Source organism: Olsenella absiana, assembly GCF_036408855.1.
In the GTDB taxonomy this organism is placed as follows: Bacteria; Actinomycetota; Coriobacteriia; order Coriobacteriales; family Atopobiaceae; genus Olsenella_K; species Olsenella_K absiana.
In genome coordinates, this window is record NZ_JAZGJQ010000002.1 from 1 (window position 1) to 346554 (window position 346554).

General features: G+C 68.7%; 286 protein-coding genes, 6 tRNA genes, 1 pseudogene and 2 riboswitches. Of the genes and pseudogenes, 85 read left to right on the forward strand and 208 right to left on the reverse strand.

The annotated features are described in order from the left end of the window. Positions 1-582, reverse strand: a 582-nt coding sequence (locus VXJ25_RS01950) for an IS256 family transposase (protein ID WP_330957531.1), incomplete at its 3' end; no start/stop codon positions are given. A gap of 122 nt (positions 583-704) precedes the next feature. Further along, positions 705-1790 (reverse strand): glycoside hydrolase family 32 protein, encoded by a 1086-nt coding sequence (locus tag VXJ25_RS01955; protein WP_330957532.1) that lies wholly within the window; start codon positions 1788-1790, stop codon positions 705-707. A gap of 215 nt (positions 1791-2005) precedes the next feature. Between VXJ25_RS01955 and VXJ25_RS01960 the strand changes: the two genes are divergently transcribed. The 4 genes from VXJ25_RS01960 (at position 2006) to VXJ25_RS01975 (ending at position 7344) form a co-directional block, all read left to right on the forward strand. Then, positions 2006-2998 carry a LacI family DNA-binding transcriptional regulator gene (locus VXJ25_RS01960; protein WP_330957533.1) on the forward strand — a complete coding sequence of 331 codons (993 nt, stop codon included), beginning with the start codon at positions 2006-2008 and terminating at the stop codon, positions 2996-2998. 315 nt (positions 2999-3313) lie between these two features. After that, a complete protein-coding gene (locus VXJ25_RS01965) occupies positions 3314-5371 on the forward strand; it encodes a PTS beta-glucoside transporter subunit IIBCA (RefSeq protein WP_330957534.1) in 2058 nt (685 codons plus the stop codon). 176 nt (positions 5372-5547) lie between these two features. Continuing rightward, positions 5548-6705: an NADH:flavin oxidoreductase gene (locus VXJ25_RS01970; RefSeq protein ID WP_330957535.1), complete on the forward strand. Its 1158-nt coding sequence runs from the start codon at positions 5548-5550 to the stop codon at positions 6703-6705. A 108-nt stretch (positions 6706-6813) separates the two neighbouring features. Next, positions 6814-7344 carry a nitroreductase family protein gene (locus VXJ25_RS01975; RefSeq protein WP_330957536.1) on the forward strand — a complete coding sequence of 177 codons (531 nt, stop codon included), beginning with the start codon at positions 6814-6816 and terminating at the stop codon, positions 7342-7344. Here VXJ25_RS01975 and VXJ25_RS01980 read toward each other — a convergent pair. Further along, a complete protein-coding gene (locus VXJ25_RS01980) occupies positions 7341-7970 on the reverse strand; it encodes an NUDIX hydrolase (protein ID WP_330957537.1) in 630 nt (209 codons plus the stop codon). The two genes, VXJ25_RS01975 and VXJ25_RS01980, sit on opposite strands and share 4 nt — an antisense overlap. 37 nt (positions 7971-8007) lie before the next feature. After that, complete coding sequence (locus VXJ25_RS01985) at positions 8008-8412, reverse strand: histidine triad nucleotide-binding protein (RefSeq protein ID WP_330957538.1); 405 nt, start codon at positions 8410-8412, stop codon at positions 8008-8010. Between the two features lie 268 nt (positions 8413-8680). Here VXJ25_RS01985 and VXJ25_RS01990 point away from each other — a divergent pair, with 268 nt between their 5' ends. The 4 genes from VXJ25_RS01990 (at position 8681) to VXJ25_RS02005 (ending at position 15893) form a co-directional block, all read left to right on the forward strand. Then, on the forward strand, positions 8681-11326 hold the full coding sequence (locus VXJ25_RS01990) for a DEAD/DEAH box helicase (RefSeq protein ID WP_330957539.1): 2646 nt from the start codon (positions 8681-8683) through the stop codon (positions 11324-11326). A 228-nt stretch (positions 11327-11554) separates the two neighbouring features. Continuing rightward, positions 11555-13801 (forward strand): HelD family protein, encoded by a 2247-nt coding sequence (locus VXJ25_RS01995; RefSeq protein ID WP_330957540.1) that lies wholly within the window; start codon positions 11555-11557, stop codon positions 13799-13801. A 14-nt stretch (positions 13802-13815) separates the two neighbouring features. Then, positions 13816-14400, forward strand: a complete 585-nt coding sequence (yihA, locus tag VXJ25_RS02000; protein ID WP_330957541.1) for a ribosome biogenesis GTP-binding protein YihA/YsxC — start codon at positions 13816-13818, stop codon at positions 14398-14400. A gap of 35 nt (positions 14401-14435) precedes the next feature. Next, complete coding sequence (locus VXJ25_RS02005) at positions 14436-15893, forward strand: tyrosine-protein phosphatase (RefSeq protein ID WP_330957542.1); 1458 nt, start codon at positions 14436-14438, stop codon at positions 15891-15893. A gap of 483 nt (positions 15894-16376) precedes the next feature. On the opposite strand, the gene pepF is transcribed toward VXJ25_RS02005, so the two are convergent. The 3 genes from pepF to VXJ25_RS02020 form a co-directional block, all read right to left on the reverse strand. Further along, a complete protein-coding gene (gene pepF / locus VXJ25_RS02010) occupies positions 16377-18179 on the reverse strand; it encodes an oligoendopeptidase F (protein ID WP_330957543.1) in 1803 nt (600 codons plus the stop codon). A 305-nt stretch (positions 18180-18484) separates the two neighbouring features. After that, positions 18485-20455, reverse strand: a complete 1971-nt coding sequence (locus VXJ25_RS02015; RefSeq protein ID WP_330957544.1) for a heavy metal translocating P-type ATPase — start codon at positions 20453-20455, stop codon at positions 18485-18487. 197 nt (positions 20456-20652) lie between these two features. Continuing rightward, positions 20653-21423 carry a class I SAM-dependent methyltransferase gene (locus VXJ25_RS02020; RefSeq protein ID WP_330957545.1) on the reverse strand — a complete coding sequence of 257 codons (771 nt, stop codon included), beginning with the start codon at positions 21421-21423 and terminating at the stop codon, positions 20653-20655. Positions 21424-21545: 122 nt separating this feature from the next. On the opposite strand from VXJ25_RS02020, the gene VXJ25_RS02025 reads away from it, so the two are divergent. Next, complete coding sequence (locus tag VXJ25_RS02025; protein ID WP_330957546.1) at positions 21546-22568, forward strand: bile acid:sodium symporter family protein; 1023 nt, start codon at positions 21546-21548, stop codon at positions 22566-22568. A 48-nt stretch (positions 22569-22616) separates the two neighbouring features. Here the strand turns inward: VXJ25_RS02025 and VXJ25_RS02030 are convergent, their stop codons facing one another. From VXJ25_RS02030 to VXJ25_RS02085, 12 genes are all read right to left on the reverse strand, one after another. Continuing rightward, entirely contained in the window at positions 22617-23066 is a 450-nt protein-coding gene (locus tag VXJ25_RS02030; RefSeq protein ID WP_330957547.1) for a hypothetical protein, read from the reverse strand. Beyond that, positions 23056-24348, reverse strand: coding sequence for an O-acetylhomoserine aminocarboxypropyltransferase/cysteine synthase family protein (locus VXJ25_RS02035; RefSeq protein WP_330957548.1), 1293 nt, complete (start codon positions 24346-24348; stop codon positions 23056-23058). Before VXJ25_RS02035 ends, VXJ25_RS02030 begins: the two co-directional genes overlap by 11 nt. Before the next feature lie 123 nt (positions 24349-24471). Next, a complete protein-coding gene (locus VXJ25_RS02040) occupies positions 24472-25446 on the reverse strand; it encodes a hypothetical protein (RefSeq protein WP_330957549.1) in 975 nt (324 codons plus the stop codon). Positions 25447-25465: 19 nt separating this feature from the next. After that, a complete protein-coding gene (locus tag VXJ25_RS02045; RefSeq protein WP_330957550.1) occupies positions 25466-27061 on the reverse strand; it encodes an MBOAT family O-acyltransferase in 1596 nt (531 codons plus the stop codon). A gap of 9 nt (positions 27062-27070) precedes the next feature. Beyond that, positions 27071-27307 (reverse strand): acyl carrier protein, encoded by a 237-nt coding sequence (locus VXJ25_RS02050; protein ID WP_330957551.1) that lies wholly within the window; start codon positions 27305-27307, stop codon positions 27071-27073. 109 nt (positions 27308-27416) lie between these two features. Further along, positions 27417-28946: an amino acid adenylation domain-containing protein gene (locus VXJ25_RS02055; RefSeq protein ID WP_330957552.1), complete on the reverse strand. Its 1530-nt coding sequence runs from the start codon at positions 28944-28946 to the stop codon at positions 27417-27419. A 1-nt stretch (position 28947) separates the two neighbouring features. Continuing rightward, positions 28948-30375 carry a sensor histidine kinase gene (locus VXJ25_RS02060; RefSeq protein WP_330957553.1) on the reverse strand — a complete coding sequence of 476 codons (1428 nt, stop codon included), beginning with the start codon at positions 30373-30375 and terminating at the stop codon, positions 28948-28950. After that, a complete protein-coding gene (locus VXJ25_RS02065) occupies positions 30368-31075 on the reverse strand; it encodes a response regulator transcription factor (RefSeq protein ID WP_330957554.1) in 708 nt (235 codons plus the stop codon). Before VXJ25_RS02065 ends, VXJ25_RS02060 begins: the two co-directional genes overlap by 8 nt. A 214-nt stretch (positions 31076-31289) precedes the next feature. Continuing rightward, the gene (locus VXJ25_RS02070) at positions 31290-33155 is read right to left on the reverse strand and encodes a carbon starvation CstA family protein (protein WP_330957555.1); all 1866 of its coding nucleotides are present in this window, start codon (positions 33153-33155) and stop codon (positions 31290-31292) included. A 280-nt stretch (positions 33156-33435) separates the two neighbouring features. After that, entirely contained in the window at positions 33436-33996 is a 561-nt protein-coding gene (locus VXJ25_RS02075; RefSeq protein WP_330957556.1) for a GNAT family N-acetyltransferase, read from the reverse strand. Positions 33997-33998: 2 nt separating this feature from the next. Continuing rightward, the gene (locus VXJ25_RS02080) at positions 33999-35186 is read right to left on the reverse strand and encodes a putative NPN-dependent ornithine cyclodeaminase (protein WP_330957557.1); all 1188 of its coding nucleotides are present in this window, start codon (positions 35184-35186) and stop codon (positions 33999-34001) included. A gap of 171 nt (positions 35187-35357) precedes the next feature. Beyond that, positions 35358-36518, reverse strand: a complete 1161-nt coding sequence (locus VXJ25_RS02085; RefSeq protein ID WP_330957558.1) for an AI-2E family transporter — start codon at positions 36516-36518, stop codon at positions 35358-35360. Positions 36519-36713: 195 nt separating this feature from the next. Between VXJ25_RS02085 and VXJ25_RS02090 the strand changes: the two genes are divergently transcribed. Next, positions 36714-39374: a YhgE/Pip domain-containing protein gene (locus VXJ25_RS02090; protein ID WP_330957559.1), complete on the forward strand. Its 2661-nt coding sequence runs from the start codon at positions 36714-36716 to the stop codon at positions 39372-39374. After that, the gene (locus tag VXJ25_RS02095; RefSeq protein WP_330957560.1) at positions 39371-41554 is read left to right on the forward strand and encodes a YhgE/Pip domain-containing protein; all 2184 of its coding nucleotides are present in this window, start codon (positions 39371-39373) and stop codon (positions 41552-41554) included. The genes VXJ25_RS02090 and VXJ25_RS02095 overlap by 4 nt, the downstream gene beginning before the upstream one ends. A 12-nt stretch (positions 41555-41566) precedes the next feature. Here the strand turns inward: VXJ25_RS02095 and VXJ25_RS02100 are convergent, their stop codons facing one another. Next, a complete protein-coding gene (locus tag VXJ25_RS02100) occupies positions 41567-42385 on the reverse strand; it encodes an LOG family protein (protein WP_330957561.1) in 819 nt (272 codons plus the stop codon). 241 nt (positions 42386-42626) lie between these two features. Here VXJ25_RS02100 and tpx point away from each other — a divergent pair, with 241 nt between their 5' ends. From tpx to VXJ25_RS02135, 7 genes are all read left to right on the forward strand, one after another. Then, on the forward strand, positions 42627-43136 hold the full coding sequence (gene tpx / locus VXJ25_RS02105; protein ID WP_330957562.1) for a thiol peroxidase: 510 nt from the start codon (positions 42627-42629) through the stop codon (positions 43134-43136). Then, on the forward strand, positions 43123-44595 hold the full coding sequence (locus VXJ25_RS02110; protein WP_330957563.1) for a chloride channel protein: 1473 nt from the start codon (positions 43123-43125) through the stop codon (positions 44593-44595). The genes tpx and VXJ25_RS02110 overlap by 14 nt, the downstream gene beginning before the upstream one ends. Before the next feature lie 55 nt (positions 44596-44650). Continuing rightward, positions 44651-45250 (forward strand): YqhA family protein, encoded by a 600-nt coding sequence (locus VXJ25_RS02115; RefSeq protein ID WP_330957564.1) that lies wholly within the window; start codon positions 44651-44653, stop codon positions 45248-45250. Between the two features lie 78 nt (positions 45251-45328). Next, positions 45329-46561 carry a 6-phosphofructokinase gene (locus VXJ25_RS02120; RefSeq protein WP_330957565.1) on the forward strand — a complete coding sequence of 411 codons (1233 nt, stop codon included), beginning with the start codon at positions 45329-45331 and terminating at the stop codon, positions 46559-46561. Between the two features lie 106 nt (positions 46562-46667). Beyond that, on the forward strand, positions 46668-47519 hold the full coding sequence (locus tag VXJ25_RS02125; protein ID WP_330957566.1) for an HAD family hydrolase: 852 nt from the start codon (positions 46668-46670) through the stop codon (positions 47517-47519). A gap of 90 nt (positions 47520-47609) precedes the next feature. After that, positions 47610-48332, forward strand: a complete 723-nt coding sequence (locus tag VXJ25_RS02130; RefSeq protein WP_330957567.1) for a hypothetical protein — start codon at positions 47610-47612, stop codon at positions 48330-48332. A 52-nt stretch (positions 48333-48384) separates the two neighbouring features. Then, positions 48385-48912 (forward strand): HdeD family acid-resistance protein, encoded by a 528-nt coding sequence (locus VXJ25_RS02135; protein WP_330957568.1) that lies wholly within the window; start codon positions 48385-48387, stop codon positions 48910-48912. A 149-nt stretch (positions 48913-49061) separates the two neighbouring features. Here the strand turns inward: VXJ25_RS02135 and VXJ25_RS02140 are convergent, their stop codons facing one another. From VXJ25_RS02140 to selD, 7 genes are all read right to left on the reverse strand, one after another. After that, positions 49062-50198, reverse strand: a complete 1137-nt coding sequence (locus VXJ25_RS02140) for an aminotransferase class V-fold PLP-dependent enzyme (RefSeq protein WP_330957569.1) — start codon at positions 50196-50198, stop codon at positions 49062-49064. Between the two features lie 114 nt (positions 50199-50312). Beyond that, positions 50313-50930 (reverse strand): sulfurtransferase-like selenium metabolism protein YedF, encoded by a 618-nt coding sequence (gene yedF / locus VXJ25_RS02145; protein WP_330957570.1) that lies wholly within the window; start codon positions 50928-50930, stop codon positions 50313-50315. Positions 50931-50944: 14 nt separating this feature from the next. Then, a complete protein-coding gene (gene selB / locus VXJ25_RS02150) occupies positions 50945-52849 on the reverse strand; it encodes a selenocysteine-specific translation elongation factor (RefSeq protein WP_330957571.1) in 1905 nt (634 codons plus the stop codon). Next, on the reverse strand, positions 52846-54273 hold the full coding sequence (gene selA, locus VXJ25_RS02155; RefSeq protein ID WP_330957572.1) for an L-seryl-tRNA(Sec) selenium transferase: 1428 nt from the start codon (positions 54271-54273) through the stop codon (positions 52846-52848). The genes selB and selA overlap by 4 nt, the downstream gene beginning before the upstream one ends. A 70-nt stretch (positions 54274-54343) precedes the next feature. Next, positions 54344-54440: transfer RNA gene (locus tag VXJ25_RS02160), tRNA-Sec, on the reverse strand. Positions 54441-54567: 127 nt separating this feature from the next. Further along, a complete protein-coding gene (locus VXJ25_RS02165; RefSeq protein WP_330957573.1) occupies positions 54568-55782 on the reverse strand; it encodes a glycosyltransferase family 4 protein in 1215 nt (404 codons plus the stop codon). Between the two features lie 31 nt (positions 55783-55813). Beyond that, positions 55814-56857, reverse strand: coding sequence for a selenide, water dikinase SelD (selD, locus tag VXJ25_RS02170; RefSeq protein WP_330957574.1), 1044 nt, complete (start codon positions 56855-56857; stop codon positions 55814-55816). 116 nt (positions 56858-56973) lie between these two features. Between selD and VXJ25_RS02175 the strand changes: the two genes are divergently transcribed. From VXJ25_RS02175 to VXJ25_RS02200, 6 genes are all read left to right on the forward strand, one after another. Then, positions 56974-57216: a DUF3343 domain-containing protein gene (locus VXJ25_RS02175; RefSeq protein ID WP_330957575.1), complete on the forward strand. Its 243-nt coding sequence runs from the start codon at positions 56974-56976 to the stop codon at positions 57214-57216. 190 nt (positions 57217-57406) lie between these two features. Beyond that, the gene (locus tag VXJ25_RS02180; protein ID WP_330957813.1) at positions 57407-58276 is read left to right on the forward strand and encodes a LysR family transcriptional regulator; all 870 of its coding nucleotides are present in this window, start codon (positions 57407-57409) and stop codon (positions 58274-58276) included. A 274-nt stretch (positions 58277-58550) separates the two neighbouring features. Continuing rightward, a complete protein-coding gene (locus VXJ25_RS02185; RefSeq protein ID WP_330957576.1) occupies positions 58551-58928 on the forward strand; it encodes a GrdX family protein in 378 nt (125 codons plus the stop codon). 68 nt (positions 58929-58996) lie between these two features. Continuing rightward, positions 58997-60277 carry a glycine/sarcosine/betaine reductase component B subunit gene (locus VXJ25_RS02190; protein ID WP_330957577.1) on the forward strand — a complete coding sequence of 427 codons (1281 nt, stop codon included), beginning with the start codon at positions 58997-58999 and terminating at the stop codon, positions 60275-60277. 12 nt (positions 60278-60289) lie between these two features. Beyond that, positions 60290-61588 carry a glycine/betaine/sarcosine/D-proline family reductase selenoprotein B gene (locus VXJ25_RS02195; RefSeq protein ID WP_330957578.1) on the forward strand — a complete coding sequence of 433 codons (1299 nt, stop codon included), beginning with the start codon at positions 60290-60292 and terminating at the stop codon, positions 61586-61588. Between the two features lie 162 nt (positions 61589-61750). Further along, the gene (locus VXJ25_RS02200; RefSeq protein WP_330957579.1) at positions 61751-62860 is read left to right on the forward strand and encodes a YkvI family membrane protein; all 1110 of its coding nucleotides are present in this window, start codon (positions 61751-61753) and stop codon (positions 62858-62860) included. A 580-nt stretch (positions 62861-63440) separates the two neighbouring features. Here VXJ25_RS02200 and VXJ25_RS02205 read toward each other — a convergent pair. From VXJ25_RS02205 to VXJ25_RS02325, 25 genes are all read right to left on the reverse strand, one after another. After that, positions 63441-64958 (reverse strand): BCCT family transporter, encoded by a 1518-nt coding sequence (locus tag VXJ25_RS02205; RefSeq protein WP_330957580.1) that lies wholly within the window; start codon positions 64956-64958, stop codon positions 63441-63443. 95 nt (positions 64959-65053) lie between these two features. Then, entirely contained in the window at positions 65054-65722 is a 669-nt protein-coding gene (locus VXJ25_RS02210) for a V-type ATP synthase subunit D (RefSeq protein WP_330957581.1), read from the reverse strand. Between the two features lie 57 nt (positions 65723-65779). Further along, on the reverse strand, positions 65780-67162 hold the full coding sequence (locus tag VXJ25_RS02215; protein WP_330957582.1) for a V-type ATP synthase subunit B: 1383 nt from the start codon (positions 67160-67162) through the stop codon (positions 65780-65782). Beyond that, complete coding sequence (locus tag VXJ25_RS02220; RefSeq protein ID WP_330957583.1) at positions 67162-68934, reverse strand: V-type ATP synthase subunit A; 1773 nt, start codon at positions 68932-68934, stop codon at positions 67162-67164. Before VXJ25_RS02220 ends, VXJ25_RS02215 begins: the two co-directional genes overlap by 1 nt. A 24-nt stretch (positions 68935-68958) precedes the next feature. Beyond that, positions 68959-69288: a V-type ATP synthase subunit F gene (locus VXJ25_RS02225; RefSeq protein ID WP_330957584.1), complete on the reverse strand. Its 330-nt coding sequence runs from the start codon at positions 69286-69288 to the stop codon at positions 68959-68961. After that, positions 69281-70252 carry a V0D/AC39 family V-type ATPase subunit gene (locus tag VXJ25_RS02230; protein ID WP_330957585.1) on the reverse strand — a complete coding sequence of 324 codons (972 nt, stop codon included), beginning with the start codon at positions 70250-70252 and terminating at the stop codon, positions 69281-69283. The genes VXJ25_RS02225 and VXJ25_RS02230 overlap by 8 nt, the downstream gene beginning before the upstream one ends. Positions 70253-70257: 5 nt before the next feature. Then, a complete protein-coding gene (locus VXJ25_RS02235; RefSeq protein ID WP_330957586.1) occupies positions 70258-70854 on the reverse strand; it encodes a V-type ATP synthase subunit E in 597 nt (198 codons plus the stop codon). A gap of 76 nt (positions 70855-70930) precedes the next feature. Continuing rightward, positions 70931-71383: a V-type ATP synthase subunit K gene (locus tag VXJ25_RS02240; protein ID WP_330957587.1), complete on the reverse strand. Its 453-nt coding sequence runs from the start codon at positions 71381-71383 to the stop codon at positions 70931-70933. A gap of 14 nt (positions 71384-71397) precedes the next feature. After that, positions 71398-73425 carry a V-type ATP synthase subunit I gene (locus VXJ25_RS02245; RefSeq protein ID WP_330957588.1) on the reverse strand — a complete coding sequence of 676 codons (2028 nt, stop codon included), beginning with the start codon at positions 73423-73425 and terminating at the stop codon, positions 71398-71400. 112 nt (positions 73426-73537) lie between these two features. Beyond that, positions 73538-73846 (reverse strand): hypothetical protein, encoded by a 309-nt coding sequence (locus tag VXJ25_RS02250; RefSeq protein WP_330957589.1) that lies wholly within the window; start codon positions 73844-73846, stop codon positions 73538-73540. Positions 73847-73951: 105 nt separating this feature from the next. Continuing rightward, positions 73952-75106, reverse strand: a complete 1155-nt coding sequence (gene grdD, locus VXJ25_RS02255) for a glycine/sarcosine/betaine reductase complex component C subunit alpha (RefSeq protein WP_330957590.1) — start codon at positions 75104-75106, stop codon at positions 73952-73954. A gap of 12 nt (positions 75107-75118) precedes the next feature. Next, entirely contained in the window at positions 75119-76657 is a 1539-nt protein-coding gene (gene grdC, locus VXJ25_RS02260) for a glycine/sarcosine/betaine reductase complex component C subunit beta (RefSeq protein WP_330957591.1), read from the reverse strand. A 124-nt stretch (positions 76658-76781) separates the two neighbouring features. Continuing rightward, a complete protein-coding gene (grdA, locus tag VXJ25_RS02265) occupies positions 76782-77258 on the reverse strand; it encodes a glycine/sarcosine/betaine reductase complex selenoprotein A (protein WP_330957592.1) in 477 nt (158 codons plus the stop codon). Positions 77259-77359: 101 nt separating this feature from the next. Then, entirely contained in the window at positions 77360-77677 is a 318-nt protein-coding gene (trxA, locus tag VXJ25_RS02270; protein ID WP_330957593.1) for a thioredoxin TrxA, read from the reverse strand. A gap of 56 nt (positions 77678-77733) precedes the next feature. Further along, on the reverse strand, positions 77734-78678 hold the full coding sequence (gene trxB / locus VXJ25_RS02275; protein WP_330957594.1) for a thioredoxin-disulfide reductase: 945 nt from the start codon (positions 78676-78678) through the stop codon (positions 77734-77736). A 54-nt stretch (positions 78679-78732) separates the two neighbouring features. After that, positions 78733-80064: a betaine reductase selenoprotein B gene (gene grdH, locus VXJ25_RS02280; RefSeq protein WP_330957595.1), complete on the reverse strand. Its 1332-nt coding sequence runs from the start codon at positions 80062-80064 to the stop codon at positions 78733-78735. A gap of 27 nt (positions 80065-80091) precedes the next feature. Then, complete coding sequence (locus tag VXJ25_RS02285; RefSeq protein WP_330957596.1) at positions 80092-81420, reverse strand: glycine/sarcosine/betaine reductase component B subunit; 1329 nt, start codon at positions 81418-81420, stop codon at positions 80092-80094. A gap of 354 nt (positions 81421-81774) precedes the next feature. Further along, the gene (locus tag VXJ25_RS02290; RefSeq protein WP_330957597.1) at positions 81775-83061 is read right to left on the reverse strand and encodes a double-cubane-cluster-containing anaerobic reductase; all 1287 of its coding nucleotides are present in this window, start codon (positions 83059-83061) and stop codon (positions 81775-81777) included. A gap of 180 nt (positions 83062-83241) precedes the next feature. Then, positions 83242-83754: a GNAT family N-acetyltransferase gene (locus tag VXJ25_RS02295; protein WP_330957598.1), complete on the reverse strand. Its 513-nt coding sequence runs from the start codon at positions 83752-83754 to the stop codon at positions 83242-83244. 110 nt (positions 83755-83864) lie between these two features. Continuing rightward, positions 83865-84797 carry a TDT family transporter gene (locus VXJ25_RS02300; RefSeq protein ID WP_330957599.1) on the reverse strand — a complete coding sequence of 311 codons (933 nt, stop codon included), beginning with the start codon at positions 84795-84797 and terminating at the stop codon, positions 83865-83867. After that, on the reverse strand, positions 84790-85365 hold the full coding sequence (locus VXJ25_RS02305; RefSeq protein WP_330957600.1) for a C-GCAxxG-C-C family protein: 576 nt from the start codon (positions 85363-85365) through the stop codon (positions 84790-84792). The genes VXJ25_RS02300 and VXJ25_RS02305 overlap by 8 nt, the downstream gene beginning before the upstream one ends. Before the next feature lie 257 nt (positions 85366-85622). Beyond that, positions 85623-87158, reverse strand: a complete 1536-nt coding sequence (gene pepD, locus VXJ25_RS02310; protein ID WP_330957601.1) for a beta-Ala-His dipeptidase — start codon at positions 87156-87158, stop codon at positions 85623-85625. Between the two features lie 103 nt (positions 87159-87261). Further along, positions 87262-88008, reverse strand: a complete 747-nt coding sequence (locus tag VXJ25_RS02315; RefSeq protein WP_330957602.1) for an amino acid ABC transporter ATP-binding protein — start codon at positions 88006-88008, stop codon at positions 87262-87264. 11 nt (positions 88009-88019) lie between these two features. After that, positions 88020-88892 (reverse strand): substrate-binding domain-containing protein, encoded by an 873-nt coding sequence (locus VXJ25_RS02320; RefSeq protein WP_330957603.1) that lies wholly within the window; start codon positions 88890-88892, stop codon positions 88020-88022. Positions 88893-88988: 96 nt separating this feature from the next. Beyond that, on the reverse strand, positions 88989-89651 hold the full coding sequence (locus VXJ25_RS02325; protein WP_330957604.1) for an amino acid ABC transporter permease: 663 nt from the start codon (positions 89649-89651) through the stop codon (positions 88989-88991). Between the two features lie 377 nt (positions 89652-90028). Between VXJ25_RS02325 and VXJ25_RS02330 the strand changes: the two genes are divergently transcribed. The 3 genes from VXJ25_RS02330 (at position 90029) to VXJ25_RS02340 (ending at position 94035) form a co-directional block, all read left to right on the forward strand. After that, entirely contained in the window at positions 90029-90778 is a 750-nt protein-coding gene (locus tag VXJ25_RS02330; protein WP_330957605.1) for an acyl-CoA dehydratase activase, read from the forward strand. Between the two features lie 96 nt (positions 90779-90874). Next, a complete protein-coding gene (locus tag VXJ25_RS02335) occupies positions 90875-92068 on the forward strand; it encodes a double-cubane-cluster-containing anaerobic reductase (RefSeq protein ID WP_330957606.1) in 1194 nt (397 codons plus the stop codon). A 296-nt stretch (positions 92069-92364) separates the two neighbouring features. Then, positions 92365-94035: a putative manganese-dependent inorganic diphosphatase gene (locus VXJ25_RS02340; RefSeq protein ID WP_330957607.1), complete on the forward strand. Its 1671-nt coding sequence runs from the start codon at positions 92365-92367 to the stop codon at positions 94033-94035. Positions 94036-94154: 119 nt separating this feature from the next. On the opposite strand, the gene VXJ25_RS02345 is transcribed toward VXJ25_RS02340, so the two are convergent. Both VXJ25_RS02345 and VXJ25_RS02350 read right to left on the reverse strand, forming a co-directional pair. Further along, complete coding sequence (locus VXJ25_RS02345; RefSeq protein WP_330957608.1) at positions 94155-96113, reverse strand: glycoside hydrolase family 2 protein; 1959 nt, start codon at positions 96111-96113, stop codon at positions 94155-94157. 3 nt (positions 96114-96116) lie between these two features. Further along, positions 96117-97127 (reverse strand): DMT family transporter, encoded by a 1011-nt coding sequence (locus VXJ25_RS02350; protein WP_330957609.1) that lies wholly within the window; start codon positions 97125-97127, stop codon positions 96117-96119. A gap of 260 nt (positions 97128-97387) precedes the next feature. On the opposite strand from VXJ25_RS02350, the gene trmB reads away from it, so the two are divergent. Then, positions 97388-98302: a tRNA (guanine(46)-N(7))-methyltransferase TrmB gene (gene trmB / locus VXJ25_RS02355; protein WP_330957610.1), complete on the forward strand. Its 915-nt coding sequence runs from the start codon at positions 97388-97390 to the stop codon at positions 98300-98302. 157 nt (positions 98303-98459) lie between these two features. Then, positions 98460-99665, forward strand: a complete 1206-nt coding sequence (locus VXJ25_RS02360; RefSeq protein ID WP_330957611.1) for an NADP-dependent isocitrate dehydrogenase — start codon at positions 98460-98462, stop codon at positions 99663-99665. A 146-nt stretch (positions 99666-99811) separates the two neighbouring features. On the opposite strand, the gene rpe is transcribed toward VXJ25_RS02360, so the two are convergent. The 20 genes from rpe to VXJ25_RS02460 form a co-directional block, all read right to left on the reverse strand. Beyond that, positions 99812-100492 (reverse strand): ribulose-phosphate 3-epimerase, encoded by a 681-nt coding sequence (rpe, locus tag VXJ25_RS02365; protein WP_330957612.1) that lies wholly within the window; start codon positions 100490-100492, stop codon positions 99812-99814. A gap of 134 nt (positions 100493-100626) precedes the next feature. Continuing rightward, complete coding sequence (locus VXJ25_RS02370; protein ID WP_330957613.1) at positions 100627-101568, reverse strand: transketolase family protein; 942 nt, start codon at positions 101566-101568, stop codon at positions 100627-100629. A 2-nt stretch (positions 101569-101570) separates the two neighbouring features. Further along, a complete protein-coding gene (locus VXJ25_RS02375) occupies positions 101571-102413 on the reverse strand; it encodes a transketolase (protein WP_330957614.1) in 843 nt (280 codons plus the stop codon). 127 nt (positions 102414-102540) lie between these two features. Then, positions 102541-103227, reverse strand: a complete 687-nt coding sequence (locus tag VXJ25_RS02380; protein WP_330957615.1) for a transaldolase family protein — start codon at positions 103225-103227, stop codon at positions 102541-102543. A 124-nt stretch (positions 103228-103351) separates the two neighbouring features. Then, positions 103352-104212, reverse strand: coding sequence for an L-ribulose-5-phosphate 3-epimerase (locus VXJ25_RS02385; RefSeq protein WP_330957616.1), 861 nt, complete (start codon positions 104210-104212; stop codon positions 103352-103354). A gap of 93 nt (positions 104213-104305) precedes the next feature. Then, complete coding sequence (locus VXJ25_RS02390) at positions 104306-105019, reverse strand: L-ribulose-5-phosphate 4-epimerase (protein ID WP_330957617.1); 714 nt, start codon at positions 105017-105019, stop codon at positions 104306-104308. A 52-nt stretch (positions 105020-105071) separates the two neighbouring features. After that, on the reverse strand, positions 105072-106598 hold the full coding sequence (locus VXJ25_RS02395; RefSeq protein ID WP_330957618.1) for an FGGY-family carbohydrate kinase: 1527 nt from the start codon (positions 106596-106598) through the stop codon (positions 105072-105074). A 13-nt stretch (positions 106599-106611) separates the two neighbouring features. Continuing rightward, positions 106612-107604, reverse strand: a complete 993-nt coding sequence (locus VXJ25_RS02400; RefSeq protein ID WP_330957619.1) for an NAD(P)-dependent oxidoreductase — start codon at positions 107602-107604, stop codon at positions 106612-106614. A gap of 99 nt (positions 107605-107703) precedes the next feature. After that, a complete protein-coding gene (locus VXJ25_RS02405) occupies positions 107704-108612 on the reverse strand; it encodes an amidohydrolase family protein (RefSeq protein ID WP_330957620.1) in 909 nt (302 codons plus the stop codon). After that, the gene (locus VXJ25_RS02410) at positions 108609-109622 is read right to left on the reverse strand and encodes an ABC transporter permease (protein WP_330957621.1); all 1014 of its coding nucleotides are present in this window, start codon (positions 109620-109622) and stop codon (positions 108609-108611) included. The genes VXJ25_RS02405 and VXJ25_RS02410 overlap by 4 nt, the downstream gene beginning before the upstream one ends. Then, complete coding sequence (locus VXJ25_RS02415; RefSeq protein ID WP_330957622.1) at positions 109619-111145, reverse strand: sugar ABC transporter ATP-binding protein; 1527 nt, start codon at positions 111143-111145, stop codon at positions 109619-109621. Before VXJ25_RS02415 ends, VXJ25_RS02410 begins: the two co-directional genes overlap by 4 nt. Further along, on the reverse strand, positions 111142-112179 hold the full coding sequence (locus VXJ25_RS02420) for an ABC transporter permease (RefSeq protein ID WP_330957623.1): 1038 nt from the start codon (positions 112177-112179) through the stop codon (positions 111142-111144). Before VXJ25_RS02420 ends, VXJ25_RS02415 begins: the two co-directional genes overlap by 4 nt. Positions 112180-112216: 37 nt before the next feature. After that, positions 112217-113263: a sugar ABC transporter substrate-binding protein gene (locus VXJ25_RS02425; RefSeq protein WP_330957624.1), complete on the reverse strand. Its 1047-nt coding sequence runs from the start codon at positions 113261-113263 to the stop codon at positions 112217-112219. 123 nt (positions 113264-113386) lie between these two features. Then, on the reverse strand, positions 113387-114310 hold the full coding sequence (locus VXJ25_RS02430) for a sugar phosphate isomerase/epimerase family protein (protein WP_330957625.1): 924 nt from the start codon (positions 114308-114310) through the stop codon (positions 113387-113389). Between the two features lie 491 nt (positions 114311-114801). Further along, a complete protein-coding gene (locus VXJ25_RS02435; protein ID WP_330957626.1) occupies positions 114802-115605 on the reverse strand; it encodes a GntR family transcriptional regulator in 804 nt (267 codons plus the stop codon). Positions 115606-115789: 184 nt separating this feature from the next. Next, on the reverse strand, positions 115790-116908 hold the full coding sequence (gene ulaG / locus VXJ25_RS02440; protein ID WP_330957627.1) for an L-ascorbate 6-phosphate lactonase: 1119 nt from the start codon (positions 116906-116908) through the stop codon (positions 115790-115792). Positions 116909-116971: 63 nt separating this feature from the next. Beyond that, positions 116972-118024: a hypothetical protein gene (locus VXJ25_RS02445; RefSeq protein ID WP_330957628.1), complete on the reverse strand. Its 1053-nt coding sequence runs from the start codon at positions 118022-118024 to the stop codon at positions 116972-116974. A gap of 44 nt (positions 118025-118068) precedes the next feature. Beyond that, the gene (locus tag VXJ25_RS02450) at positions 118069-118374 is read right to left on the reverse strand and encodes a PTS sugar transporter subunit IIB (RefSeq protein ID WP_330957629.1); all 306 of its coding nucleotides are present in this window, start codon (positions 118372-118374) and stop codon (positions 118069-118071) included. A 133-nt stretch (positions 118375-118507) separates the two neighbouring features. Beyond that, positions 118508-120115, reverse strand: a complete 1608-nt coding sequence (locus VXJ25_RS02455; RefSeq protein WP_330957630.1) for a PTS ascorbate transporter subunit IIC — start codon at positions 120113-120115, stop codon at positions 118508-118510. 66 nt (positions 120116-120181) lie between these two features. Then, entirely contained in the window at positions 120182-120646 is a 465-nt protein-coding gene (locus VXJ25_RS02460) for a PTS sugar transporter subunit IIA (protein ID WP_330957631.1), read from the reverse strand. 367 nt (positions 120647-121013) lie between these two features. Between VXJ25_RS02460 and VXJ25_RS02465 the strand changes: the two genes are divergently transcribed. After that, the gene (locus VXJ25_RS02465; protein ID WP_330957632.1) at positions 121014-121811 is read left to right on the forward strand and encodes a DeoR/GlpR family DNA-binding transcription regulator; all 798 of its coding nucleotides are present in this window, start codon (positions 121014-121016) and stop codon (positions 121809-121811) included. Between the two features lie 20 nt (positions 121812-121831). Here the strand turns inward: VXJ25_RS02465 and VXJ25_RS02470 are convergent, their stop codons facing one another. Both VXJ25_RS02470 and VXJ25_RS02475 read right to left on the reverse strand, forming a co-directional pair. Then, on the reverse strand, positions 121832-123136 hold the full coding sequence (locus VXJ25_RS02470) for a glutamate-5-semialdehyde dehydrogenase (RefSeq protein ID WP_330957633.1): 1305 nt from the start codon (positions 123134-123136) through the stop codon (positions 121832-121834). 194 nt (positions 123137-123330) lie between these two features. Beyond that, positions 123331-124275: a putative ABC transporter permease gene (locus tag VXJ25_RS02475; RefSeq protein WP_330957634.1), complete on the reverse strand. Its 945-nt coding sequence runs from the start codon at positions 124273-124275 to the stop codon at positions 123331-123333. A 302-nt stretch (positions 124276-124577) separates the two neighbouring features. Here VXJ25_RS02475 and VXJ25_RS02480 point away from each other — a divergent pair, with 302 nt between their 5' ends. Beyond that, positions 124578-126119: a DEAD/DEAH box helicase gene (locus VXJ25_RS02480; protein WP_330957635.1), complete on the forward strand. Its 1542-nt coding sequence runs from the start codon at positions 124578-124580 to the stop codon at positions 126117-126119. Positions 126120-126227: 108 nt separating this feature from the next. On the opposite strand, the gene VXJ25_RS02485 is transcribed toward VXJ25_RS02480, so the two are convergent. The 10 genes from VXJ25_RS02485 to VXJ25_RS02530 all read right to left on the reverse strand — a co-directional run bounded on the left by VXJ25_RS02485 (position 126228) and on the right by VXJ25_RS02530 (position 134683). After that, a complete protein-coding gene (locus VXJ25_RS02485; RefSeq protein ID WP_330957636.1) occupies positions 126228-126698 on the reverse strand; it encodes a deoxycytidylate deaminase in 471 nt (156 codons plus the stop codon). Between the two features lie 56 nt (positions 126699-126754). Next, positions 126755-127300 carry a DUF1653 domain-containing protein gene (locus VXJ25_RS02490; RefSeq protein WP_330957637.1) on the reverse strand — a complete coding sequence of 182 codons (546 nt, stop codon included), beginning with the start codon at positions 127298-127300 and terminating at the stop codon, positions 126755-126757. A gap of 131 nt (positions 127301-127431) precedes the next feature. Next, positions 127432-128169, reverse strand: coding sequence for a ZIP family metal transporter (locus VXJ25_RS02495; RefSeq protein WP_330957638.1), 738 nt, complete (start codon positions 128167-128169; stop codon positions 127432-127434). 233 nt (positions 128170-128402) lie between these two features. Next, positions 128403-129686, reverse strand: a complete 1284-nt coding sequence (locus VXJ25_RS02500; RefSeq protein WP_330957639.1) for an alpha/beta hydrolase-fold protein — start codon at positions 129684-129686, stop codon at positions 128403-128405. A 111-nt stretch (positions 129687-129797) separates the two neighbouring features. After that, positions 129798-130214 (reverse strand): hypothetical protein, encoded by a 417-nt coding sequence (locus VXJ25_RS02505; RefSeq protein ID WP_330957640.1) that lies wholly within the window; start codon positions 130212-130214, stop codon positions 129798-129800. Between the two features lie 21 nt (positions 130215-130235). Beyond that, positions 130236-130655, reverse strand: coding sequence for a peptide deformylase (locus VXJ25_RS02510; protein ID WP_330957641.1), 420 nt, complete (start codon positions 130653-130655; stop codon positions 130236-130238). An 87-nt stretch (positions 130656-130742) separates the two neighbouring features. Further along, positions 130743-131906 (reverse strand): CobW family GTP-binding protein, encoded by a 1164-nt coding sequence (locus VXJ25_RS02515; RefSeq protein WP_330957642.1) that lies wholly within the window; start codon positions 131904-131906, stop codon positions 130743-130745. Positions 131907-132144: 238 nt separating this feature from the next. Beyond that, entirely contained in the window at positions 132145-132726 is a 582-nt protein-coding gene (locus VXJ25_RS02520; RefSeq protein WP_330957643.1) for a xanthine phosphoribosyltransferase, read from the reverse strand. 86 nt (positions 132727-132812) lie between these two features. Then, a complete protein-coding gene (locus tag VXJ25_RS02525; protein ID WP_330957644.1) occupies positions 132813-133991 on the reverse strand; it encodes a phosphoribosylaminoimidazolecarboxamide formyltransferase in 1179 nt (392 codons plus the stop codon). A gap of 47 nt (positions 133992-134038) precedes the next feature. After that, a complete protein-coding gene (locus tag VXJ25_RS02530; RefSeq protein ID WP_330957645.1) occupies positions 134039-134683 on the reverse strand; it encodes an IMP cyclohydrolase in 645 nt (214 codons plus the stop codon). 82 nt (positions 134684-134765) lie between these two features. Next, a riboswitch (ZMP/ZTP riboswitch) is annotated at positions 134766-134851 on the reverse strand. Between the two features lie 194 nt (positions 134852-135045). Here VXJ25_RS02530 and VXJ25_RS02535 point away from each other — a divergent pair. After that, positions 135046-135570, forward strand: coding sequence for an NUDIX hydrolase (locus VXJ25_RS02535; protein ID WP_330957646.1), 525 nt, complete (start codon positions 135046-135048; stop codon positions 135568-135570). Between the two features lie 126 nt (positions 135571-135696). On the opposite strand, the gene VXJ25_RS02540 is transcribed toward VXJ25_RS02535, so the two are convergent. The 3 genes from VXJ25_RS02540 to VXJ25_RS02550 form a co-directional block, all read right to left on the reverse strand. Further along, complete coding sequence (locus VXJ25_RS02540) at positions 135697-136479, reverse strand: phosphotransferase family protein (RefSeq protein ID WP_330957647.1); 783 nt, start codon at positions 136477-136479, stop codon at positions 135697-135699. A gap of 89 nt (positions 136480-136568) precedes the next feature. After that, entirely contained in the window at positions 136569-139232 is a 2664-nt protein-coding gene (gene adhE, locus VXJ25_RS02545; RefSeq protein WP_330957648.1) for a bifunctional acetaldehyde-CoA/alcohol dehydrogenase, read from the reverse strand. 315 nt (positions 139233-139547) lie between these two features. Continuing rightward, positions 139548-140390, reverse strand: coding sequence for a type III pantothenate kinase (locus tag VXJ25_RS02550; protein ID WP_330957649.1), 843 nt, complete (start codon positions 140388-140390; stop codon positions 139548-139550). A 136-nt stretch (positions 140391-140526) separates the two neighbouring features. Between VXJ25_RS02550 and VXJ25_RS02555 the strand changes: the two genes are divergently transcribed. Beyond that, positions 140527-142257 carry an OPT/YSL family transporter gene (locus VXJ25_RS02555; RefSeq protein WP_330957650.1) on the forward strand — a complete coding sequence of 577 codons (1731 nt, stop codon included), beginning with the start codon at positions 140527-140529 and terminating at the stop codon, positions 142255-142257. Here the strand turns inward: VXJ25_RS02555 and VXJ25_RS02560 are convergent. The 23 genes from VXJ25_RS02560 to VXJ25_RS02670 form a co-directional block, all read right to left on the reverse strand. Next, positions 142180-143295, reverse strand: a complete 1116-nt coding sequence (locus tag VXJ25_RS02560) for a hypothetical protein (protein WP_330957651.1) — start codon at positions 143293-143295, stop codon at positions 142180-142182. The two genes, VXJ25_RS02555 and VXJ25_RS02560, sit on opposite strands and share 78 nt — an antisense overlap. A gap of 151 nt (positions 143296-143446) precedes the next feature. After that, entirely contained in the window at positions 143447-144868 is a 1422-nt protein-coding gene (locus VXJ25_RS02565) for a sensor histidine kinase (protein ID WP_330957652.1), read from the reverse strand. Positions 144869-144877: 9 nt separating this feature from the next. Further along, a complete protein-coding gene (locus VXJ25_RS02570) occupies positions 144878-145555 on the reverse strand; it encodes a response regulator transcription factor (protein WP_330957653.1) in 678 nt (225 codons plus the stop codon). A gap of 2 nt (positions 145556-145557) precedes the next feature. Beyond that, a complete protein-coding gene (gene phoU / locus VXJ25_RS02575) occupies positions 145558-146229 on the reverse strand; it encodes a phosphate signaling complex protein PhoU (RefSeq protein ID WP_330957654.1) in 672 nt (223 codons plus the stop codon). After that, the gene (pstB, locus tag VXJ25_RS02580; RefSeq protein ID WP_330957655.1) at positions 146229-146966 is read right to left on the reverse strand and encodes a phosphate ABC transporter ATP-binding protein PstB; all 738 of its coding nucleotides are present in this window, start codon (positions 146964-146966) and stop codon (positions 146229-146231) included. Before pstB (VXJ25_RS02580) ends, phoU begins: the two co-directional genes overlap by 1 nt. Before the next feature lie 11 nt (positions 146967-146977). Continuing rightward, positions 146978-147775, reverse strand: a complete 798-nt coding sequence (pstB, locus tag VXJ25_RS02585; RefSeq protein WP_330957656.1) for a phosphate ABC transporter ATP-binding protein PstB — start codon at positions 147773-147775, stop codon at positions 146978-146980. Beyond that, positions 147772-148701, reverse strand: coding sequence for a phosphate ABC transporter permease PstA (pstA, locus tag VXJ25_RS02590; protein ID WP_330957657.1), 930 nt, complete (start codon positions 148699-148701; stop codon positions 147772-147774). Before pstA ends, pstB (VXJ25_RS02585) begins: the two co-directional genes overlap by 4 nt. Continuing rightward, complete coding sequence (gene pstC / locus VXJ25_RS02595; RefSeq protein WP_330957658.1) at positions 148694-149683, reverse strand: phosphate ABC transporter permease subunit PstC; 990 nt, start codon at positions 149681-149683, stop codon at positions 148694-148696. Before pstC ends, pstA begins: the two co-directional genes overlap by 8 nt. Before the next feature lie 24 nt (positions 149684-149707). After that, complete coding sequence (locus VXJ25_RS02600) at positions 149708-150634, reverse strand: phosphate ABC transporter substrate-binding protein PstS family protein (protein ID WP_330957659.1); 927 nt, start codon at positions 150632-150634, stop codon at positions 149708-149710. 180 nt (positions 150635-150814) lie between these two features. Next, positions 150815-151492, reverse strand: coding sequence for a DsbA family oxidoreductase (locus VXJ25_RS02605; protein WP_330957660.1), 678 nt, complete (start codon positions 151490-151492; stop codon positions 150815-150817). Positions 151493-151604: 112 nt separating this feature from the next. Further along, positions 151605-151847, reverse strand: a complete 243-nt coding sequence (locus VXJ25_RS02610; RefSeq protein ID WP_330957661.1) for a hypothetical protein — start codon at positions 151845-151847, stop codon at positions 151605-151607. 24 nt (positions 151848-151871) lie between these two features. After that, positions 151872-152921 carry a glycine/betaine/sarcosine/D-proline family reductase selenoprotein B gene (locus VXJ25_RS02615; RefSeq protein ID WP_330957662.1) on the reverse strand — a complete coding sequence of 350 codons (1050 nt, stop codon included), beginning with the start codon at positions 152919-152921 and terminating at the stop codon, positions 151872-151874. 3 nt (positions 152922-152924) lie between these two features. Beyond that, complete coding sequence (locus tag VXJ25_RS02620; protein ID WP_330957663.1) at positions 152925-154193, reverse strand: glycine/sarcosine/betaine reductase component B subunit; 1269 nt, start codon at positions 154191-154193, stop codon at positions 152925-152927. A 343-nt stretch (positions 154194-154536) separates the two neighbouring features. Continuing rightward, the gene (locus VXJ25_RS02625; protein WP_330957664.1) at positions 154537-155628 is read right to left on the reverse strand and encodes an alpha/beta hydrolase; all 1092 of its coding nucleotides are present in this window, start codon (positions 155626-155628) and stop codon (positions 154537-154539) included. 87 nt (positions 155629-155715) lie between these two features. After that, positions 155716-156132, reverse strand: a complete 417-nt coding sequence (locus VXJ25_RS02630) for a hypothetical protein (RefSeq protein WP_330957665.1) — start codon at positions 156130-156132, stop codon at positions 155716-155718. A 189-nt stretch (positions 156133-156321) separates the two neighbouring features. Beyond that, entirely contained in the window at positions 156322-157527 is a 1206-nt protein-coding gene (locus tag VXJ25_RS02635; RefSeq protein WP_330957666.1) for a PucR family transcriptional regulator, read from the reverse strand. 285 nt (positions 157528-157812) lie between these two features. Continuing rightward, a complete protein-coding gene (locus VXJ25_RS02640) occupies positions 157813-158232 on the reverse strand; it encodes a hypothetical protein (RefSeq protein WP_330957667.1) in 420 nt (139 codons plus the stop codon). A gap of 52 nt (positions 158233-158284) precedes the next feature. Continuing rightward, complete coding sequence (locus VXJ25_RS02645; RefSeq protein ID WP_330957668.1) at positions 158285-159376, reverse strand: alpha/beta hydrolase; 1092 nt, start codon at positions 159374-159376, stop codon at positions 158285-158287. 13 nt (positions 159377-159389) lie between these two features. Further along, positions 159390-159803 (reverse strand): hypothetical protein, encoded by a 414-nt coding sequence (locus VXJ25_RS02650; protein ID WP_330957669.1) that lies wholly within the window; start codon positions 159801-159803, stop codon positions 159390-159392. 102 nt (positions 159804-159905) lie between these two features. Further along, complete coding sequence (locus VXJ25_RS02655) at positions 159906-161072, reverse strand: alpha/beta hydrolase (protein ID WP_330957670.1); 1167 nt, start codon at positions 161070-161072, stop codon at positions 159906-159908. Positions 161073-161463: 391 nt separating this feature from the next. Continuing rightward, entirely contained in the window at positions 161464-163197 is a 1734-nt protein-coding gene (locus VXJ25_RS02660; protein WP_330957671.1) for an L-lactate permease, read from the reverse strand. Positions 163198-163518: 321 nt separating this feature from the next. Continuing rightward, positions 163519-164115: a manganese efflux pump MntP gene (locus tag VXJ25_RS02665; RefSeq protein ID WP_330957672.1), complete on the reverse strand. Its 597-nt coding sequence runs from the start codon at positions 164113-164115 to the stop codon at positions 163519-163521. 130 nt (positions 164116-164245) lie between these two features. Then, positions 164246-165130 carry an alpha/beta fold hydrolase gene (locus VXJ25_RS02670; protein WP_330957673.1) on the reverse strand — a complete coding sequence of 295 codons (885 nt, stop codon included), beginning with the start codon at positions 165128-165130 and terminating at the stop codon, positions 164246-164248. A 308-nt stretch (positions 165131-165438) separates the two neighbouring features. Here VXJ25_RS02670 and VXJ25_RS02675 point away from each other — a divergent pair, with 308 nt between their 5' ends. Beyond that, on the forward strand, positions 165439-166683 hold the full coding sequence (locus tag VXJ25_RS02675) for a galactose ABC transporter substrate-binding protein (protein ID WP_330957674.1): 1245 nt from the start codon (positions 165439-165441) through the stop codon (positions 166681-166683). Between the two features lie 35 nt (positions 166684-166718). On the opposite strand, the pseudogene VXJ25_RS02680 reads toward VXJ25_RS02675, so the two are convergent. The 3 genes and pseudogenes from VXJ25_RS02680 to VXJ25_RS02690 form a co-directional block, all read right to left on the reverse strand. Further along, a pseudogene (locus VXJ25_RS02680) lies at positions 166719-167576 on the reverse strand (YihY/virulence factor BrkB family protein); the annotation flags it as partial. Between the two features lie 53 nt (positions 167577-167629). Then, a complete protein-coding gene (gene map / locus VXJ25_RS02685) occupies positions 167630-168517 on the reverse strand; it encodes a type I methionyl aminopeptidase (RefSeq protein ID WP_330957675.1) in 888 nt (295 codons plus the stop codon). 206 nt (positions 168518-168723) lie between these two features. Beyond that, entirely contained in the window at positions 168724-169221 is a 498-nt protein-coding gene (locus tag VXJ25_RS02690; RefSeq protein ID WP_330957676.1) for a hypothetical protein, read from the reverse strand. Positions 169222-169542: 321 nt separating this feature from the next. On the opposite strand from VXJ25_RS02690, the gene VXJ25_RS02695 reads away from it, so the two are divergent. Continuing rightward, positions 169543-169619, forward strand: a tRNA-Met gene (locus VXJ25_RS02695). A gap of 154 nt (positions 169620-169773) precedes the next feature. On the opposite strand, the gene VXJ25_RS02700 is transcribed toward VXJ25_RS02695, so the two are convergent. Then, entirely contained in the window at positions 169774-169923 is a 150-nt protein-coding gene (locus tag VXJ25_RS02700; protein ID WP_330957677.1) for a ribbon-helix-helix protein, CopG family, read from the reverse strand. A gap of 348 nt (positions 169924-170271) precedes the next feature. On the opposite strand from VXJ25_RS02700, the gene VXJ25_RS02705 reads away from it, so the two are divergent. The 3 genes from VXJ25_RS02705 to VXJ25_RS02715 all read left to right on the forward strand — a co-directional run bounded on the left by VXJ25_RS02705 (position 170272) and on the right by VXJ25_RS02715 (position 173568). Further along, positions 170272-170847 carry a methylated-DNA--[protein]-cysteine S-methyltransferase gene (locus VXJ25_RS02705; protein ID WP_330957678.1) on the forward strand — a complete coding sequence of 192 codons (576 nt, stop codon included), beginning with the start codon at positions 170272-170274 and terminating at the stop codon, positions 170845-170847. 129 nt (positions 170848-170976) lie between these two features. After that, positions 170977-172131: a GGDEF domain-containing protein gene (locus VXJ25_RS02710; protein WP_330957679.1), complete on the forward strand. Its 1155-nt coding sequence runs from the start codon at positions 170977-170979 to the stop codon at positions 172129-172131. A gap of 354 nt (positions 172132-172485) precedes the next feature. Then, a complete protein-coding gene (locus VXJ25_RS02715; RefSeq protein ID WP_052241584.1) occupies positions 172486-173568 on the forward strand; it encodes an IS1595 family transposase in 1083 nt (360 codons plus the stop codon). Positions 173569-173639: 71 nt separating this feature from the next. On the opposite strand, the gene VXJ25_RS02720 is transcribed toward VXJ25_RS02715, so the two are convergent. Next, positions 173640-174134, reverse strand: coding sequence for a nucleotidyltransferase domain-containing protein (locus VXJ25_RS02720; RefSeq protein WP_039689008.1), 495 nt, complete (start codon positions 174132-174134; stop codon positions 173640-173642). Positions 174135-174295: 161 nt separating this feature from the next. Between VXJ25_RS02720 and VXJ25_RS02725 the strand changes: the two genes are divergently transcribed. Then, positions 174296-174622, forward strand: a complete 327-nt coding sequence (locus VXJ25_RS02725) for an HIRAN domain-containing protein (RefSeq protein WP_330957681.1) — start codon at positions 174296-174298, stop codon at positions 174620-174622. A gap of 26 nt (positions 174623-174648) precedes the next feature. Further along, positions 174649-175518, forward strand: coding sequence for a tetratricopeptide repeat protein (locus tag VXJ25_RS02730; protein WP_330957682.1), 870 nt, complete (start codon positions 174649-174651; stop codon positions 175516-175518). 56 nt (positions 175519-175574) lie between these two features. On the opposite strand, the gene VXJ25_RS02735 is transcribed toward VXJ25_RS02730, so the two are convergent. From VXJ25_RS02735 to VXJ25_RS02745, 3 genes are all read right to left on the reverse strand, one after another. Next, entirely contained in the window at positions 175575-176102 is a 528-nt protein-coding gene (locus VXJ25_RS02735) for a hypothetical protein (RefSeq protein WP_330957683.1), read from the reverse strand. A gap of 146 nt (positions 176103-176248) precedes the next feature. After that, positions 176249-176938, reverse strand: coding sequence for a PrsW family intramembrane metalloprotease (locus VXJ25_RS02740; RefSeq protein WP_330957684.1), 690 nt, complete (start codon positions 176936-176938; stop codon positions 176249-176251). A 13-nt stretch (positions 176939-176951) separates the two neighbouring features. Continuing rightward, positions 176952-178409 carry a cation:proton antiporter gene (locus VXJ25_RS02745; protein ID WP_330957685.1) on the reverse strand — a complete coding sequence of 486 codons (1458 nt, stop codon included), beginning with the start codon at positions 178407-178409 and terminating at the stop codon, positions 176952-176954. Between the two features lie 221 nt (positions 178410-178630). Here VXJ25_RS02745 and VXJ25_RS02750 point away from each other — a divergent pair, with 221 nt between their 5' ends. The 3 genes from VXJ25_RS02750 (at position 178631) to VXJ25_RS02760 (ending at position 183303) form a co-directional block, all read left to right on the forward strand. Further along, a complete protein-coding gene (locus tag VXJ25_RS02750) occupies positions 178631-180067 on the forward strand; it encodes a glycoside hydrolase family 32 protein (RefSeq protein ID WP_330957686.1) in 1437 nt (478 codons plus the stop codon). 17 nt (positions 180068-180084) lie between these two features. Then, entirely contained in the window at positions 180085-181866 is a 1782-nt protein-coding gene (locus VXJ25_RS02755) for a glycerol-3-phosphate acyltransferase (RefSeq protein WP_330957687.1), read from the forward strand. 198 nt (positions 181867-182064) lie between these two features. Beyond that, positions 182065-183303 (forward strand): endonuclease domain-containing protein, encoded by a 1239-nt coding sequence (locus tag VXJ25_RS02760; RefSeq protein WP_330957688.1) that lies wholly within the window; start codon positions 182065-182067, stop codon positions 183301-183303. Between the two features lie 338 nt (positions 183304-183641). Here the strand turns inward: VXJ25_RS02760 and VXJ25_RS02765 are convergent, their stop codons facing one another. The 8 genes from VXJ25_RS02765 to VXJ25_RS02800 form a co-directional block, all read right to left on the reverse strand. Then, on the reverse strand, positions 183642-184535 hold the full coding sequence (locus VXJ25_RS02765) for an HAD family hydrolase (protein WP_330957689.1): 894 nt from the start codon (positions 184533-184535) through the stop codon (positions 183642-183644). Then, positions 184532-185440, reverse strand: coding sequence for an HAD family hydrolase (locus tag VXJ25_RS02770; RefSeq protein WP_330957690.1), 909 nt, complete (start codon positions 185438-185440; stop codon positions 184532-184534). Before VXJ25_RS02770 ends, VXJ25_RS02765 begins: the two co-directional genes overlap by 4 nt. A 66-nt stretch (positions 185441-185506) precedes the next feature. After that, entirely contained in the window at positions 185507-186028 is a 522-nt protein-coding gene (locus tag VXJ25_RS02775) for a hypothetical protein (protein ID WP_330957691.1), read from the reverse strand. 341 nt (positions 186029-186369) lie between these two features. Then, the gene (pepT, locus tag VXJ25_RS02780; protein WP_330957692.1) at positions 186370-187665 is read right to left on the reverse strand and encodes a peptidase T; all 1296 of its coding nucleotides are present in this window, start codon (positions 187663-187665) and stop codon (positions 186370-186372) included. 122 nt (positions 187666-187787) lie between these two features. Then, on the reverse strand, positions 187788-192593 hold the full coding sequence (locus VXJ25_RS02785) for an acyl-CoA dehydratase activase-related protein (RefSeq protein ID WP_330957693.1): 4806 nt from the start codon (positions 192591-192593) through the stop codon (positions 187788-187790). Next, positions 192586-193302: a TetR/AcrR family transcriptional regulator gene (locus VXJ25_RS02790; protein WP_330957694.1), complete on the reverse strand. Its 717-nt coding sequence runs from the start codon at positions 193300-193302 to the stop codon at positions 192586-192588. The genes VXJ25_RS02785 and VXJ25_RS02790 overlap by 8 nt, the downstream gene beginning before the upstream one ends. A 168-nt stretch (positions 193303-193470) precedes the next feature. Continuing rightward, on the reverse strand, positions 193471-194526 hold the full coding sequence (locus VXJ25_RS02795) for an NADAR domain-containing protein (RefSeq protein WP_330957695.1): 1056 nt from the start codon (positions 194524-194526) through the stop codon (positions 193471-193473). A 110-nt stretch (positions 194527-194636) separates the two neighbouring features. Further along, the gene (locus tag VXJ25_RS02800; RefSeq protein ID WP_330957696.1) at positions 194637-195062 is read right to left on the reverse strand and encodes an OsmC family protein; all 426 of its coding nucleotides are present in this window, start codon (positions 195060-195062) and stop codon (positions 194637-194639) included. 208 nt (positions 195063-195270) lie between these two features. Between VXJ25_RS02800 and VXJ25_RS02805 the strand changes: the two genes are divergently transcribed. The 3 genes from VXJ25_RS02805 to VXJ25_RS02815 all read left to right on the forward strand — a co-directional run bounded on the left by VXJ25_RS02805 (position 195271) and on the right by VXJ25_RS02815 (position 200027). Continuing rightward, on the forward strand, positions 195271-196353 hold the full coding sequence (locus tag VXJ25_RS02805; protein ID WP_330957697.1) for an aldose epimerase family protein: 1083 nt from the start codon (positions 195271-195273) through the stop codon (positions 196351-196353). 139 nt (positions 196354-196492) lie between these two features. Next, positions 196493-197857, forward strand: a complete 1365-nt coding sequence (locus VXJ25_RS02810) for a PFL family protein (RefSeq protein ID WP_330957698.1) — start codon at positions 196493-196495, stop codon at positions 197855-197857. 199 nt (positions 197858-198056) lie between these two features. After that, positions 198057-200027 carry a S8 family peptidase gene (locus tag VXJ25_RS02815; RefSeq protein ID WP_330957699.1) on the forward strand — a complete coding sequence of 657 codons (1971 nt, stop codon included), beginning with the start codon at positions 198057-198059 and terminating at the stop codon, positions 200025-200027. 8 nt (positions 200028-200035) lie between these two features. On the opposite strand, the gene cysE is transcribed toward VXJ25_RS02815, so the two are convergent. The 3 genes from cysE to murB all read right to left on the reverse strand — a co-directional run bounded on the left by cysE (position 200036) and on the right by murB (position 202943). After that, entirely contained in the window at positions 200036-200731 is a 696-nt protein-coding gene (cysE, locus tag VXJ25_RS02820) for a serine O-acetyltransferase (protein ID WP_330957700.1), read from the reverse strand. 81 nt (positions 200732-200812) lie between these two features. Continuing rightward, positions 200813-201724 carry a cysteine synthase A gene (cysK, locus tag VXJ25_RS02825; protein WP_330957701.1) on the reverse strand — a complete coding sequence of 304 codons (912 nt, stop codon included), beginning with the start codon at positions 201722-201724 and terminating at the stop codon, positions 200813-200815. 298 nt (positions 201725-202022) lie between these two features. Continuing rightward, positions 202023-202943 carry a UDP-N-acetylmuramate dehydrogenase gene (gene murB, locus VXJ25_RS02830; protein WP_330957702.1) on the reverse strand — a complete coding sequence of 307 codons (921 nt, stop codon included), beginning with the start codon at positions 202941-202943 and terminating at the stop codon, positions 202023-202025. Positions 202944-203178: 235 nt separating this feature from the next. Then, positions 203179-203325, forward strand: a riboswitch (FMN riboswitch). Positions 203326-203332: 7 nt separating this feature from the next. Here murB and VXJ25_RS02835 point away from each other — a divergent pair. From VXJ25_RS02835 to VXJ25_RS02845, 3 genes are all read left to right on the forward strand, one after another. Further along, positions 203333-203902 carry an ECF transporter S component gene (locus VXJ25_RS02835; protein WP_330957703.1) on the forward strand — a complete coding sequence of 190 codons (570 nt, stop codon included), beginning with the start codon at positions 203333-203335 and terminating at the stop codon, positions 203900-203902. Positions 203903-204039: 137 nt separating this feature from the next. Beyond that, positions 204040-205965, forward strand: a complete 1926-nt coding sequence (locus VXJ25_RS02840) for an ABC transporter ATP-binding protein (protein WP_330957704.1) — start codon at positions 204040-204042, stop codon at positions 205963-205965. A 2-nt stretch (positions 205966-205967) separates the two neighbouring features. Then, positions 205968-206768: an energy-coupling factor transporter transmembrane component T family protein gene (locus tag VXJ25_RS02845; RefSeq protein ID WP_330957705.1), complete on the forward strand. Its 801-nt coding sequence runs from the start codon at positions 205968-205970 to the stop codon at positions 206766-206768. Between the two features lie 80 nt (positions 206769-206848). Here the strand turns inward: VXJ25_RS02845 and VXJ25_RS02850 are convergent, their stop codons facing one another. Next, a complete protein-coding gene (locus tag VXJ25_RS02850) occupies positions 206849-208357 on the reverse strand; it encodes a transglutaminase-like domain-containing protein (protein ID WP_330957706.1) in 1509 nt (502 codons plus the stop codon). 175 nt (positions 208358-208532) lie between these two features. On the opposite strand from VXJ25_RS02850, the gene VXJ25_RS02855 reads away from it, so the two are divergent. The 4 genes from VXJ25_RS02855 (at position 208533) to VXJ25_RS02870 (ending at position 218471) form a co-directional block, all read left to right on the forward strand. After that, positions 208533-212252 (forward strand): phosphoribosylformylglycinamidine synthase, encoded by a 3720-nt coding sequence (locus tag VXJ25_RS02855; RefSeq protein WP_330957707.1) that lies wholly within the window; start codon positions 208533-208535, stop codon positions 212250-212252. Positions 212253-212399: 147 nt separating this feature from the next. Beyond that, positions 212400-214553: a TerB N-terminal domain-containing protein gene (locus tag VXJ25_RS02860; protein WP_330957708.1), complete on the forward strand. Its 2154-nt coding sequence runs from the start codon at positions 212400-212402 to the stop codon at positions 214551-214553. A gap of 145 nt (positions 214554-214698) precedes the next feature. Next, positions 214699-216051: an ATP-binding protein gene (locus VXJ25_RS02865; protein WP_330957709.1), complete on the forward strand. Its 1353-nt coding sequence runs from the start codon at positions 214699-214701 to the stop codon at positions 216049-216051. An 8-nt stretch (positions 216052-216059) separates the two neighbouring features. Then, positions 216060-218471 (forward strand): DEAD/DEAH box helicase, encoded by a 2412-nt coding sequence (locus VXJ25_RS02870; protein WP_330957710.1) that lies wholly within the window; start codon positions 216060-216062, stop codon positions 218469-218471. A 42-nt stretch (positions 218472-218513) separates the two neighbouring features. Here the strand turns inward: VXJ25_RS02870 and VXJ25_RS02875 are convergent, their stop codons facing one another. Further along, a complete protein-coding gene (locus VXJ25_RS02875; RefSeq protein WP_330957711.1) occupies positions 218514-219755 on the reverse strand; it encodes a U32 family peptidase in 1242 nt (413 codons plus the stop codon). 280 nt (positions 219756-220035) lie between these two features. On the opposite strand from VXJ25_RS02875, the gene VXJ25_RS02880 reads away from it, so the two are divergent. The 4 genes from VXJ25_RS02880 (at position 220036) to VXJ25_RS02895 (ending at position 223534) form a co-directional block, all read left to right on the forward strand. Next, on the forward strand, positions 220036-220290 hold the full coding sequence (locus VXJ25_RS02880) for a hypothetical protein (RefSeq protein ID WP_330957712.1): 255 nt from the start codon (positions 220036-220038) through the stop codon (positions 220288-220290). Positions 220291-220453: 163 nt separating this feature from the next. Beyond that, the gene (gene galE / locus VXJ25_RS02885) at positions 220454-221509 is read left to right on the forward strand and encodes a UDP-glucose 4-epimerase GalE (RefSeq protein WP_330957713.1); all 1056 of its coding nucleotides are present in this window, start codon (positions 220454-220456) and stop codon (positions 221507-221509) included. A 1-nt stretch (position 221510) separates the two neighbouring features. Further along, on the forward strand, positions 221511-222563 hold the full coding sequence (locus tag VXJ25_RS02890) for a polyprenyl synthetase family protein (protein WP_330957714.1): 1053 nt from the start codon (positions 221511-221513) through the stop codon (positions 222561-222563). Positions 222564-222619: 56 nt separating this feature from the next. Then, positions 222620-223534: a peptidoglycan-binding domain-containing protein gene (locus VXJ25_RS02895; RefSeq protein ID WP_330957715.1), complete on the forward strand. Its 915-nt coding sequence runs from the start codon at positions 222620-222622 to the stop codon at positions 223532-223534. 90 nt (positions 223535-223624) lie between these two features. Here VXJ25_RS02895 and VXJ25_RS02900 read toward each other — a convergent pair. Both VXJ25_RS02900 and VXJ25_RS02905 read right to left on the reverse strand, forming a co-directional pair. Continuing rightward, positions 223625-223699 (reverse strand) — tRNA-Gln (locus VXJ25_RS02900). Between the two features lie 129 nt (positions 223700-223828). Beyond that, on the reverse strand, positions 223829-224074 hold the full coding sequence (locus VXJ25_RS02905; RefSeq protein WP_330957716.1) for a glutaredoxin domain-containing protein: 246 nt from the start codon (positions 224072-224074) through the stop codon (positions 223829-223831). 298 nt (positions 224075-224372) lie between these two features. Here VXJ25_RS02905 and glmU point away from each other — a divergent pair, with 298 nt between their 5' ends. Next, positions 224373-225764, forward strand: coding sequence for a bifunctional UDP-N-acetylglucosamine diphosphorylase/glucosamine-1-phosphate N-acetyltransferase GlmU (gene glmU, locus VXJ25_RS02910; RefSeq protein ID WP_330957717.1), 1392 nt, complete (start codon positions 224373-224375; stop codon positions 225762-225764). Beyond that, positions 225765-226760: a ribose-phosphate diphosphokinase gene (locus tag VXJ25_RS02915; protein ID WP_330957718.1), complete on the forward strand. Its 996-nt coding sequence runs from the start codon at positions 225765-225767 to the stop codon at positions 226758-226760. It abuts the gene before it with no gap. Positions 226761-226893: 133 nt separating this feature from the next. On the opposite strand, the gene VXJ25_RS02920 is transcribed toward VXJ25_RS02915, so the two are convergent. The 11 genes from VXJ25_RS02920 to VXJ25_RS02970 form a co-directional block, all read right to left on the reverse strand. After that, complete coding sequence (locus tag VXJ25_RS02920) at positions 226894-227349, reverse strand: hypothetical protein (protein ID WP_330957719.1); 456 nt, start codon at positions 227347-227349, stop codon at positions 226894-226896. Between the two features lie 155 nt (positions 227350-227504). Continuing rightward, the gene (locus tag VXJ25_RS02925; RefSeq protein WP_330957720.1) at positions 227505-228572 is read right to left on the reverse strand and encodes an aldose epimerase family protein; all 1068 of its coding nucleotides are present in this window, start codon (positions 228570-228572) and stop codon (positions 227505-227507) included. Next, positions 228572-230188, reverse strand: a complete 1617-nt coding sequence (locus VXJ25_RS02930) for a xylulokinase (protein ID WP_330957721.1) — start codon at positions 230186-230188, stop codon at positions 228572-228574. Before VXJ25_RS02930 ends, VXJ25_RS02925 begins: the two co-directional genes overlap by 1 nt. Before the next feature lie 88 nt (positions 230189-230276). Beyond that, positions 230277-231773 (reverse strand): L-arabinose isomerase, encoded by a 1497-nt coding sequence (gene araA, locus VXJ25_RS02935; protein ID WP_330957722.1) that lies wholly within the window; start codon positions 231771-231773, stop codon positions 230277-230279. Positions 231774-231816: 43 nt separating this feature from the next. Further along, positions 231817-232782, reverse strand: coding sequence for an ABC transporter permease (locus VXJ25_RS02940; protein WP_330957723.1), 966 nt, complete (start codon positions 232780-232782; stop codon positions 231817-231819). Positions 232783-232791: 9 nt separating this feature from the next. Further along, positions 232792-234294 (reverse strand): sugar ABC transporter ATP-binding protein, encoded by a 1503-nt coding sequence (locus tag VXJ25_RS02945; protein ID WP_330957724.1) that lies wholly within the window; start codon positions 234292-234294, stop codon positions 232792-232794. An 18-nt stretch (positions 234295-234312) separates the two neighbouring features. Beyond that, the gene (locus VXJ25_RS02950) at positions 234313-235260 is read right to left on the reverse strand and encodes an ABC transporter permease (protein ID WP_330957725.1); all 948 of its coding nucleotides are present in this window, start codon (positions 235258-235260) and stop codon (positions 234313-234315) included. A gap of 78 nt (positions 235261-235338) precedes the next feature. Then, complete coding sequence (locus VXJ25_RS02955; protein ID WP_330957726.1) at positions 235339-236553, reverse strand: sugar ABC transporter substrate-binding protein; 1215 nt, start codon at positions 236551-236553, stop codon at positions 235339-235341. Between the two features lie 434 nt (positions 236554-236987). Beyond that, on the reverse strand, positions 236988-237989 hold the full coding sequence (locus tag VXJ25_RS02960; RefSeq protein WP_330957727.1) for a LacI family DNA-binding transcriptional regulator: 1002 nt from the start codon (positions 237987-237989) through the stop codon (positions 236988-236990). Positions 237990-238333: 344 nt separating this feature from the next. Further along, positions 238334-238663, reverse strand: coding sequence for a branched-chain amino acid transporter permease (locus VXJ25_RS02965; protein ID WP_330957728.1), 330 nt, complete (start codon positions 238661-238663; stop codon positions 238334-238336). After that, complete coding sequence (locus VXJ25_RS02970) at positions 238660-239481, reverse strand: AzlC family ABC transporter permease (protein WP_330957729.1); 822 nt, start codon at positions 239479-239481, stop codon at positions 238660-238662. The genes VXJ25_RS02965 and VXJ25_RS02970 overlap by 4 nt, the downstream gene beginning before the upstream one ends. 165 nt (positions 239482-239646) lie before the next feature. Here VXJ25_RS02970 and VXJ25_RS02975 point away from each other — a divergent pair, with 165 nt between their 5' ends. Together VXJ25_RS02975 and VXJ25_RS02980 are read left to right on the forward strand one after the other, a co-directional pair. Then, positions 239647-240114: an ATPase P gene (locus VXJ25_RS02975; protein ID WP_330957730.1), complete on the forward strand. Its 468-nt coding sequence runs from the start codon at positions 239647-239649 to the stop codon at positions 240112-240114. A 12-nt stretch (positions 240115-240126) separates the two neighbouring features. Then, positions 240127-242142 carry a RecQ family ATP-dependent DNA helicase gene (locus VXJ25_RS02980; RefSeq protein ID WP_330957731.1) on the forward strand — a complete coding sequence of 672 codons (2016 nt, stop codon included), beginning with the start codon at positions 240127-240129 and terminating at the stop codon, positions 242140-242142. Positions 242143-242293: 151 nt separating this feature from the next. Here the strand turns inward: VXJ25_RS02980 and rpmE are convergent, their stop codons facing one another. Further along, the gene (rpmE, locus tag VXJ25_RS02985; protein WP_330957733.1) at positions 242294-242737 is read right to left on the reverse strand and encodes a 50S ribosomal protein L31; all 444 of its coding nucleotides are present in this window, start codon (positions 242735-242737) and stop codon (positions 242294-242296) included. Positions 242738-242974: 237 nt separating this feature from the next. After that, a complete protein-coding gene (locus tag VXJ25_RS02990; RefSeq protein ID WP_330957734.1) occupies positions 242975-244078 on the reverse strand; it encodes a patatin-like phospholipase family protein in 1104 nt (367 codons plus the stop codon). A 134-nt stretch (positions 244079-244212) separates the two neighbouring features. Here VXJ25_RS02990 and VXJ25_RS02995 point away from each other — a divergent pair, with 134 nt between their 5' ends. From VXJ25_RS02995 to VXJ25_RS03005, 3 genes are all read left to right on the forward strand, one after another. Then, positions 244213-244953, forward strand: a complete 741-nt coding sequence (locus tag VXJ25_RS02995) for an NAD-dependent protein deacylase (protein WP_330957735.1) — start codon at positions 244213-244215, stop codon at positions 244951-244953. Positions 244954-245126: 173 nt separating this feature from the next. Further along, complete coding sequence (gene folP / locus VXJ25_RS03000) at positions 245127-246551, forward strand: dihydropteroate synthase (RefSeq protein WP_330957736.1); 1425 nt, start codon at positions 245127-245129, stop codon at positions 246549-246551. A 1-nt stretch (position 246552) separates the two neighbouring features. Further along, positions 246553-247284: a hypothetical protein gene (locus tag VXJ25_RS03005; RefSeq protein ID WP_330957737.1), complete on the forward strand. Its 732-nt coding sequence runs from the start codon at positions 246553-246555 to the stop codon at positions 247282-247284. Positions 247285-247326: 42 nt separating this feature from the next. On the opposite strand, the gene VXJ25_RS03010 is transcribed toward VXJ25_RS03005, so the two are convergent. Then, positions 247327-248106 carry a type III pantothenate kinase gene (locus tag VXJ25_RS03010; RefSeq protein ID WP_330957738.1) on the reverse strand — a complete coding sequence of 260 codons (780 nt, stop codon included), beginning with the start codon at positions 248104-248106 and terminating at the stop codon, positions 247327-247329. 164 nt (positions 248107-248270) lie between these two features. Here VXJ25_RS03010 and VXJ25_RS03015 point away from each other — a divergent pair, with 164 nt between their 5' ends. Next, complete coding sequence (locus VXJ25_RS03015) at positions 248271-249125, forward strand: exodeoxyribonuclease III (RefSeq protein ID WP_330957739.1); 855 nt, start codon at positions 248271-248273, stop codon at positions 249123-249125. A 48-nt stretch (positions 249126-249173) separates the two neighbouring features. Here the strand turns inward: VXJ25_RS03015 and VXJ25_RS03020 are convergent, their stop codons facing one another. The 8 genes from VXJ25_RS03020 to tilS all read right to left on the reverse strand — a co-directional run bounded on the left by VXJ25_RS03020 (position 249174) and on the right by tilS (position 259883). Continuing rightward, positions 249174-250367 carry a pyridoxal phosphate-dependent aminotransferase gene (locus VXJ25_RS03020; RefSeq protein WP_330957740.1) on the reverse strand — a complete coding sequence of 398 codons (1194 nt, stop codon included), beginning with the start codon at positions 250365-250367 and terminating at the stop codon, positions 249174-249176. A 167-nt stretch (positions 250368-250534) separates the two neighbouring features. Further along, positions 250535-252154 (reverse strand): hypothetical protein, encoded by a 1620-nt coding sequence (locus VXJ25_RS03025; protein ID WP_330957741.1) that lies wholly within the window; start codon positions 252152-252154, stop codon positions 250535-250537. A gap of 478 nt (positions 252155-252632) precedes the next feature. Continuing rightward, positions 252633-253544 (reverse strand): alpha/beta hydrolase, encoded by a 912-nt coding sequence (locus VXJ25_RS03030; RefSeq protein WP_330957742.1) that lies wholly within the window; start codon positions 253542-253544, stop codon positions 252633-252635. 55 nt (positions 253545-253599) lie between these two features. After that, on the reverse strand, positions 253600-254397 hold the full coding sequence (locus tag VXJ25_RS03035; RefSeq protein WP_330957743.1) for an alpha/beta fold hydrolase: 798 nt from the start codon (positions 254395-254397) through the stop codon (positions 253600-253602). A 95-nt stretch (positions 254398-254492) separates the two neighbouring features. Further along, positions 254493-255290: a GntR family transcriptional regulator gene (locus VXJ25_RS03040; protein WP_330957744.1), complete on the reverse strand. Its 798-nt coding sequence runs from the start codon at positions 255288-255290 to the stop codon at positions 254493-254495. Between the two features lie 158 nt (positions 255291-255448). Continuing rightward, the gene (ftsH, locus tag VXJ25_RS03045; protein ID WP_330957745.1) at positions 255449-257530 is read right to left on the reverse strand and encodes an ATP-dependent zinc metalloprotease FtsH; all 2082 of its coding nucleotides are present in this window, start codon (positions 257528-257530) and stop codon (positions 255449-255451) included. 141 nt (positions 257531-257671) lie between these two features. Further along, a complete protein-coding gene (gene hpt / locus VXJ25_RS03050) occupies positions 257672-258247 on the reverse strand; it encodes a hypoxanthine phosphoribosyltransferase (RefSeq protein WP_330957746.1) in 576 nt (191 codons plus the stop codon). A gap of 88 nt (positions 258248-258335) precedes the next feature. Further along, positions 258336-259883: a tRNA lysidine(34) synthetase TilS gene (tilS, locus tag VXJ25_RS03055; protein ID WP_330957747.1), complete on the reverse strand. Its 1548-nt coding sequence runs from the start codon at positions 259881-259883 to the stop codon at positions 258336-258338. Between the two features lie 133 nt (positions 259884-260016). Here tilS and VXJ25_RS03060 point away from each other — a divergent pair, with 133 nt between their 5' ends. Continuing rightward, positions 260017-260838: an MBL fold metallo-hydrolase gene (locus tag VXJ25_RS03060; protein ID WP_330957748.1), complete on the forward strand. Its 822-nt coding sequence runs from the start codon at positions 260017-260019 to the stop codon at positions 260836-260838. Between the two features lie 104 nt (positions 260839-260942). Here the strand turns inward: VXJ25_RS03060 and VXJ25_RS03065 are convergent, their stop codons facing one another. Continuing rightward, complete coding sequence (locus tag VXJ25_RS03065; protein WP_330957749.1) at positions 260943-261377, reverse strand: Hsp20/alpha crystallin family protein; 435 nt, start codon at positions 261375-261377, stop codon at positions 260943-260945. A 295-nt stretch (positions 261378-261672) separates the two neighbouring features. Between VXJ25_RS03065 and VXJ25_RS03070 the strand changes: the two genes are divergently transcribed. Next, positions 261673-262278, forward strand: a complete 606-nt coding sequence (locus VXJ25_RS03070) for a hypothetical protein (RefSeq protein ID WP_330957750.1) — start codon at positions 261673-261675, stop codon at positions 262276-262278. A gap of 41 nt (positions 262279-262319) precedes the next feature. On the opposite strand, the gene VXJ25_RS03075 is transcribed toward VXJ25_RS03070, so the two are convergent. From VXJ25_RS03075 to dnaK, 9 genes are all read right to left on the reverse strand, one after another. Next, positions 262320-262718, reverse strand: coding sequence for a putative toxin-antitoxin system toxin component, PIN family (locus tag VXJ25_RS03075; RefSeq protein WP_330957751.1), 399 nt, complete (start codon positions 262716-262718; stop codon positions 262320-262322). Next, positions 262715-262981, reverse strand: coding sequence for an AbrB/MazE/SpoVT family DNA-binding domain-containing protein (locus VXJ25_RS03080; protein ID WP_330957752.1), 267 nt, complete (start codon positions 262979-262981; stop codon positions 262715-262717). Before VXJ25_RS03080 ends, VXJ25_RS03075 begins: the two co-directional genes overlap by 4 nt. 161 nt (positions 262982-263142) lie before the next feature. Further along, positions 263143-263355, reverse strand: a complete 213-nt coding sequence (locus VXJ25_RS03085; RefSeq protein WP_330957753.1) for a hypothetical protein — start codon at positions 263353-263355, stop codon at positions 263143-263145. A 22-nt stretch (positions 263356-263377) separates the two neighbouring features. Continuing rightward, complete coding sequence (locus tag VXJ25_RS03090; protein WP_330957754.1) at positions 263378-265030, reverse strand: PASTA domain-containing protein; 1653 nt, start codon at positions 265028-265030, stop codon at positions 263378-263380. A 251-nt stretch (positions 265031-265281) separates the two neighbouring features. After that, complete coding sequence (gene clpB, locus VXJ25_RS03095; RefSeq protein WP_330957755.1) at positions 265282-267939, reverse strand: ATP-dependent chaperone ClpB; 2658 nt, start codon at positions 267937-267939, stop codon at positions 265282-265284. 295 nt (positions 267940-268234) lie between these two features. After that, positions 268235-268678, reverse strand: a complete 444-nt coding sequence (locus VXJ25_RS03100; protein ID WP_330957756.1) for a heat shock protein transcriptional repressor HspR — start codon at positions 268676-268678, stop codon at positions 268235-268237. After that, positions 268671-269627 carry a DnaJ C-terminal domain-containing protein gene (locus tag VXJ25_RS03105; RefSeq protein WP_330957757.1) on the reverse strand — a complete coding sequence of 319 codons (957 nt, stop codon included), beginning with the start codon at positions 269625-269627 and terminating at the stop codon, positions 268671-268673. The genes VXJ25_RS03100 and VXJ25_RS03105 overlap by 8 nt, the downstream gene beginning before the upstream one ends. Before the next feature lie 60 nt (positions 269628-269687). Continuing rightward, on the reverse strand, positions 269688-270599 hold the full coding sequence (grpE, locus tag VXJ25_RS03110; RefSeq protein ID WP_330957814.1) for a nucleotide exchange factor GrpE: 912 nt from the start codon (positions 270597-270599) through the stop codon (positions 269688-269690). Positions 270600-270611: 12 nt separating this feature from the next. Further along, the gene (dnaK, locus tag VXJ25_RS03115) at positions 270612-272516 is read right to left on the reverse strand and encodes a molecular chaperone DnaK (protein WP_330957758.1); all 1905 of its coding nucleotides are present in this window, start codon (positions 272514-272516) and stop codon (positions 270612-270614) included. 918 nt (positions 272517-273434) lie between these two features. Between dnaK and yfcE the strand changes: the two genes are divergently transcribed. Beyond that, the gene (gene yfcE, locus VXJ25_RS03120) at positions 273435-274007 is read left to right on the forward strand and encodes a phosphodiesterase (RefSeq protein ID WP_330957759.1); all 573 of its coding nucleotides are present in this window, start codon (positions 273435-273437) and stop codon (positions 274005-274007) included. Between the two features lie 164 nt (positions 274008-274171). Here the strand turns inward: yfcE and VXJ25_RS03125 are convergent, their stop codons facing one another. From VXJ25_RS03125 to VXJ25_RS03140, 4 genes are all read right to left on the reverse strand, one after another. Continuing rightward, positions 274172-274813 carry an indolepyruvate oxidoreductase subunit beta gene (locus tag VXJ25_RS03125; RefSeq protein ID WP_330957760.1) on the reverse strand — a complete coding sequence of 214 codons (642 nt, stop codon included), beginning with the start codon at positions 274811-274813 and terminating at the stop codon, positions 274172-274174. 10 nt (positions 274814-274823) lie between these two features. Next, the gene (locus tag VXJ25_RS03130; RefSeq protein WP_330957761.1) at positions 274824-276623 is read right to left on the reverse strand and encodes a thiamine pyrophosphate-dependent enzyme; all 1800 of its coding nucleotides are present in this window, start codon (positions 276621-276623) and stop codon (positions 274824-274826) included. Positions 276624-276665: 42 nt separating this feature from the next. Continuing rightward, positions 276666-278426: a class I adenylate-forming enzyme family protein gene (locus VXJ25_RS03135; protein WP_330957762.1), complete on the reverse strand. Its 1761-nt coding sequence runs from the start codon at positions 278424-278426 to the stop codon at positions 276666-276668. A 121-nt stretch (positions 278427-278547) separates the two neighbouring features. Next, positions 278548-279510: a homoserine O-succinyltransferase gene (locus VXJ25_RS03140; RefSeq protein ID WP_330957763.1), complete on the reverse strand. Its 963-nt coding sequence runs from the start codon at positions 279508-279510 to the stop codon at positions 278548-278550. 253 nt (positions 279511-279763) lie between these two features. Here VXJ25_RS03140 and VXJ25_RS03145 point away from each other — a divergent pair, with 253 nt between their 5' ends. Both VXJ25_RS03145 and VXJ25_RS03150 read left to right on the forward strand, forming a co-directional pair. Next, entirely contained in the window at positions 279764-281482 is a 1719-nt protein-coding gene (locus VXJ25_RS03145; RefSeq protein WP_330957764.1) for a DEAD/DEAH box helicase, read from the forward strand. Between the two features lie 81 nt (positions 281483-281563). Next, positions 281564-282913, forward strand: a complete 1350-nt coding sequence (locus tag VXJ25_RS03150) for a class I SAM-dependent rRNA methyltransferase (RefSeq protein WP_330957765.1) — start codon at positions 281564-281566, stop codon at positions 282911-282913. A gap of 58 nt (positions 282914-282971) precedes the next feature. On the opposite strand, the gene tadA is transcribed toward VXJ25_RS03150, so the two are convergent. Continuing rightward, the gene (gene tadA / locus VXJ25_RS03155; RefSeq protein WP_330957815.1) at positions 282972-283445 is read right to left on the reverse strand and encodes a tRNA adenosine(34) deaminase TadA; all 474 of its coding nucleotides are present in this window, start codon (positions 283443-283445) and stop codon (positions 282972-282974) included. 171 nt (positions 283446-283616) lie between these two features. Here tadA and VXJ25_RS03160 point away from each other — a divergent pair. The 3 genes from VXJ25_RS03160 (at position 283617) to VXJ25_RS03170 (ending at position 285797) form a co-directional block, all read left to right on the forward strand. After that, a tRNA-Ser gene (locus VXJ25_RS03160) sits at positions 283617-283707 on the forward strand. 961 nt (positions 283708-284668) lie between these two features. Then, positions 284669-285220 (forward strand): LemA family protein, encoded by a 552-nt coding sequence (locus VXJ25_RS03165; protein WP_330957766.1) that lies wholly within the window; start codon positions 284669-284671, stop codon positions 285218-285220. Positions 285221-285317: 97 nt separating this feature from the next. After that, complete coding sequence (locus VXJ25_RS03170; RefSeq protein ID WP_330957767.1) at positions 285318-285797, forward strand: pyridoxamine 5'-phosphate oxidase family protein; 480 nt, start codon at positions 285318-285320, stop codon at positions 285795-285797. A gap of 146 nt (positions 285798-285943) precedes the next feature. On the opposite strand, the gene VXJ25_RS03175 is transcribed toward VXJ25_RS03170, so the two are convergent. From VXJ25_RS03175 to VXJ25_RS03205, 7 genes are all read right to left on the reverse strand, one after another. Next, on the reverse strand, positions 285944-289033 hold the full coding sequence (locus VXJ25_RS03175; protein ID WP_330957768.1) for a glycoside hydrolase family 3 N-terminal domain-containing protein: 3090 nt from the start codon (positions 289031-289033) through the stop codon (positions 285944-285946). Positions 289034-289110: 77 nt separating this feature from the next. Further along, positions 289111-290268, reverse strand: coding sequence for a PRC-barrel domain-containing protein (locus tag VXJ25_RS03180; protein ID WP_330957769.1), 1158 nt, complete (start codon positions 290266-290268; stop codon positions 289111-289113). Positions 290269-290458: 190 nt separating this feature from the next. Next, positions 290459-290860, reverse strand: coding sequence for a YtxH domain-containing protein (locus VXJ25_RS03185; protein WP_330957770.1), 402 nt, complete (start codon positions 290858-290860; stop codon positions 290459-290461). A 118-nt stretch (positions 290861-290978) separates the two neighbouring features. Further along, positions 290979-291665 carry a cyanophycin synthetase family protein gene (locus tag VXJ25_RS03190; RefSeq protein WP_330957771.1) on the reverse strand — a complete coding sequence of 229 codons (687 nt, stop codon included), beginning with the start codon at positions 291663-291665 and terminating at the stop codon, positions 290979-290981. A 76-nt stretch (positions 291666-291741) separates the two neighbouring features. Beyond that, complete coding sequence (locus VXJ25_RS03195) at positions 291742-293073, reverse strand: hemolysin family protein (protein WP_330957772.1); 1332 nt, start codon at positions 293071-293073, stop codon at positions 291742-291744. 175 nt (positions 293074-293248) lie between these two features. Further along, complete coding sequence (locus VXJ25_RS03200) at positions 293249-295888, reverse strand: RICIN domain-containing protein (protein WP_330957773.1); 2640 nt, start codon at positions 295886-295888, stop codon at positions 293249-293251. Positions 295889-296063: 175 nt separating this feature from the next. Then, the gene (locus tag VXJ25_RS03205; protein ID WP_330957774.1) at positions 296064-297656 is read right to left on the reverse strand and encodes an MBOAT family O-acyltransferase; all 1593 of its coding nucleotides are present in this window, start codon (positions 297654-297656) and stop codon (positions 296064-296066) included. A gap of 273 nt (positions 297657-297929) precedes the next feature. Between VXJ25_RS03205 and VXJ25_RS03210 the strand changes: the two genes are divergently transcribed. Next, a complete protein-coding gene (locus VXJ25_RS03210) occupies positions 297930-299135 on the forward strand; it encodes an FprA family A-type flavoprotein (protein ID WP_330957775.1) in 1206 nt (401 codons plus the stop codon). Between the two features lie 524 nt (positions 299136-299659). On the opposite strand, the gene VXJ25_RS03215 is transcribed toward VXJ25_RS03210, so the two are convergent. Beyond that, positions 299660-301027: a hypothetical protein gene (locus VXJ25_RS03215; RefSeq protein WP_330957776.1), complete on the reverse strand. Its 1368-nt coding sequence runs from the start codon at positions 301025-301027 to the stop codon at positions 299660-299662. Positions 301028-301317: 290 nt separating this feature from the next. Between VXJ25_RS03215 and VXJ25_RS03220 the strand changes: the two genes are divergently transcribed. The 3 genes from VXJ25_RS03220 to VXJ25_RS03230 all read left to right on the forward strand — a co-directional run bounded on the left by VXJ25_RS03220 (position 301318) and on the right by VXJ25_RS03230 (position 304621). Then, positions 301318-302835 (forward strand): amino acid adenylation domain-containing protein, encoded by a 1518-nt coding sequence (locus VXJ25_RS03220; RefSeq protein WP_330957777.1) that lies wholly within the window; start codon positions 301318-301320, stop codon positions 302833-302835. A gap of 16 nt (positions 302836-302851) precedes the next feature. After that, a complete protein-coding gene (locus VXJ25_RS03225; RefSeq protein ID WP_330957778.1) occupies positions 302852-303097 on the forward strand; it encodes an acyl carrier protein in 246 nt (81 codons plus the stop codon). 93 nt (positions 303098-303190) lie between these two features. Further along, a complete protein-coding gene (locus VXJ25_RS03230; protein ID WP_330957779.1) occupies positions 303191-304621 on the forward strand; it encodes a hypothetical protein in 1431 nt (476 codons plus the stop codon). 184 nt (positions 304622-304805) lie between these two features. On the opposite strand, the gene VXJ25_RS03235 is transcribed toward VXJ25_RS03230, so the two are convergent. Beyond that, entirely contained in the window at positions 304806-307622 is a 2817-nt protein-coding gene (locus VXJ25_RS03235; protein WP_330957780.1) for an RICIN domain-containing protein, read from the reverse strand. Positions 307623-307855: 233 nt separating this feature from the next. Here VXJ25_RS03235 and VXJ25_RS03240 point away from each other — a divergent pair, with 233 nt between their 5' ends. From VXJ25_RS03240 to VXJ25_RS03250, 3 genes are all read left to right on the forward strand, one after another. Then, entirely contained in the window at positions 307856-310033 is a 2178-nt protein-coding gene (locus VXJ25_RS03240) for a DUF6541 family protein (RefSeq protein ID WP_330957781.1), read from the forward strand. Positions 310034-310158: 125 nt separating this feature from the next. Next, positions 310159-310839 (forward strand): glycosyltransferase family 2 protein, encoded by a 681-nt coding sequence (locus VXJ25_RS03245; RefSeq protein WP_330957782.1) that lies wholly within the window; start codon positions 310159-310161, stop codon positions 310837-310839. A 7-nt stretch (positions 310840-310846) separates the two neighbouring features. After that, positions 310847-311245 (forward strand): DUF2304 domain-containing protein, encoded by a 399-nt coding sequence (locus tag VXJ25_RS03250; protein WP_330957783.1) that lies wholly within the window; start codon positions 310847-310849, stop codon positions 311243-311245. A 54-nt stretch (positions 311246-311299) separates the two neighbouring features. Here the strand turns inward: VXJ25_RS03250 and VXJ25_RS03255 are convergent, their stop codons facing one another. Then, positions 311300-312211 (reverse strand): glycosyltransferase family 2 protein, encoded by a 912-nt coding sequence (locus VXJ25_RS03255; protein ID WP_330957784.1) that lies wholly within the window; start codon positions 312209-312211, stop codon positions 311300-311302. A gap of 141 nt (positions 312212-312352) precedes the next feature. Between VXJ25_RS03255 and VXJ25_RS03260 the strand changes: the two genes are divergently transcribed. Continuing rightward, on the forward strand, positions 312353-313417 hold the full coding sequence (locus VXJ25_RS03260) for a glycosyltransferase (RefSeq protein ID WP_330957785.1): 1065 nt from the start codon (positions 312353-312355) through the stop codon (positions 313415-313417). Positions 313418-313489: 72 nt separating this feature from the next. On the opposite strand, the gene VXJ25_RS03265 is transcribed toward VXJ25_RS03260, so the two are convergent. From VXJ25_RS03265 to VXJ25_RS03285, 5 genes are all read right to left on the reverse strand, one after another. Then, positions 313490-314653 carry an ATP-grasp domain-containing protein gene (locus tag VXJ25_RS03265; RefSeq protein ID WP_330957786.1) on the reverse strand — a complete coding sequence of 388 codons (1164 nt, stop codon included), beginning with the start codon at positions 314651-314653 and terminating at the stop codon, positions 313490-313492. 35 nt (positions 314654-314688) lie between these two features. Then, complete coding sequence (locus VXJ25_RS03270; RefSeq protein ID WP_330957787.1) at positions 314689-315738, reverse strand: glycosyltransferase; 1050 nt, start codon at positions 315736-315738, stop codon at positions 314689-314691. A gap of 2 nt (positions 315739-315740) precedes the next feature. After that, a complete protein-coding gene (locus VXJ25_RS03275) occupies positions 315741-316865 on the reverse strand; it encodes a DegT/DnrJ/EryC1/StrS family aminotransferase (RefSeq protein WP_330957788.1) in 1125 nt (374 codons plus the stop codon). A gap of 99 nt (positions 316866-316964) precedes the next feature. Then, positions 316965-318440 (reverse strand): lipopolysaccharide biosynthesis protein, encoded by a 1476-nt coding sequence (locus VXJ25_RS03280; RefSeq protein WP_330957789.1) that lies wholly within the window; start codon positions 318438-318440, stop codon positions 316965-316967. Continuing rightward, positions 318441-319553 (reverse strand): ATP-grasp domain-containing protein, encoded by a 1113-nt coding sequence (locus VXJ25_RS03285; protein ID WP_330957790.1) that lies wholly within the window; start codon positions 319551-319553, stop codon positions 318441-318443. 306 nt (positions 319554-319859) lie between these two features. On the opposite strand from VXJ25_RS03285, the gene VXJ25_RS03290 reads away from it, so the two are divergent. Next, positions 319860-321002: a sugar-transfer associated ATP-grasp domain-containing protein gene (locus tag VXJ25_RS03290; protein WP_330957791.1), complete on the forward strand. Its 1143-nt coding sequence runs from the start codon at positions 319860-319862 to the stop codon at positions 321000-321002. Between the two features lie 186 nt (positions 321003-321188). Continuing rightward, positions 321189-322352: a hypothetical protein gene (locus VXJ25_RS03295; protein WP_330957792.1), complete on the forward strand. Its 1164-nt coding sequence runs from the start codon at positions 321189-321191 to the stop codon at positions 322350-322352. Positions 322353-322444: 92 nt separating this feature from the next. Here the strand turns inward: VXJ25_RS03295 and fusA are convergent, their stop codons facing one another. Together fusA and VXJ25_RS03305 are read right to left on the reverse strand one after the other, a co-directional pair. Further along, positions 322445-324514 carry an elongation factor G gene (gene fusA, locus VXJ25_RS03300; RefSeq protein WP_330957793.1) on the reverse strand — a complete coding sequence of 690 codons (2070 nt, stop codon included), beginning with the start codon at positions 324512-324514 and terminating at the stop codon, positions 322445-322447. A 398-nt stretch (positions 324515-324912) separates the two neighbouring features. After that, on the reverse strand, positions 324913-326382 hold the full coding sequence (locus tag VXJ25_RS03305) for a radical SAM protein (protein ID WP_330957794.1): 1470 nt from the start codon (positions 326380-326382) through the stop codon (positions 324913-324915). Between the two features lie 415 nt (positions 326383-326797). Between VXJ25_RS03305 and rlmD the strand changes: the two genes are divergently transcribed. Next, complete coding sequence (gene rlmD, locus VXJ25_RS03310; RefSeq protein ID WP_330957795.1) at positions 326798-328024, forward strand: 23S rRNA (uracil(1939)-C(5))-methyltransferase RlmD; 1227 nt, start codon at positions 326798-326800, stop codon at positions 328022-328024. A gap of 16 nt (positions 328025-328040) precedes the next feature. Here the strand turns inward: rlmD and VXJ25_RS03315 are convergent, their stop codons facing one another. From VXJ25_RS03315 to purE, 6 genes are all read right to left on the reverse strand, one after another. Continuing rightward, the gene (locus VXJ25_RS03315) at positions 328041-329012 is read right to left on the reverse strand and encodes a lactate/malate family dehydrogenase (protein ID WP_330957796.1); all 972 of its coding nucleotides are present in this window, start codon (positions 329010-329012) and stop codon (positions 328041-328043) included. A gap of 66 nt (positions 329013-329078) precedes the next feature. Then, positions 329079-329702: a phosphoribosylglycinamide formyltransferase gene (gene purN, locus VXJ25_RS03320; protein WP_330957797.1), complete on the reverse strand. Its 624-nt coding sequence runs from the start codon at positions 329700-329702 to the stop codon at positions 329079-329081. Next, entirely contained in the window at positions 329699-330757 is a 1059-nt protein-coding gene (purM, locus tag VXJ25_RS03325) for a phosphoribosylformylglycinamidine cyclo-ligase (RefSeq protein ID WP_330957798.1), read from the reverse strand. The genes purN and purM overlap by 4 nt, the downstream gene beginning before the upstream one ends. Next, positions 330757-332286, reverse strand: coding sequence for an amidophosphoribosyltransferase (gene purF / locus VXJ25_RS03330; RefSeq protein ID WP_330957799.1), 1530 nt, complete (start codon positions 332284-332286; stop codon positions 330757-330759). Before purF ends, purM begins: the two co-directional genes overlap by 1 nt. A 56-nt stretch (positions 332287-332342) precedes the next feature. After that, on the reverse strand, positions 332343-333191 hold the full coding sequence (locus tag VXJ25_RS03335) for a class B sortase (protein WP_330957800.1): 849 nt from the start codon (positions 333189-333191) through the stop codon (positions 332343-332345). A gap of 75 nt (positions 333192-333266) precedes the next feature. Further along, on the reverse strand, positions 333267-333728 hold the full coding sequence (gene purE, locus VXJ25_RS03340) for a 5-(carboxyamino)imidazole ribonucleotide mutase (protein ID WP_330957801.1): 462 nt from the start codon (positions 333726-333728) through the stop codon (positions 333267-333269). 273 nt (positions 333729-334001) lie between these two features. On the opposite strand from purE, the gene VXJ25_RS03345 reads away from it, so the two are divergent. Then, a complete protein-coding gene (locus tag VXJ25_RS03345; RefSeq protein ID WP_330957802.1) occupies positions 334002-334889 on the forward strand; it encodes a PfkB family carbohydrate kinase in 888 nt (295 codons plus the stop codon). 84 nt (positions 334890-334973) lie between these two features. On the opposite strand, the gene VXJ25_RS03350 is transcribed toward VXJ25_RS03345, so the two are convergent. From VXJ25_RS03350 to VXJ25_RS03410, 13 genes are all read right to left on the reverse strand, one after another. After that, positions 334974-335996: a hypothetical protein gene (locus VXJ25_RS03350; RefSeq protein ID WP_330957803.1), complete on the reverse strand. Its 1023-nt coding sequence runs from the start codon at positions 335994-335996 to the stop codon at positions 334974-334976. 174 nt (positions 335997-336170) lie between these two features. Further along, entirely contained in the window at positions 336171-337040 is an 870-nt protein-coding gene (locus tag VXJ25_RS03355) for an NUDIX hydrolase (RefSeq protein WP_330957804.1), read from the reverse strand. 139 nt (positions 337041-337179) lie between these two features. Beyond that, positions 337180-338481 carry a phosphoribosylamine--glycine ligase gene (gene purD, locus VXJ25_RS03360; RefSeq protein ID WP_407941904.1) on the reverse strand — a complete coding sequence of 434 codons (1302 nt, stop codon included), beginning with the start codon at positions 338479-338481 and terminating at the stop codon, positions 337180-337182. A 69-nt stretch (positions 338482-338550) separates the two neighbouring features. After that, positions 338551-339831: an adenylosuccinate synthase gene (locus VXJ25_RS03365; RefSeq protein WP_330957806.1), complete on the reverse strand. Its 1281-nt coding sequence runs from the start codon at positions 339829-339831 to the stop codon at positions 338551-338553. Between the two features lie 104 nt (positions 339832-339935). Beyond that, positions 339936-341267 carry a replicative DNA helicase gene (gene dnaB / locus VXJ25_RS03370; protein WP_330957816.1) on the reverse strand — a complete coding sequence of 444 codons (1332 nt, stop codon included), beginning with the start codon at positions 341265-341267 and terminating at the stop codon, positions 339936-339938. A gap of 362 nt (positions 341268-341629) precedes the next feature. Beyond that, complete coding sequence (gene rplI / locus VXJ25_RS03375) at positions 341630-342154, reverse strand: 50S ribosomal protein L9 (RefSeq protein WP_330957807.1); 525 nt, start codon at positions 342152-342154, stop codon at positions 341630-341632. A 42-nt stretch (positions 342155-342196) separates the two neighbouring features. Beyond that, positions 342197-343207, reverse strand: a complete 1011-nt coding sequence (locus tag VXJ25_RS03380) for a DUF2232 domain-containing protein (RefSeq protein ID WP_330957808.1) — start codon at positions 343205-343207, stop codon at positions 342197-342199. 73 nt (positions 343208-343280) lie between these two features. Continuing rightward, positions 343281-343559 (reverse strand): 30S ribosomal protein S18, encoded by a 279-nt coding sequence (gene rpsR, locus VXJ25_RS03385; protein WP_330957809.1) that lies wholly within the window; start codon positions 343557-343559, stop codon positions 343281-343283. Between the two features lie 42 nt (positions 343560-343601). Then, positions 343602-344108 carry a single-stranded DNA-binding protein gene (gene ssb / locus VXJ25_RS03390; RefSeq protein WP_330957810.1) on the reverse strand — a complete coding sequence of 169 codons (507 nt, stop codon included), beginning with the start codon at positions 344106-344108 and terminating at the stop codon, positions 343602-343604. A gap of 48 nt (positions 344109-344156) precedes the next feature. Beyond that, positions 344157-344450 (reverse strand): 30S ribosomal protein S6, encoded by a 294-nt coding sequence (gene rpsF, locus VXJ25_RS03395; protein ID WP_330957811.1) that lies wholly within the window; start codon positions 344448-344450, stop codon positions 344157-344159. A gap of 400 nt (positions 344451-344850) precedes the next feature. Next, positions 344851-345918 carry a DUF4013 domain-containing protein gene (locus VXJ25_RS03400; RefSeq protein ID WP_330957812.1) on the reverse strand — a complete coding sequence of 356 codons (1068 nt, stop codon included), beginning with the start codon at positions 345916-345918 and terminating at the stop codon, positions 344851-344853. 189 nt (positions 345919-346107) lie between these two features. Beyond that, positions 346108-346197: transfer RNA gene (locus VXJ25_RS03405), tRNA-Ser, on the reverse strand. Between the two features lie 50 nt (positions 346198-346247). Further along, positions 346248-346338 (reverse strand) — tRNA-Ser (locus VXJ25_RS03410). Positions 346339-346554 lie beyond the last annotated feature (216 nt).

Consider the following 346554-nt stretch of genomic DNA (forward strand, 5'->3'; position numbering starts at 1 on the left):
GCCGATGACCTCGCGGTAGCCGTCCTCGTTCACGCCGATCGCGATGAGCACCGCGACGCTCTCGTAGGCCCCTCCCCAGTTCTTCTTGAGGTAGGTGCCGTCGACGTAGACGTAGGGGTAGGCACAGGTCAGCGGCCTGGTCCTCCACTCCTCGACCTTCGCGAATGCCTTCTGGTTGAGGTTGGAGACGGTGCCCTTGGACACGGACGAGCCCCAGAGGATCTCGCTCACGTCCTCGATCCTGCGCGTGGAGACGCCGGCCAGGTACATCTCCATCATGGCCTCCTCCACCGAGCTCTCGCGCCTACGGTAGCGCTCGATGATCTGGGTCGTGAAGGTCGCGCCCCTGAGCTTGGGGACGCTCAGCTCGAGCTCCCCGGCACCCGTGACCAGCCGGCGCCTGTAGTGGCCGCTGCGGTAGGCCTGGCGCTCGTCGGTGCGCTCGTAGCGCCCGGCGTTCACGAGCTGGTCGGCCTCCTCGTCGAGCAGCGCGTTGATGGTCTCCTGGACGGTGGAGAGCACCAGCTTCCCGACGTAGCCCTTTATAGCCTCGTCGTCGAATGATACGATTTCATGTGGCATGGCCCCGCTCCTTCGGCAGTTGGTTTTGTTTGGCGACTTACCATCCTACCGTCAGCGGGGCCATGTCCCTGTCGCGGGACTGGGTCTATTCGGTTCTCAACATTTGCGAAAGAAACTGTACGTCATCCCCGGAGGCCGCGGCGCAGGGCGCAGAGCTCCCTGACCGGGCGCTGGCGCACGCGTCCGCCCTCGGAGGTGACCTCGCGCGGGAGAGTGAGGCAGTGCTGCCAGCCGTCCGCGACGGTGGGGTTCACGTAGCCCTCCTCGTCCGGCATGCCCATCCAGCCGACGAGGATCTGCCGGCCGTCGTCGGCGAGGAAGGTCTGCGGGGCGTAGAAGTCGAAGCCGGCGTCCCAGAGCGAGAAGGCGCCGAGCTCGCAGGAGGACGCGACGTCTCCCGCAAGCTCGAAGAAGCCGGACTGGTAGACGTTGCGGCGCCCCCAGTCGCCGCCGGAGAGCCCCTGCGGCGAGACCGAGAGCAGCCGGGCGACGCCGTCCGGGCGCACGGGGTCTGCGAGCTCGAGGTAGTCGGGGCACTCCCACATGTAGCCGAAGGGCCGCTCCGTGGTGACGCGGTTCACGAGCCGCCAGCGCTCGAGGTCGGGCGAGGAGAACACAAGCACCTCGCCCACGTCGTCTGCGCGGCGGGCCCCCTGGACCATGAGGTAGGAGTCGCCGCGGCGCCAGACCTTGGGGTCGCGCACGTGCTCGGTGTCGTCGGCCGGGTAGTCCGCGTTGCCCATGACCGCGTGGCGGCGGGAGAGGGTCACGCCGTCCGCGCAGGTGGCGCGCACCGTGTTGGCCTCACGGCCGGAGGTCACGTAGTCGTAGGACTCGTCGTCGATCAGCTTCACGTTGCCCGTGTAGAAGACCTCCATGGCGTCGTCCTCGACGAGGGCGCAGCCCGAGTAGGCGCCCGAGACGTCAAAGGGCTGGTCGGGGAAGACGGCGACGCCGAGGTAGTCCCACGAGAGGAGGTCTCGGCTCACGCTGTGCCCCCACATCCTGGCGCCGGAGCCGTCCGCCGAGAAGGGCGCGTACTGGAAGAAGGCGTGGTAGGCGCCGCGGTACTGGCAGAGCCCGTTGGGGTCGTTGAGCCAGCCCACCGGGGGCATGAGGTGGAGGCGCTGGGCGAAGCGCCCCGGGCGGGCGCCCGCCTCCGCGATCCTGCGGAGCCTGTCGAGGTCTCGGGCGAGCGGGGTGGTCATGGCGGCCTCCTTCGGGCGCGCGGGCGCGGCCCGCCCCCCTCGGGCAGGCGCTCGGACACCCCCATATTAGGGTCCGCCATCCCATGCGTGGCGCCTCTTGCTGAAATCGCGCGAAACTGCGGCGACGGAAAGTTACCCTAGGGGAAGCGCGCCCGGAGTGAGGTGGCAGACGGAGGGAAGGACCTCCTCGGGGCGCACGCGGAAGGGCACATCGCATGGACATCAACACCATCGCCGCCATGGCGGGGGTCTCGCGCGCGACCGTGTCGCGCTTCCTGAACGACGGCTACGTCTCGGACGAGAAGCGCAGGCGCATCGCGGAGGTCATCGAGGAGACGGGCTACGTCCCCTCCCGCCAGGCGCAGACGCTGCGCACCGGCAAGACCGGGGTCGTCGGCGTCATCATCCCCAAGATCAACTCCGCCTCCATCTCCCGCATGGTGACGGGCCTCTCGGACGTGCTGGAGAAGGCGCGCTACCAGATCCTGCTCGCCAACACGGCAAACGAGGCGATGAGCGAGGTCGACTACCTCAAGCTCTTCGCCGACGGCGGCTCCGTGGACGGGATCATCCTCGTGGCGACCGTCCTCACCCCCGAGCATCTGAGGACGCTCGGGGCCCTCTCGCTTCCGCACGTCGTCCTGGGGCAGCGGGTCGAGGGGCACCGCTGCGTCTACCACGACGACTTCCACGCCGTGCGCGACATCACCCTCCACGCCCTCGCGAACGGGAGCAGGCCCGCCTACCTCGGCGTCATGGAGGAGGACGTGGCCGCCGGGCACGACCGCCACGAGGGGTTCCTCTCGGCCTGCGCCGAGCGCGGTGCCACGCCCCTCGGCGAGGAGCTGCCGCGCTCGGAGTTCACGATCGAGGGGGGCTACCTCGCATGCGAGCGGCTCATCGACGCCCACCCCGAGGTGGACACCGTCGTGTGCGCCACGGACCGCATCGCCGCCGGCGCTATGGCGTGCCTTCGGGAGTACGGCCGCGAGGTGCCGGCCGACGTGCAGGTGACGGGCCTCGGCGACTCCGACATCGCGCAGGTCATGACCCCCACGCTGACCACGCTGCACTACCACTTCCGCACGAGCGGCGCGGAGGCGGCCAGGATGCTCCTGGACGCCATGGGCAAGGCGGAGGACCGCGCGCAGCGGGTGTGCATGAGCTACGAGATCTTCTCGAGGAACTCGACCCGCCGGAAGGCGTAGGGCCGAGGAGGCGCCGGCCACGTGCCACCGGGCCGCGCGGGGGCGCCGGGCCCAGCGGGGGCGCCGGGTCCGGCGGCAGGACACCCCTGCCGTTCGGCGGGCCGTTCGTCTTCTTTACCGCTGAAGCCTCCACCGCCCGTGGTTTTATCATAACCGTCCGCCTTTTCGGTCCGCCTCCGTTCGTCCGTAGACACCCTGGCATCTGACAATGGGATGAGAACGATTTCACACGGGCTCGGCACCGTGCGGCGCGCCCGTGTCCCGCCCCGCTCCTTTCTGCGTGGCGGCCCGGCACCGGTCCACAGAGGAGGACTCATGGCACTCGACCACAGGCAGGCCGCCCAGGAGATCCTGGAGGCAGTCGGCGGGCCCGGCAACATCGTTTCCGCGGCCCACTGCGCGACGCGCCTCCGCCTGGTCATCGCCGACAACTCCAAGATCGACAAGGACAAGGTCGAGAACGCCGCCGGCGCCAAGGGCAACTTCGAGGCCTCCGGCCAGCTGCAGATCATATACGGCACCGGCACGGTCAACAAGGTGTACGACGAGTTCATCAAGCTCGCGGGCGTCTCGGCCGCCTCGAAGGACGACGTCAAGCAGGCCGCGGCGCAGAAGGCCAACCCCTTCCAGCGCGCCATCAAGGCGCTCGGCGACGTCTTCGTCCCCATCATCCCCGCCATCGTCGCCTCCGGCCTGCTCATGGGCCTCACCGAGGGCATCAACAACGCCATGGGCGGCGCCCTCTCGACCGACGGCTGGTGGATCCTCGTCCACGCGTTCTCCAACGCCTCCTTCGTCTTCCTGCAGATCCTCATCGGCTTCTCCGCCGCACGCGTCTTCGGCGGCAACGAGTACCTCGGCGGCGTCATCGGCATGATCGCCAACCACACCGCCCTCATCAACGCCTGGAGCATCCCGGGCGCGATCGAGAAGTTCGGTGGCTCCGCCTACCAGGTCGTCGGCTCCCAGGCTGCGGCGACGTGGCTCTCCGCCCAGACCGGCTCGGCGGTCACGGCGGCCGAGGCCACGTCGGACGCCATCATGGCGGCCGGCGGCATCCCGCAGGTCACGCTCTTCGGCGCCTACAACGTCACGCTCCAGGGCTACCAGGGTCACGTCATCCCCATCGTGATCGCCGTGTTCGTCATGTGCCTGATCGAGAAGTGGCTGCACAAGCACGTGCCAGACATGTTCGACCTCTTCGTCACGCCGCTCGTCACCGTCCTCGTCACCGGCACGCTGCTCCTGACCGTCATCGGCCCCGTCTTCTCGTTGGTGGAGAACGGCGTCATGTACGGCTTCCAGTGGCTGCTCTCCATCCCGTTCGGCCTGGGCGGCGCCCTGGTCGGCGCGATCTACCCGGCCACGGTCGTCCTCGGCGTGCACCACATGTTCAACGCCCTCGAGGCCACCCTCATCGCCAACACCGGCGTGGACAACTTCAACCCGATCATCTCCTGCTGCAACGTGGCGCAGGGCGCGGCCTGCCTGGCGGTCTTCGTGAAGACCAAGAGGATGAAGATGAAGGAGCTCGCGCTGCCCTCTGGCATCTCCGGCTTCCTCGGCATCACCGAGCCGGCGATCTACGGCGTCAACCTGCCCAACATGAAGCCCTTCGTCGCGGCCATGGTGGGCGCGGCGGTCGGCGGCGCCCTGAGCTCGCTGTTCGGTGTCGTCTCCATCGCCTACGGCATCACGGGCCTCTTCGGCTTCCTGATCACCACCGGCTACACCCTCCAGTACGCCATCTGCATCCTCGTCTCCGCCGGCGTCGCCTTCGGCCTCACCACCGTCCTATACCGCGACGACGCGGAGAGGGCCACCCCCGCGGAGACCACCCAGGTCGTGGCCGAGACCCAGGCGACCGCCAACCAGGCCGGCGCCATCGCCGAGGCCGCCAACGACACCGAGCCCGTCCAGGTGGTCGCGGAGACGCTCGCCTCCCCCATGAGCGGCACCGCCATCGCCCTGTCCTCCGTCCCCGACCCCGTCTTCGCCTCCGAGGCGATGGGCAAGGGCGAGGCCGTCGAGCCGACCGAGGGCAAGGTGCTCTCCCCCGTGGACGGCACCGTCACCGTGCTGGCCGAGACCGGTCACGCCATCGGCCTGCTTTCCGACGGCGGCGCCGAGGTCCTGATCCACGTCGGCATCGACACTGTGGAGCTCAGGGGCGCGCCGTTCTCCGCACACTGCAAGCTCGGCGACAAGGTCAGGAAGGGCGACCTGCTGATAGACGTCGACCTCGCGGCGGTCGAGGCCGCGGGCAAGCAGACCACCACGATGGTCGTCGTCACCAACACGGACGCCTACTCCTCGGTCACGGGCGCAGACGGCCCCGTCACGGCCGGCGACCCCCTGGTCGAGCTCAAGTAGGGGGCAGGCGGCACGGCTCAGGCCACGACAGACCCAGGACGCGCGGGCGGCGAGAAGGAAGGGCTTCTCGCCGCCCGTCCTTATCCGCCGGCACGCTCCCGAGCCCTCGCCGCCCTTGCGGCGAGGGCCGTCCCGGGGCATCATGGGCGCGGCGACGACGAGGGACGGGGGCAGGCGTGACGGAGGCTTGGCGCGAGGCGGGGACGGTTGCGGGCGGCGAGGCGCCGGAGGGCGCCGGTCCGGCGGGCGCGCCCGCCCGCGGCACAGCGGCCGCCGGGGGTGCCGCAGCCGTCGGCAGCCCGCTCGTCGCGCGGCCGCTCGCGCTCCCCCGGTGCGGCCTCACCCTCCGCAACCGCCTCGTGATGGTGCCCGTGGCGACGGCCAAGGCCGACGCGGCGGGCCGGGTGACCGAGACCCTCTGCGAGCACTACACGACGCGAGCGCGCGGTCGGCACCTGGGGCTCGTCGAGTGCGAGCACCACTTCGTCTCGCCCGAGGGCAGGGCGAACCCGCACCAGGCCTCGATATCGCGCGACTCCGACGTTGAGGGGCTGAGGCGCGAGGCGGCGGCCCTCCACGACTGCGACACCCCCGTCCTCGTGCAGCTGAGCCATGCGGGGTCGGCCGCCTCGAGCGCGCTCACGGGCATGCGCCCCATCGCGCCGAGCGAGCGGCTTGCCCCCGGGGCCAAGGTGGGCCACGAGCTGCCGCGCGTCATGGACGCGGACGACATCGGGCGCGTGGTGGAGGCCTTTGCGCGGGCGGCGAGGAGGGCCAGGCTCGCCGGCTTCGACGGCGTCGAGGTCCACGCCGCGCATGGCTACCTGCTCGACCAGTTCTTCTCGCCCCTCACCAACCTGCGCGAGGACGCCTACGGCGGGGACGTGTTCGGCAGGCTGAGGATCACCCTCGAGGTGGTGGACGCCGTGCGCTCCGAGCTCGACGGGCGCATGGCGCTCTCCGTGCGGCTCGGCGGCTGCGACTACCGCCCCGGCGGAAACGAGATAGAGGACGGCGTCGAGGCCGCGCGGCTGCTCGAGGGGGCCGGCTGCGACCTTGTCTCCGTCTCGGGCGGCATGAACTACTACACGAGGATAGACACGTTGGAGCCAGGCTACTTCTCGGACCTCTCCACGCCGGTACGAGCGGCCGTGGGCGTCCCCGTGATCCTCGCCGGGGGCGTCCGGAGGATCGGCGACGCAGAGCGCCTCCTCGCGGACGGCGCCTGCGACCTCGTCGGGGTCGGGCGGGCGATCCTCAACAACGAGCGCTGGGCGGACGTGCAGTGGCGGCGGCTCGAGCGGGCGCACCAGGACGCCGGCCGCCGGCGCTAGCGACGCCAGGCGGCGGAGGGGCGCTCGCCGGCGGCAGGCTAGCGCGGCGGTATGCTGGGGTGAAGACGAACGCGACAAGGGCCCCGAGGGCCCGGACGGGAGGACGGCATGGACAAGGACTACCTCGACCTCGCACGCAGGCGCTTCTCGGTGAGGAGGTTCGACCAGCGCCCCGTGGAGCCTAAGAAGCTGGAGAAGGTCCTGGAGGCCGGGCGCATCGCGCCCTCAGCCTGCAACAACCAGCCGGTCGTGGTCTACGTGGTGCAGTCGCCGGAGGCGCTCGCGCGCCTGCGCGGGGCGACGCGCATGGCCTTCGACGCCCCCGTGGTGCTCGCTGTGTGCTGCGACCTGTCACGGGTCTACCACAACAGGCACGAGACCCTGTACGAGGACTACACCACGCGAGAGATGGACGCCTCGATCGCCTGCGACCAGATGATGATGGAGGCGACCGACCTGGGGCTGGGGACCCTCTGGGCCCGCGGCTACGACACGCGCGAAGTTGCCGACGCCCTGGGGACGCCAGAGGGCATCGTGCCCGTGTGCCTGCTCGACCTCGGCTACCCCGCAGAGGGTGCAGTCCCCAGCCGTCACCACGAGGACCGAAGGCCCCTGGAGCAGATGGTCGTGAGGATCTAGCGGCGCGCCGCCCCCGGGGCGCCGCCGGCAACGAGCAGGTAGGCGTCGGCCACAATCCGCGCGTGGTCGAAGGCGAAGCCCCCGCCCCGCACGGCGCGCGCCTGCGGCCTGCCCGTGACCGGGGTGCGCCCGACTTCGAACTCGCTGGTCAGGACCGTGTCGCCCGCCGTGCAGGCGATCCGGCCGCGACCCGCCCCGAGGGAGGCCTCGACCGAGAACCACCGCGCGTCCGCCGCGTCGTCGCCGGCGCGTGCGATCCTGCCATCGGCGTCCAGGGCGACGAAGGCCTCGGAGACGACCCAGCCGCGCGGGTCGCGTCCGGGGTCGCTGTAGAGGCCGACGGGCTCGAGCGCAAGCCCGCTGACGCCCGTCTCCTCGACGAGCTCGCGCGCCGAGGCCTCCCGCGCGGTCTCGCCGGGGCTCACGAACCCGCCGGGGAGCGCCCAGCGCCCCAGGTAGGGGTGGCCGCCGCGCCTGACGAGCAAGATCTCGAGCGCGCCCTCCGGGGTGCGCCTGAACACGCAGTTGTCCGCCGTGAGCGACGGGCGCGGGTAGTCCTTGGGGGTGTAGCGCGCGAGGAACTCCTCCTCGGTGAGACCGTTCTTGTCGACCAGCGGCTCCGTCATGGGCCTGCCTCCCTACCTGATGCATACGCCTGTCTCCCTACAGCCGGCGCCCGTCCTCGTCGTAGAAGCGCGCGGCGTTCGCGGCTGACGGCCCCCAGTCCTGCAGCTCGGGGCTCGGCATCCTGCCACCCCCGAGGACGTGGAGGTGCAGGTGGCGGACCGTCTGGCCGCCGTCCACGCCGGTGTTGACCTGGAGGCGGTAGCCCCGCTCGAGGCCCTTCTCGCGCGCCAGGTCCGCCGCGACCCTGAGGCAGCGGCCGAGGACCTGCTCGGGCACGTCGTCGTCCAGGCCGTCGTAGTGCTGCTTGGGGACGACGAGCACGTGGACGGGCATGAAGGGGTGGATGTCCTCGAACGCGACGACGAGGTCGTCCTCGTAGAGGACCGTCGCGGGCGACTCGTGTCGCGCGATCCTGCAGAAGACGCAGCTCTCCTTTTGCATGGTTTTCTCCTGACTCCCGGACGGGGGACGCGCCCGCGCCTTCGGTATGCGGGGCGGCTCGGAACTCGCCCCATCGTAGCAGCCCGCGGCTGCGGGCGGGCGCTGCGCGTCGGGGCGGCCCGCGGCGGGCTGCCTGCGCATTGGGTAGAGGATGCGCCGCCGGGCGGACAGGCGGGCGCGTCCCGCTAGAATAGACAGTCCGGCGCGTCCCAGCTGCCGGGACCTGGCCCCGCGCAACCCGTGCGGGGGTGCACCGAAAGGCAGCCACATGGCAGAAGCAGACCCCACCCACACCCAGACCGCCGCGGACGAGGACGCCGCAGGCGCCGCACAGCCCGCGGCGGACACCGCCGACGAGGGCCCCAACGGCCCCGGCTCGCTCGGGCGACTCGCGCCCGACTGGTCCGAGGTCGACCCCCACGAGCCGCTCGAGGACTCCCTCGAGCGCTTCCTCGGCTGGTGCGAGTCGCGCGGCATCGAGCTGTGGGACCACCAGGAGGAGGCCCTTCTCGACATAGCCGCCGGCGACAACGTGATCCTCGGCACGCCGACCGGCTCCGGCAAGAGCATGGTCGCGCTCGGCATGTGCTTCATGGCGATGTGCGCCGGCGAGCGCAGCTACTACACCGCGCCCATAAAGGCGCTGGTGAGCGAGAAGTTCTTCAACCTCGTCGACCTTCTCGGCGCTGACAACGTCGGCATGATCACCGGCGACGTGGTCATCAACGCGGAGGCACCCGTCGTCTGCTGCACGGCGGAGATCCTGGCCCAGGACGCGCTGCGCTTCGGCGAGGACGCCGACATCGGCTTCGTCGCGATGGACGAGTTCCACTTCTACGCCGACCGCGACCGCGGCTGGGCCTGGCAGGTGCCCCTGCTCACCCTCCCCCACGTGCACTTCCTCCTGATGAGCGCCACCCTGGGCGACACCTCCGCCATCGCCGCCTCGCTCGAGGAGCACACCGGCCGCGACGTGGACACCGTCGCCGACGCGCCGCGCCCCGTGCCGCTCAGCTACAAGTTCGTCGACACCCCGCTCGAGGCGACCGTGGAGCTGGCCCTCAAGAGCGGCGACGCCCCCATCTACGTGGTGCACTTCGCGCAGGACGCCGCCCTCAAGAGCGCCACGAGCCTGGCGAGCTACGGCGTCTCGGAGCGCGAGCAGCGCGACGCCATCAAGGAGGCCATCAAGGGCACCCGCTTCACCACGGACTTCGGCAAGACCCTGCGCCGGCTCCTGCTGCAGGGCGTCGGCGTCCACCACGCCGGCATGCTGCCGCGCTACCGCCTCCTCGTGGAGAAGCTCGCCCAGCAGGGGCTCCTCCCCGTCATCTGCGGCACGGACACCCTCGGCGTGGGGATCAACGTGCCCATCCACACCGTCCTTCTCACCCAGCTGACCAAGTTCGACGGCCGCCGCATGCGCCGGCTCAACGCGCGCGAGTTCCACCAGATCGCGGGCCGCGCGGGCCGGGCGGGCTTCGACACCGAGGGCGTGGTCATCGCCGAGGCGACCGAGTACGACATCGACAAGGCCCGCGCGCTGCGCAAGGCCGGCGGCGACGCCAAGCGCGCCCGCAGCATCAAGACGAAGAAGCCGCGAGAGGGCTTCGTCGGCTGGAACGAGCAGACCTTCGAGCGGCTGATCGCCGCCGACCCCGAGCCGCTCAAGGCTCACCTGCGCATCACGCACTCCATGGTCCTCGCCGAGGTCGAGCAGGGCGGCGACGCCCTGGCCCGCGTCCACCGGCTCGTGGCGGACTCGGCCCAGCCCCCGGAGGAGAAGGCCCAGCTCGACCAGCGCACCGACGAGGTCTTCGCGACCCTGCTCGACGCCGGCGTCGTGGTGCGCGAGACGGGCGAGGACGGCGTCGACTCCTATGCGCTCACGGTCGAGATGCCGGAGGACTTCGCGCTCGACCAGCCCCTCTCGCCCTTCCTCCTCGCCGCCATCGAGCTGCTCGACCCGGAGAGCGAGACCTACGCGCTCGACCTCATCTCCATGGTCGAGTCGACGCTCGAGGACCCGCGCCAGATCCTGCAGGCGCAGGAGCGCCAGGCACGCGACGAGGCCATGGCGCAGATGAAGGCCGACGGCGTCGACTACGACGAGCGCATCGAGCGCATCCAGGAGGTCACCTACCCCAAGCCGCTCGAGGAGCTGCTCTCAGCCGCCTTCGAGCGCTACTGCGAGGAGGTGCCGTGGGCCGCCGACTACGCGCTGTCGCCCAAGAGCGTCCTGCGCGACATGGTCGAGGGGGCCTCGGACTTCAAGGGCTACATCGCGCGCTACAACGCCTCGCGCTCCGAGGGGCTCCTGCTGCGCTACCTCTCCGACGCCTACCGCGTGCTGGACCGCACGATCCCGGCCGAGAAGCGCGACGAGCGCCTGGACGACATCGTGCGCTGGCTGCGCCTCGTCGTGCGCACCGTCGACTCCTCGCTGGTCGACGAGTGGGAGGGCGCGACGAGCGAGGACGCGGGCGCGACGCTCACGGCGCCGGAGGCGGCCGACGAGGTCGTGCACGACCGGCGCGCGCTCACGCTGCTCGTGCGCAACGCGCTCTTCTCGCGCGTGGTGCTGGCGGCGCGTGGCAAGGTCGACCGCCTGGGCGAGATGGACGGCGAGTGGGGCTGGCGCGCGCCGAGGTGGAAGGCCGCGCTCGACTCGTACTACCAGGAGCACGACGAGATCCTGCTCGACGGCGACGCCCGCAGCGCGCGGTTCTTCTCCATCGACGAGAAGGACGAGCGCGCCGGGCACGTCTGGCACGTCTGCCAGATCTTCCACGACGCGGACGGCGACGGCGACTTCCTGATCATGGCCGACGTACTGCTCGACGAGACCCAGGAGGACGGCGAGGCCGTCTTCGACGACTACCGCGTCGGGTTCTTCGAGGACGTCGCGGAGTAGGGGCGCGAGGGGGCCCGATCGCAGCCGTGCGCAATTCGGGTCATCCGTCGCCCGAAGCGAGGCGTCCCCGACCGGCTGCGCTACGATAGATAACCACGTTTTTCGACGTCGCACGGCGCGCATGCGGCACGCCCCCGGCGCCCCCGGCGCGCATGCGGGCCGCCCCCGGCGCCCCCGGCGCGGCGGCACGCCCGGCGCACACCGCACACGTCCCATCCGGGAGGATGCATGGCAGAGACCGACCCGATATTCCAGCAGGAGCAGGCGCACCTGAGCGAGATCTACGAGCAGATCCGCCAGATTCGCGACGAGCTGGCGCTCAAGCTCGAGACCACGCACAAGCAGGCCGCCCAGGACCTGCGCGACATGTCCGAGGAGGTCACGACCGACTTCACCAGCGCGGACGAGACCATGGAGACGCTCGCGGCCATCGAGACGCTCAACTCGGTCATCGACGCCTACAACCAGGCGCACGACTTCGACGTCGACCGCCTCCGCCGCACCATCGCCCTTCTCCGCCAGCCGTACTTCGCCAAGGTCCGGCTCAAGATGCGGCCCAACCGCCCGGCGCGCGACGTCTACATCGGCTCGGTGGGCCTGACGGACAAGGACCGCCGCCCGCTGATCGTGGACTGGCGCTCCCCCATCGCGGAGACCTACTACAACCAGGAGAGCGGCCCCACGACCTACCTGGTCGACGGCAAGGTGCGCCACGTCGACCTCGAGCTGCGCCGCCAGTTCGACATAACCGCCGACCAGCTCAACTCCTACTTCGACACCACCGTCGCGATCGAGGACTCGCTCCTGCTCTCCGCCCTCAGGCGCCACCACACCGAGAAGCTCCGCGACATCACGGCCACCATCCAGCGAGAGCAGAACGAGGTCGTGCGCCATGCGGACGTGCCGGTCCTTCTCGTGAACGGCATCGCGGGCTCCGGCAAGACCTCCGTGCTGCTCCAGCGCATCGCGTACCTGTTCTACAACGAGCGCGAGAGCCTCTCGCCCGAGCAGGTCTACCTCTTCACGCCCAACGACGTGTTCAAGCGCTACATCGACACCGTCCTGCCGAGCCTGGGCGAGTCCAACCCGCAGACCTTCACCTGGCGCGAGTTCGTGGCGTCGCTCGGCCTCAAGGACCGCGCGGACGGCGCCGCGGGCTCGAGCGACCGGCTCCGCCAGCTCGACGCCGGCGTGGGCGCGCTCGCGCTCGAGCCGGAGGACTTCCGCGAGGTCTCGGCCGACGGCGAGGTGCTGCTCCAGGCGTCGCAGGTGGCGAGCGCGGCCGAGAAGTTCGCGCGCTTCCCGGTGGGTCCGCGCCTGGTCGCCCTCACCAAGGACGAGCTGCACGTCCGTCTCGACCGCAAGCTCGGCCGCCTCGCGCACGACGAGGACGTCCAGGCGGAGATGCTCGGCCTGGACGTGGACGAGCAGCTCAGGATCTTCGGCGAGGTCGCCAACCCCGTCGACGACGCGGAGACCCTCGAGCTGACCAGGCGCTACGTGGAGGACCGCTACGCCTCGGCGCACGACGCGATCGAGCGCGTCGACTGGCTGAGGGTCGACCGCATCGGCTCGCGCCTGCTCGACGGCAGGACGCTGACCGCGGCCGAGTGGCTCTACCTCAAGCTCGCCATCACCGGCGACTCGGCGCCCGCCGCCCGCTACGTGATGGTCGACGAGGTCCAGGACTACACGGAGACGCAGCTCATGGTGCTCGCCCGCTACTTCTCGCGCGCGCACTTCCTGCTCCTGGGCGACGAGAACCAGGCCATCCGCGAGGGCACGGCGACCTTCCCGCAGATCCGCGCGATCTTCGAGCGCACCCACGGCGAGGTCGACTCCTGCGAGCTGCTGACGAGCTACCGCTCCAGCCCCGAGATCACGGCCCTGTTCATGGGCCTGGTCGAGAAGGACGCGCGCTCGCGGGCCAGCTCCGTGCACCGCGCCGGCGTCGCGCCCGAGGTCCTCGCCTGCGACTCGCGCGAGGGCTACCTCGACGCGCTGCGCGACGTGGTGGCGCGCGCCCACGGAGAGGAGGGGCTGTGCGCCCTCGTCGCGCAGGACGGCTCGCGCGTGCACTGGCTCTCGCGCCAGCTCGGCGACTCCGTCCGCGTGCTGCACGCCGACGACATCCTGCCCGAGCGGGGCGTGGTCCTGCTCGACCTCGCCCTCGCCAAGGGCCTCGAGTTCGACCACGTGGTCATCCCCGACGCCCAGGCGGAGGTCTACCCCGACACGCCGCTCGCGCGCCGCCGGCTCTACACCGCGCTCAGCCGCGCGATGCACAAGGTCACGATCGTCTCGCAGGGCGAGCTGAGCCCGCTCGTGACGTCCGCGCTCGCCGCCGCGAAGGCGTCCGCGACCGCAGACCCCGGCAGCGCGGCCGGCGCCGGCCCCGCCCCCGCGGCCGACGACTCCGTCCCCGCGGCCGACGCCTCCATGACAGCCGGCGGCGACCCCGCCCCCGAAGCCTAACCCCAGGAGGACCCATGTCACTGCACTACGAGAAGGCGCACTTCGAGGCCTCGTACGGCACGATCGCGCAGCTGCCCGAGAGCAACATGCCGGAGGTCTGCTTCGTCGGCCGCTCCAACGTAGGCAAGTCGTCGCTGATGAACAAGCTCTTCAACCACAAGGGGCTCGCCAAGGTCTCGTCGCAGCCGGGCAAGACCGCCAACGTCAACTTCTTCGAGGCCGACGGCGTGCACTTCGTGGACCTGCCGGGCTACGGCTTCGCGAGGGTCTCTGGCGCGGAGAAGCAGCGCTGGGCAGACCTCATCTGGGGCTACTTCGAGAGCGAGCGCAGCCACAACCTGGTGATCTCCCTCGTCGACATCCGCCACGACGCGCAGAAGCTCGACCTCGAGATGCTCTCCTACCTCAACCAGAGCGGGCTCCCCTTCATCGTGGCGCTCACCAAGGCCGACAAGATCGCGAAGACCAAGCAAGCCCAGCAGCGCGCGACGCTCGCGCGCCAGCTCGGCGTGGACCCCATGGCCTGCGTCATCACCTCCTCTCAGACCGGCCAGGGCATGAAGGAGCTCAAGCGCTTCATCGAGAACGCCTGCCTGTAGCGCCAGACGGCGCCGGACAACGGAGAGGGCTCGCCATGGGGCTCATCAGGAGGATCTTGTCGCACCACGGACCTCGCCGGGGCTACGCGACCGGCGAGGTGGGCATCTCGACCGGCGTCAACGTGCGGGAGCTCGGCGGATTCGAGACGCCGAGCGGCAGGACCCTCGACCACCGGCTGCTGCGCTCCGGCACCACGAGCCACATCAGCAAGGCAGACGCCCGCACGCTGTGGGACTACGGCGTCCGAAGCGTGCTCGACCTGCGCGGCGCCGAGGAGGTCGAGGCCGACCCGGAGCGCCTCTGCCAGCTGCTCGACGTCGACTACGAGAACGTGCCCTTCTTCGACTACGACCTCTCCGCCCAGGAGCTGTCCGCAGGCGACGGTGCCGGCGGCTACCTGGCGGACGGCTACTTCAAGATGCTCGCCAACAAGGACGCGGTGCGCCGGATCTTCTCCTTCCTGGGCGGCGCCGAGCGAGGCACCTGCACGCTCTTCCACTGCGGCGCCGGCAGCGACCGGACCGGCATCCTCTCCATGCTCCTCCTCGGCCTGGCCGGCGTGGACCGCAAGGCCATCATCGCCGACTACGCCTACTCCTTCGGATACATCCCCGAAGTCAACGCCGCGATCTTCGAGACCCGCGACGCGAGGCACACCATCCGGCCCGAGCTCGCCATGCGCATCGAGGCGATCTCGGTGGTCTTAGACCGCCTCATCGAGCGCTACGGCACCTTCCGCTGCTACCTCGCCGCCTGCGGCGTCCCGGAGGAGGAGGTCGAGGCCGTGCGCCAGCGCCTCGTCGGCGAGCACGTCATTCGCGGCTTCACCGGCGAGAGCCTCTCCGACCGCGACGCCAGCAACGACGAGAAGCGCGACTTCTACGTGCGCGCCTACAACAACCCGGACAAGATGACGGTCGACCTGTACTACTTCGCCGGCCGCGCGCGCGACCTCACGGCGAAGGCCGACCAGAACCAGCACGACCGCTCGTTCCACGACCACGACTACGTGGTGCTCGACGAGTCGGACGACGAGCGGGGCAAGGTCTTCGCGCCGGTGGCGGGCGAGGTGGTGACCATCGCCCAGGACATCAACTGCAACTGCGCCGAGGACGGCATCTACGGCGTGGGGATCGCCATCGTTCCGCAGGGCAACATGGTCTTCGCCCCGGCGACCTGCCGCGTCACGGCGCAGCTGCCCAGCCGCAACGCGCTCGGGCTTCTCACCCAGGACGGCGTCGAGATGCTGCTCGCCGTGGGGTCGAGCGTGGAGCGCTACCGAGGAAGCGGCTTTCGCCAGCACGCCTGGCAGAACGATACGGTGCGACGGGGCACGCCGCTCATCTCCTGGAACGCGAGCAAGCTCGCAAGCGCCGGCGAGCGCAACATCGTGACGCTCACCATCACCAACGCCGACGACCTCGCGGAGGTTTCCTTCACCGAGGCGCAGTCCGTCGCGGCCGGCGACGTCATCGCGACGGTCCGCTGGTAGCTGGGCCGGGCGCCGACGCGCCACGGGACGGAGGCGGCGCCAGCGCCGACGCGGGCGACGCGGCGCACGCGCCGGCCGACGAAACGACGGGGCGCCCGGACCGGCACGAGCCGGGTCCGGGCGCCCCCCGTTCGAGAGGGGCCGTGACGGGGCCCCGGCGCAATTCTCGGAACGGACATGTGCATCTTCGCGACTTAGGGACGGGTCGCGGGCCGGTCCCGAGCGGGTTCGCGGGCAGGGCCGGCACGGAGGGGCCGGGCGCCCCGCGCGATCCTGGGAAAACGCGAGCCGCGGGGCGTACGCCGCCCCCCGGGGCGCGCCGCAATCCGTCCCCAAGTCGGAAAAGCGCACGGACTGGCGCAGGGCCCGCGGCGCAGGGCCCGCGGCGCCGGGCCCCGCCGGGCCGCCGCGGCGCAGGGCCCCGCCAGGCCGCCACGGGGCCGGGTCCGCCGGCGCCGGAGCCCGCCCCGGCGCGCCAGCCGCCTAGAGCAGCCCCTCCAGCTCGTCCACGAGCTTCGAGAACTGGGCCAGCGCCGCGTCGACCACGTCGCCCGAGGCCATGTCCACCCCAGCCCCGCGCAGCAGCTCGATCGGCGTCTTGGAGCAGCCGCCCGAGAGGAAGCCCAGGTAGTCGTCGACGGCGGGCTTGCCCTCGCGCAGGATGCGGTCGGAGAGCGCGACCGCCGCAGCGAAGCTCGTGGCGTACACGTAGACGTAGTAGTCGTAGTAGAAGTGCGGGATGCGCGCCCACTCGAGCGCGATCTCGTCGTCGGACTCGATCGCGGGCCCGTAGTAGGCGTCGTTGAGCGCACGGTAGCGCTCGGAGAGCGCCTCGGCCCCCACGCCCTCGCCCGCCGCGCAGGCCTCGTTGGCGTCACGCTCGAACTCGGCGAACATCGTCTGGCGGTACAGCGTGGTGCGGAACTGCTCGCAGAAGTGGTTCACCAGGTAGGCGCGCCTCTCCTTGGGCGAGTGCTCGATGAGGTAGCGCAGCAGCAGGCACTCGTTGGTGGTCGACGCCACCTCGGCGACGAACATGGGGTACTCCGCGTAGCGTCCCGGCTGGGCCTTGTTGGAGAGCCAGGTCTGCATGGAGTGGCCCATCTCGTGCGCCAGGGTGAACACGTCGTCCAGCTCTCCCTGGAAGTTGAGGAGGATGAACGGCTTCATGCCGTGCCCGTCGGCCGAGTAGGCGCCGCTCATCTTGCCCGGCGTCTCGAAGACGTCGATCCAGCGGTCGCCGAGCGCATGGCGCACGACGCCCACGTACTCCTCGCCCAGTGGCGCGAGCGCCTCGAGGATGAGCTCTCCGGCCTGCTCGAAGGTGTAGGTCTCCTCAGGCGCCTCGACGATGGGCACGTAGATGTCCCAGTAGCGCAGCCTGTCCAGCCCGAGCACGCGCCGGCGCAGGTCGAGGTAGCGGTGCATCGGCTCGAAGTTGCGGTGCACCGAGGCGATGAGGTTCTGGTAGACCTCGACCGGCACCTCAGTCGGAGCGAGCGACGCCTCGAGCGACGACGCGTAGTGGCGCGCGCGGGAGAAGAACGCGAGCTGGCGCATCTGCGCGGCGAGCAGCGCCGCGGAGGTGTTGCGCACGCGCCCGTAGGTGCCGTAGACGCTGTGGTAGGCGCTCTCGCGCAGCGCGCGGTCGCCCGAGCGCTCGAGCGCGACGAAGCTGCCGTGGGTCACCGGGTGCTTCTCGCCCGCGGAGTCGGTCGCGTCCGGGAAGGTGAGGTCGGCGTTGTTGAGCATGGTGAACGCCAGGCCCGGCTGGGCCGCCATCTCGCCCGCCTGGGCGAGAAGGGCCTCCTCCTCCGGCGCGAGGGTGTGGTCGCGCAGGGCGCGGACGCGGTCGAGCGCGAGCTTGTAGAGCGCGAGGCCGTCGACGGAGGCGTACCAGCCGTCGAGCCGCTCGTCGGGGAGGGCGAGGATCGCGGGCGAGAACCACGCCGAGGCCGACTCGACGCGCGTGAGCAGAGACGTCACCTGCGCCTGCATGTCCTGGCACCTGCTGACGCGGGCGTCCTCGTCGGCGCGGCGACCGGCGTAGCAGGCGAGCCGCTCCAGCGCGAGGGTCGCGTCGTCGTCGAAGCGCAGGTAGGCGAGAAGGTCCTCGCCCGTGGAGCAGGCCCTCCCCTCCCAGGAGGCGTACTCCCCCACCAGCGACTCCGCCGCCTTGAGGGCGGAGGAGAACTCCTCGTCGCTCGCGAAGAGCGACGAGAGGTCCCACTTGTACTCGTCGGGGATCTCGTCCCTGTTCGCATAGGTCTTGACGGCGTCTGACATGCCAGTTCCCTTCTCTCGTGGACGAACCTCTCGTGGCTTGGGCGCGACAAGGACCTCGCGGTCCGCAGGCGCGCGGTTGCATGCGGCCAGGCGCGCGGCCCTCACCCGGCACGCGCCGCCACCCAGGGCAAGCCCTCACCGCAAGCTTCCAGGCGCGCGGCCCTCACCACAAACGAGGCGCGCCTGTCGGCGCGCCCCTTCGACACTTCCTTCCTATGGTACGGCCCCGGCAGTCCCTGCGCCACCTCGGCCCGCTCGAGCGCGCATGGGCCCCGCCCCATGCGAGCCGCAGCCGCGCAGCCGCGCTACCTGAGGGCGCGGGTGGCGTTCAGCACTGCGAGCACCATCACGCCCACGTCGGCGAAGACGGCGAGCCACATCGACGCGAGCCCAAAGAAGGCGAGCACGAGGACGGCCACCTTGACCGCGATCGCGAAGACCGTGTTCTGTCGCGCGATGCGCAGGGTGCGGCGGGCGACGCGGATCGCGACGGCGATCTTGGAGGGCTCGTCGTCCATGAGCACCACGTCCGCGGCGTCGATGGCGGCGTCGGAGCCGAGCGCACCCATCGCGATGCCGATGTCGGCGCGGGCCAGCACCGGCGCGTCGTTGATGCCGTCACCGACGAAGGCGAGCGTCTCGCCCTCGCCCTTCTCGGAGATGAGGCGTTCGACCTCGGAGACCTTGTCCTGGGGGAGAAGTTCGGCGTGCACCTCGTCGATGCCGAGCTCGGAGGCGACCGACTCGGCGACGGAGGCGCGGTCGCCCGTCAGCATGACCGTGCGGCGGACCCCCTCGGCCTTGATGTCGGCGACGGCCTTCCTGGCGTCGGGCTTGGGCTCGTCGGCGATCACGACGTAGCCGAGGTAGGCGTCGTCGGAGGCGACGTGGACGATGGTGCCTCGCTCGTGCGCGCTGGCGCACGCGACGCCGCGCTCCTGCATCAGGAGCTCGTTGCCCACGGCCACGACATGCCCGTTCACGGTCCCGACGACGCCCTTGCCGGCGACCTCGTGCACGTCTGCGACCTCGCAGCCGTCGTCGAGGCAGGAGAAGGCCTCGCGCAGCGCCGTCGCGATCGGGTGGTTCGAGAAGCTCTCGACATGAGCGGCGAAGTGGAGGAGCTCGTCGCTGGCTCCGGCGGGCGCGGCGGCGCCGGCGGGCGCGGCGGCGCTGGCGCCGGCGGGCGCGGCGGTTGCTGGCGCGACGTCCTTCTCGCCCGCCTGCGCGGCGCTCACGACGGAGACGACCTTGAACTCGCCCTTGGTGAGCGTGCCGGTCTTGTCGAACACGACCACGCCGGCCTTCGCGAGGGCCTCGAGGTAGTTGGAGCCCTTGACCAGGATGCCGCGGCGGGAGGCGCCGCCGAGGCCGCCGAAGAACGTGAGGGGCACGCTGATCACGAGCGCGCAGGGGCACGAGACCACGAGGAAGGTCAGCGCGCGGGCGAGCCACGTGGGGAAGCTCGCCGCGAAGTCACCCGAGACCAGGGGCGGGACGAGCGCCGTGGCCACGGCGGCGAAGACGACCACCGGCGTGTAGACGCGGGCGAAGCGCGTGATGAAGGCCTCGGAGCGCGACTTGCTCTCGCTGGCGTTCTCCACGAGGTCGAGCACCTTGGAGGCGGTCGATTCGCCAAACGACTTGGTCACGCGCGCCCGGACCACGCCGGAGACGTTGACGCAGCCGGAGAGCAGCTCGTCGCCGACGCCGGCCGGGCGCGGCATGGACTCGCCCGTGAGCGCCATGGTGTCGAGGCTCGTCTCGCCCTCGAGCACCACGCCGTCGAGCGGCACGCGCTCGCCGGGCCTGACCACGATGGTCTCGCCCACCCGGACGTCCGCGGGGCTGACGACCTTCTCCGCCCCGTCGCGCACGACGGTCGCGACGTCGGGGCGGATGTCCATGAGGTGCGAGATGGAGCGCTCGCTCCGGTCCTCGGCGATGTCCTCGAAGAGCTCGCCGACCTGGAAGAAGAGCATCACGAAGACGGCCTCGGCGAACTCCGGGTCCGACCCGGGCAGAAAGCCGATCGCGAGGGCGCCGATGGTGGCGATCGCCATCAGGAAGTCCTCGTCGAACGGGTCGCCCTCGCGGACGCCCTCCCACGCCTCGGCGAGCACGTCGTAGCCGGCGACGAGGTAGGGCACGAGGTAGGCAAGCAGGTAGCCCCACATGGGCAGCTCGACCGTGCGCTGGACGACGACGGCGACCACGAGCAGCACGGCCGACGCGACGATGCGCGCGAGCTTCGTCCGGTTCTCTTCCTCTTCCATGGCGCCTCTCCTTCTGGTTTGCGGGCGACCTCCGCGGGTCCGGGCGGCCCCGGGCGGGTCCGGGCGGCCCCCTGGTCTCATTGGTGAACTTATGAGCATCTGTTCATACGTTGCGATAAAGGATAAGGACCTGCAAGCCCGCTGTCAATGGGCGACCAGCGTCCTGCGAGGAATTCGCGGTGACCGCACGGACGCTGCTACGAGCGCGGGTCCTTCTCCGCCTGCGCGAGGTTGCCGCAAGACGCCGGCACGACGCAGTCGTAGCGCACGGCCTTTCCGGCCAGCGAGTAGCTAGGCCTCACGCCCGCGAGCCACGGGCCCTTGGCCGGCCGCTTGACCACGACCTTGCGCGGGCGCGCGGCCAGCGCGGCGCCCATGAGCCCGGCCTCGTCGGAGCACGGCCGCTCCAGTCGCTGCAGGAGCTGCAGCTTCTTCTTCACGAGCGCGCTCTTCTGCCTGCCGGGGAACATCGGATCGAGAAAGACCACGTCAGGCGCCTGCTCGAGCGTCGCGAGCTCGGCCACGCTGTCGGCGCGGACGAGGCGCATGCGCGAGGCGGCCTGCGCAAGGCCCGGGTCCGCGGCGGCGCGCTCGAGCGCGTCGGCCAGGAGCGCGGCAATCACGGGGTCGCGCTCGCAGAGGGTGACCGAGAAGCCCGCGGAGGCCAGCAGGAAGGAGTCCTCCCCCAGGCCGGCCGTGGCGTCGAAGACGGTCGGGTGCGCGACGCCCTTGACCCTCGCCGCGCGGACGAGAAGCTCGTGGGCCAGGTTCTGAGGACGCAGGCGCCTGCGCATGGCGGAGAAGTCACCCGTGAGCTCGAGGCCGTCATCGCTCACGAGGGCGAGGCCGGACTCGCGTCGCACGAGCCAGAGGCCCTCGCCCACGCACTCCCCCGCCGCGGCGGAGCCGGGGCCGGGGGCACCCGTGGCAGCGTCGCCCGCTGCGGCGGGCTGGTACCTCTCCGACATCGCCCTCCCCTCCTCACACGTGGCGGGACGGCGCCGCGCCGCCCTCGTCCTGCGACCAAGTCTATTTCAACGGGTGGTCCGATGCGAGCGCGACAGCCGCGCACCGCGGCCCACGCGCTAAGGTGGCATCGTGGAAGCGGCCCCGCCGGACCCATGGCGGCGCGATCAACCTGGAGGAGGCGGCCTTGGGGGCCTGGCGTGCGATCGGGGACTACATCGGGCACCACATGATGTGGATCTCGCCCGCCTGCGTGCTGGTGGCCTGCCTCTTCCCCGACAAGGTCTCGCTCCTGCACCCGGCCGTGACGCCGCTCTTCGCGTTCGTTTCCTTCCAGGGCGCGCTCTCCAACACCCTCGGGAGTTCGAGGGACGCGCTCGCCCGCCCGCTGCCCATCCTGGTGACGCTCGCGCTCTCCATCGCCGCCCTGCCCGCGCTCGCCTTCGCCCTCGCAAGCCTGCTGTTCGGGTTCGACCAGCAGATCGTCTGCGGGATCTTGCTCGAGTACTCCGTCCCCGTCGCCGCACTGACGGTCATGTGGTGCGGCATCGGCGGCGGCAACCAGGCCCTGAGCCTGGTGATCCTCCTCGCGAGCTCGCTGCTCTCGCCCGTCACGCTGCCGCTCACCCTGAAGCTCCTGATGGGTCAGACGATCCAGGTGGACCTCACGTCGATGATGCTGAACCTGCTCCTGACCGTCGCCATCCCGGTCGTCGTGGGCACGCTCACAAACGACCTCTCGCACGGCAGCGCCAAGCGCCGCCTCGCGCCCCCGCTCGCCCCGGCCGCCCGCATCGCCATGGTCGCCATCATCACGACGAACGCGTCGGGAATCGCTCCCTACCTGCGCGGACTCACGCCCGTCCTCGTCGCGGTCATGGCCTTCATCGCGCTCTTCTCGGCGACCGCGTACCTGTGGGGCCTCGTCGCAGCACGCCTCCTGCGACAGCCGCGCGACGTCACCGTCTCCATGACCTTCGGCTCGGGCATGCGCAACATCTCGGCGGGCGCCGTCATCGCGGCCAACTACTTCCCGCCCGAGGTCATGTTCCCCGTCGTCATCGGCACGCTGTTCCAGCAGGTCCTGGCCGCGACCTACGACCGCGTGCTCGCCCGCGCCCTGCCGAGGCAAGGGGCGGGCGTCTAGGCGCCGGTAGGCGAGAAGGGCGCGCGGCCCGAGGCCGCACGCCCGCGCTCAGTACCCGAGGCCCTCCGCAGTCCCGTCGCCGCCGTCGCCGCCGTCGCCGCCGTCGCCGGCGTCGTCCCGCTCGAGCGCGTCCATCTCGTCCTCGAGCTCGTCGTCCACGTCGGCCGAGCGGATCCCCGCGCGCTGCATCTCGTAGAAGCGGTGGTTGGACTCCTCGCTCGCCTTCCGCTCGCTCCATACGTCGCGCTCGAAGGTGATGGCGAGCAGCTCGTCGGCGATGTCCTCCATCCGGGTCGGACGGACCTCGCGCAGGTAGGCGCTCATGCGGCGCAGGGACCCCTCGCCGCGCAGCTCGCGGGCGAGGACCCCGGCGAGCTCCGCGGGCAGCCCCAGGCCGACCACGGCGCGCTCGAGCTCGGCGCGGGCGCGCACGAGGTCTGCGCGCGGGTCCGCGGCGCCGCCGGACCCCGCGACCCCGCCCGCGGCGCTAGCAGGCATCGAGCGCCTGCGCGAGGTCGGCGATGATGTCTTCCTTGTCCTCGAGCCCGCAGGAGATCCTGACCAGGCCGGCGGGCACGCCCGCGGCCGCCAGCTCCTCGTCGCTCATCTGCCGGTGCGTGCTGCTCGCCGGGTTGAGGCAGCAGGTGCGCGAGTCCGCCACGTGCGTCTCGATCGAGGCGAGCCTGAGCGCGCGCATGAACCGCGAGGCCGTCTCGCGCCCGCCGGTGAGCTCGCAGGAGACCACGCCGCAGCCGCCCTTGGGCATGAGCCTGCGCGCGAGCTCGTGGTAGGGGCTGCTCGCAAGCCCGGGGTAGGCGACCTTCTCCACCTTGGGGTGCGCCTCGAGGAACTCCGCGACCGCCTGGCCGTTCTCCACGTGGCGCGCCATGCGCACGTGGAGCGACTCGAGCCCGAGGTTGAGCAGGTAGGCGCTCTGCGGCGACTGCGTGGAGCCGAAGTCGCGCATGAGCTGGGAGGTCGCCTTGGTGATGAAGGCGCCGCCCTGCCCGAACCTCTCTGCATAGACGATGCCGTGGTAGCTCTCGTCCGGCGTGGTCAGCCCGGGGAACCTGTCCGCGTGCGCCATCCAGTCGAAGTTGCCGGAGTCCACGATCGCGCCGCCGACCGCCGAGGCATGACCGTCCATGTACTTGGTCGTGGAGTGCGTCACGATGTCGGCGCCCCACTCGAAGGGACGCAGGTTGATCGGCGTGGGGAAGGTGTTGTCCACGATCAGCGGGACGCCGTGCGCGTGGGCGGCGCGGGCGAAGCGCTCGATGTCGAGCACCGTGAGCGCGGGGTTGGCGATCGACTCGCCGAACATGACCTTGGTGTTGGGCCTGAAGGCCGCGTCGAGCTCGTCGTCGGTGGCGTCGGGCGAGACGAACGTGGACTCGATGCCCATCTTGGCCATGGTCACCTTGATCAGGTTGTAGGTGCCGCCATAGATGGAGCTCGAAGCCACGACGTGGTCGCCCGCCTGGCAGACGTTGAAGAGGGCGAAGAAGTTGGCCGCCTGCCCGGAGCTGGTCAGCATGCCGGCCGTGCCGCCCTCCAGGGCGCAGATCTTAGCGGCCACGTGGTCGCAGGTGGGGTTCTGCAGCCGCGAGTAGAAGTAGCCCTCCGCCTCGAGGTCGAAGAGCCTGCCCATGTCCTCGCTCGTGTCGTACTTGAAGGTCGTGGACTGGACGATCGGGACCTGGCGCGGGCCGCCGTTCTCGGGCTCGTAGCCCGCCTGGACGCATTTGGTTCCCAGACCGCAGGATTCGGGCGTGGACATGGTGCCTCCCCTTCTCGTGGCCCGCAGGCGGGCCCGGCGTGTCAGTCCACCCGAGTGTAGCCCACGCGCGCCCGGCGCCGCCCTCTGCGTCCGTCAGCGTCCACGGAGAAGGACGTGGGGCCGCTACAGCTCCGCCAGCCGGTCCGCGAGCCAGTTCGAGAGCTTCGTGCCGCCGGAGCGGTTGAGGTGCATCCCGCCGTCGCGCGTGTCCTGGGACCAGTCGACGCCGACCGAGGGGTCGACGTTGGCGTCCAGGTAGGCGAGGCCGTGCTCGGAGGCCCAGGCCGCGACGAGGTCGTGCTTGGACTGGCTCCACTCGCTCGCGTTGGGGGTCGAGACGAGCACCAGGGTCGCGCCGTGCTCCTCGCAGACGCGCTGGATCCAGCCGAGGTAGGCCCTCGACCAGAACGGGATCTCCCCCGGCTGGGCGTTGGTCGCCATGTAGTCCGCGTTGGTGCACGCCACCACGTCGTCGGAGGGGTAGTAGCCCAGGTCCTCGGTGAGCGCCGAGCCGTCCTGCCCGAGCCCGCCCGTGGCGAGCAGCTTCCAGTTGCTGTGGTCGCGCAGGACGGGCAGGGCCGTCTGCAGCATGCTCTTCACGGCCTTGTCCGTCTCGGTCTCGGTGAAGAGCTCGTTGACCTCGAGCACCACGTAGCGCGGGCTCTGGTGGCCCCACACGTCGCGCACGAGCTCCCAGGAGGTCTCGACGGACTGGTTGGGGCTGCCGGCGTTGTAGGAGGAGATGCCCGTCCGCTCGCCCATGACCTTGGGCGATATGTCGTACATGGCGCTCGAGTCGCCCACGACGAGGGCGTCGATCGAGTCCTCGTCCATCTTGGCGTAGTTGTACATGAAGGGGTAGAGCACGCCCTTGGTCGCGCTCGGGTCGCGCGTCTGGAGCAACCGGCCGAGCCCCAGCAGGGCCGCCAACGCGACGAGGAGGGCGCAGCAGACGCGCAGCGCGCCGCGGCCGAGCCCGCGCCGTCCGTCCCCTCCGGCAGCGGGCGCCCCCGTCGCCGCAGCGCCCGTCGCCCCCGCAGCGCCCTGCGCCGCCGACGCGCCCTCGGCCTCGCCTGCGGGCCTCACCTTTCCGTCCATGTCATCGCCTCCGAAGGCGCTAGAAGCCTGCATAGATCGAGGCCACCGGGGAGTAGCCCACCCCGTAGGCGCCGAAGACCACCACGGCGCACAGAAGCCCCACGCCCGCGGCCCACCTGAGGGGGATCCCGTGGTCGAGCACGAGACCGCTCACGCCGCCGGGCCGCCGCTGGAGCACGTCGAAGGCGAGCATGACGGCCGCGCCGGCGAGCGCGACCCCAAGGTCGAGGAGGTCGCAGCCGTGGGCGAAGAGCTCGCCCGAGGCCAGGGGCCCCAGACCCGCGCCGGCGAAGACCGACGCCACCATCTGCCCGAAGTCCGCGAGCGTGTCCGCGCGAAACAGCGTCATGCCCACGACGACCAGAAGGCACGTGCGCGCCACGGCGACCCCGCGCCAGAGGGGCGCCCTCCGGTCCTGACCGAGCGCCGACGCGAGCCGTGCGAAGACCGGCTCGAGCAGCATGCCGAGGAAGACCAGGGCGAAGTAGTACAAGCCGTAGACCAGGTACTTCCAGGAGGCGCCGTGCCAGATGCCGCAGGCGCTCCACACGGCGAGGAGGGCGAGCAGCGTCGAGGCGACCCTGGCCGCGTTGCCCTTCAGGTGCGCGTGCGCCCACGTGGTGACGCGCCGCGTCGCGCCCGAGAGCGAGACCGGGAAGAAGACGTACTCCTTGAGCCAGGCGCCCAGGGTCATGTGCCAGCGGCGCCAGAACTCGTTCACGTCGTGCGAGAAGAACGGCTGGCGGAAGTTGGACGCCAGCGAGACGCCCATGAGCTCGGCCGAGCCCCGCGCCACGTCGACCACGCCCGAGAAGTCCGCGTAGAGCTGCACCGTGTAGAGCACGGCGGCGAGCACCACGACGAGCCCCTGGTAGGAGGCGTGGTTGGCGAAGACCTCCCCGACGAGCGGGTTCAGGCGGTCGGCGACCACGAGCTTCTTGAAGAGGCCCCAGAGGATGAGGTAGGTCGCGCGGGTGAGCGCCCTGCCGCGGGCGACCCGGCCCGCGCGCAGCTGCGGCGCGAGCGCGTCGAAGGTGCCGATCGGGCCCTCGGTCAGGTGCGGGAAGAAGGCCACGAAGGTCGCGACCGTGCCGAGGTTGCGGCAGGCCTCGTACTTGCCGCGGTAGACGTCGATCACGTAGCCCATGCACATGAGGGTGTAGAAGGAGATGCCGAGCGGCATCGCCACCGCGCTCGCGCCCCCGAAGAGGGGCTGCATCCCCAGGGCGCCGCGGAGGGCGTCGAGGGAGCTCGCGAGCATGCCGCCGTACTTGAGGGCGACAAGGACCGCGAGGTCGGCGAGGACCCCGACGAGCATGACGCGCCTGGCGCGGCGCTTGGTCGCCCGCCGGCGCTCCCGGGCCTGCCGGCGCGTCTCGTCCGCGGGCGCCGCCTGCTCCCCTCTGCGGAAGACCCCCTGGACCCAGAGCGCGCTCCCGTAGGTGACGAGGGTGGCGAGCGCCACGTAGAGCACGAGCCATCCGCTCGAGAGCCACAGGAAGCAGTAGCTCGCCGCCAGGACGACCGCCCAGCGCGCCCGACGGGGGCAGAGCGCGTAGGCGAGGACGGTCGCGGGCAGGAAGGCGAGCAGGTAGGACCAGGAGGAGAGCGACACGGGAGCCCCCTAGGCGAGCTTGCCGTCGACGAAGTCGGCGATCGCCTGCACGGAGGAGAAGTTCTCCGGGACCATGTCGAGCGGCGTCACCTCGATGTCGAAGGCGTCCTCGAGCTCGTTGACCAGCATGATCGAGACCATCGAGTCGATCACGCCGGCCTTGACCAGGTCGGGCGTCCCCTCGACGTCCACGCCCGGCACGAGCCTCTCGAGAATCTCCTTGACCTGCTGCTTGGTGTCCTCCATGGTGCCTCTCCCTCCTCGGCCCCGCGGGGCCCGCCGCCTCCCGGCGGCCATCGACGTGCGACTGTTGCTCGAAGCTACTGACTTGCCGCCGGCAGGCTGCGGCCGCCCCCTACGCCGAGGCGCCCAGCGCCGCCAGCGCGTGCCGGTCGATCTTGCCGTTGCGGTTGAGCGGCATGGTGCGGACCGTCTCTATCCTGTCCGGCACCATGTAGTGCGGCAGGCGGGCGCGCAGCGCCTTGGCCACCCGGTCCCGGTCGAGCTTGCGGCCGGTGCAGAAGAGCACGATCTGGTCGCGCGCGGCCTCGAAGACGGCGGCGCAGGAGCCCACGCCCTCCACCGCCACGGCGGCGGCCTCGACCTCGCCGAGCTCGATGCGGTAGCCGCTGCGCTTGATCTGCGTGTCCTTGCGGCTCACGTAGCGCAGGTTGCCGTCCTCGCCCATGCGGACGATGTCGCCCGTGCGGTAGACCAACCCGCGGGCGGGGTCGAGCGGGTCGGGCACGAAGGCCTGCATCGTGCGGCGGGCGTCGCCCAGGTAGCCCTTGGCCACGAAGGGGCCACCCACGTAGAGCTCGCCCTCCTCGCCCACCTTCGCCTGCCGGCCGTCCTCGGTGAGGACGTAGGCGCGCAGCCCCTCGCAGGGCCTGCCGATCGGCAGCGGCTCGTCGTCGGCGAGGCGGCGGTCCACCTTGTAGTAGGTGCAGATGTCGGTCGTCTCGGTGGGGCCGAAGAGGTCGGCGAAGCGCGCCTCGGGCAGGTGGTCCATCCAGTAGTTGAGGGTCGGCGTCGGCATGACCTCGCCGGCGAACATGACCTTGCGGACGAACTCGAGCGGCGCCACCGAGAGCACGTCCCAGCGCGAGAAGATCTGGAGGGCCGTGGGCACCCAGTACAGGGTGTTCACGCGGCGCTCGTTCAGGAACTCGACCAGGCGCACGGGGAACGAGAAGAGCGCGCGCGGGACGATCTGCATCGTGGCGCCCTGGCGCACGCAGGCGAACAGGTCCGAGACGGACATGCTGAAGTAGAACGGCGTCTGGCTGCCGAACACGGTGGACTCGTCGATCCCGAAGGTGTCCGCGAACCACGAGACGTAGGAGGCGACGTTGGCGTGCGTCACCATGACGCCCTTGGGCGTGCCCGTGGAGCCGGAGGTGTAGAGCACGTAGAGCAGGTCCTCGGGGCTCGAGGCGAGCCGCACGTCGGCGAGGAGCTCGTCGTCGGGCTCGAGCGAGGCGGCGGCGCGGACGTCCAGGCAGCGGCCCGGCAGCAGGCCCTCCCCGAGCTCGCGGGTCTCGTCGCAGCAGAGGAGCTGCGCCGGGCGCATCGAGGCCACGATCTTGGCGAGGCGCTCGCGCGGCGAACCCGAGTCGAGCACGACGTAGGGACCGCCGCTGTAGGCGACGCCGAACATGGCGAGGGGCTGCAGCACGCCGCGCGGAAGGAGGATCGCGACCGGCTCGCGGACCGCGCCGGCGCGGGCGAGCCCCGTCGCCACGGAGCGGGCGCCGCGCTCGAGCCTCGCGTAGGTGAGCTCGGAGGCGTCGTCCGCGAAGGCGACCTTGTCCGGATGCGCCGCCGCCGAGGCCTCGAGCCACTCGAGGACGTTCGCCACCTGCTGGTTCTTCTCGTCTGACATGTCAGTTCCTTCCTTCTGTGGACGACGTCCGACCATCGGGGGCGCGAAGCGAGAACTCGAGGACGGAGGTGTAGGTTCCGGGTGCGCCGTCGCGGGCGTCCCCCCGCTCGACGCGGTAGCTGCCGCCCATCTGGGACATGAGGGCGCGGACGTTCTCGAGGCCGATGCGGGTGCTCTCGCGCGCCTCGGGGGCGGGCTCGACCTCGTTGGTGATCCTGAGGCCGCAGACGTCGGCCGGCGCGAGCGCAGCCACGCGCCCGTCCTCGCAGCGGCGCGCGTCGCGGTAGGCGAGGATGGTGACCTCGGAGTGGCGGGCCGCGTACTTGTAGATGTTGGAGAGCAGGTTGTCGAGGACGCGCGCGAGCGCGCTCTCGTCGACGGGGCGCTCCACGTCCTCGAGCGAGCCCTCCAGGACGACGTCGAAGCCGGCGGCCTCGAGGGAGGACGAGAACTCCGCGAGGAGGTCGCCCATCACGAGGCCCAGCGGTCCGCGCGCGTCCTTCTCGCCCGGCGCCTCGTCCTCCACCAGGAAGTGGTGGAAGAGGGAGTCCGAGAGGGTCTTGATCTGCATGCTGCGACCGTAGATCTTGTCGAGGTACTCCCCGAGCTGCGCCTCGTCGGCGTACTTGCCGTCCTTGAGGATCTGCACGTAGAGCAGAAGCGACGTGAGGGGCGTGCGCAGGTCGTGTGACATGGTGGTGACGAGGTCGCGGTTGGCCTGCTTGGCGCTCTTCTCCGACTCGATCTGCTCGGAGAACGAGACGCGCATCTGGTCCATCTGGGAGGCGAGGCTCGCGAGCTCGTCGTCGCCCCGCACCTCCACGGGGGTCTCGAGGTCGCCCGCGCCCATGGCCATGACGGCGCTCTCGAGGCGCCTCACGTAGGCGACGCGGCGCGTGACCCCCCAGAGGAAGAGGACGAAGAAGAGAAGCGTGGCGGCCATGGCGCAGGCGGCCCTCAGGCCGACGAGGAACGCGAAGCTGAAAGACCCGAAGAGGTAGACGGTCACGGGCGTGCCGTCTGCGAGTTCGAGGCCGAAGACGCGCATGCCGTCGTAGGCGGGAAGCTCCTCGGAGTCGAGGCTGGGGAGCTGGCTGCCGTCGAGCATGAAGTCGGAAGCGTAGACGAAGCCCTCGTCGCTGAAAACCTCGATCTCCACGTCGCGGTGCTCGTGCACCCAGGTCGCGAGCCTCCCCGAGCTCGCCTCGGTCACGTCGTTGGCGACCATGAAGTCGCCGAGGCTGCGGGCGCTCTCGTCGTAGCGCCTGTTGATGTAGGAGCTCATCGCGCCCGTGTCCCTGCTCACGACGTGCGCGGCCCAGGAGAGGGCGAAGAAGGCCCCGATGGCGGCCAGGGCGCTCGCGATGACCAGCTTGACCAGACGGACGCGCAGCGAACCGCCGAAGAGGAGGCGGCGCAGCCTACTCAAAGCGGTACCCCCTCCCCCAGACCGTCTTGACGTGGACGGGCTGCTTGGGGTCGCGCTCGATCTTGTTGCGCAGGTGCGAGACGTGCACCATGATCGTGGCGTTCGCCGAGTGCTCGTAGGGCAGGCCCCACACCGTCTCGTAGATCTGGCGGGCGGAGTGGGTCGTGCCGGGCGCCTCGGCGAGCAGGCGCAGGATCCCGAACTCGGTGTCGGTCAGGCTGACGGGGCTCCCGCCGAGCTTGACCACGCCCGACTCGAGCCCGACCTCGAGGTCGCCACTCACCACGTCGCAGCCCTTGGGCCGGAAGTCGTCGTCGGGCTTGCCCTGGTAGAGGTGGTAGCGGCGGATGAGCGCCTTCACGCGGGCGAGCAGCTCCGTGTAGGAGAAGGGCTTGCAGAGGTAGTCGTCGCCGCCGGAGAGCAGGCCCGTCGCCTTGTCGGACTCCTTGGTCTTCGCGGAGAGGAACAGGATCGGCACCATGGACTGGCGCCGGCGGATCTCCTTGCAGGTGTCTATCCCGGACATGCCGGGCATCATCACGTCGAGGATGACGAGGTCGCAGTCGTCCGTGAGCAGGGCCAGCCCCTCGGCGCCGTCCGCGGCGCCCGAGACCTCGTAGCCCTCGCCCTCGAGAAGGACCGTGACGCCCTCACGGATGTCCTGGTCGTCCTCGATGATCAGTATCTTGGAACCCGCCATGCCCTCTCACCTCCCGCCGGCCGCGCGGGGTGGCGCCCCGCGCGGCCTGAATCCTTCGACCACATCCTACGCGGGCGCCCCGCGCGGGCGACCGGCGGCTTCCTTATGAAGTCTTAAGGGGCGGGGCGCCTCCTTAAGAGAAGGGCCCGCCCGCAGCGGCTTGCTGCGGACGGGCCCGGACAATCCGATGGCGGGTGCTGCCGAGGGCTCGAGGCTAGGCGCCCACCGCGGCCTTGCCGGCCTTGGCGGCGCGCTCGGCCTGGTCGACCCTCGCCTGGGAGACGTGCTCGCGGCCCATCTCGCTCCACTCGGGCTCCTCGTCGGGCATGGAGCCGGCCTCGGTGCGCACGAGCTCCTTGAGGCAGTTGTAGGCGACGATGACGCCGAGGACCGTGAGCAGCACGGCGAAGACGAGCTGGAGGCCCTTGGTGGCGACGACGGCGAAGGTGAGCCCGCCGGCGAGCGCGGTGACGCAGCCCCAGATGCTCATGGCCAGAGAGGTGAAGGTGCACACGAGCAGGAAGGCCACGGGAGCGTAGAGCATCCAGCCCTTGCGGCCGGTGGCCTTGCAGAAGACGGCCAGCGTGATCATGGTCATGCCGCCGAGCAGCTGGTTGGAGGCGCCGAAGAGCGGCCAGATGTTGAGGTAGCCGCCGTAGCAGAGGGCCCAACCGAGGGCGAGGGTGGCCGCGGTCGCGACCCAGGTGTTGGTGACGACGCCCAGGGCGCCGGAGCGCTTCTCGCTGCTCTCCGCCGCGTCGTTGGTGCGGTAGAAGAACTCCTGGAAGGAGGTGCGGCCGATGCGGGCGACGGCGTCGAGCGAGGTCAGCGCCAGGGCGGAGACGTTCATGGTCATGAAGACGGTGGCGAAGGTGTTGTCGATGCCGAAGCTCTCCATGCCGCGGGCGACGCCTGCCGCGAAGATCTGGAACGGAGTCGAGGCGACGCCGGCGTTGAGGGCTCCCGTGCCGGCGGTGTTCATGTCGGAGAACATGATGCCGGCGACGACGATGGCGAGCACGCCGACGAAGCTCTCGAGGACCATGGCGCCGTAGCCGACGCTCAGGGCGTCAGCCTCGTTGGAGAGCTGCTTGGAGGAGGTGCCGGAGGAGACCAGGCTGTGGAAGCCGGAGAGGGCGCCGCAGGCGACGGAGACGAACAGCACCGGGAAGAGGTAGTTGCCCTTGGCGGCGAGCGCGCTCATCTGCTCGGAGGAGGCGACCATCGGGGCGCTCATGGTCGCGCGGCCGGTCGCGCCGAGGACGACGACGCCGAGGACGGCGCAGGCGATCATGGCGACCATCATGATGGCGGTCAGGAAGTCGCGCGGCTGCTTGAGGGTCTGGATGGGCATGGTGCTCGCGAAGACGAGGTAGAGCATCACGACGGCGACCCAGGCGCCGGTGGAGAGGTAGAGCGGGAACCTCATGCCGAGCGCGAACATGACGCCGATCATGAGGACGGCGAGCACGAACTTGGGCACGCCGGCCAGCTGGAACCTGCGGTCGAGCCAGCCGAAGGCGATGGCGAAGAAGGTGAAGAGGATGGAGATGGTGTCCGCGCAGCCGGCGGCGTAGGACTTGCCCGCGTCGAGCGCGCCGTCCACGTAGGTGGCGCCGAAGGTGCCGGCCACCATCGAAGTGAAGGCCGCGACGACGACGCAGCAGAACAGGAAGCTGAAGAGCAGGAAGAGGCGGCGCCCGGTCCTGCCGATGTACTTCTCGATCAGCTGGCCCAGGGACTTGCCGTTGTTCTTGACCGAGGCGTAGAGCGCGCCGAAGTCATGCACGGCGCCGAAGAAGATGCCGCCGACGAGGACCCACAGCAGCACCGGTAGCCAGCCGAACATCATGGCCACGATGGTGCCCGTCACCGGGCCCGCGCCACAGATGGATGAGAACTGGTGCGCGAAGACGGAGAAGCGCGAGGCGGGGGTGAAGTCCTTGCCGTCCTCCATGCGCACGGCGGGCGTCAGCGCTTCGCGGTCGACGCCCCAGGAGCCAGCCAGCCAACGGCCGTAGCCCACGTAGCCAATGACCAGGGCCACCGCCGCGATAACGATGACTGTCAATCCATTCATGTTACTAACCTCCCCTGCGGGGCTCTGACGACCCCCTCGCGGGCGCCGCGTCATGCGCAGGGGGCCTCTCCCCCAAACGCGCAATCGCCGCACGCGGACGTTCCACGTGCGTCGGCCGAAATCCTAGTCACTGGGACTTCAGGCACCCTTCATGCGGCGGAGAAAGAAACTGATACGAAATGTTCGGTTATCACAGATGTAAAGTACCGAATCGCGGACGGCGTCCTTCTCGTGGCGAACGGCAGGCGAGAAGGTCGTGCGGCCCGGGCGCGGGTGCGCCCTACTCGTGGGGCGCGACGAACTTCTCGAGGTAGACCATGTCGTACCAGGTGCCGAACTTGCGCGCGCACTTCTCGAACCTGCCGACGAGGCGGTAGCCGAGCGCCTCGTGGAAGGCCGCGCTCGCGTTGGTGAGGTGGGCGTCGGGCGCGCTCGCGTAGGCGACGCAGGCGTAGAGGTTGCAGATGCCCGCCGCGGCGCAGCGGCGCTCGAGCTCGTCGTAGAGCGCGCGGCCCACGCCGTGGCCGCGCTCGTCCGCGGCGACGTAGATCGAGGTCTCGGCGCTCGTGCGGTAGGCCTCGCGCTCGTGGAAGGGGCCGACGTAGGCGTAGCCCACGGGCAACGGCGCGCCCCCCGGCTCGGGCGCGCGCTCGGCCACGAGGTAGGGGTAGCGCTCGAGCGTCGAGGCGATCCTCCGGCGGAACTCCTCCTCCGAGGGCGGCACGAGCTCGAAGGAGATGGCCGTCTCGCGCACGTAGGGCGCGTAGATGGCGAGGAGCGCGGGCGCGTCCTCGGGCGTGGCCTCCCTGATCAGGAGCCCCTCTCGCTTCGCCTGCCCCATGGCTAGCCCCAGGGGCCCGCCGTCGGCACGACGCCCAGGCCCTTCGCCACGATGGTGATGAAGTCCTGCACGTTGGTGACGATGGCCGTCGCGGAGAGCGACCCTCTGTCCTGCAGCTTGTTGACCACGAACTCCGCGGCGTCGACCGCGTAGAGGTAGAGCGGGCGGACGGTGCCGTCCTCCGTCACGCGGAACGAGGGGGTGAGGTTGCCCGTCGCGATGGTGTGTAGCATCGTCGCGAGGCAGATGACGGTCGTGGCGCTGCGCACGAGCTCGCGCATGCGGTCCTGCGCCTCGTACACGTTGCCCACTACCTCGGGCAGCGGGCCGTCGTCGCGGATGGAGCCGGCCAGGACGTAGGGAACGTGCGACTTCTCCAGCTGGTACATGATGCCGTTGTCCACGTGGTACTCGTCGACGAACGCGGCGATCGAGCCGCAGCGGCGCACGCGGTTGATCACGTCGAGGTGGTTGTGGTGGCCGCTCGGCATGCAGCGCTGCGTGTAGATGTCCTGGCCGAGCGCCGTGTGCAGGTGGGCGGCCTCCAGGTCGTGGGTGGCCAGCGCGTTGCCCGCGAGCACCCCGTCCACGTAGCCGGCCTCGATCATGGCCTGCATGAAGCGGCGCGCGTCGTAGTCGAAGGCGAAGGCGGGGCCCATCACCCACAGCACGTTGCCGTGCTCGCGCTCGTGGCGCAAAAGCTCGATCAGCCTGTCGTAGTCGCGCGCGAAGGAGGTCTCGCGGCTCCTGCCCTGGCGGAAGACGAACTCGCCGCCGCCGGCGTCGCGCGCGCCGCCCTCCTCGTCGAAGCCGTGCGTGTGCACGAGCACGCCCTCGCTGCCGTCCTCGCTGCGGCCGAGCACGATCCTGTCGCCCCTCCGGAGCGCGCGGTTGGCCTCGACGTCGAAGGAGGGCGCCCCGTCCGGGCCCTCGCGCACGATCACGGAGGCGTCCATGCGCGTCTCGGCAACAAGGTGCCAGCTCCCGTGCAGCTTCACGTACTCGGGGTACATCGACGTGCTGTGGAAGCCCTCGGGGGCCACGCCGTCCTGCTCGACCACGGCGAGGCGCGCGTCGGGCGCCGACGCGAGCGCGGGCGCCGAGAAGTCGGGCTCGTGGTAGGCGGGGAGCCTGAAGGGGGCGCGCCCCGGGCAGGGCTCTTGCGGGCGGATGCTCTTGTCGGCCGTCATGGGGCCTCCTGGGTGGACGGGAAGGGTGGTCGAGAAGAACCTTAGGCCCTCGGGCCCCGTCGTGCGGAAGCCGTCAACACGCTGTAACGTGCGCGGGCGCGCGGGGCGCGCAAGCCCGCCGGCCCGAGGCCCCGGGCCGGCTTGCGCCCCGGGCTCCCGCCGGCCGGCGCCCTACGCCTCCGTCGAACCGGGCTCGGCGCAGTCGGGCGCGGCGACGGCCTCGCCGGAGCCCGCCTGCCGTGCCGCCCGGGCGGCGCGCGCGTCAAGGTAGTGGTCGAACTGCAGCTTCACGAAGGCGCCAACGGGGACGGCCACGAGCATGCCGAGGACGCCACCGATCGTGCCGCCCGCGATCAGGGAGGCGATGACCAGCAGCGGGTGCACTTTGATGGTCGTGCCCAGGAGCTTGGGGTTCACGACGTTGGAGTCGACGACGAGGATGACGGCGAGCAGCACGCCGCCCACCACGAGCCTGTGCAGGTCGCCCGCGGCGAGGCAGGAGACGGCCAGCGTGCCGTAGCCCACGAAGCCCGTGAGGTAGGGGATCAGGTTGCCCAGGCCGGTGAGGATGCCGATCATGGCGCCGTAGGGCACGCCCGCCACGGTGAGGGCGACGCTCGCCTCGATGCCCACCAGGACGGCGTCGAGGAACTGCCCGCGCAGGTACCCGGAGAAGACCTCCTGGGCCTCCCCCGCCATGCGCCTGGCGACCGCCCGGCCCTTCTCGCCCACCAACACGCGGAAGGCGCGCTTCCAGTAGGCGCCGATGTTCTCGCCGTCGACGAGGAAGTACACCGCGAAGATGACCGAGAAGAGCGCGGTGGAGAGGGCCTCCGGCGCGCCGGAGAGCATCCTGGCGACGCGCGACGTGACGCTGTCCAGCGAGATGCCGGCCTTGGCGAGCTGCTCGACCGCCATGTCCGCGAAGTCCCGGTAGCGGCTGGTCAGCTCGGTGTAGACGTAGTTGAGGTCCTCCAGGCGCACCTCCTGGATCTGCCTCAGGAGCGCGCTCAGGGTGGCGAACATGAGCACGACCACCACCGCGAGCACCATGACGACGGTGAGGGCCACGGCGAGGTCGCGCCTCACCGCCCTGCTCCTGAAGGGCAGGTGCCGCTCGACCATGCCCACCACGGGGCTCAGGAGGTAGGCGACGAGCAGGCCGAGGCACAGCGGCCGCATGATCGAGCCGACGACGTCGAGCAGGACCCTCCAGAAGGCGCCGGAGTGGTAGAGCAGCAGGCCGGCGAGCAGGGTGAGGAGGGCCGCGCAGACGCCGTAGGCGGCGACCTTGAGGTAGCGCCGGTCCACGGCGTCCCGGAGGCTTCGCATGAAGACCGCTTTCTCCCGAATTCGTACCCTGCATTATCCACAGGCACCTGGGGTAGAGTAGGAGGGTCCCGCGCGCACACAAGGAGTTCACGTCACGCGACGCCGGACCGAGGGCGCCCACGCGACGCGCCCGGCGCGGCCGCCGCCCGCCAGGGCACGCCGCCCCCACCCAATCCCCGGACCCAGGAGAACCCCGTGGAAAAGGCACTCCAGATCTTCAGGCGCGACCTCAGGCGCATCCTCAGGAACCCGGTGGCCGTCGTCGTCACCCTCGGCGTCTGCGTCATCCCGTCGCTCTACGCCTGGCTCAACGTCCTCGCCAACTGGGACCCCTACAAGAACACCCAGGGCGTCTCGGTCGCCGTGGCCAACAACGACCGGGGCGCCGAGGTCGCCGGGATGGGCTTCGTGGACGCCGGCGACATGGTCGTCCAGGAGCTCGGCGAGAACGACCAGCTCGACTGGCAGTTCGTGGACGAGAGCGAGGCGGTCGACGGCGTGACCTCGGGCCGCTACTTCGCCGCCATCGTACTCCCCGAGACCTTCACCCAGGAGCTCTCCGGCGTGCTTTCGGGCGACGTCTCCTCGCCGAAGGTCACCTACTACGTAAACGAGAAGCTCAACCCCATCGCCCCCAAGGTCACCGACACGGGCGCCAACACGATCGAGTCCAAGATCGACGAGACCTTCGTCGCCACGGCGAGCAAGGTCGTGATCGAGAAGATGCAGGGCGCCGGCGACCAGGTCAGCGCCAGCGCGAACGAGGCCGCGGAGGGGGCGGGGAGCCGCCTGCGCGAGGCGTCAGGCACCCTCTCCGACCTCGAGGAGAAGATCGCGGGCGCGCGGGAGACCATCTCCTCGGCGCGCACCACCGCGTCCTCGGCGGCGGGAACCCTCGACTCCCTCGCCGGAGCCGCCGACGGCGCCAGCACCACCCTCGCCGAGGCGACCGACGAGCTCGCGAGCGCCCGGAGCGGCAGGGCGGGGCTCGCGCGGAGCCTCTCGACCACCCTCGCCGAGGCGTCGTCGCTGGCGACGGGGGTCTCCGGCAGGACCAACGCCGCCATCGGCACCGTCTCCGGCCGCGTGGCCGCGGCCCAGTCCACCGTCGACGGCTACCTCGCGCAGGCGCGCGGGCTGAACGAGGAGAACAAGGCCCTTCTCGACCAGCTCGAAGAGATCACGCCCTCCGTGGGCGAGTCACTGCGGCCGAGGTGGGACGCCCTGCTCGAGGAGCTCAGGGGCCGGCAGGAGGCCGACGAGCGGCTCGTGGCGAGCCTCCAGACGGCCTCCGACGGCCTCAAGGCGGACGCCGCCGCGGTCTCGGGCCTCTCCTCCACCATCGACGGCGCCGTCGGCACCACGTCCTCCTCCGTGCTCGACGCCCAGGTCGCGCTGACCTCCACCGCCCTGCCCGCGCTCGACGGGGCGCTCGACTCCCTCTCCTCGGCGGCGGGCGGCCTCACAGGCGGCCTCGGGGGCGTGCGCCCCACCATCGAGCAGGCCGAGGCGGTCCTCGCGCAGCTCGACGGCACGCTCGCCGACGCCGACGAGGCGCTCAGCCTCACCCAGGACGAGCTCGCGAGCGTCCGCGAGGCGCTCGACGGCGTCGCGACCGACGTGGCGGCCGTCCAGTCCTCCGAGGCCCTCGCGAGGATCGACGAGCTCGGCCGGACGGACGCCTCCGCCGTCGCCGCGTTCATGTCCTCCCCCGTCACGATCGACGAGCGGCCCGTCTTCCCCGTCGCCAACTACGGCTCCGGCGTGGCGCCCTTCTACACCAACCTCGCGCTGTGGGTGGGCGGCTTCGTGCTGGTCGCCATCTACAAGGTGGAGGTCGACGGCGAGGGCGTGGGGCGCTTCAAGCCGTGGCAGGGCTACTTCGGCCGATGGCTGCTCTTCGTCGCCCTCGGCGAGCTGCAGGGGCTCATCTGCTGCCTGGGCGACCTGGCCCTCGGCATCCAGTGCGTGAGCCCGGCGCTCTTCGTGCTCGCGGGGCTCGTCGAGTCCTTCGTCTACGTGAACCTGATCTACGCCTTCTCGGTCGCGTTCAAGCACGTGGGAAAGGCGCTCTGCGTCCTCCTCGTCATCCTGCAGATCCCCGGCTCGGCGGGCACCTACCCCATCGAGATGATGCCCGGCTTCTTCCAGGCCATCCACCCGTGGCTGCCCTTCACCTACGGCATCGACGCCATGCGCGAGGCCGTCGCCGGCGCGTACGGCTCCTACTTCGCGACCAACCTCCTCATGCTGCTCCTCTTCCTCGTGCCGGCGCTGGTCGTCGGGGTCGCCCTCAGGCGCCCCCTCATCAACGTGAACGTCCTCTTCGACCGCCGCCTGGCCGACACCGACCTCATGATCTGCGAGCGCTACGGCACCGAGGTCGAGCACTACCGCCTCGCCCTGTTCGCCCGCACCCTCATGCACTCCGAGGAGTACCGCCGGCGCCTCGCCCGCTCGCTCGAGCGCTTCGGCCGCCGCTACCCCCAGATCCAGCGGCGCGGCTTCGTCAGCCTCCTCGCGCTGCCGATCGGCCTCGCGGTGGCGATGTTCGTCTCGCCGCAGCCCGCCAAGCTGCCGCTCTTCGTGCTCTGGATCGTCACGATCGTGGCCCTGTGCGCGCTGCTCATCGTGACCGAGTACCTCCACGACTCGCTCGAGAGGCGCATGGCCGTGGCGAGCCTCACCACCGACGAGGTCTTCTCCCTCCTCGGCAGGGAGCTCGACGGGCAGGAGGGCGCCTTCGCGGACGGGCCCACGGCGGCGGGGGCCGACGCCACGGTCGCCTGCCGCTACGAGGACGAGGGGGACGCCGGCGCGGACGGGGCGGCCGGGAGGGGAGGTGACGCGCGATGAGGAAGGTCTGGCGCATCTTCTGCCTGGACGCCCGCAACGCCACGCGCAACGTGATCGCGCTCGTGGTCTGCGTCGGCCTGGTCGTCATCCCCTCCCTCTACGCCTGGTTCAACATCGCCGGCAGCTGGGACCCCTACGGCAACACCAAGGGCCTGCGCGTCGCCGTGGCCAACGACGACGAGGGCTACACCTCCAAGAGCCTGCCCATGACCCTCAACCTCGGCGAGGACGTCGCCGCGAAGCTGCGCACGAGCGACAAGATCGGCTACGAGGTCACCTCGCGCGAGGAGGCCGAGGAGGGCGTGCGCTCCGGGAGGTACTACGCGGCGATCCTGATCCCGGAGGACTTCACCTCCTCCCTGCTCTCGGTCGCCTCCGAAGACGTCCACCCCGCCACCCTCACCTACGAGACGAACGAGAAGCGCAACGCCATCGCGCCGATCGTGACGGACAAGGCCGTGGCGTCCGTGCAGTCCGACATCCGCGAGACCTTCACCGAGACCGTGGGCGAGGTCGGCGCGAGCACGCTGGCCAACCTCCAGAACTACCTCAATGACGACGAGGTGCTCGACCTCGCCGCCTCCCTCGAGCGCTCGGTCGACTCCGGCGCGGCCGAGCTGCGCGCGGTCTCCGGGCACGTCTCGGCCTACGCCCGCCTCGTCTCCTCCGCCGCCGACCTCGTCGAGAGCTCAAGCGACCTCGTCGGGGCCACCGGCGAGGCAGCGGACACCCCCACGAGGGCGCTCTCGGAGAGCGCGGAGGGCGTCCGGGGCGCCGGCGACGCCCTGGACGGCTCGGCCGCCGCGATCGCGTCCGCGCTCGACTCGGGCGCGACCAGCCTCGACTCCCTCGACGCCGCGATCGACCGGGCCTTCGACGCCGCCGCGACCTCGGCCTCCCACGGCTCGGACGAGCTCTCCTCCCTCGCGGGGCGCGTCGACGCCGAGCGCGCCGCCTACGCCGGCCTCGCCGAGTCCCTGGGCGAGGTCGCCAAGGAGCTCGACCCGCCCGCGCGGCGCCTCGCCGAGGGCGCCGCCGCCCAGGCCGACGCCATCGCCACCAGGCTCTCCTCCCTGCGCGACCGGCTCCTCTCCGCCAAGGACGCCATCGACGGCGGCGTGGCGGACGTCTCCCAGGACCGCGACGCCGCGCACGAGCTGGTCTCGCAGGGGCGCGAGGGCGTCGACGGGCTCAGGCGGTCCTACCGCACGGACCTCAGGCCCTCGGTGGACGCCCTGGCGGACAAGGTCGACGCCGCCGCGGCCGACGCCGCGGGCATCTCCGACGAGCTCGCCTCCACCACGGCCTCCCTGGGGGAGACCTCCGACAGGGCGGCCTCCGACCTGCGCGGGCTCGAGGAGTCGCTCACCGGCGTCGCCGCCAAGGTGTCGCAGACGGCCGACGGCCTCGACGGCCTCTCGGTCTCGCTCAAGGACGCGGCCGGCTCGGGCGACGCCGGGCAGGTGCGCCAGATCCTGTCGGCCGGTCCGCGCGACCTCGCGGAGTTTCTCGCCTCGCCGGTCTCGCTCGACCGCGTCGCCATCTACCCCGTCGCCAACAACGGCTCCGCGATGGCGGGCTTCTACACCACGCTCTCGCTGTGGGTCGGCGCCATCGTCCTGGTGGCCATGCTGCGCGTCGACGTCTCCGACCGCGAGGCCGCGGCAGTGGGCGGGGCGGCCCCGCGCCACCGCTACCTGGGGCGCCTCGGCGTCTTCTGCGTCCTCGGGCTCCTGCAGGCGGCGCTCGTCTCCCTCGGCGACCTCTTCTACCTGGGAATCCAGTGCGAACACCCGCTCGCCTTCGTCGCCACCTGCCTCGTCGCCTCCCTCGTGTTCGTGAACGTCATGTACGCGCTCACGGTGAGCTTCGGCGACGTGGGCAAGGCGGTCTGCGTCTTCCTGCTGGTCATCCAGGTGGCCGGCTCGGGCGGCACCTTCCCCGTGGAGATGCTGCCGGCCCCCTTCCAGGCCGCCTACCCCTACCTGCCCTTCGTCCACGCCATCTCCGCGATGCACGAGTGCGTCGCCGGCTTCTACGGCAACGTCTGGGCCACGGAGCTCGCGGGGCTCTGCGGCTTCCTCGCCCCTTCGCTCGTGCTCGGGCTCGCCCTGCGCAAGCCCGTCGTGCGCCTCAACCGCTGGGTCGCCGAGCGGCTCGAGAGCACGCGGGTCATGTAGGGGCCGGAGGCGTCAGCGCTCGATGCCGCCCAGGGCGATCCGCACGGCCCGGTCCTCGTCGTCCGTGACCACGAAGAGCTCCGGGTCGAGCGGCGAGATGCAGCCGGACTCCACGACCTCCCCCTCGAGCCAGCCCATGAGCCCGCCCCAGTAGGAGGTGCCGAAGAAGACCACGGGCGTGCGGGCGATCTTGTGCGTCTGGACGAGGGTGAGCAGCTCGAAGGCCTCGTCGAGGGTGCCGAACCCACCCGGGAAGACGATGGCGGCCGACGAGTACTTGACGAACATGGTCTTTCGCACGAAGAAGTAGCGGAAGTTCATGCCCAGGTTCACGTAGTCGTTGACGCCAGGCTCGGCGGGCAGCTCGATGCCCAGCCCCACGGACTTGCCGCCGACCTGCGAGGCGCCGAAGTTGGCGGCCTCCATGATGCCGGGGCCGCCGCCGGTGATCACGGCCACGCCCTCGCCCGCGATCCTCCTCGCCACGCGGCAGGCCGCGTGGTACATGGGGTCTGACCTCGGGGTCCGCGCCGACCCGAAGACCGCGACCGCCGGCCCCAGCTCGGCGAGCGCGCCGAAGCCGTCCACGAACTCCGCCTGGATGCGCAGGACGCGCCAGGGGTCCATGTGGAGCCAATCCGTGCCACCCTCGTTGGAGAGCAGGTGGCTCGCCGTCGTGGTGCTGGGGACCATGGGCCCGCGCATGATGACGGGGCCGCGGTGGTAGGCGCCGCGCGCCGGCTCCTCCGCCGGCGCGTCGGGCAGGGCCCCCGGGCCCTCCTCCCCCTCCGCAAGGCCGCCCTCGTCCGCGCGCCTCTCGTCTGCGTTCATCGCATCCCCTCTCCTCGGCCTACGTCCGGAAGGCAAGTCTGCCACCCTTCCGTAAGCGCCCCGACTCCCCCGCGTACGGTCTGCATCTCGTACGTCCTGCATGACACCACGGCAGACGGGCGAGCGGCGGGGTTTCTCGGTGGGCGCACGTGTACGGGCGCGGCGGGCGGCTACAATGGCACTGATTCTGTCGCATTTGTCCGATCCGGCCGCACCCGCGGCCCGAGAGAGAGGAACCAGCATGGAGAAGCGCTCCGTCACCACATTCGCCGGAAAGCCCGTCACCCTGCTCGGCCACGAGGTCAAGGTCGGCGACAAGGCGCCCGCCTTCACCTGCGTCAAGCAGGACCTCACGCCCTTCTCGCTCGCCGACGTCGAGGGCAAGGTCAAGCTCGTGAGCGTCGTGCCCTCTGTCGACACCGGCGTCTGCGAGCTGCAGACCGTCCGCTTCAACCAGGAGGCCGGCAAGCTCGCCGACACCGCGGTAATCACCATCAGCTGCGACCTGCCGTTCGCCCAGGGCCGCTTCTGCGCGGCCAAGGGCATCGACAACGCCGTCGTCGTCTCCGACTACAACGGCCACCACTTCGGCCTGGCCTACGGCTTCCTCATCGAGGAGCTCATGCTGCTGAACCGCGGCATCGTGGTCATCGACAAGGACGACGTGGTCCGCTACGTCGAGTACGTTGCCGAGAACACCGAGCACCCCGACTACGACAAGGCCCTCGAGGCCGCCCGTGCGCTGCTCTAGGCACCGGGACGAGAGGGATGCGGGCGCCCGGGGCGAGAAGGACCTGCGCCCCGGGCGCCCCTACGTGCGCGACGCGACCCCGGGCGCGCGGGCCGCGCTCGCGGCCCCGCAGACGCCCGTCGCGCTGGCGCTCCTCTCCCTCGCCACCGGCCTTCTCGTCGGCCTCGTCGCCTGGGGCGCGCTCACGCTGTCGGATCGGCTGATCGAGCTCGTCTGGGGCCTCGCCGGCGGCCGGGGGGCAGACCCCGCCCTCGGGGCCTCCTGCGCCCCCCGGTGGTTCCCCCTGCCCGCCTGCGTCGCGGGCGGCCTCGTCATCGGCCTGTGGACGAGGCGCACGCACGTGGCGCCCGAGTCGCTCGAGACGGTCATGGCCACGCTCAGGCGGACCGGCTCGTACCGCCTCGAGCACCCGAGCGCGTCCGTCGTGAGCTTCCTGCTGCCCCTCGCCTTCGGCGGCTCGGTGGGCCCCGAGGCGGGACTCACCGGCCTGATCGCCTCCGGCTGCTGCTGGATCCGGGACACCCTCAAGCGCGCGGGCCTGAGGGTCGGCGCCGTCGCGGACGTCACGGTCTCGGCCTCGCTCTCCGCAATCTTCGGGGCGCCCTTCGCAGGGCTGCTCGCCGAGGCCGAGGGCGACGCGGGCGCCCCGGACGTGGACGCCTACGAGATGCGCCGTCCGGTCAAGGCCCTCCTCTACCTCACGGCGGCGCTCGGCGCCCTCGCCGGCGTCAGGCTGCTCTCCGCCCTCGTCGGCGGCGCCTCCGGGCTCCCCCGCTTCGCCGCCTCAGAGGCGGACCTCGCCGACCTCGCCTGGTTCCTCCCCTGCGCCGGCATGGGCTACGCCCTCGCACTCGTCTCGCGCGTCTCCCAGAGGGCGTTCTGCGCCCTCTCCCGCCGCGTCGGCGACGGCGAGGCCGCCCTCCTCGCCAAGCCGGTGGCAGCGGGCGCCGTCCTGGGCGCAACGGCGGTCCTCCTTCCCGACGTGCTCTTCTCCGGCGAGGGGGCCACGCGCGCGCTGATCCGCGACTGGGCGGTAACGGCGCCGTCGGCGATGCTCGCATGCGGCCTCGCGAAGAGCGCCCTCACGCAGATGTGCATCGCCCTGGGCTGGCGCGGCGGCCACTTCTTCCCCGACATCTTCGCCGGCGCGGCCTGCGGCATGGGGCTCGCCGTCATCACGGGCGCAGACCCCACCTTCGCCGCCGCCGTCACGGCCTCCACCTTCGTGGCCGCCACGACCAAGAGGCCCCTGCTCACCGTCGGTCTCCTGCTCCTGTGCTTCCCCGCAGGCGACATCCTGTGGAGCGCCGCGGCAGCCGCGCTCGCCTACGTCCTCCCCCTGCCGGCGGCGCCTGCCTCGGGCGAGGGGGACGCGGGTGACCAGGGCGAGAGGGGTGCTGCCGCCCGGGGCGAGAAGGACGCTCCGCCGCACCGCCCAGACGCGTCCCGCCTGCGCTAAAGTGTTGGCATCAGATACGAGGCCTCAGGCGGCACGCGACGACGAGGAGCCCACTTTGGCGGCATCGGGAGACGCACGGGGGACCACGTCCGAGGGAGGCGCGGAGGCGACCCCCACAGGGCGGGACGCGGTCCAGAGGGACGGCACCCAGCTCCTGCCGGAGGGGTCCAAGCGCCAGCGGGGCGTCCTCCGCTTCGCCAACGCGGTCTCGTGGATGCGCCTCGTCACAGTCGTGCCCGCCACGGCGCTGCTCCTCATGTCCGTGAGCTTCTCGCTCGTCACGGTCGCAGACCTCCTCCGGACGCTGGCGGGCCTCCTCGCCGGCCATTCCGACCTCGTCAACCTCTCGGTCGAGTTCGTCGAGTACACGGACTTCTTCCTGCTCTCGACCGTCCTCTACATGACCTCGCTCGGCCTCTTCTCGCTCTTCGTGACCGACCGCACGCCGCTGCCCCCTTGGCTCTCCTTCCACGACTTCGACGACATCAAGGAGCGGATCGCGCGCGTCGTCGTGGTCATGCTCGTCGTGTTCTTCTTCGGCGAGGTCCTGCGCGGCAAGGCCGGGGAGAGCCTCCTCGTGCTCGGCGTCTCGATCTCGCTGGTCATCGTCGCCATGTCCGTCTTCCTGCGCTGCACCGTGCCGCCCAGGCGCTAGTCCCGCGCCGGCTCGGGCCGGCTCCCCGCGCCCACCCAGCACGTCCGCAACGCCCCATCCACGACCCCGGAGGTTCCCATGAGCTGGAACGCGCGCGTCCTCGTCGGCCAGTCGGGCGGCCCCACCGCCGCCATCAACGCGAGCCTCGCGGGGGTGGTTCAGACCGCCCGCGCGCTCGGCGCCGAGGCCTGGGGCATGCGCCACGGCGTCCAGGGCCTCCTCGCCGACGACGTCGTCGACCTCGCACGGACGCTCCCGGACGCGGCGAGCCTCGAGCTCCTCCGCCAGACGCCGGCGAGCTACCTGGGGAGCTGCCGCTACAAGCTCCCGGACGCCGACGCCGACCCCGCCACCTACGAGCGCCTCTTCCGTACCCTCGAGGCGCGCCGCGTGGACGCGGTCCTCTACATCGGCGGCAACGACTCCATGGACACGATCGCCAAGCTCTCCGCCTGGGGGGCGCGCGCAGGAAGCCCCGTCCGCTTCGTCGGCGTGCCCAAGACCATCGACAACGACCTCGAGGGCACCGACCACACGCCGGGCTTCGGCTCGGCCGCCAAGTTCGTCGCGACCTCGGTGGCCGAGCTCGGCCGCGACGCCTCCGTCTACGACCTCCCCAACGTCCTCGTGGTCGAGGTCATGGGCCGCGGCGCCGGCTGGCTGGCCGGCGCCTCCTGCCTCGCGCGCCAAGACGGCCTGGGCCACCCCGACCTCATCCTCCTGCCCGAGGCCCCCGTCTCGGAGGACGCGCTGGTCGAGGCCGTGCGGGGGCTGCTCGCCCGCAAGCGCTGCGTGGTCGTCGCCGCGAGCGAGGGCGCGCGCCGCCCGGACGGCTCCCTCATGTGCGAGCCCCCGACGGGCGCCGTGAGGACCGACGCCTTCGGCCACGCGGCGGCGCTCTCCGGCACCGGCCGCCACCTCGCCCAGCTCCTCGGCGAGCGCCTGGGCGTCAAGACCCGCGCCGTCGAGCTCTCGACCCTGCAGCGCTGCGCGAGCCACCTCGCGAGCGCGTGCGACCTCGCGGAGGCCGCCGCCCTGGGCGGCGTCGCCGTGCGCGCGGCGGCCGCGGGCGAGACGGGCGTCATGCCCGCGATCCGCCGCGAGGGGAACTCTCCCTACCTCGTCTCCTACGGCCTCGCGGACGTCTCCGCCGTCGCCAACGCGGAGCGCCGCGTGCCCGCGGCGTGGATCCGCGAGGACGGCATGGACGTGACCAGCGACTTCGCGGACTACGTGCGCCCCCTCGTCACGGGCGAGGTCGCGCCCCTGTTCGTGGACGGCCTCCCGCTGCACGTGGAGCCGCTGGCCTAGCCGGCGCCCGGCCGCGAGCGCCGGCCGCGAGCGCTACCATGTGAGCGACGGCGCCCGCCGGCGCGGCCGCCGGACCGGCAACCCACACCCGAGAGTCTGGAGCCCCATGATCCGTCTCGCCCTCTCAGACATGGACAACACCCTCGTGCCCTTCGGCCGAAAGGCGGCCTCCCCGAGGACGGTCGCGGCGATCAGGGCCTGCCAGGAGCAGGGCGTAGACTTCGGCCCCGCGAGCGGCCGCGACCGCGGCGAGATCGCGAGCTTCTTCGACGGCGACAAGAGCCTGTTCAACACCGGCGTCCTCGTGAACGGCCAGAAGGTCTACTACCTCGGCGAGGTCGTGTACGAGAAGACCCTCCCGCGCGACCAGCTCCGCGAGGTCGAGCGCGTCGTCGCGCCCCTCAGGGGCTGCGCCCTCATCACCTACCGCGACAACGCCTTCGGCGACTGGGTCGGCGACACGCGCGACGCCCTGGGCGAGATGTACGAGCGCGCCTTCATCTGCGGCGGCAGCCACCACCGCACCCTGCCCGACTACCCCGTCATCAAGGCCGGCATCATCGTGATGGACGACGACCTGCTCCCGCGCCTGGCGGAGCGCCTCTCCGCGCTCTGCCCCGACCTCGTCTTCCCCAACACGGTCGTGCACTGGCTCGACGTCTCCCCCAAGGGCTGGGGCAAGGCCGAGGGCGTCGCGATCCTCCAGCGCGTGCTGGGCCTCGGCGACGAGGAGGTCTGCGTCTTCGGCGACGCCGACAACGACCTCGGCATGCTCGAGCGCTTCCCCAACTCCTGCGCCGTGGCCAACGCCAACGCCAACGCCTCCGCGGCGGCCCGCTGGCACGTGGGCGCGAGCGCCGAGGACGGCGTCGCCGTCGCCCTGGAGCAGATCGCGGACGCCGCGCGGCGCCACAACGAGACGGGCGAGGACGCCCTGCCCGCCTTCATGCGCGCGTAGCGCGCGGCCGCTATCATGTGGCCTACGGGTATGTGGCCTACGGGTAGCCGGGACGACAACCCCGGCCGGACGTCGAAGGGAGAGCGGCCCATGGCAGGAGACGACGCGAGGCGCGCTAGCGCGTGTCCGGACGAGAAGGACGGCGTTGCCGTCGCGACACCAGAGGGTACGGGCGAGAAGGACGGCGCCACCGGCGCGGCGGCCGGCGCCGCGGGCGCGCAGGCCGAAGTCGTGACGGGGCACCAGGGCTTCTCCGCCCTGGCGGGGCGCATGGCGGCCCTGGCCGACACCTCCCTCGACCTCGAGCGCGACCGCGCGGCCTCCCTGGGCAGGACCTCCACGACGCTGCTCCTGTGCATACCGCTGCTCGCCGCCGTCGAGGTGGCTCGCCTCTTCACGGGCTCGGGCTCCTACATCCTGGGCATGGCGCCCTTCGCCGCCGCCTACCTCGTGGCGCTGCTGCTCCTCGTCGCGAGCTTCATCCTCGTGGCCGCCTCCAGGCTGAGGCCCGGCGACTCGGGCACCCCCGACCCCAAGATGCTCGCCCGCAGGCTCGACGGGCTCGACGGCGCCCCCGCGACCGGGCCCGCAGGCGGGCGCGCGACGGCCCCGGACGAGGACGTCCGTGCCGCCAAGCTCTACTGCGAGTCGCTCCAGGGCGCCTACGAGGCGCTCCGCAAGACCAACCAGGACGTCTCCGCGACGCTCAAGACGTCGCTCGGGCTCCTGATCGGCTCCATCGGCATCTGCGCCCTGCTCGCGATCGCGAGCTTCGTGTTCTCCCTGGTCGTCTACGGCATACCCCTTCTCTAGGGGTCGCCGCGCGCTTCGAGGGGCGCCCCGCGCGCCCAGTTAGGAGCCTGGTATGAAGATCGAGCAGTCCAAGGCGGTGCGCCTCGTCGGCGGCGTCATCGCCATCCTGCTGGGCGCGGCCGTCCTCTCCAACCCCTACGGGTCCATGCTGACCGTCACCAAGCTGCTGGGATGGGCCGTCCTCGTGTTCGGCGTCGTCTCGCTCGCCGCGGCCTTCGCGAACCTCGAGGCGATCCTCTCCCAGGCCGAGCTCTACGTCGGCATCCCCTGCACCCTGCTCGGCCTGGCGATCGTGACTCAGCCCGGCTTCTTCGTGGCCTGGGTCTTCCTGCTCCTGGGCGTCTTCGTGATGGTGGCGGGCCTCAACTCGCTCTTCGCCGCCAACGCCTCGCGGGCGCTGGGGCTGCCCGGCGCGAGCCTGGGCCTCGCGGGCGCCGTCGCGACCGTCGTCTTCGGCGCCCTCGTGATGCTCGCGCCCCGCGCGATGGCGAGCTTCTCGATGGTCGTCTGCGGCGTGGCCCTCGTCTTCGCGGGCGTTGTGAGCGCGGCCGGCGCCCTGGGCGACCTCCGCGGACGCTAGCGCGGTCACCCGACGAGCGCCTCAGGCCGCGGGCTCCGGCGCCGGAGCGCCCAAGGCGCCCGAAGCCACCGGTCTCCGTACGGGCAGGGGCCGGCCGCGGCGCTAGCCGCGGCCGGCCCCCCCTTCTCCCAGGTCCTTCTCCCCCACGCCTAGCGGGCGATCTCCCGCACGGCGGCGACGGCGGCGTCGACCTCCTCCTCCGTGCTGTACCAGGAGAAGCTGAAGCGCACGACGCCCTGCTCGACCGTCCCCAGCGCGCGGTGCATCCTCGGCGCGCAGTGGGCACCTGGCCTGGTGGCGATGCCGTAGCGCTCGCCGAGCTCGTCGGCCACCGCCGAGGAGCTGTAGTCGCGCACGTTGAGCGACACGATCGCACAGCGCTCCGCCGCGTCGAAGTCGCCGTAGACCGTGACGCCGTCGATGGCGCGGACCTGCTCGTAGAAGCTCCTCATGAGCCCCTCCTCGTGGTCCCCGATGGCCTTCACGCCGACTCGCTCGATGAAGTCGAGCGCCGCGGAGAGCCCGGCGATGCCGTGGCTGTTGAGCGTGCCCGCCTCGAGGCGCGTCGGATACTCCTCGGGCTGGGTCTCCGAGTAGGAGTGGACGCCCGTGCCGCCCACCTTGAACGGGCGGATCTCCACGCCCTCGGCGACGCAGAGGCCGCCCGTGCCCTGGGGCCCCATGAGGCCCTTGTGGCCGGTGAAGCAGACGACGTCCGCGCCGGTGCCCTCGAGGCTGACCTCGTGGCTGCCCGCGGTCTGCGACGCGTCGACGACCACGAGGGCGCCGGCGGCGTGCGCGATGTCGACGACGCGGGCGACGTCGACCATGTTGCCCGTCACGTTCGAGCCGTGGGTCACCGCCACCAGCCTCGTGCCCGGGGTGACGAGGCGCTCGAGGTCCTCGTAGTCGAGGTTGCCCCGCTCGTCGGCGCGCGCGAAGGCGAGGTCCGCCCCGCGCTCGTCGCGCAGGCGGTAGAGCGGCCTCAGCACGGAGTTATGCTCGAGGTCGGTGCCCACCACCCGCGCGCCCGCGTCGACGAGGCCCATGATCGCCACGTTGAGCGCCTCGGTGGAGTTGCTCGCGAAGGCCACGTGGTCCGGGCGCGGGCAGCCGAGGAGCCGGGCGAGCTGCTCCCTGGCGACGTAGTCGACCCGGGAGGCGGCCAGCGACGCCTTGGTCGCCCCGCGCGAGGCGTTGCCCATCGTCTGGAGCGCCCGCGCGACGGCCTCCGCCACCTCGGGCGGCTTGCGCATGGTCGTCGCGGCGTTGTCTAGGTAGATCATCGCTTCTCCTCCCTAAGAGAAAGGGAGGGCGAGCAGGCCTCGCCCTCCCGTGGGTTCTCGCGCGGACGCGCCGCCCGGGCCGCACCCGGCTGCGCACCGCCAAGGGGCCGTCCGCTACGGCCTGATGACCACGGAGGCCTCGAGCTGCTTGCCGGCGATGGCGTACATGTTGGTGACCTCGCCGACCGCGAGCTTCTCGGTCAGTCCGTAGTAGTTGAGGCAGATGCCGCAGGACTGGATCTCGACCCCGGCGGCGGCGAGCTGCTTGAGGTCGTCGAGCGCGGGCGAGCCCTCGCAGGTCATGCGGACGCCGCTGTTGTAGAACAGGATGGTGGACGGCAGGACGTCCTCCTGCGTCAGGGAGTAGATGAAGTTCTTGAGCAGGCTGTGGCCCAGCTCCTCCTCGCCCGTGCCCATCATGTCGGAGGAGATCACGACGACGGCCTTCCTCTTGGAGGGGTCGGCGAAGTCGGCGTCGGACTCGCTCGCGGGGGCCTCGGAGCCGCTGACGGTCAGGGTCGCCTCGAAGTTGCCGTCCTCGAGCTGCTTGGACTCAAAGCCGTAGCCCTTGTCGGACGCGAGCTTGGAGAGGTTCTTGACCGCGATCTCGTTGTCGACGAGGGTCTTCACGACGCCGGCACCCTCAAGGCCCTTGATGGCCTTGACGGTCTTCACGACGGGCGTGGGGCATGCCAGCCCGATCGCGTCCACCTCGACGGCCTTCTCGCTCATGTACGTTCTCCCTTCTAGCTGAAGTTTGGCTTTACCAGCACACGGACGCCGTCGACCATCTTGGAGATGTGGCAGGCGTCGAAGTACTCGAGGTAGAGCTGGGCGTACTTGCGCGAGACGCCCAGCTTGGTGCGGAAGTCGCCGATGGCGACGGTGCTCGACTCGGCGAACATGCCCATGAAGGTCGAGAGGGCCTTGGCGTAGGCGCTGCGGTGCACCGAGGTCGTGGGCGAGAGCGCCACGAGCGTTCCCCGCTTGAGCATGTGGGCCATGACCTCGTTGAAGGTGCCGTGCCTGTCCTGGAAGGCCTGGGTGACCTCCTCGTTGGTGGGCGGCTCGAGGTCGGCCTTGAGGTAGAACTCGTCAAGCTGGTCGAGCATCTTGCGCTGTACGTCCGTGAAGGTGGGCTCGAAGCCCGGGATGCGCACGATGCCGCCGGACTGCTCGATGACCCCGTGGGCCTGGAGCCAGTCGATGAGCGCGTTGGCGAGCGACTGGCTCTTGGGGTAGATCCTCTGGCGCAGCTCGCCGAGGCTCATGCCGTCGTCCAGGGTGTGGGTCCTGTGGTAGTTGCCGACCAGCTTGGCCGTGGCGGCGGAGAGCTCCTGCAGGGCCTCCTCGCTCACGTAGCCCTGGCCGATCCGCTCGATGGAGCCCTGCTCCACGAACTTGTCGAGGGTGGTCTGGACGCTGCCTTCCGACATGCCGGCGAGCGAGGCCACCTCCGCGACCGAGAGCGGGTGGATGCCCGCGTCGAGCACGATCTGGCGGGCGCGGTCCTCCGGAGCCCACGCGAGGTGGGCGAGGTGGGCGAGGACGCGCTGGTCGTTGCGACGCAGCTTGCGGCTGGTCGGCTCGAGGATCTCGCCGCCACCGACGGTCACCACGGGCGAGAAGAACCGGACGATGAACTTGTCCTGGTTCCTCATCGTCAGCTCCTTGTTGAGGGTGAGCTGGGCGAAGCAGCTGTCGCCGGCCTCGAGCACGTCGCGGTCGAGCAGGCGGACCTTCGCCATGAGCTCCTGCGTGCCGTGGTAGAAGTGCAGCTGGGAGGAGTTGCGCACGTCGTAGGGGCTGTCGGGCAGGAGGTTGAGCCTGACCGCGACCTGGCTCGCCTGCAGCATCGACTCCGGGGCGGCCACGGTGCAGCCGCGACGGATGACGGAGGTGTCCACGCCCGTAAGGTTGACGGCGACGCGCATGCCGGCGTAGACCTCCGGCTGGGCGACGTTGTGGGTCTGGAGTCCCCTCACCTTGGCGGTGAGCTCCTGGGGGTAGACGTCGGCGACGTCGCCCATGCGCAGCGTCCCGTCCACGAGGGTGCCGGTCACGATGGTGCCGAAGCCCTTCTTGGTGAAGACGCGATCCACCGGGAGGCGGAAGGGGTTGTCGGTGCGCTTGAGGTCCGCGTGCTCCACGATCTTCACGATCTCGCGCTTGAGCAGCTCGATGTTCTCGCCCGTCTCGGCGGACACGGGGATGACGGGGGCGTTCTCGAGGAAGGTGCCCTTGACGCGCTCGCGGGTGTCCTCGGTCACGACCTGCAGCCAGTCGTCGTCCACGAGGTCCTTCTTGGTGAGGACGATGATGCCGCTCTTGACGTCGAGCAGCTGGAGGATGTCGAGGTGCTCCTGCGTCTGAGGCATGAAGCCCTCGTCGGCCGCGACGACGAGCAGGACCACGTCGATGCCCGTGGCGCCGACGATCATGTTGCGCACGAGCTTCTCGTGGCCCGGCACGTCGACGATGCTGGCGTCCTGGCCGTTGGGAAGCTCGAGCTGCGCGAAGCCGAGGTCGAGCGTGATCCCGCGGCGCTGCTCCTCCTCGAGGCGGTCCGTGTTGACGCCCGTCAGGGCGCGCGTGAGCCAGGTCTTGCCGTGGTCTACGTGGCCAGCGGTTCCGATGACGACGTGCTTCATCGCTCAGCACCTCCCGCGGGCGGCTCCTCGCCGCCGGCCTGCGCGATCTCGGCGAGGGCGGCGCAGACGCGCTCGACGTCGCCGTCCATGATGGTGCGGGCGGAGAGGAGCACCTGCTCCTTGCTCACGCGCGCGACGATCGGCGTGGGCGCCTCGCGGAGGCGTCGCTCCAGCTCGGCGGGGGCAAGGCCCGCCACGGTCACGCTCACGGCGTAGCCGTCGAGAAGGACGTCGGGCAGCGAGCCGCCGCCGGGCTCGTCCTTCACGGCGACGACCTCGTGCTCGACGCCACCGATGGCGGCGATGGCCTCGTCGAGGGCCTCGGCGCGACCCCTGAGCTCGTCGGCGGTCATGGATAGCATCCGCACGACGGGTACCTCGCGGCGCGCGAGCCTGGGATCGCGGCAGAGCTGCATGGTCATCTCGAGAGCGGCTAGCGAGAGCTTGTCGATGCGGAGCATGCGGGTGAGCTGGTTGGCTCGGATGCGCTCGATGAGGTCGCGCCTGCCCACCAGGATGCCGCCCTGCGCGGAGCCCGCGAGCTTGTCGCCCGAGAAGCACACGACGTCCGCGCCGTCCCTGAGGACGCCACGGATGGTCTCCTGGTTGTCGAGGCCGGCGACCTCGTTGGGGAAGAGGGGCGCTGAGCCCATGTCGTACAGGACGAGGGCCCCGGAGTCGCGCGCGAGGTCGGAGAGCTGCGCCACGGAGACGGACTCCGTGAAGCCGATCATCGCGAAGTTGGAGGGATGGACCTTGAGGAGGGCGGAGGCGCCCTGTTCGCCGATGGCGCGGGCGTAGTCCGCCTCGTGGGTCTTGTTGGTGGTGCCGACCTCGATCAGGCGGGCGCCGCTCTGCACCATGATCTCGGGCACGCGGAAGGAGCCGCCGATCTCGACCTGCTCGCCGCGCGAGACCGCGACGCCCTGGCCCTTGCAGAGCGTGTTGAGCATCAGGAAGACGGCGCCGGCGTTGTTGTTCACGACCATGGCCGCCTCGGCGCCCGTGATCTCGCAGATGATGCGCTCGACGTGGTTGTAACGCGAGCCGCGCTCGCCGCGCTCCAGGTTGTACTCGAGGTTGCAGTAGCCGGCGGCGACCTCGGCCACGTGCTCGGCCACGGCCTCGCCGAGCGGCGAGCGCCCGAGGTTGGTGTGCAGGACCACGCCGGTCGCGTTGATGACGGGGCGCAGGCTGTAGGCGCCGCGGTTCTCGAGCGTACGGGCCACGGCCTCCGCGACCTTCTCGGGCGGGTCGATCTCTGCGAGCTCGCCGGCGAGCACGCCCTCGCGCAGGGACTGGAGGTGGCTGCGGGCGGCGTCCTTGATCTGGTCGTGCGTGAAGTCCGCCTCAAGTCGCACGAGCGGCTCCTCCGCAAGCAGGACGTCCACCTTGGGGATTTGCATCAGAAGCCTTTGATCCATCCGAACCTCCAGACAAGCGCAACTAAAAAAAGCGGTACCCAAATATACTATTTGGGTACCGCTGAGGCTTTGGCGGGAGCAGGTGGGAATCGAACCCACCCGAGCAGCTACAACTGCTCACACTGGTTTTGAAGACCAGGAGGCACACCAGTTACCCTTCTACCCCCAAAATGCTCTCCCCCTCCGAACCCAGAGAGCGGCGACGTGCTTTTACACACCGGCACCGACGCTGGCTATACTACCCCAGGAGGTGGAGCACCTGAAATCCGAGAACGATTATATTAAACGCGATGACTATTGCAAGCCCCCAATCACGTCAGCGGCGATCCGGTCCCACGACATCGCGCTCACGTCGCAGTCGGGTGCAGGCATCGCCAGGGCCTCCACGAGGGCGCGGGCGACGCGCTCCGAGAAGGCCGGCAGCTCGGCCGCAACCGGCTCGTCGACCCCCGCCATCCGGGGCGGCTCGACCCAGACTATCGGGGCGCCGGGCACGTGGCTCGCGTACCAGGGACGCAGGCCCGGGAGGTCGCTCACCACGTCCTTGCAACCGCAGGCGAGCGCCTCCCCCACCACGAGCGGCAGCCCCTCGTAGAAGGAGGGCAGCACGTAGACCTCGGCAGCGCGGTACTCGTCGGCCAGTCGGTCCTGGGGCAGCTTGCCGAGGAACTCGATCGGCCAGCGGCAGGCCCGGGCCCGCGAGACGATGGCCTCGAAGTCCTCGCGGTCGGCGCCGGCGGCACCCGCCATCCTGACCTCCAGGCCGCGGACGCCCTCCGGCAGCATCTCGGGCGAGATGAGGTCGAGCGCCTCGACGAGGCTCATCACGCCCTTCTTGCTCCAGATCTTGCCCGCGTAGCAGATGCGCCCGCGCCGGCGTGCAGGCGTTCCGGCGCCGCCGCGCGAGAAGAGGCGGGTGTTGATGCCAGCGCCCACGACGTGGATGCGCCTCGGATCCACGCCGAGCTCGTCCGAGATGCGGGCCGCCTGCGCCTCGTGCAGGGCGAAGACGGCGTCGAGCGCACGGACGTCCCGGCAGATCCGCTCGCGCTCGAAGGGGATCTGCGCGAGCTGGCGCAGGCCCGTCGAGTGGCATACGGCCCCGACCGGCAGGTCGGGCGCGCACTCGCGCACGAGCGCCGTGACGAGGTAGAGATGGTGGCAGACCACGACGTCGGGGGCGAACTCCTCGAGCGCCTGGCGGATGCGCGCCGTGAAGGCGCGCTCGAGCAGCCCGGCCATCTCCGGCGTGAGGTCGCGGTAGCGGGTCGCCGGGTAGGGCATCACGTCGGACATCCCGCAGACGTGGAAGGGGAGCTCCGGCGTGTCGAACCTCACGGGGTAGACGCGCGCGGCAGAGGGCAGGGTCGGCGTCCCGTCCTCGGCCCCGAGGCCGCAGACGACGGCGGCCTCGTGCCCCATCGCGATCTCGCTCCTCACCGTCTCGGCGAGGTAGATGCCGCTGCCGGTGGTGTCGGGCTTCTGCGCCGAGACGTTGAGGACGCGCATGGGTCTCCCCTTCCTGGCCCGCCTTCCGGGCCTAGACGATGCGGACGAAGCAGTCCCGCTTCTCCTCGAACTCGCCGACCACGTTGGAGTCGATGCCCTCAGCGGAGAGCACGTCCTGGAACTCGTCGGCCTCGTCGGGGCCGATCGCGAACATGAGGCCACCCGAGGACTGCGGGTCGAACAGCACGTCGGCCGCCACCTGGGGCAGCGCCTCGGAGACCCTCACGCGGTCCGAGAAGTAGTCGTGGTTGCGGTAGGTGCCGGCCGGGATGATGCCCATGCGTGCGAACTCCTCGACGTCGTCCATCAGGGGCACGTCCTCATAGCGGAGGACGGCCGTGAGGCCCGCGCCCTCGGCCATCTCGCAGAGGTGGCCGGCCAGGCCGAAGCCCGTGATGTCGGTGCAGGCGTGCACGTCGAAGTGGTGGCCCACCTCGGCCGCGTACTTGTTGAGGGTGCTCATCTGGCGGTAGAGCTCGGTCATGTCGGCCTGCTCGAGCAGCCCGCCCTTGACGGCGGTGTTGAGGATGCCGGAGCCGACCTTCTTCGTGGCGACGAGCAGGTCGCCGGGGCGCGCCGCGCTGTTGGCGAGGATGTCCTCGGGCCGGGCGAAGCCGGTGACGCACATGCCGTACTTGGGCTCGTCGTCCACGATGGTGTGACCGCCCGCGATCGTGCAGCCGGCCTCCACGGCCTTGTCGGCGCCGCCGCGCAGCACCTCGCCGGCCATCTCCACGCCGAGGCAGTTGGGCCAGCACAGGAGGTTCATCGCGATCTTGGGCTCGCCGCCCATGGCGTAGACGTCGGAGAGGGCGTTGGCGGCCGCGATCTGGCCAAAGAGGTAGGGGTCGTCCACCATCGGAGGGAAGAAGTCCACGGTGCCGATCAGGGCCGTCTCGTCGTTCACCTTGTAGACGTAGGCGTCGTCCGCCGTGTCGTAGCCGATCAGCAGGGCGGGGTTGAAGACGTTGGGGAGGTCGCTCAGGACCTGAGCGAGGGCGCCGGGCGCCATCTTGGCGGCTCAGCCCGAGGCCGCGGTCATCTCCGTAAGCTTCTTCGCGACGTGCTTGCTCATGGGTGATCCCATCTCGCCTCCCGCCTGGCGGCGGGCAACTATAATCTGTACCTATAAACAGTACCCCATGGATATCATTTCCATGCTAATGACATCCGCGAGAAGCGAGGACCACCATGCCACTCTCACCCAAGAAGAACACCCTTATCGTCGCCTTCGACCGCACCACCGACGCGATGGCCATGGAGGCCGCCTGCGAGCGCGACGGCGTGCCCGGGCGCATCATCCCCATGCCGCCCCAGATCTCGGCTGGCTGCGGCATGGTCTGGAAGGCGGACCCCGCCGACAGGCAGCAGATCCTGGACGAGATGGAGAAGGTCGGCCTCACGCCCTCGTCGCTCCACGAGCTCATGCTGTAGGTCTCCCAAGCGTCACCCTCGCGCATCGTCCCATGTTACGCACGTCGGTCGCCCCCGCGCTTCGCGGGGGCGATTACCTTTTGACGCCCCCGCCGGGGCGCCGGTCGAATTCACCCGCGAGCTCCTATGCCAAAGGCGATACTGGCTTGTTAGGACAATATGACAAGGACCTGGGGGTGGTCGCGTGGACATGTGGAAGGCGCAGGTCTTCCTCAAGGCGGTCGACACCGGCAGTCTCTCGAAGGCGGCTCGCTACTTCGGCTACACCCCCTCCGGCGTAAGCCACATGATGGACGCCTTCGAGGGCGAGATCGGCTTCCCGCTCCTGGTCCGCAGCAAGCAGGGCGTCTCCCCCACCCCCAACGCGGTCAGGCTCATCCCCCTCATCCGCGACGCCTGCGGCAAGGACGAGCAGCTCACCCAGGTCATCTCCGAGGTCAAGGGGCTCGCGACCGGCACCCTGCGCATCGCCTCGTACGCGAGCGTGGCGAGCGAGTGGCTGCCCGAGGTCATCGCCGCCTTCCACAAGGACTACCCCCGGATCAAGATCCACCTCTTCGAGGGCGTGTGGCAGGAGGTCGCCAACTACCTCGCCAACCGCCAGGCGGACATCGGGTTCTACAGCTACTTCCCCACCATCCCGTACCGCTGGGTCTTCCTCAGGAAGGACCCCATGATGGTCGCCATCCCGCCGAACCACCCCCTGGCGGCCCAGTCCTCCGTCAGCCTCGACCAGCTCGCGGACGAGACCCTGATCTTCCCGGCCTACGGCGCCGACGTGGACGTGCTGAGGCTCATCGAGGGCTCCGGGGTGAAGGTCGAGTACAGCATCTCCACCCTGTACAACTACCCGGCCTTCCGCATGGTCGAGCAGGGCCTGGGCCTCGTCATCACCAACCGCCTGATCACCCAGGGCCTCTCCACCAAGATGGCACTCCTCCCCGTGGAGCCTGCGAGCTCGATCGACCTGGGTATCGCCATCCCCGCCGAGAGCGAGAACACGCCGGCCGTAGAGCGCTTCGTGACCTACGCGCAGCGGATCATCCCCCAGCTTCCCTAATCCTGAGGCAGGACGGCCGCAGGTGGCAGGACAGCCCACGTCCCGCGCCGACGCGGAGCGGGGGGCTCTTGTGCCGAAATTCTGTAACACATGGTTATCTAAATAACAAGCGTTCTGTGAAATTTCCTCATAACGTTCGTGCAACCTTCAATATTCCGTAACAATCTGGAAGCACGTACACTTCCAATAGACGAAATTCCTTTCTGATTATTTTATTTCGTCTGGTCTCGGCTAGCGCATTGCCCGTCTAGGTATGCGAAGGGAGGTGTACGAGATGGTGATTACCAACAACCCCCTCCTCAGGGACGCCAAGGGCGTCGAGTTCGTGGAGGGCGGCTTCAGGGACGTCCTCGTGAGGGCGAGGGACCTCACCTACCTGGGGCACGAGCTCATCACCCACCCGCTGTTCGCGAGCCTCGGGATGATGTTCTCCCCCTTCAGGTCCATCGTCGTGAGCGACCGGCCTGAGGGCTTCTCGCCCGAGCAGGCCCAGCTCGCCGAGGACTCCATCGCGAGCTATGACCTCGCGACCGAGGGCCGTCGGCGCATCGAGCGCAACGACGCGGACTACGCCCGGATGGACCTGGAGCTGCTCCAGGCCGCCCTCGAGGAGTGCGGCGAGGCCGGAGGCAGGGTCAGCCTGTGCGCCTGAGCCGGGCCAGCCCCACGCAGTTCTGCAAGGCCAGCAAGGCACGAGACACGTGAAGGAGATGTTGACACATGCGGCTTGAGGAAGACCTTATCCACATCAAGAACGTTGACGTCGGCGAGACGTGCGAGGTGCGCGACGGCGTGCTGTACGTCAGTCCTGAAGAGGTCAAGCAGGCAATCATGCAGGACTCCAAGGTGACGGATGTCACGGTGGACTTCGCCCGCCCTGGCGAGCACGTCCGCATCATCCCCATCAAGGACATCATCGAGCCCCGCTACAAGGAGGGGCGCCCCGGCTTCCCGGGCGTCACGAGCAAGTACGTCCAGGCCGGCGACGGCAAGGTCTCCGTGCTCAAGGGCGCCGCGGTCGTGACGGTCGGCGACGTCGTCGGCTTCCAGGAGGGCGTCGTCGACATGTGGGGGGAGGGCGCCAAGTGGACGCCGTTCTCCAAGACCTACAACATCGTCGTCGACATCAAGACGGTGGACGGCCTCGAGCCGCACGAGCGCGAGACCGTGATGCGCCTGGCGGGCCTGCGCGCCGCCGAGTGCGTCGGCCAGGCCGCCAAGGGCGTCGAGCCCGACGAGACCAAGGTCTTCGAGCTGGGAACCCTCGCCGAGGAGAGCGCCAAGTACCCCGACCTGCCGAAGGTCGCCTACGTGGAGATGACCATCTCCCAGGGCCTGCTGCACGACGTGTACTTCTACGGCTGCGACGCGAAGCTTCTGCTCCCCACTTGGCTGCACCCAAATGAGGAGCTGGACAACGCGGTGGTCTCGGGCAACTGCGTGGCTGCGTGCGACAAGATCACCACCTACCAGCACCAGAATAACTCGCTCATCGAGGACCTGTACGCACAGCACGGCAAGACCATCAACTACATAGGCAACATCCTCTCCCCCGAGCTCACGACCCTCGACGGCAAGTTCCGCACCTGCGACTACACCGCCAAGCTCTGCTGCGAGCTCGGCGCCGACGGCGTGATCGTCTCCGAGGAGGGCTACGGCAACCCCGACTCCGACCTCGTGATGATCGCCAAGCGCCTCGAGGACAAGGGCGTCAAGACCACGCTCGTCACCGACGAGTGCACCGGCTGGGACGGCAAGAGCCAGGCCCTGGCCGACACCTCCAAGGAGGCCGTCGCCGTCGTGTCCACCGGCAACGTGAGCAAGGTCGTGCACCTCGGCGTGCCCGACAAGGTCCTGGGCGACCCGCTCGCCGTCCAGACGCTGGCAGGCGGCTGGCAGGGCTGCATCGACGAGGAGGGCAACATCACCGTCGAGCTGAACGCGGTGATCGGCTCCACGTCCGAGATCGGCTACCACAACTGCACCGTTGAGCTGCTCTAAGGAGGGACTGGCATGAGCGACAAGAAGATCCTCTACTACGTCAACCAGTTCTTCGGCCAGATCGGCGGCGAGGAGAAGGCGGACGTCGCCCCCTCGTTCGTGGCCGAGAAGGTCGGCCCCGCCGCGGGCTTCGAGGCCCTGGTGAAGGACTTCGCCGAGGTCACCGGCACCATCATCTGCGGCGACAACTACTACAACCAGCACGAGGCCGAGGCGCTCGAGGCCATTCTCGGCTACGTGCGCGAGCAGAAGCCCGACCTGGTCGTCGCCGGCCCGGCCTTCCTCGCCGGCCGCTACGGCATGGCCTGCATGGGCGTGTGCCGAGCCGTCGAGAAGGAGCTCGGCATCCCCGCCTTCACCGGCATGAACGTCGAGAACCCTGGCGTCGACCTGGGCCGCGCCGACGTCACCATCGTCGAGACCGGCAACTCCGCCGCCGACATGCGCAAGGCGCTGCCCAAGTACGCGGCGCTCGCCCGCAAGGTCCTCGCCGGCGAGAAGATCACGCCCGAGGCCGACGGCTACTTCGCCCACGGCATCCGCGAGACGATCTTCTCCGACAAGCGCGGCTCCGAGCGCGCGGTCGAGATGCTGCTCAAGCGCCTGGCCGACCAGCCCTTCAAGACCGAGCTGCCCATGCCGCAGTTCGACAGCGTCGACCCCGCCGCGCCCATCGCCGACCTCTCGAAGGCCACCATCGCCCTCGTCACCTCCGGCGGCATCGTGCCCAAGGGCAACCCCGACCACCTTCAGTCCGCCTCCGCCCAGCAGTGGAACAAGTACGACGTCAGCAGCGAGAAGGACTTCAAGGCCGACTTCTGCACGATCCACGGCGGCTACGACCCCACCTACGCCAACCTGGACGCCAACCGCGTCGTGCCGTTCGACGTTCTGAGCGACCTCGCGGACTCCGGCGTCATCGGCGGCGTCTACCAGTACTTCTACACCACGACCGGCACGGGCACCTCCGTCGCAAACGGCCGCAGGTTCGGTACGGAGATCGGCCGTGAGCTCAAGGAGGCCGGCGTCGACGGCGTGCTCCTCACCAGCACTTGAGGCACCTGCACTCGTTGCGGTGCAACGATGGTAAAGGAAATCGAGCGCTACGGCATCCCCATCGTCCACATGGCCACCATCACGACCATCTCGCAGTCGGTCGGCGCCAACAGGATCGTCCCGACCGTCGCGATCCCCTACCCCGTCGGTAACCCGACGCTCGGCGCAGCCGACGAGTACACGCTGCGCAAGGGGCTCGTCGAGAGGGCGCTCAAGGCCCTCCAGACCCCGGTCGACGGCCCGACCCAGTTCTAACAGGGCCCCAGCCAACGCCGCTCCCCGAAGGCGGGGAGCGGCCCGCGCGGTTGTCCCGCGCTCAATCATCCCGGCGGGGTGCTCGTCCTCGGACGCACCCCGTCGCGGCATTCCTGGCCGAAAGAGGACGCCAGCCGTCCTCACTCCTGATGGGCGACATCTATGACAAAGAAATCAAGCATCGCTAGGGTCATCGGGTTCTGCGGCTCGTGCATCGCCTTCTACATCGGTGCCGGGTTCGCCACGATGCAGGAGGTCATGCAGTACGAGGCCTCCTACGGCTCGCTCTTCATGGTGGTCATCCTGGTGGCGGCGGCCATCTACGTCTACACCAACCTCTCCTTCACGAGCAACGGGAGCGAGCGCCACATCGAGAAGGGCTCCGACATCTTCACGCTCTACTGCGGCAAGTACATCGGGACCTTCTACAAGTACTTCACCTCCTTCTTCTGCTACATGTGCTTCATCGTCATGTGCGGCGGCGCCAACTCCACGGCCACCCAGCAGTGGGGCCTGCCCAACGGCGTCGGCGCCGTCGTCCTCACCGTGGTCGTCGTCGCGACGGCGGTCTTCGGCCTCGACGGCATCGTGAACGCGCTCGGCAAGATCGGGCCGGTCATCATCGTCTGCCTGCTCGGCGTCTCGATCGCCACCGCCATCACGGGCCTCCCGAACTTCTCCGCCAACCTCCAGGCGGTCGACGCCGGCAAGTACGACCTGGTGCAGGTCGGCGGGGGTAACCCCTTCGCCTCCGGGGCCTCCTACGGCGGCTTCGTGATCCTGTGGTTCTCGACCTTCCTTGCCGAGATGGGCGCCAAGAACGACGAGCACGAGGTCAACAAGGGCGTCCTGCTCTCCACCATCTTTATCTTCGCGACGGCCGCCATCTGCTGCGTCGCGCTGATCTCCCACATCGACATCACCGCCTACGCCGACATCCCCACCCTGATGCTGGCCAACACGATCAACCCCGCCTTCGCGCAGGTGCTCTCGATCATCATCTTCTGCGGCATCTACACCACCGCGGTGCCCCTGCTCTGGAGCGGCGTCAGCGCCATCTCCCGCGAGGGCACGCCGCGCTACAAGCTCCTGATCGTCGTCGGTGGCGTCATCGGCTGCGTCGTAGCCTGCTTCCTGCCGTATAAGGGCCTGGTCAACGTCCTCTACGGCCTGAACGGCTACCTCGGGTTCATCCTGATCGCCTTCATGATCGTCTACGACATCCGCAGGCGCATCTCCCGCAAGGGCCAGGCCGACAAGGTCGAGGCCTAGAGGCTCAACCGCCTTCGAGGTTGGCCTACGCGCCCAAGAGGCCCCGTCCAGGACGTCACGTCCTGGACGGGGCCTTCCTCTTTCCGCCCGGGCCGTCTCGGTCCGCCTCGCGCTAGCGCGGCCGCTGCAGTTTCTCGTGCCGTATGCTGCATCTCCGGGGCTCGCGCACGGACTCCGCAGGCCTTGGAGCGCGTCGGGCGGACGAAACGCCACCTAGATAACGTTCCGGGATGGGCTTCCTGGGCAAGCGTCCCGCCCATGGCCTGGTCTCGCGGCGGGTCGGAGGTGGCCCGGCGCAAAGCCATGCACAACGCGGAATTCTGCAGCACCTGTCCCGAGGTCTTGCAGAACCCAGCCCAGGTGTCGCACCGACCGCCTCGCACAAGCGGCCGAAGGCCTCCTTTCTCCCGACGACTCGCAGTCATCCCTACTCAAGACCCCGACGCCCCTCGGGCACCCGAGCCCCCCCAGAGCGCGCTTGCCATTAGCCCCTACGTAGGAGAAAGGGGCCCGGGCTCAGGCCCGGACCCCTAACTGACCCGCTTTGCGGGATTAGTGCGTTGTCGCCGAGAGGCGCAGGCTAGGCCTTCTGGGCCTCCGTCTGGGGAGCTGCCTCCTCGGCCTCGCCCGCGACGGCCTCGTCAGAGGACAGGGCCTTAACGAGCGAGAACATGACCGCGATCATGATGAAGATGAACGGGAACGCGGCCGCGATGGAGATGGTCTGCAGCGGCTTCAGGCCACCGGCGATCAGCATGCCGACTGCCATGACGGACTGGATGATGCCCCAGATGAACATCCTCTTCTTAGGCGGGTTGAGGTTGCCGTTGGTGGAGAGCATGCCCAGGACGAAGGTGCCGGAGTTGGCCGAGGTGATGAAGAAGGTGCAGAGCAGCACGATGGCGACGAGCGAAATCACGGCGCCGAGCGGGTAGTGCTGCAGCACGATGAACAGGCCCGTCTCAGGCGTGGCAGCGATCTGCTTCAGCGCGTCGAGGGCGACGGTGCCGACCATGCCCAGGTGGACGCCGAGGGAACCGAAGACAGAGAACCAAACGATGGAAGCGACGGCGGGAACCAGGACGACACCGGCGACGAACTCGCGGATGGTACGGCCCTTGGAGATGCGGGCGATGAAGACGCCCACGAACGGTGCCCACGCGAGCCACCAAGCCCAGTAGAAGATGCGCCAGCTGAGGACCCAGCTATTGTCACCGTAGGCGGAGAGGCCAAGCGAGTCGTTGATGAAGTACTGCAGATAGGCGCCCGTACCGCCGATGAGGTTGTTGAGGATGTCCAGCTTCGGGCCCACGAGGAAGCACACGAGCAGCAGGCCGACGGCGATGTAGAGGTTCAGGTCGGAGATGACCGAGATGCCCTTGTCGATGCCGGCGACGGCGGTGCCGATGTAGATCACGGAGATGATGGCGATGATGATGATCTGGACCATCAGGTTCGAGGGCAGGCCGAAGAGGAAGTTGAAACCGGCGTTGATCTGCATGACGCCGAGACCCAGGGAGGTGACGACGCCAGCGACGGTGGCGAAGACAGCGAGGACGTCGACGAGCTTGCCGAGCCAGCCCTTGGTCAGCTTAGTGCCGATGAGCGGCTCGAGGGTCGTGGAGACCAGGCCGGGCTTGTGCTTGCGGAACTGGAAGTACGCGAGCGCGAGGCCGATGATCGAGTAGTTGGCCCACGGCGTGAAGCCCCAGTGCATGAAAGACGCCCTGAAGGCATAGAGTGCCGCCTCGGGGCTGCCGGCGGCAGCACCGTTAGGCAGGTTCTCGGCCATGAGGTGGCTGATCGGCTCGGAGACGCCCCAGAACACGAGACCGACGCCCATGCCGCAGCCGAACAGCATCGCGAACCACGAGACCGTTGAGTACTCAGGCTTGGAGTCGTCCTCGCCCAGCTTGATGCCACCGAACTTCGAGAACGCGATCGCAAGCGCGAACACGACGAACGCGAACATCGCGGCCATGTAGAGCCAGCCGAAGTCGACCGTGAAGAACGAGAAGATCGCGTTCGACGCCGCGCTGAAGCTCTGGTTGAACCCGACGGCCCAGACCACGATCACCGCGCAGATGATCAGGGACACGATAAATACCGTGTTATCTGCTTTCTTTTCCGTTTCCATGAGTTATCCCTTTGTCAGTGGGGCTAGGCCCCGCCTTACCTTCCCGATAGCCTCTTCTAGCTTGCCTTCCTGGCCTCCTCTTCTTTCCTTGCGTCCTGGAGCACCATCTCCTTGACCTTCATGAGGCGCACCTGGGTGCTGCGCTCGTTCTCGTCAAGCTTCATGGTGATCATCCGTATGTTCTCCTGCGCCTCGGGGATGATGACGTGCTCGAGGGCGTTGACCCTCCTGCGCGTCTTCTCGATCTCCGCGGCCATCAGCTGGCAGGACTTCTCTACCTCGGCGAGACGGAGCATGTCGGGCAGGATGTCCGCGAGCGACTTGACGGAGGCGTCGAGGTCCCCGGAGGTGAAGGCGAAGCCGTAGGAGTAGATGTCGTTGGGGTCGGAGGTGCGGGTCTTCGTGGAGAAGACCGGCACGTCGACGCTCATGACGTTCTTGGTCGAGCTGGTGAGGTAGACCTCCTGCTTGGGAGCCATGAGGGCGCCCTGCAGGGTCTCCTCGCTCATGCCCGCGCGAGCCAGGACGAGCCTGCGATTGGCGTCCTTTATGCCGCTCTCCACCTTGAGCCTGAGCTCCATGTTCTCCCTCACGAGGTCGAGGAAGCGGCGCATCAGCTCGTCGCGCTTGTCCTTGAGCAGGCGGTGCCCCTTGACGGCGGTCTCGAGGCGAGCCTTCTGGCGGGTAAGCTCCATGCGGGTGGGGTTCACGTGCGTTCCTGGCATCTATACCTCCTCTCTTCTGACTCTTACAGGACTGTCCGCGGTGCGTTCCACCCCGCTCTAGTCCTCGTCCTTCTTGTCGTAGTACTCGTCGAGCATGGCGTCAGGGATGCGCTTGAGCTCGGAGCGGGGCAGGATGCGGAGGAGCTTCCAGCCGAGGTCCAGGGTTTCCTCGATGGAGCGGTCCGTGTTGTAGCCCTGCGAGACGTACTGCTTCTCGAACTCGTCCGCGAACTTGGCGTAGATGAGGTCGATGTCGGTGAGGGCGGCCTCGCCGAGGATCACCATGAGCTCCTTGGCCTCCTTGCCGCGCGCGTATGCGGCGAAGAGCTGGTTCATGGTCGCGGCGTGGTCGGCACGGGTCTTGCCCTCGCCGATGCCCTTGTCCTTGAGTCGCGAGAGCGACGGGAGGACGTCGATGGGAGGCTGGACACCCTTGCGGTACAGCTCGCGGCTCAGGATGACCTGACCCTCGGTGATGTAGCCGGTGAGGTCGGGGATCGGGTGGGTCTTGTCGTCCTCGGGCATGGTGAGGATCGGGATCATCGTGATCGAGCCCTTCTTGCCCCTCTGGCGACCGGCGCGTTCGTACATCGACGCAAGGTCGGTGTACATGTAGCCGGGGTAGCCACGACGGCCCGGGACCTCCTTGCGCGCGGCCGAGACCTCGCGCAGGGCGTCCGCGTAGTTGGTGATATCGGTCATGATGACCAGGACGTGCATGTCCTTCTCGAAGGCCAGGTACTCTGCAGCAGTGAGGGCCATGCGCGGCGTGGAGATGCGCTCGACCGCAGGGTCGTTGGCCAGGTTGATGAACAGCACGGTCCTGTCGATGGCGCCGGTCTCCTTGAAGGAGGTCTCGAAGTAGTTGGCCTCCTCGAAGGTGATGCCCATGGCGGCGAACACGACGGCGAACTGGTCGTCAGTGCCGCGCACCTTCGCCTGGCGTGCGATCTGGGCCGCGAGCTGGGCGTGGGGCAGGCCGGAGGCCGAGAAGATCGGGAGCTTCTGACCACGGACGAGCGTGTTCAGGCCGTCGATCGCGGAGACGCCCGTCTGGATGAACTCGGACGGGTAGGCGCGGGCGGCGGGGTTCATCGGCAGGCCGTTGATGTCCATGCGGGCCTCGGGGATGATCTCCGGGCCACCGTCGATGGTGCGGCCCAGGCCGTCGAAGACCCTGCCGAGCATGTCGGTGGACACGCCGAGCTCCATGGCCCTGCCGAGGAAGCGGACCTTGCTGTTGGACAGGTTGATGCCCGTCGCGGACTCGAACAGCTGGACGAGGACGTTGGAGCCGTCGATCTCGAGGACCTTGCAGCGGCGCGTCTCGCCATTGGCGAGCTCGATCTCGCCGAGCTCGTTGTAGGTGACTCCCGAGACGCCCTTCACCAGCATGAGGGGGCCGGCGACCTCTTGAATGGTGCGATATTCCCTAGCCACTATCGCTCATCCTCCCCGTTGTCCAGACCGGAGACCTCTGCGGTGAGCGCAGCCATGGTCTGCTTGAACTCCGCGTCGACCTGGTCCTCGTGCACGTACTTAAAGCGGCCGATGCGCTCGCGGACCTCGAGCTTGACCAGGTCGTCAATCCTCGCGCCGGCAGCCAGGGCCTGCGTGCCCTGCTTGTAGTACTCGTCGACGAGCTTCATCATCGCGTACTGCTTCTCGAGCGACGTGTAGGTGTCCACCGGGTCGAAGGAGTTCTGGTGCAGGAAGTCCTCGCGGATACTCCTCGCGGCCTCCATCTTGAGCCTGTCCTGCGGCGACAGGGCGTCCATGCCGACCATCTTGACGATCTCGTTCAGGGAGGCCTCCTCCTGCAGGAGGTTCATGAGGTCCTGACGGGTCTCCATCCAGTCGGGGTGCACGTTGTCGTTGAACCACGGCTCGAGGTCGTTGAGGTACAGCGAGTAGCTCTGCAGCCAGTTGATGGCCGGGAAGTGGCGCTGGTAGGCGAGCTCGGCGTCCAGGCACCAGAACACCTTGACGATGCGCAGCGTCGCCTGGGAGACGGGCTCGGAGATGTCGCCGCCAGGAGGCGAGACGGCGCCGATGGCGGAGAGCTGGCCCTCACGCCCCTTGCTGCCGATGGAGATGACGCGGCCGGCGCGCTCGTAGAACTGGGCGATGCGGCTGCCGAGGTAGGCGGGGTAGCCCTCCTCGCCGGGCATCTCCTCGAGGCGGGCGGACATCTCGCGCAGGGCCTCAGCCCAGCGGGAGGTGGAGTCGGCCATCAGGGCCACGGAGTAGCCCATGTCGCGGAAGTACTCCGCGATGGTGATGCCGGTGTAGACGGAGGCCTCACGGGCGGCGACGGGCATGTCGGACGTGTTGGCGATAAGGACGGTGCGCTCCATGAGGGAGTGGCCGGTCTTGGGGTCCTTGAGCTCAGGGAACTCGTTCAGGACGTCCGTCATCTCGTTGCCGCGCTCGCCGCAGCCGATGTAGACGACGATGTCGGCCTCCGCCCACTTGGCCAGCTGGTGCTGCGTGACGGTCTTGCCGGAGCCGAAGGGGCCCGGGATGGCCGCGACGCCGCCCTTGGCGATCGGGAAGAACGCGTCGATGACGCGCTGGCCCGTGACGAGCGGCATGTTGGGCGCGAGCTTCTTGGCGTAGGGGCGACCCTGGCGGACCGGCCACTTCTGCGTCAGGGTGAGCTCGTGGTCGCCGTCGGCACCGGTGAGGACGCACACCGTCTCGTGGATCGTGAACTCGCCGGAGCGAATCTCCTTCACCTTGCCGGAGATGCCGTAGGGCACCATGATCTTCTGCTGGACGACCGGGGTCTCCTGGACCGTGCCGAAGACGTCACCGGCGACGAGCTCGTCACCCTTGGCGACCGTGGGGACGAACTCCCACTTCTTCTCCTCGTCCAGGGGCGGAACCTGCACTCCCCTGCCCAGGAGGTTGCTGCCGGTGGCCTCCATGATCTTGTTCAGGGGGCGCTGGATGCCGTCGTAGATCGAGCCGATGAGGCCGGGGCCCAGCTCGACGGAGAGCGGCATGTTGGTAGAAACGACGGGCTCGCCGGGCCCGAGGCCCTGCGTCTCCTCGTAGACCTGGACGGAGGCCTCGTCCCCGTGAATCTCAATGATCTCGCCGATCAGCTGCTCGTCGCTGACGCGGACGACGTCGAACATGTTCGCGTCGCGCATGCCGGAGGCAACGACCAGAGGTCCGGCCACTTTCTTGATTACTCCCGTGCTCATTGAGCGCTTCACCTTCCTCTCTTGCTAGTCCTTGCCGAACAGGATGTCGCTGCCGACCGACTGCTCGACTGAGTGTTTGACCATCTCGACCCCCACGCCGGTGTTGTTCTTGACTCCGGGAATGGGGATGATCGCGGGCAGGGGCTGCCGCGCGTACTTGTCGACCACGTCCTTGAGCGAAGCCGCAAGCTCCTCGGTTATGTAGATGATCCCGTAGCGCGACTCCTCCGAGGCGAGCTGGCGCAGCGTGGCCGCCGCCTCCGGGTCGTCCGTCGAGACGGGGAACAGGTCGAGGCCGAGGGCGCCAAAGCCATAGATGCTGTCGTAGTCGCCGATGACCGCGATCCTATCCATACATCTCACGCATCCTCTCGAGGGTCTCCTGCTCCGAGAAGCCGTTCGCCTTCGCGGTCACGATGATCCTCACGTTGCGAAGCTCGTTCTCCTTCGCGAGGTCGAACGCCACGATCGGACCGACCGAGACGCTGTTGGTCTTCTGGGGACGGAGCGCCTCGATGAGCTGGTTGTCGCACCAGCGCTCGAACTCCGAGTTGGAGCGCTCGAGCGCCTCGACGGCGTCCCTGAAACGGCCGGCCTCAAGGTAGGAGCGGAGCTCCGGCTCGCCCTTCACGGCAGCCTGAGCGATGCGCCTGACGTCCAGGTCGCGGCAGGGTGCCAGCGCCTCCTGCAGGAAGTGCAGGTCCTTTCCGGTGCGCACGGCCCTGAACGCGATCTTGATGTCCGCGCTCGAGACGTTCGCCTCGACGTAGTCAATCAGGATCTGGCTCTTGGACGCGTACGCTTCCTTGCGCATCTGAACGAGGCAGGCCTTGTCGAGGATCACGTCGCACCACTGGCCGTCTCCAGTCGAGGACATGACGTCGAAGGCGCGCGTGGCGGCCTTCCTCATGTCCTCGGGGAGCTTGGAGGTGTCGTTCTCCGCGAAGACCTTCTTGAGCTCCTCCTCGCCGAAGCCGGGCAGGTCGTAGTAGGCACGCCTGACCTCGATGTCGGAGCAGATCTCCTTGATGGCGCACTTGACGTTGTGGTAGTACTTCGGGCACGAGAGCACCTCGAAGACGACCGGGTCCACGCGCAGCTCGTGCATGAGGCGCAGGGTCTTGTCCTGCTCCTGGCTGATGAGCTCCTCGGGCTCCACCTGTCCGTTGCCGTCCCCCCAGCCCTTGTCGGCCAGGTAGCTCACGACGGACTTCACGTCGGGCATGCCGCACATCTGTCGGATGTCGTCGTCTGTGAGCAGGCCGCGTTCGAGCACCCTGATCCTCGCGACGGCAAAAATGTACTCGGTGTCCCTCATAGGCCTCACGCCTGCCAGAGGGTCTTGAGGACCGTGTCCTGCATCTCGTCGTGCATCTGCGAGAAGAGCGCGTCAAGCGTGCAGTTCTCGTCGATGCCGCCGTAGCGCAGGACGAAGCCGTCGGAGATGTCCGCCGCTTCCTTCGACACCTTGAGGCTGCCGCCGGCCTTCTTCGCGGCCTCGTTCAGCTTGGCGGCGAAGCCCGCCGGGAGGCGCTTAAGGTCGGCCGCGGAGAACATGATGGTTCCCTCGCCCGGCTCTGCGTGCTCGGACACGAGCTTGCACACCATGGCGAAGTACTCGCCAGCGGGAAGGTCGTGGAGCTCCTTCTGGGCCTGCCTCAGCACGGTCTCAATCAGGTGCTGGCGATACGCGAGCCTCTGCTGGCCCTCGATCATCGTCTTCCTGGACTCGACCCTCTTCTCGTACTGGGCCTGCTCGACCTCGAGGCGCTTGGTCGTCTTAGCCTTCGTCTTCTCGGCGGATGCACGGGCGGATGCCTTGGAAGACTCTGCATCGGCGCGTGCCTGGGCGAGCAGCTCCTGCGCGCTCTTCTCCGCGTCCTGGAGAATCTCCGATGTGATTGCGTCTATTCCCGCCATATTCTTTCCTCTTCAATCAGCTGGATCCACGTTTTCCTCCGGGCGGGGCCGAGACCTCGCCCGAACCGGTCCGCACCTAGATGTTGACGACCGCGAGGATGCTCACGAGGAGGGAGAGAATGGCGTAGGTCTCGACCATGGCCGGGAACAGCATGGCGCGACCGAACTGGTCCGGGTCCTTGGCGACGACGCCGATGGAGGCCACGGAGGTGCGGCCCTGGTGATAGGCGGAGATCAGGCCGGCGATGGCGATGGGCAGGCACGCGAAGAGGTACATGAGGCCCTGCTCGGTGGAGGCGACGGGCGTACCGCCGAGGACGCCGATCCTGGAGAGGACGACGAAGGTGATCAGCAGGCCGTAGATGCCCTGCGTACCGGGGAGGAGCTGGAGGATGAGGACCTTAGCGAACTGGTCGGGGTCCTCGGCCACGACGCCAGCCGCAGCCTGACCGGCGATACCGACGCCCCAAGCGGAACCGGAGCCGGCGAGAGCAGTTGCAAGAGCAGCACCAAGGAGTGCCAGAGCCATTCCCAAACTCATAGTTAGTTTTCCTCTCTGATTTCGATGTACTTGAAGTTCGCACCGAAGGGAGCGAACGCCTTGCCGCCCGCGTCGTAGAACTTGCCGAAGAACTCGACGAACTGCAGACGGTTGGTGTGCACGTAGGCACCGAGCAGGTTGATCGCCATGTTCATGAGGTGCCCGAGGAGGAACACCACGACGAACAAGATGACCCCGATGAGACCCCCGATACCCGCAATCATCGCGCAGAGCATGTTGACGACGCTCGCGATGACGCCGGTAGCGAGTCCGAGTGCGAGAAGCCTCGAGTAGGACAGGACGTCCGAGAGCCAGCCCGAGACTCCATAGAGGTCGTAGGCGCCGAGCGCGATGCGCAGGGCCCAGTTCTTCTTGTCCCTGCCGCCCATGAGGATGATCACGACCATACCTATGATGGTGATCCACTTGGCCACCTGGCTGACCCAGGCGGGGAGGGAGAACTGCATGCCTACGATGGAGGCGAAGATGTCCGTCGGGAGGAGCAGGAGGATGAGGCCGACGAGGAACAGGAACCAGTCGAGCACGTCTGATACGAAGCCCACGAAGTCGTGGTCGCGTAGCAGTTCATAGCCCTTGATCCCCAGACCAGTGAAGAGGTGGATCACACCGAAGAGCATGCACCACATCAGTAGGTACATCGGGTTCGACATCGGGTCGAACCAAAGCGGTTTGACTATGGTGTCGCCCGCGTACCCGAAGAAGGTCTTCGCGATCGTGTCCACCGCGTTGCCGAAGAAGCCGCCGAACATGGCGCCCCAGAACATGGTCGTGAGACCGCACCAGAAGAACAGCGAAAGCAGGTTCTTTATCCCGCTCTGAAGGTTCTTGTGCTTCATGAGCACGATGGCGCAGACGACGGACATCACAAGGCCGTACCCGGCGTCGGAGAGCATCATCCCGAAGAAGATGATGTAGAAGAAGGTCATGATCGACGTCGGGTCGAAGCGCCCGTGGGTCGGTAGGCCATAGGACTCGAGGACGGGTTCGGTGATGCGCAGGAACGGACGGTTGCTCAGCCTCGTCGGCGGCTCCTCGCCCTCCTTCGCCTCCTCCTTCTCGGCCAGGGCCTCGTACTTGTCCTCCACGTAGGCGATGAGCGCGTCGGCCTTCTCGGCCTCGACCCACCCCTCCAGGAAGAACATGCTCTTGGACTGGAGAATGGTGCCCAGGAGCTGATACCTTTCAGAACGCGCACGGTAGTAGTCGGAGGCGATCCTGAAGTCATCGCGCAGGTCCGAGAAGGTCTGGATCTCCTTCTTGTCATCCTCGACCCTCTTGGCGAGCGCCTCGCACTCCGCCTTCAGGTCCTCGATGGCCTGCGCCGGCACCTTGCCCTCTCCGAAGTTGGACGAGGGACGCGCGAAGCCGGCCTCTCGAAGGTTTGCTTCCAGCGTCTCCTTGACGCTCAGGTGATACACGATCGCCGCGTACGTGAGCTCCTGAGACTGGTCCAGCACCGTCACATCGACGGGCGCAGGGTCGTCCATGCCCTTAGTGAGGAGGGCGTAGAGCGTCGCCACGTCATCCATGCCGGCGAAGGTGCCGGCGACGAAGCCCGTCGCCTTCGTCCCGCGATAGTTCAGTGGGACGTTGAGCCTCTTCCAAGGCTCGAGGGAGGCCTGCGCCGCCTGCTTACGGATGATGCCCGCCTTGGACTCGTCGATGTCCTTCGCGATGCGAACGAGGTCCGAGGCCTTGTCGAGAATGCCCGCGGCCTCGTCGACGATGCCGTCGTAGCGCTTGCGCGTCACGACCTCCTTCTCGGGGAAGAGGGAGCCTCCCTTCGAGGGAGCGTAGACGGAGAGCTTCTTGAGGGCGTCCTCCAGAGTGTCCGCACTCTTGTCGAAGCGGATCCGTGCGGATTGGGTGTCCATCCGCTCGAGACCATCCGCCTCGATGTCGCTCTCGTGCACCTCCATTACCCCGAGGGACTGCAGGCTCTTGAGCAGGACCTTGCGGTTACGCCTAGGAGCGCAGATGCTAACCTTCTGCATTTCGACTATTGCCATTTGCCACCCCCTTAGTTTTTCGTAACATTCAATCGGAAGAACGTTCTGAACAAATACGGACGTCAAACGTCCGGGTTCAGCCAAGCACTAACGCTAGGAGAAGAAGCAAGAGCTACTTGAGTACGAGTTCCTTCACAGCCTTGACCGCAGCTGGCATCCTCTCGGCAAGCGCACCGGTCGGTTCCGGGTAATCCATCCCGTCAGAGGTGAGAGCGTCAATCTCGCGCTGCTCGCTCTGTCGCCACCCCTCGCGCGCCTCCTTGAGGCGTGCTGCTGACTCCTCTGCCGCCTGCTCTAGAATCTGCTTGCTCTCTCGCTCGCCATCCTGACGAATCTCGCGCGCCTGCGTGCGTGCGTCGGAGACGATCTGGTCGGCCTTGGACTCGGCCTCCTTGACCTTTGAGATGGTCTCTTCTATCACCGCTCCTCCTTTCTTGTAAGGTGCTGGCTGATTAAACAATCAGCCAGCACCGTAAGTATCATACGCAAAATGCGATAGATATCGCCGAAAAGCTGTTGAGCGGTACTAACTAATGTAGCCAGCATCCTTCAGCACGTCGTGGGCCTTGCTCTCGTTGGCCGTGCTCATCATGACGACGGGTCCGGTGCAGCCCATGCCGCTCTCGGCGTAGATGCCCGCCTTCCAGAGCGCGTGGACGGCATCCTCGAGATCGAGCACATCGACGCCCAGGATGGCAGCGGGAACGGGCTCCGCAGGAGGAGCGGTGACCTCCTCCGCCGGCTCCTTGGAGGCGTTCTTCTTTGCCTCGAGGGCCGCCAGGATGTCGTTCAGGCCGGCCTTCTCGGCCGCCTCGTACTCCGCCGCGACCTTCGCGAAGATCTTCTCGCGGACGAGCTCGGCGGCGAACACAAGGGCGTTCGCGACAACCGGAGCACCGGAAGCACGGGAGACGATGAGCACGAGCTTGTCGTAGCCCTTGCCCACGCCAGGACCGTAGCCGAAGCCAACGGACTCGAAGGAGCCGCCCGTCGTGAAGGAGGAGAGCATCTTGTTGAGGACGTTTCCGGTCAGCGAGTCGCAGACCATGATGTCCGGGGTGCCCTTGAGGACGTCGTTGCCGCGCATCACGCAGCCGCCGTCGGCGCGCGAGGACTCCGCGAAGTCGAAGTCGTAACCGTTGTCCTTGAGCTCGCGCAGGGCGTGCTCGACCTGGCGGGCGCCGTTGACGTTCAGGATGCCCACGGTCGGACGGGCGATGCCGGTCGCCTTAGCGACAGCGAGGCCGTCGATCGTGTTCTTAATCATGCCCTCGACGAGGTCGGGGCTCGAGGTGCCCGTCGTGTTGGCGACGAACATCTCCTTGCCGACGCCCGGGGTGACGACGCGGCCCACGGTGGAGACGCCGATCGGGAACGGGTAGTGCATGGTGACGGCACCGTCGACGACGTGCTCGCTCAGGAGCTCGTCCATCTTCTTGTGGCCGGCCTCGTCGTCGTCGACGTGGACGGTCGTGATGCCCTCATGCTCGAGAGTGCCGATGTAGTACACGTCGACGCCACGCTTGGCGGCAGCGACGGCCGCAGCCATGGCGTTCTCCTCGCCATGCTCGCTGCCCATGCCCGTGAGGGCAATCTTGGGCCTCGGGCCGAAGGATCCGCTCTCGAGGCCATCGGCCATCTGCATGAAGGCCTGGGCGATAGTCTTCTGGAGATCGCTCATCGATAAGCCCCCTTACTCCGCCTGAGCCAGAAGGGCGTTGGCGAAGTCCCTCATGGTGGAGGCGATCATGCCCTTGACCTCGTCCTCGCTGACGGCAGCCTGGTCGCCCTGGCCGTCGTTGGCCTCGATCATCACGGAGACGCCGTCGAAGAGGTTGGTCATGCGGCCCAGGAACAGCGAGCCCTTGCCGACGACCATGACGCGCTTCCAGGTGCCCTCCTCGATACGGGTGCGGGCGATGCCGAGAATGGGTACGCCGGAGGGAATGTGACCCTGGGTGGGAGCCCAGCCAGGCAGGCCGTACTCGCTCGGGAAGGTCTTGAGCTGCGCCTTCTCGAGCTGGCCCTTCTTGACGCCGAGGGCGGCGATCATCTTGAAGTTGGACAGGGGGACGTCACCGGCGCCAGCGGGCTTGGTGATGTCGGGGTTCTGCATCTCGGGAGAGTACTTGTCGACGTCGGTGACGGTGAGGCCAGCCTTCTCCAGCGGGTCGTAGACAAGCGAGCCGATGACGGCCTGAGGCGCGGACCCGGTGCCCACGGCGACGCGGCCGAGGTGCTCGAGGTCGACAACGGGGCTCACGCCATCGTCGGTGGTGACGATGATGCAGATGCCGCCGATCATGTCCTCGAGGACGGGCATGCCCTTCTTGACGTGCTCCTTGCCGTTCATGCCGAGCTTGGCGGTGCAGCCACCGGCGGTGACGGCGACGGTCTTGTAGGAGCCAGCGGCCACGAGGGAGGCGGCCTCGATCAGAGCGTGCGTCGGAGCGGCGCAGAAGCCACGGGCGTCAGAGCCGGTGGCGTTCACGAGACCGGCGATCTCAGCGGCGGCCTTGGCGAAGTTACCGCCACCGCGCTGGTTCATATCGCCGCAGGCCTCCTCGGAGCAGTCGATCACGTAGTCGACGTCCTCCTTGGCGACACCGGCGTTCTTGAGGCCGTAGAGCAGCGCGAGGACCGAGGAGGCCTTCTCCACGATGTTCTCGTGCATGATCTCGGCGGACAGGTTGTGGTCGACGTCGTGGGCGCGGTTGACGCAGCCGACGAGCTTGCCGTCGATGTAGAGGCCCTCGGAGGCCTCCTCGGCGACGAGGCGGGCAATCTCCGCCGCGTCGGTCGCGGCGGGGATGCGAGCGATGATGGTCTCGTCGATCAGCGGGTCGGCAGCGAGCTTGTCCTTCGTCGCGTCGATGAAGGCGCCGTCGAGCTTGACGAGGTCGAAGACGTCGCAGGCGCCCATGAGGAGCGTGAACTCGTCCTCGGGCATAATCTCACCGAACTGGCCATAGCGCTCGGAGCAGCCGCAGTCCTTGTCGTACCAGGGGAAATCGGTGTTCTCCAGGTCTTCGGGGGTCTTGTTGCCAATGTAGACCTGGTTCGGGAGGTAGCTCAGGACCTGATCGTAGGAGCGGAGGTGCTTGGGGAGCTCCTTCAGGTACTCACCGTCGGGGTTCACGACGCGCTCAGTAGTCTGGGTGGTGCCGTTGTAGATGACCATGTCGGGCGTGTGCGCGAGTACGTAGCCGGTACCCTTAATGACGCTCTTCATATATGTAAGTCCTCTTTTCCTGAGTTAGCCTCCCTGGCCTCTTGAGCGGCAAGGCCGGGAGAATGCCGTTTTCAAAAAGAAAGAGGGGCGGCGGCTTTTCGTCCGCCGCCCCTCCCGCAATTTGCTAGTCGAGGTACTTGCAGTAATCGGACCTGACCGACTCCATCTCATCACGGATGTCGTCGAGATCAAGGACCATCTCCATCATGGAGACCTGGTCCTCATAGACATCAGGATCGATCTCAGCCTTAACCTCAGGCTCGCAGATGTGGTAAACCGTGAGTCCCAACTGGACCCCAGTCAACGGACCGGCAAAAGTAGGATCGCCATTGGTGACCGTCTCGGCGGTCAGACCAGCGCCCTCACCATCAGCGGTGCCAAGAAGGACGGTAACGTTCTCAGGACCGTACTCCTCCGCAATCTCCTTGACGCGCTTCTGGTTCTCCAGGTCCATTGCACCTGCAGCCGTTCAGACGAAGCACTCGGTGGGTGCGAAGACGACTTCGCCACCGGCGCTCTCGGCACAAGCCTTGATAGCGTCACCAGGGACGCCATCACGATCGCCGATAGCGACGATCTTCTTACCCTTGATAATGCTCATGCCCACGCTCCTTTCCCTTTCTCAAATTGCTTAGGTCATTGAATAATGACCTCTTAAAACCATTATAACTCAAAAAATAATCGAGTAAAGATGCAGAAATACTAAATGTACTTCTTAATCATCGCCTCGACGTTCTCAGGGGTCGCGTCCTCCTTGACGCACTCGTCGATCTTCTCGCCGCCCTTGTAGATGGCGATGACCGGCAGGCCGAGAATCTTCTGGCCGATGGCCAGACGACGGGCCTTGGTGGTGTTGAGGGCGCAGAACTTGATCTTGTCGCCGTAGACGTCAGCGAAGCCGTGGATGTGCGGCATGAGAGCAGCGCAGGGAACGCAACCGTCGCCGTAGAAGTCCACGAGCACGTAACCGTCGGCCTTGAGGACCTCGTCATCGAACGTCTTCTTATCGACTTCCAGCATGTCTATCTCCTCCTACTTGAGACTTATCGCCAGTTTGTAGTAGCCAGTCAGCTTGACTACTTGAGGCTATCGACGTACTTGTAGGCCTGCTTGGCCGCAATCGCACCATCGGCGGCGGCGGTGACGACCTGGCGCAGGCTCTTGGGCCTCACGTCGCCAGCAGCGAAGACGCCTGCGACGTTGGTATGCATATCCTCGTCGGTCTTGATGTAGCCGTGATCGTCCAGCTCGACGGCGCCCTTGAGAAAATCAGTGTTGGGCAGGTTGCCGATGAAGCCGAACAGACCGAAGAGGCCATCCTCGGGATCCGCCTCAATAGTGGTGAGCTCGCCGGTCTTGGTGTTCTTTACGATCATCTTGTTGAGAAGATCGTCACCGTCGACCTCCTCCACGACGCTGTTCCACATGAAGTGGAGCTTGGGCGTCTTGAAGGCCTTCTCCTGGACGAGCTCGTCAGCACGGAGCTGGTCACGCCTGTGGATGACGGTAACCTTGCGCGCGTAGTTGGTGAGGTACATGGCCTCCTCAACCGCGGAGTTCCCGCCACCGACGACGTAGACCTCGAAGTCCTCGAAGAAGTTAGCGTCGCAGGTAGCGCAGAAAGAGATGCCCCTGCCGACGAACTTCTCCTCGTTCTTGCAGCCGATGGGACGCGGGTGCGCACCAGTGGCAAGAATGACTGCCTTGGCCTGGTAGTCCCCGTTGGCGCCGTGCAGGACCTTGACGTCGCCGTCAAGCTCGACAGACTTGATGGTGTCGCTCACGCGCTCGGCGCCGAACTTGGCGACCTGCTCGGACATCCTCTTGATAAGGCTCGGACCAGACTCACCCTCGACCTTAGAACCAGGGTAGTTCTCGATCTCGTTGGTGATGGCAATCTGACCGCCATCCTGGCCCTTCTCGATGAGGAGGGTGTCGAGCCTGTCCCTGCCAGCGTAGATGGCAGCGGAAAGCCCAGCAGGGCCTGCCCCCAGAATGATCAGATCATAGACCTTTGCCATTGATGCGCACCTCAGCTTTCTTGTTCCGATTTTGCGAACAGGTTAAAAGATACCCTAGATCTTTACCTTGAACACAGTCTGCTCGGTAATCGGCGTCGCAAGAGCGTCGAGCGCAACGCCGACGCGGTGATAGCGAAGCTTCCACTGCTCCTCCTTCGGCGTGTTGGGGTCGCCGAGGGGGTACGGGATGGAAATCGTGGGGACGATGCGGTTCGCGCCGACCGTCGTGGAGACGGGGACGAGGTTGCACATGTGCACCACGGGGAAACCAGCACGCTCAAAGACCTTGACCATCGTTGCACCGCAACGAGTGCAGGTGCCTCAAGTGGAGGTCATGATGATGCCGTCGACGTGGCCCTCCTTGAGGAACGGGATGATCTCGGAGGCCATGCGGGCAGCCTCGCCCTCAGTGGTGCCGGTGCCGACCGTCGAGTAGAAGTACTCGTGCAGGTGGCCGATCTTCCCCTCCTTCTCGTAGGCGCGCATGGCGTCCACGGGGACGCAGACGTTGGGGTCGGCATCAGCGGCGGCGGGGTCATAGCCGGCGTGGATGGTCTTGAAGCCGTTGGCGGCACGGTTGGGGAGCGCGTCGAGCTTGGAGATGTCGTAGCGGCCCCAACGGGTGGCAGACGCGGACTGGATGCGGTCCGGGTTGTCGACGGGAACGATGCCGCCGGTAGTGACCAGAGCAATGGTCGCCTTGGAGAGGTCGGCAATCGGGTCGGCGATGGGGACGACGTCCTTCTTGGGGATGATGAGCTCGGTCTGGTACGGCTCGCCCTTGATCTTCTTGATGAGCATGTCGACGCCACGGGCTGCCGCGGTGTTCTCGTGCTTGTTCTCGAGGAAGACCTCCTTGCGCATGCCACGCGCGAAGTAGCCCTCGGCGTCAGCGCCGAGCGTGGGCTCGCCGGCCAGCACCTTGTTGAGGTAGCCGATCATCTTGGGGACGTCCTTGCGCATCTTGGCAGCGGAGTTGCCGCCCTTGAAGATGACGACGTCCTTCTTGTACATGTCGACGCCAGGGGTCTCCTCGTTGAAGGAGGTGACGGCGGGGACGTGGAACTTCTCCTGGACGGCCTTGCAGATGGCGCCGCAGGCGACGGTGTAGCGGCCGGCCTGGAAGGCGGGGCCTGCCACGAAGGCGTCCATCGGCTTGTCCTCGATCATCTTGATGATGCGGTCCACGGCCTCCTCGGTGTTGGAGCCCATGTAGTTGTCGCCGCAGACGATCGTGTAGGTGACGTTGGCGTCCTTGAGGGCCTTGTCGATGGCCATGGTGGGGCCAAGGGTACCCTCGACGATGTAAGGCTCGATGCCGGCCTTCTCCTCGCCACCCACGCCAGCGAAGAACTGGTTGATGTAGCAGATTACACTCTTAGGCATTGTTTCCTCCTTTCGGTGAATTGCTTCCTAGAACTCTTTCATGGTCTTGAGGCTGAGACCAGAGATGTGGTCGCCGCAGAACCAGTTGTTGTCCTCCATGATGATGGAACCGTCGTCACGGGCGGACTTGCCGAGGACCTCGTCGTAGCCCCAGGAGCCGGACATGCCGTCACGGTTCATGGCCTCGAGGTTGCCGATGACGGTCTTGCAGGCCGGAAGCTCGGTGAGCTCGCCGACGTTGCCCGTGGAGACGAGGGCGTTGAGCTTCTCGTCCAGGACGACCAGCGGCTGGCCGACGCCGGTACGACCGTCGGACTCGTTGGAGACGCCCACGACGCCGATGCCGGCGTCCTCGAGGACGACCTGGCAGCGCACGTAGTCGGTGTCGGGGTTGCCGTAGCCCTCCTCGGTGACGATCGCGTAGTCGACACCCAGGTTGATGGCCATGTCGCGAACCATAATCGCGGAGCGCTCCTTCTGCTCGAGCGCGACGTTGAGGTTGGACATGATGACGCCGACGAAGTTGTAGTCCACGCCGTCGTGCTTGTAGAGCTCCTTAATCAGGGGGAAGTTCTGGAACTCGTAGGTGGACCACTTGGAGGAGGCGGGCATGAAGGAGCCGGAGATGATGGCGCCGTCGAAGACCTCGGTCGGGCTGACGTAGGTCGGGAGGAACTTGTTCATGTCCCAGCCGTACCACAGGTCGTTGTAGCCGAGGGCCTCCATCTGGGACTGCGGCTGCAGCACGATGGCGACGTTGGGGAGCTCGTTGCGAGCGGCGTCACGCTTCAGGATCGGGTCGAAGACGTAGGTCTCGGTGTCCTCGGCCTCGACGTCCTTGACGATCTTGCCGAGCCACTCGGCGAAGCGGTGGCCGGCCCAGCGCAGCGCGTGGTTGCACTTCTGCTGCTCGTGGCGCTCGAACTCCTCGTCGGTGTCACCGACCAGGCAGATGTTGATGATCTCGGACCACCTGGTGTGCTTGGCGCCCTCGCCACCCATGTCGATGACGCCGTCGCCGAAGGAGCCCCACTCCTTGCCGACCACGGTGACGCAGCAATCCTTGAGGGCCTTGAGCTCGCCGTCGCCAGCGGGGACGACGTCACCCGTGACGCCCGGGAACAGCGTGCGCCCATCCATGCGGACACGGGGCTCGATGGTCTCGATGACCGGCACGATGCGCGTGTCATCACCGGGGTGAGCGATCACGATGTCGAGATCGGTGATGTGATCGTCCTCGCCCTTGAGGTAGGAGATTGCGGCCTCCTTGTCGATGGTCAGAACGCCATCGGCAAAGGAGTTCTCACTGCCGAGGACGACGTCCTTGACGTGAATGTTGCCAATTTCCAACTTCATGTAGCCTTGCTCCTCTCTTAGACTCGCCTTCATAGAGATTCGTGCGACTCGCAGGCTCTCGCCCTTTCGCACGTTTCACTCCAGATTCTATGAACGCGATTATCAATGAACAAGTCACTTCCGATTAGTAAATTTGCGCCCATGCCAAACGGTCATTTCTCAAGCGCGAACGGTACGTGTTTTGCGAATTTTGTCCGATTTGCTTCACCGTTTCTACATATTCTGTTCACATATTCAAATTCCAATCGCGATTAGGTATAAAACACAACGAACTGGAAGAGAAATTCTCTTCCAGTTCGTTCTGGTTTACTTATTTGCTTGTCTTTTTGGTAGATTTGTGGTATCAGCCGCTGCCTAGATCATCTCGAGGAAGGCCTCGATGCGCGTCTTGAGCTGCCCGGCGTCCTCGGTGGAGTAGTTCGTCGTGACGTGCATGAAGGGGAACCCGGCCTTCTCGGCCGCCGCCTCCATGCCGAAGGCCTCCATCTCGTAGATGGTGCAGAAGGAGAGCGAGCAGTCGATGATGCCGTCGGCATGAAGGTCATGCGCCATCCCGATGACGTCCTGCTCCCGATCCTGGTTAGGCGTGAAGATGGCGCAGTGGATGTTGAGGTAGCGGTCAGCGACGTTGTCGATCATCTCGTCGACGGTCTCGCCACCCTCGTCCACCAGGTCCTTGTAGTAGCGCGAGCCCGTGCAGCACTCCTCGCCCACGACCACGCCGCCAGCCTTCTCGATGATGTTGAAGAGCTTCCAGTTGGGGACGGCCATGGGGGTGCCGGTGTACAGAACGCGCTTGGCGCCCTTGGGGGCGACGCCCTCTCCCTTCGCCACGCGCTGCTCGCACTCGTCCGCAATCGCGTTGATGGCGGCGGTCAGCCTCGGGGTGTCGTCCATGAAGGCGGCCTGCGTAATCAGCAGGCTGTCGAGGCCGGAGATGGGCGTGGGGTCTGCGGCGCGAACCCTCCCCAGGCGCTGGAGCGCGCGGCGCTTGTCGTTCGTCTCCTTGATGGCGCGGCGCAGGGAGTCCGCGGTGATCTTCTGGCCGGTCTCCTGCTCGATGCGCTCGGCGAGCCGATGGACCTCGTTGCGCCACATCTGCTTGGTCTCGTCGGTGCGGACGTGCGGAACGTCCATGATGTACATCGGCTTCTGGGTCGCAAAGAACTCGTAGCCCTTCTTCTTGCCGTCGCGGGTGTTCTCGCCCACCACAAGGTCGGCGGACTCGATGTAGGGGCAGACGCGGCCGAGCTTGAAGCCTGTGAAGCCCTTGATCAGCGGGCAGGTGTTGCGCGGCAGGTGCTTCTCGACCTCTTCGGGCGCCCAGTCGGCGCCTGCGCAGAGCCCGACCTCGACGCCTCCGGCGGCCGCCACGATCTCCTCGGGGACGTAGAGGCAGAAGCTGCCGATGATCTTCTTGATCCTGCCCTGCTCCTTGGCGTCGAGCATCTCCTTGATGCGGCCGGAATGGAGGTTGGTGGCAAAGTTGTCGAGGTACGAGGTGCTCTTGGGGCGGTTGTGCTGCGTGAGGAACATGTCCCCGTACATCTGGCCGACGGCACCCAGAAGACCGTCGTGCGCCTCCGTGTCCATGTCAAGGCTCTTCCACATGGGATAGTAGTCGACCGTCTCTCCTGCCATGGCAATCCTCTCCTTACTTATATATGTGCCTGGACCCGGGCGCTCCCCCGCGCCCCCGCACATCATAGGAAGGTTGGGGCGCAAGCTGCGACCCTGCGCCACAGATGGGCAGGTAGGACCCCCAAACGTGAGGTACCCACGATTAGTCAAACGCCGGATAGGATAAGCGGACGCAGGCTTCTACGGCCGTATGTAGGGACGGCAGAAGGCGATCCTCTCGCTGCCGTCCGCAAGGTGGATGACGCCGCAGTACGAGAAGCCCCTGCTCCTGATGAGTCCCTGCATGGGGCCGTTGTCCCGGTGGGTGTCCACCCGGAGGGCGAGGCCGCGCTCCCGTGCGCGCGCGAGCGCCCAGTCCATCATCGCCGAGCCGACGCCCCTCCCCTGCACGGCCGCAGCGAAGCGATGGACCACGAGATAGGGACCGTCATCGATCCAGAAGCCGTCATAGATGCGCGCATAGGTGGGGTCAGGCCCTTCGAGGAGCGCGAAGCAGCCCGCAGGGACGCCGTCTGCGCCCACCCAGACCCTGAGCGCACCGGTGGCGACGTCCCCCTCGAGCGCCCGGCGTCCCGGGAAGCCGGGACCCCACTGGTTTGGGTTGCCCGAGGCGACCATGAAGCGCTGCGCAATCGCGTAGATCTCCTCGACGCGTGCGAGGTCCGCGGTCGTCGCCGTCCGTATCTCCCCCATCGGTCCTCCTCGAGAAACGCCTCCCTCAAAAAAAAGCCACCCCGGTCTCCCGGGGTGGCTCGTAGGGTACTACATCTGCCGGCAGCCACGAGGGCGTGGTGCGACGGCCGCTAGGCAGCCTGCTGCGCGGGCTTCTCGCCCCCGAAGATGTGCATGAGGAAGCGGATGAGCGCATACAGCACGAGCACAGTGGCGACGATCGTCTCGATCAGGACGATGGGGCCAAGCCAGGGGGCCGGGGCGCCCATCTTGGCAAGGCAGGCCATCGTCTGCTTGAGGGCGATCGCGGTGATCACGAAGGGGAAGGTGTAGGCCGCGTAGCTCGGCGCGAAGGCGGTGTTCTTGAGGAAGCGCGGAAGCTGCGTGAGAACGACCACAAACAGGACGGTGGCCACGACCTCCACGCAGACCAGGAGGGCCTGGGACTTGGGGGTCACGGACTGGACGTAGGCGGCGACGCAGAGGCTCGCCGGCGCGGTCATGATGCAGAACACGGGACGCGCGGGAACGGGGGGCTCCCCGACCTTGGCGTAGCGGGCGATGACCGCGACGGTGATGAGGGCGAAGGTCACGAGGCCGAACCAGAAGCACACGGTGCCGATGCCCTCCATGCCGAACGCGGGGGCGCTGACGGAGGCGGCAGCGATGCCGACGTAGACGATGTACCAGCTCGGGAAGACCTGCTTGAGGTTGAAGTGCGCGACGTACTTGACCGTGAACCACACGATCAGGCAGACGTGCAGGAGAAGGCCGACCCACCACAGGGCGACGCCGAGGCCCGCGGAGAGCGGCTTGGCATAGGCCGCGAGGAGGAGCAGCGCCATGGGGAAGGTGCCGGAGATGCTCGCGAGCATCGGGTTCTCCATGTCCTTCTTGACGGACTCGAAGTCACCGAACAGCTTGACGAGGAAGAGCACGCCGAGCAGGGCGGAGATCACGCCGAAGACGACGCGGACCCCCTCGCTGTAGCTCTGCAGCAGGTTGCCGAGGGCGGCGCAGCCGAGCATGACGCCGGTGATGGGGAGCGGGATCCTCTTAAGCAACAAAGGCCTCCTTCTTGAGCGGCTGGACGTCCTCGAGCTTCTGACGGGCCAGGGGCTCGTCGCCGCCCTCGGTGCCCTCGTCGAGGTCCTTGACGCCCTCCTCGCGGCAGACGATCTTGGCGACCTTCCACGCGCACAGGCCGGTGAACCAGATGCACTGCTCCTTGTGCTCGCCCTGGCCCATGTCGAACTCGCGGGTGAGGACGCGGCAGCACAGGGCGTGCTTGCCGTTGGCGTCACGGAACCAGTCGTGCAGCTCGTGGGTCAGCGACATGCACTTGACGACCTTGGGGTCGGTCGGGCCGTTCTGCTCGGTGCGGCCGTAGAGCAGGCCGAGGGCCGCGACGCCGCCGTTGGCGGCACCGCACATGCAGCCGGACTTGCCGACGCCGACGGACATGCCGGAGACCATGGAGATGACCTCGACGGGGACCTCCATCTGGAAGACGTCGCGCAGGGCGCACATGACGGCCTCGTCGCAGAAGAAGCCTCCCTTGTAGTAGGACTCGGCGAGGCGCTGCACCTTGTGCGGACTGACCTCGGTGGCGTTGATCTTTACGTTTGCCATGGACCTCTCTCCTCTCGTATGGCTTCCCTCCGCCCCTTGCGAAGGGTAAATGACACGGCGCCTATAGTATTTAAAACGTGACACTCGCCCCACGTTCCGGCCGTACGCCATCGGCAAGCGGTCGCGGACACGATCGGGCACGACGTTACGGCCAGCTGAGACACCGCCAAGCTTTTTAAGAGTACAGTAGGGACGCTTGCACGCTTTACGCGCAGTGATTACTAATCAAACAGTAGCCAGCGATTTTCCTATTTTGATTATCTTCCTTGATCAACGGCCATCCGTGGCTCAGTGCCCTCCACGAGCGCCCGGACGAACGCGCAGAGTCGCTCGAGGGACTCAAGGCGCATCCTCTCCGATGGCGTATGGGCGTTCTCGACGTCAGGCCCGAGCGAGAAGACCTCGAGCCCGGGAAGCGCCTCCGAGAAGACCCCGCATTCGAGACCGCCGTGCGTCGTGGTCACCGTCGGCTCCTCACCGAAGAGGGCACGATAGGTCGCACGCGCCTCGCAGACGAAGGGGGACTCCGGATCGCAGAGCCAGGGGTCGCGACCGCCCTCGACCTCGAGCGCGGCGCCGGCGCGCTCGCACGCGGCGCGGACCCCAGCCACGATTGGCCCTGCGCCGCCGGGGCGGTTAGTGCGGACGGAGACCAGGGCGTCGAGGCCCTTCTCGCCCAGGCGGACGATGCTCACGTTGTCGCTCGTCTCCGTGGCGCCGGGAAACTCCCGGCTCATGGCGGACACGCCTTGCGGCAGCTCGGAGAGGAGCGCGAGCGCCGCGGCCGCTTCTTTCGCGGAAAGGAGCCCCACCTCGCGCTCGCCCAGGCGCTCGGCCTCGAGGCGTGCGCCCGCGTCGTCCCCCGTGCACGCGCGCGCGAGGGCCGCACGAACCGGCCCGAGCGCCCGATCGAGGTCGCGGGCGGCCTCCGGGCCCGCGCCCGCAGGGAGCGCGAGCTCCGCCGTGGCCTCCGCGGGGATCGCGTTTCTCTTCTCGCCTGAGCGGAGAGAGACGAGCGCGAGGCCTGCTAGCGCGCCGTCGGCGGCCACGGTCTCGGCGTGCCCGCCGTCCGGGCGGCCCCCCGAGAGCAGCCGGGAGAGGACCTCGCCCATGAGGAGGGCAGCGTTGTGCCTGGGAAGGGCGATGTCGATGCCGGAATGGCCTCCCCTGAGGCCGGAGAGCGTGAGCCTGACGACCTCGCGAACCCCTCGCTCTCTGCTAAGGGGCAGGCTGACCCGCGCCTCCGTGCCGGCACTGCAGCCCACGACGAACTGGCCGGCAACCGTGAGGTCGAGGTTCAGCATCCGGCGGCTCCGGATGCGCGAGCAGTCCATCTCGCGCGCGCCGACGAGGCCGACCTCCTCGTCGACCGTGAGGACGGCCTCCAGCGAAGGATGCGACAGTCCCTCGTCCTCGAGGATGGCGAGGCAGACCGCGACGCCGGCCCCGTCGTCGGCGCCGAGGGTGGTGCCGTCCGCGTGGAGCCAGCCGTCCTCCTCGACGACGTCGATGGGGTCGCGGGAGAAGTCGTGCGAGCTCCCTGCGACCTTCTGGCAGACCATGTCGAGGTGGGCCTGCAGGGCAAGGGAGGGTTCGCCCTCCCGTCCGGGCGTGGCGTCCTTCCTGATGACGAGGTTGCCGAACTCGTCGGACGTCACCTCGAGCCCCCGGTCACGGGCCCATGACGCAACAGCGACGCTCGCTCGCCCCGTGTCGCCGCTCCCCCGCGGGATCCTGGAAATCCACTCGAACCAGGTGAGGGCCCTCTCATACGTGCTTCGTGCCGCGTCCATCCCCAACCCCTCTCATGCGAGGGGCGCGCAGGCCTTGGCCCACGTGCGCCCCGGGTCTCATCGACAGGCGACCGTCGCGGCCACGATTGGCCGCGCGGCGCCCCTAGTGGTTCACGAAGCTCAGGAACTCGTTTAGCCGCTCGTTGCCGCGGCCGTCGATGACCTCCGCGGGCGTGCCGTCTGCCGCGACCACCCCGCCGTCCATGAAGATGATGCGGTCGGCCACGTCGTGCGCGAAGTGGATCTCGTGCGTGACGAGGACCATGGTCATCCCCATGTCGGCGAGCTTTCGGATCGTCGCCAGGACCTCGCCCACCAGCTGCGGGTCGAGGGCGGAGGTGGGCTCGTCCAGGAGCAGGACGTTGGGCTCCACCGCGAGCGCGCGGGCGATGCCCACGCGCTGCTGCTGCCCTCCGGAGAGCTTGGACGGGTAGAAGTCCTTGCGCTCCGTCATGCCCACGACGTCCAGGTACTTGAGGGCGCGCTCCTCGGCCTGGGCCTTGGGCATCCGCTGCACGGTGACGAGCGGCTCCATCACGTTGCCGAGCGCGGTCTTGTTCTTGAAGAGGTTGTAGCTCTGGAAGACCATGGCGGAGTGCTTCCTCAGCGCCGCGACGTCGGCCTTCGTGTAGCTCTCCGCGTCCACCGTGTCGTTCTCGATCGTGACCTTGCCCCGCGTGGGGACGGTCAGGTAGTCGAGACAGCGCAGGAGCGTCGACTTGCCGGTGCCGGAGGGGCCGATGATGGCCGTGACCTCGTTCCTGTTGAGCGTCAGGTTGATGTCCTTGAGCACGTCGGTGTCGCCGAAGGACTTGTACAGGTGCTCTACCCTGATGAGTGCCTCTGCCATGGTATCCACGTCTACTCGTTGATGATGGACTTGGTCATGTCGTTGTGCAGCCACTTGGTGACGATCTCGGACATGCTGCCGTCGGCGAGCATCTTGTCGATCTGCTCGTTGACGAAGTCGCAGTACTTCTGGCCCTCGTCGGTCTTGGGGAAGAAGTAGGCCACATTGTTGGCCATGGTGCGCTCGTCGAGGAAGCGGACCTTGTCGTTGTTGGCGTCCTCCCACTTGTAGACCGCGGTGTCCGTGGTGAACATCGCGTCGATGCGGCCGAGGGCGAGGTTGCTCAGGCCGGCGTTGGAGTCGTCGAAGGTCGTGATCGTGAAGCCGTACTGCGAGGACATGTCCTGGGCGATCGTCTGGGACGCCTGGCCGTTGGCCACGCCGCAGTTCTTGCCCGCGAGGTCGGAGAACTGGTAGATGTCGGTGTTGTCCTTGCCCACGACCACGCACTGGGCGTCGCCGTAGTAGGGGTGCGACGCGAGGTACTTCTCGGTGCGCTCCTTCTTCACCGCGAGGCAGTTGGCGGCGACGTTGGCGCGGCCGGCGTCGAGCTCGCCGAACATGGAGGAGAACTCGGCCTGCTTGACCTCGAAGTCGACGCCGGTGTTCTCCTTGATCTTGTTCCAGACGTCCGCGTCGATGCCCGTCCAGGTGCCGTCGGTGCCGATGAGCGAGTAGGGCTCGCCGGTGCCGCCGGTCACGATCGTGACCTTGGTGATCTTGCCCGAGGCGTCCGTGGAGGAAGCGGCCGCGGAGTCGCTGGACGAGCCGTTGGAGCCAGAACCCGCGCAGCCCGCCACGAGAACGGAGGAGCCGGCGAGGGCGCCCATCGCGAGCGCGCCCCTGAGGAAGTTCCTGCGCGACATGGACCTGCTGTCTGCCATTCTTGCCAACCTTTCCTGTGCCAGTGGCACATGACTTATGCCTTGGCCGCCACTCTGGGCGACGGCCGCGAATCACCCGTCTGCCTTGCCGCCCCTCTAGTACATCTGCTCGCACCTGCGCTGGAGCCACTTGCTCAGCGCGCTGAACGCCAGGATCACGATCCAGTAGACGAGCATGACCGCCGCGTAGATCTCGAAGTAGCGGAAGGAGTTCGCGCCGAGGATCTTGGCGGCGCCCATGATGTCGGGGACGCCGATCATGAACGAGAGGGACGACATCTTGATGAGGTTGATGACGTCGTTGAAGAGCGGGGGCAGCGCCACGCGCACCGCCTGCGGGACCACGATGCGCCAGAAGGTCTGCGCGTTGGTCATGCCGAGGGAGGCCGCGGCCTCGCGCTGTCCCTCGTCGACGGATAGAAGGGCTCCGCGGATGCTCTCCGACATGAAGGCGCCGACGTTCAGGCTCATCACGATCGAGACCGCGACCATGGGGGTCATGTCCCTGATCGCCGTGCTGTAGACCGCCATGCCGAAGTAGAAGAAGTAGAGCTGCGCCACCACGGGCGTACCGCGCATGAACGAGACGTAGACGCGCGTGATGGGGTAGAGGACCTTGACCTTGTAGGTCGCGATCATCGCGACGAGGACGCCGATGAGGAGGGCGAGCGCCGCCGAGACGAAGGTGAGCTCGAGCGTGACGTCGAGCCGCGCCGCGATCTGCGGGATGCAGTACAGGAAGTAGTCGAATTTGAACACGTGAGCTCCTCGTCGATCGTCACGTCCGTACGAAGCCGGCACCCGCTCGCGGTGCCAAGCTTTCACCAGCCAGTACTATAGGTAAGAGGCTATATGCCAAAGTCGCTAGTAGCCTAGGCGTAAACATCGCCCAAATAATACCGTCTACCTGCTGCTACATGCCGGTCAACACCTATCATAGACCACTCGCAGGAACTTATACGGAGCTAGGTGCATCCAATACCGATGCCTAGTAATCGGCTTATTCTTGCATAGGCCATTTTCTAATCGTCTGCAGAATCCCGACGCCCGCGATGCCGGTGCTAGCTTTTAGGGGCAAGCGTAGGTCCGTCCGGTCGCGGTGGCGCCGGACGCAGGTCCCACATACGGAGAGGCACATGAGGTCAATCGGCATAGACATAGGCTCCACGGCGACCAAGGTCGCGGTCATGGAGGACAACGAGCTCACGCTCACGCTGCTCGCCCCGACGGGGTTCTCGAGCATCGAGGCGGCGAGGCACGCCGCGGAAACGCTCGCGGAGCACGGCATAGACGTCGAGCAGGAGTCCGTGATCGCCACGGGCTACGGACGCATCGCCGTCCCCTACGCTGGCAAGGCCGTCACCGAGATCACCTGCCACGCGAAGGGCGCCTGGTGGCTGTTCGGCAGGAGCGGTGTCGTCATCGACGTGGGCGGCCAGGACACCAAGGTGCTCGAGCTCAGAAACGGCATGCTCAAGAAGTTCCTGATGAACGACAAGTGCTCGGCGGGCACTGGCAAGTTCCTCGAGGTCATGGCCAACCGCATGAACGTCTCGCAGGAGCGGCTCTCGGAGCTCGCTGCCAAGGGCGAGAAGATCACGATCTCCAGCATGTGCACCGTCTTCGCGGAGTCGGAGATCATCTCCCTCATCGGCCGCGGCGAGCCTCTGGAGAACATCGCCTCAGGCGTCATCGAGTCCGTCGTGGGCAAGGTCGTCTCGCTCGCCTCGCAGGTCCCGGGGGACGAGTGCTTCCTCACCGGCGGCCTGTGCGACAACGCCTACATCGTCGGTCGCCTCGCCGACCGCCTCGGCAAGCCGGTGAGCACGCGCCCCGAGGCGCGCTTCGCCGGAGCCATCGGCGCAGCGATCTCGGGCCAGCGCTAGCGCGAGCCGGCGCGTCCCAGCACTCCCCCGGTCCCCGACTTCCCGTACGGCAGCCTCAGGCCGGGGCGCACGTCCAAGACAAAGGAGAGAAACCCCATGCCCACGGCAACGCTTCCCAACAGCTCGACCCAGATTCCCGCCCCCTTCGACCTCCCCAAGACCTTCGAGGAGTACGACGAGTCGCGCCGCAAGAGCTTCATGCGCGTCCACGACTTCAAGAAGGCCGGCGGCAGGCTCGTCGGCACCCTGTGCACCTACGCCCCCGCCGAGGTCATCGAGGCCGCCGGCGCGGCCTGCGTCGGGCTGTGCGGCACGAGCGACGAGCCCATCGGCGCCGCGGAGACGGTCCTGCCCAAGAACCTCTGCCCGCTCATCAAGTCGACCTACGGCTTCGCGCTCACGGACAAGTGCCCCTACACGTACTTCTCGGACCTGATCGTCGGCGAGACCACCTGCGACGGCAAGAAGAAGATGTACGAGCTCCTGGGCGACATCCGCCCGACCTACGTCCTGCACCTCCCCAACGGCCAGCTCAGGGACCACGAGAAGCAGGGCTGGTACGAGGAGGTCGTGGCGCTCAAGCAGCGCCTCGAGGAGCTCTTCGGCGTCACCATCACCGACGACGACCTGCGCCAGGCGGTCCACAACCGCAACGTCTACCGCCAGGCCCTTCTCGACCTCTTCGAGCTGCAGCGCGCCGACCCCTGCCCCATGACGTCGGTCGAGTTCATGACCACGCTCCAGTCGGGCACCTTCGCCATGGACGTCGTCACCCAGGCCGAGAAGATCGAGCAGCTCGTGGCCACCCGCAGGCAGGAGGCCGCCGAGGGCAAGGCGGCCGTCCGCGCCGGCGCCAAGCGCATCGTGCTCTCCGGCTGCCCGGCGGGCGGGCTCATCAACAAGGTCGGCAAGACCATCGACGACAACGGCGGCGTCATCGTCTGCCTCGACAACTGCATGGGCGAGCGCACCAACTCCATGATGGTCGACGAGGACGCCCCCGACATCCTGCGCGCCATCTCCGACCGCTACCTCCAGATCAACTGCTCGGTCATGACCCCCAACCCCGGCCGCGTCGAGAACACCCTCGCCATGGTCGAGAAGTACCACGCGGACGGCGTGGTCGACGCCGTGCTGCAGGCCTGCCACACCTTCAACCTCGAGAGCGTCAACATGGGCCGCACCCTCGAGGACCGCGGCATCCCCTACATGAAGCTCGAGACCGACTACTCCGCCGGCGACCAGGGCCAGGTCTCCACGCGCCTCTCGGCCTTCATCGAGATGATCTAGGCGAACGGGCGCGACGGACGCACTTCCAGGAGGGGCCGCACCCGACGGGCGCGGCCCCTCCTCCGTCCGGGACGCCTTCGAGGTCGCCGGAAGTCGCCGGGAAAACGCCCTGGGGCGGCGCGCCGCCGGCCCCCGATACGCTCACCGAGCGAGCGGCCCTCGCGCCGATGCGCCCCGATTGTTCGCCAAAGTTTGGGAAAGTCAGACCGCATATCAATGAGCAGCGGTTTTACAATTTGGAAGTCCTGCTCGCGCCATCTTCACCGACGGCAACCGATTCTCACCAAGGAGTGCACATGCCAGACGCAATCCGCAAGGTAAACGTCATAGGCCACCTGCATCCGGACACGGACTCGATCTGTGCCGCAATCAGCTACGCCTATCTCAAGAACCAGATCGACAAGCCCATCTACGAGGCACGTCGCGCCGGCACGGTCAACCGCGAGACGCAGTTCGCCCTCAGGCACTTCGGCTTCGTCGAGCCCGCGCTCATCACGAGCGTCGCCCCGCAGATCAAGGACATCAGCTTCCAGCACCAGCCCGGCATCGACGCCGAGACGAGCCTCTACGTCGCGTGGAACCTCATCCAGGAGTCCAAGGTCGACACCCTGGTCATCACCGACGCCGACAACGACATCGAGGGCCTGATCTCCGTCAAGGACATCGCCAGCGCCAACATGGACATCTTCGACGCCGCGGTCCTCTCCAGCAGCAAGACGCGCTACACCAACGTCCTCGACACCCTGAACGGCGAGATGGTGGCCGGCGACCCGGAGGGCTGCATCGAGGAGGGCCGCATCCGCGTCGGCACCACGCCGGAGATGATGGAGGGCAACATCCAGCCCGGCGACATCGTCCTGGTCACCAACCGCTACGAGACCCAGCGCTTCGCCGTCGAGTCCGGCGTGAGCTGCGTCATCGTCTGCAACGGCGCGCACGTCTCGCACGTCGTGGTCAACGAGGCGCAGAAGCGCAACTGCACCGTCATCGCCACCCCCTACGACACCTACGCCGCCGCGCGCCTGATCTCCATGGCCATGCCCGTGCGCGCCAAGATGCTGCCGGCGGACAAGGTCATCCACTTCAGCGTCAACACCACGATCGACGACGCGCGCAAGGTCATGACCCAGTCGCGCCACCGCTTCTTCCCCGTCGTCGACGAGGGCGGCCACTACGCCGGCGTCGTGAACGGCCCCAACCTGCTCGACCCCCAGAAGAAGCACGTCATCCTTGTGGACCACAACGAGCGCTCCCAGGCGGTCGACGGCCTCGAGCAGGCCGTCATCATGGAGATCATCGACCACCACCGCATCGGCTCGATCGAGACCTCCGCGCCAGCCTACTTCCGCAACATGCCCGTGGGCTGCACCTGCACCATCATCTACAGCATCTACCGCGAGAACGGCGTGGAGATTCCGGCGAACATCGCCGGCCTCATGCTCTCGGCCATCCTCTCCGACACCCTCGCGTTCCGCTCGCCTACCTGCACACCGATGGACATCGAGGCCGGCAACGCCCTCGCCAAGATCGCCGGGGTCGACATCGACACCTACGCGGACCAGATGTTCGACGCCGGCGCCGACCTCACCGGGCGCACGGCCGAGGAGTTCTTCAACTCGGACTTCAAGGTCTTCAGCCGCGGCAAGGTCCGCTTCGGCGTCGGCCAGGGCTCCTTCATGACCGAGAACAGCCGCAAGGCGGCCGAGGCCCTCTGCGGCCCCTACCTGCCCGAGGGCGCCAAGGTCAACGAGATCCCCGTCGTCTTCTACATGTTCACCGACGTCAAGTCCCAGACGACCGAGATGCTCTACTGGGGCCCCAACTCCGAGGCGATGGTCTCGCGTGCCTTCGGCGTCACGCCCGAGGACGGCGTCGCGACCCTGCCCGGCGTGGTGAGCCGCAAGAAGCAGGTCACCCCCGCCCTCATGAGCACGCTGCTCGAGATGTCCGAGGAGGACGGCGAGTAGCCAGGGCCGACAAGGACCTCCCGCCGGGCGCGCGCCCGGCACGCGGCGCCTCGCCCTTGCGGGGCGCCGCTCCCTTTGGCGGGCTCGGCGCCCGGACGCCCCCCCCGCGGACCCGGGGACTATCCGACGCCGCCCGCGTCGCCGAAGCGCTCGCCCGTCAGCTTGTCCAGGCGACGGTCGTAGGTGAGGATCCCGTTCGTCTCCTCCTCCACGTCGCTCAGCTGCGTGAACACGAAGCCCGCCAGCCCATGCCCCTCGAGCGCAGCCGCCTCCTCGAGCCGGGCGCGCGCCGCCTCGCGCCAGCCCTCCTCCGAGTCGAACTTGTCGTAGCCGTAGGCGCGGTCGAGGGAGCTGTGCCCCTCCACGTGGTACATGAGCCCGCCGAACTCGCTCACGAAGAAGGCGCGCCGGGCGCCCGCGAGGCGCGCGACGAGCGTCTCGGGATAGACCCGCATCGTGCGGAAGTAGTTGTGGATGGCGTGGTAGTCGCCTGCGCCCTGGTCGTACCAGCCGCAGGTGGCGTTTATCGGGCGCGTGGGGTCGAGCGAGCGCACGAGGCGCGTGGCCGCCCGCGCGTCGAACTGCCCCCAGCCCTCGTTGAAGAGGGTCCAGGTGACGACGCAGGGGTGGTTGGCGAGCAGCCGCACGGTGCCCGCCGCCGTCTCGCGCCACTCCTCGCGAAAGGCGGCGTCGCCTGCGGAGAGCCGCCGCTGGTGCAGGCGCGGCCGGTCGTCGAAGGCGGCCTGCGCGTGCCGGAAGAGGGTGGGCTTGTTCAGCGCGTCCCACTCGTGGCGCCTGCCGCCGCCGGAGACCATGTCCTGCCAGACGAGCATGCCGAGCCTGTCGCAGTGGTAGTACCAGCGCTCGGACTCCACCTTCACGTGCTTGCGCATCAGGTTGAAGCCCGCCTCGCGCGCCCGGCGCACGTCCGCTACGAGCGCCGCGTCACTGGGCGCCGTCATGAGCCCGTCGGGCCAGTAGCCCTGGTCGAGCACGCCGCGCAGGAAGAGCGGGGCGTGGTTGAGGCAGAAGCGCATGGTGCCCTCGACGTCGGGCTCCACGCCCACGGTGCGGAAGGCGCAGTAGCTCGTGACCTCGTCGTCGCCGAACGAGAGCCTGAGCCCGTACAGGAAGGGGTCCTCGGGGCCCCACAGGCGCGGGCTCACGACCGGGATCTCGAGCGAGGCCTCGCCCACGACGCCCGTGGCGGCAGCGCCCCCGGCCCCCTGCCCCGAGACGTCCGGCCCCGCGGCGCCCGCGGAGGCCGGAAGGGCGGCCCCCGGCCCCACGACGGCCCCTCCCGTGGCGACGACCTCCTCCCCCGCGCACACCTCGACGCGCAGCGTCCCCGTGCCGCACACGCGTGCCTTGAGGCGCAGCAGCCCTGCGTCGGGGTCGGGGGCGAGCGAGACGCCCACGAGGTGCGCCGCGGGCACCACCTCGAGCCAGGCGTCGCGCCAGACGCCGCTCTGCGCCGTGTACCACATGTTGCCGCGACGGATGCGCTGCTTGCCACGCAGCTGCGTCCCCGTCTCACTCGGGTCGAAGACGCACAGCTCCAGGCGGTTCTCGCCCGTCCGCAGCGCGTCCGTCAGGTCGACCGAGAAGGGCAGGTAGCCGCCCACGTGCTCGGCGACCCTCCCCCCGTTGAGGTAGGCGGCGCAGGCCCAGTCGACGGCGTCCAGGTGCAGCAGGAGCCGCTCGCCGGCCGCAAGCGCCGGCGCGTCGAAGGAGAGGCCGTAGAAGAGCAGCTCGTCGGGGGCGAGCCGGTGCCCCACGCCGGACAGCGGCGCCTCGGGCGAGAAGGGCACGCGGATCCGCGACTCCCAGGCGCCCCCTACGGGCGGGCGGGCCTCCCGCCAGCGGGCGCGCGCGTCGGCGCAGGGGCGTACCGCGCAGTCCCACCAGCCGTTGAGGGAGCGCCACCGCACGCGGGCGAACTGCGGCCTCGGATGCTCCGGCCGGGGGTGCTCCGAGCGCTCCACCTGGCCGGTCCAGGGCGTCTCCAGCCGGTGCAGCTCGACGTCGAGCGGCTCCGGGGCCATGCCGCCGATGACGCGCCTGAGGTCGAGCTCCATGCCCTACGCCTCCCCCGCCTCGGACGCCGGGGCCCCCTCGGCGGCAGGCGCGCCCCCGGCGCCGGGCGCGGCCTCTCCCGAACCCTGCGCCCCGCCGAGAGACACCAGGGCCGTGGTCACGAGCATGAGGGCGAGCCCCACCCAGTCGGCCCAGGTGAAGGGGGTGTTCAGCCACAGGACCGCGAGCACGTTGGCGCTCAGCGGCTCCATGGTGCCGAGCAGGCTGCCGGTGAGGCCACCCACGATGGAGACGCCGTGCAGGTAGAGCGAGAAGGCCATCAGGGTGCCCACGACCGCGATGCCGGCGAGGCAGGCGACGCCGTCCCAGCCGAAGGCCGGCACGGCGGCGGAGACCCCGAGGGCCCCGTCCGTCGCGCCCCAGAGCGCCCCGGCCGCCAGCCACACCACGAGCGCGAGCACCCCGCCGACGAGCAGGCCGAGGCCCGTGATGGGCAGGCTTCCCCAGCGCTCGAAGAGCCGGTGCGGGTACATGATGTAGAACGTGACGCTCAGCGCGTTGAGGATGCCCCAGACCAGGCCGGGCACGGGGATCTGCAGCGTCCCGAGGTCGCCCTTGGTTGCGATCAGCACGGCGGCCGCGAAGGCGCAGACGAGCCCCGCCACCTCCCGCGCGTGGGGCAGCCGCCGGCCGATGAGGCAGGTCGCGAGCATCACGAAGACGACGCTCGAGCTCTGCATCACCGTGGCGGTGCCCGCGTTGGTGAAGCCCACGGCCACGATGTAGGTGAGCTGGCAGGTGTAGAGGCCGCAGCAGCCGAAGACGAGGAGCTGGCGCACGGACGCGCGGTCGCCCAGGAGCTCGCGCAGGAGGTCGCGGCGGCGCCAGAGGAAGTACAGCAGGAAGACGAGGCCCGCCGAGACCGTGCGCACGGCCGTCACGAAGAGCGCGGTGATCTCGTAGTGCGCGTAGAGGTACTGGGCGAAGACGCCGGAGAGCCCCCACAGGCTCGCACCGACTATGGTCGCGACGATTCCCCTTGCGAAGCGGTTCATGTGTCTCCCCCACGACAGGCGGCGCGCAGTCGGCGCCGTCTCGCGCCAGGGGCCGCGCGCGGCAGGCTCACGGAGATAAATGTAGCGCCCCGGGGCCGCGCGGCAAAGCGCCCGTCGGGTCTGTGCGGGCATCTTTTGCGAAGAGGGGGCCGCGGACGCGCGCCGACGCCGGCGCGCACGTACACTGTGGTCTTGCGAGAGGGGGCGCCCGAGCGCCCGAGGCCGCGCCGGGCGCGGCCCGCACCGGAGATAGGAACGCCATGCACGGAATGCACACCCGCCTGCCCAAGCACTTCGTCCTCGAGGAGCGGCTCGAGCGCTACGCCGACAGCATCGAGACGAGCCCCCGCTCCCTCGCGGGCGCCTGGGCCGAGGCCTGCCACCCCCTCGAGCCGGGACGGCCGGGGGCGCGCTACTCGGAGGTCAGGCTCGACCTCGGCTGCGGCAAGGGCGGCTTCACCGTCGAGGCGGCGCGCCGCGAGCCGGACGTGCTCTTCGTCGGCGTGGACTACGAGCCGCTCTGCATCGCCTACGCGGCCCAGAAGGCCCAGGAGAGCGGCCTGCCCAACGTCGTCTTCGTCCCCGGCAGGGGAAGCGACGTGCCCGAGTTCTTCTCGCCCGGCGAGGTCTCCCTGATCTACCTCAACTTCCCGACGCCCTTCCCGCGCGCCAGGCGCGCGAGGGAGCGCCTCACCTACGTCGACCGCCTCATGGACTTCCGCCGCGTGCTGGCGCCCGACGGCCGCGTGCAGCTCAAGACGGACAGCCAGCCCCTGCGCGACTTCACGCTGACCCAGGTCGAACTCGCCGGCTACGAACTCGTCTGGAGCACGGACGACTGCCGCGCGCTCCTGCCGGACGACCCGGTGAGCGCCTACGAGGAGCGCCTGTGCGCCAAGGGGGCGACGGTCTTCGGGCTCTGCGCCAAGCCCGGGCCCGAGCCCGCGCACGTGGTGCAGACGGCGCCCCTGAGCCTCGTGGACTACCTGCCCGACGACCTCTCCACCATGGGCTACGTGCCGCACGGCATGGAGCGCACGGTCACCAACCTGCGCAACCTCGAGGCGAAGGGCCGCCCCAGGACAGACGCCCGTCACGCCGACAGGCGCGGCCGCACGGCCTCCGCGGACGGGGGTGCCGGCGCGGGCGGGGCCTCTCGGCGGCACCAGGAGTAGCCCCGGGCCTGGACGCGGCCCCGGGAGCCGCCACGGGACGTGACCCCACGTCCGCCGCGGCCGTAACACGCGGGCAACCGCCCCCGCGCGGCCGCCGGCTACAATGTGGGAGGTCGATACGCCGGCCGCCCGCGCGGCCCGATAGTTGGAGGCTTGGATGGCCAAGATCGCGATGAAGACGCCGCTCGTCGAGATGGACGGCGACGAGATGACCCGCATCATCTGGAAGATGATCAAGGACGACCTCGTGGAGCCGTTCGTCGACCTCAAGACCGAGTACTTCGACCTCGGCCTCGAGAATCGCGAGGCCACCCACGACCAGGTCACCGTCGACTCGGCCGAGGCGACCAAGCGCCTGGGCGTGGCCGTCAAGTGCGCCACGATCACCCCCAACGCGGCCCGCGTGAAGGAGTACGGCCTCTCCCAGATGTGGAAGAGCCCCAACGGCACCATCCGAGCCATGCTCGACGGCACCGTCTTCCGCGCCCCGATCGTGGTCAGGGGCATCGAGCCGCAGGTGCGCTCTTGGAAGCGTCCCATCACCATCGCCCGACACGCCTACGGTGACGTCTACCGCAACACCGAGATGCGCGTCGAGGGCCCCGGCAAGGCCGAGCTCGTCTTCACCGCGGCGGACGGCACCGAGACCAGGAGCCTCATCCACGAGTTCTCCGGCCCTGGCGTCGTGCAGGGCATGCACAACCTGGACGCCTCCATCGAAAGCTTCGCGCGCAGCTGCTTCGAGTTCGCGCTCTCCACCCGCCAGGACCTGTGGTTCGCGACCAAGGACACCATCTCCAAGACCTACGACCACCGCTTCAAGGACGTCTTCGCCGACCTCTACGAGGCCGAGTACCGCACGCGCTTCGAGGAGGCGGGGATCACCTACTTCTACACGCTGATCGACGACGCGGTCGCCCGGGTCATGAAGTCCGAGGGCGGCTTCATCTGGGCCTGCAAGAACTACGACGGCGACGTGATGAGCGACATGCTCTCGAGCGCCTTCGGCTCGCTCGCGATGATGACCTCCGTGCTCGTCTCGCCCCACGGCTACTTCGAGTACGAGGCCGCCCACGGCACCGTCCAGCGCCACTACTACAAGCACCTGCGTGGCGAGAGGACCTCGACCAACTCCGTGGCGACGATCTTCGCCTGGTCGGGCGCCCTGCGCAAGCGCGGCGAGCTCGACGGCCTTCCCGAGCTCGCGGACTTCGCCGACAGGCTCGAGCGCGCCACGATCGACACCATCGAGGGCGGCGAGATGACCGGCGACCTCGCCCGCATCACAACCCTCCCGAACCCCACCACCCTCGACACCGAGGAGTTCATCCTCGCCATCGCGGAGCGCCTCAGAAGGGCGTAGCACGAGGCGCCGGGCACAAGGCGCCGGCTCGGGATAGGGCACAGACGACAAGGGCGGGCGGCCACCAGGTGCGTGGCCGCCCGCCCTCACATGTCCGGGACGCTTCTCTCGCAGGGGCCGTCGCGCAGGGCCGGCCTCGCTCCGGCCTAGCCCTCCTGGGCCGCCAGGCGCAGCTCGTGGATGGCCGCGGCCCTATCCTCCCTGCCGAAGACGGCGCTGCCCGCGACGAGCAGGCTCGCGCCAGCGGCCGCGAGGGTGCCGGCGTTGTCCGTCTTGACCCCGCCGTCCACCTCGATGATGGGGCTCACGCCCAGCTCGCGGCAGAGGCGGCTCGTGCGGGCGACCTTGTCGCGGCTGCCCTCGACGATGCCCTGCCCGCCGTAGCCGGGGTCGACGGTCATGACGAGTACGAGGTCGACCCAGCGCAGGAGCTCGCGCAGGGCCTCGGGGGGCGTCGCGGGGTTGAGGGCGACGCCGGAGAGCTTGCCGGCCTGGTGGGTCTTCTCGACGAGGCGGTGCGCGTGGGTCGCGGCCTCCCAGTGGAAGGTCACGATGCGCGCCTCCGTGTCGAGGTACTGGTCGATGCACTCGTCGGGGTTGTCGACCATGAGGTGCACGTCGAGCGGCACCTGCGAGGCGGCGGCGACGGAGCGCACGTCGATGGCGCCAAACGCGATCGGCGGGACGAAGTGGCCGTCCATCACGTCGACGTGCAGGTAGTCGGCGTCCGCCACGCTCTCCAGCTCGCGGCCGAAGTGCATGCGGTCAGCTGCGAGCAACGAGGGGGCCACCATCGCCCCCGCCTGCCTTCCGTCCGCTGTCTCCATGAGATGCGCTCCCTTCATGACGCGCCCCCGGGTGGGCGGCCCCACGGGGCCGCGCTCGCCGCGGGGGCGCTTCTGTAGTCGTTCATGACGCGGCCGCCGCGTCGTCGCGCGCCCGTCGACGCGCGGGTGGGACCCTACTTGACGAGCGAGAGGGCCGCCTCGGCGACGTGCTCGGCGGTGAGGCCGTACTTCTTGAGGACCTCGACGGCCGGACCGGACTCGCCGAAGGTGTCCTCGACGCCCACCTTCCTGACCGGCACGGGGTGCTGCTCGGAGAGGACGTCGCACACGGCCGAGCCGAGGCCGCCGATCACCGAGTGCTCCTCGGCGGTGACGACCCTGCCCGTCTTGCGCGCGGAGGCGACGATCGTCTCGGCGTCGAGCGGCTTCACGGTCGGGGCGTTGATGACCTCGGCGGACACGCCGGAGGCCTCGAGCTGGCGGGCGGCCTCGAGCGCCTGCTCGACCATGAGGCCGCAGGCCACGATGGTGACGTCGGTGCCCTCGCGCAGGACGTAGGCCTTGCCGACCTTGAAGTCGTAGTCGGGGCGGTCGTTGACGACCGGCGTGGCGAGGCGGCAGAAGCGCAGGTAGACGGGGCCGTCCATCTCGTAGGCGGCGCGGGTCGCGGCACGGGCCTCCACGTCGTCGGACGGCACGATGACCGTCATCCCCGGGATGGTCCTCATGAGCGCGATGTCCTCGCAGCACTGGTGGGTGGCGCCGTCCTCGCCGACGGAGAGGCCGGCGTGGGTCGCGCCGATCTTCACGTCGAGGTGCGGGTAGCCGATGGAGTTCCTGACCTGCTCGAAGGCGCGGCCGGCGGCGAACATCGCGAACGAGCTCGCGAAGACCTTGTGGCCGGCGGCAGCGATGCCCGCCGCGATGCCCATGAGGTCCTGCTCGGCGATGCCGCAGTCGACGTGGCGGTCGGGGAAGGCGGCCTTGAACAGGCCGGTCTTGGTAGCGGCCGCGAGGTCGGCGTCGAGCACGACGAAGTCGTCGTGCTCCTTGCCGAGCTCGACGAGCTCCTCGCCGTAGCTCTGGCGCGTTGCGACCTTCTTGACGTCTGCCATGGCTACTCCTCTCCAGCGAGCTCGGCCATGGCCTGCTCGAACTGCTCGTCGTTGGGTGCCTTGCCGTGCCAGCCGACCTGGTTCTCCATGAAGGAGACGCCCTTGCCCTTGACCGTCTTGCAGACGATGGCCGTGGGCGCGCCCTTGGTCTGCCTGGCCTCCTCGAAGGCGGGGGCAAGCTGCGTCATATCGTTGCCGTCCGCGACCTCGATCACGTGGAAGTTGAAGGCGCGGAACTTGTCTGCGATGGGATAGGGCGAGTTGACCTGCTCTATGGTGCCGTCGATCTGCAGGTTGTTGTTGTCCACGATCACGCAGAGGTTGTCCAGGTGGTGGCTACCGGCGAACATCGCAGCCTCCCAGACCTGGCCCTCCTGGATCTCGCCGTCGCCGAGCAGGGTGTAGGTGCGGTAGTCGTCGCCCCAGAGCTTGGCGGCCAGCGCCATGCCCACGGCGGCGGAGACGCCCTGTCCGAGCGAGCCGGTGGACATGTCGACGCCGGGCGTGTCGTTCATGTTGGGGTGGCCCTGCAGGTGGCTGCCGACGTGGCGCAGCGTGGGGATGTCCTCCACGGGGAAGAAGCCGCGCTCGGCGAGGGTGCCGTAGAGGGCCGGCGCACAGTGGCCCTTGGAGAGGACGAACCTGTCGCGCTTGGGGTCGCGCGGGTTCTTGGGGTCCACGTTCATCTCGTGGAAGTACAGGTAGGTCATGATGTCAGCCGCGCCGAGCGAGCCGCCGGGGTGTCCGGACTTGGCCGCGTGCACGCCGATGATGATCTGTTGGCGCACGCGTCGGGCGATCCGAGCGAGCTCCTGGAAGTCGGGGGCTGCCGTCCCTTCCGCCATCTTTGCTCCCTTCGTTCTGCCGCCGGGGCTGCCCCCGGGGCCGTCTCTCTTGTCCTCGATGGTAAGTCGAGAGCACCGCCGGCGACCCTCGGCCGCTTGCGGTGCCCTCGCGCGTGGTGCCCTGCCCCTACTTGGCCTCGCCGGTGACCTTCGCCCAGTCGGCCGCGAACCTCTCGAGGCCCTGGTCGGTCAGCGGGTGATGGACGCACTTCTTGAGCGCGCCGAACGGCACGGTGGCGATGTCGGCGCCCATGAGCGCGGCCTGGGTCACGTGGTTGGGGGTGCGGACGGAGGCGGTGATGATCTCCGGGCCGCCCTCCTCGTCCCAGTAGCCGTAGCTGTAGTTCTTGACGGCGGTCACGACGGTGTTGAGCTGCTCCAGGCCGTCCTCGGCGATGTCGTCGAAGCGACCGACGAACGGCGAGATGTAGCGCGCGCCGGCGCGGGCGGCGAGAAGGGCCTGCGGGGCGGAGAAGACCAGCGTCATGTTGACGCGGATGCCCTCCTTGGCGAGGTGGTGGGTCGCCGGCAGGGAGGCCTCGCAGACCGGGAGCTTGACCACGATGTTGGGCGCGAGGGAGGCGAGGTGCTCGGCCTCCTCGATCATGGCCTCGGTGGTCTCAGCCGTGGACTCGGCGGAGACGGGCAGACCGTCGCAGATCTCGCAGATCTTGACCATGTGGTCCTCGAAGTCGGCGAGCTTGCCGCCGGTCTTGGCGTACAGGGAGGGGTTGGTGGTGACGCCAGAGAGGATGCCCCAGCTCTGGGCCTCGCGGATCTCGTCCAGGTCGGCGGTGTCGATGAAGAACTTCATTCCCTTGTCCTTTCCGTGCTTCCAGAGGTTCCTGTCCTACCTAATGTACGGCATGCGGGCTCCCCCACCTGCCGTCTTATCGCCCGACGTGGGTTCAGATTCTGAACCTGGCGCAAGGCCGCCGCTACGCGAGCGCCGCCATCGCCGCGTCGACCTTGGCGCGGGCGAACTCGGAGGCGTGGGCGACGTCCTCCTTCCAGCTGGGCGAGCCGAGGTACCACATCTCGCAGACGTAACGGCGCACGCCCTGCGGGACGAGCTGGCTCAGGCCGCCCTCGTAGTCGGTCGTCCCCTCGCCGAAGAGCATGTCGCGGTACTGGCCGGCGCGCGTCGCCTTGAGGTGCGCGGCGAAGATGTGGCCCGCGCCCGTGGCGACGTCGTCCGCGACGGACACGCCGTAGAGCAGCGAGGCGTTGGTGAGGTTGCCCACGTCGGGGTAGACGCCGAGGAAGGGGCTGTTGATGAGGTCGACGTAGTGCATGGCCTTGGCGACGGTGTCCATGAAGGGGGTCTCCATGGTCTCGAAGCCCATCACGACGCCCGCCTCGGCGGCCATCTCGGTCGCACGGGCGAGGTTCTCGGCGAAGCATGCCTCGGAGCCGTCCCACTTGTCCTCGTCGTAGTAGGCGTCGTAGCCGGCGAGCTGGATCACGTGCAGCCCGAGGTCGCAGGCGAGGTCGAGGGCCTTGTCCATCATCTCGAGGCTCCTCGCGCGCTTGGCGGGGTCCTTCGCGCCGAAGGGCCACTTGCGGTGGCCGGAGAGGCACATGGAGCCCAGGGGCACCCCCGTGTTGCGCATCGCCTGGACGACCTCCTGGCGCTCGGCCGGCGTCCAGTCGAGACGCGCCTGGCGGGCGTCGGACTCGTCGACGGAGATCTCCATGTAGTCGAAGCCGCACTCGGCCGCCACCTGGAGGCGCTCCTCCCAGCCGAGCTCCTGCGGGGTGGCCTTCTCGTACAGTCCGAGCTTGTAGGACTTGCTCATGTCTTGGCTCCCTCCTTGCAAGGGGGGCGCCGGACGCTCGCTCGACCGTCCGGCGCCCCTCCCTGCCAACGTGGTGTTCGATGTGGTCCCTGGCTACTTCTTCTGTCCGTAGTAGGCGTTGGGGCCGTGCTTGCGCATGTAGTGCTTGTCGAGGAGGTACTGCGGGGCCAGGGCCTCCTCGATCGGCTTGCCGGCGGTGGCGCAGATCTGCTCGGTGTGCAGCGCCATGGTGGCGACCTGCTCCATCACGACGGCGTGGTAGACGGCCGCGGCGGCGTCCTTGCCCCAGGAGAACGGGCCGTGGTTGCGCACGAGGCAGCCGGGCAGGGCGACGGGGTCCTTGCCCTCGAAGCCCTCGACGATGACCTTTCCGGTGTTGAGCTCGTAGGCCTCCTCGATCTCCTCCTCGGTCAGGCCGCGCATGCAGGGGACGGCGCCGTAGAAGTAGTCCGCCTGCGTCGTGCCGTAGCACGGGATGTCACGGCCGGCCTGCGCCCAGCTCACCGCCGCGCTGGAGTGGGTGTGGACGATGCCGCCGACCTTCTCCCAGCTCCTGTAGAGGTAGGCGTGGGTCGCGGTGTCGCTGGACGGGTTGAGGTCGCCCTCGACGACCTTGCCGTCGAGGTCGCACACGACCATGTTCTCGGGGCTGAGCTCGTCGTAGTCTACGCCGGAGGGCTTGATCACGAACAGGCCCTTGTCGCGGTCGATCTCCGAGGCGTTGCCCCAGGTGAAGACGACCAGCCCGTGCTTGGGCAGGTCCATGTTGGCCTCGTACACCTTTTCACGAAGCTCCTTGAGCATCATTGAGAGACTCCCTCCGTCTGGCTATTGGCGTCGACCGCTTGCCGAGCACACGTTAAGCGTCGACTAACTTCTGCATATCATCCCACACGCCGTCGAGGGCATCGACGGTCTTGCAATACAAATCATACTTCCCGTCATAAATCCGCCTCAGGTCATAGCGAGGCTCGAAGCGCCCCGACACGGAGACCATGGCGGCCACGGCGTCCTCGACGGTGTCGTAGGCCCCGACGGCCACGGCGGTCGCGATGGCGACGCCCAGCGCCCCGGTCTCCGACGCTGCCACCGTCTCGACCGGAAGCCCGCAGACGTCGGCGAACATCTGCGCCCACACCGCGGCGCGCGCGGCGCCGCCGGCGAGCCGTATGGCCCGGGGCGGCTCGTCGGCCGCCTGCAGCAGTCGCTCGAGGTGCGTCCGGTGGCAGAAGGTGATCCCTTCGAAGACGCTGCGCGCCAGGTGCTTGCGCGTGTGGCTGAGGCTCATCCCGACGAAGCTGCCCTGCGCGTTGGGATGCACGTTGGAACCCATGAGGAACGGCAGGAACACGGGGACGAACTCCGTCGGGAGCACCTCCTCGACCCACTCGTCGAGCAGGTCGTAGACGCTTTTGCCCTCTTCCTCGCACCTCTTGTCGAGCTCGGGGAACTGCCTCACGAACCACGAGAGGTTGCCCGCCGACGTGGGCGAGCTCTCCTCGACCAGGTAGTAGCCAGGGAGCGAGAAGAGCGAGTTCATCCGCACCTTGCCGCCCAGCACCGGCTCCCGCCTGATGAACTCGTTGATGGACCAGGTCCCCGCGATCATGCAGACGAGGTCCGGGGCGACGACGCCCGAGCCGATGGCGCAGGCGTCGATGTCGAACATACCGCCGGTGACGGGGGTACCGGGAAGCAGCCCCGTGAGCCTGGCCGCCTCCTCGGTCACGACCCCGCACACCTCGGTCGCGCGGCAGAGCGGAGGGAGCGCGCCGGCCACCTCCGGGATGCCGTAGAGGGCCAGGATGGCGGGGTCGAACCGCTTGGTCCGCAGGTCCATGAGGCCCGATCCGGAGTAGTCCGACAGCTCCGCGCCGGCCTTGCCGGTGAGGCGGAAGCGGACGTAGTCCTTGCACTCGAAGACCCAGCGGATGTTCGCGTAGTTCTCCGGCTCCCGGTCCTTGACCCAGGCGAGGAGCGGCCCAGGCTGACAGGCCATCACGTGCTGCAGCGTCCGCTCTCCCGCCTCGCGCTCGACGCCCTCCTCCCTCCAGCGCTGGACGTACCTCCATGCCCGGTCGTCGGTCGATATGATGCCGTTACGGACCGGCGCGTCATCCTTGCCCCAGAGATAGAGGCCCTTGCCGTGCCCGGAGACGCCGATGCCCGCAACGTCCTGGGTGCGGACGCCGCTACGCTCCAGGGCGCCCTTGACGACGGCGCAGTTGGCCTGCCACATCTCCTCCATGTCGCGCTCGACGAGGCCGGGCGACGGGGTGAGCGCCCTGGTCGACACGCCGCAGCTTCCCACCTCGACGCCGTGCTCGTCGAAGACGGAGGCCTTGGTCGCCGTGCCGCCGTTGTCCAGGCCGACGAAGTACCTCATGGCACCTCTCCCCTCACGCGGTCTTGTTCACGTCGGGGTTCAGGAAGTCCGCCCTCGCGAGCTCCTTCCCAGCGAAGAAGTCGGAGCAAATCTCGATGGCCCGGGCGTAGATGTTCCAGAGGGCGTCGATGGTCTGCGCGGACTCGTGGGGCGTGAGGATGACGTTGTCGAGGCCGATGAGCGGCGAGTCGAGCGGGAGGGGCTCCTGCGCGAAGACGTCGAGGCCGGCGCCGAGGATGCGGTGGGCGCGCAGGGCGTCCGCCAGCGCGTCCTCGTCCACGATGTTGCCGCGCGAGGTGCACACGACCACCGCGTCCGGCTTCATGAGGGCGATGCGGCGCGCGTCGACGAGGTGGTGGGTCTCGGGGGTGTAGGGCGAGTTGACGGAGATTGCGTCGCACTCGGAGAAGATCCGGTCGAGCTCCTCCTTGTGGGCGCCGAACGACTCGGCGACCCCGTCCGGCAGGAAGGGGTCGTAGACGTAGACGTCGGCCTCGAAGCCCGAGAGGAGCTTGGCGAGCTTCTTCCCGATCGCGCCGAAGCCGAGGATGCCGACCTTCTTGCCGAAGAGCTCGCCGCCGATGCTGCGCTCCCACACGCCCGACTCGATCACCTTGCGGTTGTGCGGCAGCTGGCGCTTCGCGGCCAGCATCATGGTGAGGGACATCTCCGCGACGCTCTCTGCGTTGGCGCCGGCGGTCCTGGCAACCGTGATGCCCGCAGCCGTCGCGTCGGCGAGGTTCACGGCATCGAAGCCTACCCCGTAGCGCACGAGGAGCTTGCAGCGGTCCTTGATGCGGTCGAAGACGCGGCTGTCGTAGGTCTCGACGTCGATGATGCCCGCATCGGCGCCCTCGAGGGCGGCGACCGCGGACTCGACCGTCCACTTCTCCTGCGGCAGCCACTCGTAGGCGATGCCGCGCTCGGCGGCATAGGCGGCCGCCCTCTCGTTGAGCTGGTCGTAGAGCTCCGAGTGGGTCGCGTACAGACTCACGACACGCTTCATGGCCGTTCCTTTCCGGCCCCGGCCCAAGCGGGCGCGAGGGACCTCATCCTTGCTGCGGGGTTGGGCCGGGCCCGGCCTGCGCCGGGCCCGGCAGGCGCACTAGTCGAAGTAGACCTTGCGCGCGTTGTTGTAGTACACGTCCTCGAGCTCCTCCGGGGTGAAGGCGTCGACCTTCAGCAGGTAGTCGGTCAGGTGCTCGTAGGTGTCCTGCGTCGCCGCGAAGGGGGCGTCGGTGCCCCACATCATGCGGTCGGCGCCGATAATCCCCTTGGCCTCCTTGAGGTAGGCCGCCGCCTCGTGGTAGGGGTAGGTGTCCGGCGCCATGATCTTGGGGATGGCGGCGATGTCGAACCAGACGTTGGGCTTGGAGAGCAGCTCGAGGGAGAGAGCCCACTCCTTGTGCTTGTCACGCGCCGGGGCGAGCAGGTGGCACACCGTGATCTTGAGGTCGGGGCAGCGGTCGGCCACGCGCATGATCGCGTAGGGCTGGTGGCTCTCCATCGTGATGTCGCCCACGTCGAGCGCCACGTTGCCGTGGTTCTTCTCGATGAGCTTGAAGATCTCCATCATGCGATCGCCGGAGATGTCGATCGGGTCGTGCGTGCCCATCAGGCCGCCGCCGCTCGAGATCTCGAACTTGACCAGGCGGAAGCCGTCGTCCTCGAGGTAGTGCCTCAAGGTCTCCATGTGGTCGGTCTGGAACGGGTCGACCGTGCACGAGGGGCAGAAGCGGTCGGGCATCTCCTTCAGCAGCTGCTTGTGGTACTGGTTCTGGAAGCCGTAGAGGCTGCCCTGCATCAGCACGGCACGCTCGACCTCGTTTGCGTCCATGATCTCGAGCAGCTGCTCGGCCAGGAAGCTCTCGCCCCCAATCTCGGGCGGGATGAGCTGGAACACCTCGCCGTTGCCCCACTGGGCCTTGCCGCCCCCGATGGCACGGCTCTCGCCACGTCGGCAGTAGCCCGCGACGACCTTCGCGAGGTGCACGTGAGCGTCTATCTTCTTCATGATGCAGCCACATCCTTTCTCTTCATGAGCCCCGCAAAGAGCCCGCCAGCCTTCCTCTTGGACTGGTCGAGGTGCTGGGCCGCGTCGAGCGCCACGGCGGCGATCGTCACGACGCCAGTCACGAGGCCCGCCTGCGTCGAGTCTACGCCCATCAGGTTGAGGCCATTGGTGAGCAGGCCCATGAGCACGGTGCCGTACATGGCGCCGGGCACGGTGCCCTCGCCGCCGAGCAGGCTCACGCCGCCGATGACGCCGGCGGTGATCACCGAGTTCACGTAGTCCGCGCCCTGTGAGGCCATACCCTGCTGGTTCATGGACGCGAGCACGACGCCACCGATGGCGGCCGCCACGCCGGACAGCACGTAGCAGGCGATGGAGCGGCCCTTGACGTTGATGCCCGAGATCTCGGCCGCGGTGGGGTTGCCGCCCACGGCGTAGATCTGGCGCCCGAAGACGGTCCTGCGCAGGACGAACCAGCTGATGAGCGCCATCAGGAGCATGAAGTAGATGGGCAGCGGCAGCATGAGGATCTTGGTGTCGGCGATGCCGGTGAACAGGGCCGGCTGCGTGCAGCTGACGATCTTGTTGCCCGTGATCACCATGGACATGCCCGTGAACGCGGTCTGGGTCGCGAACGTGACGAGGAACGCCGGGATGTTGAAGGTCGTGACGATGAAGCCGTGGAAGAGGCCTGCGAGCGCGCCGACCGCCACCGCGGCGAGGATGCCGACAAAGACGGAGCCCGGCGTCGCCCCCAGGGCGTTGATGACCTCGACGCAAACGACGCCGGTGAGACCGAGCAACGCGCCGATCGAGAGGTCGATGCCGCCGATCAGGAAGACGAAGATCGTACCGCAGACCATGATGCCGATGACGGACACCGAGTTCAGGACCGACCCGATGTTGGAGACGTTCATGAAGTTGCTGCCCGCGAGGAGCCACAGGACGACGATGAACGCTACGAGAATGATGGGCTTGCTGTAGGTGTTGAAACTGAACTTCCCCCTCATGCCGCCGTCCCCTCCCCGGACTCGACGCCCTGGCCGGCAGCGAGCACCATGGCCTGGGTCACCTCTTCGTTCTTGAACTCCTTGACGATGTCACCCTTGCGCATCACGACGATGCGGTGCGAGACGCGGATGAGCTCCTGCAGGTCGGAGGACACGACGATGACCGCCACGCCCTGCTTGGCGAGGTCCTCGAGGATCGAGTAGATCTCGTCCTTGGCGCCGACGTCGATGCCGGCGGTCGGCTCGTCGACGATCAGGAGGTTCAGGGAGCGCATCAGCCACTTGCCGAGGACGACCTTCTGCTGGTTGCCGCCGGACATGTCACCGACGCGCTTTGCGGGGTCGCACGGACGGATGTCGACGTCCTGGATGGCGCGCTCGCCGAGCGCGAGCTCGTCCCCGTCGTCGATGGCCCTGCCGCGCATCTTCACGATGTCGTAGTTGGGCAGCGCGACGTTCTTGACCGTCGACAGCAGCGGGATGAAGCCCTGGTTCCTGCGGTCCTCCGGGACGAAGCCGATGCCCGCCGCGATGCTGTTCTTGGGCGTCGGGTCGAGCTTCTTGCCGTCGAGCCACACCTCTCCGGAGGCGGCCTTGTCGACACCGTAGATGGCGCGCACGAGCTCGGTCCTACCGGCGCCGATGAGGCCGCCGATGCCCAAGATCTCGCCGCGGTGCACCTGGAGGTTGATGTCGCGGTACTTGTTGGTCGCGTCGGTGAGCCCCCTCACGTCGAGGCGCACCTCGGCGGAGTCATCCGAGTGGAGCATCTTGCGCGAGCCCGCGGACTCGTCGACGACCTTGCCGATCATCGTCTCGATGACCTTGGCGGGGACGATCTGGTCCTTGGTGAGGACTTCGACGTTCTTGCCGTCGCGCAGGATCGTCAGGCGGTCGGAGAGGCGGTAGACCTCCTCGAGGCGGTGCGAGATGTAGACGATCGAGACCCCCTCGGAGCGCAGCGTCTCGATGACGTCGAAGAGGCTCTCGGACTCCTTGGCGGAGAGGGAGGCGGTCGGCTCGTCCATGATCAGGAGCTTCGCGTCGGCCGACAGGCCCTTCAGGATCTCGACGAGCTGGCGCTGGCCCATGCCCAGGTTCTCCACGAGGGTGTCGGGCGAGAGCGGGAACTCGTACTTATCGATAAGCTGCTGGGTCATCTCGCGCATCTTGGCGTGGTCGATGAAGGGGCCCTTCATCGGCTCGCGACCGAGGTAGACGTTCTGGGCCACCGTGAGCGGCGGGATGACCGAGAGCTCCTGGTAGATGCAGGACACGCCGAGCTTCTGGCAGTCCTGGAAGCTATCGATCTGGACGGGCTGCCCCTCCCAGAAGATCTGCCCCGAGTCCATGGAGTAGACGCCCGTGAGGATCTTGATGAGGGTCGACTTGCCGGCGCCGTTCTCGCCCATGAGGGCGTGGACCTCGCCTGGTGCCACTTCGAAGTGGACGTCCTGGAGCACCTTCACGCCAGAGAAGCTCTTGCAGATGCCCTTGGCCTCGAGGATGGGCGTTTCGCTCATGCCGCCACCCCTTTCTCCGTCTCGACCGCCGGGACGGCCCCGGCGCCGCGCGCCTTCGCGCGCTTGTCCATGACCTTCTTGTAGACGGCGTCGAAGATGACGACGGCGATGATGACCGCGCCCTTGATGATGTACTGGACCGCCGTGTTGACTCCGAGCTTCAGGACGCCGTTGTCGAGCGCCGCCATGAAGATCGCGCCGATCGCCATGCCGATGACGTCACCGCTGCCGCCCGCGAGCGACACGCCGCCAATGACCGCCGCGGCGATGGGGTCGAACTCGAAGCCGAGGCCGATGGAGGTCGTCGCCGACTGCAGGCGCGCGATGGTGAAGATCGAGCCAACCGCCGCGCAGAGGCCGACGACCACGTAGGCGATGATCTGCGTCTTGGAGATGCTGATGCCCGAGAGGGTCGCCGCCTTCTTGCTCGCGCCGACGGAGTAGAGGTTGGTGCCGAAGTGCGTGAGCTTGAGCACGATCTGGCCGACGATGATGAACACGAGCGCGGCCGAGGTCACGATGTAGAAGGGCCCGATGACGCCGCCGAGCCACATCGCCCCGCCGAAGACCGTGAAGTCGCGGACGACCATCGGCTGGCTCTGGATGACGCCGTTGGCGTCGCGGACCGCGATGATGTAGGTGAACGAGCGGTAGATGCTCATCGTCGCCAGGGTCGCGATGAACTCGGGTACGTGGAGCTTGCCGACGATGAAGCCGTTGACGAGGCCGCAGACGAGGCCCACGGCGACGCCGATGAGCAGCATCACCGGGATGGGCCAGAGCGTGTACGCGTAGACGTTAGCCATCACCATGCCGACCACGGCCATGATGGCGCCCGTCGAGAGGTCGATGCCGGACGTGATGATCACGTAGGTCACGCCGACGCCGACGATTGCGACGACCGAGGCGTCGCGCAGGATGTTGATGAGGTTCGTAGAGTTAAGGAAGGACATGCCACTCAGGATCGTGAAGAGCACGACCAGCACCAAGAGCATGCCTATGGAGATCAGGCGCCTGAGCGTTGCTTGTTTCATCCCTTGCTCCTCTCTTGTCGATCGGTGTGCCCAGGCCCTACCAGCGGTCCTCCTGCGAGATGCTCCCCACGGTCTCCGCGGTGACGACGATCGGCTCCATGACGACCTGCGGGGTCTTGGTGAGCACCGTGTAGTTGTACTCGGAGCCGATCATGAGCAGCGCGATCTTCGCGGCGGTGGAGCCCTCGTCCCAGCTGTTGGTGTAGATCGTGCCGCTCATCTGCCCGTTCTCGATCATCGTGAGGGCGTCGGACTCGCCGTCGGCTCCCCAGATGATGTACTTGCCGCGCTTGCCCGCGTTGTCCGCGGCGAGCGCCGCGCCCTCGGCCATGGCGTCGTTGATGCAGAAGACGCCGGTCATGCCGTCGTACTGCTGCATGAAGGCCTCCATGACCGTCCTCGCCTTCTCCTTCTCGAAGGCCGCACTGTTGGCGCCGACGATGGTGATGCCGGGGTAGTTGGCGATCGTGTCGCGGAAGCCGCGCTCGAGGTTGTCGGTGCGGGTCAGGCCGGGCACGCCCTGGATGATGGCGACGCCGCCCTTCTCGCCCATCTGCTCGGCCATCTTCTCGGCGGCAAGGCGTCCGGCGTCGTAGTCGACGGCCATCACGAGCGCGCTGTGGACGGTGTCGGAGGAGCAGTCGAGGTTGAGCGTGATGACGGGGATGCCCGCGGACTCTGCCTGGGCGACCGACGAGGCGAGCGCCGCGCCGTCGGAGCACTGCAGGATGACGGCGTTGTACTGCTGGTTGATGATGTCGGCCATCAGCGTGACCTGGGTCTCGGCCGAGGACTCGCCGTTGAAGGAGTCGATGGTGATGTTGTCCCACGACGAGCACTCGCGCTGGATGCCCTCGAGCCACGCCTGGTTGTTGGGGGTGGAGAGGTCGTGCGCGACGTAGGCGATCCTGATCTGGTTCTCGGCGTTGTACGGGTCGACCGTCACCTTGTTGCTGGAGCCCGACGCCACGGCGCCGGACCCACCGCCTCCCGTGCGGTCGACCTTCTCGAAGGTGCATCCCGCGAGGGTGCCCAGCGCCAGGGGGGCAGCTGCGGCGGCCGTCAGAAACGTTCTCCTGTCCATACACGTTCCCTTCTCTACAGACGGGGTGCCCAGAGGACAAGCACGTACCCGTATTAACGTCCTGCCGATAAGGACCGCGGCGGCGCGGCGTGCACCGGGCGCGGAACCCGTCGCGAGCCGGGGCTAGGCCCCGACCCCTGCCAGGTCGAAGCAGCGTCGCAAGAAGCTGCGGGCATGCTCCTCAATGAGCCAGAGGTGGTCACCGGGGTGGCCGTGGATCTCGACGGAGGCGCACACGGCGCTCACCCCCGCGGGCGTGTAGAAGGAGGCGACCCTGGAGAGGATCCGCGCACCGACCTCGGGCGTGAGGAAGCCCTCGGTCTCCCAGCCGGGCGCCAGGGCGCAGTCCATGTGCAGGTCGCCGAAGCAGGGGTGCGCAGGGTCCAGGATCGCGTCGCAGAGGTGGAGCTGGGCGAGGTAGGGGGAGGCGAGGTCGAGAGACCTCACGAGGTCGATGCCGCCCAGGGCCTCGTGCGCGCTGTCCCAGTGGATGTAGGCGTTGGGGCAGCGGTCGTGTATGGGCGCGAACCAGGTGACCGTCTCCTCCATGGGACCGATGAGCTGACGCTTGTGGGCGTTGCGGTCCAGTGGCTCGATAGTGAGGTTGAGGCCCAGGTCGCGGGCATGGTCGCCCAGCGCGATCATCGAGTCCGCGAGGGCGGCCTTCGCGAGGCCGCGCAGCTCGGGCGCGGGATCGGGGCCACTGGCCACGCAGAGGTTGCGCATCCCGGACTCAGCCGCATAGTCGGCGAGCTGCGTCACGAGGGCGACGGCGCGCCTGCGGGCGCCCTCGTCCAGGTCCGAGAGGCTGAGGCCGCGGGCTGCGAGATAAGGACCTGCGAAGGTGGTCCCGAGGAGGCGCTCACCCTCGATGATCGCTCGCACGGCGGAGCGGTTGGCGGCGTCGAAGAACACGGGCAGCTCGACGGCCCGGTAGAACCCAAGGGCTACGGTCCTCCGGAGCACCTCGATCATGCGAGCCTCGTCGTTCATGTAGGGGTTGAACATCTCGAGCAGGTGCGCAGAAGGGAGGATCTCCTGGGCCATGGTCTTATCCCCTCGCCGTCGTGGCTCCTTGGGACGCACGCGCGGGGGGCGTCGGGACCTCCCGTCAACTTCTTATGTTTTCATAGTCGGCACAAAAGTGAAATATCACTTTGTGCCCGCTCGCTTAAACGGCTGTTTTTCCGGGTTGAACGGACTGACTCTTGACGGCAATCTGCGGTCGACTCTTTGTTCGTGTGGGGATGTTGGGAAAAGTGATATTTTTGTTCGCTCAATGTTACTCCGGCGGACGGGCGCATCGGTGCGGAGAGCGGCCTGCCATAGGTTATAACCTTTGTGTTCCCGAGGTTCTTGCAGGCCTAACGCCTTGCTCAAAAGCCAGACGGGCCAGAGGAAAGGCGTCAGGAGACCCCTCGCGAAGAGGCCATAGCCCTCCACTCCAGGCAGTTTTCCCTATCTGGAATATCAAATGCACGGAAATCGCGCCAGCTGGGCACCTGACAGGGGCCGCGGGGCGCCTCCGCCAGCTCGTCCTAGACCGCGTCCCCCGGGACGGGCCCGAAGTCGAAGTAGTCGGGGTGCTGCTCCACCATCTGGTCCCAGAAGTCCACGAAGTGGTTGAGGTGCCCATAGATGAAGGTGTAGAGCTGGTCCTTCGTGAGCCGCGTGCCGAAGGCGAGCCTTTTGGCGAGGTCCTCGTGGTCGCGGTAGAAGGTGTAGGGATCGTCGAAGCCGTAGACGAGCCCCATGAAGCGCACCCGGTCGTAGTGCGTCGAGGCGGCCCGCACCATGCGCCAGGTGAACTCGAGCCCCGACCCCTCGAAGACGATGCGGTGGAACTCGTCGTCGAGGCTCGCGAGGCGGAAGATGTCGAGCGGGGTAGCCTCGAGCGTCCTGCGCTGCTCGTCCAAGCACTCGCTCAGGCGCACGATGTAGCTGCTCGGGAGCCTTCCCGCCATCCGGAAGAGGGTCTGGGCCTCTACGTCGGTCCGGAGCAGCGAACCCTGCCGCATCGCACTCACGTTGATGCGCGAGATGTTGGTGCCGCTCTGCGGGACGACGTCGACGAGGAGCTGCTCACGCAGCCTGCCCACGGCCTGGTGCACCGGCATCTTGGAGAGGCCGAGCTTCTGCGCGACAGCCGTCTCCCTGAGCTGGGCGCCGGGCGGCATCTTGTACATGAGGATGTTGTACCTGAGGACGCGGTAGGCGTAGTCCAGGCTCGTCTCGTCCTCGGACTTGGGCAGCACCACCATCTCGTCCGAGACGTCGCTCCCCCCGCGCTTAGGGGCAGGGCGCGCCTCCCCCTCCTCGAACGTCCCTGCTCCAGCTGGCATCTCTCACCCATCCGATCCCGAGACCGCGCCCGCAAGGCGGCGGCGAGGTACAGCGTGCTGCAAGAGAGCATACCCAAAGCGGGGAGCAGGGGAAAGTCCTCCGCCGTACGCATGAAAAAGGGGCCGGTCGCGGCAGCTGCCGCGACCGGCCCCTTGGCCTGGTAGTCGCCCTGGCTCAACGGTCCTAGAGGACGGAGCGGAACGGCACGTTGGGCTCGTGCTCGAAGCAGTCGTGGAAGCCGCGGTCGTACATGTACTCCTTCTTGTCCTTGTCGAGGGGATACGTGTAGTCGCCGCCGGGCTGCCAGTAGTACGGGTGGAACTTGTACTGCAGACGGTCCTTGCGCATCTGGTACAGTACCTCGATCTCGCGCTGGTCGGCCATGAAGTTGGTCCAGACGTCCCAGTGGATGGGGATGACGACCTTGGCCTGCAGCGCCTCGGCCATGCGCAGGATGTCGGTGGCCTCCATCTTGTCCTGGATGCCGACCGGGTTGCAGCCGTAGGAGCCGAAGCAGACGTCCACGCCGCCGTACTCCTTCATGATGTCCTTGCCGTGCTTCGCGAAGTAGATGGAGTAGTGAGAGTCGCCGGAGTGGTAGATGTTGCCGCCCGGGGTGACGAGCAGGTAGTTGACGGCCTTCTCGTCCATGTCGGTCGGGCACTTGCCGGCCAGGTCCTCGCGGTCGGGACCGGTGGAGTCGGTGGTGGTGATGCAGGTGCGATCGAAGGAGTCCATGGCCACGATGGTCATGTCCTTGATCTTGATCTTGTCACCGGGCTTGACGACCTTGATGCGGTCCTCGGGGACGCCCCAGCTGCGCCAGAACTCGGCGGACTTCTCCGGGCCGATGAACGGCACGGGGACCTCGTTGCCGTTCTCGTCGGTGGTGGTCATGCCGGAGTTGACGACGTGGGCGGCCCACTCCTTGGACATGTGGTCCTGGTGGTAGTGGGTGGCGAGGACGGCGTCGACGTGCTTGAAGGCGAAGGGGTCGAAGACGTAGGGGATGTTGCGCAGGTTGGGCTGCATGGCGCGGACGCCGGCCATGTTGGCCATCTGGTGGCCGACCTTCATGAGGCCGTTGCCGTGGGTGCGCTTGCCGTTGCCGGTCCACAGGTCGATGGTGATGTTGGCGTCACCGGGGGTCTTGACCCACATGCCGGTGCAGCCGAGCCACCACATCTTGACGTTGCCCTCGGGGACCACGGCGTTCTCGATGTCCTCGTTGAGCCACGTGCCCCACTCGGGGAACGTGTTCATGATCCACTTCTCGCGGGTTACCTCGTCAATAGCGGACATTCAAGCTCCTTTCGTAAGTGAGCCCCGCCCCCGGGGCGACCGGGGGCGGGAAGGTCTTAGTGCCTAGGCGGTCACGTCGTAGAGGGCGACCTCGTTGGTCTCGCGGTTGGCCGAGATGATGTGGTCCTGGCCGTCGTTGAAGACCCAGCAGTTGGCGGGGCCGCAGTCGTGGTCGATGATCTCCACGGCGTAGGCGCCGTCCTCGTAGCCGAGGCGCATGAGGTCACGGCCGCCCTTGCGGTTGCCGAGCACCGCACTGGACTTGCCGGCGAGGTCACCAGACCAGATGGCGTGCAGGAACGGACGCTTCTCCGGGTCCTCCCAGACCTTCTCGTAGCTGTCCTCGTTCTCGGTGGCATGCCACACGGAGAGCGTGTCGCCATGGAAGGTGGAGATGGTCACGACCTCGTCCTTGCCGTCGCCGTCGAGATCCGCGAGGCACATGTCGCTCGTGGGCTGCACGAGGAGGCAGCGAACGTCCCACTCGCCGTCGCGCGTCGCGGGCGCCGTGTAGCGGAAGACGCCGGCGGCGGTGCCCACGAGGGCGAAGCTGCGGTCCGGGGCCATGTAGAAGCCGTGGTTCTGAAGCTGGTAGTTCGCGATCTTCGTGAGCTGCAGCTGGTGGTCCTCGTCATAGCGCTCGAGATCGCCGTCGAGCGGCGCGACGTAGACCGCGCCGGGGTCGCGCCAGTCGTTCTTGAACTGGCGGCACTCGCTCTTGATGGTGCAGGCGATGAGCCAGTCCTGGCCGTCGGCGCCCTTGAGGACGCCGAAGCGGTGCACGTAGGGCAGGTCGCAGACGACCGACATCTTCCAGGTGCCGTCCGCCTGGCGCGTCCAGGTGACGATCTTGGCGTCGTCCGCGCCGAAGTTGGGCGAGAAGAACTTGTAGGTGGCCATCAGCTGGTCGCCCCTGCCGGGGGCCTGCGTGACGGTCATGACGCCGCCGGGGCCCTCGTTGACGTCCTCGATGACCTTGCCGTCGAGGGTGAAGCGGCGCATCGGCCCTTCCTTCTCCGTAGCGACGACGAAGCCGTTGGTGTCGGCGCCGTCGAACATGCAGACGGCGTAGCACTTGACCATGTCAGTCGCGAGAACGTGCTTCTGGTAGTTCATCTCTCACCTCTGTGCGGACGTGGTGCTTGGACGTGGCGTTGGTCTTAGGCGAACTTCTTGTCGACGCCGGCCTCGAGGAACTTCTCCTCGATCTCCTTGTCGCTCATGACGTTCTTCAGCGGCACGGTGATGATGCCGGCGGCCTTGGCGTCGGCGAACATGTTCTCGAAGTTGCGCGGGAAGCAGACGATGTCATAGGTCTTGGCAGTGGAGGTACCCTCGGCCAGCGCGCAGTGGTGGACCTTGGGATCCTTGAGGTTGAGCTTCTTGGCGACGCGCTCGACCGCCATCTGCATCATCAGGGAGGTGCCGGAGCCGTTCGCGCAGGCGCACAGAATCTTGGTTGCCATGGTTGACATCCTTTCCGGGGCTTGGCCCCATCTGAGTCCGGGCCCCGTCGGGGCCCGGACGGTACTTGCCTGAAGTCTACCCACCGGGGCAGGCTCAACTACGTGCTCGACGAACCAGGTACGGGGAGCGAAGCTACTCAGCCTTCTCGGCGGAAGCCTCGGCCTTGGCCGCGTACTCCTTGTACTTGTCGTAGTCCTCGACCTCGAGGAAGTAGGTGCTGTTGCCGTTCTCGTCCTTCGGGGCGGCCTTGTACTGGAGCTGCGGGATGACGATGAGGATGACGGCGACGATGGCCACGCCGATCCAGCCGAGGTACTTCATGATGACCGTGAAGAGCGGCCAGATGGTAGCCCAGTCGAACATGCCGAGGTAGCCGCCGAAGGCGTACATCTGGACCCAGGAGGCGATGAGGGCGGAGCCGAAGACCTGGCAGAGGCCGCAGATGAACGGGAGGATCAGGCAGGCCTTGAGGCCACCCTTGTTGTTGGCGTAGACGCCGATGACGGCGTTGTCGAAGAACAGGGGCACGAAGCCGGCGACCACGAGGACCGGGGAGTGCATGAGCAGCAGCGCGCCGATGGCGAGGAACTGGCCCACGGCACCGGCCATGAAGCCGATGGTGACGGCGTTGGTGGAGCCGAAACCGAAGGTGACGGCGCAGTCGACGCCGGGGACGGAGCCCTTGATCAGCTTGGAGGAGATGCCCTGGAAGGAGGTGGTGAGCTCGGCGACGAAGGTGCGGACGCCCAGCTGGAGGATCGTCAGGTAGACGGCGAACTGGAAGCAGTTGTAGAGGACGTAGAAGAAGAAGTCCTTGCCGGGGGTCAGCGCGGCGTTGCCGGTGAGCTGCTTGTCGGCGGTCAGCTTGATCAGGAAGTCCGGACCGATGACGCACAGGATGATGCCGAAGAAGATGGTCATCAGGATGGCCGTGGAGACCATGTTCTCGTTGAACATGGACAGCCAGCCGGGCAGCTCGATGTCCTCGAGGCGCTTGTCGAAGACGGAGTGCTTCTCGGGGTTCTTGGCCTGCTTCTTGGCGTCGCGGCGAGCCATCCAGCCGGCGACCTTGGACGCGAAGAAGATGCCGAACATCTGCTGGTGGCCGATGGAGAAGCCGGCGCCGTCAGTGAGCTCCTGGGTCGGACCGACCGTGAGGTTGGAGCCGACGGCCCAGTAGAGGCCGAGGAGGAGGGTCATGACGAAGAGGGCGGGGCCGGAGGCGAGCTGGGGGAAGCAGAACATGATGAGCCACAGGGCGGTAGCGGCCTGCTGGACCTGGACGTTGCCCGTGGTGAAGATGGCGCGCATCTTGGTCTTGTTCTTGAAGGCGACCAGTGCGATGTTGAGGATGTAGGCGAACAGCAGCAGGAGCATGTACTGCGAGATGTTCGCGCCCTGGAGGAAGGAGACGTCAGCGAGGGAGAAGTCGCCGGCAGCGGCCGCCTTGACGCCCGCGTCGACGGCGTTGTTGCCGAAGTAGGGGTCGATGACCATAGCGGTCAGGTTGAAGCGCTCCTTCAGGCCGACGATGACCGGGCGGAAGGAGTTGGTCAGGCCCGCGGAGCCGACCTGCAGGATCATGTAGCCCACGGAGGCCTTGATGAAGCCCGCGAGGACCTCGTACCAGTGCTTGCCGAGCAGGGCGTAGCCGATCACGACGATGAAGCCGATGATCCAGGCCGGTTGGGAGAGAATGGTCGAAGAGAACCAGTTCACCCCTGCCAACAAAATGTCCATGCTGTTCCTCTCTCTATCTCCAGGGCAACCCGTTTGCCCCAAATAGGCTCTCTGTCGCGCGTCCGCCTACTCGTCGCCGACCATTGCGTCGATCTCGAGCAGCTCGTCCGTGCTCTCGATCTTCTTGAGGCGCTCGACGACCTCCTCGTTGGAGAGCACCTGCGCGAGGCGCTGCATGCTCTTGAGGTGCTCGTCGGGGTCGGTGTCGCTCAGCGTGAAGAAGATGGTGGCGTCGGTGTCCTCGTTGGCGGGGTCCTCGAAGTGGACCGGCTCCTTGACGCGCATGAAGCTGATGGCGTCACGGTTGGTGCCACGGGCGTTCTCCATGGCGTGCGGCATGGCGACGCCCGGCATGAGGACGATGTAGGGGCCGTGCTTCTCGACGTTCTCGATCAGGCAGTCACCGTACTCGGGGTCGACGGAGCCATCCGCGATGAGGGGCTTGATGCCCTCCAGGAGGGCCTCCTTCCACTCGAGCGGCCCGTCCACCAGGTTGCAGTGCCCCTGCTCGTACAGCTGCTTAAGAAGCATGCCCTCTCCCTTCTGTAGAGCTCCTCCGAGCTCCTTACCGGCATAAGGTACTTTACATATCGTTCTGAACGATTGAACGACGAAAGCTACGTTCATAATGAACTCTTACACGGATACTACACCATCCCAAGTTATTCGGCGGCATTAATTTTGCCGTGAACGAATTTATTGGTCGTTTTGGCGTTAGATTCGTTCACAATAGTATTCAAAAGCAACCTTTTTCGTTCTAAGAGTCATGGAAGCGTTGCAAAGTGATAAATTTCAGACTGATTGGTTATGATAAGGTAGCAAACCAATCGCATAGTTCGGATTGTTCGCTCGGCGCCCTCAGCAGGGATCGGCCCGGGGTTCTACGAGGGGGGTTCTGATGGGACAGAGCAGGGCGTTCGTCGAGAGGCGCAGGGCCAGCATGGAGGAGCTGATCCGCTCGCGCGGTCAGGTCCAGGTCTCCGACCTGGCGGACCACTTCGGGGTCTCCCCCCTCACGGCGAGGCGCGACCTCGACTACCTCGAAAGCAAGGGGCTGGTCTCGCGCCGCTACGGCGTGGCGATGAGCCGCGACGACGCAGGCGGGCTCTCGGGCACCAACAGGATCGAGCGCGCCAAGTCAGCCATCGCGCAGCGTGCGGCGGAGCTCGTCGAGGACGGCGAGCAGGTCTTCGTCAACACGAGCACCACGGCGCTCGACGTGATCGGCAAGATCGCCTCGCGCGACGTGTCGGTCATCACGAACAGCGTCTCCGGCCTCACGATGGCCACGCCCTCCCCGGGCATCACGGTCCTCGTCACCGGGGGCGAGGTGCGCATGCCGCGCGGCGTGCTCTCCGGCGAGTTCGCCCTCAACAACATCCGCAGCGTCACGGCCACCAAGTGCTACGTGGGCTGCGCGGGCGTCACGGCGGAGGCGGGCGCGACCTCCAACACCCTGCAGGAGGCCATCGTCAACTCGCAGATGCTGCAGCACTCCACCTACAAGGTGATCCTTGCGGACTCGACCAAGCTCAGCAAGCAGGCGGGCTTCGCCTACGCGCGCGCCGACGAGTTCGACCTGCTCATCACCGACAAGTGGGCGACCCCGACCGACCTGGCCGAGCTCAGGGACGCGGGCCTCTCGAACATCGAGGTCGTGGACCCCGACGAGCTCGTCGGCCCGCTGCTCCCATAGGGATATCCCGGCGCCGCCCCCTACGCCTCGAGGTCGCGAAACGAGAAGCTCCTGCGCCCCTCGGCGAAGTCCGCGACCACGTCGCCGTGCCCGACCAGGCGATACTTGTAGGTCTCGAGGCCCTCCAGGCCGACCGGCCCCCGCGCGTGGAGCTTCCCGGTGGAGATGCCGACCTCCGCGCCGAAGCCGTAGCGGAAGCCGTCCGCGAAGCGCGTGGAGCAGTTGCGGTAGACGCCGGCCGAGTCGACCATCTGCATGAAGTACTCGGCGACCTCGTCGTCGCGGGTGACGATGCAGTCGGTGTGGTGCGAGCCCCAGCGGTTGACGTGCGCCACGGCCTCCTCCACGCCCGAGACGACCCTGGAGCTCATCACGTAGTCGCCGTACTCGGTGCCGAACTCGTCGTCGCCCATTAGCTCCACCGCAGGGTCCACGCCGTCTCCCGCGGTGAGGTCGACGACCTGCCGGGTGCCCCTCAGGCGCGCCCCCCTCCCCGCGAGGGCCGCCTGGACCATGGGCAGGAACTCGGCCGCGACCCCCTCGTGGACGAGGAGCGTCTCTGCGGCGTTGCAGACCGCGGGGTACTGCGTCTTGGCGTCCACGACCACGCGGCAGGCGAGCTCCAGGTCCGCGTCCTTGTCCACGTAGACGTGGCAGACGCCCGAGGAGTGGCCCATGACCGGAATCTTGGTGTGCTCCTGGATGTAGCGGACGAAGGCGTTGGAGCCGCGGGGGATGAGAAGGTCCACGTCCCCGTCGCAGCCCAGGAGCTCGTCGACCTCCGCGTGCGACTCGGCGAGCGCGAGGCTCTCAGCCGGCAGGCCCGCCCCCTCCACGGCCCGGTGGACGACCTCGAAGAGGGCACGGTTGGTGTTCGCCGTCTCCTTGCCGCCCTTGAGCAGGGCGCAGTTGCCGCTCTTGACGCACAGGGAGGCGACCTGGACGAGCGCGTCCGGGCGGGCCTCGAAGATCACGCCGATCACGCCGATGGGGCAGCTCACGCGCGTGAGGACGAGGCCGTCCGCGAGCTCGCGGTTAAGGGAGACGCGCCCGATCGGGTCGGGCAGGCCCTGGAGCCCCTCGAGCTGCGCCTGGCTCTCGGCCATCTTGACCTCGTCGTAGCGCAGGCGCTTGCGGATGGTGGCAGGAAGGCCCGCCTCCTCGGCGGCCGCCAGGTCGAGGCGGTTGGCCTCGAAGATGATGGGCGCCGCGTCCCTGAGCCCGGCCGCGATCCTCGCCAGCGCATCGTTTCGCTGCTCCAGCGAAGAGGCGCCCAGCCGCGGGGCGGCCGCCTTCATCCTCCGTGCCTCTTCCCTCACGCCCATGTCGACCCCCTCGCAAGCCCCGGCGCCGGGGCGACCCGCCCGCACGGCGCCGGGAGACGTCACCGGTTCAGGCGAGTCTACCCGAGAACATGCGGGGACGCGGCCGTGGCGGGCCCCTTTTTCGGGAAGCGAAACCATGGGAGGGACGGGCACCCCCTGCAGCAGGGACCGCCACCCCGCCGGCGGTGGCGGGCCTACGCGGTGGTGGCGCCGGAGACGCCCTCTATGACCATGTTCTGGAAGCGGTTGCTCATGAACTCGTTCGAGTAGTGCTCGTCGACCCACTCCTCGAAGCCGTTACGCGGCGCGACGCCCGCGTCGCGTGCGGCGCGGCGCTGGAAGCAGACGAGGGTCATCGAGATGTCCGCCGCGAGGTAGACGGCGAGGAGGCCGACGAAGGCGACCTGGCGCCTGGTAGTGGGCTCGCCGATGAGCTGCAAGATCCAGGGGGTCACGACCTGCGCCCAGAGCAGCCCCAGGACGCCCCAGAAGAAGAGGAAGGGGACGGCGACCCACTTGGTGATGTGCCCCCAGACGTGCGAGTAGTCCCACGAAACGGCGCCCATGAAGGTCTCCATGCCCCAGCCGGTCACCTGCTCGAGCAGACCGCCCACCAGCATCGACACCAGGAAGATCGCCCACCACGGCGCCCCCTTGCGACGCAGGGCGAGGGAGATGATGGTGAGCAGCACCGTCCCCACGCCGTACAGGGGCGAGAAGGGCCCCCACACCAGGCCGACGCGGCTCTGCGTGAGGCCTGCGGTGACGTACATCCACGCCTCCTCGAGCAAGAGGCCGCCCACGGAGCCGACCACGAACAAGATCACGACCTGGTAGGCCGAGATGCGCAGGTGGTCGACGTAGTCGTCGCGCACGACCTTCTCGGCGTGGCGGACGAGGCGCAGCTGGCGGTGCGTGAGGCGGGGACGCTTGCCCACCTCCCTGCCGACGGCCTTCTCGACCTGGTACTCCTCGAGCAGGCGGGCTGCGACCTGGACGTCCTCGGGGACGTTTCTCCCCTCCGCCGCGCGGTGGATGAGCGGCCCCCTGCCGAGCCAGGCGACGAAGCTCCGCACGAGCCACACCACGAGCCTGATGGCGAGAAGGACCAGGAGAAGGCTGACGAGTGACCAGAACATGCCAGGACACCTCCACGGACGTGTACGCGCAGCTCCGAATGCCCGCGCGCTCCGCCTGACCCTACCATGAGCGGGGCGCGCTGTCACGCCCGCACGGTAGCCGACCCCTCGCGTCCAGCCGGCCCGCACGCGGGGCGCGAGCGGGGCGAAAGGCCCCGCGGGCGCCCGAGATACGTTGTTTTCGCAGATACCGCCGCATGCAGCCCCGGAGGGGGACGGCGCGAACGTAGAGTAGGACGGCTTTGCAACCACGACGGCCCGTCGCACGCGACGCGGTACGCAACCAATCGGAGTCACAACACATGCCAGACAAGAACAACGCAAGCGCCACCGCCCGCGAGGGCGGCGCGGCCCCCTCGTTCGAGGGGCTCGGCCTCTCCGACCACGCCCTCAAGGCGGTGGCCAGGCTCGGCTACGCGCTGCCCACCCCCGTGCAGGCCCAGGCCATCCCCGAGGTCCTCGCAGGCAGGGACGTGATGGCGGCCGCCCAGACCGGCACCGGCAAGACCGCCGCCTTCCTCCTCCCCACCCTCGACGCCCTCCCCCACGCCAGGCGCGGCCAGGGCCCCCTCATGCTCGTGCTCACGCCGACGCGCGAGCTCGCCCAGCAGATCGAGGACGTCGCGACCACCGTCTGCGCCGAGACGCACCACCGCGTCACCGTCGTCGTGGGCGGGCTCTCCTACGAGCCGCAGCGCCAGGCCCTCAAGCGCGGCGTCGACCTGCTCGTAGCCACGCCCGGACGTCTGATCGACCTCATCGAGCAGGGCGCCTGCGACCTCTCCCGCGTCGAGGTGCTCGTGCTGGACGAGGCCGACCGCATGCTCGACATGGGCTTCCTGCCCGACATGCGCAAGATCGTGGCGCGCTGCCCAGATGAGCGCCAGACGCTGCTCTTCTCGGCAACCCTCGACGACCACGTGCTCGACAACACCAAGGCGCTCGTGCGCGACCCCGCCCGCATCGAGATCGCGCCGAAGGGCTCCGCCGCCGAGACCGTCGAGCAGTACGTGCTCGGCACCTCCCGCGACGCCAAGAAGCGCCTGCTCAGGCAGATCCTCAAGCGCGAGGGCTCGAAGCGCGTGATCGTCTTCACCAACGGCAAGCACCGCGCGGACTTCATCTGCCGCAAGCTGCGCCAGGACGGCGTCAGCTGCGCGCCGATCCACGGCAACCGCTCGCAGAACCAGCGCGCCCGCGCGCTCCAGCAGTTCGCCGACGGCGAGGTGGACGTCCTCGTGGCGACCGACGTGCTCGCGCGTGGCATCGACGTGCCGGACGTCTCCTATGTGATCAACCTCGACGTCCCCACCGACGACCCGGAGAGCTACATCCACCGCATCGGCCGCACCGGGCGGGCCGGTGAGGCGGGCTGGGCCCTCACGTTCGTGACCGAGGAGGACTACCTCGACCTGCGCGACGTGGAGAAGCTCATGGGCAAGGTGATTCCTCCCTTCCCGCGCACCGACGGCCTCGACCTGGGCGAGGACCCCTTCGTGCCCGACCCGAGGCGCAACCCGCGCGAGAAGCTCCCGAGCAAGCGCGCCCGCAAGCAGATGGCCAAGAGGCGCGAGCAGCAGCGCGCGAGCGAGTCGGCCACGAGGACCGTCGGGGGCAAGCGCGAGTCCACGCCCAAGGAGCGCAAGCGCACCCCCGCCGACGCCAGGAGGGCGACGGAGGGCAACGCCACGCCCAAGCGCAGCTCCGACGCGAGGCGCAGCCAGGGCAGGCGCGGCCAGTCGCAGAGGCGCCAGCGCCCGGCAGGGACGGCCCAGCCCAAGGCGCCGTCGGCGAGCCGGCAGAAGCACCGTCGCCACCCGGGCGACCACGGAGGCAGGCAGTAGCGGAGCGCAACGTAGCAGGAGAGGGGGCGCGGCCCGGTCGGGCCGCGCCCCCTTGCGTCTCGGTCTCAGCCCCCTCGCGCGCCCAGGGGCGCGGCTGCCCTCGCGGGGCTACGCCGGCACGGCGACCCTGCGGTAGGTGACGCCGCAGGTGTCGAGGCAGCGGCGCGAGATCTGGTTGTCCAGGGTGCCCTCGTACTTGTCGTCCAGGTAGACCACCTCGCCGACGCCAGCCTGCACCAGGAGCTTCGCGCACTCGTGGCAGGGGAAGAGCGTCACATAGACCGTGGCGCCCTGCATGTCCTTGAGCGAGCCGCGGTAGTTGAGGACGGCGTTGGCCTCGGCGTGCACCACGTAGCTGTGCTTGTCGCGCAGCGGGTCATCGCTCGAGCCCCACGGGAAGTCGTCGTCGTTGATCGCCGAGGGGGTCCCGTTGTACCCCACGGACAAGATCCTGTGGTTGGTGTCCGCGATGCAGGCCCCGACCTGCGTGATGGGATCCTTGCTCCTCAGCGAGGCCGCGATGGCGACCCTCATGAAGAACTCGTCCCACGAGATTACGTCCCTGCGCTTGTCAGGCATCTCTCCCCCTCGTCCGCCCGTGCCCGGCGCCGTAAGGGGCGCCGCTGGGCACCGGTCTACTCCTTCGCGCTCGGTATGTCCATGAGCTCGAAGCGCCAGCGCTGCCGGGCCTCGGGGTGCCTCTCGGCGTCCACCTCGGAGAGGAACATGCCCTCCGGCCTCACCCACAGCGAGCCGTCGCCGTAGAGCTTGCGGTACACCACGCACCGCTCGCCCGTCTCGGAGTCCGTGGCGACCCCTTCGACGAGGTAGTAGTCGCCCTTGAAGTGGCGGTAGACCCGGTGCGGCAGCACCTTGCGCGCCCCTGCCGGCTCCTTCGCCCCACGCGCGAGCGCGAGGAAGGGCTGCTCGGAGACGGACCTCCCGGTCGCGGCGGGACTCTCGGTCGCGGCGGCCGCCTCGCGCTCCGCCAGGCACTCCCCCAGGCATCGCTTCACCTTCGACTTGCAGTGCCCACACTTGGAGCCAGCGCCGGTGGCGGAGCGCACCTCCTTGTAGGTGCGGGCCCCTCCCTCGACGGCACGGCGCACGTCGGCGCGCGTGACGTGCTTGCACTCGCAGACGACCTCGTCGCCCTTCTCGCCCCGCCTCTTCGAGCCCATGGAGCCCCCTTCCCGACGGCATGCGTCCTGCCACGGTACAACCGGGCGCCCCGCCCGCCAACCAGACGCCGCGGCCCCGCCGCAGACGGTGACGCGACGGGGCCGGACGGGACGTGCGACGGGCGATTCGCCTACTCGAAGAGCGTGGCGACGAGGACCAGGGCGAAGCCGCAGGCGACGCCCGCCGCCGACGCCCACGCCGGCTTGGTGCGGGCGACGTGCGGCACGAGCTCCACGAAGGCGATGTAGAGGATCATGCCGAAGGCGACGCAGGTCAGCATCTCCATGACGTGCCCGGAGACGTAGCCCCTGAGAAGCATCATCACGAGGCCGCCGGCGACTGTGGAGAGCAGCGCCCCGCCGAAGGCCAGCGACTTGACGCCGCGCCCCTCCGTGCGCAGCGCCGTGAAGACGAGCATGCCCATGGGGATGTTGTGCAGCGCCACGCCGAAGGCGTAGACGAGCCCCTGCTGCAGGGAGACGCTGGCGAGGGCGTACATGGCCATGCCCTCGACCAGGTTGTGGAGCGCGAGGGCGACGACCGAGAGCAGGCCGATGTGGGCGTCGATCGCGTCCTCCGAGACGTGGTGCTCGTGGGCCGCCGCGTCGTCGTGGTCGGGGACGAAGAGCTCGAGGAGGGCGAGGAGCCCGAAGCCCGCGCCGACGAGCAGAAGCGCGCTCGCGGCGCCCGCCTCGCCCGCGAACTCTACGGCCTCGGGACCGAGGTCGAAGAGGGCGAGCGCGAGGATGGCGCCGAGCGCCAGCGCCGAGGAGGCGTGGCTCAGGCGGTGCGGGTCGCGGAAGAGCTTGACGAAGAGAGCCCCGACGGCCATGGACATGCCGGCGAGGAAGGTGACGAGGAGTTCCAAGGTGCAGCCTCCGAGTTTCGAGGGTGGGCTTCGGCTCGGCCGGCTAGGCGGGAGCAGGAGGCGCTCCGGGGCCCTGCACGTCCCCGGCCGCCTGGCGCCTGCGGCGACCGACGGCGGGCGCCAGGCCCGCCGTCAGGTGCAAGACCTTACCGCAAGGCCCTCGCGCAAAGCTTCCCCCGACGCCTCCTCCAAGGAACCTGCACTATGTATTACCTGCTCATATGTTTGAACGCTCAGGCCTTTGGCCGCTCCTCGGCCGCCTTGGGGGCGCCCCGGTCGACCCCCTTCGCCCCCTCCTGCACCGCCGCAAGGGCCTCCGCCGCCTGGGCCGCGTCGACGCTCGCGCCCTCGCAGGCCTTCTCGGCCTCCTCGACGCGCGCCTCGAGGTCCCTCGTGCGGCCCCTCGCATCCGCGAGGGCGGCGCGGGCCTCGCCGGCGATCCACTCGGCCTTCGCGCGCTCCTGGCTGGCCGCGTCGACCTTCGCCTGAGCCGCGTTGCCGCTCTCGATCGCGCGCGCGAGAGCCTCCGCCGCCTCGTCGCGGCGCGCCCAGGCCTCCTGCGCGATGGCGCCGAGGCGCTCCTCCTCGGTGCGACGGCTGCGAACGGACGCCTCCTCGCGGGAGAGGCGCCCCTTGGCGGCCTCCTCGGCCTCGCGGGCCTCCGCGAGCGCCCTGCGCGCGTCCGCGAGCGCGTCCTGGAGCTGCTCGGCCGTGTCGGCCGTCCTCTCCGCGGCCCCGCGGGCGCGCGCGAGCCGGGCCGCCAGGGCGCGCTCCTCGAGCCCGCCGGGCTCGAGGAGGCAGGGCAGCAGCTGCGCGACCTCCTCGCGCCACCAGCGCCAGTCGTGGCTCACGTCCGTTCCCCAGTACTCGAAGGTCGCCGGGATCCTGCAGGCCGCGAGCGCGCCCTCGAGCGCGCGCTGCGTGTCCGCGCCCGTCTCGCTGCCGTGGGTCCCGCAGACGAAGGCGAGCGGCTTGCCGGCGAGCTCCGCCATCGCCTCGTCACCGAGGGACGCCACGATGTCGACGGGCGAGAAGGACAGCCAGCCCTCGTCGAGGTCACCGTCCACGAAGGCGCGCACGTCGTAGGTGCCCGAGACCGCGAGCAGCCCGCCGTAGAGGTCGGGGCGGCGCAGCATCTCGACCGCAGCGTTCATCGCGCCCATCCCGACGCCCACGAGCAGCGGAAGCTCGTCGGCGGAGGAGACGGCCGAGACGTAGTCGTGGAGCTCGCCCTCGACGTAGGCGAAGTAGGAGCCGACGCTCCCCACGCGGTAGCCCTGGTCGGCCGTGCGGAAGTACCAGCCCTCGTCGTCGGCGGAGTCCGTGGCGAAGAGCTGGACGCGCCCCTCCCCGACCAGGTCCGAGAGCCGCTCGATCATGCCGTGGTTCTCCCAGCTCGTACACGAGGCGTCCCCCTCGGGGAACACGATCACGGGACGGCCGGCGTCGCCGTAGACCACGACGTCGAAGTCCTTCTCCGCACTCGCGCTGGTGAGCGTCACGTCAGCAACGTACATGGGACCTCCGATCGATGCAGTCGCGTTCTGTTGTGAGAGGCCGCACATGCGGCCGGGGACCTCTGGCGGCAGGACGCGTCGCAGGCGGCAGGCGCCCCTGGCGGCCCCGGGCTAGGCCTCGGGGCCGCCGCCCGTCGCGGGAAGCGTCCCGTCCTCCTGGGCACGCCTGATCGCGTACTCCATCCTCTGGACCATCGGGTCCACCGAGGAGCCCGGCGCCGCGTGCTCGGTCCTGGACATCTGCTGGACGAGGGCCTCGAGCGGGTCGTTCTTGGCGTCCTCGGTCGGCTCGTAGCCCACGACGTCGTAGCCGGCCGCGCCGAGGGCCATGCCCACGATCGAGAGGTCGATGCCGGCGTCGCGCGCGAGGTCGGCCAGGGTGCGGTCCCCGTCGAGGTCGGCAAGGCCCAGTTCGCCCACCAGCTCGCCCGCCTCCGGGCACCGCCGCACGAGCTCGCGCGGCGTCCAGCCCAGGTCGATCGTGCGCGCCTCGTGGGCGGGGCCCGCCATAGCGTCTAGCTCAGCCATCTGCCATCCCCTCCAGGCGCCCTAGACGAGCTTGCCGTTGCAGTGGTCGATCATGTGCTGGACCATCTCCGCGGTCCAGCCGGTGAAGTCGCGCTTGCGCTCGACGAGCTTGCCGTCCTGGAGCTCCTCGTAGGCGACCTTGACCTTGGTGTAGCGCGTCACCTTGGACGGCTCGTCGCGCGTGAGGCAGCCCTCCTCGACCCTGAAGGCCTTGAGGCCCATCATGAGGCGGGGGTTGTACAGCACGTGCGGGTTACGCTCGTCGTCCAGGTAGACGCAGACGGCCTTGCAGACGCCGATCTGGTTGGCGGCGAGGCAGGCCGCGTCGTCGATCGTAGCAACCGTGTCGACGAGGTCCTGGGCTACCGCGGCGTCCTCCGCCGTGGCGCGCTGGCAGCGCTTGGAGAGGACGGCTTCGTCCCTCACGAGATCTCTGACCATGGGGTGCTCCTCCTTGTCCGGGCCGGCCGCGGGCCGGCCTCAGGTGCTCGCGCGCCGGCCGCGGGCCGGCGCAGGCTCGTTTGCCGGCTAGTCCGCCGGCGTCCACTCGGTCTCGGGCTCCCAGTCGACGAGGCACCTGTCGAGCCCCGCGACGAGCGCGTCCTTGTCCATGCCGCGGCCGATCACGCAGATCTTGGTCATGCGGTCGCCACAGACGGGGTCCCAGTCCTCGAGCAGCTCGGGGTTCTCCTCGAGCATCTGGCGCTTCTCGTCCGCGGGGGCGGAGTCCACGAAGAGACCGTTCTCCGAGAGGGTCACGCGCTGGCCGGCCTGCTCGAAGACGTAGCACATGTCGGGATCCTGGGCCGCCCACAGCATGCCCTTGGAGCGCACCACGCTGTCCGGCCAGGTCTGCACGTAGCTGGAGAGGGCGTCGACGTCGAAGGGCTTGCGGCGCTCGTACACGAAGGTGGAGATGCCGTACTCCAGGACCTCCGGGTCCTCGTGCTCCTCCGGGTGCTCCATGGCGTCCATCCACGCGGCGGAGTTGTAGGCCTTCTCGAAGTCGAAGCGGCCGGTGTCGAGCAGCTCGCCCATCGGCACGTCGCCGCGGGTAGCCTCCACGATGACCGCGTCCCTCTGCAGGCTGCGGACGATCGCCTTGAGCTCCTTGATCTGCTCGGGCGTGACCGTGTCCGTCTTGTTGAGCACGACCGTGGTGCAGAACTCGATCTGCTGGATGAGCAGGGCCTCGATGTCGTCCTCGCCGACGTCCTCGGCGAGGAGGTCCTTACCGCCGTTGAACTCGTCGAACATGCGCGCGCAGTCGACGACCGCGACGATGTTGTCGAGCCGCATCGGCGCGTCCCCGCCGTACTTCTCCTGGTCGCAGAAGGCCGAGATGGTGTAGGCGATGGGGATGGGCTCGCAGATGCCGGAGGCCTCGATCACGATGTAGTCGAAGTCCCCGGTGTTGGCGATGGCCTGCAGCTGGTTGGTGAGGTCGTTCGAGAGCGTGCAGCACAGGCAGCCGTTGGTCATGGGTATGAGCTCGTCCGTCTGGGACAGCCCCCCGTTCTTGATCAGGCTGGCGTCCACGTTGACCTCGCCGATGTCGTTCACGATGACAGCGGCGCGGATGCCCTCGTCGTTGGCGAGGATGTGGTTGAGCAGCGTCGTCTTGCCGGCGCCGAGGTAGCCCGTCAGCAGGACGATCTTGACCTGCTTCCGGGGCTTGCGGTTGAGCTTCATGTGAGCCTCACTCCCGTTCGGGAACTCTAGGTCCAGAGGGCGGCGCTGGCACCCGGGCCCGAGCGGTCCTCCCCGTGACAGCCAATGGTAGCGCCCCGGGAGGGGCCGTCCGCGCGCCGGCCGTCGATTCCAGACGATACCCAAGAGCCGCGAGGCCCATACGCCGCGGTGCCAAGCGCCCGGGCGAGAAGGACCCGCGCCCCGGGCGTCGCCCGCCGCGCAGGCGCGCCCGGGCGGCCTAGCCCTCGCGGAAGGCGATGGTGCCGGTGGCGGGGTCCATGGCCTCGACGATCGCGAGCGAGTCCACGCGCAGCCCCTCGCCCCTGAGGCGGGCGCCGCCGGGCTGGAAGCCCTTCTCCACCGCGATGCCCACCCCCTCGACCGTCGCGCCGGCCTGGCGGCAGATCTCGACGAGGCCGTCGATCGCGCAGCCGTTGGCGAGGAAGTCGTCCACGATCAGGACGTGGTCGGCGGGGCCGAGGAAGCGCCGGGAGACGATCACGTCGTAGGTGCGCCGGTGGGTGAAGGAGGTCACCTTGGCCGTGAGGACCTCGCCCGTGAGGTTGATGCTCTGGCTCTTCTTCGCGAAAACGGCCGGCACGCCGAACTCGGCGGCGACGATGGCCGCGATGCCGATGCCGCTCGCCTCGATGGTCAGGATCTTGTTCACGGGGGCGTCCGCGAAGTCCTCGTGCCACTGGCGGGCCATCTCCTGGAACAGGCCCACGTCCATCTGGTGGTTGATGAAGGAGTCCACCTTCAGGACGTCTCCGTCCACCACGATGCCGTCCCGCCTGATGCGCTCCTCCAGAAGCCTCATGTCCGACCACCCCTCGTCGCCTGTGTAGGCAGACAAGGATAGCGCACCGGCCGCGGGCGTCGGGGCCGCGGCCGGTGCCGGCCCCCCTAGTGGTGGAAGAGCCTCATGTGCGTGAAGCACATGGCCATGCCGTACTTGTCGGCCGTCTCGATCACGTTGTCGTCGCGGATGGAGCCGCCGGGCTCGGCGATGTAGGAGACGCCGGACTTGTGGGCGCGCTCCACGTTGTCGCCGAAGGGGAAGAAGGCGTCGGAGCCCAGGGTCACGCCGGTCTGGGTGGCGACCCAGGCGGCCTTCTCCTCGCGGGTGAGGACCTCGGGCCTCTCGGCGAACCACTTCTGCCACTCGCCCTCGGCCAGCACGTCGTCGTGCTCGTCGGAGATGTAGACGTCGATCGCGTTGTCGCGGTTGGCGCGACGGATGCCGTCGACGAACTTGAGCCCGAGCACCTTGGGGTGCTGGCGCAGGTACCAGGTGTCGGCCTTGTTGCCTGCGAGGCGCGTGCAGTGGACGCGGCTCTGCTGGCCGGCGCCCACGCCGATGGCCTGGCCGTCCTTCACGTAGCAGACGGAGTTGGACTGCGTGTACTTGAGCGTGATCAGGCTCACGATCATGTCGACCTTGGCGTCGTCGGGGATGTCCTTGTTCTTGGTCACGACGTCGGACAGCAGGTCGCGGTCGATCCTGAAGAAGTTGTGCCCCTGCTCGAAGGTGACGCCGAAGACGTCCTTGGTCTCCTGGGGGCCGCAGACGTAGTCGGGGTCGATCTGGACGACGTTGTAGGCGCCCTTCTTCTTCTGGGCGAGAATCTCGAGCGCCTCGGGCGTGTAGCCGGGGGCGATGATGCCGTCGGAGACCTCGTGCTTGATGTAGCGGGCGGTGCGCGCGTCGCAGGGCTCGGAGAGGGCCGCCCAGTCGCCGTAGGAGCTCATGCGGTCGGCGCCGCGGGCGCGGATGTAGGCGCAGGCGATCGGCGAGAGCTCGCCCTCGTCGTCCACGAAGTAGATCTTCTTGTCCGTCTCGGAGAGCGGCCTGCCCACGGCGGCGCCGGCGGGCGAGACATGCTTGAACGAGGCCGCCGCCGGCATGCCGGTCGCCTCCTTGAGCTCGCGCACGAGCTGCCAGGAGTTGAGGGCGTCGAGGAAGTTGATGTAGCCGGGACGGCCCTGCAGCACCTTGACAGGGAGGTCGGAGCCGTCCCTCATGAAGATGCGCGCGGGCTTCTGGTTGGGGTTCATGCCGTACTTGAGCTGGAGCTCGTTCATGTGGGGTCCTTTCTCGGGCGGTCCTTGGCCGGCTGGCCGCGCCCTCCCTAGTCGCCGAGGTTCTTGTTGTAGATCCTCACGCTGCCGCCGACGTTGGCGTACAGCGAGACCTTGTTGTCGGCGTTCAGCGCCGCCCAGACCTCGTCGGGGGTCGGCAGGCTCACGCACACGGGCTCGCCGGCAAAGCTCGGCAGGGGGTCGCCGTCGCCCTGGTAGGTGCTGATGAAGTAGCCCACGCCCTCGTCGGCCCCCTCGTAGGAGAAGAACTGGCGCAGGCAGCGGTCGGACGCCGAGTCGGGGTCGTGCTTCAGGATCGACAGCTCGAAGGAGCCGTCGGGGTAGACGACGGAGCTGATGCGCGGGGTGTAGTTGGGCGCGTCGGGCTCGTACTCGCGGGCCATGCAGCCCTCGCGGAAGCTGCCGCGCTCCACGATCGTGTCAGTCTGGTCCCCGTTGGTGACGACGAGCGCGTCGCCCATGGTGCGGACGGGGTGGTAGATGATGAGGCTCGGGTCCTCCATCTTGCTCGGGTCGTGCGCCTCGGTGCGGATGCCGTCGTCCGTCTCGACAAAGACGCGGTTGCGGCTGTTGGCGCTGCGCCCCATGATCCAGTAGTAGACGCAACCCTTGCCCACGACGATCCCGCGCCCGGGGTAGGGGTTGCTCTCGAGCAGCTCTCTCAGGTCCTGCATGTCACTCCTCGCTTCCACGTCTTCCGCCAGGCCTCGCCCGGGCGCCGAAAAACGAGAAAGGGCAAGTCATCCTCTCGCGAGAACGGCTTGCCCAGACGGTCGGCGCTCGGTTGCATGCGCTGCTTCCCCCTGGTCGGCCAGGATTACCCGTCAGTAACAGCGCGCTAGCTCCCTTGCACTTTAGCACGCGAGGGACCCTCCCGCGCGCGAGGCCGCGACCCCAGGTCTCCGGCATCGCTCGGCAAGCGGTGCCGGGGGCCGGCAAGCGGCGCCCCGCGCCGGGCCCATGGTATAGAATGGCCCAGTTGAAGCAGCATCTCCCTCCCGGACGCGGGCCGGGGGGCGGCCACAGGAGGCCTTACGTGTCCGGATCCGAGCTCATCGACATCTACGACCGCGGCGGCAGGCGCACCGGCAAGGTCATGCAGCGCGCGAACGCCTTCCTCGAGGAGGGCCAGTACATGCTCTACGTCCTGGCCGTCATCCAGAACCTCGAGGGTAAGTTCCTCATCACCCGCCGCGCCCTGGACAAGCACTGGGCGGCGGGGAACTGGGAGGTCACGGGCGGCGGCGTGCGCGCCGGCGAGGCCTCCGGCGAGGCGATCGTCCGCGAGGTGGGCGAGGAGTGCGGGCTGGACGTCTCGGCGCAGCCGCTCGTCCCCATCTTCCGCTACGAGAACGTGGACCTGCCGCGCGGCGACAACTACCTCGTGGACATCTACCACTTCCACCTCGACTTCTCCCCCGCCGACGTCACGCTGCAGCGCGCGGAGGCCATCGACTTCAGGCTCGTGGGCTGGGACGACATCGAGCAGCTCAACCAGCGCGGCAGCTTCCTGCACTTCGAGCGCGTGCGCCAGGCCCTCGCGGCCGAGGGCGTCCTGTAGGGCTGTAGGGCGCGGGCGAGAAGGACCCGCAAGCGAAGGTGAAGGAGGGGCCCGGGCAGCGTCGCCCGGGCCCCTCCTTTGCAGACGTCCTTCTCGCACGCCCCTCTCCCCGCGCGGGGCCGGCGCCTACTCGTCGCCGAAGACCGCGTCGATCCAGCCGCGGAGGAACTCCTCCTTCTCCGCGCGGCCTCGGGCGAGCTCCGCCGCGGCGACCACGGGCACCCACTGCATGATGACCTGCTGCGGGATGTCGGCGGCCTTGGAGTAGAGGGTGAGGTAGCGCTTGGCGCGCTCCTCGCTCTCGACGCTGAAGAGCAGGTAGGTCGTGGCGGCGTCGACCTCGGGCAGGCCGGCGGTGACGTGCGCCCAGTCGCAGACGTAGGGCGCCGAGCCGTCGTCGGGGACGATCACGTTGGTGGGGTTGAAGTCGCCGTGGCAGACCTTGAACCCGCTCTTCATGCCGCGGATGCGGATCTCGAGGTCGTAGCGGACGCTCGGGTCGACGGACTTGACGCTCTTGACCATGCGGAGGAGCTTGTCCTTCTGGCGGTTGAGCAGCGGCGCGTCGGTCTTCTGGTACTCGACTTGCAGCTCGACGAACTGCTGGAGGTACTTGTCGGCGCGCTCGGGGACGTCCTCGGCCGCGAGGGTGGCGAGGTCCTTGCCCGGGACGTACTCCGTGGAGAGGGCCCAACTGCCCTGCCACTCGCCCTCGGAGACCTGGGAGACCTCGACCAGCTGGGGCACGCGCAGGCCGGTCTCGGAGACGCGGGCCAGGTTCAGGGCCTCGTTCACCACGTCGGAGGCGGGCTTGCGGTCGTTGAAGACCTTGACTATGCGGTTGCCGTCCTGGTAGACGGCCTTGTTGTTGCGGCGGACGATCTCGACCTTACTGTCTGACAGCTTCATATCGAACCACTCCTTTGTCGCAACCTTGCACGACGTCAGGGGGCGCCCCGCCCCGCTCCGGGGCACCCCGATTCCTGCCACCTGCGAGCTTACTCCTCGCCCACCTCGTAGAACCGGGCGGGACGGCCGTAGTACGCGTCGAGGTAGAGCTCCTTGATCTCGGAGATGAGCGGGTAGCGCGGGTTGGCGCCCGTGCACTGGTCGTTGAAGGCGTTCTCGCTCATCTCGTCGAGGGTGTCGAGGAAGTACTGCTCGTCCACGCCGTACTCGGCGATGGTGTGCTTGACGCCCACGTAGTCGAAGAGGTCGGCGATCATCTGCACGAAGTTCTCGAAGACCTCGCGGTCGTCCGCGCCGGTGGCGCCGCAGTAGCGGCCGGCCTCGGCGTAGCGGTGCAGGGTCTGCGGGTACTCGTACTGCGGGAAGGTGCCCATGCGCGTCGGCCTCTCGGCGGCGTTGTAGCGCATGACGCGGGTGAGGATGACCGCGTTGGCCCAGCCGTGCGGAATGTGGTGGTAGGCGCCCAGCTTGTGCGCCATGGAGTGGTTGACGCCGAGGAAGGCGTTGGCGAAGGCGAGGCCGCCCAGGCAGGAGGCGTTGGCCATGTGGTCGCGGGCCTCCACGTCGGTGGGGTCGTCGTAGGCGCGGCGCAGGTACTGGAAGACGAGCTTCATGCCGCGCAGCGCGAAGGAATCCGTATAGTCGGAGTGCATCATCGAGACGTAGGCCTCGAGGCAGTGCGTGAGGACGTCGACGCCGGAGGCGGAGGTGAGGCCCTTGGGCTGGGTCATCATGTTGTCGGTGTCGACGATGGCCATGTTGGGCATGAGCTCGTAGTCGGTGATCGGCCACTTGATGCCCGTCTCGGCGTCCGTGATGATCGCGAACGGCGTGACCTCGGAGCCCGTGCCCGAGGAGGTCGGGATGGCCACGAAGTAGGCCTTCTTGCCCATCTTGGGGAAGTCGTAGACGCGCTTGCGGATGTCCATGAAGTCCATCGACATGTCGGAGAAGTCCTCGTCGGGGTTCTCGTACATGGACCACATGATCTTGCCGGCGTCCATCGCCGAGCCGCCGCCGATGGCGATGATGGTGTCGGGCTCGAAGGCGCGCAGCAGTTCCTCGCCCTTCTGGGCGTCCTGCAGCTTGGGGTCGGGCGAGATGGACCAGAAGCTCGCGTGGGCGATCCCCATCTGGTCGAGCTTGTCCTCGATCTTCTTGGTGAAGCCGCTCTTGTAGAGGAAGGAGTCGGTGACGATGAAGGCGCGCTTCTTGTGCATGACGGTGCCGAGCTCGTCGAGGGCCGTGGCCATGCAGCCCTTCTTGAAGTAGATCTTCTCGGGGGTGCGGACCCACAGCATGTTCTCACGCCTCTCTGCCACGTACTTGAAGTTGAGCAGGTTCATCGGGCCGACGTTGCCGCAGACGGAGTTGCCGCCCCAGGAGCCGCAGCCCAGCGTGAGCGAGGGCGGGACCTTGAAGTTGTACAGGTCGCCGATGCCGCCCTGCGAGGTCGGCGTGTTGATCAGGATGCGGCAGGTCTTCATGGCCTCGGCGTGGCGCGCGATCTTGTCCTTCTCGCGCGTGTCGACGTAGAGCGCGGAGGTGTGGCCGTAGCCGCCGTCGGCGACGAGGCGCTCGGCCTTGGCGAGGGCGTCGTCGAAGTCCTTCGCGCGGTAGAGCGCGAGCGTCGGGGAGAGCTTCTCGTGCGCGAACTCCTCGGCGGGCGACACGTCGGTGACCTCGCCGATGAGCACCTTGGTGCCCTTGGGCACGGAGATGCCGGCGAGCTCGGCGATCACGTCGGCGGGCTGGCCGACGACCTTGCGGTTGACGGCGCCGTTCACGATGAGGGTCTTGCGCAGGCGCTCGAGCTCCTCGCCCTCGCCGAGCACGTAGCAGCCGCGGCGCTCGAACTCGGCCTTGAGCTCGTCGTAGACGTCGTTGAGCGCGATGACCGAGTTCTCCGAGGCGCAGATCATGCCGTTGTCGAAGACCTTGGAGTGGATGATCGAGTTGGCCGCGAGGCGGATGTCGGCCGTGGAGTCGACCACGACGGGCGTGTTGCCCGGGCCGACGCCGAGGGCGGGCTTGCCGGAGCTGTAGGCCGCCTTGACCATGCCCGGGCCGCCCGTGGCCAGGATGATGTCGGCGTCGTGCATGAGCTCGTTGGTGAGCTCGAGCGTGGGCTCGCCGATCCAGTTGATGATGCCCTTGGGCAGCCCGGCCCTCTCGGCCGCGTCGCGCACGATGCGGGCGGCCTCGGTGGTGCACCTGCCGGCGCGCGGGTGCGGGCTGATGATGATCGCATTGCGGGTCTTGAGGCAGATCAGGCACTTGAAGATGGCCGTCGCCGTGGGGTTGGTCGTGGGGATGACCGCAGCCACGATGCCGATCGGCTCGGCCACGCGCTTGAAGCCGGCCGCCTCGTCGTCCTCGACGACGCCGACCGTCTTGAGGTGCTTGTACTTGTTGTAGACGTACTCGGAGGCGTAGTGGTTCTTGATCACCTTGTCCTCCACCACGCCCATGCCCGTCTCCTCGACGGCCATCTGGGCGAGGGGGATGCGCGCCTTGTTGGCCGCGAGCGCCGCCTCGTAGAAGATCTTGTCGACCTGTTCCTGGCTAAACGTGGCGAACTCGGCCTGCGCGACGCGCATCTGCTCGATGCGCTCGACGAGGCCGTCTACGTCCACGATCGCAGAGTCGATGTCTGCCACCTCGCTGACGAGCCCTGGCTCCTTCTCTGCCATTCTTCCTCCTCATGAACGGTCTCAGTGTGCGCTTGCGCGACGGGGCGCGCCCGCGCTCTTGGGGCACATCGTATCAGAGGTTCCGCGGCCGCCCGGCAGGGCGGCGCACCGCGTCCCCCAACCTCCATTACCCTGGGGACAAGGACCAGAGAATCGTGGTCATCTTGTGGAGGGAAGCGGCAATCCGGCCCCTGGCGCGCCGCCTACCGTGCCAAGGGCGCCTTTGGCGGCCCCGGGACCGTGCGCCAGCGCCGTACGCCAGCGCCGCGCGACGCCTGGCGGAGAAGGACGCGCGGCCGGAGGCGCGCCGGGGGCCTACCCGCGGTTCCTCTCCCAGAGCAGCCTGAGGCCGCGCAGGGTCAGCTCGTCGTCGACCGCGGCCTCATGGGCGAGCAGCGGCGCCACGAGGCGCGCCCCCTCGCCGGAGACGACCACCGGCGCCTCGGCGCCGAGCTCGCGGGCAATGGCGTCGAGCAGGCCGTCTATGCGCGCGACCTCGCCGAAGACGAGCCCCGACTGCATGGCGGCCCGCGTGCTCCTGCCGATCACGCGCGCGGGCGGACGCAGCTCGACGGAGGGCAGGCGCGCGGCAGCCTCGGCGAGACTGGCCGCGCCGAGGGCGAGGCCGGGGGTGACGATGCCGCCCACGAAGGTGCCCGAGGCGTCCACGACCTCGAAGTTCGTCGAGGTTCCGAGCCCTATCGCCACGACCGGGGCGCCGAGCAGCTCGCGAGCGGCCACCACGTCGGCGATGCGGTCGGGGCCCACCTCGGCCGGGTCATCGAAGCGCATCCTGAGGCCGGAGCGGACGCCTGGCCCCACGACGAGCGGCCGGGTCGGCGAGAGCCGGCGCAGCGCGGCCGCCCACGCGTCGGAGAGGGCGGGCACCACGCACGAGAGGACCACGCCGGAGAGCCCGGACCCGTCGTCCGCGACGCCCAGGGCGCGCAGGGCCTCGCCCGTGCGCATGTTGGCCTCGTCTGCCGTAAGGCGGGCGGGCGTGGTGACCGAGAGGCTCCCCGTGAGGTCGGCGCCGGAGAAGATCCCGAACCGGGTCACCGTGTTGCCCACGTCGACGGCGAGCAGCGCGCCGTCCTCGGCACCGCCCGCCGCGCGCCCCTCGGGCCGCCCCGCCGCCGCACGTCCTTCTCGCCCCATGCGAACCCCGCCTTCCCGCCGGCTGGCGCATCCGCGCCCCGGCCCTTGCATCCTCCGCACTCTGGGTCTATATAGTGGACCATCCGGTCCGTAACCCGACTCCTCGCAAGGGGGAGCGGATATACGAGGGAGAGACATGCACGAGAAGAACACGCGCGCCCGCGAGGGCGTGCAGCTGAGCGCCGCCGGCATCGCGATCGGCGTCGTAGGCTGCGTCATCATCACCGCGTCATCGGTCTACACCGCGCTCAAGATGGGCGCGCTGCCGTGGCCTACCATCTTCACCTCCATCACCGCTCTCGTCTGCCTGCGCGCCTTCGGCCGCAGGAGCCTGAACGAGGCGAACGTCACCCAGATCGTCATGTCGGCGGGCTCGATGGTCGCAGGCGGCCTCGCCTTCACCATCCCCGGCATCTGGATGCTCGGCCTCTCGTCCGCCACCAGCTGGCCCGAGATGCTCTCCGTGGCCCTCGCCGGCACCCTGCTCGGCCTGGTCTGCACCGCCCTCATCCGCAAGCGCTTCGTCGACGAGTCCGACCTCGACTACCCCGTGGGCACGGCCGCCGCGCAGACGCTCAGGGCGAGCAGGGCCGGCGGCAGGACCGGGCGCAGGCTCTTCGGGTCGATGGCGGTGGCGGGCGCATGGTGCGCGCTCAGGGACGCCCTCGGCCTCGTCCCCGCTCTCCTTCTGCAGCTGCCCGTCCCCGGCGTGGCCTTCGGCGTCTACGACTCGCCGATGATGCTCTCGGTCGGCTTCCTCATGGGCGGGGCGGCCGCCGCGTTCTGGCTGGTCGGGGCCCTCGTGGGCCAGCTCGGCGCCGTCACGCTCGCGAGTGCGGCCGGCCTGTGGACGCTCGAGGCCGGCCAGGGAATCGCCTCGAGCCTCGGCATGGGGCTCATGATGGGCTCGGGCGCCGGCGTCATCGTCCACGACCTCGTCCCCAAGGCGGCGCGGGCGCTCAGGGCGTCTCGCGCGGGGTCGGACGGCGAGGGGGCCGAGGCCCTCACCGACGTCACCTCCCGGCTCGACCGGGGCGCGCTCGCCCTCCTCGTGGCCGCGGCCGCCCTCCTCGCCTGCTTCGCGCTCGGGCTCGGCCCCGTCGTGGCCGCCGTCGTCGTGCTGCTCTCCTTCGTGACCACGGTCATGAGCGCGCAGTCGGTCGGCCAGACGGGCATCGACCCCATGGAGATCTTCGGGCTCATCGTCCTTCTCGTGGTCGCCGCCCTGGGCGGCACCGACCAGGTGCGCCTCTTCTACGTCGCCGGCGTCATCGCCGTGGCGTGCGGCGTCGGCGGAGACGTGATGAGCGACTTCAAGACCGGCGCGCTCATCGGGACCGACCCGCGCAGCATGTGGTTCGGGCAGGTCCTGGGGTCGCTGGTCGGCGTCGTCGTGGCGACCGCCACCATGTGCGCCCTCGTGGGGGCCTACGGCACCGGCGCCTTCGGCCCGGGGCAGGCCTTCGTCTCGGCCCAGGCCTCCGTCGTCGCGACGATGGTCTCGGGCATCCCGAGCCCCGCGGCCTTCGGCGCGGGCCTCGCGGCGGGGGTCGTCCTCTACTGCCTGGGCGTGCCCTCGATGATGCTCGGTCTGGGCGCCTACCTGCCGCTCTACATGACGCTCACGGGCGCGCTCGGCGCCCTTGCGAAGGTCGCCTACGACCGCCTCGGCTCACGCGGGCGCGCCGGAGCCGAGGCCGGGGCCGCGACGGGCGCGGCCGCCCCGCAGCCGGGCGGCGAGACCTTGGGCGGCGAGCTCAGCCACAAGGACAACGGGATCGTCGTGGCATCAGGCCTGCTCGGGGGCGAGTCGGTCGTGGGCGTCCTCATCGCCCTCGCGTCCGTCGTCGCCGGGCTTCTCGCCTAGCGCGTCGGGCGCGGCCTGCCCGCCGTCGCCGGAGGGGTCGTCTCCGGAGGGCAGCGTGCCGGGATGCGCGGCGAGCCACTCCTCGGAGCGGCGACGCTGCGCAAGCGTGCCGCCCTCCTCGGCGACGCGGGAGAAGTCCCGCGCGGCCTGGGGCATGTCGCCGAGCCCGTCTGCGGCGCGGCCGTGCACGAAGAGGGCGCTCAGGCGCTGCTGCCTGGTCTGCGCCTTCTCGCCGACCTCCTCCGAGAGCTCGGCGGCGCGCTCGAGGTCGCCTGAGGCGAGCGCCTGCTCCGCGCGGGCGCTCGCCAGGAGCAGCTCCGCCGGCGCGCAGAGCGGATCGTGCAGGACGAGCTTGTCGTAGAGCCTGCCCGCGACGTCGACCACCTCGTCGATGCCGGCCGCGTCGCCCCTGTCGGCCGCGACGATCAGGCGCAGGCTCGCCTGGTTGTACGCGAGCACGCGCTCGGCGGAGCGGCCTGCGGGGTCGCCCTGCCCGATGCCGGAGACCGCCTCGAGGGCCTCCTCGTCGCGCCCCATGAGCGCGAGGCAGAGGCCGCGCCAGATCGAGAGGCTCTCGCGGAGCGGCCGCCCGGACCTGCCCTTGGGAACGACGCGGCCGTCGGCGAGAAGCCCGTCGAGGACCTGAAGGTACTTCTCGGGGTCGCAGTCCATCGTGAGGATGCACGAGACGCCGTCCCAGAGGGCGTTCATGGAGCGGCGCTGGTTGGTCAGGGTCGAGCGGCCCGCCACGACGTAGGCGAGGACGCAGACGAGCGAGATGAGCAGGTCGCCGCGAAGGAGCACGACCAGGACGATCACGCCGAGCGCGACGATGCTGCCGAGCGAGAACTGCTTGAGGCGCCGCACGTTCTTGGCCTGCACCTCGATCACGCGGCTCGCGTCCATGTCCAGGTAGGGCGAGTGGCGCAGGCCCTCGGACCCCTTGGCGCCGACTGGCTTCGTGGCGCCCCCGTCCGCAGCAGCGGTCTTCGCGGGCCGCGCGTCCCTCTCGGCCCCGTCCCTCTTGAGCTTGAGCATGGTCCTCCCCCGTCCGGCGCATGCGCGCCGCGCCTCACCCGAATCTTGCGATGCCGATTATCATATATCACCCCTCGGCCCGGCCCCGGCGGCCCGCCGCGCCCGGGCTTCGCACGACCCTCGCACAAGCCTGACGCCCGGCGCGCCCGGCCTACTCCCCGGCCTCCCCGGACGCCTGGCGCCCCTCCTGCACGGGGAACTCCACGCGGACGGTCGTGCCACGGCCCGGCGCGCTCTCGAGGGCGATGGTGGCGCCGTGCACCTTGGCAGCATGCTTCACGATGGCGAGTCCCAGGCCGGTCCCGCCGTTCGCGCGCGAGCGGCTCTTGTGGACGCGGTAGAAGCGCTCGAAGACCTTCTCCTGGTCCTCCTTGGCGATGCCGACGCCCGTGTCGCTCACGACCACGTAGGGCCGGCCGCTCCCGGCGTCCACCCCGGTCCCCACGCGCACCGAGCCGCCGCTCACGTTGTACCTGATCGCGTTCTCCACGAGGTTGCCCACGAGCTCGTCGACGAGGCCCACGTAGCCCAGGACCTCGGCGCGCTCCGCCGTCACGTAGACGATCACGTGGGCGCGGCGGGCCCTTTCCGCCAGCCGGTCGCAGACGTCCCTCGCGACGAGCCCCAGGTCGCACGTCTGCCTGCTGCCGAGCAGGACCGTGTCGCGCGAGCGCTCCGACTCGTCGAGCTTGGAGAGGGTCAGGATGTCCGAGACGAGCGCGGAGAGCCGCTGGGCGTCGCCGTGGATGCGCCCTGCGAAGTCCGCCATGTCCTCGGGGCGCACGATGCCGTCGCGCATGAGCTCCGAGGCGCCCATGATGGAGGCGATCGGGGTCTTGAGCTCGTGCGTCACGTTGGCCGTGAACTCGCGCCTGATGGCGTCGTCGTTTCTCAGCTGCTCCATCTGCTCCTCGAGCTGGCCCTGCTGCGCCTTCAGGCGCGCCACGAGCGGCTCGAGCTCGCGGTAGGGGGCCTGCGCGTCGGGCTCGTTGGGGTCGATCTGCAGGATCGGCCTCACGAGGCCCTCGGCCATGCGCCGCGAGACGAACCAGCTCGCGACCACGAGCGCCACGAGCACGAGGAGGCCCCACTCGAGCGAGTCGCGCAGCAGGGCGAAGGTGGCGGCCGTGTCCTCGGAGAGGCGGATGACGGAGCCGTCGTCGAGCCTGATGGCCTCGTAGATGGAGACGACGCCGACGGACTCGCTCCTGCGCTCCGCCGAGCCCGAGCCGTCGCGCAGGGCCTCCTCGAACTCGGGGCGCCCGGCGTGGCTCTCGAGCGTCGCGCTGTCCGCCTCGCTGTCGTACAGGACGCTGCCGTCCGCGGCGATCAGCGTCGCCCGGTTGTCGCTCAGGTTCATCTGCGCGAGCGTTGCGACCTTATCGTCCGTCCCGTCGAGCTGGGTCGCTACGGCCAGGCAGTCGTACCTCAGCCGCGCGTGCTCGTCGTGAAGGACCATCTCCCTGAACGCCACCGTGAGGGCGACCGTCACCAGCACGCCCGCGAGCACGCCGATGACGGAGAGTCCCCGGAAGATCCTCTTCTGGAGGGATTTCGGCCTCTCGGGCGGCATCCGGAAGACCTAGCCCCTCATGCGGTAGCCGACGCCGCGAACCGTCTCTATGAGGTCCGCGTGCTCGCCCAGCTTGGCCCGGATCTGCTGCACGTGCACGTCCACCGTGCGCGAGCCGCCGTCGAAGTCCCAGCCCCAGACGCGCTGCAGCAGCACCTCCCGGCTGAACACCTCGCCGGGCGAGCGCATGAGGAACTCGAGCAGGTCGAACTCCCTCATCGTGAGCTGCAGCTCCTCGCCCTCGAGCGTCACCTCGCGCCGGCTCGGCCACAGCTCGACGGGCCCCACGGAGAGGACCTTCGAGGCACGCTCCGCGCCGGTCGCCTGCGAGCGGCGGAGAAGGACGCGCACGCGCGAGACCATCTCCATCATGCCGAAGGGCTTCGCGAGGTAGTCGTCCGCGCCGCTGTCCAGGGCGCGGACGGTGTCGAGCTCGGTGTCCTTCGCGGTGAGCATCATGACCGGGACCCTGGAGAGCCCCGGGGTCGCGCGGATGCGGCCCAAGATCTTGAGGCCGTCGGTGCCCGGGAGCATGATGTCGAGGAGGACGGCGTCGGGCGCCTGCCTCTCGCACGCGGCGCGGAACTCCGCGTCGTCGCACAGGCCCTCGGCCTTGATCCCCGCCTGCGTCAGCGCGTAGACGGTGAGGTCGCGCAGGTTGTCGTCGTCCTCGACGTAGTAGACCACAGCTATGCCATCTCCCCCATGGACCTTCCGCGGTACTCGCCGGTGGCCCTGAAGACGGCCCAGTCGGCGATGCCCTGGGCGTGGTCGCCCATGCGCTCATAGTACTTCGCCACGGTGAGGAGCTCGGGCGCGATCGTCGCGGGCTCGGAACCGGAGCGCAGCATCTCGACGACCCTCGAGCGCACGGACTCGAAGAGGTCGTCGACCTTGTCGTCCATCGGGAAGACGGAGTTGGCGACGTCGACGTCGGAGTCCCTGAAGGCCTCGGTGGCCTTCTCGGCCATCGAGGCGGCACGCTGGGACATGTCGCCGAGGATGCGGGCGATCCCGTCGTCGATGGTGAGGTCGAACTCGCCGGCGAGCAGCGCGATCTCGTAGGCCATCTCGTCGATGCGGGCGAGGTCTCCCACCACGCGGAAGGTGGAGGTGACGAACCTCAGGTCGCCGGCGAGCGGGGACTGGAGCAGCATGATGTTCATGCAGGCGTCCTCGATCGAGCGGTGCAGGCGCTCGGAGGCGTGGTGGCCGCTCACGACCTCCTCGGCGGCCTCGGAGTTGCCCTCGGCGATCGCGAAGCCGGTGTCGCGCACGTCGTCCACCACGGCGGCGGAGAGGGCGTTGACGTGGCCGACGAGCTGGTCGAGCTGGCGCAGATAGTTGGTCCTTGTCCTCATTATCCAAACCTTCCCGTGAGGTAGTCTTCGGTCCTCTTCTCCCTGGGCGCCGAGAAGAGCTGCGCCGTCGGCGCGTACTCGACAAGCTCGCCGAGGTAGAAGAAGGCGGTCATGTCCGACACGCGCGTCGCCTGCTGCATGTTGTGCGTCACGATGACGACCGTGTGCGTTCCCGAGATCTTCGTTACGAGCTCCTCGACCATGCCCGTCGAGATGGGGTCGAGCGCGGAGGTCGGCTCGTCCATCAGGATGACGTCGGGGTCCATGGCCATCGCGCGCGCTATGCACAGGCGCTGCGCCTGGCCGCCGGACAGGGCGAGGCCGGACTCGGAGAGCTTGTCTCTGACCTCGTCCCACAGGCCCACCTCGGTGAGCGTGCGTTCGACGACCTCGTCCAGCTCGGACCTCTTGTTGCGGCCCTGGCGCCTCATGCCGTAGGTGACGTTGTCGTAGATGGAGAGCGGAAAGGGGTTGGGCCGCTGGAAGACCATGCCGACGCGCCTGCGCAGGGAGTAGACGTCGCAGTCGGTGACGTCCTCCTCGCCCAGGAGGATCCTCCCCTCGACGCGGCAGCCCTGGACGCGGTCGTTCATGCGGTTCAGGCAGCGCAGGAGCGTCGACTTGCCGCAGCCCGAGGGGCCGATGAGGGCCGTGACCTTGCCCTCCGGGGCCCCGAGCGTGATGTCGTGCAGGGCCTGGTGGTCCCCGTACCAGAGGTTGAGGTTCTCAACCGACATGCCGAGCGCCATTATCCGAACCTCCCCGTGAGGTAGTCCTCGAGCCTCTGGTCCTTCGGGCGCTCGAAGACGTCTGCGGTGGGCCCGCACTCGACCATCTCGCCGAGGAGGAAGAACGCCGTCCTGTCCGCCACGCGGCCCGCCTGCTCCATGTTGTGGGTGACTATGACGACGCAGATCCCGTGCGACGCCATGTCGCGGATCGTCTCCTCGATCGAGAAGGTCGCGATGGGGTCGAGGGCGGAGCAGGGCTCGTCCATGAGGACCACGTCCGGCCTCATGGCCAGGGTGCGCGCGATGCAGAGGCGCTGCTGCTGGCCGCCTGAGAGGGCGTAGGCCGAATCGTCGAGCTTGTCCTTGACCTCGTCCCAGATCGCCGCGGCCCGCAGGCTCTTCTCCACCAGGGCGTCGAGCCTCGCCCTGTCGGTGAGGCCGTGGCGCCTGGGCGCGAAGGCGACGTTCTCGTAGACGGACTTGCGGAAGGGGTTCGGCTGCTGGAACACCATGCCGATATGCTTGCGCAGGTCGTAGGTGTCCGTCTGGTCGTTGTTGACCTCTCGCCCGTGGTAGTAGACGTCGCCGCCGATCCTGCACCCCTCGATCTCCCGGTTCATGAGGTTGATGGAGCGCAGGTAGGTCGACTTCCCGCAGCCCGAGGGACCGATGAGCGCCGTGACGGTGCCGGCGCCGAAGTCGAGCGAGGTCTCCTTGAGCGCGCGCCTGTTGCCGTAGTCGACCGTCACGTCACGCGTCGCGAGGAGCGCGTCCTCGGGGGGCGTCGCCGCTCCCGTCATGCTCTCGTTGCTCACTCTGCCGTCATCCTCCTCTCGAGGGCGCGGCCTACGATGCGCGCTAGGACGTTGAAGACCAGGATGCAGATCATGAGGACGGCGGCGGTGCCGGCGGACACGGCCGCCAGGTCGGGCACGACGCCCTCGGAGTTGATCTTCCAGATGTGGACCGCAAGGGTCTCCGCGGGCCGCATCACGTTGAGCGGGTTGGCCAGGCTGGTGATGGGGGCGGCCCAGGAGAGCGCCGGTGCGGACTGGCCGGCCGTGTAGATCAGGGCCGCGGCCTCGCCGAAGACGCGGCCGGCAGAGAGGATGACGCCGGTCACGATGGCGGGCATGGCGCGGGGCACGAGGATGTGGACCGTGGCCTCCCAGCGGGTGAGGCCGAGGGCGAGCGCCGCGTCGCGCTGGTCCCGGGGGACCGCCTCGAGCGCCTGCTGGATGGTGCGGACCAGGATCGGGATGTTGAACATCGTGAGGGTGAGGGCGCCGGAGAGAATCGAGAAGCCCCAGCCCATGCCGAGCACGAAGGTCAGCATGCCGAAGAGGCCGACGACGATCGACGGCAGCGAGGAGAGGGTCTCGATGGCCGTCTTCGCCACGGAGGTGACGGGGCCGGAGGGCGCGTACTGCGTCAGGAAGATGGCGCCGCCGAGGGAGATGGGCAGCGAGATGAGGAGGGTGAGGACGAGCAGGTAGAAGGAGTTGAAGAGCTCGGGGCCGATGCCGCCGCCCTCCTTGAACTGCTCGGGCTTGGCCGTGAGGAAGTGCGGGTCGAGCGCCTTGCCGATGCCGGAGACCACGACGTAGCCGATGGTCGCCACGAGCAGCGCGATGATCGCGATCACGATGGCCCAGAGCACGACCGTGGCGACGTGGTCCCAGGCACGGGCACGCCTGACGACGCCCTCGGCGCCGGCCCGCCTTGCGTCAGCGCTAGCCATTGGCGCGCGCCCCCTTCCTTCCGACGAGGTGGACGACCAGGATGAACACGAGCGACATGGCGAGAAGCACCAGCGCGAGCGACCAGAGGACGTCGCTGTAGACGGTGCCCATGGTCTCGTTGCCCATGCTCATGGTCAGGACGGAGGTCAGCGTGGCGGCGGGCGTCACGAGGCCCCTCGGCATCTGCGCCGCGTTGCCCACGACCATCTGCACCGCCAGCGCCTCGCCGAAGGCTCGGGTCATGCCCATGATCACGGCTGTCAGGATGCCCGGGAGCGCGGAGGGCAGGACGACGTGGACGATCGTCTGCCAGCGGGTGCAGCCCAGGCCGTAGGAGCCGTCGCGGTAGGAGTCGGGCACGGCCGCGATCGCGTCGGTGGCGAGCGAGGTCACCGTCGGCAGGATCATGAAGGCGAGCACGATGGAGCCGGCAAGGATGCCGTAGCCCGTGGTGCCTGACCAGCCGCGCACCCAAGCCACCACGATCTCCAGGCCGACGAGGCCGAAGACGACCGAGGGGATGCCCGTCAGGAGCTCGACCATCGGCCGGAAGACCCTGCTGCCGAAGGTCGGCGAGATCTCCACGACGAAGACCGCGGCGCCGAGGGCGAAGGGCAGCGAGATCAGGCAGGACAGGAGGGTGACGGCGAACGAGCCGCAGATCATGGGCAGGGCGCCCACGAGAGGCTCGCCCGCCTCGGAGGCCTGGTGCGGGTTCCACGTCGTTCCCAGGAAGAAGGACGCCGGGGACACGCCGTCAGAGAGAAACGTCGAGAGTCCGCGCGAGCAGACCATGTAGATGAGCGTGGCGACGACCACGACTACGAAGAGCACGCATGCGCCGGTCAGAATCTGACCCTTGCGCTCCACGCGCCGCTTGGGCTTGATGTTCGTGTCGAACAGGGTCTCGCCTGGGCCCTTGGTCCCCGCAGATGCCTGGGACGCCTGCTGCACGTTCACCGCCCCCTCACCGTTTGACAAGAGCTACTCCTTAGGGTGTGCCGACTAGAGCTTGGTGACGTTGCCGGAGGCGTCGCGGGAGACCTTCATGCCCGTGACGGGGATGTAACCGGTCTGCTCGACCAGCGAGCCCTGGACGTCGTCGGAGAGCATGTAGTCGATGAACGCCTGGGTGGCGGCGTCGGGGCTGGCGGCGGTGTACATGTGCTCGTAGGCCCAGATGGTCCAGGAGTTGTCCTCCACGTTCGCCTCCTCGGGCTTGACGCCGCCGACGGAGAGGGGCTTGAAGGAGTCGGAGAAGTAGGAGAACGCGAGGTAGGAGATGGAACCGGGGGTCTCGGCGACCATCTTGGCGACGGTGCCCGAGGAGTCCTGCTCCTGCGGCTTGAAGCTCTCGGGGACCTTGGTGTCGCCCAGGACGGCGCTCTCGAAGGTGGCACGGGTGCCGGAGCCGGAGGCACGGTTGATGACGGTGATAGCGAGGTCCTGGCCACCGACCTGGCTCCAGTTGGTGATGGCGCCCGTGAAGATGCCCTTCAGGTCCTCGAGGGAGATGTCGTCGACGGAGACCTCGGAGTGGACGATCGGGCCCATGCCCACGACGGCGACCTTGTTGTCCTTGAGCTTGGATACGGCCGAGGCGTCGTCGAGCTTCTCCTCGGCGAAGACGTCGGAGTTGCCGATCTGGACCGCGCCCTGGGCGATCTGCGTGATGCCCTGGCCGGAGCCGCCGCCCTGGACCGTGATCTGGACGCCGGGATGGTCGTTGGTGTACTGCTCGGCCGCAGCCTCGACGAGGGGCTGGAGCGCGGTGGAGCCGACGGCGGTGATGGTGCCGCTCTCGGCCGCGCTGTCGGTGGAGGCAGTGGAGGCGGAGGAGCCGCCGCAGCCGACGAGACCGAGGCCCGCGAGGGTCACGCCGGAGGCGCCCACGAGCTTGAGGAACTGGCGACGATCGAGCGAGGAGTGCATGAGGTCCCCTTCTCTTGCATGGAAGACCGCCCGTGGCGGGCGGTCTCTTTCAGGATCCATGCTAGGAAGGGGGAGCGGCGCCACCGGCGTCGCTCCCCCTTCATTACTGACCTCTGACTGCGGCTTACACGCGGCTTACAAACGCCTGCCCCAGAGCGGGCGGCGCCTGGCGCGGCCCCGCTAGGCGCCGGGCCCTCCGGAGCCCCCGGGCCCCTCCTCAAGCAGGCCGAAGAGGGAGCGCCAGGTGTCCGCGTCCTGGGCGCCGCGCATCACGTACTCGTCGTCCACCCTGAAGAAGGGCACCTTGCCCTCGCCCCCGTCGAGGTGGTTCTGCCGGTAGGCGTCCTCGAGCTCGCCCGCGTAGGCGGGGTTCGCGTACGCCTCTGCCACGAGGGAGCGCGGCAGGCCGCAGGCGTCCGTCACGTGCACGATCTCGGGCAGGAGGCTGATGTTTCTCCCCTTGAGCATGTAGGCGTCCCACAGCGGGTCGAGGACGCGGCCGAGCTGCCCCGCCTCCTTCGCGCATTGGAGAAGGACCAGCGCCAGGTAGGTGTTGGCGAACTGCTTCTCGCGGTTGAACGCGACCCCGTAGGGCGCGCCGAGCGCGTCCAGGTCGTCGTAGAAGCGCCCCGGGAAGTGGAGGTGCCTCGTCATGGGCATGCCCTCCTCGGGCACGTCGGGGTGTATCTCCATGAGGCGGTAGTCGACGTCGAAGTCGTACTCGCCCCTCAGCGTCTCGAGCACGCGGTGCGCGAGGTAGCACCACTCGCAGATGACGTCCAGGTACATGATTACGTGGTGGCGCGGCCGGCACGCGTCGCCCGGCTCCCCCGCGCCCTTCGCTTGCTCCCCTGCCATCCGCGTCTCCCTCCCGTCGGCGTACGGGCGCCGGCGCGACATGGGGGCGGGGCGGCGCCGGATGCGCCGCCCCGCGCGGGCCCGGCGGCCAGTGGGGCCGCCAGGCGCCTCCCTAGTCCTCGATTATGGCCGTCTGGCCCTCGGGGGGCATCTCCTCGAGCATGTCGAGCGCCTTGAGCGCACGGTCGTGGCGGTACTTCTCCTCCGCCGCCTTCGGCAGCGTGGGGTCGCCGAAGACGTGAAGGACCGAGTTGCCGCGCATGATGCGGTTGGCGCCGATTCCCTCGGCGATCTTGGTCAGGTTGGTAACCTGCACCACGGGGATGCCGGCGCGCTGGATCTCCTTCGTTATCACGGAACCTCCGCGAGACGAGGTGCCTCAAGTGGAGGTCTCGATCACGGCGTCGACGCCCTCCTCCTTGAGCTTCTTCGCGATGCCCTCCCCGAAGCTCTTGCACTTCTCCATCGGCGTCATGACGCCGGCAGTCGAGAAGAACGTGTCGTTGAGGGCGCCGACCTTGCCCTCGGAGACCAGCTCGCGCACGGCGTCCACGGGCACCAGGCGGTTGGGGTCCTTGAGCACGAAGGAGTTGTCGTAGCCCTGGTGCGAGACCTCCCAGTCCGCGGGGTCGAGGGTGTCCATGCCCTTGATCGAGTACTCCTTGAAGGCGCGGGAGTTGGTAGGCGGCTGCTTGTCGGGGTTGCCCTTGGGCACGAGGCCGCCGTCGGTGACCAGCGCGACCTTGCACTGGGAGAGCGGCTTGTCGAGCTTGGGCACCGGGATCTGCTCGTGGTTGGGCATGACGACCTCGGTGTGGAAGGGCTTGCCCAGATACTTGGCGAGCAGCATGTCGATGCCACGCTTGGCCGAGGGGACGGAGTAGTCGATCTTCGGCGCGGGACCCGAGCCGTGATAGCCCTCGGTGCGCCCGTCCTTGATCGTGTCGCCCTCCACGAGCCTCTTGGCGAAGGCGGCGAGCGTCTTCATCATCTTGCGCATGTGGGCGGCGTTGTTGTCGCTCTCCAGGATGTAGCCGCGGTTCTTGTAGAGCTCCGTGCCGGGGTTCTCGGCATAGAGCGCCGTGACGGCGGGGATGTCGAGCTTCTCGGTTACGGCCGCCACGGTGGAGCCGCAGCCCAGGCCGTAGCGTCCGGCGTTGAAGCCGGGACCCGCCACGAACAGGTCGGCCTTCGCGTCCCTTACCGCGTCCACCACCTCAGGGAGGATCTCGTCGGGCTTCTCGGCGATGGTGTTGTCCCCACAGACGATGGTCTCCACGACCTCGTAGTCGTCACCGAGGCACTTCGCGAGCAGGGTGCCCGGACCCATCGGGCCGGGGTGCACGGAGAGTCCCACGCTGGCGGTGTCCTCGCCGCCCATGCCGGCGTAGAACTGGTTGATGTAGTGGACCACGCGCTTCTTTTCCATCTCCTACTCCCCCTCTCCGGGCCTCTTGATGTCCGCGTCCGTCGTGAAGTAGTTCTGGCCGAGCTGCGACCAGATCCCCTGGTAGCAGAAGTTGGTCGTGTGGTCGAAGGGGCCCCAGGGGTCCACGTTGATGAGACAGGGGACGTTGGTCTTCTCGCCTATGAGGGTCTTCACCCTCGGGTGGTGCAGCGTCCAGTTGCGGCCGGAGTTGACGACGGCATCGACCTTGGGGTCGGAGACGACCAGCATGTCGCCCGGCTCGTCGTTGGAGACGGCCGAGAAGTTCACCGCCGCCGGCATGCCGAACTTCTGGCACCAGTTGAACACGAAGGTGGAGTCGAGCTGGCAGTGGCCCATGCCCGACTTGTTGACCATCACGCAGTCCGCGCCGAGGGTCTCCTTGGCGAGCGTCGCGGCGATCATGCTCATGGCATCCTTGCCCGTGATCTTCATGACGTTGTTGGCGAAGACGACGCCCGCGAAGTCCAGGTCCTTGCCGTTGCGCTCGAGGAGCTCCTCGATGTAGCACTCCTCCTGCAGGTAGTAGTTGGGCTCCCAGTAGCGCCAGATCATCGCACCGTCGAGGATCTCGGTCGGCTGCACCACGATCGGCAGGAAGTTGATCGCGCTCTGCCCGTAGTAGAAGAAGTTCCACGAGTCGTTCGAGGCCATCTGCGTCACCACGTAGGCCACGCGCGGCAGGTGCCGCTCGGGGTCGACGGGCTTGTTCTCGAAGACCTTGGTCTCGTCGGGCTTGACGCCGATGGCGAGCTTGGCCAGCCACACGTTGAGGCTGAGCGACGCCTGCTTGAGCGCGATGGTGTAGCTGAGGTCCGAGACGCCCTCCCCCACCGTCGCGTCGAGGCAAATGTTGATGTGGCGCGTGAAGTTGGAGTACTTGGCGCACTCGCCGCCCATGTCCATGTAGTACTTGATGTTGCACTTGGCGTAGTAGATGTCGGAGATGACAACGCCCTTGAGCGCCACCGTCCTGCCTTCACCTGCCGGCGCGAGCTTGCCCCACATGCCGGGGTAGGACTCCTCGGGATGGTCCGCCTTGCAGCGCGGCTGCATGATGTCGTGCACGCCCAGGATGCGCGTGTCGTCTCCCGGCTTCGCGATCTTGAGGTCCACCGACCCGAACAGGTCGCTCTGGACGACCTTCAGCGCCTCCTCCTTGTTGATGGTGAGGATACCGTCCCTAAGGCTGGTCTCCTCGCCGAAGTTCACGTCGCGCACGCGGACGTAGTCGACCTGGAGCCTCTTCGCCATAGCCCCTCACTCCTTCCCTGTCTGACGTCCTTGCGCCATGCGCAAGGCTTCTGCCTTTACGGTTGTTATAAGAGCGCCCTCACCCCACGGCATCCCTCAGTGGGTGGATATTGGGCCGTCGGTTATTGGGAGAATCGCAAATCGCGATGAGCGTTCCCCAGGCGGGAACCCCTGTCGGGAGCGCGCCCGTCGGGGCGCGCCTCGACCCCCAGGAGGGGAGAAGCCCCTCGGGGGATTGGCAGCGGGGGCACGCCACCTGCGGCGTGCCCCCGCACCACTGGCCTGCCGGGCGGGGACGCAACCCCTCGACCGAGGCCCCAGTCGTAGGTGCGCGGCGCTTCGCCTACTCGGCGTCCGCCTCCGTGCCCTCGACCATGTCCTTGACCCACGGGCGACGCAGGTCGTAGCGGAACAGGTCCTCGAACTCGTGGTCGAGGACGGCCTGGAAGGCCTTGGTGTAGTCCGACTCGTCGTTGTCGAGGTCACCGTAGAGCGAGTTCATCGAGAGGGCGAGGTGGTTGGTGCCTCCCCAGGCGTGGCACTCGTTGTAGACGCCGGCATGAGAGAGGGTGTCGCAGTAGTGGAGGGCGGCGGACAGCCCCGTGTCCTCGGTCATTGCGTGGATGAAGACGGGCGAGAGGCCCACGCACTCCTCGGGGGTCGCACGGCCGGGCATGGCCTCGGGCGGCACGTGGGAGGAGCCGCAGAGGTCGCCCAGGTACTGACGGGCGGAGAGGGCGGCGGAGCCGTTGCCCCAGAACACGCTCTCGACCTTGCTCGAGTAGTACATCGGGCGGTCGTCGATGATCGGCGCCCAGACCACGGAGCCGCGGCAGGTGATGCCGTGCTTCTTGAGCCGGTGCGGCAGGGCGAGCGAGAGGTGGCCGCCCGAGCTGTTGCCGTGCAGGACGATCTTGTCGGGGTTGATGTTGAGCTCCTCGGCGTGCTCCTGCAGGCACAGGAACGCGGCGAAGCAGTCGTTGAGCGCGGCGGGGTAGGGAGCGTCGATGACCGTGCGGTACTCGAAGGTCGCAACGGGCACGCCGTAGCGGTTCGCGAAGACCTCGGTCGGGCTCGTGGCGCCCATGCACAGGCACAGGCCGCCGCCCGGGATGATCAGAATCGCGGAGTTCTTCCTCTTGGTGCGCGGCTTCTTGGGGATGCTCACCGTGAGCTTGAAGACCGGCGCGTCGGGCTCCTCGGGGCAGCCGTGGACGTCGAAGTACCTGGTGTACTCGGGGTCCATCGGAGGGATGAGGGCGTTCAGCTGCTCGTTGGTGTCATCGGCCCACTTCTTGCGCTCCTCGTCGGACAGCTTGTCGTTCAGGCCCACCGAGGCGTAGCCGATGTCCCCTCCCATCTGCCCATACATGGTCTCCAGCTGGGGATGCGACCACTTGAGATCGTCGCGCCAGTCAAGCTTGTCAAGATCCATACGTCTGCCTCCCTAACCACAAACTGTTACAACACCAAATGCAAAGCAGGTCCGTCCAGGCCCGTTCCAGCCCATCGGTCGGTCGGCCTAGAGCGAGAAGACCTCAGGGTCGTCCAGCTCGACGCTGTCGTCGACGTCGTAGATGGACTCGACGCCCTCGGAGGCGGCGTCCATGCTCGCCTCGTCAGCCGCCTTCACGAAGAACTCGCTCTTCTTCACGTTGATCTTCGAGGCGTTCTTCTTCGCGTAGGTGTAGGCGTTGGCGATGGTCTCGGGGTGCGTGTCCTTGGGGATCACGAAGACGACCTTGTTCTCCTTCGCGTAGGCCTTCGCCTGGTCAGAGGCCTCGAAGGGCCCGACGACGATGTAGCAGGGGCGAGGGTTGGTCGGGACCATGGTCACCGTCGGGGGCGACGGGATCACGATCTGCTTCATCTCGCTTGCGGGGACGACGGCCACGCCATCGTCGAATTCGACGAGCTCGACATCGCTGACATCTGCCATGTTTCTTACACCCCTCACTGTCGAAACCAACTGTTGTAACACCACAAGTTCAGTGTATGGGGGAGCAAGCCCTACGGCCATAGCGCAGTTTGCGAATATCCGAGCCACTTTTCGCACTCTTGGAGGAATGCCGCCGACGGTCCGAAGACTTCCGCGGGCGGGGACGGATAAGGGCCTCGAGCAGCGCGTTCACTCGGTCCGGGCGTCCTCGGGGACCTCCTGGCCCTCCGCGTCGGCGACCGCGCTCGGGCCGCACAGGTACGCGTCGATGAGCATGGCCATGCGCAGCCGGTAGCGCACCCACGAGTCGGAGAGGTCGACGTCGAGGATCTTCTCGATCTTGTGGACCCTGTAGCGCAGCGTCGAGGGGTGCACGTAGATCTTCTGGGCGGTCTCGCGGCCGTTCTCCCCCATCTCGAGGTAGATGGAGAGGGTGTACATGAGCTCCGGGTCGTCGTGAATCGGCTCGAGGATGAGGTCCGCCTGGTGCCTGAGCTCCGTCTGTGGCAGGGAGAGGCAGAGCATCTCGAGGGCGTACTGGTCGTAGAAGACGGGGTTCGCGCTCCTGCCGATCCTGTTGACGAAGGCCCGCACCCGCGTGGCGTCGTAGAAGCTCTGCGCGAGGTCCTCGAGGAGGGCGGCCACGCTCCCCACGCTCACCTCCCAGCGGGTGTCGGGCACGGCCTGGCCCACGGCCGCCACGAGCTTGGCGACCATCTTGTGCCTGAGCCCCAGCGAGCAGCCGTGCGAGAAGGGCACGAAGGCCACGAGCGTGTCCTTTATGATGAACGTCAGGGGCCTGACCTGGTCGCAGGCCCCCTTGCGGACCACGATGGACTTGGCGACCATGAGGTGGTTCTCCACCTGGATGCGCAGGGCGGCCGCGCTCGGGCACGCCTCGAAGGTCACGCACATGTAGTCGCACGAGGAGGACCACCCGTAGTAGCTCGCCACGACCTCGTTGGGCCGGCGGCCCTGGGTCAGGCAGAGGTCCTTGAGCCAGTCCTCCTCGCGCTCCTCCTCGCTCACGTCGCCCGAGAGCGCGGTGGAGATGCGCCGCGTGAAGTTGATCAGGTTGGTGCCCGCGGGCATCTTGATGACGGGGAGCGCGTGCGCGGAGCACGCGTCGACGTTCTCCTTGCGCAGGAACTCGCGCGCCCCTATCACGATGATGCCGGAGACCTCGTAGGAGAAGCAGAACGAGAGCTCCTTCTCGAAGTCGTCGTCCTCCTGCATGCCCGTGAGCACCAGGAGGGTGCCGGGCATGATCCAGGTCTCGAAGTCGATGACCTTGTCGAGCACGCACCAGGTGATGGGGCGGTCGAGGCCCGCGGAGCCCGTGACCAGCTCCGCGTTCTTCATCAGGGGCATTCCCAGAAGCTCCTCGACGTTCATGCGAACGACCCCCTCTTCCCTCGTGCGCGCGAGAGTCCGTCGCCCGCAATCGACGGGCGATGAGCGATGCGCGGACATATCCAATTGGCGATTAATATTTTAGATACTAGAGTAACGGCCTTCGGATAGTCACCCCTCCGCAGGGCCGGCGGACGCGAGGGGCCGCAGCCGGCAGGTGCGCGCCGCGCCGGAAGGGGACGGGCCCCGGCGTCATGCCGGGGCCCGTCCCCTTCTCTCTGCCCTCCTTGTGCTCAGTCCAAGCGGAGCCGCCCGGCCCTCACGCCCTCAGAGGGCGAGCACCTCGGCCTTGTCGAGGTCCGCATCGAGCCGGGACACCAGGTGGTCCACCACCCGCTGCGCGGCCTCGAGCTCGCCCTCCGTCGCCATCACGCGCCAGCAGCCGTAGCGGATGTTGAGCGAGCGGCACTTGCGCTCCAGCCAGAGGTAGCTCTCCGCGACCTCCTCGGGGTCGTCGGAGAGGGGGCACACGATGGCGACCTTGTTGTCCTCGGCGTACGCCTCGAGCGCCTCGAGTCCCTTCCATCCCGGCCTCGCCACGCCGCCGCTTATGAGCAGTATCGCGTCGCGCGGGTGCACCTTCACCTGCACCATCGAGGGTGGGGAGGGTATGAAGACCTCCTTGGTGTCGCTCTCGGGGTCGATTAGGTACCCCAGGCCGTCCTGGTAGAGGCTGCACGTGACCATGGCTCGCTCCTTGCGGCCGCGCCCGGACCTGCCGGGCGCGGCCTCCCAGACGCTAGTCCTTCTCGTTGAACTCCTCGACCGTCCACGGACGACGGAGGTCGTACTGGAACATGTCGTCTAGCTCCTTCTCGTTAACGGCGTTGAAGAGCTGCGCGTACTTGGCATCGGGGTTGTCCTTGTCGATGATGTTGGCGGCGGTGCTCAGGGAGCAGTGCTGGCTGCCGCCCCAGGCGTGCAGCTCGCAGTAGACGCCGGCGGCGGTGAGCTTGCTCGTGTAGGCGCAGGCCTGATCAAAGCCGGAGTCGTTGATCATCGAGTGGATGAAGGTCGGCGGCAGCCCCACGCACTCCTCGACCGTGGCGCGCCCAGGGAAGGCCTCGGCGGGGACGTCGGCGGAGTCGGCGAGCTTGCCCAGGTACTGCCTGACCATGGCCGGCTGGTCGGAGCCGCCCCAGAAGGCGGAGTTGATGCGGACGGAGCGGTACTCGTCCATGATGCGGTCGTCTACGACCGGTACCCAGACCAGGCAGCCGCGCGGGGTGATGCCGCGCCTCTTGAGCCTGTGGCAGAGCGCGAGCGAGAGGTGGCCGCCCGAGCTGTTGCCGTGGATGACGATCTTGTTGGGGCTGATGTTGAGCTCCTCGGCGTGCTCGACGAGGAAGTTGTAGGCCGCCTCGCAGTCGTTCAGGGGCGCCGGGAACTGCGCACCCTCCGGAATCGTGCGGTACTTGAGCGTCGCGCAGGGTACGCCGAACCTGTCCGCCCAGGACTCGATCTGTGCCGTGAAGCGCAGGCAGACCGCCAGGGCACCGCCCGGGATGATGAGGATGCAGGGGCTGTTCCTGCGGAAGCGCCTCTTGCCCTTGGGTTGCGCCACGAGCAGCTTAACCGCCGGTGCGTCGGGCTCGTCGGCGCAGCCGGGGGCCTCGTACTCGGTCGTGCGCGACCAGTCGTAGTCGGGTAGGAACTGCTTGAAGCCGTCCTCGCAGTGCTCGGCGTACTCCTTGCGCTGCTCGAGCGGAAGGTCCTCGTTGAGAAGGACCTCGGAGTACCCGACGGACTGGGCCATCATCTGGTAGCTCATCTCAAGCTCTGGGTGGGCCCACTTCACGTCGTCGCGGTTGCGGAACTTGTCAAGACCCATGGTGTGTCCTCTCCTAGAAGACCGTCACGTCATCCAGCTCTGCGTCGAGCTCGTCCTCGAGGTACTCCTTGAAGTCCTCGGCGAGGCCCTCGCAGTCCTTCGTCGCCCTGATGGATACCTCGTCCGCCTTCACATTGAGGTCGAGGTGCTCCTTCTCCACGTACTCGTACGTCTCGACCAGGCCGTCGACGTCGGTCGCGTACGGGCAGAGGAAGACGAGCTTGTTGTCGCCTGCGTACTGCTTGAGCTCCTCGAGCCCCTCATAGTCCGCCTTGACCTTGCCGCCCGTCACGTAGATCACGACCGGTCGCGGGTTGCACTTGACGGTCTGGAGGCCCAGGAGGATGACGGTGCGCTGCTTCGTGTCGCTCTCGGGGTCGACAGCATACCCGAGGCCGTCCTTGTACTCGTACGTCTCTACCTTCATCGCTCTCTCCTCTCGGACCGGGGACCAGCCCCGGTCGACCTCGCAGATGCTTGCGTCCGCACGGCGGGCGCCGGTCTCGGCCGGACGCCCGCCCCCCTCTTGCTAGGCCTCCTCGGCCTCGGTGCCGGCCTTGGGCTCGAGCCCGTACCTCTCGCACAGGCGCTTCTTGTAGTCCTCGAGGACCCAGGGCCTGCGCAGGTCGTACTTGTAGCAGTACTCGATCTCGTCGTCGTAGAGCTTGCCCACCATGTCGGAGTACTCCGTACGCTCGCCGCAGGCCTTGACCGTCGCCCACACCGAGTTGTTGTGGATTGCGCCGCCGTAGACGTGCAGCTCGGTGAAGCAGTGCGCCTTGATCAGCTTGCTGTAGAACTCGAGGTTGTGCAGGATGTCGGGGTCCATCTCGGACTGGTGCATGAAGGTCGGCGGGAAGCCGATGCAGTCCTCGACCGTCGCGTGGTTGGGCATGGCCTCCGGCCCGACGCGCACGGAGTTGAAGTTGCGCCCGAGGTACTGCATGAGGCCGTCATGCTGCTCGACGGAGTCCCAGATGCCCGTGTACCAGCCGTCGCCCTCCTTCTCGATGTCGTCGGTCTGCGCGGAGACCGTCACAATGCCGCGCGGGCTGTAGCCGTAGCGCTTGAGGCGGAAGGCGGTGGAGAGAGCGAGGTGGCCACCGGAGGAGGAGCCGGAGAGCACGACCTTGTTGGGGTGGATCTTGAGCTCGTCGGCGTGCTCGATCATCCACGCGTAGCCGGCGTGCAGGTCGTTGATGGCCGCGGGGTACTTGGCCTGCCAGGACAGGCGGTAGATGACGGCGACGCCGATGCACTTGTGCTTCTCGCACAGCTCCTCGATGGGGTAGGAGTTGGGGTTGATGGCGTAGATGCCGCCGCCGATGACGTAGAACATCGCGCGGTTCTTGCGCGGACGCGCGTTCTTGGGGGTGTAGACGAGGACCTGCGCCTGCGTCTCGGGCTCCTCGGGGCAACCGGGGACGTAGTACTCCTTGATGTCGCAGGTGTGCTCCGCGGCCCAAAACTGGTCGAAGTAGGCCTTCTGACGCTCGTTGCCGAGCTTGAGCTTGTCCTCATCGGAGATGCACGGATCGTACATCGCGATGGAGCTCGCGTTGAGCTCGGGGTCCACGTACCAGAGCTCGGCGCCCTCGGGATGGGCCCACTTGGGGTCGTTGAGGTCGAGGATGCGATCGGGCTCGACGATCAGGCCCTTCTTGTGCGCCGTCTTCTCGAAGTTCCTTGCTGCCATGACGCTACCTCCTCCGTTCCCATGTGGTCCGGCCAGGTGGTCCGGAGCCACTTTTATGCCTGCGCTTGGCCACTAATATAATTGGATAGGAGAACGAAGCGCCTGCCCCTTTGCGGAAGAATCTATCCCATTTATTGCACACTTGCACGAAATGGGACGGACGGTTTCCGCTGGCAGATAACTAGGCGTTTTCCTGCGGTTTTCTTCTCGTCGAAACAATTACCCCGAGCGTGGGGAATCGCGCGGCGAGCGGCGCGGACAAGGACGCGCAGCCCTGGGGATCCGCGCGTGCAGGACGGGGCGACCGTTGTTGTAACAGAAAGCCCGCGCCAGCCACGAGCAGCTGGCGCGGGCCTCGTACCCCGAGTCCTCGCGGATGGACGCTGGTCGCCTAGCGGGCGAGCATCTCGGGCATGGGGTTGAAGCCGCTCAGGATGACCGCGCCGATCACCAGCATGACGATCGTGGCGTAGATCAGGCAGGGCCAGATGTTGACGCGCAAGATCTTGCCTTCGACGCCGTTGGTCCCGGTCGTGGCGCAGACGGAGACGATGTTGTTGACGCAGACCATGTTTCCGATGCCGCCGCCCATGGTCTGCAGGGCGATGATCAAGATCTGGGGGAGCCCCACGATGCTGGCCGTCTCGAATTGCAGGGACGCGAACAGCGTGTTTGAGACGGTGCAGGAGCCGGACATGAACGCCCCGAGCACGCCGATGAGCGGAGCGACGACGAAGTACGCGGAGGAGAAGACCGAGGCCAGGCCCGTCGCCATCATGTAGAGCATCGAGCTGTTCTTGAAGGTGTACTCGGCCGCCTCGCCCACGGTGGCGCCGATGGCGGCGGAGCTGGTGTAGCGGTAGATCTGCACCATGGCGACGCCGAAGAGCAGCGCGATGGCGGCGCCCTTAGCCTGCTTGAAGGAGTCCCTGACGGCGGTCGCGCACTCCTCGCCGCTCATGTGGTGCAGGAGCATGGTGAGGGCGGCGACGGGCACGAAGGGGAAGAGGCCCGGGTTGTAGAGCCAGGAGAACTTCCAGTTGGCGTTCTCGACGCCGAGGATGCCGGTCACGTTGGTAGTGAGCGCGGCGCTGTTGAAGAGGTCCTTGAGGCCGAAGGCGTTCAGGCGCGTGAGGACGAGCAGGACGCCGATGATCACGTAGGGGAGCCAGGCGAGCTTGGTGCTCATGCCCTTGGACTTGGTCTTGGAGACCTCGACGCTCGACTGCCAGCTCTTGTCGCCCCACTCCTCAACGCCCTCGAAGGTCCACTCGTCCTTGGGCATCAGGAAGCCCTTGCGCGCGGCGAGCATGAGGACGGGCAGCGCGGCGATGAAGCCGACCATGGAGACGAGCTCGGGCGTGCCGACGAAGATCGCCATGAACAGGTAGAAGCAGGCCACGACGGCAGCGCTGAACAGGCAGAACGGAAGGGCGGGCAGGGCGTCTTTGAAGCTGTGGTTGCGGCCATAGACCTTGCACAGGACGCACACGCCGATGAAGATGATGAACACGCCGCCGATCATGTTGGGGATGCAGACCCAGCGCGTGAGAAGGAACTGGAACTTGTCGAAGTCCCCGCCAGCCTGCACGACCTGGTCCTTCACGACGCTCGCGGCGGTGATGAGCGGGACGCCGACGGGGCCGGGGTTGACGGGCGTCGAGTTGTAGATGAGGCAGATCGTCGCAGCGGCGAGCGGCGGGAACCCGAGGCCCATGAGGATGGGCGCGCAGAGCGCGGCGGGCGTGCCGAAGCCGGAGGAGCCCTCCACGAAACCGGCGAAGACGAAGCCGATGAGGACGGCCTGGATGCGGGCGTCGCGCGTGATCGAGTTGAACATCGTGCTGATCGAGGCCATGGCGCCCGACTGCTTGAGCGTGTTCATGAGGAAGATCGCGCCGAAGATGATGAAGATCGTGGAGAGCGCGTTGAGGAAGCCCGCGAGCGTCTGGGCGAGGGCGCCCTGGAGGCTCATACCCCAGACGAGTACGCCCACGACGCAGGCGAGGAGCCACGCGGTGATGAGCGAGCGCGTCGCCGGTTGGTTGAAGAAGACCATCATCACGACGCAGGCCAGGATGGGCACTGCAGCTATCAAGGAGTACATGCGGGAGCCACCTTCCATCACGGGGGGATACGAAAAATCCTGTGATGTAACCGTAAGTGGTCAGGCTTTTCGCTTGTAGGCTCCGCGCATTCAAGTTCTGTTCGTTATTCACCCGAGAAATGCATTGATTTGAGTGATACACGATTGTATAATATAGGGTTGTTTATCGCACTTTGTTTTATAACCTGTGATTTCCATCCACTTGCGGAGGTATTGCTACCGCTTGGCTGGAGAGCCGCCCTTCCCAGCTTCCGGCGACCTCGCGAGGCGGCCCCGCGGGCAAGAGCCCGCGGGGCCGTCCGTTGCGGTTTCTGTTACTACAGCACGACCCCGTCGCACCTACAGGCCAACGAGCGCCTTCACGCCGATGAGGACGAGGACCGCGCCGCCGACGACCTCAGCCCTGTCGCCGAGCAGCTTGCCCAGCCTGCGGCCGGCGGCGATGCCCACGAGGCAGCAGACGAACGTCGTCGCGCCGATGATGCCCACGGCGACGGGCAGGTCGACCGTGGAGGCCCGGAAGCCGATGCCCACGGCGAAGGCGTCGATCGCGGTCGCGATGGCCTGCGCCACCAGCATCCTTATCGAGAGGCGCTCGGCCACGCACGCGGGGGCGTCCCCCTCGGGGCCACCCTCCCTGGACGCGGCGCCACCCGCGCCCCTGAGGGCACGCACGCCCTCGCGGACCATGTTGCCGCCGATGAGCCCCAAGATCACGAAGATGACCACGCTTGAGTAGCGCTCGATGAGCTCGGCCGCGACGCCGCCGGCCACGTAGCCCAAAGCGGGCATGAGCGCCTGGAAGGCGCCGAAGAAGACGGGCATCAGGAGCAGGCGCCTGTAGTCGCCGGCGTAGGCGAAGCAGTTCGAGATGGTGACGGCGAAGGCGTCCGCGGACAGCGCGAAGCCCAGCACGATCAGCTCGGCGATGGTCATGTCTCTCCCCTCCGCCCGACGTCCCCACGCCGGGCGCGCAATAGGGGGAGATGTTACACGCGGACGGGGCGCCGAGGCGCCCCGTCACTCACAACCCTCGCCCGTCACGAAAAAGCCATCACGTGGGGACCTAGATCTCCTTCTCCAGGAACGCCAGGGCGGCCTCGCGGACGGGACGGTAGTAGTCCTTCTCGGCCCACAGCGCATGCCCCGCGCCGCGGAACAGGTGGTACTCGGAGCCGGCGGGCAGGACGTCCAGGGCCGCCTTCGCCCTGTCCGGCTTGAGGTAGGCGTCGTTCGTGCCGGCCAGGTAGCAGGCGGGCGCGCTCAGCGACTTGACGTCGATGAGCCAGTCGTCGCCGGCCTCGAGGATGTCACGGTTGCCGCCGTTGGGACGGCCGTGGTCGAGGTCGTACTTGAACTCGCCGTCGAGCCAGATGCCCACGACCGGCCTCTCGCAGACCTCGTAGTCGATGTCCAGGCTGCTGCCGGGGACGTGCTGGAACACGCGGGTGCAGTAGGGGTAGTCGAGGGTGGTGAACGGCTCCGTCACGGGGGTCTTGCGGATGGTGCCGCCGAAGCACGGGCCAACCCACACCAGCCGGCGGATGAGGTCGGGACGCGCTATGTCGGCGCGCGACGAGGTGATGGAGCCCCAGGACCAGCCAAAGACGTCGGAGCTCGTGACGCCCATGAGCTCGTTGATCTTCTCGAGCGCGCAGATGATGTCTTTCGCCACGTTGTCGCTGTCGACGTCGAAGCCGTCCTCGTACTTGTCCGAGCGACCGTAGCCACCGATGTCGAAGCGCCAGACGTTGTAGCCGTTGCGCGCGAAGAACTTGGTGACCGAGTAGTCCTTGTAGTCGATGTCGTAGACGTGGCACGAGGACGTGAGGCCGTGGACGAGGAGGATGTTCCTCTCAGGGTCTGAGGCGGGGCAGCTGCACTTGCTGAAGTACAGCCTCTTGCCATTGTCCTTGCGCACAAGCTCCGGCTCCTCGTAGGTGTACCTCATGGAACGCTCCTTTCATCCGAAACCTTGAGATGCCTCTCGGCATCGTAGGAACTCTGGATGGTCGGCAGGAGGCTTGCCATGGACGAGGGGGCGGCATGCGCCGCGAGGTGGCAGAGCGGGTCCGCCTGGGCCGTCAGCCCGGATGCTATCACCTACGGGCTATGGAGCAGACGCCTTGGAGCTGACCGGTCATAAACGTCGCACCATTGGCGCGCCGACCGGCCAGTGGCGCGCCGGACGCGTGCTACGCTACGCTCGGATGCGCACGAGACGAGCGGGCGGGCCGGCGCCCGACCCAGGAGGCGGCCATGCACTGGCAACGAGCACGCAGGCACCTGGCGCGCACCAGCCTCGCCCTGGCCGGCTCCGCCCTCGCCTCCGGGCTCGCCGTCCTTCTCGCCCTGCAGCTCTCCGCCTGCGCGCCGACGGACCAGCTCGCGTCCCTCCCCTCGGCCGCGCCGGGCGCGCGCGAGTTCAACGTCGCCGTGCTCTACTACGACTACGACGACCCCTACGTGGGGTCAATCCGGACGGCGCTCTCCTCCGACCTCGCGCACGCCGGCGTCCCGTACGAGGAGTACGACGCCGGAAACAGCCAGTCGAACCAGGACCAGCAGGTGGACCAGGCCCTGCAGGGCGGCGCCAGCGTGCTCGTGGTCAACATCGTCACCAGCGGCAACGCCGAGGTCGCCGACAAGGTCTGCCTCAAGGCGGAGGCCGCCGGCGTCCCGGTCGTCTTCTTCAACCGCCCCGTCGAGGGCGAGGGCGACGAGGGCGCGATCCTCGACTACTACGATGACGTGGCGTTCGTGGGGACGGACCCCGAAGCCGCGGGCAGGCTCCAGGGCGAGCTGATCGGCACCTACCTCGTCGAGCACTACCAGGAGGTCGACCTCGACGGCGACGGGCGCATCTCCTACGCGCTCTTCAAGGGCGAGGCCGGCAACCCCGAGGCGATCTTCCGCACCAAGTACGCGGTCGAGCGCGCAGACGAGATCCTCGAGGCGAGCGGCAGGCCGGACCTCGTCTACTTCGACGAGAACAGCGTGGACCACTACCAGCTCGATCTCACCGGCTCGTGGTCGGCCGCCTCGGCGCACGACTACATGCGCGAGGACCTCCTCCGCCTCGGGCAGGGACGCGACGGCATGATTGAGCTCGTGATCGCCAACAACGACAGCATGGCGGCCGGAGCCATCAAGGCGCTGCAGGAGGTGGGCTACAACCTCGGCACGCCCGGCTCGACCACCATCCCCGTCTTTGGCGTGGACGCGAGCGCAACGGGACGCCAGCTCATCTCGCAGGGCGTCATGGCAGGCACCGTCTCGCAGGACCCCGACGAGACCGCGGCCTGCATGTGCAGCATGGTGCTGAACGCGCGGCGAGGGCAGGACCTTCTCGCCGGGCTCGACGCCTATCCCCGTGACGAGAAGGACGGGCTCTCGCGCGCGGTCTTCATCCCGTGCTCGATCTTCGAGCCGGAGCCCTCGGGGGAGGGCGTAGCGGACGCCGGGCCGGATGCGGCGGGCGCCTCCGCCGGCGCGGCCTCGTAGCCCACGGCGCCGCCGGCGCCGAGCTCGCGCAGGACCTCGTTCACCACGGCGCCGATCATCATGATGTAGCAGCTGAAGTACAGCCAGAACATCGCGAGGGTCAGGATCGTGAGGCTCCCGTAGGCGGAGAAGCCGTTGAAGCTCCGCACGTAGACGGCCAGGAAGAGCGAGAAGAAGTAGATGCCCAGCGCCGCGAAGAGGGCGCCCGGCAGCTGCCCCAGGTAGCGCAGCCTCCTGCGGGGCAGCACCTTGTAGAGCACGGAGAAGGCCAACGTCATCACGAGCACCGAGTAGACCGCACCGACGATGTCGGAGTAGGTGGAGAGCGGCAGGCCGCCCGGCCGGTACCGTATGAGGAAGGTGCGGACCGTGCGCCAGACGACGGTGCTCATCACCGCGAGCGCGAGCACGACGGCCAGCACGAAGGTGCACACGAGCGACCAGCCGCGCACGACGAACCAGTTGCGCGGCCTCGCCCTGGTGCAGATGACGTCGAGCCCCGCCGCCATGGCGTGCATGACCTTCGACGCGGCCCAGAGCATGGCGACCACCGTGAGGGGCACCAGGCCGTAGGAGGTGGTGAAGACCTCCTGCAGGATCGAGTGGACGGACGTGAGCAGGTAGGCGGGGAAGATCGTGTCCACCGCAAAGAGGATGTCCTCCTGGCTCACGGGCATGAGGCGGATGAGCTGCAGGAAGAGGATCGCGAAGGGGAACACCGACATGATGATGAAGAACGCGATCTGGGCCGCGAAGGCGCCGACCCTGTCCGCCGTGCACTTGGCCGCCACGCGCAGGCCGAAGTCGACGACGCCGGCGATCCCCGAGGGCGCGGAGCCGTCGCGCAGCCCGTCGGCGGGCGCACGCCTGGCGGCGCGCAGCGGCCCTCTCATATCACACCCCCTCGCAACGCAGGGGCGCCGGACGCGCCGGCGCCCCTCCCCTCCTACCAGCTCAGGAGCTCGTAGCCGTCCTCGGTCACGACGACCTGGACCTCCCACTGCGCGGAGGGCAGGCCGTCTATGGTCCGCACGATCCAGCCGTTGGACTTGTCCAGCGTGATGCCGGGCGCGCCCATGTTGACCATGGGTTCGATGGTGAAGCACAGCCCCGGGACGAGGATGGGGCCGGTGCCCTCCTCGGAGACGAAGCTCACGAACGGCTCCTCGTGGAACTCCTTGCCGATGCCGTGCCCGCCGTACTCCTCCACCACCGAGAAGCCCGCGTCGGTCGCGACCTTGTAGACGGCCGCGCCCACGTCGCCGAGGTGCCCCCACGGCCTGATCGCGGCCAGGCCGGCCTTCACGGACTCGCGGCAGGTCTCGACGAGGCGGCGCCACTCCGGGTCGACGTCACCGATGCAGTACATGCGGCTGGAGTCCGAGAAGTACCCGCCCTTGATGGTGGACATGTCGACGTTGATGATGTCGCCGTCCTTCAGCACGTCCTTCTCGTTGGGGAAGCCGTGGCAGATCACGTCGTTGATCGAGGTGCAGACGCTGTAGGGGTATCCCTCGAAGTTGAGGTCCGCGGAGACCGCGTCGTGGGCGGCCAGGTACTCGTTGACCCAGCCGTTGATGTCCATGGTAGAGACGCCCGCCGCGATGTGCTCCCCCACGTAGTCGAGAATGCCCGTATTGACCTCGGCGGACGCCTTGATGCCCGCGACGTCCTCGGCGCTCTTGTAGAGGCTGCGCGGCAGGACCTCCTCGCCGTCGTTCCAGAGCTTCTCGAGGCGCTCGTCGAAGGCGCTGTGGCACTTCTTGTACTTCCTGCCGCTGCCGCACCAGCACGGGTCGTTCCTGCCGGGGGTGGGCATGCCGTCATAGCTCATGGTTACCTCACTTCCGCGCGAGGCTCGCGCCAGGACGGTGCCGGGCGCCCGCGCGTCACAGATGGCTCTTACCACCGCTATGGTAGACCACATCGCCACCGCGAGCCGGGACCGGAGGCGCCGGGTCCGGCGTGCGCTGCGAAGCGCGTGGCTCCGTTGCGCGCCGTCCCCCCGGCGGGACCGGCCTAACCCGGGGCGAGTCGTTCCTACCTCGCCTCGGGCGAGCCGAACCTGGACCTCCCGAGGAGTCCGGTGACGACCAGGGCGACGACGCCGGCGACCGCTGCGACGACTCCGAGCGGCACGCAGACCGCCGCGCCGGCGAGGACGCCCACGACGCAGAGAAGGGCGCCGAAGACGAGGAGGTAGGCGCCCAGGCTGATCCTGCGCGCGTACCACCTCTGGCGCTCCAGGGCCGCGGCCTTGTCCGGGGAGACGTACGTGGGGGCTGGCTCCTGCTCGGGGGCAGATGCCGGCTGCGGCACCGGCCGGACCGCGGGGGCGGGCGCCTGCCGGGACGCGGGCTCCGGCGCGGGCGAGGTGCCCGCGCCGGAGGGGTCCGCGACGTCCGTCTTGAAGTGCCGCGCCCTTCTCGGTGCCTCCGTGGGGACCCGCCCGCCGCACCTCGGGCAGACGAGGTCCTCCTCGCCCTGGGACGCGGGCACGCTCTCGCCGCAGTTGGGGCAGGTGTATGTCGTAGTCATGCCTATCAGACCTTTGTGTTCGTGACCTGGGTGTTCTTTGGATCCGGACGCGTGGTCGCCGCACGACCGGCGCGGGGGGCGGGTCACGCGGACAGTCACGCGTTTTCGAGAGATGACCTTATCACGCCCACGCGACGCGTTCACCCCCATCTCTACCAGCACGCGGGCAGACAAGGCCACGTTGCGGTGCCCGAGCGCCTCTACGCCCGCATGGGACTCGGGATATCTAATATGAAGAAATGATGACGCAGGCAGTCCGCTTGACTCCTGAGAGGCCGAAGCCTATATTTCTTATTCGCGCATCGGATGCGCACCACATAGTGCGGGGTGGAGCAGTTTGGTAGCTCGCCGGGCTCATAACCCGGAGGTCGTTGGTTCAAATCCAGCCCCCGCGACCATAAATTCGCAGGCCAGAGGAAGTTGCCTCTGGCCTGTTTTGGTATCTGGGAGACCAGGTAGGGAAAATGTCCGCAAGGGTATTCCCGTAGATGGGGTCTCGTGCCGCACCCCGTCTCGGCACACCCGACACGACCGTCCACGCAAGCGATCTCGCTACAACGTCGTACGCCTGCGCGTCGCCTGGAGCTCGGCCTCCTGGTCGAGCCGTTCGGTGAGCCAGGCCTTGATGACCGCTTGGCGGCTCACGCCCATGCGGGCGGCTGCGTGGTCCAGGCCTCTCGCCATCTCCTCGGGCACGTCCATGCTTATGCGCCTTGCCGTGCGCCCCCGCTTGTAGGCGGACCCAGCCCCGGTGCCACGGGGCGCCAACCCCAGGCCGGGCCTGTCGTCGCGTCGCGGCCGGAATAGCTATAGGGAAGCTCGGAGCGAGATCACCCGCACGAGAAGGACCCGCACGCCGCGGAAGGCGCTCGCGCCGCGACGTCATCGCAGGCGAGCCTGTAGCATGGAGTCAACCGCCAGCACGGACCTTCCTCCAAAGTGAGGTGAGGCGCATGGGCAGGCGCCGTCAGCGCCTTGGCAACCACATGCTCCACAAGGCGATGCTCGACAGGTGCGCACAGTACGACCTGCTGAGGAAGTGAGAAGGACATGCACTACGTCACACGTATCGAGACCCCGCTCGGACGCCTCGTCGCCGCGAGCGACGGAGTCGCCGTCGTGGGCCTGTGGTTCGAGGGGCAGGCGCACTTCGGGGCCACGCTCGACGAGGCGCGCGAGCGTGCCGATGGCCTGCCCGTCTTCGAGGACCTCCGCCGCTGGCTCAACACGTACTTCGAGGGTCGCGACCCAGGCCCCCACCCTGCCTGCAGCCCCGAGGGCACCACGTTCCGCCTCGCCGTGTGGAGAGAGCTGGCGAAGGTCCCCTACGGCACCACGGTCACGTACGGGGAGCTCGGACGCCGCGTGGCACACGAGCTGGGGAGGGGCTCCTGGAGCGCCCGCGCCGTCGGGGGAGCCGTTGGCCACAACCCCATCAGCATCCTCCTGCCCTGCCATCGCGTCGTCGGGGCGGACGGCTCGCTGACCGGCTATGCCGGCGGCATCGAGACCAAGGCCGCCCTGCTCGCCCTGGAGGGCGTGGACGTGGGCGGGCTTCGACTCCCGAGAGGCTCCGCCCTCCCGACGTCGACGCCCTCCACGGCTCCAGCCCACCGTGGTTTGTAAGGAAAACGTCGGGTTTCCCCGGATGACGGCACACGGGCGGATACTTGTATTTGACATTAGTTTCTATGCGGTTAAATCGAGTGATTCAACGTGTCCGCCGACCTCCCAGCCGTATATGCATTAGACCTTATGGGCGAGCTGCTCATGATGACGCTACTGGTATGCAACGTCTGGCGTCTGAGGGGCCACACACGCGAGGACAGGCTCCTGCGCGTGCTCGTCTTCTGCTCCATGCTCGGCTGCCTCGCGGACGCGGCCTCGTTCTCATCCGACGGCATGCCCGGGGTCCTCGGCCGCACGCTCGTGGTGGCTTCGAACACCTTTCTCTACGCCTCCGGGACGATTCTCTGCTCCTGCTGGGCACTCCTCATCCACCTCCACCTGCGCGGCTCCGTCACCCGGTCCCGAGAGTTCCTCTTGGGGATCCCCGTCGCCATCTGCCTCGTGCTTCTCGCCGTGAACCTGTGGGTGCCGCTGGTCTTCTCCGTCGACGCCGCCAACGTGTACAGCCGACTGCCGCTCTCGAGGCTCCTGATGGGCTTTCCCTACGCCTACCTCCTCTACGCCCTCGCCCTCTATGCCCGCGTGCGCAGGAGCAACGGCGGCCTTCGCCTCTTTCCCGGGTGGGCGCTGCTGCTCCCCGTCGCGGTGGGCGGCTCGGTACAGATATTCGTTCCCACGACCCCCTTGTTCTGGCCGACGGTGAGCGTCGGCATCGCCGGCACGATCGCCAGCCTGCAGAACGAGGACATCTATCGCGACCGCCTGACGGGGCTCTACAACCGCGCCTACCTCGAACGCCTCGCCTCGGGCGAGCTGAGGCGCGACGACGCCGGGACGACCGGCATCATGATCGACCTGAACGCATTCAAGTCGATAAACGACCGCTACGGGCACAATGTGGGCGACCAGGCGCTCATCGACGCGGCCCGCCTCGTCAGGGGTGCGGTGGGCGACATCGGAATGACCGCGCGCTATGCCGGCGACGAGTTCGTCGTGCTCCTGAACACCCGAGACGAGGCCGTGGTCAGACGCACGATGGACGAGATCCGCGAGGACTTTCGCAGATTCGACGAGGACGGCAAGCGACCCTACCAGCTGAGCGTGTCCATGGGGAGATGCCCGCTCGAGCCGGGGAGGCAGTCGGTCGAGGAGTTCATCTCCTCCATCGACAGCGCCATGTACGAGGACAAGAAGCGCTTCTACGACGAGCACCCCGAGGCCAGCCGACGTGGGGTCAGGGACGAGGCGTCGGGCGACGGGGCGCAGGCGGCCTCCCGCTAACTCAGCCGATAGCGCCTCTTTGGGCTGTCCTTGGTGCCAATCGGTTCCAGGAGACCCTCTTCGAACAGGATGGCGATGTAGGGCACGCTCCGGGCACAGTCTCCCGGGTAGGACTACGCCCACGAGCGCAGCTTCCCAAGTGCCCGGCCGGCCTGCCTGCCCTCCCTGAGGCCAGAAGGACAGGCGCGATGCCCGACGGGCCGCACCCCATGGAGCCAGGGGCAGAGGACCAGGAGAGGGGATGTCCCAATCGTGCGTTGTGTTAGACCGCTTTGGATAAGTGTCCTATGCACAGTACACGCAGCAGGACCCCCAATTGCGACAATTCCATCATCAGGAAAGATGGAGGTTGCAATGGAAGACGTGCTCACCCAGCTGACGAGGCAGTTCCTCCCGCAGATGACGGCTGCCGAGAAGAGCAGGGCCCTGAGATCGCTCAAGGCGCTGATAGACGCGGAGTTGTTCGACCTCGCGGCAAGCGAGGGGGCGGAAGACGATCCCGACAGAGCCTGCCCCTGGTGCGGCTCCCCGCATTACGTGAAGAGGGGGCGAGACGGGCGCGGCCGTCAGCGGTTCCTCTGCCGAGGGTGCGCCAGGACCTTCACCGACGCCACCATGCGCATCTTCTCCACCACCAAGCTCGACAGGTCGGCCTGGATGAGGTTCGCGGAGTGCCACGTGGACATGCTCCCGCTGCGCGAGTCGGCGGAAAAGTGCGGCGTGTGCCTCAAGACGGCGTTCTTCATGCGCCACAGGCTGCTCGAGGCCATGGCCAAGCGCATGCCCGCCTTCCGCGTGGAGGCCGGCGGCGGGGCCGAGCTCGACGAGTGCTTCTTCAGGGAGAGCTTCAAGGGAAACCGCTCCAGGTCGGAGTCCGGCGTGCCCAGGAAGCCCCGCGCAAGGTCGCAGGGAACCGACGGGCACGAGAAGATATGCGTGCTCACCGGCATCAACGACGCCGGCGACATCTTCTACGAGATCGCGGGGAGGGGCGGCCTCGACGAGGCGGCAGCCAGGGAGCTGCTCGCCGACAAGCTCGCGGTCGGCGCGATAATCTCGACGGACCGTGCGCACGTGTACCGCCGCGTCCTGCCCGCCCTCGGCGTCGGCGAGCACATCGCCAGCAAGAGGGAGGAGCACGCCATCAACAGGGTGAACAGCCTCCACTCCCAGATGAGGCACTTCATCGGCAGGTTCCGGGGCGTCTCCACGAGACGCCTCGAGAACTACCTCGCCTGGTTCAAGTGGACGTGGTGCTTCAAGGTCCGCAGGAGCGCGGACGAGCTCGCCGAGCTCATAGTGAGGCAGGCGGCCCGCGGCACGTACGAGAAGACCTGGCGCCAGTACAAGGTGACCCCCTATCCGTTCTACGAGTACTGGATCAAGCAGGCGAAATGGGACTCGCGTGCGCGGAGGGCCATATACGGCGTGGCGTGATGTCCAGGGCGGTCTGGCGCAGCGCATCTGCGGCAAGCGCTGAAGTCGTGACCCGATGCAAAAAGCAACAGCTAGCGATATTCTTCGGGAACGTCGAAACCGTACTCACGGCATAGGAGCATGACATCGTGGACGTCGTGCTCGTCATGCTGATAGCCCAAGTGAAACAACAGCTGGCTTTCGGGGTCGATGCACGACACCTCCACCTCGCCGATGCGCCCCCTCCCCGAAAAGACCTCCCCGGGAAAACGATCTCCCTGATACAGAATATCGCCATTCTCGGCGAAATCGAAGCAATGCAGGTCGACGATGCGCCCCGCCTCGTCTTGCCACACCGTGTGATCTTCGGTGGTGAAAGATGCAGCCACCTCGGAAAACCCCTCATCAGCAATTAGATCCACGAACCTTTGGTAATCCCCGCGCTGAACGAACAGGTCGATGTCGTTATGAGCCCTGGTCTCACGCCCGACAAGCGCATCGACGCCCCAGCCGCCATCAAGATATACGCCAATGCCCGCACCTGCGGAAAGGCCGATTATCCAACACGCATCATCCTTGGTGACCATAGGAGCTCCTTCGCTTTCGCCTGCTATTTAAGCAAGAAAGATTATAGGAAAAGTCCCAGTATCCAAAGTGGTCTAACACAACGCAATCGTGGGACACACAAACGTCCTCCACGAACCTAAGCTGGGCGCAACCTGAAGATAACCGTGGGGAGGTAGGCGCCATGTTCGAGCCATCACGCCATGTCAGCACGTTCTTCGTCGCCGGGTTCCAGCACCACGACGGCGCCCTGGTCTTCGACAAGCTCAAGGTGGGCACCCAGCTCGAGCTCGCGGCCGAGAGAGACAACCCGTACGACTCCAACGCCATGGCGCTCTCGCTCGACGGGGTGATGATAGGCTACGTGCCCAAGAGCGAGAACGCCCTGCTTTCGGTCCTCGACTACTACGGCCACGAAGGCGTCTTCGAGGTGCGCGTCCTGCAGGTCGACCCCGAGGCGGACCCGTGGGAGCAGGTGCGCGTCGGGCTTTACGTGCGGGACGCGCGCTAGCCAGCCGGAAGGAGCCCTCGATGGTCATGAGAGTCAGGATCCCAGAAGCCGAGCTGGAGCGTATCGCCCAGATCGGCGGCATTCCCCTCACCTGGGAGGAGGGCGTTGGCGCGGATAACCAAAGGTCCGTCCAGAACCCCGATTCCCCGGCACTCCTGCGCGAGATGGCGGAGGCTGCCTTCGCGGACGATCCGGACGCCTTCGCCGAGTTCGTCTCGGAGAACCGGCACCGCATCCGCGACGCCGCCCTGTTCGGCGAAAGCGGCGAGCAGGTCACGGAGCTCCTGGTGCTGGGCTACGAGGCGGGGATCGCCGGCGGCAGCGCGGCATGCATGAACGACCTCGGCGCGCTCTACTACATGGGCGACCTGGTGGAGCAGGACTACGGCAGGGCAAGGGAGCTCTACGAGATGGCGGCCGCCCACGGCTGCCTGCAGTCCGTCATCAACCTCGGCTACGTCTACGAGTACGGCCGAACGGGCGAGCCCGACTACGCGAAGGCGTACGAGTGCTACGCGCTGGCCGCCGCCCTCACGCACTCGAGCGAGGCGACCTACAAGCTGGGCGACATGTACTCTCGCGGCCGCTCGGTCAGGCGCGACCTCGGCCGGGCGCACGCGCTCTGGGAGCATAGCCTCGAGCTCGCGTCGGATTGCGTGGAGCAGGCACAGCCCGCCGTCCGCATCGCGAAGCTCCTCGTCGACCCCAACTGCGGAGACTGGGGCATGCAGCGCGACCCCCTGCGCGCCCTCCACCTCTTCCAGGTCGCCGAGATAGGCCTCAGGCTGGACATCGCGGACGGCCAGACCTACTACAGAAGGCGCCTTCAGGAGGCCATCGAGGGGCAGGAGAGGGCACGCGCCCTGCTCGAGGAGGAGGGCGGGGCGCTCGAGTAGGCGTCAGGCACTCGCCGCGCGCGCCGCGCCCGCCGCACTCGCCAGCAGGGGACTCCTCACGCGAGGGCGATCCCTCCCAGCCAGCCCCACCGGGGCTCGGCGTCGAGGCCGTAGGCCAGCAGCCAGGCGGAGAGCGGGACGCGCCTGACCTTGTCGCCCACGCAGTCCATCACGACGCGGTCGCCGACATAGAGGCCCACGTGCCCCAGGTCCCAGGCGCCGCTTCCGTAGGGGTTGCCCGGCGACGCGACGACCATCGCCACCCGCAGGGGGTCCTCACCCGAGTAGGTGCAGAACTGCTGGTAGATGGTCCTGGCATAGCAGCGGCGCGGCCGGAGCCCCGCCGTCTCGAAGACGCGGCAGACCCATCCCGCACATTGGTTGGTGCCAGGGCTGGGCACCGCGCAGGCGCGCTCGACGATGCCCCGCTGCGCCCGGCTTGCCGCCATCAGGCCCTCCGCACCCGGGGCCGCCGCCTCGGCGAGGAGGTCGCGCCCTGAGACGGTCCCGTCACGCGCCACCAGGCCCTGGCGCACGAGGGCTTCGAGCACGCGGAGCGCGACCTCGCGCTCCTGGCTCCCCACGCCCGGGAGCGACCGCCCCTCCGGGGCCGCACGTCCCCCAGAAGACGCACGTCCTTCTCCCCGACCGCCCAAGGCGCCCCCCTGCCCTAAAGCACCGGCGTTCCGTCCCGCCTCGACGCCGGTGCGGAGCCCCGTCCACACGTCCGTCAGATCCGCTCGCCCCTGCGCGCCACGTGCTTGGCCAGCCCCATCCCGACCACGACCATGAGGACCAGCAGCACGAGGAAGAGGGCGCTCGCCTCGACCGTCTCTATCGAGGCGAGCGTGTCGTAGGCGCCGTGCAGGACAACCGGGACCGCGATAGCGAAGAGGCCGAGCAGGGCGCACGCGAAGCCGTGGCCGCGCGACCTCGCCAGCCGCGCGTGCCCGTAGAAGAAGCCCATGAAGACGGCGAACATGCAGTGGCCCGGTATGGCCGTGAAGGCGCGCACCACCGCCGTCTGCGGGCCGAACTCGAGGACGTAGAGGACGTTCTCGGCGATGGCGAAGCCGAGCCCCGCGAAGACGGCGTAGACGATGCCGTCGAAGACGTGGTCGAACGCCGGGTCCCGCCAGCTGCGCCCCTTGAGCGCGACGAACTTGCAGAGCTCCTCCGTGAGGCCGACCACGAGGAAGTTGTCGACCAGGACGTCCCGCAGGGCCAGCGGCTCCGCGTCGCCGAAGAGCGCCGCGGTGAGCGCGACCTCCACGACCATCGCGGGCACGGTCGACGCCATGCCCGCCAGGAGCAGCCTTCCGAGCAGCGACGCCGGCTCCTTCTCGCGCGGGTCTATCCGATAGACGTAGGCGAGAAGGACCGCGGCGGGGAGCACCGCCATGACTAGCAGGGTCCTCATCCGTGACCTCCCGTCAGTAGACTCTCCTGTGCGAGCCCTGCATCCGCTCGATGCGGCGCTCGACCGCGTGCACGCGGTGCTCGTCGCCCTCGAAGTGCAGCTCCTCGGCCAGGTAGCGGGCCACCGCCTCGGGCGACTCGCCGGACTCGATCATGTGCTCGATGTGCATGCGCAGGGCGATGCGGGCCGCATGCCTCTCGCGCATGCGGGCATGGCCCGCGGCCTCCACGACGGCCGGGCCCAGGTCCGCCGTGTCCTCGGCGAGCGTGGCCACGTCGAGCTCGGAGGCCCCGGCGGCACGGATCGCCAGCTGGCCCAGGAGCGGCATCAGGAACACCGTGACGGCGCCCGCCGCCACGAGGACCGAGGCCATGCCCTGCGACATCGCCCCGGCCGCGACGGCGATCGTCGTGACGGCGACCACGAGCGGGAGCGCCGTCGCGCAGTAGACGGCGACCGAGGCGCTCGCGCGCACCGAGAGCCGCCGGGGGTTGGCGCGGTCCGTCGCCGCCAGCACGAACACGGGCACGGAGCGCACCAGCAGCAGCGCGAGGATGAACACCGCGAGCATGACCGGCCTGCTCGCCACCGCCGTGACGTCGATCCTCGTTCCGGAGTAGATGAAGAACACGGGGATGAAGAAGCCGTAACCCATGCCGCCGAGCTTCTGGTCGAAGGCCTCGTCGCCCTTCGGGACCAGATACTGGAGGACGAAGCCGGCGGCGAAGGCGCCGAGCACGATGTCGACGTCGAACACGGCGGAGATGGTGACGAGGAGGACCAGCAGGAACATCGTGAGCCTCACCATCGTCTGGGCGGTGCCGTTGGCCTTCTCGACCATGAGCCGGTAGACGCGCGTGCCCCTCCGGCGCGCCGACGCGCCGTGCCGCGCAATCACCACGCACAGCAGCACGAGCCCCAGGAGGATCACGGCGCTCTGCCAGGCGACGCGGGCGGAGAGCAGCATCACGATGGCGACGATGGGACAGATCTCGCCCCAGGTGCCGTAGGAGACGACGCCGTCGCCGACGGGCGTACCCACGAGCCCGCGCTCGGCGAGGATGGGCATCAGGGTGCCGATGGCGGTCGTCGTGAGCATGATCGCCGTGGCCCAGCCGGTGGTGGTCCCATAGCCCACCCGCGGCAGGAGGCCGCTGATCGCGACCGCCACGACGAAGGAGACTCCCCAGGCGGCGAGCCCGCGCCTGCCCTCGTGGCCGGAGAGCATGCTCGGCTCGATCTCGCGCCCGGCGAGAAGGAAGAGGAAGCCGCAACCGAGCTCGGAGAGGAAGCCGATTACCTCGTTCGTGTGTATCAGGCCGAGGCCGTAGGGGCCGAAGGCGGCGCCGAGCATGAGCAGGAAGACCGTCTCGGGAACGATGTGGCGCGGGATGCGGTCCGCCAGGATCGGGCAGACGAGCGCGAGCGTCACCATCACGAGCAGCGACGCGAAGTCAGTGACAGCTTCCATTGGGACGAGCCCCCCTCGGTCGGGCCGTGCGAAGCGACCCCTCGGCCGCCCAGCTGTACCCTACCCCAACCCGACGCGACGCACCTCCGCGCTCTGTTTTTTCTGCCTATTCTTCCTGGAGCATGGGAGCCCATGAGGGCCGCGTGTTACATAACAGGTTGCCAACCGAAGCCTCCGGGCCGGCGCGCGCCGGTGGGCGGGGCACCTCAGAAAGGGCTGTCATGACCGAGAACGACTGGCGCAACGGCTTCCACATATCGCCCCGCAGGGGCCGCCTCAACGACCCGGCGGGGCTTTGCCAGTTCAAGGGCACGTACCACGTCTTCTACCAGCTCAACCGCGCCTGGCCCGACGCCAAGCTCCCCAAGTCGTGGGGCCACGCCACGAGCCGCGACCTGGTGAGCTGGACGGACGAGGGCGAGGCCATCCGCGCCGACAGCGCCTATGACGCCAGCGGCGCCTTCACCGGCTCCGCCGTCGTCCGCGATGGCAGGCTCTGGGTCTACTACACCGGCAACGTCGAGGAGCCCGGCCTGCACGACGCCATCACCGATGGTCGCGAGTCGAACGTGGTGCTCGTCACCTCCGAGGACGGCACGACCTTCTCGAACAAGACCTGCGTGCTGCGCAACTCCGACTACCCCGACGAGTGCTCGCGCATCGTCCGCGACCCCAAGGTGTGGGAGGACGAGGGCCGCCTGCGGATGCTGCTCGGCGCCCGCGACCTCGACGGGCACGGCCTGGCGCTGCTCTACGAGTCGGCGGACGGGCTCTCCTGGCAGCTCGCGAGCACGATCCGCTCCGACGAGCCGTTCGGCTACATGTGGGAGGCGCCCGACCGCATCCGACTGGGCGGCCGCAGCTTCCTCTCCTTCTGCCCGCAGGGCCTCTCGCACGACCGCCTGCGCTTCGCGAACAACTTCGAGTCCGGCTACGTGTGGCTCGGCGACACCCTCGCACGCACCTGCGCCTTCGACGAGTCGACCTTCAACGAGTGGGACCACGGCTTCGACTTCTACACCCCGCAGACCTTCGTGGACGAGCGCGGCCGGACCATCCTCATGGCCTGGCTCGGCGTCCCCGGCGCGGGCTACGGCTCCGTCCCCGCGACGCCGGGCTCCGGCTGGTCGGGCGACTGGAACGGCTGCCTCAGCGTCCCGCGCGAGCTGAGCCTCAACACCACCGAGTCCGGCAACGACTACATCCGCCAGTGGCCGGTCGCCGAGCTCGAGTCCCTGAGGGGCGAGCCCGTGCGCCTGCGCGACGACTCCCCCACCACCTCCGCGGATGACACGCTCCTGCCCACGCACCGCGCCGACATCGTGATCGAGGGGATCCGCTCGCGCGCCGCCTCGATCACCCTCGACGAGGACGTGTCCTTCTCCTTTGGGAACTACCGCGCCGACCTGCGCTTCGCCGAGGACGCGGCGAGTAGCGCCGGCCGCACCAAGCGCGCCTGCGCGCTCTCCGACAACACCCTGCACAGCCTGCGCATCCTGGTCGACAGCTCCGCCATCGAGATCTTCGCCAACGGGGGCGAGAAGGTCTTCTCCACGCGGTGGTTCCCCAGGGGCGAGCGGCTCTCCGTCTCCACCAACATCGAGGCTGAGAGCATGGTCGCCTACCCCATGGGCAGCGGCACCGAGGGGCTCTGGTAGCCCGGAAGGAAGTCCAGATGGAAGTCCTCGTCTGCCTCCTGGTGGGCTACGCGTGCGGAAACCTGCTCACGGCCGAGCTCGTCGCCCGCCGCGAGCTTGGGCGCTCCGCCTTCGAGGTGGGGGTCGGTAACCCCGGAATGGCCAACATCGGCCACGAGCTGGGCCTGCGTGCCGCCGCGCTGACGCTCGCCGGCGACCTCGGCAAGGTCGTCGCGGCTGCCCTCGTCTGCTCGCTCGCCTTCCCCGACCTCGGTTCCGCCTCCGCCGCGTGGGCGGGGCTGGGCTGCACGCTCGGCCACAACTTCCCCGCCTGGCACCACCTCAAGGGCGGCAAGGGGGTGGCGACCACCTGCGCGACGATCGTCCTGGCCTCCCCGGGCTGGGGCGTCCTGGCGCTCTTGGTCGGGCTCGCCGCCGTGGTCCTGTCTGGCTACCTCTGCGTTGGCGCGATCGCGATCGCCGCAAGCTACGCCCTCCTCATGCTCCTCACGGGAGACCTCGCGCACGTCATCGTCGCCCTGGCCCTGCTCGCCCTCATGGCCATGGCGCACGGCAGCGCCGTGGCAGGCATCCGGGACGGCTCCACGCCCCGGGCGTCCCTGGCGGACAAGGTCCGCTCGCTGCTCCCCTTCGACCTCCCGGGCGCGGGCGCGGGCGGCCTCGCCCCCGGCGCCGGTGCCCGCGCCCACGACGCCGGCTCCGACGCGCACGCCGCTCACGCCGCTCACGCCGCAGGCGAGAAGAGTCTCGGATTGCGCCGCGCCGCGACCGCCACAGAGGCCCCTGGTCGCTCCGACGGCGGCTTCTTCACCCGCGGCTCGTTCTCGCTCGACGCCCTTCTGCACGGCGAGGCCGGCAGCGACGACTCCCGCCGCGTCCGCTCCCGCGTGGGCAAGGTCTCCCCCGGAGACACCCTCGCCTACCCCCGCATCCGCCCGCGCGCCGACGGCGCGGCCGCAGCCTGCGCAGACGCGTCCGTACAGGCCGCCGGCGCGATCAGCGACCCTGTGGGCGCACCGACGGCGGCATCGCAGCAGCCAGCCTCCCCGGCCGACATGCGTGCCCAGGCCGCGCTGGGCGCGCCGAGCTCGCAAGGCACCCCTGCGCCCGCCCCGTTCGCGGTCGACAAGACCGTCGCCATGCCCCGCGTCGTGGCGGCGCCAGCGGACACCCCAGCACTGCGCGCTCAGGCGGTTCGCGTGCAGGCCGCAGACCAGGTGCGCCCCATGATCCCCGCCATCGAGGCCCAGCGCATGGCCTCCCAGCAGCGCCTCCAGCACGAGCGGCAGGCGGCCGCCGAGGAGGTCGTCCGCATCGGGCGCTTCGTCGGCGAAGGCGCGCACGCCGCCAGCAGGGGCTTGGCGCAGGCGGGCAACGCTGCCGCGCAGGCCCTCGGGCGCGCTCGTGCCGCCTCGGCTGACGAGCTCGAGCGCAGACGCACCCTAGAGCGCAGGAGGGCCTCTGCCGCCGCGCGCGACGACTCCTTGACCCAGCGGCCCTCCGCAGAGGGGCGCGGTCGCGGGCCCCGTACTCCCCCAAGCCGCCCGCGCCCGGCGCAGGGCCAGGGCACGCGGCCGGGCCAGGCCACGCGCGCGACGCGCTCGCAGCGCCCGCAGGTGGGGCGTGGCCCCGTCCGCGACGCCCGTCCCTCCCGGGCCCCTCGCGCGCCGCAGCCCACGACGGAACGCACGCGACCGAAGCACGCCCAGCACCTCGGGCAAGGTCGGGGTCCGCAGGACGCCCGACACCCGCAGCGGCACGAGGCGCATCAGGCGCACGTCTCGCGCCACCGTTCGTAGCATGACCGGCGGCGCCGGTCGCGCCGCCGGTGCGACCGCTCCGGGATTCCGGATTACGCACGATAGAGTTTAGGTTTGTGGATTTGCAGGCATTTCAGTTACCTTAAGCACAATCGTGCGTAGTTCCACCTCGGGCCATCGCCTGAAAGAACCGGTGCAACCGCATCGCGCCCCATCCTCCCCGACGAAGGGGGCCCTATGAGCAAGCGCAGGTCGGACGACCCCGTAGCGACAAGTGGACCCACGGCGTCGGACGAGCCCGCGGCGCCAGGCAGTCCCACGGCACCGAACAGCTCCGCGGCGCCGACTCCCCGCGAGGAAGCGCGCCGAATCGCCTACCTGAGCCACGACACCGCGCGCCGCGCGCTCTTCTCCCTCGCGGATAGTGGGATTGAGAGGGTACCAGAGCGGCCGTTCCTCCTCATGTTCGCAGCGCCCTGCGTCTCCACGCAGGGCCAGGCGAAGGCGGCCGTGGCGAGCGGAGCCCTAGACTTCCTCAAGCCGTTCGACAAGCCCCTCGACCTTCTCGTGCCCACCGCGGAGGCCCGGTCGCGGGGCAGCCAGGCGAACCTGCACGTCTGGTCCTACGGAATCCTGGAGAGGTCGCTCTGGAAGGCCAACGACAGCGTGCTGGTGAGCGACCCCGGCTTCGTGGTGCTGCAGCTCGCGTGCTCCCGACGGCCGACCAAGCTCTCGAGGGGCGCCGCGGCGCGGGAGTCCCGCGAGGAGAGCCGGATCCGCGCCGAGCTTGGCCTCCCGGAGCAGGACTTCGCGGAGAAGGACCTGCTCGCCTGGGTCGGCATATCCCAGCAGGTAGACGCAGTCGTCGCTGCGTGCGAGTTCTCCTCGACCTATCGGCCGCCCCACCCCGGCAGCCCGACGACCGCCTTCGGGAGGGAGCCACTCGCGTCCAGGGCGGAGATGCGGGGGTTCCTGCGGCGCATGCCCGCGTCGGCGGGCATCACGCGCGCCCGGCGCGCGCTCGACCTGGCCTACGACCGCTCTGGCTCACCCATGGAGACCGCGCTGGCGCTCATCCTGACGCTGCCCGTCGACATGGGCGGATACGGGGTCCCCCGCCCCGGCCTAAACCGGCCGATCAGCCTCCTGCCAGGCCAGCGCGAGCTTTCGAGCATGTCCGAGATCACGCCCGACCTCTGCTGGGAGGAGGCGAAGGTCGCAATCGAGTACGACGGCGACGACTTCCATCCCGCCGGCTCCCCCGAGAGGCTGGCCGCCGACAACGAGCGGCAGAACGCCCTCACGAGCCTTGGCTACAGGGTCCTCCGCGTGCGCTATCCGCAGGTGGCGAGCCCCCAGCGCATGGACCTTCTCGCCCGGCAGCTCGCGAGCCTGCTCGGCATTCGCCTCGATCAGCCCAGCGACCTGCAGCTCATTCGACGTCAGAAGCTCATCCTCAAACTGACGCGCCCATAGCCGGCGCCCCCAGCTGGCACGCGCTCCCCGGCCAGTGCGCCCCAGCCAGCACGCCCCCGGCCGGCACGCCCCCGGCCGGCACGCCCCCGGCCAGCCCTCATAACCGGGGCGGGCGACTGCCCAGCAGAGGTGCCACCGTGGCGCAGTTACGCACGGTTGAGTTTAGGTTTGTGGATTTGCAGGCCTTTTGTCTTCAGCAGGTGCAGTCGTGCGTAATTCGAGAAGGACGCGGCGTGGCGGCGCAGGTGCGCCCTCCGGGCGGCGTGGTCGCGGCGGCCCTCCGGGCGGCGGCGGGTCCGCTCGCCGGGCCGCGTGCCGGGCCGCACGCCCTCGGCGCGCTACGCACCCTCGGGCGCGGGCCCCACAGGCGTCCAGGTAGCCGCGAGGTTCTCCCGCTCCGGGCTCATGAAGGCCGGCAGGCCGCCCGTCTCGGCCGCCCGCGCGATGTCGAAGAGCGCGTCGGCCACCGCGTCGTCCGCGCTCGCGCCGATGTGCCAGCGCGCGCTGGCGGCGACCTTGGGGTCGGCGTTCGAGACCGCGACGCTGTTGGGGAGGCTGCCGAGGACCGAGAGGTCGTTCTCCGCGTCGCCGAAGGCCACGACCTCCTCCGGAGCGAGGCCCAGCTCCCTGCGCAGGTAGTCCACGCCGCGGTGCTTGCCCCACCCCTTGGGCAGCACGTCGACCAGGGGCGCCTTGGGGTTGGGGAAGACGAAATCGAAGGCGTCGAACTCGCGGCTGAGGAGCCGGCGCACGTCCTCGCGGCGGCGGGGGTTGCCGACCACGTGCACGTTCGCCTTCACGATCTTCTTGTCGGGCACGCGGGTGCGCACCGAGCCTATCCGGTCGAAGCTCCCGTGGAAGCGATGGATCTCCTCGGCGGTCACGCCCACGGCGAAGCGGTCGCCGTAGTCGTCGACCATGAGGGCCACGCCCGGGATGCTCTTGAGGAGCTCCCCCATGCGCGCGAGCTCCTGCGTGTCGAGGACCTTCTCCAGCACGAACTCGCCGTCAATGTAGACGAGCTGGCCGTTGATGAGCGTACCCGTGGCGAAGCAGCGCGCGTCGCCGTCGAACATCCACCCCAGGTCCCACGGGACGCGGCCGGAGGCGGGGCCGAAGTGGAGCCCCGCGTCGAGCATGGCGTGGATGCCCTCGATCGCGTGGCGCGTGGCGCAGGGCCGCCCCACCGCGATGAGCGTGTCGTCCAGGTCCGAGACCGCAAGCTTGATCATTGGGTCACCCCTCCTCCTTGGCGTTCGGACGCCACCGCCCGGCCTGCGTCCGCCCGGCCGGCCTCCCGCATGAACGCAGGCCGCTCCCCCCGCTGGGCCGCGAGCGCGATGTCGACCATCGCGACCGCGACGCCGTCGTCCGCGCAGGCGCCCACGTGCCAGCGGGCTGCCCGTGCCGCCGCGGGCATGGCGTTGGCGACCGCCACGGAGTTCTCGACCTCCGCGATGGCCTCGAGGTCGTTCTCGGCGTCGCCGAAGAAGACGACCTCGTCCGGGGAGACGCCGAGCTCTCGCGCCAGCACCCTGATGCCCGAGGCCTTGTTGACGCCGCGCGGCAGCACGTCGCACCAGCCGGGGAAGGTCTCCACCAGCTCCAGGGCGAGCCCCTCGTCGCGCACGGCGTCGCGCACGGCGTCGACGACCCCCGCGCCGCCCCTGGTCGCAACCGTGACGGAGATGTAGGGGACCTCCGGCGCCTCGTCCACGACGTGCGGCGTGAAGCGGTAGCGCCTGCCATAGGCGGCCGCCTCCTCCGGCGCGGCCCCCACGCAGTACGCGGGATTGGTTTCGTCGGTCTCCTGCGGATAGTAGAAGAGGCAGGTCCCGGGGTGAGCGAGCGCCGCCTCCTGAAGGCGGCGGAGGTCACCCGGAGCGCAGAGACTCTCGGAGACGAGCTCGCCGTCCACGTAGACCATCTGGCCGTTGAAGAGCACGCCCGTCTGGAAGTAGTCCGCGTCGTGCAGGAAGAACGGCGCCAGCTCGACCGGCCCGCGGCCGGTGCACGGGCCGAACTCGATGCCGGCCGCGCGCAGCGCCTGGATCGCGACGAGCGTGCGGGCCGAGACGTGCGAGCGCCCTATGGGGATCAGGGTGTTGTCCATGTCGGACAGGACGAGCTTGAACAAGGGGACGCCTCTCTGGGAGCGGTGGGATAGACGTCGGACGCACAGGTACGCGCCCGAGGACCCATCCTATCCCACGAGGGCGTCGAAGCGGTCGATGCGCATGAGAATCTGCTCCACGTCCACCATGGACCAGATCGTCGCCACGCGCCGGCCGTCCGACCACACGCCCACGCTCGCGCCGCCGCCGACGGGCGGCGGGCCCATCCTCCTGATAGAGGTGATGTCGCGATACCTCACCTCGGCCGTGGGGCCGACGAGGGGCGTCACGGCCATGCGGTCGTCGTAGGTGACCACGCGGTAGCGGCGCATCATCACCCACATGCAGAAGGAGGCGACGAGGAAACTCAGGAAGAACCCCGGGACAATATCCTCCGCAACGTCGAAGACGCCGATGCCGCACAGCCAGCTGAGGACGATTCCCATGATCGCGACGAAGGCCATCGACGCGACGACCGATCGCGAGAGCGCGCCGGAGACCATGTAGGTGTCATGGTGGCTGTGGTGCCTCTCCGGCATGCCCGCGTCGTCGAAGTGCTCCATCAGGGCTGCCACTATGGGCAGGCTCATGCTGACGGTAGCGAAGAGCATCGGCTCCATCAGCCCTCACCCGACCTTTCAACGTACGTGTTGGCCCATCTGGCCAACCGGCTCCAACGGCTTGGTAGCGCGCCAGCGCTTAGTTTCGATCTCGCGGGCCACTCGCGCTCGGACCCGTTGTCTGGATTTGCTCTCTTGGGGCCCTCGCGCTCGGACCCGATATGGTGGCAGGCAGTCGTTTGCGGTCGCGTAGCGTCGTCGAAGGTGTGGGCGAGCGGATCCACTGGCGTGGCCAGCTCATCGGTAGGAGAAGGACCGGCTGCAGGCCGGCCCTTCTCGCCTCGTCGCTCATATTGTAGTACGCTGGTAAGTTTTTCGGCATCGTGCGCCGTCTAGGGTTCCAGAACCCCCGTCTGCGGGACCGCGAACTTGGCTACGAGGCGCTCCAGCACGTCGACCGTGATCTCGAGGCTGCGCACGGGGACGAACTCACGGACCGAGTGGGCGTTGTAGCCGCCCGTCGCCAGGTTGGGGCACGGCAGGCCGCGCAGGCTGAGCTGCGAGCCGTCGGTGCCCCCGCGGACCGCCACGCAGCGCGCGTCCAGGCCGACCTCGCGGTTGGCGTCGAGGGCGTTGGTGATGAGGAACGGGCAGTCGTCGAAGCACTCGGCCATGTTGCGGTACTCCTCGCGGACCTCGACCTCCACGGTGCCCTCGCCGTAGCGGCCGTTCATGAAGGCCGCGATCTGGCGCAGGACCTCGGCGCGGTGGGCGAAGGCACCCGCGTCGTGGTCGCGCACGATCAGCTGCAGCCTCGCCTCGGCGGCCGTGCCCGAGACCTGCGTGGGGTGGTAGAAGCCCTCGTAGCCCTCGGTGTACTCGGGTCGCTCCGCGGCCGGGACGAGGTCGAGGAACTCGCCCGCGAGCGTGATGGCGTTGACCATGACGCCCTTGGCGGAACCGGGGTGGATCATCACGCCGTGGATAAGGACGTTCGCCTCGGCGGCGTTGAACGTCTCGTAGTTGACCTCGCCCAGGGTCTCGCCGTCCACGGTGTAGCACCAGCGCGCGCCGAAGCGCTCGAGGTCGAGGAGGGACGCGCCGTGACCGATCTCCTCGTCGGGGACGAAGGCGACCCTGAGCTCCGGGTGGGGCAGCGTGCGGTCGTCGTGAAGGCGGGCGATGAGGGAGCAGACCTCGGCGACGCCAGCCTTGTCGTCGGCGCCGAGCAGGGTGGTGCCGTCCGAGCAGATGATGTCCTGGCCCACGAACTGCTCGAGGTCGGGCACCTGCGCGGGGGAGGTGGCGACGGGCTCGCCCGCGACCACGCCGGCCACGAGGTCGCCGCCCTCGTAGTGGACCACGTGCGGGGACACGCCCTCGCCCGGCGCGTCGGGCGCCGTGTCGATGTGGGCGCACAGCCCGAGCGCGGGCAGTCTCTCGGCGCCGGGCGACGCGGGGAGGGTGCCGGGCACGTAGGCGTGCTCGTCCACGCTCACGTCCTCGCAGCCGACCGAGCGCAGCTCCTCGCCGAGAACCTCCGCCATGTGGCGCTGTCGCTCGGTGGAGGGGGTGCGGTCGGCATGCTCCGGGTCGGACTGCGAGCCCACGCGGACGAGGCGCATGAAGCGCTCGGCCACGTCGCTCAGCCGGGGCTCCCCCGGCTCGGGGATGGGATCCTCTGCCATGTTCTTCTCCAATCCTGAAAGGGGCGCCGCGGCCTGGCGCGACGCCCCGGGTTGCCACCCTGCGCTCTGCGACCCGTCTCGTGGGCCCCTGGCGCGGCTACCTTACTCCTGCCTTGCTGAGGCTACCTTACTCCTGCCTTGCGCTCCGCCTCCTCGATCCGGGCGAGCTGCTCGGCGGAGAGGTGGATGCGACCCTCGCCGCGTCCGTAGGTCCGGCCGCCGTCGGAGGTGCCGTCGGCGGCCGTCGGGACCTCGCCGTAGGCCGCGTAGGCGCCACCGGCGCTGCCCCCCTCGTTGACGATCGAGTCCTCGAGCTCTCCGGCGCGACGGTAGTGGCGCAGCGGCGCGGGCATCTCGCGCTCGGTCGGGTCGTCGGCGTTGGAGAGCCTGAAGGCGGGCGCGCCGTCGCCTGCGGCCTGGGCGGACCTGAAGTTCTCCTTGGCCACGGAGATCATGAGCTTGATGCGGTTGAGCTGGTTGACCTCCGAGGCGCCCGGGTCGTAGTCGACGGCCACTATGTTGCTCTCGGAGTGCATCTGGCGCAGACGCTTGATGACGCTCTTGCCGACCACGTGGTTGGGCAGACAGGCGAAGGGCGAGCACACGATGATGTTGGGCGTCCCAGACTCGATGAGGTCCACCATCTCGGCCGTGAGCAGCCAGCCCTCGCCCATGGTGTTGCACAGGGAGAGGACCTGCTTGGCCTCCTCGGCCAGATGGTAGATGGAGCCGTAGGGCTCGAAGCGCGCGCTCTTCTCGAGCATGTCGTTGATCGGCTTGCGCAGCCCCTCGACGTAGGAGATGCCGAGGCCGTGGGTCAGGCGGTTCACCGCCTTGGTCGGCAGCTCGTCGTTCATGTTGATCTGGTTGGACAAGCCGAAGAGGAAGAAGTCCACGAGCCCCGGCACGTTCGCCTCGCAACCCTCGGCCTCGATCACGCGCACGACCTGGTTGTTGGCCGTCGGGTGGAACTTGACCAGGATCTCGCCGACGACGCCGACGCGCGGCTTGGAGCGGTCGTTCACGAGCGGCAGCGCGTCGAAGCGGTCGATGGTGTCCTGGCACAGCTCGTAGAAACTGCGGCGCGTGGCGCGACAGATCTCGACCTTTGCGCGGCGCATCACGTCCTCGTAGAGCCCGTCGGCGGAGCCCGCCTCGGCCTCGTAGGGGCGCACGCGGTAGAGCAGCTGCATGACGAGGTCGCCGAAGAGCAGCGCGTAGACGGCGCGGTTGAGAAGGACCGGGTTCTTTAGCGGCTGGAAGCCGGGGTTGCTCTCGTCGAGGTTGAGCGCCGCGGTGAGCGAGATCACCGGGACGTCGGCGTGGCCGGAGTCCTTGAGCGCCTTGCGGATGAGGGCGATGTAGTTGGTGGCGCGGCAGCCGCCGCCGGTCTGGGTGATGAGGACCGCGGTACGGCTGAGGTCGTACTTGCCGGACAGGACCGCCTCCATCAGCTGGCCGGTCACGAGGATCGACGGGTAGCAGATGTCGTTGTTCACGTACTTGAGGCCGGTGTCGACGGCCGCGTGGTCCACGGAGGGGAGAAGGACCACGTTGTAGCCGACGCTCCTGAGCAGGGGCTCCACCAGCTCGAAGTGGATGGGCGCCATCTGCGGGCACAGGATGGTGTAGCCCTCCTCCTGCATCCGCTTGGTGTAGCGCACCTTCTTGAAGGCGGCGCTGGCGGCCTCGCGGTAGACGGGCGTGCGGCGGGAGAGGTCGGTCTCGCGGGCGCGCTCGAGGGTGCCGTCCGCCAGGCGGACGCCGGTCGGGGCGACCTCGCCGACGAGCCCGGCCCTGGTCTCGCGCTCGAGCTCGGCGCGCTCCTCCTTGAGGGCGGCCATCAGCGAGCGCACGCGGATGCGGGCGGCGCCGAGGTTGGAGACCTCGTCAATCTTGAGGACGGTGTAGATCTTGCCGGAGGCCTCGAGGATCTCCTGGACCTCGTCGGTCGTTAGGGCGTCCAGGCCGCAGCCGAAGGACTGCAGCTGGATGAGGTCGAGGTCGTTGCGGGTGGCAACGAAGCGCGCCGCGCGGTAGAGGCGGCTGTGGTACATCCACTGGTCGATGACGCGGATCGGGCGCTCGGGCTCCATCTTGTGCGCCACGGAGTCCTCGGTCAGCACCGCGAAGCCGAAGCCGTGCAGCATCTCCGGGATGGCGTGGTTGATCTCGCCGTCGTTGTGGTAGGGGCGTCCCGCCAGCACGATGCCGTGGGCGTCGTTGTCCTCGATCCACTTGAGGCACTCGTCGCCGGCGCGGTGCATGGCGTCCTTGAAGGCGACGTCGGCCTCCCAGGCGGCGTTCACGGCCTGGTCGACCTCGTGGCGGGTGAGGTCGGGACCCTTGAAGCGGCCGTGGCCGGCCTCGGCGTCGCTCTTGCGCTGGACCTGGAGGATCTCGTACAGGCGGTGCTTGAGGTCGTCTTTCTTATCGTAGGGGATGAAGGGATCGAGGTACTCGACATCGGGGGCGGCGAGCTCGTCCACGTTGAGCTCGAGCGCCTGCGGGTAGCTCATGACGATCGGGCAGTTGTAGTGGTTGGTGGCGCCGTCGTCCTCCTGGCGCTCCCAACGGATGCACGGCATCCAGATGAAGTCCGGGTCCTTCTCGAGCAGGTTCATGATGTGGCCGTGGCTGAGCTTGGCCGGGTAGCACACGGACTCGGAGGGCATCGACTCGGTGCCCGCCTCGTAGGTCTTGCGCGTGGTCCTGTCGGAGAGCACGACCGAGAAGCCCAGCTTGGTGAAGAAGGTGTGCCAGAACGGGTAGTTCTCGTACATGTTGAGCGCGCGCGGGATGCCCACGGTGCCGCGCGGGGCCTCGTCGGCCGGCAGGCTCTCGCGGTCGAAGAGCAGCTTGTTCTTGAACTCGAAGAGGTTCGGCGCCTTGCTGCGCTCGGCCGCCGGCTTGCCCGAGCCCTTCTCGCAGCGGTTGCCCGTGATGAAGCGGCGGCCGTTGCCGAAGGAGTTGATGGTGAGCAGGCAGTTGTTGGAGCAACGGCCGCAGTGCGCGTTGGTGTGCTTGACCGTGAGGCCGTCGATCGCCTCGCGCGAGAGGACCGTGGAGGTCCCGTCCACCCCGGCGCGGTCGCGCGCGAGGAGGGCGGCGCCGTAGGCGCCCATGGTGCCGGCGATGTCCGGGCGGATCACGTCGCGGCCGGTCAGGAGCTCGAAGGCCCTGAGCGTAGCGTCGCTCATGAAGGTGCCGCCCTGGACCACGACGTACTTGCCAATCTCGTCGTAGTCGCGCAGCTTGATGACCTTGAACAAGGCGTTCTTGATGACGGAGTAGGACAGGCCCGCCGCCACGTCGCCGATGGTCGCGCCCTCCTTCTGCGCCTGCTTGACGCGGGAGTTCATGAAGACGGTGCAGCGGCTGCCGAGGTCGACGGGGTGCTCGCCGCGCACGGCGGCGGCGGCGAACTCCTGCACGCTCATGCCCATGGAGTCGGCGAAGTTTGCCACGAACGAACCGCAGCCCGAGGAGCACGCCTCGTTGAGGGCGATGTGCTCGATGATGCCGTTCTTGACCTGCAGGCACTTCATGTCCTGGCCGCCGATGTCCAGGATGAAGTTGACGTCGGGGACGAAGGCCTTGGCGCCCCTCAGGTGCGCCACGGTCTCGATCTCGCCGGAGTCCGCCTGCAGGGCCTCGATCAGGATGCCCTCGCCGTAGCCCGTGGTGGTCACGTGGCCGATGGTGCAGTCGGAGGGCAGGTGGTCGTAGATGTCGTCCATGATCTTGCGGGCGGTGCCCAGGACGTCGCCGTTGTTGTTGTCGTACCAGGTGTAGAGCAGCTCGCCCCCCTCGCCGACGACGGCCGCCTTCATGGTGGTGGAGCCGGCGTCGAGGCCGATGAACACGCGGCCGTGGTAGTCGTCGAGGCTGCCCTTGGCGACCACCTGCGCGTCGTGGCGGCGCTTGAAGGCGCGGTAGTCCTCCTCGGTCGCGAACAGCGGGTCGAGGCGCGCGACCTCGGAGCCCTGGGTGTCGCGCAGGTTGTCGAGCTGGTCGATGACGTCGGCGAAGGTCACGTACTTGTCGGACTCGCCGGCCAGGGCCGCGCCGGTCGCCACGAACAGGTGCGCGTTCTCGGGGATGACGCGGTGCTCCTCGTCGAGCTTGAGCGTGACGTAGAAGCGCTTGCGCAGCTCGGAGAGGTACTGCAGCGGGCCGCCGAGGAAGGCGACGTAGCCGCGGATGGGGTGGCCACAGGCCAGGCCCGAGACGGTCTGGTTGGCGACCGCCTGGAAGATGGAGGCGGCCACGTCCTCGCGCGCGGCGCCCTCGTTGAGCAGCGGCTGCACGTCGGACTTCGCGAAGACGCCGCAGCGGCTCGCGATGGGGTAGATGTGGCGGGCACCCTTGGCGAGCTCGTTCAGGCCGAGGGCGTCGGTCTCCATGAGAGAGGCCATCTGGTCGATGAAGGCGCCCGTGCCGCCCGCGCAGGTGCCGTTCATGCGCTGCTCGATGCCGTTGTCGAAGTAGATGATCTTGGCGTCCTCGCCGCCGAGCTCGATGGCGACGTCGGTCTGGGGGATGAGCGTCTCGACAGCGCGCTTGGAGGCGATGACCTCCTGCACGAACTCGACGTCGAGCCACTTGGCGAGCAGCATGCCGCCCGAGCCGGTGATGGAGACGCGCATGCGGGCGCCGCCGAGGACCTTCCGGGCCTTCTCGAAGACCTCGCGGGCGGTCGCCTTGACGTCGGTGTGGTGGCGCTCGTAGTTGGCGTAGACCAGGTGGTCGTTGTCGTCGATGACGGCGAGCTTGACCGTGGTCGAGCCCACGTCGATGCCCAGGCGCAGGTGCGCGTGGGAGAAGTCAGCCTTCTCGGCCGGCATGAGCTCGGCGCCGACCTGCCTGAGCTCGAGCGGATGCTTGGCGGCCTTCTGCGCCGTCGGGTCGTTCACGTAGTTAGTCATCTTCTTCTCCTTGGAGCTGCGATAGGCCGAGAAGCGTCATCCCGAACGAGGGGACGTCGAAGTCGATCGCCTTGCCGTACAGGTCGCCGGGGCGCACGAACATGAGGCCCGTCATCAGCCGGGCCATGAGGCCGATACTCTCGCGCATCCCCGTGGTGAGCCACTGGACGAGGACCCCCACCTCGGCCGATATGGCGAAGGCGAGGTAGTAGTCGAGGAAGGTGCCCAGCGCGCCCAGGGGCAGCCCCTCGGCCGCGCGGTCGCGCACGACCTCGCGGACCATGCCCTTGACCTTCTCCACGAAGGCGGGGTCGCCCCCGTCGCCGAGAAGGGCCGGCAAGTAGCTGGCGCGGTCCTTGAAGAACCGCAGGACGTCCTCCGCGCCGGGGCAGGGCTCGCAGTCCGCGAGTGCGGAGGCGAGCTCGTCGAGGTCGGTGCGGGCGAGGGTGGCCACGAGCGGCCTCAGCTCGTCGATGGCCTCCGCCTCGAGCTGGCCGACGAGGTCGGGGATGTCGCGGAAGTGCGAGTAGAACGTCCGGCGGGTGACGCCCGCGCGGTCCGTCACCGCGGTGACGGTGACCTGCCCGAGGTCGCCCGTCGCGGCTATCTCCTCCGCGAGTGCGTCGCGCAGGGCGCGCCGCGTCCTCAGGGTGCGGCGGTCGCACGCCTCCGTCGGGCAGGACTCCTCCTCGCGCACGGCTTGGCGCATCTCCCCTCCTCCCTAGACAGGTGCCTGATATTGCACGCTGCGTGAAGTATTGCACACGGTGTGCAATTTGCTCGCACGGGGTTGGGGGGAGGCGCAGTCTGCACCTGGCTTTCACATTTCTGCACGACGGACGGGGCGCCAGCCTGGGCCGCCGCCGTCGCGAAGTGACTAGAGCCTGCCCGCCTCGAGGTCGCGCAGGACGCCCTCCGGGAGCTGCATCGCCTGGGTGAAGGGGTCGAGCACGACCCCGGCGAGCCCGCCGCCGTTGAGCGCCATGCCCACCGCGGTCGCCATCGGCAGGTTGACGAAGGAGAAGCCCGCGAGGGACTTGGCGTCGAGCTCGCCCGCGTCGGTGAACGCCGCCAGCCAGCGCTCGCCGTCGGCGTCGCCCAGGACGCACGGCTTTATCTGGGTGCCCTCGCGCAGCGGCAAGGACTCCCCGACCCCGAGCGCGGATATCGCGGCACGGTAGTCCTCCGGCGCGTCCACCACCTGCACCGGCACGACCACCATCGCGCCGGCGAGCGCGTGGAGAAGGTCGCGCACCCCGGACTCCGCGCCGCCGATGGCGGCGAGCTTCAGCTCGAGCAGCGAGCGGGCCTGTGCCGGAGCGGGCGCGGCGCCGCCCGAGGCGGGCTCCGTCCCCGCGACGGGGGCGGGCCGCGCGCCCTCGGGGGCGCCGCCGGCAGGGGCGGGACCCCCTGCCGCCGCAGGATCCGGGAGCCCCGCGCGCACCTCCTCCAGCAGGCGTCCCAGCAGGTTCCTGCCGGACCACGCCAGGGGCATCGCGGCGTCGGGAGAGCCCGCGGCCACGCCCGTGCCCCAGAGGGCATCGTCGCCCAGGCACGCGCCGATCGTGGCGTCGCCGGTCGCACGCAGGAACGCCGCGAGCCCGTCGTCCTGCTCGAACTTGGCCTTGAGGGCCTCGCGCGCGAGGCCGACGCGGGCGCCCGCCCAGCGCCCCTCGTCGAAGGGCGTCACCTGACGGGAGAGGTTCCTCAGGTAGGAGGGGTCGTCCAGGGCAAAGACGCGCATGGCCGTCGCCTCGTCGCCAAAGGTCATGGCCTTTGCGTGGACGAGGTACTGCCCGACGCTCGCGAACCGGTGCCCGTGCAGCTCAATCGGCGAGGGCGCCCAGACGCTGAGGCAGCCGTTGCTCCCCCCTGGCGCCCCGAACAGGACCAGCCGGGCTTCGCCGACCTGCGAGAAAACCGGACCTTCCATGCGCATCCCCCCGTAGACTCCCCGGCAGCAGGGCCGTCCCGGTAGCGTAGCACGCGGGGCGCTGGCGGCGCCCCGCGGCGACCGCGCCCGGCGAGCGCGCCCCGGCTCCGCTACAGGTCCGCGACGACCCTGCAGGCGACCCTGCAGGACCCCTTGAGCGTGTTGCCCACCGGACAGTTGTGCTCGACCACGGCCGCCAGCTCGTCGAGCTTCTCCTGCGGGGCACAGGACTTCACGTGGAGGGTGGAGCGGATCTCCTGGTAGCCGTTGTAGGGGTTCTGGCCGGAGAGGTCCATGTCGCCCTCGAGCTCGGCGCGGCAGCCCGAAAGCTCGATTCCGAGCTTCGGGGCGTTCATGCACGCGACCAGGGTCTGGCAGCCGCCCAGGGCGCACAGCAGCATCTCGACGGGGTTCATCCCCTTGTCGGTGCCGCCGGCGTCGACGGGCTCGTCGATCATGAGCCTGAAACCGCGCGACGCGGCCTCGACCTGGCAGCTCTCGGGAAGCTTCGTGGTGGTTGCAGAAAACGTGTTCATGCTCTTCTCCCTCTGCGTTGCTTGCCTCCCCGCGCGGGCGCGGGGCCGGGGCAGATGGTACGTGCGCCTTTTTGGTCACCGCCCGGGCGTCCGCTCGGCCGGCGCCAGCGGCCGCCCGGCTCCGCGCGGCCCACGTGCGAGGGGTAGCATCTCTGGCAGCGGCGGCCGAGGCCCCGCGACCCCGCTCTGCAGTCGCAAGGAGGATGCCATGCCCGTGACGACCCTGCCCTTCGGGACGGCCCCCGACGGGCGTCCCGCCCACCTCTACCTGCTCTCGAACGGCCGTGGCATGGTCGTGGGTGCGACCGACCTCGGCGCCTGCCTCGTCTCGTGCCGCGTGCCGGACCGCGAGGGGCGCCTGCCCGACGTCCTTCTCGGCTACGACTCGGCGACCGGCTACGCGGACAACCTCATGGCGTTCGGCGGGACCATCGGGCGCGTGGCCAACCGCATCGGCGGCGCCAGCTTCGAGCTTGGCGGCACCACCTACGAGCTCAGCGCCAACCTGGCGGGCAGCTGCCTGCACGGCGGGCGCGAGATGTGGTTCCAGCGCCGGTGGGAGGCGAGCGTCGGGGACTCCTCCGTGACCTTCTCGCTCCTCTCGCCCGACGGCGACCAGGGCTTCCCCGGCGACCTCGACGTGCGCGTAACCTACGCGCTCGCGGGCGACGGCTGCCTCGCCCTGCGCTACCGGGCCGTCCCCTCCGCCCCGACCCTGGTCAACCTCTGCTGCCACGCGTACTGGAACCTGAACGGCCACGCCGCGGGCGACGTTTGCGGCCACAGCCTCCAGGTCGCCGCGAGCCGCTACACCGTAACCGACAAGGACCTGGTGCCCACGGGGGAGCTCGCCTCCGTGGAGGGCACCCCGCTCGACCTGAGGCGCCCCCGGCGGATCGGCGACTGCCTCGCCGAGGTGCCCGGCGGGCTCGACCACAACTTCGCGCTCGACGCCCGCTGCGGGGCGGGTCCGTCCTGCAGCGAGCCCGACGCCGCGGACGACGCACGCCCGCGGCTCGCCGCGACCCTCGTCGGCGATAGGTCCCACATCCGCCTGCGCGTCCTGACCACGGCCCCCGGCCTGCAGGTCTTCACGGCGGGCGGCCTCTCGGAGCCGCACGGCAAGGACGGCGCCCACTACGACCCGAGCGCGGGCGTCGCCCTCGAGACGCAGCTCTTCCCCGACGCCATCCACCACCCGTCCTTCCCCGCCGCGACCGACCCGGTCTTCGGCCCCGAGCGCCCCTTCGAGGGCGAGACGCTCCTCTGCTTCGACGTGGCCGAGGGCTGAGCCCCGCGCCAAAGACGTGCGAGGCGTCAACCAGATAGAAACCGGCGGAGCGCATAATCGTTGTCACGAAAAGCCCCTGGCGCCCGCCGGCACTCCGAGCCGGCGCCCGGCGCCGGCCGAACCACCGGAGGGAAGTCCCATGGCAATCACGCCCGAAGAGGTAAAAGAGACGCTCAACATGGTCGAGCAGCAGAACCTCGACCTGCGCACCATCACGATGGGCGTGTCGCTCAACGGCTGTGCGGACGAGGACATGGGCCGCCTGTGCGACAAGGTCTACGACCGCATCACGAGCAGGGCCGAGAACCTCGTCTCCGTCGCGGAGCAGCTCGAGCGCGAGTACGGCATCCCCATCGCCAACAAGCGCGTGTCCGTCACCCCCGTGGCGCAGATCGCGGCGGGCTGCCCCGACCAGGACCTCACCCCCATCGCCCAGTCGATGAACCGCGCGGCGGAGACGCTCGGCATCGACTTCATGGGAGGCTTCTCCGCCCTCGTGCAGAAGGGCATGGGCGCGACGGACCGCAAGCTCATCGCCTCCATCCCCCACGCGCTCTCCTCCACCGAGCGCGTCTGCTCGAGCGTCAACGTCGCCTCGCTGCGCGCCGGCATCAACATGGACGCGGTCCTGCTCATGGCCCAGACGATGGTCGAGGCTGCCAAGGCGACGGTCGACATCGACTGCTACGGCGCCGCCAAGCTCGTGGTCTTCTCCAACATGGTCGAGGACTCGCCCTTCATGGCGGGCGCCATCCACGGCCCCGGCGAGGGCGACGCGGTCATCAACGTCGGCGTCTCCGGCCCCGGCGTCATGGCGGCGGCGCTCTCGACGCTTCCCGACGACGCCAACCTCACGCAGGTCGCCGAGATGATCAAGCAGACTGCCTTCAAGATAACGCGCGCCGGCGAGCTCATCGGCCGCGAGGCCTCCGCACGCCTCGGCGTCGAGAAGGGCATCGTGGACCTCTCGCTCGCGCCGACCCCGGCCGCCGGCGACTCCGTCGCCAGGATCCTCGAGATCATCGGCGTGGGAGAGTGCGGCGGCCCCGGCACGACGTGCGCGCTCGCGCTGCTCAACGACGCCGTCAAGAAGGGCGGCGTCATGGCGAGCTCGAGCGTCGGCGGCCTCTCCGGCGCCTTCATCCCCGTCTCCGAGGACGCGGGCATGATCCGCGCCGCGCGCGACGGGTCCCTCTCCATCGAGAAGCTCGAGGCCATGACCTGCGTCTGCTCGGTCGGCCTCGACATGATCGCCATCCCCGGCGACACCCCCGTCGAGACGATCGCCGGCATCATCGCCGACGAGATGGCGATCGGCGTCATCAACGCCAAGACCACGGCCGTCCGCCTCATCCCCGCCATCGGCAAGCGCGAGGGCGACCTGCTCGAGTTCGGCGGACTCTTCGGCAGCGCGCCGGTCATGGGCGTGAACCGGTTCGCGGGCACCACCCTGGCCCACCGCGGCGGGCAGTTCCCCGCCCCGCTCAACTCGCTCAAGAACTAGGCCCGCCAGGCCCCGACCGCCAGAGGCAAGACCAAGCCAGCCGCCGGCAGACGAGAAGCCCGTCTGCCGGCGGCTTCTCTCTGGCCGCAGACGCCCGCCGCGCATTGGCCTCTTTTCATCCATTGCATTTATTATAGTATGTGCCGAGGGGTCGAGGGAGAGCCCCTTCACGCACCGCCCGACCCAAGGAGGCCCGGAGATGAGAAGAGCGTGGCTCGCCGCGCTGGCGCTGGTCCCCATGACCCTGTGCGCCCTCCTCCTCGCCGGATGCGGCTCCACGGGCGCCGCGGCGGAGAGCTCCGCCCGGAGCGAGCCCTCCCAGGGAGGCCCGTCCGGTGGCGGCTCACCGGAGGCGGCGATGTCCTACAAGGAGCCGGAGCCAGGGAGCATCGTCCAGGATGGCGCGGCCACCTACTACGTGAACGACATCATCGACGTGACCGTCGTCTCCGGCACCTCACGCGAGCAGGTCGACGACCTCGCCTCCCGAATCGGCGGCAAGGTCGTCGGCGAGATAGGCCTGACCGGTGACTACCAGATACAGCTCGACGAGCCCAAGACGTTCGACGAGATGGAGAGGCTCGCGGAGAGCCTCGCCGAAGACCCCATCGTGGAGGTCGCCATGCCGGAGGAGCTGTTCGAGACGGACGCCAACTACGTCCCGAACGACGGCGTCTGGCGGCAGGAGGGCTGGGACACGGACGACCCGGAGGGCTCCAACTGGGGCGTCGAGGCCATCGACGCCCCAGACGCGTGGGACCTCGTGGACGACATGCAGCCGGTGGGCGTCGGCGTCATCGACAGCATGTTCGACGCCTCGCACGAGGACCTGTCGTTCGCGAGGGTCATTAACAACCCGAGCCATCCAGACGACAAGCATGGCACGCACGTGTCGGGCACGATCGCGGCAGGCTTCGACAACGGAAGGGGCATCGCGGGAATCGCTCCGACCGCCGACCTCTACGGCTTCTCCACCATGGGCGAAGACAGCGACCCCACGGTCCTGAACGGCCACTACGACGGCTACATGAAGTGGAAGTACGGCCTGGCCGAACTGGTCTCCAGCGGCTGTCGGGTGATCAACGTCAGCATGGGACTCACCTTTAGGGGCCACGAGGAGGCGCGGAGGGCCTCCGAGCTCGACGCCCAGGTCTACACCCCCTTCCTCGGGAAGCTGCTGGACAGGGGCTATGACTTCGTGATCGTGCAGGCCGCCGGCAACGACGGCGAACAGGGCTGCGACGCCGTCGAGAACGGCATCTTCGCGGGCATCACCGACGAGCGGCTCAAGGATAGAATCATCGTCGTCGGCGCGGCCGAGAACGCCGGCGACGGGCGCTACCGGCTCGCGGCCTTCAGCAACACCGGGAGCCGCGTCGACGTAGCCGCTCCGGGCGTAGACATCTGCAGCACGGTCCCCGGGGGCTACGAGGGCGGCTGGAGCGGCACCTCGATGGCCGCGCCACACGCGTCGGGGATCGCCGCGCTGTGCTACGCGCTCGACCCCGGCCTCACCGGGGACCAGGTGAAGCGGGCCATCGTGGACACCGCCGACAGGGGCGCGAGCAGCGCCTCCGGGACGTACGCGATGCCCGACGCGTCGGCCGCCGTCGCCTCCGTGCGCCCCGACCTCGGGCGCACGGGCAACGACGAGGCCCACGAGGCCTACGAGCGCTTCGTGGAGGACGGGGATTGGTCCGGGTACGTCCTGGACTTCCTCGCACAGGAGGCCGCGGGTACGTCGGCAGAGTACCTGGGGTCGCGACAGGACCTCATAGGCCTCATGAAGACCAACGGCTCGTCCAACTGGGTCCGCCTGTGGGACATCGACTCCGACGGCGTGGACGAGCTGTTCGTCAGCTCCGGCGGGGTCGCCAACCTCTCCCTCTCCGCGTTCTCCTACGACACGGCCACCCACGAGGTCGCATACCAGGGAAGCGTCCTCTACGGCACGATGTTCTTCGACTTCCGGGGCTCGGACTTCCTCGTCAGCGAGACCGAGCCGAACACCGTGGCCGTACGCGCGAACGGCACGGACCCGACGGGGAGCGCCTTCACGAGCTGGGCGACCGTGACGTTCGACGGCGGCTTCGCGTTCGACTCCCGTCCCGACATGGACGACGCCAGCCTGGCGAGCTGGCACGACGGGAAAACGCTGGACCTGGGCTAGCCAGGGCCCTACAGCGCGCAGGACCAGCGCACGTTCTCGTTGTCGAGGTCCTCGGGGGAGGGCACCACGGTGAGGTGGGGGGTGTCCCAGCAGCGGTGGTCCCGCACGATGGTCGCGGGCACGCCCGCCACGGTGACGTTGGAGGGCACGTCGTGCACCACGACGGCGCCTGCGCCCACCTTCACGTTGTCGCCGATGCGGATGTTGCCCAGGATCGTGGCGTTGGCGCCCACCATCACGTTGTCGCCGAGCGTCGGGTGGCGCTTGCCGCCGTGGTGGCCGGTCATGCCGAGCGTGACACCCTGGTAGAGCAGGCAGTCGTCGCCGATGACGGCGGTCTGGCCGATCACGATGCCCATGCCGTGGTCTATCAGGAAGCGCCGGCCGATGGTGGCGGCGGGGTGGATCTCTATGCCGTAGCGCTTGCGCGAGCGGCGCGCCAGAAACAGGGCGAGCTCGTGCAGGCCGTGCACCCACAGCCAGTGCTGACGCCTGAACGCCCAGATGGCGTGCAGCCCCGTGGAGTTGCGGCGCACGTCGCCGTGGCTCGTGGCGCTCGGGTCGCGCGCGAGCATAGCCTCCACGTCCTCGCGCCGGCGCTGCCGCCACGAGACCCTCTCCTGCATACGGGCGTCCTCCCCGAGGCCGCTCCCGGCCCCCAGGCCCTTCCCGCCCTGCGTGTCCAGCGCACCTGCCAGGCTCATCGCTGTCCCCTCTCGTGCGGCCGGCCCTCCCCCGAGGGCCGGCCGGTTACGCCAGTCTTGCGATAGGTTGCAGCCAGCCGGCTACAGGTCCATCGAGAGGTAGCGCTCGCCCGTGTCGGGCAGGATCGCCACGATCGTCTTGCCGGCGAACTCGGGACGCTTCGCCAGCTCGACGGCGGCCGCGACGGCAGCGCCGGAGGAGATGCCCACGAGCAGGCCGAGCTCGGCCGCGAGGCGCTTCTTTGTCTGGATTGCGTCGTCGGACGCGACGGGGACCACCTCGTCGACGACGGAGGCGTCATAGGTCTTGGGGACGAAGCCGGCGCCGATGCCCTGGATGCGGTGGGCACCGGAGGGCTTGCCAGCGAGCACCTGGGACTCCGCCGGCTCGACGGCCACGGCGTAGACGCCGGGCTTCTGCTCCTTGAGGAAGCGGGCGGTGCCGGAGATGGTGCCGCCGGTGCCGACGCCGGCGACGACGGCGTCCACGGCGCCCTCGGTGTCGCGCCAGATCTCGGGGCCGGTGGTCTTGTAGTGGGCCTCGGGGTTGGCGGGGTTCACGAACTGGCCGGCCACGATGGCGCCGGGCGTCTCGGCCTTGAGCTGGTCGGCCTTGGCGACGGCGCCCTTCATCCCCTCGGCGCCGGGGGTGAGGACGATCGTGGCTCCATAGGAGGCCGCGAGCTTGCGGCGCTCGATCGACATGGTCTCGGGCATCACGAGGATCATCTTGTAGCCGCGCTCGGCCGCGATCATGGCCAGGCCGACGCCGGTGTTGCCGCTAGTGGGCTCGATGATGGTGCCGCCGGGCTTGAGCGAGCCGTCGCGCTCCGCCGCATCCACCATCGCCTTCGCGATGCGGTCCTTCACCGACCCTCCGGGGTTGGTGGCCTCGTACTTGCCGAGGACCCTGGCAGCGCCACCCGCGAGTGGCGAGAGGTCTACGAGGGGGGTCTGGCCGATGAGTGACTCCGTGCGCATTGCGAACTTCATGATGCTCCTCCTATAGATGACGTTCCGCTAGCCGCGAGGTAAGAAGGACGGTCCCTTTTCGCCCGCCCGTTAACTCGCTGGGACAAAGAATGGCACTCATATTCCTAGTTTGCAAGTAGGAATATGTAAGCAGCAGGTTTCGTGCGGCGCAGCCCGGGGCGAGAAGGACCTCAGGGCCGAGAAGGTCCTCGGGGTCGCGCCGGCCGGGACGCAGAGGCGCACGAGAGGGGCGGCGCAGGCCGAAGCCCGCGCCGCCCCTCCCCCAGGCTTGCCCGGCCCCGCCGGCCGCCCGCGCCCGCTATCCGAGCGAGATGACCTCGCACTCCAGCCTCACGCCGAACTGGCGCTCGACCTCCTCCTGCACGTGCTCGATCACGGCGTGCACGTCGGCGGCGGTAGCGTGGCCGAGGTTCACCACGAAACCCGCGTGCTTGGTCGAGACCTGCGCGTCGCCCACGCGGTAGCCCTTGCACCCCGCGTCCGTGATGAGCTTGCCGGCGAAGTGCCCCTCCGGCCGCTTGAAGGTGGAGCCGGCGCTGCCGAACTCGAGCGGCTGCTTCTCCTCGCGGCGCCTCGTCAGGTCCTGCATGGTCGCAGAGATCTCGGCGGGGTCGCGCGGCTCGAGGCGCACCGTTGCGGAGACGACCACCAGCCCGGCGGTCCTGATCAGGCTCGTGCGGTACCCGAGCTCGAGCTCGTCGGCGGGCACGTCCGCGACCGAGCCGTCCGGCATGACCGCCCGCACGCGCACGAGGACGTCGGCCATCTGGCCGCCGTAGGCGCCCGCGTTCATGTAGCACGCGCCGCCGACGGACCCCGGGATGCCGCAGGCGAACTCCAGGCCGCCGAGCCCCAGCTCGAGGGCCTTGTCGGTCGCCTCCTTGAGCGAGACGCCCGCGCCGAAGGTGAGCTCGTCGCCCTCGCGCGAGAAGCCCTTGAGCCCGTCGGCGGCGACGATGACGCCGCGGTAGCCCGCGTCGGAGACGAGCAGGTCTGAGCCTTTGCCGAGCAGGAAGTACGGCACGTCGCGCTCCCGCAGCCAGGCGAGGGCCCGCACCAGCCCGTCGGCGCTCTCCGGGACGGCGTAGAGGTCGGCGGGGCCGCCGACCCGGAAGGTGGTGTGCTCGCTCATCGGCTCGTCCTCGAGCACCCGCCCGCTCCCCAGGATGGCGGCAAGCCCGCGGGCAGCGGCCCGCCTGTCGAACGTCTCCCCTGACATCGCCCCTCCTCACGGCCTGCGCCCCGGCGGCGCGCAGGCTCGCATCGGCCTCGTGCAAACATCTATCAAGCATACTCGTACCCGCAGTCTATCCCAGCAGGCACCCCTCCCGCCCGGGGGCCGCGCGCCCCTCTCGCCCACGCGTCCTTCTCGGCCGCGCGCCCTTCCTTTCGCGCTTGTAAAACCCGGGAAGCGTATCCGTGGACGCGCGGGGCGTTCGTGCTATGCTCCTGCCCGTCAGTTTCAGGGCGGGGTGAGATTCCCCACTGGCGGTAACGACCGGGGAGCACAGGGCTCCCGGCGGAGTCCGCGACCCGCGAGAGCGGTTGACCTGGTGAGAGTCCAGGACCAACGGTCAGAGTCCGGATAGAAGAAACGGAGACGCCACCATGGCACAACCATCCCTCGACAAGCACGCGACCACCGACCAGAACGGCGGCTGGTCCACCCGGCGCATCGCGGTGTGCGCCCTGTTCTGCGCCATCTCGGCGGTCTGCACGCTGTTCATCGAGTTCCCGATCATTCCCGGCATCGAGTGGCTGCGCTACGACCCGTCCGGGATCGTCGCGCTCCTCGCGGGCTTCTCGTTCGGCCCGGCGGTCGGCGCGGTCGTGTCCGTCCTGCCCTACCTCGTGCACCTCGGCACCTCGGGCGGCATCTACGGGACCATCATGGCGATCCTCGTAACCTTCGCCATGACCGTGCCCGCCTCGCTGATCTTTCGCACCAAGCCCTCGCCCAGCCGCGCTGTCGTGGGCATGGTGGCGGGCGGCGTCATCTGCGTGGCCGCCGCCATCCTCGGCAACCTGGTCTTCACGCCGCTGTACGCCGGCATGCCCGTCGAGGCCGTCAAGGCCCTGATCGTCCCCGCGCTGCTGCCGTTCAACGTCCTCAAGGCCGCGATCAACGGCGTCGTCGCGGGCCTGCTGCTGAGGCCCGTCTCCAAGGCGATAAGGTAGCCGGGGCCGCCCCCACTTGGCGGCCGAGCAGAGATTCAGCACGTCCCGGGGACGGTGGGCGCACGCCCGCCGTCCCCTCTCCGATCCGCCGGCGCCGGGTGCGCCGGCGGCACCCCCAAAGAAAGGCAGGTGAGCGCGTGGGCACGTCCCCCAGCCAAGTCCGCACGGCCCCGTGCGCCGCAGGCAGGCGGCCCGTCCCCCGGAAGGGCGGGGAGCCCCTGCTGTCGCTTCGCGGGGTCACCCTGCGCTACGACAGCGGCGTCCGCGCCCTGGACGGCGTCGACCTCGACGTCTTCCCCGCGGAGCGCCTCTGCGTCCTGGGCGCCAACGGCTCCGGCAAGTCCACGCTGGGCTCCGTGCTCTGCGGCCTCCTCGCCCCGGACGAGGGCGAGGTCACGCTCCTCGGCGAGCGCGTGCTCGCGGACGGCAGGGTGGACTTCGACGCCTACCGCCGCGCGCGCCGCGGCATCGGCCTCGTCTTCCAGAACCCGGACGACCAGATCGTCACGACCGTCGTCGAGGAGGACGTGGCCTTCGGGCCGGAGAACCTCGGCCTCGACCCGGAGGAGATCGGCCGCCGGGTGCGCCGCGAGATCCGGCGCGTCGCCCTCGACGACTACGCGAAGGCCGACCCCACGCTGCTCTCCGGCGGGCAGAAGCAGCGGCTCGCCATCGCCGGCGCGCTGGCCATGGAGCCGCGCGCGATCGTGTTCGACGAGCCTGCCGCCCTTCTCGACGTCCGCGGGCGCCGCTCGATCCTCGAGGTCATGGGCGAGCTGCGGGAGTCCGGCATCGGCATGGTCCACATCACCCACTACATGGACGAGGCCCTCTCGGCCGACCGCGTCGTCGTGCTCGACCACGGCCGCGTCCGCCTCGAGGGCACGCCCGAGGAGGTCTTCGCGCACGCCGACCACATCCGCGACCTGGGGCTCGAGGAGCCCTTCCCGGCGCGGCTCTCCGGACGGCTCGCCGAGCTGGGCGTCGGTGTGGGCTGGACCTGCGACCCCCAGGAGCTCGCCGCCTCCGTCGCGGCCGTCTGCGCCCACGCCCCGGCCCCGGGCGAGAAGGACGCGGGCCCCGCGACGGCCGCCGGGGAGGGCGGTCGCCAGGCCGCGCCCGCAGAGGGCCTGTGCCCCACGCCCGCGCCCGCGCGCGGTGCAGGCGCCGAGGAGCCCGCGGTCCTTGTCGACCACGTGTCCTACGGCTACGCCGACGGCATCGCGGGCACGCCCGCGGGGTCGGCCCTCGACGACGTCTCGCTCGAGGCGCTGCGCGGCGAGAGCGTCGCGATTGTCGGCCAGACCGGATCGGGCAAGTCGACCCTGCTCAGGCTCGTCTGCGCGCTCGACACGCCGGACGCCGGCACCATCAGGGTCGACGGGCTCGACACGGCCGACAAGCGCTCGCGCCGCCTCATCCACGGGCGCATCGGCTACGTGATGCAGTTCCCCGAGCGCCAGCTCTTCGCGGAGACGGTCGCCCAGGACGTGGCCTACGGCCCCACCAACCTGGGCCTCGCCGCCGGCGAGGTCTCCCGGCGCGTGGCCGAGGCCCTCGCGCTGGTGGGCCTCGCCGACAAGGCCGACGACTCGCCCTTCGAACTCTCCGGCGGCCAGCAGCGCCTCTGCGCGCTCGCGGGCATCCTCGCCATGCGGCCCGAGACAATCGTGCTCGACGAGCCGAGCGCCGGGCTCGACCCGCGCGGCCGCATCGAGCTGGAGTCCATCCTCGACGACGTCCACGCGCGTGGCGCCACCGTCGTCAGGGTCACGCACTCGATGGAGGAGGCCGCCGAGGCCGAGCGCGTCGTGGTCCTCGACCGGTCGCGGGTCCTGATGCGGGGCACGCCCGCCGAGGTCTTCTCGCCCGAGAACGGCCGCGCGCTCGCTGAGGCCGGCCTGGGGCTACCCCTCCCGCTGCGCTGGGCGCTTCGCCTCGGCGAGCTGGGCGTGGACGGGCTGGGACGGCCGCTCACGACGGAGGCGCTGGCGCGCGCCGTCGCCCGGCGCGCGGGCGCGGCTCGCACCGGCGGCGGGGCCGCGAAGGGGGGCGAGGCGTAGCCATGGCTCTCCGGATCACGCTGGGGCAGTACTACCCCGCCCAGTCGCCGCTGCACCGGATGGACCCGCGTGCCAAGCTCGTGTGCATCCTCGTGCTGGTGGTGACCTGCTTCTTCATCAACTCCCCGCTGCAGCTCGCCTACGGCTACGCGGCGCTGGTCGCCCTCGTGGCCTCCTCGCGCGTGCCGCTCGGCAAGGTCCTCGCCTCCACGCGGGCGCTGATCGCGACCTTCGCCATCCTGAGCCTGTTCAACCTGCTCGTGCGGCCCACGGGCACGCCCCTGGCGCAGCTGGGCCCCATCCTCATCACCACCGACGGCGCCTGGGCGGCCGTCCTCTACACGTTGAGGCTCGTCATCGCGGTCGTGGCCTGCGCCCTGCTGCTGCTCACGACCACGCCGACCTCGCTCACCGACGCCCTCGACTCGCTGCTCTCGCCGCTGGCGCGCCTGGGCCTGCCCGCCCACGAGATCGCCATGATCTTCTCGCTGATGCTGCGCTTCATCCCGACGCTGGCCGACGAGGCCTCCGCCGTCATCGACGCGCAGACCGCGCGCGGCGGCGCCTTCGGCCAGGGCTCGCCCGTCCACCGCGTCAAGGCCGTGGGCCCCGTGATCGTGGCCCTCCTGGCGAGCTCCATGCGCCACGCCAACGGGCTCTCGCGCGCGCTCGGCGCCCGCTGCTACGAGGGCGCCCAGACGCGCAGCCGCTGGCACCCACTCGCGATGCGCCCGTCCGACTGGGGCTTCGTCGCCCTCGCGGCGGCCTACGTGGCGGGCCTGCTCCTGCTGGGGGGCGTCTAGGCGCCCGGCGGGCCGGCGCGGCGCGGCGGGCGCTCGCGGGTGCCGGCCGGGCGCGGGCGCCCCGCCCGCGCCCGGCCTCCCTAGGCCTCCTCGAAGTCCACGACCTCGACGGAGCGCTCCATCTCGGAGCCGGCGAGGCCGACGTCTCCCACGCTCATCTCGCCGCGCTGGTTGTCAAAGGGGTCCTCGCGCAGGGCGTCGTCGGGCGGCGTGAGCGGCTCGTAGAAGTCCGTGCAGGCGATCATCCGGAGCGGGTCGAGGTTGCCGAAGTAGTGGGTGCGGCGCAGCTCGTCCCCCGAGCGGTAGGCGCTCGCGCCGAACGAGCAGTCCACCCAGCGCCAGCCGTAGGGCCCGGCGTAGAACTGCGCCCAGTCGTGCGGGCGGGCGCCCTGCGGCCGCACGTAGAGGCCGCTCTGCCAGCGCGCGGGCACGCCGGCGATCCTGCAGAGGGTGATGAAGAGCAGGGACATGCAGCCGCAGTCGCCCGTGAGGGTGCGCGCCGTGGTGTCGGCGATGCTGCCGAGGGCCACGTAGGCCGGCTGGTAGTGGTACTTGACGCTGCTCGTCACGTAGTCGTAGATCGCGCGGGCGCGCGAGAGCGCGTCGCGCCGCTCGCCCACCACCCTGCGCGCGAGCGCGCGCAGGAAGGGTGTGAAGACGATGTGCGGGGCCTTCTCGCCCAGGTAGGGCGCGAGGTCCGTCGGCGCGTCCGCGGGGCCGGGGTAAGTGGGCACGCCCTGGCGCCGCCTGGAGCCCGCCTCGTCCGCGGCCTGATAGAGGGCGACGTAGGGAACCTGGATGGTGTAGCGGTAGAGCACCTGGAAGCTCGCGCGGCCCTCCACGAGGGGAAGCTCGGCCCCCCTGCCCTCCCAGAAGATCGTCCGCTGCGCGGAGTCGACCGGCGAGACCACGCCGCCGGGCGTGGACTCGTAGAAGACCTCGACGCCGCGCTGCTCGCCGCACTCGACCGGCAGCGGGAGCCAGGCCCTGACGACGTCTTCCGGCGCCACCGGCGCCCTCGAAGCGACGGTCGCGCGCAGGGTGATGCGGCGCGCCTGCGAGCAGGTCTCACGCATGGAGACGAGGGTGCGGACCAGCCCCTTGGCGTCCGGGTCCCGACTCGCCTCCAGACCGGGGACCTCGCCGGCGTGGCGCTCGAGGGTCTCCAGGTAGCGCGGCAGGAAGCGGCGCTCGCCGTCTATCTCGCGCCAGTCCACCAGGCGGCGCTCCATCAGCTCGTCGAGCAGGGCGTCGGCGTCGCCCGAGGCGCCCTTCAGCCTCCCCCTGAGGCCTCCCAGCACGTCCTCCCTGCTGAGGCGGTACTCCTGGCACACGCGCCTGAGCCGGTAGAGCTCCACGCGCAGCCGCGCCGCGCGCTCCGGCTCGAGGTCGCCGGCCGCGAGCTCCCCCTCGATCCTGCGCATAGCCTCGCTCGTCCGCCCGGAGCGCTCGAGGCGCTCGAGGCCGGGGTCGAGCGGCCTGGACACGAGCGCGAAGTCCTCGTTCCTGACGGACGCGCGCAGGCGCGCGTCCTTCTCGGCCGCCCACGTCGAAGACGGCGCCCCGACAGCTGAAGCCTCACCGGACATGGCTGAACCTCCGTTCCGTCGCGGGATGCGGAAATGATAGCCAAGCCCGCCGCCGGCGGGCCGCCGTGGTCCGTGGACGCTGCGCAAACCTCCGTAAACTGCCCCGCCCGACCGTGCGGGCGAACTATCATGGACGAGTACCCTCCGGCAACGACAACCAGGGAAGGCAGGACCTATGGTCTCTCGCGTCTACGTAGAGAAGAAGCCTGGATTCGACGTGGAGGCGAGCCAGCTCCGGCACGAGCTGCGCCACACGCTCGGTATCTCGGCCATCACCGACCTCAGACTCATCAACCGCTACGACGTCGAGGGGATCTCCGACGAGCTGTTCGAGCAGTGCATACCCACCGTCTTCAGCGAGCCCCAGAGCGACGTTGCCTCCCGCGACCTGCCCGACCTCTCCGGCCTGCGCGTGTTCGCCGTCGAGTCCCTCCCCGGCCAGTTCGACCAGCGCGCTGCCTCCGCGAGCGAGTGCGTGCAGCTCATCTCCCAGGGCGAGCGCCCCGAGGTGCGCTGCGCCAAGCTCTACGCCATCGGCGGCGACGTGACCGACGCCGACCTCGAGGCCGTCAAGCGCTACGTGATCAACCCGGTCGAGTCGCGCGAGGCCTCCCTCGAGGAGCGCGAGACGCTCCGCGTTGCCTACCCCGAGCCCGCGGACGTCGAGGTCCTGGACGGCTTCCTCGACCTCACGGACGACGAGCTCGCGGCCTTCATCGACGAGCGCGGCCTGGCCATGGACCTCGCCGACATCCAGTTCTGCCAGAGGTACTTCTCCGACGAGGGCCGCGTGCCGACCATCACGGAGATCCGCATGATCGACACCTACTGGTCCGACCACTGCCGCCACACCACCTTCGGCACCCAGCTCGACCAGGTGAGGATCGACGACGAGGTCGTCTGGGAGGCCTTCAACCGCTACCTCGCGATGCGCGAGGAGCTCGGCCGCGCCGAGCGCCCCGTCTGCCTCATGGACATGGGCACCATCGGCGCCAAGTGGCTCGAGCACGAGGGCAAGCTCGAGAACCTCGACAAGTCCGAGGAGATCAACGCCTGCACGGTGAAGGTCAAGGTGGACGTCGACGGCACCGACGAGGACTGGCTCTTCCTCTTCAAGAACGAGACCCACAACCACCCGACCGAAATCGAGCCCTTCGGCGGCGCGGCCACCTGCATCGGCGGCGCCATCCGTGACCCGCTGTCCGGCCGCAGCTACGTCTACCAGGCCATGCGCGTGACCGGCGCGGGCGACCCGAGGGTCCCGGTCTCAGAGACCCTGCCTGGCAAGCTCCCGCAGCGCAAGATCTGCCGCACCGCGGCGGCCGGCTACTCCTCCTACGGCAACCAGATCGGCCTGGCCACCGGCAAGGTCGACGAGGTCTACGACCCCGGCTACGTGGCCAAGCGCATGGAGATCGGCGCCGTCGTGGGCGCCACCCCGGCCGACCACGTGCGCCGCGAGTGCCCGGCGCCGGGCGACAAGATCGTCCTGCTCGGCGGGCGCACCGGCCGCGACGGCATCGGCGGCGCCACCGGCTCCTCCAAGGCCCACAACGTCGAGTCGCTCGAGAAGGACGGCGCCGAGGTCCAGAAGGGCAACGCCCCGACCGAGCGCAAGCTGCAGCGCCTCTTCCGTCGCGGCGACGCCTGCCGCCTGATCAAGCGCTGCAACGACTTCGGCGCGGGCGGCGTCTCCGTCGCCATCGGCGAGCTGGCCGACGGCCTCTACATCGACCTCGACCGCGTCCCCAAGAAGTACGAGGGCCTCGACGGCACCGAGCTCGCCATCTCCGAGTCCCAGGAGCGCATGGCCGTGGCCCTCGCGCCCGAGGACGTGGACGAGTTCCTCGGCTACGCGGCCGAGGAGAACCTCGAGGCCACGGTCGTGGCCCGCGTCACCGAGTCCCCGCGCCTGGTCATGACCTGGCGCGGCAAGACCATCGTCGACGTGAGCCGCGCGTTCCTCTCCTCCAACGGCGCCCCCAAGCACCAGGTGGTCCACATCGAGCACCAGGAGCCCTGGCAGCCCACCTGGGAGGGCGACGACCTCGCCGACAGGCTCGACGCGGTCCTCTCCGACCTCAACGTCGCCTGCAACAAGGGCCTCTCCGAGCGCTTCGACTCCACGATCGGCGCGGCCACGGTCCTCATGCCCTTCGGCGGCAGGCGCCAGCTCACCCCGTCGATGGCGATGGCGGCCAAGCTCCCCGTCGAGGGCGAGACCACGACCTGCTCCGGCATGGCCTGGGGCTTCAACCCGCGCCTGATGGAGCACGACCAGTTCCGCGGCGCGTACCTGTCCGTCGTCGAGTCGCTCTCCAAGCTCGTGGCCGCGGGCTTCGAGCACAGGAAGGCCTACCTCACCTTCCAGGAGTACTTCGAGAAGCTCCGCGACGTCCCCGAGCGCTGGGGCAAGCCCGCGGCGGCCGTCCTCGGCGCCCTCATGGCCCAGGCCGACCTCGGCGTCGCGTCGATCGGCGGCAAGGACTCCATGTCCGGCTCCTTCGAGGACCTCGACGTGCCGCCGACCCTGGTCTCATTCGCCACGGCCGTCGGCAGCGTCGGGCGCGTGTGCTCCCCCGAGCTCAAGCACGCCGGCGACCGCCTGTGGGCGATCCTGCCCGCCTACGGCGAGTGCAACCTGCGTCCGACGCCGGAGTCGCTGCTCGCGACCTTCGACGCCGTCGAGGGGCTCGTCGGCCGCGGCGAGGCGCGCGCGGTGGCGACGCCCGGCTACGGCGGCTGGGCCGAGGGCCTCTTCAAGATGTGCGTCGGCAACGAGCTCGGCATCCGCTTCGACGAGGGCTTCGACACCGACCGCCTCTTCAACCTCGCCTACGGCAGCTTCGTGGTCGAGCTCGCGCCCGGCGTGAGCCCCGAGGCGCCGGCCGGCGTCTTCGTGGAGCCCTTCGGCACCGTGGTCGAGGACTACCTCTGGATCGTGGGCGACAAGGGCCTCGACCTCGCCGACGCCGAGGAGGCCTGGAAGGAGCCCCTGGCCGAGGTCTACCCGTGGGAGCAGGCGGGCGAGCGCGTGGAGGTCGTCTCGCACACCACCGGCGGCGGCATGTCCGCCCCCGCCGTCAAGCTCGCGCGCCCGCACGTCGTGATCCCGGTCTTCCCGGGCAACAACTGCGAGTACGACAGCGCCGCCGCCTTCGAGCGCGCCGGTGCCGACGTCACGACCCTCGTGGTCAACAACCTCACGCCCGAGCGCGTCGCCGAGAGCGCGCGTGCCCTCGTCGACGAGATCCGCCGCTCGCAGATCGTCATGATCCCCGGCGGCTTCTCCGGCGGCGACGAGCCCGACGGCTCCGCCAAGTTCATCACGAGCTTCTTCCGCAACCCCGCGGTCACCGAGGCCGTCCGCGACCTCCTCAACGCCCGCGACGGCCTGATGCTCGGCATCTGCAACGGCTTCCAGGCCTTGGTCAAGCTCGGCCTCGTGCCCTTCGGCGACATCGTGGACATGAGCGACGAGTGCGCCACCCTCACCTTCAACACCATCGGCCGCCACCAGAGCCGCCTCGTGCGCACCCGCGTCGCGAGCGACCTCTCGCCCTGGCTCTCCAAGTGCGCGGTCGGCGACGTCCACACCATCGCCATCAGCCACGGCGAGGGCCGCTTCGTGGCGCCCCAGGCCCTTCTCGACGAGCTCGTCGCCAAGGGCCAGGTGGCGACCCAGTACGTGGACGAGGACGGCGTGCCGTCCCTCGACCTCGACGTCAACCCCAACGGCTCCATGCTCGCCATCGAGGGCATCACGAGCCCGGACGGGCGCGTCCTCGGCAAGATGGGCCACACGGAGCGCTACACCTCCGGGACCTACAAGAACGTCGACGGCAACCCCTACCAGCCCCTCTTCGAGGGCGGCGTGGCGTACTTCGCAGACTAGCGACCACGCCCGCACGAAGGGACCCGAGCCTGGGGCCCGCACGACCGGTACGAGCCGGCCGCGCGGGCCCCTTTCCCATGCGGCGGGCCGCCGCGCGGGGCGCGCACGGCTAGAATTGGTCGCGTACCCCAGACGCGAAGGAGGAACGTGTCCGACGTAGACCCCACCGAGGGCGGGCCCGGCGGCCGGGACCGCATCCAAGAGATCGTCGACTCCGTCCTCGAGGCCATGGGCGACAAGGGCGACGCGAGCATCACGACGCGCACCTACTCCGACGAGCCGATCCTGCGCACCGGCGCCGACTTCAGGCGCGAGCGGGAGGCGCGCGACGCCAGCCGCCCGAACGACGCCCCCTCCAAACGCACCCCGACCCAGGCGGACGGGACCCCGCCCCGCACGGGCGAGGCCCAGGTGCGCCGGAGCCGGAGCAGCCAGGAGTACCAGGAGATCATCCGCCGGTCCTACGAGCGCTCGACCTCCCGCGCGGAACGCGCCTGGAGGCCGGCGACGATCGGCACCTCCTCCCTGCCGGAGACGCTCCGGGAGCTGCGCGCGCTCGAGCACGAGCTGCCTCACTCCGGCAGGAGGCAGGAGGCGGAGCTGTTCGTGCGCCAGGCCCGCCTCGCCGAGGACTACGCGGACGACGCGTCCTTCTCCGCCATCTACGTCTACCAGCAGCTGCCGACCTACCGAGCGCTGGGCAACCGCGAGCTGCGCGGCTACTTCGCCTGGAGGGCCGAGTGGAGGCGTGGCGTGGCGCGCACGATCCCCTACGCCTACGCGCGCCTCCTCGCCGCCGAGCTCGTCAACGGAGTCGGGTGCGGGCGCCGGCGGGACGAGAAGGACCCGGGGTCCGAGGGCCCCGCCGAGCCCGAGGGGAGCGGGCGGCCCCGCAAGGGCGCCGCGCCCGCCTGGGGCGACGCCTGCGCGCGCGAGCTCCTGCGCCTCAGGGACGCCGCCCCCGAGCTCTGCACGTCCGGCATGGGCCCCAACCTCGTCCGCGAGCTCTCGGGCTGGCTCGACGACTGCGTCGTCTGCCTCGGCGCGGACCCCGCGCTCGCGGTCTCCGAGTGGGAGCGGACCTTCGGCGCGGCGGTCAGGGTGCTGCGCATCGCCGAGGGACGCGCCGTCTCGGACGCGGCGGCGGCGCGCAGGGCCGCGCGGACCGCCGCCGGGCCGGAAGGAGCCCTCGCCCGGGAGGACGCCCGGAGGGAGTACGCCCGCGTCACGGGCGACGCGCGCTCGGCCTTCGCGCGCGACCCGATGGAATGCATCGCCGACAAGGACGCGCCGGTCACGGACGAGCAGGTCTTCCGCGCCATGCTCGACCTCTCCTCGCGTAAGCCCAACCACTCGCCCTTCTTCCGCGCGCACCCCGAGGCCGCCGCCAGGGTCTCCGCCAGGGTCTTCGCCGCCATGTGCGAGCACTGCGCACGAAGGCGCAAGGTCGGCTTCGTCGACGGCCTCTTCGGTCCTCCCTGGGCCACGGGCTACACCCCGTTCCGCGGCCTCCCCTACGTCGAGCCCGAGGGGCTGCCGGACGTCGAGGTGCGCCTCAGCGACGTCGAGCTCGTCATCCGCTCCGAGGGACGCCTCAGCGAGCTCAAGGGCTACGACCGCTGCGTCCCCTCGCGCGATCTCGCGCTCGTCCTGCACGAGATCGACCGCCAGATGAGGGCCGCCTGGCAGGAGGGCCACCAGCTCAAGCCGAAGGGCCTGCCCAAGTACCTCGTGCGCATCGTCGAGGGGGCCGCGCGCGAGGTCTGGCAGGAGGAGCGGGAGCGCGAGGCCCGCCGCGTGAGGATCGACTTCTCCCAGCTGGCGCACATCCGCTCCGCCGCCGCGACGACCCGCGAGGCGCTCCTCGTGGACGAGGAGCGCGAGGGCTACGTGCCGCCCTCGGAGGCCACGGCCGACGAGGCCCCCCAGCCGGGGACCGCGCCCGCGGGCGCCTCGCCGGCCGCGGGCGTCGTCGCACCAGCAGGCCCCGCGCCGGCGGCCAGCGATGACGCTCCCGCGCAGGCCGCCGGCGGCGACGTGCCCGAGGGCGGCGCGGGGGAGGAGGGCGCGGAGACGCTCGGCCTCACGCCGCTCGAGCTCGCCGCGCTCGAGCGAATCCTCGATGCCAGGCCGATCGACGACCTCCTCGGCCCGGGCGCGCCCCTGCCCTCCGTCCTCGTCGACTCCATCAACGAGAAGCTCTTCGACGAGGTCGGCGATGCCGTCGTCGAGGAGACCGACGACGGCTGGCGAGCCGTCGAGGACTACGCGGACGACGTGCGGGAGCTCATCGGGACCTAGGCCTCGCGGCGCGCCGGGCGCGAGGACCTGTGAGAACTTTATTTAGAACAACTGTTCCCCTCCCCCGTCCTATAGTGTACAATCAGGCTTCAGCCCAAGGTCACGAGCAACCGGGCCATCGTGCGCTTCGGGGAATCGAGGGAACATGTCAGCAGCCACGGGCAACAAGCGCGTCCCCAAGCGCATCGCGTCGGTCATCGTCAACTCGCTCAAGGGCGGTGTCGTGCCGCGCGTGGGCCTGCCCTACATCACCGTGGGCCGCGAGCGCGAGATAGGCGCCCTCCTGCACGACCTCGACCTCGTGGCGGACGGCGGGGCGAGCTTCCGCTTCCTCGTCGGCAGGTACGGCAGCGGCAAGAGCTTCCTGCTCCAGACCATCCGCAACCACGCCATGGGCAAGGACTTCGTCGTCTGCGACGCGGACCTCTCGCCCGAGCGGCGCCTGCAGGGCGGCTCCGGCCAGGGCCTCGCCACCTACCGCGAGCTCGTCCGCAACCTCTCGACCAAGACCCGTCCCGAGGGCGGCGCCCTGAACCTCATCCTCGACCGCTGGATCTCCAACGTGGAGGGCCAGGTCACCGTGGGGGAGGGCCTCCACCCCGAGGACGACGGCTTCGCCGAGGCCGTCGAGCGCAAGATCCTCGAGTGCGTCCGCTCGCTCGAGGAGCTCGTCCACGGCTACGACTTCGCGCGCCTCCTCACCCGCTACTGGCGCGCCCACCTCGAGGGCGACGACGAGACCAAGTCCCTCGTCACCAAGTGGTTCAGGGGCGAGTACCGCACCAAGAGCGAGGCCAGGCGCGAGCTGGGCGTCAACATCGTGATCGGCGACGACGACTGGTACGACTACCTCAAGATCTTCGCCGCGTTCTTCCGCGGCGCCGGCTACAAGGGGCTCATCGTCCTCATCGACGAGCTGGTCAACCTGTACAAGATCCCCAACGCCATCAGCCGCCAGTACAACTATGAGAAGATCCTCACGATGTACAACGACACCCTGCAGGGCAAGGCCCACTACCTGGGCATCATCATGGGCGGCACGCCCCAGTCGATCGAGGACCGCCGCCGCGGGCTCTACTCCTACGAGGCCCTGCGCTCCCGCCTCACGCAGGGGCGCTTCGCGTCAGACGGCCTCGTCGACCTGCTCGCCCCGGTGATCCACCTGCAGCCCCTGACCTACGAGGAGCTCCTCGTCCTCACGGAGAAGCTCGCGGACATCCACGCCGGCCTCTTCGGCTACCAGCGGACCATCACCGAGGACGAGCTCGTCCAGTTCCTGCAGGCCGAGTACGGCCGCGTCGGCGCGGACACCCACCTCACGCCCCGCGAGGTCATCAGGGACTTCGTGGAGATGCTCGACATCCTCTCGCAGAACCCCAAGCTCTCCCCCGCCGACCTCCTCAAGGACCAGCTCCTCTCAGGCCCCGTGGCCTCCCCCGCCTCCGTCGCGGACGGCTCGAGCGTGCGCGAGGACGACTTCACCGAGTTCGAGATCTAGGCCGCACCATGGGCGCCTTCGACCGCTACGCACCCTTCGTCCAGGACTTCATCTACGACCACAACTGGGAGAGCCTCCGTTCCGTGCAGGTCGCGGCCGCCGACGCCATCTTCAACACGGACGACAACGTCCTTCTCACCGCGTCGACCGCCTCGGGCAAGACCGAGGCGGCCTTCTTCCCCATCCTCACCGAGCTCTGGGAGGACCCTCCCGCCTCGGTCGGCTGCATCTACATCGGCCCCCTGAAGGCGCTAATCAACGACCAGTTCCTCCGCCTGGAGGACCTCTGCGCCGAGGGCGACATACCCGTGTGGCACTGGCACGGGGACGTCTCGCAGTCCCACAAGGCCAAGATGCTCAAGCACCCCTCCGGGATCCTCCAGATAACCCCGGAGTCGCTCGAGTCCATGCTCCTGCACCGCCACGCCGCGATCGGGAGGATCTTCTCGGACCTGCGCTTCGTCGTGATCGACGAGGTCCACTCCCTGCTCCGTGGGGACCGCGGGGACCAGACCCTGTGCTGCATCGAGCGGCTCTCGCGCCTCGCGGGCGTGAACCCCAGGAGGATCGGCCTCTCCGCCACCATCGGCGACCCCACCGCCGCCGGCGCCTACCTCTCCGCCGGCACGGGGCGGCGCTGCGTCATCCCCAGGCTCGACGCCCCCAAGGAGCGCTGGCGCATCTCGATGGAGCACTTCTACGTCACCGGCCCCCAGGCACCCGAGCGCGGCGAGGACGGCCTCGGACGAGGGGCGGCCGCAAGCGAGCCCTCCTACGAGGTGCCGCTCGCCGAGCCCAGCTGCGAGCGCGTGCCCCCGAGGGCCGAGCGGGCGCAGGACGCGCCCGAGGTGTCGGGAGGCGCGGAGCCCGAGCAGCCCGACCACGAGGAGCCCAGCGACAGCGCGCCCGTCTTCGCGGACCCTGGTCTCGCCTACGTGTTCGAGCACACCAAGGGCCACAAGTGCCTCGTCTTCGCCAACTCCCGAGAGGAAGCGGAGTCCGTCACGACCTCGCTCAGGCAGTACTGCGAGGCCTGCGGCGAGCCCGACCGCTTCCTGATCCACCACGGCAACCTCTCGGCCAGCCTGAGGGAGACCGCCGAGGACCTCATGCGCGAGGAGGACAGCTGCCTCACCACGGTCACCACCTCCACGCTCGAGCTAGGCATAGACATCGGCCGCCTCGAGCGCGCCTTCCAGATCGACGCCCCCTTCACCGTGAGCTCCTTCCTGCAGCGCATGGGCCGCACCGGCAGGCGTGGCCAGCCCCCCGAGATGTGGTTCCTCATGCGCGAGGAGGAGCCGGAGGCCCGGGCGCTCCTCCCGGAGACGATCCCCTGGAAGCTCCTGCAGGGCATCGCCCTCGTCCAGCTCTACGTCGAGGACCGCTGGGTCGAGCCGCCCCGCCTGGACGGGCTGCCCTTCAGCCTGCTCTACCACCAGACCATGGCGACGCTCGCCTCGTCCGGCGAGCTCACGGCCCCAGAGCTCGCGAGGCGCGTGCTCACCCTCACGCCCTTCCACCGCATCTCCCTGGATGACTACGCCGTCCTCCTGCGTCACCTGCTGGAGATCGACCACCTCGAGCGCACCGACGAGGGCGGCTTCGTCGTCGGCCTCGCCGGCGAGCGCGTCTGCAACGACTTCCGCTTCTACGCCGTCTTCGCGGAGGACGAGGAATACACCGTCCGCAGCGAGTCCGAGGAGCTCGGCACGATCGTGCAGCCTCCCCCGGTGGGCGAGCGCATCGCGATAGCGGGCGCCGTCTGGGTCATCGAGGAGATCGACTACAAGCGCCACCTCATCCAGTGCACCAAGGTCAAGGGGAAGGTACCCGCCTACTTCGGCATGGTCGCGGGCGACATAGACACCCACGTCCTCGAGCGCATGCGCGGCGTCCTCGAGGAGGGGCGCAGCTACCCCTACCTCAAGCGCAACGCCCGCGCCCGGCTCGCCCAGGCGCGCCACGTCGCCTCGTTCGCCCGCGTGGCGAGCGAGCCGCTCGTCTGCCTCGGCGGCACCATGTGGTGCCTCTTCCCCTGGCTCGGCAGCTACGCCTTCCTCGCCCTCGAGCGCTTCCTCAAGATCCGGTGCGGCGAGCGCCTCGGCCTCAAGGGGCTCGACTCGTCGCGCCCCTACTTCATGCAGTTCGTGATGAGGGCGGACGCCCGCACCTTCTACCGCGTCGTGAAGGAGGAGGCCGCCAAGCCGCTCGACCCGATGGAGCTGCTCTACCCCACCGAGGTCCCCTACTTCGACAAGTACGACGAGTTCGTGCCCGAGGAGCTCGTGCGCAAGGGCTTCGCCCTCGGCGTGCTCGACGTGGAGGGCATGCTCGAGCGCGTGCGCTCCTGGCCGGACGAGCCGGCCGCGGCCAGGCTCGCGACCCGCGCCCAGCTCCCGCCACAGTCCCGCGGGTAGGCGCTGCGCCCGCGCCCCGTCGCCGCCCGTCGCGGCGCCGGGCTACCTGCGCAGCACGTCCAGGGGCCGCAGGGGGAAGGGCGAGAGGAGCCGGTAGCACTCCATCGCCCGCGAGAGCTCGCCCGCCCGCTCCCAGCCGGCGAGCGCGTCGTGGTGCTCGAGCCCCTCGAGGCGCAGCGTACGCACGGGCTCGCCCGCGCAGACCGCCTCGAGCTCGTCGCCCGCCCGCGCCTTGTTGCGGCAGACGACCTCGACCGCAAAGCGCGCCCGCCCCTCCGGGCCCGGCGCGGCGGGCGCGCACGAGACGACCGTGGCCACCATGACCTTCTCGCGCAGGTAGTCGACGTCACCCGGGTTCTGGGTGGGATCGCCGTAGAAGAACCCCGTCGAGAAGGGCCGGTGGCTCGTCGCGTCGAGCTCGCCCATCCAGCGGGAGGCGGGCTCGCCGTCGAGCACGTGCCGGTAGGCGTTGGTCACCGTCGCCGTGTAGTAGGCGCCCTTCGCGCGACCCTCGAGCTTGATGGCGCTGACCCCGGCGCGCTCGAGGTCGTCCAGGTGGTCCAGCATCTCGAGGTCGTTGCTCGACAGGACGTAGCTCCACCTGCCGTCGTCCTCGACCGGCATCCTGCGCTCCTCGGGGTGGCGCTCCTCGACGAGCTGGTAGCCCCAGCGGCACGGCTGGGCGCACGCGCCGAAGCTGGCGCCCCGCGAGCGGCCCGCCATCTCGCTCGAGAGGAGGCAGCGGCCCGAGACGGCCATGCACATGGAGCCGTGGGCGAAGACCTCGAGCTCGAGGTCCGAGAAGCCGTCCGCGTCGAGTCTGCGCCTGACGCCCGCGACCTCCTCCAAGGCGAGCTCGCGCGCGAGCACGACGCGCCGGGCGCCGAGGCGCGCATACTCCTCCGCGGCGCGGGCGTTCATCACGGAGGCCTGCGTGCTCACGTGGACCTCGACGTGGGGCGCGCACTCCCGCACGAGCGCGATGGCCCCCAGGTCCGCAACGATCGCCGCGTCCACGCCGATCGAGTCGGCGAAGCGGAGGTAGTCGGGCAGGCGCTCGATGTCGGAGTCGAGCATGAGCGTGTTGACCGCGAGGTGGACGGCGACGCCCGCCGCATGCGCCCGCTCGACCGCGCGGGCGAGCTGGGGGCGGTCGAAGTTGTCGCTCCGGGAGCGCATCCCCCACTCCCTGCCGGCGAGGTAGACCTCGTCCGCCCCGAAGTGGATGGCCATGTCGAGCTGCTCCGGCCCTCCGGCCGGGGCGAGCAGCCTCATCGTCCCCATGCGACCCCCTCCCGGACGCCGACCCGGCGTCCGATACGGCATCGTAGCATGCGCCGCCCCGCCGCTCCGTCCGTCCTCCCCCCCTCGCGTATATGCCACTTGTGTCGTTTCATTTTCTCGGCCGCGTGGCGCCCGGTCGGTCGGCCGTCGGGTATAACGGTTGGAGGGGGGAGTCACAGGGGCCCAGGGGTTGCGCCTCCGGGGCCGGCCGAAAGGCCGGGCCCCGGGAGCGCCGCCCCAACCGTAGCCCTGGCCCCGACACCCCGGGGAGGCGGGAGCCATGGGCAGGAGCGTGCTGATCAAGGACACGACGCGCGAGGAGCGCATCCGCATCGTCAACAAGGCCCTCTCGTGGTGCGACGACTCGAGCTGCGAGAACTGCAGCGGCTGCAGCATGGGCGTCGGCAGCGTGGAGGCGATGTACGCCCCCTACATCGACGGCAGGCTGGAGCTGCGCGAGATCAACTACCTCCACGCCGCGCGCCACTTCACCCTCGGCGGCGGCTACGCGCCCGACCCGCTCGAGAGGACGTAGGGGCGCCCCTGGGATAATCGTGGCCGTTTCGCTTGCCGCCGTCGGCGAATGGTGTGCGACTTATACTCTACTCACGTTGGCAGGAAGCTGGCCCGGGCACGCGCCCGCGCGCCGCTCCGCCTCGCCTTCGCACCCCGTCTGCACCTGTCACTCCGGAGGTAGCATGAGCGAACAGAGGAATCCCCAGGACACCTGCGTGCTCGTCACCGGCGGCGCCGGCTTCATCGGCAGCCACACCGTGGTCGAGCTGCTGCAGGACGGCTACAACGTCGTCATCGTCGACGACCTCTCCAACGCGAGCCCCAAGGTGGTCGGCCGCATCGAGACCATCGTAGGCCCCGAGGCCGCACGCAACCTCGCCTTCGTGCAGGCCGACGTGAACGACCGCGCCGCCCTCGAGCGCGTCTTCGAGGAGCACCGCATCGACCGCGTCATCCACTTCGCCGGCTTCAAGGCCGTCGGCGAGTCCGTGAGCAAGCCGATCGAGTACTACTCCAACAACCTCGGCAACACGCTCACCCTCGTGGACGTGATGCGCGACCACGGCTGCAAGGACATCATCTTCTCCAGCTCGGCCACCGTCTACGGCGACCCGGACAAGCTCCCGCTCACCGAGGAGAGCCCCAAGAAGCCGGCGACCAACCCCTACGGCTGGACCAAGTGGATGATCGAGCAGATCCTCACCGACCTCCACACGGCCGACCCCGAGTGGAACGTCGTCCTCCTTCGCTACTTCAACCCCATCGGCGCGCACCCCTCGGGCCTCATGGGCGAGGACCCCAAGGGCATCCCCAACAACCTGCTGCCCTACGTGGCGCAGGTCGCCATCGGCAAGCGCGAGTGCGTGCACGTCTTTGGCAACGACTACGACACGCCCGACGGCACCGGCGTGCGCGACTACATCCACGTGTGCGACCTCGCGACCGGCCACGCCGCGGCGCTCAACTGGATGAACGGCCGCACCGGCGTCGAGATCTTCAACCTGGGCACCGGACGCGGCACCAGCGTGCTCGAGATCGTGAAGGCCTTCGGCAAGGCCTGCGGCAAGGACCTCCCCTACCAGATCGACCCGCGCCGCCCGGGCGACGTGGACGCCAACTACGCCGACTGCTCCAAGGCAAAGCGCGAGATGGGCTGGGAGGCCAAGTACACCATCGACGACATGTGCCGCGACTCCTGGAACTGGCAGTCCAAGAACCCCGACGGGTACGAGGGATAGCATGGCGGAGAAGGACTCCCCCTTCGCGGCCTACCTCAAGCGCCATCGCGACCAGATCGACCAGGCCATCCTCGCGTGCGTGCCCGAGCTCGGGCCGGGGGCGGCCGAGGAGCCGGAGGTGCCCCGCGACGTCGTGACCTACCTGCGCCGGCCGTACGCGCGCTTCGTCTTCTCGGGCGGCAAGCGCACGCGGCCCGCGCTGGCGCTCCTCGGGGCCGAGGCGGTCGGCGCCCCCTGCGAGCGGGCGCTGCCGGTGGCCGCGGCCGTGGAGCTCTTCCAGACCTGCGCCCTCATCCACGACGACATCGCCGACGAGGGCGAGATGCGCCGCGGGCAGCCCTGCGTGCACGTGAGCGAGGGCGTAGGCATCGCGCTGAACGTCGGCGACGCCGCGCTCGTCTCGGCCTTCTCCAGCCTGCTGGACGCCCCCGGCTACGATGACGCGACCAGGCTCGCCCTGCTTCGCGAGCTCGTCTCCATGGAGCGGGTCACCCTCCAGGGCCAGGCGCTCGACCTCGGCTGGGCTCGCGACGGCCGCTGGGACGTCACCGTAGAGGACTACCTGGACATGGCGAGCCGCAAGACCGCCCACTACTCCGCGGCCTCGCCGCTCGCGATGGGTGCCATCGCCGGCGGCGGCACCGGGGAGCAGGTCGGCGCCCTGCGCACCTTCGGCGAGGCGGCCGGCCTCGCCTTCCAGGTCGCCGACGACCTCCTCAACCTCGTGGGGGACCAGGCCGCGCAAGGCAAGGACTTCCGCAGCGACGTCACGGAGGGCAAGCGCACCCTCGTCGTGGTCCGGGCCCTCGCCAGCCTCGACGCGGACGGTCGCGCCGAGCTCGTGGACCTGCTCTCCTCCCACGCCACCGACCCGGCGCGCCTCGGACGTGCGGTGGAGCTCATGGAGGGGTCCGGCGCCGTCGACTACGCGCGCGACTACGCCCTCCGGCTCGTCTCCGAGGCCAAATCCGGCCTCGAGAAGGCCCCCGTCGACGCCGCCGCCAAGGCGACGCTCCTCTCAATGGCAGACTTCTTCGTGGAGCGCAGCTCCTAGCCCCGGCCACGGGGTCAGGAGCGCCGGCGCGCCACGCCTACTCAGAAGGAACGAAGATGGAACCGATCACCATAGGCGCCCAGGGGGCGGCCGTCGAGGACGTGCAGGAGCGCCTCGCCGCCCTCGGGTACCAGATCTCCGAGGACGAGCTCGAGGAGAAGAGCTTCGGCAAGTCGACCGCCACGGCGGTCGCGCGCTTCAGGCTCGATCACGACCTCTCGCTGGGGCAGGAGGTGGACTCCGCCACCTGGTCCTGCCTCGTCGACGAGGGCTACCACATGGGGGACCGCACCCTCTACCTGCGCCTCCCCAACTTCCATGGCGCCGATGTGCGCCAGCTGCAGCAGTGCCTCAACATCCTGGGCTTCTCGGCCGGCGAGGTCGACGGCTACTACGGCGTCCACACCGAGGCGGCCGTCAAGCAGTTTCAGGAGAACATCGGCGCGCTCGCCGACGGCATGGCCTTCCCGGACACCTTCGACGCCATCGAGCGCCTCCACCACGTCTGGGCCGGCAAGCCCGCGAGCGGCCCGCACCCCCTGGGCGCCATGGGCTTCGCCCGAGCCGCCAGCGTGCTCGAGAGCGTCAAGCTCTCCATCACCGCCGAGGACCCCATCTCGCGCAACGTGGCCGGCCGGATCGTGAACCTCGCCTCCGCGACCAACGACAGGAGCGGCCTGGACATCGTCGAGTCTCCCCACGCCCATCGCCCGGGCGACCAGGGCGTGCTCGTTATCGCATCCGGCCCGCTGCCGCAGGACTCCTCCGTCCCCAACGTCATCATGGACGACATCGACACCCTGCCCATGCGACTGCGCACCGCCATCGAGAGCTCCGACGAGGCCGTGCCCGTCGTGCGCGTCCAGCTGCCGCTCGACGCCGCGACCTACAACGGCACCTTCACCATCAGCGACGCCCAGACCTTCGCGGTCATGCTGCTCGACGCCATCTGCGCCGCGTTCGAAGCCTAGCTCCAAGGGCATGAAGAGGCCCGCCGACAAGGACATGCTCCTCGTAGGCGGGCCCCATCCCAGGGGCCAGATCCCGCCCCTCGTATGCGCTGGCTGGGGTACTAGGACTCGAACCTAGGTTGCAGGCACCAAAAACCCGTGTCCTAACCGCTGGACGATACCCCAATGCACTCGCTGCGTTGGCAACCAGCCAGCAAGCCAGACCAGTGTAGCAGAAACGCCCCGGACCCCGGCGAAGGCGCCGGCGGCCGAGACGAGCACCCCTCCCCTGGGGCGTCCCTAGGGCGCTGGCCCCTAGGCGAGGACCTCCGCAAGGTCAAGGGTAACCAGGCCGTCGTCGCGCACGAAGCACGGGACGCCGATGCCCTTGCCGAGCACGGGGGCGAAGGCGTCGGGGTGCGCGTCGCGCAGGTTCATGAACTCCTTTAGGTGGCGGAGCTCCTCGACGCCGACCAGGGCGTAGTCGACGTTCCTCTCGTCCAGCTCGCGGACGGCGGCACGGCAGTCCGGGCACTGCATCGTCACGAATACCTTGATCATGGGACCTCCCTCGTCGGCCGGACGGGCGTCCGGCACCCTCGCCTTCCCGACGCCAGGCGCCCTCGGGCGCCCGCGCACGCCCACACGATACTCCCCCGCAGGGCGCCCCGCACGCCTGGGGGGCCACCGCATGCGCGCCGTACGGGAGCCGCGTGTGCGGCTCGTGTAGCACCCATGGGAACGGCTGCCGCCTATCGTACAGCAGCTGTCTCCCACTGGTCGGTGCGCTAGAATTACGGCGTCTGCGTCTTTTCGCAGCCAAGGGACGCCCATTAGCTTTTCTCTGGGAGGGTAAGCAATGCCCATAACCGCGATAGTCCTCGCCGCCGGCGAGGGAACGCGCATGAAGTCCCGTCATCCCAAGGTAATGCACAAGCTCCTCGACCGGCCGCTCGTCGGCTGGGCGGTCCGCTCCGCCCAGGACGCCGGTGCGGACCGCACGATCGTCGTCGTCGGCAGCGGCGCCGACGAGGTACGCGCCTACCTCGGCACCCTCGACGGCGTCGAGAGCGTGGAGCAGACCAGGCGCCTGGGGACGGGTCATGCCCTGAAGACGGCCCTCGAGGCCACGGACGTGAGCGAGGGGACCGTCGTGGTCCTCTACGGCGACTCGCCGCTGCTGCGCGGCGAGACCGTGCGCGCGCTCGTGGACCGCGTCGAGAACGGTGGCGAAGCCGCCTGCGTGCTCACCATGGAGCCGCCCGACCCCACGGGCTACGGCCGCGTAGACTTCGACGATGATGGCCAGGTCAGGGCCATCATCGAGCACAAGGACTGCACGGAGGAGCAGCGCGGGCGCCTGAGGGAGTGCAACTCCGGCGTCTACGCCTTCGACGCACGCGAGCTCAGGCGCCACATCGGCGAGATCGGCAACGACAACGTGCAGGGCGAGTACTACCTCACCGACATGGTCGAGATCCTGCGCCGCACGGGCCTCGCGGTCGCGGCCGTCCACTGTGACGACTACTCCGAGCTGCTCGGCGTCAACTCACGCGTCCAGCTCGCCCAGGCCACCAAGGTCATGCAGCACCGCATCAACGAGGCGCACATGGAGGCCGGCGTCACCATGGTCGACCCCGACTCCGTCTGGATCGGGCCCGACGTCACCATCGGCCAGGACACCGTCATCTGGCCAGGCTGCTACCTCCTCGGCCACACGACGGTGGGTGCCGAGTGCACCGTGGGCCCCGACAGCCGCCTCGTGGACGCCACCGTGGGCGACAACGTCCTTCTCGACGAGACGATCGTGGTCTCCTCCACGGTCGACGACGACGTACACTGCGGCCCGCGCGCCTACCTGCGCGGAGGCGCACACTTCATGAGGGGCTCCAAGGCGGGCACCCACGTGGAGATCAAGGGCTCCACCGTCGGCGAGGGCTCCAAGGTCCCGCACCTGAGCTACATCGGCGACGCCACGCTCGGCAAGGGCGTCAACGTCGGCGGCGGCTCCATCACCTGCAACTACGACGGCAAGCACAAGAGCCGTACGGAGATCGGCGACCACGTCTTCATCGGGTCCGACACCATGATGGTCGCACCGGTCACCATCGGGGAGGGCGCGCTCATCGGAGCGAGCTCCTGCATCACCAAGGACGTGCCCGCAGGCGCGCTCGCACTCGAGCGTTCGCGCCAGTACATAAGCGAAGGCTGGGCAACCGAGTACTTCAAGAAGCTCGAGGAAGAGGATTAGATGTACGAGAGTCTGAGCGATCCGATCGTCGTCCACAAGGAGATCAAGCTCTACAGCGGATCGGGCAACCCCGCCCTCGCCACGAAGATCGCCGAGATCCTGCACCTGCCGCTCTCCGGCCTCAAGCTGGAGAAGTTCGCCAACGGCGAGATCTACGCCCGCTTCGAGGAGTCCGTTCGCGGCGACGAGGTCTTCTTCGTACAGACGCTCGCGGGCAAGAACGTCAACGACCTCCTCATGGAGCTGTTGATCGTCGCCGACGCCGCGACGCGCGCCTCCGCCGCGAGCTTCACCGCCGTCATCCCCCACTACGGCTACGCCCGCCAGGACCGCAAGGCCGCCGGTCGCGAGCCGATCACCGCGCGTCTCGTCGCCAACCTCCTCGAGGCCGCCGGCGTCGACCGCGTGATCTCGCTCGACCTGCACTCCAACCAGATCCAGGGCTTCTTCGACATCCCGCTGACGCACCTCACGGCCCTCTACCTCTTCGGCGACTACTTCAAGACCAAGGACTTCGACTGGAGCAACACCGTCGTGGTCTCCCCTGACATGGGCCGTGCCAAGGTCGCCAAGAAGCTCTCCGACTACCTGGGCTGCGAGGTCGCCATCGCACACAAGAGCCGACCCAAGCACAACGCGGCTGAGGTCATGGGCATCATCGGCGACATCAAGGGCAAGACCTGCATCGTGAACGACGACATGATCGACACGGCGGGCACGCTGTGCGGCTCCATCACCAAGCTCAAGGAGATGGGCGCGGGCGACATCTACATCAGCGCCACGCACGGCATCTTCTCCGGCCAGGCGATCGAGCGCCTGGAGGCCGCCCCCATCAAGGAGTGCGTCGTGACCGACGCCATCCCCTGCGGCATCGCCAACACGCCAGGCTCCAAGATTCGCCAGATCTCGGTCGCCAACGAGCTCGCGGAGGCGATTGCGCACGTCTACCTCAACAAGTCCGTCTCAGAGATCTACGGCGGGAACTCGGAGATGTAGGCGTCGGCCGAGGCGGCACGAACACGCCTCCGCAGCCCCCAGCCCTCCAGAACGCCATCGGCCGCCCCTTCCCTCTCACCGGGGGAGGGGCGGCCTCGTTCTCGCGCGGACGACAATCACGCAGGGGCCGCCGTCACGCGGCCGCCTCGAGGCACGCACGGCCGCGCAGTGCCAGGAAGAGCACGAACGGCAGGCAGAAGACCAGGAAGGCGTAGTACCTCACGAGCGTAGTGGGGCCGAGCAGCAGGGTCCCGACGACGGCGAGGAGCGACAGGGAGACCGTAGCGCCCAGCGGGTTCTTGTCGGCCACCGAGAAGGCGAGGCAGCCCAGGAGGATCCAGTTGAGCGCGGCGGGCGACCCGAGCAGGGCGAGCCAGGGCATCCCCCCGTAGTTGCGGTGACGGGAGATCCGCCAGAACAGGTCGGCAAGCCAGGGCACCTTCGTTTGCTGTACCCCGGGCCCCTCGACCCAGCATGCGAACACGGAGGTGTCGGTCTCCCCGTAAGCGAAGTCGGGGACGTTCCTGTACCAGGTCGCCTGGTACGATGCTGCTTCGAACGTCGGGTCCCACGCGCAGCGCGTCAGCATGAGCGTCGAGGCCCGGGGCCGCGTGGGCGCCGGGACCACAGGCGCCCCGCGCCCGTGCCACGGACCCGTGAGGGGGCCGTCGCGCCCCCCTCCGGGAGGTGATGCACCCAGCATACCAGCAGACGGACCGTACCCGGTGCGGCCCGCGCGGACCCCTACGCCCCGTCGAAGCGGTACTCGGTGCAGGAGACGAAGGGGTGCCCCGGCCCGAATACGTCCTGCGCGAACGCGGGGTGGTTGGGGGCGTCGGGGAAGAACTGCGTCTCGAAGCACACGGCGTCGTGCGGGCGCAGGGCGACCCCGCCCTTCCCGCGCTCGCCGTCGAGGTAGTTGGCCGTGTAGAGCTGCAGCCCGGGAAGGTCGCACAGGACGTCCATGCGCAGGCCGCTTCTGTCGCCCCACGCGCTCGCGACCCTCCTGACCTCGCCTACACGCCCCTCGGCGGGGCGGAAGCCGCGCGTCTCGAAGTTGTGGTCGAAGCCCCCGTGCTCGCGTGCGAAGAGGGCCGCCGCCTCGTCGAGTCGGTGCGGCTCGCGCAGGTCGAGCGGGGTGCCGGCGACGTCGAGCAGGCGCCCTGTGGGGACGTTGCCCGCGTCGACCTCGGTGTAGCGGTCTGCGAGGACCTGCACGCGGTGGGCGAGCACGCTCCCCGAGCCCTGCCCGTTGAGGTTGAAGTAGCTGTGGTTCGTGAGGTTGATCGCCGTGGTCGCGTCGGCCTCGGCGAGGTAGGAGATCCTCAGCGCCCCCCGCACGACCTCGTAGGTGACCCGCGCCCTGACGGCGCCCGGGAAGCCCTGGTCGCCGTCGGGCGAGTCGAGCTCGAGGGTGACGCTCGCAGGACCCGCGGAGACGAGCCTCCACAGCCTGTGGCGCCAGAGGTCCGGACCGCTGTGGTTGCTGTTCGCCCCCTCGTTGGCGGCGAGGTGATAGACCCTGCCGCCGAGCTCCAGGGTGGCACCACCGATCCTGTTGGCGACACGTCCGATCACGGCGCCGAGGTGCGCGTCGTCTGTGGCGTAGCCAGCCGCGTCGTCGTACCCCAGGACCACGTCGAGATAGGAGCCGTCGCGTGGGACGAGAAGGGAGGTGAGGCAGGCGCCGAGGTCGCTCACGCGGGCCATGAGCCCGCCCTCGGCGCCGATCGTCCACACGCGTGCCTCGCGGCCGTCGGGAGTCCTGCCGAAGGGCGCGCAGGTGCCCGCCTCGAGCTGCCGGCCGCCCATCACGCCTCGACCCCGGAGGCGGTACCGAGGCCTCCCTCGGCGGCGAGCTCCGCCGCCATGGCGCGGCGGAAGCGGTCGAGGTAGGTGGCGAAGCCGGCGACGTCGGCCTCGTCGGGCGCGATCGTGGAGGAGCCCACCTGGCCGAAGACCTCGCGGTCGAGGTAGCGGGCGAGGTCCTCGCCCCTGTCCTCGCGCAGCATGAAGGCCGCGGCCACCGCCTGCCCCCACGCGCCGCCCTCGCTCGCGGTGTCCATGACCGTGACGGGCGCGCGCAGCGCCGCCGCGAGGAGCCTCTGGGCCACGACGGGCGTCTTGAAGACGCCGCCGTGGGCGTAGAGCCTGTCGATTCCCACGCCCTCCTCGGCCAGCGCCTCGTTGCCGCAGGCCAGCGCCGCAAAGCAGGACATGAGCGCACTGCGCATGAGGTTCGCCAGGGTGGGGTGGGTTCCGGGGGCCCTCAGCTGCAGGGGCACGCCGGTGTCGACGCCCATGACCGTCTCGCCCGATACGAAGGGCACGGAGACGAGGCCGCCCGCGTCCGCGTCGCCTTCGAGGGCGAGCTCGAAGAGCCTGCGGTAGACGTCGTCGTCGGAGGCGCCCATGAGCCTGCCGTACTCCCTGAGGACGGAGATGAGGTCGTTCAGGTCGGAGGTGCAGTTGTTGCAGTGGACCATCGCGACGGGGTCGCCGGCCGGCGTGGTCACGAGGTCGACCTCCGGGCGCGTGGCGTCCGCGAGCGGCCGCTCGAGCACGACCATGGAGAAGACCGAGGTGCCCGCGGAGACGTTGCCCGTGCGCGGGGCGACGGAGTTGGTGGCGATCATACCGGTGCCGGCGTCGCCCTCGGGCGGGCAGACGGGGCAGCCGGCCTCGAGCTCGCCGGTGGGGTCGAGGAAGCGCGCGCCCTCCTCGGTGAGCCGGCCCGCGACCTCGCCGGCGGGAAGCACCCGCGGCAGCAGGTCGGGGAGGCTCCAGGCGACGCCCTCCCTCTCCGCGAGGCCGGCGAAGGTCTCGAGCATGCGCTCGTCGTAGGCGAGCCTCGCCGAGTCGATCGGGAACATGCCGGAGGCGTCGCCCACCGAGAGCGCCCACTCGCCCGTCAGGCGGTAGTGCGCGTAGCCGGCGAGCGTCGTCAGGTGCGCGATGTTCGGCACGTGCTCCTCGTGGTCGAGGATGGCCTGGTAGACGTGGGAAACGCTCCAGCGCTCGGGCACGTGGAACGAGAAGGCCTCGGAGAGGGCGCGCGCCGCGCGTCCCGTGGTGGTGTTGCGCCAGGTGCGGAAGGGGACGAGCAGGCGCCCGTCCGCGTCGAAGGCGAGGTAGCCATGCATCATGGCGGAGACGCCCAGCGCGGCGAGCCTCCTGGGCGCGACGCCGTAGCGCGCGCGGCAGTCCTCCTTGAGCGAGGCGTACGCCGCGGCGATGCCGGCGTCGAGCTCTGACTGCGGGTAGGTCCAGTAGCCGTTCTCGAGGGAGTTCTCCCAGTCGTGCGTGCCGATCGCGAGCACGCGGTGCGCGCGGTCGATGAGGACCGCCTTGATCCTCGTGGAGCCGTACTCTATGCCGAGGACGGCCTCGCCGTCGCGGATCGTCGCTGCGCCAACTTCCTTCTCCATGCGTTCCTCCTAGAAGACGGGGGCCGCGCCGCCATGGGGGTGGGCGGCGCGGCCCTGTGGTGCCACGTTGCTTGCTGTGGTGCGGCCGCTAGCGGAAGCAGACCTCGCCGAGCATGAGGTCGCGCTTGAAGCCGCGGATGGTGGTGTCGGAGTCGATCACGACGCACTCGATGCCCATGAGCTCGGCCCAGTCGGCCATCTGCTGCGCGGTGAGGTCGAAGCTCACGGCCGTGTGGTGCGCGCCGCCCGCGTAGATCCAGGCCTCGGTGCCCACCTTGAGGTTGGGGCGCGGGGTCCAGAAGAGGGTGCCGGTCGGCAGCATCGGCATGGGCTTCTCGACCTTCTTGCAGTCGACCTCCTGGACGATCAGGCGGAAGCGGTTGCCCAGGTCGATGAGGGAGCTGGCGATGGCAGGGCCGGTCTTGCCCGTGAAGATGAGGCGGGCGGGGTCCTCGCGGTCGCCCATGGAGAGCGGCGTCTCGCGGATCGCGATGCGGCCCTCGGCGATGGTCGGGTCGACCTCGGTCATGTGGGACTCGAGGATGCCCTCCTTGCCGGCGACCAGGTTGTAGGTGTAGTCCTCCATGAAGCAGCTGCCCTTGGCGTCGGCCATGCCGGAGGTCATGACCTTCATCAGGCGCACCATGGCAGGGGTCTTCCAGTCGCCCTCGGGGCCGAAGCCGTAGCCCTTCTGCATGAGCCTCTGGATGGAAAGGCTCGGCAGCTCGCGCAGGGCCCCGAGGTCGCCGAAGTGGTCGGAGAAGGCGTTGTAGCCGTGCTCCTCGAGGAAGCGCTCGATGCCGATCTCCTGGGCGGCCTGGACCTCGACGTGGGCGCGGAACTCCTTGGGGTCGCGGCCGTCGAGGATGACCTCGTAGGTGTCGTAGTACTCGTCGGCGAGCGCGCTCGCCTCGGCGGGCGTGACGGCGTCCACGTAGGGAGTGAGGTCGTTCACGGGCCAGGCGTCGACGGTCCAGCCGAACTTCTCCTCCGCCTCGATCTTGTCGCCGTCGGTGACGGCCACGTTGCGCATGGTGTCGGCGAAGCGGGCGACGCGGATGTTCTTGCTCTCGACGTAGCCGACCGCGACGCGCTGCCAGGCGCCGAGCTCGGCCCGCACGGAGGCGTCCTGCCAGTGCCCGAAGACCACCTTATGCGCCCAGCGCATGCGGGCGAAGATGTGCCCCAGCTCGCGCTCGCCGTGCGCGGCCTGGTTCTCGTTCATGAAGTCCATGTCGATCGTGTCGTAGGGGATCTCGCGGTTGTACTGCGTCGCGAACTGGCACAGGGGCTTCTGCAGGGCCTTGAGGCCATGGATGTAGTTCTTGGAGGGCGAGAAGGTGTGGGCCCAGGTGATGATGCCGGCGCAGTCGTCGTCGGCGTTGGCGGCCTTGAAGGTCTGCTCGATCACGTCGCTCGTGAGGAGGTTGGGCTTGAGGACGACCTCGAAGGGGACCTCCGGGCTTGCGTTCAGCGCCCGGACGACCTCGGCGGAGTGCTCGTCGACGTGCTTGAGCACCTCGTCGCCGTACAGGTCCTGCGTGCAGGGGCAGAACCAGAACTGGTACTTCCTGATCTCTAGCATTGCTGACCCTTCTGTCAAGAGGCGAGGCCTCGGTGGATTACGGCTACTTGATGACCTGGTTCGCGGAGCGCTCGGAGAAGACCGTGACCATGAGGATGAAGACGACGCCGAGGATGAGCTGCTGAATCTCGGTGGTGAAGCCCATCATCACGAGGCCCTTCTGCAGGACCAGGTAGGACAGGACGCCGACGACGACGTTGGAGAACCTGGCGCGGGCGCCGCCGTTGATCGGCATGCCGCCGAGGACCATGGCGATGAGCAGCTGGGTCTCGAACATGTTGCCCGCGGTCGAGGTGACCGAGCCGACCTTGATGGCGTTGACGAAGGCCGCGAGGCCCGTGATGCAGCCGGCCGCGACGTAGACCAGCGTCTTGGTGCGCTGGACCTTGATGCCGGCGAAGCGGGCGGCGCGCTCGTTGGCGCCGATGGCCTTGAGGTTGTGGCCGAGGGAGGTGAAGCGGGTGACGACGTAGGTGACGACGAGGACGGCGACCGTGATGCCCATGAGCAGCGGCATGCTGTTGAGCTGCACGACGTAGTTGGCGGCGTTGACCGGGCTCTCCGTGGTGATGAAGGCGCAGACGCCGCGGAGCAGGAACATGATGCACATCGTCACGATGAACGACTGGATCTGGCGGTTGACGTGGAAGTACGCGTTGACCGCACCGATCGCGGCGCCCGTCGCGATGCCACCGACCACGGCCAGGACCGGGTTGACCTTGGAGAGCGCGCAGACCACGGCGCAGGAGACGCCGAGCATGGAGCCCTGCGAGAAGTCCAGGCACCCCATGGTCATGATCATCCAGACGCCGCAGGCGGCGATCATGAGCATGTAGCCGCCCGAGAGGATCAGGGTGATGTTCTTGGCCGTGAGGATCGCGCCGTTGGTGGCCACGGCGAAGAACAGCAGGATCACCACGAAGCCGATGAACGGCAGGTAGTTCTTGAGCGCAGCCGAGGAGAACTTCTTCTTGGGGGCCTCGGCGACCGCCTCGTTGTTAGTAGACATCTATACCTCCTAGACCATCTTCGCGATGAGGTCCTGCTCGGTGAGGTCGGGCCTGCGGGTCAGCTCGCCGTTCACCTTGCCGTCCTTCATGACGTAGATGCGATCGCACATGCCGATCAGCTCCATGATCTCCTCGGAGATGATCAGGACCGCCTTGCCCTCAGAGCGCATCTTCTCTAGCAGGGAGTAGATCGACGCCTTGACCTTGATGTCGATGCCGCGGGTGGGCGAGTCGAGAATCAAGATCTCGGAGCCCTTGCCGAGCCAGCGCGCAAGCACGACCTTCTGCTTGTTGCCGCCCGAGAGGGCCGAGACGTACTGGTCGACGCCGACCATCTTGACGCTCATGGCCTCGGCGAACTTCTCGGCGAAGGCGTGCAGCCTCTTGTCGGAGAGGAAGCGGCCCATGTCGCGCATGGAGGGCAGGGTGATGTTGTCCTCGATCGTGTCGTTGATGAGCAGGCTCTCGTTGTCCCTGTCCTTGGACGTGTAGGCGATCGAGTGGTTGATGGCGGTGTTGATGTCGTTGACCTCGGTGCCGTCGGAGAGCGTCACCGTGCCCTCGCGGTCGTACGAGGCGCCGAACAGGGCCTTGCCCACCTCGTGCATGCCGCACTCGGACAGGCCGCCGATGCCGACGATCTCGCCCTTATGGACGCAGATCGAGACGTCGTCGAGCTGGCCGGGGACCTTGAGGTGCTCGGCCTTGATGGCCACCTCGCCCTCGGGGAGGCTCTGGTAGTCGGGGTAGTCGGTGCGGTAGTAGTGGTCGTCCATCTTGCGGCCGACCATCAGGGTCTTGAGCTGCTCCTCGTCGACGTCTTTCTTCTCTACGGTGGTGATGTAGTCGCCGTCGCGCAGGATCGAGATGCGGTCGGACATGTCCAGGACCTCGCTCATGTCGTGCGAGATGAAGATCACGCAGTGGCCGAGCTCGCGGACGTGGCGCATGACCTCGAAGAGCTTGTCGCGGCCGCTCTGGGAGAGGGCCGTCGTGGTCTCGTCGACCACGAGGACCTTGGGGTCGAAGTAGGTGGAGCGCACGATCTCGACGAGCTTGCGCTCCTCGAAGCCGTAGTGGTCGATGACCGTGGTCGCCTTGATGGAGCCGAGCCCGTAGGAGTCGAGCAGCTCCTGGGCGCGCCTGTTCATGGCGGCGGTGTCCTTTACGCCGTGGTGCATGAACTGGTCCTCGTCACCCAGGAACATGTTCTCGGCGACGGTCAGGCCGGAGAGCGTGCCGGTCTCCTGCACGACGATGGCGATGCCGTGGTGGTTGGCGTCGACCTGGTTCCTGGGGGCGACCTGCTCGCCCTCGAGGGTGAAGGTGCCCGAGCCGATGGGGATGATGCCCGTCAGCATGTTGGTGAACGTCGACTTTCCGGAGCCGTTCTCGCCGATCAGTGCGTGGATCTCGCCGGGATAGAAGTCGAGGGAGACCTCCTTGACGGCGTGCGTCGGGCCGAAGCTCTTGTCGATCTTGTCAGCGTGAAGCAGTGGCTTGGTGTCCATAGTCTCGTCTCCCCTCCCTTACTTGACGACGGCGCCCTTGACGCGCTTGGTGGTGATGCAGATGATGATCAGCAGCGTCGCGCCGGTGATCACGTTGTTGATCGTGACGGGCATGCCGAGGGCGACGAAGCCCGCGAACATCATCGAGATGATGAACTCGCCGATCACGATGGAGATCACGGGGCGGCCGTACTTCTTGAACGCCAGCCCGAAGAAGGTGCCCATCAGGGGCTTGAAGTTCAGCGACTGGGAGAGCATGCCGGTCATCGGCGTCTGGGCGGTGCCGTAGCCGATGTAGAGCACCGACATGATGCCGACGAACATGGAGCACAGGACGAAGGCGAGGAACTTGTACTTGTCGACGTCGACGCCCATGTTCTTGGCCGTGGCCTCGTTGGCGCCGATGGCGTTGACGTAGGTGCCGAGCTTGGTGTACCTGAGGATGAACCAGCAGAGCAGGAAGGCCGCGAGGGCGACGATGAGGTTCCAGGGGTAGGAGCCGAAGAGCTTGTAGGAGTCGCTCAGCCTCGTGCCCGCCCAGTCGGAGGCGAAGACCGCGAGGCTCTCGTAGATGAGCGAGAGGCCGACGGTGACGATCAGCGACGGGATGCGCAGCTTGATGTAGGCGAGGCCGTTCGCCGCCCCGAGAACGATGCCGCACAGGATGGGCGCTACGATGAGGCCCACGTACCCGAACATCTGGCTGAACCCGATGGAGAGCAGGCAGGACAGCACGAGGATGGAGCCCACCGAGAAGTCCCAGAGGCCCATGACGACGATGAAGTAGAGACCGCAGCCGCCCACCGCGTAGATGATGGCGGTCTGGACGTAGGTGAGCATCTGGTCCGGCGCACCGAAGGTGCCCGGGCAGAGGATCTTGAACACTACCCAGCACAGTACGGTGATGACCAGCAGGAGGCCAACACCGTACCATGAGTTTTGCTTGAGCTTTGCAAGTGTGCCCATTGCCATTCCTTTCCGACTTGCAACCCGGCGCAAAGAAAAAGGCCGGGGGACACCTTGGTCCCCCGGCGGGAGCAGGGCTTAGGACTGGTGGCGCTTCTTGACGTCCTCGATGGAGAGCGCGGTCGCCGCGGCGTTGAGGTCGTCGAAGCTCTTGGAGGCGAGCTCCTTGATCTCGTCGTCGGTGTAGGGCGCCTCGTCCACGAAGTACTTCTCGTAGTCCTTGTACTCGTCGACGGAGGAGACGAAGACGTACGGGAACTTGATCTCCTTGCCGAAGCTACCGGCCTGCGGCACGTAGCCGTCGGTGCCCTTGATGGCGTTGTAGACCATCATGAAGGCGTAGAGCGGGTCGCAGAAGTGGCCGCCGGACTCACAGTACATGCCGCCGCTCTTCAGCTGGTCCTCGAGGTCGTCGAGGAAGTCGGTCGAGGCGACGCGGATCTTGCCGGTGAGGCCCATGTTGGCGAGCTGGCCCACGGAGCCCACCAGCGGGTCGCCGCCGCCGCCGGCGACGATGAGGGCGTCCATGCTCGGGTCGGTGTTGTAGAACTGCTGCGTGACGTTGGCGCCCTCGGAGGACGAGGTGTTGGCGTAGACGGGGTCGGACAGGGTGACGGTGTCGCCGGGGTGCGCGGAGTTCCACTCCTCGACGCCCTTCTTGTAGCCCTCCCAGCGCTGCTGGAAGGTGGCGTCGCCGACGGTCCAACCCTCGAGCTTGATGTTGCGGGCGCCCTTCTGGATGCCCTCGTAGGCCTTGTCGTTGTCCGCGGTGAGCAGCGAGATGAGCTGCTTGCCGTTGTCGACCTCGTTCTCGTGGACGGCGCCGACGTAGTACTGAGAGCTCTCGGCGAGGGCGTAGACGTCGGGGGAGGCGTCCTTGGAGATCATGCGGTAGAACTGGGCGAGGTAGACCTGGTTGTCGTTGCAGGTGTTGATGGCGGAGGTCATCTCGGAGTCCGCGGAGTTGCAGACGATGATGCCCTGGCAGCCGGCGGCGCACAGCGTCTCGATGGAGGCGGTCACCTGCTCGGAGACGTGGCCCTGGTCGACCGTGGAGATCTCGACGCCGAGGATGTCGGCGGCCTTCTTGATGATGTCGACGGAGAGCTTGCCGAGCGCGTCGGTCGAGCTCCAGATGGAGACGCCGATCTTGATGTTGTCACCGTTCGAGCTGCCGCCGCCGTTCGAGCTGCCGCTCCCGCCGCAGCCGGTCAGCGCGGCGCCGCCCGCGAGCGCGCCCATCATGCCGGTGTACTTGAGGAAGTTCCTCCTCGAGAAAGACCTCCGAGCCATCTCTGCCCCTTTCGTAACTTTCCTTGCTGCCGCGCTCATGGAAATCACAGTTTAGTAAACATTGCTCTTATTGTTTACTGCTTTGGCGCAAAACAACACTCTCAAAGATTTACACCTTGATTTTTTATCTCACTATTTAACTGGTCTTTTGAGCTTATTTTGCGTCTCTTGCGTTTACCGCATTTCCATGTGCTGTTCAAGACTTGTTATACAGGGGCTATAGCCGATAAAACCATGTTCTAACGTGAGCGTTCCTGTTTGCGCGGCGAGTGGTCGGATTCGCTGCGTTTGGCAACGACCTCTCGTAAACATTGTCCGTAATGTTCACGAAACGATAATGTCCACGCACGGTAAAGGGCCCGGCCCCGCGCCGCTCGGGACGCAAGGCCGGGCCCTTCCGCGACGCGCGCCCGCCTCCGGGGGCGGACGGTGGCCTAGATGCTCCTCACGCTGTCGCGCTCGATCATCATGGTCGAGAGGTGGATGGTCTTCTGGTAGTAGCGCGGGGCGTTCAGCTGCTCCATCAGCAGGTCGACGGCGATCGAGCCCATCTCGTGGTTGGGGATGCGCATGGTCGTCAGCGGCGGCGTGGCGACGGTCGCGAACGGCAGGTCGTCGAAGCCGACGAAGGAGACGTCGTCGGGTATCGAGACCCCGGCCTCCACCATGGCGCGCATGGCGCCGAGCGCCATCGTGTCGTTCTCGGCGAAGAAGGCGGTGGGCAGCAGCGGCTTGGTCTCCAACCAGGAGCGCATCGCCTCGTAGGCGGTCGAGACGGTCGTGCCCACCTCGACGCGGAACGCCGGGTTGGCGGCCAGCCCCGCCTCGCGCAGGGCCCTGCGGTAGCCGCGCTCGCGCAGCGGGAAGTTCTTGATCCGGTAGGCGCCGGCGATGTAGCCGATGTCCTTGTGGCCGTGCTCCACCAGGTAGCTCGTCGCCCGGAAGGCCGAGCTCTCGTTGGCGGTCACCACGCAGTCGAAGAAGAGGTGGTCGCTCCAGCCGTCCACGACCACCAGCGGGGCCTCGGTCTCGGCAAACAGCGAGTAGTCGTCCCCGCGCATCTCGGTGCCGAGGAGGACCACGGCGCTGGTGATGTCGCGCGCGATGTCGGAGGCCTGGGACGCGGCGTTGGGGCTCGTGAGGTCGAGGGTGACGAAGCTCATGGGCAGCCCCACGGCGCTCGCGGCCTTCTCCACGCCCTCCATGACGCCGGGGTGGAAGGTGCCCTCGTCGAGCACCTCGCCGGTCTTGCGCGCGAGCACGAACACGACCCTTGCGACCTTGCCCCGGCGGGCGTAGCCCAGCTCCTTGGCTACCGCCAGGATCTTCTCCGAGGTCTCCCTGCTGACGTTTCGCTTGTTGGAGAGCGCGTTGGAGACCGTGGCGGGCGAGAACCCCGTCTTCCTGCTGATTTCCCTGACGCCGACGTTCCGCATGGTCGGACCCCTCCAAGCGCTCCTCGTATAATTGTTCAAACAGACATATTAAACGTTTGCCATCCGGGGGATGCAGGAGCCATTCGGTCGAGCGGATACTCTCCGGCGTTGTGCGGCGTTGTGCGGCCTCTTTGCGACTCGATTTGTGCCGCATACGCCCTACAGGGGCCTAACGCATGTTTTATCGATATTTACTCTTCTCAAAGCAGACTTCGGGCCACGGTCGAGCGCCTCGTAGCCGAGTATCGCGACGTGGTCGGGATAGCATATACAGCGGGAAGGGAGTGGATTCCCGGGGCTACATGTCGAGAGCGGGATGACGTGGGATAGATCGGGCAGACTCCCTAGGAGAAGGCCAGTTGCACCAGGAGCATGTAGGTGACGGTGCCCCCGGCGATGGAGAGCAGCATGTTCCGGCGCCACAGGTGCAGCGCCACGACCACCGCGATCGCAATGAGCTCCGGCGCCCCGTGCGGTGCCGCCGCGAGGTCGACGTCGCGCAGGCAGTAGGCGACCAGGATCGCGAAGATCGCACCCGGCAGCACGCGGCCGAGGTAGGTCACGATGGCGGGCGTCTCGCGCCTGCCGCCGAAGGCCACGAAGGGCAGGAAGCGCGTGACCATGGTGGCCGCAGCGGCGAGGAGGATGGTCGCGACCTGCTCCGCCACCGTCATCGCCCGTCACACTCCCCCGCGGCGGGCACGCCGCCGTCCGAGGGCCCTGCGGGCGCGCCGTCCTTCTCGGCCCCCGAGCCGAGCCTGCCCCTGAGCGCTACGAGCACCACCGAGGAGGCGGCGAGCGCCGGCAGCATGAAGCCGTCCGGGCCGAAGGCGGCGAGGCACGCGACGGACGCGGCCGCCCCGACGAGCGCCGGCACGACGTCCCCCTCGCTCAGGAGGCGTTCCAGGAGGATGACCACGAACAGCGCCGTCATCACGAAGGAGATGCCCTCGGTGTCGAAGGGGAGCAGCCCGCCGACGACGCCACCGGCCAGGGCGGAGAGCGCCCAGTAGAGGTAGTCGAGCAACGTCACCCAGAACATGAACCAGCGCCGGTCGACGCCTGCGGGCGGCTCGGCGGAGCACAGCACGGAGAAGGTCTCGTCGCACATGCCGAAGATCAGGAAGGGGCGCATCCAGCCGGTGTCGCGGTACCTGTCGAGCATGGCGATGCCGTAGAAGAGGTGGCGCGCCTGCACCGCGAGGGCGACCACGAAGGTCGTGAGCGGGGCGAACGCACCGCCCAGCATCCCAGCCACCAGGAACTCGAGCGACCCGCCGAAGATCACCGTGGCCATGGCGAGGGGGTAGACGGGCGGGAAGCCCAGCGCACGCACGTAGACGCCGTACGAGAAGCCCAGGAAGGCGAAGCCCGCGAGGATGGGCACGGTCAGCGGGAAGGCGGCGGCGAGGGCACGGAGCCAGGGGCGCGCGTCCGCCCGTCGCCACGCGGCGTCCTCCGCCTCGCCCGCCTCTGACGCCGCCCCGACCATCCGAGACCCTCCTGCACCTCCGCGTATATACTGAGCAGACTGGGCCGGCCGCCGTGGCCTGGCCCCAAATCGATCTCACGACTGTACCACAGGGGCGCCGGCCCGAGGGCCGCGCGCGGGCCCGCCCGCGCGCCGGCACGCCGGGGCCCGCGCGAGGGAGGCACCATGATCACGCTGGCGATACCCGGCAGGCCCACCATCCAGGTCTCCAACGTCGTCCTCGACTACAACGGCACCATCGCCTACGACGGGCGCATCTCGCCCGAGGTCGGCCTGCTGATCCGCCAGCTCGCGCAGGCGTGCAACGTCCTCGTGCTCACGGCGGACACCTACGGGACCGCGCGGCGCGCCTGCGCGGAGCTCGGCGTCGAGGTCAGGACGTTCACGAGCGGCGCCGCCTCTGGCGAGAAGCGCGCGATCGTCGAGGGACTGCGGGGCGTCACCGCCAGCGTGGGCAACGGCCTGAACGACATCGAGATGTGCGACGCCGCGGACTTCTCCATCGGCGTGCTCGACGGCGAGGGCATCTGCCCCGCGCTCATCTCGCACGTGGACATCCTGGCGCGCAGCTCCGAGGAGGCGCTCGCGCTCCTGCTCAACACCGACCGCATCCGCGCGACGCTCAGGGCCTAGGCGGAGATGTCCATGGGGGACACGCAGGCGGAGAAGGACGCGGGCGCCGCGGTACCGGCAGAGGCGCTTCAGGCGCTGCGCTCGTACTTCGGCTACGACTCGTTCCGCCCGGGGCAGGCGCCGCTCGTCTCCGCGATCCTCTCCGGCAGGGACGCGCTCGGCGTGATGCCGACGGGCGCCGGCAAGTCGGTCTGCTACCAGGTGCCCGCCTTCGTGATGGGGGGCCTCACCCTGGTCGTGAGCCCGCTCGTCTCGCTCATGGGCGACCAGGTCCGCGCGCTCAAGGCGGCGGGCGCGCGCCCGAGCTACCTCAACTCCACGCTCACGCCCGGCCAGCAGCGCACGGTCCTGCGGCGCGCCGCGGAGGGTTGGTACCAGATCATGTACGTGGCGCCCGAGAGGCTCGAGGACGAGCGCTTCCTCGAGTTCGCGCGGGCGGCGGCCTCGCCCGGCGGCGTGGGCATCCCCCTCGTCGCCGTCGACGAGGCGCACTGCGTGAGCCAGTGGGGACAGGACTTCCGCCCCTCCTACCTCGGCATCGCGGACTTCGTGGCCAAGCTCCCCCACCGCCCGGTCATGGCCGCGTTCACGGCGACCGCGACCGGGCGCGTCCGGGACGACATCGAGGAGATGCTGCGCCTCCGCTCCCCCGAGGTCGTGGTCACGGGCTTCGACCGGCCCAACCTCTACTTCGGCGTCGAGGAGGTGCCGGACGCGCGCAAGGGCGAGAGGATTCTCTCCTTCGTGCGCGAGCACGCCGGCGAGAGCGGCATCGTGTACTGCGCCACGCGCAAGGCCACCGACGAGCTCGCGGCCTTCCTCGGCGAGGGGCTCGCGGCGGACGCGGGCGGCGCGGGCGCGGGCCACGTCCCCGTGGTGGGCCGCTACCACGCCGGCATGCCGCTCGAGGAGCGCAGGCGCAACCGCGACGCCTTCGTCGAGGACCGCATCGACGTGATGGTCGCGACCAACGCCTTCGGCATGGGGATCGACAAGCCCAACGTCCGCTACGTGGTCCACAACAACGCGCCGGAGAGCATCGAGGCCTACTACCAGGAGGCGGGCCGCGCGGGCCGCGACGGCGACGCCGCCACCTGCCTGCTCCTTTGGAGCGGGAACGACTTCCGCTTGCGCAGGTTCCTGATAGACCGCACGCCCGCAGACGAGCGCCTCGCGCCCGACCAGCGCGAGTTCGGCGTCCGCAACCGCTACCGCCTGCTCGACCAGATGCAGGGCTACTGCGAGACAACCGGCTGCCTGCGCGCCTACATCCTGCACTACTTCGGCGACGATGCGGCGGGTGCCGGCCGCGGGGCCGGAGGCGCCGGCGCCTTCGGCGGCGGGGGCTGCGGCAGGTGCTCCAACTGCCTCACCGAGTTCGCGGTGGAGGACGTGAGCGGCCCGGCCCTCTCCGCCCTGAGGTTCGTCTCCGAGACCGGCGGGCGCTTCGGCAAGTCGCTCGTCGCCGACGCGCTGCACGGGAGCGCGTCCGAGCGCGTCCGCCAGTGGCGCCTCGACGAGGCCGCCGACTACGGGGCGCTCGCCGACGTCCCCGTGGGCCGGATCAAGGACGTGATCGGCCAGCTCGTCGGCCGCGGCTACCTCGAGCAGGGCCAGGGGCGCTTCCCGGTGCTCTCGCTCGGGCCCCGCGCTGCAGAGGCGCTCGACGACCCCGCGGGCTTCTCGTTCTCCCTCAAGCGGCGCGAGCGGAGAGCCGCGCTGCTCAGGCGCCGCGCCACGGACCTGCTGCGCTCCGAGGGCGGAAGTCGCGGCACCCGGGCGGAGCGCCCCGGCGACGACGCCGACCTCTTCGAGCGCCTGCGGACCCTGAGGATGGACCTCGCGTGCGAGCGCGGCTGGGCGCCCTACATGGTCTGCTCCGACAAGACCTTGCGCGACCTCTGCCGCAGGCGCCCGCACTCGACCGACGAGCTCCTCGAGATTCAGGGCATCGGCGAGAAGAAGGCCTCGAGCTTCGGCGACGCGCTGCTGTCCGCGATCGCTGCCTTCGAGGCCGAGAAGGGCTAGGGGCCAGGGGCCTGCCAGGCGCGCTGCGCTCGGCGGAGCGCGGCCGGCCACCAGGGCCGAGAAGGGCCGGCGCCCGCACATAGGCAAGAGGGCGCCCGCCGCAAAGCGACGGACGCCCTCCCTGATCGAGCTCGATACGCTCTACCTGGCGCTACTCGGCGGCAGGAGCGGCCTCCTCGGCGGGAGCCTCCTCGGCAGCGGGAGCCTCCTCGGCGGCCTCGGCAGCCTTGGCGGCCTTCGCAGCCTCAGCCTCGGCCTTCTTGGCGAACTCGGCGGCGCGCTTGGCCTTGGCAGCGGCCTTGGCCTCCTTGGCAGCCTTCCTCGCGGCCTCGGCCTCGGCGGCCTTCGCGGCCTTGGCGGCCTTGGCCTCCTGGGCCTTCTTGAGCTGGTTGGCGGCGGCGCCACCGAACTTGTCGGAGAAGCGCTGGACGCGACCACCGGTGTCGATGAGCTTCTGCTGGCCGGTGTAGAACGGGTGGCACTTGTCGCAGAGGTCGATCGTCATCTCGGACTTGGTGGAGCGGGTAACCCACGTGTTGCCGCAGGTGCAGCGCACCGTGCACATCACGTAGTCGGGATGGATGCCGTTCTTCATGCTGGACTCCTTCGAAAGGCCTGGTTTCCGACCAGGCGAGGGGCTGGAACGCCTGCCGCCCCGGCGATGTGGCCTCGCCGGACAAAGCGAACAAGCTGTACAAGTATAGCGCACTGCTCCCGGGTGCCGCTCGTCCACACAGCCTACATACGCGCGCGGCGGCGCGACCGGACCCGGGCGCCGGCGCCCGCCGGCACCCGTCGCTGCTCGCTGGGCCAAAAGCGGCTCGTTGCCTCGCTAGCCGAGCGTCACGTACTCCCCGACCTCCTCGGTCAGGGGGTCGACCGTCGGCGCGTCGAGCGGCTGGGCGAGCGCCCGCGCGTCCGCCTCGAGGTCGCGCAGCCACTCCTCCCGCGTCGGCGCGGGACCCGCGTCGGGCGCGCCGAACAGGAACGCGCGGATGCGCGGCAGCTCGCGGACGCCCTGGTCGTACCCGAGCAGGTAGGCATCGCGCAAGAGGCCGGCGTCCTGCGTCGTCGACCTGACCGGCATCAGCTCCGGCCGGATGATCAGCGCGCGTCCCTGGCGCTCGAGGTCGAGCATGTGCTCGAGCGCGATGTTGTAGCGCGCCCAGCGGTCGAGCAGGGCCTGCGCCAGCACCGGGTAGCGGACCCGCGCCCGCTCGAGCAGCTGGCGGTAGGCGCCGACCGGCGCGGTCTTGCGGTAGCCGAACGGCCTCGTCGCGACGAACAGGAACTTCTCGTACCCGTCCCTCTCGGCCATGACCGTGGGGATGCCCGCGCCCTCGCCCAGGCCGCCGTCGAACATGCGGTGCCCGCCAAGCGAGACGGGGTGCATGAAGCCAGGCAGGGTCGAGCTCATGCGCACGTAGGTGGCCATGGTCTCGGCGTCCGTGCAGTCGCGCTTGTGGAACACGACCGTCTCCCCGGTAGCGCCGTCGAAGCTCTGGAAGGCCACCTCGGCGGGGTTTCGGGAGAAGGTCTCCCAGTCGAAGGGCAGGTAGCCGTCCTCGATGCAGCCGGTGTAGTCGTACTCGGCGTCGAAGTAGCCCTTCCCGCGCAGGATGCTGCGCAGCCCGCCCTTGTCGGGCAGCGTCGCGAAGTCTATGAAGCTGCGGCGCACGCGGACGCGGTCGCGCGACACGTAGTCGACCGTGTGGCTCGCACCGGCGGACAGGCCGCAGACGTAGTCGAAGTAGATGTGCTGGTCGAGAAGGACGTTCACGATGCCGGCCGTGTAGCTCGCCCTGAAGCCGCCACCCTCGAAGACGAGGGCGCAGTCGTGCACGTTGGTGGCGAGGGGCGCCGCCGCGCCCCCGGTCGCGCCAGCCGTGGGCGCCGTCGGGGCGGATCCGGTTGTAGATGCGGTCTCTGCGGTCATGGCTCTGCCTTCCGTCCTCGGACCCCAGGCGCGCAGGCGCCGCCACCGCTCGCGGCGGGGGCAGGGGGTGCTAGAGTCCAGTCTAGGAAATGGTAGTTGAGTTGTCGGCAATCGTAGCGGAACGAGGTCGCAGAATGGCGAAAACTATCAAAGACCCCGCCGAGGCGGCAGCGGAGCTCAAGCGGCTGTTCGGTGAGGCGACAAGCGCGGTCTTCTTCGGCGGCGCGGGCGTATCGACGGCGAGCGGGATCCCGGACTTCCGGAGCCCCTCGGGCCTGTACCACCAGCGCGGCTACAAGTACCCGCCCGAGACCATGCTCTCCCACGGCTTCTACGAGACGCACCGCGAGGAGTTCTTCGACTTCTACCGCAACGTCATGTGCGCGCCCGACGCCAGGCCCAACCAGTGCCACCTCAAGCTCGCCGAGCTCGAGCGCGAGGGCAGGCTCCTCTCCGTCGTGACCCAGAACATCGACGGCCTGCACCAGGCCGCCGGCTCGAGGCGCGTCTGGGAGCTGCACGGCTCCACGCACCGCAACGTCTGCCAGCGCTGCGGCAGGGTCTTCTCGCAGGAGTGGGTCCTCGCCACCAGCGGCGAGCCGCGCTGCGACGCCTGCGGCGGCCCCGTCAAGCCTGACGTGGTCCTCTACGAGGAGAGCCTCGACCAGTCGGTCATCGAGGGTGCGGTGCGCGACATCGCCAGCTGCGACCTCCTCGTCGTCGGGGGGACCTCGCTCGTGGTCTACCCCGCGGCGGGCCTCATCGACTACTTCCGCGGCGACAGGCTCGTGATCTGCAACCTCGAGCCCACGAGCGGCGACGCGCGGGCCGACGTCGTCTGCGCCTGCGACATCGCGAAGGCCTTCGACTTCTAGCACCCGCCGGGCGCAGGGGCCGGGCGCCTCCCGCCGTGTGCGTCCGCACCTCCTCCCACCTGCGCCTGCACTCCTGCGCAGGCCCCGAGGGACGCAAACCGCTACAATTGGTGAGCGTGTATGCACCCCCGCGCGCCATCGCCCGCGGGTGCGGTCGTCTGGAGGGACCCGGGATGCTTCGAGAGAACTACTACGACTGGCTGTGCGGAGCGCACCACGTTTCGCTCACGAGGCCGCGCGTCATGGGCGTCCTCAACGTCACGCCGGACTCCTTCTCGGACGGCGGCTCGTACGTGGACGCGGACGCCGCGATCGCCCACGGCATGGACATGCTCGACCAGGGCGCGGACATCATCGACGTCGGTGGCGAGTCCACCCGGCCCGGCTTCAGCCCCGTCTCCCCCGAGGAGGAGGCCCGCCGCGTCGTCCCCGTGGTCGCCGCCCTGGCCGAGGTGGGCGCGATCGTCTCCATCGACACGCGCCACGCCCCCGTCGCCCGCGCCTGCCTCGAGGCGGGCGCCTCGATCGTGAACGACGTCGAGGGCTTCACGGACCCCGAGATGGTCCAGGTCGCCTGCGAGTACGACTGCGGCGTCGTCGTCATGCACTGGAACCAGACCACGGGCGCGGGCTCGCGCCGCTTCGTGACGCTCGACCCCACCCGCCCCGCGCAGGCTCGCCTCATGGCCCCCAGCAACCGGCGCTTCACCCTCCCGGAGGAGGCGCCGATCATGCGCGAGGTCATGGGCTTCCTGGGCGACCAGGCCCGCAAGCTCATGCGCGCCGGCGTCTCCCACGACCGGATCTGCATCGACCCCGGCCCGGGCTTCGACAAGACGACCGACACGGACGTGGTGATCCAGCGCAACACGCACAAGCTCGTCTCCATGGGCTACCCCGTGCTCTGCGCCGTCTCGCGCAAGCGCTTCGTCGGGGCCCTCTCCGGCGTGACGAGCGCCCCCGAGCGCGACGCCGCCACGGCCGGCGTGGTGCTCTCCGCCATCGAGTCCGGCGCGCGCATCGTCCGCGTGCACAACGTGGCTCTGGCCGCGCAGGTGATCGACACCTACTGGGCCTGCAGCCACAAGGACCCGCGCCAGGGCTTCGTCTCGCTCGGCTCCAACGTCGGCGACCGCCTGGGCTACCTCGCCCGCGCGGCCAAGCTCATCGACGAGCTGCCGCTCACCTGCGTCGTCGCCGTCAGCCACGCCTACGAGACCGAACCCGCCTACGGCATCGCCACGCCGGTGGCCAACGCCGTCGCGGAGATCCGCACCGAGCTCGCCCCCCTCGTGCTCATTGACAAGCTCCTCGAGATCGAGGAGCGCGAGGGCCGCGTGCGCCACGAGGGCGAGGAGGGCCACGGCCCGCGCACCGTCGACTGCGACCTCTGCTGGCTCGAGGGCGAGGAGCACGCCGGCCGCCACCTGACGCTGCCGCACCCCGGCCTCGGCGAGCGCGACTACGTGCTCGTCCCCATGGAGGACCTCATGAGCGACCCGGAGCGCTTCCTCGCGCACGCCGGCGTCGAGGTCAAGCCGTTCGAGGAGCGCGTGGGCAAGGTGCTCGCCGACCTCGGCCCCGTCGACTGGCGCTAGCGTGCCCGGCCAGGGGGAGGGGCTCCCCACCATCACCCTAAACAGCGACCCCGCCTCCGCGCTCCCCGCGGAGGCCCTGGCAGACGCCGCCTACGCGCTCGCGCCGGAGGGCACCTGCACGGCCTTGGCCGAGAAGGACCGGCTGCTCGTGGCCGTCCTGGCGAGGCCAAAGGTCCCGATGGGGCACCTGGTCGCGGCCGCGCCCGTCGCCGCGCTCGGCGCCGCGGACGCGCTCGAGGCCCTCGGGGCGGACGTCTCCGCCTTCGGAATCGGCTGGCCCCACGACCTCGTCCTCGCCGGCGGCGCAGACGTCGTCTGCCGCGTCTCCGCCAAGGCCGGCTACGCGGAGGGGACCTTCGTGGTCCTCTCGCTCGACCTCGACCTCCACGCGCTCGCCGCCCTTCTCGGCGAGGACGCGACCGCAGGGCCCGACGCCGTCGCGGGCACGCTGAGGGACGCCGTCTGCTCCCGCATGGACGCCTGGGCCACCTCGGTCGCAGGCGAGGGCGCGAGGGTCGCCCCGTGGGCGAGCTTCCTGCCGGAGTACTTCGACCGCGTGGCGCTCATGGGAAGGCCGGTCGACGTCCGCTACCCCAACGGCAGCGTGTACGCGCGCGGCTACTTCGTCGGCGTCGACATCTGGGGCCGCGCGACCGTGCGCACGAGGCGCGCCGGCGACATCGAGTTCCCCGCCGAGCGCTTCGGCATCTCCCCCCAGTCCGACCAGGAGTAGCGCGAGCGGCCTGCGCCGTCGCGGCGCGCGGGCGCCTGGGGGCTAGCGCGCCCCGCCCTCGGCCAGCCAGATCAGCCTGATGCCGCGCAGGGTGAGGTCGTCGTCGACGGCGTCGAAGAGCTCCGTCGCGCGGGCCACGGTCCTGGCCAGGCCACCGGTGCCCACCACCTTGGCCCCCTCGATCGAGAGCTCCGCCTTGATGCGCGCGACCAGGCCCTCCGCCTGCGCCGCCGCACCCACGACCAGGCCCGACTGCACCGCCTCCGCAGTCGTCGCGCCGAGCGTGCGGCCGGGGGCCTCCACGGGCACGCTCGCGAGCTTGGCCGCCCGCTCGAAGAGGGCGGCCGCGGAGAGCATGAGGCCCGGCGAGATGACGCCGCCGCGGTAGGCGCCCGAGGCGTCCACCACGTCGATGTTGGTCGCCGTCCCGAAGTCGACGACGATGACCGGGTCGCCGTAGGCCTCGCGCGCGGCGACGGCGTTGGCGACGCGGTCCGCGCCGAGGGTCGTCGGGTCGGGCATGTCCACGCGCATGCCCGCGGTCGTGCCCGGGCCCACGAGCAGCGGCGCCGAGCCGAGAAGGCGCTCGAGGCAGCGCGACCACGCCCTGCTCAGCACGGGGACGACGCTCGCCACGCCGGCGTCCGTGACGTCCGCGCGCCCGAAGCCGTCCATCGCCAGGAAGCCGAGGATCTTCTCGCGCAGCTCGTCGGCCGTGTCCGTGCGGCCCGTCGCCATCCTCCAGCCGTGGCGGAAGGCGCCCTCGGCGTCGTAGAGGCCGATGGTCGTCTGGGTGTTGCCCACGTCGATGGCAAGAAACATGCGAGCCTCCCCGCGCTCGTCGGTCAGAGGGCCCCACGGGCCAACAGCTATACTACTGTTTCGCGCTCGCGCGAGGCGGCGCGGGGCGCTGCCGGCCACGGGCCGGGCGGGCGCCGGAAGGGACGTCTAGACCACGGGGCGCGGCCCCGAGGATGCGAGGTTCGATGACCACCGAGGATGCGGCCGGCGAGACGCTGGCCACGGCAGGCGCAAAGGGCGGCGTCGCGGGTGCGGCGCGCGAGCTCAGGCTCGTCTCCTGGAACGTGAACGGCCTGCGCGCCGTGATGAAGAAGACCCCGAGCTTCGTCGACGTGGTCTCAGAGACGGACGCCGACGTCTTCGCCATCCAGGAGACCAAGCTCCAGGAGGACCAGGCCGCCAAGCTCGGCCTCGAGGAGACGCTGCCCGGCTACGTGCAGACGTGGAGCTACGCCGAGCGCAAGGGCTACTCCGGCACCGCGGTCTTCAGCCGCGAGGAGCCGCTGCAGGTCGTGCGCGAGACGGGCTGCGAGTTCGCAGACGACGAGGGCCGCGTGTGCGCGCTCGAGTTCGGCAGCTACTGGTTCGTGAACGTCTACACGCCCAACGCCAAGCAGGGCCTGCTCAGGCTCGACGAGCGCCAGGTCTGGGACGCGCGCTTCCGCGACTTCCTCAAGGAGCTCGAGCGCGACAAGCCGGTCGTGACCTGCGGCGACTTCAACGTCGCGCACGAGGAGATCGACCTCAAGAACCCCAAGAGCAACCGCGGCAACGCGGGCTTCTCCGACGAGGAGCGCGCCGACTTCACGCAGCTCCTGGACGCGGGCTTCACCGACACCTTCCGCAGCCGCCACCCCGGCCTCGAGGGCGCCTACAGCTGGTGGAGCTACCGCTTCCACGCGCGCGAGAAGAACGCGGGTTGGCGAATCGACTACTTCCTCGTGTCGGACTCGATCGCCGACCGCGTGCGGGGGGCCTCGATCCTCTCCGAGGTCTTCGGATCGGACCACTGCCCCGTCGAGCTCGCGATCGAGCTCTAGCCGGGCCGGCGGCCGGCGCCGGCGCGGCGGGCGCCGGCCCGGCAGGCGCTAGGCCCCGTAGCTCTCCTTGAGCTTGCGCCAGGCGGGCATGGAGCCGACGATCGTGTCGAAGCTCACGCAGTAGCCCACGCGCACCCAGCCGTGGCAGCCGAAGGAGTCGGACGGCACGGGCAGCAGCTCCAGCGAGCGGGCGCGCTCGAAGAACGCGTTCTCGTCGGGCTCGAGCGCCTTGACCCACAGGTAGAAGGCGCCCTGGGGCTCCACGTACTCGTAGCCCAGCTCGGAGAGGCCGTCGGTCAGGGCCTTGCGGTTCCTCTCGTAGGCGGCGATGTCGGTCGGCTCGTCCACGCAGTCGACCAGCACGCGCTGGAAGAGCGCCGGCGCGCAGACGAAGCCGAGCTTGCGGCCAGCCCCCGCGACGGCGAAGACGAGGTCGTCGTGGTCGGGGTTGGTGTTGGGCACGAGCACCCAGCCGATGCGCTCGCCCGGCAGGCTCAGCGACTTGGAGTAGCTGTAGCAGACGATGGTCGCGTCGTAGATCGAGGGCACCCACGGCACCTCGACACCGGCGTAGGCGATCTCCCGGTACGGCTCGTCGGAGATCAGGTAGACGGGGTGGCCGAACTCACGGGACTTCTCGCGCAGGACGGCCGCCAGCTCCTCCAGGTTCTGGCGCGAGTAGACCGAGCCCACGGGGTTGTTGGGCGAGTTCACGAGGACCGCGACGGTACGCTCGTTGATCGCCTGCGCCATCGCGGCGACGTCGATCTGGAAGGTGTCCGCGTCGGCCATGACCTCGACGCAGCGTGCCCCCGCGTTCTCGATGAAGACCTTGTACTCGGGGAAGTACGGCGCCACGACGCAGACCTCCTGGCCGGCGCCGCGCTCGACGATGGCGTTGAAGGTGATGGAGAGCGCCGCAGCCGCGCCGCAGGTCAGGTAGAGGTCGGCGGGCGAGTAGGACGTGTGGAACCGGCGGTTCAGGCTGTCCGCGACGGCCTTGCGCGCCACGGGCAGGCCCGCGGCGGGGGTGTAGCCGTGCAGCTCGACCGGCGACAGGTCGAGGGCGCGCTCGATCGAGGAGCGCACGGCCATGGGGGCCGGGACGTTGGGGTTGCCGAGCGAGAAGTCGAAGACCTTGTCCGCGCCGATCTCAGCCTTGCGGGCCGCGCCCCAGGCCGCGATCTCACGGATCGAACTCTTGGAGGCGCCGTAGGCGTAGCTTTCCTTGTTGATGCTCATGCTCATCTCCTTGTCACGAGCGCCCGGCGAGGCCGCGCTGCGAAGTCGCAGGCAGGCCCGCGGGCGTCCAGTCGCATCCATGGTATCCCGCACGCGACCGCGCCAGGGCACGCGCGCGAGAGTGGAAACAAACGTCGCGCGGCGCAGGCGAGAGGGGCCTCGCGTCCCTACTCCCCCAGGACGGCGACGGCCCCCGGCCACAGGCGCCCGGCCGCAAGCTCGTCCCACTCGGGCGCGTCCAGCCGCACCTCCCTCACCGGCACGCCCTCGGCGTCCGCCCACGCGCAGAGCTCGCGGCGGGCGGCCTCGAAGGCGCCCGCGAGGGCGTCTGCGCGCTTGCCCCTCGTGGCCACCGCGCCACGGTCGAGCAAGGCGTAGCGCAGCTCGCCGAAGCCGAGCACGACGCCGGCGCGCGCGGACGTCGAGCCGTCGGACACGAGAAGGACCTCGCGCGGCGCGTCCAGCGCGGGCAGGTGAGCGACCTCGGCCCCGAGGCGCTCGGAGAGGGTCTCGAAGACGGGCAGCGCGCGGGCCGCGTCCTCGGAGGCGTCCAGGCGCGCGGCGCTCAGGCCGAGGGCGGCGCAGAGGTGGTCCAGGTAGGCGAAGCCGGGAACGGCCTCGCCGTTGAGGTAGCGCTGCAGCCCCTCGACGGACTCGTCGCCCGCGGCGCGTGCCAGGCGGGCGGCCGTGACGGTGGGATCGCTCGCGGCGATGAGGTCCACCGCCTCGTAGAGCCGCTCGGCGTAGGTCGACGCGTAGTCGAGAAGCCCGCGCTCGCTCGGGCGCCTGCGCTCGCGGCGGCTGGCCACGACGCTCTGCGCCAGCCCCTCGCGCACCTCCCGCTCGCGCGGCCCCAGCGCCTCCACGAGCGCCGCGAGGGCGGGGAGCTCGGGCGCGGCCCCAGGGGCCGCCGCTGCGCAGACGGGCGTCGGGGCAGCGGCGGATTCGGGGGTCACGGCCCCGGCGGGAGCCGCGTCCGCGGACGGCGACGTCGGGACCGCGGGCGCGGGCGCGGGCGTGGCAGCTGCGGCCTCCGCGTCCTTCTCGGCCGCGTCCCTCCGCTCGAGGGGGACCGCCGCGGCGAAGGCGTCGTCGAACTCCTCGACCGGCTCGTCTGCGGCGGGTATCGCCATTGCCGCGAGCTTGGCCTCGCGCTCGGCGCGCGCCCGCTCGGCGGCGGCGCGGTCCGCCATGGCGCGTTCGACGGCCGCCTGGTCCACGCTCTTGCGCCGGGCCTCCGCGAGGCGCTCCTGGGCGGCGGACTTGGCCTGGGCCTTCGCGCTCGCGAGGTCGGCGGCCCTCCTGGCCTCGGCCTGGCGGGCCGCGCGGCGGCGCAGCGCACCCTCGAGCTCGTCGCGCAGCCTGTACTCGCGCATGCCCGCGGCCACCTTGCCGGCCGGCCGCGACAGGGCGAGCACGCCCGACCAGTCGGGGTTGCCGAAGCGGTCCATCGCGGGCGGCTCCACGCCGAGGCGGGCTCCGGCGCGCTCGGCGGCGGAGTTGAGCCAGCGGCGGTAGCGCCCCATGGTGCCGCGGTACCTCACGCTGAGCTGCTGGAAGGTCGCGGGCGACCCGTAGTTGAAGAAGCACTCGAGGACGTTCAGGCCGTCCTCGTCGAAGATCGCGGGGTCCTCGAGCATCTCGCACCAGTCGTCGACGCTCACGTCGAGGGGGTACTCCTCCTCGGTGGGCCGCCAGGTGTAGTCGACCTCCGCCTCCTCCTCGGTCTCCCTCGCCTGCTCCGCGGCCACCTCGTGCGCCCGCCTGTCGTTCCTGATGATTGCCATGCCCCGTCCCTACGTCACGCCTGGCGCCCGCCTGCCCGGCGCGCGCCCTGCCCGGTCTTTCCGCGTACGAGTATACGTTCGCGCTGGTATCAAACGACGCGCATACCTGCCGCTCGTCGGAGTCGGCAAGTGTTTAAATAATCATACGTTATGTAATTAATCGGCATAAGTATGCGAATTCGTTGCCTAATCAAAGGCTAATTTTCATTTATACAGAAATTATGATATTGCTCCGCCGATAGAGAAGCTCCGAAAGTCGCCGGAATTTTGGGTTACAAAGTAGGTGTGGTTGCGTGAAACAGGGATCACGCCTCCATCAGCACGGATGGACGCAAGGAGCCACCTTCCCCTCCGAGCGTCCGGCACGAGGCCCCACCCGCTCAGGCGGGCAGGGCCTCTTGTCTTTCCACGCGTCCTGCCTCCGACCGCCGCCGGCGCCTCGGGCGCCCCGGTCCGGCCGGCTCTCCCGGAGCCGCCCCTAGAGGTGCATCCTCCGCTCGACGTCGCGGATCAGCGGCAGGAAGTTACGCTCGTCCTCGCTGATGGCGAGCTGCTCGTTGAAGAAGTCGATGACCCACTTCGTGGCGATCTGGGAGCCGTAGGTGATGAAGTCGTGCCCAGCGCCCTCGATGACCTTGAGCTGGGGGTCGGGGAAGGCGTCCGCGAGGTGCGCCGCGTCGACGAGCGGGGTCACGGTGTCCTCGGACCCGTGGATGATAAGCGTCCTGCCAGGATAGTGCGAGGCCTTCTCGAGGGGGTCGCGCCAGATCGCCTCGAGGGCGAAGCTGTCGGAGACGAGCGTGCCCTGGTACCTGAAGGCCTTCGGCGCCCTCCTGCCGTCGCCGAACGCCTCGACCATCTCGTCGTGCAGCTGCGCCATGGGGTACATGAGGGCGAGCGAGCGGACCCACGTGGGGTGGTCGCCCGCGAAGGTGATGGCGGCGTTGGCGCCGTTGGCCTCGGCGAGCAGGTAGATGAGGTCGGGGTCGCACCAGCTCTGGAACATCAGGTAGTCGAAGATGGCCTCCAGGTCCTCCTCCTGCGTCTCGAGGCTGAGGTCCTTGGTGTCGCCGCCCGACTCGCCTCCCTCCCGTGCGCCGTAGAAGTCGAAGACGAGCGAGGCGTAGCCGCGCTCGGCCAGGGGGATTGCGTAGTTGATCAGCGAGGTGAACCCGGCGTTCAGCGCGTGCGCGCACACCACGCAGGGAACGCGGTAGGGATGATAGCCCTCCTCGGGGTCCGTCTCGGAGCCGAGGGGCATGTAGAGCATCCCCCTCAGGTAGATGTCCTTTCCGCCGCTCCTACGGTGGATCACGATCTCCTGCTCGGTGCTGGTGAAGCCGGGCGCCCCGTCCACGTGGCTGTCCCGGGGCTGGCTGGGGTCTGTCATGCGCGCTCCTCATCGCTCGGGTCGGTCGGGGGGCTCGCGTGCGAGCCGCCCCGCTCTATCTCAGTATTTCACCTTTTATAAATTCGCACACCCGCGCGACCGCAGCGTCGAGAATGCCGCCGGCAAATCCGTGACCGGCGCCCTCCTGCACCTCGAGGGTCGCCCTGGGGAACGTCCGCGCCGCGCGGCGGGAGTAGGAGAGGTCCACGAGCCCGTCCTGGTCCCCGTGCAGGATGAGGACGTCCCCTCCGAACTCCCCCATCAGCTCGAAGGGGTCGAGGGCGCGCGCGGCGAGGTTGTAGGCCCTGCCGACCTCGACGCCCGCCGGGGTGACGTAGGAGTCCGGGACGTCCGCCGGGTCCGGGTACGCCGCGATGGCGTCGTCGTGGATGCAGAAGGCCGGGTAGAGGAGGGCGAGCGCCTTCACCCGGGCGGGGTTGCGCGCGGCAAAGGCCGCGCAGGCCAGCCCTCCCTGGCTCGCGCCGACGAGCGAGAGGTTGTCCGTGTCGCAGAAGGGCTCCTCGGACATGAGCTGCACCGCGGCGGCGACGTCGAGCGCCTGCGTCTCGACGGTCATGCGCAGGGGGTCGCCGTCCGACCTGCCCCGCGCCGAGCCCGAGAGGTCGAGGCAGTAGGTCACGACGCCGCGTGCGGAGAGCCCCTCCGCGTAGGCGTCCATCCCCTCGTGGCTCGAGCCGATCCCGTGCGCCAGGACCACCGTCGGGAGGGTCAGGTGCGTGAAGGCGGCCTCCTCGGCGCCCGCGGGCAGGCGCAGCACGCCGAAGACCTTGACCTGCTCGCCCGTCTCCGGGTCCTCGCGCAGGCACCACAGGTAGTGCTCGGAGAAGCTCATGTGGGTATCCCTTCCCTTGCTCGAATCGTGAGGGGCCCAGCCGCACGGGCGGTGCGGCCCCCGGGCGTGCCCTCGCCGGGCGCCCCCTCGCGGGCCTAGACGGAGCGCCTGAGGCCCTCCTCGTCCACGTCGAACTCGAAGCTGACCGAGTTGCCCGCGTAGCGCTCGTAGGTGACCTCGACCAGCTCGTTGCCCATGTCGTAGGTGTGGTTGAGAAGGACGAGCAGCGCCGAGCCGGGCTCGGCGCCGAGCAGCTCGGCGATGTGCTCCGAGGCGTTCTCGGCGAACAGCTCGCGGTGCGAGTGGGTCGGCCGCTTGCCGTAGCGCTGGGCGAGGACGTGGTAGAGCGAGTCGCGCGCGAAGTCGTACTCGTCGAGCCCCGGCAGGTCGCTCGCGGGCAGGAAGGTGTCCTGGTGCACGTAGGCCTGCTCGTTGATGCGCCTGATGCGCTCCAGGTGCCAGCACGAGGGGTCGGCGGGGTCGACGAAGGCGGTGTTGGCCAGGAGCGGGTCCATCGTGAGCTCGGCAGGGGTCAGGACCCTCTCGAAGGCCAGCACGCGGGTGGCGGGGTTCTGGCCGGAGATCGCGAGCTCCTCGCGGTAGGAGAAGAGCTTGCCCATGAAGACGCCGTAGTTGGTCGCCCGGACGAAGGTGCCGCGCCCCCGCTCGCGGACGATGAGGCCGTCGTGCACGAGGGCGTCGTAGGCCTGGCGCACGACGATGCGCGAGACGCCCAGCTCCTTGATGAGCTCGTGCTCGGTCGGAAGCTTGGCTCCCGGCATCAGCTCGCCCCTGCGGATCGCCCGCTCGAGGCTGTCGTGCAGCTGCACGTAGAGCGGCGTCCGGGAGGAGCGGTCGATCTTCACGAAGGACCTCGCTGCGCTCTTCGGCATCCCTTGCCCCTTCCCCACCCGCCGAGGCGAGTGCGGCGCCCGCCTCGCGCCCCCGCTCGAGCGGAGGCGATGGGGCGGGCGCCAGTCGGTTACAGACGCCTATTGTAAGGTAGCCGCGAGGTTCACGGGCGCGCGAAGGCCGCGCGGCCTGCCGCGCCCTACGGGCGGGGCGGCCGGCCGCAGGGCGCGTCGGGAGCCGAGGGCCCGTCGGTAGAGCCGGGCGCCGCGGCCGTAGCGGGTCCGGCCGCGGCAGCGCCGTCCTTCTCGCCCGCGGCTGCGCCGTCCTTCTCGCCCGCGGCTGCGCCGTCCTTCTCGCCCGCTGCTGCGCCTGCGGGTGCCGGGGAGGCCTCCTCGGGGTGGGCGGCCACGTACTCGTCCCACCTGTCGTCGAGGAGGGCGTTCACGACCTCGCCCTCCACGGTCTCGCGGTCGAGCAGCACGCTCGCCATGGTGTCCATCTGGGACCTGCGGGCCTCGAGCACGCAGCGCGCGCGGTCGTGGGCCTCGCGCATGATGCGCTCGACCTCGTCGTCGATGCGCTTGGCGGTCTCGGCGGAGTAGTCGTTGTGGTTGGCGTAGTCGCGCCCGAGGAAGACCTCGTGCTGCGCCTCGCCGAAGACCTGGGCGCCCAGCTCCTCGCTCATGCCGAAGCGCGTGACCATCTCGCGCGCGATCTTGGTCGCGCGCTCGAGATCGTTGCTCGCGCCGGTGGTGATGTCGGTGCAGAACAGCTCCTCGGCCGTGCGGCCGCCCAGCAGCACCGCGATCTGGTCGAGCATGCCGTCTCGGGTCTCCAGGAAGTGGTCCTCCTCGGGCAGCTGCATGGTGTAGCCCAGCGCCCTGCCGCGCGAGATGATCGAGATCTTGTGCACGGGGTCGGAGTTCTCCAGGACGTGGCCCACCAGGGCGTGGCCGGACTCGTGGTAGGCGATGGTGACGCGCTCCTTGTCGGTCATCACGCGGCCCTTCTTCTCGGGGCCGGCGATGACGCGCTCCATGGCCTCCTCCACCTCGTCCATGCCGATCCGGTCCTTGTGGCGCCTGGCGGCGAGCAGGGCGGACTCGTTCATGAGGTTTGCGAGGTCCGCGCCGGTGAAGCCGGGGGTGAGCTTGGCGATGCGCTTGAGGTCCACCTCGGGCGCGAGGGGCTTGTTCTCGCTGTGGACCGCCAAGATCCGCTCGCGGCCCTTCACGTCGGGACGGTCGACCGTCACCTGGCGGTCGAAGCGGCCCGGGCGCAGCAGCGCGGGGTCGAGGATGTCGGGGCGGTTGGTCGCGGCGATGAGGATGACGGCGGAGTTGTCCTCGAAGCCGTCCATCTCCACGAGCAGCTGGTTCAGGGTCTGCTCGCGCTCGTCGTGGCCGCCGCCGAGGCCGGCGCCCCTCTGGCGGCCGACGGCGTCGATCTCGTCGATGAAGATGATCGCCGGGGCGGCCTCCTTGGCCTGCTTGAAGAGGTCGCGCACGCGGCTCGCGCCGACGCCGACGAACATCTCGACGAAGTCGGATCCGGAGATGGAGAAGAACGGGACGCCCGCCTCGCCGGCGACCGCCTTGGCGAGCAGCGTCTTGCCCGTGCCCGGCGGGCCCACGAGCAGCACGCCGCGAGGGATCTTGGCGCCCATCTTGAGGTAGCGCTCGGGCTCGCGCAGGAAGTCCCTCACCTCCTTGAGCTCCTCGACCGCCTCGTCGATGCCCGCGACGTCAGAGAACTTGACCTTGGGTCGGGTCTGCTCGGTCGTCTTGGCCTTGGTCTGGCCGAACTGCATGGCGCGCCCGTTCTGGCCCTGGACCTGGTTCATGAAGTAGACGAAGACCGCGAGCAGCAGCAGGGTGGGCACGACCGAGAGGAGGACGGACTCCCAGAGGCTGTTGTCGGAGGCGTCCACCACGAAGCGGACGCCCTCGTGGCTCTGCATCAGCTCGTCGAGGTTGTCCACCCCGGCGTAGGCACTCTTGAACTCCGTCGCCGCGTGGTTGGCGCGGTCCGCGTCCGTGCGGTAGTAGGAGCCCGTGAGGGTGCCGTCGGAGGCGTGGTAGGTGACGTCGGTCACGCGCTCGTCGCGCACCGCCGCCACGAAGTCGCTGGTGGCAAGCGTGTCCACCTGCTTGGCGGTGAACGTGGTCGCCATGGAGTACACGAGGTAGCCGGCGAAGATCGCCACGAGGACCCCGTAGATCACGCCCAGGCGCCGGCGGCGCGGGGACGGGTCGTGCAGGTTGCTGTTATGGTCTGGCAAGGGTCGCTCCCCCATATGTCGGCGGGACGGGTCGGTCCCGCGGCCGCAGGCGCGGCCACGTCCGTTACGTGAGTGGGCGCGCATCCGCTGCGCGCCCACCGAAAAGCAGTCCAAATATAGCGTTATGCCAGCGGGCTCGCCCTAGGAGTACACCTCGGGCTTGAGAATCCCCACATAGGGGAGGTTGCGGTAGCGCTCCGCGAAGTCCAGGCCGTAGCCCACCACGAAGGCGTCCGGCACGTGGCAGCCCACGTAGCGCGGCTCGACGGCGGGCTGCTTGCCCTCGATGTCCTTGACCGAGAAGGCCGCGACCTCGATGGAGTTGGGCTGGCGCGCCTGCAGCAGCTTGATGAGGTAGGAGAGCGTGAGGCCGGAGTCCAAGATGTCCTCGGCGATGATCACATCGCGCCCCTGGACCTTGGTGTCCAGGTCCTTCACGATGCGGACCACACCGGAGCTCTTGACGCCGTTGCCGTAGCTCGAGACGGCCATGAAGTCCACCTCGCAGGGGACCTTGATGGCGCGGAGAAGGTCCGCGGTGAAGATGAAGGCGCCGCGCAGCACCGTTACGACGAGCGGGTTCCTCCCAGCGTAGTCACGGCTGATCTCGTCGCCCATGCGGGTGACGATCCCCCTGATGTCCTCCTCCGAGAGCACGACGCTCTCAACGTCCGGATGTAGCTGTGTCGCAGTGCCCTTCGCAGTGTCAGCTGCCATGTACGGTTCCCTCCAAGTCCGCCCGACGGCCTCTCGCACCCGCGGGGCGGGACCACGCCCGCCTCGCTCCTAGGTGCCCATCATGGTACTACGCATCCCGGCCCGGCCGGCCCGTCTCCGCCCGGCGCGCGAGCCCGTCCTCGAGCGTGAGCTCGAGCAGGACCCTGGTCGCGGCGTCGCAGCGGGCGCGCTCGTCGGCGCGCACGCCCGCTACCCAGAGCACGGGGCCCGTCGGGTCTGCCCTGACCACGGGCACCAAGGGCTTGTCGGCCGCCGGCACCTTGGCGTCGCAGAGGAGGTCCGAGAGCTTCTTGCTCTGTCCGTGCATGCCGAGGGGGCACATCACGTCCCCGACCTCAGGGCCGTCCACCCAGAGGCGCCCGCCGAGGGAGGGGTCCACGCCGGCCTTGACGGCGTCGAGCACCACGCTCGCGCCCGCCCACTCGGCGCCGTGCGCGCGGGCGAGGGCGACGGGGTCGGCGCCGGCGGGCACGTGGCCGAGCCGGGCAGAGAGGGTCCGGCCGTCCGCGAGCGTGACGGCGCCGGGGACCTCGAGCCAGCCCGAGAAGGGCTCGCCCTCGCCGCCTCGGGCGCGCACGAAGAGCATCCCGTGCTCCACGCGCACGTCCACCCCCATCGGCACCGAGCACGAGCCGTAGCCGGCGGCCACGACCCTGAGCGCGGCCTCCACGTGGCGCGCCTCCAGCCGGGCCGCCGGGCAGACGGCGAGGACGGCCTGGCGGACCACCCTGCGCGCGATCGCCACCTCGGCGGCGGCGAGCTTGCGGGCGTCGAGCGCGAGGAGGACGTCGGTGCGCCTCACCGTGAGGTCGCGCAGGGTGCGCGCCGAGACGCTCGTGAGGTAGGAGTCCTCGTCGGAGAGGATGTCGCAGGTCGTGCTCAGAGAGCCGACCACGCGCGGGTTCCTTCGCTCGACCACGGGCATGACCTCGTGGCGCACGAAGGCGCGCAGGTAGCGGGTGTCGGCGTTGGTCTCGTCCTCGCGCCACACGATGCCGCGCATGCGCAGGAGGTCGCAGAGCTCGCGGTGCGTGCGGTTGAGGAGCGGGCGCACGATCCGGTTGCGGCGGCGAGGGATGCTCGAGAGGCCCGAGGGGCCCGCACCGCGGATCGCGTTCATGAAGAAGGTCTCGGCGCGGTCGTTGGCCGTGTGGGCCGTGAGGATGCGGGCGGCCGAGCGCGGCGTGCCGAACTCCTCGCTCAGCTGGTTGGCGAGCTCGGCGGCGGCGGAGTAGCGCGCCTCGCGGCCGGCGTTCTCCACGTTGCCGCCCGCCTGGCCCGCCGCGAGCGCAGCGACGTCCACGCTCCTGATGGTGCACGGTATGCCGAAGGAGGCAGCCAGCGAGCGCACGAACTCCTCGTCCTCCTCCGCGTCTATGCCGCGGAGCTGGTGGTTCACGTGCAGCACGTGGAGGCGCTCGCGGGCGATCCTCGCCTCGCCGCGCCCGTCGTCGATGTCGAGCTGCGAGGTCGCCGCGAGGACGAGCAGCGCCGTGGAGTCCGCCCCGCCCGAGACCATGAGCACCACCGGCGCGCGTCCCGCGTCGTCCGTGCGTGCGCCGGCGCGCTCGAAGCGCGCCGCGCTGTTTGCGTACCGCCTGCCTACGCTGGGCATCTGTCCCTCCTCACCCGGGCGGGCCGCGCCGGCTCCGCGCCGGCGCCCCCGGTCCGGTCCAACCACTCTACACCCCGCGCGCCCGCGCCGCCGCCATCCGCTAAGCTGGTCTGCCGGAGCGAAGGAGGAGAGAATGGTTCCCAAGATCCACCTCTATGTGCTGGCGTCCGGGTCCAAGGGCAACGCCGCCGTGGTCGAGGGCCCCGAGGGGTCGGTGCTCGTGGACTGCGGCATCTCGCGCAGGGCCCTCCACGAGCGCGCCCGCGCCTGCGGCTGCGACCTCGGCGACGTGCGCGCGATCCTCGTGACCCACGAGCACCAGGACCACACCGACGGCCTCACGGTCGTCTGCAACCACTACGACGGCCCGCTCTTCGCGACGGCCGGCACCACCCTGGGCAGGCGCTTCCTCTCGCAGGTGCCCTTCACCCTGATCGACCACGACGCGGAGCTCGCGCTGGCCGGGATGCGCGTGCGGTGCTTCCCCACCTCGCACGACGTGGGCGACCCCATCGGCTTCCGCTTCGAGGTCGAGGGCTCAGACGGCCCCGACGACGCCCTGGGCTGGATGACCGACACCGGCTACGTCACGGACGCCGCGCTCGACGCGCTCTTCGGCTGCAGGATCCTCGGCATCGAGGCCAACCACGACGAGACCATGCTCGCCGAGGGCCCCTATCCCGCCTTCCTCCGCAAGCGCGTGGGCGGCCCGGACGGCCACCTCTCCAACGACCAGTGCGCCGCGGCGCTCAAGGCCCTGGTCACGCGCGACACCGAGGTCGTCGTCGGCCTGCACCTCTCGGAGAAGAACAACCGCCCGAGCGTCGCCGTGCGCACCCTGGCCGAGGCCGTCGGCGCCGAGCCGGTGGACGGCGAGGCGGCGGAGGCGCGGACGCCCGACGGCCGCCTCAGCGTCTGCGTGGCGTCGCAGGACGAGCCGCTCGCGATCTACTAGCGGAGAAGGACCGGCGCCCCGGGCACAGACGGCGGGAGGGGCGCCGCCCGAAGGCCGCGCCCCTCCCGAATCCCGCTGCCCGTGGCAGCTCGTCCGAGCCGCCGCTACTCGATGGTGACCTTGGTGACGTTGGGCTTCTCGACGATCTTGGGTACCTGGATCTCGAGCACGCCATTGTCCAGCTTAGCGCTCAGGCCCTCGCTCGCCGCGTCCTTGAGGTAGACGCCGCGCGTGGCCTGCCACTCGCTGGTCTCCTTATGCAGGTAGTTCTTGCTCTTCTCCTCGTCGGACTCCTTCCTGTCCACCGAGATGGAGAGCCTGCCCTCGTTGAGCTCGACGTCAATCTGGTCGCGCGTGACGCCGGGGAGGTGGGCGGAGACGACGTACTTGTCGCCCGCGTCCTCGACGTCCATCTTGAAGGAGGCGTCACCATCGACGCTCACCAGCGGGGCGAAGAAGTCGTCGTCGAAGAAGCTGCCGAACGGCCAAGCCCTGCGGAGAGCCCTGTCGTAGCGATCATACGGAATCATGCTTGCCATAACGAATCACTCCTCATGGTCTTCTGGGTGCCTCGCTCTTGCCCGTGCACCCCGCGTGTCGACTTGGTATATGCCCCGCAGAGGCCGCTTTAAACCGACTTTCGAAGGTTTTCTCAGTTCATAGTTGGCACATAACCTAAGTCTTTTACGCTTAGGTTTGGAAGCTCCAAGCTCCCGGCAAGCTCTCTGGGCAACTCGTGGTGAACTGTGTCAATTGATGCCACCCCCTGTCCGCCCGAGTGCCATTCGGTATCATGGTCTAGCAATCGGGGCGTCGGTTTTCGGAGGCACCTGCATGGGTGAGAGCGGCAGCATACGCAGGAGTGTTTCGAGCAGGGAGGGCACGCCCTCGCCGAGCGCCGCCGCTGAGCCCACCACGGCCGAGCGGACCCCCCGGAAGGGCGCGGAGCGCAGCCAGGAGCGCGTGGCGACCCGTGAGCGCCGGCTCGACTCCACGGGCGTGGGCAAGCCCATCCCCCGCAGCGAGGCCAAGGGTCTCGAGCGCGAGAAGCCCCTGCTGAGGCCCACGAGGAGCACCGGCTCGCGCCGGAACGCCCCCTACATCAGGCAGCCCAAGCCGCGCAAGACGGCCGAGGCGATCGACGACCTCGGCGAGGACGAGTCCTACTCCGCAGGCTTCGCGCACGACTCCAACATCGCCGTCGGCGGCAGCCTGCCGCTCTCCGGCCAGCCCTACCGCCGCTCCCGCGCGGACATGGGCAAGCTTCAGCGCGACCTGCACTACGGCCAGTACCTGGAGATTCCCAAGGGTCGCCGGCAGATATTCGCGTCGCGCGAGCGCGAGCGCCAGATCCGCTCCCGCATCGCAGCCGTCGTCGTCATCGTCGTGCTGCTCCTCGCCACCCTGCTGATCCTGCGCCTGGGAGGCGCGCTCGGCTGATGGGCGACGCGCCTCGTGCTTGGCTACCGGCGAGAATCTGCTTATAGGTACCTCGCGCAAAACTCGGCGGCAGTCACGATTTCCACGCCATCGTACTTGCCTATCGTAAGCAAGTCTTTGTCGCCACTCACGATATGGATGGCATGGGCATCTATCGCACAGCAAAGGAACTTGTCGTCATCTGGGTCACGACAAATCTCGATGTGCGTATGAGGCCTGACGAAGGAGAGCGCCGCCTCGAACGGGACGAGTACGTCCCTTCGAAGGCATCCGTTCTTACGCGAAATCATCTCGTCGACGACCTCTTGATATTCCTCTACGATCTCAGGCGTGGCGAAGGCAGCTATTCTTCTGTCCGTGACCGCCTCGAGTATCTCGCGAGGCTTTCCGCCAAAGAATGTTCCAGAGATGACGACGTTGGTGTCGATGACGACTCTCATGCGTGCTTCCTCGCGCGCACCGTCGCAATGGCATCAGCCACGTCGGACTCTTGATAACCAACGGCCTTGGCCCAGGCCTGGGCTTCGTCAAGGTGCGACTTGAAGTCTTCCTCTCTTGGCATTTCGATTTTTTTGAGCATGATTACATCGCCCGAGGTATAGACGGCAAGGTGATCACCGCTCTTGATCGAGAGTCTCTTGCGCAGGTTCGCAGGAAGTACGACCTGTCCCTTGGACGAGACGGCGAGGATATCTGAGCTCATCACAGCCTCCAATGTAAGAATTTCTTACTCATAGTACACCCTCACCCCAGTAGTTCCAGCACTTTTCATCCTCTTGCACAGGCGAGTCGCCCGATGGCCGCGCTTGGCGATTCGGGCAGAAGTTCGAGACATGCCGAAGACATCGCCGAAGCGTCGGCACCTTAGTCCCAGGGATCGCGCTCGAAGAGCGGCTCGGGACGTGCGGGTCGGTCGGAGTAGGGGTCGTACCCGTCGTCGTCCTCGTTCTCCGCCCTAATGAAGCTCGCGTAGGGAGAAGGACGGCCCGCCCCCGCGCCCACGGCGTTGGCTCCAGCCCGGCTCACGCCCGTCTCGCTCGCAGCCCGTGGTCCTTCTCGCCTGTCGTCCTCTCGCATCCCGCTTCTCCTTCCGACGGCGCTACTTGGTCCCGCCGTCCGTCCCGGACCCGGCCGCACCCTCCTTGCCGGTCTTGGCGGCAGCCGCGACCTCCTCGGACGGCGCCTCGTATATCTCCGTCCAGGCGACGAGGTCGGCGACCTTGCCGCTCGTCTTGGAGACGTCCGCGGAGGAGTAGGTCGCCTTGGGCGCGCAGCCGACGATGGCCTGGGTGGTGCCGTTGGCGTCCTTGTAGACGAGGACCGTCCAGCCGTAGCCGGCCTCCTCGCCGTACTCGCAGTAGAACGACAGCGGGGAGGGCGTCGTGTTGGCGGGGAGGCTGATGGAGTGGGCGTCGCAGTGCCCCGTCGCCCCCTTGAGGCCGCAGAGGGCCTCCGTCTCCGACGCCGTCTGCGCGTTCGCGTCGCCCTGGGGCACCTTGGCGGTGGGCAGCGTCACGCGCACGCCCTCGACCTTCGCGCCCGTGGCGAGGTGGTCGGCCACGCTCGCCGGCTCCTGGCCGGCTGGCGCCCCCCAGGGGACGGGCTGGAGCGCGACCGTGCCACCGCCGTCCGCCGCGAAGCTCTCCTGCAGCCTGCCCGCGTCGTCGATGGCGCCCGTCCGGATGGCGTAGCCCGCCTTCTGCAGGTAGCTGAGGATGGCCGTGGGGGTCGCGTCGAAGTAGGCGCGCACGTCCCAGGGGTCGCTCGGCTGGGGGCTCACGACGGTCACGCCCACCACGCCGTCCAGGCCGGCGCGCTCGCCCGCCGCCGGGTCGGTGGACTGCACGTCGCCCACGGGCTGCGAGCCCGTCGCGACGTAGGTGACCTCGGCCGTGAGGCCCGCGTCCTTGAGCATGGAGAGGGCCTCCCGCTCCGTGCGACCGACGAGGCTCGGCACCTTGGGCGGCGTCGCCACCGTGAGGGTGACCTGGTCGGTCGAGAGGAAGAGGGCGCCCGCGGCGGGCTCGACCGCGAGCACCGTGCCCTCGGCCTCGCCGGAGCGCTCGTAGACGAGCTGCACGTTGCTGGCGCCGGCCTGCGCGAGGGCCGCCTGCGCCGCGTCCTTGTCCGTGCCCACGACGTCGGGAATCACGCGGTCCGCGCCCACGGTGACGGTGACCGTCGAGCCCTCGGGGACGCGCCTGCCCGGCCCCGGCTCGACGGAGAGGACGCGTCCCGCACCCTCGTCGGTGGGCTGGGTCCTGACCTGGACGACGAAGCCCTTCTGGAAGATCCTCTGCGTCGCTGCCTCCTGCGCAAGCCCCACGACCGCGGGCACGGTCTTGCCGCCCCAGTACTCGAGGTAGTAGCTCACGCCCGCCCCGATCGCGACCGCCGCGACGAGCGCGAGCACGAGGCCCACCAGGACGAGGTGGCGGTGGTGGGAGCTCGGCTCCTTGGGCCGGCGGTGGACGGCGTGCGCGCCGATGCGGTTCTCGCCCAGGCGCGCGACCCTGAACTCCGGCCCGTCGAAGGTCGTCGTGGTCGTGGAGTCGTCGCCGCCGTCGTAGTCGCTCGGGAGGGCGACGGGGACCTCCTCGGGACCCACCTCGGGGACCTCAGGGACCTGGGGGACCTCCGAGGCCTCGGGAGCCCTCGAGCCGGCCGGCGCGACCGTCTCCGCCGCTTCCCGGTCCTTCTCGTCGCCTGCGCCAGCGTCGCCCATCAGCACCTCCCGTCCGCATAGTTCCATCTATCTTGGCGCATGTCCCTGCGAATTGCACGTCTCTTGTGCTGAGCAGGACGTGGGGTCGCACCGCGAACGCAGCACCGGAGGCGTCGCGGTGGAGGGGGCGGCCGTGGGTGGCGCCCCAGCCGGGGCCCGTGCACAAGAAGGGCGGGGGCGGCGATTGCTCGCCGCCCCCGCCACCATGTCGCTCGGGAGCCCTGACCCGTGCCCGGCCGGGGTCGCGTCAGGCTCGTACGAGGCCCGCGCCGGAGCGCCTACTCGACGTCGTCCGGCTCGACCGGCTCGCCGTCGCCCGCGCCCTCGGAGGAGGGCTCGGACGAGGCTACCCTCGCGGCCGTGAGGCCGGAGCCGTCCTTGGCCGCGTCGACGAGCACCGTGTCGCCCTCGCCCACCTCGCCGCTGATGATGAGGTTGGCCACGTTGTCCACGACCTGGCGCTGGATCAGGCGCTTGAGCGGACGCGCGCCGTAGACCGGGTCGAGGCCGTCGATCGCGAGCGAGCCGACCGCCGCGTCGGTGAGCCTGAGCGTGATGCGCTCCTTCGCGAGGCGCTCGCGCACGTCCTTGAGCTGGATGTCCACGATCTTCTCGATGTCGTCCAGCCCGAGGGGATGGAAGACCACCACGTCGTCGATGCGGTTCAGGAACTCGGGCTTGAAGGTCTGGCGCAGGGCGTCGTTGACCTGGCGCTGGACCTCGTCCGGGTCGCTCTGGGCGTTGGCCTGGGCGATGAACTGCGAGCCTACGTTGCTGGTCATGATGATGATCGTGTTCTTGAAGCTCACGAGCCTGCCCTGGCCGTCGGTGAGGCGACCGTCGTCGAGGACCTGCAGCAGGATGTTGAAGACGTCGGGATGCGCCTTCTCCATCTCGTCGAGCAGGATCACGCTGTATGGGCGCCTGCGCACGGCCTCGGTCAGCTGGCCGCCCTCGTCGTAGCCCACGTATCCGGGGGGCGCGCCGATGAGCCGCTGGACGCTGAACTTCTCCATGTACTCGGACATGTCGATGCGGATCAGGGCGCGCTCGTCGTCGAACAGGCACTCGGCAAGCGCCTTGGCGAGCTCGGTCTTGCCCACGCCGGTGGGGCCGAGGAAGAAGAAGCTACCGATCGGGCGGTTGGGGTCGGAGAGGCCGGCGCGGCTGCGGCGCACCGCCGCGGCGACGGCGGACACTGCCTCGTTCTGGCCCACGACGCGCTTGTGGAGCTCGCCCTCGAGGTTCTTGAGCTTCTCCATCTCGCCCTGCATCATCTTGGACACAGGCACGCCGGTCCACGAGCTCACGACCTCGGCTATCTCCTCGCTCGTGACCTCCTCCTTGAGCAGGCCCCCCTCCTCCTTCTTGTCGGACAGCGCGCGCTCCGCGTCGTCGTACTGGCGCTGCAGCGTGGGGATGGTCGAGTAGCGCAGCTCCGACGCGCGTGCGAGGTCGCCCTCGCGCGTGACGCGCTCCATCTCCACCTTGGCGTCCTCGATCTGGCTCTTGAGGTCCTGGACCCGGTCGATGGCGCCCTTCTCGTTCTGCCACTTGGCTTTCATGCCGTCGAGCTTCTCGCGGGTGGTCGCGATCTCCTTGCGGAGCTTGGCCAGGCGCTCCTTGGAGGCCTCGTCGTCCTCCTTCATGAGGGCCTGCTCCTCGATCTGCTTCTGCGTGAGATCGCGGTCAACGGCGTCGATGTCGGCCGGCATGGAGTCGAGCTCCATGCGCAGGCGGCTCGCCGCCTCGTCCACGAGGTCGATGGCCTTGTCCGGCAGGAAGCGGTCGGAGATGTAGCGGTTGGAGAGGTCGGCGGCCGAGACGAGCGCGGCGTCGGTGATGCGGACGCGGTGGTGCTGCTCGTACTTGTCCTTGATGCCACGCAGGATGGAGATGGTCTCCTCCACGGAGGGCTCGCCGACCATGACCGGCTGGAACCTGCGCGCGAGCGCCTGGTCCTTCTCGATGTACTTGTGGTACTCGTTGAGCGTGGTCGCGCCGATCATGTGCAGCGTGCCGCGGGCGAGGGCCGGCTTCAGGATGTTGCCAGCGTCCATGGAGCCCTCGGTCGCGCCGGCACCCACGATGGTGTGCAGCTCGTCGATGAACAGGATGATCCTGCCGTCGGACTTCTCCACCTCCTTGAGCACGCTCTTGAGGCGGTCCTCGAACTCGCCGCGGTACTTGGCCCCTGCCACCAGCGCGCTCATGTCGAGCTCGACGAGCTCCTTGTCGCGGATGGTGGAGGGCACGTCGCCCGAGACGATGCGCTGGGCCAGGCCCTCGACGATGGCGGTCTTGCCGACGCCGGGCTCGCCGATGAGCACGGGGTTGTTCTTGGTGCGGCGGGAGAGCACCTGGATGGTGCGGCGGATCTCCTCCACGCGGCCGACGACCGGGTCGAGCTTGCCCTGGCGGGCGAGGTCAGTCACGTTGCGGCCGTACTGCTCGAGGGCCTCGAACTGGGGCTTTGCGTCCTGCGAGGTCACGCGCTCGTCGCCGCGCAGGTCGTTGTAGGCCTCCTCGACGCGCTTGGCCGTGACGCCGGCGGCGTTGAGCACCGAGCCGGCGGCGCTCTTGTCGGCGGCGAGGGCGCACAGCAGGTGCTCGCTCGTCACGTAGGAGTCGCCCATCTTGCCCGCAAGCTTCTCCGCGCTGTTGGCAAGGCGCACGAAGTCGTTGCTCATGCCCATCTGGCCGCTGTCGCCCGAGACCTTAGGCTGGCGCGCGATGGCGGAGTCGACCTGCTCCGAGATGGAGTTGGGGTCGGCGCCGACGCGCTCGATGATCGCGTTGATGTTGCGCTCGCCCGAGGTGAGCAACGCCTTGAGAAGGTGGATCGGCTCGACGGCGCCAGCCTCCGAGTCGCTGGCGACGCCGACTGCAGACTGCAGCGCCTCCTGGGCCGTCACTGCCCACTTGTTGATGTTCATATGCATCACTCCTCAGCGTCCGTCACGGGCGACGGATTGTCGTTTTACGTTGAGAAGTATTCCCACCTACAAGACTTCTTATACATAATCTAAGTCTATCTTTGTTAGATTTCTTGCATCTCACGAGATGAGCCTGGGCGAGAAGGACCCGCGGCCGCGAGGCCGAAGAGCGAGAAGGGCGCGGCGCCACCGGCCCTGCCGGCAGCGCCGCGCCCTCGCGGCTCCCCTCGCCCGTGCGTCCCCTGCTGGTGCCCGCGGTACCTCTCACCCGTGCCGCACGCGCGGCGGACGGCTGCTACTGGGAGTCGTCCCCGTCGAGCAGCCTGCGCAGGACCTTCTCGGGGCTCGCTCCGTCGTAGCGGGCGAGCGCCGTGATCCTCTCGCGCATCCGCATCTCATGGACCTCGTCCTCGAGCTCGCGGACGCGGTGGCGGAGCTCGTCTATCTCGTCCTCGCGCTGCATGGCGCGCTCGCGCATGTCCAGGATCCTGATGACGCCGGCGAGGTTGATGCCCTCGTCCGTCAGCTTGCTGATGAGGTTCAGCCGGTCGATGTCCGCCTGGGAGTAGAGGCGCGTGTTGCCGCGCGAGCGGCCGGGCGTGACGAGGCCCTTCTGCTCGTAGACGCGCAGCGTCTGCGGGTGCATGCCCGTCAGCTCGGCCGCCACGCTGATCATGTAGAGCGGCTTATCGCGGCCGTCGTTCCTCTTGCCGCCGTCTTGGCCGGGCTCTTCACTCATAGCGCTCCACGTCCTTTCGGTACTCGCGCTGGTCCTGCTCGGCGAGCGCCTTGAGTGCCGAGCGCTCCTTCTGGCTGAGCATCGTGGGGACCTGGACCTTCACGCGCACGTAGAGCGCGCCGGTGCGGCCCTTGTGCTTCACGTCCGGGGCGCCCATCTCGCGGAACCTGAACGTCTTTCCGTCCTGGGTCCCGGCGGGGATCTTGAGCAGGACCTTCTCGCCCTTGGGCGTGGGGACCTCGACCGTGGTGCCGAGCGCGGCCTCGAAGATGGAGACCGGCAGGTCCATGCGGACGTCCGCGCCGTCGCGCTTGAAGAGCGGGTGCTCGGCCACGCGCGTGACGATGACGAGGTCGCCGCGCTCACCGCCGTTGGAGCCGAACTCGCCCCTGCCGCGGTAGCGCAGCTTGCCGCCGTCCACGGCGCCGGCCGGCACCTTGACCTTGAGCGTCTGGCTCTCGCCCGTGGAGGGGATCTTGAAGGTCACCTTGCGCGTCGCGCCGGTGAAGGCCTCCTCCGCCGAGACGTCGATCGTGATGCTGAGGTCGCCGCCCTTCTGCGGCCTGGGCGCGCGGCCCGCGCCCCCGCCGAAGATCGACGAGAAGTCGAAGCCGCCGAACGCGCCGTCGCCGTTGCGGACGTTGTTGAAGATGTCGCTGAAGTCCACGTCGCCGTAGTTAGTGTAGGTGTAGCCGCGGTTCCTCCCGCCGGAGCCGCCGAAGTCGGCGCCGGGGATGCCGCCGAACATGAGGAGCTGGTCGTACTCCTTGCGCTTCTCCGGATCGGAGAGCGTGGTGTAGGCCTCGCTTATCTCCTTGAATTTCTGCTCGTCGCCACCGGCGTCCGGATGGTACTTGGTCGCAAGCTTCCGGAAGGCGCGACGGATGTCGTCCTGGGAGGCGTCGCGCTTGACGCCCAGGATGTCGTAGTAGTTGCTCTTCCCTGCCATGGTGACGCTCGCCCCCTTTCGTGAACTGCGCCCGGGCCGTGCGGCCCGGGCGCTCCCTTACTACTGTCTGCTCTCGCTCGCGTCCTCGGGTCCGGGATCCGCGCCCTGGGCGCCGCCCACCGCGCCGTCGGCGGGCGCGCCGTCGGCTCCGGCCGCAGGGTCGGGCGCCGGGCGCTTGGGCCCGCCGAAGGTGACCGTGACCATCGCCGAGCGGATCACCTTGCCGCCGAGCTTGTAGCCCTTCTGGTAGACCTGGTCGACCGTCTCGTCGTAGACGTCGGGGTTCTCGGAGCGCCCGACCGCCTGGTGCAGCATGGGGTCAAACGGCTCGCCGGCGGGATCGATTACCTCGACGCCCTCCTTCGCGAGCACGGCGACCATCTTGTCGTGCACCTGGTCGATGCCGGAGACGAAGCTCTGGAACTGCTCGTCGTCTCCCGCGGTCTTCTCCGCGTGGTCGATCGCGCGCTCCATGTCGTCGATGACGGGCAGGAGGCTCTTCACGATCTTCTCGGCCGCGCGGGCCTTCTCCTGGACCGCCTCCTCGTCGCGACGACGACGGAACGTCTGGAACTCGGCCAGCAGCTTGGTGCGACGCTCCTCGGCGTCCGCCGCAGCCTTCTTGGCCTGCTCCAGCTCCTCGGAGTCGGCGCTCTTGCGCGCCTCCTCGAGCTCGCGGCGCAGGTCGGCGAGGGAGGCGCGCAGCTTGGCGTTCTCGGCCTTGAAGTCCTCGTCCGCGGCCTCCTCGCCGCGTCGGATGGCCTCGTCCACCATGCGCTGCTCGGCCTCGGGGTCGCAGGCCTCGCCGGCCGGCTGGGCCGCGGCGCCCTGCTCGGGCGTCGGGTCGCCCGACGGCGCGCCCTCGGGCTTGTCGTTATCGTCTTCGATGGGTACCTTCACGTCGCCCTCCTGGGGGGTGGAGCCGGGGGCGGCGCCGGCCGCCCCCTTCGCGTTCTTGTCCTTGCCGAACATCTGGCTCACCCGCTACTTGTTGTCCTTGTCGTCGTCCACGACCTCGTAGTCGGCGTCGACCACGTCGTCGCCGCCGTTGGATGCGCCGGAGCCGGAGGGCTGGGAGGTCTCCGCCTGCGTGTTGCTGTAGACGACCTGCGCGAGCTTATGCGCGGCGTCCTGCAGCTTCTCGCTGGCAGCCTTGATCGCGTCGACGTCGGTGCCGTCGAGGGCCTTCTTGGTGGCGGCGACGGCGTCCTCGGTCTCCTTCTTCACGTCAGCGGGGACCTTGTCGCCGAGCTCCTTGAGGGTCTGCTCGGTGGAGTAGGCGAGGCTGTCGGCCTGGTTGCGGACCTCGATCTCGTCCTTGTGCTTCTTGTCCTCCTCGGCGTGGGACTCGGCGTCCTTCACCATGCGGTCGACCTCGTCGTCGGACAGCGCGGTGGAGCCGGAGATGGTGATCTGCTGCTGCTTGCCCGTGCCCTTGTCCTTGGCCGTGACCTTCACGATGCCGTTGGCGTCGATGTCGAAGGTGACCTCGATCTGCGGCACGCCACGAGGAGCGGCGGGGATGCCGGTCAGGTTGAACTTGCCGAGCGACTTGTTGTCGCGCGCCATCTCGCGCTCGCCCTGCAGGACGTTGATCTCGACGGACGTCTGGTTGTCGGCGGCCGTGGAGTAGACCTCGGTCTTGCTCGTCGGGATCGTGGTGTTGCGGTCGATCATCTTGGTCATCACGCCGCCCATGGTCTCGACGCCGAGGGACAGCGGCGTGACGTCGAGCAGCAGGATGCCCTCGACGTCACCGGTGAGGACGCCGCCCTGGACGGCGGCGCCGTCGGCGACGACCTCGTCCGGGTTCACGGACATGTTGGGCTGCTTGCCGGTCATCTGCTTCACGAGCTCCTGGACGGCGGGCATACGGCTGGAGCCGCCGACGAGGATGACCTCGTTGACCTGGTCAATCGAGAGGTTGGCGTCGTGAAGCGCCTTGGTGACGGGGGTCTTGCAGCGCTCGAGGAGGTCACGCGTGATGCGCTCGAACTCTGCGCGGGTGAGGGTGTAGTTGAGGTGCTTGGGGCCGGTGGCGTCGGCGGTGATGAAGGGCAGGTTGATGTCAGCCTGCTGTGCGCTGGAGAGCTCCTTCTTGGCGTTCTCCGCAGCCTCCTTCAGACGCTGCAGGGCCATGGGGTCCTTGCGCAGGTCGATGCCGTTCTCCTGCTGGAACTTGTCCGCCATCCAGTCGATGACCTTCTGGTCCCAGTCGTCGCCGCCGAGGTGGTTGTCGCCGTTGGTGGCCAGGACCTCGACCACGCCGTCGGCGAGGTCGAGCAGGGAGACGTCGAAGGTGCCGCCACCGAGGTCGAAGACGAGGACCTTCTGGTCCTGGTTCTTCTTGTCGAGGCCGTAGGCGAGGGCCGCGGCCGTGGGCTCGTTGACGATGCGCTTGACGTTGAGGCCGGCGATCTTGCCGGCATCCTTGGTGGCCTGGCGCTGAGCGTCGTTGAAGTAGGCGGGGACGGTGATGACCGCGTCGGTCACGGTCTCGCCGAGGTACTTCTCGGCGTCGGCCTTCATCTTGGAGAGGATCATCGCGCTGATCTGCTCGGGGGTGAAGTCCTCGCCGCCGATCTCTACGACGGCGCGGTTGCCGGTGCCGGCCTTGACCTTGTACGGGACGGTCTTGAGCTCGGAGCCGACCTCGTCGTAGCGACGGCCCATGAAGCGCTTGATCGAGAAGACGGTGTTCTGCGGGTTGGTGACGGCCTGGTTCTTGGCCGCCTTGCCGACGATGCGGTCACCGCCGTCGCGGAAGCCGACGACGGACGGCGTGGTGCGGTCGCCCTCGGCGTTCACGATAATGGTGGGCTCGCCGCCCTCGAGGACGGCCATCGCAGAGTTAGTGGTACCCAGGTCGATTCCGAGAATCTTTGCCATGGTGTAGCGATCCTTTCTACGTTGCGCGCGCCCCTTGCAGGGCGGAAAGCGGTCCCATGCCGCATGCGCTTCTTCTTACGGTTGCTATTGTTCCCCTGCGCTCTGATTCTATACATAATCTAAGTCTTAAAATGATAGATTTTTTGGTACGCACAGTTATAGGGTCTTCGGTGGGGGGCATGGACGGCGCAGGCGCGCGCGGAGCGCGGGAGGTACGGCGCAGGTGCGGCGGGCGCAACGCAGGTGCGTCGGGCGCAACGCAGGTGCGTCGGGCGCAGCGGGCGGCTCGGACGGCTCGAGGGGCGTCCGACTTCGCGGCCGTAACGCACCGGAGGCGCCCGGAAGCCGCCGGCGCAACTCCTCGAGCCGCCCCGTGCAAATCCGCGACTTATGGACGGGTCGGGGGCGAGTCAGCGATGGCCGCCAAGGGCCGACAGCCGCATCGGCGCAACTATCCAGACCGTTCTGTGCATTTCGGCGACTTAGGGACGGGTCCCGGCGCGCCGAGAGGGGGCCTGTCGCCTCACAGTCACCTTGAGCCGCCTGGGAATCCTGGGCAAACGTCCCCACGGGTGCGGGGCAGCCCCTTGGGGACGGCCCGGGCCGCCCCCAATCCATCCCTAACCCCCACAAATGCACAATCCCGTGGGAGAGTTGCATCGGCACGGCCTCGCGGCCTGTCGGCCGGCCCGCCGCGCACGTCGGCACGGCCTCGCCGTCGCAGCCATCCCCCCGCCGTCAGGGCGCTCCGCGATTCCGCGCCCGCGTTCGCGCATCGGCCGACATGTCATCCCCAGGTCGCATTACCATACTCGGAAGCAACACGCGGCCCGCGCGCGGCGGCCGCGGCCGCCAGCCCACGGCACGCCCGCGTCGCCCGACCTGCAGCCACGGGCGAGACAACAGGAGGAAACCCCCATGAAGCTACTCATCGCATCCGACATCCACGGCGCGGCGGACTGGTGTGCCCGGCTCATGCAGGAGCTCGACGCGGAGCAGCCCGACCGCCTGGTCCTTCTCGGCGACCTTCTCTACCACGGGCCTCGCAACGACCTGCCAGCCGACTACCGCCCCAAGGAGGTCGTCGCGATGCTCAACTCCGTGCGCGACAGCGTCATCGCGGTGCGCGGCAACTGCGAAGCCGAGGTCGACCAGATGGTGCTCGACTTCCCCTGCATGGCCGAGTACTCCGTCCTGTGGGACCCCGACGCGACCAACCCCGTCACCCGCGCGGCCGGGATCGAGCTGTTCCTGACGCACGGGCACGTGTGGGGCCCCGGCATCCACAACTCCGTCGACAAGATGCCCAGCCTGCCCGAAGGCGCCGCCATCGTCTACGGCCACACGCACAAGAAGGTGAGCCGCAGGAGCGACGCGCACCCCGGCGTCTGGTGCTTCAACCCCGGAAGCGTCGGGCTGCCCAAGGACGGCTCGCACAGCTTCGGCGTCTATGAGAACGGCGAGTTCCGCTTCCGCACCTGGGACGAGTAGCAGGACCGGAAGGCGGCCGGCAACCGGGCGCCTTCCGGCAACCGGGCGCCAGCCACGGGCGAGAAGGACCCGCCGTCCGGACGAGACACGCAAGAGGGGGCTGCCACCAGTCCGGTGACAGCCCCCTCGTCTGCTGCGCTGCGGCCGCGGCGCCCGGCCTCCGGCTACGCGCGGCTAGCGGCCGCGCGGCCACGGCGGAACGCCTCGAGGTTCGCCTCGACCGTCTTGGGCGGCACGCGACGGGAGATCGCATCCTCCCACTCCTCGACGCCGAAGGGCAGCGCCGTGGAGAGCGCACCCACGAGCACGACGTTCGCGGACTTGGGGCTACCCACGGAGCGGGCGATCTCGCCCGCGTCGAAGCGGATGGCACCGATCTCGTCGAGCTTCGCGCTCACGTCGCGCGGCATCCGCGCGCTGCCGATGTTGACCGGCACGGGCGTGATGGTCTCGTCGTTGACGAACAGCTTGCCGCCGCGCTTGAGGAACTGCTGGTTGCGCAGGGCCTCGATGGCCTCGAAGGCCACCACGACGTCGGCGCAGCCCGGGTCGCAGACCATGGTGTCGACGTGGTCGCCCATGCGAATGATGGTGGAGACCGAGCCGCCGCGCTGGGACATGCCGTGGATCTCGGACACCTTGACGTCGAGCCCTGCCTCGGAGGCGGTCATCGCCAGGATGTTGCCAGCCAGGATGGTGCCCTGCCCGCCGACGCCCACGAGCAGCACGGTCTTGACGCCGTCGAGCGTGACGCGCTCGCCCAGCCTGACGGTAGAGCTCTCCGCCGATGCGGTTGCGTGTGGCATATGCGCCCTCCTACTCGAATTCGATGCAGTCGAAGGGGCAGACCTGCACGCACTGCCCGCAGCCGATGCACTGGGTGGGGTCGATCACCGCGTAGCCCGTCTCGTCCTTGCCGAGCGCCGGGCACCCGATGTTGACGCAGGTGCCGCAGCGGCGGCAGTCGCGGATGACCGGCGCGGCCTTGCGCGAGCGCTCGACCAGGCGGCAGGGACTCCGGAAGATCACGACCGAGAGCTGGTCCTCGTGCGAGGTGGCCTGCTTGAGCGCGGAGCGCACCTGCTTGAGGTCCTGGGCGTCCGCCTCGATCACCTCGTCGACGCCGATGGCGCGACACAGGGCGACAAGGTCGAGGGGCTTGCCGGCGGGACGGTCGAGCACGCTGGGCTTCTCGGCCGCCTCGACGAGGGGCGAGATGCGCTTGCCCTGCTCGGAGAGGGTGACGCCGTTCACCGGGTTGCCCTGTGCGCCGGTCATGGCCGTCGTGCGGTTGTCGAGGATGACGAGGGTGCCCTTGCCGCCGTTGTACACGGTGCCGAGCAGGCTCGTGATGCCGGAGTGCGCGAAGGTGGAGTCGCCGATCACGCCCACGACCGGACGGCCCGTGCGCGCGGGGACGCCTGCGAGCTCCATGCCGTGCGACATGGAGAGGCTGGCGCCCATGTCGATTACCGAGTCGACGGCGCGGAAGGGCGCCACGGCACCGAGCGTGTAGCAGCCGATGTCGCCGGTGACGACGGCCTTGAGGCGTCTGAGCTCGCAGAAGACCAGGCGGTGGGGGCAGCCGGCGCAGAACGCGGGCGGGCGCGGCGGCAGGCCCTCCATCTTGGGGAGGTGCTCCGGGGCGGGCTCGCCGAAGCTCGCGCGGATGTCCGAGGGGAAGATCTCTCCGGAGCGCGGCAGCGGGGCCGCGGGCGGCTCGGAGAGGGCGACGCCGAGGGCGGCCACGTGGTCGCGGAAGTAGCGGCAGGCCTCCTCCACCACGTAGACCTTATCCACCTTGGACGCGAAGTCGGCCAGGGCGCGCGGGGGCAGCGGCCAGCTGAGGCCCAGCTTGAAGACGGAGGCGTCGGGCAGGGCCTCGCGGACGTGGTTGTAGAGTGCGCCTGCGACGATGACGCCGACCTTGGTGTCGCGCATCTCCACGCGGTTGAGGTCGCAGGTCTCCGCGTAGGCCACGAGGTCGTCCTCGCGGCGGTTGGTCACCTCGGTGCGGGCGACCGCGTAGGCCGGCATCATCACGTACTTGGAAGGCTGGCTCTCGTAGTCGAGAAGGTCCTGCTCACGACGGACGTTGGTGGCCTCCACCATGGTGCGGGTGTGCGCGATGCGCATGGTCTCGTGCAGGATGACCGGGGTGTCGAAGCTCTCGGAGATCTCGAACGCGCGCTGTGCGAACTCGTAGGCCTCCTGGGAGTCGCTCGGGTCGAGGCAGGGCACGCGCGCGAAGGCAGCGTAGTTGCGCGTGTCCTGCTCGTTCTGGCTCGAGTACATGCTCGGGTCGTCGGCGACGAGCAGGACCAGGCCCGCGTTGACGCCAGTGTTGGCGACCGACATGAACGGGTCGGCCGCGACGTTGAGTCCGACGTGCTTCATCGTGACGAGCGTGCGGGCGCCGCCCATGGCGGAGCCGATGCCCACCTCGAGCGCGACCTTCTCGTTGGGCGACCACTCGCAGTAGACGTCCTCGTGGTGGACGAGGTTCTCGAGCGTCTCCGTGGAGGGCGTGCCGGGGTAGCCCGTGGCGACCCTGGCGCCGGCCTCCCACGCACCCTGCGCGATGGCCTCGTTGCCAGACAGCAGTTGCTTGCTCACTTCTTCTCTCCTTCTCGCGGGCACCTGCACCCCCTCGGGCGACTACTTCGCAGGCGCCACGTTCTCCCTTGCGTCCCCCTGGCCGGCCGCGCCCGCGACGGACCCGGCGGCAGCGGCCTCAGTCGGAGCGCCCGCGGCCGCGTCGGCGCCTGACTCGAGCGCGACCAGGTGCTCTGCGCCGTACCTCCGCCTGAGCAGGGGCTTCTCGATCTTGCCCGTCGCGTTTCTCGGCACCTTGGCGAAGATCACCTTGCGCGGGCGCTTGTAGCGGGGCAGCTGGAGGCAGAACTGGTTGATGTCGTCCTCCGTGGTGTCCTCGCGGCCCTCCTTGAGCTCGATGACGGCGGCGGGGATCTCTCCCAGGCGCTCGTCGGGCAGGCCGATGACGGCCACGTCCTGGATCGCGTCATTGGTGGAGAGGAAGTCCTCGATCTGGACGGGGTAGAGGTTCTCGCCGCCCATCACGATGACGTCCTTCTTGCGGTCCACGAGCCAATAGAAGCCATCGGCGTCCTGGCGTGCCATGTCGCCCGTCCGCAGCCAGCCGTCCACCAGGGTCTTAGCCGTCTCCTCGGGGTCACCGTAGTAGCACTCCATGAGGCCGGGACCCTTGACGCACAGCTCGCCGACCTCGCCCTGGCTGACCTCGGCGCCGTTCTCGTCGATGATCTTGGCCTCCCAGCGCCAGCCCGGCTTGCCGATGGCGCCCACGTGGTCGACGTTGCCGATGCCCAGGTGCACGCAGCCGGGACCCGTCGACTCGGAGAGGCCGTAGTTGGTGTCGTACTGCTGGTTGGGGAAGTAGTGCAGCCAGCGCTCGATCAGGCTCTTGGGCACCGGCTGCGCGCCGATGTGCATGAGGCGCCACTGGTCCAGGTGGTAGTCCTTGAGGCGCAGCTCGCCGCGCTCGATCGCCGACAGGATGTCCTGCACCCACGGCACGAGCAGCCAGACGATGGTACAGCGCTCGCGGCTGACCGTCTCGAAGATGAACTGCGGGGAGACGCCACGCAGCAGCACCGCCCTGGAGCCAACGATGAGAGAGCCCATCCAATGGAACTTGGCGCCGGTGTGGTAGAGCGGAGGTATGCAGAGGAAGACGTCGTCGTGCGTCTGCCCGTGGTGCCTCTGCTCCATCTCCGCCGCCTGCGTGAGGCTGCGATGACGGTGCAGGATCGCCTTGGGGAAGCCCGTCGTGCCGGAGGAGTAGTAGATCGCCGCGTCGTCGTCGTTCGTGACGGGGACGAATGGGTCGGAGCTCGAGCAGAGGTTCGCCAGCTCCTGGTAGGGCTCCGCCCAGGTGGGACAGTCGTCGCCCACGTAGAAGAGCAGGCGGCCCGGCTGGATTGCGGGCACGATGTCCTCGAGGCGCCCGATGAACTCGGGACCGAAGACCAGCACGTCCACCTCGGCCTTGTCGAGGCAGTACTCGATCTCGTCTGAGGAGTAGCGGAAGTTGAGCGGTACCACGGTCGCGCCGGTCTTGAGCACGCCGAAGTAGATCGGCAGCCACTCGATGCAGTTGTAGAGCAGGATCGCGACCTTGTCGCCCTTGCGGATGCCGCGCGAGAGCAGCAGGTTGGCGAAGCGGTTGGCCTTCTCGTCGAACACCGCCCAGGTGATCTCGCGGCGGAAGGGCTCGTCGTCGGTGGTCTCCACCAGGTCATAGTCGCGCCACGTGATGTGGCGGTTCTCCTGCCTCTGCGGGTTGACCTCAACGAGGGCGATCTCTTCGGGGTACTTCCGGGCGTTGCGCCTGAGGAAGTCGATGACGGTGAGGTCGGTGTCGATGTCTGTGCTCAAGGCTCTTCCTCTCATGAAACGTCGCCGCGCGGCCAGGGACGGCGCGCGGCGCACGTTTCAGCATAAGGCATGAACGGAGGCCATTCGGTTAAATGTGTGACGTCCGACGCGGCGGGCTCGCCTAGAACTTGCCCTCGTCGTCCGCGTCCGCACGGAGCCGCTCGACCTCTGCGGGGATCTGCGCCAGGTCGTAGGGGGTCATCTGGTAGACCCAGTTCAGCCAGTTGCGATATAGCAGGTTGGCGTGGGCGCGCCAGGTGAAGATCGGCTGCTTCTCGGGGTTGTCGTCCGGGAAGTAGTTTTCCGGCACCGCGATGCTCAGCCCCTTGTGGAAGTCGCGCCAGAACTCGTCGGCCAGGGTGTCGCGACCGTACTCGAAGTGGCCGGTGACGTAGACCTCGTGGAAGGCGGGCGTGGCGATGATCGAGGGGCCGCTCGTGAAGCCCTCCGAGAGGACCTGCAGCTCGGGATGGAGCGCGAGCTCCGTCGTCTCCAGCGCGGCGTGGCGGGAGTGCGGCATGTTGTGCACCTCGTCGAAGCCGTTGGTCAGGAAGTTGTACTCGTCGCACAGCCTCTGGGGGAAGACGCCGAAGATCTTCTGAGGCAGCACCTTCTTGTGGATGCCGTGGTGGTGCCAGAGCCCCGCGAGCGCACCCCAGCACAGGTGCATGGTCGAGAAGACGTGCTCCTGCGACCAGTCCATGATCTCGCAGAGCTCGTCCCAGTAGTCGACCTCCTCGAACGGCAGCTGCTCCACCGGAGCGCCAGTGATGATCAGCCCGTCGTAGTTGCGGTCGCGGAAGGTGTCGAACGTCTCGTAGAACTTGACCAGGTGGTCGGTCGAGACGTGCGTGCTCTCGTGGCTGCTCACCCGCATGAAGTCGCAGTCCACCTGCAGCGGAGACTTGGAGATGAGGCGCAGAATCTGCGTCTCCGTCTCGACCTTGGTCGGCATCAGGTTGAGGATGGCCACGTGCAGCGGGCGGATCTGCTGGTTGGAGGCCACCTCCTCCTCGAGCGCGAAGATCCTCTCCTGGTGAAGGATCTGCTTGGCGGGCAGCCCGTCGGGGATGTTGATCGGCATGTTCTTCTCTCCTATCTCGCAGCTCTCTGTGCAAACGCCCCGTCGGCCCTCGTAGACGGGACGCTAGGGCATTCGCATGGGAACGATGTGCAAGGACGTGAGAAGCATGCGACAACCTCTGGGAAAGGCCAGCTCAAGGCCGGCTTTCTGTACAATGGCCTAAAAGGCGCAGCAAAGTACAGTATAGCCCGAACACCATGGGGAAACGGAGCAATATCCCCACGTAGCCCGGGCACGTGGGATACTGGAGAGCATGGATACTTCTAAGTTTGCCGAGCTCGGGCTAGACGAGCACATTCTCGAGGGCGTCGCCGCCCTCGGCTTCACCGACCCTACCCCCGTACAGGCGCAGGCGATCCCACTGGTCCTCGAGGGCCGCGACCTCGTGGCCTCCGCGCAGACGGGCACCGGCAAGACCGCGGCGTTCGCGCTGCCGGTGCTGCAGGTCATCGCACCGCTCTCGCGCAAGGCTCGCGAGCAGCTGGCGGAGAAGGACGGCGCGCCCGCCGGCGCGGACCAGGGCGGCTCGGGCGAGCCCGAGGCCGGGCCCGCCGGCCCCGCCGACCCCGAGGACCCCGAGGACGCGGACGGCACCACGCCCGGCCAGGTCCTCGCAGATGCCACCCCCGAGGACCCGCACCTCTCCATCCCCGTGGGCGAGGACGGCACGCCCGCGCCCGCCAAGCGCAAGCGTCGCCGCCACCACCGCTCTCACAAGAAGGCCGCCCCCGCCGCGGGCGGCACGGCCGGCACGCCAACCGTCGGCGAGTCCCCAGCCGGCGGTGAGGCCGCGGCCAAGGCGCCCAAGCCCGCCGCGGGCGAGAGGCACGACGCCGCGCCCGACGCCCCCAAGCGCAAGCGCTCCCGCCGCCGTCGCGGCTCCAAGAAGCCCACCGAGGCCGAGTCCCCCATCCCCACGGGCGGCAGGCCGGCCTTCGGCCCCTTCGCCCTTGTCGTCACCCCAACCCGCGAGCTGGCGCAGCAGATCGACGCGATGGTCTCCACCGTCTGCGAGCACACCGGCCAGCGCGCCGTCGTCGTGATGGGCGGCACCAAGTTCGAGCGGCAGATCAAGGAGCTCGAGCGCGGCTGCGACCTGCTCGTGGCCACCCCCGGCCGCCTCATCGACCTCATGGAGCACGACCACGTGGACCTCTCGCAGGTCAAGGTGCTCGTCCTCGACGAGGCCGACCGCATGCTCGACATGGGGTTCTGGCCGAGCGTCCGAAAGATCGTGGCCGCCCTGCCCAAGGAGCGCCAGACGCTGCTCTTCTCGGCCACCATCCCGCCCTCGATCAAGGGCACCGTCGACGCCATGCTCCACGACCCCGCCAAGGTGGAGATCGCCCGCATCGGCGAGACGGCCGACACCGTGGAGGAGCACCTCTGCCCCGTCACGCAGGGCCAGAAGATCCCTCTGCTAGAGGCCCTCGTCAGAAACTTCGACCCCGAGCGCGTGCTCGTCTTCTGCCGCACCAAGCACCGCGCCGACGACGTCACCAAGTACCTGCGCAAGAGCGGGTTCGGCGTCGACGTCATGCACGCGGACCGCACGCAGAAGGAGCGCGAGCGGGCGCTCTCCAAGTTCCGCGAGGGCAGCTGCCAGATCCTCGTCGCGACCGACGTCATGAGCCGCGGCATCGACGTCTCCGGCATCGACGCCGTCGTGAACTTCGACGTCCCCATGGACCCGGAGGACTACGTCCACCGCATCGGCCGCACCGGCCGCGCGGGCCACACGGGGCGCGCCTTCACCTTCGTCGCCCCCGACGAGATCAGCCAGCTCCGCGAGGTCGAGTACTTCACCAAGAAGCTCGTCCCCGTCTGGGACCTCGAGGGCTTCGACTACGACTCGGCGCGCATCGTCCCCAACCCCGACCGCTCGGCCAAGCGCCCGACCCGCGTGATGTTCAACGGCGCGCGCAGCCGCGGGCGCGGCATCAGCGGCGGCCGCTACGGCAGGCACTACTAGGCGACAAGGACCGCCGGCCGGGAAGCCACCACCAGCCGGGAAGCCACCACCGGCCCGACAAGCATCATCGAGGGAGCAGAGATGAAGCAGGTTCGCCCCTACCCGCGCCTGACCGTCACCAGGAAGGCGGCGCGCTCGCTGCGCCGCGGCCACCCCTGGGTCTTCGAGGGGGAGGTCCTCGCGCTCGAGGGTGCCCCCACTGACGGCCGCGTGGCCGCGAACGGCGACGTCGTCGACGTGTTCGAGGAGAACGGCACCTGGCAGGGGGCCGGCCTCCTCTCCGAGAACAGCAAGATTCGCGTCAGGATCGTGAGCCGCAACGCCAACGACCGCTTCGACGAGGCCTTCTGGCGCAGGCGCATCGCCTGGGCCTGGGAGCTGCGCAAGACCGCCATGGGCGGCCGCAACCTGCCCGGCACCGAGCCGGACACCAACTGCTGCCGCGTGATCTTCTCCGAGGCGGACGGCTTCCCGGGGCTTGTCGTCGACCGCTACGAGGACGTGCTGGTCGCGCAGGTGGGCACCTGGGGCATGGAGCGGCTGCGCCCCACCATCTACCCGCTGCTGCTCGACGTGCTGCGTGCCGACGGCCAGGAGGTCTCCGCCATCTACGAGCGCGCCGACTCCCCCGCCCGCAGGCATGAGGGCCTCGACCTGCACAAGGGCTGGTGGCAGGGCTCGCCGGCGGGCGCGGGCGAGAAGGACGCGGGCGCAGGCGCGGCCACGGGCGCAGGCCGCGACTCGAGCCGCGTCATCGTGCGCGAGAACGGCATCGCCTATGACCTTGACCTGGAGAACTCGCAGAAGACCGGCTTCTTCCTGGACCAGAAGTACAACCGCCGCGCCGTGCGAGAGCTGGCGCGCGGCAGGCGCGTGCTCGACTGCTTCTCGCACGTGGGTCCCTTCGGCCTCAACGCGGCGATGGGCGGTGCCGAGTTCGTGCGCTGCGTCGACGTGAGCCAGACGGCCTGCGACCTCGCGCGCGAGAACGCCCGCCTGAACGGCCTCGAGCTGGCGGAGGACGGCACGCTGCGCATGGGCTTCACCTGCGCTAACGTCCTCGAGTACCTTCCGCTCCTGCGGGCGGACAGGGGCCGCGCGCGCGAGGAGGGCGGCCCCTTCGACCTGATCGTGCTCGACCCGCCCGCCTTCACCAAGAGCCGCTCGACCGTCGACCACGCCCTCAAGGGCTACCGGGAGATAAACCAGGCCGCCATGCAGCTCCTGCCGCGCGGAGGCTACCTGGCGACCTGCAGCTGCAGCCATTTCATGACGACGGAGCTGCTCTCCCAGGCGATCGCCGAGGCGGCGCACAACGCCAACGTGCAGCTCAAGCAGATCGAGCAGCGCCAGCAGGCTCCCGACCACCCCATCCTCTGGGGCGTGCCCGAGACCCACTACCTGGATTTCTTCACCTTCCAGGTGGTGTAGGGGGCACGGCCGGTCGTAGCATTCGCTCACAGCCTCTGGCCGCAGGCCTAGCGCAGGCCTAGCGCGGGCCTGCGGCCTTGGCCTCGGCGGGCTTTCGACGCAGCCTCCTTCGAGTTCGGAAGAACCTTCTGAGCTCGAAGGCGCACTCCCCTGCCAGCACGTGGGGAACCACCTCGAACTCATGGTTGAGCCGGGGGTCGTGGCTCACGTCGTAGAGCGTGCCGAGGGCGCCTCCCTTTGGGTCGCTCGCACCGAAGACGCAGCGGTCCACGCGGGCGTTGACCATAAGGCCCGCACACATGAGACAGGGCTCCACCGTCACATAGACGGTGCACCCCGTGAGGCGCCAGCGGCCGAGCGCCCTGCTAGCCCGCAGCATGGCGGAGAACTCCGCATGGGCGGAGGGGTCCAGGTCGCGCTCGCGCCGGTTGTGGCCTCGGGCGATGACCTCGCCGTCGCAGACGACGACGGCCCCGATCGGGACCTCGCCCTCTGCTGCCGCGAGCCGGGCCTCCTCGAGCGCGAGGCGCATGAAGCGCTCGTCGACGGGGGCGATGGAAGCCGGTTGCCAGGGCGCGTCGCCGCGCGGGACGTCCCCTGCCTGGGCCGACCTTCCTCGCTGCTCTTCTCGCACCGACTTCCCCCGTCCTTCCGCTCTGGCCAAACGCGCGTCGCATGCGCTAGGATACTAACCATATCCCATGGAGGGATGGCAGAGCGGTTGAATGCAGCGGTCTTGAAAACCGCCGGGTAGCCTAGCTGCCTCGAGAGTTCGAATCTCTCTCCCTCCGCCAGACTACGCGCGCGTCGGGGCCTCGCCCGGACGCGCTTTTGTCGTCTCCAGAAATGTTGGGCCGCCTCCCGTGGCGCGAGGCGCGCCTCCGCGACGCCGGATTCGAGGGTCGACTAGCCCCGGGCGACTAGCCCCGGGCGACCAGCGCCGGCCCGGCGACCCCCGGGCGGCCAGCGCCGACCCGGCCAGCGCAGTTCCTCGAACGAGGCTGTGCATTTTTCCGACTTAGGGACGTCTCGCGCGACGCCGACGAGCCCGTGGAGCTCGCCGGCTTTCACGCCGCCTTTGGAAAATGCCTGTTGGCGGAGGATTCACGACGCGCTCCGCACCCGATGCCCCCGCATGGCCGCTCGATACCCGTCCCCAACCCGCCCAAATGCACAATCCGTTCGTGAAGCTGCGCTGAAACCCCTGCGCCACCAGCCCTGCCGCGTTGGGCCACCTCCCGTGGCGCGAGGCGCGCCGGCGCGGCGCCGGATCCGCGGGTCGTCTAGCCCCGGGCGGCCAGCGCCGGGCAGACTAGCCCCGGGCCGGCGACCCCCCGGCCGACCAGTGCCGGCCCGGCTACCGCAATTCCTCGAACGAGGGCGTGCATTTTTCCAACTTAGGGACGTCTCGCACGACGCCGACGAGCCCGTGGAGCTCGCCGACTTTCACGACGCCTTTGGAAAATGCCTGTTGGCTGAGGATTCACGACCCGCTCCGCACCCGGTGCCCTCGCATAGCCGCTCGATATCCGTCCCCAACCCGCCCAAATGCACAAGCCGTTCGTGAAGCTGCGCGGAAACCCCTGCGCCACCAGCCCTGCCGCCGGGCGAGCGCCCGACGGCCCGGGTGCACGGCGGCCCGGGCGCCCGCCAGGCCAGGCGCGGAGCTGGCGCGCGTGGCGACGGGGCGCCGACGGCCGAAGGCGCCCACAGGGTATACTTGTCGCACTGCAGACCACCCGAGGAGGGAGCCTCATGGGAGTTCTCATTGCCATCATCGTCGTTCTCGTGATCGTGGTAGTCGCCTACGTCACCATCTACAACTCCATCGTCTCCAAGAACAACCGCTGCGACAACGCCTGGCAGACCATCGATGCCCAGCTCCAGCGCAGGAGCGACCTCATCCCCAACCTGGTCGAGACCGTGAAGGGCTACGCCTCGCACGAGTCCAAGACCCTCGAGGCCGTGACCGCCGCGCGCACCGCCGTGACCAACGCCTCCACCCCCGAGGCGCGCATGCAGGCCAACGACGCCCTCTCCGGCGCGCTGACCCACCTGTTCGCCGTGGCCGAGGCCTATCCCGAGCTCAAGGCAAACACCAACTTCCAGCAGCTCCAGAGCGAGCTCTCCGACACCGAGGACAAGATCAGCTACGCGCGCATGAGCTTCAACGACTGCGTCCTCGAGTACAACAACGCAATCCAGACCTTCCCCGGCAACATCATCGCCGGCTCCAAGTTCAACCCGCGCCAGGGCTTCGAGGTCGCAGACAGCGCCGCAAGGCAGGCGCCCACCGTCAAGTTCTAGAGGAGTCCAGGGCGCCCACGGGCGCCTGCGGCGCGGCCGCAGCCGCAGGCGGCGCTCGGCGGACGCAGCGGCAGGCGCGACCAGAGGAGGCACAGCGGTGTTCCGCAAGATGCGCAGGTTCAAGCAGCAGCTTTCCGACGAGCAGTGCGTCGAGGTCCTCAAGGGCGAGCACCGTGGCGTGCTCTCCGTCCTGGGCGACGACGGCTATCCCTACGGCGTGCCACTCGACCACTGGTACTGCGAGGAGGACGGCCACCTCTACTTCCACGGCGCCCGCGAGGGCCACAAGGTGGACGCCATCAGGTCCTGCGACAAGGCCTCCTACTGCGTGTTCGAGCAGGGGGTTCCCAACGAGAAGAAGCGCGGGCTCGACGTCCGCTGCGTAATCGCGTTCGGCCGGGTGCGCCTGGTGGACGACCCCGTCACCACGGAGCGCGTCTGCCGGGCGCTCTGCGAGGAGCTCTTCCCCGGCGATGGGGTGTACGCGGACACGGAGTTCGCCCACTCAGGCAAGGTCGTCCAATGCTTCGAGCTCGTGGTCGAGCACATGACCGGAAAGCTCGTGAACGAGTCGTAGCGCGAGTCCGGGCCTGCGTCCAGGCCTGCGCCGCGCCGCCTGCAGGCGGCCCTCGCCGGATCCAGCCACGTGAAGCGCGGCTCTGCCTCATCGCAGGGCCGCGCTCTTCTCGGCCGGCGCCTACCGCCGACGCCTGCCGCCGGCACCTACCCGAAGTGCCGCTGCTCCTCGGATATGTCGAGGTTCACGTACGGGTCGCCGTCGCGGTCGTCGGGGTCGGGCAGGCGCGGGTGGCGCTTTCGCACCGCATGCACGATGGCCACCGCGACGAGGGTGCCTGCGATGCCGTCGATGAGCGAGATCCCAATGAGCACGTAGGACGCGCGACTTACCTTGAGCGGCCGCTCGAGCCGCTCGGTGCCCTCCGCCTGCGCCAGCGCATTGTAGGTGAGGTTCGTGGCGCGCGCGTTGAGCCAGACGTAGACCACGTCCTTGGTGGCGCGCCTCAGGTTCTCGTTGAACTTCTCCGTGGTGGTGGACCCCGCGAAAGAGCCGTTGCGGAAGACGCCGTCCATGTAGAGGTCGCCTCCGGCCATGAGCATCTGGTAGGCGTTCATGTACTGCTGGTGGTCGCAGTAGTCCGTGATCACGCTGCCTCTGAAGCCCCACTCGCCGCGCAGGACGTCGGTGAGCAGCGCCTCGTTGCCGCCGGTCCACGTGGCGCCGAGGCGATTGTAGGAGCTCATGATCCCCGTGGCTCCGTAACGCTCGACCGCGATCTCGAACGGCCTGAGGTAGAGCTCACGCAGGCTCTGCTCCGTGAGCCAGGTGTAGAGGGAGTCGCGGTAGGAGTCCTGCTCGTTCAGGACCAGGTGCTTCATGTAGCAGAAGGTGCCGGCCTCGCGCGAGCCAGCCGATATCTCACCGCCCATCAGGCCGGAGACCAGCGGATCCTCCGAGAAGTACTCGTAGTTGCGCCCGCCCAGGGGCGAGCGGTGCAGGTTGGTGGAGGGCGCGTACCAGCCGTCAATGCCGAGGTCGGCGCACTCCATGCCCACCTGCCGGCCGTACTCGCGCGCGAGGTCGGTGTTCCAGGTCTGCGCGAGCGTCGTTGGGTTGGGATAGCCCACGCCACTCGTGAGCTGGTGGAACGAGGCCGCCTGCGAGGACCCGTCGAGGTCCTTGGTGCGCGGCTTGCCCACTTGGGAGATGGCACCGGAGTTGGAGTAGCCGTGGAGCACGATCCGCTCCATGTCTGACTTCGAGATCCTGTCGAGCAGCGTGTCCCAGCGCGGGTCGTCATAGTTGAGCCCCAGCTCGCGGCCGAAGTCGGTAATCTCGCCAGTCGCGGCGTCGCTCAGGAGCATGCTCTGCGACGACACGGCCGAGGCCGAGGTGGCCGCGTCGCCCACCTCGGCACCACCGTCGTAGGCGCTGGCGTCGAAGAGGTTGTGCTCGATGAGCGCATCGGACATCCAGCGGTTCGCGGCCGCCTCGGGGAAGGTCCCCCGGAAGTCCGCGCGGGAGAGGTAGGGTATCCGCCCCTCGGTGGTGGAGCCGTCGATGGAGAAGCCGTCGGAGGCCGCGTCGCCCGTGAAGCGGTTGGCGACCGTGGCGCCGGTGTGAGCGTCCTCCTCGCACAGGATGCCGTCGTCGAGCGTGTAGGTCACCCGCGCGTGGTCGCAGTCCGCCAGCGTGTGCGCGTCGCGCTTGAGCTCGAGCACGTACTGGCCGGGCTCCAGCTCGTAGCCGGCGAACCCGTTGCCGTTGGCGTCGTAGCAGTCGTAGGAGGCCATGTCGTCGGCCGAGAAGGACAGCGTCACGTCCTGGCTCTCGCCCGGGCCGAGCTCCTTGGTCTTCGCAAAGGCGGCCAGCACCGTCGAGGGCTTCTCGATCCCTCCCCTGGTATAGGGCGCCGTGTAGTAGAGCTGCACCACGTCACGGCCGGCGACCTGCCCGGTGTTGGTGACGCGCACCGTGTAGGAGAAGGTCGTGGACCTGTCGAAGCCGAACTCCGGCGAGGGGCTCGTGCTCACGACCCTCCAGTCGAAGGTGGTGTAGGACAGCCCGTAGCCGAAGGGGTACTGCACCACGCCGTCGTAGCCCCCTCCGTGCTCGTTGGCGACGTCGTCCCAGAAGCCCTCGGCGTCCGCCGTCTCGTACCAGCGGTAGCCCACGTAGACGCCCTCGCGGTAGTCCACGAAGCGCGCGGTCGAGTAGGTCTCGGAGGTCCCCACGTTCACGTTCTGCGTACCGTTGGCCGGGTAGACGCCGAAGGAGTTGGTGTAGGCACCCTCGCCGTCGGCACCGGAGTTGGCCCAGCTCGCGGCAGTGGAGAAGTCGTAGGCGTAGGTGTCGACCGTGCGTCCCGAGGGGTTGGTCTCGCCATAGAGCACGCTACAGACCTCGCTGGCGGCGTACTGGCCGGTCGTACCGCACAGCAGCGCCGCGTCGATGCCCGGGATGGTCTCGAGCTGGCCGAGCGCCATGGTGTTGGTGGAGTTGACCACCACGATCACGTGCTCGAAGTTGGCGCCCACGTAGGTGAGGAGGTGCTCCTCCTCGGGAGAGAGCTCCAGGTAGCTGCGGGCATAGAGCTTGGGCGTGCCGGTCTTGTCGGTCACGCGGTACTGGCGGGTCGGGCAGTCGATGCTCTCGCCGGCCTGCCGTCCGATGACCACGATCGCGGTGTCCGAGTAGGCCTTGGCGTCGTCCAGAATCTTCTGGGTGTAGAAGCTCTTGTCGTAGACGTCCGGCTCGTAGAGGCGGCAGAACTCGTAGTCGTGCGTGCCGAGGGTACCCTCGGACTGGTACGGCCGCGTCGGCTTGAAGTCACGGTACATCGCCGCGAGCTCCTCGTTGTACGAGACGCCGTCGTCCACCAGGGCGTCGAGCAGGCCCTTCACGTCGCCGGAGACGCCGCCGGAGCCGGATCCCCCGCCGATCCACTGCGTGGATGACCAGCCGAAGACGTTGACCTTGCTCACCGAGCGCGAGAGCGGCAGGGTCTGATCCTCGTTGCGGAGAAGGACGATTCCCTCGTCCTCGATCCGCTTGGCGAGCTGGACGCCACGGGCGGTCTGGGCTCGCGCGTCCTGCTCGGAGACCTCGATCTTGTCGTTGGAGAGGAACGACTCCGCCGTCTCGCCAAAGAGGACGGCCGCGACGTTGGCGGCCACGACCAGGCCGGCAGCCGCGACGCAGGCGCCGATGCGCAGTGCCTTGCGCGCCTTGAGCGCACGGGGGCCGAGCGGCTTCTTCTCGCGACGCGCGCGATGGCCTGGTATGTGCAGCATGTCCTCTCCTGCCTGGTCGCTCTGCCGCGAGGGGCGCGGTCCGGGGGTGCGTCAGCTCATCCGCCGCCCGAGCGCGGCTACTTGCTCGCCTTCTTGTACTCGTCCAGGAACGCGCCGAACATGCCATGGGTCTTGCCCAGCTGCTTGCCGATGTCGCGCGCGATCCTGTCGGTGTCGACGGGCTTCTTCTCTGCCGCGGGCTTGGGCCTTGCGGCAGGGGTGTCTGCGCCAGCGGTGGGCCTGCCGTCGGCAGCGGCGGCACCGGCGGCTGCGGCGGCGCCGTCGGCGGGCTTGCCGGCTGCGGCGGTGCCGGCAGGCGTGCCAGCGGTGGGCCTGTCGGCTGCGACGGCGCCGGGGGCGGGCTTGCCTGGGGTCTCGACCCCCTCGAGCTCGCTCACGGGAACGAAGGTGCGCAGTCCCTCGGACTGCCCCTCGAGGCGGCCGGCCTCTTCGTCCGCCGGCTCGCAGACGACGCCCTTGACCTCCTGCATCGGCGGCTGCGGCAGCGGCTCGGGATCGTCGTCGGCCGTCGCCTCCTTCACGGCCTGCTGGGCCTTGCCGATCAGCCGCCCCAGCCCGTAGGCGCCCTTCTCCGCCGCGGTGCCCGCGACCTTGCCGATCTTCTCGCCCGCGGCCTTGCCCTGGATCTTGGCCTTGGCGTAGCCCTCGCCCGCCTTCGCGGCAAGCCCACCGTCCAGCTCGAGGTGGGCGGCCTCGTCGGCCACGATCATGCAGCCCTTGCTGTAGCCCCTGAGCATGCCGAGCGGAATCTCGACGTTGCCCACGAGAGACTCAGAGAGCCCGCCGTCCCCCACGAAGAAGAGCGAGACCAGGCCCGTCTTCGCGTCGAACTCGACGTCGCCGACCCAGCCCAGCTCGTGGCCGTCGACGGTCTTGGCGTCCATGCCCTCCCAGATGAGGCACTTCTCCCACGCAAGGCCGAGGCGCGCGCGAGCCTTGTCGTCCATGCCGTCCGCGCGCGAGACCACCAGTCCCAGGTCGTTTACCACGAAGGAGTCGAGTGCGAGAAAGACGTCGGGCCGCTTGACCATGCCCGCGATGTCGGGCCGACGGACCATGAAGCCCACCACGTGGCTGCCGTCGGGCGAGAAGACCGTCTGGTGAATCTTGCCGACCTTGGACATCGAGCGGCGGTCGAGCTCCTCGAGCTCGCCGGTCGCCTTCTTCTTGGGCTCGAAGACCACCATCTTGCGGAGCTGGCTGATTCTTAGCACGTACCTCTCCCTCGTCGTGTCGTCCGGCCGAACGTAACCCGCGGCGCCCCAGCGCGCCTCGTCGGGACTCGCGGAAACTCACTGAATACTATGGGGGTGCCGCCAGCCGGCGACACCCCCAGCATTCTCCCTTATGCGCGTGCGCCTCGTGCCGCCCACTCGCACCTTCGGCGAATCCGGCTGCCGCCCGCTACTTCTCCGCCGCGTCGTCCCCGGCGGGCTCGGCAGGCTCCTCGGTGACGGGGACGACGGTCGGCTCGGCCGCGGGCTCGGCCGCATCCACCTGCGTCGCGGAGGCGTGGGCGAGCGACTCGCGGAGCTGGTCCATGCGCTCGCGGGCGAGGTCGACCTTGGCGCGCAGCTCGTCGGTCGTGGCGTCCATGCTCGGCCTGACGTCGTTGATCTTGCCGGTGACCGCCTGCGAGCCGCGCTCGTAGGTGTCGACCGCGGAGTCCCAGGCGTCGTTCATGGCGTCGGCCGCCATGGCACGGCTCTCGGCACCGGAGCGCGGGGCCAACATGACGCCGGCCACGAAACCAGCAGCCGCGCCCGCAAGTCCACCTACGAATACACCAGTTGAAAACTTGCTCATGAGATCCTCCTGCCAACAGGTTAATCACATCAGGCGCGAGCAGAGCCACGCCCCGCATAGGTAGAAGTATACCCGTGAGGTTAGAACCCACGCCATTCTTTTGGCGAGGTGCGGGGCGCTAGAGCACCTTGTACGACATGGAGGGCCCGCGGTCGGGAAGGTCTTCGTCCGCAGGCTCGTCGTAGTCGGGCTCGCCGTAGGCGTAGCCGTCGCCTGCGTAGCCGTCTTCGGCGCCCGAGCCGTCGGACGCCTCGGGCGCGCCCGCGTCGGCGGCGCCATCGGCTCCCCCGACCGGCGCGTCGAGGCCATCAGGCTCCTGCTCGCCAGGCGCGACGAGCCCCGAGACCAGGCTCACGAGGCCCGCGACCGTGGCGTCGACGTCCGGCACCGGCGCACCGCCACCCGCGAAGGCCCAGTTCACGAGCCACACGGCGCTCGAGAGCGCCCCGGCCACCAGGGCGTCGTCTGGGCAGGCGAGCTGGACGTCGTAGAGGCGCCTCGGCTCGTCGACCAGCCAGGTGCGGCCCACGGAGACGTCGCCGGCCAGGTTGGTGCGCGCGAGCAGCTCGATGGTGACGTGCTCGAGCAGGTGCGCGACCTCCGTGTCGCCCATCACGTCGCGGAAGACGGTGCCGCCGTCGCCCATGCAGGCCTGGTCCACGATGCTCGGCATGAGGTTGTAGATGCGGGTCGTCGCCTCGAGGTCCTCGGAAGTGTAGAGGGGGCCGTCCGGAGCGACCTGGACCGTCGCCGTGAGGTACTGCGCGCCGACGACCACCTTGCGTATCACTATGAGCTGTGCCATCGGGCGAGCTCCTCTCCTGGCAGCGGACGTCCGGGCCCTGCGTCCCGGGTACCCCGCCATTATAGGTAACCGCGCGCTAGTCGACGTCCTTCTCGCCCGCGGCGTCCGGTCCCTGGTCCGCCTCGGGCTCCGGCGCCGTCACGCGCAGCATCGCGATGCGCCGGCCGCGCATGCTCTGGATGCGGAAGTGGTACCCGTCCTTCTCGAACACGTCGCCAGGGTGCGGCACGCTGTCCGCGAGCTCGAAGACGAAGCCGCCGATGGTCTCGTACTCCTCGTTGTCCTCGATGGGCCAGCCCAGCTCGATGGCGTCGTCGATGGAGTAGCGGCCGTCCACGAGCCACTCGCGCTCGCCGATCTTGGTGAGGTACTTGTTGTCCGGGTCGAACTCGTCCTCGATCTCTCCCACGATCTCCTCGACGATGTCCTCGATCGTGATGATGCCGGCCGTGCCGCCGTACTCGTCCACCACGATGACCATCTGGTCGTGGCTCGTCTTCATCTCCTGCAGCAGCGGGATGATGTCCTTGGTGTCGGGCACGAAGCTCGCGTCACGCACGAACCTGCGGATCGGCAGGGCGCCGGCCCCGTCCTCCAGAATCGGGGTGATGAGGTCCTTGATGTGGGCGATGCCTACGATCCTGTCGACGTCGTCGTGGTAGACCGGGATGCGCGAGAAGCCCGTCTGACGCATCTTGTCGAGCACCTCGCGGGCGCTCTCCGTGTCCTCGACCGCCGTCATGTCCACGCGCGGGATCATGACCTCGCGCGCGATGGTGTCGCCCAGGTCGATGACCTCGTGGATCATGGACTTCTCCTCGTCGGAGAGGTCCTCCGAGTCCTTGACCATGTAGCGGATCTCGTCCTCGCTGACCTCGTTGCGGTCCTCGGTGGTCTTCACGTGCAGGAGCCTCGCGAGGCCGTTCGCGCTGGCGGAGGTGAGCCACACGAGCGGGCGGGCGACGGTCGCGAAGGTCTTGAGTGGGCCTGCGACGCGCTTGGCCACGCTCTCGGCGTCGGCCATGGCCATCCGCTTGGGCACGAGCTCGCCCACCACGATGGAGAAGTACGAGACGATCAGGGTGATAACGATGGGCGCGAGGGTGGCCGCCAGGGAGACCGACATTCCCCGCGAGACCATCCACGCAGCGAAGGGCTCAGAGAGGTTCGTCGCGGCGAACGCCGAGGAGGCGAAGCCCACGAGCGTGATGGCGACCTGGATCGCGGCGAGCGCGGCGTCGGGGTTCTCGCTCATACCGGCGGCGACGGCCGCCCTGCGGTCGCCCTCCTCGGCATCGTGATCGAGTAGCACCTTCTTCGCTGTCGAGATCGCCATCTCGGACATCGAGAAATAGCCGTTGACGATGGTGAGCAGGATGGTGACGATGATGCTGAGTGCTATGTCCATGCGCTAAGGCGCAACCTCCTATTGGGCCCCGCCGCGCGGGCGCCCACGCGGGCCGTGCCCCGCGCGGGCGCCCATGCCCGCGGCCCTCGGCGCTCCCTCTCAGGTCACGCCGGCACACGTCCCTTTTTCTTGGAAAGAGTCTACCAGAGCGCGCACCCGGCCGCGGCGACGCCCCCTAGCAGTAGGCCGTGAAGCGCAGGATGCCGTCCCAGCCCTGGCTGGTGTGCAAGCCGCGCTGCGCTCTCCAGGGGCTCACGCAGATCTCCTCGGCCGTCTGGTCGCCGGGCCGGCCGCCGATAGCGCCGCCCCACTCGTTGCCGCGCGCCTCGACCATCTGCGTGTGCGAGATCATCGCGGCGACGTGGTGCACCTCGCTCAGCATGATGTCGCCGGGCTGCGCCTCCGCGGGGTTGACGTCAGAGATCCACTGCCAGCCCCTGGCCTGCAGGTTAGACCTCAGGTTGCCCGTGTAGCTCGCGCTGCCGGTGCCGAAGCCCGCCCACCTGAGGCAGGAGATGACGAGCGAGGAGCAGTCGTAGTCGCCGTACTCTCCCCAGCGGTAATCCTGGTCGTAGCCGTGGCTGTCGTCGTTCGCCATCGCGAGCATCTCGTTCTCGAAGTCGATGAGCCTGCCCATGGTCGAGGAGGCGGCGCAGCTCCTGATCAGCCAGCGCTGCGCCGCGGTGCCGTTGGAGTCCCAGATCTGGACGTTGGCGCCGTCGGCGGTGCTCGCGCCCGAGACGTCCAGGACCTTGCCGCTCTCGTTCACGAAGGTGGCCTGGCCGTCCGTGAACCGGAGGCGCCAGCGCTGGGCGCTCGTGCCGCGACCCGTCTGCTGGTCCACGTTGGTGCCCGCGCGTCCGGCGTCGCCGTCGGCGGTGAGCGCCTTGTTGCTCGCACCGCTCACGAGGGTGTAGTAGCCGTTGCCGAGCCCGTAGACGTACCAGCGCTGGGCGTCGGAGTCGTTCGCGCCCCAGAGCTGGACGTTGGCGCCGTTCTCGTAGGCGCCGCCGTTGAGGTCGAGGGCCCTGTTCGTGTCGAGCGCGGAGCGCAGCGTGTACCAGCCGTCGTCGAGGGCACTGATGCCCACGAGGTCCCAAACCTGCGCGAGCGTGCCGTTAGCCACCCACGTCTGGACGTTGGTGCCCGAGGAGGCGTTCGCGCAGGACACGTCGAGCGCCCTGCCGGTCGTGGGGTCGACGAGCGTGAGGCCGGCGCCGAGCACGTAGCCGAGCCTCCAGAGGAAGCTGTTGCCAGCCTGCACCACGTTGGTGCCGTCGCAGGCCAGGCGCAGGCCGGAGCCGAGGTTAGTGATCGCGTAGCCGCCGTCCTTGCGCGAGACGTACCACCTCTGGGCGGTCGTCCCGTTCCAGGCGTAGTCCTGCACGTTGGCGCCAACCGAGGTGGAACCGCCCGCGACGTCGAGCGCCTGCGCGTTGCCGAGGCGGGTCGCGATCCGGTAGACGCCGTCCGCGACGCTCGGGGTCCAGGCCTCGAGCTTGAAGAGCTCGTCCTTGTCGCCCGCGGAGCCGAGGGTCACGCCCGAGAAGAGCCCGGAGCGGTTGGAGAAGACGAGGCCGGTCTGCTTGTTGACGAAGCCGTAGGCGCCGTCCTTGCGGTAGATGAGCCAGAGCTGGGAGTCGTCCGTGGAGTTCGCCCGCTGGCGGATGCCGGCGCCGGGGACCACGTCGTCCTCGTCGGACGCGAGGGAGAGGCCGGAGCGCAGGTTCTGGATGCGCCAGTAGTCGCCCTCGCGCGTGATGCGGTAGGCCTGGCGGTCGGCGGAGGTACCCGCCTCCATGACGAGGCCGCCGCCGCTGTCCCGGCTTCCACCGGCCACGGAGACGCCGCGGCCGTCAGCGTCGCTCACGATGGCGTAATCGACCCCGTCCAGGCCGTCCACGACGTCGAGCCCGCTGGCGGCCAGGCGCGCGGCCTCCTTGGCGGCACGCTCGAGGCTGCGCAGGCGCCAGAGCTGCGCCGCCGTGCCGTTCGCGTGCCAGAGCTGCAGGTTGGTGCCATTCGACGTCTGCGCGCCGCTCGCGTCGAGCGCGAGCTCGGGGTGCGCGGCGAGGAGCAGGTACGCGAGGCCCTGGACGCGGTCGACCCACTTGACGGTCCAGCGCTGCGCCTCCGTGCCGTTGGGCTCGTACTGCCAGACGTTGCCGCCGTCCTTGAACTGCGCGCACGCCACGTCGAGGGCCTTGCCTGAGTTGGCGTTCCTGATGGTGTAGGAGCCGTCGTCGTTTCGCTCGAAGGTCCACTGCTGGGCGGCCGTGCCGTTGGACTCGTAGAGCTGCACGTTCGCACCGTCGTCGCGCGAGCCCGCGCTCACGTCAACCACGCCGCGCGTGCCGTCGTGCTCGTTCTGGATGACGAAGGTCTCGCCCTCGAGGGACTCCTCGGCGGGGACGGGCTCGGCGGGGACGGGCTCGGCGTCCGTGGCCTCCGCAGCCGCAGGCTCCTCCGCGGATGCCGCCTCGTCGCCGGCTGCGGTAGAGGCCTCCGGGGCGGAGAAGGACGCGCCCTTGGCGGCGCTCGCCGAGCCGTCCGGGGTGGTCGAGGGCGCGTTCGTGTCGGTGACCTTGGACGTGGTGGCCTTGGACGCATCCGCCGTGGCGGCACCCGTAGCGGAGCTAGCGCCTGCGGCAGCGTCGGCACCTGCGGCGGCGTCGGCGGCGGTGGCCAGCTGGGTCGTGACGACGGACGGAGCAGACGCGGGCTCGGCGGCGAGCGCCGCCGCGGGGGCGGCTCCGAAGGCGGCCGAGACGATGAGCGCAGCCGCCGCGCCCCTGAAGAAGGAGGCGGGTCTCATATGAATAGTCCAATCGGTTGGCGTACGGGGCCGACGAGGGCCCTCGCGGGCCTCCCGCCGACAACAAGTACTTATAGCACTTCACCCGGCCTCTCGATGAAACCTGAAAAGACCGGGATACGGTGGCCGGCGGGCAAGTCGAACGTGCAGGCCCGGCGCCCTCCGGCGCGGGGGCTTAGAAGTTCGCGTAGGCGAAGGTGACGCCCGCGGTCACGGTCGTGGGCAGGGAGGCCGCGAAGATAAGGCCGACCACCACGTAGAGGATGACTCGCTGGTAGAACTTCCACGAGAGGATCTTGTCGCGCACGTCGACGCCCCTCTCCTCCGCCACGTCGACGACGGCGACGACCAGCATCGCCGCGAAGGCGACCCAGGAGATGCCCAGCGTCGCGGCGTCGGTGACACCCATGTCGGCGAGGACGGTCGTGAGCGGCTGGGCAGGTGCGAACTTGAGGAACGTGTTGTGCAGGGCGAGCAGGGAGACGCTGACGCTCGCGATACAGTCGAAGTAGCGTCCTATGTTAACCATGACGAACGTACGGACGACGGTGAAGACGTAGTAGGGCTTGCTGTCATCGCGCACGTGGAGACGGGCCTTCATGCTGTGGAAGACGGGCTCGAAGAGGTCGGCCAGGGCCACGACGATGCCGTTGTACATGCCCCACGCGATGAAGTGCCACTCCGCACCGTGCCAGAGGCCCACGAAGAAGAAGACTATGAGGTTGGCGATGCAGGCCGGCAGCGTACGACCGATGTGATGCGGGGTGTGCGCCTGCGCCCACTTGCTGAAGCGCTGCATGGGCTTGGTCAGCGCGATGGGGTAGAAGAGGTAGTCGCGCATGAAGACGCCGAGGGACTTGTGCCACCTGCGCCAGAAGTCTGCGATGGAGACGGAGAGGTACGGTTGCCGGAAGTTCTCGGACATCTCGATGCCAAAGAGCTCCGAGACGCCCTCGACCATGTCGATGCCGCCGGAGAAGTCGCCGTACATGAAGAACGAGTACAAGACGATGCCGACCACGATAGCGGCGCCGGGGGTGTCGGACCCGATCGCCGCGAGGATGGCGCTGACGTTGGCCGTCAGCATGCTCGCGATCGCGCATTTCTTGAGCAGGCCCAGGCCGAGCCGGAGCAGCCCGCGCTGGACCTTGCGGAGCTCGACGTGGTGGACCTCGGAGAGCTGCGGGGACATCTCGTCGTAGCGGTTGATGGGCCCCTGGATGAAGCAGGGGAAGTACGAGACGAACGCGAGGTAGCGCAGGAAGTTCCGCTCGGGCGCGAACTTGTCGTTGTACGTGTCGATCAGGTACATGGCCGACATGAACGTGTAGAACGAGATGCCCATCGGCAGCAGGATGCCCAGGCTCGAGGGCGAGGGGGCGAGGTTGAAGTTGAAGAGGATGACGTTCCAGTACTTGAGGTAGCCGAGCACGCCCAGGATCACCACGAGGGCCGCCACCAGGACGACGCGCTTGCGGCGCTTGAGCTCAGCCTTGAGCCGCTTGCGCTCGGCCTTGTCCTTGGTCGCCTTGCGGCGCGCCTTGTAGCTGGCCGTGAGCTTGCCGAAGGCCTGCGAGGCGAGCCAGGTCGGCAACGCCGCGGTGAGGATGAAGACCATGCCGGAGAGGTTGGCGGCGAGGTAGTAGAAGACGAAGTTCGCGACCAGTATCACGACCCACTGGTAGCGGCCGCAGAGCCTGCCCACAAGGTAGTAGACACAGAGAAGTGCCAGCACGAAGAGCACGAACGCTAGGGAGATGATCTGCATGGGTACCAAAATCTGATAGCGAGCTGACGGTTTCCCAGCCATCCTAGCATGCGTGGGCCCACCCCCCGCCGCCGCCCCTCGTCGCCCATGCTATTCTCATCCTTAGCAACAAAGTTGCCCCGCGCACCGCCCAGCGCGCGGGGCGCGTATGACGCACGGCACGTGCAAGCAGCCCGAACGCAGCTCGAAGACGGCCCGCCAGCTGCTCCGACCGACCTGCGGGCACCTCGGGGGCAGCTTGTGACGCAAGCGACTTGAGAAGGGATGGACTCCATGCTGAGCGCAGTCAAGGTTCTGCCCGATGTCTACTGGGTCGGTGGCGTGGACTGGAACGCCCGCGAGTTCCACGGATACACCACCGAGGACGGCATCACCTACAACGCCTACCTCATCCTGGACGAGAAGGTCACCCTCGTCGACACCGCCAAGATCACCTTCAAGGACGAGTTCCTGCAGCGCATCGCCAGCGTGATCGACCCGTCGAAGATCGACGTCGTCATCTGCAACCACGTGGAGATGGACCACTCCGGCAATATCCCCACCATCAAGGAGCTGGCGCCCTCCGCGCAGGTCTATTGCACGCCGCAGGCGGTCAAGGAGCTCACGGCGCACTACGGTGACCTCGGGTACACCCCGGTCAAGACGGGCGACACCCTCTCCATCGGCCGTCGCACCCTCTCCTTCGTGCAGACCCCCATGGTGCACTGGCCGGACAACATGGTCACGCTCGACGTGGAGGACAAGATCCTGTTCTCCAACGACGCGTTCGGCCAGCACTTCGCCAGCTCCGCCCGCTTCGACGACGAGAACGACATCCACGAGGTCATGAAGCAGGCGCGCAAGTACTACGCCAACATCGTGCAGCCCTACCGCATGCAGGCGGCGAACGCCGTCAAGGCCGTGCGCTCCCTGGGCCCCGACGCGATCGACCTGATCGCCCCGGCCCACGGCATCATCTGGCGCAGCTACGTGAAGGACATCCTCGACGCCTACGAGAACGTCTTCGTCTCCGGCAAGCTCGAGGACAAGGCCCTCATCGCCTACGACTCCATGTGGGGTTCCACCGACAAGATCGCGCACGCCATCTGCGACGGCTTCCTTGCCGAGGGCGTGTCGGCCCACCTCATGGACCTCAAGGCCAACCACCTCTCCGACGCCATGGACGTCTTCCTGGACTCCCGCTACGTCGCGGTCGGATCGCCTACGCTCAACAGCAACATGATGCCCCTGACCTCGTCGTTCCTGACCTACATGCGCGGGCTCTCGCCCAAGCAGAACAACGGCGACCGCATCGGGTTCGCCTTCGGCTCCTACGGCTGGGCACCGCTCGGCCCCAAGAACATCCAGGCGGAGCTCGAGGCCGACGGCTTCCAGACGCCGGAGGCCCCCTTCATGTTCAACTGGATCCCGACCCAGGAGTACCTCGACCAGGTGCGCGAGAAGGTCCGCGCCGTGGTGAGGGCCCAGCGGGAGGCGTAGGCGCGCCGGAGCGAGGCACCCTAGCAGCACGAAGGCGGGACCCGACCAGCTGGCCGGGTCCCGCCTTTTTGCGCCGCCGTCGCCAGGAGGCGAAGGGGACGGCAGGAGCAGCGCGGACGGGGGCATCGGATGCGCGACGGCCATACCAAGCGGGGCGAAATGCGGCGTCCGGCGCCGGACGGAGGCGCCTGCGCAACGCCCCGGGCCAGGCTTTGCAGTTTTGCGAGTTGTGGACGGGTCCCCGGAGGCACCGGCGTCCCCGAGCCCAGCGCATGCGGCCGGCGACCGGGGTTTCTCCGAGCGGGACCGCTCCATGGGGGCCACTCGCGCGCCCTATCCCGCACGCCTCCAGGTCCGAGGCGTCCATAAGTCGGAAAACTGCACCGGTTCGCCCTCGGAACTGCGCCAGGCCCATCGCGCCAACCCCACCGCGCCAGGCGCCGGGCGCGGTGGCGGTCCCCCGACGCGGGGCCCGCCGGAGCAGCGGCGCGGGTCCCCGCCGCGAGTCCCCGCGCCCCGAGCTCCTAGCGTCTGCCCTGGTACTTGACGGTTTTGTCGCTGTAGTGGTCGTACTCCACGTCCGTGCCCTCGACGCGGTCGTAGACCCTGATGGCGTACGTCCCGCTGACTGGCGGCTCGAAGCTGAAGTCGGGGTCGGCGTCGTAGTCCCTCTGCGCCACGACCTCGCCCGTGTCCGCGTCGGTCACGACCACCTTGAACTCCATGTGCTGGTTGGGACCGGAGTAGGTGTAGGCGCCCACGCGGATGGCGCCGTCCGCGACGTCCGCGTCCACGAAGACCGGCGTGGATTGGGTCAGCGAGGCCAGGTACTCGTCCCAGGCGTCGTATGAGTAGAACTCGCCGCTCACGTCCTCGCCCGCGTCGACGCGCGAGAGGTAGCTCGCCACCAGCTCGCTGTAGCGGGTGGCCGCCGCGAGGTCGAAGTGCGCGTTGTCCCAGAAGTCGTCCTCCGAGAACTCCTGCCAGAAGCCCTTCTGGAGGTTGAAGTCCAGGTAGCGGCCGCCATGGGCCTCGCAGATCCGCTTGATCTCGCCCATGTTCTCGACGTAGGTGCCGCCGTACATGAGGATTCGGTAGGTGGGCAGCGGCGGGACAAGGACGTCCAGCTCGATCCCGTTCTCCTCGCAGATCTCTGCGAGCTTGGTGAAGCGCTCGCGCGCGTCCTCCGTCATGCCTCCGACGACCTCGCTGTCGGAGAGGTTGTTCTCGTGCATCTTCTCGGACGTGTTGGTCGAGAAGCCCCTCCCCATGTAGTGCTCCTCAGGGGTGTATACCTGCGCGGACTCCTCCGCACTCATCCCCGACAGCCTGCGCGCGACGTTTCCGGCCACCTCGTCGGCGTCCACGCCCAGGATCGACCACGGCGCGAGGACGCCGAGCGAGGTGGGCGCGTTCACGAACGCGGGGTCCGCAGCCACGTGCCAGAGCTGTGCCACCTTGTAGGCAGGGAGCTGGCCGATGCCGCGCGCCTGGGCCATCGCGAGGCGCGCCACGACGGACTCCTCCGAGACGAGGTCGTTATAGGAGACGCCGAACACCACGCGCTTGAGGTTGGAACCCCTGCGCGCGAGGACCGCCTCGAGCGTGTCCAGGGAGACGCCGGGAGTGCCCTGCCCCAGGGCGAGGTTGAACGAGTCCGTCCCTAGGACTGGGTCGATGACGTCCGGGTCGAGAAACACCTCGGTGGTGGAGGAGCCGACGTAGATGGTGTCGATCTCATCCTCGCACGAGTAGTAGTCGCGCCATGCCAGCTCAGTGTGAGACCCGTACGGCAGCAGGGCGTACGAGAGAGCCACATCCAGGCCGACAAGGACAGCCACCAAGACCAGCGCCTTCGCCGCCACCCTCCAGGCCTTGCCCCATCTCGACAAGCGACTCCCCTTCTGCTCGCCCCAAACGCACTCGACGCGCCGGGGACGCACCCCGAAACGCTCCGTGCCGGATTATACCTGCCTCCCCCGACGCCCTGGCAGCCCGACGCCCTTCCCAAGGAAACCTGCAGAAGTGATGGGATGGACTCAGCGGCGCGCCATCGACCGGCAGCACGACCATAATGGACGTCGCGACAAGGACGCGGGCGTCGCGAGGCTGCGCAGCGCCACGCCACAACCCCTCCCATCCAAGACCCGGCAGTCGCCCCTGCGACAGCATTGGAGCACACATGAAGAACGTCCTCGATTGGCTCGAGACCACGGCACGGCGCCTGCCTGAGAAGGTCGCCGTCACCGACCCCACGAGCGAACTCACCTTCTCCCAGCTCATGCGCAACGCGCAGGAGGCCGGCAGCTGGCTCGCCGCCCGCGTGCAGCCAAGGTGCGCCGTCGCCCTCTTCATGGAGAAGAGCACGCGCGCCCTGTCGGCCATGTACGGCGCGGTCTACGCGGGCGCCTTCTACTGCGCGCTCGACGTGCGCCAGCCCAAGGCGCGCATCCTCTCCATCTGCGACACGCTCAAGCCCGGCGTCATCCTGGTGGACGAGGACAGCGAGGGCCAGGCGCGCGAGTTCTTCTCCGGCACGCCCTGGCAGCTGGCTCGCATCGAGGACGTCTTCGGCGAGGTCGACGAGGCCCTTCTCGCCCGGCGCCGCCGCCAGGCGACCGACGTGGACCCGCTCTACGTCACCTTCACGAGCGGCTCGACCGGCACGCCCAAGGGCGTCGTCACGGCGCAGCGCGGCGTGCTCGACTTCGTGCCCGCCTTCGACGAGGCCGTCGGCATCACCGAGGACGACGTCCACGGCAACCAGGCGCCCTTCGACTTCGACGCCTCGGTCAAGGACATCTACTCGAGCCTCTACAAGGGCTCGAGCGTGGTCCTCATCCCGCGCGCGTACTTCCTCCAGCCCACCGTCCTCATGGACTACGTCGCCGACCACGGCTGCACCACCCTCGTGTGGGCCGTCGGCGCCATGGGCTTCGTCACGATCATGAACGCCTTCGACTACCGCGTGCCCACCTCCGTTGGGAAGGTGCTCTTCTCCGGCGAGGTCATGCCGCCCAAGGAGCTGCGGCACTGGCGCCGCTACCTGCCGGACGCCAAGTACGTGAACCTCTACGGCCCCACGGAGACCACCTGCAACTGCACCTACTTCGAGGTTCGGCGCGACTACGCCGACGACGAGGTCATCCCCGCCGGCAGGCCCTTCGCGGACGAGCGCGTCTTCCTGCTGGACGAGCAGGACCGCGAGGTCAGCGAGCCCGGCGTCCGCGGCGAGGTCTGCGTGAGCGGCACCACCCTGGCGCTCGGCTACCTGGACAACGCGGAGAGGACCGCCTCCGCCTTCGTGCAGAACCCCGCCAACGGCCGCTGGATGGAGACGATCTACCGCACCGGCGACCTCGCCACCTGGAACGAGGATGGCGACCTCGTCTACGCCACGCGCAAGGACAACCAGATCAAGCACATGGGCCAGCGCATCGAGCTGGGAGAGATCGAGACCGCGGCGCGCGGGGTCGAGGGCGTGGAGAACGCCTGCTGCCTCTACGACCACCGCCGCAAGAAGATCCGCCTCTTCTACGTGGGCACGACCGAGAAGGACGACCTTCTCGCCGCCCTCCACCAGGCGCTCCCGGAGTACATGATCCCCAACTCCACCAAGCGGCTCGATCGGTTCCCCCTGACGAGTAGCGGTAAGATTGACCGCAAGGAACTCAAGGCGCAGGCGCGCATCAAAGACTGACAGGAAAGGGGCGCCCATGGACGAGGTCACGCTGGACGACGTAATCGAGGTTCTCGAGGACGTGAAGGAGGACGTGGACTACAAGAGCGAGACCGCGCTGGTTGACGACCGTGTGCTCGACTCCTTCGACATCCTCTCGCTCATCAGCGCGCTCAACGACGAGTTCGACGTCTCCATCCCCGCCAAGGACATCCTGCCCAAGAACTTCAACAGCGCCCAGGACATCCTCTCCCTGGTCAAGAGGCTGCAGGAAGAGGACTAGCCGGCGTCCGCGAGGACGGGCGAGAAGGACCACGAAGAGGATACGCACGTCGTGAAAGAGCCACAGAACTCCCCCCTCCCCGCAAACGACGCCATGGACGACGAGACGACAGTAACCTCGGGAGACGCGCCAGCCGACGGCAAGCCATGCCCCCGACAGGCGGGGCGGCCCGGACGCTGGCGCGTCGTCGTCCGCGCGCTCGTACTCGTCGCGGTCCTCGTCCTCTCGGACGTGCTCATCACCCTCGCGCTCGAACCATACGAGGCTGCGACCTACCTGTCCTGGATCAACTACCGCGAGAACGCCCCCGCGCACATCGACAACCTCATCGTGGGCGCCTCCACCGCCCTCGAGGGTCTCGACCCAGACACCATCGACGAGTCCCTGGGCACCACCACATTCAACCAGGGCTTCTACGGGGTCTCGTACAAGAACGTCGAGCGAACCATGACCACCATCGCCGACGAGCGCGACCTCAAGCGCGTCTTCGTGGGCGTGAGCTACGAGTCGCTCGCCTCGTGGCCCAACATCTACTCGGACGCGATCTTCGCGCAGTCCAAGCTCTACGGTGAGAGCCTTCCCCAGCAGGCGTCCGAATGCCTCGAGATGCTCCTCGACGAGCAGTACCTCTACAAGCCCACGAGCTTCGTCTTCCTCGCGCCCTGGACCGTGGACAACGTGGGCACCGACCCCGTGGACGTGGGCAACAACATCCACAAGCGCCTCACCCTTACGCCCAAGGAGCTCGTGGCCACCGTGTCGGACTACTCCGAGAAGGGCTACGTCACCCACTCGCTCTCAGGCACCATCGACCTCGACGGCTTCGCCTCGTCCGTCCCCCTTCTCCCCTCGGGGTCAGGGGAGGAGTTCGTCCAGGCGAACCTCGACCACATCAGCCGGATGTGCGCCTACTGCCAGGACCACGGCATCGAGATCTACGTGATCATGATGCCGCGACAGGACTTCAACGTCTTGAACCTCGGGCGCTCCTATCCCGAGCAGGCGATTCGCCTTCAGCAGGCGGTCGAGCAGGCGGGCGGCACCTACCTGGACGCGAACGCCCTCGACCCCTCCGTCTATCGCGCGGGTACGGATGACTTCGTGGACGAGCAGCACCTCAACCATGGGGGCGCCGAGCGCTTCTCCGCCGTCCTCTCCAAGCTGGTATCCGAGCACGAGTCCGGCGTCGACCTTGCGAGCCTCTGCCTGCCCTACGACCAGTGGGACGGCTATGCCGCCCCCCTCGCGGGGCGCATCTGTCTCCTGCAATGCTCCGCCACCGTCTCGGGGGGCACGCTCGGCCTCGAGGCGATCCCTACCACAGGCCCCGACACCGCGGTCGAGTACCAGGTCGTAAGGGTCCACGCGGACGGGAGCGAGGAGGAGCTGCGCGGCTGGTCGGCAGACCCCAGCTTCTCGACCCGGCTCGAGGGCCACGGCTCTGCGACCGTGCGCGTCAACGTCCGCGTCCAGGGGTCGGACGCCCCCTACGAGCGCTACTGGCAGAAGGACTTCGAGTACTAGCGGGTCCCCGCGCGCAAGCGGGACCTCGCACACTGCTGCAACCCCAGGTCCTTCTCATGCTTATCGGGCTCAGGCGAGACAAGAGAGCGGCCTGCGACGTTCTTGTCGCAGGCCGCTCGCAGGTAGGCGCAGGTAGGTGCCAGGCGCGGGCCAGTCTGGCGCCCTCAGGCGCCAGACCCGCTCCCTAGTAGGTGATCGTGAGACTACCGGTCACCATGTTGTCGTAGATCCACTTGGCGACCTTGACCGGGCAGCGGATGCAGCCGTGTGAGATGTGCACACCGGTCTGAGCGGCCTCCGCCGGACCCCAGGTGCTGGGGTCGTTGATGTCGATGCCGAGGACCGAGTGGTAGCCCATGCCACCCCAGATCGAGGTGTAGTAGTACAAGCCGTCGCTGCCGGGGTCCTGCGGGTCGCCCTGGGCGGGGCCGGAGCCGCCGAACTCGTACCCGTAGCTCGGGGTAATGTTGTAGAAGAACTCACCAATGAGCGTGCCACCGTTGGTCGAGTTGAGTTCGCTGGTACCCACGCCGACGGCGACGTCGATGACGGGCGTCCAGTTCCAGGCGCTGCCCTTGAAGACGATGAGGCGGCACGCCGAGGTGTCGACGCAGAACATGTAGGGGCTGCCGGCCTGCGTGGACTTGCCGCCGTACCTACTCAGCGCGTAGTAGCCCGCGCCAGAGAGCTCGACCCTGGTGCCGTCGTCGCGGAAGTTGAACCAGGAGCCGTTGACGTTCACCCAGCCGGGAAGGTAGGTCGGGGACAGGCTCCAGGTCTGGGCGTCGGTGTAGTTCCGCTCGAAGGACTGGACGTTGGCGCCGTTGCTCGCGTTGGCGGCCGCGACGTCGAGCGCCTTGCCCGACGCCTTGTTGATGAAGGTGATGCCGCCGCCGTCGGCGATGACGACGGTCCAGCGCTGGGCGTCCGTCCCGTTGGACTCCCACAGGTGGACGTTGGCACCGTTCTCGGTGGAGCCCGCGTTCACGTCGAGCGCGAGACCGGAGGCCGCGTTGGTGATCGCGTAGTAGCCGCCGCCGGCGGAGGTGACGTAGTACTTCTGCGCGACGCTGTTGTTCTTCTCGTAGATCTGCACGTTGGTGCCCGAGGTGGCGGCGGCGCCGGCGGCGTCGAGGTCGAGGCCGAGGCGCGAGACGATCTCGTAGAGGCCGTCGTTGATGAGGCTCGCCTGCTCGAAGAGGAAGTGCTTGAGGTCGTAGCTGCCGGTGTTGCTGGCGACCTTGAGGGCCTTGCCGTTCTGCGTTCCCTCAAGGGAGAGCGCCTTCTGGCCCGCCGCGCTCGAGGAGGCGGTATCCGCCCTCACGACGGTGTAGTAGCCTCCCTGCCAGACGAGCTTCCAGGTGTTCATGTCGACGGCGGCGGTGGTGTGGTTGCCCCGCTGCACGACGTCCGTACTGTTCGCACTGGACTGGGTGAGGAAGCCGCCGGAGGCCGCGGTGCGGATGCGGAAGCTTCCGTCCTCGTTGAGGCTCACCTCGAAGCGCTGGGCAAGCGTGTCGTTGGACTCGTACGCCTGCGCCTTGGCGCCGTCCGCGCTGGAGGCCGCGTTGATGTCGAGCACCTTGCTGAGGTCCGCCAGGCTCGAGATCTTGTAGATGCCGTCCTTGAGGTAGTCGACCTTCTTGAGCGTAAAGCGCTGGGCGGCGGTGCCGTTGTCCTCGTAGGTCTGCAGGTTGGTGCCGTCCGCGCTGCCGCCCGCCACGAGGTCGAGGGCGAGGCCGCTGCCCTTGTTGACGAGGGTGATGCTGCCGTCGGCGTTGCGCCTGACCGCCCACCTCTGCGCGTCGGTCCTGTTGCCAGTGAACTGCTGGACGTTGGAGCCCCAGGTGATCGCCCCGCAGTCGACGTCGAGCACCTTGCCGGAGCCCGCGACCGTGATGGTGTAGAAGCCCTCGTCGTCCTGCTCGAAGTAGAACTTCTGGGCGTTCGTGCCGTTGGAGGAGTACAGCTGGACGTTGGCGCCGTCGTCCTTGGAGTCGCAGGAGACGTCCAGGACCTTGCCGACGTTCTTGGCCAGCTCGACCGTGTAGAGGCCATCGCCGCCGGCGAGCGTCTGCTTGTTGTGCTCGTCGAATTTGGGGTTCAGCGTCAGGAAGTGGAACCTCTGCGCACCGCTGTCGTTCTTGGACCAGACCTCGACGTTGGTGCCGCTCTCGCTACGGGCGCCGGTGACGTCAAGCGCGAGGCCCTTGTCCTTGGCGCTCAGGATGTAGAAGCCGCTGCCGTTGCGCTCGAGCAGCCACCTCTGGGCCAGCGTGCCGTTGCTCTCGTAGATCCAGACGTTGTTGCCGCTGGTGGGGTCGCCGTTCTTGAGGTCGAGCACCTCGTTGGTGCCCTTCAGGGTGAAGGTGTAGTAGCCGGACGCGTCATCGAACGTGACGTGCCACTGCTGGGCGCCCGACTTGTTGGCGCCGAAGATCTGTACGTTGGCCATGTTGGACGCGTTGCCGTTCTCGACGTCGAGCACCTTGGAGTAGTCCACGTCGGTCGCGATGGCGTAGTCGCCGTCGTCGAGGAGCCGCTCGTACTTGGGAGCCTCCGTGGGCGAGGAGGACGTGGGGGCAGCGGTCGTGGCCTCGGCCGCCGGCGCGTTCGAGGGGGCGGGCGCCGCGGTGGCACTCGTGGCGGACTCGGTCGCGTCCGAGGAGGACGCGGAGGTCGCGTCGCCGCTGGCGGTGGCCGCCTCGCCGGCCTCCTCGGCCGACGGGGTCGTCGCCGTGCTGGCGACGCCGACGAACTGCGGAGTGGTAGCGGACGCAGGCGCGGTCTCGGTAGTGGGTACCGCCTTGTCCTCGCGGGCCGAGGCGGACTCGGCCGCGGTGGTGGCGGTCGGGGTAGCGGACTCGGTCGCGGTGGTGGACGCGTCCTGCGCCTGTACGGTGGCGGGCGCGGGGTCGGTGGTGCTCGTGGCGGGCTCGGCCGCAAGCGCGACGCCCGGGACGGCGGTGAGGGCGGCAGCTGCGGTGCCTGCGACTATCATCCTCTTCAGTGAAGTGCGCGGGTTATAGCTCTCGAAGCCCATGTAGCCTCCAATGTGATGTGAAACAATGAGCCAGAGTAATGGTATCAGAGTGGTGTCAGGCAGGCCTTATTCTGCCCTCCGGCTCCACACTTCGCCGCCTCGGAGGCGCCCACGCTGCCCGGGAGGCCGTCTGCCTCTGCTACGATGGGCGCATATGCTTCTGAACCCCACCTGCCCGAATCGAGGGGACCATGCGCCTGCTCGCCCTCATCTGCCTCGTCTACGCCTTCGTGACGTGCGTCCCGGGATACCTCGCGCTCCGCGCGCTCGGCCTGCCGCGAGCGTGGTCCGCCTGCGGCGCGCCCCTCCTGGGCGTCTCCGTCATCAACCTCCTGGGCACCGTCTACTCCCTCGCGGGCGTCGTCTGCTCGCCCGCGAGCGTCCTCGCTCCGGCGGTCGCCGTGCCCGCGATCGTGCTCACAGCCGAGCGCCTCGCTGGCCGCAAGGGGGCGCGCGGACCCCTCGCCGAGGCGCACCTTGCGAAGATCTCCCTCGTAGACGTGCTGGCCTACCTGGTCATGGGACTCGTCGCCGGCTACTTCTTCTTCGTGGGGCGCCTCCCCTGGGCGGACTACCTCATCCAGCTCTCGGACGTCCCCTTCCACCTCAACGCGATCCAGTCCTTCGCTCAGTCGGGCCGCTTCTCCTCCCTCGGGGTGTCCTTCTACCTCGCCGTGCAGGACGCCGCCATCAACCCCGTGCCGGGCGCAGGCTTCTACCCCGCCGGGTACCATGCGCTCTGCGCCCTCGTCCTGCAGATGACCGGCGTCGACACCGGCTACGTCGTGAATGCGGCGAACTACTTCTTCACCTCCCTCGTCTACCCCCTCGCGATGCTCCCCCTCATGGTCGCGCTCTTCCCCGACTCCCCGCGCACGGTGCACGCGGGCGCTCTCGCCTGCGTCTCCTTCGTCGCCTTCCCGTGGCTCCTGCTCATCTTCGGCGGCGTCTACCCCAACCTCGCGGGGTTCTGCACCATCCCCTTCCCCATAGCCCTCTTCGTAGCCTTCCTCGCCCGGGACAGGGGGCGCGGCGAGGCGGCCAGGCTGATCGCCGCCTTCCTCCTGTCCCTTGTCGGCCAGGTCCTGCTGCACCCCAACACGGTCTTCACCGCCGTCGTCATCCTCGTCCCGTTCTGCATCGCGCTCATCTGGCGTCGAGCGCACGAGGGGCGCCCAGGTCGCGGTGCCACCCCGAGGGCCGCCCTCGGAATCGCCGCCTTCATGCTCGTGGTGCTCGCGGGCTGGTACGCCTTCTGGCGCCTCCCTGCCTTCCACGGCCTCTTCGAGTTCGAACGCGGCGCCTTCACGACCCCCTTCCAGGGCCTCGTCGACATCGTAGGGCTGAGCTACTCCTTCATGGGCTCCTACGACTACGCCATCCAGGCCCCGCTGGCCGCCTTCGTGATCGTGGGCGCCGTCAGGTGCCTCTACTCCGAGAGGCTGCGCTGGCTCCCCTTCAGCTACCTCGCGACCTGCGCGATCGTCTTCATGGGCGCGGTGATGTCGGGCGGGCTCCGCAACTTCGTCTGCGGCGTGTGGTACACCGACCCCAACCGGCTCGCGGCGATGGCGGTGCTGGCCGCCGTGCCACTCGCCGCGTTCGGCATAGAGTGGGCCTTCGGGCTCCTTCTCGCGGGTGTCGAGCACTACAACGCCTGGCGCGCGCACCGGACGCACGCCAGGGTGGTGACCGTCGCCTGCGTGGTGCTCTACGCCTTCCTGACCTTCTCGAACAACCTCATCCTGCCGGGCAGCTTCCACTCCCAGGACGAGGCCATCCAAGACTCGGGAATCCTCCGCAACTCAGACGACGTGCAGGAGTACGTGATGCTCGAGCAGCAGAGTCCCAGCGTGCACACGCCCTTCGGCGACTTCCGCGACCACTTCGACCGCACCTGCCAGTCCAACGTCCCCATCGCCCTGAACGAGCAGGAGTTCCTCAAGGAGGTCCAGCAGGTGGTGGGCCCAGAGGACCTCGTGATCAACAACCCCATCGACGGCAGCTACTTCGCCTACGGCTACACCGGGCTGCGCTGCTACTACCGCAAGATAGACGGTTTCCGCGACCTCGGCGCCAGACCGGGCGACTCCCCCGACGACTCATCCGAGACCCAAGAGAGCTTCCTCATCAGGACGAGGCTTCGCGACATCGCGACTGACGAGCAAGTACGGGAGGCCGTCGCCGCCACGGGAGCCCGCTACGTGCTCGTGATGAGCACGGTGAACTCCGAGGGCTCCTTCATCGGCGGGCGCGGCGGCTACAAGCCCGAGAGCTTCTCGGGCATCACCTCGATCACCCGCGAGACGCCCGGCTTCACGCTCGTCCTGGCCCAGGGCGACCTCGCCCTGTATAGAATAGACAAGTAGTTCGGAGGGCCGCTGTCACCTTTCCTGCACCCTCCTGATAGACTGGGTTGGCGGTGGGCGACCACGGATGGACCCCACGCGAGAGGCGCCGCCGAGGCGCGACCCCACGCCCCTAGGAAGCAACCATGAGAGTACTTGCCGTGATACCCGCCTACAACGAGGAGGCCTGCCTCGAGGACACCGTCCGCGGGCTCGAGCAGACCTGCCCGCAGGTGGACTACTTCGTGGTGGACGACGGCTCCTCGGACGCAACCGGCCAGATCATCCGGGAGCGCGGACTGAACGGCGTCAGCCTGCCGATAAACACCGGCCTGACCTCGGCGTTCCGCACCGGGATGAAGTACGCATACCGCCGGGGCTACGACGCCGTCGTGCAGTTCGACGCCGACGGACAACATCTGCCCCAATACATCGCCCCCATGGCGGAGGAGATGGCGGTCACCGACTCCGACATCGTGATCGCTTCGCGCGCGCTCGCAGGCGGGGGTCCGGCGGGCGCCCGTGCGGCCGGCTCCAGGCTCATCACCTGGCTCATCCGGGTCACGACCGGAGTGCTCGTCACCGACCCCACCTCGGGCATGCGCATGTACAACCGTAGGATGATCGAGATGTTCGCCACGGGCTTCGACGTGGCCCCCGAGCCCGACACGATCGCGCTCGTCGCGCGCAAGGGCGGCAAGGTCACGGAGGTGCCGTGCGAGATGCGCGAGCGCCAGGGCGGCGAGAGCTATCTCAAGCTCGGCAACGTCGTCCGCTACATGTCGCGGACCTGCCTCTCCATCCTGCTCTTCCAGTGGCTCAGATAGGAGCACGATGTCTCTCTCGCTCAGAATCCTGCTGCTCGTCGGCGCCCTACTGGCGTTCTGGTTCATCATCACCCGCGTGAGGCGCAACAAGATCCTCATGCAGGACGCCATCTATTGGGTGCTGCTCTCCGTCCTGCTGCTCATCGCCGCCATCTTCCCGGGCGTCTTCATCCGCCTGTCGCAGGCGCTCGGGTTCATCTCGCCCAGCAACTTCGTCTTCCTCGTGATCGTGGCGCTCCTGCTCGTCAAGATCTTCACCAACTCCATCGAGATATCCATGCTCAGGCACAAGGTCGAGGAGCTCGCCCAGGAGGTAGCCCTCGGGGACGCCACGGCCGGCCGCTCGTCCACGGAAGGTCGCTCGGACGGGCGCGCAGGCGAGAAGGACGCGCGGACCCAGGCCTAGGACTCGCGAGTGCCGCGAGAAGGTCGACGGGACCCCAGGGGCGCCCGGGGTTGCCTAGAGCCTGCCGAGGAGGAAGAGCGCCCTCAGGGCAACCTCGTCGCGCTCGCTCTGACGGAGCCTGCCAGGCGTGCGGGCCTTGGAGAGGCCGTCGTCCTCGAGGAAGTGCGCGAGGAGCCGCCGCCTGTCATCGGGCATCCGGTCCCAGTACTCGTCGCGGAGCTTCTCGAGCTGGCGCGTCACCAAGCCGAGCTCGTCGCCGGCGACGTAGCGCCTGACGCGGTTGGCCAGCACCTCCTTTGCCCCACGACCGCTCGCGCTCGCGTTGTTGGACAGGCGACGGTACTCGAGCGACGAGAAGTCGTCGAAGACGAGGGTGCCGATGGCAGTGGCCACGAGGGACACCCACCAGTCGTGCGTGTAGACGCCCTCCAGCCCCGCCCGCGAGACGGCACGGGCCAGGAGCTGGTTCATGACCATGGTGTTGCCCGAGGTCACGTTCTCGTAGAGCATGCGCTGGAAGTCGACGCCGATTCGGTTGAGGTGCGAGCGGCCTCTCGGCACCAGGTCCTGATCGCAGTAGGTGTACTCGCTGCAGTACGCCGCAGGCAGGGATGGGTCGAGCTCGGAGAGGCGCGTCGTCGCGCGGAGGAGCTTGTTGGTGTGCCACACGTCGTCCTGGTCGGCCAGCGCCACGTAGGGATGACGCTCCGCCACCTGGGAGACGAGGAGCAGGAAGGAGCGGGTCACGCCGAGGTTGCCGCCATCGAGAAGCTCGAGGGTGCCCGCGCTGGCCCATCGTTCGAGCTTCTCGACGGTGCCGTCGGTCGAGCCGTCGTCGCGGACGTAGAGCCGTACGTCGACGCCCTCCTGTGCAAGTATGCTCTCGACCTGCTCCTCGAGATAGCGTGCGCCGTTGTAAGTGGACATGACTACGGCGACCTCGGGCTTGCTCTTGGCGTGGGGCATGGGCGTCACGTCCTTCTCGGTCCGGGTTTTGTGAAGGCTGGCAGGCCACGGCCCCGGTGAGGGGCACAGGCGCCAGCCCAACGATAGTATAGGAGTCCCTTGCGCAGGCCCCGGGCCGCGCGTCGACACGGGAGGTAAGAGGTGAGCCAGCCAGCGCAGCCGCAGGCCGGGTGCAAGCTCAGCATCGTCGTGCCCTGCTACAACACGGAGCGCTACCTTCCCACGTGCATGGACTCGCTCGTTGCGCAGGACATGGACGGCATCGAGGTCATCGGCGTGGACGACGGCTCGCCTGACGGCTGCCTCGGTATCCTGCAGGACTACGAGCGGCGCTACCCCAACCTGGTCCGCGCCCTGCACCGGGACAACGGCAGGCTCTGGAACGCCCGCTGGACCGGCATCGATGCCGCGCGCGGCGACTACGTCGCCTTCGTCGACAGCGACGACTGCGTGGAGCCCGACTTCGCCAGGACGCTCTACGAGACCGCCGTCGCCGAGGACGCGGACGTCGTCGTCTGCGGCTTCTCCCGCACGGACCTCGCAACGGGCAGGGTCCTCTCGCGCGAGTTCTGCGACGAGCGGACGCCGTTCACCCTGGAGGCCGACCCCGGACGCATCGTCGAGGTGAACCCCGCGGCCTGGAACAAGGCCTTCCGCAGAGGGGTCCTCGCCACCTTGCCGCGCCTCTCGGAGACCCCTCCCATCCTAGAGGACCTCGCCCTCACGCTCCTCGCCTACACCAGGTGCACGCGCCCGGTCGCGTTCGCGCCGCGCTCGCTCGTCCACTACATGGTGCATGCGGACTCGATGATCAACACGGTCACCGAGGATCAGGTGGAGGCTGTGCTGCGCATGATGCGAGAGATCCGGGCCGACTACGTGCAGGCGGGGTGCCCGCCCGCGCTCATGGCCGCCCTCGACGCGGTCGCCTTCGAGCACCTCGGGGTGTCCATGCCCTTCCGGCTCTCGGCCAACGCCGACGTGGACCTCAAGGCCGAGCTCGCGCACATCACGCGCTACCTGGACGAGAGCTTCCCGACCTGGCGCCGGTCCCCCTACATCAACGGCGCCTACGCGAGGGCGCACGGGAGCGCCTTCAAGAAGCTGCTGGTGGCCCAGCGCTTCTATCGCGCCCACCTGATGCGACCCTTCCTCTGGGCCTACTCCTTCGCCATCAGGAAGCTCCACGTCGACATCAAGTGGTAGCCGGCCCGGCTGGGCGAGAAGGACGGCCGGCGCGACGGGCGGGCAGGGCGCCGGCGTGAGCAGGCAGGGGCGCTACCTGCGGAGCTGCTGCTCGAAGACCCACTCGGGGCAGGCGCCCTCGAAGCGGTAGACGAAGTAGCTGTGGTCCTGCCCGTTGTGCGTGAGGAGCGTGAGCGGGCCGGGGGCCACGTGGCGCATCACGCACCAGGGCGCGTGCGCGCTCTCCTCGAGGACGGGCTGGAGGTAGGCGGTCTGCTCAGCCACGTACCAGATGCCCGCGTGGTGGTGGGCCAGCGAGGACGCGTCGATGGGCGCAAGGTCGCCGAGGGCCGCCAGGATCATGCCGGAGACGTAGTCGTAGCCGGTCGAGAGCTCAACGAGCCGCTCGGAGATGAGGTCGCCACCGCCGCGGGCGTTCACTTCGATCAGGTACACCTCGTCGCCCACCACGCGCATCTCCGTGTGCGTTGGCCCCGTCACGACACCCACCGCGTCCAGGACCTGCCGGTCGAGCTCCTCGACCTTCTCGCGCATGCCCGGTGCGAGAAGGGCCGGCTGCTGGTGGCCGAGCTCCGCGCAGTGGTGGGCCGTGTCTATCACCGCGTTGGTGACCTGCAGGATGGTGTGGGTCCCGCGGAACGACAGCCCCTCGACCGAGAGGTTGGTGCCGTCCGGGATGAGGCTCTCGACGATGTACTCGGAGCTGCGGCTCGGCTCGCCCTCGGTGTAGCGCACGGCGCTGGCGAGCTCCGCCTCGTCGCGCACGATCGAGACGCCGCGCTTGCCCGCCTCGGCGGTCGGCTTGATGATGAAGGGGTAGCGGCCGCGCCACCTCTCACCCACCTCGCGCAGGTCACGCACGCGCTCGTACTCCACCTTGCCGAGGCCGCGCACGCCCCTGCAGCACTCGCGGTTGCGGAACTTGTCGGTGATGCCGCCGCCCTCCCGCGTGATGCTCGAGGGGTTGCCGTCGAGGCCCAGGGCCTCGGCCACCAGTGCGGCGGGACGAAAGGTGAACTCAGAGGTGTGGAGCACGCCGTCGATGCCGGCGGCCTCGCACTCCCGCACGAGGGCGTCCACGTCCGCGAGCGACACCTCGTGGCAGACGTCGAAGGCGGTGCGGGTGGCGTCGTCCAGCGGGCGGGCAAAGCAGTGGGACTCGACCCCGAGCAGCCGCGCCTTGCGCGCGAACGCCTGCGCGAGGCCGTGGGTGCCGAACACGGCTATCTTCTTCACGGATTCCTCCCTGGCTCTTGTGCGGACGCGGGCGGCTACAGGTCGACCGGGCGCCCCCTCAGCACGCGAAATCCGAGGACCCAGTACCACTGGAGCGGCGCCAGGAGGTAGCTCGGCCACCTCCTCTCGCGCATGATGGCGCGCAGGCACTCCCGCCTGGTGTAGGGGCTGGGTAGGCGGCCTCCCCACTTGAGCCAGAAGCGGTAGTAGGTCCTCTTGGCCGTCTCTATGGCCTCCTGGTCGCCGTACTCGAGCGCGTACTTGACGAGGGACTTGCCGAAGCCCACCTCGTTGCGCGCGTACTTCTCGTCGAACTTCACGTTGGCCGAGTAGCTGCTCCCCTGGCTCACCACGTGGCGATAGGCGCACCACGGCTCCTGGATGCACTGGACCCTGCCCAGCGTCAGCCAGAGGAAGGCGTTACGTCGGTCGCCCATGTAGAAGTCGTACTCCTTGAGCGCCTTGAAGTCGGCGAGCGCCCGGAAGAACTCCTCGCGCCGGCAGACGTAGCTGCTCGTCTGCCCGGGCATGCAGGAGTAGAAGAACTCGCGGTAGCTGTACTCGGGCTCGGGGCAGGAGGGGTAGCGCTCGCCGTTGGGCTTGGAGTCCTGGTCGACGACGACGCTCTGCGTGAAGGAGGCCGTGTAGTCTGGGTGGGCCTCGAGGAAGTCAACCTGCGTCTGCAGCTTGCGGTCGTAAAGCCAGTAGTCGTCGCCCTCGCAGCTCACGAGGTACTTGCCGCGGGCGCGCCGCCACAGGTCCTCGCCGTTGCCGACGGCCCCGAGGTTGTGCTCGCGGTAGATGATCTTGAAGTTGGGGGGCAACTCCGGCTCCAGCCCCTCGAGCACCTGGCGGGAGTCATCGGGCGAGCAGTCCTCGCCCACGATGACCTCCCAGGGGAAGTCGCACTTCTGGGCCGCCAGCGAGCGCAGGCACTGGGCGATGTAGCGCCCGTGGTTGTAGACGGGGATGCAGACGGACGCGAGGGGCTCGAGCTCGCGCGCGGCGGAAGCGGGCTCGGCAACGACCCCGGACGCCTGCCCGCCCGTCGAGGCCGCCTCGACCTCCTGGTCCTTCTCGCCCATCGCTAGCCCCTGTGCGCCGTGGCGAGCACCACGTCGCAGATGAGGTCGACGTCGTCGAGGGCGAGGTCGGCGAACATCGGCAGCGTGAGCACGCGCGCGGCCACGTGCTGGGCCACGGGCGTCTTCGAGGAGTCGAAGTGGCCGCGGTAGCACTCGTAGTCGCTGATCAGGGGGTAGAAGTACTTGCGCGCGTGGATGTCGCGGGCGAGAAGGGCCTCGTACACGTCGTCGCGCGTGGCGCCGAACTCGTCCTCGAAGACGACGGGCAGGTAGGCGTAGTTGGGCGTGACCCCCTTCTGCGGCAGGCACAGCCTGACGCCCGCCACGCCGGAGAGCCTCTCCCAGTAGCGCTCCGCCACGAGCCTGCGCTTGGCTATCTCCTCGTCGAGGTGGCGCAGGTTGCAGACGCCCATCGCCGCGCAGAACTCGTTCATCTTGGCGTTGCCGCCCACGTACTCGACGCTCTCGGTGCCCGTGATGCCGAAGTTCTTCCACTGGTTGAGAAGGTCGTGGAGCGCGGGGTCCCTGAAGCAGACCGCGCCGCCCTCGATGGTGTTGAAGACCTTGGTCGCGTGGAAGGAGTACATCGCCGCGTCGCCGAACATGCCGGAGGAGGTGCCGTCGAGGCGCACGCCGAAGGCATGCGCGGCATCGTATATGACCTTTAGGTTATATTTGTCCGCTATCTCCTGGATGGCGGCGACGTCGCACATGTTGCCGTACACGTGGACCGGCAGGATGGCGCAGGTGCTGGAGTCGATGAGGCGCTCGACGCTCGCGGGGTCGAGCGTGTAGTCGTCCGGCTTGATGTCGGCGAAGACGGGGACGAGCCCCTTGCGGACGATCGCGTGGGTCGTGGAGGCGAAGCTGTAGGGGGTCGTGATGACCTTGCCCCTGAGGTCCATGGCCTCCAGGATGCACTCGAGCGCGGAGTGGCCGTTGGTGAACAGCGCGATGTTGTCGATCCCGAGGTAGTCCTTGATCGCCACCTCGAGCTTCTGGTGCTCGGCGCCCATGTTGGTCAGCCAGTGGCTCTGCCAGAGGGGGGCGATCTCCTCGACGTACTCCTCGAGGGGAGGCATGGAGGAACGGGTGACGAGGATCTTGTCGTACGGCTTGTCTGCCATGGGGACGCTCCGATGCTTCTGCGTGATCGTGGCGCGCCGGGGCGCGCGGGCGGACCTCGTGCGAGGCCGGCCCCTGAGTGTTCGGTCCTAATAGTACCCTTACGCGCCCGCCTGGTCGGACTTGCGCCTGCCGGCGAGGTAGGCGCGAGCGTTGGCGAGGAGGTAGGCGAGCTCCTCGACCCCGAGGAGGCGGGCGATGAGCAGGTAGGCGGCGCCCATCGCGAGGACCTGCAGCAGAATCAGCGCGAGGCTCGGCAGGCCGAGAAGGGCGAGCGGGTAGGCGACGGCGGCCGAGGCGGCCGTGAGCGCGAAGGCCGGGCAGATGTCGCGCACCTGCTCAAGGTAGGAGTAGCCGATGACCTTGCGGTTGGGCTCGGCGTTGATGAAGGTCGAGATCACGTTGTTGATGATGTAGCCGACCACGATGGCGTTGAGGTCGTGGATCACGAAGGCGGTCACGCAGAGCATGGCGACGCCGATCCCCTTCTTGATGACCTCGAGCCTGAGGAAGACGTCGCTCTTCCCCATGCCGTTGAGCACCTGCAGGTTGGTCGTGTGGATGGGCAGGAAGGCGTAGATCAGGCAGTACATCTGCAGGAAGGGCACGGCGGGCAGCCACTTCTCGCCCAGGAGCAGCACGACGAGCGGGCGGGCGACGAGAGCGAAGGCGCCCATGGCCGGCACGATCAGGAAGGTGCTCGTCTTGAGCCCGCGCCGGGCGAGCCGCTTGACGCGGGCCTTGTCGTCCTGCATGCGCGAGACCGCCGAGAGCATGACGGGCTGGATGGCGCCGTCCAGGACTATGCCCAGGGCCTGCGGGTACTTCTCGCCCTGGGTGACGTAGCCGAGGTCGCTGCCCGTGAACTGGTGTCCGATGACCAGGGAGGACAGGCTCGTGTAGCCCTGGTCGATCAGGCCCGAGACGAGCAGCTTCCACCCGAAGCGAAACATCGTCTTCGCGCGCGCCGCCACGAACACGAGCCGGGGCTTCCAGGGGACCTCGGCCATGAGGACGACGCACTTGGTGAGCTGGAATGAGAGCTGCTGCACCACGAGCGCCCAGATGCCCGCGCCGGCGACGGCCGCGGAGATGGCGGAGACGCCCGACACCGCAGCGGCGGCCACGGTGGCGCGGAAGGTCTTCTTGAAGTCCATGTGGCGCGCGACCAGGGCCTCCTGGATCGCGTTGTAGGCGTTCACGATCAGGATGAGCACGAGGGCGCGCAGCGGCCAGACGATGGCGGGCATAGCGTAGAACTGAGCCACGGCGGGCGCGGCGGCGAAGATCGCGAGGTAGAGCACGCAGGAGATGGTCAGGCTCATCCAGAAGACCGTGGAGCAGTCGTCCTCGTCGAGGTCGGGCGACTGGATGATAGCCGTGTTGAGGCCGGACTGCACGATCACGTTGCCGATGTTCACGAAGACGGTCATGATCGCGAGCATGCCGAACTCCGCCGGTGCGAGCAGGCGCGCCATCACGATCTGCACGACGAGCTGGATCGCGGCGGAGCCACCCTGCTCGAAGAGCTTCCAGAAGAGCGATCTGACCGTGGTCGCCTTGAGGTCGTGGGCCACCTAGTCCTCCAGCCTCGTCACGTACTCCTCGTACTTGCGCGCTATGAACTGCGCGCGCCAGGGACCGAGGGGCTCGATCGGCTCGCCGCGGAAGGCGCGCAGGTGGTTGGTCACGCAGTCGTAGGCGGCGATGCAGCTGAACTCCACGCCCCCGGAGAAGCGCGGGTTGCACTCGAGGAAGTGGTAGCGGGAGAGACCCCTTCCGCGAGCCGCCCCCTCGGGCGAGAAGGACGCGGGTGCCGCGGGCGCACGGCCGGCCTCGGCGGCGCAGGCCGCGTCGGCGGCCGAGAAGCGCGCGGAGGGCGTGCCCGGCTCGGGCACGCGCCCGTCCGGCCCCTCCTCGATGAACTCGAAGTTCACGCAGCCGACGACGCCCAGCTCGGCGGCAAGGGCGCACGAGGCCGCCTCGAGGTCGGAGTCGTGGAAGACCTCGACCGAGGTGCCCGCGCCGTTGAGCGTACGCAGGTACTCCCTGCGCGGCACGGCCACGCAGGCGTCGCCCGCGGCGGCGCGGACCACGTCCACGCAGACGACGCGGCCCTCGACGAGCGGCTGCACGACGTAGCGCTCGGGGTCGGGGATGGAGGAGAGCTCCGCCCACTCGCGCTCGTCGTGGACGTAGCGCAGCCCCTGGCTGCTCCTGCCGTCTTTTGGCTTCACGACCACGGGGAAGGACGCGGGGCCGGAGCCGAGCGAGGGGAGCGGGCGCGTCTCGATGCCGCGGACGCCAGAGGAGCTGCGCTCGAGGAAGCCCGCCATGGCCTGCTTGTCCCTGCAGTACGCGAGCGACGAGGCGGGCGAGATGCAGACGAGGGCGCCGGCGAAGGTGCCGTCCTCGGCGCGCGCCGCGTTGAAGAAGTCCACGTCCACGTCGGTCAGGGGGCAGATGTAGTCGACGCCCTCGGCCTCGCAGACCCCTGCGACGAAGCTCGCGTAGCGCTCGCGGTCGGAGGTGTAGGGGGCCTGGTAGAAGGCATCGACGGAGAGGGCGTCGGCCACGAGCTCCCGGGCGTAGATGTCTGACCCCACGACCTTCTCACCCGCGGCGTGCAGCCGTTTGATGACGATGTCTGCGGAGAACGAGCCGATTGCCGTGACCAGCGCTGTGCCCATGCCGTGGAGCCTCCGATGCGTGTGTGGCGCTGCGGACCCGCGAGCCAGCCGATGGCGAGGCGCTCGGCGCTGTCGCTCGGGCGCCGGGTCCGTGCGAGCAGGCCCTGTCCGGGCCTGGGGGTGGATGTCATCCTCTCAGCTTAATGTATACTTTTGGGGCTGCGCGGCCGCTGGCCCCTCCTGCGCCCAATGCCCACAGGAGCCTTGCCGCACCCTTGCACCCACCTGCGACTCACGTGCGACCCGCGCTCCGGGCTGCGCGGCGGGGCGCCTCGCACGTGACACCCAGTCTTCGGAGGCACGATCATGAAGGACAACTCGCTCGAGTCACTCCTCGCGGACGGCTTCGCCGAGAGGATGGCCCACGAGTACCTCGACACCATGGCGGACGAGCTCACGAGCGGCCTTTTCGACGAGGACTACCTGAGGTGGGCGCACTCCGAGGGCTACTACGCCATGAGCGCCTACAGCTACGGGCTCACCCCGGAGACGGTCGGCGACTACATCTCCGACTACGACTTCTGCAAGATGTGGCCGCTCAACGACTGGCAGCGCATCTGGATCAACGACAAGCTGACCCTCAAGTACATGCTCGCGGGCACGCCCGCCGACAGGTTCATGCCCAGGTACTACTACTACACCGCCAGGTCGCGCCTGGTACCTGGGCCCGACTGCGCCGCCGGTCCCAGCCTGGAGGGCTTCGTCGAGACCCTGCGCGAGGTCGGGGAGCTCGCCTGCAAGCCCTGCAACGGGGCCATGGCGGTGGGCTTCCACCGCCTGTCCTTCGACGGGCGCTCCTTCGCCGTCGACGCCCGCGAGGCCTCCGAGGAGGGCGTCAAGGACTTCGTCCGCACACACCCCAACTACGTCTTCACCGAGTTCATCCGCCCCTCCGAGGACCTGGCGAGGATCGACCCGCTGATCCACACCCTCCGCGTCATCGTGGTCAACCCCGACGGCGTCTCGCCGACGCCCATCGCCGACTACCTGCGCTTCTCGGTCGGCGCGGACAAGAGCGGCTCGACCCCCAACTACCAGATCCCCGACAGGGCGGACATCTGCTCGCTCAACGCCTACGTGGACCTCGAGAGCGGCCGCTTCGGCGACGCCAAGCTCGTCTACCCCGCCCGCGTCGAGGACTGCCCCACCCACCCCGACAGCGGCGCGCCCGTGGAGGGTCGGATCTCGTGCTGGTCGGAGGTCCTCGAGATGCTCCGTCAGGTCTCGCTAGCGCTCGGCCCGGTCGAGTACCTCGGCTACGACGTGGGCATCACCCCGGACGGCCCCCGCATCATGGAGATAAACTCGCACTCCGGCGTCCAGTACCTGCAGCTCTTCCGTCCGCTGCTCAAGGACCCCCTGCCCGCGCGCTACTACCGCGCCAAGCTCGACGCCATCGACGCGCTCTCCCCCGAGGACAAGGCCCGCAGGAACTCGATCGCCCACTAGGCCACGGAGGGTCGCGCGCAGGGTCGCCAGCAAGGTCACCCGCCTGCAAGCCGAGAAGCCCCGCCGCAGGTGGGTTGGCCCGTACGACAAGCTTCGTGCCAGCTTTCCGCAGGCCCAGGCAAGGTCTCTCCCCCTCCGGCGCGCTAGAGTTCCCCTCACGTTCACCCGCATCGTGAGGAGGAGCCCATGGCGCTCGTATGGTCGAAGGAGAAAGTCGCGCTCCAGATAGACGACGACCCGGCGTCGGAGCCGTTCGACGGACCCGACGACTGGACGGTCATCCACGTCACGACGGCCCAGCTGGAGAGCTACGAGGGGTGTCAGGAGGTCGTGAGCCACCTGAGCCAGGCGCTCGGAGCCAACCTCGCGACCGACGCGGGGGACGAGCTCTCCCCGGACGCCGACGGGGTGCCCTGGCGCCTCGGCGCCCTGGGCGGCCTCGACTTCCCGCAGGAGGGCCCCGCGGCCTTCGGGGAGCTCGAGGACGCGTTCGCGGACGTCTGCGTTGATCAGACCGGCTACGGGGACGAAGCGGACTTCGGGGACGAGGCCGACTTTGGAGACGAGGAGATCGTGCCCTGGGACGAACGCCTGCCCGAGGGCTCCGTGCGAATCGTCCGGGGGCGTCAGATGAGCACCCCGGAGTTCCTCTACCTCCGCAAGGCCTCAGAGCTCGCCCCCCGCCGGCTCGCCCAGCTCGGCATGGAGCTCTGCGGGCTCTACGCCACCGACCACCTCGACGACCCCCGCAACTACCGCGTCTTCGGGGACAGCGTCTGCACGATACGCGGGCTCAAGGCCTACCTGCGAGGCGCACGCGGCCTGCCTGGATACGACCAGGCCATGGACGCGCTCGCGCTCGTGGCCGAGGGGTCCCACAGCCCCATGGCGAGCTACCTCTTCCTGCTCCTGACCCTCCCGCGCGAGATGGGCGGCTATGGCCTCGAGAGGCCCATGATCGGGGTCGACTACCAGCTGACGGAGACCGACGCCCCGGACGCACCGAGCACGGAGGGCCCCTACGAGGCCTACGACCTGTGCTGGCCGGACAGGGGCGTGGCCCTCCAGTACGTGGGCGAGACCCCTCCCTCCTGGAGGGACCTGCACTCCCTGACCGTGCCCAACCTGCTCGACCTCAAGGTCGTCTGCGTCACCTGCGCCCAGGTGGCGAGCGTCGCGGCCTTCGACGAGGCCGTGCGCGAGCTCTGCCGCCACCTCGGCGTGACCCTGCCCAACGAGTCGCTCGACTTCATCGTGGCGCGCGCCTCCCTGCGCGACGAGCTGGAGTTCCCCTCCTACGACCACATGTGCGCCACGGCCCGAGACGCCCACTGCCACGAGCTCGTGTAGCGGTCGGTGGCGTGCGCGGCGACTGAGGGGGCCCGCCACCCCAGGGCGGGGGCGGCGGGCCCGGATCGGCTGGACCTTGGCGGAGCGGCGCGCTACCTCTCGCCTGCCGCGCGCCTCTCCTGGTACTCCTCGGCGAGCCTCTGCTGCACGTCGTGCGGCACCTGCTCGTAGCCGCTCAGCTCGAGCTCGAACTCGCCCGTGCCGCGGGAGAGCGAGCGCAGGCGCGTGGAGTAGTCGGTGACCTCGGCGTAGGGCACGGTCGCCTCGATGGTCGTGTACCCCGCCTCGGAGCCGGTGGCGGCCGTCATGCCCTCCACGCGGCCGCGGGAGGCGGAGATGTCGCCCATCACGGAGCCGGCGTAGCTGTCGGGCACCGTGATCTCGAGGTGCGCCATCGGCTCGAGCAGGACGGGCTCCGCCTGGCCCACGGCCTTCTGGAAGCCGATGCGGGCGGCCGTCTTGAAGGCCATCTCGTTGGAGTCGACGGGGTGGTAGGAGCCGTCGTAGACCGCGACCTTGATGTCGATCATCGGGTAGCCGGCGAGCACGCCGTCGGCCATGGTCTCGCGGACGCCCTTGTCGATGGCGGGGATGAAGTTGCGCGGGATGTGGCCGCCGACGACCTCGTCCACGAACTCGTAGCCCTGCCCAGGGTTGGGCTCAACGCGCAGCCAGCAGTCGCCGAACTGCCCGGCGCCGCCGGTCTGCTTCTTGTGGCGTCCCTCGGCGCTCGCGACGCGGCGGATCGTCTCGCGATAGGGGATCTTGAGCTTCACGGTGTGCGCCGTGATGCCCACGCGGTCCTCGAGGCGGTCGAGCAGGACGCTGACCTGCGCCTCGCCGATCGCGGAGATGACCGTCTGGCCGGTGTCCTCGACGCGCTCGACCTTGAGGGTCGGGTCGGCGTCCGCGGCCTTGTCCAGGAAGGTGTAGAGCTTGTCCTCGGTGCCGCGCTTGTCGGGCTCGATGGCGATACGGTAGAGCGAGTTGGGGAAGCGGAACTGCGCCGCCTCGACCTTGCCCGTGACCGAGAGGGTGTCGCCCGTGATGGCCTCGAGCTTGGGCACGACAACGATGTCGCCGGAGGCGGCCGACTTCACGTCCTGGGTCTCCTTGCCGCACATGAGGTAGAGGTGGCCGAGGCGCTCCGCCTTGCGCGTGCGGGCGTTCGTCAGCTCCAGGCCGGGCTCCAGCGTGCCCGCAAGCACCTTGAGGAAGGAGAGGCGCCCGTTCTGCGGGTCGTTGAGGCTCTTGAAGACGAAGGCGACGGGGCGGTCGTCGTCCGGGGAGATGTCGAGCTGCTCGCCGTTGACCAGCGGGATGCGCCCGAAGTCCGCCATGGTCGGGAACCAGTTGACGATGGCGTCGAGCAGCGAGACGACGCCCTCCTCCTTGACGCAGGAGCCGGCGAACACGGGCACGAAGACGCGCTCGCGCAGCGCGCGGGCGAGAAGCCCCTCGAGCTCCTGCTCGCTTATCTCCTCGCCCTCGAGGTACTTCATCATGAGTTCGTCGTCCACCTCGACGACCAGGTCGACGAGGTCGGCGCGGGCGGAAGCTGCCGCGTCGGCGAACTCGGCGGGAACGTCCGTGACCTCGGGCTTGCCGTCCACGAGGCGGCGCGCCTTCTGGTGCACGACGTCGATGACGCCAGAGAACGCCGAGCCGGTCCCCATGGGGATCGTGACGGCGCCGAGGCGGTTGCCGAAGTGCTCGCGCAGCGACTCCATGGCCAGGTCGAAGTCCGCGTCGTCCTTGTCCAGGCGGTTCACGAAGACGGCGCGCGCCACCGAGAGCTCGTCCGCGGCGAACCAGAGGCGGGTGGTGGTCGTCTGCGGGCCGGTGGAGTCGACCATGAACAGCGTCGTCTCGCCGGCGCTCATCGCCGCGTAGGCGTCGCCCACGAAATCGGGGTAGCAGGGCGCGTCGAGCACGTTGATGCGCGTGTCCTCCCAGGTCACGGGCGCGATCGTCGTGGAGATGGAGAAGCCGCGGGAACCCTCCTCCGCGTCGTAGTCGAGCGTGGGCTTTGTGCCGGCGTGACCGCCCAGGCGGGTGGTCCTTCCCGTGAGGTGCAGCATCGCCTCGGCCAGCATGGTCTTGCCCACGCCGCCTTGGCCCACAAGGACCACGTTCTTTACCTTCTCGACTCTGCCTGCCATGTGATGCCTCCTTGAGCTGCTCAGGTCGGCGACGGCCACAGGCCCGGAACGCGGACGCGGCCACACCTCGGCTATCGCCCTGCCACATTGCCACGCATCGGTGCGCCTCGGAAGCGGGTCCCAAGCGCATAACCAAGACCTTACCCAAGGCGGCAGCGACCCTGCGGCGCGCGTCGGGTTGGCGGTTGTCATCAAACGTCGACGGCCGGGCCCTCCTGCGGGCGCCTGAAGTCGAGTACCATTGACGCTGCGTGTGGCGCGCGGGCCGGGGCCTGACGTGGTGGCACACGGGGGCACGAGGCGCGAGTGCGGCAAGCCTGCGGACGGGCGACGTGGCGACACGAAAAAGGGGCCCGCGCCTTCGCGCGAGCCCCTTCGCAATGACGTGTCGCCGACACCTAGTCGAGGACGGCCTCGTTCTCGGTGTCCATCTCCATGAGCATGCGACCCTTCTCATCCTGCGAGACCGTCGACATCTTGTCGGCGTAGATCTTCTTGCCCGTGGGATGCTCCTCGAGCCAGAGCTTGTTGGCCGTGGGCGCCCAGCTGGCTGCGTAGGGCGCGGTGCGCTCCTCGATGCTCTCCGGGGTGACCGGGGTGACGTACTCGGTGCAGTGGGCGCCGGCCTCCTTGACCATCTCGGGCAGCATGGTCGGGTTCTCGAGCATGGGGCAGGGCTGGAGCATGTTGTCGTTCCAGGGGTAGCGGGAGCGGTAGGCCTGGAACATCGGCTGCTTGAGGCAGTCGAGCCAGGAACCGTCGCGGATGTTGGCGTTGGAGTAGTGGATGAAGACGCAGGGCTCCACGTCGCCGCGGGCGTTCACATGGCAGTACACGCGACCGCCGGCGATGCAGCCGCCGACGTACTCGCCGTCGTTCTGGAAGTCCATCGCGAAGATGGGGTAGCCGCCCTCGAAGCCGCGGACCTCGCGGATGCGGTGGAACATGTACTCGCGCTGCTCGGGCGTGGGCATGAGGTCTGCGCTGGCGCCCTCGCCGACGGGCATGTAGTGGAAGTACCAGGCCCAGCGGCAGCCCTTGTCGACCAGGAGCTGGAAGAACTGGTCGGAGGAGACGCGCTCGGTGTTGGCGCGGGTGTAGCAGGTGGAGGTGCCGTAGAGCAGGCCATGCTTCTTCATGAGGTCGAAGGCGCGCATGACCTCCTCGAAGGAGCCGTCGCCGCGGCGGCCGTCGTTGACGCTGGCCTCGTAGGACTCGAGGGAGACGGAGAAGACGATGTTGCCGAGCTCCTGGACCTTCTGGCAGAAGGCCTCGTCCACCAGCGACGCGTTGGTGAAGATGTTGAAGATGCAGTCGTTGTGCTTCTCGGCCAGCTTGAGGACGTCGCCCTTGCGGACGAGGGGCTCGCCGCCGGTCAGCATGAACAGGTGGGTACCGAGAGCGGAGGCCTCGGTGATGAGCTTGTCGCACTCGTCGTAGGTGAGGTTGAGACGGTTGCCGTAGTCGGCGGCCCAGCAGCCCACGCAGTGCTTGTTGCAGGCGCTCGTCGGGTCGAAGAGGATGATCCAGGGCACGTTGCAGCCGTTCTTGGCGGCGTTCTCGGTGCAGGTGCGCAGGCCGCGGAAGGCGGCCTCGTAGCCGCCGTTCATGATCGCGGTCTTGAAGACGTGCGGGTCGGTGTTGTCGATGACGTCGAACAGGAAGTCCTCCCACTTGCCACCGGGGTAGAGGGCGGTCTTGAGGCCGCGAACGACGCCGGGGGCCGTGTCCTTGAGGAGCTTGCCGGCCATGTCGACGACCTTGTCGACCTTCTCGGCACGGTCCTCGCCGGAGGCCGCCTTGAGCGCCTGGTCGATGACGACGCTGAAGGCCTTCCGCTCCGCCGCGTGCGCGATCTTGGACTGCATGACGATTACCTCTTTCTCTCCGGTCGTCCCTCTGACGACCCGGGCGGCGCGCCGCCCGAAAGGCTGGTTGCAACGGCTTTGGGCGACCGGAAAGGGATGCGCCGCGCTGCTTTTGTCGGGATGGTGCGCGAGGCGTCCGCACGGTCTCCTGCCTGCGTATCCTGTACGACGGACGCGCCTGTCCCAGCAAATGCCGTCAGTCTACTCTCTTCGGGGAGTAATTGCACATGCCGTGCGCTTAACTTCGAATGCGACGTTAAGCGACCTCTCGTGCGGAGCTAATAACGAAACCTTTTGCGCCGCCCACGTCTCTTATCCATCCGATGTGTCGCATTTGCTGTGCAGAATCTTCACAGGAGCCCGTGACGGAGCGGCGCGGTCGCAGCGGCGCGGGCGCTCGTCTACACTGGTTGGCATGGGATACAAGACCTACACCTGCCCGATAGCGCGTCAGTGCGGTGGCTGCGAGTGGCTCGCGGTCCCCTACCCCATACAGCTGAGGCGCAAGCAGGAGGCGATGGAGCGCCTCTTCGCGGACGTGCTGGGCGAGGACGGGGCGGAGCTCTCGCCCGTCTGTGGCATGGAGGAGCCCGTGGGCTTCCGTCATAAGGCCGCCAGCCCCTACGCACCCGGCCCCTCGCGCGCCCAGCGGCACGGTCACGGACGCGCGCACATGAGGGCGGGCTTCTACGCCGCCGGCACGCACCGCATCGTCCGCTGCGACGGCTGCCTCGTCGAGGACGCGGGCCTAAGGCAGGTCCTGAACGACGTGGCGCGCGTCGCGGACGGGCTGGGCATCAGACCCTACGCGGAGGACCGCGGACAGGGCACGCTCAGGCACGCCGTCGTCCGCAGCGGCTGGGCCACGGACGAGACGATGCTCGTGGTCGTCACGAACGGGGAGCTGCCGCGCTCGCGCGAGTTCGTCTCCCTCATGCGCGAGCGGCATCCCGAGCTGACCACGATCGTGCAGAACGTCAACACCAGGCGCACCAACGCCATCCTCGGCCGGCAGTGCCGCACGCTCTTCGGCCCCGGGGTGATGCACGACAAGCTGCTGGGATGCACCTTCGAGATAGGTCCCACGAGCTTCTACCAGACGAACCCCGCCCAGACGGAGCGCCTGTACTCGCTCGCCATCGCCGGAGCCCGCCTCGAGGACGGCATTCGCGTGCTCGACGCCTACTGCGGCACCGGGACCATCGGCATCTGCGCGGCGGCCGCCGCGGCGCGCGAGGGGAGGCGCATCGAGGTCACGGGGGTCGAGTCCGTCCCGGGGGCCGTCGCGTGCGCCCAGCGGAACGCCCGCGCCAACGGCCTCGAGGACCGCTGCGGGTTCGTCGCAGACGACGCCACCCACCACATGCGCTCGCTCGTGGCCCCCAACGGCGCGGGGGCGCCCGACGTGGTGATCCTGGACCCGCCGCGCGCGGGCTCGACGCCGGAGTTCCTCCGGGGCGTGGTCGACCTCGCGCCGAGGCGGGTCGTGTACGTGAGCTGCAACCCCGAGACCCAGAGGCGCGACCTCGACGAGCTGCGCCAGGGCGGCTATCGCCTGGAGTCGCTCGCGCCCGTCGACCTGTTCCCGCACACCAAGCACGTCGAGACCGTCGCGACCCTCGTGCGCGGCGACGGGCGCTAGGGCGCCGAGGCCGGCGCTACGCCTCGATCTTCTCGCACAGGGCGGCGAGCCAGGCCACCTGGCGCACGTTGTCGGCGATGCGCCTGGAGCTCTCGTGCCACTTGGCGACCTCGGCCTCGCTCATCTCGGGCACCACGACCCGCTCCACCCCGCCGGCGCCGATCACGCACGGCAGCGACTCGTAGATGCCGCTCACGCCGTAGGCGGAGCCGTCCATGTAGGTAGAGACCGGGGTAAGGAGCTTGGTGTCATTGAGGACGGCCCTCACGACCTCGACCGTCCCGCTGGCGATGGAGTACTCGGTGCAGCGCTTGCCCGACATGGTGACGTAGCCGCCGCGGCGGGCCTCCTCCTCGAGCGCGTCGCGGTCGAGCTCGAGGCCGAGGGCGCGCTCGACCTCGGCGGGCGCGAGCGAGCCGAAGGAGACGTGCGACCAGAGCGCGAACTCGCCGAGGCCGTGCTCGCCCAGCATGAGGGCGCTGACCGAGTGGGGGTCGAGTCTCGTGGCGCTGGACAGGGCGTGCCTGAAGCGCGCGCTGTCCAGCGTGGTGCCCGAGCCGATGACGCGTCCCGGCTCGGTCCCGGTCAGCCTCTGGATGGCGAGCGCCACGACGTCGTTGGGGTTGGAGACGCTGACCCAGACGCCCCCGAAGCCCGCGTCGGCGACGCGCCGGGCGAAGGTGCGCACCTCGTCCGTCGTCACGTGGAGCTCGCCGTCGCGCGACTCGGCCGCCGCGGCCACGTGCCCGGCGGCGTTCACGACCACGTCGCAGCCGGCCAGCTCCTCGTAGCGCGCGTCGACCCCCACGACGCGCGCGGCGTGGGGGTAGAAGGCCATCGCGTCGAGGAGGTCGTTGACCTGGGCGCGGCACAGCGCCACGTCCTTGTCGCACAAGAGGAGCTCGCTCACAAGTCCCTGGCGGAGAAGGGCGTCGGCCACGTGGGCCCCCACGTGACTCGCGCCGATGATGCCCACCCGTGCTGCCATGCTGCTCCCTTCGCGGCGCCGGCGTGCGCATGCCCGCCGGCGCCCTCCTCGCCCCGAGACCCTCGCCTACGCGGGGTCGATCACGACCTTGCGGCCCTCGACGTGCACGCGGCCCTCGGCGAGCAGCTGGATGGTGTCGGGGTAGAGCTCGTGCTCGATCTCGTGGATGTGCGCCTCGAGCTCGTCTACGTCCCAGCCCTCCTGCACGGCGAGCGGGCGCTGCGCGATGATGGGGCCGCAGTCGTAGCTGTCGTCCGCGAAGTGCACCGTCACGCCCGTCACCTTGACGCCGTAGTCGAAGGCGTCCTGGATGGCGTGCGCCCCCTTGAAGCTCGGCAGCAGCGCGGGGTGCAGGTTCACGACGCGATTCTTGAAGGTCTCGAGGATGGGCGCGTGGACCATCCTCATGTAGCCGGCCATGATCACGTAGTCCACGCCGTGGCGCTTGAGCTCGGCGGCGATGATCTCGTCGGCGGTCAGCGGGTCAGCGTAGAGCTCCTTGGAGATGGTGAGCGTCTGGATGCCCGCCGCCTCGGCGCGCTTGAGCCCGAAGGCAGACGGCCGAGAGCTGACTACGAGCTCGACCGTGGCGTCGAGCGTGCCGGCGGCGATGCGGTCGATGATCGCCTGCAGGTTGGTGCCGGAGCCGGAGACGAGCACGCCGAGCTTGATCTTGTGCGAGCCGCTCATCGGTAGACCACCTTGCCCTCGCCCTCAACGCACCTGCCCATGACGAACGGAGCGAGGCCCTGCGCCTCGAGCTTCTCCGTGACCTCGGCCACGTCGGCGGCGTCGCAGATGACGCTCATGCCCACGCCCATGTTGAAGGTCTTGTACGCCTCGTCGGGCGTGAGCTCCGCCGCCTTGGCGCAGTAGGTGATGATGGGGGGCACGTCCCATGCCGGGCCGCCGGCGCCGCCGCGGTCGACAAGGGCGTCCACGTTCGCGGGGAGCGCGCGGTTGAGGTTCTCGGTGATGCCGCCGCCGGTGATGTGGGCCATGGCCTCGATCGGGGCGCCCGCACGCAGGGCGGACATGAGCTTGCCGGCGTAGATGGTCGTCGGGCGCATGACGGCGTCCGCGACCGACTCGCCGAGCTCGGGCAGGGGCCGCTCGAGCTCCTCGACGCTCCTGCCCTCGATGGCGACCTTGCGCACGAGGGAGTAGCCATTGGAGTGGATGCCGCTCGAGGGCAGACCGAGGATGACGTCTCCGGCCTTGACCTTGTCGGGACCGATCATCTTCGGGCGGTCGACGACGCCCACCACGAAGCCGGCCAGGTCGTAGTCGTCCGGCCTCATGACGCCGGGATGCTCGGCCATCTCGCCGCCGACGAGGGCGCAGCCACTCAGGCGGCAGCCCTCGGCGATGCCGGAGACGATCTTCGCCACGTGCTCGGCACGGAGCTTGCCGATCGCGATGTAGTCGAGGAAGAAGAGCGGCTCAGCGCCGATGGGCACCACGTCGTCCACGCACATGGCGACCAGGTCCTGACCGACGGTCTCGTGGCGGTCGAGCAGCTGGGCGATCGCGAGCTTGGTGCCGACGCCGTCCGTGCCGGAGACGAGGACGGGGTCCTCCATGTCCTTGAAGCCCCTCATGGAGAAGCAGGAGCCGAAGCCGCCGAGGCCGCCGATGACCTCCGGCCTGTTGGTGGCCTTGACCGCCTCCTTGATGGCGTCTACCGCGCGGGCGCCCTCGTCGACGTCCACGCCGGCGTCGGCGTACGTGATGTGTCCTGCCATTATTCGTCCTCCTCGTTGCTGGTGAGTACGTCTTCGATCTGCATCCGCGAGGCCCTCGAGGCCCTCGAGAGGTTCTGGGGCTCGTAGCCGTCGAGGAACTTGCCTGCGGAGAAGGCCGGGGGGATCTCGACCGGGTAGCGGCCGGTGTAGCACGCGTCGCAGTAGCCGTCGGTCGGCACGCTCCTGAGCAGGCCCTCGAGGGAGAGGAACGCGAGGGAGTCCGCCCCGATGAAGTCGCAGACCTCCTCGGGGTCCTTGCGCGCGCTGATGAGCTGGCTCTGGACCGCCGTGTCGATGCCGTAGAAGCAGGGCCACTTGACCTCGGGGCAGTTGATGCGGACGTGGACCTCCTTGGCGCCGGCCTCCTTGAGCATGCGCACGATCTGCTTGGAGGTCGTGCCGCGCACGATGGAGTCGTCCACCATCACGATCCGCTTGCCCTCGACGTTGTCGGGCAGGGCGTTGAGCTTCATGCGGACGCCCATCTCGCGCATCTCCTGCGTGGGGGCGATGAAGGTGCGGGCGACGTAGCGGTTCTTGATGAGGCCCTCGCCGAAGGGAAGCCCCAGCTCGTGGGCGAAGCCCTCCGCAGGGGGCAGGCCGGAGTCCGGGACGCCGATGACGAGGTCAACGTCGGCCGGAGCCTCGCGGGCGAGCTGGCGGCCCATCTCGTAGCGCATCGAGTACACGGAGCGGCCGTTCACGACGGAGTCGGGTCGCGCGAAGTACACGTGCTCGAAGATGCAGGTGGCGCAGGCCCTGGGCTCGACGGCCTGCTCGGAGACCACGCCGTCGTCGGAGATGCGGATGACCTCGCCGGGGCGGACCTGGCGCTGGAACTTGGCGCCGATGATGTCGAGGGCGCAGGTCTCAGACGCGACGACCCAGGAGTCGTCGTCGAGCTTGCCGAGGACGAGCGGGCGGATGCCGTGCGGGTCGCGGAAGGCGTAGAGCGCGTTCTCGCGGACGAGGGCCATCGCGTAGCCGCCCTCGATCATCTCCATGGCGTTGCGGATGCCCTCGCGGATGTGGCTGGTCTGCTCCGTGAAGTAGCCGATGAGCTTGGCCGCCACCTCGGAGTCCGTGTCGGAGAGGAATGGCACGCCCAGGCGGATGAGCTCGAGGCGCAGCTTGTCCGAGTTGACGAGGGTGCCGTTGTGCGCCAGGGCGATGATCACGTCGCCGATGGTCGAGAGGTGCGGCTGCGCCGCCTCCCAGCTGCGTGCGCCCGAGGTGCCGTAGCGCACGTGCCCCACCGCCACCTTGCCGGGCATGGCGGCGAGGTCCGCGTCGGAGAAGATCTGGCCGCAGAGGCCCAGGTCCTTGCGGACGAGAACCGTCTGGCCGTCTCCGACCGCGATGCCCGCGGAGTCCTGGCCACGATGCTGGAGGGCGCGCAGCCCGAAGTAGGTCAGGCGCGCGACGTCGCGCCCCGGTGCCCAGATGCCGAAGACGCCGCACTCCTCGTGGATGGTCTCGGCGTCGTCGGTGACCACGTCGAAGTCCAAACCGTCTCGCTCGTCTCTCAAGCTCGTCCTCCAAGCGTTCGTTTTCTGATCGGGTGGCCCCGCTGGTCCGGGGCTGGCTATGAGCTTACGCCCGGGCCGGGACCTGAGACCTCGGACTTCGGGACGCACACGAGAATCGACCTGCCGTCCTCCTCGTCGTACTGGCAGGTGGAGAGCGTCATCACGTGCTCGGTCGAGGCGATGAGGCCTGCCGCGTCAGCGCGGGCGGCACTCGCGGAGCTCAGCTTGCCGGTGAGGTAGGAGTGGAAGTCGTCCGTGGTCGGGAAGGCGAACTGCCGGACAGTCTCGTCGGTCCCGACCGTCTTGTAGAGCATGAGCGGCTCGAGCTCGAAGTTCTCCTGCTCCGTGCAGTACCAGACCGTGTCGACACCGTCGAAGGTGGCCTGGTTAGCCATGTCCGCTACGGTCTTGAACATGGAGCCGTTGCGCTGGTGATGGCCGTAGATGATGGTCTGCTCGTCCACCATGCCCGGCGCCGTGTTGAGGTGGTCCATGAAGATCTGCCCGCCGTAGGAGAAGCCCCCATAGGCGCTGTGGTCGAGGTAGTACTCGTTGTCCGAACCCTGGTAGACGGGGTAGTTGACCACGGTGTTGGGAATGTAGACCCAGCCGACGACGTCGGGGTTCACGGCCTTCAGCGCCGCCCAGTCGACCTCCGGGGGGCCGCCTGCGCCCTCGGGGAGCTTGGCGTAGACCGCCAGCTTGGCGTTGTTCTCCTCGTTCTGCTGGTAGCGCTGATCGTTCTGGAACCAGATGACCCCCGCGGCGACGAGGAGGGCGACGCCTGCGAGGAGCAGCAGGTTGGCGATGACGCGCGAGGCGCGATGCTTCCGCCTTCCGTCCTGGCTTGCACCCTGTCCGGCCTCGGCGCCGGCGTCCTGCTTGTAGTGGGCACCCTTGGGCATGTGACTCCTTGTCCGAGGGCCTGAGGGCGCCGCCCTCAGGCCCTCGGCATCCCGAGCGGCGAGAACCCCGCCCGCCTAGGCCTCGGCCATCTCCTGCTTGAACTTGACGATGACCTCGCGCCACGTGGGGTCGGTCGCACCTAGGATCTGCGTTGCGTAAATGGCCGCGTTCTTCGCACCGCCGATGGCGACGCAGGCGACGGGGACGCCCGAGGGCATCTGCACCATCGAGAGAAGCGAGTCCATGCCGCCCAGGTCGCTCGTCTTCATGGGGACGCCGACGATGGGGAGCGGCGTGTAGGCGGCCACGACGCCGCCGAGGTGGGCGGCCTTGCCGGCGGCGGCGATGATCACCTTGATGCCGCGGTCGGCTGCGGTGGAGGCCCACTCGTGCACCTTCGCGGGGGCGCGGTGCGCAGACGCGACGACGAGCTCGTACGGCACGCCGAACTCCTCGAGCTGCTTGGTGCACCCCTCCATGGCGGGCATGTCCGACTTGGAACCCATGATGATACCGACGAGCGGCTTGTCTGCCATTGCGACCTCCGAGTCTATGGCCTTGGTCCGTGGTCCGCGTGCAGCGACGCCTGCGCCTCGCGCGGTGCGGGCGCCCCTGGGGCGCCCCGGCGACGGTCCTTAGTATACGTGCAAAATCATCCTACGGACGGCCGGGGAGGCGCCGGACGGGGCGCCGGAGAGAACCGACTGTTAACATCTGTCGAGACTGGCACCGCAGCATCCCCCTCGCAGGGGTGCCTTCCTATACTCAGCGACAGCGTAGGTCCAGCAGTCCACGTGAAAGGAAAACCTATGGGCAATGCAAGGAAGCTCGCCGCGAGCGAGCTCAGGCTGTTCGAGCGCAAGGGCGAGGTCGAGCCGCGCGTGGCCGCGGTGCACGACCTGTGCGGCTACGGCAAGTGCTCCCTGGGGGTGGCGATTCCGGTCCTCTCCGCGGCCGGCTGCGACGTCTGCCCCGTTCCCACCTCGCTCTTCTCGGCGCACACGCGCTTCCCCAAGTTCTACATGCACGACACCACGGGCATGCTCAACGACTACCTCGACGCCTGGCAGGAGGAGGGCATCCAGCTCGACGCCATCTACTCCGGCTTCCTCGGCAGCGCCGAGCAGGTCGGCGTGATTCGCCGCATGTACGAGGAGTACCCAGGCGCGCTGCGCATCGTCGACCCCGTCATGGGCGACGGCGGCGAGAAGTACCCCACCTACACCGACGAGATGTGCGAGGCGACGAAGGGTCTGGTGGAGGGCGCCGACGTGCTGACACCCAACCTCACGGAGGCCCACATCCTCACCGGCATCGACTACGAGGGCCAGGACGTGAGCGACGAGTACGTCCACCGTCTCATGGACGCCCTGCTCGAGATGGGCGCGAAGAACGTCGTGGTCAAGGGCGTCGCGCGCGGCGATGGCATGATCCGCAACTACCTCGCGGGCCGCGACGTCGAGTTCGAGGAGGTCGCAGGCGAGATGAGACCCTTCATGCTGCACGGCACGGGCGACCTCTACGCCAGCGCTCTGCTCGCCGCCATCATGGCCGGCCGCGACCTGCACGAGGCCGTCTCCTTCGCGGGCAGGTTCGTCTACGACGCCATGGGCATCACGCCCGCCCAGCCCGACTACGAAGTGCGCGGCGTCAGCTTCGAGAGCAAGCTCGGCGAGGTCGCAGCCCTGCTCGCATAGGCGCGAGGTCCGCGCCGGACGACCCGGACGGCGTCCGGCGCGGCTTCCCGGCCAGGAGTGAGGCGCCTGAGCGGGCTGCCTCCCCTACTGGCCGGAGGCGGTCCCTGCCGAATCCTTCGACGCGGTCGCAGGGGAGCCGTCCGAGGTCGCGTCCTTGGCGGAGTCCGTAGATGAGCCGGTCGCGGCATCGCCGGTAGCGGCCGCTGCCGCCGCGTCCTTCTCGGCCTGGGCTGCGTCCTTCGCGGCCTGGGCCTCGGCCTTCTGCTGCTCCACCGTCTCCGTGGGGTTGGTCCCCGTCTCGTCGCCGAAGCCGAGGATCGAGGTCGGGGTAAAGCGGTTTGTGATCTGCTCGCGCAGGACGTCCTGCATGTTCTCGTCGATGCCGGTGATGGTGCAGTTGAAGCGCACGCCGCCGTCCTCCGTGTAGGTCTTGGTCCAGACGAACGTCATAAGCGACGTGAGGTTGCCGGACGGCTTCACGAAGCCGAAGAACGAGCTCGTGGCGATCTTGCCCTGGGCGTCCAGGTAGACCTGCACGTGGTAGGTGACCGTGTTGATGTTCTGGTTGAGCAGGGCGTTGGTGGAGAAGGCCGCGGCCTGCACCTGCGAGCCCGCGAGCGCCTCGAGCACCGTCTCGGAGGTGGTGTCGATGACCGTGACCTCGACGCGGCCGGCGTTCTCGTCCGCCTCCTGGACGCTGAAGTCCTCGGGGAACTGCGTGAAGCCGTTGCCCCACTCGACGCCGCCGCGCAGCGCGCTGGCGACCGTGCGGACGTTCACGTTGGTGGAGAGGTTTGCGGTGTTGGACCTCCGCACGTACCCGAAGACGAGCTGCGTGCCCACGATCAGCACGAAGAAGCCGACCACGAAGATGGCGGCGGCCTTCGCGATGGTCTTGCCGACGTTGGAGCCGGAGGGGTCGTCCGCGGAGAGCGGGTCGATGTCGACGCCGGTGCCCGTCAGGTGACGGTGGCGGCGCTGGCGCTGGGCCGTCTCGACGTTGGTGTGGCCCGTCTCGTCTACCTTGCTGAAGAGCTCCTCGGCCTCGTCGGCCGTGAGCGAGTTGGTCTGGACTCTGGCTATCTCCCGCTTGTTCTTCCTAGACATGAAGTCTCATCCCAATGCAGGTAGCGTATAGGGCGACGAGCGTCGGCCGAGGCCTGGCTCGCGGGCTGTGAGGACGCGATCTTCCGGAGAAGCTCCGCGGGCACCAACACAGAATCACGTTCAGTATACGTTAACGACGCGCACGTCGCGCGAGGGTCGGCGCATGACCCAAAGCTACATCGCGTGCGGCTCGGCCGCCGGGTCCGGCGAGAGCCGGCTGACCACCGCGTCGCAGACGAGGGCACCGACGACGGTCTTTGCGTCCTCGATCTTGCCGTCCAGCACGGCGTCGATGAGCTCGGGAACCTCCACCAGGTCGACGTTGATGAACTCGTCCGCGTCGGGCGCGCTCCTCTCGAAGCTCAGGCCCGTCGCCATGTAGATGTGGATGAGCTCGTCGGAGAAGCCGACGCTCGGGGCGATCGTGGTGAGGTAGGCCATCTTGCCCGCCACCATTCCCGTCTCCTCGAGGAGCTCGCGGGAGGCGCAGGCGAGGGGGTCCTCCCCCGGTGCGAGCTTCCCCGCCGGGATCTCGACGGTCACGCGGTCGAGGGCGCAGCGGTACTGCCTGACCAGGCAGATGCGCCCGTCGTCGGTGAGGGCGACGACGGCGACCGCCCCCGGGTGCCTCACCACGTCGCGTATCGCAGGACGGTCGTCGGGCAGGCGGGTCCGCAGGCGGTCGACGTCGAAGATCTTGCCCTGCCAGACGACGTCCTCGCTCTCGATGCTCTCGGCTAGCTCTCCGTCGCGCGGGTCGTCGTCCCCCAGCACGAGCGCGCGGCGGCGCGGGGCGCCCGACTCGTGGGTGTGGGAGGAGCGGTCGCCGTCGAAGGTGTAGGCGTCGGCGGCCTCCCCGATGCTGTCCGCCGCACGGACGAGGTCGCCCATGGTAGGCAGCCCCAAGTCGCCGTGGGACTCGTCTGCCCCGGGTGCGCGCACGGCCTCGCATTCCTCCGCAGCCTCGTGCGCGTCCTGGCTCTCCAAGGACCCGTCCTTCTCGCTCGGCTTTTTTGACACGGTCTTCCTCCCAACCAGAAGCACGGCGCCGAGGCGCCGTGCGTTCGTAGTACGTAAGCTGGATTATGATGCTGCAATCGCAGCATGCAAGCCGCGTTCGTCCACTGAGAGCAGGCGTGCTGCGATTGCAGCACGCTTGCGAGACGACGCGGCGGACACGCTCCTAGAGGTTGGCGCGGCCCTTGATGGCCTTGATGCCGATGTCGTGGCGGTAGCTCTTGCCCTCGAACCAGATCTTGTCGCACGCGGCGTAGGCGTTGTTGCGCGCCTCCTCGAAAGTGGGCGCCACTGCCGTCACGTCCAGGACTCGCCCGCCGTCCGTGAGGACGTCGCCGTTCTCCGCGAGGCGCGTGCCTGCGTGGTAGACGGAGATGCCGGGCAGCGCGTCAGCCTCGTCGATGCCGTAGATCTTCTTGCCCTTCTCGTAGGGCCCGGGGTAGCCCGCGGACGCGAGGACGACCGAGACGGCCCAGTCGTCGTCCCAGCCGATCATGTCCTCGCTCAGGGTGCCGTCGTCGCACGCGAGGAAGCACTCGACGAGGTCTCCCTTCATGCGCGGCAGCACGACCTGGGTCTCGGGGTCTCCGAAGCGGGCGTTGAACTCGAGGACCTTGGGGCCATCCTTGGTGAGCATGAAGCCGCCGTAGAGGCAGCCGGTGTACTTGATACCCTCCTTTGCGAGCTCGGCGACCACCTTGCGCTCGATCTCCACCATGGTCTCAAGCTCGCCGTCCAGCAGGATGGGGACGGGGCTGTAGACGCCCATGCCGCCGGTATTGGGTCCCTTGTCACCGTCGTAGGCGCGCTTGTGATCCTGGCTCGTGGCGAGGGGCACCAGCGTCTTGCCGTCCGTGAGGGCGAGCAGGCTGCACTCGGGCCCCTCAAGCATCTCCTCGACCACGACGGTGCTTCCGGCCGCACCGAACCTGCCACCGAAGCACTCCTCGACGCCCTCGAGCGCCTCCTCGGTCGTCTGTGCGACTATGACGCCCTTACCGGCGGCGAGGCCGTCGGCCTTCACGACGCAGGGACCGCCGAGCTGGCGGACGTACTCGACGCAGGGCTCCTTCTCGGTGAAGGTACGGTAGGCGGCCGTGGGCACGCCGGCGCGCATCATGACGCCCTTCGCGAACTCCTTGGAGCCCTCCATCCGGGCGGCGTCGCCGTTGGGGCCGAAGGCCGCGATGCCCTTGGCGCGGACTGCGTCGGCGACGCCGGCGACGAGGGGCACCTCGGGACCGATGACCACGAGGTCGATGCCGTTCTTCTCGGCCCAGTCGGCCACGGCGTCGGGGGAGTTGGGGTCGACGTCAGCACGCTGCGCCATCTTGAGCATGCCTCCGTTGCCGGGGGCGACGAAGAGCCTCCCCGCGCGCTGCGACTGCGCGAGCTTCGCCAGGATGGCGTGCTCGCGACCGCCGGCGCCGAGAAGCAGGATATCGACCTTGTTCTTACCAGCCATCATGCCCTCCATCTGTCTTTGTCAAGGGGCCCCGGGCGTACCCGGAGCCCCTGCTCTCAGTCTCGTTCTAGCCTAGTGCCAGTAGCGGTCGATCGTCTGCTCGCGGTCCGGGCCGACGGTGATGATGCTCACCCGCACGCCCGCAAGCTGCTCGAGGAAGTCGATGTAGTCCTTGGCCTCGCGCGGCAGCTGGTAGAAGTTGCGCACGCCGGAGATGTCGCACTTCCAGCCGGGGAGCGTCTCGTAGACGGGCTTCGCGTGGTAGAAGACGCTCTGGTGCTCCGGGACGGTCGTGTAGCGCTTGCCGTCGCACTCGTAGGCGACGCAGACCTTGATCTCGTCCAGGCAGCCGAGGACGTCGAGCTTGGTGATCGCGAGGTCCGTGAGGCCGTTCACGCGGGCTGCATAGTTGACGACCACCGCGTCGTACCAGCCGCAGCGGCGCTTGCGCCCCGTCGTGACGCCGTACTCGTGGCCGACCTCGCCGAGCTTGTCGCCCACCTCGTCATAGAGCTCGGTCGGGAAGGGGCCGGAGCCGACGCGCGTGAGGTAGGCCTTGGCGATGCCGAGCACGCGGTTGATGTTGGTGGGGCCGACGCCCGAACCGGTCACGGCTCCGCCGGCGGTGCAGTTGGAGCTGGTCACGAAGGGGTAGGTGCCGAAGTCGATGTCGAGCATCGTCGCCTGGGCGCCCTCGAACAGGATGCTCCTGCCGCTCTCGAGCTGCTCGTTCAGGAACAGGGAGCTCTCGACGATGTAGGGGCGGATACGCTCGGCGTAGGGGAGGTAGGTCTCGCAGATCTGGTCGACCGTATAGGTGGGCAGGTCGTAGACCTTGGAGAGGATGGGGTTGGTGTACGCGAGGGCCGCCTCGAGCTTCTCGCGGAAGATGTGCTCGTCGAGCATGTCCTGCACGCGCAGGCCCGTGCGGTTCATCTTGTCCATGTAGGTGGGCCCGACGCCGCGCTTGGTCGTGCCGATGAGGTTCTTGCCGAGCTTCTTCTCGTGCGTCCCGTCGAGGTCCTTGTGGTACGGCATCACGATGTGGGCGTTACCGGAGATCTTGAGGTCGTCGCAGCTGATGCCCTGCGCCTCGAGGGTGTCGATCTCACCGAGAAGGACCTCGGGGTCGACGATGCAGCCGTTGCCGATCACCGGGTAGGTGTCGGGGTACATGACGCCGGAGGGAACCTGGTGGAGCGCGAGCTTGTGGCCACCCGCCACCACGGTGTGGCCGGCGTTGGCGCCTCCGGCGTAGCGGCAGACCACGTCGTAGTCACCGGAGATGAGGTCGGTGACCTTACCCTTCCCTTCGTCGCCCCACTGGGTACCAACGAGAACATCTGCAGGCATCGCGTTTCCTCTCAAGACAGTGTGTACGTGCGTCGCCGGGCCGCTCGAGCGAGCGGCAGCTCCCAGTATATCCCATGCGTATTTCCCGCTTGAAACCTCCGTCCCTACGCCTCGTGGTGGGTGTCGACCTCCACGAACTTGGTGGACCCGGGCAGGAACATGAGCGGGACGATGTCGAGGGGACCCGAGCGGTTCTTGGCGATGATGAAGTCCGTCACGTCCTTGTCGGGCCTGTCCTCGCGCTCCGCCTCCTCGTCGGTCATCGAGCGGTCAAGGAGGATGACGATGTCGGCGTCCTGCTCGATCGAGCCGGACTCGCGCAGGTCCGAGAGCTGGGGGCGCTGGCCCTTGCGGTCCGTGACCTGACGGTTGAGCTGGGAGAGCGCCACGACGGGGACGTCGAGGTCCTTCGCCATGATCTTGATGCCGCGCGACATCTCCGAGACCTCGGTGGCACGGCTGTCGGCGCGGTGACGACCGGCGGGGGGCGAGAGGAGCTGCAGGTAGTCGATGATCACGATGCCCTTCTCCTTGCCGTGAAGCATCCTGCGCGCCTTGGCGCGGATCTCCGTCACGGTGGTGCCGGGCGTGTCGTCGATCATGATCTCGAGCTGCGAGAGGTCCTTGGTCGCCTCGAGAATCTGCGGCCACTGGTTGTCGCGGATGTTTGCCGAGCGAATGTCCATGAGGCCGATGCGGGCTTGCGCCGAGAGCAGGCGTTGCGCGATCTCCATCTTGCTCATCTCGAGCGAGAAGAAGGCCACGGAGGCCCCTCCTGCGGCCGCATTGACGCAGAGGTTGAGCGCGAACGACGTCTTGCCGACGCCCGGGCGGGCGCCGATGACGATCATCTGGCCACCGCGGAGACCGAGCAGGCGCGAGTCGATGCCGGGGTAGCCCGTCTGGACGCCGAACGTGGTGTCACCGCTTGCGGCCATCTCGCCGAGGTCGTTGTAGAGCTGCTCCATGACCTCCTCGAGCGTGGAGTAGTTGCTCCGGATGTCTCGGTCTGTGACCGAGAGGATCATGCGCTCGGCCTGGTCCACGACCTCCTTTGTGTCCTCCGGGGCGTCGAAGGCGAGGGCGCTGATCTGTGCGGAGGCGGCGATCATCTGCCTCAGCGTGGCGTCGCGGCGCAGAATCTCGGCGTGGTGGCGCCAGCTCGCGAGGGCGAACGTGTTGTTGCCGAGGTCGAGCAGGTAGGGCATGCCGCCGACGCGCTCAAGCTCGCCCGTGGACCTGAGATAGTCCGCCAGGCTCACCGGGTCCACCGGCATGCTCTTGGTAAAGAGGTCGGACATCGCCTCGAAGATCTTGCGGTTCGAGGGGATGTAGAAGTCGTCCGGGGAGAGCTCGACGAGGCAGTCCTGGAGGGCGTCCGTCGAGATGAGCATCGCAGAGAGGACTGACTTCTCCGCCGCGGCGTCCTGGGGCATCACCGCGTCACCGGGCAGTGTGGCGCGCGTCGGGTTGATGTCGAGGTTCTCTGGCAAGAGGTCTCCTTGTTACAGTGCCCGTCATACGGGCGGCGCTCGTCCCCGCGGTCGCGCATTGGGCAAGCCACGCCTAAAGCCTACACCAAGCGCATCCGCAGATAGCAGCCGCTCGTACGCACCGCAGGCCGATATGGTCAAACCGGCAGTTTGCGCCGGTAATCGGCCTATATTTGTCGTAGAGAAAAGGCCTCCCTTCCCCGCCGCAGGGACGAGGACGGGAGGCCTGTGAGTCACAACGCGTGTTCGAAGCGCCCTTTACCAGCGACTCTTGTAGGCATCTCGCCTGCAGGACGCCCCGGGCGCTACTCCTCGGGCGCGGCCTCGGTCTCAGCCTCGGCGGCCTCGGGCTCGGCGGCCTCTGCCGCCTCCTCCTCGACCTTGGGCTCGTCGCCCACGAGGACGGTCACGTTCGCCGTGATGTCGCGGTAGAGGTTGACGCCAACCTCGTGGCGGCCGGCGGTCTTGATCGCGGCGACGCGCTCGATGCGCTTGCGGTCGACCTCGACGCCGAGCTCGTCCTTGATGGCGGCGGCGATCATGGTCGAGGTGACGGAGCCGAAGAGCTGGCCCTCGTCGCCGATCTTGGCGTCGACCTTGACGAGCTTGCCGTCAATGGCCTCCTTGATCGCGTTCGCGTCGGCGATGCGCTTCTCCTCGCGCTTGGCAATGCTGTACCTGCGCTGCTCAAGCTGCTTCAGGTTACCAGGGGTGGCAAGCTGAGCGATCTTGTTGGGGATGAGGTAGTTCTCCGCATACCCCTGGGCGACGTCCACGACGTCGCCCTCGCCGCCCTTGCCCCTGAGCTCACCCAGAAGGATGACTTTCATGGGACACTCCTTTGATATGTCGGCCTTGGCCGACGTTCGAAACTAACTCCGGGACTCGCTTCCTCCCCGGCTGATTCCATGGCCAAGCTGCCTGAAATCCGCCAGGGCGTCCACCAGGCCCACCACGCACATCACATAGAACGAAGACTCCAGGTACAACCCGAGCAGGATGAGACAGGCACGCAGGAGGTATCCGACCTCATACTTCTCGCAGAGCCACCTCACGAGCGCGAACCCCTGAACCATGTAGGCAAGCCTCATGCCGAGCAGGAAGTTCGCCCCGACGGCCACGAGGAGCGAGTTGCCGCCAGCCAGGTAGGTGCCACCCGCCAGGCAGGCGAGGCTCGCAAGCACGAAGGCGACCGTCCAGAAGGGCAGGGAGAACTCCGAGAAGCTCCACCCGGCGCCCTTGACCTCGCGCCCCGCTTCCTTGCCCGCGCTCCTGACGCCGGCGTATGCCGCCGCATGGGCGCAGACCACGAAGACGAGAGCCGCGACGAGGCAGGCCTGTGGCCAGAGCATCTCGACGAACGACTCGATGCTCGAGATCTGCGACCTCTGCAGGAGCGTCAGCCCCGAGGTGTTGGCCCCCTGGACCACAGAGGCGAACAGCGCTGCCGGGGTCGTCCCGACAAGTTTCGCCTCCAGGACCATGACCAGGGCGAGAAGGCCGGCGCTCGCTGCGGTCGTGGCAGAGAGGAGCAGGGACGCGCGCCTGCGCGAGAAGAGCGCATAGGTGACCATCGCCACGACGAGCAGGATGTTGACCTGCTCCGCCACGATGTCCAGGGCGCTCTCTGCGCCGAGCAGCACGACGCCCGCCGCCAGGGTCGCCGCAATCCCCAGGACGAGGTATCCCAGACCCCGCCTGGAGAGGCCCCTCCCCTCTCCTCCGGCGATTCTCCCGTAGCCGTAGGCCGCGGGGATGCTAGCGAAGACGGGGACGAGCAGCGATGCCATCATGCCGAGGACGCACCAGAGCCACGCGGTGTCCCTACGCCTCCTCGGCTTGCTCAGGCCCTCGCTCGAGGGTGCGGCCAATCTGTCTTCCACGCTGAACCCCCTTGGGGGCTCGGGTATTCCGTTGTCACTACGTTCTATGTGGAACACGTGCCTTGTGGTCCGTCTACCCGCGGCTACGGCCACCGCGGCTGGAGACCACGGAGACGGTGTAGGGCAGGAGGGCCATAACGCGCGCACGCTTGATCGCAAGCGCGATGTCGTGCTGATGCTGCGTGCAAGCGCCAGTGACGCGGCGCGGCTTGATCTTGCCGCGGTCGGTCATGAACTTACGGAGAAGCTGCACATCCTTGTAGTCGATGTACTCGGTCTCCTCCTTGCAGAACTGGCAGTACTTGCGGCGCGGCTGACGCTGAAATTCTTGCTTCTGTCGACGCTGAGCCATGTCACAATGCCTTTCTCTGGGCGCCTCGTAGGCGCCTCTAAATTAGAACGGGATGTCCTCGTCGTACACGTCCGCCGCAGGCGGGGTGCTGACGGGGGCGTGGGAGGCGTCCTGGGGCGCGGCCTGCTGCGGCGCGTTGTACGCCGGCTGGCCGTAGGACTGGGAGCCGTAGGAGGGAGCGCCCTGGTAGTCCTGGGGCGCCGCACCTCCCCGCTGCTGGTTGCGCGGGGAGAGGAACTCGACCTCGTCGACGACGACCTCGAGCTTGCTCCTGCGCTGACCGTCGCGCTCCCAAGAGCTGTAGCGAAGCTTGCCCTCGATGGCAACCTTCGAGCCCTTGCTCAGGAAGCGGCTGAGAGCCTCCGCTCGAGCACCGAACACGACGCAGTCCACGAAGTTGGGAACGTCCTCCCACTCATTGGTCTGCGGGTTACGACGACGGTCGTTCACGGCGACGCCGAAGGTCAGGACCTGAGTGCCGCTGCCCGTCGCACGCAGCTCCGGATCGCGGGTGAGGTTACCTGAGATGTTTACCCTGTTGATGCTCACAGCCACCACTGCCTCTCGTTCGCGGGCACGCATGCCCGCCCGCCACGCTTACTCCTTGTCGTCACGACGGACGATCATGTGACGCTTCACAGCGTCGTTGATGCGCAGGACTCGGTCGAGCTCCGCGATCTGGGTGGGATCTGCGTGGAAGTTGATGAGGATGTAGTCACCCTCGGTGAGGCCGTCGATCTCGTAGGCGAGCTTGCGCTTGCCCCAGTCCTCGACGCTGTCGATCACGCCACCGTCGGTGGTCACCGCAACCTCGATGCGCTTGGAAACGCCAGCGCGAACCTCCTCGGTTGCAGCAGGGTCGACGAAATACAGCAGTTCATAAGCCTTCATACTGTCACCTCCTCTGGGCTAATGGCTCCGGGACGTGAAGGTTTGCACCCGGAGCAGGAAAGGTACGGTGTGCAATCCTACCACACCTCCCGTCGACTCCCGCAAACTCGCAGTTCCTCCACCTTCTCCCTCGCATCCCCACACAGAGCCTACCGCGACGTGCGAAGCCGCCCTCGCCCGCCGCTTGCGGCACCCTGGCAGCAAGCGCACCAGCAGGGGCGACAAGCTCGGTCGTTTCCGCGTAGCTTGCACGGAGTCAGCTTTCTTAGGTTCGGACTTGCGGCGCTCAGGTGCCGCGGGGGTTGTCGAGTCAGATAGTGGGGGGGGTGCCGCGCACCTGGCGCACCACCCCCCACGTCAATGTCTGTTCTCGTCTCTTCCGACCGGTGCGGAGGTCGAGCTACTCGGAGGCGGAGGGCTCGTCATGGACGTCCGTTGCGTCATCGGCAGACGTGAAGTCCCGCGGCTCGGCCGGTGGCTCGACCGGCACGGTGGGCGAGGCTCCCTGCTCGGCATCCGTCTCCGTGGCCCGCTCGCCTTCGGTGGGCGCGGAATCGACAGGGGGCAGGGGAGCAGGGGAGCAGGCCGTCGGTTGGTCGTCCTTGTCGGTCCTGTCCATGACCCCCGAAGGCAGGGGGTCGTCGCTCGTCCCCCAGCGAGGAACGTCGAACTGCCGGAACCAGAGGCCGGTCGCGGTGGTCGCCAGCAGGGTCATGACCTCGTCCACGACGGCCCCGACGTACCACCCGATAAGCACGACGGGCGCCGTGCCGACGAGCATGGAGACAACCTGGTCGAGGATGTAGGTCTCGAGGTATGCCGACCCCATGCCGTAGCCATACCCGTACAGGTCGTTGGTGAGGAAGGCGATCCTCATGATGCTCGATGCAGACATCATGATGACCACGAGGAAGAACACCATCCCGACGGCAGCGACGATCAGACCTCCCAGGAGCTCGATGCCGAGGATGCGGAGAAGCCCGTTGGGGTCATGCCGCACCATCTCCCAGATCCTGCTCGCCTTGTAGCCAGCGCCCGCCCTCTGGTAGATCGTCGCCCTCAGCATCGATACCATGAGCCACAGCTCCAGCGCGAAACCGAGGACGAGCGAGAGGACGCCCACGAGCGCGGCCGCGGCCTCCGACCCCTCAGACGCGGCGGAGAGCAGCCAGGTAAGGGCCACGTAGGCGGCGGACCAACCCAGGGCGACAAGGAAGGCGCGCCAGCCGCTGGCAATGCACGCGCCCACCTTCACGTCCTTCTGCTTCGGTGCCGAGTCGATGCCCCAGGCCGTGAGGCGCGCCCACTCCTGCTCGTACCCGCACACGCCAAGCGGGCCGGCAATCGGCACGAGCTTCGCGATCGCAAGGACCAGGACGGGCTTGACCCAGCCCTTGTCCTTCGTAAGTAGCGCCCAAGATCGGGAGAGGTACTTCGTCGGCGAGAATCCATCGGTTCTGTCTGACATCGGCCTTCCTCTCTGTGAGACGTCTCTCAATGAGCCAGTTACTTCATCTATGGTAGCCGACTCCGGCCAGATTACCTTGTGAGCGGGATGAGCAGGACGCCCCGGACGCGACCGGAGCTACCGGGACGAGGTGGCGCAAAAGACCCGAGACAAAAAAGCCGGCTCGTAATGAGCCGGCTCAAAGGCAAATGGCGGAGGAGGAGGGATTCGAACCCTCGTAGCACCGAAGTGCTAAACGGTTTTCGAGACCGCCGCATTCAACCACTCTGCCACCCCTCCGTAAGGGTGACGCGGCGCCCCATCTGGGACGGGGCGCCGCGTGGATTTACTGGCGGAGAGTCTGGGATTTGAACCCAGGATACGCTTTAGGCGTATACACGATTTCCAATCGTGCTCCTTCGGCCACTCGGACAACTCTCCGTAAATACCGCGAGGGATAGTATACACGAGTCCAGTCGCTTCTCGACGAGAATTTTACCGAGTTTCGAGATCCCTCGACCGATAGCGAGCATGGGTGGATTGAATTTGTAAGCGCAACACTGCATTCCGAAGCGCAACGTTTGCATCAAGTCCTGCAGAATGCGGCGGAAGCGTTGCGGCAAGGCGTGCAATTCGGCCTTCCGGAGGGCCCTGGGC

Bases quoted from the DNA above. Each gene is read 5' to 3' on its own strand.
- VXJ25_RS01955 (WP_330957532.1), bottom strand. From the start codon at position 1,790: ATGACCACCCCGCTCGCCCGAGACCTCGACAGGCTCCGCAGGATCGCG.
- VXJ25_RS01960 (WP_330957533.1), top strand. From the start codon at position 2,006: ATGGACATCAACACCATCGCCGCCATGGCGGGGGTCTCGCGCGCGACC.
- VXJ25_RS01965 (WP_330957534.1), top strand. From the start codon at position 3,314: ATGGCACTCGACCACAGGCAGGCCGCCCAGGAGATCCTGGAGGCAGTC.
- VXJ25_RS01975 (WP_330957536.1), top strand. From the start codon at position 6,814: ATGGACAAGGACTACCTCGACCTCGCACGCAGGCGCTTCTCGGTGAGG.
- VXJ25_RS01980 (WP_330957537.1), bottom strand. From the start codon at position 7,970: ATGACGGAGCCGCTGGTCGACAAGAACGGTCTCACCGAGGAGGAGTTC.
- VXJ25_RS01985 (WP_330957538.1), bottom strand. From the start codon at position 8,412: ATGCAAAAGGAGAGCTGCGTCTTCTGCAGGATCGCGCGACACGAGTCG.
- VXJ25_RS01990 (WP_330957539.1), top strand. From the start codon at position 8,681: ATGGCAGAAGCAGACCCCACCCACACCCAGACCGCCGCGGACGAGGAC.
- VXJ25_RS01995 (WP_330957540.1), top strand. From the start codon at position 11,555: ATGGCAGAGACCGACCCGATATTCCAGCAGGAGCAGGCGCACCTGAGC.
- yihA (WP_330957541.1), top strand. From the start codon at position 13,816: ATGTCACTGCACTACGAGAAGGCGCACTTCGAGGCCTCGTACGGCACG.
- VXJ25_RS02005 (WP_330957542.1), top strand. From the start codon at position 14,436: ATGGGGCTCATCAGGAGGATCTTGTCGCACCACGGACCTCGCCGGGGC.
- pepF (WP_330957543.1), bottom strand. From the start codon at position 18,179: ATGTCAGACGCCGTCAAGACCTATGCGAACAGGGACGAGATCCCCGAC.
- VXJ25_RS02015 (WP_330957544.1), bottom strand. From the start codon at position 20,455: ATGGAAGAGGAAGAGAACCGGACGAAGCTCGCGCGCATCGTCGCGTCG.
- VXJ25_RS02020 (WP_330957545.1), bottom strand. From the start codon at position 21,423: ATGTCGGAGAGGTACCAGCCCGCCGCAGCGGGCGACGCTGCCACGGGT.
- VXJ25_RS02030 (WP_330957547.1), bottom strand. From the start codon at position 23,066: ATGCCTGCTAGCGCCGCGGGCGGGGTCGCGGGGTCCGGCGGCGCCGCG.
- VXJ25_RS02035 (WP_330957548.1), bottom strand. From the start codon at position 24,348: ATGTCCACGCCCGAATCCTGCGGTCTGGGAACCAAATGCGTCCAGGCG.
- VXJ25_RS02040 (WP_330957549.1), bottom strand. From the start codon at position 25,446: ATGGACGGAAAGGTGAGGCCCGCAGGCGAGGCCGAGGGCGCGTCGGCG.
- VXJ25_RS02050 (WP_330957551.1), bottom strand. From the start codon at position 27,307: ATGGAGGACACCAAGCAGCAGGTCAAGGAGATTCTCGAGAGGCTCGTG.
- VXJ25_RS02055 (WP_330957552.1), bottom strand. From the start codon at position 28,946: ATGTCAGACGAGAAGAACCAGCAGGTGGCGAACGTCCTCGAGTGGCTC.
- VXJ25_RS02065 (WP_330957554.1), bottom strand. From the start codon at position 31,075: ATGGCGGGTTCCAAGATACTGATCATCGAGGACGACCAGGACATCCGT.
- VXJ25_RS02070 (WP_330957555.1), bottom strand. From the start codon at position 33,155: ATGAATGGATTGACAGTCATCGTTATCGCGGCGGTGGCCCTGGTCATT.
- VXJ25_RS02075 (WP_330957556.1), bottom strand. From the start codon at position 33,996: ATGGGGCAGGCGAAGCGAGAGGGGCTCCTGATCAGGGAGGCCACGCCC.
- VXJ25_RS02080 (WP_330957557.1), bottom strand. From the start codon at position 35,186: ATGACGGCCGACAAGAGCATCCGCCCGCAAGAGCCCTGCCCGGGGCGC.
- VXJ25_RS02085 (WP_330957558.1), bottom strand. From the start codon at position 36,518: ATGCGAAGCCTCCGGGACGCCGTGGACCGGCGCTACCTCAAGGTCGCC.
- VXJ25_RS02095 (WP_330957560.1), top strand. From the start codon at position 39,371: ATGAGGAAGGTCTGGCGCATCTTCTGCCTGGACGCCCGCAACGCCACG.
- VXJ25_RS02100 (WP_330957561.1), bottom strand. From the start codon at position 42,385: ATGAACGCAGACGAGAGGCGCGCGGACGAGGGCGGCCTTGCGGAGGGG.
- tpx (WP_330957562.1), top strand. From the start codon at position 42,627: ATGGAGAAGCGCTCCGTCACCACATTCGCCGGAAAGCCCGTCACCCTG.
- VXJ25_RS02120 (WP_330957565.1), top strand. From the start codon at position 45,329: ATGAGCTGGAACGCGCGCGTCCTCGTCGGCCAGTCGGGCGGCCCCACC.
- VXJ25_RS02125 (WP_330957566.1), top strand. From the start codon at position 46,668: ATGATCCGTCTCGCCCTCTCAGACATGGACAACACCCTCGTGCCCTTC.
- VXJ25_RS02130 (WP_330957567.1), top strand. From the start codon at position 47,610: ATGGCAGGAGACGACGCGAGGCGCGCTAGCGCGTGTCCGGACGAGAAG.
- VXJ25_RS02135 (WP_330957568.1), top strand. From the start codon at position 48,385: ATGAAGATCGAGCAGTCCAAGGCGGTGCGCCTCGTCGGCGGCGTCATC.
- VXJ25_RS02140 (WP_330957569.1), bottom strand. From the start codon at position 50,198: ATGATCTACCTAGACAACGCCGCGACGACCATGCGCAAGCCGCCCGAG.
- yedF (WP_330957570.1), bottom strand. From the start codon at position 50,930: ATGAGCGAGAAGGCCGTCGAGGTGGACGCGATCGGGCTGGCATGCCCC.
- selB (WP_330957571.1), bottom strand. From the start codon at position 52,849: ATGAAGCACGTCGTCATCGGAACCGCTGGCCACGTAGACCACGGCAAG.
- selA (WP_330957572.1), bottom strand. From the start codon at position 54,273: ATGGATCAAAGGCTTCTGATGCAAATCCCCAAGGTGGACGTCCTGCTT.
- VXJ25_RS02165 (WP_330957573.1), bottom strand. From the start codon at position 55,782: ATGCGCGTCCTCAACGTCTCGGCGCAGAAGCCCGACACCACCGGCAGC.
- VXJ25_RS02175 (WP_330957575.1), top strand. From the start codon at position 56,974: ATGCCACTCTCACCCAAGAAGAACACCCTTATCGTCGCCTTCGACCGC.
- VXJ25_RS02180 (WP_330957813.1), top strand. From the start codon at position 57,407: ATGTGGAAGGCGCAGGTCTTCCTCAAGGCGGTCGACACCGGCAGTCTC.
- VXJ25_RS02185 (WP_330957576.1), top strand. From the start codon at position 58,551: ATGGTGATTACCAACAACCCCCTCCTCAGGGACGCCAAGGGCGTCGAG.
- VXJ25_RS02190 (WP_330957577.1), top strand. From the start codon at position 58,997: ATGCGGCTTGAGGAAGACCTTATCCACATCAAGAACGTTGACGTCGGC.
- VXJ25_RS02200 (WP_330957579.1), top strand. From the start codon at position 61,751: ATGACAAAGAAATCAAGCATCGCTAGGGTCATCGGGTTCTGCGGCTCG.
- VXJ25_RS02210 (WP_330957581.1), bottom strand. From the start codon at position 65,722: ATGCCAGGAACGCACGTGAACCCCACCCGCATGGAGCTTACCCGCCAG.
- VXJ25_RS02220 (WP_330957583.1), bottom strand. From the start codon at position 68,934: ATGAGCACGGGAGTAATCAAGAAAGTGGCCGGACCTCTGGTCGTTGCC.
- VXJ25_RS02225 (WP_330957584.1), bottom strand. From the start codon at position 69,288: ATGGATAGGATCGCGGTCATCGGCGACTACGACAGCATCTATGGCTTT.
- VXJ25_RS02230 (WP_330957585.1), bottom strand. From the start codon at position 70,252: ATGAGGGACACCGAGTACATTTTTGCCGTCGCGAGGATCAGGGTGCTC.
- VXJ25_RS02235 (WP_330957586.1), bottom strand. From the start codon at position 70,854: ATGGCGGGAATAGACGCAATCACATCGGAGATTCTCCAGGACGCGGAG.
- VXJ25_RS02240 (WP_330957587.1), bottom strand. From the start codon at position 71,383: ATGGCTCTGGCACTCCTTGGTGCTGCTCTTGCAACTGCTCTCGCCGGC.
- VXJ25_RS02245 (WP_330957588.1), bottom strand. From the start codon at position 73,425: ATGGCAATAGTCGAAATGCAGAAGGTTAGCATCTGCGCTCCTAGGCGT.
- grdD (WP_330957590.1), bottom strand. From the start codon at position 75,106: ATGAGCGATCTCCAGAAGACTATCGCCCAGGCCTTCATGCAGATGGCC.
- grdC (WP_330957591.1), bottom strand. From the start codon at position 76,657: ATGAAGAGCGTCATTAAGGGTACCGGCTACGTACTCGCGCACACGCCC.
- trxA (WP_330957593.1), bottom strand. From the start codon at position 77,677: ATGCTGGAAGTCGATAAGAAGACGTTCGATGACGAGGTCCTCAAGGCC.
- trxB (WP_330957594.1), bottom strand. From the start codon at position 78,678: ATGGCAAAGGTCTATGATCTGATCATTCTGGGGGCAGGCCCTGCTGGG.
- VXJ25_RS02285 (WP_330957596.1), bottom strand. From the start codon at position 81,420: ATGAAGTTGGAAATTGGCAACATTCACGTCAAGGACGTCGTCCTCGGC.
- VXJ25_RS02290 (WP_330957597.1), bottom strand. From the start codon at position 83,061: ATGGCAGGAGAGACGGTCGACTACTATCCCATGTGGAAGAGCCTTGAC.
- VXJ25_RS02295 (WP_330957598.1), bottom strand. From the start codon at position 83,754: ATGGGGGAGATACGGACGGCGACGACCGCGGACCTCGCACGCGTCGAG.
- VXJ25_RS02305 (WP_330957600.1), bottom strand. From the start codon at position 85,365: ATGGCAAACGTAAAGATCAACGCCACCGAGGTCAGTCCGCACAAGGTG.
- pepD (WP_330957601.1), bottom strand. From the start codon at position 87,158: ATGGACGCGGCACGAAGCACGTATGAGAGGGCCCTCACCTGGTTCGAG.
- VXJ25_RS02315 (WP_330957602.1), bottom strand. From the start codon at position 88,008: ATGGCAGAGGCACTCATCAGGGTAGAGCACCTGTACAAGTCCTTCGGC.
- VXJ25_RS02320 (WP_330957603.1), bottom strand. From the start codon at position 88,892: ATGGCAGACAGCAGGTCCATGTCGCGCAGGAACTTCCTCAGGGGCGCG.
- VXJ25_RS02330 (WP_330957605.1), top strand. From the start codon at position 90,029: ATGAGGTCAATCGGCATAGACATAGGCTCCACGGCGACCAAGGTCGCG.
- VXJ25_RS02335 (WP_330957606.1), top strand. From the start codon at position 90,875: ATGCCCACGGCAACGCTTCCCAACAGCTCGACCCAGATTCCCGCCCCC.
- VXJ25_RS02340 (WP_330957607.1), top strand. From the start codon at position 92,365: ATGCCAGACGCAATCCGCAAGGTAAACGTCATAGGCCACCTGCATCCG.
- VXJ25_RS02345 (WP_330957608.1), bottom strand. From the start codon at position 96,113: ATGGAGCTCGACCTCAGGCGCGTCATCGGCGGCATGGCCCCGGAGCCG.
- VXJ25_RS02350 (WP_330957609.1), bottom strand. From the start codon at position 97,127: ATGAACCGCTTCGCAAGGGGAATCGTCGCGACCATAGTCGGTGCGAGC.
- trmB (WP_330957610.1), top strand. From the start codon at position 97,388: ATGCACGGAATGCACACCCGCCTGCCCAAGCACTTCGTCCTCGAGGAG.
- VXJ25_RS02360 (WP_330957611.1), top strand. From the start codon at position 98,460: ATGGCCAAGATCGCGATGAAGACGCCGCTCGTCGAGATGGACGGCGAC.
- rpe (WP_330957612.1), bottom strand. From the start codon at position 100,492: ATGGAGACAGCGGACGGAAGGCAGGCGGGGGCGATGGTGGCCCCCTCG.
- VXJ25_RS02370 (WP_330957613.1), bottom strand. From the start codon at position 101,568: ATGGCAGACGTCAAGAAGGTCGCAACGCGCCAGAGCTACGGCGAGGAG.
- VXJ25_RS02375 (WP_330957614.1), bottom strand. From the start codon at position 102,413: ATGGCGGAAGGGACGGCAGCCCCCGACTTCCAGGAGCTCGCTCGGATC.
- VXJ25_RS02380 (WP_330957615.1), bottom strand. From the start codon at position 103,227: ATGAAGTTCTTCATCGACACCGCCGACCTGGACGAGATCCGCGAGGCC.
- VXJ25_RS02385 (WP_330957616.1), bottom strand. From the start codon at position 104,212: ATGAGCAAGTCCTACAAGCTCGGACTGTACGAGAAGGCCACCCCGCAG.
- VXJ25_RS02390 (WP_330957617.1), bottom strand. From the start codon at position 105,019: ATGATGCTCAAGGAGCTTCGTGAAAAGGTGTACGAGGCCAACATGGAC.
- VXJ25_RS02395 (WP_330957618.1), bottom strand. From the start codon at position 106,598: ATGAGGTACTTCGTCGGCCTGGACAACGGCGGCACGGCGACCAAGGCC.
- VXJ25_RS02400 (WP_330957619.1), bottom strand. From the start codon at position 107,604: ATGAAGCGTGTCGTGAGTCTGTACGCGACCCACTCGGAGCTCTACGAC.
- VXJ25_RS02405 (WP_330957620.1), bottom strand. From the start codon at position 108,612: ATGAAGAAGATAGACGCTCACGTGCACCTCGCGAAGGTCGTCGCGGGC.
- VXJ25_RS02410 (WP_330957621.1), bottom strand. From the start codon at position 109,622: ATGAGGGGGAAGTTCAGTTTCAACACCTACAGCAAGCCCATCATTCTC.
- VXJ25_RS02415 (WP_330957622.1), bottom strand. From the start codon at position 111,145: ATGAGCGAAACGCCCATCCTCGAGGCCAAGGGCATCTGCAAGAGCTTC.
- VXJ25_RS02420 (WP_330957623.1), bottom strand. From the start codon at position 112,179: ATGAAACAAGCAACGCTCAGGCGCCTGATCTCCATAGGCATGCTCTTG.
- VXJ25_RS02425 (WP_330957624.1), bottom strand. From the start codon at position 113,263: ATGGACAGGAGAACGTTTCTGACGGCCGCCGCAGCTGCCCCCCTGGCG.
- VXJ25_RS02430 (WP_330957625.1), bottom strand. From the start codon at position 114,310: ATGGCCCAGGAGATCCTCCCTTCTGCGCACCTGCTCGAGATGTTCAAC.
- VXJ25_RS02435 (WP_330957626.1), bottom strand. From the start codon at position 115,605: ATGCCAGCTGGAGCAGGGACGTTCGAGGAGGGGGAGGCGCGCCCTGCC.
- ulaG (WP_330957627.1), bottom strand. From the start codon at position 116,908: ATGTCCGCTATTGACGAGGTAACCCGCGAGAAGTGGATCATGAACACG.
- VXJ25_RS02445 (WP_330957628.1), bottom strand. From the start codon at position 118,024: ATGAACTACCAGAAGCACGTTCTCGCGACTGACATGGTCAAGTGCTAC.
- VXJ25_RS02450 (WP_330957629.1), bottom strand. From the start codon at position 118,374: ATGGCAACCAAGATTCTGTGCGCCTGCGCGAACGGCTCCGGCACCTCC.
- VXJ25_RS02455 (WP_330957630.1), bottom strand. From the start codon at position 120,115: ATGGACATTTTGTTGGCAGGGGTGAACTGGTTCTCTTCGACCATTCTC.
- VXJ25_RS02460 (WP_330957631.1), bottom strand. From the start codon at position 120,646: ATGCTTCTTAAGCAGCTGTACGAGCAGGGGCACTGCAACCTGGTGGAC.
- VXJ25_RS02465 (WP_330957632.1), top strand. From the start codon at position 121,014: ATGGGACAGAGCAGGGCGTTCGTCGAGAGGCGCAGGGCCAGCATGGAG.
- VXJ25_RS02470 (WP_330957633.1), bottom strand. From the start codon at position 123,136: ATGGGCGTGAGGGAAGAGGCACGGAGGATGAAGGCGGCCGCCCCGCGG.
- VXJ25_RS02475 (WP_330957634.1), bottom strand. From the start codon at position 124,275: ATGTTCTGGTCACTCGTCAGCCTTCTCCTGGTCCTTCTCGCCATCAGG.
- VXJ25_RS02480 (WP_330957635.1), top strand. From the start codon at position 124,578: ATGCCAGACAAGAACAACGCAAGCGCCACCGCCCGCGAGGGCGGCGCG.
- VXJ25_RS02485 (WP_330957636.1), bottom strand. From the start codon at position 126,698: ATGCCTGACAAGCGCAGGGACGTAATCTCGTGGGACGAGTTCTTCATG.
- VXJ25_RS02490 (WP_330957637.1), bottom strand. From the start codon at position 127,300: ATGGGCTCGAAGAGGCGGGGCGAGAAGGGCGACGAGGTCGTCTGCGAG.
- VXJ25_RS02500 (WP_330957639.1), bottom strand. From the start codon at position 129,686: ATGTACGTTGCTGACGTGACGCTCACCAGCGCGAGTGCGGAGAAGGAC.
- VXJ25_RS02505 (WP_330957640.1), bottom strand. From the start codon at position 130,214: ATGGCTGAGCTAGACGCTATGGCGGGCCCCGCCCACGAGGCGCGCACG.
- VXJ25_RS02510 (WP_330957641.1), bottom strand. From the start codon at position 130,655: ATGGTCAGAGATCTCGTGAGGGACGAAGCCGTCCTCTCCAAGCGCTGC.
- VXJ25_RS02515 (WP_330957642.1), bottom strand. From the start codon at position 131,906: ATGAAGCTCAACCGCAAGCCCCGGAAGCAGGTCAAGATCGTCCTGCTG.
- VXJ25_RS02520 (WP_330957643.1), bottom strand. From the start codon at position 132,726: ATGAGGCTTCTGGAGGAGCGCATCAGGCGGGACGGCATCGTGGTGGAC.
- VXJ25_RS02525 (WP_330957644.1), bottom strand. From the start codon at position 133,991: ATGAACGAGCTCCAGCTCAAGTACGGCATGAACCCCAACCAGAAGCCC.
- VXJ25_RS02530 (WP_330957645.1), bottom strand. From the start codon at position 134,683: ATGCAGGACCTGAGAGAGCTGCTCGAGAGCAACCCCTACCCCGGGCGC.
- VXJ25_RS02540 (WP_330957647.1), bottom strand. From the start codon at position 136,479: ATGAAGCTGTCAGACAGTAAGGTCGAGATCGTCCGCCGCAACAACAAG.
- adhE (WP_330957648.1), bottom strand. From the start codon at position 139,232: ATGGCAGAGAAGGAGCCAGGGCTCGTCAGCGAGGTGGCAGACATCGAC.
- VXJ25_RS02550 (WP_330957649.1), bottom strand. From the start codon at position 140,390: ATGGGGCGAGAAGGACGTGCGGCGGCGGGGCGGCCCGAGGGGCGCGCG.
- VXJ25_RS02555 (WP_330957650.1), top strand. From the start codon at position 140,527: ATGCACGAGAAGAACACGCGCGCCCGCGAGGGCGTGCAGCTGAGCGCC.
- VXJ25_RS02560 (WP_330957651.1), bottom strand. From the start codon at position 143,295: ATGCTCAAGCTCAAGAGGGACGGGGCCGAGAGGGACGCGCGGCCCGCG.
- VXJ25_RS02565 (WP_330957652.1), bottom strand. From the start codon at position 144,868: ATGCCGCCCGAGAGGCCGAAATCCCTCCAGAAGAGGATCTTCCGGGGA.
- phoU (WP_330957654.1), bottom strand. From the start codon at position 146,229: ATGAGGACAAGGACCAACTATCTGCGCCAGCTCGACCAGCTCGTCGGC.
- pstB (WP_330957655.1), bottom strand. From the start codon at position 146,966: ATGTCGGTTGAGAACCTCAACCTCTGGTACGGGGACCACCAGGCCCTG.
- pstA (WP_330957657.1), bottom strand. From the start codon at position 148,701: ATGGCTAGCGCTGACGCAAGGCGGGCCGGCGCCGAGGGCGTCGTCAGG.
- VXJ25_RS02600 (WP_330957659.1), bottom strand. From the start codon at position 150,634: ATGCACTCCTCGCTCGATCGTCGCCAGTTCCTCAAGCTCGTGGGCGCC.
- VXJ25_RS02605 (WP_330957660.1), bottom strand. From the start codon at position 151,492: ATGGCAGGGGAGCAAGCGAAGGGCGCGGGGGAGCCGGGCGACGCGTGC.
- VXJ25_RS02615 (WP_330957662.1), bottom strand. From the start codon at position 152,921: ATGGAAAAGAAGCGCGTGGTCCACTACATCAACCAGTTCTACGCCGGC.
- VXJ25_RS02620 (WP_330957663.1), bottom strand. From the start codon at position 154,193: ATGGCGAAGAGGCTCCAGGTCGACTACGTCCGCGTGCGCGACGTGAAC.
- VXJ25_RS02625 (WP_330957664.1), bottom strand. From the start codon at position 155,628: ATGGATCTTGACAAGCTTGACTGGCGCGACGATCTCAAGTGGTCGCAT.
- VXJ25_RS02630 (WP_330957665.1), bottom strand. From the start codon at position 156,132: ATGGCAGATGTCAGCGATGTCGAGCTCGTCGAATTCGACGATGGCGTG.
- VXJ25_RS02635 (WP_330957666.1), bottom strand. From the start codon at position 157,527: ATGAACGTCGAGGAGCTTCTGGGAATGCCCCTGATGAAGAACGCGGAG.
- VXJ25_RS02640 (WP_330957667.1), bottom strand. From the start codon at position 158,232: ATGGTCACGTGCAGCCTCTACCAGGACGGCCTGGGGTACCTAATCGAC.
- VXJ25_RS02645 (WP_330957668.1), bottom strand. From the start codon at position 159,376: ATGGGTCTTGACAAGTTCCGCAACCGCGACGACGTGAAGTGGGCCCAC.
- VXJ25_RS02650 (WP_330957669.1), bottom strand. From the start codon at position 159,803: ATGAAGGTAGAGACGTACGAGTACAAGGACGGCCTCGGGTATGCTGTC.
- VXJ25_RS02655 (WP_330957670.1), bottom strand. From the start codon at position 161,072: ATGGCAGCAAGGAACTTCGAGAAGACGGCGCACAAGAAGGGCCTGATC.
- VXJ25_RS02660 (WP_330957671.1), bottom strand. From the start codon at position 163,197: ATGGAAGGTGGCTCCCGCATGTACTCCTTGATAGCTGCAGTGCCCATC.
- VXJ25_RS02665 (WP_330957672.1), bottom strand. From the start codon at position 164,115: ATGACCATCGCCGAGCTGATCGTGCTGGGCTTCGCGCTGTCCGCGGAC.
- VXJ25_RS02670 (WP_330957673.1), bottom strand. From the start codon at position 165,130: ATGAGGTACACCTACGAGGAGCCGGAGCTTGTGCGCAAGGACAATGGC.
- VXJ25_RS02675 (WP_330957674.1), top strand. From the start codon at position 165,439: ATGCACTGGCAACGAGCACGCAGGCACCTGGCGCGCACCAGCCTCGCC.
- map (WP_330957675.1), bottom strand. From the start codon at position 168,517: ATGAGCTATGACGGCATGCCCACCCCCGGCAGGAACGACCCGTGCTGG.
- VXJ25_RS02690 (WP_330957676.1), bottom strand. From the start codon at position 169,221: ATGACTACGACATACACCTGCCCCAACTGCGGCGAGAGCGTGCCCGCG.
- VXJ25_RS02700 (WP_330957677.1), bottom strand. From the start codon at position 169,923: ATGGACGTGCCCGAGGAGATGGCGAGAGGCCTGGACCACGCAGCCGCC.
- VXJ25_RS02705 (WP_330957678.1), top strand. From the start codon at position 170,272: ATGCACTACGTCACACGTATCGAGACCCCGCTCGGACGCCTCGTCGCC.
- VXJ25_RS02710 (WP_330957679.1), top strand. From the start codon at position 170,977: ATGGGCGAGCTGCTCATGATGACGCTACTGGTATGCAACGTCTGGCGT.
- VXJ25_RS02715 (WP_052241584.1), top strand. From the start codon at position 172,486: ATGGAAGACGTGCTCACCCAGCTGACGAGGCAGTTCCTCCCGCAGATG.
- VXJ25_RS02720 (WP_039689008.1), bottom strand. From the start codon at position 174,134: ATGGTCACCAAGGATGATGCGTGTTGGATAATCGGCCTTTCCGCAGGT.
- VXJ25_RS02725 (WP_330957681.1), top strand. From the start codon at position 174,296: ATGTTCGAGCCATCACGCCATGTCAGCACGTTCTTCGTCGCCGGGTTC.
- VXJ25_RS02730 (WP_330957682.1), top strand. From the start codon at position 174,649: ATGAGAGTCAGGATCCCAGAAGCCGAGCTGGAGCGTATCGCCCAGATC.
- VXJ25_RS02740 (WP_330957684.1), bottom strand. From the start codon at position 176,938: ATGAGGACCCTGCTAGTCATGGCGGTGCTCCCCGCCGCGGTCCTTCTC.
- VXJ25_RS02745 (WP_330957685.1), bottom strand. From the start codon at position 178,409: ATGGAAGCTGTCACTGACTTCGCGTCGCTGCTCGTGATGGTGACGCTC.
- VXJ25_RS02750 (WP_330957686.1), top strand. From the start codon at position 178,631: ATGACCGAGAACGACTGGCGCAACGGCTTCCACATATCGCCCCGCAGG.
- VXJ25_RS02755 (WP_330957687.1), top strand. From the start codon at position 180,085: ATGGAAGTCCTCGTCTGCCTCCTGGTGGGCTACGCGTGCGGAAACCTG.
- VXJ25_RS02760 (WP_330957688.1), top strand. From the start codon at position 182,065: ATGAGCAAGCGCAGGTCGGACGACCCCGTAGCGACAAGTGGACCCACG.
- VXJ25_RS02765 (WP_330957689.1), bottom strand. From the start codon at position 184,535: ATGATCAAGCTTGCGGTCTCGGACCTGGACGACACGCTCATCGCGGTG.
- VXJ25_RS02775 (WP_330957691.1), bottom strand. From the start codon at position 186,028: ATGCTCTTCGCTACCGTCAGCATGAGCCTGCCCATAGTGGCAGCCCTG.
- pepT (WP_330957692.1), bottom strand. From the start codon at position 187,665: ATGGCAGAGGATCCCATCCCCGAGCCGGGGGAGCCCCGGCTGAGCGAC.
- VXJ25_RS02785 (WP_330957693.1), bottom strand. From the start codon at position 192,593: ATGACTAACTACGTGAACGACCCGACGGCGCAGAAGGCCGCCAAGCAT.
- VXJ25_RS02790 (WP_330957694.1), bottom strand. From the start codon at position 193,302: ATGCGCCAAGCCGTGCGCGAGGAGGAGTCCTGCCCGACGGAGGCGTGC.
- VXJ25_RS02795 (WP_330957695.1), bottom strand. From the start codon at position 194,526: ATGGAAGGTCCGGTTTTCTCGCAGGTCGGCGAAGCCCGGCTGGTCCTG.
- VXJ25_RS02800 (WP_330957696.1), bottom strand. From the start codon at position 195,062: ATGAACACGTTTTCTGCAACCACCACGAAGCTTCCCGAGAGCTGCCAG.
- VXJ25_RS02805 (WP_330957697.1), top strand. From the start codon at position 195,271: ATGCCCGTGACGACCCTGCCCTTCGGGACGGCCCCCGACGGGCGTCCC.
- VXJ25_RS02810 (WP_330957698.1), top strand. From the start codon at position 196,493: ATGGCAATCACGCCCGAAGAGGTAAAAGAGACGCTCAACATGGTCGAG.
- VXJ25_RS02815 (WP_330957699.1), top strand. From the start codon at position 198,057: ATGAGAAGAGCGTGGCTCGCCGCGCTGGCGCTGGTCCCCATGACCCTG.
- cysE (WP_330957700.1), bottom strand. From the start codon at position 200,731: ATGAGCCTGGCAGGTGCGCTGGACACGCAGGGCGGGAAGGGCCTGGGG.
- cysK (WP_330957701.1), bottom strand. From the start codon at position 201,724: ATGAAGTTCGCAATGCGCACGGAGTCACTCATCGGCCAGACCCCCCTC.
- murB (WP_330957702.1), bottom strand. From the start codon at position 202,943: ATGTCAGGGGAGACGTTCGACAGGCGGGCCGCTGCCCGCGGGCTTGCC.
- VXJ25_RS02835 (WP_330957703.1), top strand. From the start codon at position 203,333: ATGGCACAACCATCCCTCGACAAGCACGCGACCACCGACCAGAACGGC.
- VXJ25_RS02845 (WP_330957705.1), top strand. From the start codon at position 205,968: ATGGCTCTCCGGATCACGCTGGGGCAGTACTACCCCGCCCAGTCGCCG.
- VXJ25_RS02850 (WP_330957706.1), bottom strand. From the start codon at position 208,357: ATGTCCGGTGAGGCTTCAGCTGTCGGGGCGCCGTCTTCGACGTGGGCG.
- VXJ25_RS02855 (WP_330957707.1), top strand. From the start codon at position 208,533: ATGGTCTCTCGCGTCTACGTAGAGAAGAAGCCTGGATTCGACGTGGAG.
- VXJ25_RS02865 (WP_330957709.1), top strand. From the start codon at position 214,699: ATGTCAGCAGCCACGGGCAACAAGCGCGTCCCCAAGCGCATCGCGTCG.
- VXJ25_RS02870 (WP_330957710.1), top strand. From the start codon at position 216,060: ATGGGCGCCTTCGACCGCTACGCACCCTTCGTCCAGGACTTCATCTAC.
- VXJ25_RS02875 (WP_330957711.1), bottom strand. From the start codon at position 219,755: ATGGGGACGATGAGGCTGCTCGCCCCGGCCGGAGGGCCGGAGCAGCTC.
- VXJ25_RS02880 (WP_330957712.1), top strand. From the start codon at position 220,036: ATGGGCAGGAGCGTGCTGATCAAGGACACGACGCGCGAGGAGCGCATC.
- galE (WP_330957713.1), top strand. From the start codon at position 220,454: ATGAGCGAACAGAGGAATCCCCAGGACACCTGCGTGCTCGTCACCGGC.
- VXJ25_RS02890 (WP_330957714.1), top strand. From the start codon at position 221,511: ATGGCGGAGAAGGACTCCCCCTTCGCGGCCTACCTCAAGCGCCATCGC.
- VXJ25_RS02895 (WP_330957715.1), top strand. From the start codon at position 222,620: ATGGAACCGATCACCATAGGCGCCCAGGGGGCGGCCGTCGAGGACGTG.
- VXJ25_RS02905 (WP_330957716.1), bottom strand. From the start codon at position 224,074: ATGATCAAGGTATTCGTGACGATGCAGTGCCCGGACTGCCGTGCCGCC.
- glmU (WP_330957717.1), top strand. From the start codon at position 224,373: ATGCCCATAACCGCGATAGTCCTCGCCGCCGGCGAGGGAACGCGCATG.
- VXJ25_RS02915 (WP_330957718.1), top strand. From the start codon at position 225,765: ATGTACGAGAGTCTGAGCGATCCGATCGTCGTCCACAAGGAGATCAAG.
- VXJ25_RS02920 (WP_330957719.1), bottom strand. From the start codon at position 227,349: ATGCTGACGCGCTGCGCGTGGGACCCGACGTTCGAAGCAGCATCGTAC.
- VXJ25_RS02925 (WP_330957720.1), bottom strand. From the start codon at position 228,572: ATGGGCGGCCGGCAGCTCGAGGCGGGCACCTGCGCGCCCTTCGGCAGG.
- VXJ25_RS02930 (WP_330957721.1), bottom strand. From the start codon at position 230,188: ATGGAGAAGGAAGTTGGCGCAGCGACGATCCGCGACGGCGAGGCCGTC.
- araA (WP_330957722.1), bottom strand. From the start codon at position 231,773: ATGCTAGAGATCAGGAAGTACCAGTTCTGGTTCTGCCCCTGCACGCAG.
- VXJ25_RS02940 (WP_330957723.1), bottom strand. From the start codon at position 232,782: ATGTCTACTAACAACGAGGCGGTCGCCGAGGCCCCCAAGAAGAAGTTC.
- VXJ25_RS02945 (WP_330957724.1), bottom strand. From the start codon at position 234,294: ATGGACACCAAGCCACTGCTTCACGCTGACAAGATCGACAAGAGCTTC.
- VXJ25_RS02950 (WP_330957725.1), bottom strand. From the start codon at position 235,260: ATGGGCACACTTGCAAAGCTCAAGCAAAACTCATGGTACGGTGTTGGC.
- VXJ25_RS02955 (WP_330957726.1), bottom strand. From the start codon at position 236,553: ATGGCTCGGAGGTCTTTCTCGAGGAGGAACTTCCTCAAGTACACCGGC.
- VXJ25_RS02960 (WP_330957727.1), bottom strand. From the start codon at position 237,989: ATGCGGAACGTCGGCGTCAGGGAAATCAGCAGGAAGACGGGGTTCTCG.
- VXJ25_RS02965 (WP_330957728.1), bottom strand. From the start codon at position 238,663: ATGACGGTGGCGGAGCAGGTCGCGACCATCCTCCTCGCCGCTGCGGCC.
- VXJ25_RS02970 (WP_330957729.1), bottom strand. From the start codon at position 239,481: ATGGTCGGGGCGGCGTCAGAGGCGGGCGAGGCGGAGGACGCCGCGTGG.
- VXJ25_RS02975 (WP_330957730.1), top strand. From the start codon at position 239,647: ATGATCACGCTGGCGATACCCGGCAGGCCCACCATCCAGGTCTCCAAC.
- VXJ25_RS02980 (WP_330957731.1), top strand. From the start codon at position 240,127: ATGGGGGACACGCAGGCGGAGAAGGACGCGGGCGCCGCGGTACCGGCA.
- rpmE (WP_330957733.1), bottom strand. From the start codon at position 242,737: ATGAAGAACGGCATCCATCCCGACTACGTGATGTGCACGGTGCGCTGC.
- VXJ25_RS02990 (WP_330957734.1), bottom strand. From the start codon at position 244,078: ATGACCGCAGAGACCGCATCTACAACCGGATCCGCCCCGACGGCGCCC.
- VXJ25_RS02995 (WP_330957735.1), top strand. From the start codon at position 244,213: ATGGCGAAAACTATCAAAGACCCCGCCGAGGCGGCAGCGGAGCTCAAG.
- folP (WP_330957736.1), top strand. From the start codon at position 245,127: ATGCTTCGAGAGAACTACTACGACTGGCTGTGCGGAGCGCACCACGTT.
- VXJ25_RS03010 (WP_330957738.1), bottom strand. From the start codon at position 248,106: ATGTTTCTTGCCATCGACGTGGGCAACACCCAGACGACCATCGGCCTC.
- VXJ25_RS03015 (WP_330957739.1), top strand. From the start codon at position 248,271: ATGACCACCGAGGATGCGGCCGGCGAGACGCTGGCCACGGCAGGCGCA.
- VXJ25_RS03020 (WP_330957740.1), bottom strand. From the start codon at position 250,367: ATGAGCATCAACAAGGAAAGCTACGCCTACGGCGCCTCCAAGAGTTCG.
- VXJ25_RS03025 (WP_330957741.1), bottom strand. From the start codon at position 252,154: ATGGCAATCATCAGGAACGACAGGCGGGCGCACGAGGTGGCCGCGGAG.
- VXJ25_RS03030 (WP_330957742.1), bottom strand. From the start codon at position 253,544: ATGACAGACCCCAGCCAGCCCCGGGACAGCCACGTGGACGGGGCGCCC.
- VXJ25_RS03035 (WP_330957743.1), bottom strand. From the start codon at position 254,397: ATGAGCTTCTCCGAGCACTACCTGTGGTGCCTGCGCGAGGACCCGGAG.
- VXJ25_RS03040 (WP_330957744.1), bottom strand. From the start codon at position 255,290: ATGCCGAAGAGCGCAGCGAGGTCCTTCGTGAAGATCGACCGCTCCTCC.
- hpt (WP_330957746.1), bottom strand. From the start codon at position 258,247: ATGGCAGCTGACACTGCGAAGGGCACTGCGACACAGCTACATCCGGAC.
- tilS (WP_330957747.1), bottom strand. From the start codon at position 259,883: ATGCCCAGCGTAGGCAGGCGGTACGCAAACAGCGCGGCGCGCTTCGAG.
- VXJ25_RS03060 (WP_330957748.1), top strand. From the start codon at position 260,017: ATGGTTCCCAAGATCCACCTCTATGTGCTGGCGTCCGGGTCCAAGGGC.
- VXJ25_RS03065 (WP_330957749.1), bottom strand. From the start codon at position 261,377: ATGGCAAGCATGATTCCGTATGATCGCTACGACAGGGCTCTCCGCAGG.
- VXJ25_RS03070 (WP_330957750.1), top strand. From the start codon at position 261,673: ATGGGTGAGAGCGGCAGCATACGCAGGAGTGTTTCGAGCAGGGAGGGC.
- VXJ25_RS03075 (WP_330957751.1), bottom strand. From the start codon at position 262,718: ATGAGAGTCGTCATCGACACCAACGTCGTCATCTCTGGAACATTCTTT.
- VXJ25_RS03080 (WP_330957752.1), bottom strand. From the start codon at position 262,981: ATGAGCTCAGATATCCTCGCCGTCTCGTCCAAGGGACAGGTCGTACTT.
- VXJ25_RS03085 (WP_330957753.1), bottom strand. From the start codon at position 263,355: ATGCGAGAGGACGACAGGCGAGAAGGACCACGGGCTGCGAGCGAGACG.
- VXJ25_RS03090 (WP_330957754.1), bottom strand. From the start codon at position 265,030: ATGGAACTATGCGGACGGGAGGTGCTGATGGGCGACGCTGGCGCAGGC.
- clpB (WP_330957755.1), bottom strand. From the start codon at position 267,939: ATGAACATCAACAAGTGGGCAGTGACGGCCCAGGAGGCGCTGCAGTCT.
- VXJ25_RS03100 (WP_330957756.1), bottom strand. From the start codon at position 268,678: ATGAGTGAAGAGCCCGGCCAAGACGGCGGCAAGAGGAACGACGGCCGC.
- VXJ25_RS03105 (WP_330957757.1), bottom strand. From the start codon at position 269,627: ATGGCAGGGAAGAGCAACTACTACGACATCCTGGGCGTCAAGCGCGAC.
- grpE (WP_330957814.1), bottom strand. From the start codon at position 270,599: ATGTTCGGCAAGGACAAGAACGCGAAGGGGGCGGCCGGCGCCGCCCCC.
- dnaK (WP_330957758.1), bottom strand. From the start codon at position 272,516: ATGGCAAAGATTCTCGGAATCGACCTGGGTACCACTAACTCTGCGATG.
- yfcE (WP_330957759.1), top strand. From the start codon at position 273,435: ATGAAGCTACTCATCGCATCCGACATCCACGGCGCGGCGGACTGGTGT.
- VXJ25_RS03125 (WP_330957760.1), bottom strand. From the start codon at position 274,813: ATGCCACACGCAACCGCATCGGCGGAGAGCTCTACCGTCAGGCTGGGC.
- VXJ25_RS03140 (WP_330957763.1), bottom strand. From the start codon at position 279,510: ATGCCGATCAACATCCCCGACGGGCTGCCCGCCAAGCAGATCCTTCAC.
- VXJ25_RS03145 (WP_330957764.1), top strand. From the start codon at position 279,764: ATGGATACTTCTAAGTTTGCCGAGCTCGGGCTAGACGAGCACATTCTC.
- VXJ25_RS03150 (WP_330957765.1), top strand. From the start codon at position 281,564: ATGAAGCAGGTTCGCCCCTACCCGCGCCTGACCGTCACCAGGAAGGCG.
- tadA (WP_330957815.1), bottom strand. From the start codon at position 283,445: ATGCGCCTCGCGCTCGAGGAGGCCCGGCTCGCGGCAGCAGAGGGCGAG.
- VXJ25_RS03165 (WP_330957766.1), top strand. From the start codon at position 284,669: ATGGGAGTTCTCATTGCCATCATCGTCGTTCTCGTGATCGTGGTAGTC.
- VXJ25_RS03175 (WP_330957768.1), bottom strand. From the start codon at position 289,033: ATGCTGCACATACCAGGCCATCGCGCGCGTCGCGAGAAGAAGCCGCTC.
- VXJ25_RS03185 (WP_330957770.1), bottom strand. From the start codon at position 290,860: ATGAGCAAGTTTTCAACTGGTGTATTCGTAGGTGGACTTGCGGGCGCG.
- VXJ25_RS03190 (WP_330957771.1), bottom strand. From the start codon at position 291,665: ATGGCACAGCTCATAGTGATACGCAAGGTGGTCGTCGGCGCGCAGTAC.
- VXJ25_RS03195 (WP_330957772.1), bottom strand. From the start codon at position 293,073: ATGGACATAGCACTCAGCATCATCGTCACCATCCTGCTCACCATCGTC.
- VXJ25_RS03200 (WP_330957773.1), bottom strand. From the start codon at position 295,888: ATGAGACCCGCCTCCTTCTTCAGGGGCGCGGCGGCTGCGCTCATCGTC.
- VXJ25_RS03205 (WP_330957774.1), bottom strand. From the start codon at position 297,656: ATGCAGATCATCTCCCTAGCGTTCGTGCTCTTCGTGCTGGCACTTCTC.
- VXJ25_RS03210 (WP_330957775.1), top strand. From the start codon at position 297,930: ATGCTGAGCGCAGTCAAGGTTCTGCCCGATGTCTACTGGGTCGGTGGC.
- VXJ25_RS03220 (WP_330957777.1), top strand. From the start codon at position 301,318: ATGAAGAACGTCCTCGATTGGCTCGAGACCACGGCACGGCGCCTGCCT.
- VXJ25_RS03225 (WP_330957778.1), top strand. From the start codon at position 302,852: ATGGACGAGGTCACGCTGGACGACGTAATCGAGGTTCTCGAGGACGTG.
- VXJ25_RS03230 (WP_330957779.1), top strand. From the start codon at position 303,191: ATGGACGACGAGACGACAGTAACCTCGGGAGACGCGCCAGCCGACGGC.
- VXJ25_RS03235 (WP_330957780.1), bottom strand. From the start codon at position 307,622: ATGATAGTCGCAGGCACCGCAGCTGCCGCCCTCACCGCCGTCCCGGGC.
- VXJ25_RS03240 (WP_330957781.1), top strand. From the start codon at position 307,856: ATGCGCCTGCTCGCCCTCATCTGCCTCGTCTACGCCTTCGTGACGTGC.
- VXJ25_RS03245 (WP_330957782.1), top strand. From the start codon at position 310,159: ATGAGAGTACTTGCCGTGATACCCGCCTACAACGAGGAGGCCTGCCTC.
- VXJ25_RS03250 (WP_330957783.1), top strand. From the start codon at position 310,847: ATGTCTCTCTCGCTCAGAATCCTGCTGCTCGTCGGCGCCCTACTGGCG.
- VXJ25_RS03255 (WP_330957784.1), bottom strand. From the start codon at position 312,211: ATGCCCCACGCCAAGAGCAAGCCCGAGGTCGCCGTAGTCATGTCCACT.
- VXJ25_RS03270 (WP_330957787.1), bottom strand. From the start codon at position 315,738: ATGGGCGAGAAGGACCAGGAGGTCGAGGCGGCCTCGACGGGCGGGCAG.
- VXJ25_RS03275 (WP_330957788.1), bottom strand. From the start codon at position 316,865: ATGGCAGACAAGCCGTACGACAAGATCCTCGTCACCCGTTCCTCCATG.
- VXJ25_RS03285 (WP_330957790.1), bottom strand. From the start codon at position 319,553: ATGGGCACAGCGCTGGTCACGGCAATCGGCTCGTTCTCCGCAGACATC.
- VXJ25_RS03290 (WP_330957791.1), top strand. From the start codon at position 319,860: ATGAAGGACAACTCGCTCGAGTCACTCCTCGCGGACGGCTTCGCCGAG.
- VXJ25_RS03295 (WP_330957792.1), top strand. From the start codon at position 321,189: ATGGCGCTCGTATGGTCGAAGGAGAAAGTCGCGCTCCAGATAGACGAC.
- fusA (WP_330957793.1), bottom strand. From the start codon at position 324,514: ATGGCAGGCAGAGTCGAGAAGGTAAAGAACGTGGTCCTTGTGGGCCAA.
- VXJ25_RS03305 (WP_330957794.1), bottom strand. From the start codon at position 326,382: ATGCAGTCCAAGATCGCGCACGCGGCGGAGCGGAAGGCCTTCAGCGTC.
- rlmD (WP_330957795.1), top strand. From the start codon at position 326,798: ATGGGATACAAGACCTACACCTGCCCGATAGCGCGTCAGTGCGGTGGC.
- VXJ25_RS03315 (WP_330957796.1), bottom strand. From the start codon at position 329,012: ATGGCAGCACGGGTGGGCATCATCGGCGCGAGTCACGTGGGGGCCCAC.
- purN (WP_330957797.1), bottom strand. From the start codon at position 329,702: ATGAGCGGCTCGCACAAGATCAAGCTCGGCGTGCTCGTCTCCGGCTCC.
- purM (WP_330957798.1), bottom strand. From the start codon at position 330,757: ATGGCAGGACACATCACGTACGCCGACGCCGGCGTGGACGTCGACGAG.
- VXJ25_RS03335 (WP_330957800.1), bottom strand. From the start codon at position 333,191: ATGCCCAAGGGTGCCCACTACAAGCAGGACGCCGGCGCCGAGGCCGGA.
- purE (WP_330957801.1), bottom strand. From the start codon at position 333,728: ATGGCAGACAAGCCGCTCGTCGGTATCATCATGGGTTCCAAGTCGGAC.
- VXJ25_RS03345 (WP_330957802.1), top strand. From the start codon at position 334,002: ATGGGCAATGCAAGGAAGCTCGCCGCGAGCGAGCTCAGGCTGTTCGAG.
- VXJ25_RS03350 (WP_330957803.1), bottom strand. From the start codon at position 335,996: ATGTCTAGGAAGAACAAGCGGGAGATAGCCAGAGTCCAGACCAACTCG.
- purD (WP_407941904.1), bottom strand. From the start codon at position 338,481: ATGATGGCTGGTAAGAACAAGGTCGATATCCTGCTTCTCGGCGCCGGC.
- VXJ25_RS03365 (WP_330957806.1), bottom strand. From the start codon at position 339,831: ATGCCTGCAGATGTTCTCGTTGGTACCCAGTGGGGCGACGAAGGGAAG.
- dnaB (WP_330957816.1), bottom strand. From the start codon at position 341,267: ATGCCCCAGGACGCCGCGGCGGAGAAGTCAGTCCTCTCTGCGATGCTC.
- rplI (WP_330957807.1), bottom strand. From the start codon at position 342,154: ATGAAAGTCATCCTTCTGGGTGAGCTCAGGGGCAAGGGCGGCGAGGGC.
- rpsR (WP_330957809.1), bottom strand. From the start codon at position 343,559: ATGGCTCAGCGTCGACAGAAGCAAGAATTTCAGCGTCAGCCGCGCCGC.
- rpsF (WP_330957811.1), bottom strand. From the start codon at position 344,450: ATGAAGGCTTATGAACTGCTGTATTTCGTCGACCCTGCTGCAACCGAG.
- VXJ25_RS03400 (WP_330957812.1), bottom strand. From the start codon at position 345,918: ATGTCAGACAGAACCGATGGATTCTCGCCGACGAAGTACCTCTCCCGA.